The sequence below is a fragment of the Microbulbifer sp. ABH2_005 genome (genome assembly GCF_056160005.1).
Genome location: NZ_JBSWWI010000001.1, coordinates 3,245,686 through 3,707,058, shown reverse-complemented (window position 1 = coordinate 3,707,058; position 461,373 = coordinate 3,245,686). Strand labels below are relative to the sequence as shown.

Here is a 461,373-nt window from a genome sequence, read left to right as displayed (position 1 = left end):
GATCTGGATAGTACCGTGATTGTGCAGGCCGATAATATCGCCGGCAATAGCCTCTTCCACATGGGTGCGGTCGCCAGCCATAAATGTTACCGCGTCGGCAATTTTTACATCTTTACCGATGCGCACATGCTTCATTTTCATACCCCGGGTATAAGTGCCGGAACAAACACGCATGAAGGCGATACGGTCGCGGTGCTTGGGGTCCATGTTGGCCTGGATCTTAAACACAAATCCGGAGAATTTTTCCTCGTTCGGCTCGACCTGGCGCTCCTGGGTAGCGCGAGACTGCGGGCCTGGCGCCCACTCTACAAATCCATCGAGCATTTCACGCACACCGAAATTTCCGAGGGCGGTGCCGAAAAATACTGGAGTGAGTTCACCAGCCAGATAGGCTTCCAGGCTGAACTCGTGGGTAGCGCCGCGCACCAGTTCGATTTCCTCGCGGATGTCCTCAGCGTATTCACCGAGTAGCTCATCGGCTTCGGCAGAGTCGAGCCCTTTGATCTGAATATCGTCGGGAATGGTGTGGCCCTGGCCCTGGGTGAATACATGGATGGTATCGGTGTAGAGGTTATAAACCCCTTTAAAGCTTTTGCCAGAACTGAGAGGCCAGTTGATCGGTGCGGCCTGGATATTCAGGACTTCCTCAATTTCATCCATCACTTCGATGGGGTCGCGAATATCCCGGTCCAATTTGTTGATGAACGAGAGAATCGGTGTGGTGCGCAGTCGGCACACATTCATCAGTTTGATGGTGCGGTCTTCGACACCTTTAGCACCGTCGATCACCATCAATGCCGAGTCCACTGCGGTAAGTACCCGGTAGGTGTCTTCGGAGAAGTCCTCGTGTCCAGGTGTATCGAGTAGGTTAACCGTGCGCTCTTTGTAGGGAAACTGCATGACCGAAGAAGTAACCGAGATACCTCTCTCCTGCTCCATGGTCATCCAGTCGGAGCGCGCGTGTGGACCTTTTTTGCCCTTTACCGAACCTGCCAGCTGAATGGCATTTCCGAATAAAAGTAGCTTTTCGGTCACGGTTGTTTTACCGGCGTCCGGGTGGGAAATAATTGCGAAGGTGCGGCGGCCGGCAAAGCCCGCCAGGGAAGAACTCTGGCCCATATTTTAAGGTTCGATCACTCGATATTCGGAAGAAAAACAGGCCTGCATTATACACGCCGGCACTGCTACAAGGGTGGGGTATACTGCGAAATTGGTCTCTAAAACTGGGGCATATAAACCATTTCGGTGGTGTCAATGGGCGGAGCTGCCAGCGCGGCTGGCACTCCAGAACATCTTTTTGAATCAATTCGACTTTTCAGTCGAGTCAAGGTCATCACAAAGAGCAGCAGCTGGTCACTCGGCTGCATAGGTGGCTTGGGTGCTGGAAAACCATGGGGGAAGTATGAGTCAGGAACGATTACAGCTATTGCGGGAAGAGTTGCGGCGACAGGGCGTGGAGGCTTTTCTGGTTCCCCGGGCCGATGAGTATCAAAACGAGTATGTGCCTGCGGCAGATGAGCGCTTGGCCTGGATCACTGGCTTTACCGGATCAGCGGGTATGGCGGTGATTGGACTGGATAAAGCAGCCCTGTTTGTGGATGGTCGCTATACCCTGCAAGGTCAGCAGCAATTGGGGGATTTGCCGATCGCTCTGGAGGACCTAAGTAATCAGGTCATCGCCAAGTGGGTGGGTGATCAGTTGAGCGCGGGGCAGTCGCTGGGTTTTGATCCTCGTCTACATACCGAGCCGGGGCTGGCGCTGTTGAGAGAATATCTGGCTGAACGGGATATCGCCCTGAAGCCCCTGGAGCAGAACCCAATTGATACGATTTGGCGGGATCGACCGGCCTCTCCCAGCGGTCAAGCCTGCCCCCACCCCTATGTGTTTACCGGGGAGCACTCCAATGACAAGCGCCAGCGTATCGCTAGGCTTTTGGCGGAAAAACGTGTAGACGCCTTGTGGCTACCAAACCCCGAGAGCTGTGCCTGGCTGTTTAATATCCGTGGTGACGATATTCCCCACTTACCTGTGGCGCTTTCCAGCGGGGTGCTTTTTAGGGACGGCAGTGCAATTTTGTATCTGGCCGAGCAGGCGGTCGGCGAAGGGCTTTTGGAGCATCTAGAGCGGGAAGTGATGGTGGTGACTGAGAAGGGCCAACTGTTTGAAGGTTTGCGTCGCCGCCATGTGAATAGAATCTGGGTAGACCCTGCGATCAGTAATTGCTGGACCCTGCAGCAGCTGCGCGCCCTGGATTTACAGTTGCTGTTGGAGCGGGACCCGGTGACACAGGCCAAGGCGTGCAAAAATGCCGTGGAGTTGGCAGGTTCCAGGGCGGCGCACGAGCGCGATGGTGCAGCACTGTGTGAGTTCCTGGCTGAGTTGCCCACTGCGGTGGAAAAAGGGTTGGATGAACTTGCGGCGGTGAAGTTGCTGTATAGCAAGCGCGAGGAGCGGGAAGGCTTCCGCGGCAACAGCTTTGAGACAATTTCCGGTTACGGCCCCAATGGCGCCATAGTGCACTACCGGGTGAGCCCGGAGTCGAGCCTGAAAATGCCGGCAGAGGGGATTTACCTGTGTGATTCCGGTGCCCAATACCCCGATGGCACCACCGATGTCACCCGCACGGTGGCCTTGGGCGAAATTCCCGTGCTTGCACGAGAGCACTTTACTCGAGTGCTGAAGGGGCATATTGCTATTGCCACTCTACGTTTTCCGCAGGGCACCTGTGGAGAACAGATCGATGCGATTGCGCGCAGATCCCTTTGGGATGTGGGTTTGGACTATGCCCATGGAACAGGCCACGGTGTCGGCAGTTTTCTCAGTGTGCATGAGGGGCCGCAGCGTATCGGTAAAGCGATCACCAAAACCCCGCTGCAACCGGGCATGATTCTCTCGAATGAGCCTGGTTTTTATCTCACCGGTCAATACGGTATCCGTATTGAAAATCTGGTGTTTGTAAAAGAGAGTGCGGATTATCCTGGATTTTTGCAGTTTGAGGAGTTAACCCTGGTGCCGATTGACCGGGAGCTGATCGATATAGCACTCCTTTCCTCCCAGGAGCGGGATTGGTTGAATCGCTATCACCAACGTGTTCGGGAGGCCGTTACACCGCTGGTAAGTGAAAAAACCGCTTCCTGGTTACAGGCGGCCACCGAGGCTTTGTAGTGCTATCGCTGGGAGCCTGGCTCCCAGCTTTTTTCAAAGTAAAGTGAGCTGAGTATTTGCACGGTAATAATTACTGCACTTCAAATTTATACCCGGCTCCATAGACAGAATGGATTAATTCCTTATCCGGTAGCAAGGCCGCAATTTTCTTACGCACTTTTTTAATGTGGCTGTCGATGGTTCGATCGCTGATTACCCGGTAGTCCGAATAAATACGGTCCATAATTTGGTCGCGTGAAAAAATACGGCCGGGCTCACTATAAAGAAGCTCGAAAAGGTGAAACTCCAGTGCGGTTAAGCCTACATCCTGCCCCCCGATTAGCAGCTGGCCGGTGCTACACTTCAGTTGGATCTCTCCGTATCTCTGCTGCTCTGAACTGTGAGTGCGACGCAAAACGGCTTTGACTCGGGCCACAATTTCCCTGGGGCTATAGGGTTTGCATACATAATCGTCCGCGCCAACCTCTAAACCGCGTAAGCGGTCCACCTCTTCAATTCTAGCGGTCAGCATAATGATCGGCACGTTGCTGTAGCGGCGGATTGCCGTGCAAATCTCCAGGCCGCTTTTCCCTGGTAACATCAGGTCCAGCAAAATCAGGTCTGGGGGTTGGGCGTCAACATGGGGGATGACTTCATTGCCATTGGTGAGTATGTCGGCCTGGTAACCGGCTGCTTCAAGATAATCCAGCAGCAGGTTGGCCAGTTCTGTTTCATCTTCGACAATTAAAATCCTTGCGGCCATTATTCCTACCATTTAATCCTCTCGGTGAGAGGGAGAAAAATACTAATTTCCAGACCACCCAGGCGGGATGGGCCGGCGGAAATACTACCCTCGTGGGCTTTAACAATATTCTGGCAAATCGACAGCCCCAGACCCGCACCTCCGGTTTCCCGACTGCGTGAGGCGTCGGTGCGGTAGAGGCGGTCAAAAAGGTGGGGGATGTCCGCACTGGTGACCCCGGGGGAGGAGTCGGCAAAGGTGATAATAGCTGTTTGCGCTTCTGCGCGGGCAGCGATTTTTAACTGGCCGCCACTGTCGGTATAGCGCAAGCTATTGGTGAGGAGGTTGCCAAACAGCTGTTGTAAACGCGCCTCATCGGCGTAAATGAATTTATTTTCACCCAGCTCACACTGTAATTGCAGGTCGATATTTTTCTGGGCAAAAGCACTTTTAAAATCCTCTACCACCCTGGTCAGCAGTGGTCCAAGGGGGAGGTCGGATTTGCAATAGTTCAAGGCGCCGGCATCAGAGAGAGACAGTTCATAGAGATCATTGATCAAACGGCTGAGCTGGCGAATCTTATCGTGCAAAATATTGAGGTTTTCCGGTGTGGCTGTGCGTACACCATCCTGCAACGCTTCAATTTGCCCTTTGAGTACTGCCAGTGGTGTACGTAACTCATGGGAAATATCGGCCATCCAGCGATTGCGCGCGTGTTCATTGGCTTCCAGAGTTGCTGCCAAACGGTTGAAGTCTGCACTCAGCTGGCCCAGTTCATCACGTCTCTCGATATCGATTCGGGTTTTGTAGTCTCCCGAAGTGAGACGGTGGGTTGCTTCGGCCAAGCGGCGGATAGGGCGTACCAACTGCCAGGCCAGGGGCAGGGCGATGGCCAGGGCAAGAACAAAAGTGGCGATGGAAATCAGCGCAAAAGTGCGGGACAGCTCCCGAATAAAGCCCTGTTCGTAATTGTTGGAAAGGGCGGGAGGGGGGTTGATCGTGAGATAGCCGACGGTTTTACCTTTCACTTGAATGGGCTGAAAAAGTAATTCCTTCGCTGGGGCTGGACGCCCAATGACCAGCTGTTTTTCACTATCGAACAGACTTAGGCGGGGGCCCAGTTGGTTACCCATGGGGGGGCGATGCCTTGGACCTGCCCCCGGTGGTGGGGGTGGAGGGCGGTGCCCCAGTTGTCTAAAAATGGTTTGTCGGTGCAGGTCCACCCATTCCGAGCCATTGGCTTCCAGTGATTGCCAGCTGCCCTTGCGACTATAAAAGCGCTCCAGTGCCTGCACCAGCCCCTCTACATCACGCAGCTCCTGTGCGCGCATATAAGCCTGGAAGCCGTGGCTGAAACTCCACTGGAAGAATACAAACATACCGCCGACCGTAATTGCTGTAGTCAGTAAAAAGGCCAGGCTGAGTTTGTTGCGAATATTTAATGACATCTTTTATGTAGTCCTTCCTGCGGACAGTCAGTACAGCGGACTCTCCCGTTCCGCCACTTCGGGCATTGCCCATGCGGGTGATTACCCAAGCGTACACCTACAGTAAATAGGTGGGCAATCTAAGTTGCTGCCTACTATCAGTGCAGAAGTAAAAGGTAAACGGCTTTCGAAATTCATAGTCAATATATCTTTGCGTCTGCTTTCAACAGTCATTCTGAGAAGCGACTGTGCCGAATTTTCTCCGCGCAAGTTTGGTGAAAAACAGCGGGGTAATCACCAGCTGCTCACCGGCCATTATGGGCTATACCGAGCGAGGCGTTCCCCTTTTCATCGCCCTCACTTGGGCCAATAGGTGAAGTGGAAAAGCGGTGCAGAACAAAGTTGTCCTTATCGCGCTGGATAAACAGGGTTGCCAAAACCCGCTTGCCGCCGCGACTCCAGGTGCTGTGGTCGTGCGCATTAAGAGTCACAGTAATTTGGTTGAAGCCCGGCTTCAGTAGTTTCTCCGGCAAATGTACGTCGGCGGCGTAAAGCCGCTGTACTTTTTCACCGTTGATATAGAGATGTGCGTGCCCCTCCAGGAAGTGTTGGGGCTTATCGCTGGCATAACGGGGCGACTCCAGTTCAAAGCGGTCATAGGCAATATGTAAATTAAAACCGGACATGCGATCCCTGCTGATATCCAGTTCAATTCTCGGTGCGGCCATATGCACGGGGATTTCTATGACAGGGTGTTGATCGCCGTTGTGACCCGTATGAGGGTTGGGCTGGGCCGACAGTGTGGGACTGCACGCCGCTATCAGCCAGGCCAGGGACCCGGCAGTAAAATACCTGTGCATTTTCATAAGCTGCTCTCTCCTGGGTTGCGCATCAATTATCGGCCAACGGTGGTTGAGCACCGGTTGACGATGGTCTGGTCATCCAGCCTTCCATAGAAGCGGGGACCAAAGGTAAATGGGAAGGCCGGAATTAGTTTTCCACTGTTGTCTTCGCTCACGGTCAAGTGATAGTGGTAGCCGCGCTCACTGTCGCTATGCCCGTTGTACTGGTCCAGGTAAGCGCCGCCACGGGCGGTCAGGTTGGCATCCCAATAGTAATCCTCGTAAAAGAATCCGGCGCTGGTGGTAAATTCATTACCGGATAGGGAAGAGTAGCTTCCGTCGGTGGAGGGGCCGCTGCTGTTGGTGCTGACTACTCCACGGTCGATATCGTACTCATCGACCAGCAGGCAGGTACGTGCACCGGCCTCGCCACAGCCGCTGGCGGAATTGGGATTGTCGTAGTCACGAATGGCCCAGCTGCTTTGCGCCAACACGCCAGCGTCTTCCCATGGGCCATAAATGGCGTAACCGTCGGCGGTGTAACCGTAAACCGGCGAGTGGCCGCTGCCATCATCGCCCACCAGTTCCGCCAGGCAGCTGCTGTAGAAGTGGTGGTGGTAATCGCCATTGGCTGCGTGACCACCACAGATATCCACATCATAAACTTCGGCGAAGGGCGCCAGGGTATGCCAGGTGTTGTTGACGGACTGGCCATCGCTCCACTGATAAATAGAAGTGCCGTTAACCCAGTAGCCCTGTACACCGAGCCCGGTTTCACAGTCTTCCGTAGCGGCTTCCGGGGAGTTGGGGATATAGCCCTCATGGGCAACATTTTCCGGACATACCGGGCCCGGCGGCCAGAACCCATAACCAGCATCGGCGCCACAGGAAGAGTTACTGCGGTAGCCAATATTCTCACCAAAGCTGATGACATCGCCCACCTGTACCATGGGGCTGTCACTGAGAAAGTCGCTGTAGGCTTTCGGGCGATTGAGCAGACTGTCGAGAATTTCCTGGGTGATTTCAATTTTATAGTTGGGGATACCGGTGGAGGTGATACGTGAATATTCCCTACCATTTAGGCTAACGGACTCTACGCTCTGAACATTCACCAACACTTGTTCGTTGCTGTTACTTTCGTAAATAAAGGGAGCGCGCTCGCCGCTGGAATTTAAAATCCAGGTTGATTCACTGTCGGCTGAGTCCTGGGTATTTTCCTCTGAATCCTCGCCGTCCGTAGGGGTATCGCTCGAATCTTCCGGCTCCTCGCCAGTTTCAGTATTGTTTTCATTAGAACTGTTTGTTGTTTCTTCCAGTGTTTCCGTTGAGTCATCACCACTCTCAGTGGAGGAATTATTACTGGTATCTGTATCACTGGTTTCTGTGTTATCGCTATCAGCATTGTTCTGGGTCCCTCTGGAGACAGGGCCGCGAACAGGTATTTCCCTTACCGAGCGTTGGTCGTTATTGCGGCCCGAATTTGGGCTGGGTTGGGCAGCAACCTCAGCCGCAACGGTCCAGGCCAGGAATCCGGCAAGAAAATACCTGATTATTTTCATAGGAAATTCACCTCAAATGATGCTCGGTGTCAGCGCCCAATGGTCGAAGAACACCGGTTTACAATGGTTTGGTCATCCAGTTTTCCGTAAAAGCGTGGTCCAAAAGTGAAAGGGAAAGCGGGCACCAATTGGGCGTCATCGCTGAGGGTCACGGTCAAGTGGTAGTGGTAGCCGCGCTCTTCATCGGTGTGGCCGTTGTATTGGTCCAGGTAGGCACCGCCTTGGGCGGTCAGCTCAGGGTCCCAGTAATAGTCCTCGTAAAAGAAGCCGGCGCTAGTGTCGAACTCGTTACCGGATAGGGAGGTGTAACTGCCGCTGGTGGATGGACCGGCATTGTTAGTGCTCGTAGTGCCCTTACTGGTGTCGTATTCATCGACCAACAGGCACGAACGCTCACCGGCGATGCCACAGCCGGTTTCGGAACTGGGATCGTCGTAGTCGCGTACCGCCCAACTGCTTATTGCCAGTTGGCCGTCGCCCTCCCAGGGGCCGTGAATCGCGAAGCCGTCGGCGGTATAGCCATAAATTGGCGAATGGGCATCACCCACATCCCCCACCAGGTTTGCCAAGCAGTCGCTGTAGAAATGGTGGTGGTAGTCACCATTGGCGGCGTGGCCACCACAGACATCCACATCGTAGACCTCGGCCAGGGGAGCGAGCGTATGCCAGGTATTGTTGACAGACTGGCCATCGCTCCACTGATAAATTGAGGTGCCATTTACCCAGTAGCCCTGCACGCCGAGGCTGGTTTCGCAGTCCTCTGTCGCGGCTTCCGGGGATTTGGGGATGTAACCCTGGTGTGAGACATTCTCCGGGCAGACAGGGCCCGGGGGCCAGAAGCCATAGCCGGCTTCTGCACCACAAGAGGCGTTGCTGCGATAGCCGATATCCTGGCCAAAACTAATAAAGTCTCCCTCTTGAACATTCGGGCTGCCATTGAGGAAATCGCTATTGATTTTGGGGCGGGTCAACAGGGCGTTGAGGATATTTTCGGTGATCAGAATTTCGTAATCGGGGATTCCGCTTGCGGATACCCGGGTGTATTCCTTGCCGCCTACCGTTACGGATTCGACACTCTGCACATTGACCAGGACCTGCTCATTGCTGTTGTTCTCGTAGATAAAGGGAGCGCGTTCGCCAGTGGTATTGACGATCCAGACGCCGGTATCCTCTGAGCTGTCGCTGTCCTCGCCAGTTTCCTCGTTCTCGTCGTCGTCATCCCCGCTATCACTGTCAGTCGAAGTGTCGCTGCTCTCGCTACCGGTTTCTGTGTCGGAGGAGGAACTCCCTCCACCACCGCAGCCCTGCAGAACACCGGTGAGCAGTGTGAGAGCGAGGGCATAAGATAAAAGCGAGCGTCCGTCTGGATGGAGTGTTTCTATTATTTTCATGGGAAACCCTGGCATCAAAGGAGAAGTCACCTGAAAGTACTGAAGAAAAGAGGACAAAATATGGACAATTAAGGCGCCTGCAGAGCTGGTTTACCCGATAAAAAACGTTATTCACAATTGCCTTTAAACGGACCTTTGCGTGAAAAGGGCTATGCCTGAAAAACTGTTTCTCCCCAATGGGCCTGGGGAAGTCATTCATTTTCTCTATGCCAATTTTTCAGCGCGTTGAAAAAAAATTTGGTGCGGCTCTCTGGCATAGGATTGGCACTGTTAAATTTTGCAAAGTTTGCCGCTGGGACGAGCCATGAGAGGGAATTACAGCTTTGCGGGTGAGCTTGCTAACCGCACCGCAGGGAAATCCCACAGCACGGTTCAACCGCATCAGTGCTTAAAGATAAATGCAAATCTTTAAAGACACAGGCTTACCTTGGTGGCGGCCCTGGCGGTACACCGCCGCCGACTTCATCGGAGCAGACGCTGACAATGGTCTGGCTATCCAGTTTGCCGTAGAAGCGCGGTCCGAAGGTGTAGGGGAAGGCTGGAGTAAGCTGCCCGTCCTCGCCCTGGGTCACGGTGAGGTGATAGTGGTAACCGCGTTCACTATCGCTGTGGCCGTTGTACTGATCCAGGTAGGCACCGCCCAGGGCGGTCAGGTCACTATCCCAGTAATAATCCTCATAGAAAAAACCAGACTTGGTAATAAAGATATTTCCCGATAAAGAGGTGAAAGTATCGCTGGTGCTGGGGCCACTGTTATCCAGTGCTTCAGTGCCCTTGGTAAGATCGTACTCGTCGACTAGTCGGCAGCTGCGTTCCCCGGCTACGCCACAACCACTGGGTGCGCCAGGGTCGTCGTAATTGCGAATGGCCCAGCTGCTTATGGCCAGTGCTCCATCGGCTTCCCAGGGGCCATGGATGGGGTAGCCATCGGCAGTGAAGCCGTAAATGGGGGAATGACCATCGCCTGAATCCTCCACTAAGTCCGCCAGGCAGTCGCTGTAGAAGTGGTGGTGATAATCGCCTCGGGCTGCATGGCCGCCACAGATATCCACGTCGTACACTTCTGCCACTGGCGCCAAGGTGTGCCAGGTGCCATCCAAAACCTGGCCATCGCTCCACTGGTAGATGGAAGTGCCGTTGACCCAGTAGCCCTGTGCCCCAAGCCCGCTTTCACAACTTTCATCGGACTCCTCCGGTGCCAGGGGAAAATAGCCCTGATGGGAGACATTCTCCGGGCACATGGGGCCGGGGGGCCAGTAGCCGTATCCAGCACCCGTGGCACAACTCTGAGAGTTGCTGCTGTAGCCGATGTCCTGGCCAAAGCTGACAATATCGCCGATCTGTACAATGGGGCTGCCGCTGACAAAGTCCGTGGCGGACTTGGGCCGATTGATCAGCCAATCGTATAGGTTGTCGGTGATTTCTGTTTCGTAATCCGGGATGCCGGTCGCGCTCACCAGGGTGTAACCCTTGCCATCCACCGTAACCGATTCCGCACTCTGAACGTTCACCAAAACCTGTTCGTTGCTGTTGGTTTCGTAGATATAGGGAGCGCGGGCACCGGTGGTGTTCAGAATCCAGGGGCCGCTGTCACCACCATTTCCGCCATCATCGCCGCCGCCATCTCCAGAATCGTCTCCCGGGGGAGGGTCGGGGTCATCCTGGTCACAACCCACCAAGCCTGTTGAGACTAGGATCGAGAGAAGGGCCAACAGGATTGCATCGCGCCACAGTTGCCGCCGAAATAATAGGCTTTCCTCTTCTTGCATAAGTCACCATCCTTGATTGGGAATTAGTAAGCTTCACCAGACGCTGGGCCCAGCTCCGGCTGAAACTAACGTGCAAAGAGGGAAGCAATATGTAAGTTGGTGGTTGCGGCGGATGTTTCCTTTTGTCGCGCCGCAGTGTGAGATAGCGCACCGCAAAATGAGGAAAGGGCAGCCCTGTTCAATATTGCACAGGACTGCCGATCAAGGTTCTCGAAACGTTGAATTTAACTGGCGGACAGAGGCTCTGTCGGGCTGACTTCCGCACTGCGCTGGCGGGTATCGTGACGCAGCCACCACCAGGATAGGGCACCGAGTAGCAGGTTGGACGCGGCGGTTGCGGCAAACAGCCCGGCCATACCCCAGAAATAATTGCCGATCCAGGCCAACGGTAGGTAGACACCGAGTACTCGCAGGAACGAGATCATGGTCGCGGGCAGCGGCCGACCCAAGCCGTTGAAGGCGGCATTGGCCGACATCACAAAACCGTAGCCGGCATAGCTGAATGGCACCAGGCTTAGATAGGCTACAGCCACGGCGATAACTTCCGGGGAGTCACTGAACAGGCGCACTACAGGTTCGCCGATAAAATACAGCAGTACCGCTAGGCCAGCCCCCAGCACCAGGCAAAAGCGTGCCAGCACACTGACGGTCTCCCGCAACCGGTCTATGTTGCCGGCCCCGGCATTTTGACCCATGAAGGGCCCCACCACGGCAGACAGTGCATAAAAAACAATCAGAGCTACAGGCTCGATCCTGAGGGCCACACCGAGTCCGGCCACGGCCTCGTCGCCATGTACGGCTACCAGTGCCACCACCACGCCACCAGCCATGGGAATAATCACATTGGTGAGAACTGCGGGCAGCCCCACGGCGAGGACTTTGCGCCAGGATTCGATCAGAGTGCCGAGATGCCACTGGGGCGCGGCCACCAGGTTTTCCCTGCGAATCAGGTAATAGAAGGCGATAAAGAAACTGAGGGCGCGCACGACCACCGTAGCGATGGCCGCTCCCTGTAATTCCAGCCGGGGAAAACCCAGTAACCCGAAGATCAGAATGGGGTCGAGAATCAGGTTGAACAGGGCTACGCCCACCATGATTCGCCCGGTCAGTGCGCTGTTGCCGATAGCGCGCAGAGCCGAGAGAGCAATGGTGGGTACGATCACGAAAATAGTGCCGAGATACCAGGGCACCATATAGTCCTCAATCAACGGCATCAGCTCTTCGCTGGCGCCGAGCAGGGAAAAAAGGGGGCGAATAGTCAGCAGGCCGACGACGGTAATGACTAGAGAGATGAGTAACGCTAATACCGAGGCGTCTGTTACCAGCCGGCGTACATTGCTCACTTCCCTTGCGCCATAGGCGCGGGCCACTGCGGAGGAGGTGCCGGCGCCGAGGCCAATGGAGAAACTGTTGATAACCATCACCACTGGGAAGGTGAAGCTCATCGCTGCCAGGGGCGCATTACCCAGCTGTGAGACAAAGTAGGTGTCCACGATATTGAAAGACATTACCGCGAGGATACCCCACACCATGGGCAGAGCCAGTCTCTGCAGGTGGCCGGAAACGGAGCCTTCTAGGAGTGAGGGACTGCTTTTTGATAGCGACATTCGATAACTCTTTCCAACAAATCGGTTGAGTGGGCAGATTTACTGATACTGCCCTGGAGTGGCCTGACAATGTAAAAACGGCTCGGCAGTATCGCCTGCGGAAAACTGCGCTGGGATGCGCAGCAAGAAAAAGGGCTAAAAACGTCCGCCGTATGATTCTACGGTTGCGGTTCTGCCAGGGCGAGGCTCATGAGTACAGCATTTTCGCGTTCGCCGTTATCCGCGGGATAGTAATTCTTGCGCAAGCCATCCTCGGAAAAACCCAGTTTGCGGTAGAGTGACTGCGCGGCGAGATTGGAGGCCCGCACCTCTAACAGCAATCGCCGGATATCTTCCTGCAGCTCACCGATAAGACGTTTCAGCAGCATTTCTGCCAAGCCGCGCCGGCGCCACTGCGGCGCTACAGCCATGTCGAGAATTTCCGCCTCGTCAAACAGCTTGCTTGCGACACAGCAGGCGACAGTCTCAGAGCCGCTGCAAAGCAGCCAGCACTGGTGCCCGGCTTTCAGGCTTTGCAGATATTGTGTCTCACTCCAGGGGTGGCTGTGGGCACTGAACGCCAGAGTTGCCAGGGCAGCACAGTCCGCCTCTTCGGCGAGCCGTAAATTCAGTCCGTTACTCAGAGGTATCATTGAGCGCGAGTCTCAGCGGGGTAGGCTTTGCGTAGAAGCTGCCAGAGTTCGCGCTTGCGTAGCGGTTGTTGCAATAACTGGGACAGGCTCGGCATGGGTAGGATACGTACGCTGCCCCAGTGATTGATATCACTCTCGAGGGTTTGTGGGGTACAGAATTCCTGTGCCTCTCGTCCCATCAGCCAGATAGATTGCACCGGGTAGCGCGAGCAGGAGGCCTCCAGCCAACTGGAAAAGGTATCGCGGGCCTCTGAGGCATCTGCTGCCGGGCCGAAACGGTTTTCTGCCATGGGCCAGTGCAGACGCTCCTGCTGGCGAGGTAACTCGTGCCAGTTGAGAGCGCGCACAATGTTGCCGAACAGGGCATCGATTGGTAGTGCGGCACCGGGCTCGTGGCTGTCCACCGCCAGCAGGGTTTCGCCGAGACGCCAGCAGTTGAGCACGAAAGGCTTCACTTGCTGGCTCGGTGCTGCCACGGCGGTAGCGATGGCCGGCTTTGCCGGAGCCTGTACTTTTGTCGCGCTGGTGAGTGCGCTGATCTCTGCCGCGACAGTATCACGCTCTTTGGTGACAGGGGAGTCGACAATCTGTGCCGCAGACTGCGGCAGGGGATTGTTAGCTTGCTGCAGCGGCTGGTCTGCTGCGGTATCCGGCTCCGCCGGTGGCAACTCCGCCTGGCGGGGCTCGGGAGCGAGTGGCAATACAAAGCGCGGCACATAGCTGGCTATGCCCAGTACCGACAGATATTCCGCTCGCTGCAGCTCGTTCACTTACACGCCCTGTTTCTTACTCTCACTAATGGCGAGCAAGTTTAACGCATCCATGTAGGCTTGTGCCGAGGCAATCAAAATATCGGTATCGGCGCCAACACCATTCACCAGGCGGCCGTCTTTTTCCAACCGCACGGTTACTGAGCCCTGGGAGTCTGTCCCCTGTGTGACGGCGTTGACGGAATACAGTTTTAAGTCGGCGCCACTGCTAACGATATGTTCAATGGCCTTAAAAGTGGCATCCACCGGGCCGCCGCCTTGGGCCTCGGTCTGGTGGGACTCGCCATTGATAGATAGCTCGATAAAGGCCTGGGGCGCGCTGCCGATTTTAGTGCGCACATCCAGGTCGAGCAGCTTGAAGCGCTCCGCCGGTTCCTCGCGCAGGGCCACCAGAGAGTGGAGATCCTCGTCGAAAATTTCGTGCTTTTTATCGGCCAGTTCCTTGAAGCGTTGGAACACTAATTGGAATTCGTCGCCATCGGAGAAGGCGATGCCCAGCTCCTCGTAGCGGGCGCGCACTGCGGCTCTGCCGGAATGCTTGCCCAGTACCAGGCGGTTTTGTCCCCAGCCCACATCCTCGGCACGCATGATTTCGTAGGTTTCGCGGTGTTTGAGTACCCCGTCCTGGTGGATGCCGGATTCATGGGCGAAGGCGTTAGCGCCAACAATGGCCTTGTTCGGCTGTACCGGGAAGCCGGTCACCGACGAGACCATGCGCGAGGTGGGCACAATATGGTTGGTGTCGATGCCGGTTTGCACCGGGTAGAGATCCTGGCGGGTCTGTACCGCCATCACGATTTCTTCCAAGGAGGCGTTACCGGCACGCTCGCCCAGGCCGTTGATGGTGCATTCCACTTGGCGCACACCATTCATAACGGCGGATAGGGAGTTGGCCACCGCCAGACCCAGGTCGTTGTGGCAGTGGGTGGAAAAGATGGCTTCGTCGGAGTTGGGGACACTCTCGATGACCCGGCGGAACATGGCGCCGTACTCTCCCGGTTCACCATAGCCGACAGTGTCGGGGATATTGATAGTACCGGCGCCAGCGGCGATCACCGCCTCGATGATTCGGTACATAAACTCCGGCTCGGAGCGACTGCCGTCCTCCAGGGAGAACTCCACATCATCGGTAAACTGGCGCGCAGTCTTCACCGCTTTAACGGCTTGCTGCAGTACATCCTCTGGGTCCATCTGCAGCTTATATTGCATGTGGATCGGGGAGGTGGCGATAAATGTGTGGATGCGGGAGGCATTGGCCTTTTTTAGGGCCTCACCGGCGCGCACTATGTCGGCGTTGACGGCGCGGGCGAGGCTGCAGATACGGGACTCGGTCACAGCTTCGGCAACCGCTTGCACCGCTTCAAAATCTCCGGGGCTGGCGATGGCGAAGCCCGCCTCAATCACGTCTACACGCATACGTTCCAGCATGCGGGCAATACGCACCTTCTCCTCTTTGGTCATAGAGGCGCCGGGGCTCTGCTCTCCATCGCGCAGAGTGGTATCAAAAATGACTAATTTATCTTTTTTAGTGCTCATTTCTGTCTTTTCTCCTTATTTGTTTCGAGGCTAAACAAGGGGCTTCGCCGCTGTCTATGCGCCGTCCAAATAAAGTTGGGAATTCTGTTCAGGGTGGGGGGGAGAAAAATTATATGCCGCCTAGGGGCAGTCGCAGCGAGAAAGCTAGGGCGAAATGGCAGTGGCTGTAGGTGCAGTTGTCAGTCTTCATATGTGGAGATACCGGCTTCGGACTGGATTTCGCACATTATGGATGTTATTTGATCTGCAGGTCAATGCTTATCCTAAGAATGCGTTTAAATAATATTTTTGGGGTGAATCTGTCCTATTTTATTCTTTATTTTTGGGGCGTCTCTCTACATTTGGCGGTATTTGCCCCCAGGCGAATCAAGTCATGGGGGCTGGGGAGGCCATTGCGGAGGGCTATTTAGCGGGCACTTTGGGAGTGTTATCTTCCAGCTTGTGTAGAAACTGCCAGAGGTCACTGTGGAGTTGCTTCACCTCGGCACGGGTAATGTTGGAGTCTTGCAAGTTTTGCTGAACCCACTGCTTGGCCCGGGGTTTTAACGCCAGCCCAGCACTGGTGGCGGCAACTAAGGTGACGCGCTCATCCCATGGTGCGCGGCTTCTCTCGACCAGGCCGTGCTGCTGCATGCGCTTTAACAGTGGGGTGAGAGTGCCGGAATCGAGCATCAGCCGCTGCCCCAGAGCGCCGACACTTCTGTCCGCATTGCTACCCGCGTCTTCGTCTGCGCCTTTTTCATTTTCACTGGCCCACTCCCACAGCACCATCAAAACCAGGTACTGGGGGTAGGTGATACCCAGATCCTGCAGCATGGGCTGGTAGGCTTTTGTCATGGCCCTGGAGGCGGCGTAGAGAGCAAAGCAGAGCTGGCGGTTTAGGGCCAGCTCGGAATCGTCATCACAAATCACGCTTACAACATCCGCTCGATTTCTTCCTGCAGGGACTCCGGGGTGTCCTTTGGCGCGTAGCGCTTAACTTCCTTGCCATCCTTACTGATCAGGAATTTAGTGAAGTTCCACTTGATGCCCTCGGTACCGAGGAGTCCCGGTGCACGTTTCTTTAACTCTACAAATAGTGGGTGGGCGGTGGGACCATTGACATCCAGCTTGGCGTAAACGGGAAAGCTGACGCCAAAATTCAGTTCACAGAACTCCTGGATCTCATCATCGCTGCCGGGTTCCTGCTTGCCGAACTGGTTGCAGGGGAAGCCAAGTACGGCCAGGCCGCGGTCTTTATATTGATCGTAGAGCGCCTCAAGCCCTTTGTATTGCTTGGTGAATCCGCACTTACTGGCGGTGTTGACCACAAGGATCAGCTTGCCCTTGTAGTCTTCAAGGGATGTGGTTTCGCCACTGGCGGTCTTAACGGGAATTGAGTAGAGGTCGGACATAGTGTGCTCCATCCATTTAGGTTGTTCACAATTTAATTGCATGCAATTAAAAATGCAAGGCTTTCAATTTACCGGAGGTATCAGTAAGTTTCAGGTGGGCCTTATTGTGAGAATAATTATCAATTATATTATGCGACCCATAACCGATATTGTTTGCTGCAACTGAAAAGGACTCTCCATGCGCCTTTCCCATTATTTGGCCCGCTTGTTTATAGTGTTGCTGGCCATTTCGCTAACTCCCGCCCAGGCCCAAAAATCGGGCCTCTCCGAGCAGGAGCTGCGCCAGTTGATGCAAATGGCGGAATATATTGGCGTCGATTACCCGGAGGCAGTGGCCAGGGGCGAAATTATCAATGCCGATGAATACGCGGAAATGGAAGAGTTCGCCGAACTGCTGATCGACCGCGGGCAGCAGCTGGAAGACTCTACCGAGGCCAGCGTAATCCGCTCCGAGGCCCAGGCCTTGCTGGCGGCTATCCAGCGCAAAGCCGATGTCGGTGATGTTCAGGTTCACACGGCCAGTTTGCGCCAGGGACTGCTCTCTATTGCTCCGGCACTCTCCTTGCCGAGTGGCCTCCTCAGCATTGCAGAGAGCCATGCGATCTACCAGGCCCAGTGCATTGCCTGTCACGGTGTTGAGGGTCGAGGCGACGGCCCCCTGGCAGCGGGGCTGGAGCCGGCACCCACCAACTTCCACGAGCGTGAGCGCGCAGAGAATCGTTCCCTGCTGGGGCTTTACGATGCCATCAGCAACGGAATCGATGGCACCGCGATGACGCCCTTCGCAAATCTCACCGAACAGCAGCGCTGGTCCCTGGCATTTTACGTTGGCGGTCTGGCATTTGTTGGAGAGCGCGTCGCGGCCGCGGATTCAAAGCCGAGCCTGCAGGATCTGGTGATGTACAGCCCCCAGGTACTGCGCAATGATCGCCCAGAAATCTCCCCGCAAGCGGTGGCGGCTCTGCGGGCAGATCCTAGCGCCCTGTTTTCCTCAGAGGGGCTAGAGGAAAGCACTCCCATCGATGTGGCGCGGACTCAACTACAGGCATCACTGGTTGCCTACCAGCAGGGCGACTTCGCCAATGCTCGCACCTTGGCTATAAGCGCCTACCTCGATGGTTTCGAAATGGCGGAAAACTCACTGAACTCCTTGGATGAGGATCTGCGTCTAGCAACCGAGCGCGAGCTGCTGGGATTGCGCGCCCAGCTCAATGCTGACAGTGATCCCCAACAGGTTCAGGTACAGGTCGAGACAATTTTGCAACAGCTGGCCCAGGCTGAGTCGCTGATGAAGGAGAGTAATCTGTCAGGTGCCGCGCTATTTATTGCGAGCCTGGTGATCCTTCTGCGTGAAGGGTTGGAAGCGCTGTTGGTGGTGATTGCACTGACCACCATTCTGGTTAAAACCGGTCGCCGCGACGCCCTCAAGTTTGTGCATGTCGGCTGGATCGGCGCCTTTATTGCCGGCTTTGCCACCTGGATTGCAGCGCAGACCTTGATTACTATCAGCGGTGCCGGTCGCGAGGTGATGGAGGGCGTGGCCGCCTTACTGGCTGCCGTAGTGCTTTTCTATGTGGGCTTCTGGATGCACAGCAAGACTCAGGCGGACGAGTGGCAGAAGTATATTCGTGAAAGTATTAATCGCAGCTTGAGCAGCGGTGCGCTCTGGGGGATTGCGGGGCTGGCATTTATCGCGGTTTACCGTGAGATTTTCGAGACCATCCTGTTCTATCAATCCCTGTTGGCTCAGACCTCTGCCGGCCATTACGGCACTCTGTGGGCTGGGGTTGGCGCAGCTGTCGCTTTGCTTGCGGTGCTGGGTTTCGTCTTGGTGCGTTACTCCGTGCGCCTGCCTATAGGCAAGTTCTTCAGCGTAACGACTTATGTGCTGCTTGCATTGTCATTTGTTCTGGCAGGTAAGGCGGTTGCAGCGCTGCAGGAGGCGGCCTGGATTGGTATTTCACCACTGCCGGTACAGTTCAGCTTTGATTGGCTGGGCATCTACTCCACTTGGCAGGGTATCGGTTTGCAGGCCTTGGTATTGGTCGGCGCCTTCTGGCTGATGAAAAAAGGTGGTACTGCGACCGAGGCTTCAGCTAAGACAGCATAAATTGGCAGTATAAGTCTTGAGAGGCACCCGCTCATTACAGCGGGTGCACTCAACTTTGAAGTAGCATTTTTTCTATCCCCTCCACCTATCTCGTTTGCCTGGTCCGTTTAGCTAACTAAGTAAGCCGCTGTGTACAGTCACCTCTCTATCTTTCTTTTTTTTCATTAGTTGTTCTCTTTGTTTTTCTTGAGATCTCGCATTTGTTTTTGCAGGCTCTCCGAATCTGTATTGATACTCTCTACCGGCTGCCCTGCGATAACCAGGACTTCGGGAAATAAACGTCGTTTCCTTTTCTTCTTAGGCTGCTGCGCTGTGTTTTCGGCCTGGGCATCGGTGCCATGTAAGGCAATGGGGATAACCGGCACAGACTTGCGTCGTAAGATTTCCTCAATGTCTTTCAGGAACGGCTGCAGCTCACCGTCTTCGCTGATTTTTCCCTCGGGAAAAATACAGAGTAATTCCCCGTTTTCCAGGCTCTCCGCTATGGCTTTGTAAGTGCGCTCACGGCTGTTTGGATCATCGAGGTCCAAGCCTATGGGAATGGCATCGCTCATATGCAAAATACAGCGCAGCAGGCGGGACTTATAAATAGCTGGATGGGCGACAAAGCGTACATAGCGTTCGACAATATCTGCCAATATCACTGGGTCCAAAAAGCTGATGTGGTTGCTGACAATGAGGGCGGGCCCCTCATTAGGGATTTGATCCAATCCCTTGAAGTTGACCTTATAGAGGGTTCTTGCGGGCAGTAACAGTAATACACGCATAATGAACTCTGGCAACTTGGCAAAAATCAGGCTGACCACTACCAGATTCAGTAAAGCGATAATGAAAAAGTACTTTGGGATAGAGATCTGGAAGATATCTAGGAAAGTAATGCTCAAGAGGGTTGCTGCGACAATAAAGAGTGAATTGAGCATATTGCTGATGGCGATAATTTGTGCGCGGATCTCTGCACTGGAGCGGTCCTGGATCATTGCATACAGCGGCACGGTAAAAATACCGCCAAAAACGCCGAAGAGAGCAATGTAGAGAAGAATTAAGAAAGAGCCCCGGCTGTTTAAAAACTGTGTCAGGTCTGCATTGGTGAGGGTATGAAAATGACTGGAGTGAAAACCCAGCGCCATGCCGGTGCAGGTGATGCCAATTGCACCCAATGGTATCAATCCCGGTTCAATGCGCCCTCGGGATAACCAATTGCACAGTAGTGATCCAAGCGCCGTGCCCACGGTGAGGCTGCATAAAAGCAGGGTGATTACCTCTTCACTACCCCCGAGGACATCGCGGGTAAAATTAGGTATTTGGGCTAGGTAAGCCGTAGTAATCAGCCAGAACCAGGAGATGGCAAGAATTGAATAAAATACCGAGGGTATTTGCCATGCCGAGTACATGACCCGCATGGCGTGTGCTATCGGATTCCAATTGATATGCAGTTTGGGGGACGGAGCTGGTGCTTTGGGGATGGCGCAACTTGCCAGATAACCGCTGAGAGCCACACATATCAATATAATGGCGATAAATGTCAATCCATGTTGACCGGGATGCGTGAATCCAACCAGTAGAGTACCGACGATCGTTCCAGCTAATGTGCCAATAAAAGATCCCATCTGGATCAGTGCATTGCCCCCAAGTAACTCGCCTCTATTTAACTGTTGTGGTATCAGGGAAAATTTAGCGGCACTGAAGAGTGCTGCGTAGGTGCCATAGCTGAAAATAACCGCCAGGCTCAAGGTATAATGCCGTGTAAATAGCGCGACAATACCCACGAGTCCTATGCCAATTTCGGCCAGTTTGTAAATTCTGATGAGCTTACTTTTATCTATTTTGTCGGCGAGTTGTCCTGCGGATGCGGAGAAGAGGAAATACGGCAGAATATACAAGCTGGTGGCAATATTGATCAGTGTATTGGCTTCTTCCTCCGTCATACGGAATACGAGCAATACAATTAACGCATTCTTATACAAATTGTCACTGAAAACTGCTAGAACCTGAGTGATAAACAGCGGCAGGAAACGCCGTGTACCGAGCAGCTTAAACTGGTTTTGAGCCATTTTTTATCGCTTTAAAGGGCTGCCCTCTGAATGGCGGTTACTAATTGACTGCGATGAAATTCTCGATCGAAATCTGATGTTGTAACTGAATATAGCGAATATCATCTTTATGGCATGCAATATTGGCACCGATACTCGTATCTGCTGCCTGATTAGATTGAGAGTACCTTGCTTTGAAGTTGATAGGTTTTTACAAAGTATAAAGTGTTAGGTGTGGCGTAATTATTAGGGGTAAAGTGGTATTGCAGCTATCAGTTTTTGGGGTTACCTAGTAAGGATTGAGTCGTTTATATTCTCCACAGCGATAGGCTGCCCGGTGCTGATATGAACTTTGGGGATAAGATTAAATCTTTTGGCGTTGCGGTTGCCTGGAGTCTTGTAGTTCAAACCTTGTAAGACAAGAGGGATTAGCGGGGCGCTTGTGTCTATCAAGGCTGTTCTTAGCGGTTTCTCAATGCCAGTCAATTTACTATCTCGCTGGTCTTGCGTGTAAAAAAGACACATTAATTCACCATTCTCTAGTGCCCGGCGTATTTCAGCAGACAATTGGGTTTTGTCTTCTGATGGCCCATAAACAATGGGGGCAATATTGTAGTTCTTAAAAATAAAGTGCATTAGTGGAGACTGGTAGAACCATTGGGGCAGAATGAAACGAATAGGTCTTTGTAAAGTGTCCATCACTAGTAAGGGAGCCAGTTTGACAGTGGCGTTGCAGGTCAATAAGGCGGCACTTTTTTTGGGGATTTCTTTCAGCTTTCCATAGGCGGTGCGGGCTAAGAGATGTGAGGAGAGCCAGATCAGCAGGTGCACAATAAATTCTGGCAGTCTGTAAAACAATAAGGCCATTACTGCAAAATTGATCAGAGCCATCAGAATAAACAGCTGCGGAATGGTAATTTTTACCACATCCAGAATAAATATATTGATCAGTGTAATGATCGTAGTAAAAAGGGCGTTCATTACATTGTTCAGTGAGAGCACCTGCGCTCGTACGGCGCGATCTGTCCTGTCCTGCATAATGGTGTAAAGGGGTACAATAAAAATGCCACCGGAAATGCCCAGTAACGCTGTGTATATCAATACGGCATAAGCGCCGTCACTACGCAGGTATTCGCCAACGGATGCCCCGGACAGTGTTTCAAACTGGGCGGTGGTAATACCGAGGCCTAGTCCTGCCAGTGTCATACCCAGAGCGCCAATGGGCACTATGCCAAAGGTAATACGTCCTCTAGACAGGGTTTCACACATCAGAGAGCCCGCCGCCACACCAATAGATAAACAGCACAGGATAATGGTGATGACCGGTTCGCTGGCCCCCAGTACATTCTTGGTAAGGCTGGGTACCTGAACCAGATAGGCGGCACTGACTAGCCAGAACCAGGAGCAGGCGAGAATTGCATAGAAAACCGATGGATTCTTTGTGGTCAACCGCAGTATGCGCCAGGCTTGCGAGACAGGGTTCCAATCGATTCGTAAACCTGGGGCCGGTGCTGGTGCCTGGGGAACTTGGCGACTAGCGATATAGCCCAAGACTGCTATCACCGTCATAGTCGCGCTCAATTCATTGAGTCCAGGTTGACCGGGATTGGTATATCCGGCTAATAGAGTGCCGGCAATAGTGCCGCTCAACACACCGGCAAAAGAGCCCATTTGTGCAAGGCCATTGCCTCCCATCAATTCTCTACGCTTTAGGTGTTGGGGCAAAATCGCATATCGTACCGGGCTGAATATGGCTGTATGGCTTGCCAGTAGGAAGAGCACAATAAAGTTAACAGTTTGATTGTTATAAATCAGGCCATAGGCTCCAAGTAAAACGATGAAGATTTCCGCTAACTTCAAAATCCTGATTATTTGGCTTTTGTCATATTTATCCGCCAACTGACCGGCAGTAACGGAAAAAAGGAAATATGGCAATATATAAAATCCCGTTGCCAGATTGATTAAGGCGTCGGCTTTTGCTTCGGAGAGACGAAACGCCAGCATCACCAGGAGCGCATTTTTAAAAATATTGTCATTGAAAGTGGCACTTGTCAGTGAGAGAAACAGAGGCAAAAAGCGGCGCTTGAAAAGAAGCGTGAACTGATTGTGTTGGGCCATTGGCACCTGTCCATGGTTGGGCTGCTTCTAGTAAACGGGTGCAGTAACTAAATGATTACCCTGTAAAAGTGTAAATAGTAAAAAGCATAGGCTAGGAATGGGGTTTTGAATGCTGGGGTGTCAGCAGAAATTTCTGCCAACAATAAGAGTGTCTATAGTCTAATGCTATTGCTACTTAGAGTTTGGTTTTGATAGACGCTGACTTGGCTTGACAGAGGGTTTGATAGAGGTCCTGATGAGTAATGTTGTCGCTACTTAAAGGCTCTTCAGCAGCTAAAAATACTTTGCCGCTCAATTTGCTCGCTGATTTTTTGCCTTGAATAATTAATGGAATAATAGGAATAGTTAGGTATTGTAAGAAGTCTTCCAGCGGCATTTTTAATTTATTGGAAGGGTTAGAGTGTGCTGTTTGATCAAACATCAAGCACAAGAGTTCCCCGCTCTGTGCGGATTTCTCTATCTCAGCAAGTGCTAGATTGTCTTCCGTCATCTCCTTCGTACCATAAATAATTGGGGGCGTACCCCCTTTGTTAAGTGAAAAGCGTAACACTTTATTTTTATACAAGGATTGGGAGAGTATAAATCGAACTGGGCGGGGCAGGGTGTCGTAGATAAGTAGAGGAGCGCGGTAATCTGTAGAGCCACAGATAAGCATTGCGGCCTCTTTTGAAGGTACCTGCTCCAGGTTTTTACTCCGTACTCGGGTCAATACATTTGAGTAGATCCAGGTGATCTGGTGAACCAGTAACTCGGGCATTTTTAGGCAGATAAAAGCAAGGGTAAGAAAATTCAGAATGGATGTGAATATAAAAAGCTGTGGAATGGTTATTTTCACGATGTCGAGTAAGTATATATTTAATAAACAAACGAGCATGACAAACAAGGCAAAAAACATATTGCTGAGCGCGAGAATTTGTCCGCGTAGCTGTTTCTCTGCTCGGTCTTGAATAATGGTGTAGAGTGGTACGATATAAATACCACCGCAGAAACCCACTAGAACAGTGTAAAGCAGAATTGGAATGGAGCCATCGCTCCTAAGAAATTCAGTGATACCGGCTCCAGACAGCGTATGAAATTCCATAGCGCTAAAACCCAACCCCAGTCCTCCCAGAGTGATACCAATACCACCAATAGGCACAATCCCAAAAGTAATGCGGCCTTTAGACAAGCCTTCACATATCAGTGAGCCCAGTGCCACACCAACTGTCAGGCAGCAGATCATCAGGGTGACCACCATCTCGCTGGCACCCAGGGTATTTTTTGTAAAACTGGGAAGTTGTGCCGAAAAGGTGGTGCTTATTAGCCAGAACCAAGAAGAGGCAATGATCGAATAAAAAATGGCAGGGTTCTTCATTGATTGATGCAGAATTTGTAGGGTCTGCTTGGCAGGATTCCAGTTAATTTTTAAGTGAGGCGTAACTGGCGGCGCTAATGGAATGGCCCGGCTGCTTAAGTAGCCAAATATTGCGGTAAGTAACATGATCAGGGTGAGATATAACACCCCATGTTGACCAGGTTTCATAAAGTCTGCGATTAATGTTCCTGCAATTGCACCGCCTAGGGCACCAGCAAACATTCCCATCTGTGTCACCCCATTGCCACCCATGAGCTCCTGGCGCTTCAGGTGTTGGGGCATAATCGCATAGCGCACAGGGCTGTAGAAGGCTTCATGGCTTGCCAATAGAAACAGAACAAAAAAGCTTAAGGGCGTATTGCTGATGTAAATTGCAAAGGCGCCGAGGAGTACAATGGGTATCTCCAATAATTTAATGAGCTTAAGTAATTTGCTTTTATCATACCTGTCCGCCAATTGACCCGCAGTAATTGAAAATAGGAAAAAAGGTAAAAGATAAAGGCCAGTCGCGAGGTTAATTAGGGCGTTAGCTTCAGCTTTTGCTAAATGAAAAGCAAAAATGACTAATAACGCGTTTCTGAAGAGGTTACTGTTGAAGTAGATGCTAATAAGTGTGAGGAATAAAGGTAGGAATCGGCGTTTTCTCAGTAGTTGGAACTGATTTTTTCGAGCCATTACCATTTCCTTGCATGGGGCTGCCCGCTGACTAGTGCTTGTTCGTCACCAGGTGCCTTCGGCAATTTATAAAACTGATGCTTAGCTCCTAGTAATTCTCATCTTATGACTGTGAGCTTACTTTTGATGGGGTTACATTTGATGGAGCTTAGATAAGCATAGGTTAGCCGTACGGTGACAATAACCACCGCTTTATTGTAGGGCTTGGCGTAGCAAGGATTGATTACTGGCGTTAGATTACTGGGCTGGTTGTGATCCAGCCCAGTAAGGCAACTCCAGTAAGGTGGCTAAAGTCTTACCTTTTTTCTCCGCGAAGCTCTAGAACCTCATCGCGCAAAGCCTGGGCTTTGGCTTCCGGTGCCTCAATCGGTGAACCCGCCACTACGCAGACCTTGGACCAGAAGCGCTTTGGCAATGTGGTGAAAGCATGTCCGCCCTTATGGCTGAAGAAGCTACCCCAAAGTCCACGCAGGGCCATGGGTATAACTGGAACTGGTGTGCGTGTCAGAATCTTTTCTATGCCGGCTTTAAAGGGTTGTAATTCGCCATCTTTGGTGAGTTGCCCCTCGGGGAAAATGCACAGCAGGTCGCCACTTTTTAGGCCCTGCTCAATATCCCTGAATGCCTGCTCATAGCCTTCTGGGTCCTGGGTTTTGGAGCAGATGGGAATGGCGCGTCCGGTGCGAAAGATAAAGTGCAGCACTGGGATTTCGTAAATCGGCTTGTACATAATAAAGCGAATCGGCCGGCGTACGGCGCCCGCCAGTAGCAGGGCATCTACATAGCTCACATGGTTGCATACAATCAGAGCCGGCCCCTCTGCGGGAATTTTCTCCAGTCCTTGGTGTTTGACCCGGTACATGGTGTGCGAGAGCATCCAGATAAGAAGGCGCATGGCGAACTCTGGCACCTTGGTGAATACAAAGATTGCTACCGCAGCATTCATCAGCGCGATAATCAGGAAAAACTCTGGAATCGAGGCCTGCAGTATATTCAGGAACAAAATGCCCATCAGCGCCGAGATCACCATAAATAAGGCGTTGAGGATATTGTTGACCGAGATAATCTGAGCGCGAATCTCTGCTGCCGAGCGGTCTTGCATCATGGCGTAGAGGGGCACTATGTAGAGACCGCCGAAAATACCCAGCAATACGATACAGGTAAGAATGGCGAAGGCGCCATCGCTGTTGAAGAAGGCGGTCAGCGTGGGTTGCTGTAATTCCTGGAAACTATGCCCGGCGAAGGATAGGGCAATGCCGGCAATAGTGAGACCGGCTGCACCCAGCGGCACCAGGCCCAGCTCGATATGACCGTCGGATAGGCGTTCGCAAAGCATGGAGCCCAGCGCAATGCCGATAGTGAAAGCGCATAGCAGCAAGGTAACGAGAGATTCATCTCCTCCCAGCACGTTTTTAGTAAAGCTGGGTATCTGAGTCAGATAGGCCGCGCCCAGCAACCAAAACCAAGAGATGCCGATGATGGCATAGAAAATCGACGGGGTTTTGGCGGTGGTACTTAAGATGTTACGGGTTTGTGTGACGGGGTTCGGGTTGATACGCAGGTTTGGAGCGGGCGCGGGACTCTGAGGAATCCAGCGGCTCGCTAGGTAACCAAATATCGCAGCGCCCATAATAATCAGGCTTAGATAAAAGAGACCGTGCTCCCCCTGTCCGGTCAGGCCTGCGAGCAGGCCGCCGACAATGGTACCAGCGAGGATACCGACAAAAGTGCCCATCTCCACCAGAGCGTTGCCTCCGACCAGCTCGGAGCGCTTTAGGGACTGGGGCAGGATGGCGTATTTGACCGGGCCAAAGAATGCAGATTGCACCCCGAGCAAGAAAAGCACTGCGAGACAGAACAGGTGGTTGCCGCTGTAAAGGGCACCAATACCAAGGGCGCCAATCACGATCTCCCCCAGTTTGATCAGCCTGATTAAGCGGCTCTTATCGAATTTGTCCGCAATCTGGCCAGCGGACGCAGAAAACAAGAAAAAGGGCAGGATAAACAGGCCAGCGGCAATGTTGATCAGCGCATTGGCTTCGCTCTCTACCAAGCGGAAGGCGATCATCACGATCAGGGCGTTTTTATAGACATTATCGTTAAAAGCGCCCAAAAACTGGGTGATAAAGAAAGGCAGAAAACGGCGACTGGCAAGCAGCTGAAACTGGGTGCGATGGGCCATTGGTGATATCTCTTATAAAAGCACGCTGTCCATCTTAAGCCATTGGGGCAAGGGGTTGTCCAGCTTGTAGTGGCGACGAAATAAATGGTACGAAAGTGAGGGGGGATGCGGGGAGCCGGGAAGTCTGGCTAGCGGAACATTAAGGCGGGAAACCGGCCGCCGGAGCGGCCGGTGGTGTTCAAAACCGGTCATTATTAGTCGGATTTTTCCAACGATTACCAGATCTTCACACGCTCCTCTTTTGGCAGGTACATGCCGTCACCCTCTTTCACATCGAAGGCTTCGTAGAAGGCTTCGATATTGGGCAGAACACCTTTCACCCGGTACTCGGCGGGGGAGTGGGTATCCACCTTCATGCGGCCGCTCAAAGCTTCATCGCGGATCTTGCTGCGCCATACCTGGGCCCAGCCGAGGAATACACGCTGATCGCCGGTAAAGCCATCGATTACCGGGGCTTCTTTGCCATTCAGGGACATTTTGTAGGCTTTGTAGGCGATGCCCAGGCCGGATAAGTCACCGATGTTTTCCCCCAGAGTCAGGTTGCCGTTAATGTGCTCGCCTTCTAGAGGTTCGAATGCATCGTACTGGGAAACCAGTTTTCCGGTGAGGTTCTCGAAGTTACTGCGGTCGGAGTCGGTCCACCAGTTGTTCAAGTAGCCCCTGCCATCAAACTTACTACCCTTGTCGTCGAAGCCGTGACCGATTTCATGGCCGATAACGCCACCGATGCCACCGTAGTTCACCGCGTCGTCGGCATTCAGATCAAAGAAAGGCGGTTGCAGAATGGCCGCTGGGAAAACGATCTCGTTCATCGCCGGGTTGTAGTAGGCGTTCACAGTCTGTGGGCTCATGCCCCACTCACCGCGATCAATGGGCTTACCCAATTTGTTGCGATCGTAGCTGGCTTCAAACAGATTGGCTGCAAGCACGTTGTTCACGAGATTGTCGGCGTCCACTTTGAGGGCGGAATAGTCGCGCCACTTGTCGGGGTAGCCGATCTTGGTCGTAAAGTTCTCCAGCTTGAACAGCGCCTGCTTGCGGGTGTCCTCGCCCATCCACTCTAAAGACTCGATGGATTCACGGTAGGCAGCTTTCAGGTTGTCCACCAAGACTGTCATGCGTGCCTTGGCTTCCGGTGGGAAGTACTTCTCCACGTAGCGCTTGCCGACCAGCTCACCGACTGCGCCATTCACAAACTCTACGCCGCGCTTCCAGCGGGGTTCCATCTGTTCTACACCGTGCAGCTTGGTGTTGTAAAAGTCGAAATGCGCCTGGGCAATGTCACTATGCATATAGGGCGCCATGGCAGAAAGTACCTTGACCTTCAGGTAGCGCTTCCAGGTGGCTATGTCGGTATCGACGATGATCTGGTTGGCGGCTTCTAGGTACTCGGGCTGACCCACAATAAAGTTGTCGGCCTTGGCCAGCTTGGCGGTTTTCAGGTAGCTGTCCCAGTCCACTGCGGGCATCAGTTCTTTCAGCTCGGCAACGGATTTCTTGTTGTAATATTTTTCGGGATCGCGGTTATCCAGGCGGGTGCGGTGATGTTTGGCTAGGCTCTCTTCCAGTTTGAAGATTTTTCCGGAGAACGCCTCGGCATTGTCGAGCTCAGCCAGCTCCTGGATTTGTACCAGGTACTCTTTATAAGCTTTGCGTAGGCCTTTGCTCTTCTCGGTATCTTCGAAGTAGTAGTCGCGGTCTGGCAGACCCAGGCCCGCCTGCCACAGGAAGGTGATGTAGTCCTCGACCTGCTTCAGGTCCTGGTAAATGCCGCCACCGAAGGGGACGTCATAGCCGGCGATGTCGGCATAGGCGAAGAAGTCGGTCAGATCCTTGCGGGTTTTAATAGCATCAATCTTGGCGAGTTCGGAGGAAACGGCGGCAATGCCTTTCTTCTCAATCAGCTTTTCATTCATAAAGCTGTTGTAAAGATCGCCAATCTGCTTGGCGTCGGCACTGCTGGCGCCTTTGCCGGCCTCCATAATCAGTGTTTTAACCTGTTCGGTACTCTTGTCACGCAGGATTGAGAAACCGCCCCAACGGGACTTGTCTGCGGGAATCTCGGTGTTTTTCAGCCAGGTACCATTCACATATGCGAAGAAGTCATCCTGTGGGCGCACGCTGGTATCCATGGCGCTGAGGTCGATGCCGGACGAGAGTTGCGTCTGCTCAGCTGCGGCCTTGTGATGGCCTGAACCGCTGTGGTCGTGGGCCTGGGCCGTCAGGGATAGTTGGGTGCCGGCGAGGATGCCTGCAATCGCGACAGGTAATAGTAGTTTTTTCATTTTGGCTAATTATTGCTCAGCTGAATCAAGAGTACATGGTAAAAGGGGACACTGAGGTTGGGCAAGAGGGCTGCGTCTAGCGGTGGATGGGCTGCGGCAGATGGTGGCTTCTTTCAAGCCGGGACCGCGCTATCAAGGAGGGGAAATCTGGAGAAATACTAACAGTGTTTTTTCAGCAAAAGCCCCACTGGGTGGGGCTTTTAGGAGAGCAATTTAGTCAGGCAGGTTAAAGGTAATTGGCAGCGAGAAGCTGAAGGATTCCTCTCCCAGCTGTGCGGGTACTGCAGGGTAGGGTGCGGCTCTCTCAACGGCTGCGCGGGCTTCTCGGTTAAGCGTGCCGAATCGAGACTCCTGAATTGCCTGAATATCCACCACCTCTCCGCGGGGATTGATCACTACATTCAGGCGCACACTGCCTTCCTGGCCACGCTCCTGGGCACGTTTGGGATAGCGAATATGACGGAAGGTGTGGCGCAGCAAATTAGAGGTGTAAATTTGGCGAGCGAGTATCATACCGGCGGTCAGAGGCGCCTCATCCTCCTCTTCAAATTCGTCATCCATATCGACAGCGGCCATATTTTCAGGGCTGCTTGCCGCTAGTTGCGTTGGCTCACTGTTATTCTCCCCCTCCAATTCCAGGGGCTCTCCCTCCACCTGGGCAAGTGAAGCTGCAGCCTCAGCCACTTGTTCTGTGACTTCCTCGGCCACTTCAAGTGGTTCTGAAGTAAGTGGTTCTGAAGTTTGTGGCGCAGAGGCTGCGGTAGCTGCCGGAGTCAGAGTCATGGTGGGGGGGGCGAGATCCACCTCAACCAGTGTGGGTTTGGCTAACTCCTCTTCTTTCTGAGGGGCCTGTGCCGCGGCGAGAGCTTCCTCCTGGCCAATCTGCTTCAGCTGCAGCTCAGCAATACGCTCGCTGCTGGGCTCCAAACTCTCGTAAGTGGAGCGAAGGGAAGCGGGGACATCACCAGCGGAGAGCAGGCCATCGCGGAAATCCGTAGAAGGGGGCACTGGGCCGATCCAAGCGCGCAGCAGGGTATTGAAGAAATCCGGGTTGGCTATCTCACCGAGAGTGATGCCATTGAGGGAAACCGTGGTGATACCGCTGTCGGCAGCGAAGTCTACGGCTAACTGGTCCCCGCGGTGCAGGCGGCCTCTAAATAGGTTGGCGAAGGTCACCATATCTTCAGCTTGGCTGCTCAGTGTGTCACCGCGGTTATTGATGGCGATACTCTCCATCCACTGATTGCGGAAGCGGCGCGCGGGCAGGCTCTTGGCCAACACCCGTACTTCCAGGCGCCGCGGTATCTCTGTGTTGTAGAGGTTGGCGGAGTCAGTGGAGAGACTCTCTGAGTAGATGGCGGCGATATAGAGCTCTTTGTTGAATTGTTGTTCGAGCGCAAGGCCATTTAAGAGCGGTGCAGCTGAGGCAGTTACAGCAAAAGTTAACACCCAAAGTGAGAAGACAATTTTTATCGATTTCATTGTTCTATGGTGTCTGCAAGTCCGGAAGCGTGGCTCCGGTTATTAAGATTGAGGTATCCCTCCCCGGTGCACACAAATCCTATGAATGAGTGCGCATTGAAAGTGTGAGAGAGCACACTGTGCTCAACACTTCGCCTAACTCTACTGCAACTGCAATGGAGTTCAAGCCTAGAGAGGTTAGAATGCCCTCCCGCGCGGCATCGCGGGTCTAAGCCGGGAAACGATTGTCATAGCCATCGACGGGTGTGGCAGACCGATATCGTTTAGAATCCGGCCTCGCCAAGTGGCATCCGCCACACTTCGGGAAAAAATGGAAAAGTTTTCACTAATTTTGCGGTATCTATGGAAATTAAGCCTCTTATTGACTATCCGCGGGAAGCTGTCGATAAGCTCCTTAACGTTATTCATTTGTTTCGTGATATTCGTGCGGCCAGTGAGTGGCAGTACGACGTACTGTTAAAGCGCTCCAGGCTTTTGAGTTTGCAGCCGGGGGAGCAGTTATTGCGCGCTGGCGATGTCGATCAGTGGGTTTTTTTCCTGCTGCGTGGTGAATTGCAGGTCCAAGTGGACGCTAGTGGTCATGGAGGTGAGCGGACTCTCGCGGTTATCCGCCCAGGGGAACTATTCGGTGATCTCTCCATGCTGTTGGCGGAGCCCCGCAGTGCCAATGTTTTCGCCGCACACAATAGCCGTGAGGCCCAGGTACTCGGACTCGATTGCACCCTGTTTGGTGATTTGGAAGATTTTTCCCTGTTGCAGCTGCCGACAAAGTTGACCTTTTACCGCAACATGGTGCATTCACTGCGCTGGAAGCTGGAGGTGTACCGCTCCAAGTATCCGAGCCACCAGCTGGCCGATAGCCACCGCAAATTAAAACTCTATACCGGGCCGAAGAATTGCCGCGAGGAGTTGGTTGCTTTGGCAGATCAGGCCAGGGCTCTGGCGAGAATACTTCTCGACTGGAATGCAGAATTTGGTTCTGGTGAATTGATTGATGATGAGTCGGATATGCTCGGTTTTCTAGAATCGATGCTGTCTTAATTTCTTATAAAATGATGCGGCCAGTGTCTCCTGTGGATTTGTCTGGCCGGTCTCTCCCTGCTGCTTAGTACATATTTTTCCGGCGCTGCCCGCGAAGTGATTCCCCCTTCTTATACTCATTGTGCCCAGACATCTGCTGATGTCGCCGGCCCCGCAGCCATGTCACCTGATCTATTTCTCTGAGATTTCAATTTAGGAATATGGCTGGGCTGTGTAAAATTTGGTCTACTCAAATCACTGCGCCAGCGGCGGCAGTTTTATTTGTGCCTGACAGGTTTCTATTTATGAGTGCACTGGTATCCATCTGGTCTAACCGAAATTATCGAATCGCCCTGCTCGTTACCCTGCTGGCCCTTGCCTGGCTGTTCAGTGGAGTTTTATTGCCTGAGAAGGAGGGCGACGACGTTAGCCCTGCTGAAGAGGTTGGAGTTGTGCCCGAGATGGCCATACGGGTTCAGGCTCAGCGAATTGAGGCTCAGTCCTACGCTACACGGGTGTTGGTCAATGGTCATACCGAAGCGAATCGCAGCGTGCGCCTGCGGGCAGAGCTAGATGGCGTTATTTCCCGACTGCCTGTAGCTGAGGGAAGCCAAGTGCGGCAAGGCGAGGTGATTTGTGAAATTGAAGCGGAAGATCGCCTGGAAAAACTGGCCCTGGCCGAGGCTGCATTGAATAAAGCGCGGCTGGATTATGCCGGCGCCGAGCGCTTGAAAAATAAGGGCCTGCAGTCTGATACGGCCATGGCTCAACAGAGCGTTGCCCTGGCACAGGCGCAGGCGGATTTCACTTCGGCCAAGGTGATGGTGGACAACCTGAAAGTTCGCGCGCCTTTTGCTGGTGTGGTGAATAAGCGCGCGGTAGAGCTGGGGGATTTTATTCGCCGGGGTGAGGAGTGTGCGACTCTGCTGGATTTGGATCCGATTCTGGTGGTTGGCGAGGTCTCCGAGAATCAAGTGGGCAATCTGGTTCCAGCGGGTCCGGCTAGCGCAGAATTACAGCGCGGTATCCCGGTTCAGGGCAAGTTGCGTTATATCAGCCAGCAGGCCCAAGAGGTGACCCGCGCTTACCGGGTTGAGGTGGCGGTGAATAATCCCGGTAACCTGTTGCGCGGAGGTTTGAGTGGTCGCCTGGCTCTGCCCACCGGTGAAATACTGGCACACCATATTAATTCCTCGCTACTGACACTGGATGACAGCGGCACATTGGGTGTGCGTGTTCTCGATGAAAACAACCGGGTAGATTTTATCAACGTCACCTTGGTGGGCGATGGGGATGGGGGTGTTTGGGTCAGCGGTTTGCCGGACCCGGTTACCCTGATTACCGTCGGTCAGGAGTATGTGAGCCAGGGCGATATCGTTCGGGTCGATATGCATCCACCAGAGCCCGCACTGAATGCGCAATCCCCATCTGTGGATATTAATCCTGAATTAATGCCCGCCTCAAAGGGGCTGCCCGCACAGGAAGATCAGAAAGGTAACTAGCGATGAAATTATTAGAGAGCGCGATTGAGCGTAATCGCAGCGCTATTTGCCTGATGCTGTTGATTGTCCTTGTGGGGCTGGTGGCTCGCGGCGCTATGACAATTGAGTCTAGCCCTGAAGTGAACCCGCCATTTGTCATGGTTCAGGTTACCCATGAGGGTATATCACCCGAGGATGGTGTACGCCTTTTGGTGCGCCCTCTGGAGCAGGAAATTCGTGCTGTCGAAGGCGTTGTCGAGGTGATTGCGGTCGCCCGCGAGTCCCTGGCCTATATCGTGGTCGAATTTGACTCCGCAATTGATGTGGATGATGCAGTGGATGATATCCGCAATGCGGTGGAGCGAGCTCGTGCAGAACTGCCCAGGGATGCGGAGGAGCCCACCGTTGAGGAGGCATCGGCACAACCCTTCCCCACAATTGTGGTTACCCTCTCCGGGGAAAAAGTCAGTGAGCGGGTACTGCTCAGCAGTGCCCAGCTGCTTAAGCGCAAAATAGAAAATATCAGCGATGTCTTGAGTGCAGATCTACACGGTAATCGCGAAGAGGTGGTCGAGGCAACAATCGACCCGGTGCGTCTGGAACACTACCAAGTGACCAGTGCGGAACTGATTAATGCGGTACTGGGTAATAACCTGCTGATTCCCGCAGGGGAACTGGATACGGATCGCGGACGTTTTTCTGTCAAGGTTCCTGGCCTTATTGAGAGCGCACAGGATGTCTATGAAATCCCACTAAAGAACTCTGCGGATGGTGTGGTTACCCTCGGTGACGTCACCGATATTCGCCGCACCTTTAAGGACGCTGTGAGTTATACCAGTATCAATGGTCGGCCAGGACTCGCTATTAATGTAGAGAAACGCAATGACGCCAGCTCCGTTAATGTGGCCGACCGGGTCAGATCGGTGGTGCAAGAGGAGTTGGGAGCATTGCCCCAGGGCGTAAAAGTCGAGTTTGTTTTTGACCAGTCCAACTTTGCGCGGGATATGGTCAGCGAGATGCAGGGCAATATTCTTACCGCGATGCTGCTGGTGATGATTATCGTGGTGGCCGCCTTGGGATTCCGCTCTGGCATTTTGGTGGGCCTGGGGGTGCCGTTTTCTTTACTATTTGGCTCTATCGTCACATGGTATCTGGGTTATTCCTTCAATTTTATGGTGATGTTTGGCATGTTGCTGGCTCTCGGCATGCTGATCGATGGCTCCATCGTTATTACCGAGTTTGCCGATCGCAAAATGGCTGAAGGTATGAGCGCACGAAACGCTTATATCGCTTCGGTCAGCCGTATGTTTTGGCCGGTGGTAGCCTCCACCGCAACCACGCTCGCCGCTTTCCTACCGATTATGCTTTGGCCGGGGGTAGTCGGAGAGTTCATGCGTTACCTACCGGTCACCGTCTTTGCGGTATTAGCAGGGTCGCTACTCTACGCACTGTTTTTTGCTCCGGTGCTGGGCGCTTTGTTTGGCAAAAGTAATTTGGCCAGTTCCACGCGCAATTATTTAAAGCAGCTAGAAGAGGGGCAGCCCGCGCATTTGCCGGGAATTACTGGTTTCTATGCCCGCTTCTTGGCTTTTGTTCTGCGCAGCCCGGCAATGGCCTTCGCCACTACGATTGTTCTCCTGGTTTCTATTTTTATCGCTTTTGGCCGTTTCGGCGCCGGGGTCGAATTTTTCACCGAGACCGAGGAGCAGTACGGCAACGTTGAGATCCGGGCTCAGGGCAACCTCTCCATGGCTGAGAAGAAAGTATTGGTTGCCCAGGTGGAAAAAGCAGTGCTTAGCATTCCCGAAGTACGGATTGCACATACGACGATCGGCTCCGGTGGGATTTCAGGCAACTCCGATCGCGCACCGGACCAGATTGCCAATATGTTGGTGGAACTACTACCTGCGGAAGAGCGCGAGCGGCGCAGCCGCGATATTTTCGAAGATATCCGTGTGCGTACAGCAGATTTTGCCGGGATCAAGGTCACGGCCAATGTAATGGAAGGGGGCCCGCCAGTCGGCAAGGATATTGTGCTGGAGTTACGTGGGCAGGATTACGAAAAATTGTTGGCGGAAACTTGGCGTCTGCACCGGGCGATGGAGGATGACTTCGGTGGTTTGCGGGATGTTGTGAATACCGCACCACTGCCGGGTATCCAGTGGGAGGTGCGGGTAGACCGTGCCAAGGCTTCCCTGTATGGAGCTGATTTAACTGAGGTGGGGCGAGCGGTTCAGTTGGTGACCAACGGTGTACGCGTGGCGGAGTACCGCCCCGATGACACCGATGAAGAGGTGGATATCCGCATTCGTTATCCGCAGAGTGCTCGCGGTATAGCCGCCCTGGATCAACTAAAAGTAAATACTCCACGCGGTACAGTGCCAATCAGTAGTTTTGTACGGACGGTGGCCATGCCGAAAGTGGACAAGATTGAAAGGATTGATGGTATTACCCGCATGCAGGTAAAAGCCGATGCCCAGGACGGCGTATTACCGGATGACAAGGTGAAAGAAATCCGGGCCTGGCTTGAGCAGAATCCCGTGGATCCCAGTGTGGAGTTACTCTTTCGCGGTGCGGATGAAGAGCAGAATGAGTCCTTCCAGTTTTTAGGTGTGGCTTTTCTGCTTTCACTGTTTTTGATGTTTATCCTGCTAGTAACCCAGTTCAACAGCTTTTATCAGTCGTTGTTGATTTTGTCTTCAGTGATTATGTCGACGATAGGGGTGATGTTGGGATTGTTACTTAGCCAGAGCACATTCAGTGTCATCATGACTGGAGTAGGGATCGTTGCTCTCGCAGGAATTGTGGTTAACAACAATATTGTATTGATCGATACCTATAACTTTGTGCGTAAGAGTGAGCCTGGACTCAGCCCCGCAGAAGCGGCTCTCAAGGCTTCTACACAAAGGTTGCGTCCGGTATTTCTCACTACTGCGACTACGATTCTCGGTTTGTTGCCGTTAGCGCTTGGGGTGAGCGTCGATATGGTGGGAAGAAACGTTGTGGTGGATGGTGTTATTGCTTCCTTTTGGGTCAAGCTGGCTAGTGCCATCGTCTATGGACTGTCTTTCTCCACATTGCTGACGTTACTGGTGACTCCGGTGTTACTGGTTTTGCCAGGGCATTTACGCGATAAATTTTCCAGGAAAAAGGTCCCTAGTCCTCAGTTGAGCTAGGCTAGCTCTTGGTTAGACTATTTTTGTGATCACTACTTACGGGGGCTAATGCCCCCGTTTCTTTATTGTGATTAAAGGATTTGACTAATAGTTGGGGCAAAAGCCGGAGAAAATATTGGGAAACAGTTTGAGCAGAAGTTAGGAACAGAAATGCTTACACACTGGCCGGAAGAGATTACCAAGCTTAGCCGCAAGTTAGCCGGGGAAAGCTTGAGAGAAGAAATTGACAGTTTTATTCAGCAGCATCGGCTTCCCTCGGAGTTCTTCCGGGAGATTGAGGCCTATTACCTGCCATTGGTATTGTGGCTGGCTCAGCGACACCGTGTTGGGCAAACCCTGGTTGTGGGGATCAGTGGTGGCCAGGGCACCGGCAAGTCAACGTTGTCGGATTTTATTTGCCAGGTTCTAACGAGGCTGGGCCTCAACAGCTGTACTTTCTCGATGGATGATATTTACCTGACCCGCTCACAACGTTATCAGCTCTCACAAGAGGTTCACCCGCTCCTATGCACCCGCGGTGTACCGGGTACTCACGATGTTCAATTGGGAATAGAAACTTTGGATGCCCTTCGTAGCGCTCAAGAGCAATCCCAAATACCCCTGCCGCGTTTTGACAAATCCAAAGATGATAGGGTTCCTCGTTCTGGGTGGCCGGTGCATAAGGGTAGGGTGGATATTGTCTTATTTGAGGGTTGGTGTCTTGGCGCTAGGGCATCGGAAACCCCACCGCAGCCTATTAACACACTGGAAAGGACCGAGGATGCTTCCGGCCTCTGGAGAAACTTTATCAATCAGCAGCTGCAAGGGTCTTATATGGAGCTGTTTAAGCGCGTAGATACTATGGTGATGCTGTGTGCGCCAGGAATGGAGTCAATAGCTGTGTGGCGTAAACTGCAGGAACAAAGATTGCGTGAGCGCACTGGCGTGGGTATGCAAGATTCTGAGTTGGATCGCTTTATTGAGCACTACGAGCGGATAACAAGAAATCTTATTAGTGACATGCCCAACTGGGCTGATTGTGTTTTGTTTTTGGGAGAAGACCACTGTATACGAGGGGTCAGGCTTGCTACTGAGAGCGAAAAGAGCTGAAGTGCAGACCCCGGAATTGCCGGGGTCTATTCAGTTGGAGCCGTAGCCCCAACTGAATCGGCTAAGTGACTTACTTAGCCTTGGGTGGGCGACCGCGACCACGCTTTACAGGAGCAGCTTCAGTTGCAGCTGGGGTTGCGGCGTCAACTTTTTTGGGGCGCCCTGGCTTTTTCTTGGCTGCTTCGCTTTTGGCCGGGCGACCGGGCTTCTTTTTCGCAGTTTCTGCCTTTGGCGGGCGGCCGCGACCGCGTTTTACAGGAGCAGCTTCAGTTGTTGCTGCTTCGGTTTCAGTTTTCTTTGGACGGCCAGGCTTTTTCTTGGCGGCTTCGCTTTTGGCTGGACGACCGGGCTTTTTAGCTTCTTCGGTTTTCTTGGGGCGACCTGGCTTTTTCTTCGGCTCTTCAGTGCTAGTGGCCTTTGGCGGACGGCCAGGCTTTTTCTTAGCGGTATCAGCTTTGGCTGGGCGGCCGGGCTTTTTCTTTGCAGCAGTTGTTTTCTTGGCAGCAGCTGCAGCTTTTTTGGCTTCTGCAGCAGCCTTCTTCTTCTCTTCAGCAGCCAGCTTCTTGGCAATCGCGGCTTCTTCTTTAGCGACAACTTTGGCTACTTTAGCGGCAAGCTTGTTTGCCGCTTTGATGTTGGCCAGCTCTTCTTTAGCATTTGCAGCAGCAGTTTTGGCCTCTGCAGCGGCTGTTTTAGCTGCTGCGGCAGCATCGCGAGCTTTCTTCAGCTGGTTTTGTTGTGCTGGAGTTTTCTTCTTGGCGCGAACAGCGGCAACTTTTTCTTGAGTAGCTTTCGCTTTCTCTGCGGCTTTCTTGGCACTGTTTGCCAACTTTTCCACTTGAGCAGTCAGGTCCTTCTCTTGTTTGAGACGGGCGCTTTCCAGTTTGGTGGTAAGAGAGCGCAGTTCTGCTTCCAATTGTGCAATATCGCCAGTGGCGACTGCGGGTGCTTTTTTAGTAGCCATTTAAATTTCCCTGCAAAAGTATTGTTTTGTTAAATGGGGGCATTCCTATCAATTATTCTCAGCCATCTTCACAGTGATTTGCACTGCCGAAGACGTCTGTTTTCGGCAGAAAACAATTGATAGTGAGTCCCCCCAAGAGAGCGGCGCTAATTGCAGCTTATTTGTATACCTAAATGCAAGTGTTTTATAAGGAATTTTGCTATTTCCTATAAAAAAAATTGGATTTTTTTATATATTTTCAACTTCAGGGCCTAAAAGGAGAGTTTTCAGAGGTGAATGAGTAAAATTTACATAGCCGGGGATGGTTTTGTTTTTCTTTCAAAGCATTAAGCAAAATGAGTAACCGCAAGTGAATAGTTGAGTAATTTCCTATGGATTGTCGGCGGCTTCCGTTTTTTGCTAAGGAGATAAAACCTATATGTATTTGCAGGTCTGACGCGACTCAAACTCTGGCTGGAGAAGTTGTGTATAGGTGGAGTATCTGGTTAACAAAACTTAACGGACTGTAATCGGTGAATTCTTAGTATCTGCTGTCTGTAACAGAGGATCTTTACCGGCTTGTTCAGGGGGTAAGAGTTCCCATCCTAGAGTTGTTGAATAAAAACGCTCGATGCTCGGTTTGCTCATTGGCCTTGCAGTTAAAGAAACACTGAGTCAACTCATGAAACTTGTGCTTCCCTGATTAAGTCACAGGCCATGTGTGGCTTAGTAGAGGTATCCAGTTCCTGTAAGAAACCCTATGGAGGGGCATGGCTCCCTGTGGAAACTTGCATAGATGGGCCTTGAGAGTAGCTGTGATTACAGTACTGCTTTCGCCGGCGGCTAATATATACAGTGATCCACACTTTACCTTTAAAGCCTAAAAGCCCACTAGAAGAGGGGAGTCGCTATTTGGGTATCAGGAAAGAATGCACTGCACGCGAGGCGCACTGTGAATATATCCTTGTGAGCTCGTAATCGGTATCCATGCCTCATACGGTGCCGAGCGCAATGTGTTCCTTCCCCTTTTTAGTTTTAGGCACTTTCCTGAATGTACACACCCATCTTTGATTATTGATATAGCCTTTGTGTTTATAGGGATATTGCCTGGATTGAGTTCAATATCTACGAAGAATTTTCCCATTGGTGTCAGCAGTCGATTTGCTTTTGCCAGAGATTCGAGGAGGGATCTTTGTGAAATAAGTGCAACTAGTATCACCTTTTCATGGCTGGAGTTAACTGGGCCACGAATGCAATAGCAAAAAGTTAGTGGGTATTCGCTGAGTTATAAGATTTCAAAGATTTTGAAATTTGTAACTTGCTGAATAGGCATATTGAAAGGGAATTCTTTGTTATCTAGTGACAGCCTATCTCCTTCTTAACCCTATCTTGCCCGTTAAAGGCCCTTGTCTTAATAATGGTAAAGGCGGGCTCTCCAATTGGGCTTCGCAATGTTCTTTCCTGAAAACAACTTTAACCTTGCCCTGGCAATACTTAGTTAGCCTGTTATTGTCTTGAAATGGACTTTGTCAGTGACAGGGATCACGGGATACAGGCTGGAATGTTTCAAGGTTTCTGAACTGTATTAGAGAGGCCGGGTGATTCTTTTTAAGACGTCGATCACTTTGTAGAGAAGACTAGGTGATAGAGGATAGCTTAGTGGCTCTATCACCGTGTCATTAAGAATGGCTATTGTCTTAAATCGGTTATAGCGGTCCGTAAGGAAGGTAGCGGTTATTGGAGTGTTGGCGAATCCAGAGCAGTTGCTCTTTTTGTAGTGGAGCTTTGCGATTGCGTAACTCTTTTGCCAGGGGAATCACAGCGGACTCTGCTCCTGCATCCCATCCAGTCAATTCCATTTCTGCGAGAGTAAAGAAGCGTATGAGCTGCCACAGCTGCTCGTTATTCCAATGTTGGCTTTCCTCTAACCATTGTTGAGCAGGCAGGCGAATAAGCTGTGATGCTCTTAGGTCTTCCTCATTTAGTTTATCGCTTAGGCTGTTATCAGAGGTGGCAACACTGATAAGCCTCTGCAATTGATCCCGGTCGAATTCCCAATGGTTTTCTTCTTGCTGGCCACTCACCTGTGGCTCCCAGGCTCCTACGCTCATATTCTCTCCTTATTTAGGTACGAGGTTTTGAATATTATACCGGGGTGAACCTATTTCTGTTGAAAGCAATTCCGTAATACACCGTTGGATCGGGAGGAAGAGAACAACTTCCGTGTGATTGGGATAATATAGAAGCGTTATATTTTGTTGAGGTCCTCATGGAATTTATCTCTAAGGCGCTACCTGCGAGTAAACGCATTGCTCTGGTTGCCCATGACAATCGCAAGGGGGCTATGATTCAATGGTGCCTTCGACACCGCTCCCTACTGGAAAAGCACAGCCTTCTGGCCACTGGCACAACGGGCGGAAAGATAGAGGAAGCTACTGGCCTTAAAGTGGAAAAGCTCCTGAGCGGCCCCTTGGGTGGCGATCAGCAATTGGGAGCCCGTATCAGTGAAGGGGTAGTAGACCTGCTGGTCTTCTTCTGGGACCCCTTTGAGCCCATGCCCCATGATCCAGACGTAAAGGCACTGCTGCGGATTGCGGCGGCCTGGAATATTCCTGTGGCCTGTAACTCGAGTAGTGCCGATATGATCATCCAATCGGCCCTGATGGACTGTGAATTTGACCGTGAAGTACCCGATTATCAGCGTTATCTGGAGCAGCGCTAGTCGGATTTTTCGATCAAAAATTGACCTAATCGCTTGAGGCTTTTCTATAACTCATTGATTTGTAAGAGTTATTTCCTTGGGTTATAGGTTGTACTTGCAATGCCCGGCGATTCGCGGCAATCTTGCCCACCAGATGAGACCGGTTAAACCGGCACCCTTGGTATTTGATAACAGCACGGTGTTTTATGAGTAGACGACGCGGAAAGGCCGTAGAAGAAGAAAAGGCGGATATCGACCTGACGCCCATGCTGGACGTAGTGTTCATCATGCTCATCTTCTTTATCGTAACGGCGTCCTTTGTAAAAGAGAAAGCGTTGGACGTAAATGTGCCTGATCCAAATCAGACCCAGGACAATCCGCCTGATCCAGACAAGCAAAATATCCTGCTGGTTGTGAACGCCAACGACGAGATCACTTTAAGTGGTAGCCGCATCGATAGCCGCGCTGTTCGCGCTCGTATCGCGCAGCTGTATGCCGAGAATCCTCAAGCCATTGTGATTGTACGTGCGCACAACAAATCCAGTGCTGACACCTATGTACAGATCGCAGATGCTGCCAAGGAAGTGAGCCCGGGAATCCAGGTATCTCTGGTGCCCTTCGAGAAGTAATTCAGCGAGAAGTCAGTCTGCTTCTGCAGAAGAGTAAAAAGCCAGCAAGTTGCTGGCTTTTTTTATGCCTGTCTCTATTTGTTGAAAGTCAAAAAACGAGTCTTTCAACAGGGAATGTGTAGCCTTTGACCGTTAGAGTTCAGCGCGAATGGCCCAGAGATCGGGAAATACCGCTTTGAATAGAGTGTTCTTCAGATATCCAACACCGCTGGAACCCCCTGTGCCCATCTTGCTGCCAATCGTCCGCTCTACCATTTTTACATGTCGATAGCGCCATTGTTGTAAAGAAGAGTCGATATCGACCAGGGCCTCGCAGATTTCACTCAGCAGGGGGTCATTGCGATAGATATCGATGAGAACTTTTTGTATTGCTGGAGACGGCTCGGCAACTTGGCAAAAGTCCCGGTTTAATTCTTGTGCAGGTACCGGGTGACCTTCGTGAACCAGGAATCTCAGGAATGCATCCCACAAGGTTGGAGCTTCCAACCGCTTCATTAGGCGCTGGTAGTGGTCCGAGCCGGGCTCATAATTCTCCAGTTTTTTTGGATCTTTGGACCCGTAGAGGAATTCCAGCTCGCGGAACTGAAACGACTGAAAACCACTGGCGGTTGATAGGCGGTTGCGGAATGATAAGAATTCCAATGGTGTCAGGGTCTCAAGGATGTCCACTTGTTGGATCAGCGTGCGATAGATCGTATCTACACGTTTTAGGGTGTGTAGTGCGCGGTTGCGTTCGCCGTTATTGAAGAGCCGCACCAGAAAGTCCAGTTCATGTAACATCTGCTTAAACCACAGCTCGTAGCTCTGGTGTATCACAATAAATAGAAGTTCATCGTGTTCAGGGCCATCGGAAAGGGGTTTCTGGCACTCAAGCAGCTCGTCAATTTTCAAGTATGAGCTATAGGTGAGAGTCATTTGGGCGTATTCCTGGTCGAGTTTTGATCAGCGGCGAAATAATGCTCTCTTTAATCTGCCCGGATCAAAACATAAGTTTTGGCAAAGCGATTAGTATGATCCTCAATATTAGGCCCGGAGTTCTTTGAATGGAAAACCCCGCACAACAAATGCGTATCGACGGCGCGCGTCTCTGGCAAAGTCTTATGCAAATGGCTGAAATCGGTGCAACCCCAGCTGGTGGTTGTAACCGGCAGGCACTGACCGATGAGGATCGCAAAGGGCGCGACCTGTTCGTACGCTGGTGCCGGGAAATCGGCTGTGAAATTCGTGTGGATCGCATGGGTAATATCTTTGCCCGGCGTCCTGGCACCGACAATAACCTGCCCGCGGTAATTACAGGGTCACATCTGGATACCCAGCCCACCGGTGGAAAGTTTGATGGTGTGTACGGTGTATTGGCCGGTCTCGAAGTGTTGCGCACCCTTGAGGAGCGCGGGGTCCAAACCAAGGCCCCCCTGGAGGTGGTGGTCTGGACTAACGAAGAAGGGGCTCGCTTCTCCCCCGCTATGGTGGGATCTGGAGTTTGGGCTGGAGAGTTCAGCCTCGATTATGGCCACAGCCGCATGGATAAGTCCGGGGTCACAATCGGCCAGGAACTGGAACGCATCGGATACTTGGGACCCGAACCTGTCCAGCCGACACCGATTAAGGCCGCCTTTGAGGCACATATTGAGCAAGGGCCAATTTTAGAAAAGCAGGATCAGGTGATTGGTGTCGTCACCGGGGTGCAGGGGATTCGTTGGTACGATGTCACCTTCTTTGGAACTCCCTGTCACGCGGGACCCACCCCAATGGAAGATCGTCGCGATCCTGTGCAGGCCATGGCGTGGCTGTGTGAGAAGCTTTACGGAGAAGTGAGGGCTTACTCTACAGATGCCAGAATTACCTGTGGTGATTTGCGTGCAGCGCCAGGCAGCCGCAACACAGTGCCGGAAAAAGTCGTTCTTGCGCTGGATTTACGTCATCCGACACCGGAAGGGTTAGAGCACTTGCACCGTACCCTCTATCGGGTAGCTGAGCAGGTTCAGGAAGCCAGTGGTGCCGCCATTGATGTACGCGAAGAGTGGTACTCACCGCCTGTGGCATTCGATAAAGGCTGTGTCGAGGCGGTAGATAGTGCAGTGCAGAACTTGGGTTACAGTCATCGCAAGATGGTTTCTGGAGCTGGGCACGACTCGGTCTATGTCTCTCGGGTTGCACCCGTGTCAATGATTTTCGTGCCCTGTGCCGGGGGGCTTTCACACAATGAGGCGGAGTCGGCTGAACCGGGACACCTGGAAGCCGGCTGTAACGTCCTGTTACATGCCATGTTAAATAGCGCCGAAGTGGGCTGATTATCCCTGCTAATCAATATGAAATAAGAATGCCTGGCGAGTCCGCAGGACTGGCTGTGGTCCTATAAACCGATTTGGATTGATCATGAGTGAATTTACCTTGAAGTACCGCAAGGACAACGGCGGTACTGCTCCACTGACTAACTGGGGAATGGACTCCGAGTACGGTGTATTGCGCGATGTACTAATCGGTCCGGTGGATAATTTCAGCTGGCGCACAGGAAATGCCAGTGCCCGTCGCGCCGAGCGCTTGGGAATGCAGTTCGACCACAAAGTGGCTGAGGCGCAACACAAAGAAATGCTGGATGCCTACCGCCATGCGGGAGTGACTACCCACCTGATTCCGGCAGACAGCAGCCTGCCTTACCAGATCTATGGGCGTGACTCTTCAGTAATGACCCCCTGGGGGCCAATTGTCACGCAAATGTTTAGCCCATGGCGCCGGGGGGAGTGGGCTCCCATCGTCAAGAAGTATGCTGAACTGGAAATTCCTATTTACGATGTCATCACCGCCGGCTCTTTGGAAGGTGGCGATTTTATGGTGCTGGAGCCGGGAGTTATTCTGTGTGGCTATTCCGGTGAACGCACCAGTCCCCAGGGTTTTGCACAGATGAAGAGCTGGGTAGAGAAGGAGGGCTGGGAAGTGAAAGGCTACCAGTTTGATCCTTTCTTCCTACATATCGATGTTTTGGTGGCGATGTTGGCGGAAAAGCTTGCGGCTATCTGTGTCGATGCCGTAGAACCTGAGCTGGTGCAGTGGTTCAAGAGCCGCAATATCGAGATTATCGATATTCCCTTCCCGCAAGTGCTGGAGCTGGGAGTCAATGTGGTGGCCCTGGGGAATGATCGAGTGATGCTACCCAAAGCCAATACCGGCCTCGCCGAGAAGTGCAGGGCCCACGGTCTGGAGGTCATTGATCCAGATATTTCCATGATTACTCCAGGGGGAGGCGGCGTTCACTGCATGTGCCAGCCTCTGCGTAGAGATTCCGCACTAAAGCCTTAATCGGCAATCTAAGCGAATAGCCCGGTGCCGATGTTCTACCGGGCTATTCCCGTCAACGAATGTGGTTGTTTATGAACTCGCCTCTGAGGGTGCAGCGGTTAATATGAATCGCCTGTCAAAGGCGGCTCGCGGCTATTTACCTGGATATCAAGCCTTTTGTGCTAACTAATAAGATGAAAGTTGCTACCCTTTGTGGACCGCAACGCAATTTTACGCCTATCGACTGTAATCAGCTGTTTTCGCGGTTGCACGCTTAGGCATCAATCCTATTAGTATCCCGGAAGAACGATGAAGAGCTCTGTGTTTACTCGCGGCTCTGTTTTTTAGCCACTAACGGCTGTCTATCAGTCTCAAATGATTCGAACCCGGAGAACATTATGCAAAGCGCATGCGCGGAAATTCAGGCCCAGGTCAACGAGCGTATCCTGGAAATAACTATCAATCGCCCTGAGCGCAAAAATGCACTGACTATGGCGATGTACACTGCCATGGCGGAGCTCCTCAATAGTGCTGTCAATAATACTGATATCCGCGTAGTTATCCTCACTGGTGCTGAAGGTATTTTTACCAGTGGTAACGATTTGGCAGATTTTCTCGGCGGTTCCGCGGAAGGGGAGGAGTCTCCGGTCTTCCAGTTTATGAGTGCGCTCTATAACTTTCCCAAGCCGGTGGTTGCTGCCGTGAATGGTCCGGCAGTGGGGATCGGCACCACGATGCTGTTGCACTGTGACCTATCATTTGCCGGTCATGATGCCATGTTCCAGATGCCATTTGTGAACTTGGGGCTTTGTCCTGAGTATGGTTCCAGTTATCTGCTGCCCCGTATTGCCGGTCACGCAAAGGCATCGGAGTTGCTGCTGTTAGGCAAAAAATTTAGCGCTCAAGAAGCGGTCAATATTGGTATCTGTAATGAGGCAGTTGAACCTGAACAGGCAATTGTACGTGCTCGTGAAGTGGCTGTTGAGCTAGCAGCTAAGGCACCGGCTGCCGTGCGCCTGTCTAAGCAGCTATTGCGTCGCGCGACTCAAGAAAAGGGGTTGGAGTTTATTCAGGAGGAAGGTCGCCATTTCCAGGATCGTCTCACTTCTGAGGAATTTAAAGAGGCGGCAACCGCCTTTATGGAGAAGCGTCCTGCAGACTTCTCTAAGTTTAATTAGGAAAATGGCCGCTTATGCGGCCATTTTTTTAGTTGCTTAGTATCCGCTTTTTCTATGGTGTGGACGGGAAAGGTAATTGACAGCTTGATCGGGCTGGTCAGTGAAAATACCATCCACTCGCAGTTGGTAGGCGGCAAAGTGGAGGAATTGGTTAAAGCTTTTGAATTCCTCTGGCAGCTTTTCCGGGTCGGCGCGGAAAGTGTAAGGGTGAACCTGAAGGTCCCTGCGATGGGCCCGGCGAACTACATTGTTTGCCCTTGGCTGACCATTCTCAACTTCCATCAACATGGGATACCAGGGGCCGATGCCATCGGCATAGCTGGCAATTTTACGTAAGCCGCCACGCTCCAGCATCCAGTCGTAATCGTAGTTTTGGATGGTGCCGTTAATTTCAATCAGTTTTTCTCCCCAACTCGTTGCCGCAATAAGCTGGACTAGGGGAAGATCCATACCCATTGCGGGCATTAATTCAAACTTAATGCGTTGTAATTCCTCGGCATCGAAGCTTTGTAAGAAAACCTTTTGTTGCTTGTCGCTGTAACCGTATTCCTTGAGTTTTTGTAGGGCAATTGCAGCGATATCTTTGCCTTCCCAGTGGTGAAAATAGGGTTTTTTAATTTCAGGATAAATACCGATATCGTAGCCAAGGGATTTATTTAAGCCCTGTATTAGTTCCAACTCTTCTTCGAAAGTGGATAGTTGGAAGCTGGACTTCCAAAGAGGGAAACGATGTGGATATTTTGCCTGAGGGCCGTCTTCACCTATAGAAAAGACTTCGCTAACTTGGAGTTCTTTTAGCTCCTCTAAAGTGAAATCGATCGTGTAGTAGTGCCCATCTTCACGGGCGCGCCCAGGAAATACTTCCGCCACATTGGTTGTACTATCGAGATAGATATCATGCATCACAATCAAGTGATCATCTTTGCTAAGCACCAAATCCTGCTCGATATAGTCCGGTCGCATGGCATAGGCCATGGCCTTCGCTTCGAGAGTATGCTCTGGTAAATAAGCCGATGCACCTCGATGTGCGATGACCATAGTGGTCTTCACAGCACCGACGTTGTTGTCGGCACAAGTGATGTTCGCAGTGGCTGAACCGATGATCAATAAAGTAGACAAAATTCTTTTGAACATTTGCAAGAGATCCCAGATAAGTGTGGGAAGCTTTCTAGCAAAAGAATATGACAGAGATATATCAGCGCTAAGGAAGCTCAATAGAGTGTGAACCACAGGGCATTTAGTTATTGCCATAGGTTTTAAGAAGTTAACCGGGCTGACTGCCCGGTTAGTCGGGGGTTCGAATATACTGAGCGTTATGCCGGAGCTTTATACTGATACCTCTTGGGACCATAGGTGTTGGGAAAATTGTTGTCGCAAGTCTTTTTTGCTGATTTTTCCCGTAGCGGTATGAGGAATTTCTGCGGTGATGATGCAATCATCGGGAATCCACCATTTCGCAAAACGTCCATGATAGGCGCTGAGAATTTTCTCAGCTTCGGGTTCCTTACCCGTCTCTGGGACTACGATCAATAGAGGTCGCTCGGCCCATTTTTCATGAGGTACCCCTATAACAGCTGCCTCGGCGACACCATCGAGGGTCATGGCAAAATTTTCCAGCTCTATGGAAGAAATCCATTCTCCACCAGATTTGATCACGTCCTTGGTGCGGTCAGTAATGGTTAGATATCCAGCAGGATCTATAGTGGCTACGTCTCCGGTATCAAACCAGCCATCGGCGGTAAGGGCTGACTCCTCCGCTTTATAGTAGCGCTCGCAAACCCAGGGACCTCGTACCTGCAGTGCGCCAAATGCAGTACCGTCGTGAGGCAGGGGGCTACCTAGGGGATCGACAATACGCATTTCCACGCCAAAGCCAGCGCGCCCCTGTTTTAGGCGCAAAGCTTTGGCATCACCGGCCGACAATTTGTTGTCCACTCGGGCATTGTAAGTGCCTAGTGGGCTCATCTCTGTCATACCCCATGCATGGTGTGTGTAGACACCATGCTTCTCCTCAAATTCTTCCATAATGCTCCAGGGGCAGGCAGAACCGCCGACGACCACGCGGTTAAGGCTGGGGATGGTTTCTCCGGTTTCGCGCAGGTATTTGAGTAGCGCCAACCAAACGGTAGGCACGCCTGCAGCAATAGTGACAGACTCCTGTTGCATAAACCGACTGAGTGTCTCGCCGCAACCCATTTTGGGGCCGGGTAGTACCAGCTTGGCACCCACTGCTGGTGCCGCATAAGGGATAGACCAGGCATTAACATGAAACATGGGAACAACGGGAAGGATGGCTTCATTTTGCCGAATGGCAAACACGTCCGGCATTAGTACCCCGTAAGTGTGTAGTGTCATTGAGCGGTGGGAGTAGAGCACACCCTTAGGATTACCCGTTGTGCCTGAGGTATAGCAAAGTGCGGCAGCACTCTGCTCATTCAGTTCCGGCCACTGGAAATTATCGGAATGATTATGGAGGAGTTCCTCATAACAAAAGTAATTTTCCAGAGTGCTCTGGGGCATATGGGCTTTATCAGTCAAGACGACAAAGCCCTCTACACTGGTGAGCCTATCGGCAAGTTTCTCAATGAGCGTAACAAAAATAGGATCAATAAACAGCCAGCGGTCCTCGGCATGTTCGATAATGTAGTGAATTTGTTCAGGGAATAAACGTGGATTAATGGTGTGGCAAACAAGCCCGCTACATGATGTTGCGTAGTAAAGTTCAAAGTGGCGATGATCATTCCAGGCTAGAGTACCAATACGATCGCCGCGTTTGGCGCCCAGTCGGGATAGTGCCTGGGCAAGCTGGGCGGAGCGTTTAAAAGCTTCTTTGTAGGTGTAACGGAAGTGTGGATTATCCGCAGTAACAGAGACTATTTCACTATTAGGTGAATTGCTTAAGGCGTGTTGCATGATACCGGTGAGGGTAAGTTGAGACTGCATCATCATGCCGTTCATTTAAAGCTCCTATTATTATGGTTATGCCTACTTTCAATAATTAATCCATGGAAAATAGAAAAAGGGATAATCTCAGGTTCGTCTATTCTTTTGGGCTTCTAGCTAAATAACATTCTGCCTTGGATGCAAGAAGTTACTTACCTTTTATGCTCAATAATGGTATCTCTTTCTCAAAGAGGTTGGAGCACAGTATGCTCTATACTCATCCTTATTATTAAGTTACCTCAACAAAGGGATAGTAGATCCGTTATAGACCTCTCGCACATTGTTATCTAATTCTTTGTGCAATTTGAACTAGATATACAGAATATTGATATGAATGCCAAGGGCAATTGTAAGGTTTGAGCTGTATTTCTTATTGTATTATTTTAATCCACTCACCGGGTTCAGGTTCGCCGCGAGGATAATAACCATTGAGTAGTCGCAGCTGCTCCTCTGCATACTCTCCAATTTCCATATGCCTTGCCAAAGAGGAAAAAGTGGTTTTTTCTGTGGCTTTAACGTAGCGCAGCCGTCTGATATCCTTCTCTACAATATCCGTTTCTCGCAAGGGCCTAAAGCTGCGAATACTGGTTAAAAACAAGGTGTCATATTGTTCCAGATCATCCTTTTTATGGGATGATGAATCGGTAATTTTACCCTCCAGCATGAATTGCCGGCTTCCATAATAGATAATCGCAACCCTATCCGGATCAACATTTTCCTTTTCCACTGAGGGGACTTTTCCTGTATAACCCTCTAGTCGATATTGATTCAGTTTTTCACTTTGTTCCAGCTTGCGTATATCATACTCTTCCCTCAAGGCCATATCTGCGGGTTGATTACCCTCGCGTTTAGCGACCTTAATAGTAATAGTTGCTGACTTGTCTGGGGCTGTGCCTACAATGGAAGAGCGCTGATTATCTACTGTCCAGCCATCGGGAAACAGTAACGAGAACCCCAGACGCTTGTGATTAAAACGGTTTTTATTGGACTGCCTGGCATTATCGCCATAAATTAGGCCATCGGTTTTCTCGCGATAGTAGGCTACTTTTACATCTTTGCTTTCTTCGGGAAGAGTGCCCGCTGCCTTAACCACTTCCTGTAGGCGAATATCGTTCCTGGGATGAGTGGAGAATACGCCATGATACGTTTGCGGCTTCTTTCCCTCGACACGAGCGCGTCTACGGGCAAAGGTTTCCTGGTCTTTTAATATGCCGAGCACACTGATCATAGCTGTGGGGTCATAGCCGGCCTTGAACATATACTGAGCACCGAAGCGGTCAGCCTCTAATTCCATCTCCCTGCCATAACCTTTTACCGCGGCGGTGCTCCAGAGGTTGGCGGCATCGCCAACAACCCGACTGCCGGTAACCAGCACAGATAAAACTGATGCGGCACTGGCACCGGTGGCTGCAGTCTTCTGTCGTACGGCATGACGCGCAGTAATGTGCCCAATCTCATGTGCAAGAACAGCTGCCATTTCTGCTTCTGAGTGAAGGTAGGTGAGAAGACCGCGATTGATATAGACATAGCCTCCAGGCAAGGCAAAGGCATTGATATCCTGGCTGTCGATAATGGTAAAGTGATACTTGAGGTCGGGTCTGTCGCTGGCTGCTGCCACCTTTTGCCCTACATGATTAACATAGGCTGTGAGTACGGGGTCCTGGTAAATGGGAGTGTTTTCTATCAGCTCTTCATGCATTTCCTTACCAATAGAAATTTCCTTGTCCTCTGACATCAATACCAGGTCAGGGCGATTGGTGGCTGGATTGAATGCACAGGCTGTACATGCAGCAACCAGTATTGATACACACAGTCGAAAAACATTCAGCATTACCTCAGCCTCCCTGCTTATAGTTTGATTATGAACTTGTTCTTACTGCGGGTATTAAGAACTGCTGTAGTTGAACGGCCATTCCTTTGCAGGCATTGTTCTGTACTCGAGCGATCAAGGGGATGGGAATCACGATAGCGGGCATATAGGATGTACCTTTGGCGTCTGCGCTAAGTTTTCCGGAGAGCTCCCGGTCGCGAAAATCCCACACGGCTGCTTCATAATCGGATTCCTTGTCCCAGGTGCCGAAGCCAAAACAGCCAGCCCCTCCGGTACTGATGGTGCAGCTGATAGAACCAGCACTGGCAGTGGTTTCTGTGGAACCGTCTATCCAGACTATGTATTTAACCCCATAGGATTCCATGCGCTCCCGAACTTCTTTATTCTCCATCAGACGATCGAGTGAACGGACATGCATTGGTGCGGTTCTGGGCTCGAACCAAGGGTACATAATATCGACAAACTCTTTTTCGGGGATAATGTTAACCCCCATTTCTGGGTTGTGTAGCTCCCTGCCGACACAGGCGATAAGGTTAGGTTCTGTTTCATAATCGCTGGAATGACGACGTCCTAGTATCACCACGGAATCCCCAGCTGCAAGCTCACCGTCGCTGCGCCTGTACTCATCAATAACTACGGTGGTACAGCCGCTGAGGATTACCAGGGTTAAAACAATAAATGGCTTGAACACAATAAAATCCTCTATTCAGCCTGTGGGGACTTCACTTTAAATTCCTGTAAAGAGGCAGATCTGACCTTGCCAGAAAGAAATGCCTGTAGCTCTGGTACCTTCTCAAAACCTGTATACAAAGTTGCCCCTGCATCTCGCAGGGCGATATTGATCGCCTGAGTTAAAGCTTGCTCCTGAGACTGCAGAAAGGCTGTCGGTGTCTTGCCGTAAGCGGTAATTACCCAGCTGGCCACCTGGTTACCCCGGGAGTCATAGGCGTTCATGTCATACTTGATCCAGACCTCAAAAATATTAACTCTGGTCTCTCGAGGCATAGTAAATTGGAGTTCACGAACCTCCGGGACTATGACGAGTTCTACATTGGCGGGCACATCCTTAGGGTATTCAGATAGAGAAATAGTGTTAATAAACATGGAGCCGAGAACCGTTTCAAATAAATTTTCCTGGGCTCTGCCAGTGTTTATTTTCCACTCTTCACGGTCTTCACTATCTTCTTGATAGGTGTAATTTTTGAAATCCTCGCTGAGGTAGATTCCTACAGAGAGAGGAAATTGATGGCCTACAGGGGCTGGATAATTTCCTTCAACCTGAACTGTATGTGAGCAGGCTGTGACAATGAGAGAGAGAAGAACCACAATCGCCAGATGAAATGTGGAATCCTCCTTTATCCTGTACTTCATGAATGACTCCTGGTATCAATCAGCTAGCGAAAATCATTTAGTCCAACAAAAGTGCCACCATTGCGATAAGTCAGTTCTCGCATCAAAGCGGCAAAGCGAAGCCCGGTAGTTTGTAAATGTGGTGGCCTGGAAAACTGTATGGGAAATCCCACGGCGTGAATGCGAATATTGCGCTTGCCTTCTCCATGCTGGGCATTGACCCGATCTACTGCCAACATGACATTGCGTATGGATTTCCCGGTAAATTCATCGCCGAGCACATAAATACTGATTTTTTTGCTGGGATCGTAAAAGCTGCGAACGGCTTTTTGTATGCCTTCGACGGGGCTGGAGTTACTAAAAGGGTTCCAGGTTTTTAGTCGTTGAAGAATTGCCTGGCGGCGCCCAGGGGTATCGGGGATCCATTTATTTCGGTAATTAAAGAACATGTAGTCACCCATGTCATTCATTACCTGGATGCCTTTGACATTGGGGTAGAGATCAAGAGTATTAACCATTTCCGCCATCATGCGGTCCCAGCCGTAATTAAACATACTGCCGGAGGTATCGATAATAAAAAGAATGTACTCACTATCGACCGGTATACCGCCGATGACATTGTTTTTGCGCTGGTAGTTTTCACCGAGTAAACGGCGCATTTCTTCCGTCATTGATTGCAAAGCGATGGTCAACTCACCCTTTAATTTACCCTCTTCACTTTGGCCTTCGGTTTTACTGGCGTAGACTGCTTGCAGGGCTTCCAGCTCTCCACGTAGGTTGGCTATGCGTTTGCGCTCAATATCAATTTGTTCGCGCTTGGCATTGAGATCCCGGTTGAGGACGGTCGTTTCTCCGCGAATCACTGCGATTTGTTGTTGAAGCTCGATAACTTGGGCTTCCAGGTCTATCTCTGCCTCTTCAAGAACAATGGGCTCGGCGGTTTTGGCAATCATCAATAACAGCACAATGGCGCCAAACCCACAGCAAATCACATCGAGAAAGGAAATACTAAATTCTTCCTGACGCCTTTTCTTGGATGAGCTAATCATGGCCAGTCCCTCGAGGGTGCGAGAAAAGATCCCTGTGTTTGCATGGCCAGCTTCCAGAATTCACTGGCAGCAAAAGGGTCGCCCTCCATGGGAGTGAGAATAATGTTGACTGGGACATTTGTGGGAAGCACTTTCACCGCTTTTTTAAACAAGTTGCGCCGTTCCCTGCCAGAGATAGTGGCACTTCTGGGCGGCTTCATACCTTGGGTAGGTAGACCATCGGTGATCAGAATAATGTTATCGGGTAAAGGCGTCATGGCATGAATGGCATTGAATACCCTTTCCAAGCTAGTGCCCTTTTCTGGCACGATTTCATCCAATTGTTTGATCGCTTTATCCAACTGGTCGCGATCATCCACATTTAGCCAGCGGTCCTCTGTTCCCGCAATTGCGGCGCGAAATGATGTATTGAAAGTATAGATCTGGTACTGGCTGTCTGGTGGTAGCTGGGCGGTAAGCCAGGAAACAGTATTAATAGCCCGTCGCCATTTTTCTGTTTGGCGTTTAACCCTTGAGGACATATTTCGGGCGCGAATGACTTTGATTAACTCATCACCAAGCATTGATGCGGAGGCATCGAGTAGTATCAAGATGCGGTTGCCGCCAAGGCGAAGCCCAGTGAGATATTGTCTATCGCCATCGCCGGTATATTTGCGAACATTATTGCCGAGTTTCTTGTTCTCATCCTCCAGGTCTTTTTTTGCCTGTTCCAATTTCTTGAGCTTGTCTTGTAATCTTTTTATGTCTTCCTTTTCATCAATACTATCCACTTCGGCAATATTGCCTTTTACTTCTTCAATTTGTTCGAGAATACGGCGTGCCAGCCCCTGAGCCTCAGCCAGCTCATCGCTGACGATATCCAGGGTGTTGCGTGCCAATACAAGGTGTTCTTCGCCGAGCTCGACTTCTTCCTGTAGTAGGTTTACCTCAGCACTCAGATCCTCAGTTTCCACCTCGATTTCGTGATCGGAACCATGCTTGATGATGAGAAAAATCAAAGCAACTGCACCGAATCCACAGGACATGATGTCCAGAAAAGACAGGCTGAATGTGGAAAAACGCCGCTGTTTACGTCTCATAACGTTCTACGCTGATTGCGGTTATAACGTCATGCCGGTCTGCAATTCCGATTTTATCGCCGGCGTTGAGATTAACCGGTGCAGCAATTTCTTCTCCATTGAGCATAAGGCGAATTCCCGCATCCACTCTTAATGCCAAGCGTCCCGCATGGTTGGTAACGGTTGCCGCAGGATGTTCTGGGGGGGTAGGTGTTACCTGGAACTTATCCTCATGCCAAAAAACAAACAGCGGTTGTTGTGCCGCAAGAGCGCGATGACCATATAGTAGGTGCGTCGCCGCAGCTTCCGAAGGTGCTTCCAAATGCAAGCTGATTTCACTTTCTGGAGCCGCGCTGACACTATTAACCAGCCGCAATGCAGAATCTTGACTGCGAATCTCTTTCCATCGATTTTTAATGGATTGGGCTGTACTGTCTCTGGCGAGAAGATGCATACGTTGAGCTAATTGCATACCTCCGGGAATTTCTGACCAGCGGTGGGAAATAAAGCTCACACTGTTGCTGTCGGCAAGATTTTCGATCATTGCCCGCACACGGGAAAGAATGGGGGCTGTAGCATCTTGAAGTTGACGCAAGGATATTTTTGCCGTTCGATCATCCAACTCAGCAAGAACTTCTCCCTGGCTCATAGCGCGGCCGACCCATTGGGGCATCAAGTCGTATAGTTGTTGTTCAGATTCAGCGGAGTGCAGTGGGTCAAAACGGCACTGCATAATGAAGGCATCGGTAAACACCCTTGCCCAAGCTTCATGAAAATGGCACAGGCCTGCATCGGCAACACTCTCTGCCGATTTTACGGTGGCGAGTTGATCTACCGAAATGCGGGAAATCAGAGTTTGATGTAGTTGTAATTCCACATGAATATGCAGTCCGGCTGGGGCTAAGTCGCCAACAGCTGCACTAGCCGAATCAACGAGTCCGACCACATTCATGTTACTTTCTTTGATGATTCCGAGCAGTAGAGCCAGTTGCTCACGGGTAAAGTTTCCGGGCACCGCCAGCACTAATTCTTCAGGGAGGTCGCAGTGTTCGGAGATCTCCTGTAAGTGGCAGTAAGCCAGGTCGGCGTGGTGGCGGCAGCGCTGGTTGGCAGATTTTAGTGATTCCAAGCTGAGTCTCCGCCAAAACTGGTTATTAACCTGAGTGGGGTGACTGCGTGCACGCATTTGTGCCGCGGTGCCTATATGGATTCGACCCGGCTCAATTACCGCGATGCCAGGGCTTTCCAGAACTTCCGTAGTGCCGATAAAAACTCTTAAACCACAGTCATTGATTTCAAGGACGCCTTGTCCCATGAGGAATTCCTCGCGGCCAATATCCGAAATGATGGTTTTGATGGTAGTTAGCTGATTTTAAGGAACCTCAGCAGGCGGTTGTCACAATAATTCTGCGTGTCCAGCACCAGTCTCTCTTGCATAAGCTGTAACTGATGGGTGAAAAACATAATGACGATACTGATTACTAGGGCAATAAAAGTGGAGTTAAAGGCGACACCAAGGCTTACGGTAACGCCGGCAATATCACCTTCCACTGCCTTGTGGGCCTGAGACAGCGCCTCGCCAATACCGCGTACAGTTCCAATAAATCCAATAGAGGGAATTGCCCAGGTGATATAGCGAACCATCGCCAGCTCTGAATCGAGTCGATCCCCCTCTGTTTCGCACACCTCTTTTACCGAGTTGGAAACTGCGGCCACATTTCTGGTCGAACCGAACCTTTGTAGGGCGGTGAGCAATGCTCTGGGCACGAGGTAACTTCTCTCCTCTTCGGGTAGGGCCTGTATGGGGCGGGATAGGTCTCGGGTATCTTCCGGTAATATGGGTGTGCCCTCACTGATATTGAGTAGGGCTTTATCGAGTAATTTACGCTCGCGCATACTACGGCGCGCCTTTAGGCCCATAATCGCCATGGCCCAAAGCATCAATACAAAACAGGCTTCCTGTTCATAATCCCTCATTACGATGTACATAGAGCGCTGCTGTATATAGGTTTCCCCTGCGGCCTCCCGAGCGAGTTGCTCTTCTATAAGCGCGTCTGCATTGGGGCGGATGATGGCAACATAAATGGCATGCACCAGGATAATGGATCCCAGCAGTGCAAATATCTGGAAAATAAAGTCTGAGGATTTGAATTTCATGACGGTGCCCTTGGCGGCTTCTCTTCTAAATATCCACAGGATAGGAAACGGATAAATCTTCAGAAATTTCCTCTGAGGATTTGTAGTCATCAGAGCGGTTGCTCTTGCGTTTTCCTTTGTTTTTCTCTGGCTTTTCCTTGTTGGCCTGAGCAATGGTTATCTCATCCGTATCTTCTTTCTCTTGGGCAAGCAGATAAGAGGGTAAAAGAATGATGAGTACTAAGATGATTCTGAACATCTTCTCTCCTTCCTTAATTAATCCAGCGCGCCACTCTGAATCCAATATCGTTTCGGGGGGCTTCACCATAATCGCGGTAAGATAAGCGCAGCTCGGTTAACCCTGAGTGACGCCAGCTGGAGCCTCGAATTACATGGTAGTCACCATCTTGTGGCCCAATCGGGTTTTCTTCCACGCGAGATGAGAGTCCGGTACCAATGGTATAAAGGTCGTGAATCCATTCAGATACATTGCCTCCCAGGTCGTAAATACCGAGAGGATTTGGGCTGTAGCTGGCGACGGGTGCGGTAGCCGCATAGCGATCACTATAGGTGCGCAAGACCGCCGGTATGAGTTTTGCGGCGTGGCTGTCGGCGTAGTTACCGGAGTTGGCACCGATGGGCAGTTCATTGCCCCAAGGGAATTTTCGCATAGTGCCTTTGTCATAGCGGGCCAACCAGGCCCACTCGGCTTCTGTGGGCAGGCGGTAGCCGTCTGCCGCTGAGTCAAACCCAACTATTTTTCCACGTTCAGTCAGATAGACGGGGTTTAGACCGTCGCGCTCACTGAGCCAGTTACAGAACAGGGCGGCATCAGCCCAACTGACATTGACGACGGGAAGGTTGTCATTATCCAGGCTAACTCCGTTGACATGCCTTGAGGTGTGCATGCGTTTAAAGCGGCGGAATTCTCCATTGGTTACTTCCGTGGCCCCAATATAAAAAGGACGGTTGAGAGAAACCTGGCGCATTACCTCATTGGCACGGCGTCCCTGTTCTCGACGTGAAGACCCCATGGTGAATACGGCATTGGGGCGCATTAGCTTCATCGTGCCGCCGGCAGCGTGGCGGTAGGACGATGGAACTTGCTGCCAGCGAGCCTGTTCTTTGGTTAATAATACCGCGCGTACTGTTTGCTCTAATTTGTCACTGGGGATTACGCGGGTATCAAATGCTTGATAACCATTTTTCCTGACTTCAATACTGTGACTCTTGGTGGGGAGATTGAATGCCTGACCGCTTCTCCCCGCGTACTGCCCGTCGATATACACTTCTGCATCGGAGGGAACACTTGTTACAAACACTCTTCCGTAAACGGCATTTAAATTAATATTGAGGTCACGCTCTATTCCGGCGGAAAGGTCTATTGTGTGCTCAACAGAAGCATAACCATCTTTAAAAAATCTCAGTCGGTGGGTTTGCCCCGATGCCAGCTCGAGTTCCAGGGGCGCGTGACCGCGAAATTCGCCATCTACGGTAACGCCGGCGCCCTCTGGCGTTGTAACTACTCGCAGTAGTCCATCGGCTGGGCCAAGATTGACTGTGGGAAGTGTTTGATCCACACCGGCAGTGACTGCTATTGGGACATCGACCGTTTTATGATCCGGTAGGGAAATGGAAATAACTCTATCGCCCTGTACTAATTCTGTATTGAGTGGTGTGGTACCGAGAACTTTTCCATCGGCTGTAACAGTGGCGCCAGGTGGGTTACTACCAATACGTATATTGGCCCAACCCGGCCGCAGTTTGGCCTCCAGCCTGTGAATATTATCTAGCCCTTCAATTTTAATCTCCCGAGTAAAAGGCAGATAGCGGTCAGAGAGAACGGTCACCCGCAATGATCCTGGGCGGATATTCTCTACCAGCCCATTTTTATTGGGGACCTCATTGCCATTGATCAAAACTTTGACCGGAACTGGAGGATCGGTTTCTACTTGCAGATGGCCGGGAAGTTTATCCAGTGTTACCGAGTGGCGGCTGTGCCCCTCGCTAGCTACTTCCACTTCGCCAGTCTCGGGTAAATATCCTTCTGCGCTGATGGTGTAATTGTAACTGCCTGGAAGCACCAGGTGCCCATCTCCTAATGGCAAGGCAAAGCCTTCAATACTGACATTGGCGTTTTTGGGCACGGTTTCAAATATCAAAGAGCGGGCGGCAACTAAATATATCAGTGCCAAGAGGCTCAGTAGCAAACAGGCCACCACAATCATTGCGCGCTTGGAGAAAAACAGGCGAACACGGGTAGAGCTGATCTGAACAGGTGTAAAACCTATGGGTTCGATGAGTGGGGAATCATCGACAGTAGGTTTCTCATCACGGACAGGGATTGCCTCTTTCACTGCCATTTATGCTTCCCTATTGCTATGTCATTATGGATTTATCGCAATATCCTGGCACCGATGAGATAGACTCCATCGTACTAACGCCACCAAGGCTGGGGTGGATGTTTTTTGTGTGAAACAAAGCTTAGCTCGCTGCTACCAAAGGGATGGAAGTCAGCGAGTCCTTTGTCACAGAACACCTCTTGTCCTGTGAATGAATCCAGTGATTCATTTCAGCTGTCGCCCCTTGCGAATATCCGATTTATTAGATTTTCTTAACTCTCAGGGGTTCTTGTATTCAGCTATTATTAGCGCCATTTACTTTTTCAGCGCACTGAATGACTACTTCGGTGACAGGCTTTCCGGGCTTAACAATAAACTCACGCCTGACATCCCGATATCCGTCGCGTGTGCCAACAGCGGTATATCGACCCGGTTTTAAGGCAATTTCACGCTGATCGAAATTACCCAGCCGTCCCACATGGTAAATAGTGACACTCGTGCTACGGTCTGATTTGAAGCGAACAGGGAGAGGGATTAATGCCTGAGTAAGCGCATTTTCCAGATCATCTATTTGCTGGACTAGACGCGGTGTTTGCGTGTTTACTTTGCGGGCATCAGCGAGCACTTTACGGGCAAAGTGGTTGCGCTTGCCCTCACTGAGAGTGAGAGGGTCTTTGAGCAGCTCTTGTAATTGGTCATCTAGCTTCGCCCTGGCTGAAGATCGCGCTTTACCTGTGACCGCAGCGACCAGGCTGCTGTCTTTCTTTAGTAAAGCGGTATAACTGCTTAGCGCTTCGTGCCAATCTTCTTTTTGTTCCTGTGAACGAGCTACGTTTAATAGCTTGTTAATCTTCTCCCGCTCTACGCCATTTTTAGCTTGTTTTAGACCGATGGCGGGTGCTTTGGCACTGGGTTTTAATGCTTGGGCTTGATTAAAAAACTGCTTTGCAGATGAATAATTCTTATCGGCGATGGCTGCATAGCCTGCGGACATAGCCTTTTGATAATCCCTATCGGTAATTTCTATTTCTACCTTCGCTAATAAGGCCTGAGCTTGAGCAGTTTCGGGGTCTATCGCGAGTGATTTTTTCAGGGAAGACTTGGCTTGGTCCAGGTCGGAGGCTGAGTAGGCCTCTTTAGCCTGAATGAGCCTCCACCAGGCAATGGGTAGTTTATCGGTCCGTTCTCGACCCCTTAGACCTCTCGGGTGATCTTTAGAGATTGTGAGCACCAGTTCAAACGCCGTCATTGCGGAATCCCTTTCCCCAGCGTTCAGTGCGCGATTGCCTTCGGCAAGGTGCGCCTCAATACGCTCGGGAATACTGTCACGCAATGTTTCCAGTGCCTGCAGAGACTCCTGATATTTTTCCAGGGCCTGCTTAAATTGCCTTTTCCGATAAATACTATCGGCTTTTAATGCCAAGTCTTCAGCTGCATAAAATTCTTCGAAGGCCCATAGCTCTACTTGGCGTTCTTTTAATTCCTCTTTGACTGCGAGAATACCTTGCAGGATCTTTTGCACATCCCTGCGTTGCTGCATGATCTCGGCATCGGAATAGGGTGATGCTTGAGCCGGGCTTTCATCAGGGGCGGTTGTTGTTTTGGCAACCGCGGTTTTATCGGGCTGTAATTTCGGAGTCTGCACAACTTGGGGAAGTCCCCAGAAAACACCCACCAAGCCACTGAGCATGACGGCCCCCAACACAAAGGGCCAGTAGGAGCTTTCCTTGCCCGGGATATCCTTTTGATGGCTGGAATTCTTTTTTACTCGAGCTTCCTCGCCGCCAAAGCTAAACTCTGCGGGCTCGATTGGGGTTGAATCTTCCTTGGCGTTATTGCGGTGCTGCATAGTGGTTCCGCCGTTTTATTCAGTTACCCTGCGAAGATCTTGGGTGCTTACTAAAGTTTAAAATCTGACCGGTTTACCTCGGTAGCATTTCTATTTCATATGCTGGTTTCGGAAGAAGCGGTTTCCGCTTCATAAATTTCTTTTAAGATTTCCCGCCACTGCCGATACTGGTTTTCTACCGTGCCGCTCAGGGTTACGGTTCGGTCTTCCAGCTCGACAATTTGTGGTTCCACCTCAGCTTCCATCGAATCTCCCAGTTCCTGTAAAGCTTCGACGTGCATCTTGGCATCGGCGCTACGATCAAAACCGCTCTTGATCAAGTAGCCGCCGGCACCAATGCCAACCTGGCCCGCCGCCTGGGCGCTGCCGCCACCGGCACCAGCTGCGGCGATACCGCCAATAATCGCTGCGGCCCCCATAATTGTGTGATTGCGGGCTTTGCGTTTGAGCTCGCGCATTTGCCGGACCTCTTCATAGCTGCGCGCGCGCCACTCCTGGTAGGGAACCTCCATTGTTTTGGCGAAGGTTCCGTAGTATTCCTGAAGTGTGTCCACAAACAGGTAATCGCGTTCGCGGATTTTTCGCACCCGCTGGAGCATAGGATCATTTTCTGCGGGCAGGGCACTCAGATAATAAATTCCCTCCTGGCTTTGCTGCAGATAGCGGGTAAAAGCCTCGGGAGAAAAGCTTCTGGCGAAACGCATTTCAGAAATAGTGCGGATTTCGGCAATCTGTTGGTTGGACAGCCCCTGCCGATAATTCAACATGTCATTGGAAACCTGGTTGTAGATTCCCTGAAAGGCATCCCCTTCGGTTGGGTGCTTCCGATCATAGGCATAGTGGGAGGCGTATTCGGAATACTCCTTGGTAAACCAGCGTTGGCCGCGCGAATCGGTAACCGTTACTTCCATGGTGAGAGTTTCACCGTCGGATTGAATAATCCTTCCTGAAACCGTCACATCAATATTGGTGCGGGCAGAGGGAATCACTCTTACTGCACCCCACCCCAAACTGGATTGCAAAGAGTTTGCCAGGGTAACTGCCATAAAACGGGATTCAGCTTGGCGCAACTCGGGAAAGATCAAAGTGTCTTCGTCAACTTCAACCGTATCAATGCCTGGATCAAATTGGATAACGCCGACGTCCAGCAGGCGCTCTTCCGCAATATTTTTGTCCTCAATAGTGAGGGGGGTAAAAGCGGTGGTTCGCACTTCGGTTGTGGTACACCCGCTAAGCAGTGTGAGTAGCAGCCCGGTTGTCATGATTGCGAGCCGTACAGTCTGCAAACAGCGGTAGTTGTTTCGAGCTAAAAGTGCCATCTATGCGTCCTCTGTAACTACTTCGTCGCATTTTTATATTTTCGATATTCTTCCCAGAGCTTTTCCCGTAATTCTGGATCGGTTTCCCTGGTAGCCGCTTCACGGATTTGCCGCGCTACTACGTCGTCATCGGTACCGTTTGGAATATCTGCGGGAACCACTGGCTGAGAGCCGGTATGGTTGTACTCTCCCTGGCGACCTTTTGTGGGTAAGCCGGGGCCTGTTACTTGGCCGCTGGAATTGTTTTGCTGGGGGCCACCGCCACTGGGAGCTCCGCTTCCCGGGGGGGCGGGGATTTCGGCTTCGGCAGATTCAATTAGGTCTTCCAGCGATTCTCCCGGTGGTGCCTCGTCCATTGCCTCCTCTTCAGACTCTTTGCCTGCAGAACCGGGTCTGTTGCGAACGTAATCACGTTCGCGAAGGATCATGCCATCGTAGCTCACCATGGTGGATTCAAAGCGACCTTCCAGTTCCGCGACTCTCTCTGCGGCGGTGCTGGGCGCTTCGTTAGGAGCGCTGCCAGTGCGAGCGGAACTGTTACTGGGCTGTCCTCCTGTGGAAGCACTGCTGCTTGAGGTCGAGTTATTGGAGGCGGCGCTGCTACTACTGCTACTCGATGAGGCGCTGGAAGCCGATGCGGTTTGCTCCTCCTCGGAGAAGTCGATCTCGTCTGGCGGGGTGCCATCCTGTCCAGAGGAGGGGTCGGGAGGCATACGGCGTTCATCCGGGGATTCCTGTGAGTCGCTATAGACTGGGGAAGAGGGAGAGCGACTGCGGGAATCTGCTGTTGGCATATTTTCTCCCGGTGAGCGCTCGCGGGAAGAGCGCTGATTGTCACTGGAAGCTGCCCCCGAATTTTGCTGAGACTCCCTCTGTGCTGTTGGCATATTTGCGCTGGGTTGACTCTTAGAGCGGCTGTCGGGTTGCCCACTACTGCTACTGGCAGATTGCGATTGGCTGGAGCTCTGAGAGCTGCTGCTGGATGAGGAGCTGCTCTGAGACTGGGATTGTGACTGTGACTGTGATTGGGAGCTGGAAGAGGGCATCGTCGGCATTGCCGGCGGTTGCGACTGGGTTTGCTGGCTCTTACATCCAGCAATCGCTGTGGCCAGCACAGTGGCAGAGAACAGAGTGTGCCAGCTAATGCCCTGGCGGTGACTTTTTCGTACCGCTTTCCGAGTTGTCATCTCTTTTCTCCTAATGGGCTTGGCGTTATGCCGGAGGCCGCGGAAAAATTTTTACGGCTCCCTGGCTACCCAGAAAATGGCTGGTGTGGAAATTTAAAAGTAGTTGTTATTTGATTATTTGCGCGCTCTCCACAACCATCAGCCAGTAGCGGTAAAGAAAAATACTCAATCAAAGACAAAGCGTTGAACGATGCCGCGAGTTTCTACCGCTTCGCCCTCTTCGAAGCGCGGCCTGAATTTGGCACGCTTAAGAATTTTTCGTACCTTGGATCGAATTTGCACTTTATCGGATGGGTAGGCTCTGAGAATTTTAATATTGCGTGCTTTGCCAAAGGCTGTGACATCGTAGGAAACGGTGATATGAGAGTTGGCTAAGGCCTTGCTCTCCGATTCCAATATCGGGAGGGCCGGAAGCGCGATAGGACGACCAAAAATGTCATCGATTTCATCGCTGGAGGCACCGTTATCCCAGAGTGATTTATAAGCCTCGCCATAAGTGCGACGCGCGGAATGCCATTTGTTAAACATCATATACCAGTCGCCCAATTCAACTTTTGCTTTTGCGGATGCGGCCGGAGGTGATTGGGGATTTCGCTGGTAGACATCGACGATTCGGGTAATCGCCTTTTTACCGGTGTTGAAACTCTTCATTCGGTAATGATCAACCATACTGCGCTGGTTGATATCCGGGCCACCACCAAAGCTAGTATTGACGACGAGCGGTGCCTGGGGCTCTCCTTTGTAATTGGCCAGATAGTAATTCGTGGCTTTTAATCCGCGCAGTGCATCTACCAGGCGCAGATCATTAGAGCCAAAATTTTTGGTGATGATATCCACCGCCAGGGTATAGAGCTTGGTGGCACTGATCAGGTGCTCGACGAGGGTCTCGCCTTTTTTCTCAACATAGGATTGTAGGTGCCAACGACTCAGGTTATTGATGACGGGCAACATTCTTGGATCTTTCTTGCCGTAATTTTTTTCGTACAGCCAGTAGAGATACTGTTGGTTGTCGTTGGCCTCTTCCCATTGATTTAAGGCTATCTGGCTTTCAATCAGGCGCTCAATCATCGGAATTTGGCTGAGGGAATAGAGCCCCTCATTCACTCTGTTGACCAGCATTGCGCGGCGAAACTCAGTCGCGGCTTCCTCGTGCGCTCCGGCTTTTTGCAGCGCGGTGGCCAGGCCTAACAGCTGTTCATCAATGCCAACACCATAGGCGCCGTACTCGGCTTCCAGGTCCTCAATACGTTCGCGGTAATAGTCAACAGCCTCTGAGGGGCGCAGCTGTCTTCGGGTTTTTTTCAGGGGTTTGGAGGCGGCTTCAATAAAGGCCTGGGGAGGAGCCTTGGAGTCCTGACTCACAGTGGCGTCATCTGCCGCAATGGCGCCGTTACACAGCAGTGCTGTGGCTGTAAACATCAAGCCGATAGCAAGGCGATTGCAGGTATCTATCTGTGTCACGATTGAACCACTTCCATTCCGGTTTACTTTGCCCACAGCTGTGCAATAGGCCTTAGCCATCACGCAGGGTGTGTGGATCTCGTCTCCGCCCGATCGCCGAAATGCCGGCAGATACGGTGGAAGCTCTCTCCTGAAATGTGGTTCTGTTACAACTCTGGGAGCCGTGTCATTTTTTACTCATAGGCCCATCAGAGAAGGCGCATCCGGAGGCTTATATTGCGCTCCTGGCTGCGTATTAAACAGTATAGCCAGCACCATCTGTCATCAGAGGGTTTGTGACGGAGACTTCGACCAACCGGTGAATTGGTTACCGGGATGCCTGCGAGCACCCTTTTGGTTTAGCAGCTGGGGAGAAATAGCGGTGCCGAAGGTCGGCAAGTAAGTGCCAAAAATTTTTAGAGTAAATTTATGTGACCACCTGTTGAGTTATGCGATGGAGGACGGAGGCGGCAATACCTGGATTATCATCCTATTAGGTGGGGTTTGATTAGGTGAAAAAGGCTAAATCGGTGGGGGCTGTGGTCAACACATTTGGATTGCTGAGCGACAGGCGCCATAATCAGCCGATTCGAATGAGAGGAGAGTGCCGGTGAGCATCTATATCGACCCCGAAGTGGCCGTGAGCCTGCGTGGATATGAAATGCCAGAGAGGTTGGGTTTCGGGACGGCAATGGCCCCTGTGATGTTTCGCGCCGTCTGCCAGGATGGCTGCTGGAGCCAGGGTGAACTGATTCCCTATGCTCCCCTGTCTTTAGATCCTGCAGCAAAGGTGCTGCACTATGCTCAATCGTGTTTTGAGGGCATGAAGGCCTATCGCACACAGGCAGGTGGTGTCGCTCTGTTCCGTCCTGAGAAAAATGCTGAGCGTATGGCCTATTCCGCCAAGCGCTTGTGTATGCCCCCGGTGCCAGAGTCCCTGTTTCTTGATGCTGTGCGTACTGTCGCTGCCTACTGTGCCAACCTGATACCCGGTAATAGCGGTGAGTCGCTTTACTTGCGGCCTTTTCTGATCGGTACACAGGCGGACCTGACCGTGTCTGCCAGCACCTCTTATGAGTTCTATGTGATCGCGAGCCCTTCAGAGGCCTATCACTCTGGAAGTATGCGCCTCTGGGTAGAGCGTGAAGATGCACGCGCCGCTGTGGGAGGCACGGGGGATGCCAAGGTTGGGGGTAACTATGCCGCCTCCTTATTGAGCGTTGGGCGGCTCAAGGAGCGTGGTTACGATCAATCTCTGTGGCTCAACCCGGCTGATCGCAATCATATCGACGAGCTCTCCGGCATGAACTTCTTTGCGGTGATCGAGGGAAAACTGCATACGCCCGCATTGACCGGCTCAATCCTAGAGGGCATTACGCGCTATTCATTATTAGAGCTCGCCAAAAGTTTGGGCTACCAAGTCGTAGAGGAATCCATCCCTATTGATAGGTTACTCAGCCAAATTGCCTCTGGGAGTTGTACCGAGGCTTTTGCCTGTGGCACCGCTGCTATTATCAGTCCAATTAGTGTTATTGGTGATGAAGAGCATTGTTACGAACTGTACCGGGCTCCGGGGCCTGTAGCTGAAACTCTGCGTCAGGCGCTTTTGGATATTCAGGAAGGGCGGGCGGAAGACCAATTTAACTGGATGCAGTCTGTTGAACCCGCGTGCTTCTGAGCCAAGTTAAATAATTAAAAATAGCCAGCTGCGAATCGGCGGCTGGTTATTTCTTGGTAGGCAAATACTAGGTAAAAAACAAACGATATTGCCCCGCCTTTTTTTTCATTTTACGTAACCTGGTAGTCTGGGGTTGTTTGGTATCACCCTATGCATCAAAAATGTTTCTGCGAGAAACGTGCATGTAAGCATTCCCGCCAATTGCTTTTCTGCGGTTGACTTGAACGACTGTTGCTCCTACAAATAAATCGAAACAAGAAGAAACGCACTGGAGCTTTGTGGGTGGCCTTTTGGTGGTACCTTCATATTGACCAGCAGTTCCAAGATCAATTTGACTAGATAGGCCGCACTCAGAGTTTCACAGAACCTGAGGAAAACAGAATGTTGACCCATATGTTCGGCCTTATGCTGCAACCTCGCAAGCAGTGGGAGCTGATCGGAAGCCTTCCTGAGAATAAACTACGCCGACAAATTCCCTACGTTATTATTTTGGCGCTATTTCCTGCAATCGCCTGGTATTTTGGTACTACTCAGGTTGGCTGGAGTATTGGTACTGGAAATCCGGTAAAAATAACCGGGCAGAGCGCCTTGGAGTTGGTGGCGGTTTTCTACTGTACGATGGTATTGGCGGTAGTCTCCATAGGGTATTTTATCCACTGGATGGCCAGGACCTATGGTGCAGAGACGCACCCAATGAAAGGCATTGTTGTGGCAGGATTTACCGCTACCCCAATATTTTTAGCGGGTATAGCCGGTATCTATCCGGTGTTATGGTTGGATATTTTGCTGGCTACAGTGGCGGTTGCTTATGCGGTATATCTACTGTACCTAGGCATTCCTATTGTTATGGGGGTTTCTGAGGAACGCGGATTTTTATTTGCCAGCGCGATCATCACAGTCTCCCTGGTTATCGCCGTAATGATTATGGTGGGTACGGTGTTGTTTTGGAGTTATGTGTCCGCTCCTGTTTTCCATTGAATTAATCTTCAACAGATTAATTTCTATGATCTGCTACTGTTGCATGCCAGCCGGTCTTGCCTAGATCGTCTGGCATTCCTCCCACAGTTTTTCCTTTACTCAATATTGTCTCAAGAAAGTTGTGCTATTTCTGAGGTGTGCACAATTAAAGAGAGACTGTTGCTCTTTGGAGGCTCTAATTGGGAAAGATAAATCCGAAACTCTCTGAATTCCTCAGAGAATGCAATGAGTTGCTATTAGAGCAGAAAGCCAGAGATTGTCCTTTTAGTGTTATTGCTTCTCGAGATAGTTCTGAGGAGATGATTCGGGAGTACGTTACTGATATACCAGATATTGAATGGGTCATAGATGATGAGGTTTTTTCGTCGGATTACACTGTGCCTGTGAGGATATTTCATCCTAATCCAGATCTGACACTGCCAGTGCTTTTATATCTTCACGGTGGTGGCCATATGGTTGATAGTGTAAAAGCCTACGATCCTATTTGCCGAAAAATGGCTATTGCATCGCAGCACATAGTGGTGGCCCCAGAGTACCGTCTCGCACCAGAAAACCTTTACCCGGCTAATGTTGAAGATACTTGTGCTGTAGCTCGTGGGATTTGGTCCACCCTGGCTCGGAGAAAAATTCACTGCCGTAAGGTTTTGTCTGTAGCTGGAGATTCTGCCGGCGGTTCCCTCTCAGCCACTTTGTCTCACCTGGCACAGTTTGATAAAGGCATTGTGATCGAGAAGCAGGTACTTATTTATCCATGTGTTGATTACACCGCGGAATGCCCATCCTATCAGAAATATGGTACTGGCTATTTCCTGGAGGCGGATAAGTGTATCTGGTTTTTTGACAAGTACTTTAGGGAAGGTCAGTGTAGAAAAGTAGCCTCTCCATTGTATATGGATTTCACTGAGAGATTACCTAGGACCTTGGTGATTACCGCGGAGTTTTGTCCTTTATCTGATGAGGGAAAAATTTACTGTGAAAAAGTAATATCTGCGGGTGGATTTGCAAAAAATCTACATTTTGAGGGTGTAATACACGGTTTTTTAAATATTGAGGACTTACTTAAAGAAGTATGTGCAGAGGCATACCGCAGTATAGGTGAATTTCTTAATGGTTAAGAAGATATAAATAATTTAGCTAGGCTTATAGTGGTACTCAAGGGTGTAGCCATTGTTGAGCTCCACCTTCTCGGTGGTTTCTTTATCGATAGTTAATTCAATTTCTGTAATTGCGTTAATGATTTGAGTGGGTTGGGTATCAATGCACTGTATGCCCATTGATTCAATAGACCTGTCTTTGCTGTCAACAGAATATTCTAGCACTTGCAGATAAAGCGCATTCTCTCCATATAGAATTTTTATTCCCGGTCCACTGGACAATGAGATGGTATATTTTACTGCTCCCCAGGGGCCGTCACAGCGGATTGCCTGGTATTCAGCGGGGGGCGTTTGCGCCGAAATAGACTTGGACGGACTTTTTAAGGATGCTTCTTCTAGTATTTGCTGGGTATGGAATTGCGATCCCTCGGGAGTTTCTATTTTAATCTGAAGGGTGGCTTGAGCAAGAACCTGACTGCTCATAAAGAGAGAAGACGTCAATAGCAGCTTGCGAAATTCCATCATTAATAATGATTCCTCGAAAGGGCAAGGGATGTAGATAACACCTTTAAAAAGATTACGTATTTGGTTGTATTAAGTGTCAAATCATAAAACCTATCGTGTAATCCGGTCTTGTAATTAATAATAGTGTCTTGATGGGTGTCTAGGGGTCGGATAGTATGCAGAAGCTTGCTTAGCAAGTTTTTTTGCGCGACTTAATTGGTACATTCGTACCTATCGCTATCGAAAGTAGCTACTAACAACAATTCCAACAAAGGGTGAACCATGAAGATCTTGTCCTACATGGGGGTAGCCGTCACATTATTGCTAGCCTCCGCCTGTGGCCAGGAAAGCGCCTCGCAATCAAATCCATCTACTGCGGATATCAGCTTCCAGAAACAATTGTTGAGACAGCTGATTGCCGCTAAACCTGGCGATACCATTGTTATTCCCGAGGGGGAATTTCAAATTGACCGCAGCCTTTCACTCAATGTTGATGATGTCACTATTCGAGGTATGGGGATGGATAAATCTATCCTCTCATTTAAGAGTCAAATTCAGGGGGCTGAAGGATTGTTGGTTAATGCTAACAACTTCACGATTGAAGACCTGGCAATAGAGGACACGGTTGGTGATGCTTTAAAAGTCAACGAGGGGGAAAATATTGTCATCCGCAATATTCGCGTTGAGTGGACGAATGGCCCGGCTACGGAAAATGGTGCCTACGGAATTTATCCAGTACAGACACAAAATACTTTGGTTGAAGGTTCAGTCGCCATTGGTGCCTCTGATGCTGGAATTTATGTAGGGCAATCCCGCAATGTGATCGTGCGTGATAATCGGGCCGAGTTTAATGTGGCTGGTATAGAAATAGAAAATACTATTGGTGCCGATGTTTATGGCAATGTGGCAACTAATAATACTGGTGGCATTTTAGTCTTTAATATGCCGAATTTACCTCAGCCAGGGCATAGCACCCGTATCTATAACAACCAAATATTTAAAAATAATGTGGAAAATTTTGGGCATGAGGGCACTCCCGTAGCTGCAGTTCCTGCGGGTTCTGGTATTGTGATTAACTCCAATGATCAGGTTGAGATATTCGATAATAAAATCGCCGATAATGATACCGCGAACATCGTGGTGAGCAGCTATTTCACTGCGGGTTATTACAGTGATAAATCAACCCAGGCGGACTTTGACCCCTACCCGGAAGGTATTTATATCTATAATAATCACTTTGTTGGTGGGGGGGCATCACCGGATCATCTCGAGCTGAAAGCGCTAAAAATTGCACGCTTTGGATTGGGGGGCAGTCTGCCCGATATTCTCTGGGATGGCGTAGTAGATGCTAAAAAAATGTCCGAGGGTGTTTTGCCAACACACCTGAAACTTTGTATCGATAATGCCGATACAGGCATCTTAAACATAGACTTCCTGAATAATTATAAGAATATTTCCACCGATATTTCTGCACATCAGTGTCATCTGGAGAAGTTGCCGGAGATTGTTCTAGATTTTGAGCAGCCAGATGAAGAGACGAGCGCGGGTGACCATTTGGCAGTCTTGGAGGAGAAGGATGAATAAGTGGAAATATTGGGCCGGCGCTTTTCTTCTCCTTGTAACCACGGTGATAGTTGCTCTAAGTGGCTGTGAAAAGCCTCGTTCCCCCGTTAATTTATTTGCCGAGGATGCTATCCCTGAGAGGCTGAGTGACTGGAATCTGGTCAATATTATCGATGGAGGACTGATACCCAATGCGGGAGTACTCCCTTACGATTTAAATACTGGGCTTTTTACCGACTATGCCCATAAACTGCGAACCGTGTGGATGCCCACCGGCACTTCGGCAGAGTATGGTGAGGAGCATTTTAACTATCCGGTAGGCACGGTACTTACCAAGACTTTTTACTACCCCAGGGGGGAGGGAGATACCGTCCTGCGCACGGAAAGTTTTGCTCGTGACTACTTGAAGGGGCGCAGGGGGGAAGCCCTGGATATGCAGGCTGTGCACTTGGTTGAGACTCGACTGCTGGTAAAGCGTCAGGATGGTTGGCAGGCTATCCCCTATATTTGGAATGCGGCACAAACTGAAGCAGTCTATGAAATTGCTGGCGACACGACTCCTTTTAAATTAGTGAATAGCTCTGGCGATGTTTCTGAATTTACCTATGTGGTGCCCGATGCCAATCAGTGTGCCGGCTGCCATGCCGATAACTTTACCGGAAAGAAGATTTCGCCACTTGGCCCGAGAACACGCCATTTGAACAGAAATTTTTCCTACCGTGATGGCGCAGAAAACCAATTATTGTATTGGCAGAAAGTGGGATATCTTCGCGGCCTCCCGGCGATGGCATCACTGCCCAGCCAACCCAGTTATGCAGATATTTCAAAACCGCTGGAAGACAGGGCGCGCGCCTACCTCGATATCAACTGTGGTCACTGCCACAACCCGGCCGGTGCAGCGGATACATCGGGGCTGATGCTTCATTACGGTGAAACAGATTGGCGTAGGATGGGGCTGTGTAAACCCCCCGTTGCAGCGGGTACTGGCAGTGGTGGACGGGTTTTTGCCATAGTGCCGGGAGAGCCGGATCATTCCATCTTGAATTTTCGCGTGGAGTCCGTTGATCCCGGTGCGATGATGCCAGAGCTGGGACGAAGCCTGGTACATGAAGAGGGAGTGAATCTACTGCGCCAGTGGGTGACGGCTATGTCAGGGAGTTGCTCATAGCATGATGAGCTATATCAGGTCAGTTTTGAAAGGAAAAGGCGGCAAAGTGTTTTGGCACCGTGCCGCTAACCTGTGAGATAGTCTTTATTTTTCAGCCGTAGGCTGCGGTCTCGGCAACTTGAGTGGCTGTTGCGGGAATCAGGCCGCGAACCATCATGGTCACTGTGCGCTCAAGCAATGGGGAATCCAGTGCAATGGAGCCGTTTAAAATTTCATATTCCAGTTTGAGAATAGTGCCGTGAGCGATTTGTGCGGCGGCTTCTGGATCAACTACTCCCAGCAAATGGAAGAATTCCTGAATCAGGGACTCTCTCGCATGGTTTGACATGCGTACCGCCCGCGTCAGCTGTTCGTTGCGCAGTGCCTCATTGCGGAAGGCCAATTCGACCAAACGGCGGTCGCGATCTTCTGCTTGGTTGCGAACATGGGTGAGAATAAAGCGGGTTAGCTGTTGGACTAACAGTTTGTGACTACTACTCGAAGCGCGCTCTTGAGAGGAGAGGTTGCGGGCCGCATTGAAACTCTCTTCTTGAAGTTGACGTGTGCTCTCCAGCCCCTGCTCAACGAAGTAAGTGAATGAATCACTGATCAGGTCGTTGAGGTCTTTAAAGTAGTAGGTAGTCGCTGCCAGCGGCACATTGGCTTCGCGGGCTACGGCGCGGTGACGAATACCGCGAATCCCTTCTTTAACGATCAGTCGCAGGGTGGCCTCCAGGATGGCCTTGCGGCGCAGGCGGCTGTCGGCTCGCTGTGCGCGGCGGCCGTGATAGACCAGATCAGACTTTCCGTTGTCTACAGTCATAGCAGTATCCCTGTTCTTTTTGTGTTGGCTCCGATGGCTCTAGCAAGCTGTTCGGTCGTGCCATTCTAGCCAAACGAATTCAAAAAGAGGCAATAAAGCTATTACATTTGATTACACGAAGATTGCACCAGTCAGAGGCTTTATGCGTAGTTCCTCTGCGTGAATATCCTCATATTGGTGCAATAATTTACCGGGGCAATTGTGTGCATAAGATAATAAAGATTTATATGCCAATTACAGGCCTTTAGATCACCGGAAAATGGGAATTGCCTGGCATATGGACCGGCGACAATCGAATAGCTTTCGCTACACTTATTGATTGTCGCGGAGAATGAAGCCTGAGCCGGGTAGCTTTAAGAGATTTTTCCAGTAACACGCACTCGTTTGGAGCCAGGCACAATTTTGATTTGCTGGCTACGACGGCGCTCAATCCCTGCATCGATGGCATTTTTGGCTGCGATCAGCAGACCTGCCACCAAAAATGCACCGGGCGGCAACACAGCCACCAGTACGCCGGGATAATCATTTCCCAACAGCTGTAGACTCCAGTCTTTGGCCATGGGGCCCAGCAGTAGATCCATATCCGAAAATAAGGTGCCCTGGCCGAGTATTTCCCGTACGGCGCCGATGGCAATCAATACCGCCGTAAAACCAACACCCATCATAAAACCATCCACCAGTGACGGCAGCACCGGGTTTTTACTGGCGAAGGCATCGGCGCGGCCGAGAATGGCGCAGTTGGTGACAATCAATGGAATAAATATCCCCAGCACCAGGTAGAGCTCATAGGTGAAAGCTTTCATCAAGAGTTCGACACAGGTGACGAAGGTGGCAATGATCATCACCGAGGCTGGCAACCGTACTGTATCGGGCATCTGTCGCCGCACCATGGAGACCGCCAGGTTGGAACAGGTGAGCACGCCGGTGGTGGCGAGCCCCAGGCCAATAGCGTTGACTACGGAGCCGGTAACCGCCAACAAGGGGCAGAGTCCCAGCAGTTGCACCAGGGCGGCGTTATTTTTCCAGAGCCCATTGTGGGTAATTTCTGCGTAACCGGGAGTCGCCATCAATTCTGCTCCGTTTTGGGCTGAGCCTCGTCAGTATTTTCCGCTTCGGGGTTCTCCACCTCCACGGCTCGCTTGGACACCGGCGCATTAAAAATCTGCTGATGGTTTTTGGCGACAAACTCCAGTACCTGGTGCACTTCTGCAACCACGGCGCGTGGGGTAATGGTGGCGCCGGTAAACTGGTCGAAGACGCCGCCATCTTTTTGCACCTTCCATTCATTAGAGGGAGGGTTTTTCAGTGAAAGGCCATCGAACTGAAGTATCCAATTGCTTTTCTTCAGCTCTACTTTATCGCCGAGGCCCGGGGTTTCACTGTGGCTGGTCACCCGTACACCGGCGATGGTGCCGTCGCGGTTTACACCCACCAGCATCTTGATCGGGCCTGAGTAACCATCCGGGGCAACAGCCGGCACAATAACCGCTGAAATTTTACCGTCTTGCCCACGCGCCAAGTTGATGTCGCCACCCTGGGTAAGTCCCAGCTGTTTCCAGTAGGTTTTGGGAATTGGATAAGTATCCACAAGGAGGTCATTGCTGTGACGGTCCAGGGGGATAATTTCTAACAGGGCCTTGGCCGAGGCCGCGCGTATCGCCCGCTCAATGGGCTCCCGGGTAGTGATCTGGGTGACTGCCAGAGTACCAGCGGTGACCAGGGCGAACAGGGTCAGCACGACGGCATTGGAGGCCATAGACTGCTTAAGCATCAGTGCTCCTCCAGGTCAGTGGCGCGACGCGCCCGCTTGTGACCATAGGTGCGCGGCAGGGTGTAGTTATCGATGGTGGGCGCGGCAAAGTTCATCAACAGTACTGCGAAGGCCACGGCATCCGGGTAGCTGCCCCAAGCGCGTATAATATAAGTGAAGAGCCCAACACCGGCGCCAAAGATCAGGCGTCCTTTATTGCTGGTACAGCCACTGACTGGGTCGGTGATAATGAAAAAGGCCCCGAACATAGTGGCGCCGGAGAACAGGTGCAGCAGTGGTGAGCCTTCGGAAAGGGAGCTGCCGCTGTCGTAGAAAAACAGGGATAGCAGTGTGAGGGTGGCGAGCATGGCTACCGGCGCGTGCCAGGTGATAATGCCGCGAAACAATAGAAACAGCCCGCCCAGCAGGAATCCGACACTGATGGTTTCCCAGCCGGCCCCGGCAAAAGTGCCCTGACTAAAAACCGGTTCCATCTCGTAGAGTTGTGACAGCAGCACCGACTCGTTGAGGCGCACGATTTCCAACGGCGTGGCGCGGGTGAAACCATCCACATTGTAACTGCCGAAGACCAGGGAGATCGCCTCGCCGATATCCGGTGCGCCACCGATCACATCCGCTGCGCCAACCCAGCGAGTCATATCCACCGGGAAACTGATCAGCAAAACCACATAGCCCACCATGGCCGGGTTGAAAGGGTTGTACCCCATGCCGCCATACAGCTGTTTGGCCAGTACTATGGCCACGGCACTGCCGACGACTGGCAGCCACCAGGCGCAGTATGGGGGTAGGGCGATACCCAGTAACAGTGCCGTGACCAGGGCGCTGTAGTCTCGCAGGTAAAAGGCGACGGGCCTGTCCCGCAGTTTCATGATTGCGGCTTCGCACAGCAGTGCGGTAATTACGGATAGGGTGATATTGATCAGCACGCCGATGCCGAAATAAATCACCATGGCCAGAACACCGGGTGCGGTGGCGGCCGCTACCTGCAACATGACTTTGGCGGTGTTATCGCCGGAGCGGGCGTGGGGGGAGGTGGCTCGCATCAGGGACATTACTGGTGACCATCCTGTGCGGCTTGTTGCTCTCGCATCTTGTCTTCCAACTTTTTCTGCAGCTTTTTCAAGGCGGTTTCAAAGGCCGCCAGGTTGGCATCATTTTCACTTTTGGCTTTTTGCAGCCTTGCCTCGGCTTTGCCGAGACGCTTCTGCAGTGCCTCGATATCTGCGTCGAGTCTCTCGGCATCGCTCATTTGAGAACGGGCTTCTGCGGAGGCGCGGGCTTTGGTGATGGCGCGCACCGCAGCGCTGGTCTCTTCCTGACTGGGTTCCCTGGCGGGATCGCGATCGGCACGGCGCTTGGCCAGGGTGAGTTTTTGCTCGGCTTCTTGCAGCTTTAACTCGGAGGCCTTCAGTTGGGCCGCCAGCTGATCGCGCTGGCCATCTTCTGCGGCCTCCAGTTTACTGCGCAGGCGTTCGACACGGCTTTCGGCGCTGGAGAAGGTGCGCTGGGCACGGGCGAGCAGCTGCTGGGGATCCTCCTGGCGGGATTTAACTCGAGCCAGGGCCGCGGCGACGATATCTGCCTGCTGTTTACTCTCTTTGGCTTCCTCGGACTCGGGGCTCTGCTCGCGCTGTTGCCGCGCCAGTTCGGCGGCTTTGCGGCGTGCCTCGCGCTTGGCCTCTTTTTCTTTCTCGGCCTTTTCCAGACGAAGCTTGCGGAACTCAAAGCGATCGCGGGCGCGATCGGATTTTTCTTTCTCCTCTTCCGCTAGGCGTATTGCCCCTTTGGCGGCGCGGTAATACTGCACCAGCGGAATGGTACTGGGGCAGACATAGGAGCAGGCGCCGCATTCGATACAGTCGAACAGGTTATATGCTTGCAACTTTTCGCGCTCATCGGCGCGTGCATACCAGTACAGCTGTTGCGGTAGCAGTGAAGCGGGGCAGGCCTCGGCGCAGTAACCACAGCGAATACAGGCCTTGGCTACCGGTGCTGGTGGCAGTTCCTTGTTGGTGGGCACCAAAAGGCAGTTGGTGGTTTTGACAACAGGGGCGCGCTCATCGTCGATGGTGTAACCCATCATGGGGCCGCCAATAATTACCTTTTGCATCTTGCCGCGGTGGATACCGTGGTGCTTGAGAATATGGTGAATAGGGGTGCCGATGGGCACTTCGATATTGCGCTGGTGCTCCAGGGCTTGCCCCACCACCGTGGTTACCCGGCTGATTAGAGGTTCACCAAAGTGAACGGCGCGATAAATGGCCCTCGCGGTACCCACGTTCTGGCAGACGATGCCGACATTGGCCGGCAGACCCTGGTTGGGCACCTCGCGGCCAGTGAGAATCTGGATGAGTTGCTTTTCACCACCAGAAGGGTACTTGGTGGGAAATACCACGATATCAAAACGGCTACCCTTGGCAGCTTCGCGCATGGCGGCAATAGCCTGCGGCTTATTGTCTTCAATCCCGATCAACACGCGCTCGGGCTCATCGAGAATATAAGAGATGATGCCAACCCCGGCGATGATCTCTTCGGCGCGCTCGCGCATCAGCATATCGTCGGCGGTAATGTAGGGTTCGCACTCGGTGCCGTTAATGATCAGGGTGTCTATTTCCGCCCCGCCGTGGGGATCGAGCTTCACCGCGGTGGGGAAACCCGCACCGCCCATACCGGCGATACCACAGTCGCGAATTTTCTCCAGCAGTTCAACCGGAGAAAGCTGGGTGTAATCCTCACAGGGTTGCAGTTCACACCAGCGATCCTCGCCGTCGGTGCGGATCACGATACTGTCCTCGGCGAGCCCCGAGGGATGGGGGACGGCGCAGGGCTCAATGGCGACGACTTTGCCGGAACTGGGGGCGTGCACAGGGCAGCTGATTAGGCCATCTGCCTCGGCAATTTTTTGGCCCTTCAATACGTCATCACCGAGCTTGACCAGGGGCAGTGCAGTGGCGCCACCGTGTTGCAACAGTGGCACGATGAGGTCCTCGGCCAGGGGAACACTGCCAATGGGTTCGCCGGTACTCTGCTTCTTGTTTTCTGGTGGATGCACGCCGCCGTGGAAATCGTTGGGTCGCAACTCCCGCGCCTTTTCACTGGCAATCAGTTGCGCCTCGCGAGCGGCGCGACGCTCTTCTACCGCTTCGCGCCGTTGGTCTTTTTCCTGCAGCGCTACCTGGTTTTCATTTTCGGGGTTCAAACTGCACCTCCCCGTTGATCTGTTGGCTGGGTGCGACGGTCGGTGGCAATCAGCTGGATACCGTCCTCGGGCTTTTGTGGGTGCCAGTCTTGCAGCGGCGTTTCCAGAGGTACCATATCGATACAGTCCACCGGGCAGGGCTCCACGCAGAGATCACAGCCGGTGCACTCGTCGGAAATTACGGTGTGCATATATTTGGCTGCGCCGGCGATGGCATCCACCGGGCAGGCCTGGATGCACTTGGTGCAGCCAATGCACTCGGCCTCGCGAATAAAGGCCACTCTTTTTACGTCTTCGACTCCATGCTCCGCATCCAGGGGCATGGGCTCCATATCCAGCAGGTTGGCCAGCTCGTTGATGGTGGCCTGGCCACCTGGAGGGCACTTGTTGATGGCGTCGCCGTGCACAATCGCTTCGGCATAGGGGCGGCAGCCGGGATAGCCACACTGTCCGCACTGGGTTTGCGGCAACAGGGCATCCACCTGTTCCACCAGGGGGTCCCCCTCCACCTTAAAACGAATGGCGGCAAAACCCAGCAAGGCGCCAAACACCAGTGCCATACCGCCGAGTACCAGCAGGGGGTAGGAAATTTCAGAAATCCAGTCCAGCATCATGCAACCCTATACCAGACCGCTAAAGCCCATAAATGCCAGGGACATCAGCCCCGCGGTAACCATGCCAATAGCGGCGCCGCGAAATGGCAACGGCACATCTGCAGCAAACAGCCGCTCGCGCATGGAGGAAAAAAGAATTAATACCAGGGAGAAGCCCACGGCGGCGCCAAAGCCATACAGGGTGGACTGCATAAATGTATGGGCCTTCATAGTGTTTTGCAGCGCAACGCCCAGTACCGCACAGTTAGTGGTAATCAGCGGCAGAAAAACACCCAGTACCTTGTACATCAGCGGGCTGGTTTTTTCGATAAACATCCGGGCGAACTGCACCACTACCGCGATCACCAGAATAAAGGAGATGGTGCGGAGATACTCGATGCCAAAGGGTTCGAGCAAATAGGTATTCACCAGGTAGGAGCAGATAGAGGCCAGCGTGAGCACAAAAGTCGTGGCGCCAGCCATGCCCACGGCGGTCTCCAGTTTATTGGAGACGCCCATAAAGGGGCACAGCCCGAGAAACTGCACCAACACGTAGTTGTTGACCAGGATGGTGCTGAGCAGGATGACTGCAAATTCGGTCATAACAGGTCCGGTTGAAGCCCAGGGACAAAGTAGTGCGAGTGCCTTGGCGGAGTCGAGGCGCCCCGGTGAGTGGCTCCAGCCTTGGGCTCCGTCGAATGTCGCGCAGGGCCGGTATTATGGGTGAGACGCGGGGGGCCTTCAACTCGATGGCGGATCTTCTGGCAGCGGAGACGCCCGTCGCCCGACCGCTCAGGCTATGGCTTTGAGAATAGTTGGCGCTTGCGGGTTGGGATTAGAGACTTTCGTGAAGCCGTTGGAGGTTTCTGTTGATTTTTTGGCGGCCCCCTTTACTCCGAGGGAATATGGCCTTATCTCTGTTGGATAAACCCATAACACCAGATGGAGCTTTGTAATGCCGGATCAACCCTATACGCCGCCCAAGGTTTGGAAGTGGGATGCGGAAAGTGGCGGGCAGTTTGCCAAGATCAACCGCCCCATAGCGGGGGCTACCCACGACAAAGAACTGCCCCAGGGTAAACACCCGATGCAGTTGTATTCCCTGGCAACGCCCAATGGCGCCAAGGCCACGATCATGCTGGAAGAGTTGCTGGCACTGGGGTTTGAAGGGGCGGAATACGATGCCCATCTGATTCGTATCACCGAGGGCGAGCAGTTTGGCAGCGGTTTTGTGGATATAAACCCGAACTCAAAAATCCCGGCGTTGGTGGATCACAGCACGACCCCACCAATACGGGTTTTTGAGAGCGGCTCCATTCTTCTGTATTTGGGCGAGAAGTTTGGTGCCTTCCTGCCACACACCCCGGAACAGCGTACCGAGACTCTCAACTGGCTATTTTGGCAGATGGGGGCGGCGCCCTATCTCGGTGGAGGTTTCGGTCACTTCTATGCCTATGCGCCAGAGAAGCTCGAATACCCGATCAATCGTTTCGCCATGGAAGTAAAACGGCAGATGGATGTACTGGACCGACAACTGGCTAAGCACCAGTTTATCGCTGGGCGCGAATACACCATTGCAGATATCGCCATCTGGCCCTGGTACGGTGCACTGATCCGTAATGAGGCCTACGATGCCAGCGAATTTCTGCAGGCCGAGAGTTACAAACACCTTGTGCGCTGGTCTGATGAAATTGCACAGCGACCGGCGGTACAGCGTGGCCGTATGGTGAACCGCACCTGGGGTGACCCCAGTGAGCAATTGCATGAGCGCCACGATGCCAGTGATTTTGACGAGAAGACCCAGGACAAAATCACGCAAGAGGATAATTATTAAGAAGGTGGCTGTGTTCTCTTTGCTGCCCAGTTCAGTTGGCTAGCTAGGTGGCTGGCCAAATCGCCCATAAATCAATTAGTGCATTCATCTAAAAGCCGCGCAAAGAAAGTGCCAGGTGAATCATTTGCGATGTGCGCGGCAGTTGCCAGAGTTTCTCGGCTATAAACCCGGCGGCAAAAGCGAGGCCCATAATTGCCGGTAAAGGGATTTTTCCCAGCTGCTGATTAACATCCCGTTGCTGTTGATCGAATAGCCGCAATGCGCTGCGACGCTGTTTTTCAGCGTCCACGCAGCAGAGTGAAATTTGCCTATTTAATTGTCTCAGCGACATCGTGAAGGGCCTCCCTTACCTGCCGTTTGGTTTCTTCAAACCCCAGCAGTGGGCGCAGCTTTTTCTGGTAAAGCAGTACACCGAGGAAAAGGCTGATTTGTATCAGCACAAATACAGCAAATCCAATATATATCGACTGGCTAAAATAGTAGGCAATTAAACCTAAGCCACCACAGAGACTGACGAGTAGTGCCGTACCGAGGGGTACCAGCATCAGCTGCAGGAAAATGAGCCGCTTTCCCACGGTCAGGGTTCTTTCCAGCTCTAGCTGAAACAATCGCTGAATGTTACCCAGCCAAGCGGTCAATAAGGTTAAGGTGGCTTCGGCACGGGCTAGAGCCTCCTCTAGACCTCCGCCGGAGTCACTGTCCTCACCGGTTTCAGTGAAACCGTCCCGTCCGCGCTGTTGCGCGGCCGGGTCGGGATTCTGATCGGCTCCCTGGCGCTTCTTTCCATTGCCCATCGGCGGTTTCCTTACCAGTTAAAACGGGAAACGCTTTATTTGAAAAGCTTGGCGATCGCCCAGCCGACCACAAAAGCACAGCCGACCGCAAGGATCGGTCTTTCCCGCAGGGAAGACTCTGCTTTTTCCATAACTTCTGTAGCGCGCTTTCTCTGTTCCTGAACAGAAGATCTCGCTCTCTGTCTCAAGTTTTCAGCAGCATCGGAGGCGGCCTCTCCTGCGAGATTATAGGCCTTTTGCAGCTTTTCCCTGCTGGAGTTATGTGGAGATCTTGCAGTTGCCATCGGGTTGCTCCTTTTCAGGGGATGATTGCCGCAGAATTCTATAGTCGCAGCGATCAATTCACAGGAACATTAGCCCCTTTTTTAAGGCAATTAAAAATAACCTTTAGGCGCTTTTACTGGCTTTAGTTATATCATTATTGATAGGGACTTCATGGTAATGGATCTTTGCATTTATAGGCTGAGTTCCCGCTTCCAGGTCTCGATATTTTTTACAACGCCACCTAACAGGCGCTGGCGGCTCTCGCGACTGATCCAGGCATTGTGTGGGGTGATAATTAGGTTGGGAATATCATTGGCCAGTAATGGATGACTCGCCGGTGGGGGCTCCTCACTCAGTACATCCAGTGCGACACCGCCGAGTTTTTCGCTGCGCAGGGCATCGGCCACGGCTTCCTCATCCACGAGAGCACCCCGCGCGGTGTTTACCAATAGAGCGCCGGGCTTCATGGTGGCGATAAAATCGCGATCGATTAACTTTTCGGTTTGTGCCGTGAGAGGGCAGTGCAGGCTGATAACATCGGATGCCTTTTTCAATTGTGTCAATGGCACCCGGCCTGGATGTTTTTCCCCGCTGAAAGACTCCGCGATTAAAACGCGCATATCCAGGGCTTCCCCCAGTTTGGCAACTCTTTGCCCCAACTCACCGTAACCAATAATTCCCAGGGTTTTCCCGGCCAATTCCACCACTGGATGATCCAGTAGACAGAAAATTTCCGACTGACTCCAACGGCCAGCCATCACGTCCTGGTGATAGTGATGCCAACGGGAGGCGAGAGCGAGAATTAATGCCAGGGTGTGCTGTGGTACAGAGGCGCCGGCGTATCCCTGCACATTGCGCACAGAAATATTCAAATCCTGTGCAGCTTCCAGGTCAATGTTATTGGTGCCGGTGGCGCAGACACAGATCAGTTTGAGTGAGTTGGCCTGCTCCAAGAGCGCGCGGTCCAAAATCACTTTATTGGTAATGACGACTTCCGCATCGGCGATGCGTTCGGCGGTCTGTTTTGCAGAGGTGGTTTCGTAGAAATCCCAGTGGTCTAGACTGTTTATTAGGGTCTGTGTGTCCAATTCCCCAAGCTTCATGGTCATTGCGTCCAGAAATACGCCGCGCATGGAATTTCCTCGCTTTCCTGTGTGAGATAGCGGCATGCTACGGTAGCGGTCGCCAAATGCAATGGCTTTCAGGCGTTGGCGGCAGACCTCGCATAGTTGGCTACGGTTAGTTTTCGGGCCTTTCTGTCGCAAATGAAGAGGGCCTATATGGGAATATCGTTAACTGCAGCATCTCTGGTTTTAATCTCGGCATTTCTTCACGCGGGTTGGAATTTACTGGGAAAATCCCGCACACCTTCCCCGGCTTTTTTTTGTATCGCCACACTCAGTGTGGGCCTACTACTCCTCCCCCTCTGCTTTTGGGTGCTCTCACAGGCGGATGCGTTGCCGCGCGCTTTTTGGCTGCTCTTACTGGTCAGCGGTTTTTTTCAGATGATTTATATGGGCGGTCTGGCGTTAGCTTATCAGCGCGCCGATATCGGCCTGGTTTATCCCATCGCGCGCGCCTTGCCGGTACTCCTTGTGGCGCTGGCAACAGCGCTGTTGGGACAGGCACTGCCCTGGCTCGCTTGGCTGGGCATGTTATTGGTGACGATCGGCTGCCTATTAGTGCCACTGGTTTATTTCCGTCAGTGGCATTGGAGTGTGTACTGGAGAGCGGACTGTGCCTGGGCTTTGGTGGCGGCACTCGGCACGGTGGGATATTCGCTGGCGGATAAGGGAGCACTGCTTTTTTTGGAGGAAGCCTTAGATGGGGCGGTAACACCTCCGATGATGGCTTATGGCTACTTGGGCATGCAGTTTTTTGTCTCTGGGCTGTGGCTACTGTGTGGATGTTTAAGCCGAGCGGGGCGCGGGCAATTGTTAACGTCTCTTGGAGATTTGAAGTTGGGGGTTTTGACCGGTCTGATGATGGGCGCGACTTATGGACTGGTGCTGTTGGCAATGGCGATGACGGAAAATGTGAGTTACGTGGTGGCTCTGCGCCAGCTCAGTATTCCACTGGGAGTAGGGTTTGCTATCTGGCTGCTGGGAGAGCCGGCACACAGGCCCCAGCTGTTAGGGGTGGGGTTGGTGTGCGCCGGCTTGATTGCGGTGTCGTTTCGCTAGGGTGGGCCGCGCCCACCCCAATTATTCTCACATCACACGCATACCGGGTTTGGCGCCTTGGTGGGGCTCTAGAATCCACAGGTCTTTACCGCCGGGGCCAGCGGCCAGCACCATGCCTTCACTCACGCCAAAACGCATTTTGCGCGGTGCCAGGTTAGCGACCATCACGGTGTGCTTACCCACCAGGTCTTCCGGCGCATAAGCGCTCTTGATACCGGCAAATACCTGGCGGGTCTCGCCACCCAGGTCCAAAGTCAAACGCAGCAGTTTACCGGCGCCTTCGACGTGTTCCGCCTTGGCGATCAGGGCGATACGCAAATCCACTTTGGCGAAATCGTCGAACTGGATCTGTTCGGCAATGGGGTCTTCCGCCAGCGGGCCACTGGCCGCTTTGGTCTCGGCCTGCAGCTGTGCCAGAGACTCCTGTGCGGCTTCCATCACGGCATCTACCTGGGTTTTTTCCACCCGTTGCAGCAGTGGCTTGAACTTGTTGATCTCGTGGCCAGCCAAGGGGGTGGTGGCCTGGGTCCAATCCAATTCGACGTTGAGGAATTCCGCTGCTTTTTGCGCGGTGTTGGGCAGTACCGGCGCGAGCCAAGTGATCAGCGCGCGGAACATATTCACACCTTGGGAGCAGATCGCCAGAACCTCGGCTTCTGTGCCCTCCTGCTTGGCCAGAGACCAGGGCGCCTTATCGGCGATCCAGGCGTTGGCGGCATCGGCCAGGGCCATAATATCGCGCATCGCACGCGCGTATTCGCGTTGCTCGTAGTAATCGGCAATACGCGGTGCGGCCTCGACAAACTGGTTCCACAGCTGTTCATCGGCCAGTTCGGTGGCGAGCTTGCCGCCGGCCTTACTGACAAACTTGGCGGTGCGCGAAGCGATATTGACGACCTTGCCTACCAGGTCGGAATTTACCTTGGCGATAAAGTCATCGAGATTGAGGTCGAGGTCATCCACGCCGGCGGTCAGTTTGGCGGCGAAGTAATAGCGCAGATACTCCGGGCTCAGGTGATCCAGGTAGTTGCGGGCATTGATAAAGGTGCCACGGGATTTGGACATTTTCTTACCGTTAACGGTGAGGAAGCCGTGTACGCACACCTTGTTGGGGGTGCGGAAATCGGCGGAGTCCAGCATGGCAGGCCAGAACAGGGCGTGGAAATTGACAATGTCCTTGCCGATAAAGTGGTACACCTCAGCGTCGCTGTCTTTTTTCCAGTAATCCAGCCAGTCGCTACCATTTTTGTCACAGTAGTTTTTCAGACTGGCCATATAGCCGATGGGTGCATCTAGCCATACATAGAAATATTTGCCCGGTGCGTCAGGGATTTCAAAACCGAAATAGGGGGCATCGCGGGAAATATCCCATTCCTGCAGTCCCTCTTCGAGCCATTCGGCCAGCTTGTTCGCCACCTCATCCTGCAAGGTGCCGGAGCGGGTCCAGTTGCGAAGGAACTCGGTAAAGGCCGGCAGAGTGAAGAAGAAGTGCTCGGACTCTTTTTCCACCGGGGTGGCACCGGAGATGGCGGATACCGGATCGATCAGCTCCGTGGGGCTGTAAGTGGCGCCACAGGCTTCGCAGTTGTCACCGTACTGATCGGGAGTACTGCAGCGAGGGCAGGTGCCTTGGATATAGCGGTCCGCCAGGAACAGTTGCTTCTCCGGGTCGAAGGCCTGGGTGATGGTGCGCGAGGCGATATGGCCGTTGTCGCTGAGGCGGCGGTAGATCATAGCGGACAACTCGCGGTTTTCCTCCGAATGGGTGGAGTGGTAGTTGTCCACGCCAATCAGGAAATCGGCGAAATCCCGCTCGTGCTCCGCCTGCATATTGGCGATATGTTGCTCCGGTGTCAGGCCCAGCTGTTCGGCTTTGAGCATGATTGCGGTGCCGTGTGCATCATCGGCGCAGATGTACAGGCAGTCGTTACCGCGGGAGCGCTGAAAACGCGCCCAGATATCGGTCTGGATATATTCGAGTATGTGGCCCAGGTGCAGGGAGCCATTGGCGTAGGGGAGTGCGCTGGTGACTAGGATTTTGCGCGTATCGGGCATCGGTTTTTCCATCGCTGTGGGTTGCGGCCGGAGGCTCCGCTGGAGTGGCCGGAGATCGTCAAAAGACGGCGAAATATAGCAGATTTGTGCTATGCCGGGGAGGCATGGAATACGCCGAGCGAGAAAGTGACTGGATTGATCCAGTCGCTGGCGCTGGGCCGCTTCATCCGACACAATGCGTTTCTGACAAGAAGCACCAAAAGGGAGATACCGTGAGCGATCATCACCACGATCATGAAGAGTTATCAGAGGAAGTGCAGGCCGAACTTGAACGCCTGGCGGAGTGCCTTGGTCAGTTGCAGGACCCGGCCAGCGGCCTGCCTCTGGATGAGCTGGATGCGGATATTGAAGTGGGCTACGAGAGCGATACCGTGTTGATCGGTATTACCCTCGGTTACCCCTGTGCGAGCCAGGAAGCGCTGTGGCGCAAGTGGGTCACAGACGCTTGCGAACCCCTGATGAAGAGCGGTCCCCTGGCAGGTAGTACGCTGCAATTTGAACTGTTTAGCGATATCCCCGCGACCTCTTCGGCCAATGCCACGGAGTCATTGCGTGGCGTGAAAAATATTGTTGCCGTGGCCTCCGGTAAGGGCGGTGTAGGCAAGTCCACTACCGCGGTGAACCTGGCTCTGGCACTGGCGGCAGAGGGCGCGCGAGTCGGGCTGCTCGACGCAGATATCTACGGCCCCAGCCTGCCTACCATGCTTGGCACCGAAGGGGTTCGCCCCCATGTAAAGGAACAGAAATTCTTCGTGCCCGTGGATGCGCTGGGTATCGAGACAATGTCGCTGGGATATCTAATGACAGAAGATACCCCGGCAGTCTGGCGCGGCCCTATGGCCAGTGGTGCACTCAATCAGATCCTTACACAAACGCTCTGGTGTGATGCCAAGGAAGAACTGGATTATTTGATAGTGGATATGCCCCCCGGCACCGGAGATATCCAGCTGACCCTGGCACAAAAAACCACTCTGGCCGGGGCGGTGATCGTCACTACGCCTCAGGATCTGGCCTTGAAGGATGCGATCAAGGGAGTGGAGATGTTCCGCAAGGTATCGGTACCTGTGCTCGGTATCGTTGAGAACATGGCGCTTCACACCTGCTCCAAGTGCGGCCACAGCGAACCAATTTTTGGTTCTGGCGGCGGCGAGCGTATCGCAGAGGAATATGATACCCACCTGCTGGGAGAGTTACCCCTGGCACAAAAAATCCGCGCGGATATCGATAGTGGCCACCCCAGTGTGACCGCAGACCCGGATGGCGAAATTGCCGGTTTCTACCGTGAAATTGCCCGTAAAGCCGCGGCTCAGGTTTGGTTGAATGCCAGCAGTGACGAGGAATTGCCGGAAATCGAAATTAGTTGAGCCCAACCGCGATATCCATCACAAAGCACTAAATTTTTATTTCTTTGTGGTTTTTTGTTGGGTTAGAAATCCTTATATTGGACCCCTTCGAGCGCCCCTGTAAAATTTCTTTTTTATTGGGCGCTCAATACTGATAAGCCGGAGCCAAACACCGGCTTATCTCTTCTTTATCAAGACTCATAAAAAGACTTATTAATAATGTTTTTTAATAAAGGCTAGAAATACTGTCTTGCAGTAAAGAGTCTCGACTTACTTTATTTATTGCAATTTTGTGCTTGCAGGGGCTTTGTTCTGGGCTGCTAGCCCGTACAGGAATTTTGATGAGTTAATCGTTAGGGTATTAGTATTTATTTAACAGACCCTGTATATGCTGAAGATATCAGTGACGGTTTTTCTTGTAACTGCTTAAACTCAGCCATTGCCACAAAAAAAAGAAAGTATTTATGCTGTATTTTCCTTGGTGATCGTCAAGATAATTATGTGGTTTTCATTTTTTGGCAGAGGAACCCCATCGGCCTGAATGCCAATGGTAATTTATGGGGTTTGGTGTGGCGGACCACCCGTGGTCAATGCTCGGCAACTTGGTACAAACCGCCAGTGTCGAGAATAAATCTTTTCGGGAGTGTGCAACCTGTGATGGCCGCCTTGTATCTGGCCGCAGGCAGGGCATCTATCGGGCATTGCAGTAGCTGTAGTCGATAAAAATAACAAAGACAAAAGCGCGAGTGCTTTCATCCATGAATTTTAATATTAGCTATCGACCGATAGGGGGCATAGCACGGGTATTATTTTATGGCCCCGTAGGATTTGCAGAAAAAATGGAGGCCGCTGCCCGGCTGGTAGAAAAATACCGCCACCGCGTACCACTGCGGGTGCTATTGGATATGCGCTATGCCCGCGCCAGTGTCACGCTGGAGGAGCAGCGGCAGTTCACCAGCTTTATTGCAGAGCATCCGGTATTGCGGCGTGCATATATTGCGGTTTTACACCCTCGCAATCGCTGTACTTCACCGCTGGCGTCTGATGGAACCTGCTTGTGTCGGCACAGTTCGCGAGAATTTGTTGCCGAGGCCGAGGCTGAGGCCTGGCTCACCCAAACCAAGGGTTCCCCCAGACCTCTGCTGCGCTGAGTATTAAACCTACTGGGCTTTGGCCTGTTCGGCCTCTGCCTGGCGGCGGCGCTCTTCTTTCTTCTGAAGACGCTTGGCGACAGTCGTCTCGCGGGCATCCTGGCCCATATGTTTCTCTCCGCGCTTTTTGGCTAGCTGGATCTGCTTTTCCCGTTCGCGGAAACGGTGGCGGTCCGCGTCGCTCACTTTGTCGTAACAGTGAGGACAGCTGACCCCCTGTTCGAACTGCTCGGATTGCTGGTCTTCCACGGTGATTGGCATGCGACAGGCGTTGCATTGGTCGTACTGGCCGCGCTCCAGGTCGTGGTTGACGGTAACACGCTCGTCGAAAACGAAGCACTCGCCCTCCCACAGAGATTCCTCTTTGGGGACTTCTTCCAGGTACTTGAGAATACCGCCGTGCAGGTGGTAAACCTCTTCGAAGCCCTGCTCCTTCATATAGGCGGTGGACTTCTCGCAACGGATTCCACCAGTGCAGAACATGGCAACTTTTTTATGTTTGGCCGGATCCAGGTTCTCTTTGACGTATTGGGGGAACTCGCGGAAGGTTTCGGTATTTGGGTTGATGGAGTCTTTGAAGGTGCCGACCTGGAATTCGTAGTCGTTGCGGGTGTCCACAACAGTGACTTCAGGGTCGCTGATCAGGGCGTTCCAGTCCTTGGGTTTGACGTAGGTGCCAACCACACGTCGGGGGTCAATGCCTTCCACACCCATGGTGACAATTTCCCGCTTCAGCTTGACCTTGCTGCGCAAGAAAGGCATCTCACCGGTGTAGGATTCTTTGTAATCCAGTTCGGCGAGTCGTTCATCTGATTTCAGGTAAGCGAGCAGGGTGTCGATGCCTTCCCGGGAACCGGCAACGGTACCGTTAATGCCTTCTTTGGCCAGGAGCAGGGTGCCGCGTACCTGGTTTTTCAGCATGACTTCAAGCAGGGGGGCGCGCAGAGACTCGAAGTCCTCCAAAGTGACGAACTTGTAGAGTGCGCAGACAACATATTGATTCATGGAACTTCCTTAAATGCAGTCCGGAGCGTAAATCCGGGGCAGAAAAAATCGCCGCGCATTTTATCGCAAAAAAAACAGCTTGTCGTACATTTAGCAAGCACTCCAGCTGTTGCCCCGGCACAACAATATTTGTTGACCGGGAAGCCGCAACTTGTCAAAGTTCTGGCCGAAATTTCAGGGTCATAGCGAGGTGAACCCCATGGGCGAAGAATTTGCACCGAAAGAGTCGGAGTTGAGCCAGATCTACCGCGAGGGCGATGTATCTGTGCAGATCGATATATACGAAGATGGCGAGGGTGGCTGGCTACTCGAAATTGTCGACGAGAACAATAATTCCACCGTGTGGGAGGATGCCTTCGAGACGGAGCAGGAAGCCTTAGAGGAAGCCCTGGACGCCCTGCGGGAAGAGGGGATTTCCACCTTTGTAGGCCCTGTGCAGGAAGTGGATGGCAGCTGGTAAGATAGCTGGCCCCAAGGGAGCGCTTACTATGGGCGGGCGATTGGGGCTCTGCCCTCCTGCGCCCAATCTTTCCACGCTCTAAGACGCTAGTGGCTATTGCTGGTTATTGATTGTTCTTCCAATCTGCCAGTAACTGCTATGGTTATGGTGAAGGGAATCGCGACTGTGTGACAGCACACCCCAATCACAGCGCCGTCGCGAGGCAACTGTGGAGCTTTTGTCTCCGGCGGTGCTACCCAAGCAGCGGTTGCCTCACCCATGATAGTACGCGGCTTTTTAACCGTGATCTGCCTGCAGATCCTGCCTTTTTCCCTCTGCGCCGATCCCCTGGTGATATCCAGCCAGCAGCAAATTCAAACGGATCTCAAGGAAGTCCGCCTAATCGCAAAACTACACGGTTACGCCATTATGGCGGGGCGTCACTGTATTGATTGCGATGAAAATCTCGCAATTTATATACGGCGTATAGCCAGGCACGGTGAAGTAGAGGGTACTGACCAGACAGGTGCTGAGGACGATCGTTATACCTATCCGGGTAAGTACCTGGACTATATGACGAAAAAATTGGTGGAAAAAACCCGCATGTTCTATGGCCACTGCTATGAAGGGCAGCCCTCCCTTTTATGGCTCACGGAGTATCGCTCGGGAGATACTTGGGTCCAATCTGAATATCTGATTCTGCTCGGCGATGAGGGACTGGAGCATCGTTACGTAGAGGGACAACAGCCAAGCGTTTTCCAACTGGAGAGTGCGGACTGCAAGGAATTGCCAGGGGCTTTAATGGAAATCGAGCCTTAGCGGTAAATAATTTTCAGTAATGGTTGGAGATACTAACCTGCCTAAGACTGAATATTTGGATTCAGAGCCCTAAAAGAAATACGAGAAGATAGAAATAAGAAGGTAGAAATACCGATTGCGAGTCTATAAAAGGCTGCATGCGCAAAGTGATGTGGGTTTCATTGTATTTCTTGATCTCTTTCCGAGAGTAGCTGTTGACTCAAAGCAAAGGGTGGTCAACTGTCTTGAGATTTTTAAAATGACTCAAAGAATAAAATAAAAAAACCCCGCTGGAGGGCGGGGCCAAAAGGGTCGTTGAAATCAAAGGGTTGTTAAAAACAGTTCTGCTTTACTTTACCGGCTCGAAGACGATTTTCAGCTTTTTCTTACCCCAGGCGCGGGCCTTACGGATATCTTTTTCCATCCACACATCAATACGGTTGGTGAAACGTTTGTTCATGCGGTCACGCACAGTGTAAGTACCGGGCAGACCTTCAATCTTTACTTTGGCACCGTTGGTCAGACCGTGCTTTTCCAAGTCACGTGAAACGGCGATGATTTTGTCTCCGGGACGCAGACGGTTGTTCCAGGCTGCTACCCAGGGGTCGCTATCTGTCTGGCCGGGTACCGAGTTATAAGCGGTCGCGTCTACGACCATGGTTTTCTTAAGAGCTGCCGATGCATTGACACTCACACCAATAGCAAGCAGGGCGGCGATGAAAAAAGCAGTGTTACGCAGAGTCTGTTTCATGATGTCCCATTACCTCCAGGAATCAAATGGTCACAAGCCAAAAGGTGCTTGCGAAATTTCCAAGTGTTTTTGGAAATAGCTGATCAATATTTAATCAACGCTGGCTATATTACTGGCGATTTAGGCGGAGGCAACTTTTTCTTATTTCGCGACAAATGGCTCTGAAAAACAGCAGGTTATTGCTTGAGGAGAAAACTGATAAACCCAAAATGATTAAAAAGTAAGGTTTTTATCTTTTATTTATTCTTATTTAGAGATTAAAAATTTATTTTAATTTTCATAGCTGGAAAGTCATTTTTAGTGGGGAAATTGTACTGACAGCGATGTCATCCTACGGCTGCCAGATATACACTCGGACCGGTTTTCTAATCAGTGCTCAAAAAGTAAAAAATTTCCCTGAAACTTTTTGTGACCATTCCGCCAAAATGGTCTGATTCGCTGAAAATGTGGGTGCTCAGGCGATAAAACTGCATCGTCATTTATCTTTAGGTGAAAAAATAGAGAAAAACTGAGCCCTAGAGGGTGGTTTCCCGGTTTTGCTGCACCGGTTCTACCTGCTGACGGAGAGCGGCCAAATAGTCACTATCCTCCTCCAAATCGGGTAACTTGTACTGCAAATCCAGTTGCACCGCTTTCTCCAGCCAGTGAATGGCCTCTTCAAGGTTGCCCTGCCACTCGCAAACCTGCCCGAGGTTGAAATAAGTAATAGAGAGGTTGTGCCACTCCTCCTGATTGAGGAGGCCTTCCAGGGCACTTTTATACAGAAGGTATGCGGTACTAAGCAGGTATTCGCGCTGTGTAGTCAACTCTTCGCTGGCTGCCTGGCGGTGATAGGTGTGTGCCAGTGCCGAGCGCACCCTGGCGCTGGAGTGGGGCAATTGCGCTCCGGAATCCAGGTAGCGCAAAACTGACTGAAACTGTGCTCGCGCCAGTGGATAGAGGTCTGGCCTCGATTTAGCTCCCAGTGCATTTAGCACTATGCCGTAGCGATAGCGCAGAGTGTGCTGTTGGGAAGGGTAGTCGCTGAGGGCGGAAATCGCTTTTTCATAGAGAGGCAGTGCGTCGCCAAAATTACCCTGGCGAGCTAGCGATTCGGCCTCATTGACCCAGCCAATCGCGCCCAGAGTGTCTCCACCGTGAGATTTGGTGCTGTGGGGCTGGGCGTTGTTGGGGAGTACGTCTGAAATGATAGATATAGCCGCGAGAAGTGCGGTCAGGCAGAAGAGTGCGTAAAACAGGATGTATAAATGGGGCAGTGGTTTATGCATAGGGATTTTCGCGCTTGGCCCAGTGACGGCTGGGGGCCACGGTTGTGGTCCCCATACGTCAGTAAATCCCTAGATGTCGAGTTGTGCCAGCAACCCTTGAAGAGGATGGCGCAAAGTAACACCTGCGAAGCGGCTGGCCTGGCAACGACAGGAGTAACCGGTGGCGAGCTGGTTGTGTTTTCCGCCATTGAGCTTGGGTGCCCAGGATTGCTGGAAAATCACCCGTGAGGTCTCCTTGTGCGCAGCCTCGTGGCCATAGGTCCCGGCCATACCGCAGCAGCCAAGGTTCTCACCCTCTAGTTCCAGGCCCAGAGCAGAGAACACGGTTTGCCAGTCTTTCAGCGAAGCAGTGGCATTGGTTTGCTCGGTGCAGTGCGGCAACAGTTGGAAGCTGCCGGGCTTTATCCGCGCACGTTGCTGCTGTAGGTGCTCCTCCTGCTGGGCCAACCACTCCTGTAGCAACTGCACTTTTGGTGCGCGCTCCCCTAGGAGTTTTTTGTATTCAGAACGGTAAGTGAGTGTCATAGAGGGGTCGATTCCCACGAGGGGGATACCACTCTCCGCCAGGTTGTTGAGCATCTCGCTATTGCCTTCGGCAACCCGCTCGAACTGACGCAGGAATCCATGGACATGCAGGGGTTTGCCGTTGGCTCGATAGGGGGCGAGAATCGGCACAAAGTCCAATTGCTTGAGCAGACGCAGGATGTCCGCCACCACCTCGGCATCAAAATAGCTGGTGAAGGCATCCTGCACGATGATGACCGCACGGCTGCGCTGGGAAGGCCCCAGAGTCTCCAAGCAGGCTTTCGTGGCGGTGGGGACTCCCAGTTCTTTCATGCTGGCCTGCAGGCTTCTCTGCGAGAGCTGTGGGCTGTCCACCATGCCGAAAACACGCTCCATCAAAAAAGACACAGGTTTTAGCCTTAGCGGCCAGTTGTACAGCTGCGGCAGTTTTGCCAGGTGCGGCATCATGAATTCCAGCCCGCCCACGGCGTAATCCTTAAGCGGACGCAAATAGCGGCTGTAATAAAGCTCCAGAAACTTGCTGCGAAATTCCGGCACATCCACGCGAATGGGGCACTGCCCTACACAGGATTTACAGGCGAGGCAGCCCTGCATGGCTTCGTTAACTTCGTGATTGAAATCGTACTCCCCGCGGGTTTTTGCCAGGGTGTTTATAAAGCGCTTGGGCAGGCCGACAAAAAAGGAGCGCTCGCGGTATTTACGCGCGCTGGCCACCGCGTCTACATCGTGTTTGCTCAAAAGGCGCAGCCACTCCCGCATCAGCGAAGCGCGCCCCTTGGGGGAATGAATCCGGTTACGCGTGGCTTTATAGGAAGGGCACATGGCATCGTCTGGATTCCAGTTAAAACAGGCACCGTTGCCGTTGCAGTGCACGCCCTCGTCGTATCCCTCCCATACTTGCGCGGGAATCTGCCGGTCGTGCTCACCGCGTGTGCGCACGGCATCAATTTTCAGCAGGCTGGCACTGTCATTGGGTGTGGCAATTTTGCCGGGGTTTAGTTGGTTGCGCGGATCGAAAGCGGATTTAATGTTTTGCAGTTCGGGATACAGCTCGCCAAAAAATTCCGGGGCATATTCTGAGCGAACGCCTTTGCCGTGTTCTCCCCACAGCAGTCCTTTATATTTTTGCGTCAGTGCTACTACGCGATCGGTGATGGGGCGAATTTGTGCGGCCTGCTGGGGATCTTTCATATCGATTGCCGGGCGCACATGTAATACACCGGCATCTACATGTCCGAACATACCGTAGTCGAGGCCGGCTTCATCCAGCACTGCGCGGAATTCGGCAATAAAGTCCGCCAGGTTTTCTGGCGGCACAGCGGTGTCTTCGACAAAGGGTATCGGGCGCTTTTCCCCCTGGGCGTTACCCAATAAACCCACCGCGCGTTTACGCATGGCCCAGATGCGATTCACCTCGGCATGGCCGCGAGCGATGGAATAGCCGAAGCTCTTGCCTGGCTGGCCGATGGTAGCCTCGACATGTGCAATAAATTGCTTAAGAGCTTTTTCCAGTTCCTCCTCGGTATCTGCAGCGTACTCCACCAGGTTGATACCCTTGACCGGGCGATCCTCAGCGGGGAAAAACTCGCTGACGCTGTGCCAGACGATATCTTCCATAGCCAGCTGTAGTACTTTGCTGTCCACCGTTTCGATCGACATGGGGCCTGCGCCCATCAGATCCTTGGCATCGCGCAGCGCTTCCTGGAAGTGGTCGTATTTTAAGTTGACCAATGCCACGCACTTGGGGATGGGAAGCAGGTTGAGCTTGGCTTCAGCAATAAATCCGAGAGTGCCTTCGGAACCGCACAGCACACTGTTGAGATTAAAGTGATCGCCTTCACGGATATGGGCCAGGTCGTAGCCAGTGAGACAGCGATTGAGTTTGGGAAATTTCTGCTCGATGAGTTCGGCTTTTTCCCTGGCAATCTTGTCACAGGTTTTATGTACTTTTGCAGCGCGGCTGTCTTTTCCACATATTTCCTGTAGCTGGATTTCCCCTATGGCGGAGGAGTGCCACAGCTCCCCACCCATCAGCACCGTGTGCAGTTCCAAGACATGGTCGCGGGTCTTACCGTAAACGCAGGAGCCCTGACCGGAGGCATCCGTATTGATCATGCCACCGATGGTGGCGCGATTGCTGGTAGAGAGTTCCGGAGCAAAAAACAGGCCGTGGGGTTTCAGTGCGGCATTAAGCTGGTCTTTGACAACGCCGGCTTGCACGCGCACCCAGCGCTCTTCCACATTGATCTCAAGGATCTGGTTCATATGGCGGGAGATGTCCACCACCAGGCCATCGGTAAGTGATTGTCCGTTGGTGCCGGTACCGCCACCTCTCGGTGAGAGCACCACAGAGTGAAACTCCTCCCGTTCAGCCAATTCCGCCAATAGTTGTAGATCGCGGTTATTGCGCGGATACACCACTGCCTGGGGTAAAACCTGGTAAATAGAGTTGTCGGTCGCCAAAACGGTGCGGCTGGCGTAACTGGGTGTGGTGTCGCCGCGGAAACCCGCGTCAGTCAGCTCTTGCAAAAACTGCAAATAGAGCGCCTGAACCTCGTCGACTTCGCGCAATGCTGGAATCATGAGCTAATCCGTACTTTCGGGGAGGAAGAGGCCGCAAATTGCCGGGGTAGCTGGTGAGATAAAGAATCGCAGCCCTGCCGCGCGGTAAAAATGCGGCCCTGCATTGTAGCCGTGGTGTGTATGTGCGCAAGCAGCCAATGAGACTTGATTGTAATCCAAAAGTTGTACAAGCTAATCTCTTGTATAACTAATCGGGAGAGGCTATAAAAAAGGAATACAAACTGACTCTGTGCAGCGTAACTATGCATATCCAGCTCTTACCTCAGAAAATTCCAGTTGGTATCAGCCGCTGTGCTGTGGGCGATCCCGTGCGTTACAACGGCAGCCACAAGCACAGTAAAGTCTGTACACAACTGCTGGGCAATTGTTTCGAGTTGCAGGCTTACTGCCCGGAGGTTGCCATTGGCATGGGAGTGCCGAGACCGCCTATTCACCTGATTGTGAGTGATCGCCTGCGTGCGGTTGGCCGGGAAGACCCCAGCCTGGATGTTACTGAGGCCCTGGAAGACTATGCGGATCAGCTTGTGCCCGAGGTGGAAAATCTGCGTGGCTTTATTCTGATGCAGAAATCCCCCAGCTGCGGTGTTCGCACGACACCGCATTACAAGGAGGATGGCACTGGGGTGTTGGCCCATGAGTCCGGCTTGTTCGCTGCGCGCCTGCGTCGGCACTTTCCACATTTGCCTATGGAAGAGGTGGGGCGACTGAATGCCAGTGATTTACGCGAGAACTTTCTCACCCGCGTTTTTGCCTACGATGCCTGGTATCGCTATGTAGCCACCGACCTGCGGCCAGCCAGGGTGATTGAGTTTTACACCGCGTATAAGTATTTGCTGCTGGCCCACAGCCAGCCACTGACTCGAGCCTTGGGTCAGTTTGTCTCTAATTCGCGGGCGATGCCGGTGGAAGCATTTGCTTATGAAGTGCGGGGCAAGATTATGGAAATTCTCGGCCATCTGGCCAGCCGTAAAGACCGCACCAATGCCCTGATGCACAGCCAGGGTCACTTGAAAGGCTATTTGAACAAGGAAGAGCGTAATGAGTTGGCTCTTCTGATCGACGATTATCGCCGGGGTAACAAGCCGTTATCGGCGGTACTCACGATGTTGCGCCATTATTTGCCGCGCAGTCCCCACCAGTTTATCCACAGTCAGGTACTGCTCGCCGCCGAGCCGGCGGAGTTGGGGTTGTGTGATTTTCGCTGAGCCTAGCCATGGTTGAAATTGAATCCCCCACTAAAGCCCACCTGCCGATTCGCGAGGTGGCGCGTCGCACCGGCGTTCATCCCGTCACTCTGCGGGCTTGGGAGCGCAGATACGGCCTGTTAACGCCAGCCAGAACCAGTAAGGGACACCGACTCTACAGTGAAGAGGAAGTAAGGCGTATCGAAGAGGTGCTCGCCTGCCTAGCCCGCGGTGTGGCTATCGGACGGGTACGGGAGCTGTTGGAGCGTGGACCGGCTTCTCTTGTGGCCACAGAGCAAGCAGAAAATACGGCTGGCAGCTGGCGCGAAATAATTGATGAGGCTTATGATTTGTCGCAGGACTTTGCCGACTTAAAGCTGCGCCAGCGCCTGGATCAGTGGATTGCTGCCTTCCCACCAGCGCTGCTACTCGATCACTGGCTAAAGCCCCTGCATGCCAAACTGGCCAGGCAGCGACAATCAGAGCCTGCTCAACATTTTTTCTGGCAGCTTTTCTATGAGCAGCTGTTATTAGCTAATGGTATAGCGCGTAAAAATCTTGGCAAAGACCGGGTAACTTGTGAGAAGCGAGTATTGTTGCTGGATTTTCCCGGCAATGATCAGCGGGCCTTTATACAATTATTTTGCGCGACACTTTTGGCTGCTGGTTGTGATGTGGTAGTTCTGGATTATCGCGCTGCCCTGCTTGAGTTGGAGAGTACTGTGAAAAAGCTCAATGTGGATGCAGTGCTCTGCTATAGCCATCGGGCACTTTCGAAAGCTTTTCTTCACAAAGAATTACCTAGTTCGATACAAATTCTTCAAACACCTCTTTGGTTGCTAGGGGATTTTGTCGAAATGCAGTCTGCTGAGTTGGGTAGACTGGAGAAGCTTCCGATTATTTCGATGTTATCTGGTGATACAGACGGTGCGATGCGGCAATTGCGGGAGCAGCTGAAACGATGAGTGGAAAAAAGTCTCTGCAGCGAGGCCTGGTTTGGTTGCGCAACGATTTGCGCGTTCATGATAATTCGGCGTTGTACCACGCTAGTACCCGATGTGACCAATTGGCCGCGGTTTTTATTGCCTGTCCGGATACCTGGAAAAGCCATGATGAGGGCGATGCACTGGTCTCTTTTCGGATGGCTTGCCTACAAGAATTACAAGAACAGTTGCGACTTCGCAATATCCCTATGTACTACCTCGAAGTCTCTAAATTTTCCCAGGTGCCTCATGCGCTACAGCAAATTACCGAGCGCCTGAAAGCGGAGGCTCTGTTTGCCAATGCTGAGTATCCGTTGAATGAACAACGCCGGGACAAAGCAGTACGGGGAAAACTGCAGGAAAACGGCGTTCAAGTGGAATACTACAGTGATCGAACACTGTTACCACCCGGAGCAGTTAGAACAGCGAGTGGTGATCCCTACAAAGTGTTTACGCCCTTTAAGCGTGCGCTGATCCAGCTGTGTGCCGAGAGCGAAGTTAAACCCCTACCCATGCCCAAGAAAATGCCTTCTACGGATAAGGGAGAACACTGGCCTAAATGGTTGGGGTTGGAAGTGGAGGGAAGCGGCAAGCTTACGCAGAAAATCCCCTCCCAATTGCCGCAGTATTCGTTGGATATTGATGGATCGGGTAGAGTGAAGGGGTGGGAGAGTGGGGAGAAGGCAGCGCAGAAACATTTGAAAGCTTTTGCTGAAATTATCGATAAATACCAGGCAGAGAGAGACTTCCCTGCGAAGGATAGTACCTCTCGTCTTTCTCCCTATTTAAACTGCGGGGCTATTTCCATTCGTCAATGTGTTCATATGGCCCTCAACCTAAATAAAGGGCTTTGGCAGGGAGGGGATGAAGGAATTGCCTGCTGGATTAGTGAACTCGTCTGGCGAGAATTTTATACGCATTTGCTTGCGGATTTTCCTAGCCTAAGTATGGGCAAACCATTCAAAGAGGAAACAGAACAGGTTCCATGGTGCTACGACAAGGATTTGTTCTCCCGCTGGACTCGTGGTGAAACCGGGGTACCTATCGTCGATGCTGCTATGCGCCAGCTAAATGAAACCGCATGGATGCATAACCGGTTACGTATGATTGTCGCCTCGTTTTTGAGCAAAAATATGCTGATTGATTGGCGTTGGGGTGAGCGCTATTTTATGCAAAATTTAATTGATGGTGACTTTGCCTCTAACAATGGCGGTTGGCAGTGGACTGCCTCCACCGGCACTGATGCGGCGCCCTATTTCCGTGTATTCAACCCCTATAGTCAATCGCAAAAATTCGATCCTAATGGAGATTTCATTCGTCGATATGTGCCGGAGCTTGCCTCATTGAGTAATAAGGAAATTCATGAGCCGCCCAAGGTTGAGGGATATCCCCAGGTGATTTGTGATGTGGGGGCCGGGCGTAAGCGGGCGATAGAGGTTTTCGCCAATCTCAAGTAGATCCGCGTTTTTCCGGGTCTATAAAATTAGGGGTGTCTGCTTTCGGAATAAAGTGAGTCCTATTTAAAGAGTGCTTAGTAGTAGAGATACTCACTTATCGACCCTTAAAAGAAGAATGCGGCTGAAGTCCGGCGGCTTCAAAAAGTCTCATCTTCTCTGTAAACATTGACAGAGATGCTGGCGTCTAAGTCAGAATTAACCTGAAAAATGATAGGCCTACAACACACCTGACAATCTTCGGTGTACTCCTGGGGAAGCATAGTGGTATCGACCAGTGTACTGAAATATTCACCGCAATAGGGACACTGTATGGTTTCTTCAATGATTAGGTTCACGCTGACCTTAACTGCTCTATTTATTTAATATTGTAAGCTTTAGGAAAAATTTCGCTTTAAAGGTTATTCGAGCTTTAGAGGTTCCTTAAATGTAAGCGTTCGATAGGGAAAGGGAATTTCAATTCCGGCTTTATCGAGGGCAATTTTCACCGCCGTAACCACCTCTGCGCGGGACTGACGAATTTGTAGAGGGGTTGAACCTGTCCACCAGCAGACTTCAATATCAATACTGCTTTCCCCAAAAGCTTTTGGAAATATCTCAATTGGGTCTTCACTGCGCACGGTTTGGCAGGAGGCCACCGCTGACTCAATAACGGCAACAGCATTTGGTATTTTTTCCTGGTAGGCCACGCCCACCATAATCGTTGCTCTGCGCTTCACCCGGTTAGTGATGACTTCACAGGGGTTCTTAAACAAAAAGAGGTTGGGCACTACTACCAACTCACCGGTAACTTTGCGAATATTGGTATTGCGTACCTCAACCACCTCTACTCGCCCGCATATATCTTGACATTCAATAAAATCCCCTTCTTCAATGGGGAAGCGCCAGAGTATTAATATACCTGCGAAGAAGTTTTCGAAAATATCTTTAAATGCCAATCCAATGGCGACAGAGAGTAGCCCCACCGCCCCCAGTGCTTTTGTAGGGGTAAGACCAGGAAAAAGCACCATAGCGGCAAGAAGCAGACCCACCAGCCAGGTAGCGCTGGTAAGCAGGCGGACAAATAGGTTTTTTAAGGATATCCTAGAGGTAGTATGGCGAAATAGCCGCCCGCCGAAGTGTCGAACAATACGTGCTACGCCCCAAGTGAGCAGCAGCATGATTATGCTGGCGATAATGTAGGGAGTATGCCCAATAAAATTTCCGCCGATACGATCAATAGAGGAAATTACAGTCTCTGTGGCCACAGAGAAAGACTCTGGGATAACCCTATCAATAAATGATTCCTGTGTCTCTTGTTGCTGCGTACTGAGTGACTTAAGGAGCAAAGCTAGATGGCTGAAAAGAGCGTTCATTCTTATCCGGTGTTAATTTCCCTCAACCACACATTTGCGGGCTGTAGATAAATTGGAAAGTACTTTTGTTCCATTGTAGAAGGATAATTTGTCTTTATCCTAGGTACTAAGTTCTAAGTAAATTCCATTGCCCGAACAGTATGGATAAGCACTCTTAGCGGAGATCGGTCTATAAGTCACTGTTTATCTATTTCAGGGGAAGAATATTTTCACTCACGTGACACCTCCTTTTTAGACTGCTTGCCTTCTACTTTTTCGTTATGGTTATCTTCATGTACCTCAATGCGTGCTGCTGGCGCTTTACCCTTTTTATCTTCACCAAAGTACAGTGTTTGATGTGGGAAAGGTATTTCTACGCCTTTTTTATCAAATAATAATTTGATACGTCGGTTGAACTCCCTACCTACATACCATTTTTCATGGGCCTTGGTTTTAGTCCTCGCCTTAATTACAACGGAACTGTCCGCAAAAGCATCCACTCCTAAAACCTCCAGGGGTTCCAGAATTAGAGGCCCATATTCATCGCTTTCGCGCATTTCTTTGTCTACCTCATGAAGGTATTGAATGACATCGTCGGTATTCTCCCGGTAGGCAACCCCAATTTCCAGCATGTAATAGCTGAAGTGCTTGGTTAGGTTATCTACTACTGATATATCACTGAATGGAACGGTATATACGGTGCCATTTAATGCGCGGAGTTCTACCTTGCGTAAGGTGATATTGGTTACCTCACCGGTTCGCCCGCCAACTTTTACAATATCGCCAATTTGTAGCAGGTCTTCCAGCAACACGGTGAAGCCAGTGAGGAAATCTTTCACCAGGGCTTGGGCGCCAAACCCTACGGCAATACCAAAAACCCCAGCCCCGGCCAAGAGAGGCATCACATTGATATCTAACTCAGAGAGCAGTACGAGTACCCCCATGATTGAAAGGAGAAACAGTAAGATATTTTTCGCAAGGGGTATCAGTGTGCGCATACGGGCATTGCCGGAAGTGCGATGAGTATTAAAGTAGTGTTCCGTCGCAGCGTTGATCATTTCCCAGATGCATACAAAAATGGCCAATACAGAAAATAAAGCTAAAGCAATTTCGGCAAATTCGATGAGTGTATCTTTTGAAACAAATATGCCCACAGAAGCAGGGAATAGTTCTGAAGCCGTATAAATCACCAGAAGGGCAGCAAGAAAATATCCAAGCCATCGCTGTAGTCTAAACAGTGGGGCAAAACGATTACTGTTCAAGCTCAGTTTTCTCCTGATAGGAGATAGTTTCTTGTGTATGAAATTAGCGAGTAGATTGTTAGATAAAACAATGGCTAGCAGTAGTACAATTGATATTCCCAGAAGTAAAAAAGTGCCCGCTTGATTTGCTGTTAATCCAAACACACTCAGAAATTTTGTGTAGTCTTTAACTACCTCGGTAGCTAACTCATCTACTACCAGAACATCACTTATCTTCAGGAGATCAGAATTTTTTTGGTCCGCTGTCGTATCCCGTAATTCTTCCAGGTTGTCGATAAGCACTGCTCTACGTTCGGGATTCTGCAAAAGTTGGATGAGCTGATCTATCTCCTGAACCAGGGCATCCTCTCCATTTGGTGTGCTATTGCTCCGAGTAGGTGCGGTTTGAGACTCATTTGATGGTTGAACAATCGTATTTTTCGCTTTATGTGACTCTGTTGTCTTTAAATTGATAGCTTCCTGAGGTGCTTGGGCATTGGATAGTGCTGATGACAAGCCAATCAGGATAGAAAAAAAGGTAGCTGAGGTAAGCCTGAGGAGATCATTTATGCTCCAGTGATTGTATTGATATTTGCCTTTGCCCATCATTTTAAGTACCCAATTTTGATATCCTAAAGATTGCTCGCAATAAATATGCCAATAACAATAGGGGTTATTAGGCGCACAGTTTTCCAAAAGCTTCATATTTGTGACAAAACTGACATAACGTTTTAAGGTAGAATGTAATTTTTCTAAAGCTAAGTAAAAATTTCATTCAATCCGGTGAATTCTGGAGTTATGCAAGCTTTTTCTTCTGATAGGACTTTGATATTGAATCTTCTTACTGGAATGTAAGGTGCTTGGCTCAATCGTCTATAAAGTGTTCACTTTATGGGAGTGGATGCCAACTTTGTGGTGACACCTCTGCATTAACTGCCTGAGACTAGCGGGTCAGAACTGGTGATTCGGGGGAAAGCGAAGAGCCAGCGACTTCCATAATCTAAAATAAAAATTTGCATCATTTGCCTAAAAGAAAATACATAGGCCTTGTTTGAGGTGGTTTTGGTGTTAAATGGGGGACATTCTCTTAAATGGGAAAGTTAATTGAACTAGGAGTTGTCGGTCTTTTTATTTCTGCATTTCTGGCCGCAACAATACTTCCGGTAAGCTCAGAGATTATATTAACGACGTTGCTGCTCAATGGCCTATCACCCGTTACGTTAGTACTTGTGGCAACTGTTGGTAATGTCGCGGGATCATTGGTTAATTACGCTCTAGGCTATTGGGCAAGCTTGGGTGTGATAAAGAAATGGCTGAGGATGTCTGAAAGCGAGTTTGTAAGGGCTGAACAGCGGTTTACTAAATATGGAATGATCTCCTTATGCTTTGCATGGGTACCAATTATTGGAGATCCATTAACCGTTATGGCGGGTGTATTGAGAATCTCCTTGTTGTGGTTTTTGATCTTGGTGACAGCCGGGAAATTATTGCGCTACATCGTTGTAAGCTATATGGTGTTAAATATTTATTAAATAAGGAGAGTTTTAGTCTGTTTCCCTACGAGAACCCTTACACTTGGCTATGGCGAAATCACACCTAAAAATATACCAATAAAAGTGGTGATTATCGACAAAATTGCGAACACCTGCCGGCGATTTCAATTAGTTTATTGTTTTCTCTGCAAAACTAAATTCTAGTATGCAGGCCTCATGAAATGTCGATCCTAAAAGGTGATATGTTTATCAGTTTTCCCTCTTAACCAGTTTCTCCAATTGATTTCCAGTCCTTTTATCCCACCAATGTAGTCTTTATCGACCAGGTAATAGGAGTGTGTACGATTTCCGCGCTCAAGCTTATGCATGAGTCTGATTACAAAGCTCTTACCCGTTGGTTTTGATAATAGAAAGTAAATAAATTGTCCCGCCTGTGCCTGTAATGGGGCTGACCCATTTCTTTGTTCATGACGCCACTTTGTATTGGATAACCTAATAAAAGTACCTATATCCATTAGTTTCTCATGGCGCAAAGGTGGGTTTACCCATTTATAGTTTTCCCAGTGGCTGGTAATTCGTAGCTGTCCCTCGACTTTTGACAGGGTTTCCATTTGTTCGGCCAAACCTTCATTCAGCCAGGATTGGGCGTAGGGTGTGACGGTATCTGTTATTGCGTGGCTGACTTCGTGTTTAATGGTACGAAAAGTTCTGGCCCTATCTTTCTGAATATAAACGACTATCTGGTTTCCTTTGTATAAGTATTTCCCATACGAACGACTAGGTTCCCTACCAGTTTGTTTTCTTAGATAATCGTAATAGGCTTTTTCATCCTTAAGTATCAATATCTTTACGGGGACTGTTTTATAAAAATCGAAAAATAGGACTCGATCGTAAAATTCATAGACAAGATTTACGTCTGCAACAATCTTATTTAATTCCTGTTTGCTCAGATTGGTATCAATGGTTTTAACAGAAATATCATACCGGGACCAGCTTGAGGTGTGGTTTCTAGGCATGATAACCTCTTGTTCAACACTCTCTATTTTCTTATCACTAAAGTGAACTTGGCCATTTTCGTCTGTCCATTTATAGATTTTAGCTGTTACGCTTATGGGAGCTAGAGTCAAAAGAGTGGTTAATAAGGCTGGAAGGTAAGAGGTCACTACTTGAAACTTATATCTAATTAATCTTGGTACTATAGTTCTTATGGCTGCTGGCAGAATTAAGAGGCGGCTATGGCTTTATGGATAGCCGCTTGAGCCAGCAATCGGTTGGAGTTTAGCGTTGGGAGTACTGAATTGCCATCGTTGATAATTAGCGGTATTTCAGTACAGCCCAGAATCACTGCGTCACATCCAGCCTGTTTGAGGTAACTGATACTGTCTTGAAAGTACTTGACCGTTTCATCTCGAACTATTCCATTGACCAGCTCGCTCATTATCAGATATCCAATTCGTTCGATGACCTCCTGGGGTGGCCGCAACCAATCTATGCCTGTGCCCTCTAGCCTGGACGGATAAACATCACTCTCAACCAACCACTGGGTACCGAGTATGCCCAGCTTCCTATAGCCCTCGACTTGTGCCGCGGCAATAACACTGTCGGCAATATGCAGCCAGGGTAGAGGAGAACCTTCCTCTACATAGTTAAAGGCTTGGTGGATGGTGTTATCTGGGCAAATAAGAAAGTCGGCTCCCTGGGATTTGAGCTTATCCGCGGATGAGAGCATTAAGTCGCTAATGCCTTGAAGATCATTGGAATCCAAATATTCCACATAGCGTGCGAGTGAATGAGTGTGCATAGATACCTCGGGATGGGCATGCTCACCGAGATACTTGCCACTTTCTATACAAATTGTTTTGTAGCAAAGGGCTGCTCCCTCAGCGGAGCAGCCAACGATACCGATATGTTTTATATCTTTGCGGTCCTTCACTTATTCACTCCATTATTCATGTAAAAAAAGAATACTCTATTTTTTGTTGAATTAACTTTTATCGTTATGAAACTTAGTGAGTCTCTACCAGTTTTAATTGCTCTTTAACTTCCTTGAGCAGTTCGGGATGGATTGCAGACGATTGTATGTGTTGAAGTGATAGACGATAACCAATATTAAACGCGTCCTCCTTGAGACTTTTTATATCGGGTTCGACTCCTTTGCCTTCCCAGTTACTTTTGGTTATTGGGTTTACTGCCTTGGCAATTGGAATTACCACTCCGAATCCGTCGTCTAGTTGGAAAAATTGCCAGGGATTCGCGCCTCCTTTGGTTGTTTCGCCAATAATGGTGGCTCGCTTGAGGTGCTTTAGGTAATAGGCAAAAGATTCTGCGGCGGAGAAGGTATCTTTACTGGTCAAAATAAATACTGGAGTATCGACCATTCTTTTGCCCTTGATGGTTTCGAAAGTCCAGAATTCAGTAGTGCTATCCGTAGCTTTCCAGTAAATACTGTTTAAATGGGTCGGCTTGTCAAAGAGGTAGCTGCTAATCAGACGACCCATATTGCCATCACCGCCTCCATTATTTCTCAGATCGAATATGAGGGCATCAGTGTTTTCAACTAAAGTCATAGCGGCTTCAACACGCTTTCGTGATGCATCATTGACTTGATCGAAGCCCCAAAAATCAATGTAGCCAACATTACCTTCAAGGACCTCTATGCGGTTAAATCCGGAATTTTTTCGGGCCAGCTTGGTGAACCAGTTTTCGTGTTTTGGTTGGCTTTGGGAGGTATTTTGATCATACCACCGTACACCAAAATGTTTATCATGTTTCTCCAGTACTTTTGAAAGCACTTCGGCAACCCGTTTGGGGGTTCCCGCCTGTTTCATTGTCTCGGATTTCGAGGCTTTTTGTAGGCTTTCACGTATTGCGGGAATATTTTCCTGGAGTACATATTGTCTTGAAATCTCATGCGCAACTTTATTAATTAGAGTATTTTTTTGCTCTGTTGAAAAAGTTGTAGAGAAGCCGAGGCTTGGTAAAAGTAGTGGCAAAATGGCTAAGTGTTTTTTCATTTTTATTAACTCGTTTTTATTAGTCCTTTAGTGCCCGGGCTCAAGCCGTAGGTGGTTGTGTAGGTGGTTGTTATGAGTTGTCTGGGCTGTAACACTGGCGCTGTTCCGACAGTTTTATATGAACTATTACCTTATAGAAAATTTTATCGGGAATTTTTTTGTACTTTGGTATCAGTCATCTTGGGAAAACAGCTTGCCAGCATTGATAAGCTTTGGCTGGTAAAGCTGGCTAAGCGGCACCTTAAACCGAGGCCAGGTTATCAAGCGGTGACGCTATCCTAGCGTGAATCTTAATGGCCCCATTGGATGATAGGGTCCTCAGAATATCCTGACCTTATAGTCACATTGTTATCCCAGAGAGACTGGTCCCCATTTAGCTCCCCCGAATTCCCTAGAAATCTTGATGAGGTTCTTCCAAGCACCTTATTTTGGCCTTCTATAGGCAGGTTCACTGAAGGCAAGTGTCCACAGAATTTTCTGCGGTTATGACTATGGAAACTCCTGAGTAATGCGAAATACATGCCGATATATCGCCATAGATTACTTAGATGGTTGCTACCTTAGCGGGCATAAATGGCAGATAAATAGTGAAACACGTGACAGATTTTACCCCCCAATTCAGCTTGCAAAGTGAAGCTCTGAACTGTGAGGATTCCAACGTCTGGGCCGTCAGCGACCGGGCCCATGAGCTTGCCGATAAGGGGGAGGACGTTATTTTCCTCTGTGTGGGGGACCCCAATTTCGATACACCGGAGCCAATTCTGGATTTTGCTCGTGCTCGCTTGGGTGTAGGGCGCACGCATTACTCCCCCGCGGCCGGTGAGCCGGTGTTGCGCCGAGCCATTGCGGATATCGAGAGTAAGGTATCACCCCACCCCTGTAATCCCGATGATGTTGTGGTATTTCCCGGCGGTACCAATGCTATCTACGCGGTACTTTCCTGCCTGTTGAATCCAGGTGAGGAGATTGTGATCCCGGAACCGATGTATATCGGATATGTCCCCATCTGCGACAGTCTCAGGTTGTCAGTGAAGCGTGTGACCTGCCCGGCGGAGCAGAATTTTGCTTTCGATGTAGAAGCCATTAAGGCGGCGGTCACTGAAGAGACCCGCGTGGTGATGATCAATACTCCGGTCAATCCCACCGGTGCTATGGCAACCCCAGAGCAGCTGCGCGAACTTGCTGCTTTTTGCCGCGAGCGCGATATCTGGTTAGTGTGTGATGAAATGTACTCCATGATCACTTTCGCGCGCCGTCACACCTCCCTGCGTACCGCTGCCGAGTCTCTGGACAATATTGTGGTGATTGATGGCCTGTCCAAGTCTCATGCTATGAGTGGCTGGCGCTTGGGCTGGGCGGTAGCCCGTGGACCCCTAGTAGATCGCCTTGCGGCATTCGCTGGGGCCACTATCTTCGGCTGCCCTCAGTTTATCCAGGAGGCAGCGGCATTCGCTTTGGAGTTCGATTCCTATTTCGTGAAACAGATGCGTGATGCCTATGAACGTCGCCGTAATCTGATTGTTGAACGAATTGGCAAGATTCCGGGGCTTGGCTGTTACAGCCCGGATGCGGGTATGTTTGTGATGGTCAATGTTTCTGAGGTGGCCAGCTCCGGTCAGGAATTCGCCGAGGCTCTTCTGGAGGCTGAGCGGGTATCGGTTTTGCCAGGGGCGCCTTTTGGCGAGAGTGCGGTGAATCATGTGCGCCTGACGCTCGCAGCCGATGAGGCTGAGTTGTCACGCGCTCTGGATAGAATCGAACGATTCGTCACCTGCGCTAACCGCCAGGCTAGTTAACCCAGGTAGCGGTGGTCAGTTCCCGGGCAGTGTAAAAGGGGAGCTGGCTTTTTCATCTTCGGGGGCTGTAGTGTTTCAGCCTCCGGCGAATACCGCTATCCTTGCCTCCTTTCAGATTCAAAAGAAATCAGTTCCGTGAAAATTGACCGGCATAATTTGCGTATTTTGCAGGCTCTGCAAACCAACGCCCGTATTAGCAACCTGAATTTGAGTGAACAAATTGGCTTGTCGGAGAGCGCTTGCCTGGCTCGGGTGAAGCGCCTGACCAGTGAGCGCTATATCCGTGAGTTCCTCGCCGAGATCAACCTGGACAAGGTGCGCCACGCTGAGTTTTATGTGAATGTGGCCCTGAAGCGCCAGGATGCGCGCACCAGTGAAAATTTCCGGCGGATTATCAGTGATATCCCCCAGATCGTTTCCTGCGTGAAGATGTCCGGCGAGTTCGACTATATGCTGCGTTTTATTTGCCCTGATGCGGCGGACTTCAACCGGGTCTCTGAACAGCTGTTGGCAAATGAGGAGGCGGCCATCTCGCGCATGACTTCGCATTTGGTGATCGAGAAAACCAAGCCTTTTACCGGCTATCCCCTGGAGCTGCTCTTTCAGGACTAGCACCTGAATTGGCAGTGGAGAATGAAGTAAACCACTGCCGATTCCCCTGCCATGCAAAGGTGACTTCCACAGTAGCAATTACTGATGTGGAGCTCTAAAGAAGTAGTTTTAGCTCTTTGTGGAGGCCTACTTCCACCAAGTCTTTTTCACCCTATAACCCCTTTCTCACTGTCTCTGCTTTTCCCTATGGCCTGGTTGGAATCATTGTTGGTTAATCGAGTGTGAGTGACCCCCATGCTGAGTAAAGATTGCGGAGAGTTACTCAATTAGCACCTTGAATATGACAATTTTATTGCGGTCAGTCTCGCGTTCTTGTACAAGCGTGTTAGTTGTGGCGTCTTCTGTTAGCAAGGAAGACTCAGTACAGGCTATCTGATGGATTTCCCTAGTGTTTTAGTCATTCACTGTGGAGCGCTCTTTCAAATAGACCCGGCTACCAATGGGCTGAAAGCATGCAATGGAGGGGAATATAGTGGACTTACCTCCCTTTTCTGCCCATTTTGTGAAGTTGGTGGCTCAATTGGAAGAGTGGCGGCTGCAACCTCATATATACTTTAGACAGGCTTCTATGCAGCGACTGTGGTTGGAAAGGCTGCTATTCAGGGGCTGGTAATCATCGCCGGTGCAGGGGAGTGGCAGTTGAAATATTTAGGGCGGGTCTACCTGACTCTCAATTTGTTGGTTTTTGCGTCTATAGGCCTCGGGGCCCTGTTTAACCCGGAGCCTTTTGCCGCGGCCATCGGTTTTACCTTTTCCTCCCCCGCTGCGGTACCTGAATTTCTCGCAACTTATGCCGGCTTTATGTTGGCGATAGCCGTACTCCTGCTCGTAGCCCTGGCCATGCGCCCCCATCGTCGGGCGGCTTATGCTTCTCTTGCGATCTCCTATATTGGATTTGCGGCTGGCCGCCTCTTTGGCATGTTTGCTAGCAGTAGCTTTGATGAGCGCAATTTGCTGTTCTTTGCCCTGGAAGTGGTTATGGTGCTTTGGGGGCTCTACTGCTATCGGGAATCCCGTTGGCTCCCCCTGCAACACGGACATTAATCCAAACCTGCCAAATACTGAGTTGCCCCTTATTTCTGTTAACTGGTGACTTTCGTCGGTGAGCGGTTCTTACTTTTCGCGTTAATACTGAGAGAAGTTCGGTCTGTGCTCTAAGGCACTGGCCTGGTGTTTGCCGCATCATGTCACTGATGGATATGGGTAATGTCTCAATTCCAAAGTTTGGTGGAAGCTCTGGTTATCCTGGTTTCGCTCTGTGCCTGCGCGATTTGGCTGCGCAGTCGCGGGGTGATTCTTGTGGCGGAGCAGGGGGTTTTTGGACGCCTGGCAACAGACTTTGCACTGCCTGCGGTGATTTTACACAGCCTGATTAAAGTCCCTTTTTCCTCTCAGGCTCTTCTTCCAGCTCTCGCCCTGTTTATTGTCAGTATCGCAATCATGGTACCTGCCTGGATTGTGGGCAAATTGATGGGGCTGGGACGAAAGACCCTCGGCTCCATTGTTCTGGTTGCAGGTTTTGGCGGCTCTTCCACCTTAGGGCTCTCGCTCATTCGCCGGGTTTTTCATGATGACCCTCTGGTAATGCGAGATAGTGTCCTCATTGGTGAATATGGTGCACTCCTGTCGGTATTCACTATCGGTGTTGCAGTGGCTATTTATTTCGGGCGGGATGAAGATGAGCAGGCCAATGTCTGGCAGGCTTGTAAACCTTTTTTCGTGTCGCCTATTTTTATCACGATGGTTTTAGGCACGGTTATTTCCCTATTTGGCCTGCCTCAGGGGAATGTTACCGTGCAGCTGCTGGAGGATATATTACGGATTTCCGGACAATCCTTGATAGTGCTGGTGGCATTTAGTATCGGTCTGGCCTTGCGCCCTATCGCCGTGCGTCAACTGGCGGGCCTGATCCTGGTGGTCGTCCTGTTAAAGTTAGTGGCAGAGCCTATGGTGGCATGGGCTCTGGCAATGCCAATTAAGTTGCCACATATCGAGAGAGAGCTATTGGTTTTGCAGGCGGCAATGCCCTCTGGGGCCATTGCCGCCGTACTGGCGAAGCGCTATGGATGTGATGGAGGGGTTGCTTCGGCTATGGTGGTCGCCACCTCCTTTATCAGCCTGATAACACTGCCTTTGACACTCTACTTTGAAAGCCAGTGATTTAAGTAAGCTAACTGATCAAGCGGTAATTTTCCCGGAGCTGCTATCGCTGGGGTTCAGCTCCACTTTATCAGTTTCCATTGGTTGCCCACCGTGTAGTTTGCCGTCTACAGCTTGACGAAATACTTGTTTGTAATCCTTAAATTCCGTGCCCATTAATCGGTCCCACCAGGTGAAGTAAAAACCGTAATTGCCCTGGAAGCGCTGGTGGTGCAGATCGTGATGGGTGGTGGTGGTCATGTTATCCAGAACACAGTCTACCCAGCCACGCGGGTGGAACTCCCGCCCTGTATGCAGCATGGCATTGCGGAAAATCATAATGAAAAGGAAGCTAAGCCAGATACTTGGGTGCAATGGGATTGTCAGAGCAATTAGTGGCGAAAAGAGCCCGTTGATAAAAATTTCACCCACGGAAAAGCTATAGGCTGTCCAGGGGGTAGGGGTTCGCGACATATGGTGTAGCTTGTGGAAGTGCTTAAACAGCTTAGGGTGATGCATTGCCCGGTGGGTCCAGTAGAAGTAAGCGTCATGCAGCAGAATAACTACGGGCAGGCTCAGGATGCCCCACCACAGTGGGTAATCACTCCAATTCCAGTACAGCTTGGCGATCCCCATATCCTGTAGCAAATTTATGCTGATACCGAACAGGGTAAAAATGCAGACAGTCAGCATGGAGTAGCTCACTTCCCGGCGTATATCCCCCCAGCTCGCTCGGCGCTTCTGGATGCGTCGCCGATTCATCCAGGCGCGAAACAGCCAGCTTGCACAGATACTCATTACAGATGCGGCCAATACATAGCGAAATAAGGTCAATTTAAAGTGGGTGGTTCCGTAATGAGCCACATCCGCGAGGAATTCCATATTTTTCACCATCCATTTCGTTGGCGCAGTCAGGAGGAGGCACTGGGTATCCAGAGTCTATTGGGATTCTAGGTGCTACTCGCATGGCTAGCTGGTGCACTAGTGTTCCCAGTCTGGAGAGATTTACTGATGGTGGCTTGCGGAAAGCGAAATAATGCTGACGAATTCCGAACCGCTGCCCATTCAGGCGGGCAGTTTGTCGCGGCGGTATTCAGTCGGGGTCTGGTTATGGCGGCGCTTAAAGGCGGCATTGAAAGGGCTGAGTGATCGGTAGCCAATATCCAGGGCGATGGTCAGCACTGGCAGATGCGCCTGTTCCGGGTCGGCCAGGCGGGCGCTGGCCTCATCGATGCGAAATTGATTGAGATATTCGTTGAAGTTGCGATAGCCCAAATGGCGGTTGATTAGGGTACGCAACAGGTGCTCACGGGTACTTAGCTGCTCCGCTAGTTCGCGAATAGTTAGCCCCGTGTGTCGATAGCCGCCACCTTGCATATGCGTCTGTAATTTAATCAGTTGCGCCTGTTGCTGTTCATCCAGGGTTGGCACAGGTGTCGGAGGTGGGATTTCCTCTGTGGGGATATCCGTTGGTGGTCTTGGTAGAGAGTCGCCTAAGGCGCTGGGTGACAGTGCCAGTAGCCATAAACAGGCCGCCAGAGATAGTAAGCTGGCGAGTAGGGCATGCAGGGTTGGCACGCCATTGGGGACGGGGCGATAGGCAAACAGGGATTCGGCGCTAATGACGATCAGCATATAGGTACCTACAGCGATCAACAGTATGGCCCGTAGGCGGCGGCGTTCCGCCACCAAATCCGATTGAAACTGCCCCAACAGGGTGAGCATGCCAAGGCCGATCAGGCCCAGGCGGGTGAATTGGGACAAGTTAAAAAAGACTTCCTCGGCACTGGGGCTTAGTGAGATTGGCGCGTGATTGGCGGCAATACTAAAGGTGATGGAGAGGCAGATAGGAACCCAACCCCAATGCGGGAAGGGCTCTTCCTCGCGACAGAGTAGGTGGGTAAACAACCAGAAGGCGGCGGGCACCAGGATCACCGGTAGATGAATCAGCAGCGCCATTAACCCGGTAAGAGGGGGGAGCGTTGGCAGTAGCAGATAGCAAATTACACCGATTAAAACCAATATCAGCCAGCGCCCTGCAGCGAGTCGCCGGTGACTGACGGAAACCTTGGTCGCAGCCAGTAATAGCAGAGCGCAGGCACCGCCAGAAAAAAATAAATAGCCGGAGGTCACGGCCTATCTCCAGCGGCTGGCCCAGGCATCCAGGACCTTGCTGCTATAGGTATGGCGGCCATAGCTGCCGTTGTAATAGGCGAGGGCGTTGGCCAGGTTACCTTTGGCCTTTTTGATGTAGTGTTTGAGAATGGTGCAGCCGTAGCGCAGATTGGTATCCATATCGATTAGGTTGTCATCGGGGCGGCCGATTTCTTTTTTCCAAAATGGCATTACCTGCATCATACCCTGAGCCCCTACTCGAGAGACCGCGTAGGGGTTAAAGGCACTTTCGATCTGGATTACCGCCAGAACAATTTCCGGGCGCAACCCCGCTCGGGTCGCCTCGCGATGCACTGCCTTTAGGACATGCATGCGTCTTTTCGGGTCTTTGATATAGCGTGCCAGGGGCTGGGATTTTGACATCAGCCACACCTCCGCATCAAAGCGATCGGCAAAGCTGTCCGCCTGAGTGATGGCCTCGCGCAGGGCGAGCCGCAGCTCTGGATCAACTTGCTTGGTGTTGGCCTGGGATATCGCACTGCAACAGATCAGGCTGAGTCCCAGTGCAGTTATAGCTTTTCTTATCATGCAGGGAATTTTACGAGATCCAAGGAGATTGGGTAGCGCCTTTTATGGACCTTTTGCTCAAATCTGTACAGGGAGGTGTGTCTGGATCGAATGGGGCTGTGAAATACCAACGAACTTAGGCTGCTGTGTTGGTATTTCAGCGGGAGGGTTTTGAGATAGATAAAAAATTACCTATCTCATCGCCAGATCAGCGCTTGCCAAACTTTTCCAGCAGTACTTCTTCCAATTGCGATACCGCAAACTCCTGGCTTTCCGCATCGGCGCGGCCCTTGTATTCCACAATGCCTTTCTCCAGGCCGCGGTCGCCGATGACGATGCGGTGGGGGATACCGATCAGCTCGATATCTGCGAGCATGCCGCCCAGGCGAGCCTTGGCTTCATCCATGAGCAGAACATCAACGCCTTTGCTGCGCAGGGATTCGTACAGGTGTTCACATTTTTCCCGCACCACATCGCTCTTGTGCATATTGATGGGCACAATTGCCAGCTGGAAGGGCGCTATGGCATCAGGCCAGATAATGCCGGAGTCGTCGTGGTTTTGCTCGATAGCAGCGGCGACAATACGGGATACACCGATGCCGTAACAGCCCATGGGCATAACCTGTTCCTTGCCGTTCTCATCGAGTACGGTGGCGTTCATGGCGCGGCTGTACTTGTCACCCAGTTGGAAAATATGGCCGACCTCAATACCGCGTTTGATTTCCAGGGTGCCCTGGCCATCGGGGCTGGCGTCGCCGGCAACGACATTGCGCAGGTCTTCAACGCGGCCGAGTTCCACGTCGCGATCCCAGTTCACACCGGTGAAGTGGTAATCATCGCGGTTGGCGCCACAGATAAAGTCCGCCAGGTGCGCCGCGGCTCTGTCCACAATGGTTTCGACCTTCATGCCGACGGGGCCTAAAGAACCGATATTGCAGCCCAGTTCTTCGGCGATGCGCTGCTCTGGGGCGAATTGCAACGGGCTGGCGATGCCGGCCAGTTTTTCCGCTTTCAGCTCGTTCAGATCGTGGTCGCCGCGTAATACCAGCGCTACCAGCGGTGCGGTTTCACCCTCTTCGCATTCACCCAGCACGATCAGGGTTTTTACCGAGTGGGCCGGATCACTGTTTAGGAATCCGCTGACATCGGCAATGGTTTTTTGTCCGGGCGTGTGTACTTCCTGCATCTCCTGGCTGGGTGCTGCGCGCTCACCGGCGGGGGCCACGGCTTCGGCCAGCTCGACATTGGCGGCGTAACGGGACTCGGTGGAAAAGGCGATATCGTCTTCACCGCTTTGTGCCAGGACGTGGAATTCATGGGAGCTGGAACCACCGATAGAGCCGGTATCCGCCAGCACGGGGCGGTAATCCAGGCCAATACGGTCGAAGATACGGCAGTAGGCGCCGTGCATGATGTCGTAGGTTTCCTGCAGGGAATCCGCATCCACGTGGAAGGAGTAGGCATCCTTCATGGTGAACTCACGCGCGCGCATCACACCGAAGCGCGGACGAATTTCGTCGCGGAATTTTGTCTGTACCTGGTAGAAATTGGCCGGCAGCTGCTTATAGCTTTTGATCTCGTTGCGGATCAAATCGGTGATCACTTCCTCGTGGGTTGGGCCCAGGCAGAAATCATTGTTGTGGCGGTCCTGGATGCGCAGCAGTTCAGGGCCGTACTGCTGCCAACGGCCGGATTCCTCCCAGAGTTCCGCCGGCTGCACCACCGGCATCAGCACTTCCAGGGAACCGGCATTGTTCATTTCCTCGCGCACAATACGCTCTACTTTGCGCAGTACGCGCAGGCCGGTGGGCAGCCAGGTGTAGAGGCCGGAGGAAAGGCGTCGGATCATACCCGCACGCAGCATCAGCTGGTGGCTGATTACTACCGCGTCGTTGGGCGTTTCTTTTTGGGTTGCGATGAGGTAACGGGATGCGCGCATAGGAATAAACTGGGTTCAATTATCGGTAAGCTGGTTATTTTACGCTATTCACTCGCTAATAAATATTGCCGGATAGCTTCCCGTCAGGGCTCTGTTATTTGTGTGGAAGTGACACCCTGCTGAAACAGAGAATAAGGAGATGAAAAGACTTTGTAGCGGGTACATAGAAGCGGGCCTAAGGCCACCAGAAAATAGTGTTTGCGGCCTATAAAAAACCCCGCAGTTGCGGGGTTTTATGCCTGGGGCAGGAGAGTCTTAGGACTCTGCCATTTCCTTCAGCTTCTTCAGCGGGCGAATTTTTACCTGGATGCTGGCGGGCTTCGCCTTGAACACAGTTTCTTCACCGGTGAAGGGGTTGATGCCTTTGCGGGCTTTTTTAGCCGGCTTCTTCACAGTGGTGATTTTCATCAGGCCCGGCAGGGAGAACTCGCCTACAGCGCGCTTCTTGATGTGGCCTTCGATGATATCGCTCAGCTCGTCCAGAACAGACTGAACTTGCTTGCGGGACAGCTCAGTATTTTCCGCGATCTGGTTCAGCATCTGGGTTTTGGTGAACTTATCTTTGATCGCTTTTACTTTCTTGGCTGGAGCGGCAGCGGCTTTTTTTGCTGGAGCCTTCTTGGCGGCAGCGGTTTTGCTGGCAGCTTTCTTGGCAATTGCCATGGCTTACTTCCTTCTTTGTTGTTCGGTGTATATCCGGTAAAAATGTGTTCGGTCTCCCGCTGCGCTGCATCCACAAAACGGCGTCTCAGCGGGTGATGGGGGGAAGTATATATAGTTTTTGTTTGGCCGCACGGGAAAATACTAGAAAAATAGTGCTTTTTCCTTACTTCTTACCCAATTTGAGATCCCAAACCCCTTCTACAAAGGCTAAAAGGGTGTGTCTGCTTCTTCCCTTTGGGGGGCTCATGTATACTCTGTCCCCCTTTTTCCAGCATCGGGTACTAAGTCATGCCGATCTATGAATACCAGTGCAATGCCTGTGGCCACGAGATGGAGGCCCTGCAACGCATGAGCGATGATCCGCTCAAAGACTGTCCGGCCTGCGATAAGGCCGAGCTGCAAAAGAAGATTTCAGCAGCGGGATTCCGCCTCAAGGGCGGCGGCTGGTACGAGACTGACTTTAAGACTGGCAGCAAGAAAAATCTTGCCGGCGATGCCGCCAATGGCTCCAAGGCCAAAAATAGCCAACCTGCAAAGGCGGCGAAGACGGCTTAAACCCGCTGTGCGGAGCCGCCAGTGCGGTGTACTCTCTATTTAACCTTTTTACCTATCGATAACGGGAATTTTCATCCATGCGCAGCGACTACTGTGGCGTCCTTCGTTCCGCGGACATAGACCGTGTAGTAACCCTCTGTGGCTGGGTCGACCGCCGCCGCGATCACGGCGGTGTAATCTTTATCGACCTACGCGACCGCGAGGGTATTGTTCAGGTGGTATTCGATCCGGATGCGGCCGAGCACTTCGAAATGGCCGATCGCGTGCGCAGCGAATATGTCCTCAAGGTGACCGGCCGTGTGCGCGCCCGCGCCCCCGAAGCCCTCAACCCGAATATGGTGACCGGTGAAGTCGAGGTGTACGGCACCGAGCTGGAAATTCTCAATACCGCCGAGACGGTGCCTTTCCAGCTGGATGAGCACACTGCAGTGGGTGAGGACGTACGCCTCAAATACCGCTACCTGGATTTGCGCCGCAATGAAATGCAGAACAATCTGTATTTCCGTTCCAAGTTGACCACGGCGATCCGCAATTATCTGGACGAGCACGGTTTTCTCGATATCGAGACCCCGATCCTGACCCGCGCCACCCCAGAAGGTGCGCGCGATTATTTGGTACCGAGCCGCACCCACGAGGGCAAATTCTTCGCCCTGCCACAGTCTCCGCAGCTGTTTAAACAGCTGTTGATGGTGTCCGGTTTCGACCGCTACTACCAGATCGCCAAGTGTTTCCGCGATGAAGACCTGCGCGCCGACCGCCAGCCGGAATTCACCCAGATCGACATCGAGACCTCTTTCCTCGACGAGGAGGAGATCATGGCGATCACCGAGGGCATGGTGCGCAAGCTGTTTAAGGAATTGAAGGGGATTGAGCTGGGTGAATTCCCGCGCATGACCCACTACCAGGCCATGTTGCGTTACGGTTCCGACAAGCCGGACCTGCGTATTCCGCTGGAAATGGTAGAGATCAAGGACCTGATGACCGAAGTGGATTTCAAAGTATTCTCCGGTCCCGCCAACGACCCCAAGGGGCGGGTGGCAGCAATCAAGGTGCCGGGTGGTTGTAAGAAATTGACACGCAAGCAGCTGGATGACTACGGCAAATTTGTTGGCATCTATGGCGCCAAAGGCCTGGCCTATATCAAGGTCAACGATCGTTCCGATCTGCAGAATGGCCTCCAATCTCCCATCGTAAAATTCCTGCCGCTGGAAACTCGCGCAGCGATTCTCGATCGCCTGCAGGCGGAAAATGACGACGTCATCTTCTTTGGCTCCGATACCGCCAAGATTGTTTCCGAAGCCCTGGGTGCACTGCGTTGCAAGCTGGGTGAGGACCTCAATCTGTACACCAGCGAGTGGGCGCCTCTATGGGTCGTGGCCTTCCCGATGTTCGAGGAAAACGACGACGGCAGCCTCACCGCACTGCACCACCCGTTCACCGCGCCTTCCTGTAGCCCTGAAGAGCTGGAGCAGAACCCGCTGGGCGCATTGTCGCGGGCTTACGATATGGTGCTGAACGGCACCGAGCTGGGCGGCGGTTCTGTGCGTATTCACGATCAGGTGATGCAGCAAGCGGTATTCCGTATTCTCGGTATCGATGAAGAAGAGCAGCGCGAGAAGTTTGGCTTCCTGCTGGATGCCTTGAAGTACGGTGCTCCGCCCCACGGTGGCCTGGCCTTTGGCCTGGATCGACTGGTGATGCTGATGACCGGCAGCGATTCCATTCGCGATGTGATCGCCTTCCCCAAAACCCAGAGTGCCGCCTGTGTGATGACAGATGCTCCGGGCGCTGTGGATGCCAAGCAGCTGCGCGAGTTGAGTATTCGCCTGCGCCAGAAAGAAGAAAAAATTAGCTAATTTTCCCCGATGGGCCGGGCGAAGCGAGCCCATCAAATCGTGGTGATGGGCATATCGCTTCGCTTATTGGCCCATTCCACGCACTGACTGAAGAGAGACGGAACATGGCCGGACATAGTAAATGGGCCAATATCAAGCACCGTAAAGCGGCTCAGGATGCCAAGCGGGGCAAGATTTTTACCAAGATTATTCGCGAACTGACCGTGGCTGCAAAGGCGGGCCCAAACCCGGACGATAATCCGACGTTGCGCGCCACTATCGATAAGGCCCTAGGCGCGAACATGAAGCGCGACACCATCGATAAAGCCATCGCCCGCGGTGCCGGTAATGCCGATGGTGATAACTATGAGGCCGTGGTTTACGAAGGTTACGGTGTCGGCGGGGTAGCGGTACTGGTGGAGTGCCTAACTGACAACCGCAATCGCACCGTGGCTGAAGTGCGCCACGCCTTCTCCAAGCGTGGGGGCAACCTGGGCACCGATGGTTCCGTAAGCTACCTGTTTACCCGTAAAGGCCAGATGTTCTACGACGTTGGCGTGGATGAAGAGTCCCTGATGGAGGCGGCACTGGAAGCGGGTGCCGAGGATATCGAGACCAACGATGATGGCAGTGTGGAAGTGACCACCGAATTCCAGGATTACCTCACGGTGAAAGACGCCCTGGTAGCTGCGGGCTTCACCCCGGACAGCGCCGAAATCGCCATGATCCCGTCCACCACAATCCCGCTCGATAAAGAGGGCGCGGAGAAAGTGTTGGCTCTGATCGAGATGCTGGAAGATCTCGATGATGTACAAAATGTCTACACCAACGCGGATATTCCCGAAGAGGTGATGGAAGAGTTGGGCTAAGACCCTGCTGCGGCCGGGGCGGGCGTTGCTTGCCCCAGGCTTACCTTAACCCCCTTTCCAAATACCTGCTTTTTCGGCTCAGCCTGCGATCTCCCTTGACGCTTTGCCTCCACCTTGGGACACTCCCACCACTATATAAACATACAGATATTTGGGGAACGCCTCTTGACCCGAATCCTGGGTATTGACCCCGGCTCGCGCAAAACGGGCTATGGAATTATTGATGTAGAACGGAGTGTTGCCCGCTATGTGGCCAGTGGGGTGATTCGTATTCCCGAGGGCCCTTTACCCGAACGCTTAAAACTCATTTTCGATGCGGTTACTCAGATCGCCCAGCAATACCAGCCGGCGCAGATGGCCATTGAAAACGTGTTTATGTCGAAGAGCGCGGGCTCAGCCCTGAAATTAGGGCAGGCGCGCGGAGCCGCCATAGTGGCCGGGGCGAATAGCGGCCTCGCAGTGGCCGAGTATGAGGCGCGCAAGGTCAAGCAGGCGGTGGTGGGCAGTGGTGCGGCCGACAAGCTGCAGGTACAGCACATGGTCAAAACCCTGCTGTCTTTGCCGGGGACTCCCCAGGAGGATGCTGCCGATGCGCTCGCCGTGGCCCTGTGCCATATGCACACGGAGCAGACCCTGCTATTTACCGCCGGTGGAGCGCGCAGTCGTTTTCGCCGCGGCCGCCTCAGCGTTTAGCGAACTCTACAAAATCCCGCTCCTCACGTCCTCACTGTGAGCAGCGATAGATAAACCTGGAATAACACCATGATTGGAAGATTGAGTGGCACCCTGGCCGCGGTTCAGCCCCCTCTGTTGCTGATAGATGTGCAGGGTGTGGGCTACGAAGTGCTCGCGCCCATGACCACAATTTTTGAATTGCCTCCTCTTGGGCAGCCGGTCCAAGTGCATACGCACCTGGCAGTTTCAGAAACGGCCCAGCAGCTCTACGGCTTTATTCGCGATGCCGATCGCAAGCTGTTCCGCACCCTGATCAAAGTCAGTGGTGTGGGGCCCAAGATGGCCCTGGCGATTTTATCCGGCCTCGATGGTGCGGCCCTGGCGCGCTGTGTGGCGGAAGATAATGTTGCGGCCCTGGTAAAAGTGCCCGGTGTTGGCAAGAAGACGGCCGAGCGTTTGATTGTTGAGTTGCGCGATAAGTTGACCCCGGATTTCGGCGATGCCAACGATATCCCGTTGCTGGCTGCGGCTGCCGCACCCAAAGTTGACCACGCAGGCGAAGCGGAGAGCGCCCTGGTGGCTCTGGGTTACAAACCCACCGAAGCCAGCAAAATGGTAGCTCGCGCGGGTAAGGAACAGCCCGAAGCCGATAGTGCCGCTTTGATACGTCTGGCCTTAAAAGGCATGGCGCCCGCCTAAACCGAGTGGCTTGGAGTTGTTGCGATGATTGAAGCCGATCGTTTGGTCGCCCCCGAACCTGCGGGGCCCACGGGGCAGGAAGAGCAGTATGACCGCGCCGTGCGCCCCAAAGCCCTGGCCGATTATGTGGGCCAGCCGGTGGTGCGCGAGCAGATGGAGATTTTTATTCAGGCGGCCAAACTGCGCAAAGAGGCCCTGGATCACACTTTGGTATTCGGTCCCCCGGGCCTGGGCAAAACCACTCTGGCCAATATTATTGCCGCAGAGATGGGAGTGGCGATTAAGACCACTTCGGGGCCGGTACTGGAGAAGGCCGGTGATCTGGCCGCCTTGATGACCAACCTGGAGCCGGGGGATGTGCTGTTTATCGATGAAATCCATCGTCTCAGCCCCCATGTGGAGGAGGTCCTGTATCCGGCCATGGAAGATTACCAGCTGGATATTATGATCGGCGAGGGACCGGCGGCGCGCTCCATCAAGCTGGATCTGCCACCTTTTACTCTGGTGGGGGCCACCACCAGAGCGGGCCTGCTCACTTCGCCCCTGCGCGACCGCTTCGGCATAGTGCAGCGGCTGGAATTCTACAACGTGCAAGATCTCACCAGTATCGTGCGCCGCTCCGCCAGGCTGATGGGTGTGGAAATGGATGAAAGCGGCGCCTTACAGGTGGCGCGCCGCGCCCGCGGCACGCCGAGGATCGCCAACCGGTTGTTGCGCCGTGTGCGTGACTATGCCGAAGTAAAGGGCGATGGGGCAGTGGATTCAAACATTGCCGATGCCGCTTTGAATATGCTCAATGTGGATACAAAAGGCTTTGATTCCCTCGACCGGCGCATGCTGCTGGCGATGATCGAGAAGTTTGATGGCGGCCCAGTGGGGGTGGATAGCCTCGCCGCTGCCGTGAGCGAAGAGCGGGATACTCTGGAGGATGTGTTGGAGCCCTACCTGATTCAGCAGGGCTATATTGCCCGGACGCCCCGTGGGCGAGTGGTTACCGGGCTAGCTTACGAACACTTTGGTCTGCCCAAGCCGGATAAAATCAGCTGATAACCCAGCTCTCTATGCTGCTGAGCTGGGTGACTGTGGAAGTGAGGGAAATTGAATGAAGGAAGAGTTCGGTATTCCGGTAAGGGTTTATATCGAAGATACCGATGCGGCCGGCATCGTGTATTACGTGAATTATTTAAAGTATATGGAGCGCGCGCGCACAGAACTGCTGCGCTCCCTCGGGTATGATAAGCCGGCGATGCCACAGGAAGGGCTGTTGTTGGTGGTGCATTCCGCCGAGGTTCAATACCGCCGCTCGGCTTGCCTCGACGATGCATTGCGCGCTACTGCGACGATTGGCAAACTGGGCCGTGCCGCCGTGACCTTTGAACAAAAAATTTGGCGCGGCGATGAGCTAATTTGCGAAGGTGTGGTCAAAGTGGCCTGTGTCGCTGACGACAGCCGCAGGCCCTGTGCCCTGCCGGAACCCATTTATTCAGCATTAAAGGCAGTTATTTAAGAAGATGAACGCCGGTGAACAACTTTCTCTTTGGGGGCTAATCCAGAACGCCAGCCTGTTAGTACAGCTCGTTATGCTGCTGCTGTTACTGGCTTCTGTGGTGTCCTGGGTCATGATTATCCAGCGCGGGCTCTACTTGTCCCAGGCCAAGCGTGCGCTCAATAACTTTGAGCGCCGCTTCTGGTCCGGCGCGGACCTGAACAAACTGTTCCGCGAAGGCAATGAGCGCGCCGAGAAAGGTAAGACCGACGGGGTTGAGTCCCTGTTTCGCGCTGGTTTTACCGAGTTTACCCGCCTGCGCCAGCAGGGCAGCAGTGGCCCGGAAGCGGTTATGGAAGGCACCGAGCGCGCCATGCGCGTAGCCATGTCACGGGAGCAGGAAAAGGTAGAGATGAACCTGCCGTTCCTGGCGACGGTTGGTTCTGTTAGCCCCTATATCGGTTTGTTCGGTACCGTCTGGGGGATTATGAATTCCTTCCGCGGCCTCGCCACTATGCATCAGGCCACCATTGCCACGGTTGCCCCCGGTATCAGTGAGGCACTGGTGGCTACGGCGATGGGTTTGTTCGCTGCGATTCCCGCGGTGATGGCCTACAACCGCTACTCGGCCAAGGCGGAGTGGCTGTTGTCCAGCTACGAAACTTTCGCCGAGGAGTTTTCCTCTATTCTGCACCGCAAAGTGCACTCCGGCTGAGTAGTGAGTAGGCGAACCCTATGAGTGTGTTTCGCAAGGGAACCAAGAAAAAGCTGGTCTCCGAGATCAATGTGGTGCCATACATCGATGTGATGCTGGTGCTGCTAATTGTCTTCATGGTCACGGCACCATTGTTGATGCAGGGAGTCAAAGTGGACCTGCCAAACGCGCCCTCGGCGCCGATGGAGGACACCGATGAGGAGCCTCTGATTATTTCGGTGCGTGCCGATGGCACCTATTACCTAAATCTGGGTAGCGATGAGCAGGAGGCCAAGCCTCTCACTGAGATCAAGGAGACGGTGGCTAAGGTATTGCGGCAGAAGCCGAAAACTCCTGTGCTGGTATGGGGCGATAGCGAGGCCCGCTACGGTCTGATCGTCAATGCCATGACCGAGCTGCAGCAGGCGGGTGCGCCCAGTGTCGGTCTGGTGACAGAGCCACCGCAGGGGTAGGGTGCCGGTGAATAAAGGCTTTTACGTACTGGCGATAGTGATCAGCCTCCTGTTACACGGAGCGCTGATCATAGCTATGACCTTTGGTTGGGAAGCCAGCAGTATGCCGGAGCGCAAGCCGATGCCGAAGTTTGTGCAGGCCAAGCTGGTAACTATCGAGGCGGCGACACCAAAGAAGAAACTGCCCAAGAAAGTAGACAAAATTCAGCAGCGCGCCCAGCGCGAGGCTGAGCAGAAACGCAAGGCCGAAGTGGAGCGCAAACGCCGCGCGGCCCTGGAGCAAAAGAAAAAGCAGGAAGCGGAGAAAAAACGCAAGGCCAAAGCCGAGGCCGATCGCAAGGCTAAGGAAGCAAAGGCCCGTCGTGAGAAGGAGCGCAAAGAGAAAGAGCGCAAGGAAAAAGAACTCGAGGAACAGCTGGTCAAAGAGCGGGAGAGTTCTTTTAATGAAGCGCTAGAGGATGAGCAAGAGCTGCTTGATGCCAATGAGGGATTGCGAGCGGTAGGGTCAGTTGGCGAAGCGATTCAGCAGCGCATACAGTCTGTCTGGAGTCGACCACCCAGTGCCCGTAATGGTATGCGTACTGTAGTGAAAATCAATTTTGTCCCCACTGGCCGGGTGGTGGCAGCGAATATTATCGAGAGTAGTGGCAATGCTCCATTCGATCGCTCGGTTCTAACCGCCATTCGCAAAGTGGAAGTATTTCCCGAAGTGGCCGAACTGGCTCGAGAGGAGCCGGCAGCCTTCGAACGGCACGTCCGCACTACAACATTAAACTTTAACCCTGAAGATCTGCGCCAATGATCAAGAGCTTACTGAAGACAGTCGCCATTATTGCAATCGCCTCGGTCAGCCTGGGGGCTCGCGCCCAGCTGGTGGTGGATATCACCAGCGGAATCGATGACCCCACCCCGATCGCGATATCTCCATTCAGCTGGTCGGGCGGTGGTGTCCTTAGAGAAGATGTCTCCGGGATTATTTCCGCCGACCTGCGTCGCAGTGGCCTTTTTTCTCCGGTGCCCAAGGAGGACATGCTGTCCTTCCCTAAAACCCCGGAAGATGTGGTGTTCCGCGATTGGCGTATTCTCGGCACCGAATACATTGTTACTGGCCGTATAGAGCCCCAGGCCTCCGGCTATTTGCTGACTTTTGACCTGGTTAATGTATTTGGCCAGCACAAGATGTTCACCAAGCAGGTGCGCGGTGGCCAGACCCAGCTGCGCGATATCGCCCACCGCGCCGCAGATGAAATCTTCGAGGCCATTACCGGAATACGTGGCGCCTTCTCCACCGAAATGGTGTATGTGCAGGAGGAGAGTCGCGGTGGTAAACCCAGCTATGTGCTGATGCGTTCCGATATTGATGGCGCGCGCGCCAAGCAGATCCGCCGCTTCAGCGCGCCGGTAATGTCACCCATGTGGTCGCCCAACGGCCAGGAGCTGGCTTACGTTTCCTTCGAGACCGGCCGCCCGGCGATTTTCCGCGAAAATCTGCGCAGCGGCGAGCGCAAACAGCTGACCAACTTCAAGGGCATCAACAGTTCACCGACCTGGTCTCCCGATGGAACCAAGTTGGCTATGGTGCTCTCCAAGGACGGCAACCCGGAGATCTATGTTCTGGACTTGGCGAGTGGCAAGTTCACCCGCATGACCAGACACTTCTCCATTGATACCGAGCCAAACTGGATGCCGGATGGTAAATCGCTGGTTTTCACCTCAGATAGGGGAGGGAAGCCACAAATTTATCAATTGACTCTTGCCACTGGCCAAGTCGACCGCTTAACCTTCGATGGCGACTACAATGCGCGGCCACGAGTTTCTCCTGATGGGAAGACGTTGGTCATGGTACATCGCAACCGGGGAACCTTTACCATCGCCACGATGGATATTAACTCGGGCAGGATGCGTGTCCTTACGGAGACCACCCTGGACGAATCCCCCAGCATCGCTCCGAATGGAGCCATGCTGATGTACGCAACCAAGCGCGGAGACAAGGGCATTCTGGCTGCGGTATCGCTGGATGCCGGGGTGAAGTACAACTTACCCTCACAGAGAGGCGATGTCCGGGAACCGGCATGGTCGCCATACTTTGATTGAGGTGGGGACCCAGCGCTCTGGGGCGTAGGGTATTTATAAGACCAACTTAAAAAAATCTTTCAGGATTTTCGATAACACTAAAAGCGGAGTAGCTTATGTTGAAATCAGTAAAAACGGGACTGGGATTGGCCTGTGTTTTGGCTGTAATGGCCGGTTGTAGCAATACTAACAGCGATAAAAGCAGCGGCGAGGAGTACACCCAGCCCGAGGTTGACACCCAGGTTGAAACCACTGTTGTCGATGAGAGTGAAACCATGGCTCCTCTGGAGAATGTAGTTTACTTCGACTTCGACCAATCCCTGCTGAAGCCGGAAACCCGTGAACTGCTGATCCGTCACGCTGACCGTATGCGCGGTAATACCTCTGCTGTTCGCCTCGAAGGCCATGCTGATGAGCTGGGCACCCGCGAGTACAACCTGGCTCTGGGTGAGCGTCGCGCCAATGCCGTACGCGACTTTTTGGTACTGCAGGGCGTAGATGCAGCTAACCTGGAAGTGATCAGCTACGGTGAAGAGCGTCCGGCTCAAATGGGCTCTAACGAAGCTGCCCGTGCGATGAACCGTCGCGTTGTTATTAACTAATCGTCAAAATGGATGCCAATGGCTTTTACGATTAGAAAACTGGCGATCGCCGCAGCCGTAATGGCTGCGGCATCGCCCGTCTTCTCCCAGGCCCCGATTGTCGACCTGTCTACAAGTAGCCAGGAACAGTCCCCCCTTTCTAGTGGCACAGGTGCCGAGGACATGTACCTCGCCCGCGCTACTACCTCCAGCCCGAAAGCAAAGACCAACCCCCAGGCCGAGGCCTACTACCAGATGCAGGTACTGCAGCAGGAAGTGCGCGAATTGCGCGGAACGGTTGAGGAGTTGCGTCACGAGATTAAGCGTCTCAAGCAGCAGCGCACCGAGGATTACATGGATCTGGATCGGCGTATTGCACGCCTGAGCGGCACCGAGCCCTCGGCACAGCCATCTGTCCAACCATCGGTACAACCACCTGTCAAAGGTGGTGGCGGCGCTTCTGTACGGGGAGGTTCTGCCATGCCACCGAAGCCCCAGGGGCCGAAGGACGGCAAGAGTGAACGCGACCGCTACCAGGCCAGTTTTGGTCTGGCCCGCAATGGCGATTACGGTGGTGCCAGCGCTGAATTCAAGAGCTTGCTGCAAGACTTTCCCAATGGTCAGTACGCCCCCAATGCCAATTATTGGCTGGGTGAGATAGCACTGGTACAGGGGAACCTGGAGGAGGCCCGCGAATGGTTCGTGGCGCTGCTGGACGGCTACCCCAACTCCAATAAAGTATGGGACGGCCGCTATAAGCTGGGTACGGTTTACCACCAGCTGGGAGATCAGCAGAAAGCCCGTAACCTGCTGGAACAGGTGGCGGGGAGTGATGCCCGCGCCTCGAACCTGGCTAAGAAGTATCTCCAGGAGAACTTCTAGCACAGAGCCAGGGCTGTAGCCCTGCTCTTCTGTTCTATAGTGAGCGTCGCTGGTTTTTTGATCAGAAAAAGCCTATGATCCCGCGCCCGGATGGCATGTGCCATCCGGGCGTTTTTGTGTCGGGTGTGTATGACCAATCTGTCTAAAGAATCACTCAGAATTAGTGAAATTTTCTACTCCCTTCAGGGGGAGGCGCGAGAAAGTGGCTTGCCAACGGTGTTTGTTCGCCTGACCGGTTGCCCGCTGCGCTGTACCTATTGCGACTCGGAATACGCTTTTTATGGCGGTGAGCGCATGACCCTGGAGCAGATATTACTGCAGGTGCAGAGCCACCCCGCGCGTCATGTTTGCGTGACAGGAGGCGAGCCCCTGGCGCAGCCCAATTGTCTACCTCTACTGGAAGCCCTCTGTGACGCCGGTTATTCGGTATCACTTGAGACCAGTGGCGCCATGCCGGTGGATCAGGTGGACCCTAGAGTTTCACGGGTTGTGGATCTGAAAACCCCGGCCTCTGGGGAGCAACACCGCAATCGCATGGAAAATATGCAGCTGCTCACCCGCGACGATCAGATCAAGTTTGTGATCTGTGATCGGGGGGATTACGAGTGGGCCAGATTTACCCTGGATCAGTATCGCTTACCGGAGCGAGTAGGAGAGGTGCTCTTCTCCCCCAGCTATGAGCAGTTGCCCGCGCGACAACTGGCGGAGTGGATTTTGGCTGATGGCCTGCCGGTGCGCATGCAGATGCAGCTGCACAAATTGCTGTGGGGAGATATCCCGGGTGTTTGATTGGCCCGGAGATTGTGAATAGAAACATTGAGGAAGAGATGACTGCAAAGAAAGCGGTAATTTTGCTGTCCGGTGGCCTCGACTCGGCCACGGTGCTCGCCATGGCGCGCGCAGAGGGTTACGAATGTTATGCGCTGGGTTTCGATTATGGTCAGCGCCATGAAGCCGAATTGTTGGCAGCGAAGCGCGTCGCGGCCGATCTTGGTGCGGTAGAGCACAAGGTCGTGAAACTCGATCTGCGTTCGATCGGCGGCTCAGCCCTGACCGATGACAGTATTGAGGTTCCAGAAGAGGAAACCAGCGGAATTCCGGTCACCTATGTGCCGGCTCGCAATACGGTATTTCTCTCTATTGCCCTGGGATGGGCCGAGGTTCTCGGAGCCCAGGATATTTTTGTTGGCGTCAACGCGGTGGACTATTCCGGCTATCCAGACTGCCGTCCGGAATATATCGAGGCCTATGAGAAAATGGCCAACCTCGCCACTCGCGCTGGGGTTGAAGGACACAAGCTCTCTGTAAGAGCGCCGCTGATGCAGATGAGTAAGGCGGATATCGTGCTTGAGGGAACCCGTCTTGGGGTTGATTACAGTTTGACGGTATCCTGTTACCAGGCGCGCCCCGATGGTGCGGCCTGCGGCCGCTGCGATAGCTGTCGGCTGCGTGCGGTGGGATTTGCCGATGCGGGCCTGGCGGACCCCACGGTGTATGCCAGCTGATTGTCAGTTGGTGTCATTTTCAAGGGGAATACCTAACTCCTTAAATTTGTTAGATTTTTTTTCGGGTTAGGTATTGTCTTTTCAGAATAGATCCGTAAGATACGCAGCTCCTCACATCGAGGCACGGAAAAGGGTCGTTAGCTCAGTTGGTAGAGCAGTTGGCTTTTAACCAATTGGTCGCTGGTTCGAATCCAGCACGACCCACCATTTCCGCCGGGGATACCTACAGTAACCCCACAGCTTTTACAGATCTGCGAGAGAAGTAAAAGCATCCTGAGTTGGGACATACCAAGTTCGCCCAACTTCCTAAGGGTCGTTAGCTCAGTTGGTAGAGCAGTTGGCTTTTAACCAATTGGTCGCTGGTTCGAATCCAGCACGACCCACCATTTCTCTACTGCTTTCCTCTTAATTATATTTCTTCCCTGCAAGCATTGGCTTTCTCACGCCTGAAAATTCTCTACTTGGCTGAGCGGTTAAGGCATTTATTTGTCTCTATAGAGAGCAGTTTCAGCGGCAAATGAAGTCGGCTGCCATCTCCCCCAAATATAAGCAACTGGTAAGGCCGGGCGACTCAATCCCAAAAAAGGCCACTAATTGCGGCCCTTGTGTTTCGCCCTTGTGGAGCACCTTGAAATCCTGGGGTGGGCCGCCCTTTGCTGCCAGTTTTGGACGAATACCGGCATAGTCCGGCCTCAGGCTTTCTTTGGGAAGTTCGGGCCAGTAGAGACGAATACTTTTATAAAATTTCTCCCCTCGGTTTTTATCCACCCTGTACTCAATTTTATCTATCCACTCAACATCGGGTCCAAAGCGGGCATAGCCCTCCATGTCCAATGTGAGGTGGATGCCGAGACCGCCGGGCTCTGGCAGGGGATAGATCAGGTGGGAGAAAGGGGGTTTGTGGTCGAGAGAAAAATAATTCCCTTTTGCCAAAAATTGGCTTGGGACGGCCTGCCGAATACTTTCATCGTTGATGGTGCAGAGTAATCGGTGGCTGTGCAGTCCCGCGGCTACGATTAAATGATCTGCGGCAAGCTGATAACCGTCGCCCATGGTCAGCTGATAGTTTTCGCTTCCGCGCGATACTTTGTTCACTGCTGTATTCAATACAACCTGGCCGCCCTCTGCTTCCAGAGAGCCTTGTAAAGCCAGTAGAAAGGCGTGGCTATCGAAAATACCCGTAGTGGGTGAGTAAATTGCGCTATGGCAGTGCAGTTTTGGTTCTATCACCTCGGCTTCTTTCCTGTTCAGTAGCCTCAACCTTCCCGCACCGTTCTTATCGCCTTGTGCCTTCAAGGCTTGGAGTTGTGCGAGTTGGGATTCGCTAGTGGCCAGGATTAATTTACCGATGGCTTTATGGGGCACGGCATGCTCATGGCAAAAGCGATAGAGTTTGGCTTTACCCGAGACGCAGGCCCGGGCTTTTAGGCTGTTGCTGGGATAATAAATGCCGGCATGGATTACCTCGCTACTGCGGGCGCTTATCTCGGTGCCGATACTAGTGTGCTGTTCCAAAACCAGTACCCGTCGGCCTTTACTGGCCAGAGCGTAGGCGCAGGCGAGGCCGATAGCTCCGGCACCGATCACAACACTCTCCACCTTTTCCATTTAAGGGTCCGCCGATAAGGAAATAACTTTGTTTGCTTTAACGTGCAGTTTCTTGCTCAACCCTGAGCCCCTGGTTTGGTTGGGTGTGCACGAGGGTGAGCAACTTACCTTGCAGCGCTGTCGAATAACTAGTTGTTAATTCTCTAGGTGCACTGATATGGCGTCGCAATGCGTTATAATGCGCGTTTTTCGCTAGTGGTAGTTGGCCATGACCCAAAAGTCCATTGTCGCAGAACAGGTAGATTCCCGCTCTCTGGTGCAGGCGCACCTGGCGGAGCCGGTTGTGCCTCAATACAGTGAAGAGGAGTTGCAAGCCTGGCGCGAGCGCATAAAGCGTCTGCTGAAAGAGCAGAATGCCGTGCTGGTGGCTCACTATTACACAGACCCGCTCATCCAGGCGCTGGCCGAAGAGACCGGTGGCTGTGTGTCTGACTCCCTGGAAATGGCCCGCTTTGGCGCTCAGCATAGCGCCGATACTCTGGTAGTAGCCGGGGTAAAATTTATGGGTGAGACCGCCAAGATTCTCACTCCGAACAAGAAAGTATTGATGCCGACCCTTGAGGCAACCTGCTCTCTGGATCTAGGCTGCCCTCCCGAAGAGTTTTCAGAGTTTTGTGATCAGCATCCGGATCGCACGGTAGTGGTTTATGCCAACACCTCCGCGGCGGTGAAGGCGCGGGCGGATTGGGTGGTCACTTCCAGTATTGCCCTGGATGTTGTGGACCACCTGGATGCCAATGGCGAAAAAATCCTGTGGGCGCCGGACAAGCACCTCGGCGGTTATGTGCAGCGCGAAACTGGCGCAGATGTTTTGCTGTGGGACGGCTCCTGTATCGTGCACGAGGAGTTCAAGGCAAAAGGGGTGGAGGATCTGAAGGCGCTCTATCCGGACGCGGTAGTGTTGGTACACCCGGAATCCCCGGCCTCAGTAGTGGAGCTGGCGGATGTAGTGGGTTCTACCTCGCAGATTATTAATGCGGCCAAGACCCGCCCTGAGAAGCGCTTTATCGTGGCAACCGACCAGGGCATCTTCTACAAGATGCAGCAGGAATGCCCGGATAAAGAGCTGATGGTTGCTCCTACCGCTGGGGCCGGTGCCACCTGCCGCAGCTGCGCCAACTGTCCCTGGATGGCGATGAATTCCCTGGAGAACCTCTGTGGAGTGCTGGAACGCGGCGATAACGAGATCTTTGTGGATGCGGAGTTGGGCCGCAAGGCGATGATCCCGCTGCAGAGAATGCTGGACTTCCGTAAAGGTTAAGAAGAGTGCCCAGTGGGGTGATTTGATTCCACCAAAAAGAGCGGCCAATGGCCGCTCTTTTTGGTGGTGTTGGTCTCAGGGGTTAAAGCTCCTTGGCTTTCTCCTGCATCTTGATCACATCCTTGAGGCGCTGTTTCAAAATGGCATTGGTTTGATAATCGTCCTGGGTCATACGGATACCGTGGCGCAGGTGTTGTAGCGCTTTGTCGAAAACACCGTTGAGAATGTAGTACTCGGCGCGGGCCTCGTGTACGCCGACGATATCCCCGGCCAGGCCGTGAGTCTCTGCCAGCAGGTACCACACGGCCGGATCTTTCTTGCGCACCCGGCTGTATTTGGCCAGCATGCGCTCGGCAGCCAGGTAGTTGCCGGCCTTAAAGTGCGCGTTGGCGAGTCCCATCACCAGGGCATGATCGCCGGGGTTGCGATCCAGTGCGCGCTGTAAGCGCTGAGTGGCACCTGTGTAGTCATGCCGCACCAGATCGATATCCGCGCGCGCCAGCACAAAGGCTGCTTTGGATGGTTCCTTGTCGAGGAGGGGTTGCAAGGTGTCCAGGGCCGAATCCGGCCTACCCGCGGCGATCTGCGCCAGTGTCAGGCCATAGCGAGCGGCATCTTCATTGTCATTGATGCCGTTGAGTTCTGCCTGGAAGCGCTTGACTGCCTGCTGCGGTGTCGCTTCAGTGGCCAGGCGAATCCTGGCGCGCATCATATGGTAATCGCGACTGTCGCTTGGTTCGACATTTTCCATACGCTGGGAGCGCAGCTTGGCGTCGGCAATCCGTTTTTCTGTTACCGGGTGGGTCAGCAGGAACTCCGGTGGGCGACGATAGTAACGTGTGGCTTTGAGCATCTGCTCGAACATCTCGCCGGCAGCGTCCGGGTCGCGGCCAGATTTGGCCAGGGTCTCGATACCGACCCGATCGGCTTCCTGCTCATTCTTACGGCTAAAGCGCAACTGGCTGTCCAGCGCCGCGGCCTGGGTCGCGGTCATGGCGGCGATGCCAGCATCACCGCCGGCGGTGGCAGCGAGCACTAAGGCGCCGAGCATGCCGGCTAGAGTGGGTAGGGTATTGTTGCGCTGGGCCTCCAGCGAACGGGCGTAGTGACGCTGGCTGAGGTGGCCCAGTTCGTGCGCAATTACCGAGGCAAACTGATCCTCGTTTTCCGCAAACAGGAAGAGGCCGGTGTGAATGCCCATAATGCCGCCGGGGACGGCGAATGCATTCATGGTTTCATTACTCACCACGACCACATCAATGTTCTTGTCCTCTAAGGGGCTGTACTCGGCGAGCCCTTTGACAGTTTTCTCGACATATTGCTGTAGGAGTGCGTCTGAAGAGGTTTTTACCTGGCTGCGAAACATGCGCAGCCACATTTGCCCCAGTTCTTTCTCTCGCTGGGGGGAGACCAGGCCGCTGGTGCTGTCGCCGAGTTCTGGCAGACGGATTCCCTCGGAGTCGGCGCTAGCCGCTAAGGGAGTGCTGCCGAGCAATAGGCCGATGCCCAGTGCCTTTAAACTGCCGCGCAGCCGTTGTGAGAGGGTCGAGTTGTACGATCGACGAGGCAGGCTTTTTTGGGGATCAGTCATTTTGATTACTGCTCGGTCTGTCCGTGTAGGATCTATAGTCCAACTCTATACGCAACCCCGTTGAACTGTCGAGAGTTTGACCGAGTGGGTCTGTAAAGGTTCAGGTTTGCGCCAGCTGGCGAGTTAAAAAGGGTAAAGCTTTGACGGTTTCTGGCGCAGATTACGCGTTATAATCCGCAGCCCTGCAAAGCTTGCGAGCGAGTAGCCAATGGCCGAGTTTCTCTCCGATACCGCTAGTGAACAGAGCGCGCCAGACTGGCATGCGGCGGTAACGGTGGATGCCCGCCAGTTGCCGTGCCCACAGCCTCTATTGGCTATGCGTAGAGCCCTGCATCAATACGAGGCGGGAACCCTGCTGTGTATTATGGCAACGGATGAGGGCTCTTGGCGCGATTTTCACAGTTTTGCTTCACTGAGCGGCAGGCCCCTGCTGCGCGCCGAAAGGCGTGATAACACCTTTCTATATTGGCTGTACGCTGGCAAATGAAGAATCAAACCCGAGAGTCTATGTTGTCGATTGTTAAAGGCTGGGTGAACCGCTACTTCAGTCAGGAAGAAGTGGTGTTGCTCGTGCTGCTGCTCACCGTGGCGCTGGTGGTGCTGGCCACGCTCGGAGGCGTGTTGGCGCCTGTGCTTACGGCCCTGGTGATCGCCTTCCTGATGCAGGGCATGGTGCAGAAGCTGAAGTCCTGGCGGGTGCCCCATTGGCTCGCGGTAACGCTTTCCTGCCTGGTGCTGGTGGGCACTATCGTGGGCCTGCTATTTGTGGTGTTACCGATTATCTGGCGCCAGCTGGTGCGCCTCGGCGCGGAGCTGCCGAATATGGTGCAGCGCGGCCAGGAGCTGTTGCTGCTTCTGCCGGAGCGTTACCCACGCCTGATTTCTGCGGCGCAGATCGATGAGGTTTTCAATACCCTCGGCAAAGAGCTGGGTGGGATGGGGCAGACCCTGCTGGCTTTCTCTCTCACCAACCTGCCCATTTTTGCAGGCCTGCTGATTTATGTGGTGGTGGTGCCGATCCTGGTGTTTTTCTTTTTGAAGGACTCCGACCAGCTGATCCGCTGGTGTACCTCTTTCCTGCCAAAGCAGCGTCCCATGCTGCACCAGATCTGGCACGAGATGAACGACCAAGTGGCCAACTATGTGCGTGGCAAAGTGGTAGAGATCGGCATAGTGGCTGCGGTGAGCTATGCCGCCTTCCTGTTACTGGGGGTCAATTACGCCCTGCTGCTGGCGGTAGCAGTGGGCTTGAGTGTATTAATTCCCTATATCGGCGCGGCGGTGGTGACTATCCCGGTGGCGGCCATTGGTCTGTTCCAATGGGGTTGGAGCAACGAGTTTTTCTACCTGATCATAACTTACGGCATTATCCAGCTGCTCGATGGCAATGTACTGGTGCCGTTGTTGTTCTCTGAGGCGGTTAACCTGCACCCGGTGGCAATTATCCTGGCGGTATTATTTTTCGGGGGAATTTGGGGGTTTTGGGGTGTCTTCTTCGCGATCCCTCTGGCCACTCTACTCAAAGCCATTATGACCGCCTGGCCCACCAGCGAGCACCAGGCCGAGTGGGAAGCTAAGCGTATATCGGAGTGATGCCCGATCACGTTTTCGCTAGTCGATTTCTTTTCTTTGTATAGGCGCGGGGCCATTGCTAGAATGCCGCGCTTTCTTTTATTTGGCCCTTCAAATAGGTGAGAGCCCATGAGCCTGGCTGACAAAGTTCTAGCGGTCAATAATGACCTGCCGATCCGTACCGACAAGCCTGTCCATAGCGGCAAGGTCCGTTCTGTTTACTGGCTGAGCGAAGAAGATAGCCGCCGCCTGATTGAGGAAAAAGGCTACCCGGTTTCCCCGGACACCCCTCTCGCGGTAATGGTGATTTCCGATCGCATCTCCGCATTTGACTGCATCTGGACTGGTGAAGGCGGTATGCGCGGCGTACCCGGCAAGGGTGCGGCACTGAACGCCATTTCCAACCACTGGTTCAAGTTGTTTAAAGAGCAGGGCCTGGCCGATAGTCATATTCTGGATATCCCGCATCCGCTGGTGTGGATCGTACAGAAGGCGCGCCCGGTGATGATCGAAGCGATCGCTCGCCAGTACATCACCGGCTCCATGTGGCGCTCTTATCAGAAGGGCGAACGCGAGTTTTGCGGCATTGAAATTCCCGATGGCCTGCAGAAAGACCAGAAGCTGCCAGAGCTACTGATTACCCCCTCCAGCAAAGGTATTCTCAAGGGCATCCCCGGCGTGCCGGAAGCGGATGATGTCAATGTCACCCGCAAGAATATCGAAGACAATTTTCCGGCCTTCGGCTTCCGCAGCGCGGGCGATATCGACCTGTACGAGAAGTTGCTGAAAGAGGGTTTCGATTTGATTTCTGCCGAGCTGGAAAAGCTCGATCAAATCTTTGTCGATACCAAGTTTGAATTCGGCTATGTCACCGATGCCAATGGCGAAGAACAGCTGATCTATATGGACGAAGTGGGTACCCCGGACTCCTCCCGCATTTGGGACGGTGAACAGTATCGCGCGGGCAAGGTTGTGGAAAAATCCAAAGAGGGTTTCCGTCAGGCTTTGCTCAGCTACTTCCCCGATGCGGATATTCTATTGAACAAAGATCGCATGGATGAGCGTCTGGCCCTGGCTCGTGATAACGAGCTGCCAGAATCTATGCTGATGGATCTCTCTAGTACTTATATCGGTATTGCTGAGAAGATTATTGGTACGAAATTGGAGATATCTGATAATCCTAAAGCGGAATTGCTTGAAGTGTTGCGTAAGGATTATGGCCTGGTCGACTGATCTGGGCCTAAATAAAAAAGCCGGCGCTTGCGCCGGCTTTTTTATGTCTGTTTACCTGCTAGCTTCTACAGCTTGGGGATAGTGCCTGTAATTTCTTCCCTAGAGTATTTCCCCGGTAAAAATAATTTTATTAGCTTTAACTGGGCTTGGTCTCAAGTGGTAACTGCAATTCCCTAGGCCTTCTATAGAGTTGGGCTTGGAGTCTGAACCTTGGGGTGTATCTATGCTGTCTCAGAGTTGGCCTTAGATTAAATATATTTTATCTTTCACTTTTCTAATTGCCCGCTGTGTAAACTTGGTAAATATAAAGTTAAAACGCAATTTATATTTGCCAAGTGAAGAGATTTAAAATTAATGAAAGTGATGGCGGCAACCCTTTTATATAAGTGTCTTTTCCCTTTTTATATCCTTCTCATGGTGGCTGCATGTTCCACTGGGTCAGAATCCCGAAAAGGTGATAAACCTACTCGTCACACAGGGGATGAATTTTATGCTTATTACTCGAGAATGGATTCAGGTGAGCCCTGGGAAGCCCATCAGATGGTTAGTGAGTTTGCCGATATCGTTATTCATTTCTCTAACACAGAACGGTTCTACTTCTGGCGGGCCTCTAGCTATCTGCCACGGTGGCACACCGACGAAGGTGTCAATTATGTAGAGCAGCTTTTTGACACTCAAGGGGATGGAGCAGGGCTGCGCTGGGATAAACTCAATCGTCACTCCCATGTGCGGATTATTCGTCAGTCCCAACGTGAAGTGGTAATACACTGGCGTTATGCCCCAAAATTTGATGTTCATACTGATCCAATGCTGCCGGGGTGGACAGGTTGGGTCGATGAATACTATACGGTGAGGCCTGACCGCACGGTTTTACGGGAAATATATGATCATGATAACGAACGTAAGTTAACTCACCATTTAACTTTAAATTCGAATGGCTCAATCACGCAGTCTTCTACTGAGCAGTCCCCCTATATCCCGCCTGTAGCCGAGTTCTATAGTGCCAACGCTTTACCTGAGGGACCAGATTCAGGCTTTGGAGCGCTATACACCAAGTTGGGCTATGTGGGAGCGTGGGATGTCGGCCCGGATGATGAATACCAGCCAAGGTCGAGTGTGTGGAGTGACAATTGGCAAGTGCATGCCCATCCCGATGTAGTTGTTAATTTTGATGGCAATGATACCAAATGGGTTTTCTGGAGAGGTCTGGGCTTTGTCCCAAGTCTGGTTTCAGAAAACGGTGCATGGTTCAGCAATGAATTTAATGAAAGTTGGGGCTGGCCGGAAATGTGCGAAAGCGGTGGTGCTGAGCCTATGAATGACAAGCAGGCTCGCTACAGCCATGTACGTGTCATTGAAAATACCCCTGCAAGGGTTATCGTGCAGTGGCGGTATCATCCCACCGGTATTTGCTACAACTTAATTGATACAGATGATTCACCGGATGGGTGGGGTTCAACATCCGAGTTTGTTTTTTACTTTTATCCCGATGGTTCGGTACTCTCTCGAAATACGCTATTCAGTCAGCAGGCCAATACCTATGGCGATGCTCCCAATGGGTTTGAATATCATGAAGCGATGATTATTAATAGTGCAGGCAGAGACCCTTGGGATAACATTGAAATTAATAAAACGCTTGTCCTCGCTAATATGGAGGGGCAGGTGGAGAGTTATAATGGTGCCGATGGAGGTATTAATGACCGAGGTAATGAGCCTTTTGAGTTGCCTTTGCAGGCTAATATTGCTCGTATTAATTTAAAAGATACGGATTTTGATACCTATACCATTATGGAGCACGGCAGCACGCTGGAAATTATTCCATATTCTGAAGTGGATTTTGAAGAAGAATATCCTGGACATCATTTTGTTCGCTGGGACCACTGGCCGGTGAATCAGATTCGAGCATTTGGTCGTGGAGCCATGGATTCTCGTTACCCAAGCCATACATCGCTATTCCATATGGCTTTTAATCCACCGTTCAAACAGGATGATTTTTCACAAACCCGGCTGCTGCTCACTGGATTGTCCGATATGTCAACTGAGCAGGTTGTCAAACTGGCTAAGTCCTGGCTTCAGGCTCCTGCACTCACTAATGTTAAGGGTTCTTCAGACTTTGGCTATGATGAATCTCAGCGAGCATACTATTTTGATGCAACAGACTCGTTAACTTTCAGGCTAAATGGCTCAGGGTCTAACCCGATATTCAATCCTGCGTTTGTGTTGGAAGGCTGGCAGGGTGAAAAAAATATTGCAGTGAAAGTTAACGGGCAAACTACCGACGATTTCAAATGGGGTAATTTTAGAAATACAGCCGGTAGAAAAACGACCATTGTTTATTTGCCATTGCATTCTCAGGATATCGTGGATGTTGAAATCTGTCAGCTTGGAAAGTGCTGAGTGGTTGAGTTATTGTGATATTAACCCGTCCTGTTTGCGTGAAAAGCGATTTATATTCCGATGTTTCGATATGGTGAGTTTGAAGGAGGCGTCTTGGCAAACTGACTGGTATAGAAGCGAGCTTATTATTTAGCTTGCTCTGAATGTACAGTGAAATTGCTCACAGTGTGTGTAAATTGAACTCTAAAACCAAGAGCTTCGGCAATATCATCTTGGCTTGCACGGTAGCTGACTCAATGTTCCCCTCTGTTCAGGATACTAGCACTGACTTTTGCTATTTATTCTCGGCATAGATATAGAGGTTTTGAATGGAGGGGACATATTTACGAATAGTTGTTAATTCTGATTAAGCTCTGTAGACGGGTACAGAGCTGTTCACCGTTGTTCTTGAAAGCACGCATTGTAAAGATTCAGGTAGACAGGAAAATCTCGCAAAAGTAGTGATTTTCAGTGCGGTCTTGATAGATAAACCGGCGCTTCTGCTGGTTTTTTTGTCTTTGCCACAATTCGCCATAATTCCTCCCTTTTCCCGTCCGATTCCCTGCCGCCTTTCGCCAACTTCCCTCTGTTTAATGACTTTAGCATCCAATTTAAAAGTGGAGAAAAGTGAGTGAACAGGGTGATGTTGTTTGGGCAGCGGTTTCATAAAGACGATCTGATGTTGCCGACGGAGGAATATTATCGTCGCCGCCAGAAGACCGGTGGTGCCGGGCGCTGGTTGTTATTTGTTGTAGTGGTATTGGCGGTGGTCATTGCGGCAATCGGAGCTGAGGTCAGTGCCCAGGAGCTTACGTCTAGTAATGGTGATATTACCTCTGAACCGATTACCTTGGACGATGTGCAATCGGGGGATTTACTGTTTACCGGCGCAGAGCCGGGCCGCTATGTGCCCGCCGTGCACCTGCACAGTAGTGTCGAAATGGTGGTGCGCGGTCTGGTTGCAGAAGTGCAGTTACAGCAGGCTTTTCAGAATACCAGCGATAGCTGGCAGGAGGCAGTTTACGCACTGCCATTGCCTGAGCAGGCAGCGGTGGCTGGCCTTGAGATTCAATTGGGCGATCGTCGTATTGTCGGCAAAGTGCGCGAGCGCAAACAGGCGGCAAAGATTTATAAGGCCGCGCGCGCGGCGGGTAAGCGCGCGGCGCTCTTAGAGCAACAGCGTCCCAACCTGTTTACCAACAAAGTAGCGAATATTGCACCGGGAGAAACGGTGCAGGTGAATATTCGCTACCTGCAGCCGGTAATCTATGACAGTGGTGTTTTTTCTTTGCGGCTGCCAACCACCCTGACTCCCCGTTATATCCCCGGTGAATCCATTCCCTCACACGCCCTCGGTGGTACCGAGTTGGAGCTGGCCACTCAGAGCAGTGGTTGGGCGCTGCCTACCAATCAGGTAAAGGATGCACCGGCGATTACTCCGTTTATGCAGCCGGCGGAAGAGCTGGAGCCGGTGGGTAGTCACAATATTGCCATTGAAGTGGAGCTGGAAGGCGGCTTGCCGCTGGTGAAAATCGGTAGCCCTTATCACGATATTGCCATCGATGAAAAAGCCGGAGAGCGCTACTCCATTCGTTTGCTCAAAGGCACGGCGAAAATGGATCGGGATTTTCTTTTAAATTGGCAGCCGGAGCCCTCGGCCATGCCGCGTGCGGCGCTCTTTAGTGAGTATGTTGGTGAGCGTGTCGCCGGGGGGCAGGCGGATGGCAGGGAAAGTGCGGATAAAAAATCCGGTACCTACTTACAGGTGATGCTGCTGCCACCGGATGAGGGCACTCGCGCCCAGCGCTTGCCGCGGGAAGTGGTTTACGTGATCGATACCTCTGGTTCTATGGGCGGTAACTCTATCCGCCAGGCCAAGGAGAGCCTGGTACTTGCGCTCTCGCGGCTGCATGGTGATGACCGTTTTAATGTCATTGAATTTAATAACAGTGCGCGCGCTTTTTTCCCGCGTCCAGTGGCCGCAAGTGCGGAGAATATTCAGCGCGCGCGCCGGGAAGTGGAGCGTTTAAATGCCGATGGGGGCACCGAGATGGCTGCGGCGCTGCGTCTGGCGTTAGGCCAGCAGTTGCCGGATAACAACAACCTGGTACACCAGGTGGTATTTATCACCGATGGCGCGGTAGGCAATGAACAGGCGCTGTTCGAGCTAATCCATCAGCACCTGGGTAATACGCGTTTATTTACGGTGGGCATTGGCTCGGCGCCCAACAGCCATTTTATGCATAAAGCCGCCCAGTTTGGCCGCGGTATCTCGGTCACTATCGGCGATATATCCGAGGTGCGCGGACGCATGCAGGCCTTATTCGCCAAGCTGGAAAATCCGATGGCCACCAACCTACAGCTGAGTTGGCCCGAGGGCGTGGTGGCGGACGCCTATCCCAAACGAATCCCCGACCTCTATCGCGGTGAACCGTTGCAGTTGGTGGCCAGGGTGGAAGGGGAGTCGCTGCAGGGGGATATTCAGTTGCGCGGGCGCATGGCCGGTAAGCAGTTTGTGCGCAACCTGGCGCTGACGCTGGAGCAGGCTCCCAGTAGCAAGGGCATCGGCAGTTTGTGGGCGCGCAGCAAAATGGAATCCCTGCGCGACCGCCAGACCCAGCTGGGCGAGGAGAGCGATGCGGGCCAAGCCCTGCGTGAGCAGATTTTGCAGCTCGCCTTGGATCATCAACTTGCCAGCCCCTACACCAGCTTTGTCGCGGTTGAAGAAGAGCCGATACGCAGGCCCGAAGAAAAGCTCTCCCAGAGTGCGGTGACCAACATGGTACCTAGAGGGCAGGTGTTGCAGCGCCAGGCCTACCCCAGTACGGCCACCGGTGTTTACGCACAGTTGCTCTCTGCCTTGAGCCTGCTCAGCCTGGCCGTATTGCTGCGCCGTGGCCGCCGGGTGCGTGGCCATCTAATGGCCGGACTGCGCCGCCAACTGCGCAAAGTTATACCTGACTTGCGCCGTGGCAAAAGTGGCCTGGAAGCGCAGCTGGGAAGTGCGTCGCGGTGATACGTCTGCTGCTTTTCTCAACCTGTCTGGTGCTGGGGTTATGGCACTTGGGCTCCGCCTCTTGGCTACTGGCCAAGGCGCAACTGGCCCAGCTGCTGATTACCAGCGCCTGGGAGGAGCAATTGCAGGGCGGGGCGCCACAAAAGCCCTGGCCCTGGGCGGATACCCGGCCGGTGGCCAAGCTCAAGCTGCAGGGCCAGCGCCCTTTTATAGTGCTGGCGGGAGGCAGTGGAGAATCCCTCGCCTTTGGTCCCGGCCTGCTTGATGGTTCCGGCAAGCCCGGTGATTTTCGCACCACGGTGATCGCTGCGCACCGGGATACACACTTTGCCGGTCTGCAATATTTACAGCGCGGCAACGCCATTTACCTGCAGGGTGAGGACGGGCGCTGGCACACTTATCGGGTAACGGCGCTGCGTATCGTAAATAGTGAACGCGAACGTCTGCCGGTATTCGCGGAGCGCGGTCTGCTGTTGGTGACCTGCTATCCCTTCGATGCTTTGTCGGCGGGTGGTCCCCTGCGCTACTTGGTCTACGCTGAATACCAATCTGGCGGGGAGCTGGTGCGGCTGTGACTGAAGTCGTTATTTGAGACTCGATTTTGTAGTTCATTTTCTCAAACTTTCCATAAAATATTCCGGCAAAGCGGCAAAATGAAAAATAATCGTTTTGCCGCTTTGTTGTGCTCGTCACTAACCGTCCTATCTGGAAAATTTTTTGTAGTAATACTACAATCGCCTCCGCTAATCACCGGGAATAGTGTTTTGTCCGCCACGCTGAGTGGGCCCCGGAAAAGATAATTACAGTCAAACTAAGCACTCGCGGCACAGACCGGCGCCGCTTTCCCTCTCCGCTGCGATCGGGTGAAATTTCACGCATTGCATTTCCGCCACCAAAGGTGGTGAATTGGCGGAAGCCTGAAAAAAAGGAAGCATTTTTTTGCCTGCGCTGTAGTTTGCCCGCGAACCGATTTTTGAGAAATAGACCGACTCGACGTCGCCTAATTCGCCGAGGAGCACTTGATGCACGAAGATACCGATAACCTCGAAACGCAGGAGTGGTTGGATGCGCTGCAGGCGGTTATCCGCTATAGCGGCAAAGAGCGCGCCGCCTTTCTGCTAAAGCAGCTGTCTGATCGCGCTACCGATGTAGGCGTGCAGCTGCCAGCGGCAATCACTACCCCTTACCGCAATACCATTCCGCCCAATGCGGAAAAACGTATGCCCGGCGACTTATTTATGGAGCGCCGTATCCGCTCCCTGATTCGTTGGAATGCCCTGGCGATGGTGGTGCGCGCCAATCAGAACAACGACCACCTCGGCGGCCATATCTCCAGCTTCTCCTCTGCGGCCACACTCTACGATGTGGGCTTCAACTACTTCTTCCGCGGCAATGAAGGCGAAGAGCGCGGCGACCTGATTTTCTTCCAGGGCCACAGTGCGCCGGGTATCTATGCCCGTTCTTATTTGGAGGGACGCTTCGATGAGGAACAGCTGGATAACTTCCGCCGCGAAGTGAACGGCAACGGTCTCTCTTCTTATCCACACCCCTGGCTGATGCCGGATTACTGGCAGTTCCCCACGGTTTCCATGGGGCTGGGGCCGATACAGGCGATTTATCAGGCGCATATTATGCGCTATATGTCCGCCCGTGGTTTGTCGCCGCGCGGTGACCGCAAGGTGTGGGCTTTCCTCGGCGATGGCGAGTGTGATGAGCCGGAAACTCTGGGCGCCATTTCCCTAGCCGGCCGCGAGCAACTGGAAAACCTGGTGTTCGTGGTTAACTGTAACCTGCAGCGCCTGGATGGCCCGGTGCGCGGTAACGGCAAAATCGTGCAGGAGCTGGAAGGCGTATTCCGTGGTGCCGGTTGGAACGTCGTCAAAGTGCTCTGGGGCCGCCTGTGGGACCCGCTGCTGGAGAAAGACGACAAGGGGCTACTGCAAAAAGTCATGGACGAAGTCGTCGATGGCGAGATGCAGAACTTTAAGGCCAACGGCGGCGCCTATACCCGCGAACACTTCTTCGGTAAATACCCGGAGTTGTTGGAGTTGGTTAAGGATATGTCCGACGACGAGATTATGAAGCTCAATCGCGGCGGCCACGATCCCTATAAAGTCTACGCAGCTTACGCGGCAGCCATGGCCCATAAAGGCCAGCCCACCGTAATCCTGGCGCAAACGGTTAAAGGCTACGGCCTGGGCTCCGCCGGTGAAGCGGCGATGGATACCCACTCGGTGAAGAAGCTGGATCTGGATTCCCTTAAGCGCTTCCGCGATCGCTTTGCCATTCCGCTCACGGACAAAGAACTGGAAGAGGTGCCTTACTACCGTCCATCTCCAGACAGCCCGGAAATGAAATATATGGCGGAGCGCCGCAAGACCCTGGGTGGCCCGGTTCCCCGTCGTCCCACCGAGTGCCCCAAATTGGAAGTGCCCGGCCTCGACGCCTTCAGTGCACTGACCAAGGGCTCCGGCGAGCGTGAGATTTCCACCACCATGGCATTTGTGCGCGCTATCGCCGCGCTGGTAAAAGACAAAAATATCGGTAAATACATCGCGCCGATTGTGCCGGACGAAGCCCGAACTTTCGGTATGGAAGGCCTGTTCCGCCAGCTGGGTATCTACTCCTCCCAGGGGCAGCGTTACACCCCGGTGGATCACGGCCAGATCATGTATTACAAGGAAGACAAGAAGGGCCAGGTACTGGAAGAGGGCATCAACGAAGCGGGTGCCATGTCCACCTGGATGGCGTTAGCCACCGCCTACAGCAACCACGGCGTGGCGATGGTGCCTTTCTATATCTACTACTCCATGTTTGGTTTCCAGCGTATTGGCGATCTGGCCTGGGCCGCGGGTGATATGCAGGCGCGTGGCTTCCTGGTTGGCGCCACTGCCGGTCGTACCACCCTGAACGGTGAAGGCCTACAGCACCAGGATGGCCACAGCCATGTGCTCTCCTCCACGATCCCCAACTGCCGCAGCTATGACCCGGCCTACGGTTATGAACTGGCAGTGGTGATGCAACGCGGCCTTGAGGAGATGTACGAGGAGCAGAAGAATGTCTTCTATTACATCACCATCGAGAACGAAAACTACCTACAGCCGGAAATGCCCCAGGGCGTCGAAGAGGGCATTATTCGCGGTATCTACAAGCTGCAGTCCAATGTTAAGAAGGGCGCCAAGGGCAAAGCGGCCAAAAAACATGTACAGCTGATCGGCGGCGGCACTATTTTACGCGAGGTGCTGGCTGCGGCGGATATTCTTGCTGACCAGTTTGGCGTGACTTCCGACGTTTGGAGCCTCACCTCCGCTGTGGAAGCAGCCCGTGAAGGTCAGGATGTGGCGCGCTGGAATATGCTGCATCCGGAAGCCGAGCCGCGCAAAGCCTGGATCACCGAACAGTTTGAAGGCAATACGTCCCCGGTGATTGCCTCTACCGACTACATCCGTTCCTATGTGGAGCCGCTGCGCGAATTTATCGACGGTGATCTGACCACCCTGGGTACCGATGGCTTTGGTCGCAGTGACAGCCGCGAGCAGTTGCGCCGCTTCTTCGAGGTGGACCGCAACTATGTGGTCATCGCCGCTCTGAACGGGCTGGCCAAGCAGGGTGTGATTGATGCGAAAGAAGTTTCCGAAGCGATCGTGAAGCTCAATATCGACGCCGAAAAAGTTAACCCGCGCATCAGCTAAGAGAAGGCAGAACCCCTATGGCAAAACAAGTCATTAAAGTGCCTGATCTCGGCGGTGCCGATCAGGTGGATGTGATTGAAATTACCGTTGCCGTCGGTGATACCGTCGCGCAAGAAGACTCTCTGATTGTGGTGGAGGGCGACAAGGCCTCCATGGATGTCCCGGCCCCGGTGGCCGGTAAAATCCTCAGCATCAGCGTGAAAGAGGGCGATAAGGTCTCTGAAGGCGATGTGATTGGGGAGATTGAAACCGATGCGGCGGAGGCGCCGGCAGAAGAGCCCGCCGAGGCTCCCGCCCAGGAAGAGGCTGCACCGGCTTCAGAGCCGAAAGCCGAAGCTCCTGCGGCTGCAGAGAGTGCTGAGCCCAAAGAGGAAACGATCCAGATTCCCGATCTGGGCGGTGCCGAAGCGGTGGATGTGATCGAGATCAGTGTACAGTCCGGCGATACCGTCGAAGAGGGCGATTCATTGATCGTAGTGGAAGGCGATAAAGCCTCCATGGATGTCCCCTCTCCAAGCGCCGGTACTGTGGTTTCCATCGCCGTCAAAGAGGGCGATAAAGTCTCTACTGGCGATACCCTCGGTGTGTTGAAAGTGGTTGCCGAAGGCAGCGAAAAAGTTGCGACTTCTGAAGAGGCTTCTGCAGAAGCACCGGCAGCGCCTGCTGAGCAGAGCGCGCCGCAGCAAGAATCTACTCCGGCGGAGCCACCTGCGGTTCCGCAGAGAGACTACCAGTTGGAGCGCAATCTCACCGCTGCCGCTCAGGTTTACGCCGGCCCCGCCGTGCGCAAACTGGCGCGGGAGTTGGGTGTGACTTTGAACAAGGTAAAGCCCACGGGTCCGCGCAACCGGGTTTCCAAGGATGATCTGCACTACTACATCCGTGAGCAGGTGAAAAAGGCCGAGAGCGGTGCGGTTGGCGTCGGTGGTGCAATCGGTATCGCCAAGATGCCGGATATCGACTTCAGCCAGTTTGGTCCGGTGAATGTGGAGCCGATGAGCAAGATCCACAAAATCACTGCGGCTAATATGTCCCGTAACTGGCTCAATGTGCCCCACGTCACCCAGTTTGACGATGCGGATATCACCGAGCTAGAGGACTTCCGCAAGTCCATGAAAGCCGAGGCGGAAAAGCGCGGTGTAAAGCTCACTCCAGTGCCTTTCCTGCTGAAAGCGGTAGCCGCAGCCCTGCGCGCAGAGCCCAGCTTCAATGTCTCCCTGCACAATGACGGCGAGCACATTGTGCGCAAGGACTACGTGCATGTGGGCATGGCAGTGGATACACCCAAAGGCCTGATGGTACCGGTGATTCGCGATGTGGATAAAAAAGGTTTGTATGAGCTGGCGGCCGAGGCCACTGAGATGGCCCTGAAAGCCCGTGACGGCAAGCTGAAACCCAATGAGATGCAGGGTGCTTGCTTTACCATCTCCAGCCTGGGAGCTATCGGCGGTACCGGGTTTACCCCGATCGTCAACTCGCCGGAAGTGGGGATCCTCGGTGTCTCCAAGCTGGCGGTGAAGCCGGTGTGGAACGGCAAGGACTTTGAACCTCGCCAGATGTTGCCACTGGCGCTCTCTTACGATCACCGCGCGGTCAATGGCGGTGATGCCGGACGCTTTATGACCTACCTGGTGAGCGTGCTGGCGGATGTGCGCCGACTTTTGCTGTAATAACCAGCCACAGTCAAAACTCGATTAAAAAAGCGGTCCTGGGCCGCTTTTTTTTATTAGTGCCTCTCACCTGCCTCAGGACGGCAGCGAAGAGTCCGCTTACACACTTCTTTCTTTGAGCGAATTAGAACTGACGCATCAGTGCTCGAAAGAGAAGGACATTATAAAAATGATCGCCCCTAAATGACTGCTCCTAAGTGTGCTGCAGTGGGTTGTGTTTAATTTGGCGTATAAAACTTCTTAAAGATGAAATACACGCATAAATGACACGGCGCCAACTGGCTGGGGATTCCTCGCCGGCTAGACTTTTTTAAAGACAGCTATCAGCGCAACACTGAAAGTGGAGTGTCGGATCATGGGGCCTTTAAGGAAATTTGCTCTGCCGCTAGTGGCGGCACTGGCGTTGCAGGGTTGCTTATTCTTACCCGCTGAAGAAGTGGAGGGTGAAGACCCGTTCTTCTTCGAGGTTCAGGCTAGCGGACAGGAAAGCGGTTTTGTCGAAGCCGGTACGATTGTTTCGTCCACTGCTCAGGCTTTGCCGGCTCATTACGAGTGCGAGGAGCATTGTACAAACCCGATCTACGACTCCAACACTTGGTTCTTCCCGGTCCTGCGAGTGTATTAAATACCGAGCTGAGGGCTTTGGAAGGCATTTAGCCGAGCTGTGGCTGCTCCGTCCGATCATTTACCGAAGTACGCGAAGCAGGCTTCGCGTGGTGCCGATACGGAGGCATGTCTATGCAAAAACGCCCCCTAGTTATTTCTGTTTTATCCGCTGGCCTGCTGCTCTCAGCCTGCGGTACACCAGATACCCGCAATCAGGTGGTCTATCCAAACAGTGCGCCGATACCCCGCCATATGGAGTACCGCGCCTACCCCTCTCAACCCGCACCTGCAACCCGTAAATCCAGTTATTCCAGCTGCCCAGGGGACTCAGAGGAGTTAGCGCCCGGCTCGATTTGTCCAGCGAGTGCCCGTTGTTTCGATATTTCCGGTGGAAGGCGTTGTATCTCTTATGAAGAGTAAAGTTTTACTGTCTTTGATTGTGGTGCAGCTGCTCAGCGGCTGTGCCGATGGTTTTTGGCAGGACCTGAATGGCACTGCAATTTATTACACCTATAAGCGCAGCCCGGTTCCGCCCGATGAAATAACGGCTTTTCCGCGCTTTTGTCTAGCCTGTGATCCCTATATGGGTGAGCTGGCCAATTGTATTGCTGAGGGTGTCCACTGTTACCAGCTGGATACCGGTGATTGGTGTGCCGGGCCTTACTCACCCTTTGAGTTGAGTTACAGCTATTACTGATTGGGAGAATCTGCAGGGATAGTTGAGAGAAGTTTGGGGCGGGCAATAACCTGATTGGTTTACTTCAATAATGTTTTGAGGCTTTCTTTAATCGAAGTGCCGATATAGTACCTTAATCCGTTAAAAGTACCCTTGAGATTTATTTCTGGGCAGTAGTCATACCCCAATTTTTTCAGCAGGATATGCAGGTTTTTCTTGATGCCGATAGCAAACCAGCTGCAGGGGAAAGATATAACGCTGGGGCTTTGGCCATTAAGCAGATATAGCTCTCCATTGTGAATATGGCTTATCTGATTAAGCAGGTTGAAACTGGGCTCGGCGGCATCAAAATTATAAAAAAGCCTGGCCTCTCGATCTATAGCCATCTGAGCACAAGTTTCATGGGCACAAGTTTTATGAGCCCAAGTTTGATAAGCATAGTAGCGCCGGAGTATTTTCTGATCATCGGCGTCGTGGGGGTACATCTCTCGAGCGGCCAGAAATAGATCTTGCAGCGCTTTGTTTTTCCCAATAAAGATTCCCGTGGAAAAACATGTTCGTCGGGAAAGAATTTCTTTTCAAAAAAACCTTGTATTCCCTTGTGTCGATAGTCATTGGAAAAAATGACTCCCTTACCAAAGGAGAAGAAGTTTTTTTCAAGGTGACGGATTGGCGGCAGTATTAATGAGTCGAAACCATCCAGGTAACAGATGATGTCGTCTTCTGGTTGGGAGCGAAAGAAAGGTAACAGGATATCCATTTTTGAGGCGAAATCTTTCCAAGGATGATTGCGCCCGAGAATGGTCAGCGGCACGCCATTGCGTTTGGCGGATTCCTGTAGGATAGGGAACATTCTTTCCGAATGGGTGGCAATGGTGACGATATGCAACATTTTTAAGGCGGATCTCTTGGGGCGGACCTCTATTGGGCCAATCTTGGCAATCTGCGATTTTCTGTCCCAGCAACGATTTGATTGTTGCTGGAGAAAGTCTAGTCGCCCCTTAGCTTGAAATGGTAGACCTGAAGGGCCCAGTGTTACTAAATATTTGCTGATACTAAATGTTTTCTGTTGCTAAAGATTCGTTGCACCTATAAAAGCGCGCCTGCGCATATACCAGTGGGGCTATGGATTATCCTTTCAGTTGTGTTGGCTTTCCCCGGGCATCAAATCCTCTTGCCGAGGCTCTAGTTAGGGTAACAGGGGTAGGGTTACTCTTTAATCAATAGGAAAGTAATGAGAGGCGCCAGAAGAAGCTGGATTATTAATGTCTGCATCGCGATCGATCAGCTCGGTAATGCCATTGCCGGGGGAAAACCCGATGCCACTATTTCTGCACGCTGCGGCTACTTTTCCCGTGTGCAGGAGACACCTTTTCGGCGCTATTGGCGGGTACTCGAGTGGATGATCAACTTTACCTTTTTACCTATTGATGGACCGGATCACTGTTATCGTGGCTATCTTTGGGATCGCGCAGAAAAACATGAGGAAGGCAGTGATTTTATGCGCGCGCTGCTGGGGGTGCTCGTAATGCTATTTTGTGTGCCCCTCAGTGTGTTTACCTGGCTATTTGTGCTGGTGTTTCCCAGTGCCCGCTGGCGCAAAGAAAAAACCTAGCATAAAAAAGCCCCCGCGCAGTGGCTGCCGCGGGGGAATGAGCTTGGGGGTTGGATGGCTAGCTGTGCGCTGGCTCTTTCAGAGAGTCTGCGATTAGCGCAGGCGTATCGACTTTTTTAGTGACTGAGAGATCGCCGCCGGAGAGCTTGCGCAGGGCTACATAGAACACTGGCGTCAGGAACAGTCCGAACAGGGTTACGCCGATCATGCCGGTAAATACCGTAATTCCCATGGCGTTGCGCACTTCGGCGCCGGCGCCGCTGGCCAGTACCAGAGGCACCACACCGGCAATAAAGGCCACAGAGGTCATAATGATTGGGCGCAGACGCAGGCGGCAGGCTTCCAGTGCTGCCTCCACGGTACCCTTGCCGTCCATTTCCAGCTCGCGGGCAAACTCCACAATCAGAATGGCGTTTTTACAGGCGAGCCCCATCAAAACTACCAGTCCTACCTGAACGAACACATTGTTGTCTCCGCCGGTCGCCCAGACACCAAAGAGTGCGGCCAACAGGCACATGGGTACGATCAGAATAACTGCCAGAGGCATCACCCAGCTCTCATAGAGTGCGGCCAGTACCAGGAACACCAGCAGCACCGCCAGCGGAAAGACCACCATGGCGGCGTTACCCTGGTTAACCTGTTGGAAACTCAGGTCGGTCCATTGGATCTGCATACCCGGTGGCAGGGCCTGGCTGGCAACCTGTTCAACCGCGGCCAAGGCTTCGGAAGAGGACAGCATGCTGGGATCGGATTGGCCCATCAGGTCGGCTGCCGGATAGCCGTTGTAGCGGATTACCGGGTCGGGTCCGTAACTCTGGCGCAGGGTCACCATGGTGCTGATGGGTACCATTTCCCCATTCATATTGCGGGTGTAGAGGTTGTCGAGGTCCTGCACTTCATCGCGGAAAGGCGCATCTGCCTGAGCAACCACCTGGTAGGTGCGACCGAACAGGTTGAAGTCGTTGATATACATGGAGCCGAAATACAGCTGCAGGGTGCCGAACAGGTCATCCATGCGCACGCCTTGGGCCTTGGCCTGCAGGCGGTCTACTTCGGCATCCATCTGCGGCACATTGGCTTGGTAGGAGCTGAAGGGATAGCTGAGGCCGCTGGCCTGGCTCAGGGCGCCGGCCAGCATATTGGTGGCATTTTGCAGCTCACCGTAGCCGGCGCCGCGACGGTCCTGGACATAGAGGGTGTAGCCGGAACCGGCGCCTAACCCGAAGATGGGCGGCGGCATAAAGGTCATGGCGAAGCCCTCTTTGATTTGTGCGATCTTGCCATTTAGTTCCGCGGCGATTTCCTGGGCGCTGCGTTCACGCTCATCGAAATCGTCGAACAGGATAAATACGGTACCCACGTTGGGGGTGTTGGTACTTTGTAGGGCATTGAAGCCAACAAAGGCCGCAGCGTTGGCAACGCCCTCTGTTTCCAGGGCCAATTCACTCACGCGGCGAGCAACTGCCTCGGTACGATCCAGGGAGGCACCTTCCGGCAGGCGAATACTGCCCACCAGGTAAGTCTTATCCTGAACCGGAATAAAGCCGCCGGGCACCTGTTGGAACAGCGCGAAAGTACCGCCGAGCAATATCAGGTAAACCCCAAAAACGATACCGCGACGCTTAAGGCTGCTACCCACCACCCGCTGGTAGCGCTCGGAGTTGCGCTGGAAGAAGCGGTTAAAAGGGCGGAATATCCAGCCGAACAATCGCTCGATAATACGCGCGGGCATATCCGGTTTGGCGCCCTGGGGTTTCAGCAATGTCGCCGCCAGAGCCGGAGAGAGAGTCAGCGAGTTGATCGCGGAGATAATGGTGGCGATAGCAATGGTGGTGGCGAACTGGCGGTAGAACTGGCCAGTGATGCCATCCAGAAAAGCCATAGGCACAAATACCGCGCAGAGCACCAGGCTGATGGCGACGATAGGACCGCTTACCTCGCGCATGGCCTGGTGGGCGGCGGCTAAGGGGGTCAGTCCCTCCTCAATATTTCGCTCGACGTTTTCCACCACCACGATGGCGTCATCCACCACGATACCGATAGCCAGTACCATGGCGAACAGGGTCAATGTGTTGATCGAGAAGCCCAGCATTAACAGCACCGCAAAGGTACCGACAATGGATACCGGCACAGCCAACAGTGGGATCAGGGAGGCGCGCCAGGTCTGCAGGAACAGGATCACCACCAGCACTACCAGCAGAACCGCCTCAAGAAGGGTCTTGATCACAGAGCTGATGGAAGTGCTGACGAATACGGTTGGGTCGTAGGCAACTTTCCACTCCAGGCCTTCGGGGAACTGTTCTCCCAGTTCCGCCATCTTCTCGCGCACTGCAGCGGAGACTTCCAGGGAGTTGGAGCCCGGGGATTGAAAGATCGGAATGGCGACCGCCTGACGGCCATTCAAAAGGGCGCGCAGGGAGTCCTGGGAAGAGGCCAGTTCTACACGGGCGACATCTCTCAGGCGGGTGATCTCACCATCGCTGCCGGTCTTGAGTACAACATCGCCAAACTCCTCTTCACTTTCCAGGCGGCCTTTGGCGTTGATGGAAATCAGGAAGTCGGAGCCGTTCGGCATTGGAGAAGCGCCGATCTGGCCGGCGGAAACCTGTACGTTCTGCTCGCGCACGGCGCTGACAATATCGGCAGCAGTAATGCCTACAGCGGCGGCTTTCTGCGGGTCCACCCACAAGCGCATGGCGTAGTCACCGGAACCGAATACGGCGGCGAGGCCAACACCGGGGATACGTGAGAGCTCATCGCGGATATGCAATACCGCATAGTTGCGAATATAGGTGGCGTCGAGGCTGTCATCTGGGGAAATCAGGTGCACCGCCATCATCAGGTTGGGGGACTGCTTCTGCGTGGTTACCCCCTGGCGACGCACATCTTCGGGCAGGCGCGGTAACGCCTGGGAGACGCGGTTTTGCACTTGCACTTGGGCCTGATCGGGATCGGTACCCAGTTCGAAAGTGACATTCAGGGTGAGGGTGCCATCACTGCCGGCCACCGACTTCATGTAGATCATGTTTTCCACACCGTTGATGGCTTCCTCCAGCGGTGTGGCAACAGTTTCGGAAATGGTCTTGGGGTTGGCTCCAGGGTAGCGGGCACTTACTTGCACGCTGGGTGGTACAACCTCTGGATATTCGCTGACTGGCAACGATGGGATACTGATCAATCCCACCACAAAAATAATGATCGACAACACCGAAGCAAAGATGGGCCTGTCGACAAAGAAACGGGAAAAATTCATACGCTGCTACCTGGGGAGCGGCTTTCAGGCCGCTCGGATTCCATTGATAGGGTTCGTTAGACGTTCGGTGCGCAAAACGCGGTGCCCGAAAGTAGTGGACACCCCGGGCTCAGTGTCCGGCTGCTTGAGCGCTGCCGCCCTGGCTCTGTTGCGCGACCATTTCCGGGGCTACCGGCATGCCGGGGAAGAAAATCTTCTGCAGGCCGTTGACCACAATTTGATCGCCAGTCTGGAGACCGCTGCGGATTAGCGTGCGCTCTCCCTGGCGGGGTCCCACTTCGACCGGGCGCCTTTCCGTAAGATTGTCCTGAGTGACCACATAGACATAGCGGCGATCCTGGTCGGTGAGCACGGCCTTGCTGTCGATCAGTACTGCTTGAGCCATCTCTTCGATGGGCATTTCTACGCGGGCGAACTGGCCCGGCTTAAAGGTGCCGTTGGGGTTGGCGACCACCGCGCGGAACTGGATGGTGCCTGTATGGCTGTTGAGGCGGTTGTCGATAAAATCCAGCTGGCCCTTGTGCGGGTAGCCGTTCTCACCGGCCAGGCCAATATGGACCGGAGGCCTGGCACCTTCGTTAAGGAGGTTGCGACTGACGGCGAAAGTCTGCTCATCACTTTCGAAATACACGTACATGGGGTCTACAGAAACCAGGGTGGTCAGCAGGGTTGTATCTGCGTTGGCCAGATTGCCACGGGTCACCAGGGCGCGACTGACGCGGCCGCTTATTGGCGCTGTCACCTCGGTGTATTGCAGGTCGAGACGCGCGTTTTCCACAGCGGCTTCGGCCGCATTCAGGGCGGCGCGCTCGGCATCCCGCGAAGCAATACGGCGATCGTACTCCTCTCGCGAGATAGCCTTACTGTCGAGCAGCTGCTGGGCGCGGCCGGCCTGCTTCTCACTGAAAGCCAGCTCACTGCGCACCCGCTGCAATTCCGCTTCGGCGGCGCGCAACTTAGCTTTGTAGGGACGTTGGTCGATAGTGAAGAGCACATCGCCGCGCTCAACCAAGGCGCCCTCGGCAAAAGACACCCGGTCGATATATCCACTCACGCGGGGGCGGAGCTCTACGGTTTCCGGAGCGACGACACGCCCGGTAAAGCTGCGCCACAACGTAGTGGCTTCGGTACTCACCTGGGCGACTTCCACCGCCGGGGGCGGAGGCTGTTGTCCAGTGGGTTCACCGGAGCCGCAACCGGCCAGGACCAGTGCCGATAGGCCGAATAGTGTGGCGGTAAGTTTCTTCACCATAACGCGTGTACTCCCTTTGCTTCGGAAGAGAGGGTGTCGGGGCACTCCTCTCAGTTGGGAGGCAACTTTATAGGGGAGCAATAGGGGGGCGGTATCTGGTAACTATGGCTTGATTGCCTATTTCTATTTTTCTTTAGGGGGTGGGGCAATGATTTTGAGTTTTCTGACAATTAGTTAGTACTGTATGTATAACTAGGTTTTTTTATTTTTAGTTATGTCATTACAATGATTTGACAGGTGCAGATCGCTTGAGGTTACCTATTACTGCACAGTGATTGCCCAATCCTGCAATCTCCCGTAATAGTTGCCTAAAACTCCGTATACTGTGATCCACCTTGTTTGATGCCGTCCACGCCATACGGGCGCGAGGAAAAACCATGAGCAGTGAAGATAAAGCGCGAGCAGGAAAAGTCCCGGCTGAGCTAGAGCCGGCAAGGCAAAAACTCATCCAGACACTGATGCGCCAGGCGCCAGAACAGGGCCTGACGGAGACCGAGCTAGATGGCCTGGCTTTGATTCGCTGTAACGAGCCGCTCGCCTGTGCCTCTTCAGTCTATGCGCCCTCATTAAGCTTTATCATTCAGGGCATTAAAACCCTGGAACTGGGGGACAGGGAAATTTCCTATATGCCCCTCAGTTATGTCGCAACCTCGGTGCATCTGCCTATTTTGGGACGAGTAGAGCGGGCTTCTGAGGACGTTCCCTTTCTTGGAGTAAAGCTGACCATCGATCCCAATGAGGTGGCGGATCTGGTCTTGGAGCTGGGTGATAAAGCTCCCGGCATCGAGGCTGGCTACGATTGCCCCGAGGTCAGTTGTGGCCTTTGTGTGACCCAGATGGATCAGGGGATTCTCGATGCGGTGAGCCGCCTGGTACACCTGGCAGAGAATCCTGTAGACGCGCAAATACTCGCGCCGATGGCGAGGCGGGAGATTATCTACCGGGCCCTTATGGGGGAGATAGGTGCGCGTATGCGTAAATTCGCCATGGCGGATAGCCAGGCCAACCGTGTGTCGCGGGTCATTGAGGTGCTCAAAGACCGCTTCTCTGAACCTCTGCGAATCAGTGACCTGGCCGAGCAGGCCAATATGAGCGAGTCCTCCCTGTATCACAGCTTTAAGCAGATCACCCGCATGTCGCCATTGCAGTTCCAGAAGAAGCTGCGCCTGCACGAGGCCCGCCGCTTAATGCTATCGGAAGGACTGGAAGCGGCCTCCGCCAGTTATCGGGTAGGCTATGAAAGCCCCTCCCACTTTAGCCGTGAGTACAGCCGCATGTTCGGCCTGCCGCCCCGTGCAGATGTGAGCAAGCTGCGCGGCGAGCTGCGGGTACCGGCTTAATCCGAAGTGGCATTGCCCTGCTTGAGGACAAACAGGCTACACCAGCCCTCAGGGCTAATATCTCCTTCCACCACAATACAGGCATTGGGCGGCGTAAATAGTTGGCAGTCCACGCACTTTTTGCCGTCTTTTGGTGTGTCCTGGTAGTTGACCGCTTCTTTGGTCGCCTTGATCTGGGCATTGGCCCTATCTGTGGCGATCAGTGTTGCCGGTAGAATTGCCAGGGCACCGCCGGACAATTTAAGAAACTTTCTGCGGGAAATATTTTGATGGTTTTCCATTGGCAAAATTTCCAAAATGCTTTGCGATAGTCTTCAGCATTTCAGATTAGCCCGGTTTGGAATTTCTGCAGGGGGGGCTGCTTTGTTGCAGAAAATAAGGCAAGTGAGAATCAATCTTATTACTTAATAAAAAGGCGGCACACAGTGCCGCCTTTTGGATCACATCAAATCAAAATCACTTTTTGGTGATAAAGATTTTACCCACCGACTTGTCACGGCTTTGGGCAATTACGCGAACCTTCAGACCGTAAGGCGTAATCGCGCGGCCAGCATCGGGGATCTCATCGCTGCTGAAGCTTCTGCGATCGCTGAAGACACGGTGCGGACGGTTGTGAATATCGGTCATGGTAATGCCGTACTCTTCCAAAAGATCCAGGTTCAGCTGCTGAGCCCAGTCGACACCAAAAGTGGCATCGTGGATCTGGTAGCGGGTGGAGGCTACGGAATCATCGCTCCACTTCAGCACCTGTTGGTCTGCATCCACTACGCCGAGGAAACCGTCACCGGGGTGAATACCAACCCAGTTGTTGTCCTGGCTGGTGTCGGCATACCAAACCAGCAGGCCTTCGTTGTAGGTCAGCATTTGGCCGGCCACATTGATGTGTGCCAGGCCTTGGTCTACACCGCGGTGGGTGCGCCATTCCAGCAGGTAGTAGTGGTCGTGCAGATCGTAGCCGGGGTGGCGGCTAAAGCCAGTCAGGCTGAAGTCACTATCGCTCTCCGCATCGTCGAAGAGGGTGGCTTGGCCGTCGACATTGATCGTGATGTCATCGGCGAACAGGCCGGGGTTGGCTTCATAGGCATCGGTGATATAAGCGATGGACAGGTTGAACTGTTGGCCGGCGTAGGCGCTCAGATCAAACTCGGCATCGACCCAGCCACCGGAGCTGCCGGTAATACCGAAGCCAGGGTTTTGGCCGTTGGGGCTGGTATCGGTTGTGATATTACCGGGGATAGAGACGAAGCCTTCTCCCAGGTCAACCATGACTGCACCGTAGTCCCAATCCTGCTCAATGTCGTACCACACTTTGAAAGTCAGGCTGGCATTCTGAGCATCGGTCAGATCGACTGGGATTACCATGGAGTTCTGCAGGTTGTTGTCACTGCCGCTAAAGTAAGCGTACTCACCACTGCTGGGCACGGTGACGACCACTTCCTTTTGGGGGAGGTCGATACGGACCGCATCGTTATTGGTGCCCTTGTGTACAGCCTCATCCAACAGGAGCCGGATGCCGCGGCGAGGGATATCTTCCAGGGCGATGGTCTCGCCGTGCAGCCAGTTGCCATCGTGGTTGGTCTGCAGATATTCCTTCGCCCAGGCAGAGAAGCCAGTGGGCTCGGAGCCGGGAATAATACCGGCCCAGCTGCCGCTGGACATCACCGACCAGGAGGAGATGGGTTCACCGCGGCCGGAGCCATCGGTATCGTATTCATCGGGCAGGCCCAGGTCATGGCCGTATTCGTGGCTGACAACACCGGCTGCCGCATCGGCAGGCTGTACGGTGTAATCGTAAGCCGCCATGGTGCCGCCCCAATAATCCACTTCTGCGGCAGTGCCCTCGATGGAGAAAACATCGCCGAGGTTCCAGCGGTGTGCCCAGATAGCATCTTCACCCAGTTGGCCGCCACCAGCCTCTTCACCCACGGAGGAGTGGAAGATCATGATGTGGTCAACCAGGCCATCGGCCTCCCAGAAGTCGCCATCGCCATCCAGGTCATAGCGGTCTTCGATATCGAAGTCGGCCAAATTTATGCTGGGGTCTGCCGCGGCGGCTTGCAGGGCTTCGCGCACCAGAGCGCGGGCATCACCATCTTCGTTATTGCCGTAGAAAGCTGCCGGCTGGCTGGCGGTGTACCAACCTGCAACAGAACCCTCTACCGAGTAGCTGTAGCCGGACTGCTGCCAGTAGAACTGCTGCATGGAAAGCAGGTTTTCACCTTGCGGGCCAGTGAAGCCCTGCTGGGAGAACAGCAGGTCAGCATAGTGCTGCGCGGCGTAGTCTTCGTAGTACATATCCGTTTCCCCAGGCTCGATGCTGTTATGGGGGAAATCGGGGAAGTCCATCAGGATGGCGAGAACTTTTGCAGTGCGTACTTCGCCTTCGTAGTTTTCAAGTTGAAGCGGGGCTGGTGCGCGGCCATGGCCATGAAAACGCCCCTTGCCTTTGCCTCTTCCTAATCTGGGATGCTTACCGCCACGGGCGTGCTTCATCATTTGTACCGTTTCACTGGACAAATCCTGAGCAAGACTTTGGTCTTGTTTGGCACGCTCTTTCAGGAACTGGTGCAAAGTGCGCTCGGCTTCGCCGATAGATGCATTTTTACTAATGCGGCCTGAACGCTTGAGCATGTCGATTAGCTTGGCTTCGTTAGCGATCACCAAGTCGATCTGATTACCACCTTGCATTTGAGGTGAGGGGGCAGCAGAGCTGTTCGCAGCCATCAGGCTGAGAGCAAGCGCGCTGATTGGCAGCAGACTATTAACTTTTAGCATTGATCCCTTCTTTCATTTTTGTTTTAAAAAACGTACGGCTCGGCAGATATTTTTAAATTGTGGGGGCACTGTGCCAGTGCGCTACCCGAACCGTATAGGCCGGCTGTAACTTACAGACGGCACATATAGTTCAACGAAGCAGGAGGAATGGACCGCAATAAATTTTTTGTGATGCTTTTGGCAATTTATTTATTGGCCTATTGAGACAGTTTTTGTGGCGGTCAGGCAGGGAGTAGTTGCGCTTTCCTATAAGACAAATTTATTTAATTATATTTAATCTCTATTTTCTTCGTTTTTTGAAATAGAAACCTAAGGCTGTTCCTTCCAGGGCAACCAAAGAGAAATTTGTAGCCCCCCTCCGCTGCGGTTCATTAATTGAATTCGGCCTCCATGAGCGTCGACAATTTCTCTACAAAGAGCGAGCCCTAGGCCTACCCCTTGTTCTTTGGTGGAGAAAAATGGTAGCAACGCCTGCTGCAAAACTTTTTCACTCATGCCACAACCACGGTCGGCAATAATCAGCTGTTGACCCAGGCCATCGGTTCGAATTGATAGTTCGATATCTTCGCTATTGGAACCCGCTTCGTGAGAATTTTTGATTAAATTGAGTAACGCTTGCTCAATCTGCACCGGATCAAAGTATCCAGGACGCTCAGGCAGTTCACCTTTTAAAATAAATTCCTGTAAGGGGGCAATACGTTCTGTAAGCTCTCTCCAACTCACTTGCTCACAGCTGGGAGGCGGTAACTTGGCAAAGCTGGCGTAACCTTGGGTGAACTCGGTGAGATGCTTGCAGCGTTCCGCAATAATATCGAAAACCTTTTCAAGCGCAGTGGCTTTATCTGGTTTGGCAATCAGCATCTTGCCTGAGTGGGCCAGTGAGGAGATGGGGGCCAGGGAATTATTTAATTCATGGCTAATCAGGCGAATTACTTTTTTCCATACTTCCACCTCAGCTCGGGTGAGCTCTTTCGTCATCTCGCGTAAAACAATCAGGCGATGCTTGTGCGCATTGAGGACAAAAGTGCTGTTGCCGATGTGCATGGAATGGGTGCCATGACTGTCGGTAAAATTAAACAGGCCGTTCTCCCATTTCTCAATAGCGTTGGCTATCTCTCTAGGGCTGTTTGGCAAAAGCTGTTGCAGCAGTAAACCCTGTATAGGCCTACCCCTATTGAGTAGTTTTTTAGCGCTGCTATTGGAATAAATAATATGATCACTCTGATCCACCAGGATTAAAGCCTGGGGCGAGCTTTGTATCACAGTGTCTAGTAGCAGTTCCCGTTGGTAAATATGGGCACGCTCGCGTCTCAGGTGTTCTCCAATTTCGTTATACAGGTTTGTAATTTGACTCAGCGCTGTATCCCTTGGGGGCACCAGTGAAATAGAAAAGTCACCGTCGCGGAAGTTGAGCAATCCACCCTGCAAGGACTTTAGAGTGGTGGTTAGGGGCCTCAAGACCCAGCGTATTAAAGTGATATTGACGAAAATACCCAGGATAAGACCCAGAGCCCAGGATGACATGGCATTGAGGCCCAATTTGACTAGCAGCCACGACAAAGTGGTGGCAATCAACAGTGCCAAAGTAGTACTGGCGAGAATACGCCCTTCTAAAGAGAAATTTTTGAACATCAATAGGGGATACCGTGTTTTTCCAAGCGGCGATATAGGGCCTGCCGGCTCATGCCAAGTTCTCGCGCAGCTTGAGCGATGATGCCATTACAGCTGGTTAGTGTCTGTTGCAACAGCTCACGGCTGGGCTCGAAATTGATTTCAGTCTTATCTACCTGATGCTGTTGTGGCAAAGCCAATAGAGACTCATCAATGGTATCTCCCCGGCAAAGTACGGATGCGCGTTGCATGATATTTTGTAACTCGCGCACATTGCCGGGCCAGCGATAACGAGTGAGCGCAGTCACCGCCTGGGGAGAGAGCTTTTTAGAGGGATCGTTTTCCTGTAAAAAATTGATTGCCAGAGGCGCTATATCTTCAGGGCGCTCACAGAGGGGCGGTAGGCGCAACTCAATCACATTTAGGCGGTAGAACAAATCCTGACGAAAACGGCCTTCTGCAATGGCCTGGGGAAGATCGCTATTGGTCGCGCTGATCACCCGCACCTTGACCTTGCGGGTCTGACTGCTACCGAGGCGCTGGAACTCGCCGGTTTGTAGTACGCGTAATAATTTTACCTGTCCACTGGCAGAGAGCTCACCGATCTCGTCGAGAAAGAGGGTACCGCCATCGGCAGCCTCGAAGCGTCCTTCGCGGGCTTTATTGCCCGAGCCGGTGTAAGCACCTGGCTCGGCGCCAAACAGCTCTGCTTCCATTAGGTCCTCTGGTAGGGCACCTACATTGACCTTGATAAAAGGGCCTTCGCTCAGTAGGGAGTTTGCCTGCACAACTTCCGCTATTTTTTCCTTGCCGGCCCCATTTGGCCCGGTGATCAGCACGGGTACATCGGATTTGGCCACCTGGGTAGCCATCTCCAGAAGTTGTTGCATCTTATCACTGCGGTAGATGATCTCGCGCAAGTCGAACTTACCCTGTAATTCGCTGCGGGCATTGATGGCCTTTTGCTGGGACGTTCGCTGTTGCTTTTGCAGTTCACCGAGCTCCAGCAGATTATTGATGGTGGAGATCAGTTTATTATCATCCCAGGGTTTGCCTAGGTAATCGGCGGCACCAGCACGGACCAGTTCAACGGCCATTTCTAATTGTGTCCAGGCGGTCAAGAGGATGATAGGTAGATCCGGGTTGATTTCGCGAATGGCAAAAAATAGTTCGCGCCCCTCCTCACCAGAGGTGGTATCCGCGGTGAAATTCATATCCTGGATCACCAGGCTAATATCCCGATTCTCACGCAATAACTGCAAGCCTGCCTGGGGGGTAATGGCGCAGAGCGGCTGCAAGTCATGTAATGACAACAGTATTTCCAGGGCCGAGACGATACCGCTGTTATCGTCAATAATAAGTATTTTATCCATAGGACCTAGGGCCAGCTTGTAAGCTGGCCATTATGCAATGAGTGGTGGTTAGGGGGAACTACTGCCGTTGGTGTTTAAATCCAGACTGTAGGTTAGAAGGTTAGTGTCAGAGGCTAGTGACCACTGTTGGCAGGTTGGTGATCAAAACTCAAGACTCTGGCGAGCTTCCACTGCCCATTTACTTTTTTCCAGAGGTGGGTGAACTGTCCACTCTCGCGTAACACTTCGCTGTTATCAGCATTTATGCCATAAAATTTATGTGTACCGCTTTGAATGGCTCCGTAGTTGTTCATTGGGAAAATTTTAACACTACCGCTAATGATTTCGCGGCGCGCTTTAATATCACTGCCAGATTTTTGTCGTTCACACATGCTGCTAATGCCATCGAGAAATTCACGTGCTGAGCTTGCGGTCTTACCCCACTTATCATGGTACATTTCAAAATCATCAGTGACGAGTTGACTCAGTTTGTTAATGTCGCAGCTATTGAAGACAGCATCAAACAGTTGTGAGTCGACAACGGAGATTTCCTTTTCTAATTCCTCTGTAGCTTGAGGGCCGGCAACGATGGGATGTTGCTCGGCGATTGCTGTGGGTATGAAAATTGACATGGCTGTAAACCCTAGAGCCATTAAATAATTTCGCACAATAAATTCTCCCTTTTTCTTTACTATCTTGCTTTTCACCAAACTGGTGGTCAGCTAAAAAAGTCCGGCCACCAGTTTGAAATTGATTTTATACGCTGCGGGTGGCGGTAGCCGGGGAGATATTGGCTGCACGTAGTGCTGGCGCCAGTGCAGCGGCGAGGCTGACAACCAATACCAATAGAGCACAGATAGCGAGCGGCAGTAGGGTTAATACCGGCTGGGAGTAATCGCGCACCATATACTGATTAACGATTAGGGCTGCGGCACTGCCCAGGGCTATACCGGTAGCGGCAATCAGACTGTTTTCAATCAGGAAATAGCGGCTGATATTGCTGCGGCTAGCCCCCAGTGCACGTCTAACACCTATTTGTTTGGCGCGTTGGTTAATCCAGAAGATTGTCAGGCCAACAATCCCCAGTGCTACGATAAAGCTGAGCGTGGCCGCAACAATAGATAACACTTTTATCATTAAGTTATCCCCTGCATAACTGCGAGCGACATACTCTGAGAGCACTCTGGTTTTAATGACTCTTTGAGGGTCCCTTTCAGAGAGTTTTTCTACTAAGGTCTTCAACACTTCATCGCGTTTGCCCGGTTCGGCGCGAACTAAATAATTGACGTCCTGAGTATTTCTGACAATGGGAAAAAAGGCCACATTACCTGCTTTTGACCAGTCGACCCAGGCGCCCAGATGCCGTTCGACAACACCAATAATTTCTATTGGATGGGACGTGTTGCCATCATAGAGGGGTTTTCCAACAGGATCTTGGTCTGGGTAAATTTTATCCGCGAACTGCTGGGTGATAACAGCGACATTGATATCCCGAATTTCACTCGGATCAAAATGTTGCATTTCAGCACTGGTAAAGTTTCGCCCCGCCACTAATTTTAAACCCAGGGTATTGATAAAGTTTGGGTCCGTATTATATCGGTTAGAAACCTCTCCGCCGACTTCCTGGTTAGGTTGAGTGTAAAAAGTGCCCGCGGAACCAGACCGGGATAAAGGCACCTGGTTAGTAACAGTTGCATCTTTGACGGAAGGTAGTTTTCGCAGTAACTCCAAATCAGAAGATACCGCTCCAATCATGTCGTAGTTATTGGGGATCGCCATTACGTTGATGGCAATGATCTCCTCAACGGCAATGCCAGTGGGCCTTTCTATTTTTGCAATACGATCTTTTACGATCACAACCGTGTTGCTGATAATTGCCAGTGTCAATGCAAGCTGCAGAGCGATCAGCAGGGCAGGTACTTTGTTACGCCAGAGGGCGGATAACATGGGTTTTAATTCAAGCATGACTCGTCCTTACTGGGTTTTCAGATAAATGGAGGGGTTAGTGCGACTGATACGCCAAGCTGGGTAAAGCCCTGCCAGCAGGCTTGCGATTAGCGCGAGTCCGATGGCTGCGATCACCATCACCCAATCCATCCTGGCGACGGTATCCAGTTGCCCCATCGCCAAATAACGGATTCCACTGATCCCTATAAAAGCGAGTAAAATACCGGCTATTCCACCGAGAATGCCGATAGTTGAACTTTCAATGAGGTGCTGGGTGAAGATGGCATTGCGGCTGGCACCAAGTGCTCGACGCACACCCGCTTCGGGCGCTTTGCGTAGAAACTTGGCGAGCAAGAGAGCTACCGCGTTGATGACGCAAACTAATAGGAAGGCCAGGGATACCCAGCCCAATACGCGATTGTCATCGCTGAGAACTTCGTTCAGAACCAGCCACTCGGAAGGTTTACTCAGAGCAAACTTCGATGGTCGCTCGAAGCGCCCCTGCTCCTTTTGTCTTTGAATGTACGCGGTTAGGAAGCTTTCGTACTCGGCTTTTTGTTCGCTATCACTGAGTTCAACCCAAAATTGAATCCAGACGCTCTCACTTTGTAGGAAACCCTCGTAGCCTTCGCCTTCTCCACCACTATCCCAGCCATTGGTATTTCCCCAGCTGTAAATTTCCAGCTTGCGGTGGAGGCCAAAAGGCACGAACAGGGATTCAACTTTTGCAAAGGAGCTATTATTGACATCGTAAACTTTGGGTGAGGGCTCCCAGGTATCAATAACGCCTATAACGGTAAAAGGCTGGCTATTTAATACGACGGTTTTACCAACGCTGTTTTCTCCAGAGAATAATTTTTCATTGGTAGCTTTGGATAGCACCACCACCTGCATAGGTGATTTGTCCGCACTCTTTTCCCAGGTGCCGCCGTAAATAAAAGGAACATCGAATAACCTGAAGAAATCGCGGGTGGTTACACGGATGTCAGCGGTATAAGGTCGGATTGCGGAATCTTCCAGTTCTACGGTGAAACCATAGCGGTGCATGGCTACCTGGCGGGTGGGGATATCGGAGCGCAGCAGGGCCTGGGCATCTTTATAGGTCAGCTGCCAGGGGATTTCGTTAGCGTTATCGTAGGCTTTATTAACATCCCAGCTATCGAGCTGTACGGCAAAGAGGACATCGTCTTTATGCTCAAGCGCGTTCTGCGACATCATGTAGTTGAGGGTGAGCACTGTCATAGAAGCACCCACCCCCACCGCGATGGCCGCGACCATCAGTGCGCTTAATATCGGTGTACTGCGCAGGCTGCGCAGAGCCAGGGAAATATAGTATCCAATCATTACTGCAGGCTCCTTAAGCAGTAGCGGCTTCAGGTTGCTCGGTGACCGGGCGCAGATCACACACCTGTCCATCCACAATCTGAATATTGCGATGCGCGCGGCGGGCCAATTCGGGATCGTGGGTGACCATCACGATAGTGGTGCCCCACTCATTGATAAACTCCAGTAGCTCCATAACCTGGCGGGCCATCAGTGAGTCGAGATTTCCGGTGGGTTCGTCTGCGAGCAGAAAGCGTGGTTCACCGGCCAGTGCTCGGGCGATGGCGATTCGCTGCTGCTGGCCGCCGGAAAGTTGCGCAGGCAGATGTTTGGCCCGGGCAGACAGGCCCACTTGTTCCAGGACCTTTTCGATGCGTTTACGGCGTTCTTTAGCGTTAAAGCCGCGGTAGCGCAGAGGAACATCAATGTTATCGAACAGGTTGAGATCGGGAATCAGGTTGAACCCCTGAAAAATAAAGCCGATTTTTTCATTGCGCAGGCGGGAGCGCTGGCGGTCACTCAGGTTGCTGACATCTTCACCATCCAGTAAATATTGGCCTCCGGTTGGGGTTTCCAGTAGCCCTGCGATATTGAGAAAGGTGGTTTTACCGGAGCCGCTGGGGCCGGTGACAGAGACAAATTCCCCTTCCTTTACTTCCAGGCTGAAGTCGCGCAGGGCGTGGGTTTCAATGGTGTCTGTGCGGAAACTCTTGCGGACGTTATGCATTTTAAGCATGGCGATGTTCCTTGTTTTTCACTGAATTTTTAAATCGTTGATTCATTGCGGAAGCAGAAAAGTCGTAGCTTGCGCGTGTTTACTGTCTGGTTTGGTTTACTCTTTCAGGGCAACCAGCTGGGCCCTCTCCAATTCTTCGGAAGCGGAGATAATGATTTGATCCCCCTCTTGCAGGCCGGAAACGATTTCCACTTGTTTCAGCCCCAATGCGCCAATTTGAATACCAACGCGTTCCGCCTGTTGTTGATCGTTCAGGCGAAACGCATAGCGACCGCCGCTCTGATCCAGGAAACCGCCGCGTTTCACCAGCAGCACATCATTGCGGTTCTCCAACAGCACACGGGCAGTGAGACGCAGGTTCTGACGCAGGTTTTGGGGCTGTCCCTCGCTAAAGCGCACACGGGCGATGACTTGGTTATCGATAACCTCGGGGGAAATCGCGGTAATTTCGCCGGGCAGTTCACGCCCTCCCAGATTGATGGCCACGGCCATATTCAGGCCCAGGTCGTCGGCGTAGTTTTCCGGCACGGCGGCTTCTAATTCGAAACTGGTGAGGTCCACGACGGTGATCAGTGGTGCATTGGCGGGCACTGCACTGCGCTGGGTGACGGCGAGGCTGCCGACAGTGCCGTTCACTGGAGAGAGAATCTGCAGTTCGCGCACACGGCGCTCCAGCTCCTCCACTTGTAGTTGTTGTTGTGACAACTGCAGCTCCAGAGTCTGGGTTTCAAAGGTGAGGGACTCTTTCTCCAGCTCTGCGTTTTGTACGGCCTGTTGGTATTCCAGCTGGGCGCGAGCCATTTCGTCCTTACTGCGCTCAAAGTCGAGCAGGGAGATAATCTGTTTCTCCATTGAGAGTTCGGAGCGCTTCAACTCCCGTTTGGCCGCGGTGAGATCGACCTTGGCCAGATCGGCTTTCTGCTGGTTCTCCATCTGTTGGCGCTTGGCCTGAATCTTCTGCCGTTGCAGCTGCACGCCGAGCTGGTTTAGTTGCGCCTTTTCCTGGGCCAGCTGGTTGGAAAGCTCGGGGCTGTCGACGGTGGCGAGGATCTGGCCGGCCTTTACGCTATCCCCGGCTTTCACGGAAAACTTCACGATACCCTGAGCGGGGCTGAACAGGGTGGGGCTGTTGGCGGCGACGACCTTGCCCTGGACCACTAGGTCGCGTACCAAATCACCGCGTTCCACTTGGGCGATATTGATGCGTGACAGAGAAAGGGTGTTATCCACCGAGCTGGTGCTGTGCCAGGCGTTGATACCCCAGGTGAGGAAAGCGGTGGCCAGGCCGAGGCCGAGGGTGCTCTTAATTACTTTTGGATTCTTCCACAGCGGCACGGCTTCGATTTTTGTATCTTGCCTGGAAGTGTCTCTGATCATCTCGCTTTCCATTTCTCTTTATCGGGGCTTTTGCTTTTCCACTTTGGATGCAAAATATTTTCTATTCGGATGCAAATCCAAAAATATTGGTTTTGTCGAGTATTTAGCAAGGGCTGTGCCAACTTTAAAAATGCTTATAACTCACTGATAAATAAGGATTTTTTCAGTTTCTGGAAGTGCGGGGCTTTTCCACGGGTGTCCGCAAAAAGTGTCCGCTGTCCGCTTTGTCCGCTAGCTCTATTGATGTCGGGGAAGAGGGATAAAGCTAGGACTGGGGAGATTGAAGACGAAGGTCGATCCGCTGAACCTTGGGTCTACAGTGGGGATTCATGCGGGGGAACTGTGCATGTGGTAGAGTGCGCGGCCTTTTTTTGATCAATTCAAATTTATTGCGTTTATGTTCCTTCCATCGCTGCTCTCATCGACCAAAGCCGACTGGTTCGGCAATATACGTCGCGACGTTCTCGCAGGCCTGGTAGTGGCCCTGGCCCTGATTCCAGAGGCGATCGCCTTCTCTATTATTGCGGGGGTGGACCCCAGGGTTGGACTCTACGCCTCCTTCTGTATTGCCGTGGTGATCGCCTTTGTGGGCGGTCGGCCGGGCATGATTTCCGCGGCCACGGGTGCCATGGCACTGCTGATGGTGACGCTGGTGAAGGAGCACGGCCTGCAGTACCTGCTGGCGGCGACGCTGCTCACCGGGGTACTGCAGATTATTGCCGGTTACCTCAAGCTGGGCAGCCTGATGAGCTTTGTGTCCCGGGCGGTGGTGACCGGATTTGTGAATGCCCTGGCCATTCTGATATTTATGGCGCAGATGCCCGAGTTGATTGGTGGCACCTGGGAGGTCTACGCCATGACCGCAGCGGGCCTGGGGATTATCTATCTCTTCCCCCATATTCCGGTGATTGGTAAAGCGGTGCCCTCGCCGCTGGTGTGTATCCTACTGCTCACCGCAGTGGCCGTGACCATGGGGTTGGATATTCGTACCGTCGGCGATATGGGCGAACTGCCGGATACTCTGCCGATCTTCCTCTGGCCCGAAGTGCCGCTGAATTTTGAAACCCTGCAAATTATCTTCCCTTATTCCGCTGGCCTGGCAGTAGTAGGTCTGCTGGAATCTCTGATGACGGCAACCATTGTCGACGACCTGACCGATACCAACAGCGATAAGAACCGTGAGTGTAAGGGGCAGGGAATTGCCAATATTGCTGCTGGCTCCCTCGGCGGTATGGCCGGTTGCGCCATGATCGGCCAGTCGGTAATCAACGTGAAGTCCGGCGGTCGCGGTCGACTCTCCACCCTGGTGGCCGGTATTGGCCTGTTGACCCTGGTGGTCTTCCTCAGTGACTGGGTGGCGGTGATTCCCATGGCAGCCCTGGTGGCGGTCATGATCATGGTCTCTATCGGCACCTTTGACTGGAGCTCCATACGCAACCTGAAACACTATCCGCTCTCCACCAATTTGGTCATGCTGGCCACTGTGATTGTGGTAGTGTGGACCCATAACCTGGCTTATGGTGTGTTTGTTGGGGTACTGCTGGCCGCGCTATTTTTTGCCAACAAAGTCAGCCACTTTATGTATGTAAGCAGTAAACTGGACGAGGCGCAGAGTCGTCGTACCTATAAAGTGATTGGGCAGGTTTTCTTTAATTCCGCCGATAAATTCACCGCATCATTCAACTTCAAGGAAGTCGTGGATACGGTAGTGATCGACCTCAGCCGCGCGCATTTCTGGGATATCTCCGCGGTGAACGCCCTAGACAAAGTAGTGCTGAAATTCCGTCGTGAGGGTGCCCAGGTAGAGCTGGTGGGGCTTAACCAAGCTAGTGAGACAATCGTCGACCGGTTCGGCGTACATGATAAACCCGAGGAAATTGAACGGGTTCTTGGAGGACATTGATGGCCGTAAGCAACAGCGACAATAACAATAACCTCTTTAGTAATGGTGCTACACCGCCGTTGATACTCTCCTGTATCGACGGCTCCCATTACACCGGTGCAGTCTGTGATTATTCGGCCTGGCTGGCCGATAGCCTGGGTGCGCCGCTAAAGCTGTTGCATAACATCGAACGCAGTGAGGTCCCTGCGGTAACGGACTTCACCGGTAGCATCGGCCTCGGCAGCCAGGAGGAGTTACTGGAAGAGCTGACCGCGCTGGAACAACAGCGCGCGCAGCTGCTGGTGAAACAGGGCAAACTGATGTTGCAGGCCGCGCGCAGTCGCGTTGAGGCTGCCGGTGTGGAGCAGGTAATGAGTTGCCAGCGACACGATAGCCTGCCCGAGTCCGTAGTGGAACTCGAGGATTCGATACGCGTGCTGGTGCTGGGTATTCGCGGCGAGGAGCACGCGGATTCCGAGCAGGGCCTGGGCGCACAACTGGAGACGGTGGTGCGTGCCCTGCACAAGCCGATTCTGGTGGTCAACCGGGAATTCCAGCCGCCCAAGCGCATTATGCTCGCTTACGATGGCAGCGAAGCCGCGCGCAAGGCGCTGTCGCTGGTGGCAGAGAGCCCGCTGTTCCGCCAGTTGTCCTGCCATCTGGTGAATGTGGGACCTGCGGACGTGGCGGAGAAACTGCTGGCCCAGGCCAGCGCTGAACTGGATGCCGCGGGGCTGGCGGTTACTGCCAGCCACCTGGAGGGCAATCCGGTCGAGGCTTTGATTGCCTATCAGGCCGAGCACCAGATTGATCTCACGGTGATGGGGGCCTTTAGCCACAATCGCTTGCGTGATCTGTTAATGGGGAGCATCACCGCCAAGATGCTGTTAAAAACCCGGCAACCCCTGCTGCTGTTGCGTTGATCATGGAAGCTCTGGGGTCGAGGCCTCAGAGCGCCAACACCGCCTCCCTGGGACTGGCGAACCAGCGCAGTGCTTCGGCATCTGCAGGCAGTTTTAATTCGCAGTAATGCGCCTCCAGCCGAGCTCGGCATAGCTCCTCCTTCGCAATGGCAAGGTAGTCGCTCAGTGTCCGCGGCGATTGTGGCTTCTCTTCTTCGTTTATTGCCCCTGCGAAAAAATCCATCTCTGCCAAGCTGACAACTGGGCCGAGTTTTTCTTGCTGGAAGCGCCAGACTCCTTGAGCCGTGTCGAAGGCGTAATAGGGCAGCAGCCTCCAGCCGTGCTGTGCGACCAGGGCGACAGCCTCTAGCAAGTATTCAAAGGTTTCATCGTCGATAAAATAATTGAAATTCAGCCGCACCCAGCCGGGCCGTAATAGTTTTTGCCCTTTTAGGATCTGTTCTTCCAGAGCGCGGCTGTGCTCCATATCAATGCCGAGCAGTGTGTGCCCATAGGGGCCGGCACAGGAGCAGCCACCGCGGGCCTGGATACCAAACAGATCGTTGAGTAACGCCACCACAAAGCCGTAGTGCAAGTCTTTGCCCTGCCAGAGAATGCGCAGTGAGGCGATGGAAAGGCGTGGCGCCTGCAGGTTACCGAGAATTTCGATATTTTCTTCAAGAGACCAGCGCTGCAGGGCACGGCGAATAAAATGCTCTTCACGCCTGGCAATTTCCTCGGTGCCCACCATCCCCTGCAGTTTGAAGACCATTCCGGCGCGAATGGACTCGACAATGGCGGGGGTACCGCCCTCCTCACAGCGCTCCGGATCATCCAGGTAGCGGTGATCCTGCGGGGTGACATAGAGCACCGTGCCCCCGCCGGGAGTCGCCGGTACAGAATTTTTTAGCAGCCGCTCGTGTACCACCAGGATACCGGGTGTACCCGGCCCGCCGACAAACTTGTGTGGCGAGATAAAGGCCGCGTCTTTATTCGCATCTTCACCATTGTCCCCAACTGCGCACATGTCGATCCCCACATAGGGTGCTGCAGCCGCATAGTCCCAGAAAGATAGGGCGTCGTAGCGGTGCAGCAGTTGGGTGACGGCCGTTACGTCGGTTTTAATGCCGGTCACATTGGAGGCGGCGGAAAAACTGCCGATCTTCACGGGACGCTCGGCGTAGGTCTGCAACAGGGATTCCAGGTTGTTTAGATCCAACCCGCCCTGCCGATTCAGGGGAATAGAAACCAGTTCGGCGATGCTTTCCCGCCAGGGCAATTCATTGGAATGGTGCTCGTAGGGGCCAATAAAAACTACCGGCCGCTGCTGCTGGGGGATTTGCTCCCGCAACTGGTGGCGCTTATCCAGGTCTGCAGGCAGACGCAAGTTGAGGATATCAATCAGCTTGTTGATCGCAGCGGTGGCACCGGAGCCGCAAAAAATGACCTTGTGCTCGGGGCCTGCGTTGACCGCGCGTCGAATCTCTTCCCGTGCCTCCTCGCGCAACGCACTGATCTGGGCACCGGTAAAGGAACTCTCGCTGTGGGTATTGGCGTAATAGGGCAGCACCTGCCGGCGGATGGCATCTTCGATAAAAGTCAGTGAGCGACCGGAAGCCGTGTAGTCGGCATAAATCAACGGCCTCGGTCCAAAAGGGGTGGGAATAGGCATGCGATCGCCGATAACAGATGCGCGAATGTGCTTGATAAGAGTGGTCATGATTCTATTCCCTGTTGTTTAGGGCCACTCTAGGTCTTTAGCAGTGAAACAATGTGCCTATTTGTATGGTTTTTTATCACAAACTCGAAACAACGTACCGTAATAGCAGTTACTAGGGATCATTGTGTTGATATTTAATTATTTAGTGAGACGATAAGCTATTTGGCGGCCAGTGTGGGGGCAGATATGGCAGCGGTGTTTAATCGGCAGGACAAACAGATTCTCCAGCTATTGCAGCGGGATGCGACGCTCTCTGTAGGAGATATTGCCGAGCAGGTGGGGCTTTCAAAATCCGCCTGCTGGCGGCGTATTCACAAAATGGAGGAGGAGGGCGTGATCGCCGAGCGGGTGACACTGCTGAATCCTCAAAAACTCAACTTGCCACTGACTGTGTACATCTCCATCCGCACCAATCAGCACAACGACCAGTGGGCTGCGCAGTTCGGTGAATTGGTGCAGGGCATCGCCGAAATACTGGAGGTGCATCGTATGAGTGGGGATCTCGATTACCTGATCAAAGCGGTGGTTACCGATATGCCCGGTTACGACCGCCTTTACAAGGAGCTGATCAAGGCCGATTTATTTGATGTCAGCTCCAGCTTTGTGATGGAGACCATGAAGCAGACTACCCGCCTGCCACTGACTTACGCTGGGGCGGTATGAGGGATCAGTGGCTGTGTCGGCTGCGCCACCACTGCAGAATTTTGGCTTCTCCCCGGGCCCGGTCCCCTTCAGGAACTCGCATACTATTGCGTATTTCTTTCCAAGTATTGGAGTTGAGCCATAGGTTCAGGGCCAGTGCAATCAACATCGCCACTATGGCCCCTAGGCCTGCCAACAACATATCTTTCTGCGCATCCCAAATATCCCCCTGTGAACCGAGAAAGGCGATACCCAGTTCCGGGGAGACGGTGCGTGCCGCTTGCCACTCGATAATTTCATAGATGGACGAAAGGGCGAAGGTGACGTCCACTGGGAAAAAGTAAGCCCAAAAACCGCGCAAGCCCGCCAGGCGGATCAATATCTCTCGCACCGGGTAGGCCAGTAATAAGCCAAAACTGAAATGTACCAGCCGGTCGTACATATTGCGCTCACTGCCGAGCCACTCGCCCATGGAGAAACCGAACGGTACCTCCGCGTAGGTGTAGTGAGAGCCGATGACATGCAGACACATAAACAGAGTGATGAGCGTGTAGGAAATCCTGGAGAGCGGAAATACCCGGGCGCTGAGCAAAATAACGGGTAGGGTTGCAAAGACCAGGTAGTTTTCCAGCAACCAGTCATCTGGATGCAGCGGCTGCCAAGCAGACCAACCCCAGGCTAGGGCGAAAACGGTCAGTAGAAACAGGTGGTACCAGTGTCGACGAAGACTGGACATAACTGCGGAATCCCCACTGCAGACAAGGTATTTCTGCGCCAGCATACACGATTGCGCGCCTTCTTGGATTCCTTGGGGTAACTCCTTTCACCCGGAGCTAGTGCAGGGCTGCTCGGTAGGGTAACGCCTGGGTAATAAGTGCCTCCTCATCGAGCAGCTGGGAAAGCCGTTCCTCCACCGCATGGCAGGGAAAATACTCCAGCGCCAACTCCACAAACAGTTCGTGGTGGCGAGCCTCGCTTTCGGTGATTACCCGGTAGAAAGTTTTCAGTGGCCCCTCCGGTAGGGCTTCGGCTACCAGGCCAAAGCGTTCGCAACCGCGCGCCTCGATAATGGCGGCGGTGAGCAGCCGGTCCATCAAGTATTCCTCCGGGCCGCGGCGAATCAGCCGGCGCAGGGCGTGGATATAGGGATCTTTCTCATCCGCTGCCTGATAGATGCCGCGTTCATGCATGATTTTGATGACCTGACGAAAATGGTTCATTTCCTCTAATGCCAGGTTCACCATGGCTTCCACCAGCAAGGGTTTGTCCGGGTAGTGGGAGAACATGGAGACGGCCATGCCGGAGGCCTTCTTTTCTGCAGCGGCGTGATCCTGCAGAAAACGGTTGAAATCCTTGAGCACTACCTCTGCCCAGGCCTTTGGGGTTTTATAACGAAGTTGCAACATGATGGATGACGGTAGCGACAAAGGGGCCAGTATACCGCCATCCATAGGAATAGCTTTCAGAGGGCTGAAGGAGACTTTAGCCGGTTAATCGGCGCTCGCGAAGCTCCCGCTCGTGAAGCGTGACGGTTCGCGCCTGCTCCAGGGTCATTCCGGCCTTGGCGTGAGGTGTGGGCTTGCCGTTAGCATCCAGTGCCACGAAGACAATCTGTTCCACTTGCACAATGAGTTGTTGGGTCTGCTTGCTGCGCACCTCACAGTGCACGGTCAGGGAGGTCTGGCCGATGCCAACCACCTCAAAGCCGAATTCCACGACATCGCCACAGCAGGCTGAGCTGACAAAGTCGATTTCTGACATGAGTTTGGTGACCAGCATGGGCGTGCCCATCTGGCAACCGGCAAAAATAGCGGCTTCTTCATCAATCCAGGCGAGAAGCTGACCGCCAAATAGGCGCTGGGCAGGATTCAGGTCGCCGGGTTTGACACAGTGACGGGAGTAATATTTCACGCTGACCTTCCTAACTTACTTTGGGTTTAACGCTTGATGGTAAGTATTTGCGCAGTGACCATTCGGGCTGGATGGTTCCAGTACTCAAACAGATAACTTCCGCATATAAAGTGTTTTGCACACAGCGTGCCAAGCCTGAGAAAGCTTAGTTGAGGCTTCTGGGTGAAACAGGCGCCTTATAAGGGATTTGGGACACAGCTCTGGCGCAAAAAAGATTTTAATGCGCAAAAATAGTGCGTTAAGTCACTTTAAGGGCGTTTGGCCACTTTGGCCGCTGCTAGGGAGGTTCTGGACAGCGGGAACGCCTGGAGGGAAAGGTAACTATGGGACTCCAAAGCCACAACCATTAGAATGCCGAAACGGTGTGACTCTGGCGTCGCTGTGCTTGTTTTATACCACCGTTTTCCCCGATGCGCACCTCGCGTATCTGTGATCAAAAAACCACGATTCCCCAAGTGCATAGGGAGAGACTGTTAGGATGATTATCCAGCCGAAAGTTCGCGGATTCATTTGTACCAATGCCCATCCGCAGGGCTGTGCCGCCAATGTGCGTGAACAGATTGACTTCATCAAGTCCCAGCCAGCGATCGATAATGGCCCAAAGCGGGTTCTGGTCGTGGGAGCTTCCACCGGTTACGGGCTGGCTTCGCGGGTTACCGCCGCCTTTGGCTGTGGCGCTAAGACCCTGGGGGTGTTTTTCGAAAAGCCGCCCACGGAAAAGCGCACCGCTTCCGCCGGTTACTACAATTCCGCGGCTTTTGAGGCCGAGGCGCACAAAGCGGGACTCTATGCCAAGAGTATCAACGGCGATGCCTTTTCCGACGCCGTAAAAGCCCAGGCTGTCGAAATGATCAAAGAGGATCTGGGACAGGTGGACCTGGTGGTTTACAGCCTCGCTTCACCCCGCCGCACAGACCCCAAGACCGGTGAACTTTATAGTTCCGTACTAAAGCCCATCGGTGAATCCTATACGGCTAAAAACTTGAATACCGACAAGCTGGAAATTTCCGATATCACTGTCGAGCCCGCCAATGAGGAAGAGATTGCCAACACCGTGAAGGTGATGGGTGGTGAGGACTGGGAGCTGTGGATGCAGGCCCTGGGTGAAGCAGGCGTTCTGGCCGACAATTGCAAGACTGTGGCTTACACCTATATCGGTGAAAAGCTCACCTGGCCGATTTATGGTCACGCCACCATCGGCAAGGCCAAGGAAGATCTGGACCGTGCCGCCAAGGCGATTACCGACAAGGGCCAGGCCAACGCCAATGTAGCGGTGCTCAAGGCCCTGGTTACCCAATCCAGTTCCGCGATTCCGGTGATGCCGCTGTATATTTCCCTGGTCTACAAGGTGATGAAGGAAGAGGGGACGCATGAGGGCTGTATCGAACAACTCTACCGTCTCTACACCGAGGGACTCTATACCGATACCCCGCGTCTCGATGGAGACAATCGCCTGCGTATGGATGACAAGGAACTGCGCCCGGAGACTCAGTCCAAGATTGAACACCTGTGGCCGCAGGTAACGGCAGAAAACTTATTTGAGCTGACAGACTACAAAGGTTATCAGGCCGACTTCCTCAAGCTATTTGGCTTTGGCGTCGAGGGTGTCGACTATGAAGCCGATACCAGTCCAATGGTAGAGGCGGAATTCCGCTGATATCTGCTGGGCTCAGGGAGAGCCCTTGTCTACGGGGAGTGGCGCCGCTGCTCTCCGTTTTCTACACACTTATAATTCTGTTATTTAATTTATTGTTTCGCCTCTAAGGCCCTTGTGGCTTTTCCTTCTATTTCTTTTTCTTAAGTTACCCGTGTACTCCCCTGTTTTCCTCTAGCGGCAAGGGGGCATAATCCTCATTTAGTTTTTGCGGGGGAAAACGCCATGGAATACCGCCAGCTCGGCACCAGTAACCTCAAAGTCAGCCAAATCTGCCTGGGGACTATGACCTTTGGCGAACAAAACAGCGCCGATGATGCCACCGAGCAGCTGGACTATGCCCTGGAGCAGGGGGTGAACTTTATCGACTGTGCGGAAATGTACCCGGTGCCCCCCCGGCCTGAAACTCAAGGGCGAACGGAGGAATATATTGGCAGCTGGCTGTCGGCCCGCGGTGGACGCGACAAGGTGATCATCGCCACCAAGGTGGCTGGGCGCGGCGAGGCCAACTCTGGGGTTGGGCATCTGCGTTCAGGACCGAGGCTGAACCGCGAGCAGATCCTGAAGGCCTGTGATCACTCCCTCAAGCGGTTGGCCACCGATTATATCGACCTCTACCAGGTCCATTGGCCTGAGCGTTTGACCAACTTTTTCGGTCGCCTTGGCTACCAGCATGGCGGGGACGATGGCATCGCTATTGCCGAAACCCTCGATGCTCTGGAGGAGCTGGTTAAGGTGGGCAAGGTTCGCCATATTGGCATTTCCAATGAAACCCCTTGGGGTATGCACGAGTACCTCAGGGAGTCGGTAGTTTTAGGCAAGCCGCGCATCGTCTCGATCCAAAATCCCTATAACCTGCTGAACCGCACTTTTGAGGTCGGCTGTGCCGAAATGTCTCTGCGCGAGCGATGTGGGTTACTGGCTTATTCGCCCCTGGCCTTTGGGGTGCTTTCCGGGAAGTATCTTGGGGGCAAAAAGCCTGCTGGTGCGCGCCTGACACTGTACGACCGTTTCCAGCGTTATGCGGGAGAACGCACGACGGCAGCAACCGAGGCTTATGTGGAGTTGGCGCGCCAGTTTGATCTGGACCCGGCGCAGATGGCTCTGGCCTTCGTCAATCAACAGCCGTTTGTGACCTCCAATATAATCGGCGCCACAACCATGGAGCAGCTGCGCAACAATATTGCCAGTGTCAATGTGATACTTAATGAGGAACTGTTGGCCGCCATTGAGGCTATTCACAGCGAAAATCCAAACCCGGCTCCTTAGTATCAATAGGCCCTAAATATGGGGTTGGGGATATCTATAATTGGGGAGAAAATTGCTTAACCGGCAAGGGAATAACGATAGGGGAGCTTTTATGGAGATGACCGGGCACCACACCCTCAACGATTTGTTCGCTCAACTGGGGTTAGCCTCAGAGGATGCAGAAATACACGAGTTTCTGATTTCACACTACCTGCAGCGGCACGAGAAATTATCTGCGGCGCCTTTTTGGACCGACGGGCAGCGCCAGTTTCTAGAGAATGCCATAGAAGAGGATTCTGACTGGTGCGTCGCAGTTGATGAGCTGGATTCCCTGCTGCGTCATTAATGCGCCCTGGCAATGGCCAGTTGCCCGCCCCTGCGCCGTATCCCATAGGTTATACTACGCCGAATTCAACCGATTAAGCTGGGGCTAAGGCCCCGGCCGCGTAGCGATATCCGATGGAAAAACCCCGTTTTCGAGCGGCCCTGCTGCACCCCCGATACTGGCTGACCTGGTTATTATTTGGGCTCTGGTTCCTGGTGGCTCAATTGCCCTATCGCTGGCAGTTGGCAATGGGCCGCGGTTTTGGTCGTGCAATGCTCGGGCTGGCCAATAGTCGCCGTATCATTGCCGAGCGCAACCTGGCCCTCTGTTTCCCTGAACTCAGTGATTCTGAGCGGGCGACATTGCTTCTCCGCAACTTTGAATCCAGTGGTATGGCTCTGATGGAAACCGGCATGGCCTGGTTTCGCTCCGCGCGCTGGTTGCGAAGTCACTGTAGTTTTGAGGGCCTTGATCAGTTACGGGATATCCAGTCCCAGGGGCAGGGCGTATTACTGATGGCCATGCACTTTACCACCCTGGAGATGGGGGCGGCGCTGATGGGAATGAGTATTACCCTGGATGGCATGTATCGCCCTCACAAAAATCCCGTCTACGACTATATGCAGCGCAAGGGGCGAGAGCGTCACACCCGCGGTGGAAGCGTCTATCAGCGCAAGGATGTACGTGGAGTATTGCGCGCCCTGCAACGCGGGCGAGCGGTCTGGTATGCTCCAGACCAGGATTATGGGATCAAGCAGGGAGTTTTTGCGCCCCTGTTCGGTGTTCCTGCGGCCACTGTGACAGGTACCTCGCGATTTGCCCGTGTGGGGCGCGCCAGGATTGTGCCCTACATAGTTACACGGCTGGATGACAACTCCGGTTATCGCCTCAAAGTGTACGATCCCATTGATGAAATTCCTTCCGGGGATGAACTACAGGACGCGATTCTGGTCAACCGCTTCATCGAAGCGCGCATTCGCGAGGCTCCAGAGCAGTATATGTGGGTTCACCGACGCTTTAAGACCCGCCCAGAGGGCGCATCCAACGTCTATGAAGGGGTGCGCAAGAAGAAAAAGAAGCGCAGGAAAGTGGCGAGCTAGTCGCACTGGCATAGATTCTGCGCCCTAAGTAACATACTGGTTCGACTCTGGCGGTGCTATTCCAGGCCGAGCGCGATAATTAAGGAGTGAGGATGTTTACCGGCAGTATGGTGGCCTTGGCCACCCCAATGTATGCAGACGGAAGCCTGGATTGGGACAGTTTGCGCAACCTGGTTGAGTGGCATATTGAACAGGGTACGCGCGCGCTGGTCGCTGTGGGGACCACTGGGGAGTCCGCAACCCTCGACGTTAACGAACATATCGAGGTTATCCGCCGGGTGGTGGATCAGGTCGCCGGGCGCATCCCGGTAATTGCGGGAACTGGCGCCAATTCCACCGCAGAGGCGATCGATTTGACTGAGAGCGCCGCCCGCTGTGGGGCCGATGCCTGTCTGCTGGTAACGCCCTACTACAACAAGCCGACCCAGGAAGGCTTGTATCAACATTACCGCGCGATCGCCAAGGCTGTGCCGATTCCGCAGATACTCTACAACGTGCCCGGCCGCACCGCAGTGGATATGTTACCGGAGACAGTTCAGCGCCTGTCCTCAATGGGTAATATTATCGGGATCAAGGAAGCCACTGGTGACCTGGAGCGCGCTAAAGTTTTATTGGATACCCTGCCGGAGGGGTTTGCTGTCTACTCTGGTGACGACAATACTGCCATGGAGCTTATGCTGCTGGGAGGCCAGGGCAATATTAGTGTTACCGCCAATGTAGCCCCGGCGGCGGTAGCCCAGATATGTGAGGCCGCGCTGGCCGGAGATGCTGTGACTGCGCGGGCGATTGACCAGCGTATCCAAATATTGCACAAAGTTTTGTTTTTGGAGTCCAACCCGATACCGGTGAAATGGGCTCTGCGGGAGATGGGGCGTATAGATGGCGGTATCCGCCTGCCGCTGACCAGCCTGTCGCCCGAGCATCATGCTACAGTGCGCGAGGCTCTGCGCAGTGCCGGCGTACTATAAACCTGCGAATCGTGAATTAACCAGGAAAGCTTTAATGAACAAATTGACCGTTGGAGTCGCGCTCTGTATTTCCAGTCTCAGCCTGGCGGGTTGTGGTGTGTTCGGCAACGATGGCTATTTCCGCGATCGCAGTAACGATTACCAACAGGCGGATAGTCTGGCGCCACTGCAGATCCCTGAGGGTATCAACGCCAAGCACCAGGAAGAACTCTACGAAATTCCACAGATCGCCAGTAACGGTTTGGAAGAAGGGGACTTTGAAGTACCGCGTCCCCAGGCTCTGTCAGTCAATGCAGGCTTGGAGCGGGTAAAGATTCAGAAGCTGGGCAGCAATCGCTGGGTACTGGTCACCCAACCCCCGGAAGAGGTTTGGCCCCAGTTGCACTATTTCCTGCGCACTTCCGGGTTGACTGTGGAAATGTCTGATGCCAGCGCCGGTATTATGGAAACCGCCTGGATGACTTTCAATGAGAGCCCAGATACCAAGGACAAATACCGCTTGCAGATTGAGACCGGTGTTCAGCCGGACACCACTGAGATCCACGTGCGTCATTTATCCGTAGCGGTGGACGCTCCAGTCGGTGGTACGGTCAACTGGCCGCAACTCTCTAGCAGCCCGGAGCGCGAGGGCTGGATGATCGATGAGATGTCTACCGCCTTGGCCACAGAAGAATCCGGTGCCTCCGCCTCCCTGGTGGCCCAGGCCATCGGTGGCAGCTCTGTGAAAGTACAGTTGCGTGAGCCAGCTGGCCACGAACCCTATATTTCCATGGGGCTTGAGATGGATCGCGCCTGGGCCACTGTTGCCCACGCTGTGAATGCCGGTGCTTACCGTCTGCATAGAGAGGATTCCGATATCGGTCTCTTCTATGTCACCTACGATGAAGAGCGCGAGTTGGCAGAGAGTGAAGAGGACGATGGCGGCTGGTTCTCCTGGGGCAAGAAGTCCAAACAGGAAGATGAACTGGCCGAAAGTGCCGACCAGGTAACCCTGCAGCAGATCCTAGCCGGTATTGATACCTCCAAGAGTAGTGAGCCTGCGCTATTCAAGGAAATCAAAGGACTCGGTGTTGGTTCAATTCCCGAGGATGGCTATCCCGGCTACCTGATCGTGATCCGGGGTGGCGATGATGATGAGATTGAGGTGCGCGTCCGGGATACCCGTGGCCAGCCCCTCTCACGCAATAAGGCCTCCCAGCTGCTGCTCTCTATTCAGCAGAATCTGATTTAATAATGGGCCTGCGCTTCGCCTCACTGGGAAGCGGCAGTAAAGGAAACGGTACATTGGTCGCCACTGGCGACCAATGTCTGTTAGTGGACTGCGGCTTTACCATCAAGGAAACCGAGCGACGCATGTCGCGGCTCGGTATGTCTCCCGCTGATCTCGCGGCAATACTGGTAACCCACGAGCACAGTGATCACCTTTCCGGTGTCGCACCGCTTGCGCGCAGGTATGGCCTGCCGGTGTATCTGACCCCCGGAACTCTTCGCGCCCGTGATATCGGTAAGTTGCCGCAAGTGCACCTGATCGAAGGGCATCAGCCATTTGTGCTAGCGGATATCCAGGTAACACCGGTAGCTGTGCCTCACGATGCCAGAGAGGCTGCACAGTATGTATTTCGCAGTCGCGGCAGCAGTCTGGGCCTATTGACCGATCTCGGTACCGTAACTCCCCATGTGGAATCTCATTTTGCCGGTTGCGATGCACTGGTCCTGGAAGCCAACCACGATCCGCAGATGCTGGCCCAGGGGCCATATCCCCCCTCTCTGAAGCGGCGTGTGGGCGGTGCCTACGGACACCTGAGTAACCAGCAGGCTGCAGGATTTCTCCAGCGTGTGGGCTATGAGCAGCTACAGCATCTGGTAGTTGCTCATATTAGCGAAAAAAATAATACCCTCGAGCTAGCTCGCTCGGCGTTGGCAGAGATGGTGGAGAGTGTCGAGAACTGCATTTTTGCCTGTCAACAGGATGGCTTTGACTGGCTTACCGTTGAAGCTCGAGGCTAATGGGCCCTAGAGTATTAACTTAATTACCTCTCGATAATAGCGATAATTTTTTGCTCAACAGCGCGACTATAAGCGCTGATGACTTTGTAAGGACTGGGGCAGTATGGAAACCTTACTCGTTTATTTAGTGGTGGGGGCTGCGGCTGGCACGATCGCCGGCCTGTTTGGGGTCGGTGGTGGTTTAATCATCGTACCGGCCCTGGTGTTGGTTTTTACCGCAATGGGGATCTCCCCGGATATCCTCACTCACATGGCGGTGGGAACATCTCTTGCAACGATCATTATCACCTCTATCAGCTCCGTGCGCGCGCACAATAAGAAGGGCGCAGTGGATTGGCGCTTATTTTGGGTGATGACTCCTGGAATCCTTCTCGGCTCCTGGCTTGGAGGGGTGACAGCGGAGTGGCTACCTGGTGCCTGGCTGCAACTGTTAATTGGCGTCTTTGCAATTATTATTGCCATTCGCATGTGGCTGAGTGGCTTGCGGCACAACGGGGTGGAAGAGGGGGAAGGCAATCTACCGGCTGCACCCATAATGACTATTTCTGGTGCGGGGATTGGTTGGGTTTCGGCAATCTTCGGTATAGGTGGTGGCTCCCTCACAGTGCCATTCCTGTCCCGCTGCAAAGTGCGAATGCAGCGGGCAGTGGCCACATCTGCAGCCTGTGGCTTACCCATTGCTATAGCGGGGGCTTTGAGTTTTGCGGTGCAGGGTTGGAATAATATTCTGCTGCCGCAATGGAGCAGTGGCTTTATCTACTGGCCTGCCTTTTTAGGTATTGTTGCGACCAGCACGATTTTCGCCCGCCTCGGTGCCAACCTTGCCCATCGTCTCCCGGCAAAGTGGTTGAAGCATGGATTTGCGGTGTTGCTCTGTGTCATTGGTGGGCGTTTTATTTGGCTGAATAGTGGCTTATTGGCCCTGTAAAGTTTGACCTTTATGTTTTGCCGGCTTTCCGGCTTGGTCTCATAGGGATAGCTAAACTGAAGCAACATGGAAATGTTGTTTGTTTACCTATTACTCGGTGCTATAGCGGGTACGGCAGCGGGTCTCCTGGGAATCGGCGGGGGGCTGATCATCGTCCCGGCGCTGGTGCTGATTTTTTCCGCGACAGGTATTTCTCCCGAAGTACTGACCCATATGGCTGTGGGCACCTCTCTGGCAACCATTATCATCACTTCAATAAGTTCGGTCTGGGCTCATAACAAAAAGGGCGCCGTGGATTGGCATCTATTTTGGGTGATGACTCCAGGAATACTTTTGGGGTCTTGGCTGGGGGGCGTGACTGCGGATCTGTTGCCGGGTGCCTGGTTACAGTTGCTGATCGGTGTCTTCGCCATAGTTATGGCTGCACGAATGGGCTTGAGCAGTTTGCGCCCCACCTCTCAACAGGAGACTGATGATCACTTACCTGGTTCGTTGCCCTTGATCAGTTCAGCGGGATTCATCGGATGGCTCGCAGCCATTTTTGGTATTGGCGGAGGAGCACTGGTAGTCCCCTATCTATCGCACTTCGGTGTCAAAATGCAGCGTGCGGTGGGTACCTCCGCGGCTTTTGGTCTGCCTATTGCTATTTCAGGTTCGCTGAGTTTTGTTGTGCAGGGGTGGGGCAATAAATTATTGCCGCATTGGAGTAGTGGCTATATTTACTGGCCGGCCTTCCTTGGGATTGTTCTTACCAGTGTGCTCTTTGCCAAGTTTGGAGCGAACCTGGCTCACAGAATTTCCGCTAAACGACTGAAACTGTGCTTTGCCATATTGCTCTGCATTATCGGGATTCGTTTTATTTGGCAAAACTTCAATCTGTTAGTGGGGCTGAGCTAGAGCTACTTTCTCACTTATCAGTGCTCGATGGGTGACGAAGAGGGTTTCTTCATTGATTGGTGTTTGAGGGGTGGGATATCAGAAATAAAAAAGCCACTGTAAAAACAGTGGCTTTTTGTTGTGATGATGGTTTCCCTTAGCGGATACCACACATACCTTTTTTCAGCAGCGGTGAGATAACAATCATCAGTACACCGACACCCAGGCCCCACCACATCAGGTACTCATACAGGTTGGTATAAGTCGTCAGGGTAGAGGCGAGATCGGTGCCACCTTCCTGAGGGACAGCGGCCATCTTACCGATACGGGTAGCTACAGTTTCAGACAGTGCTGTCGCCAGGAACCAGGTACCCATGCTCACACTGACCACCTTGCCGATGGACAGCTTGGTAACCGCGGAGAGGCCAACAGGAGAAAGGCAGAGCTCACCAGAGGTGTGCAGCAGGTAGGCGAGTACCAGCCAGATCATCGCTACTTTTCCAGCCTCTGTGGGGTAAGCGGCACCCAGCACTAGAGCGCCGAAGCCCAGGCCAGCTTGGATAATACCCAGCCCGAATTTTACCGGCGTGCTCGGTTCCCAGCCGCGCTTGCCCAGCCAAACCCACAGGGAGGCGAAGGGAATGGCCAGCAGCATGATAAAGCCTGCGTTGAGCGAGCCAAACATGGATGCGCGCACTTCACCGTCACCAATGGAGCGGTCCAGTACACGGTCTGCATACAGGGTCATAGAACCTGCGGACTGCTCGAACAATGCCCAGAAAACGATGGTAGAGGTAATGAGGACCATGAGTACTACGGTGCGGGAGAATTCCTCACTGTAGTGGCGAACAAAGCCGTAACCAATGAAGGCTACCAGCGCGAGCAACATGCCACCCAGCCATAGGTCTTCCCCACTGAAGGCCCAGATCAGACCGAGGCCGGCAGACAGGGCGGCCATACCGATAGCGACAAAATCTGTGCCCTTACTATCTTTGTACAGCATGGAGAATAGGATCAGGCCGACGATGGCGACGATCAGGAGGCTGTTCTGAGCCAGGTGCACCATGGGCTCACTCTGTACCAGGTACCAAACCAAACCAAGAGAGAGGATGGCGCCGAGGTAAACGGCCCACTCTTTGTTGATAGGACCAAGTGCCTTTTCTTTCAGCACTTCCGGGCGGCTCGGTTCTGCCAAGCCATCAAGGTACTTTTGACCCCAAACAAAGGTGATCAGGCCGAAGACCATACCGATACCGGCAAGGCCGAAACCATATCCCCAACCGTAAGTTTCTCCAAGCCAACCGCATAGCAGGGTGGCAATAAAGGAACCTACGTTGATGCCCATATAGAAGATGGTAAAGCCGGCATCGCGGCGGGAATCATTCTTTGGATAGAGTTGGCCGACAATGGTGGAAATGTTGGGCTTCAAGAAGCCAACTCCCACGGTGATCAGTGCCAGGGCCATAAAGAAGACTTTGAGGGCCACTACATCCTGAATAATGACCTTCTCAGTCAGGGTAGTACCTGCCGCAATCACGCTGCCATCATTCAAAGTAATGGCTTCGGAAAGAACTGTACCTGCGGCATAGGAGATAGCCTGATGGCCTTCCACAGCCATTAACAAGTGGCCGAGACATAGCAGGACACCACCAAATAGTACCGCCTTGCGCATACCCAGGTAGCGGTCGGCCAGCAGGCCACCGATCAGAGGCAGGGCGTATACCAGGCCGGCATAGGCGCCGAGTACGTCGTAACCCGCGCTATCGGTAAAAAGGTGATACTTGGTGAGGTAGAGCAGGAGCAAGTACTTCATCCCATAGAAGGAGAATCGCTCCCACAGCTCTGTAGCAAAACAGATATAGAGCCCTTTCGGGTGGCCGAGCAATTCGCCCGAGCTCGGAGAGGCCGCCGTGGTGACGTCCGCGACATTAGAAGACATAGAAGTTCCTCTGTCTGTAATAGTTATTGGGGAACCTCCGCCAGTCGCTCACTCAAAAAGGACGAGATCGAACAGACTGCTTCAAGAGCTTCCAGTACAACGGGCAGAGTTTACCAGCTGTCTAAATTCCAGGCGAACCGTTGTGGAACAATTTAGAGAAATGGTAATCAGGTGCTTCCATTGGGGGCTGATAAGTGGTAAATCCTGTATAAACAAGAATTTCAAGGGGAAAATAACAATGAAAGCCCCATTGTTGCTAAGTCTGTTCCTGTTGTTGAGTGCTTGTACTAGTTTGCCGCCCGATGAACATCGGCCAATTATCCTTGAAGACGCCCTGAGCGGTGAGGTTTTACTCGGCAGATCCGTTACTCTGGAGGAATTGCCCCAAGAAGATCTCCTGGGATTAGATTCCGACTTGCGGGCCTACCTGCAGAAATTGGCCCCCAACGCCAGTCCGCAAAGCCGCTTAGCGGCATTGATTCGGGCCTTTGAGCAACGAGACTTTACCGTCGAGTACGATGAAAGTAGCACCCTAACGGCTATGGAAACCTATCGCCAGGCGCGCGGCAACTGCCTGGCTTTCACTCTGATGATGGTGGCGATGGCCAGAGAGTTGGGGGCTGAGGCTTCCTTTAACCAGGTGGAAGTACCTCCTGTTTGGAGTCATGATGAGCCCGAGACCTTTATCGTTTACCGCCATGTGAATATGGTATCGGAAAGCTCTCGCAGTCGCCGCGTAGTCGATTTCAACCTTGCCGCCTATGACCCTGCTTACGATCAGCACATCCTGGATGACACAACAGCCTTTGCCCTCTACTACAGTAATCGCGGGGTTGAATTGATGCGTGAAGGGGAGAGAGAGCAAGCCTTTTTATATCTGCGCAAGGCTCTGGAATTGCGACCGCAGAGAAGCGATTTATGGGCCAACTTGGGAGCCATGTACAGCCACTTCGGTTTTTTAACCGAGGCGCAGCAGAGTTATCAGCAAGCCCTGCATTTAAAAAGTAGCAACCTTGTTGCAATCAGTAATCTGGAGCGGCTCTACCGGCACAACGGCCAACAAGCACTTGCCGATGAATACGCCAAGCGTGCCCGCTACCACCGGGAACGCAATCCCTATTTTCTCTTCTACCAAGCGCGAGATGCCTATGAGCAGGGAGACTTCAAGCGGGCCGAACGCCGCTTGCGCAAGGCTGTAATGCGCCACGAAGGCGATCATCGCTTCCACTTTTTACTCGGGTTGACCAGATATCAGCTTGGGGAAATGGCGGCATCAAGGGAGAGTTTTGAAGAGGCCTTCTCGCTGGTGACTAGTCCCTCAACAGTCAACGCCTATCAGCGAAAATTGCACCTGATAATGGAGAGAGAGTAAGAATCTTTTGTTGCTTGTCATTAGGTGTTAAGTACAAGGGTTACTAAATCTAAATGCTTAATCGCTTAACAAAGAAAGGGGCCAGATTGGCCCCTTTCTTATCTATTGACTTGCGAGATTCGCTAACTAGAACTGGTAAGTAACACCAGCCCAAGCATAGCGGCCCTGATAGTCATAAGTACTATTTGTATCGAAACTAACAGCACTATGGATGGAAGTGTAAGATGGTTCGCGATCGGTTACGTTGTCAATCCCCGCGGTTAGACGCATAGCCTCACTAACATCCCAGCCTGCCTTGAGGTTCAGGTAAGTGTGAGAGGGCATATCTAACTCTTCACTATGGCCATCCCCGATGTACTGAATGTCGGCACCAAAGTCCCAGTTATTGGCGTACCAGGTTGCGCTGGCCAGGCCACGCCACTTTGTATAAGTACCACCTGTAGTGCCAATGTAGTCAAGGTAATCAGTAGTGCTACCTGTTTGGGTATTATGCTCTTCGTATTCAAGCAGGTGCGTAGCCTGAGCGCGTAGTGCTAATTTACCAGCGTCATAGTGGAAGTTTTGTACTACATCGATATCAATCCCGCTGGTATTGATCTCACCAACATTCATCTTTGCGCCGTTAATGTCGATGATCTCATTATTATTCAGGCGCGTGATATAGTTACAGGCAGCCTCTTTGCCCTCGTTACGGTAACAGTCGTCCAGTATTTGCTGGAGATCAGGAGACTGGATTGCGTCCTCAACTTTTATATTGAAGTAATCCAAAGTAATGGATAAGTCTTCAGTAAATGCTGGGGTCCACACAACTCCTGCCGTAAAGCTGGTTGATTCTTCAGGTTGCAAATCAGCGTTGCCGCCAATATTAACGGGAATTTGCTTACTTGCTTGCACTAAAGTGTCGGAAACATTCTGTGAATCACAGTTAGCACCTCGACCTTTAGAATTAACGTCTTTGTTAGTGGCGCAAGGGTCTGTTAGTGATGGGTAACTCTGAGCGGTGCCGCTATAGAGTTCATAGATGCCTGGCGCACGGAACGCGGTAGAAATACTAGAACGGAAGCGTAGGTTTTCCGTCGGTGCATAAACTGCACCAACTTTGTAAGTTGCTTGGCCGCCAAAAGTATCGTAGTCGGAGTAGCGAATAGCTGCATCAACAGAGAGTTCATCGGCATACTTGGCTCCAGACAAGATTGGCAGGTTAAACTCTGCAAAGACCTCAGTAACTGCGAAGTCACCGGAAGTTGCTTCCTGCTTGTTGCCAAAAGTATCACCACTTTGGGTTTCTTCACTTGGATTGAATTCGCCAGACTCTTTGCGGTATTCAACACCGGAAGCAAAACCCAAAGCACCGCCTTGGAACTGAATGGCTTCGATGTCGCCGGTCAAGCTGGCACCGAAATTGAGCATTTCATATTCATTATCTTCACGGTCGATGTAGCCGATATAGTTGGCCACTTCATCACTGATGCCACCGAAGAACTGAATATCCTCCTCATCAATATCACTGGTTCCATCGAGAATCTCCTGCAGCTTTGTTTTGCTGATGGAGTTAGCCATGGTGTTTTCACCTTCATTTTTGCCATAGCTTAAGAAGGTATCCCAGCCCCAGCCATTAGTCAGATCACCACGTGCTCCAGCAAGAAAACGGTAGGTTTCTGTTTTCTGTTCTGAGTCACGGGTTCCTGTGGCTACAGGACGTAGATAGAAAGAGGATACACCGTTGGCCCAAGGCTCCAAAGGCTCGCTACCTACGGGGTTGGCAGTCCATTCGGCGTGTGCGGCTTCATATGCGGCTAAGAGCTCTTCGTAATCCTCATTGTCCTCTTGCCATATTTGTTTAAGCTGCGACTGAATCTCACTGGGAAGATCGTCTGTGGTCAAGGCTAAGCCGCCACCAGTAGATAGTGGCTGGGCAGCCATTTGCTGGTTAGTTGTCTTAACGGTGAAGGAGCCTTCGCCGTAAAGCTCGATGGAGTCAGTTAACGAGAAGGTACCGCTCCCTGTTAAGCTGGTGCGTTCCATAGCACCAGACAACCACATGTACTGACCAATATCATATGATGTGTAATCGCCGATTTTTTCAGCACTGTCATCAATAGTGTAATATTTCTTACCATAGCTGGTAACAATTGTGCCTGTGACAGAGCTAGCACTTGTTAATCCCGCCCAGTCTCGGTCTTTATAGGTAATTTCATCACGCTTGCTATGAGTTAGATTGCCGATAAATTGGCCACGATCGAATTCCTTGCCAAAGGTAATGGACAGCTCGCCATTTTCACCGCCGCCAGCTTCTGTGGCGCCTGCACGGGCGTTAACGCGAACACCATCGTAAGAATCTTTCATAACGACGTTGATCACACCGGCGACTGCGTCTGAACCGTATACGGCAGAGGCGCCATCGGTCAGAACTTCGATACGGTCGATCATATCTACCGGGATATTGTTCATATCTACCGCAGAGCTAACGCCAGAGCTGGAGGATACAAAGCGACGACCATTCACCAGTACCAGGGTACGTGCAGAACCTAGGTTGCGCAGGTCCACGAATGACAGACCACCACCGCCGTTGTTGTCGTTGGCGTTGATACCGGTAGTACCCATGGATGGCAGCTGGTTGAGCAGCTCATCAATGGTACCGACACCGGATCGCTGGATAGCTTCAGAGTCAACCAGAGTGATAGGGCCGGTAGTGGACAAAGGGTCACGCGCAATGCGGGAACCAGTAACAACTACTTCCTCAACTTCTGGTCCGGGAATAGATTCCTGGGCGAAAACGCCAGAGCTGGCGATGGTGCCCAGTGCTGCAATGGCAACGCTCAGTTTGGTCTTGATCATAGTGGAACCTTTTTATATTTAAGGTGCTTTTATGGCTATAAGGTGTATACAAGATAACCTGTCAAAGCTGACTTTAAATCAAAAAACTCCAATATGGAACTATTGTGACATTTTTCCTGTCCCACTAAACAACAGTGAGCTGCATACACTCTCGGCAACTGATGTACGTTTTTTCTCCCGGCTAGGTTCTATATATTGCTTAGAAGTAATTTTTTGTAAGTACGTTGCTCTACTTGACTTATCTTCGATAAATAATTTTTCCATAGATTTTTTTGTGACCAGTAAGACGCCAACCCTATTTAGGGGGAGGTAAGCTTCACTACTTTTAACCTGACGTGAATGCTAACTACATCGCTTTATTGAACCGGAAGGTGTGGATAAAAAGGAGAGTAGGTCACTCAGCTAATCACTATATGGGTCGATATTAAACTTTTGAGTAGAACCAAAAACCCACACAGAAGTTGGAAATTTCATCGAAGCTCAAGGGGATTGGCACTAATGGGACGCAATTGTTAGTAAATAGTGATGCAGCCATAGGTTCTAGGGTCGGTTGAGCAAGTGGTTGATTGAGGGGGGGGGGGGTTGGCACTGCTGGAGCTTAGATCTTAAATTGGTACATTGAATCTTATGGATTAGTTCAGACCAAATCTGACACATTCTCTTTGAAAGAGGGGTTTACTAATTTCGCCGGTAAAAAAAAGCCCGTGGCGCGAACGCCACGGGCTTTGCTAAGAACTTACGTTCTTAGAAGGTGTAACCTACATTCAGGTATACGGTACGGCCGTAGCCGTCAGAGTAACGCGGATCGAAGCCTAACTGGTGGCCGGCACCGCTGGTGCGCAGTGTGCGCGGCGGCTCCTGGTCGGTTAGGTTGTTGATACCGAGTTTCAGAGTTAGCTGATCTTGCATCAGCGCAACTTGGCTCTGGACGTCGAAGGTAACGTAAGAAGGTATACGCAGCTGTACATCCTCATATACGATCTCTTCAGTTCCTACACCATTTTCGTCATAAACAATTTCAGTTACATAATTACCGTCATCGTCGATCAGGCCAATAGTATTAGCCTGGTCCAGGTAACCACTGCGGTAGCTCATGCCCAAGTTGTGGATGAAGTTACCGTGAGACAGAGAAACACCCGCGCGGATCTGGTTACGGAAGGTTACACTGTCATCAGAGCCGAATTGACCCATGCTGGACCCGTAGAGAGAGTTTTCGTTCTCTATCATGTAGGTTCCGCCCAGGGTGAACATCATTTCACCGAAGGAAAGTTCAATAGATTGCTCGAAGCGGTAGTCGATACCACTTACTTCTGTCTCACCGACGTTAACAAACGCTTGAATGATACCTAGTTCATCACGACCAGTGGAGCTATTGGTAACCGGCACAAATAGTTCACGGTATTGTTGCCAGTTCTCAAATATCGTCTGCTCGGTCAGGCTATCCACCTGGTCTTCAATGGAAATATTCCAGTAGTCAATAGTGGTAGTGAAGCCACTAGGGGTATCAAGAACAAAACCGAAGGAGTACTGAGTAGAAGTTTCTGGGGATAGCTCTGTATTTCCGCCACTCAGAACCTGAGCCTGGAAGCCGGTTGATGTAAGGCAGAGGTTGCGTAACGAATCGCCAGCAGGGAACGGGCAGTCGTAAGTGCCGGAAGTTACACCAAAATTTACTAGAGGGCGAGCCAGCTCAATCATTGAGGGTGCCTTGAAACCAGTACCGTAAGAAGCACGGAAAGACAGGTTTTCAGTTGCGGTCCAGCGAGTGCTCAGCTTGTAAGTAAAGTCAGACTCAGAGCTGTTCACGGTGCCAAGATTAACATCATCAACTACTGCGTCGACACCGCCGATACGGTCATAACGTAGAGATGCGGTAAAGTCTAAAGAGTCTATTACCGGGAGCAGGACTTCAGCGTAAGCGCCGTAAGTGTCGCGTTCCAGGTCGTAAGAGGTACCGGGCTGTTCGAACAGGATAAGTCCATTTTTGTTGGCGTCGGAGATGCCCCGCTCGTAGCTATTGCGACGGACGTCGATACCAGCTGCCAACTGGGCTTCACCGCCGTTCATGCTGAAAAGCGGCATATCCATGGATAGGTCAAAACCAGTTGTAGCGGTTTCTGTAGTCGTGTTGTTGCCAATGTACTTGGTGGGCTCAAGCAGTGTGGCGGTATCTTCTGGCAGGTTGTCTGCTGTCTCGAAGATATTTACCTGGCCAGTGCCGAGCAGTTCACGGAACTCTTTGGCCAAAAGCCAGCCGTCCGGATAGTTTTCTTCCTGGTCGGTAGTGGAGTGGAAAACCGCCCCTTCAAAATTAATATCACCAACAGAGCCATTTACACCGCTAACGAGGTGCAGAGCATCGGATTTCCATTCTGTTTGACGGTTACCCGCAGCCAGGGCACGCCAGGTGCCGGCAACTTGATCGATGTCGGTTATGTCAACGCTCGCATATGGTAGTACATAATCCTCAACCAACTGAGAGTCGAGGGGTAGAGGTACCCCGCCAGTTGGGTAAGGCGCGATCTTGGTAGTCATGGTTCGCTGGGAATAAACCAGTTCGCTGAAGCCTTCCAGGTTGTCGCTAATGCGGTATTTGCCGGATAGGAATATGGAATCAGTTTCTTTTTCCGGGAGAATGAAAAGAGTGCTGGTGTAGTCGAAAGCACACAAGTCGCCGGAAGGAGCGTTATCTGGGGCACAATTGCCGTTCGCTTTTCGGTATGGGTTGAAGGACTCGCTTATCGGAGCTTCATTTTTATCTTTATTATTTTCAGCAGCCCAGTTCTCACGCCACTCTTCAGTGTAATAAACGAAAGCGTTACCTGGGATGGCGTTCGGAGAGCCGTTGAAGAACAGTCCGGTGTTGCCAGTAGCTGGATTGGTTACCTGAATAATACCACTGCTGGCCCAGTCGCGGTCTTTCGCAGCAAGCTCGCTCTGCTCGTTGTGGCTAAAACTCCCCATGATGGTAAAGCCGTCTTCGTCGAGATCACCGAAGCCACTTGTTATGTCAAGCGAGGCAATGTCGCCGCCGCCACTTGCTTGAGGTTTGTCATAGCGCACGCTAACTGTGGTGGCGTCTACTTCTCTCTTGAGAATGAAGTTTACAACACCGGCAATAGCGTCGGAGCCATACAAGGCGCTTGCACCGTCAGTTAATACTTCAACACGTTCAATAGCGGCCAGAGGGACGTGGCTCAGGTCTACCGTGCTGCCAGAGGTAGAGGAAACCATGCGACGGCCGTTCAATAGAACCAGGGTGTATTGAGAACCGATATCGCGCAGGTTAGCACTTTGAATTCCGCCGCCGCTGCCACCAACAGAGTCAGCTGCAATTGTCATACCCTGCATGGAAGTTATCTTGGACATCAGTTCAGGTGCGGAGGTCACACCGGTAGCTGCGATATCCTCAGCATTCATTACCTGAATTGGTAGGGCGCCTTCAAGGTCGACACGCTGGATGCGGGACCCTGTAACTACAACCTCTTCAACTAAGGTTGCGTCTTCCTGAGCAAATGCGGGCATAGCCGGAATCATGATCGCTGCTGCGGTAAGGCCTAAAGCCCCCTTTACAGCCGCGGACAGGAGATTCTTTTTCATTGTCAATCCTCTCTTGATCGTTGGATTTATAATCTGTTGTCAAAATTGACGAGTCTTGAAAGCAGCTACCCCCAAGTGGCCACTTTCCTCCCAACATACCTCTTAACGAGTGGCATGAAGATCCCCTCAAAAAAAATCTCATTTTTTTGCTGATACTTCGTTATGGGTGTTTTGGCAGGTTTGGGAGCAGGAGAGATGAGTTGTTTGAGTGCTTGTTGCTGATGCTGGGATGGTTATAGCTTTAGTGAAATGGAGCCATACCAGTATCGTCCGGTCAGATCATAGGTGCGGTGGTCAAAGTTGTTCTCTGTCGCCGTTATCGCGAAAGGAGGTGGGGTATCAAATAGGTTGTTGATTCCAATTGCAAGTCGAAATCTATTTGAAGGGTTGAATGAGAATTGTGCATCGTGGCTAAGCCAACTGTTTATATTATTAGTTACGATTTTGTCGCTATGGGCGAAGGTTTCTTCTGTGTCGCCGACAAAGTGCATGGTATAACCGGCCTTCCACTGGTTGTTACTCCAATAAATCCCCGCATTGGCTTTAAATTCTGGCAGTGAGCCTGCTCCGCCGGTTGTGGTATCTACAAAAGTGCCAGCCAACTCTTCTTCAGGTAGTCCGGGGGCTCCTTGGTTTAGGTAGTTCAACATATGGCTTAAGTTCATTGCCAGGTTGAGCTGCCCAAACTCACCTATGGGTAGGTCATAACGGAGCGAGATGTCGTAACCACGGATAGTTCTGCGGCCTTTATTGATTCTTGTGGCGAGAATTTTAGTGATTTCACCGCGCTCATCTCTGAGTACTCTATCACTGAATAGTCCGGCATAGGCATTCTGCTCAACCAGGAACTGCGGGTTGCTGCCAATAACATCCTCCTGCTGGATGTTAAAGATTTCGAGAGCGGCGCTTAATCCCTCTATTTGTTCCGGAGTCCAGGCTAGGCTGGCGGTGAGGGTTTTTGAGGTTTCGGGCGTAAGGTCGGGGTTGCCCCCAAACTCGGTAAGATATTGGATTCGCGCATTATCGGTTTGGGAGGAGCAGCCAGTGAGGCTGGCTGAGCTGTTACTTGTACAGGGGTCAAAGATAAACTCCTGACTTTGGTAGCCCTGTTGATACATATCGGTAAGGGTGGGGGCCCTGAAGCCGCTGGCGTAGCTAATCCTTAGGTTTATGTCATCTAAAACCTGCCAGCGGATAGCGAGCTTGGGGTTGTAAGTATTGCCAAAGTCACTATAGCTGGATAAGCGGATTGCTCCATCTAGCCAGAGTTTATCTTCCTGAATTGGGATTGAGACTTCCGCAAAGGTTTCTTTAATAGTACGTGAGCCTTGGGTTGCCCCTGGGGCGTGCCCTCCAATATAGGAAAGGCCGTCCAGGTCATTAGAGTCGCTGGTCAGGGCCTCATGCCTAAGCTCAAATCCTATCGCGGCTAAAATTTCTCCGGACCGGTTTTCCCCTAGGGTTCCGTCTGAGATAAAGGTGAGGGACTCCATTCGCGTGCGGCTTTTAGTCGTGCTTACCCCTCGAATAAATTCCAGCTGTTCTTGATCAATACTGCCGCTGGGGCCGAGCAGGTTTATAGGAATACAGCCATTGCTAGTATTACAGCTAGCAGGTCCCTTCAGGCCCTGGGAGAGTGCTAGAGGATTTATAAGATTGCTGAGCTTTTCAGATTTTTCTGTTCTCTGAAGAGAGGTGTTAAGTTCCCAGTGCCAAAGGTTGCGAACTCCTTTGATTCCTGCGTTAAGCCTCCAGGAAGTGGTGCGATTTTCTTGGATGCGTGAGCCCAGTTCCGTAACACGCCTCCTAACATCTGTAATTGCTTGGTTGAAAGGATTGTAAATATTGTCTGCCGCTATTGTCAGATCACCGTTATCGAAGCGAGTGAAGACTGGGGAGGGCGCCTTGGTCGATTCTCCAGAGGTGTGTAGGCCCATCACTTCCGTATATATCAGGGTGTTATCTGAGAGGTCGAAGTCGGCAGATAGGTACGCGGAGTTGCTTTGGAGTGGGGTGACAGCGGAGGTATAGTCGTTGTAATCGTAGCGGTCCTCCAGGGACCAGTCCCGATAATCCCTGGGGGTTGTAGCGGTTAAAGTTGTGCTGCTATCAAGGGCGATAAACCCCTCGGGAATGGCTGACGAACGCTTATCTGTGCCGCCAAAATTACGGCTGTCAGCGGACTCTGACAAACTGCGGTCGCGGCTCATTATTGAGCCTTGCTTATATTGCGCAAGGCTGAGCATTACATGGCTGCGTTCACCATGTCTTCCCCATGTTAAATTGTGTGATTCAGTCTCACGATCACCGGCTTCTGACTGCCCGTAGTAGCTATCTATGGATAAGCCTTCGAAGTCCTTGCGAAGGATGATGTTGATAACTCCAGCGATTGCATCCGAACCATAAACCGCAGATGCGCCATCTTTTAGGATCTCTACGCGCTCGACCAAGGAGAGGGGAATCGTGTTGAGATCTGTAGCCTCTCCATTGTATCCATCGCCAATAATGCGGCGGCCATTAATTAACACCAGGGTATTACTGGCGGGGAGATAGCGAAGAGAAACTATGGCTGTTCCGTCATCCTCCTGGCTTACCGAAGTGCTGGTGGAGTTTCCGGATACTGCCGGCAGAAATTTGAGTACATCGGAGACAGTTTGCGCTCCAGTGAGTTCAAGTTGCTCTCTGGTGATTCTGTCGATGGGGGCGTAGCCATCTAGTTGGTAATGTCGCAAGTGACTGCCAGTGAGGCTTTGCCCGGTAACCGTGATCTCTTCAGGAGGCGAGCTGAATTGTTGTTCAGTTTGAGGAGCTGAGTTCTTATCCGGGATAACCGCATAAGAGGTTGGGCCGATACGGTGATAAGAGAATGGGAGGTCTTTTAATAATTGCTCAATCGTTGCTTCAAACTGACCCTGCTCGGTGTTTAGTGTCTGTTTGGGTAGTTTAAATAAGGAAGCTGAGGAGGTTTGTACCAAAATAGAGATTTGGCAGTGTCTTCCCAGGAAGATAAGGGCCTCAGGCAGAGAGCTTGCGGGAAGTTCGATACTGGGCTTTGGACACAGTGCACTAGCTGCGCTATTTGCCGATAGCAGAAGTGCTAAAAAGGTTGTAACCCAGTGCCTTGCCGTCAAGAGGTTGCCCATTTTTATTGCGTTCAGAGCATAAAATTTCGCTGAACAGTTGTATCTATTGTTTTTGCGGGCGGGGGAATGGTTATTTGCTCAATAATCGACCGCCATTTGGGACGGTTATAACCTAGTTGTGCTTGGGAGACAAGATAGTCAGGTTGTTATTGCTGTGATCTTGCTGAAGATCTAAGGCAGTGGTAATGGCTTCTAGTGTGTTATCTGGGTCGGATACAGCAAATGTGCCGGATACTAAACGGCTCTCAACTTGTGGGGCAGCGACGACCGGAACGGCTAGATAGCGGTTGAGCTCTTGCAGGGCTTCTTTAAGGGGAGTTTTCTCAAATACTAGGATGCCTCGGGTCCAGTCTGTTGCCTGTTCCGGTGAGGTGTGCTGGATTTGGGTGAGGCCCAGGGTAGATACGCTGACCTTTTGGTTTTTGACGAGGGTGACGGACTCGGGGGTTAGGCCGGGTGTTTTTTCCGCTTCACTGACAGAGACCTTGCCTTCTGTCACCGATACCCGGGTGTTCTCCGGGTTCAGCTCCACATTAAATTCGGTTCCCAAGACGCGAATATTTGCGCTGCCGGCGGCCACTGTGAATGGACGAGCAGTCTGGCGGGCCACGTCAAAAAAGGCCTCTCCACGAAGAAGCTGTGTCTGCCTCTCTTTGCGGCTAAAGTTCACGCGGAGTTCACTATTGGAGTTCAGTTTTATTTCGGACCCATCTGCAAGGCTAACAGTGCGAATCTCGCCTAACTGCGTTGTATATATTTGTTGGTCAATTTTGCCGCTGCCTAACCATTGCAGGCCTATCCAGACGGCGAGAAAAGCGCCGCAGGTAGCGAGCCCACCACCAATAAGCCATTGCGGCAGGCCCCAATTAGCGCTCATAGCACTCTGTGCTTTTCTCGATTTCCGCGCTTCTCCACTATTTTGAGGTGGGGAACTCGGTACACTCTCGGGGAAGAGCTGATCGACTGGCATATGGGCGAGAGCACCCAGGTCGCCCCAGAGTTCTACCACCTCATCGAAAGCTTGGCGATGGGCTTCCGTGGCTGCCAGCCAAGTTGCGAATTCGCGCTTTTCCGCGTTACTCATAGCCTCTGAGCGTAAACGGGCAACCCAAGCACAGGCCTGGTCCAGGCACTCATCGCTTGTTTGATGTTGGGGGTTGCTGTTCATACTTGCTCTAGTAGTTAGGAGTTAAATAGTGCTTTAAGAGTGGGACTCTCGTCTCAAAATTTAAGGTATCTTACTCAAATTTGACCGACTTATACGATACTGGCGAGTGTAAAGGGATTCCTACGAAATAATTGCAATGCCAGGGCTCTCTTTGGCAGCAAATAATTCTGAAAGTGCCTCGCTTTACAGGTTTGGCCGGATCTTTAAGTTCGCTCTTGCACACTGAGACGGCTGAGGAGGAGCCCCCCTCAACAAAAAATGATGGGCTTATGGAGTGGCATTGTGGGCTCTAGGAGCTGGGGTCTACTTTGCGCCGGCAGGCTTTTAGGGCCTGTAGAATATATTTCTCAACGCTGCTTACTGAGATATTCATTTCATGGGCAATCTCGCTGTAAGAGAGTCCACGCGTTCTGTGTAGTAGGAAAGCCTGTCGACACTTCAGTGGCAATTTGTCCATTGCCTCGTAGATGGACTGCAGTTGTTGGCGTGCAGCCAACACCCGCTCCGGAGATTGGTGGTCGGCGTGATCATCGCTATGAGACTCGCCCTCCAGCGAGGCTTGCTGGTTGAGGTACTCCATATGCAGTTTGCCCCGACGCAATTGATCCACTGCGAGATTGTTGGCGATTTGGTAGAGATAGGCGCGGGGATTCTCCAGCTCCTTTTCATCGCTGAGCTTTTGCAGACGCAGGTAGGCGTGTTGCGCAATATCCTCGGCATCGTCTGGACTTTTGACAATGCGTGCGACAAAGCGCACCAAGGCTTGGCCGTGCTCGGCAAACAGCCTTTCCAGAAGCGTCTTCCTGGCTTTATTCATTGCGTATTGCGTTCCCCGTCCCAGGCTCGCTTTATCGTTGTGAATTGTTTGTTCTTAGTGCGAGCTGGCGCAGTTATATCACAAGGATGGCTTCGGCTACGAGTGGCGCGAAACGATCTCTTAGGGTGATAGTTTGCTATCCGCTATGCCTCGTCGCCTATGCCGGTATAATGGCGCCCGCGCCAAGAGCGCGTGAGATATAAGTTGGCAGAGGTGTGTCGAGCACCGGAGACTGGATGAGCTATCAAGTACTGGCACGTAAATGGCGCCCGCGTCTTTTTAAGGAGATGGTGGGGCAGGAGCACGTGCTCCAGGCACTGATCAATGCCTTGGATAACGGCCGGCTGCACCACGCCTATCTGTTTGCCGGTACTCGGGGAGTGGGAAAGACCACAATTGCCCGAATTCTGGCCAAATGCCTGAACTGTGAAGAGGGTGTCAGCTCTGAGCCCTGTGGACAGTGCAATGCCTGCAATGAGATAGCCGATGGCCGTTTTGTCGACCTGATCGAGGTGGATGCGGCATCCCGTACTAAGGTGGAGGATACCCGCGAATTGCTGGAGAACGTCCAGTATGCTCCGACCAGAGGGCGCTACAAGGTCTATCTAATCGACGAAGTGCATATGCTTTCCAACAGCTCCTTCAATGCTCTGCTGAAGACTCTGGAAGAGCCGCCTCCCCATGTGAAATTCCTGCTGGCTACCACAGACCCGCAAAAGCTGCCGGTAACCGTGCTGTCCCGCTGTCTGCAATTCAAGCTCAAGAATATGAGCCCCGAGCGGATTGTCGAGCACCTGCGCTTTGTGCTGGGTGAGGAACAGGTGCCCTTTGAAGAGGGGGCGCTCTGGCAGCTGGGCCGTGCGGCCGATGGCAGTATGCGCGATGGTATGAGCCTCACCGACCAGGCTATCGCTTTTGGCGGTGGCAAAATCAGCGAGGCCGAAGTGCGTGGCATGCTCGGTAGCATTGATACCGGCTTGGTGTGGAAGCTACTGCAGGCCCTGGCAGATGAAGATGCGGCGGGGCTGTTTGCCGCTGTCGCTGAGCTGGCCCAACAGGCCCCGGACTTTGGCGCCACCCTGGCGGAGCTCTCCGATAACCTGCACCGCCTGGCGGTCGCCCAAATTTTACCCCAGTCGGTGGATAACGCCCTGGGGGATGCCGATCGGTTGCGGGAGCTTGCCGGTCGAATAGCTCCGGAGAATATACAGCTCTACTATCAAATGGCCCTGCATGCCCGCCGCGACCTCCCCCTGGCCCCAGATCCGCGCAGTGGCTTTGAGATGGCGCTACTGCGTATGCTGGCGTTCCGTCCGCAGGGCGTAGCGACAATTCCAAGGGCCGAATTGCCTGAAACGGCTGCTAGTGCCGAAGCTCAGGCGGCTCCTAGAGAGCGGGCACCGCAAGTGCCTACCGAGCAGGAGAATGTTGGCGAAAAAAAGTCTGAAACTGTGGCTCAGCGCTCCGAGAGTGCTGTGGCTGTGGAGACTCCAGAGTCTCAGGCTGAAGAGGTTGTGGTTGAGCCGAATGAAAGTCCCGTACAGAGTCCAGCATTGGACAGCGGGTATACGCCACCTACATCTGAAGAGCTTGAGCCCCAGCAGCCTCAATACCATGCGGAGCAGGCCAGCGAGATTGCGCTGGATACCCAGACGGCGATAGCTGAGCGGCCACTAGAGGCTCCCAGCGCTCAGCCCTCAAGCTCGCGGGAGGGGGTACTGGCTGAACTTCGCCAGCGCGTCGCGGAAGTCGAAGCTTCTCCCTCTGCGGTAGAAAACCCGGCTCCCACTAGAACGGAAGCGGTTGCTAAGGTTGTTGAAATACCGCCGGCACGCTTTGATGCCCTTACACCCGGTAGTTGGCCGGCACTCTATAAGCAGTTGGGCGTCAGCGGCATATTGCACTCGATCGCGCAGCATCTGGAGCTAGTGGGGCGCCAGGACAATATACTTTCCTTTACCCTGGACGAATCTTTTAGCAGTCTCTATGACGAGGTGCATCAGCGGCGTCTGGGGGACTTGCTGGGAGACTTTTTCCAGCAGCCAGTTATTGCACAGATTCAGGTGGGGCAGGTACAGGGCAGTACGCCGGCACGTTTGGCTGCGGCGACTCGCGATGCGCGTCTAGCAGCAGCTCGGGATGCCCTTACCTCAGACCCCCTGGTTCAGGAGCTTCAGTCCGAGTTGGGGGCTGAGTTAGTGTCAGATACCGTCGAGTCCCTGGCGAAGGCGGATTGATAGAAATTTCGATTGCTCGGCGTCTAACCGGGCTCACACATAATAGAGATAGAGGTTACCTATGAAAGGTTTGGGCGATCTGATGCAACAGGCCCAGAAAATGCAGGCCGACATGCAGGAAAAAATGCAGAAGGTACAGCAGGAGTTAAATGAGCTACGCGTGTGCGGTGAATCCGGCGCGGGTATGGTCAAGGTCACCATGAATGGCCGGCACGACGTTATCTCTGTGGAAATCGACCCTTCCCTGCTTTCCGAAGACAAAGAGATGTTGGAAGATCTTTTGGCAGCGGCGGTGAATGATGCTGTGCGCCGAGCTGAGGAAAAGGCCCAGGAGTTACAAAAGCAGCAGGTGGGTAACCTCGCTTCCGGCATGAATCTGCCGGAAGGCTTCAAGTTTCCATTTTAAGGGCAGAGCCCGGTTGTTTAGCCTTATATGTTTAGTCCCCTAATCGAAGAGTTGATTCGCGCGCTGCGCTGCCTGCCCAGTGTGGGCCCTAAATCGGCACAGCGCATGGCGATGTATCTGCTGGAAAAGGATCGCGACGCTGCAGAGCTACTGGCGCGCAGTTTGGCTCAGGCGGTGGAGAAGGTTGGCCGCTGTCAGCAGTGCCGCACGCTGACCGAAGAAGCCGTGTGCACCCTATGCAATAACAGCCGCCGTGAACAAACCTCTCTCTGTGTCGTCGAAACTCCGGCTGATGTATTGGCGATCGAGCAGGCTGGTAACTACCATGGCCGCTATTTTGTGCTGCACGGGCACCTGTCTCCGATTGATGGTATCGGCCCCGCGGATCTTGGTATGGACCTGCTGGAGCGCAGATTGGCCAGTGAGCCGTTACAGGAGTTGATCGTCGCCACCAATCCCACAGTAGAGGGGGAGGCGACAGCCCAGTACATTGCCGAGCGCGCCAAAGCGCAGGGAGTGACTGTCAGTCGTATCGCCCATGGCGTTCCCATTGGTGGTGAGCTGGAATATATCGACGGCGGTACCCTGGCACACGCCTTTAATAGCCGCACCGCCTTCTTCCCCCCAGCAGAGTAATCCCGATGGTTGAAATAGATACCACTCCGCGCTGGGTGGACTCCTGCGAGCAGTTGGCGGCTTTGTGCGCGCAGTGGCGACAGCAGCGCGCTGTGGCACTGGATACCGAGTTTATGCGCAGTCGCACCTTTTATCCTCAGCCGGCCCTGGTTCAGGTTGGGGATGGTCGGCACTGCTACCTCATCGATAATCTCGCCATTGAAGATCTGCAGCCGTTGCGTGATCTGTTGCTGGATACGGCTGTTACAAAAATTATGCACAGCTGCAGCGAGGATTTGGAAACTCTGGAGCGTCTGCTGGGGGTGATCCCCGAGCCCATTTTTGATACTCAGATCGCCGCGGCAATTAGTGGTATGGGGGCGGGCCTCGGTTACGCCGCCACCGTACGCGAACTGTTAAATATCGAACTGCCGAAGAGCGAAACCCGCTCCGATTGGTTGCAGCGCCCTCTCAGTGATGCGCAGAAAACTTATGCCGCACTTGATGTGGCCTGGCTGCCAGTTCTCTATGGTGCCTTGCTGAAGCGCCTGCAGGAGCAGGGGCGGGAGACCTGGTTGGTTGAGGATTGCGCAACGTTGGTAGAAACTGCGCGAAGCCCACAATCCCCTGAACTTTATTACCAAAAAGTGAAGGGGGCCTGGCGTCTGCGTGGCAAACAGCTGGCGGTGTTACAGTACCTCTGCACCTGGCGGGAGTGTGAGGCGCGAACCCGAAATATGCCGCGCAACCACCTGCTCAAAGAAAATCTCTGTATGACTCTGGCCCAACAGCTGCCGCGGCATAAAGGTGCCTTGAGCCAGGTCGGCCTCGAGGGGCGCGCACTGCGAGAGCATGGCGATACGCTGTTGCAGTTAATTGCCCAGGCCCTGGAGCGCAGCGACTTGCCGACGCGTTTGCCGCAACCGCTCAACCGGCAACAGGGGGAGCTGTTGAAGTCACTGCGTAAGGAAGTTGCCAGTATTGCGGAGTGCGAAAAGCTGCCTGCAGAAATTCTGATCCGCAAAAAAGAGTTGGAAGCCCTGGTTCTTGCCCGTGATCCCCAACTGCAGGGGCGTCTCTGTGGTTGGCGCGCCGATGTGGTGGGCCGTCCCCTGCTTAAAGTTCTGCGACATCTGCGCAAAGAGGAAATGAAGTGAAAGTTCTGTGTGATATTTATCGCAGCCTTAATAAAGAAGAAATGTATTTGTACGTCGATAAGCGTGAGGGGACTGCGCGGGTGCCTAAGAATCTATTGGAATTGTTCGGCAGCCCCCAACATGTCACCACCATGCTGATGACTCCTGAGCGCAAGTTGGCGCGTGCAAATGCCGACAAGGTCCTGCAAGAGGTGCGTGTGCAGGGTTACTATTTGCAGATGCCACCGATAGCCGATTCTGAAATGCGCGAGATCGCAATAAAGAACAGCAAACTGCAGCGCTGAGTCAGACTTATGGCACAACTGCCTTTTTGGCGTCGTAAAACACTGGAGCAGATGACCGAATCTGAATGGGAGGCACTCTGCGATGGCTGTGGACGCTGCTGCCTGCACAGCCTGGAAGATGAGGAGACCGGTGAATTCTACAGCACCAATGTCGCCTGCCGTCTGCTGGATACAGATTCCTGTCGATGTAGCCAGTACGAGCGGCGCAAGGAGTTGGTGCCCGGATGTGTTCAGTTGCGGGTGCAGGATATAGACCAATACACCTGGCTGCCGACTACCTGTGCCTATCGTCGCCTGGCTGAGGGGCAGCCACTACCCGAGTGGCATCCGCTTGTCAGCGGCGATAGGCAGTCTGTACATAAAGCGGGTATGTCTGTACGTGGCAGTGTTATCAGCGAGGAGCTGGTTCACCCGGATGATATGGAAGAACATATCGTCACTTGGGTGGAGGCCGGTTAAGCCGTTGAGGCCTTACCACTGCTTCCTGCTCTGGGCGGGAAATATAGAGTAAATAAAAAAATGTCTGAAGATTTTCAAATTGCCTGGTTTGTTTATGCCGGCTCGACTCTGGTGTTGCTGGCTGCCGGTTGGTGGTTTATGCGCAACTGGCGCTGGAGTTGGTTGCGTCGGACCTTTCTACTGCTATTGGCTGCGGTATTTCTGGTGCCGGTAAAAATACCGGTGGCCGAATCAGTAGCTATGCCTGTATTACCTCTGTATCTCTACCAATTATTATTTGAAGAAAATGGAGCAGCGCCGGAAGTAACCGCAAACCTGGTGTTTGCCGCAGGCGGTGCTTTGGCGGTAATGGTCGTGTGGGGGCTGGTTTCACTGCTATTTAAATTTCGTCGCGAACGCCGCCGTCGTTTCGATGAAGACCCATACTTCAACGAACAGTAATGGGATTTTGCATCCAATCCTTTCTAGAATCCTGGGCCTGTCGTAACTAGGCCCACGCCCTTTATTCGCCTGGTTATCAAAGGCGTTACTTCCTTTCTCTAGCATCTCTATTGACGGTGACAGCTGCTATATCTATTAAGCTGCTTCCGTGCTTGGCGCGAGGCCAGACGAACCGGCTTAATGGTCACAGCCCAATAGACAAACCCACCGCCGGAAAATGATGATTTGTACTTTTCCCAGGGTTTTTAACTGTTCGTTGGAATGGGTTGTTTATTGGTATGCCGGATTCACTACAGATAATGCTTATATAAAGTGCCCTTGGCGTGGATTTCCGCCCATATTCATGGCGCAGGCTGCCAGATGGCTGAGGAACCCTGATGCTCGACCACCTGCTGATTCTCACTGCGGTAATGCTGGTATCGGGCATTCTCGGTGGGCTGGTGAATTATTATCAAATGCTGTTTACGGAGGAAGATCCAGCCGGTCTCGCCCGCTGCCTGATAATGGGGCTGTGTGGTGCCTTGATGGTGCCGATTTTCCTGAAATTTACCCAGAGTGATCTGTTGATCGAAATCCAAGGCGACCCCTCGCGCCTATTGATCTTTACCGGTTACTGCCTGCTCGCCGCTATCGCCTCCCGTATGTTTGTGTTTAATGCCGCGCGCCGCCAACTGCGCGATGCCAGTATCGCCCGCGCCCGGGTGGAAAACCTGGAGCAGGAACTGCGCACCATGCAGCTGGAAATGATGCCCTTACTAGAGCATGAGATAGAAGGGGATCTGGAACAGGGGCCGGCGCTGGATTTCAATCAGATTCGCAAGTTGGACGACAATGCTCTGCAGGTACTCAACCTGCTTAATGGCGGCGAGTGTGTGTTTCGCTCCCTGAGCGGCATGGTGCAGGATAGCGGTATGGAGACCAATTCAATCGCCCGCGCCCTCAACAGCCTGCTGGTGCTGGAAATGGTGGGCAAAATCCACAGTCACCTGGGCATTCGCTGGTATATCACCGGTAAGGGACGTCAGGTAGTACACCGCCGCAGTACCCAGATGGCCTGATGCCCAACTGTTAACCCCCCTTCTAATGCCTACTCGGGCTGGTCATCCAATTTGATCGTTCCCGCCTCGCCACTCGCCCCGTTGTTCAATTATCATTCGCTAAATCTGAAGATAGCGTGATGACAGGATTGGAGTAAGCATGAAATTTACCGGTACCGATAGCTATGTAGCTACCGAAGACCTGCAAATGGCGGTGAACGCAGCCGTCACCTTACAGCGCCCCCTGCTGATCAAAGGCGAGCCGGGCACCGGCAAGACGCTACTCGCGGAACAGGTTGCCGAGAGCCTCGGGCTGAAGTTGATCCAATGGCATATCAAGTCCACCACCAAGGCCCAGCAGGGGCTCTACGAGTACGATGCGGTATCGCGCCTGCGGGACTCTCAGCTGGGAGTGGATAAGGTTCACGATATCGCCAATTACATCAAGCGCGGCAAACTGTGGGAAGCCTTTGCCGCGGAAGAGCGTGTGGTGTTATTGATTGATGAGATCGACAAAGCGGATATCGAATTCCCCAACGATCTGCTGGTGGAACTGGACCGCATGGAATTCTTCGTTTATGAAACTGGAGAAACCATTAAGGCCAAACACCGCCCCATTGTCATTATTACCTCGAATAACGAAAAAGAGCTGCCGGATGCCTTTTTGCGCCGCTGCTTCTTCCATTACATCAGCTTCCCCGATCGCGATACTATGCGCAAAATTGTCGATGTTCATTACCCAGAGATCAAAGGGCAGCTGGTTGCGGAAGCCATGGATATTTTCTTCCAGTTGCGCGAAGTGCCGGGCCTGAAGAAAAAGCCCTCCACCTCTGAGCTGATTGATTGGTTAAAGCTGTTGATGGCCGACGATATTCCCGAGGAAGTACTCAAAGATCGCGATAACAGCAGCGCCATCCCTCCGCTTTATGGGGCCTTGCTGAAGAATGAGCAGGATGTCCATATGCTTGAACGCCTGGCATTTATGGCGCGTCGCGACAACCGTTGAGTGGGCGTTGTTGCTTTTCATCAGGGGTAAATGAGCGCCCCTGATGATATTCCGCTCGGTATGGCCGAGTATCTTTTTCCCTGTGCTGACCGCGAATTACTATGCTGATTGGCTTTTTCCTGAATTTACGCCGTTATAAATTACCGGTATCCATCACCGAATTACTGGCTCTGCTGGAGGCTTTGCAGCAGCGTCTGGTGTTTGCTGACATGGAGGAATTTTATTTTCTCGCCCGTGTCTGCCTGGTGAAGGATGAAAAACATTTCGATAAATTCGACCGCGCTTTTGAGGCTTATTTTAAAGACCTGGAAACCCTTGACGATATCGTCGAGCAAATGATCCCGGAAGATTGGCTCAGGGCGGAATTTCTCAAGCAGTTAAGCGAAGAAGAAAAGGCCAAAGTCCAAAGCCTCGGTGGTTTGGAAAAATTGCTGGAGGAGTTTAAAAAGCGCCTCGAAGAGCAGAAAAAGCGTCACAGTGGCGGCAACCGCTGGATAGGCACCGGTGGCACCAGTCCCTTCGGTAATAGCGGCTATCACCCGGGGGGTATTCGGGTGGGAGGAAAGGGGCGCAATCGCTCGGCATCCAAGGTCTGGGAAAAGCGCCAGTTCAAAAACCTGGATGACAGTATCAGCCTGGGAACCCGCAATATCCAAGTGGCCCTGCGCAAGTTGCGTAAATTTGCCCGCACTGGCGCGGCGGAAGAGTTGGACCTGAATAACACCATTTCCTCCACTGCGCGCAATGCAGGCTTGTTGGATATCAAGATGGTGCCCGAGCGGCACAACGCAATAAAAGTGCTGATCTTTTTCGATGTGGGCGGTTCCATGGACCCCTATGTGCGTGTGTGTGAAGAACTATTCTCTGCTTGTCGCTCAGAATTTAAGCATCTTGAGTATTTTTATTTCCACAATTTTGTCTATGAGCATGTGTGGAAAGATAACCAGCGGCGCTATAGCGAGAATACGTCTCTGTTGGAAGTACTGCGCACCTATGGCAAGGACTACAAGGTAATCTTTGTCGGCGACGCTTCCATGGCACCCTACGAAATTACCAGTCGCTTTGGTAGTGTCGAGCATATGAATGAAGAGCCCGGGGCAGCCTGGATGGAACGTATTACCGATACTTACCACAATCTGATCTGGCTAAATCCAATTGATGAGGAGTATTGGCAGTATACGCCCAGTATTGGTATGACCCAGCGTCTGGTAGATGGCCATATGTATCCGATGACCCTTGAGGGATTGGATCGGGCGATTTCCTATTTAGTCAAAGGCCGCTAATAGCAGGGTTAATGAAGGTTCCTTGCAAGAAACTCTAGTCTGAGGGATTTTAGCCAAGGAATTATCTGCAGGCGGCACGCTTCTGTGCCGCCTAATAATTTTAGGGTTAATAAAGTGTTATTTTTTATTACCACTAAAGTGTTTTGGGGGCGTTCCCTCGTGATCCGCGGTGATGCTGATTTCTTCTCTGGTGGTTTCTCCCACCGTGACATGCACCTCTTCGGCACCGTGCATCCAATCCACCAGCTTTTCTCGAATCAAATACAAAATAAAACCAGCCACGATGGCCGTGAGTGCGACACCGCCGAAAGTGGCGAGCGGACCGGAAACGCCCACTAATTTACCGATTTCTGCCGCCCCCTTATTGGCGATGCCGATAAACGCAAACCACAAACCCATCATTAAGGATAAGTAGCGTAGGGGAGATAATTTGGTCACGACAGAAAGCCCGATAGGCGATAGACATAACTCACCAATGGTGTGAAAAATATAGGCAAAGACCAGCCACCAGATGCTCGCTTTGATGGTCTCGGAATCGCCGATTTGCAGTGCCGCGCCGCACATGGATAGAAAACCGATCCCAAGAAATACTAACCCCAAACTGAATTTGGCCGGTGAACTTGGTTCGCGGTCGCCCATACCTACCCAGATGCTGGCCATAATCGGTGCGAGGATAATAATAAATAGTGGATTGACCATCTGCAGCCAGCTGGCGGGAATCTCCCAGCCAAAGATATTCAGGTCGGTGCGGTATTTGGCAAAGAGGTTCATTGATCCGGCGGCTTGCTCAAAGCCCGCCCAAAAAACCACGATAAATACACCCAGAACCAGAATGACTTTAATGCGATCCCGCTCTTCCTGTGTGAGTGGACGATGTTTACTCTCTTCCTCGTCTTTTTTATTTTTCAGTTCCAGATGAGCGGAGGGTTCTACACCTATTTCCCCCAGGTAGCGCTTGGCTTGGGTCATTTGCAGAATCAGGCCCAGTAGCATACCAATGCCTGCAACAATAAAGGCGAGCTGGTAGTCCACCTTCTCCCCAATCCAACCTACAACCAAATAACCGAGAATGGAGCCCAGGTTGATGCCCATATAGAAAATGGTAAATGCAGTATCGCGGCGATGGTCCCCCTCTTCGTAGAGGTCTCCGACCATAGTGGAGATATTCGGTTTAAAGAAACCATTACCGATTATCAAAAGGGCCAACCCCAGCCACAGCATATAAATCTCACTACCATTTGGTAGCCAGGCGTGAGGAAAGCCCAGGGAGAATTGTCCCAGCATCATCAGGGTGCCGCCGAACATAATGCAGCGGCGCTGGCCCCAGCGGTTGTCCGCCATCCAGCCACCGATAATCGGAGTCAGATAGACCAGCATGGCATACCAGCCCAGGTAGCTCAGGGCTTTGGACTGCAATTCAGTATCGGTGAGCTGTTCCCAGCCAAATACTGCGGCGGTGGCGGTGGAGGTCAGGTAGAAGACAAAAATACCGCGCATGCCATAGTAGCTGAGACGCTCCCACATCTCGGTGCCAAACAGCAGGAACAGCCCTTTAGGGTGGCCAAACAGCTGCCCGGCGCTGGCGGGGGGCTTGGGTTTGATCTCTTGCATAGTACCGCTCGCAAGGTGTGACCCGCAGACGTTGTGCTGCCACCTAGGGCAGTGCGCCTGTGAATAAAATCGCTATCTGGACCAGTATAGTTGAGCGCCACCAAGGGATTTTCAGCCCTGTGGCAAAGTGGGGGTATAATCCCGCGTTTGCCACTTCTGTACGAATCATGAGTCACACCGAAGCAGAAAAAAGCCTGGGCGCTCTGCAGGCCCGTATCTCCCGTTGCATGGTGCGGGACCGCTACCATTTGCATCGAACCATTAAGAATGTGCGTCGGCGCCAGAAGGAGGGCAAGCCGGTCGATCGTATTCTGGCCCAGCTGGAGCAGCAGTTACAGGCGTCTGAGGGACTGGCACAAGAGCGCCGGCGCAAGCTGCCGGAAGTGCAGTGGCCTGAGGCCTTGCCGGTGGTGGCGCGGCGTGAGGAAATCGCTGAGCTGATCGAAAAGCACCAGGTTGTCGTTATCGCCGGTGAAACTGGCTCCGGTAAAACCACCCAATTGCCAAAAATCTGTCTCACCCTGGGGCGGGGTATCTATGGCCAGATTGGCCACACCCAGCCGCGCAGGATTGCCGCACGCACAGTGGCCAATCGTATCGCTGAGGAATTGCAGCAGTCCCTGGGGGAATCTGTCGGTTACCAGGTTCGCTTTACCGACCACAGCACCGAGCACACCCATGTCAAATTGATGACCGATGGTATTTTGCTGGCTGAAATTCAGCGCGACCCCCTGCTGAATAAATACGACACGCTGATTATTGATGAGGCCCACGAACGCAGCCTCAATATTGATTTCCTGCTGGGTTATTTAAAAACCATTCTGCCCAAGCGCCCGGATTTAAAGCTGATAATTACCTCGGCCACAATCGACCTGGAAAAGTTCTCTAGGCACTTTAATGATGCGCCGATTATCGAAGTTTCCGGCCGCACCTATCCTGTGGATATTCACTATCGCCCAGCGGCCGACAGTGATGCAGACCTCAGCGAACAGGTTGTTGCTGCAGTGGAAGAGTTACTGCACGAGGAGAAATCCAGCAGCCGGCGCGGCGGGGACATACTGGTATTTATGAGTGGCGAGCGGGAAATCCGCGAGTGTGCCAAGGCCCTGCGAGATGCGCAGATTGCCCAGTTGGAAGTACTGCCCCTGTATGCGCGCTTGAGTCTGGCAGAACAGGCCAAGGTCTTTCACGGCCATAAAGGCCGTCGTATTGTGCTTGCCACCAATGTGGCGGAAACCTCTATTACGGTGCCGGGCATTCGCTATGTGATCGACCCGGGTACAGCGCGCGTCAGTCGTTATAGCTACCGCAGTAAAATCCAGCGTCTACCGATAGAACCGGTTTCCCAGGCCAGTGCCAACCAGCGTGCCGGCCGCTGTGGTCGTGTCAGTGCCGGTGTTTGTGTGCGCTTATATGAAGAGCGGGATTTTGAGCAACGCCCGGAATTTACCGATGCGGAAATCCTACGTACGAACTTGGCTGCGGTAATCCTGCAAATGTTGCAGCTGAGAATCGGCGATATCCGGGAGTTTCCCTTTGTCGATCCGCCCGATCCGCGCCTGATCAATGACGGCTATAAATTGTTGCAGGAATTGCAGGCAGTCGATGACCAGGGCAGGGTGACCAAACTGGGCCGCGCACTTTCACGTTTGCCGCTGGACCCACGATTGAGCCGAATGTTGCTGGCCGGTGCGGATAATAGCAGTGCGCGAGAATTATTAATTATTGTCGCCGCCCTGGCCGTGCAAGACCCACGTGAACGCCCGGCGGAGAAGCGCCAGGCGGCGGATGAAAAACACCGCCAGTGGCAGCATGAACAGTCCGATTTTCTGTCCTTTGTACAGTTGTGGGATGCCTTCGAAATCCAACGTCAGAAGCTGAGCCAAAACCAGCTGCGTAAGTGGTGCCAGAAAAACTTCCTCTCCTGGCTGCGTATGCGTGAGTGGAGAGATATCCACCACCAATTGCGCGTAGCTTGCCGGGATCTAGAAGTTAAAGAAAATAAAGAACCGGCAGAGTATGAGGCGATTCATCGAGCCATAGTCGTGGGCTTGCTCGGTAATATTGGCGTTCGCGACGAAAACAAGGAATTTATCGGTTGCCGCAATCGCCGCTTCCATATTTTCCCTGGCTCTGGTCAATTTAAAAAGCCGCCGCGCTGGGTGGTTGCTGCCCAGTTGTTGGAAACCAGCCGCTTGTTCGCCCATACCGTTGCGAAAATAGAGCCTGACTGGGTAATGGCTGCTTCCCAGCACCTGGTAAAACGCAATTATTTTGAGCCCCACTACGATGCTCGCTCCGGGCAGGTGATGGCTTTTGAAAAGGTTTCTCTGTACGGCCTGGTGCTGGTGGAAAAACGCCGCATCCCCTACGGCAAGCTGGACCCAAAAACCGCACGGGAAGTCTTTATTCGCCAGGCACTGGTGGAACAGCGTTATCGCGGCAAGGGCCGTTTTTATAAACACTACACCGACCTACTGCAGTCTCTGGAGGAGTTGGAAGCCAAGTCCCGCCGCCGGGATATTCTGGTGGATGACGAAGTGGTTTACCGCTTTTTTGATGAGCTGGTCCCCGCGGATATCGTCAACCTCGCCGGGTTTGAGCACTGGCGCAAGAAAGCCGAAACCAGTGATCCACAGCTGCTGTTTATCCCCCGCGAATTGTTGATGCAGCAAAGTGCGGATCATGTGGGCGAAGCGCAATTCCCCGATGAGTTGCAGGCGGGGGGCATTATTTACCCGCTCAGCTATCACTTTGAACCGGGTAGTGTGGGTGACGGTGTCAGTATCCAGGTACCGGTTGCGGCGCTGCACCAGGTGCCCGCCGCTCGACTTTCCTGGCTGGTGCCTGGAATTCTGCGAGATAAATGTATTGCCTTGATAAAAGCCCTACCCAAACAGTGGCGCAAATACTTTGTGCCGGTACCGGCGGCTGTGGATAAGGCCCTGCCGCGGCTGCGCGCAGACAATACTCCGCTATGGCAGTCGCTGGCCCTGGAGTTGCAGCGTCAGACCGCTCAGCAGCTGCCTGAAGATGCCTGGCAATCTGCGGAACAATCCCTGGAAGATTTCTACCGCTTCAATATCCAGGTTTTGGATGAGTCGGGTAAGTTGCTGGACCAGGATCGCGATCTCTCAGTCTTACAGGCGCGCTATCGCGACCGGGTACAGCAGGGGCTGGCGGATGCGGGCGATAGCTTCGAGCGGGATGTTATTACCAGTTGGGATTTTGGTGAGCTGCCGGAAACCCACACCCTCGACCAGGGAGGGCTCAAGGTGCGCGCCTACCCAGCATTGGTGGAGGCCAAAGAGAGTGTTTCCCTGAAGTTGCTAGACAATCCCGCCGAAGCGCGGCGTTTGAGTCGTGCCGGAATCTGCCGTTTGGCCCTGTTGCATTTGCCTGAGAAGGTGAAATATCTGCGCAAGGAGTTATTGCGCGGCAAGGAGTTGGGGCTCTCCGCCGCAGATCTGGGGCGTCGCGAGGAAGTGGCAGACGATATTTTGTTGGCCGCTGCGCGCGAGGTCTTCTGGCCGCAGGAAAACTGGCCGCGCAGTGAAGCTGAGTTTCTGTCGGCACTGGAGAAAGAGGGCGACTTGGTGGGGGTGGCCCAGGAGATAGGCGACCTCTTGGTCAAAGCTTTGGGTCAATTGGTCCCCCTGCGCAAGCAGATCAAACAGCAGAAGAACCTGGCGGTCGCTATGGCCGTGGGAGATATTCAACAGCAGCTGGCCGGGCTCTTCTACCGGGGAGTCTTGTTTGACACACCACTGCAATGGCTGCGCCAATATAGCCGCTATCTGAAGGCAATCGCCGTGCGGCTGGAAAAGGCGGCGCTCGATCCAAACCGCGACCGCAAGCTGCAAGTGGAATACCACAAAGTCGCCGAATCGTTCGATGGCCAGATAGAGAGGTTCTCAAGGAGAGAGTTGGCGTCAGAGCCCGCTCTGGTGGAGTACCGCTGGATGCTGGAGGAATTCCGTGTCAGCTTGTTTGCACAGACGTTGAAGACCCTGATGCCAGTCTCCGCCAAGCGTCTAAGTAAGGTCTGGACAGAGATTGAAGGCAAGGAACTGTTTACTTGAGCAGAGCCTTTGAGTAGTGCCTGGGCACAGTTCACAAAAAACTTTGTCGTCTTGTGTAATATTTTCCTTACTGGTCCGACAGATCAATGAAGGTCGGCAAAGTCGCAGTGCGCTACCGAGTGCACTTTGGCTGTGGGCCGGTTTCACAATACGACGGTTTCTCGCTGCGCTTCATTATACTGTCGCGGGACATAGAAAAAGTCTTATAGAGTTTTATTACACAGGGTATTAGTTAGGAGATTTTTTATGAACAAGAAGCATCTTTCCCCGGTAGCAGCTGCCGTTGGTGCAGCGTTTATTGCAACTGCGGCCATGAATGTGTCTGCGGCTAACAGCACTGCCAATCCTTTTGCTGCTGAAGACTTGACCTCTGGCTACAACCTGGCACTGGCCGATCACGGTCACGATAACAAGGATGAAGAGGGTAAGAAAAAAGAAGGCAAGTGCGGCGAAGGTAAGTGCGGCGAAGGCAAGAAAAAGGAAGGTAAATGCGGCGAAGGGAAATGTGGCGAAGGCAAGAAAAAAGAAGGTAAGTGCGGCGAAGGAAAGAAAAAAGAAGGCAGTTGCGGTAGCTAATATTCCGCTGCACGAGACTGGGGCGGCGCTGCCGAAAAAGGCCGCCCCAAATACTTTCCATGACCAATAGAGGCAAATAGCGGTGCGCAATTATCCAGTGGAGGGTGCCGGTCTCGGACTGCGCCGCTCTATGATGGGAGAAGAGTTTTCGCCGGACAAGGTGGATTTTTTTGAGGTGGCGCCGGAAAATTGGATCGGTGTCGGCGGGCGACTTGGCCGCTGGTTTCGCCAACTCAGCGAACGCTATCCTTTTATTTTGCACGGTTTGTCTCTGTCTATTGGCTCTTCTGATCCTCTGGATATGGAGCTGCTCGCCTCAATCAAGCAGTTTATCCGCGATCACAATATCTGTTCATACAGCGAGCATCTGAGCTACTGCTCGGATCAGGGCCACCTCTACGATTTATTGCCTATCCCCTTTACTGAAGAAGCGGTGATGTATGTCGCCGAACGAATTCGCATCGTGCAGGATACGCTCGAACAGCGCATTGCCATGGAAAATGTTTCCTATTACGCGGCGCCGGGCCAGGAGATGAGCGAGCTGGCATTTTTACAGGCGGTCCTGCAAGAGGCGGACTGCGACCTACTGCTCGACGTCAATAATATTTATGTGAATTCAATCAACCATCGCTATGACCCCCTGGAATTCTTGCGCGGACTACCCTCGGAGCGAATGCGCTATGTGCATGTGGCGGGGCATTTCGATGAGGCAGATGACTTGAAGGTGGATACGCACGGCGCTGATGTGATCGATCCGGTGTGGCAGCTGTTAGATCAAGCCTATGAAATACACGGTGTTATGCCCACCCTGCTGGAACGCGACTTCAATATCCCACCCCTGCCGCAATTGCTTGAGGAAGTGGAACAGATCAAGGGCATCCAGGCCAACCATCAAGTAGAAGAGAGCTATGTCCTCAGTCGCCGATAAGACAGCCGGGTTTCAGGGTTTACAGCGGTCTTTTGCCAAACATTTGCGCGCCCCTGATGACGTTGAGGCGCCAAAAGATATTGAGGATCGGCGTGTTGCCATCTACCGGGACCTGATTTACAACAACATCGAATCTTTTATTGCCGGTGGTTTTCCCATACTGCGCAGCCTCTACAGCGATGAGTGCTGGCACGACATGGTGCGAGATTTTATTCAACACCATACCGCTAAAAGCCCCTATTTTTTGCAGATCAGCGAGGAGTTCCTCACTTACCTGCAACAGGAACGGGTGCAGCGTGAAGGGGACCCAGCGTTCCTGTTAGAACTGGCTCACTATGAGTGGGTGGAGCTGGCGCTGGATGTCAGTACCGAAGAGATTCCCACGGGGTTGGATCGCCAGGGAGATCTGCTGACCTCTGTACCGGTGGTATCACCGCTGGTTTGGAGTCTCAGTTACCGCTTTCCTGTGCACCGTATCGGTCCCGCTTATCTGCCTCAAGAGCCACCTGAATCCCCCACCTTTTTACTGGTTTATCGCGACCTCGGCGATGAGGTCAGTTTTATGGAAATCAATGCGGTAACCGCGCGTTTATTGCAGCTGGCTTCCGCGGGGGAAGCCACCGGAGAACAACTGTTGGCGCAGATCTCTGATGAGCTGCCCCAAGTCGATAGCGAAGCGCTTTATGGCTTCGGTCTTGAGCTACTGCAAAAGCTGCTGGATAAAGGTGTTATCGCAGGTCTTCGCTCCCTGGCGTGAGAATAGCTCGGCTAGTCCGTGGATTTTTGGCGTAAATTACCTTTCTGTGACAGCCTGTGCTTGCCTGAAACTGCGCCATCTTTGATGAATCCCAGCTGCTATGCTGCCGAGGGTGGTTTACATTTTGTGGGGGCGTTAGAATCCCTGACCTTGAAATTTGATAAATAAGAGGAGCAGGGTTTTGCTAGGACGCAGAGATTTATCGCCCTGGTTGATGGCCGCAATGCTGGCCATTTCCCCAGTGGGCGCAATGGCGACACAGGACCCGTTTGGAGACGCGGTCACCCCCTCGGTCCAACCTGAGGCGGTTGAACAAAATGGTACTGCTACCGATGGTACTAATGGATCATTGGTTGATGAATATGGCTTTGATCCCGCGGAAGAGTTTGGTGGTGAGGAAGGAGAAGACTTCTCCCTGCGAGACCCCTGGGAGGGATTTAACCGCGCGATATTCAGCTTCAATGATGGTGCGGATCGCTATGTCCTAAAACCGGCGGCTGTCAGTTATCGGCAGATTACCCCGATTTTTATGCAGCAGGGTGTTAGCAATTTCTTCAGCAACCTGGGTGAAGTGACGAATACTTTTAACGGGGTGTTGCAAGGCAAGTGGGGCCAAGCGGGCAATGACGCCGGCCGTTTGTTGATTAACACCACAATCGGTATTGCGGGTCTTTTCGATGTCGCCAAGCACATGGGCTTGGAAAAGGGCGATGGTGAGGACTTTGGTCAGACCCTGGCAGTTTGGGGTGTGCCTTCCGGGCCTTATCTGGTGTTGCCGCTGTTGGGCCCCTCTACAGTGCGGGATACGCCGGCCAAGGTTGTGGATTACTACACCAATCCACTGACTTATGTTGAGCACGACCCCACGCGCTATACCCTTAGAGCCACCGATATTATCCAGGGCCGCGCCAGCCTGTTGCAGGCGGAATCCCTACTGCAGGGTGATCGCTATGTCCTGCTGCGCGATGCCTATCTGCAGCGCCGCGACTTCTTAATCGTGGATGGTGAAGTGGATGTGGATACAGAGACTGAAGCCGCCGAAGCCATCGACCAGGGTGAAGTCGAAGAGTCTAGTGATTACTGAGCATCAGCGAGTAAAACACCTCCCTCCAAGAGCCTGCCATGGCCGGCCCCAGTAGCCTGTTGCTGACAGATGATGAGCGCTCCCGCAACTTTTTGCGTGGAGCGCTTTCGCGTCAGGGGCTCTCGGTTGCGGTAGCCGATAGCGGCCAGCAGGGCATAGAGCAATTCTCCCCCGAACTCTTTCAACTGGTCGTTGTAGACCTGCTCCTGCCCGATATGGACGGGCTGGAGGTGTTGCGCATAATCAAGCAAAGATCCCCTGGTACTGCGGTTGTGATGATCGCGGAGAAGGGGGAGTTACATGAAGTCCTGCAGGCAATGCGTCTGGGCGCCTGCGATTATCTGATCAAACCCATTCAACAGGCCGTACTGATCGATAAAGTCATCTGCCGCATTACCGGTGAAGAAAACCTCGCCCAGCAGAATCTCGAGTACCGTAAAACCCTAGAGCAACGCAACAGCGAACTGCGCGACCATGTAGAAGTACTGCGCCGGGACCAGGAAGCCGGTCGCCTGTTACAACAACACCTGTTGCCCCGCAGCCCTTTCTTTTATCCCGGCGGTGTCGAGGCCGCTTACCGCCTGATCCCTTCCCTGTATCTGAGCGGCGACTTTGTGGATTACGGTCTGTTTGGGGAGCGTTTTGTCGCGTTTTACCTGGTGGATGTCTCCGGGCATGGCGTGTCCTCCGCACTGGTTACAGCCCTGATAAAAAACAGTGTGATGCACCGCCTGCGCGAGCGCCCACTGTTCGCCCAGCTGGAATCCCTGGGGGCGGATCTGCTGGAAGTTCTGGAGCTTATCAACCGCGAGCTGTTATCCACTGGCATGGGTAAGCACGCCAGCATGTTTATTGGTGTGGTGGATACCGCCGCTAGCCAGTTGCACTATGCGGTTGCCGGGCAGATCCCCATGCCGGCGCTCGCCAGTGCCGCTGGCGCCGATTGGCTGCCGGGCAAGGGGCGACCACTGGGGATTTTTGAACAGGGTGATTGGCAGGTAATGCGTGCGGAACTGCCTTCCAGCTGGCGGCTGGTAGCCTGCTCCGATGGTGTGCTGGAATTGCTCGAAGGGGATTTGCTGCAAAAAGAGGCGCAGCTACTAGCGCTTATCGACACAACTGGGGGTGAGCTGGGGGCACTGTGTGAAGGCCTGAAAGTAGATACTTTTGGCGCATTACCCGACGATATTACAATTCTTACCCTGGCCCATGGCTAGCGGTGTGAATTTGTCGACCAAATAGTCGAATTTCGTGCCTTAGCACTCTTGTCAGTCCGCACGGTCAGGAGTAAGCTCCGCCCACTTTATGCACAAAGATGCCGAGGCGGCAAAACCGTCACAAGCGTCTTTGCTCTACCAGTGAACTATCGCCATCCATGCGCACTTTCATCCTCTGAGTGTGTTCGGGTGAGCCAGGGGTTGTTATGCAGTCCGGGCAAATTATGGTTGGAGCCCACCAGGGCGTTTACATCATTAAATTGATGGGCGATGTTCGCCTCAACCTATGCACCTCGTTCGATAGCTTTATCGACAATATGTTTGCACGCAATGACTTTGCCGGTGTGGCCTTCGATCTACACGGTGCGGAAGGTGTCGATAGTACGACCCTCGGCTTGATGGCCAAGATCGCGATTCGCGCTCAGGAGCGCGGCTGCCAAAAGCCCCTGGTTTTCGTTACGGACAAAGGTATTCAACACCTATTGGATGCAATGGGTTTCGATTCCCTGATGGAAATCAGCGATGAGAAGCGCGATTTCTCTGTGGAGACCAAGCCGCTGGTGTGTAAAACCCCGGATGAGTGTGCCGCGCGGGAGAAGGTGCTGGAGGCCCACCGGGTACTGATGAGCATGAACGAGCAGAATGCGGAAACCTTCCGCGATCTGGTGCATTCGCTGGAGCGGGAGTGCAGCTCCTACGGCAAGTCCTCCGCACACCTGCACTGAAATTCAACGCACAGCCTCCACTCGAAAGCCGCCGATTTTTCCCACACCCCGCGATTCAGCTGTCCCGCATATCCCTTGCCTCTGCCCGTGCGCGGGTAAACAGCCCATGGGGAAGATAAATTAACTCGGAAACCCGGCGAATCAGATGCTCTTCAAAAGCTTCGATCACATCGTCGGAAAAAGCCACCTGCCACATCTGCCGAACCAGCAGGTATTTGTCTCGCTCGCTGAATTGATCGTTGACTGCCTGAGTGAACTCAAACAGGGAAGTGGCCCGCTCCCTTTGGCCAATGGCCTCATCGATAATCTCTGCCGCCTCAGGGTTGCTCAACGCGTAGTGTTGGCACAGCAACTCAATCAGCGTGTCGCGCTCTCGCGGGTCGAGCTTTTGATCGACAGTGGCCACCTCAACCAGCAAGGCGGCACTGATCATGCGCACGTCTTTTTCATCGTGCATTTCTACATCGGCATTGCTGCCAATCTGTTCGAACAGCTTACGGATTTGTTGCAGCATCAGTTTCCCGGCGTCCCATGACTTGGCTCTGTAGCAGCATTTCGAGCCGCTCCTGATCTTTGACAAAATTGCGGATACCCTCGGCGAGTTTCTCTGTGGCCATGGCATCGCTGTTGAGTTGGTAGCGGAAGGCCGCTTCGCTGAGTCGCCCCTCTGGACGCGGCAGCGGCTCGTTGACTGTGGGGAGTCCACCGACCAACAGCCCCTCGCTATCCTCCAGAGACTGCAGCAGCTGGGGGCTGATGGTCAGGCGATCGCAACCCGCCAGCGCTTCAATTTCCGCCGTGTTGCGGAAGCTGGCACCCATCACAATGGTGTTGTAGTCCCGCGACTTGTAGTAATGGTAGATATTACGCACGGACAGTACCCCGGGGTCCTCCTCGCCACTGAAGGCCTTTCGATCCCCGTTGGCCAGGTGCCAGTCCAGAATACGTCCCACAAAGGGGGAGATCAGGGTTACGCCAGCCTCGGCGCAGGCAATGGCCTGGCTCAGGCAGAACAGCAGGGTCAGGTTACAGTGAATGCCCTCCTGCTCCAGGATTTCCGCAGCGGCTATGCCCTCCCAGGTGGCGGCGATCTTAATCAGTACCCGCTCACGGGCTATCCCCTCGCGTTCATACAGGGCCACAAGGTGTCTGGCATAGTCAATGGTGCTGCGGGTATCGAAGGACAGGCGCGCATCCACCTCTGTAGAAACCACCCCGGGGATCAGTTGCAGTATTTCGCTGCCGATACTGACCGCCAGTTTGATCGCGGCCAGGCGTGCCGTTTCCGTGGGGTTGGCGCCACCCTGGTGGTTTACCGCCCAGTCCAGCGACTCTCTGATCAGCCCCTTGTACTGGGGCAGCTGGGCAGCCTTGTAGAGTAGCGAGGGGTTGGTAGTGGCGTCCTGAGGGCGATAGCGGCGGATGGCTTCGATATCGCCAGTATCTGCCACTACCTGGCTGCGCTGCTTGAGTTGTTCCAGTTTATTCATAGCGATTCCCTCGATGATTATTGGCTTCCCTTTTTCTGAAACACTAGCCTTCCAACTTAAGCCGCTTGGGTGACCAGCGACAAGGCTTCTTCTACAACCTCTGGCCCCGCGTTTTTCTTGTGGGCGTTCTCACTGAGATGGCGGCGGAAACGGCGCGCTCCGGGCAGGCCCTGGAAGAGCCCGAGCATATGCCGGGTAATATGGTTGAGGCGCTGACCGCCCGACAGCTCCCGCTCGATATAGGGCAGCATCTGCTCGACGACTTCCACCGCATCGGGCCCTTCGCTCTCCCCGAACAGCACGCTGTCCACCTGGGCAAGAAGCGCTGGAGTCTGGTAGGCGGCCCGACCCAGCATAACACCATCAACGCGCTGCAGATGTTGCAGGCACTCCTCCAGGGAGTTAATCCCACCATTAATGATGATTTGCAGCTGTGGATAATCCTGTTTCAGCTGGTAAACCATGTCGTAGTTGAGCGGGGGAATCTCTCTGTTTTCCTTGGGGCTGAGGCCCTGCAGCCAGGCTTTGCGCGCATGGACGATAAAGGTCTCAGTGCCGATCGCTGCCTGTGCCTCCACAAAGCGGGTCAGGCCCGGATAGTCCTCCATATCGTCAATGCCGATTCGGTGTTTCACCGTAACTGGAATCGATACCGCCTCGCGCATAGCGCTGAGGCCCGCCGCCACGACATCGGGCTCCGCCATCAGGCAGGCGCCAAAGCGCCCGGACTGCACACGGTCACTGGGGCAACCGCAATTGAGGTTGATCTCCGCATAACCCCACTCCTGGGCAATCCGCGCACACTCCGCCAATTCCCGGGGATCGCTACCGCCCAATTGCAGGGCAACAGGCAGCTCGGCGGCGTTGAATTGCAGATGGCGCTGACGATCACCGTGCAGGATCGCCCCGGTGGTTACCATTTCGGTATACAGGCGGGCGCGCTTGCTCAACAGGCGCCACATATAGCGGCAGTGACGGTCACTCCAATCGAGTAGTGGCGCGGTACAGAAGCGGTGGGGGCTGTAATCGGACATAAACTGCGGTGTAAAAAAGAGTCATAAAATCAGAGTAGCCGCCCATTATATGGGATGTAAAACCGAGACCCTAAGGAGACTTTCCAGGGCCCTGAGAAACTTCGCTTGCGAGGTGGTTTTTTTCGCTTGCGAGGTGGTTTTTATAGTGGGCCTTAAAGATTGCGCTCACGCTCCGAGGTGCTGGTGGCCTTGCTGCTTGAAGAGGTGTTGTGGCGGGGAGGGCCTTTATCCTGCAGAGTGGCCTGCAGCTTTTTGGCCAGTTTGCGTGCGGTGGCGCGGTAGCTGGTGAGCTTGCCCCCAGCGACGGCCAGAATGCGCGGCTTGCGCTCATTGTCACAGCAAATCATCGACTCCCGCGACCGGGCAAATGGGCTCTTCTCCGCTTCCGGCAAAACCCGCAAGCCGGCAAAGCTCTCGCAAATATCCTCCGCCTGTAGTCCGCGGGTCTGGAAAAAGTGCTGCTGCACCGTGCGCAGCAGGTAAGCCTCCTCTTCTACGGTGGGTACTACCTCCCGTGGATCGCCGCAGAAAGGGCGCTCTGTGGTACCCACCAGGGTCTTGTCCTGCCAGGGCATGACGAACACCGCGCGGTGGTCCTCGGCTTCCACATAGAAGATCTTGTTGCCCAGGGACAGTGGCAGCAGTATGTGGGTGCCTGCCACAAGGTCGATGGGGGGAAGGGGCACTGGGGGTGAGCAGCGCGCGTTGGTGGTGGCTACCCAGGGCCCGCTGCAATTGACCAGCGCGCGGGTGTGCAGCGTATTCAGCTTGCCATCGGCCACGTAATCAACCCGCACCCCTTCATCGGTGACCTCCGCGCCTACCAGGCTGCCTGGGCAGATGATTTGTGCGCCGTGGGCAATTGCCGAGGCAACCACATCCCGGGTCAGCGCAGCGTCGTCTGTTTGCGCATCGTAGTAGCGAAACACCGCGAGTAAATCTTCCCGCTTGAGGCCTGGCAGGGTATCCCACTCCGCTTTGGATAAAGCGCGAAAACGTGAGGCCTCGCTGCCGATACCGGAAAGTAGTGCATAGAGGCTGAGCCCCAACCTCACCATCCATGGCGACCGCTTGCTGTGACGGTAGACCGGAATATAAAAGGGCACCATGCGCACTAACTGGGGTTTATTTTCCAACAGCCAGCTGCGTTCGCGCAGGCACTCGTAAACCAGGCGGAACTGCCCGCTCTCCAGATAGCGCAAGCCACCGTGGATAAGCTTTGAGGAACGCGAAGAGGTGGCTGCGGCGATACCCAGCTGCTCCAGTATCACTACCGAATGGTGCTCCTTGGCCAGGGCCTCAGCGGTACCCGCGCCAAGAATTCCCGCGCCAACTACCAGGACATCAAAATCCGTAGACATCACTCGCTTCCCGGGAGCGCATCAACAGCGGCAGGTTGCCGGTGAGGATATGGTGCGCTCCCCGCTTGCGCCAGAGTACGGCCTCTTCGGCAGAATTGATTTCGTAGACCACCCATTGCCAGGGGCCCGGTGGTAACTCCTCACAATCGATAAAGCTATCGCGGATCAGCAGAAACTCCGGGGCGAGAGTGACAATATCCGCAGACAGGCAGCGCGGCACACTGCTGATCTGCAGGGCCACCCTGTGCCAGCCCATATTGCGGGCGGCCCGGAGGCTGCGGCAATCCTGGGTAAGCAGGGCGAAGGACTCGCGCTCATTGCGCATTTGCTCCAACAGCTTCTTTACTGCGGCGGTAAAACCCAAATTGGCGATATTGGCTGCGGAGATACCCACAAACCAATCCAGGTGCCGGTGGCAACTGGCCCAATCCACCACCTGTATAAAGGAATCGATGGCCAGGCGGCTGAGCTGGGAATCCCTCAGGTCGTGGAAGTAGTGCTCGCGCCTGTCATTGGGGAGCGGCAGGGTATCTTTGTGATAGCACCAGGGGGTGCCATCCAGGCTAAAGCGGACATCGCACTGAATGGCGCAGGCGCCCAGGTTATGGGCAGCCTCAAAGGCGGCGATGGTATTCTCCGGGTGGCGGGTTTTGTCGCCACGGTGCGCGATTAGCATGTGAGTCAAATCCGGAAAGCAGGCGTTATTGTCGGCTGGATATAGGCGCTTTGGCGCTCTGTAACCCAAAGGTCAATGGCCCAGGGTGGAATCGGGTCTTACAGGAAAAATAGACGGTGGAGAGGGCGTTGCAAGTGGAGTGCCGAGGAAAATTGGATACGCATTAAGCCTTGGAAATCCGTGATTGACTGGAGCCCGGCTGGCAGCGCTAACTTCCATAGCTAAAATTAGAAGGTATCGCTCTTTTGTTGTCTGTACGGATGGTGTTTGCCGTACTGTAAAGAGGTATGTACCGCCTATGAGCAGTTTCAGATTGGGCGCGGTTTTGCTTTTTGGCTGGTTTGCTGGTGTTTTTATCGTGCACCCTGCAGCTGCCAGTAGTTCAGCTTCTGCGACGGCGCAGATTACGCTAGTTTTTTCGCCGAATGCGACTTTGCGACAGGCGGAGCGGGGCACTCACCGCGAGTTGTGCTTGCAAAATCTCCCGGCTAAGCACATCAGTGTGACAGCCCTGGCGCAGGATTTCAGTAGGGGGCGGCAGGCATTAGATTTTGGGGCTAAACGGTGTCTGACTGAGGGAGATATCAAAGGGGTTTCAGAGTTGATAATCAGCGCAGAATAACTATCTTGCTCATGTGCCTGTTTTAAAAGAAGTAACCAACATTTCACCAGTGTAAAATGTCGGGTTTAGAATAAGCGTCTCTCAAAATACTCGGTCACTTATGAAAAAACTATTCATTGCATTTGTATTGCTGATTGCCCAGCCGGTAATGGCCGCCATGTCTGTGGATAAAATTGTCCTCTATCTGGAGGATGGTCCCAGCTCAAGGGATGATGTCGTAGTCAGTAACCCAGATGAAGAAACTCTGTATGTACAGACGGAAATTTTTCGTGTGGATAATCCCGGAAGGGAAAATGAAGAGAGAATCCGGGTGATCAATCCCGATGAATTCAAACTCCTGGTAAGCCCATCGAAAGCCGTGTTAGCCCCAGGAGAGAGAAAGCGCTTTCGCCTGATGGCGCTCGATCGCAACCTGGAGGAAGAGAAAGTCTACCGCGTGACTTTCAAGCCGGTTGTCGGAGAAATTAAGACAGAGCAAACCGCACTGAAAATTCTTGTGGCATACCAGGCGCTGGTTTTTGTCCAGCCAAAAGGCGGAGCCTACAAGGTTGGGCTGGAAGAAGAAAACGGCTCTTATCGCCTCACCAATAATGGCAATATTAATGTTGAGGTGGTGGAAGTTCGCCATTGCTTTGCCGAGGGGGAGTGCGAAAAGCTCGAAACCTCTGGCAGGCTCTATGCCGGCACCAGTATTGAAGTGGCGGATGTGCCAGCCAATGGCGAGCTGGAAGTGTTATTACGCGGCCAAAACAGCGAAAGAATCCGCTTTCCCCTGAAAGGATAAATCTAACGGGAGGCAGTGAGGCATAAGATTTTGGCCTTACTGCTTCTTTTTATTTTGTTTGTTGCTCTGGATTAATACTGAAGAGTAGTTCTTTAGATAGGTCCTGTTAGAGCGTATTACGGCTTTTAGTAATCAGTTATTGACTGGTAACGGTTACCGTTAGTACATCCCAGTAGAAGGAACTTCTAGCGTGCTCCCAACTGCCGGCGGGAATAGTAACAATCAGCCTGGCATTATCTGTTAGGCACCGGCCGGGAGCTCTGTTTGGAAGGATGCCCCGAACTTGCTCAACACCCAATGTTCTGGCACCAAGGGTTTGATTCATGTCGTCGGTAAAGGAGGCTGCATAGGGCAGGCTCTCCATTGCACCTTCAAGCTCAAACATTTTTGTTCCTCTGGCACCAGGGATAATTCCATTTTTGCTCGTTAAGCTAACCAGATAGTTGCTAAAACCTACCCCATCAATACAGAAATCCTCATAGCCGGTGATATCCTGCCCAGAAGAAAAATTTGCAGCAGTGATTTGAATATTTCTGAGGTTTCGGATTCTGATGTTAGGTTCAACTTCCATTTCAATATCAAAATTCACTGTTTGAGACTCGGTATTTTGTGAATTGATATACTGCATCACCTCCATCTGGAAGTTGCCATAGTAATAGTTGGACGTGATTGCACTGGCAGGGTTGATATTCACGCTTAGAAAGTTACTTAAATCATTGAGGCTGCCAGGATACTGCTTACTGAATATATCCGGGCGTAAAGGGGTAGATGCACTGTTCCTGGAGGAGAAAGAAAGGGATATATCCAGTGGTTCCCCTGTGTCGGAAAACAACTGAAACTTTCTGCCGATCTCTGGGATAACTCTTATGGCAAAGGGCTGGGCATGACCATTTCGATTGCTGCGGAGCGTAAAATCCACTTCTTTCTTATGCGCTTCATAGTTGACAGTATGGCGCCCCTGTAGATCGCAGGTGCGTAAATAAATGTCCCCGGTGCAGGCCGCCAACGACAGGTTGGGTTGCACCATGGTGAATCCCGCAGTCAATATCGCCAGGTAAAGTGGCTTGGGAGTAGGAAACTTTTTATTGCTTTTCATTGTGTTTGCTGACTTCAAAGGCTGGGAGACAGTAGGCGTCTGACTGCTGTAGCGTCCCTAAGTTGATCCAGTTTTCCCCGGAATCCTCGACTTCAACACTAATACTGCAGTTAAGCCAATTGACCTCCAGGGTAGATTGCCCCTCCATCTCAATAGGGACTTCTAATTGAAAGACACCAAATTTATCCGTTGTGACTTCATGCTCACCGATGGAAACAAGCGTCTCGGGGATGCCGTTACCAAAAGAAGTTAGCCTGCCCATAATGACGTAGAGTGATTGAATGCTGTAGGTGCTCTCGGAAACATTTCCTGGGTACAGAGTGATAAACTGGCTTTTTTCCTTGAATTCAAAAAAACCATCATCCAGTGGTCGCAAGGTAATATCGTAGCTGTGATATGGGAGTAAGTTGATAACCGATTTCTTACCCCCTTTTGCGTAACCGTGGCGGGAACCATCCACAAGCACTTCAAAATCATTATTTTCGCTGCCATTTATATCGACGATAATAGCACTTTCATAAGCCCTTTCTCCTCCCCAGGCAATCTGCTTGCCAGTGGCAATAATGTTTGTACTGAAGCTACCCAGGAAGTTGGTTGTGCGATTACTGCCATCCTTGCTGTAATTAACCGCCGAGTTGATAAAACCCTGGCGACCGGAAAGGCGGGTGCGGCTTTCCAGGTAATAGCCATCATCAGTATTTTCAACCCCCAGGGCTTGTTCCACTTCCGCAGACCATAGTTCCCTATCGTTCCAGCGGCTTTCAAAACTCAGTCTATGTGGGGTTTCTATTTGATCGTTGCCAAATTCTCTAAGGGCCGTGGCAGAGTGTTGCCATTGGTCAGCGTAGTACCTGACTTGAAAATCGATGCTTGAATAAGTTTCCTCGTCTGACTTGTTGTAAGAAAATATGACATCGCCCAACCAGTTTCTTTTTCTGATCAGTGAGCGCCTATAGGCCAGTGTGGTAAATTTATTGATTTTGTTTGAGTAGAGGCCGCCGGGAAGGTCGTCAGAATAAGTTGCCGTTGTTCGGCTTCTTTCACTGTATCGAAGTGAGAGGTTACCGCCAAAAACTGCACTTTGCATACCGATAATTTTCTGGGAAAAATTATTGCGCAGTAGTGGGTATTCATCCCGAGGGTATAGATGCTTATCTCCATACAGCTTGCTAATGGAGGCATTTAAGGTGACGAAGGGGAGTTCGAGTATCCCTTCCAGTTTGTAGCCTTTTTGTCCTCCCCGGCCTAGCAGAAAGTTCGGGGAGAGTTCCAGCCGGCTCCCTATCCAGCGTGCGCCCAGTTCCAGGGATTGCTGATTTTCTGTGGCAGAAATAGTACTGAAAAGCGCAATATTGTCGGATACCCTGCGGCCCAAATAGGCCTGTATAAGACCTTCGTTATAATAGTCTGGCAGGCCGCGGTGGTTGCCGAATTCTGTAGGCATCCCGGCGAGCAGGCTCCAATGCCACTCTCCCGGTGCGGGTAGATAGAAGTCTTTGGCAAAAAAATCGGTGAAACTGGTGAGAAGGCGACCCGACTCATCAAAAGTGCGCACTTCAATCTCATAAGCCCCACCTGGAAGACTTGATGTATCGAGCAGCCGGTTGCCAGCATCCAATAACTCCGAGTGAACCAGGCGGTTTTCTCGGTAAACCTCTACTCGCCCGCGCACCGGCATATTAATTTCCACCTGAGCGCCTTCCTGGTAGGAGAGGTCCGTACGGGTTAATCTGGAGTTGCGGAACTCCACACCGAAAACTGATCGTGAGGTATTGAAATAGCCGAAATTACCCTGGGGCTGAAAGAGTCCTGCAGAGTAGTGCTTACCGCGAAAATCTTTGGCCCAATATAGGTTGCTAACCTGGTAGCCCTGTTCGTCTGAATAGTGCCACTGGCTGCGAATTGCCCTCTCGCCAAATCCAATAATCGTATTTCCATTAAAAGTTGTGCGGTAGCTATTGTCGGTTTCGTTAGAATAATTGCCGGCCCAGGCCGCACTCAGGTTTTGTATTAAGGAGAATTCACTACTTGAGGGCGGTAAGTAGGGGTCAGAAATCGCCACCTGTTGCGGCAATAGATCTGGTGCGAAAAAAACATCTACTCGGTAAAGGTCGTTGTTATAGATAACAGCAAAATCCTTAGGGCTCAGAAATCCACAGTCGTCCTGTGTAGCGTTTTGGCAAATTCGATCTGAATTTTTACTTTGGGGTTGTTGAAGAAGCTGTTCCACCCGCTCCGGATTTAGGGGTAGTGGTAGCAACTTCAGCACTGCAGCTGGGTCATGAAATTCGATAAAAGTGGGGTGCACAGTAATTTGCACGGCACCAATCATCTGGCCGCCATAGAAGAGGTCGGCCACAACCATCTGTGGTTTAGTGAGATCCTCAAAACCCGCCGGCACATCGGTTGCTATAAAGTTAACCGGTTCTTTCGGGTAAGCGGTTGCCTGCCAGAGTAACGCTGGCAGTAATAACCAATGAAAACGCCAGGCGGGTTTTTTTCTTTGCATAAAAAGCAATTATCAGACCAAAATAACGGACATTAATTTTTATTTTATTTTTTTTGTTTATTCTGACTCTACCGTGAGCATCAAGGTGTCAGTGTAATTATTACCACTTAGAACCATAGAATTCTCCCAGTCCATATTCAGGATAGTGACCTGAAAGCGGGCGTTATCAGGGAATCCTACACAAGGGCCGAAGTTTTGGATTGCTTGTCCTGTCAAAGGGACGCCCTCGGAAACACTTGTAAAGCTTCCACTAAGGCTATTGTCATAGCCAACTTGGTATGGCACATCAGTAGTACCATCTGACAAGATAAATTCACTAGTGGCGCTACCATTCGTGCTGTCAAAAGTGATAGCAAAAGTCGAGAATCCGGTGCCACGAACACAAAAATCTTCAATGCCGGTAGCGTTGGTTCCAGTTGCTGGATCGGTGATGGTGAGGGGGCCAACTCTAACCATATTGATGGTTTCATTAAATTGCAGCGTCACAATAGAGTCTTCGTTATCGGTGGCTGCAAGGGTAGATTGTGCAGAAAAAGATGCTATGAATGCCAGTGTCATAGGTGTGACAGTACGTAATAAAATGCGGTTCATTATTTATATCCTTTAACCAAGTGTGGAGAGAACAGCTTATGGTTTCGTTTGCGGTTAAAAGAATAGGAAAGATTGCCCATTAGGCCAGTGAATAATAGTGAAAATTTCTTAATTTTTTCGTGAAAATACACTAAGAGCTTTGAGATATTTTCTGTGACAGAAGTGTGACTAGAGTGTGGCCAGTAACGCGCATTAAGTTGCGGTTATCTATGGGTTTTTATTTTCAAAATAATTTTATTTGGAGCCCAAATGCTGGCGTATATTTTTTAATTGAAATTTAGAGTAGGTTGTAAAAAGGCGCCGGAGTCAACCATTAATCAGCGAAATATTATTGGGCTTATAGTTTATTGCTGTGCCAATTACTTTAGCCTAAGGGGTTTATTTGGATAAAAAAGCTATCACTGGCTGCTAACCGTGACGGTTAATACATCGGTATAAAGGGGCTCCCCGGCCTGCTCCCAGTCTGAGGGGGCTACTGAGATAGTCACCCTGGCGTTGTCACTGATACAGGCTTCGTTGGACTGCCTTACAAATGATCCCGGTATATCGCCCTGGTTATTCGGGTTCTTGGCATTACTGCCATTTAAATCATCGGAGAAGCTGACCGAATAAACTATGCGCTCAGTGGCGCCTTTGAGGGCATAAGGGGAAATCCCGCTTCCTCCAGTGCTGCCATTGCCGCTGGAAAGATTGACTGTATAGCGGTCGAAACCAATGCCTCCAATGCAGAAGTCCTCCTGCCCCTCAATCGCCTGACCAAAAGAGATGCCCGAATTACTCAGGTCAATATCCCCCAGATTGCGAATGACAATGTTGGGCTCCACCTCCAAAACAATATCAAAGTCTACGGTTTCGCTACCGGTCACGAAGACAAGGAAGTATTGCTCCAGGGTGAGCTGAAAACTTCCGGTGTATTGGTTGGAAGAGGGAGTCTTGGTGTTGTCAATTTCCATTAAAAGGGCGGCGTTGGTATCGTTGCTACTGCCGTTAAAAGGGCCTGCGAGATTATTGAGTGTGAGCGACTGTGCATCGCTATTGCTGGGGTCTAAGGTAAAGGCAATATCCAGGGTATCGCCATTGTCGGCAGTCAGCGTAAAGGTGTTTCCACTCAGAGGCGCAAGCTCGGCATAGTAAGTGTAAGCGCGGCCACCGAATGAACTGCGGCTGCGCAAGGTAAAGGCAATCTCCTTGGTATTGGATTGGTAATTCAGATTGTGTGTACCGCCAAGGTTACAGGTGCGTAAGTTGTCATTACTGGAGCAACTCTGGGCCTGGGCCATCATATGGCAAGACAGAAAAAGCAAACCCAGCCACAGAAGTTTGCCGAGAAGGTCTTTAACGTTGCGCACCGATTACCTCCGCGGTGTATTCCATTTGGCAGCTTGCCTCGGATTGCTCAATGGTACCGATATTCAGCCAGTTCTCTCCAGAGGACTGAAGAGTTATGGGGGCACGGCACAAATCCCAGGTTAATTCCTGGGAGCGCAGGCTTTTCTGGTTTGTATGGATTTCCAGCTGGAATACGCCGTACTGGTCGGTAGTGGTAGTGTGTTCGCCGATGGAAAGCCGGGTGTTTGCTAAGCCCTCTCCCATATCGGTAAGGCGCCCCAAAATGAGCCGCTGTTGCTCTATCTGATAGGTTGTCGCGTTCACATTGCCGGGATACAGGGTAAAGGTTTCGCTCTGCTCGTGGTAATCGAAGAAACCATTGTCCAGTGGGCGCAGGGAGAGGTCATAACTTTTAAAAGCGGGTAAGTTGATGACAGACTTTTCACCGCCTTTGGCATAACCGCGCCGGGTGCCATCCACTAACACTTCAAAATCCTGCTGATCACTCCCATCAATTTCAATAATGACCGCGCTTTCCAATGTGCGCTCGCCGCCCCAGGCGAGGGTATTTCCCGTTGCAATTACATTGGTGCTGAAACCGCCCAGGTAATTGAAAGCCTTGCCAGTGTGATCGCTATTAAAACCCAAGGTGCTGTTTAAATAACCGAAATGACCGGCGAGATAGCTGCGACTCTCTAAGTAGCGAGTCTGTGTACTTTTCTCTGCGGAAAGCTGTTGCTCAAATTCCGCAGCCCATAAGTCTCTATCGTTCCAGCGGGTTTGCAGGGCCAACCGCTGTTCGCGGCCACTGTGGTTGCTGCGTTCACTATGTAGATTTGCACTGTGCTGCCAGTGTTTGGAGCGCCGCCGGAATTCTACCTCCAGGCCGGTGTATTGTTGTTCATCGGCCTCACTGTAGGAGAGTGTTGCGCTGCCGAGCCACTTTGCGCTTTTGAAGATATTGCGCTTAAACGAGAGGGTGGTGAGTTTGCGTGCACTTTCCAGCCGGTCGGTCTGCTCTCCTGGCAGTAAATGGTAGGAGCTATCCCGCTCGCGCAAACGCAAAGCCAGTTGCCCCCCAAATAGACCACTTTGTACAGCCAGGCTGCGCTGAGAATAACCATTGGGCAACAGCTGCAGGCTATTCGGCTCATTAAATACCCTGGCATTATCCAGCCTGGTATCAATGGCGCTCAGTGTGGCGAAAGACGTTTTCAGCAGTGCTTGAATCCTATGGCCACTGCGCCCATCGTCGCTGGTCACGAGGCTTGGTGAAATTTCAAAATAACGCCCTACCCAGCGGGTGCCGATTTCGTAGAGTTGTTGCTCTTGGGTTGAACTCGCCGCTGCAAAGAGCCCTAGATTGCTGGTGAGTCGGCGGGCAATAGACCCTTGCACTAACATGTCATCGTAGCGCTCGGGTAGCGTTTGCGTATTGCTAAAGGACTTTGCTGGCTGGCCCGCGTGAAAACTCCAGGACCATTCCCCAGGGGCGGGCAGCAGGGAATCCTTGGTAAAAAATTCCGTGTGACGGTGCAATGCCCGGCCCATCTCATCAAAGGTACGCACCTCGATTTCGTAGGCGCCGTGGGGCAGGGTGCTGGTATTAAGCAGGCGGTTACCGGCCTCCAGCATTTCCGTGTGAATCAGCCGCTTATCCCGATAAATCTCCATGCGCCCGCGCACGGGCATATTGATTTCAAGCGATGCACCCTGCCGGTGCTTGGTGTCTGTGCGACTGAGCTGTGAGCTGCGTAACTCCAGTCCATACAGTGTGTTTTGGCTGCCGAAATAGTGCCAGCCACCCTGGGGTTGTAGTAAACCAACTGAGTAGGCTTTTCCGCGGTAATCCCTGGACCAATGCAGCGCACTAATTTGGTTGTGCTGCTCTGTGGCGGCGGACCAGCGGGCGTGCAGGGCGCTCTCGCCAAAGCTGACGATAGTATTACCAGTTAGAGTTGCGCTGTGGCTGTTGCCACCGAGGTCACTTTCCACCCCGCTCCAGGTGCCGTTGAGGTTTTGCACAATGGAAAACGCACTGGTAGATGCGGGGAGATAGGGGTGAGTAATGGCCGCCTCTTGTGGCAGCAAGTCTGCGGAAAAAAACAGGTCGAGCCGATAGCGGCTCTCGTCGTAAATCACTGCCACCTGTTCGGGCAGCAGGTAGCCACAGTGTTTTTGCCTGGCCGAGCGACATAAATGTTGCGAATTTTTGGGCAAAGGTTTGCTGATTGCTGCCAGTACCGCCTCTCTATCCAGTAATGCTGGCAGCAGCGGGAGTAATAATTCGGGCTGGTCGAAATGAATATGGGTGGGGTCAGCGGTAATCTGCGCTGCGCCTATATAGCGGCCGCCATAGTAGAGATCCGCTAGCAACTGCTGCGGTTCAGTTAGCGTATCAAACCCTTCCGGTGCAGAGGTTTCCAGCAGAAAAGTGGCTGCTGTGGCTGCAAAGGTGTTGGCGTGAATGGCTTGCGCCAGGCAAAAAGCCAGCGCATGCCATCGATGAAGACTTCCTGCCATAAACTGCAATCGGTTTGGCTGGAAATCCTATCCGGCCACGCCAAAAAATTATTCAGAAGCGACGGTGATCACCAGGGTATCGGTATAGCTGGTGCCATTGAGGACATCGCTGGTCTGCCAATCGCCATTGGCAATAGTGATCTGGAACCTGGCGTTGTCTGAACCACTGCAGGAAGCGGCATTGCGGGTTTGCCCAGTGACTGCCTGACCTTCGTTGACTTGGGTAAAGGTTCCGCTGGTGCTGTTATCGAAGCCTACGCTGTAGGGTACATCGAGACCGTTGCCGGAAAGGCTGAACGCGTTATCGTTAATACCATCATTACTTTCGAAGGTGATGCTGAAGGTGGGGAAGCCAAAACCGCCAATACAAAAATCTTCCGTTTCAATCGCATCGGAACCCAACGCGGGGTCTTTAATTTCAACAGCACCAACTGCAGCAATTTCAATAGTCGGGGTAAAGCTAAGAGTGATATCACTGCTGGCGCTATCTGAAGCCGCCATGGTGGCTGCCGAGGTGCTGAAAAGGATGCCTGCTGCGACTGCAGAGACCAGTGAACGAACTACATTTTTGTGCATGGCGTATCTTCCTGAGCCGTTGGTTATCGTTCTGTGAAAAGCTGCTCGCGAAGATCCTGCACGGGTCAGGGGTACTGCGTTAGTCAAGCTATTCCGTCTTTATGGCGGAAATAATACTTTTTTTGTGATTTAAGTCACGCCATTTGTGGGGAATTTTTGGTTTGTGGCGTCTAAAAGATCTTCTTGATGGCTTTTCTACGCCTGTGCCCAAGGCCCGGCCAGCGCTATAATCCCGCGCCTTAAGTGTCCTTTATTCACCTTCAATCAGGTTTGTCATGACCGTAAGAACCCGAATCGCACCGTCTCCAACCGGTGATCCCCACGTTGGTACTGCTTATATCGCCCTGTTTAATCAGTGTTTTGCCCGCGCCCAGGGTGGCCAGTTTGTGTTGCGCATCGAAGATACCGATCAGCAGCGCAGCACCCCGGAATCCGAGCAGGCGATTCTCGACAGCATGCGCTGGTTGGGATTGGACTGGCAGGAAGGGCCGGATGTCGGTGGTCCACACGGTCCTTATCGGCAGAGCGAACGCGGTGATATTTACAAAACTCACTGTGATGAGCTGGTGCAGAAGGGGCATGCCTTCCACTGTTACCGCACCGCCGAAGAATTGGAGCAACTGCGCGAAGAGCTGCGCAAGGCAGGCCGCACTTCACTGAAACCCAGTGACCTGGCGTTGCCGGAAGAAGAGGTGGAAAAGCGCCGCGCCGCCGGTGAACCTTACGTCGTGCGCATGAATGTGCCGGAGAGCGGCACTTGCGTGGTGGAAGATCTGCTGCGCGGCTCTATCGAGATCGACTGGGCTCAAGTGGATGCGCAAATTCTGCTCAAGTCCGATGGTATGCCCACTTACCACTTGGCCAACGTAGTGGACGATCACCTGATGGAGATCACCCATGTACTGCGTGGTGAAGAGTGGATTAACTCGGCCCCCAAGCACAAACTGCTGTACGAATATTTTGGTTGGGAGATGCCGGTGCTCTGCCACCTGCCGCTGTTGCGTAACCCGGACAAAACCAAACTGTCTAAGCGCAAAAACCCCACCTCTATTCTTTATTACCAGCGCGCCGGTTTTATGCCCGAAGCGCTGCTCAACTATCTGGGCCGTATGGGCTGGTCCATGCCGGATGAGCGCGAGAAATTTTCTTTAGAGGAGATGCTCGAGCACTTCGATATCCACCGCGTATCCCTGGGCGGCCCGGTGTTCGATGTGGAAAAGCTGTCCTGGCTGAATGGCCTGTGGATTCGTGAACTGGAAAACGAACAGCTCGCCGATCGCCTCATTGACTGGATGTTTAACCGCGAGAATTTGCTCAAAGTATTGCCCCATGCCCGCGAGCGTATGGAGACCTTTGGCGACTTCGCACCGCTGGTGAGCTTCCTCGCCGCAGGCAAGCTGCCGCTCACCGAAGAGAGCTTCAGTGGCAACAAGCTTGAATTGGAAGAGCAGAAGAAGTTACTGCAATTCACCCTGTGGCGCCTGGAAGCCCTGCGCACCTGGGATCGCGACAGCATCTTCCAGGGTGTGAAGTCCCTGGCCACGGCCATGGAGATCAAGCTCAAAGATTTCAACGCGCCCCTGTTTGTCGCCATCAGTGGCACCACCGCCTCCTTCTCCGTAATGGACGCCATGGTACTGCTGGGCCCCGACCTCAGCCGCGCCCGCCTGCGCCAGGCCATCGACGTCCTGGGCGGCGCCGGGAAAAAAGTCCTTAAGCGCTGGGAAAAAGAGTACGCCTCGCTCCCCTAAGCGCTTTACAGCCCCCGGCAGGGGGCTGTGCCGATCCGGCTGCTAACTAATTGATTAAAAAGTTATTTTTTCTGTTGACAGGCGCCTAAACCTTGCTAAAATGCGCCTCGCTTTCAACGGAAACGTTAAGCAAAACGGATTTGGGGCTATAGCTCAGCTGGGAGAGCGCAACACTGGCAGTGTTGAGGTCAGCGGTTCGATCCCGCTTAGCTCCACCAAATTTCCCTTGTCTATCAAGGGATTGCGAGAAGAGGCTCACGGCACTCTTGCCAAGTTCACATAAACGTGAACACAAACTCGCAAGAAAGAAAAAAAGGGCCTTCAGGCCCTTTTTTTCGTCTGAATTTTACCCTTTCAAAACTCCCATCTCATTTGATTCTTTACTTACGGCGGATGTTGAATTTGCCATGCTTGATCTATCCATAGAGTTACTCTCTGTCCCCTAACCTAAAAAGAGGAATCAAAAGTACTGGTAATTTGTTAGGCTGAATTCCCTGGCGCGGCTAATAAGTTTGCCAAGCTGTTGGTGCGTTTTTAAATTAAAACTTAGATGGCTGGCGGCGAGACTGTCACGTTGCGCTTCGGATTTATTAATCGTTGTGCGAAGGTGTCACCTTGCAAGTGTTTCTCAAAGTTCTGCTCGCAAATATCAGCGCGGCGCATGGTGGTTAGCATGCTGATACCCATAGCAATCTGTAGCGCTTCATAACCTTATTCCCTGTCTTTTTATAAATGGTCCAGTGAACTTCCAGAGTTAAGCGTTGATGCTTTTTAATGAGCTTTCCTTTTTCTAGCAGGCGGGGGCGATCATCGGCAGTGGTAAACGGGTTGCTTTCGAGTTTGCACAAGCCTTCAGCCATTAAGAAATTAAAGAATTTATTAAACTCGGCGCGGCGTATGCGCTGTTGGTGATAGGTTGGGGGCTCCCCCCATTTGCGCAAATCAGTTAATTTGGCTTTATGTATAGAGATCGCTTCGAAATCTTCACCAAAGCGCTTTAAGTTGTTGCAACGATTGCGCCAGCTGGCCTTACTGGGTAAGTGGGGATCATTTTCAACGCACCATTCCATATATCGTACAGCATAATGTGTAAAGATGGCTCAATCGGGGGCTTTGCCGGGTTTGCGCTTTACGTTATCGCCCCGGTGAGTATTGGCCTTCTCCGCCATACGCAGAGCATCTTCAAAGGATGCTTTAAAGATTTTTTTGGAGCCATCAGGGCGGCGATAGCGCCAGTAGTTTTCTCTGTGGCGTGGGTCCGGGTAGAGATTATCAGGTAGCGGGGTAGTGCCCACCATTGTGTCTTTTTAGGTCTGGCTATTTCCTTGCGCGATTTCTACTTTATCTATTCTCAGCCCTTGTCTCTTTGAGTGAATTCTTACTGTCTGCGAACTACTCTGCTCGGTTTTCTATCATCCGCAGAATGACAATTTTTTGTTTTTGACTCATCTGTGCCACTGGCCTTAGTGCCCTCTTTGCCGATCTCCTAAATGCACTCAATGCGCATATTGGTGATTTCAGGGTTGTATAACTGGTACTGCAGGACGTAAGTGGTGGTGGGCTGTCGCTCACCATCAAGAGGTCATACCTTAGGATCGGTTCGAAGATATCAATTCCCTTGCTTTTCTAATTTGGTAAGTCTCGCGCGGATCTCATTAATCAGATACTGATCTATGATGAAATGGAAAAACTCTTGAGGCTTAGGGCTTCTAGGGTGTATAGGTACTTTTATCCCAAGTATCGACCTCATCACTTTTTCATCCATTTATTATTGGTAGTTTTACTTCTAGAGTAGCGGTATGGGAGGAGCTGTAGGGTGGCGATAGTCTAGAGCATGGCTTAGAGTTATCGGCCAGAGGCCTCCTGGGGAGTTTCTGGATATCCCCGTGCTTCAAAGCGGTTCGCAATCAAGGTATGGCTTTGCATGGATGTTGCGGAATTATTTAGAGGTTCCCTAGATATGCTTCCAGACTTTATTTTTGTAAACCTGTTGGTTTATATCGCTGAGCGCTGTATGAAATAAATGCAAAGCGTATGGAGAATATACTAAAAGCGGTCATTGGTTGACCCGACTGTTATCAACCTATTAGTAGAACAGATGTGTGAGTGTTTACTTGAGCGGTTATCGAATGATGGCCTTATATAAATCTTGGTTTATCTATTGGTGCCAGGCGTTAGGCATTCGTTGAGAGTGGCATTCAATCTGTGTAAGTTTAGTGGTTAAGTGAAGACTAGAATTGGGTGGGGTGTACGTAATGGCGCGTAATTAATTTGGTGTGACGAAATTTGGTGGCTGCGATAGGATGCTGCGCTGGTCAATTAGGCCGCTGGCGTATTCAGGAAGAGTCATCTTCTCTCTCTGTGAGCTAAAGTGCTCGCACAGCAAAAATGAGTGAAGCTCAAATAAGCACCACTCGGCTAAGTGAAGTAATTCCTTCCAAGTAGGTCTGAGTTAATTATCCCAGTTCCAGGCATGTGCTAAAAGAGAACTGGCTCACAATTGTCCAAGAAAAAGCTGCTATGGGTCCAACAACTTCACGCTCTGTCTGGCAGATCCAGCGAGATGTGATCTTCGCGTTACTTGTGCGCGAGATGAAAACTCGATTCGGTAAGTGGAAGCTGGGTTATGCCTGGGTGTTGCTAGAGCCGGCCATGCATATCATGGTTTTGGCAACACTTTTCAGCTTCCTTGGGAGGGAATTCTACCCGGGGATCCCCACCGTGCTCTTTATGCTCGCTGGCATTGCCCCATTTCTATTCTTTTCCCACTGTTTTAGTAAGTCTATGGCGGCGGTGGACTCCAACCGCGGACTATTCAACTATCGCCAGCTACGCCCCTTTGATGCGGTTATGAGCCGGGTAATGTTGGAGTTTGCTATCTATCTGATAAGCCTGATCGCGCTGCTGGGAATATTGGCTTGGGTGGGTATATCCGCGACCTTTAATGATTTTCTGCTACTGATTGTGGTGAATCTTCTCTACCTGTGTTTCTGCTTTGGTATGAGTTTGGCGCTCTGTGTGGCCGGTGCCAAATACCCGGAAGTGGGCAAGTTCGGGCCATTGATTCAGCGACCGCTGTACTTCATGTCAGGTGTGTTCTTTTCTTTGGAGCAGGTACCTGAGCAATACCACCCGTATCTCGCCTGGAATCCTTTACTGCATGTCATTGAGCTTACTCGTGAGGGACTATTTAGCAGTTACCATGGTATGTTCGCCAACCTGCCATACCTGACATTCAGTTCATTGGCAATGCTTGGCTTTGGTCTATTGGTTTACCGCAGCCAGTGGCGAGACTTGGTGCGCAGCAAATGATCGAATTGCGTAACCTGACCAAGACATTCCGCACACCAAATGGTCGCAAAGTGTTGTTCAAAGATGTCAATGCCGTTTTCCCGGAAGGTAAGAATATTGGCATTCTCGGAAGAAATGGTGCTGGTAAGTCAACCCTGTTGCGAATTATGGGCGGGATTGATTATCCAGATTATGGACGGGTTATTACCAACGAGCGTATATCTTGGCCCATGGGGCTTGCTAGCGGTTTTCAGGGCAGTATGACTGGCCGTGAGAATGCCGAGTTTATTTGCGGTATTCATGGAATCTGGGGAAGGAGCCGGCAGGCAGTATTGGACAGGGTCCAGGACTTTGCCGAGATTGGTGATTACTTCAATGCGCCGGTAAAGAGCTACTCCTCAGGCATGCGTTCCCGCCTTGCATTCGGTCTGAGCATCGCCGTGGATTTCGATTGCTATCTAGTGGATGAGGTGATGTCCGTTGGTGATGCGCACTTTAAGCATAAGTGTGAACAGGTTATCGCCGAAAAGCGTAAATCCGCCAAATTTATTATTGTTGCTCACGCCATGCCGCAACTGAAAAAGAATTGTGATGTCGGTATTTACCTCGGGCCGGAAGGACTACAGATTTTCGATACTGTAGAAGAGGCTATTGAGCTTTATCAACAAGGGATACCCAAGCCCAAGGTGCAACAACAGAATAGAGCCGCACAGGCACTTAAGGCATAAGTCAAAATGGAAACAAATACGCAACCTGTCTCTGAGCAAAAAGCTAAGCCCGATAGCGGTGCACTAAAAAGAACGGCTGAGGTTGTAAAAGGTATGTTTGCAGGTTTTACTGCGAATGAACCACCATCGGAGCCTGGCCATTCGGGTATTCGCGCATGGCGTGGATTACTACTTTGTGTTGGCTTGCCCCTGCTCCTGGTATCCGCCTATTATCTTTTCTTCGTTTCGGATCGTTATGTGAGTAGCACTCAGCTGATTGTGAAAGATAATGGCTCTAGTCAAGGAATGTCATCTTCCCTTGGGTTCCTTTTGCCAGGTGTAGGAGCAGACAATCAAGATGCCTTCCTAGTGGTTAACTATATTCAGTCTTTAGATATGGCTGTATATCTGGATAAGACATTGCAGTTGAGTAGCTACTACAAGAGCGATCGCTACGATATCTTTTCTCGCCTTGACTCCAATGCTACTCAGGAAGACTACCTGGAATACTATCGTGAGCATATCGCCATTGGTCACGATGAGTCGACGGGTATTATCACAATAGAGATGCAGGCTTTTGAGCCTGAGTTCGCGCGCAGTCTGGTTGAGACTGTTACCCAGAAATCTGAAGATTTTGTCAATGCTATCAGCAATCAGCTAGCCGACAAGCAGGTGGCTTTTGTGCGCAGTGAGCTCGAGTTGGCTCAAAGTAAATTGCGTGCCTCTAAGCAGGAAATTCTCGATTTCCAAAACCGTAACAAAGTTGTAAGCCCAGAAGAGCTAACAAAGGGGATCAGCGGAATTATTCAGGGGCTCGAAGCCAAGCTTGCCGAGCTGCGCGCCAAACTGACGGCGGCCAAAACCTATCTAAATCCCGACTCTTCTCAGGTTGTCTCAATGCAGGCTGAAATCAGCGCGCTGGAAGAGCAAATAGCCGCAGAAAAGGAACGCTTGGTTGGTGTTTCAGATGCACAGGGAGAGCAGCGTCTTAACAGCCTGAGTGCGCATTTCCAGAATTTAGAATTGAACCTTCAGTTTGCCACCGATGCCTACGCAGCATCACTAAAAGCATTAGAAACTGCCCGAATGGAAGCCTCAGGCAGACTTAAACACTTGATGGTTGTGAGCCAGCCTTCTTTAGCGGAGAAAGCAGAATACCCGCGTAAGCTTTATAACCTAACCAGCTTAGCCATTATTTTGCTATTGATCTATGGCATTGTGAAAATGTTGATATCCAGTATTCGCGACCACAGGATTTAATCCTTTTCTTGCTTGCGAGTGTAAGACTGGTGAGCAAGGAGGTAAGTGGCTGCCTAAAAGCGCTAGTTACCCAGATAATGCAAGGCAAAGTCTGGATATTAAAAATAGAGACTCAAACGAAAAGATCGAAAAAATGATCGTGAGAAAACTTAAAACCCTTGGGGTATTACTTGGTTTATTGGCTGGTGTTGCGCTGCCGAATGCTCAAGCTCTGGAAACTCAGCTATTGGAAAAGAATGATTCTACTGGGCTTCCTCAGCCAAGTGCGCTGGTCTTTGGTCAGTCTCTGTTTCAGGGGGCCTTCAAGGATCAGCCGTTTAGTGGCTTCAACCCAGATTATCGCATAACCGTCGGTGATCAAATTAACTTGCAACTGTGGGGTGCCTATAGCTTTAGTGCAACTCTTGCGGTGGACCCACAGGGTAATATTTTTGTACCCGAAGTGGGGCCTGTGCATGTGGCCGGCGTGAAAAACGGCGAACTCAATGACTTTGTATTACGCCATGTAAAAGGTGTATTCAAGAAAAATGTGCGAGCCTACGCTAACCTGGAGGCCAGCCAACCGGTCAAAGTATTTGTAACAGGTTATGTCAAAAATCCAGGGCTATTTAATGGCTTTTCTTCTGACTCTATTCTCTATTACCTCGATAGCGCGGGCGGTATAGATCACAAAAGTGGAAGCTTTATAGATGTGAAAGTAATGCGTGGTGATCAGCTACTGCAAAGGGTCAATCTATATAATTTTCTTACCGATGGCAGCATGCCCGCATTGCAGCTACGCAATGGTGATGCCATTGTAGTTGGAGCGCGTAATGGAGCCGTTTCAATCGAGGGCGCGGTGCAACAGGCTGCGCAGATAGAATTTACCGGCCCTTACACTCAGTTAGGGGAAATGCTACTGGTAGCCAAGCCAGACCCCCAGGCCAACTTTGCCCGTATTACTCAGGTAATTGATGATCAGCAGCAAGCCAGCTATCTGCCATTGGCAGAAGCCCTAAATACCGCGTTATACCCAGGAGCTAGAGTCGAATTAGTCCGGGATAACGATATCAAATCCATATCCGTAAGTGTGAGCGGTGAGCTGGATGGACCCGCAAGCTATGTACTCCCCTACGGCGCTACGCTTAAAGATCTACTGTCACAGCTTGAGTTTCGCGGTAATGCTGATCAGTCTGCAGTGCAGTTATACCGCAAAAGCGTGGCCAAGAAGCAGCGCGCCGCACTAGAGCGCTCCCTAGATGCTTTGCAGATGGAAGTACTTACCCGCCAGCCAAACACTGAGCTGGAAAAAGATGCCCAGTCGGAAAACGCCGCCATGATTCAAAAGTTCATTGCTGAGGCTCGAAAGGCACAACCTCGAGGACAGGTGGTACTGGCTAATAACCCCAAGGCCGGAGATATATTGCTGGAGGATGGTGATAGGTTAGTGGTACCACTTAGGAACTCTACGGTTTCAGTGGTGGGTGAAGTGATTTTTCCAACTTCACTGGTATTTAATGAACGCCATACATTGGAAGACTACATTGAAATGGCTGGCGGTTTCTCCAATAGCGCCAATCAAGATGAATTAGTAATTCTACATTTAGATGGCACCATCAGTCGGGTTAAAGAGAGCAAGTTCGATAATCGTCTGAAAGATACTCTGCGCCCTGGTGATGAAATTATGGTGATGCCAGAGGTACGCTCCAGTGAGTTACAGGTGACTAAAGATGTCACAGAAATTCTTTACCGTATAGCCGTAGGCACAGCGGCAGTACTGTCTTTCTAAGGATACCGGGTAATACTTCTTCTCCAGATCTTTGAATATAAAAGTTTTGGAGATGCAGGAAATAGTGGGCGACTCATTGAGCTCCAAGGAGAAAAAGATGATTACAAAGGGAAGTTCAACCAGAAAAGGAATTATTCTGGCGGGTGGTTCTGGTACGCGTCTATACCCCCTTACCAAGGGGGTTAGCAAGCAGTTGATGGGGGTATACGACAAGCCAATGATTTACTACCCGCTAACAACACTCATGCTGGCGGGTATCCAGGACATACTGATCATCACCACACCAGAAGAGCAGTATCTTTACCAGCGCTTACTGGAAGACGGCTCTCAATGGGGGGTTAACATCAGCTATGCGATACAGCCGAGCCCAGATGGCCTCGCGCAAGCTTTTATCATTGGTCGTGAGCATGTGGGTAACAATAAGAGCGCCCTGGTATTGGGTGATAATATTTTTTATACCCAGCACTTTAGTCAGATATTACAGCGTGCAGATGCGAATGAAGAGGGAGCGACAGTCTTTGGCTATCGCGTCGCCGACGCAAGGGCTTATGGCGTTGTAGAGTTTGATAGGGAAGGCAAAGCCGTTAGCTTAGAAGAGAAACCAGCTCAACCAAGATCTAACTACGCGGTAACTGGCTTATATTTCTATGATAAGCAAGTCTGTGATTTGGCAAGAGAAGTTCAACCAAGCCCCCGCGGTGAGTTGGAGATTACCGACATCAACAATATCTACCTTGAGCGAGATCAATTGAATGTTGAATTATTGGGCCGTGGCAGCGCTTGGTTGGATACCGGAACCCATGACAACCTGCTTGAGGCTGCACACTTTGTTCAGACTATGGAGCGTCGCCAGGGGCTGAAAATTGCCTGTCCGGAAGAAGTGGCTTACCGCAAGGGATTTATCTGTGCTGAACAGCTGGAAAAGCAAGCCCAACCACTGTTAAAGAGCGGTTATGGTGAATACCTAATGAATTTGTTGTTGGAATCTGGGGAAGCACCTCCTTTCACTCAGCAGCGTTTGGCCGCTGCTCTTTGAATGGATAGAAAACCCTTCGTTCCACCTTTTGAAGAACTAAGAAAAAAGCAGTATGAAAGTAATAGAAACCGCTATCCCCGACGTGAAAACCCTGGAACCAAAAGTCTTTGGTGACGAGCGTGGTTTCTTTTTCGAATCCTATCGACAGGATTTATTTAACCGGGAATGTGGAGAAAGGATCTTTGTCCAGGATAACCATAGTAAGTCTACCCAGGGAATTCTTCGTGGGTTGCACTACCAAACTCAGCAAACCCAAGGCAAGTTGGTACGTGTAACAAAAGGCGAAGTTTTTGATGTGGCGGTAGATTTACGAAAAAGCTCCCCAACTTTTGGTCAATGGGTAGGCGTTATTCTCTCGGCAGAAAATAAGCGACAACTTTGGGTTCCTGAAGGCTTTGCTCACGGTTTCTACGTTACCAGTGCCGAAGCCGAGTTCGTCTATAAGTGCACTGATTACTATGCGCCTGAGTATGAGCAGTCTATTCGTTGGGATGATCCAGAACTTGCCATTGAATGGCCTTTAGTAAATGGGAAAGCACCTCTACTTTCTGCCAAAGATACCGCAGGAAAAAGCCTAAAAGAAGCTATTACTTTCCCTTAGTAGCTGCAGTAGGAAATCCTAGATCACATGACTCATCTCAGAAACTTTCCCTGACATGAAAAGCTTGTGAATCAGTTAAGCAAGCTTGTAGTTTCAATCAGAGATGTCAAAACACTAGCTGGTGCCTCCTAATTCAATGTGAATAAGTCAATGAAAATTTTAGTAACTGGTAAAGACGGCCAGCTGGCACAAGAGCTGCAAAAACGTATTCCGGCTGGTATAGAGCTGATAGCACTAGACAGAAATGATCTGGATATCACGAGTGCGGATCAGGTCATACAGACAATGACTCACTACAAGCCCGTCGCGATTATTAATGCGGCTGCCTATACCGCGGTGGACAAGGCGGAATCAGAGAAGGAGCAGGCCTACGCTGTTAATGCCACAGGCCCGGAAAATTTGGCTAAAGCCTGCCGGGAGATGGGAATACGATTGATTCATATCTCCACAGATTTTGTATTTGATGGCCAGAGTTCTACACCTTATCAACCGCAAGATGCGGTCCGTCCATTAGGGGTATATGGAGAAAGCAAAGCTGCTGGTGAAGCAGCCGTGCAAAGCATATTACCCCAAGCGGTTATTCTACGTACTGCCTGGGTTTATAGCGCCCATGGAGCCAATTTTACAAATACTATGCTTCGCCTTATGAGCGAGCGAGACGAGCTGAGCGTTGTTGCTGATCAGATAGGTACTCCTACAAGTACTCAAACACTGGCCGAGACTATTTTCACGTTAATTAGCAAGACCGAAATAAGTGGTATTTATCACTGCACCGATGCTGGGACTGCCAGTTGGTATGATTTTGCCGTGGCTATCTATGAAGAGGCCAAGGATCTTGGTCTGTTGGTCGATGAGGTAAATGTAAAAATAAGGCCAATAGGCACTGCCGACTATCCTACTCCTGCGGCAAGGCCAGCATATAGTGTTTTGGATAAGTCAAGCTTGGTGATGGATTTGAATTTTGAATCACAACACTGGCGCCAGGTATTACGCCGAGTTTTACAAGAAAAAACTGGTTCTTAAAGAAGGACCCCACAATTATTCCAAGTGTTAGTGTGCATTTAAAAGATCTGTCGAATAGGTATCAACAAAACACACAGACCGAAAATAAATTTGAAAGCACTGAGGACCTAAGGATATACCTTTACAAAAGTATATCCTTAGTTTCCAACAATACAAAAAGTAATGGCAGAAACAAATGAGTAACTTACTGGTAACCGGTGGCGCTGGTTTTATAGGTTCAAACTTTGTCCACTACTGGATGAAGAATCACCCCAAAGATAAAATAGTAGTACTTGATGCTTTAACTTACGCCGGTAATAAAGCTAACTTGGACCCAGTAGCGAAAAACGCCAACTTCTTTTTTTGTCAGGGAAATATTTGCGATACGTCTCTGGTAGAAACCCTACTCAAAGAGCATAGAATAGACACGCTGGTACACTTCGCAGCAGAAAGTCATGTAGACAGGTCTATCAGTGGCCCTGATGCTTTTATTGAAACAAACATTATCGGTACTCATAGCCTGCTAAAGGCAGCAAAAAAAATCTGGTTGGACGAGGGAATTAATAAAGACAACCACCGCTTTCACCATGTTTCTACTGATGAAGTTTATGGAACCCTGGGCCCTGAGGATCCCGCCTTCAGCGAGACCACGCCTTATGCACCCAATAGCCCATATTCTGCCAGTAAGGCTGCGTCAGATCATTTGGTACGTGCATATCACCATACATATGGATTGAAGGTTACAACCAGTAATTGCTCCAATAATTACGGCCCTTATCACTTTCCAGAAAAACTGATACCACTGGTAATCACTAATATCCTGCAGGATAAACCATTACCCATTTATGGTGATGGTCAGCAGATACGCGACTGGCTGTATGTAGAGGATCATGCACGAGGCATCGATTTAGTAATTAAAAAAGGTCACTTGGGAGAGTGTTACAACATTGGTGGCATTAATGAATGGGCAAATCTCGACATCGTTAAGCTGATTTGTGAACTAATGAACTCTGAATTTGCCGAAAACCCGGAACTCGCTAATAAGTACCCCAAAGCGGTATCTGCAATAGCAGGGAAAGCACAGAGTCTAGTTACCTTTGTAAAAGATAGGGCCGGACATGATCGTCGTTATGCCATAGATCCTGAGAAGTCCAATAGTGAACTTGATTATCAACCACAGGAGAGTTTTGCTAGTGGAATTCGTAAAACAATGCAATGGTATTTAGAGAATGACAGCTGGTGGTTGGCAGTGATGGATGGAAGTTATCAGGATTGGATATTATCTCACTACAAAAAGGAAGTTGCTTCGAAATGACTATTACACCAGTGATTATGGCCGGGGGATCTGGAAGTCGTTTATGGCCCGCATCCAGACAGTTAATGCCAAAGCAATTTTTGGAATTAATTGGAAATAATTCCATGCTCATCGATACATTAAATCGGTTCAAAGGTTTATCATGCAAAACACCAATCATCATTTGCAATGAAGAGCATCGATTTATTGCTGCTGAAGAGCTTCGTCTAAATAAAAATGACGATGCAAACATTGTACTTGAACCTGTCGGGCGCAACACCGCACCGGCAATTGCACTAGCAGCACTTACTGCTGATCCAGAAGAATTGCTTTTGGTATTAGCCGCTGACCATGTAATTAAAGACCTGGAAGCTTTCCATGCATCAATAAATTCAGCGATTACATTTGCAGAGAAAGGAAAGCTTGTAACCTTTGGAGTGGTTCCTAATAAGCCTCATACCGGATATGGCTATATCCGAGCCCAATCCATCCATGAAGCATCGCCAGTTTTAGAGTTTGTAGAGAAACCAGATATAAGTACGGCACAAAGCTACATAAAGTCTGGTAAATATTTTTGGAACAGCGGAATGTTCATGTTTAAGGCTGAATCATACCTTAAAGAGCTGGAGGAATATTGCCCTGATATTCTTGAGGCCTGCAAGATGGCCATGAAAAATTCTGAATCAGATCTTAATTTTCTCCGCCCAAATGCACTTAATTTCGAAGCCTGCCCAGAAAAGTCAATCGATTATGCGGTAATGGAGAAAACGTCTAATGCCATAGTAGTACCAATGGATGCACAATGGAGTGATGTGGGCTGCTGGGAGAGCTTATGGGATATATCTGATAAAGATATTAATGGAAATGTAACCCGTGGGGATGTTTTACTAAAAGAGGTTAAGGATTGCTATGTAGATAGTGGAGGTAAATTGGTAGCTGCAATTGGTCTACAGGATGTAGTTATTGTGGAAACCAAAGATGCACTTCTTATTGCGGATAAAAGTAAAATTCAGAATGTAAAGGAAATTGTCAGGCAGCTTAAAGCAGAGAATCGTAGTGAATATCTGCACGGCCGTGAAGTCTACCGACCATGGGGACATTATGATTCAATCTGTTTTGGTCCGCGTGATCAAGTTAAACGAATAACAGTTAAGCCAGGAGCAAAACTTTCAGTACAGATGCATCATCATCGCGCTGAGCATTGGATAGTAGTATCTGGGACGGCAAAAGTAACTATTGGTGATAACTCCAGTTTGGTAAGTGAGAATGAATCAATATACATCCCAATTGGTGAAATACATGCGCTAGAAAACCCAGGAAAGATACCACTGGAAATGATTGAAGTTCAAACAGGCTCATATCTCGGTGAGGATGATATCGTACGCTTTGAAGATAGGTACGGAAGGGTTTGAGTAGTAAGCGGGTAGGATTATTATAAACATGATTTTTAAGTCAAAAAAAAACAAACAATATATAAATTATATGCCATTTATAGACAAGGCGTATATTGGCGTTCAAGCTGGAATTGAATTTTCTAGTAAAGAAGAAGCATTGCATTTCTACCTAATGGATGGCTGGCCAAATGACATAGATCCATGTGCAGTATTCTCAACTAGGTATTATTTAAAGACAAATCCAGATGTATCGTCTTCCAATATAAATCCACTTGAACACTTTATTATCCATGGTGCTGATGAGGGAAGGTCGCCCCACTTTCTGTTTGATATTGAATACTATAAAGAGAAGGCGTCCTTAAAACCTGGAATTAACCCATTAGAGCACTATCTAACCTCTAAAGATCGACCAAGTCCTTCACCTTACTTTAATGAAACATATTACCTTGAAAGAAAAAAATTGGGTAGAGATAAAGTTGGTCTTGAAGATTTCATAAAAAATGAAAGAGTTGGAGCTACACATCCATTAATAAGTGAGCTTAAAATACGGGAAAAACCCAGTGACAATGAAAAATATTCACCATATAACTATTTTATATATGAGGGGGGAGCATTTTTCAAACCAGAGACTTATGATAAAGATGTTCCTGGAGCTAGAGATTTCGGCCTGCTGAGGCACTTCACTTTATTTGGAAAAAAGGAAAACAGATTAACATGTAATGGTATTGAAGCCACTCTAGCAGAGAATATAAACCAGTATAGCCGCAAAGATTATGATTCAGCGATAGAGTTCTTAGCTGACAGTATCAACTCTCCTATATTAGAAAAGAATAATGTTAACCCTGAACTTTCAATCGTAATAGTTAATTGGAATAAGTCTAGCATGACAATCCAATGTGTGGCACAAATTATCGCATCCACACAAAGGAAATATGAAATTATTATCATAGATAATGGTAGCCAAGATGATGAGTATGAAAGATTAGTGATCTTGCGCGGAATTCCAAATTTAAAAATTATACGACTTGAGGTTAATAGGTACTTCGGAGAGGCAAACAACATTGGCGTTGAGGAAACAAGTGGTGAAGTCATTTGTTTTTTAAATAATGATGCTTTTGTTACTAAAGGCTGGGAGGAGCCATTATTGTCCGCAATTCTGAAGGAAGGATATGTGGCAAGCTCACCGAAGTTTATTTTTCCTGATGGAAGATTGCAGGAAGCTGGTGGGCAACTCAATTCCTGTGGGCAGAATGTCCAGTTTGGCAAAGGCCTAAACTCTAATGATGATCAATTTAATTTTGATATGGATGTCGACCATTCATCGGCTGCTTGCTTAGCTCTAAAAAAAGAGGTGTTTGCAAGAATAGGAGGGTTTGATCTTAGATATGAGCCTGCATATTTTGAAGATGCCGACTTGTCTGCTAAATTAAAAGTATTAGGGAAATGCATTAGGTATAAATCAGATTCTATTGTTTACCATATTGAAAATGCAACATCAAAAGATTCAAGGATAGGATTTGATTTTTTTGACCTTATAAATACCAATAGAATAAAATTTGTAGAAAGATGGGGTAACTTTTTAAGAGGAGAAATGGAGGTAGAAGTAGCCGACAATTCTAAATATATTCTTGAGCATCGGGATTTCTCAAAAGCAAGTTTAAAGAATAATAGAATTGCAGTAGTCTATTCTCCTTATGATTTAACACCAGGAGGTGGTGAAAGATATATTCTATCAATAGCCTCCATCTTGTCGAACGAATATATTACATACTTCGCAACGCCATCACGTTATAGTTATTATAGACTAGCAAATATAGGTGATACGCTTGGAATTGATATTAAGAGCTTACGCCTAATAGAGCAAAGAAAGTTAAATACATTGCCACATATTGATCTCTTTGTAGCAATGAGCAACGAACTTTCCCCATCAATGAAAGCAATTGGCAGAAAGAAAAATATATATCATTGCCAATTTCCATTTCCAATGTCATCCTGGCATATATCTAATTGCCTTGAAAATGTTGAAGACTACGATAAAGTAATAGTCAATTCAGCCTTTACCAAGACAAATTATGAGCGGCAGGCAGATAAATTTTCTGTGAACATCCCCCCTGTTGAAATTTTGCACCCACCAGTAAATATTAATAGTAAAAAAATATCAAAAAATTGGAAAGATAAAGAAATCAAAATACTTAATGTTGGGAGATACATTTCAGGTGGCCATTGCAAAAAGCAATTGGAGTTAATCGAAGCATTTGTGCGATTATTTCACGCTGGGAAATCAGCTGGATTAAATTTCAGAATGATTTTTGCTGGAGCTTTAGCATCATCAGAACAGGATAGGAAATACTTCTCCAATCTTAAAAATGTATCGAGCATGTTACCTATTGACTTTCATATCAATGTGTCTCTTCAGGAGCTACGTAACCTATATAAGGATGCACATTTTTATTGGCATGGGACAGGTATTAATGAGTCAATTGAGAGCAGTCCAGAAGTATTTGAACATTTTGGAATTACACCGATAGAGGCGATGTCTTTTGGCGCAATTCCTGTAGTGTGGAAAGAGGGGGGGCCTGCCGAAATTCTAAAAGATTTCCCAGATAATGTGGCAAAGAAATTATCTGACTACTCAGATATAACCTTAAATTTATTAAAAAATGGCGCGCAACTCTCAGAGAAGTTTCAAGAATTATCCAAAGTTTATGATGAATCTCAATTTTCGAAAAAATTAATTAGTGGCATTTTAAATTAAAATAGTTGAACTTTGGTAGAGGTGGCATTTTGAAAGATATAGTAATACATATCGGTTCTCATAAAACTGGAAGTACCTTTTTACAGAAAAAACTGACTGACTCCGCAGAGCTTCTCAAATCAAAAAAAATATTATATCCTGAAAGTTGGAAGTTTCTTTGGGGACACCACAGAGTTCCAGAGATGCTTTCAAGTGAAGAAGGGGCTACAACATTCTATAGAGAGTTCGATACACTTAGTAATGAAGAGGCAATGAATGTAATATTATCAAGCGAAAATTTTGAAAGTATACCAGAGCAAGCCATCGAAAGATTACATCCTATAAGCAACTTTGGAAAAGTAAGAATAGTTTTTTACTATAGAGAGTTCCAATCCTTAGCATATTCACTATGGCAGGAAGAAATAAAACATGGTTCTGGGGAAATCTTCCCAAGATTTTTGTTTGATCATATATCCAGGCCGTTTATGAGCGATGTTTTAAATCCTTCAGTTATACTAGATAAATTTTCAAAAATTTTCGGAAAAGAAAATATATATATATTCCACTATGATAAAGAGATGTTGAGCGAAGGGAATCTATACACTCGATTTATTAAAGGCATTTACAATATACAAGTGCCAGCAGATAAAAATGAGGCTGTAAATATTTCATTTGATCCAATAGACATTGAAATCATACGCGCGCTCAATTTTAAAGCCTGTCTTTCTGGCAGAAAGGTATCAAATAATATAAGAGAAAAATATATAGATCTTGTGAAGCTAGGTGAAATAAAATCAAAAAAAGAAAAAATTGAGTTCTCCTTTGAGGAGATAGAAATTGATAAAAGCACTTTACCAATTGGCTCAGTGGTTAAAGCTTTTTATGCTAAATACTCCGATCGTATTGTATCTAATATGAACATGGCTATTGATAATAGTGTAAAATATAGCTACGCATCACCAAATACTTGGCTTGTGCCAGAAAATAATAAGTTGCTGAATGAGATTTATAAAATGTTAGATTAAGGATAAACAAGTAAGCGAAAAGGGAGCGGCTGACCACTTGTAAAAGTGGATCTTATCATTTCCCTTTTCAAAATTACTATGTAGTATAATTTACTGATTACCATTTTTTCATTTTGACCGTAAAGAATTCACGCAAATATTATACCACGCTTTTACATGCGAGTTTAGCATGCAAAATTAATATTGGATAAATGTACTTCCTTTTCATGCGGGTTACTTACGAGAATTTTAAACTCCCCGTGTTCAGCTTTCAAAAGCAAATGAAAATATCTCCTATACCTATACCTATAGCTATAGCTATAGGTATGACTTCGGATTATTAATTTTTAGTAAGGGTGTGAAAAAACTATCCCCGTGATTCTTTAAAAATTATGTCCTTGAAAGCTGAATATTGTTCTTAAAAACTAAGCTCGGAGGTCTAAATATAACACTCATGTTAAGCTGATTTTATTTTTTATTGGAATGTGTAAAATGATAATGTATCTTTATATTCGGAGCAGCTTTTAACTTGGCCACTATTGTTGATTTTATTCCAAATTTCTTGAGGGTTAGTCGGAGTAAGACGAGAAGAAAGAGACAGCTTCATTCAGTATCAGATGAAAATGATATTGTAATACATATTGGCGCCCCAAAATCTGGGTCCTCAGCAATCCAAAAATTTTGCGTAGAGAATAGAACTAATCTCGCTAAAAATGGATACTACTACCCTGAACATTCTCTTGACATGAATGGTGTTTCTGGGGGTCATTCCAAGCTGGGGCTAATGCTAATCGAAGGAGATTTCGCAGGAGCTAAAAAATTATTACAACAATGGCTTGATGCAGCTAAGAGGGAGAATCAATGCCTATTATTGTCGGGCGAGTCTTTTTATGATAAAGCTGAAGATATTGCCAATCTGATAATTGGGAAACGAGTTAAGATTGTTGCTTATTTTCGCTCTCCGATTAGTGCTTTGGTCTCAAACTATAATCAAGCGGTTAAAAGACATTCATATACTAAATCATTAGGTGACTTCATTTTCTCAAGCCTTGATTCGAACTTAGATAGGATTTCAGGAAATATTTTTAAATTATGGGTAGATAAATTCGGCATTAATAATGTACTTGTGTTTCCATACGTTAACATCAGATCTCAGCCCCATGCTATTGAGCTAGATTTTCTTGGTGTTCTTAACGTATCTAATAACAATATAAAGGATTTTTCCTTTAATAAAAAACCTGTGAACACATCGTATAGTATAGGCGCGCTAGAGCTAAAAAGGCAGTTAAATATAATATTGATTGATGCTCCAGCTACATTGCATCAGGAAATAGATTGGTGCTTACAAAAATACTCTGATGATTTGTATTTGCCTGCACCGCAAATTTCAGAATTAATAACTTTCTACGACATAAAGCAATTGGTAAGGAAATTTTATCAAACCAATAAATTTTTGAAAGAAAATATTTTGGCTTACTGTCCAGATGATTTCTTTAGCGAAGAGTTTGTAGTAGAGTCTAATTCAAATTCTAAGAGAAATGAAAAAATACCTTTAACTCTACTAATTGATGCGGCTTCATCTTTTGATAGGAAGCCAGAAACAAAAGAGAATTTAAAAACATTTATCTTCCATAAGCTAAAGAAGCGTGACGAGTATAATTTAACACTATTTCGGATCGCAGATATTTTAGGAATACCTTATAGCGATCCTAATATATCAAAATTTAAATTTAATGAAAGGCAAATTGGAGTTATAAGTTCCAGTTCTTCACAAGTTGCTGATATTTGTAGAGAGACAGCACTTGCACTAGAAGAAGCTGGTGAGCATATCCAGGCTTTAATTTTTATAAAAAAAGCACTTGAGTGCCGACCCAAAGGTCCTGCAATTCAGAAAATATATAATCGATTGATAAAGTATGAAAAAAATTAACTTTGCTAACGTTGTGATTATTTCTAGCTACATCAAACTTAAAAAGATCTTTCAAAATTATTGAAAGTCGCTCAAACTCAGAGTTAATTTTGTGTTAAAGTTTATTAAATCTTTATTTCATATAGACCTAAAAAAATATCTTAAGCCAAGCGCCGATATAGAGAAATTAGAAATTTCTGAAGAAAATTTTGATTGGTGTGCGATAACTCAAGATCCAAAATTTATTTTTGCGAAAGTTAATCTTGGATCTGGATGGTATATGGTTGAGATAGATATTCAGCATGATCAGTCATTAGCTGATGCAAAATTATATGTTGATTACGGATTTGGTTTTAGTGAACTAGATAGTTTTTTTATTCCACTAAAATCCGGAAGAATTTCAAAGCGTCTTATCTATCTTCCAATTCCGGCCCGCGCATTACGTTTTGATCCTATGGAAACAACAGGATTATTTACCATCCGTTATTTTCATTTGGTCAAGCTTTTTTCTCAATTTGCTAAAGATAGGCTATCACAACGCTTAGCCAACATGCATTTCAAGTTTAGAGATATAAGTAAGAGTGATGTCCTAAAAAAAATTGATTTAGAAGCCCATGAAAAGGGTTGCACTTGGCAGGATATTGCACTTAACTACTATGAAAAAACATTTGCTAAAAAACACCAAGTTTACGATTACGCTGAATGGATTGGAAAAAGAGAAAACCTTAATTCACTTAAAAATAATTCTGATTTAAAAGTAAGCGCTGAGCTTCCATTAGTATCGATTATACTTCCTGTCTTCAATACGGATATTTGTCTACTAAGAGACTGTATTGAGTCAGTGATTGGGCAGAGTTATAGCAACTGGCAACTTTGTATTGCAGATGACTACTCCCACAAGAAAGACATAATACTATGCTTAGAGGAATATCGCCAACACGATAAGCGTATTAAAGTCACTTTTAGAAAAAATAATGGACATATTTCTGCAGCTAGTAATAGTGCATTATCCTTAGTGGATGGGGACTATATTGCGCTACTTGATCATGATGATATTCTGGCACCACATGCTTTACAACGTGTAGTAGAAGCTATTTCGCAAAATCCACAAGCCATACTTTTTTATAGTGATGAAGACAAAATTGATGAATATGGTGAGCGTTTTGATCCACACCTTAAGCCAGGTTGGAATCCAGACCTGCTACTTTCACAGAATTATATTTGTCATCTAACCATACTAAAAAAGAAGTTAGTGAATCAAGTTGGTGGATATCGAACAGGTGTTGAAGGCAGCCAAGATCATGATTTGCTACTGCGTTGTATGCCATACTTGAATTCCAGCAATGTGGTACATATCCCAGAAATTCTATACCACTGGAGAGCTGTTAGTGGATCGACAGCGCAAGAAAGCAACGCGAAGGGTTATGCTGCTACAGCAGGTTTACAAGCTGTTTCCGATTACCTGAAACGTGAAGGCCTAAGTGCGACAGCCGAGTCCGGTACTGTACCAAATAGCTATCGTGTCCGTTGGTCCATTCCCGAGCCAGCTCCGTTAGTGAGCCTTCTGGTCCCAACAAGAGACGGCATTGATATCCTTAGGCCATGTATTGAGGCTATTCTTTCCAAAACCAACTACTCTAATTTTGAATTGATCATTTTAGATAACCAAAGTCGCTGTAAAGAAACATTACATTTTCTTGAAGAAGTTACAAGCTCCGATTCAAGGGTATCTGTCCATCGTTGGGATCATCCATTTAATTATTCAGCTATTAATAATTATGGAGTGGGCATAGCAAAAGGTGAAATTATTGGATTGATAAATAATGATATAGAGCCGATTAATGTCCTTTGGTTGACAGAGATGGTAAGTCAGGCAATGAGACCTGAAATTGGCTGTGTAGGAGCTAAACTTTACTACCCAAATGATACGATTCAGCACGGTGGTGTTATCTTGGGTATTGGTGGAGTCGCTGGGCATTCTCACAAATATTTTTGCCGTAATGATTATGGTTACTTTTCTCGGCTGCATTTGGTGCAGAATCTTTCTGCAGTAACAGCTGCGTGCCTTCTATTGCGCAAAGAAGTATTTGAAAAAGTGGGAGGCCTGGACGAAAAAAACCTGGCTGTGGCTTTCAACGATGTGGATCTTTGCCTAAAAGTGCGTGAAGCAGGTTATCGAAACCTATGGACTCCATATGCCGAGCTTTACCATCATGAGTCCGTATCTCGGGGTGCCGACAATACTGTTTCTAAGCGTCGTCGTGCGCAAAGAGAAGCGGAATATATGCGTAGCCGGTGGGGTGAACAGTTAGATTCAGATCCTGCTTATAATCCCAACCTAACCTTAGTACATGAGGATTTTTCATTGGCATGAGAATGATACCTCAGAGATCGTACACGAGAATTATTCTTTTGCGGTATAACTTGTTACTTCTTGATTTCGGATAATAAGTGCAATTGGTAAAGGGGGGCTAAGCTGGTAGAGCCCGCACCTCTCCCGACCAAGAGAAAGGCATTGATGAGCTACTACCAACTGAGCAAGAAAGAACGATAACCAATCTTGAGACTTTTAAACACCGACACATAAAGCTAACCGGGAATGACCCTTATGTGTAGTGGTCCAATCCTTCCGGACACTTCGCTAAGATGGTAAAACTACCAAGCGATGTGAAGTATGACAATAAAAGGTACACGTCGGCATTTCAAGCCGGAGTTCAAGAAAGACGCCGTAGCCCTAGTCTCCGAGCAAGGGTATTAGATTTCTAAGGCAGCCAAAGCTGTTGGAACCACCACCAATGATATATGGCGCTGGATAAAGGATCTGAAGCAAGAGGAAAGTGGTATGAGGCTGGGGTCAGATGAGCTAGCTGAGCTAGATCGGCTGCGACGTGAGGTAAAGCAGTTGCGTATGGAGAAGGAAATTCTAAAAAAGGCCAGTGCAGATTCAATTGATAAGTGCAACACCCCGATAGGCCATATTCCTACAGGGGTGTTGCACTTATCAATTGAATCTACAACCGCTCTCTTGATGTCCGACGAGATGAATTGTACGCGCTGATAGACCTGTTGAGTGAGCAGGAGCCCGTGGAACTAGTCTGCAAAGCGTTAGAAATACCTCGATCATGCTACTACGAATACAGGAAAAAGAAGAACTCTGTTGATGTACCCAGGATGAAGCTTCGCTCCAAAGTCATTAAAGTCTTCGAGCGCAGCCGTAGCTCTGCAGGAAGTCGTACAGTCGTAGGTTTGCTTTATAAGCAAGGGATATCAATCGGACGCTTTAAAGTCCGAAGACTAATGTGTGAGGACGGCTTAGTGTGTAAACAACCTGGTCCTCATAAGCATAAGAAAGCAATAGTCGAGCACTTAGAAATACCGAATGGACTTGATCGCCAATTTAATGTTGAGAAACCCAATCAAGTTTGGTGTGGTGACATTACCTATATCTGGGCCGGTTCAAGCTGATGTTACCTGGCTACCGTTATAGATTTACACGCTCGCCGCATCGTTGGGTGGGCCCTCTCAGGGAAACCAGATACCACACTAACGATGAAGGCACTGAAAATGGCCTGGGAGCAGGGAGGAAAGCCTAATGGGGTTATGTTCCACTCAGACCAAGGCAGTCAGTATACCAGCCATCCGTTCCGCCAACGGCTATGGCGCTACCGAATGACCCAGAGCATGAGTCGACGTGGAAATTGCTGGGATAATGCACCAACGGAAAGACTATTTCGGAGTCTGAAAAGTGAATGGATACCCTCTCTCGGTTATACGCCTATCACAGAAGCAAGCCGAGATATCAGCCATTACTTGATGACTCACTACAACTGGGAGCGTCCCCACCGACACAATGACGGATTACCGCCTGCAAAAGCGGAAGAAAAACTTAGCTTACTGTCCGGAAATAGTTGACCACCAAATAAACCTAAAAACAAAACCAAGGATAAATCCCATGATCCATACTAATGATCGTATCATCAAACACAAGACCGGATTTCTCAACCTTGCAGAAGAGCCTGGAAACATCTCAAAAGCTTGTAAGATGCTTGGTGTATCGAGAGACACTTTCTATCGGTACAAGGAAGCTGCTTCAAGTGGCGGTGTGGACGCCCTTTTTGAAAAGAGTCGATGGGTGCCTAACCACAAGAACCGTGTTGACATAGTAATTGAAGAAGCAGTGTTAACCTATGCTCTCCAAGAGCCTGCCCATGGACAGGTTCGAGTCTCGAATGAGCTACGTAAACGTGGCGTATTCGTGCCCCCCAGTGGTGTTCGGAGTTTCTGGTTACGGAACGACCTGGCTAACTTCAAGTTACGATTAAAAGCATTTGAAGCCAAGGTGGCTAAGGAGGGGCTAATCCTCACGGAGTCGTAGGTTCAGGCTTTGGAAAGAAAGCGACATGATGATGAAGCCTGCGGGGAAATTGATGCTCAACATCCCGGCTATCTAGGTTCTCAGGACACCTTCTATGTTGGAACATTTAAGAGGGTTGGGCGTATTTACCAACAAACCTATGTCGATACCTATGCAAAGGTGGCTCATTGCAAGTTGTACACCACTAAGACGCCAATCACAGCAGCAGATCTTCTGAATGATCGTGTATTACCGTTTTACGCCATGCATGATCTGCCGGTGTTGCGTATTTGACTGACCGGGGTACTGAATATTGCGGCAACCTGGAGTGGAATGATCATTAGTTGTACTTGAGCATCAACGAGATAGAACATACCAAGACTAAAGCCAGGCACCCACAAACAAATGATATCTGTGAGCGTTTCCATAAAACTATATTACAAGAGTTCTACCGGCCATCGTTACGACGAAAGATCTATGGATCAATAGAAGAGCTACAAAAGGATCTGGACGAATGGCTTGTATATTACAATAATGATCGAGTTCATCAGGGTAAAAAGTTTTGTGGTCGCACACCGATGGCAATCCTTGAAGAGGGTAAAAGTATCTGGGAGGAGAAACTCGTAAACTGAATTTGACCTGACAGAGCACCTTCTGAAAAACCGGTAACTGTCAGATCAAGTCTGAACTACTACACTTGATAGGTTGAACCTACACTGGCCTTTTTGGAATCTCCTTCTCTATACGCAACTGCTTTACCTCATGTTGCAGCCGGTCTAACTCAGCTCGCTCATCAGAGCCCAGTCTCACACCAGTTTATTCATGCTTCAGACCCTTAATCCAGCGTCGTAGATTATTAGTGGTGGTTCCAAGTGCTTCAGCTGCCTTAGAAATCGAATACCCTTGCTCGGAGATTAGGGCTACGGAGTCTTTCTTGGGCTCCGGCTTGAAATGCCGACGTGTACCTTTTGTTGTCATACTTAACCTCGATTGGTAGTTTTATCATCTTAGCAAAGTGTCCGATAGGATTAGACCACTACAATCAGATTAAATTTAATTTTGGGGTAAAAATTTATTTCAGATGTAACTATATTAGTCAGAGTAATATTGTCTAAATCATCTCTAACTTTGATATGTGTGCTTTGCGTATATAACAGTGCAAACTGGCTTGTAGTAAAATCAGGTATTTAGAAAAAGTTTTAAGTGCCATCTCTAGAGTTCAGGTTTTATGGATGTCGATATAATATTCACCCTATGGCAAGTCATGGATACTGCATAAGAATCGTTGAAAGGGGCAATTTCATAAATGATACTGATGTACAAAAAGTCTTATCATTACGTGATATTTCAGCTTCTTGGATCATTTACACGTCAAATTAAGTTTCACTTTGTAATTTATAGTTGAGTATAGCGCCAACATAAAATTTTGGTGGCATTATCGGGAAATTTAGCTATAAATAAACGTGACGTTAGCATTGTTCAAAATAACAAAATATATTTGTCAATTACTAATCTATAAATCGTTGCTATGAGACCCTCCACTACACGTACAATTTGGCAAGTTCAAAGGGATGTGATCTATGCCCTACTTGTACGTGAGATAAAAACCCGTTTCGGAAAATGGCGCTTAGGGTATGCATGGGCACTGCTTGAACCGGCCCTGCATATTATGATGCTAGCTGCAATCTTCAATTTTCGCGGAAGAAATTTCTATCCTGGAATTCCAACTACGTTATTTATGCTTGGCGGAATTGCCCCATTTTTATTCTTCAGTCACTGTTTCACCAAGGGGCTCGCAGCAGTTTCTTCTAATCGAGGTTTATTCAATTATCGCCAGTTACGACCCTTTGATGCTGTGCTTAGTAGGGTTTTGTTAGAATTTGCAATCTATATACTTTGCATGATTACTTTGTTGAGTATTTTAGCTTGGTTTGAAATCAAGGTAGCTTTTGGAGATTTTCTATTACTGGTTGAAGTTAATGTGCTCTTCTTTTGCTTTGCCCTTGGGGTAAGTCTGACTATGTGTGTTGTTGGAGAAAAACTACCAGAGTTATCGAAAGTTCTTTCTTTGTTTGTTCGGCCTTTGTATTTTATTTCAGGCGTTTTTTTCTCGTTAGAGCAGATACCAGCAGAATACCATCAATATTTAATTTGGAATCCTTTAGTGCATGTTATCGAGTTGACGCGTGAAGGTTTATTTGCAAGTTATGACGGAAAATTTTCTAATTTTAAATATTTTATATTCTCATCAGTAGCCATGCTTTCCCTAGGACTTCTCGTATATCGGGCTTATTGGCGTGACTTGATTCGCAGTCAATGATTAAGCTTGAAAATCTTACCAAGTCTTTTCGTACTCCTCATGGGCGAAAAGTTCTTTTCCAAGATGTGAATGCCATTTTTCCTGAAGGGAAAAATATAGGAATCCTAGGTCGTAATGGAGCTGGTAAATCCACCCTCTTAAAGATTATGGGAGGAATCGATTACCCAGATTCTGGTCGAGTATTATCTAATCAAAGAATCTCCTGGCCTATGGGCCTGTCAGGTGGTTTTCAGGGAAGTATGACAGGAAGAGAGAATGTTGCTTTTGTTTGTGGAATTCATGGAATTTGGGGGAATAGAAAGCGCAAAGTGATGGATCAAGTAAGGGAGTTTTCAGAAATTGGCAATTACTTTGATGCTCCGGTTAGGAGTTATTCCTCAGGAATGCGTTCACGTTTAGCCTTTGGTCTAAGTATCGCTGTGGATTTTGAAGTGTATTTGGTTGACGAAGTAATGTCTGTTGGTGATGCCCACTTTAGGAGTAAATGTGAAGGGGTAATAGCTGAAAAAAGAAAAATTTCAAACTTCATAATTGTAACTCATACAATGACTACATTAAAGAAAAATTGTGATGCAGGTATCTATATTGAAGAAGGTCAGGTAAGGGTATGCCATTCTATCGATGAGGCTATTGGCATGTATCAAGCTGGGCTGCCAAACTCTCAAGCAGAAGATAATGAAGTAGCAAATGTAGTGACTATATAAAAAATGAATACAGATGTTAAAAATACTTTAGCAGTGAAAACAAAGAAAAACATATTACCCAACCTATTTTTAATATTTTGTCAAAAAATTAGTGACTTAAAGCCTCGTGTTAAAAACGCAAGAAGCCAGTTAGGTTTACTTGTATTTTTCCAAAAATATTCTCTATTTTTTCTCTTTGTAATATTACCTTTATTTTTTGTGAGTCTATATTACTTTTTTTGGGTGTCTGAGCGCTACGTGAGTAGAACTCAACTTATTGTAAAAGATACAGCATCTTCGCGGGTTTCAACCTCTGCAATGAGTTTTTTAATTCCTGGTATGGGTGTAGATAACCAAGATACCTTCTTAGTTGTAAATTATATTCGATCATTAGATATGGCTCTTTTTCTTGATGTGGAGCTTAAGTTAAAAGATTACTATCAGAGTAATATTCACGATATATTTTCTCGCCTATCCAAAAATGCAACACAAGAAGAATATTTAGAATTTTACCGTGAACATATTGCTGTAGGTCATGATGAGGCTACTGGTATTATTGCTATAGAAATGCAGGCATTTGATCCAGCCTTTGCAAGATTACTTGTTGAAACTGTTACTCAAAAAGCTGAAGATTTTGTTAATTCAGTAAGTAATCAACTTGCAGAAAAACAAGTTGCATTCGTAAAGAGTGAAGTAGATATCATGCAAGATAAGTTGCGTGTTACAAAGCAAGATATTTTAGATTTTCAAAATAGTAATAATGTAGTGAGTCCTGAAGAATTAACAAGGGGAATTAGTAGTATTATTCATGGGCTGGAGACCCGTTTAGCTGAACAACGTGCCAAACTTACAGCAGCTAAAAGCTATTTAAATGCAGATTCTTCTCAGATAATTTCGATGAAATCAGAAATTGGAGCTTTGGAAAATCAAATTGAGCTAGAGAAAATTAGGTTAGTTGGTATCGGCGATGAGAAAGGAGAGCAACGTCTCAATACACTAGGTGCCCATTTTCAGAACTTGGAATTGGACTTGCAATTTGCAACTGATGCTTATGCAGCCTCCCTGAAAGCGCTGGAAACTGCGCGCATGGAAGCTTCTGGGAAGTTAAAGCACCTCATGGTAGTTACTCAGCCTTCTCTTGCACAGGAAGCTGAATATCCTCATAAAATCTATAACCTAGTAAGTTTAATGATAATACTATTATTGCTGTATGGCATAGGAACGATGCTTGATGCCAGTATTCGAGATCATCGGATGTGATTCATGTTTATAAGTGCATTAATAAAAGTAAATAGGCGGGCAGAGAAATACTGCCTTTTTGGAAAAATTATTAATAAAGCTAGAATCATGATTGCTGAGAATATAAAAATTCTAGGGTTAAATATTGGCCTATTGGCAATGCTTATTTATGGTAGAGCACTTGCACTGGAAACTCAACAGATTGATGAATTAAACTCAATAAGCAAAGAAATTGATTCGGCAGTGCCAGTATTTGGACAGTCCCTTTTTCAGGGAGCTTTTAAAGATCAGCCATTCAATGGCTTTAATCCTGATTATCGAATCACCATTGGTGATCAGATCAACTTACAGCTTTGGGGCGCCTACAGCTTTAGTGCAACTTTACCAGTAGATCCCAAGGGAAATATTTTTGTTCCTGAGGTTGGACCTGTGCATGTTGCTGGAATCAAGAATGGGTCATTAAATGACTTCGTCTTACGCCATGTGAAGCGAGTTTTTAAGAATAATGTACAAGCTTATGCAAACCTTGAAGCTAGCCAGCCAGTTAAGGTATTTGTTACGGGTTATGTGAAAAAACCTGGCCTCTATAATGGATTTAATTCTGATTCCATTCTTTATTATTTAGATAGTGCTGATGGTATAGACCCACAAAGTGGAAGTTTTGTTGATATCAAAGTGATGCGCCATGGAGAACTGATTCAACAAGTTAATTTATATAGTTTTTTAGTTGAGGGGCTAATGCCTGCATTACAGCTACGAAGTGGCGATGTGATTGTTGTCGGCGCTCGTAAAGGTTCAGTGTCGGTTGAGGGTGCCGTTCAACAGGCAGCACAAATGGAATTTAATGGACCTTATACACAGCTAGGCGAGATGCTACTTGTGAGCAAGCCTGATCCACAAGCAAATTTTGCTCGTATAACCCAGGTTTTAGATGGTGTACAACAGGCAAGTTATCTTCCCTTGAATGAAGCAATGACGACTCAACTATATCCTGGAGCCCTGGTTGAGTTGGTTCGCGATAATGATGTGCACTCAATCTCAATTCAAGTTTCTGGTGAATTAGATGGACCTGCAACTTATATTTTACCTTATGGTGCAACATTGGAAGAGTTATTGGAGCAATTGAGATATCGTGAGAATGCAGATAAAAATTCAATTCAGCTCTATCGTAAAAGTGTTGCTGAGAAGCAGCGCGCCGCGCTAGATCGTTCTTTAGATGCCCTACAGATGGAAGTTTTAACACGACAACCGAATACTGATATTGAAAAAGATGCGCAAAAAGATAATGCCTTGATGATACAAAATTTTATTAAGCAGGCCCGGAAAGTAAAACCCAGAGGTCAAGTGGTTATTGCAAATAATCCTAATGCTATTGATATGATATTAGAGGATGGGGATCAGTTGATAGTCCCCTTGAAGTCCTCAACGATATCTGTTGTGGGAGAGGTAATCTTTCCAACCTCTCTTGTCTATAATGGAAAACATACTTTGGAGGACTATATAGAGCTAGCAGGAGGTTTTGCTAATAATGCTAATCGTGATGAACTAGTCATCTTACATCTAGATGGAACTATCAGTCGTATTGATGACGGAGACTTCGATAATCGACTGGGAAGCAGACTCCGACCAGGCGATGAGATCATGGTGATGCCTAAGATCCATTCCAGTGAGTTACAGGTTACTAAAGATGTTACCGAAATTCTTTACCGAATAGCTGTAGGTGCAGCAGCAGTTCTTTCATTCTAGATGATTGAAAAAAGCTAGTTATAAAGTTTCCCGAACAATCTTGTATCTAAAGAATTCGAATTGACAATGATTTGTTGGTCAATTATCAATTAGTGATTCGTTCCATATCACTATAACCACTAGCTAAAACCAAAATTAATTGGAGGATTTGTGGATACTACTGATACTGGACGCAGAGGAATTATTCTAGCGGGTGGAACTGGCACTCGATTGTATCCACTGACAAAAGGTATATGCAAACAGCTGATGCCAGTGTACGATAAGCCGATGATCTACTATCCGCTAACGACATTAATGTTGGCAGGTATTCGCGAAATTCTAATTATTACTACACCACAAGATCAGAGTTTATTTCAAGCATTAATGGGGGATGGATCTCAGTGGGGATTAAACTTAACCTATGCAATACAGTCTTCTCCAAACGGTATTGCTGAAGCTTTTATTATAGGTCGAGCTCATATCGGCAATCACTCTAGTGCCTTAATTTTAGGAGATAATATTTTTTATGCACACCAATTTAGTGATCTATTAAACAAAGCTAGTTCGAGATATGAAGGCGCTACGATATTTGGTTACCGAGTCGCTGATCCTAGCATCTATGGTGTAGCTGAGTTAAATAACAATGGTAAAGTCGTCAGCGTTGAGGAAAAACCTATAAAACCAAAGTCTAATTATGCGATTACTGGCTTGTATTTATATGATGATCAAGTCTGTGAACTAGTTAGAGAAATCAAGTTAAGTAGCCGCGGAGAACTGGAAATCACTGATCTAAATAAAATTTATCTTGATCGTGGAGAGCTCAATCTTGAATTAATGGGGCGCGGATCCGCATGGCTAGATACTGGGACTCATGATAATTTACTCGCGGCTGCGCATTTTGTACAAACGATTGAGCGCCGGCAAGGTCTTAAAATTGCATGTCCAGAAGAGGTGGCGTTTCGTAAGGGATTTATCTCTGCCAATGAACTTATGAGCCAAGCCAAGCTATTAATGAAAAGTGGTTACGGAGAGTACCTGATAAGACTATTGGATGAATCCCATAGGGATCATGCTTTTGGGCGCTGAAGGTTTTCTTGTGCAGTAGAACTGCCTCTACCATTTTGCAGATAGATAGTCAAATATAAATTTGAATTATTATGAAACTATGGGAAAAATAAGGTTTTTGACCGCTTAGCTATCAAGTAAATTATATTTGACCTTTATCCTTAATGAATAAGTCAAAATATATCAATATTGAAATTAAAATAAGGCAATTTGGTACTAATGGATAAACACTTAGAAAGTTTGGCGCCTTTTTAGTTAGACATTTAGTATGTAAGTTGATTTACTAGATAATTTTTCTCTCTATGGGTAAATATAAAGAGCATGCACTGTTTAACAAATATTGATTTTAATTTATGAAATAGATGCTCAGTAGAGTAATATAAGGAGTAATATTTCGTCTAAGATGGTTATAAAGATATTGCCTATTATAAATTTCGAGCAATTTAGCCATTTTTTACGGAAAAATATATAAAAAATTTGATCACCGCTCAGTGATAAATTTTGTGTTGCATAGCTCAGCTTCCATGAAAGCCCAGTAAAGGTTGACGATAATCTTGAATGTAAATACTTCGCTGTATCCATAAGGTAATATTTTAGTTAAGTTGATTGACTGTTTTTCTTGTTTTTTGACGATGTCATTTATAAGTCTGTTATTGAGCGGTATTAACCAATATTAATTGACTTCAAGGCTCAAGTTTTTAATTGATAATTCATGGTGAAATCACATGGATGAGAAATATCAGGTCCAATTACTGAAGGATTCACCTCTCTTTGATGCTGATTGGTATAAATCTCGGCATTCAGACGTTGAGAGCATAAAGCTTACGCCTGAACAGCATTACCTTCGCTATGGTTGGCGAATGGGGCGAAGTCCTTCAGCTTTATTTTGCGGTGTTAGTTATCTAGAAAATTATCCAGACGTGGTACAGAGTAACCAAAATCCTCTAGTTCACTATTTACGTTTTGGTCGTCATGAAGGAAGGGAAATACACCCTGTTAAAAAAAATGGATGGAATACAAAAAGAGAGAATCGTGTTGATGTAAGTAAAATTTTAGTTCGTGAAGAAGGTGAACTACAAGCACAATCAAAGAATACTGTGGTCTACCAGTTAAATGAAACGCAACGCCTTCTGGAAAAGTATGTCCGTCGTTGCCATGAGCTTGAATATCAGATTATGGATGGATAAGTGTAGATTTTGCTTTTGTAAAGGAATACTTATATGAATGTACTTATTGTATTTGGAACCCGTCCCGAAGCAATAAAAATGGCACCACTGGCTCTGAAGCTTCAGAGTGATCCTAGATTTTATGTGGAGATCTGTGTAACGGCACAGCATAGAGAAATGTTAGATCAAGTACTGAGTCTTTTTGAACTGAGTCCGAATTATGATCTAAATTTGATGAGACCGGGCCAGGATCTAACTGATATAAGTACAGCCATTTTACAGGAAATGCGTGAAATATTGAAAGTAGCAAAGCCAGATATAGTGTTGGTACATGGTGATACTGCAACAACGTTTACAACCACTTTAGCAGCTTATTACCAACAAATACCTGTTGGTCACGTTGAAGCGGGGCTGCGTACGGGTAATCTTTATTCACCCTGGCCTGAAGAGGCAAATCGAAAACTTACTGGAGTATTGACAGCGCTACACTTTTCTCCAACGGAAAAATCAAAAAACAACCTGTTAAGGGAGGGAGTAAGTGAGGATAAGATTTTTGTTACTGGAAATACAGTAATTGATGCCTTAATGCAGATAGTGAGTAAGCTAGATAGCGATCAATCGATTTTCGAGGAAATGCATGAGAAATTTAGATTCGTTGATGAAACACGAAAACTAATTTTGGTGACTGGACATAGACGAGAAAGCTTCGGTGGTGGATTTGAACGTATTTGCCAAGCATTGGTATTAATAGCCAATAATCACCCAGAATGTCAAATAGTATACCCGGTTCACTTGAATCCGAATGTCCTTGAACCCGTTAATCGCCTGTTAAAGAATATAGAAAATATACACTTGATTGAGCCCTTAGATTACCTGCCATTTGTTTATCTGATGAATAAATCAAACATTATTTTGACCGACTCTGGTGGTATTCAAGAAGAAGCTCCATCATTAGGGAAGCCCGTATTAGTGATGCGGGATACCACTGAGCGCCCCGAAGCTGTTGAGGCAGGTACTGTAAAATTGGTTGGGACTGAGATCGGCATTATTACCCAGGAAATTACCACTCTGCTTACTAACAGTGAAGAATATAAAAAAATGAGTTTCGCACATAATCCTTATGGTGATGGTGAGGCATGCTACCGGATCATGAAAGTTCTAGTCGATTATCAAAAGCTAATGAGTAAGGGATAACGGTAAAAAAATTAACTTCTTTATGTCTGGTGAGTGGGAAGAATTTATATATAGGGATATTTATGAAATTCGAAACTATTTCTGTCATTGGCTTGGGATATATTGGTTTGCCTACAGCGGCTGTTATCGCTTCAAGACGCAAAAAAGTGATTGGTGTAGATGTAAACCAGCATGCTGTGGATACGATCAATAACGGTCATATTCATATCGTAGAGCCTGAATTGGACATGATTGTACATGCGGCAGTGACAGAAGGTTATTTACACGCAAACACTAAGCCTCAACCAGCTGATGCATTTATGATCGCTGTTCCCACACCTTTTATTTCAGTTGACGAGGGGAAACACCACAAGGCGGATCTCAGTTATATTCAGGCGGCATCCAAAGCTTTGGCTCCGGTGTTAAAAGTTGGTGATCTAGTTGTACTGGAGTCGACTTCACCAGTGGGAGCGACTGAGAAAATGTCTTCATGGCTTGCAGATGCCCGTCCTGACTTAACCTTCCCTCAGACACATGGAGAGCTCTCAGACATCCGTATAGCCCACTGCCCAGAGCGGGTACTCCCTGGACATGTGGTTCGTGAACTGGTTGAGAATGATCGTGTAATCGGCGGCATGACACCAAAGTGCTCGGAGGTAGCCAAGGCCCTCTATCAGGTTTTTGTGGAGGGGGAGTGTCTGATTACCTCGGCCCGCACTGCCGAAATGACCAAGCTTACCGAGAATAGTTTTCGGGATGTGAATATCGCCTTTGCCAATGAGTTATCTGTTATCTGTAATAAGCTGGATATTAATGTATGGGAGTTGATCTCCCTGGCGAACCGGCATCCGAGAGTCGACATTCTTAAGCCTGGAGCGGGGGTTGGTGGTCACTGTATAGCAGTAGACCCTTGGTTTATTGTCGATTCTTGTCCTGAAGAGGCGAAACTGATCCGCACTGCGCGTGAAGTCAACGAGGATAAGCCCCAATGGGTACTGAACCAGGTCAAAGAAGCTCTACAGCGGTTGCATCAGGAAAACCCGGGTTATACCTCTCGCGATATTACCGTGGCCTGTCTGGGCATTGCATTTAAGCCGGATATTGATGACCTCCGGGAAAGCCCTGCGTTGAGTATTGCAAATACCGTTGCTGAACTCGGTTGCCAAGTACAGGTTGTCGAGCCCAATATTAATTCATTGCCCGGAAGCCTCAAGTACATGAATGTTGAGCTTGCCTCTCTAGAGCAGTCATTATCTGAATCAGATGTGGTCTGTGTACTGGTCAAGCACAGCCCTTTTATGGAGCACATTGAATCCGTGGCAGCAAAGAGCATCGTCATCGACGCCGTGGGTCTTCTTAGCTAATTCTCGAGCGAGCCATTCTGGCCACTCACACCTAACTGTTTTCGTCAGTTTGCTAACCGCCGGACAGGATTTTTTATGGATGTACTGTTAAAACACGCTATAAAACTTGCAGATTACTCTGTGAATGGAGTGTATTCCCCAATTTCTGACCGCATAGCCTACATGGTTAGCCATGGACAAAGTTATGCCAGTAATGGTTATGCGGTGCGAACCCAGGGAATTGCCAAAGCCCTGAATGAACACGGCTTCGACACGCTATGTTTTGTTCGTCCTGGACGACCGTGGGAATTGGACGTTAAAAAAAATTCAGTAGCGCCGGAAGTAATAGTTAACGGGGTGCGATATATCCATAGCCGATGGCTTAAAGATCGACCTCCTAATGATGAGAGGGCTCACCTGGAAACCAGCGTGGCGTGCTTTGCTGAGTTATTTCAAGTTTATCGACCTGCGGCGGTACTGGCTGCTTCTGACTATATCGTAGGACTGCCTGCATGGATTGTGGCCAAGCGCCTTGGTTTGCCTTTTTATAATGAAGTACGGGATTTCTCGGAGCTTTCTCGAGCGGCACGCGAGCCAGGCTTTGAGAATAGCCCGGCATTTAAAATTGAGGCTGAGCGTGAGGCTTTCCTTGGCAGGCGTGCCTTAAAAGTATTCACACTCAACCAGCCAATGAAGACAGAGCTGGCTGGACGTGGTGTGGATATCGACAAGATCCACATCGTACCCAACGGCATCAGTGAGCCGCCCAAGATCAAAAGTGCTGATCCGGCGTTTAGGAAGCAGTTGGGTATTAGTCCAGATGACAAGGTGGTGGGTTATGTGGGCAGCTTCAACTTTTATGAGGGGCTGGATACACTTATTGATGCCTGTATCGAGCTGAGCAAGCAGGGCGAGAAATTCAAGCTGCTGCTGGTGGGAGATGAACAGCCAGTAAATTTAATTGTTGGTGCTCAGAGAGTATTAGCGGACAAACCCTGGCTGATCCAAGTAGGCCGCGTGCCTCACGAGCATATTTCAGACTATTACTCACTGATTGATGTGGTGGTGATCCCGCGAAAGAAACTACCTGTGTGCGAATTGGTTTCGACAATGAAGACGACTGAGGCGCTGGCATATGGTAAGAGGCTGGTGGTGTCTGATGTGGTCGCTTTGGCAGAAACTGCGGCTAAGTATGACGATATAGTCATATTTGAGGCAGATAAGGCGGATAGCTTGGTGAATAGTATTCGAAAGGCAATGAGAGATGCTGTGCCTTCACCCAGGATACTGACAATGATTGAACAAGTGAGGGCATTGTCAAAGGTATTGCGGGATGAGAACCCGGAGAGCGAGCAAGTCATCCAGGCTAATTCAGCCATTAATGTAGGCGACATTATCCACTTGGCTAACCAGATGCTCGAACAGCCTACTAGACCTATTGCTGAACCCATTCAAGGGCGTGTGGCTTTAGTTGTCAGTCATGGTCAGAATTGCACGCAGAACGGGTACGCCAAGCGAACACATCAGGTAGCGAAATCACTCAAGACAAGTGGCTTTGAACCTCTATGCTTCGTGAGATGTGAGCAATTTCGAGAGGTGAATAGTAGTTATGAGACCTTGCAGCGCGAAACTATGTTGGGCGGCGTTCCGTACATCCAGAGCTTGAGTTTAGAGGGTACTAACTCAAAGTATACAGACTCTCGTCTGAAAGCTGATGTGGAGATTTACATCAAGGTCTTCAGGGCGCATCGGCCAGCAATCGTTATTGCTGCTGGCGATTTTACTTCTTCGTTACCTGCAATAATTGCTGCAAAGAAATTGTCTTTGCCAGTTATTAAAGAGCAGCTTTACTACAGTAATATATTTCTGAATAAAGATATTCCGAGCTATTTTTCGAGTATGAATTTTGCTGAAAAATATGCTATAGAGCAAGCCTGCCAGAAATTTTCCGATCAAAGCTACTACCTCTATCCGGAAGACAGTGATAACTGGAATGCGTTTCTTGAAGTCATTCATAAGGCTAGCAGTACAACACTGCTCCGTGCTCCAGTAGCGACACTGTCACCAAAAGGAATCTATACCATTGAAAAAAAAATCGAGGTTAGTGGACAGTATTACCTTGAACTAGATGCTGAAGATGAAGCGGGAGGTAACCCCAAAGGAATAGTCGCAAGCTTCAGGTTTTTGGATGCCAAGGGAAAATGGCTGAAAGAAAAGCTGCCAGGCTTCGCGTCTTCTAGAGCGTACCCACAGTATCTGTATGTTGACACGTCGATATCCAAAGGGCCTCGCCGAGTGCTAGCGTTCACCCTTCCTGAAGGGATAAGCAAGATTGATGTAGATATTGTTTCTTTTAGCACCAATGGAAAAGTGCAGTTAAAAAAAGCAAAGATAGGAAAAGTCAGAATTGAAGATGTGGCCTGTTGGATCAGCCTGGCGATACCGGGCGTACAATGGATTAAAGCCGTGGAGGCCTTTGTCCACAAGGAAGGTGCCACCAGCTTACGGCTTGCATTGCTGAATTACAGATATGAACTGTCCAAACACCCGAACGATTTGTTACAACTTAATGGGGCGGTTCAGGAGATGGTGGAGCTGGATCGCGCTTGGGTGCCGGATTTAACCTTCGGCGATAAAATCGTCAAGGTGAAAGAGACAGGAAAGCTGACGGTGGCTCACCTGCACAAGACAGCCTATCCCTATGAAAATACTGGCGGGGCTATCCGCTGCCTGAACACAGCACTCTCCCAGCAAAGAATTGGTATTGATCCGTACATCATCACCCCTATTGGGTACCCAAAGTCAGCTGGCATCTCCCATTCAAAGAATCATGAGGAGATTAAAGGAATTGAGCATTTTAGAATCGGGGCCAATACAGATGGCCTGAGAGGGGTATCGCTTCCCGACCGTACGACCTATTCGGCGTTTCATATTGCCAAGATTCTAAAGTTTCGAGGAGCTAGCGTAATCCATGCCGCCTCAGGTGTGCGTGGGTATGAGCTCGCGCTTCAAGCCTTGGCGTTAAAGAGGATTACGGGTTTGCCCCTGCTGTATGAAGTTAGGTCTTTTCATGAACACACATGGACACCTGTACGCGAAGACGTTATGAGTCTTGAGAAAACCAAGCTCAGGGTGATTAAGGAGGATTTTTGTATGGCTGAGGCGGATTTTGTGACAACGATTTCCTACAGCATGAAGAAAATACTCATAGAACGCGGAATTTCTCCGAAAAAGATCGAGGTTGTGCCGAACGCCATTGATGAAACCAAGTACTTAGGGAAAGAGTTTAAGCCGGCAGAACTCCCGGAGCTTCAGGGCGCTGACTTTGTTGTGGGCTACATCTCGAACATGTCTCGCCGTGAAGGACATCAATACCTCATCAGGGCGATCCATGAGCTGCGAAAAATAACAGGATTGGATATCAGAGGGCTGTTAGTTGGAAGTGGCCCAGAGCGTGACAGCCTGCAACAGTTAACCGCCGAGTTGGGGCTTGGAACATTGGTTTGCTTTCCGGGGGAAGTCGATCACAGTGAGATTGACTCCTACTACAAAGCGATTGACCTGTTCGTTATCCCGCGTATCCCTGACTATGCCGCAGATTGGGTTACGCCGCTCAAACCTTACGAAGCTATGGCGTTGGAGAGGCCTATCATCGTCACGGACCTTCCTGCCTTGAAAGAGATTGTGGGAACCAATGAGGAGAGAGGACTTGTCGCCAAGCCTGCGGATGTGGAAAGTTTGGTTGAGAAGCTGCAGAGCTATATCAATGATCCGGCCATGCGGAAGAGAAAAGTGAGAACGGCAAGGGAGTGGGTTTTTGCGGAACGTACCTGGAGTGCCAATGCGAAACGCTATGAGTCAATTTATCACCGTTTAATAGCACAGGCAAAAAAAGATGAAAAGGAGGCCGTTCATGCTTAATGTCATCGATCTTCCCGAAAAGCTTTGGCAGAGCTGTGCGGAGCTATCCAAAAATCGCAACGTAATTAACTCAGAGCTTTTTGACAACTCTGATGACCACTTCGTACTTGCCTATGGGCCGGTGGCACAGAGAAACCAATACCAGGCATTGCTGTACTCCGCCCATGATAAGTTTAACATTAGTATATTACCTATCCATAAACTCGACTTGTGTGGAGTAATTCCCTGGCCAGGTAGAGTGGTTTGCCATTTTCATTGGCTTCATGACAAAACTAAGCAAGCCAAGACCGAAGATGAAGCTAATGAAGCGGTAATTTATTGGGAAAAACTGATTCAGAGGATAAAGGAGAATGGTCACAAAATTGTCTGGACTGTTCACAATGTTATGCCGCATGAAACCGTCTGGGAAAAACAAGATAGGAAAATCCACCAATTGATGGCGGATGCGGCCGATGCGCTACATGTGATGGCCAGTGATAGTGCAAAATTGACAGAGCAGTACTACACGCTGGATGAAAACAAAATGTTTCTTGTCCCTCACCCAACCTATGAAGGGGCGCAACCGGATGAAATCTCCCGGGAAAAGGCAAGAAGACAGCTACAAATCGCTGAGGATGAGTTTGTCTTTCTCTCCTTCGGCGCGATTATGGCTTACAAGGGTTATGACCGCCTGATGGCTGCTTATGACAGCATAAGGGGGAGGTCGCAGAATAAAGTAAGGCTGATTATTGCCGGTCTACCGTCTGATAAAGAGTTGGTGGAAAAAATAAGGATCTGGGGAGAGGGAAAAGACGATGTTATCCTGGATATGACTCCGGTCCCGCATGAGAAATTGCAAGTTTGCTTTAGATCATCAGATGTTGCTGTATTTCCTTATCGTAGGACAATGAATTCCGGAGCTGCTTTAATGGCTTTGACTTTCGAGTTGCCTGTGATTGGCCCTGATGAAGGAGGATTTGCTGACTTGATAAAGGCAAACTGCGCTTTTGGATATAGCATTAATCACGATCACGAGCTGATTGAGACGATGGAGAGAGTGCTATGCGTAGGTAGCGCAGATCTGAGGCCTTTTGTGAGGAGAAAAAGAAAAGAACTATATCCAAAAAGAGTTTCGGAAATGTTTTTTAATAATGTTTACAAGTTAGTAGCGCAATAGAGGTTTGTATGAGTGAAAGAAGAAAAATTGGTTTAGTTGGTTTTTTTGGGTGGGGTAACTTCGGTGATGAGCTTTTTGTAAAGGTTTTCGAGCAGTGGCTGGGTGATAAATATGATTTGAAAGTGATGAATGATTTTACCTATAAACCTTACTTTTCTAAGGCAATTGAAGAGGTTGTTGATGAGGTAGATGCAATCGTAATTGGTGGTGGAGACTTAATTATCCCATGGGCTATGTCAGATTTATATTGGCGAGACGAGTATTTGACCAAGCCGGTGTTTATTATCGGTGTAGGTGTTCCAACATGGAGGGAAAGTAAGGCTCATATTTTAGAAAGGTATAAGAATTTTCTCTCCCATGAAAATGTCATGAGTATTAACGTTAGGGATAGGGAAAGTGCAGCGTGGATAAAGAATAACATATCTCCCAGTCTTAAGGTTGAACATAGTGCAGATATCGTATTTGCTTTGTCTATGCCGACAAAAGTTAAAGTAAGTGAAAAGTACTTTGGTATTGTTACTCGTGATAGAAAGGGTTCGCCCGATGACTTGACACAAGTAAAGCGGCTAGCTGATAAGGCGATTTCTGAAGGCTTTAAAGTTAAGCATATAATTCTCGGCTCTGGCGACGTGGGAGAGAGAGACTTATCTCGTGCAGTTGATTTAGATGTTGAGGGAAAAGAGCTTGTTTACTCTGAGTCCTTAGATGAGTTATGCCAAGAAATCTCCTCTTGCGATATGCTGGCTAGCATGAAGTTTCACGGTACTGTAGTTGCGATTAATTATGGAATTCCTAGTGTTGTTTTGTCGGCAACGGACAAGAGCAGAAATTTAATGCGCGTGATAGAAAGAAGGGAGCTTCTTTCTTCTTTGAGTGATATTACGCTTCCTGATCGTGTTCATCCATATGTCCCTGTTATCCCCTGGGCGAGTGTTAGATTACTTAGGCAGCGTGCGGAGCTTGCTATGACAGCTCTTCGTTCAAATATAAAAAATTGCTTTTATTGACTTGGGCGGGGTTTAATTTTATGGCTTTCTTGGTTGAAGAATATGGTCTTTTGTTTTTTTCTGCGCCTGCAACAGGGTCAACTGCATTTATCAAAGCTTTCCAGAATTACTCGTTAGGAAAGTTTTACCCGGAGTCAAATATTATAAAGGGTGGGAGGAGGGTTGTTCCGGCGAAACATTCCACGGTTGTTCAAATGGAAGAGCAGGGTCTTCTAAAAAATAAGGGGCAGCTATATAAAGTGGTTGGTGTTAGAAATCCTTTTAGTTTTCATGTCGCAAAATACTTAAGGAATAAAACTAGTAGATTGCGTCAGGTCGATGATCCAAATTCCTGGATAAATAAACTCCCTGATGAAGATCGAAAGAAGTATGTTTACAGTATAAAGAGGTGTGCAAGGCAAACCTTTAAGCAATATCTTGTACAAGAATTAGGGAGTAAGCCCTTTGAGATTCAAAAAGATTTTCATGTTGATATAGATTTTTACATTCATCAAGAAAATGTTGATAGAGATTTTCAGGAGTTAAAGAGAAGGCTAGAAATCCCTGAATTTGTGAAAATTGAAAGGGTTAATGTGACGGGTGCTATGGATAAAAATAAGACATACAAGGATTACTACGATAAAGATGACATTGAGTTGGTTTACAAAATGAATTTTCCATTTTTTGAGAAGTTTCCAGAGTATAGCTTTGACGGCTTATTACTCTAATAGTTGTTTCGTGGATTGATTACCAATAAAGAATGTGACTAGGCGTATAAATAATGAATGTCGTAATTATTGCAGGTGGAGCTGGCTCACGCTTGTGGCCTGTTTCCCGAGAAGCCAACCCCAAGCCATTCATTAAAATGGAGGATGGGCTTTCTCTGCTCCAGAAGTCGTATCTACGCGGCAAAGCCACTGGCTCAGTAGGAAGTGTCACGACAGTGACTAATCGCGAGCTGTTCTTTCGCATAGAGGATGAATACCGTGAACTCTCACCTTCAATGCCGCTTCACTACTTGCTCGAACCCTTCGGTCGCAACACAGCACCAGCAGTGTGTGCCGCTGCGTTGGAGCTACAGCAGTACTATGGAGAGGAAGCGTTAATGCTTGTACTCCCTGCCGATCACCTGGTGCGTGATGAGATCGCCTTCGCTAAGGCCGTTGCGTTAGCTTCCGAAGTAGCTGCCGAAGGGCGCCTTGTCACCTTTGGTATTCAGCCGACTCACGCCGAAGTCGGTTTTGGCTATATCGAGGTGGCCGCGGGGTGCGACGTTTCAGGCCGCAATGCTCTCAATGTCGAACGCTTTGTAGAGAAGCCGAGCCGGGAACTTGCAGAGGAGTATCTGGCTGGTGGTCGCCACCTGTGGAACTCAGGGATGTTTTGCTTCCGCGTTGGTAGCCTGATTGAGGAAATGGAGCAACATGCGCCAGATCTAGTTCACAGTGTGGCTGTTGCCCTGGAGGCCTCTAGCCGCAGTGAAGGTGAGGGGCATACGGTGGCGCGGCTCACGCCTGAAACCTTTGGCATGGTGAAGGACGATTCCATTGACTATGCGCTGATGGAGAAGTCTTCACGGGTAGCGGTGGTGCCATGTGACCTGGGCTGGAGTGATATCGGCTCTTGGCAGGCCATGGCGGAGTTAGTGGAACCGGACGCTGACCTCAATCGCGTGACGGGGAATGCGGAGCTTGAGGGCGCCCGTAATACCTATATTCATAGCCCTGATCGCCTGACGGCTGCTGTAGGGGTTGAGGATTTGGTGATTGTCGATACCCCAGATGCTCTATTGGTGGCCCACAAGGACAGAAGTCAAGATGTGAAGAATGTAGTGCAACGTCTCAAGGCAAGCGGGGGGGAATTACATCAGCATCATCTCACGGTTCATCGCCCGTGGGGCACCTATACCGTGCTCGAAGAGGGCGAGGGTTTCAAGATGAAGCGTATCGAAGTCAAGCCCGGAGCTTCACTGTCCTTGCAGATGCATTACCACCGGAGTGAGCATTGGATAGTGGTTCGCGGCACGGCCAAAGTGGTCAACGGTGAGGAAGATACTCTGCTGCGAACTAATGAGTCGACCTACATTCCCGCTGGTCATAAACACCGATTGGAGAACCCGGGTACCATCCTGCTGGTTATAATTGAGGTCCAGAGTGGTGAATATCTGGGTGAAGATGACATTGTTCGTTTTGAAGATAGCTATGGTCGTTGCTGATTATGGCTAGGTGACTGAATTCGTGATCTGCTGTTGTTAGCATTGCTTCAAATGAGTGGCTTCATAGAAGGCTATTTTTGTTCTGATAATTTAATTGCCGGATATTTTTGCTGCTACTAATCGACTAGCAGTATTTCAAGTGGAGTGTAGCCTGGGGCAAGTGATCAAGTAGTAGAACAAACAGGCTACTATCAAGCAGTGCTTAAAATTGGGCCCCTTGTTCTTATAAGAATGGTATTGAATACCAGACCAAATTGGCCCTATGTATCTGGACATTAAATATTCTATGGAGTTGTCGCTTGTTATGCCTGAAAAAAAATTGGAAGACCTTGCTAGAGCACTGGGGAGTCTTGAAAGCAAACTCCTCCAGGCCGGTAAAGAAAACGCTAAAAAGCTCACTCGTGACTTGATTACTGTTCAGAATCGGCTTTACAAGCAGTTGGAAAGTCTGAACTGGCTGCAGCGTCGCTTGGCCATCAAGGGGCAGCTACCTCCACTACGTGGCTGGGCGGCTTCTCCTGATATTCTACTGTGTCTGCATACACATATCATGGCCTCCCGACCTAAAGTAATAGTGGAGTTTGGTAGCGGAGCTTCCACGTTGGTGATCGCCGATGCGCTACGTCAAAACGGTATGGGGAAATTAATCTCTATAGAGCATAGTGATCATTATGGTGCGCAGACATTGGCGACGCTGGAAGCTGAGTATTTGCAGTCGTGGGTAGATCTGCGCATTGGAGATTTAGAACCCTGGGAGGGTGAGCACCTAAATTCCAAGGAAGCCGAGAAGCCTTCACATTGGTATCCGCAGTCGTTGCTTGAAGGAATCGAAAGTGTGGACCTGCTTTGGGTGGATGGCCCTCCAGGGGCTACCTGTTTGTACAGTCGCTACCCAGCACTACCAGTGTTGTTGAACCGGCTTTCCCCAAAGGCTGAAGTTTGGATGGACGATACCATTCGGCAAGAGGAGAAGGATATTTGTGAACGCTGGGCGAAAGACCATGAATTTGAGCTGGAATACCATCCGTTAGAAAAAGGCTTAGGGCGTCTGACTCGATTGAATGACAAAATTTCATCCACGTCTTGGTTATCAACTGCTGAGTTAACATTTCACGATAATGTATTCCAGAGATCCTGGGGTTAAGTTTTTCGATGTAGGAGTATCGTAACCAGGGCTAAATTGTTGACTAGCTATTAGTGATCTTTTAAGCAGAACTGCACATGCGTCAATGGTGGAATCTATTCGCTAAGTCAGACGAGTTATCAGTGTCCCTGGGGCCGAGCAGCATGATATCGAACTTGAGCATCTGAGTTATGAGAAGTACTTGGGCCGATTGTCTCGCAAGCTCTATAAGTGACAGCCCCCTAGAGAAGACTGGCCTTTAACCTTGATTGGTTTTGAATAGAAATATATTTCGACAAAGGAACTGACGAAAATGCAATCCGATCTGGCGATTAAACCGGCAATCAATTCCCTGGCCCAGAGTTCCATGTTCTGGAGACCGGATTATCTTCGTCCTTCCCCATGGTTAGAACATGTACCCTTTTTGTTCTGGTTGATAGAGGCACACCAACCCCGGATAGCGATGACTCTGGGGATGGAAACCGGCGTAGCTCATTTCGCACTCTGCCAAGCGGCACATCGATTGCGGTTAGATACCAGCTGTTATGTAACTTACCAGGAACATGGGGAGAGCGTCTCTCCGTTACAGGCAGAGATACGAGCTTATCACGCTCAGCATTTTGACAGTTTTTCTTTTCTACTTGATAACTCCTCTATGAGGGCCGCGAGCCAGTTTCAAGACGGCAGTGTCGACCTACTTTTGCTGAACTCCTCGGTCGAAGAGGATCTGGAAGGTCTGTTGGCCCGCTGGAAGCCAAAAATGTCCACTTGCGGCCTTTTGCTGGTGCCCAGTATTTCGAAGCGGGGCCCGGGGTCGGAGACTTTCCGGACTTTTGAAGTGCTGGCACAAGAGCACTCCACATTTACCTTCCATCACGGTGAAGGGTTGGGGGCTATCTCTGTGGGGGGCAAGTTGGGTCCATTGCTTGCCAAGCTGTTTGAGCGGAACGAATCAAACTCGGCCCGCCAAGTGGTACGGGATGTTTTTGCCCGTTTGGGGCGGACCTGTAAAGATGCCCTGCAAGCCGGAGAATACCAGCAGAAGACAGAAGCACTGGAAGCGAGCTTGACAGAACATGAAGGTAAGCTGGAGCAATTGAGCGCAGACTATGAAAATACTTGTACCCAACTGGAATCCAAACGACGTGAGTTGGCGGGTTTCAGTCTGCGTATGGAGCAGGCCGTGGAGCGGCATGCCCAAGAGCGCGGTCAGTTGGCTGAGCGGGTCAGCATGCTGCAAGAGTTGCGCGATGGCTTGAAATCCGAGGTCGCGCAGCTGCGTCAGCATTTGGATGATCAGTACCGGCAGGTGAATGAACGCAACCAGCAGCTTTTACAGTTACAGGCTGCCAGTGCCGAACAGCGGCAAGAACTGGCGAAATATCAGATCCGCTCGGAGTATAGTGCTGAGGAACTGAGTAAGGCACAGTCTGAGCAGAAACGTTTGAAAGAGCTAAATGAGCAGCGACAGACAGAAGAGGTTGTGCTTTCTGCTCGATTGGAAGATCTAAAAAAACAGCTGGCTGAAAGAAACAAGGCACTGGAGCAATTGCGGAGCGATATTGCTCGAGATACAGCGGAGAGGCAGTCACAGGCGAAGGAAGTTAGCTTGCTTGGAGAGCAGTTACGGTTGCTGGAATCCGAACTCTCTAAGGAGCGGGAGTCTCGCGGGCAGAAGAGCCAAGAGCTTACTGCGTTAACGGGAAGGCTGGAAGAAAGTGAACAGAAACGGTTGGAGCTGGAGACTATTCTTAAAAGACAAGAGGAGGCACTGGATACCCAACGAAGTATTAACGATGTTTTGAAATCGGAGTTAATTGAGACTGAGCAACAGCGACAGCAGGCACAAGATTGTGGAGATCAACTTAAAAAGAAACTCGAGAAACTAGAGAATGAGTCTGAGAATGTTGCTTTAGAGAAGTGTGAGCTCAAAGAGCAAGTGCAGACACTTCAAGGCGAACAACAGCTACGCCAACAAGCGCAAGAGCGTGAGGAACAGCTGAAGAAGGATCTCTCGAAACTAGAATATGAGTTTAAGAGCAGTGCTTTAGAAAAAAATAAGCTAGAAGAGCAGGTGCAGAAATTACAGGGGCAATATCAGCTGTTACAGCAGTCACAAGGCCGTGTAGAACTGCTGGAAAAGAATCTTACGGAACTTAAGCGAGAGTGCGAGAGTACCGTTTCAAAGAAAAATGATCTTGAAGAGCAGTTGATAGTACTACAGAGGGAGCGGAGTCAGTGGCAACAGGCACAAAATGATGCGAAAGAGGTGGAGAGGGAGCTCGCTGACCTCAAGAAAAAATCTGATAGCCTTGTTGAGGAAAAAAATGAGCTTGAGGAAAGAGTAAAGGTACTAGAAAAAGAGCAGGTGCATTGGAGGCAAGAACAAGATCGTGCGGAGCAGCTTAAAAAAAATATCTCCATACTAGAGCGCGATTTTGAAAACAATCTTTTTGAAAAAAAGAAGTTAGAGGAGCAGGTACAAAAATTACAAAGGCAATATCAGCTGTTGCAACAGGCACAAGACCGTGTAGAACTACTGGAAAATAATCTTGTGGAACTTAAGCAAGAGTTCGAAAGCACTGTTTCAAAGAAAAATGATCTCGAGAGACAGTTAAAAGTGTTGCAGGCGGAGCGGAAACTGTGGCTGCAGGCACAGAGTGATGCGAAACAAATGGAGAGGGATCTCGCTGAACTTCAGGGAAAATCCGAGAGCCTTTTTATGGAAAAAAGTGAGCTCGAAGAGCGAGTGCAGAACTTAGAAAAAGAGAAGGCGCATTGGAAACTGACACAAGATCGTGCCGAGCAGCTGGAGGAGGATCTCGCTAAACTTGAATATCAGTTGGAGAGATCCTTGGCAGAAGAGAGTGAGCTTGATGAGTGGATACAAGCACTCGAAGAGGAAGAGGAACAGCGGAAGCTGGCACAAAGTTTAGTGGAGCAGTTGAAGCAGAATCTTGAAGAACTTGAGCATAAATTTCAGAGCACTGCTGCGGAAAAAAATAAGCTGGTTAAGCGAGTGTTTGCTCTAGAGAAAGAGCAGCAGCAGTGGCAGCAGAATCAAGCTCGTACTAGTCAGTTGGAACGAGAACTTGCGGATTTCCAAAGTTTGTCTGAGCGTGCTGCTACAGAAAAGTATGATCTGGAAAAACGATCTCAGGCTCTGCATGAGGAGTGGCAACAGGCGCAACATCGTACTGAACAGCTGGAGGGAGAGCTTGCGGAACTCAAGTGTAATTCGGATGATGTTATGGCAAATAAGAGCCTGCTTGAAGAGCGAGTTAATGTTTTGGAGGAGGCGCTTGCAGCAAAAAGTGCATCTCTAGAAAAGCGCTGCCATGAACTGTCAACACTTACTGAATTGTTCGACGATGTAAAGCAGCAGAAGCTTGAATTGGAAGTGTTACACGAAGAAAATGAGCGTAAATCGGCAGAAAACATTAAACAACTGCAGAGTGCTCTAAGCACTATGGAGCTTCAGTTGCAGGAGCGAAGCGCTGAACTTAAGGAATTAAAGAAAGTTCAGGAGGGACAAGCGGTAATTGTTGACCAATTGCAGATAAACCTTACGAAGAAAAATACAGAAGAGCAAAAAGCACAGAAGCGTACCCAGCAGCTTGAGCAATCTCTCAAGTCAGCCGAGAAGCAGTTACAGCAAGCCCTGCAGACAAAACAGGATTTAGAAAAAGTCCGGAAAGACCTTGACTCCCGTTGTAAGCACTTGGAGAAGGGGCTAAAGTCAGTCGAAATGGAGCGGGATACCCTTTTACAGACAAAGCAGCAATTGCAGCTCAGAGTGCAATCGCTAAAGTCTGAGCTCTCAGGTGCAAAAGATTCAGTTGATGAACGCTTTAAAGAGTTGACTATGTTAACTCGTTTACTAGAAGAAAAAGAGGAGGAAATGGCCGCCCTGCGTATGGAAGTGGGGGGCGATATGGAAGAAGCGACAACGGATACGGGTTTACCATCTAAAAATTATGGTTTTCAAATCAACATACCCTTCGGCAAGCACGCCAAAAAAATACGCAAGCAAAAAAAGGAGCTGGACCAAATCAGCCAGTCAGGCTTATTTAATGCCGAATGGTATCTACACTCCTATCCCGACGTGGCAAATGACAAAATTTTAGCAAGTAATCCCGCTTTGCATTATTTGCAGCAGGGCGCCTATGAGGGGCGTAATCCAAGTCCTGAGTTTGATAGTCAGTGGTATCTGGATAGTAACCCGGATGTAAAAGATAGTGGTTTTAATCCATTGGTGCACTATATCTCTATGGGTAAGGAGGAGGGTCGCCAACCACTCCCATGCTGAACTAACTAAACACCGTGCTGAATATAAAGCGCATATGGCGCAGACTTAGTGGGAAATGCTCTAAAGCTCTTGGTCAGGGGGGCGGCAGCGACTTGTTTGACCTTGATAGTTTCGACTCCCAATGGTATCTGCAAACCTATCCAGATGTTGCAGCAGCTGGGGTTGATCCGTTAGGGCACTATATCAATCATGGGCGTTTTGAGGGCAGAAGGCCGCACCATAATCGTGCACTTGCCTGGGAGTACCATCTGTGGCGAGGAGGAAACCAGTTACTTTTGCCCCGGCTGGAGAAGCTCTCAGCAATACCGGACGTAGTAGAACAAGAAAGATATTATGCGGCTTGGGCTATTGCGCGTTGGTATGCAGCGAATGAAGATTGGCCAAAAGTATTGACTTCCCTATCGTCGTTTCGATGTGCTGAACACCCTGATCCCCCGCATGCTGGTCCCTTTCTACTGATATTGGAAGCTGCCCTACACTGTAAGCAGTGGAGCACCGCCCAAGAAGTACTATTAGTATTAGCTCAACGGTTTGCTGGGCAGGCGGATGTGGTATTAGCTGAGGTCAATCTACTTGTTCAGAGGAAAGAGAATAATAATTCTGATAGGCAGCTGAACCGTTTGATCTTAAAAACAATTAATCGAATCTTTACGCAGAATGGATTATGTAATTTAGCTGGGGGGGATGATGAAACTCTCAATTTGGATTCTCTCTATCCTATAGAACAGTTACCTATTGTGGGCGGGGAGGGTGCACTTAGGGTTTCAGTAATCATTCCGGCTTATAACGCCGAGAGAACTCTGAAAACGGCTCTTTACTCTTTGTGCTGGCAGTCTTGGAGGGATCTGGAAATTTTGGTGGTCGATGATGCTAGCAAAGACGCTACTTGGCGGTTGCTAAAGAACTTCGTGCGAAATATCCACTTACGGCCTGGCCTGGAAATTCGGATCTTGCGTCATGAAAAAAACCAAGGTGCTTATGCAGCTCGTAATACTGCCCTGAAGGTAGCTAGCGGTGATCTAATTACTACACATGATGCTGATGATTGGTCTCATCCACAAAAGATCGAATATCAAGTTAAAGCTTTATTGTCGGCGCCATCTAGAGTGGGTTGTACCTCTCATTGGGTACGTACTACCAATGAGCTTCATTTTTCACACTGGCGGCCAGAGGGTAGCTGGGTGTGTCGTAATGTCTCTTCATTGATGTTTCGTCGCTCTGTATTTGAGTTGCTAGGTTATTGGGATAGGGTTACGGTCAATGGGGATACTGAATATTACTACCGCATTCTCTATGCTTTTGGTGAGGATGCGTTAACTGAAGTCTTGCCTGGTGTGCCACTCAGTTTTGGTCGTATTAATAAAGACTCACTGAGCAGATGCAGTGAAACAAATCTCTTTACACGATTTTACGGTACCCGCAAAGATTATGAAGATGCAGCTAATCGCTGGCATACAGGAGCTAAATCGATAAATGATCTTTATTTACCGGCAAACCCAAAGTTTCGCTATTTCCAGGCACCCGCGGCAATATGCCTGGATGAAAAGCTTGTGCAGAATCTTAATCCTATGGACATTGTTCAGCAGTCGGGGTATTTCGATGCAGCTTGGTATTTAGAGCAGAATTCAGACTTGCATGAAACGCCCGTGGATTTGTTTGAGCACTACTGGTTTGTCGGATCTTTTGAGGGGAGGGACCCGGGGCCAGAGTTCAGTACTTCCGGTTACGGATATCGTTTTCCAGAGGCCAGAGTAGATAAACTGCCTACACTCTATCATTATTTAACGGCGGGACTAAATCAAGGGGTAAAATCTCTGCCGGAAATACCTGGAATACAGCCTCACTGGCCGGGCGGATTAAATCTATTGGTCTGTGCACACCAGGCTGGAAAAAATATATATGGTGCAGAACGCAGCTTGCTCGATGTATTGGCTGCTTTGAATAAATTGAAGGTAAACCTGGTCGTAGCATTACCAAGTGCTATAAATGCTGCTTATGTTGAGACCATAAAAGCTATGGTAAGGGTAGTTATAGTTTTACCCTATGGTTGGTGGGGGGCTGGACGAAGAAGCTGCCCTCAAACTCTGGCTAATTTTAAGCAATTGATTGATAGGTTTGATATCCAGGCAGTATATGCCAATACGCTAGTTCTTGATGAGCCTTTGCTTGCCGCTCGAGCTTTAGAGGTACCTACTATCATTCATGTACGTGAACTACCTTTTTATGATGAAGCTTTGTGTAAGACACTAGGTGTCGACGCTAAATTTATTGCTGGCCGCGTTAGGAAGTTGGCAGATATTGCACTAGTAAATTCTAAGACCGTGGAGCGGGAGCTGTCTATAAAGGGGGCTATAGTAATACCAAATATAGTCGACATTGCTCTATATGATCCGCTCACAGAGACGACTAGGACTAAAGAAAGTCTGGTACGTATTGCATTAATCAGCAGTAACTTGCCAAAAAAGGGATTGGAAGATTTTATTAGACTAGCTGAAATGTTAGAGCAGAAATCTGTTCCTGTAGTTTGCAAATTGATTGGACCAGAGAATGAATATATAAGGAATTATCGGGCTCGACAGCACCGTGGTGAAGTTGCGCACTGTTTACAGTTTACCGGTTATATCGCTAGCTCACAGGAAGCCCTAGCTCAAGCTGATATAGTTGTGAACCTGTCACACTTTAAAGAGTCATTCGGGCGTACGATTTTGGAAGCCATGGCAGCAGCTCGCCCGGTCGTTGCCTATGACTGGGGGGCTCTTTCGGAGCTTATTGTTGATGGTGAGACCGGATATCTTGTCCCATTCGGTGAAATAGAAGCCATCGTGGATCGGGTGATGTTGCTGGTTCAAGATGCAAAACTACGGGTGCAAATGGGACTGGCTGGTCGACGAAGTGCAGAAGTAAACTATAACCTCGAAGAGATGATCGCGCGATTTAGAATAGTTTTACAGAGGGTTGAACGATTTCATCACATCTGTTGAAGACTTATTAATGCGAAGAAAAACTACAGCTATGCTAAAAAATAGCTTTTTAAGGAAGTCAGAAGGGTTTATGGCAACTTTTGTTCTATTCTAGTGTAAAAATGGCGAACTGGGTGTATGCGAATTTTAATTTATGGTTTGAGTAAATCGGGAACCACTATATTGCATACCATGGTGAAAGCTTCTTTGGAGAATCACCTGGGGGAGGAAATTCAAGAAGTCTTTGAGCCATTTGAGATTTTGGAGGAGGTCGACGGGGTGAAATATGCTAAAGAAGGCATAAGTTCCACCACGAAGTCCAATAAAAATGAGGTTGTTAAGACTTTATTTGATTCCGGAATTTCATCTGATAAGGTATTAGATTATCAAAATCATTTCGACAAGAAAATTTTTATTGTTAGAGATCCTCGTGACCGATTTGTTAGCCAGATTTTTTATCGGTGGCATTGGGCGCACAAGCCTGACAAAGAGAAATTTGGACGTACATTGAGGTTGGTCAGATACAAAGAGCTCAACCCAAGAGATATTCCTTTAATATTTTTATTCAACCAGAACCCGAATTTCTATCCAGTTTTTTCCAGAAAACTATCGGATACGTACGAAATGGTTGTTAACTTTCTAAGAAGAGCCAATAAAGACTGGCTGATTTTGAAATATGAGGATCTAATTGATGGAAATACCAAGAAATTGGAAGAGTATCTTTCTTTCCCTATTAGAAAGCATGTATCTGTTGATAAAAACTATGAAGGGGTGATTAGAAGCAAGACACACGGGGACTGGAGGAAATGGTATTCCGAGGAAGATGTAGTTTTTTTCGGGCCAATTTTCAAGAAGTACTTAAAATACTTGAAATATGATGTCTCTGACTGGAAGCTTGAATATCCTAAATCTCTACCGAGAGCACATGGATCTGAGTACATGTTAAGAATTTTTTCAGATGGAAATCCGGAGCTTAAATCTGAGTCCGAGATATTAGACGTTAACGCCGAGAATCGCATCATTAGCGCAGGATTACGAGACCGGTTTTCAAAAATATTAAGGGTGGTTAAGCTTAAATAAACTTATTGACTTCTGCATACTTAATAAGTCTATTTTTTACTTTTAAATTGTAATTCCTGGACAACAATGCATTGATAGCCAAAATAAAAATAATGAGGACTTGTGGAGTTGTATATGAGGGATAAGAGCTCAGATATCACTATTCCTCATTTAACTAGGTATGATTTGCGGCCTCTGCTGCGGCCACTTCAAGGAGTGGCTGCTAAGGCTGACACTGATGGCTATATTATATGGAATTCGACTACCAGCCAACCAAAATTTTCCATACTAAATAAAGTTTTTTCGCGGGGCTGGTATATGGTGGAAGTATTGCTTGATTCTGATCAAAGTTACTTAGATGCTGCTTTTATCCTTCAGCATAAAGGTAGAAGAAAATCCCAGAAGCTTCGTTTGCCAATTCGAAATGGACGTATGGCTAAGCGTTTGCTTTGGTTTGCCAGAGGAGGAGAGGAGCTACAGTTTTCTCCCTCAAAATCTGCATGTGAGTTTACTATTCGCCATCTAACCCTGGTCCGAGTCTCTTTACTTTTTGCTCGTGATAGAATGCGCTCGCGACTAAAATGCCGTGAATTGAGTGTGCCATTTAGAATAACAAGTCGCTGGGCTTGTTATGATTCGACTTTTCGACCAGCTGGAGCTCGAGTCTCCTATAGAGATTGGGTTAGAAAAATTGAGCCAACCTTTTGGCCTGAGTCAGATAAAATTTCCGATACTACGAATTTTTCAATCATAATGCCAATTGTAAATTCAGATGCGTTGGTGATCATTAAAAATACAGTCGATTCTATACTTTCTCAGGTTTGTGAAAGGTGGAAACTCTATATTCTTCTACCTGAAATGCCTAATAAGGCAACTCTTACTTGGCTTAAGGAGCTCGTCAATGCAGATGACAGAATAACATTGATTAATAGCTTCATATTTTTCACCGAGTATAAAAAATTAATAGATATTGATTCTTATCTTTTGCTGTGTCCACCACGAGCTGTGCTTTCTTCCAGGGCTTTACACTGTTTTCAGAAAGTTTTACAGGGAAAGCCTCAGGCGAAAGTGATCTATGCAGATGAGGATGTACTTAACGAATCTGGAAGGCGATGCTTGCCCATTTTCAAACCAGCTTGGAATCCAGATCTTCTCTTTTCTGAGAATTATATCGGTGAGTTTGTCCTTTTTGCTCCGGGGTTGTTAGACCGGTCCGACTTCGTTGGTTTCACTTTCGAGCAGGCTTGGGACTACTCGATATTCCTTCAAGTATTACGTAAGCTAAAGAATCCTTCGCGAGAAATCATTCATATACCAAGAATTCTTTTTCATAGGCAGAGCGTCCAAGATCCCGCTGCTTATGTTAAAAGTAGTCAACGTATGTTGCAAAAGTATTTTATTGAAACGGGCCGTGCGGGTATCTCAGTAAATATTGAAAATAATTATAAGGTATTACAAGTATGCTGGCCTTTAAAGAAAGAAGAACCTCTGGTTTCTCTTTTGATTCCTACGCGGGATATGTTGCCCATACTTCGACAATGTGTTGATAGCATTCTTGAGAAGACTACCTATAAAAATTATGAGATTCTGGTACTAGATAATCAGAGTGTTAAGCCTGAAACAATTAAATATTTATCTAATCTGAAGAAGCTACCCAATGTAAGAGTGATTAAATATGATGCTCCTTTCAATTACTCGGCGATTAATAATTTTGGTGTTCAGCATACTCGTGGAGACATTATTGGTCTAATTAATAATGATATTGAAGTGATCTCACCCAACTGGCTTATGGAGATGGTCGCACATGCAATAAGGCCAGATATCGGTTGTGTGGGGGCCAAGCTGTATTATGCTGATGGTCGTATCCAGCATGCTGGTGTTGTAGTTGGCCTGGGTAGATTAGCGGGGCATGCCCATAAATTCTACCATCGCCATGAAGAAGGTTACATGAATCGCCTGATGTGCACACAGAATTTTTCAGCTGTCACAGCCGCCTGCTTGCTAGTACGCAAGACCATATATGAAAAAGTTGGAGGATTAGATGAAAAGAATTTTGAAGTGGCTTTTAATGATGTTGATTTTTGCCTGAAGGTGAAGGAAGCTGGATATCGAAATTTGTGGACGCCTTGGGCAGAAATGTACCACCATGAATCCATTAGTCGTGGTATTGATAATACGCCGGAAAAGCGGGCCAGGTTTGACAGGGAGGCACTGAACTTAAAGGCCCGGTGGTCAACTCATAAGGGAATGGATCCTTACTACAGTCCATTTTTGACTCATACCAGGGAGGACTTTTCGTTGGGGTTAAATGAGAGAATAAAAGCTCCTCTATGGCGCTGACTGTTTGATCAATCATCCTATGGCTTGGCTGCTTGATTTAAGGCTAGTCGCTATAGCACGCTTCTATATTTGACGAATACTACACCCATGAGCCCACTTACCCTGGTCACCGGCTTTATTAGTATTGGGTTCTACTATTTCCTATATATCATATTGAGTAGTCGAGCTATGGGCATTTTAAGGGAACAGCTTGGACTTAATCTTAGCGCCAGCCTTTCAGGCTCTGTATTTACCTATGGTTATCTAACTGGCAGATAAGCCTTTGATATACCTGGCCCGTACGATCTGTTTGCTTCTATGTTGGAATAGGAGGTGCTCAAAATATAGCCAGTTCACTCTTAACTGATTAGCCGGTCCTCGCTCCTTATTTTCCTACATTAAGACGTTGATTCTTTATTTTTTGGGCTCAGCCCCTTTATCTCGGTGCCAAGCCCCTTTTCAAAACACTCATGAGCATGAAGTAAGCCTTCCTTTATTTACTCTTGCTGATAGCTTGGGGTATGGGCATCAGATTTAGTATAGTTTGCCTTCTTTAGAGAGATATTTTAGGTGTGGCACCTACCACGGTAACCAAAGCGGCCCCCCGAACTTTATGACTTTTTCTCAAATCTTTGTTGCTGGCACTTTTGTTCTGGTTATCTTCACCCTGATTTTTACTCGTGTACGTCCCTCTTTGGTCTTTGCCTCGGCTGCATCTGTTTGTTTTTTGACCGGTTTGGTCCCAGTTGAGTCGGTATTGCAAAAAGCCGTCAATCCTGGGCTGGTTACTTTGGTTGTTCTACTACTGATCTCAATTGGGTTGGAGAAGGCTCGCTGGCTTAGGGCGATATCCGATGGATTGATTGGAGGGAGTTTGAAAACCAGCCTGCTCAGGCTTACAAGTGCAACTGCCTTAAGTTCGGCTTTTTTAAATAACACGGCTATTGTTGCGGCCCTGGCATCTAGCGTTAAGGCCCAGCGGCGGCACCCTTCAGGTAAGCTGCTATTACCGCTGTCCTATGCGGCCATTCTTGGTGGAACCCTAACCTTGATTGGAACTTCCACAAATCTGATTGTGAATAGCTTTGTGTTGGATAGGGGTGTGGCATCCTTAGATTTTTTTGCTTTTCTTCCTATTGGCAGTGCTGCAGTCCTGGTTGGGCTGGTGGTATTACTATTGTGTAATCGCCTGCTTCCCGAGGGGGGCGCTGTTGAGGAGGAAGCGGCACAGTATTTGCTGGAAGCCGAAGTTATTGAAGACTCGCCCTTGGATGGCCGCAGCGTTGAGCAAAATAACTTACGTCAGCTCGAAACACTCTACCTGATAGAGATTGTTCGAGGAGGGCAGAGTATCAGTCCTGTTGCTCCCACAGAATTAATTCGCAGCGGCGATAAGCTCATTTTCAGTGGGGATGTGCGTGATCTGCAAAGGCTCCAGTCTATTGAGGGGTTGCATTTGTTCGCATTGGATGATGATGCCCTACATATGGATCTCACAGAGGTCGTACTAACCCCGAACTCTAGTATCGCAGGTGAGACACTGAAAAGCTGCCAGTTTCGGACTCGGTTCGATGCAGCGGTGGTAGCAATGCGTCGGGGCGGGGAGCGCCTGTCCGGCAAGCTGGGGGAGATACAGCTTCAACCAGGTGATGCCCTCCTCTTAGCAGTTGGCCAGGACTTTAAGCACCATCGTAATATCGATAAGAACTTCTACGTGATTAGCGGAACTGATGTACAGCGCCAACTATCCAGCAGGAACAGCTGGCTGCTAGGGCTGGGTTTTGCCAGTGTGGTGACGGGTTCGGCTCTGGGGCTCTTCTCCCTTTTAAAGGGATTGGTGGTATTACTAGGCTTCATGGTGATACTGAATATCGTCACCACTTCTGAACTTCAGCGGCGCTTTCCTTTCCAAATTTGGATCATTATTGCCAGTGCATTAGTTTTAGCCGAAGCTTTTTCTGGCAGTGGACTCGCTGATAGCCTGGCATGTTCAATGCGAGATTCCCTCCAGGGCGCTGGGCCATTGGCTGGAGTAATTGGTATTTTTTTATTGACGCTATTGCTGACAGAATTGATGACCAATAACGCCGCAGCGGCACTCACATTCCCATTAGCCTGGAGCCTGGCAGATAGTTTTGGTGTTAGCTGGATGCCGTTTGTGATGGCTGTAGCTTATGGAGCTAGTGCAAGCTTTTTGACCCCCTTTGGTTATCAGACCAATTTAATCGTTCAAAACCTAGGTGGTTATCATTTGCGCGATTTCCTACGTGCAGGTTTACCCTTGACAATTGCCTACTCATTAACGGTCCTAATATTATTACCAGTCGTATTTCCTTTTGAGTGATGACTGTAAATTTTTCTGACTTGTTGGAGTATGAATGGAAGTAATCAACCGCTGGATCATTGTAGAGGAGGGACCAAACCCCTCGACAGATTACTTCGTAATTCCTTATCTGAAAAATTTGGGTGTGAGTGTCAAGCGTCTGACTTTTACCGATCTACCCTCGGTTGATAAACTCGATGGAGCTCAGGTTATTTTTGTACGCTATATTTCTCACGCCTGGCAATCTCTAATCCAACAGAATCTAAATAAACTATCTGGCGTTTCAGTATTTCTAGATGATGATTTATTTGATTGGTCAGCGTTCTCCGGGATGCCACTCCGCTATCAGATTAAAATACTACGCTATAGCTGGTCTAAGCAGCGTTGGTTAAAAGCCATTGGGGCAAAATTATTGGTCTCAACTCCATTTCTACAGAGAAAATATCGTCACCTGTCTCCTCAACTATTGTCAGCTGAGCCTCTGGATTTTGGTGCAAAGCGTCCACTTTCTATTTTCTATCATGGATCGGCATCTCACAGTGAGGATATTAACTGGCTTTATCCCATCATCAGACAGGTACTAGAAGAGAATCAAAACCTGGATTTTGAAATTATTGGGGATAAGCGAGTAAACCGTCTATTTCGGGGTGTGCCGAGAGTGCAAGTAATACACCCTATGAAATGGCTAACTTACTTGTCCATGATACAACGATCAGGCCGCTCTATAGGGTTAGCGCCTCTGTTGGATAGACCCTTTAATAAGGCAAGATCTCACACCAAGTTCTTTGACATTACCCAGGCTGGTGCAGTAGGGATTTATGCGGAAGGGGATATTTACGGAAGAATAGTCCGGCATCAGGAGAATGGAATTCTGTTGCCAATGCAGCCATTGGCCTGGGTAGAAAGTATTTTACAGTTGGCAGCTGATGATGTACTTAGAGAAAAATTATTGCGTGGAGCACAAGAATGTCTGTAGTTGGGCACTGTTCCCTGGGGCTCCGCAGAATGCGTATTTTGGAGCCATTGCTTGGTACTAAGTGCCAATATGTACTTTCAAGACCCAATGAAGCTATTAAGCAAATGGTGGGCTGGGGGCTTAAGAATACGGCGATTAAGGCACAGAGAATTGCCTCACGGGCCGGGCTTTCTTATTTCTGTATAGAGGATGGTTTTTTACGTTCCCTGGGTCTAGGGGTGGAGGGGGCTCAAGCCCATAGTTTGGTAGTGGATTATACTGGCATTTACTATGACGCCTCCCGTCCCAGTGACCTTGAAAACTTGATTAAAACCAGTGGCTTTACTGCCGAAGAACTAAGTCGAGCAGAAAAAGGGCTTGGGCTCCTGCGAACCCATCGGTTGTGTAAATATAACAAGTCATTTGATACGCCCTTGGAAATAGCAGACAATCGCTCGGCAGTTCTGGTGGTAGATCAGACTTTCGGCGATACATCGATAAGGGCAGGATTAGCTTCTGAAAGTCATTTTCATCAAATGCTGCGAAGCGCTATTTCAGAAAATCCTGGGGCTGAAATAATTGTCAAGATTCATCCGGATGTTATTTCTGGTAAAAAACGCGGTTATTTACAGGCGCTTGCAGAGCAACAAGGCTGTAAAGTTATCGGACAGGATATATCCCCCTGGTCGATGTTCGATCGTGTTGATAAAGTCTATGTGGTGACCAGTCAATTGGGTTTTGATGCACTAATTGCTGGTAAAGAGGTACATTGTTTCGGCGTTCCTTTCTATTCTGGCTGGGGGCTAACAAAAGATCGCCAGTTAGTTGACAGACGTAATGTAAAACGAACACTGACAGAAATTTTCTGTGCGGCCTATCTTCGCTATTGCCGCTATATCAATCCTTACACGAACCGTAAGTGCGAATTTGAGGATGCACTGGCTCTGATAGTCGAACAAAAAAGACAGTGGGAGCGTTTTCAAGGTACTTGGGTAGGTGTCGGGTTTTCGCCTTGGAAGCGTAGGTTTATTCCTAATTTTTTAGGGGATAAGTCTAGAGTTGCTTTTTCGAGGTCTCTCAATAAGAGGCCTAAGGCCAGTCCTGGCGCTAATATTTTAGTATGGGCCAGCCGGGTTAATGACTCTCTGGTTGAGGAATGTCAACAAGCTCAATTGAATTTGTGGCGTATTGAAGATGGTTTTTTACGCTCGGTAGGCTTGGGCGCTGATTTAGTGACTCCAAGTTCTCTGGTGATGGATTCCAGTGGAATCTACTTTGATGCCCATAATCCGAGTGATCTGGAAACTCTCTTAAATAGTACTAAATTCTCACCGGCTATTTTGGCCCAGGCCAGAAAACTAAGGCAACAGTTAGTAAAGAATAGGGTGACCAAATATAATCTTGGTCGAGCAAAATTGTCCTGTGAGTTAGATCTCCCCAGGGATAAAAAGATAATATTAATCCCTGGTCAAGTGGAGAGTGATGCATCTATTGCCTGTGGCTCACCGGTATTCAAAAATAATTTATCCTTGCTGCAACAGGTTAGGGCGAAGCATCCTGATGCTCATATCATCTATAAACCCCATCCAGATGTTGTTTGTGGTGCACGAAAGGGGGAAGTGCCAGCAGTTGCTGGATCTCTGTATGACACTTTGATTGAGAGGGGGGAAATCTCCCTGTTACTGGATAAGGTTGATGAAGTGCATACCATGAGCTCACTATGCGGTTTTGAGGCTTTGTTGAGAGAAATCAAGGTAGTAACTTATGGGCTGCCATTTTATGCAGGATGGGGGCTTACAGAAGATACACTCCTTATTGATAGAGAGCTCAAGGCATTCGATCTTCAATCTTTCAAGCTTCGGCGGCAGAGAGAGCTTAAACTGGATCAGCTAGTAGCTGGCGTACTGCTTCTTTACCCCGTATATGTGGACCCCAGAAGCGGTGAATTTATCAATGCGGAAACTACCGTCGAGATTTTACAGCAATCCCGCAAGGTTGGTCGAAAAGAGAGTGTTTTTTTAAAGGTATTTAGTTGGTATCGAAGTCAGTTCTTAAAATATTAAACAGTGGCACATCCTGTGTTATCGATTTTTTTGTCATTGTTGTTTTAATGGGGGTTAATGAATCTTCGAATACTTGAAACCAAGATAGATAGTTCTGAACCATTTATTTATTAATGTTGTGGCGAAAATAGCTTGTTTAAAACAGACTTTTGCTGGGGGCAACAATGCGGCGTTCTGTAATTGGAATAACCTGGAAGGTCCCGAAGTGGATATTTGAGTTATTAAGCTGGGGTAAGAGTTTTAAGAATAACCCTATATTAGGTAACTATTTTCTGAATCGCTGTGGACTACATGTAACTCGAGTTATTCTTGCACACTTGCTTTTTCGATTTCGTCTATTGCTGTTATCTCCTTTGGTCTCCTCAGAGGATCGAAGTGAATTCATCCGTAATGGCTATTTGCTTAAAAAAAACTTTCTTTCGTACGAGGATTTTGAGCGTCTATCCCAAGAACTGCTTGAGCTGAAGGCCCCAGTAAGGGAGGTCATCGAAGGGACCACTATTACCCAGCGAATTTTTATGGATTCAGAGGTGAGAAATACAGCACCGAATTTCCAAAAATTATACACACATAAAGGTCTGGATCGATTGATGCGCTACTGCTCCTCAAAGAATCGGCCACCACTTTTTTACATCGAAAATCTGTGCAATCACGCAAATGTTACCCCACGCCCAGATCCGCAACGGGATTTACATGCAGATACTTTCCATCCATGTGTTAAGGCATGGTTATATATGGATGGGTCGTCAGATGATAATGGTTCATTTGTCTATGCCCCCGGCTCCCACCGGTTGACTTGGAAGCGCCTCAAGTGGGAATACCGGCAGAGTCTGGAGGCTTGTAAGAGAGGTTCTGACCGTGCCCCAGGGCGTTACTGGGATGGCTCATTTCGTGTTAGTACTGAGGAGCTGGTTAAAATGGGGTATAAAGTAAATAAGTTATCTGTTCCGAAAAATACCCTTTTAATTGGCAATGTATACGGTTTTCACTGCCGTGGTCGTGCACTACGAAAGTCACACCGAATGACAGTTTGGATGCAGGCTCGGGATAACCCTTTTAATCCTTTGTTTACCCCTTTTCCAAAATCCACCGCGTGGCTGTTTGAGCGGGTATGGAAGAAAGCTTTAATGAAGATTGATCGCCAGAAGACTGAGGGGGGAGAGCAGAGGAATTACTTTGGAGCCCTTACTCGTGCAGAATGTTCCAAAGTCTCCGAAATAGTTGGATCTGATTAATCTCGAATGAAATGGGGAAAAATTAGTTTTATAAAGAGCTTTCACCCGTATCTTACAGTAAAAGATAGGGGAGATTAGCTAGAAAATAATAAAGTCATGGCACATTCTGCCTGTACGCTGTTGCGTTATCTGTTGATAATTTAACCAGTTAAGCTAAGGTCTAGCTTTCAGCTTTCCTGGTGTAATCGCTTGTCGTGGCATTATTTCCTATGCCATCTAGAATGGCGGACTGTGAAGTGTGCCATACTCCCTTCCTGGAGCAATCCTATAGAGCCTTCTGCTCTGCTATATAAAGCGAAGGCTGATGTTGTTCTGTAGGTTTCTTATAAAGTCTGCCCCTTATCCCATTACTGGAATAAATTTTGAGTTTGTACCAGTTTGCTTGGAGGTTCGCTAAGGACTTGTTTCAATACCCAAGCGCACAAAGTTGTCTTTAAAGTTGGCTTTTCAGGGTATCGCCTGATGGATAAATTTGCAGTAAGGTATTTTGATGGTCACTTTGAGTATCTAAATTAGCGCCTACACCTCCAATGTTTGTTTTCTATTTGGAAATTTATGGGGTACTGAAACGGTCAGATTGGTTTTTGTGTGATGTATGCTAATACGGTTTAATTTGTGGTTTGTAGATAGTGAGTTTCTGGTTGTCCCTATAATGTTTCTTCATCAAGTTTCAATGCACCCATTAGGGTGATTCTGGAGTAGGCCTATTCATGTCTGTGGCAGTATTTCTACAGGGACCGCATGGCCCATTTTTTGCCAGGCTGGCAAAACGCCTCTCTCAGCTTGGTGTTGTCACCCATAAGATCAACTTTAATGGGGGGGATCGCTTCTTTGGCTGGGGAAACGCCCAGGTGGATTTCACTGGTCGAGAGAGTGACTGGCCGGCCTTTTTCCGTCGTTATCTTTCGGAGCATAAGGTTGATACAGTTTTTGCCTATGGTGACTGCCGTAGACTCCATGAGAGCGCAAAGAAAGTATGCCAATCCATGGGCGTCGCCTTTATCGTTTTTGAGGAAGGCTATCTGCGCCCCGACTTTGTCACTATGGAGTGGGGCGGGGTTAATGCTTTTTCCTCTACCAACTGGTCCAGGCAGGCAATACATCAATATCTACCGAGAGGTCGTACCCCTGCGTCGCCTGTTGGTCATACTTTTTGGCGACGAGCGTACTTTGCGTCTGCATATTATGTGGCGATGCGACTTGCTCAAGCAGAGTTTTCCAGTTATCGCCATCACCGGAATCGCAGTTGGCTAAAGGAAGGTGTTTGCTGGCTTAGAAGCTTTTATCGTAAAGGGCTTTATAAGATTACAGAGCGAGGCCTTATCCGACAGCTGACGGAAGAGTTCAGTGGTCGCTTTTACCTGTTTCCTTTGCAGACTTGTGATGATTTTCAGCTACGCAAACATTCCGACTTGCTCTCGATTGAGAATGCAATAGATGTTGTGTGCAAATCTTTCGCGCGAAACGCTCCTGAAGATACAGTCATTGTCATCAAGCATCACCCCATGGATCGAGGCTTTTGCCATTATCAAAAGCTGATTAGTGTATTAGAGGCCCGTTATCAGATTAGTGGGCGGGTCATTTATTGTCATGACCTGCACCTCCCCACTCTGTTGGATCATGCAAAGGGAGTCGTAACAATCAATAGCACTGTGGGGATTTCCGCGTTGCTTCACAAGGTGCCTACCAAGGTACTGGGGCGCTCTTTATATGACTTGCCGGGCTTGACACATCAGGGCAGCCTCTCCAATTTTTGGCAGCAGCCAGAACCGGTGGATACCGCCTTTTTCCGACGCTTTCATACTTATCTATATGAGCGTACACAAGTGGATGGTAGTTTCTCCCGGGGTATCACATCTACCGTGGATGGCGTCTGTGACCGTTTTCAGGAAATGGGCGTAAAGGGCTCTATCTTGCCTGCATCAAAGCCTGCTGGAACCGATGCCAAGACTGATGCTAAGTAAGCGCCGAGTGATCTTTTTCACTTGGCCACTGCCCCTTCCAAGTCTTTTCTCTTCTATATTCACCCTCTAGGTATGCTATGAGCTTCTAGTCGGTATGGCGCTCTCGAAGGTCTGCTTAAAAAACAGGCTGATCTGGAACGCCTAACCTGTTAGACTGCGCGACCTTTTGACCCACCGCTCCGGTCCCACGACAGGGACTTTGGCTTCAAGTGAATTCCGAAATGACCGATACCCCAAAACCGGCCGGCTTCGACCAGCTGGGCCTGCCGCCTGAAATCCTTACTGCCATTGAAAAACTAGGCTATGAGACCCCCTCTCCGATTCAGGCACAGACAATCCCCTCCCTGTTGGAGAACCGCGATGTACTGGGCCAGGCCCAGACCGGCACCGGCAAAACTGCCGCCTTCGCACTGCCATTACTGTCCAAATTGGACCTGAAAGACCGCCGCCCTCAAGCTTTGGTACTGGCGCCGACCCGTGAATTGGCTATCCAGGTGGCCGAGGCATGCCAGGCCTATGCCGCCAACCTTAAAGGCTTCCACGTGGCCCCGATTTACGGTGGCGCCGATTATCGTGGACAGATTCAACAATTGAAACGTGGCGTGCAGCTGGTGGTGGGTACCCCCGGCCGAGTGATGGACCATATGCGCCGCGGCTCCCTGGACCTCTCCAACCTGCGCACCCTGGTGCTGGATGAAGCCGATGAAATGCTACGAATGGGCTTTATCGACGATGTTCAGTGGGTATTGGAGCAGATTCCTGAAGAACGCCAGATTGCGCTGTTCTCCGCCACCATGCCTAAAGAGATTGCTCGGATAGCTCGAGAACACCTGCAGGAGCCGGTTGAAGTTAAAATCCGCGTCAAGCAGGAGACGGCAGAGACTATCCGTCAACGCTACTGGCCTGTGGGCGGTTTGCACAAACTGGATGCTCTTACCCGTATCCTTGAAGCGGAGCCGGTGGATGCCACGATTATTTTTGTGCGCACCAAAAACAGCACCGTTGAGTTGGCCGATAAGTTAGCGGCCCGCGGTTTTGCCAGTGCCGCCCTGAACGGTGATATGGCGCAGAACCTGCGTGAGCAGGTGATTGACAAGCTGAAGAAGGGCAAGCTTGATATCGTTGTCGCCACCGATGTGGCAGCGCGCGGCTTGGATGTGAAGCGTATCAGTCACGTGATCAACTACGACATTCCTTACGATACTGAGGCTTATATTCACCGTATCGGTCGTACCGGTCGCGCCGGTCGCGAGGGCGATGCCATCCTGTTTGTGGCACCGCGCGAGCGTCGCATGCTGCGCGTTATTGAGAAGGCCACTAAGAAGCCCATTGAAAAGCTGGATTTACCCAGCGCAGAAATGGTCAACAGTGCCCGTATGCAACGCTTCCGCGAGCGTATTACTGCGACCCTGGAAGGCCAGACAGACCTGGCGCCTTATCGTCTGCTGGTGGAGGAATTCCTCGCCCAGAATGAAGTGGACCCGTTGGATGTCGCCGCCGCTTTGGCTTCTATGGCCCAGGGTGACCAGCCGCTGTTGGTCAAGGAGCAGGAACCGAAACCGCGCAGGGAAAGGGAGCGCCGGGACCGGGATGACGAATTTGAAGGTCGTCGCCGCAAGAAAGATAGTTATGAAAAAGACCGCAAGATGCCGTCACCGGATGAGGGCTTAGAACGTTTCCGTATCGAGGTTGGGCGCGAGCACGGTGTGCGTCCAGGCAGTATCGTCGGTGCCATTGCCAACGAGGTGGATCTGGAAAGCTCCTATATCGGCCGTATCGAGATCTACGGGGATTTCACTACGGTTGATCTCCCGGAAGGTATGCCCAAGGAAATACTCCAACACCTGAAGAAGGTGCGGGTGGCCGGTAAGCCGATGAAGATTTCCCGTTTCGATGAGGACGCGGTTAAGCCGAGAGGGAAACCCAAGGGTAAGCCAAAGGGTAAGCCACAGGGCAAACCTAAGGGCAAGCCCAAGTTCAAACGGGATAATGGTGGGGAGTAATCTTTTCCCAGCAAATACCCAAAGTAAAAAACGGCGCTTTAAGCGCCGTTTTTTTATTCCGCAAGGCCAGGGCAGCTGTGTTTAGCGCTGCGGTAGCATGCGTGTCAGGGTACTGTCGCGCATTACAAAGTGGTGCCAGAGTGCGGCGGCGATATGCAGTCCCACCAATATCAACAGTGCCGGCCACAGAACATCCTTGTGTAGGAAAGCGAGCTGCTTGCCCAGGTCCGAGTTTTCAGCCAGTAAGCGCGGTAGGGCAAAAAGACCAAAAAACTCTGTGTCTCTACCGAACAACTGGCGCATCGCGATACCGGAAACGGGCATCGCCAGCAGCACCAGATAGAGAGCGCCGTGGGTGAGACTGGACAAGGTTTTTTGCCAGGTTTTGCCCTGGATCTGTGGGCGCTTGTGGCGTGCCCTCCAGTAGAGGCGGATGGCCAGCAGCATCAGGACGCCCACGCCGAGGGAGAAGTGCAGACGCATAAACCAGCCGCGCATGGGGTCGCCGCGCTCAAAAAACTCGTGCAATTCCACGGCGCCCCATACGGCTAGTAGTAGAATCACAAATAGCCAATGCAGGCCCTTACTCACTGAATTCCAGCGATCACTCGTTGTGGACATAGAACATCTCCTGTAAAGCAGCACCCAGAGCGGGCGATTAATGGCGGCGGGCGTGTGCACCCGCTCCAGTTATCTGTTGCTGATAGTAGTGGCTAGTTCGCTTAACTCGCCGCGCGAATCCCGTTTAGATGGCTAAAACAGGTATCCCGGGCGGTCCGCAGAAAGTCAGCGGCATAGGCTTGCTCCAGCATTTCCTCGCGTACGGCGGCATAAAGAGTACTCCATAGACCCTTTTCCCCCAGACGCAACTGCGCCACAAATCCTTTTTGCAGATATTCGTGCAAGGCCCAGTTGGGCAGGGCGCAGACACCGCGTCCACTGGCTACCAGCTGCACCATCATAACCGTCAACTCTGCCGTGCGTACACCCGCGGGCTCGATGCCGGCGGGCTCGAGGAAGTTCTGGAAAATATCCAGTCGCTCCCGCTCCACCGGGTAAGTGATCTGTACCTCTCCGGCCAGCTCCCCGGGAGTCACCCAGCGGCGCTTGGCATCATCTTGTAATAGTGGATGTTTGCGGCTGAGTGCTAGGCACATCTCAAAGCTGAATAGTGGCTGATAGTGGATGCCTTTCAAATCCCGGTCTGGATTAGAGGTGACCACCAGATCCAAGTCACCGCGGGTAAGGGCTGGCAGCGGTGCGAAGTGAAAGCCGCTGCACAGATCTAGCTCCACCTCGGGCCAGTCGTCGCGATAAGTATTCAAAGCCGGCATTAGCCACTGGTAACAGCTGTGGCATTCGATGGCGATATTCAAGCGTCCCGACTGGCCGGAGGCCAGCCGAGCCAAGTCTCGCTGGGCTAGAGCCGCGCGCGGCAATATGTCATCGGCCAGCTGCAGCAGGCGCAAGCCGGCGCTGGTAAAACGCAGGGGACGAGACTTGCGCACAAATAGTGGCAGGTTGTGGCGCTCCTCCATTTCCCGGAACAGGTGGGAGAGGGCTGACTGGGTCAGGTGTAGATGCTCAGCGGCGCGCACCAGGCTGCCAGTCTCGCGCAGAACCGAGAGGGCGCGCAGATGGCGCATTTCTATAATCATTAAAATTATTCATGTTTATGGCAAAAAATATGAAATTGATTGAATAACACTGCGGGCACACAATCAAGTCCTAAGCCTCACAAGTGGTGAAGCCACTATCGGTAGATACAGACAGCACCGACATGTGTGGGCAGGAAATAAGGGCTTGGCCCTCTCACAGGAACGGACTTGGGAAAGTAGAAAATGGTGCAAACGCATGTCCTCGGTTATCCGCGCATCGGCGCCGATCGCGAACTAAAGAAAGCTCAGGAAGCCTATTGGCGCGGTGAAATATCTCAGCAGCGGCTATTGGAGGTTGGTGAGAATATTCGCCGGGAGAACTGGCAGGCCCAGGCAAGTGAGGGGTTCAATTTAGTGACGGTTGGCGATTTTGCCTGGTATGACCAGGTGCTCAATCATTCGCTGATGTTTGGTGTAGTTGCTGAGCGCTTTGCCGATGGGGCTGCGAGCAATAAATTGGACCAGTACTTTCGTCTGGCCCGCGGCCGCGCGCCCTCCGGCCAACCGGTGGCGGCGAGTGCCATGACCAAGTGGTTCGATACCAATTACCACTACCTGGTGCCGGAGCTTCACGAGAAGCAAGCCTTTACACTGGATAGTGATTGGTTGCTAGAAGAAGTACGCGAAGCACAGTCCCAGGGGCATAGAGTCAAGCCTGTCGTTATCGGTCCGCTCACTTACCTCTGGTTGGGGCGAGGTGTTGATAATGCCTTGGATTTACTCGTCAACTTATTGCCCTGCTATACAGAGCTGTTTTCCCAGCTCGAAAGCCTGGGGGTGGAGTGGGTGCAAATTGATGAGCCGATTCTCGGCTTGGATTTGCCAGAGCAGTGGCGCAAAGCGTTTCACGATGTCTATGCCCAGCTCAACCAGGCGGCAGATTTGCAATTACTGCTGACAACCTATTTTTCCCCGTTGCGGGAAAACCTGCAGTTGGCTTTTTCCCTGCCGTTTGCGGGAGTACACATTGACTGCGTACGGGCGCCAGAGGAGTTTGCGCAAGCCGCGCAGTTGCTTGGGGAAGATCAGGTACTTTCCGCGGGGGTACTGAATGGCCGCAATGTTTGGCGAGCGGATTTGCAGAAGTGGCACTCACAGCTGAAGCCTCTGGCGGATCGTTTGGGCGAGCGCCTATGGGTTTCGGCCAGCTGCTCACTGCTGCACAGCCCGGTGGACTTGGATACCGAAACATCGTTGCCGGCTGAGCAAAAACAAAAGCTTGCCTTCAGTCGCCAGAAGTTAGGGGAGTTGGCCCAGTTGCAAAAACTATTGGCCGAGCCCGTTCCATCAACGGCAACCCCAGTCGAGAATCCTATCGCCGGCAACTCCGTCACTGAGCGCTTACAGGACAGTTGGCGTGCACAGCGCTATCAAGAGCGCGCGGTACTGCAGGAAAAACGCTGGCAGTTACCACTGTTGCCGACCACCACGATCGGTTCTTTCCCACAAACGGACCTATTGCGCAAGGTACGCCGCCAGCATCGCAGCGGTGAGATCAGTGAGTCGGATTACACCCAGCATTTGCGTGCGGAGATTGCCGAGGCGATCCGTCGCCAGGAAATTCTTGGCTTGGACGTGTTGGTACACGGTGAAGCCGAGCGCAACGATATGGTGGAGTATTTTGGCGAACAGCTGCAGGGGTTTGTGCATACTGGCAATGGTTGGGTACAGAGCTATGGGTCCCGCTGTGTAAAACCGCCCATTATTTTCGGTGACATTTCTCGTCCACAGGCTATGACGGTGGAGTGGAGCCACTATGCCCAGAGCCTGACCCAAAGGCCAGTAAAAGGCATGCTCACAGGTCCAGTGACGATTCTCAACTGGTCCTTCCCTCGTGAGGACATCCACCGAAGTGAAAGTTGCTTGCAGATTGCCGAGGCATTACGCCAGGAAGTATTGGATCTTGAGAATGCGGGTATAGGAATCATTCAGATTGATGAGCCGGCTCTGCGCGAGGGGGTTCCCCTGCGTGAATCCGAGCATGCTGATTATTTTGCCTGGGCGGTGGGATGTTTTCGTTTTACCTGTAGCGAGGTAAAAGCGGAAACCCAGATTCACACCCACATGTGTTATAGCAATTTCAATGCAATCATGGAGGCGATTGTCTCCCTGGATGCGGATGTCATTACTATCGAATCCGCCCGCTCTGATCTGCGACTGCTCAGTGCGTTTGCCGATAGGAACGGCGGTTACCCCAATGAAATAGGGCCGGGAATTTACGATATCCACTCCCCTAATGTGCCTGAGCGGGAGGAGCTGGTTGAGCGTCTGAAGAAAATTGCCGAAGTAGTGCCGATACAGCGGCTTTGGGTGAACCCAGATTGTGGCTTAAAAACCCGCAGCTGGGCCGAAGTGGGCTCCTCCCTACTGAACATGGTGGAAGCAGCGCGCACTGTACGCAGCGAGTTAGCCTAATATTTGGCTAATAAAAAAACCGGCAGTCTTTCTGACTGCCGGTTTTTACTTTTCTTTTTTTGCTTGCCGCTTTGTCTTTTTATTCAGACTTGGCTGCAATGGTAGTCGTACCATTTAATTCAAATGGCACCGAGGGGTGGAACGATTTGATGCCCAGGGCTTGATACAGTTCATCGGGACGATAGAGATTTTGCCCTTCAATAACCAATGCGGTGCGACGCAGTGCGCTGATATCTTCCAGCGGATTACCCTCCAGTAAAACCAGGTCTGCATTTTTACCCACGGTGATACTGCCAGTATATTGATCGGCTCCCATTACCTGGGCAGGCACCAGTGTGGCAGTACGCAGTACATCCATTGCGGGAATACCGGATTTGGCATAAAGTTCCAATTCGCGTAACAGGGTAAATCCAGGAATGCCATCGGAACCCGCTACCATGGTCACCTTGTGCTCATGCAGTTTACGCATCATTTTCAGCAGGGCATCGGCGGAGAGGTCGTAGTCATCCCGGTGCTCCGGTTTTACATCCAGCTCGGCACCGACAAATGAGCGCTGAATATTCACCGGTAAATGGTCGGCAATATCTTCAAACTCCGGATCTACTTTGCCAGGTTGGCGCAGCAACATAGAGCTAAATACGGTAGTCGTGGCATCTACCACTGTGCCTTTTTCAGCGAGTTTATCCAGGAATTCACCCACCTCTGCACTTTCCAAGTCCAGCTCGTGGGCATGTTCACCAATTTCGGTAAAACGCAGTTTTTTACGGGTGTCGATCTTGCCCATAAAATTGAGGAATAGCATGTTGATATGCTGGATTTCATCAAAGCCGGCATCAACGGCTTCCTCTGCGGTCATAAAGGCTGGGATATGCCCGGATAAGCGCATGCCGTTTTCGTGGATATGTTTGGCTAAAGGAGCGATCCATTCGGGTTCCATGGAACTGTAGGTTTTTATCTGCTGGTAGCCATGCTCCGCGTACCACTCGACAATTTCCTTGGCTTCTTCCAGGCTATCTGCCGTTTTGCCCATGCGCATGGCATTTTCACTTTCCCGGTCCATAAAGCCCGCACGGAACAGGTCACCGCCGATAATCTGTTCGGACTCATACAGGCCGGAGATGCGCATAATATTTTCGTGGGTATTACCGATATCGCGCACATTAATAATACCGGCGGCCATATTCAGGGCACCATCGGTGGGTGACAGGTGTGCGTGCATATCCCACAGCCCGGGAATCAGGGTGTGACCCTTGGCATCGATACGGGTGGCGTTTTGGACCTTAATTGGGCGGCGGCTAATCTTGGTGATTTTGCCGTTTTCTACCAGTAGGTGGCGACGCTTGCGCAGTTTGCCCGCTTCTACATCCACCAGGTTGACGTTGCTAATCAGGATCGGCTGGGCGGAGGTATGGGTGTGCTTTTCGGCGATATCCAGTAAATACTGGTCGGAAGCGGCAACTTGGCGTTCTTTGAGTTGTTGCAGGTGGGATTTATCCCAGCCTTTGCGCAGTATGGCGAACCAGCCTCCTTCATCGGCGGCAAACAGATCACCGGATTCATCGTACCAGGCCAGGTTTGGAGTAAAACCCAGGCCGCTCACACCGTAGAGATGCACGGTTTTTTTCTCATCGCCCTGCTCAAGAGTGAGCTGATCCAGTTTGTGTAGCTGGGCTTGTCCTTGGGGTAGCAAGCCAAAGCTGTGATCCTTATCAGCAAGTAGGGCTTTTACCAGCTGGGTTTGTACGGCCAGGGTCGAGTTTTTGGGAATATAAAATTGCGCTTCGGAAGTTTTTGCACTGCCGTGTTCATCGGTGCCCTGCCAAGTGGCCACACCATCTTTCAGTGTAAATTCTTCATTGACTGGCGCGCCAAAGGGGCTGATACCTTCAATGTGGACCTGCTCGGGCATTTTGGCAGCGCCGACCGTGAAACTTTCCTTTAGGTTGAGTCGGCGGTTATTCCAACCGAGCTTTAATTCCCCGGAAATTTTCGAGCCCTTTTGTTCGATTACCTCGCTGCCGGCGATACCCTCCTTATCGTAAAAGATATATTCGATCGATTTTGCATAGGCGCAATTGGCAGTGGCGAATACCGCTGCGGCGACCAGTGTTGCTAGCCTGGATTTTTTCATAGGACGAACCTTTCTTGTTGTTTTTGCGCGGGGGAGGTTGGCTGTTTTTTTCTATTCAGGCAAGAGATAGCAGTACAGTGGGTGATCGCTTTTTGAGTGATTTCGGCAGAAGGATGAATCAGGGCGACAGGGCGTTGGGGTAAACCTCAGTGGTTTTTTATTTTACTTGTTAAGGGTATGGGAAAGCTTGAGGAGGTCCGGCAACCTGGAAGACAACAAAGCCTGCCAGATTGCCTTGCTCTTGGCGAGAGCGAGTTAGAGTATCATTTACCTATGGCATTAATGCACCGCTTCGCAGGCGCGAGTGAGGTTCTCATTCGCTTCGGCACCCACCACAATATTGTCCTCAATACGCACGCCGCCGTAGGGGCGGAACTCTTCAACCTTATTCCAATTAACTTCACTGGCAAGGGAGGAGGCTTTCAATTCGGCCAGCAGACTATCGATAAAGTAGAGCCCCGGCTCAATCGTAAATACTTGGTTTTCTTCAATAGTGCGGCTGGTGCGCAGGAAAGGGTACTCCGCAGGTGGGGGTGTGGTACCGCCATCGGGGCCACTCTGGTGACCACCCACATCATGGACCTGCAGGCCGAGGAAGTGGCCCAGACCATGAGGCATAAATGGCCGGGTTAACCCGGACTCCATCGCACTCTCTGCAGAAGTCTTGATGATTTTGAACTGGGCCAGCAGCTCGCCGACTTTCAGATGGCAATGGCGGTGTAGATCTGGGTAGGGCAGACCGGGCTTGAGGCCGTCCACCAGTTGCAGCTGCTTTTCATCCATCGCTGCCACCAGCTGAGCGAACTCGCTGTCGGCATAGCTATAGGTGCGGGTGATATCCGCACAATAACCATTGCAATCGGCCCCGGCGTCTATCAGAAAGGTTTTTAACTCTGTGCCGGGCAGGCGTTCGGTGGAGAGGTGCGTGTAGTGCAGTATCGCCGCGTGTTCGTTAAGGGCCACGATATTGCCGTAGGGCATGGTGTTCTCGCCCTGGTTGGTAGCACTCAAGTAGGCCTGGTTGATCTCGAACTCGCTGGCACCGCTGCGAAAAGCCAGCTCGGCGGCTCGGTGCCCTGCTACCGCAATGCGATTGGCCTCGCGCAGGCAGGCGATTTCATAGGGGCTCTTGTAAGCGCGCGCCCAATGTAGACGATTGATCAGGGTTTCGGGGTTGATCTCGCCGAGTGGCCAGTCCTGGAATCTGTCGGCCTCGCCAATGAAGGCGGCGTTATCCGCGTTTAGGAATTCCCGGGCATCTGCTGGCTTACTCAACAGCTCGATATCGTAGAGCTCACTCCAGAAGGTCTGTGGCGCGGGCGGGACATAGTGCCAGAAGTCCACCGGGCGGTAGAACAATAGCTTGGGCTTCTGCCCACGCCTGTAGATCACCCAGCTGTTGGGGTTGTCGGTGATCGGTACCAGGGCCTTGAACTGGGGATTGACCTTAAAAGGGTAGGAGTTGTCATCCAGAAACTGCATCCTGGGTGCACCGCTGAATACATTCAGGGTATCGAAGCCGCAGGACTCCAATATTTTATCGTAGCGGCGGCACAGGGTGGCCATATGATCTGCGTAAAGGTTTTTATCCATGTTCTCCCCGGAATGGATCGCTGAATCAATTAGACGGCATAGTGTATAGTCTGAACTCTGGATATTTGGCCTGAAATTCGACCATGGAAAAGAAGATACTGCTAACCGACTGCCCCGATGATAAGGGTCTGATCGCGAAGATTACCAATATTTGCTACAAGCACCAGCTCAATATCGTCAAGAATGATGAGTTTGTGGACCGCGCCGAAGGCCGCTTTTTTATGCGCACCGCCCTTGAAGGCATCTTCAATGACACGACCTTCCTGGAAGACTTGGATATGGCCCTGCCACAGGGGGCCGAGCGGCGCCTGGTATCCACCGAACGCAAGCGCCTGGTGCTGATGGTGACACGAGAATCCCATTGCCTGGGGGACATCCTCATGAAGTGCTATTCGGGCGCACTGGATGTAGAGATCGCCGCGGTGATTGGCAACCATCCAGACCTGGGTGGGTTGGTGGAGAAGTTTGATATTCCCTTTCACTGTGTACCGGCACAAGACCTGAAGCGCAGTGAGCACGAGGAAAAAGTGGCTGCCCTGGTAGATGACTACAACCCTGATTACCTGGTACTGGCCAAGTATATGCGGGTACTCACCCCAGAGTTTGTCGCCCGTTATGCTGGTCGAATTATCAATATTCACCACTCCTTCCTGCCGGCCTTTATCGGGGCCAAACCCTATCAGCAGGCCTATGAGCGCGGTGTGAAAATTATCGGTGCTACCGCTCACTTCGTGACCGATGATCTGGATGAGGGGCCGATTATTGAGCAGGATGTAATACATGTGGATCATGCCTATTCGGCGGAGTCCATGGCGGATGCGGGCCGCGATGTGGAAAAGTTGGTTTTGTCCCGTGCACTGCAGTTACTGTTGCAGGAGCGGGTATTTATCCATGGCAATAAAACCGTGGTATTCAAATAATTGATAAAATCTCCTGAGGCTAATAGCCTTTTGTGGAAGCTTTTTTATGAGCCAAGAGGGCTTGCTGTGCTGAATAAAAATAAATTCAACTCCCCATTTTCCCCAGTACGACTATTTGGGGGCTTGGCAATTGCCCTGATATTGACAGGCTGTACCAGTAACAGCCCGATACCAGGAATGAAGGAATCCTTTGAGACAGAAATTGCTCCCAATGGCGCCAAGCGTTTTACTTTTACGTTAAAGGGAAAGCAACGCGATATCCCTGCGCCAGTTGTGGCAGGTTCCAGTGCGCAGTCCCGTATGCCGAGAGGGCCAGTGGAGAGCGGCGGCCCGTCGAGTCGTCGGGTAGAGGCTTACTTCGATTGGGCTTTAGAGCAGAAGTTGATGGAAACCGGTTTCTGCGAGCGTGGTTATTTTGAAATTGAGCGAATTATCTCCCCATATGGGGGGGAAGTGCGGGGTGAGTGTCGAGAGGGGGCATTTTGATACTTTTAGTGTCTTGATTAGAAAAAACTAATTGAGTTTGTTAATTTTTAAGAGGTTAGTCAGTAAGCTCAGCTATATTCCAGTTTTATACAAAATGTAAATAAGAATAATGAAGTATCAATCAGTCTTGGAACAGGTTTCTACGCAGCAGATCATTGCGGTTTTTGACCTTATATCAGATATTATTTTCTGGGTAAAAGATGAATCCGGCTATGTGGTGCATTGTAACCGGGAATTTATTGAACATGTTGGCTGCAGGTCATTACATCAGGTGGTTGGCCGTTCAGATATGGATTTTTCCCCTTCTTATCTCGCTAAAAACTATATACGTGACGACAAAAGGGTGATGTCAGGAGAGACGATTACAGATCGTTTGGAATTAAATATTGGTAAAACAGGTGAGTTAGTTTGGTTTACGACATCAAAGCGCCCATTGAAGAGTGCCAATGGAGAAATCATAGGAACCTATGGTGTAGCTCGAGACCTTAAAGAGACGGTTAAGACTCTCTCTAGAATGGATAAACTTAAAAGGCCAGTTGAATACATAAAAAATAACTATAGTCAGCCAATTGCGGTTGAAGATTTGGCAGAGGTCGCGAGTTTATCGGTTAGTGCACTAGAGCGGCGATTCAAAAAATATCTGGATAAAACACCCATGCAATTCGTTCGGGAAGTCAGATTAGAGAACTCTCGTCGTATGTTGGTGGAAACACAAAGTCCAATATCTGAAATTGCTTATCGGGTTGGCTTTACATCTCATAGTTACTTCAGTAGACACTTCAAAGGCATGTTTGGACAGCTTCCAGCAAATTATCGCAGTGAAGTTCAGTCGAATATATAAACACCGAACAAGCTAAGTGTCCTCAGCAACTTTAAAGAAAGTAGTACGCTAACTTCCCCCGATGAGTTGATAGCCGCCCATTTCATTCATTTCTGGAAATTCTAGACCCGAGTTTGACTTAGGGTTTTATTCCTTAAAATAGGTAGTTAGTCGATTCATTTTTGGCTTTCAGCGACTGCTTGTTTTTTCTTAAAAATCTAAAACGCCGATTTTGTTTCATTAGTATCCCAGTATTGATTACCTCCTCATCAAAGTTTTTTTTTAGGGTTTTAGTGCTCAACAAATGAACTGTCTTTTTGGGGTTTAGGGTCCCCTGACAGTTTTACGCCAGCCCTTTGAAAGGGGCTGGCATTTTTTGAACCGGTGAGAGAAAAAACAGAAAGTTGGGATGCTATGAAAATAATGAAGAAGAATAGCCGAAAAAGGGTTAATACCTGGAGCAGAGGTTTCACGCAGAAGTCTATGGTTACTGCTATCTCGCTGGTCGTAAGTAGTATGGCGATCGCGGAAGATACTTCGGACTTTGATGAGAGAATTGAAGAAGTTCAAGTCATTGGAATTCTTGAGAGTGCTACCAAAAACCTTGAAATCAAACGGGATTCCCTTGCTGTAGTAGATGCTATTACTGCAGAAGATATTGGTAAGTTCCCCGATAAAAATGTAGCTGATTCTCTCCAGCGCGTGCCTGGTGTCACTATTGATCGCAGTGGTGGTGAAGGTAGCACGGTTAGTATTCGGGGAACCAGCTCAGAGTGGACTCTCACCCAGTTAAATGGAAATTACATTGCTACTTCCGGTAGTGGAGCTCCCTCTAGAAATTTTAACTACTTATTACTTCCCTCCAGTATGATCAGTAGGGCAGAGGTTTATAAAAGCCCCGAGGCAAGAATTGATGAAGGTGGTGTCGGTGGTACCGTTATCCTACATAGCCACAAACCTCTTGAACTTGATGCTGGACAAGGTGTAATTACCACAGAGGCGACTTATTCAGATACTACCGAAGAGTGGGACCCACAATATAATGCTTTCTACTCCTGGAAAAATGAGAGCGAAACTTTTGGTATTTTAGTGGGGTACACCAGCCAGGACCGTGGCGTAACCGGAGTTACCAATTATGCAAGTGGCTGGCGTTTGCACTCAGATACTGATGAAAATGCAGATTTGTCAGCTCTTGTTGATCAGACCACAGAAGAAGTTTTCAACAATGTGTGGGCGCCCACGCAGGTAAGTATTCACAACTCTAAGGAAGACCGAACCCGTGATGGATACCAGCTTGCCGCACAGTGGCGACCCACTGAACGCCTGGAATTTGGTTTTGCTTATTTCGGTTCCAAGCTTGGCTATGACACTAATACTCAAAGCCTGACATTTGCGGAATGGAATGATCATGACGATGCATACTATGGCATTGAAGTGGATGGAGATACAGTCGTCACCTATGGTTTTAACGACAATGGTGACCTTAATGAAAATAACTGGGGCGATGGAGATGTAAATGGTGGTGTAGACGTATACCGTGGTTTGATGTCTCCCCAGCTGACAGGCTATACCCGCAAGGGTGAATCGGAATCTAACACTTATGATTTTGAAGTTATCTATGAAGGAGATTTTTATACCGCGGCTTTAAATGTTGGGCATACAGAAGCAGAGGGGGGAACTTCTGAACTCACATACGCTAATATGGATGCTCGTTATGGTTCAGTGGATAGCTGGCTTTGGTCAATTGCAGATGGTAAGCCGAGCTATGAAGTTTCCACAGATCTCACTAAAGATACAGAAGCTTATCCCTATTATGACTGGTTTGGCTCAGATGCTACGGAAAATAGCGATGAAGAGAGTTACTATCAGCTAGATTTGGCATTTGATACTAACTGGGGAATTGTTAATAAGTTTTATGTGGGCACAAAGTATAGGGATCATGAGGCTAGATCCTATAGAGATATCTATCGATGGGATGACGAGACTGATGACAATGGCGGTTACCGAGGTTGGTTACCAGGCGATCAATGGTTCCATAATCCTGATTACCACCCAGATACCTCAACTTTAATTAGCGATAAGGTAGTTGATAATAGTGCTGGTAATACAGGTGCAATTGATTATCTGGCATTTGATACCGATGCCTTGATGGACTATGTGCGTGGAAACTTCAACCTCACTGTTATGCCAGTACTATCTGGCACTTATACAATTGATGAAGAAATACTCTCTACCTATGCCCAAGCTGATTTTATATGGCGAGACTTCCGCGGAAACTTGGGAGTTCGCTATGTCAGCACAAAATTATCTACTGAAACGTATGATGATATTACTGGAATGGAATCGGATGAAGTTATTGCTAACTCCCGCAGTAATACCACAAAAGAATTTTTGCCAAGTTTGAATGTTGCCTGGGATCTAACTGATGATCTGGTAATACGATTTACAGCCTCTAAAGCTATGTCAAGGGTGAGTTACGCCTATTTGGGGCAGGCTGAAACTTATGGTCCACCAGTTCATATTGTTTCTCCGGATGAGTGGACGGGGCGAGGAAGTGGCTTCTTTGCGAATACGGATCTGGAGGCCATGATCTCCAAGCAGTTCGATCTGGGCCTAGAGTGGTATTACGCCGATGGTTCTGCATTGGGTGTAACTTTATTTGACAAAGATATTGACAATCTGCCAATCCAAGTAACTGAAATTGTTGAGCGTGAGCACGATTGTTGTAATGGCCCTATTGAAGTAGAAATGAAGGGGCAGATAGGGGGAGGAAACGCAACTTCTAGAGGGGTGGAGTTGTTTGCCCAGCATGCTTTCGAAAGTGGCTTCGGTCTTATGGCCAACTATACATTTACCGATACCGGCACTTCCACCATCATTCTTGCTAATGAGTCAATCGAAGCTGAGATACCTGGTACCGCGAGACACCAATATAATTTATCTGCATTTTATGAGAATGAAAATTTCGGTGTTCGTGCCTCCTATAATTGGGTGGATGACAGGGTTACAAGTTTACATCGTGGGTATGCGGTATACGATAAGGACTACGGACAGTTGGATCTGAATGCAACCTATACCTTCACTGATAACTTTAATATCTCTGCCTCTATTATCAATTTAACTGAAGAAGTGGCGGAGGGATATTGGAAACAGGAAAATCGGATGACATACAACAACTACTCTGGGCGCCGATTTTATATTGGTGCAAACTATAAATTCTAACACCTCGTTGATCGTAGTATTGGGTGTAGAGCAAATGCACTACACCATTTTTTGACTTTAGAGGTTAGATTGTAAAATTCACATAACTACATAATAAAAAATGAGCATAGATATGAAACAACCAACACTTAGAGCAATGCAAGCTGCTTGTGCCACCTTTTTATTTCAGGCTGGTGCCTACGCAGATATTGAAGTGGTCAGTTCAGGCGTATGTCCCTCTGATGCTACCAAAGTAAGCTATTCTGAAGCGCTTAATTATCCTGATGAATTTTGTGGTCTTCTCAATAGTGGTGATCTTGTTGGTCTATCAGGAGGGGCTTCAATAGAGCACCTGGGTGACAATTGCCAATTGACGGATAATGAAAGTCGCCAAATCTCCAAGACACTATGTAAGTCTGAACCTTCAGCACCACATGTTGTTAGTGGAAGCAGTTGTTCGTCCGATGCAGACCCGGTTACCTATCTTGAGGCACAAATTTATAAAGATGAGCTGTGCTCTGTTCTGGGAGACTGGGAAATTGCAAACCTTGCCGGTAATGCCTCCATGGATGGCAGTGGCTATGGATGTGGTTCACGCAAGAATGAAATCCGTGAGCTGGGCTCAACACTGTGTAAATCTGACATTCCTCAGGAAAGTGGATCTGCTCCGAAAGTTGCCTACGTAGAGGTTAACAGTAATAACCTGGGCAATGCGGGCTGTTTTACAGAGAGCGATGGCAGTCAGTTGTTCGATATAGCTGTGATCTTTGCGGCAAATATTAATTACGATGGCCAAAAAGCTGTTCTGCATTTTAATGACCAAGTGTCAGACTTGCTCAATAACAATTTGAGTACGGTGCAAGATTTGCAAGACAAGGGTACGAAAGTAGTACTCAGCGTTCTCGGAAATCATCAAAATGCTGGTTGGTCTTGTTTTGCCGATGAGCAATCCGCAGATGACTTTGCTCAGCAGCTCAAAGATGCAGTGGATGAATATGGGCTGGATGGTATTGATATTGATGATGAGTACTCACAGTGCAGCCAAACCTATTCTGACTCCCTGGTAAAAGTGACTAGTGCATTGCGAGAGAAAATGCCGAATAAAATCATTTCCAAAGCACTTTGGAGTGATACCGATGCTTTTCAGGCTGAATGGAATGGCAAGAAACTGGGCGATCAACTAACCTATGGCTGGGAGATGAGCTATTGGTTGGGCTCAAGTTGTACTTCAAGAATCCAGAAGTATATCAATCTGGGTGTTGATAAATCTAAGCTAGGTGTTGGCGCTTCCACTGTGATGAATAGCGCTTCCGCTGCAAGTGCGTTAGCTTCCTGTAATGAAAATAATAATCTGGGTGGCGGAACTATGATTTTTAATGTGACTAAAGATTCTAGTAGCTACCTTTCTACAGTGTGGCCAGGTACTTCAGAGATCCCGAATTGCCTTAAGTAGTTAAAAATTCCCCGTGGAATCTTGTGTGACTTGCTGAAGCGGGGATGTGCTAAAGCTAACTACTCAGTACAGGCAGAAATGCCTGTATTATTACTGTTTTTATGGGGATATCCTATACAGCTATGGGTAGTAAGTGGTGTGGATATATTTGTTTAGCTTAATATGCTTCAGGGTGGTTTGAAGCCACCCTGAAGAAAAGCTTTATAATAGTTTTTCTAAGGGTATACCTGTTTCCTTTTCAATCACTTTATATTCCTCTTTAAGGAACTCTAGGAATTGAGTCAGCTGTAAGTGGTGCTCCTCATAATCTGTCTTGTCGCCTATGGTCTCACTTCTTAAAAGGCCTTCTTGATACAAAACGGCATCTCTAACAGCAGAAATTAGTAGTGGTGCCCAGGTATTAGGTACTTCCATTATATAGCTTCCTTAATTAAGGATTTTTCTAGTATTTTTAACTTATTCTTAAATTGATTCAGAGGCATGTCGTAGGCTGGGGCTATCGTATAGTGTGTTGCCTCAAACCTGGTATTATATTCATCTTTTACAATTGCAATTCCTTCTGGCAAAACTGTCCCTGCAGGAATTTTGTAGTACTCCCAGTTTTTGCCTTTTGGTAAGCCTGGTTTATCAAAAGTGCTGAGTCCCTGGGGCGATCCTTTATGCAAACCCACTCTGTCCCATCGCGGTATTCTATGGTGATATCTGCTGGTCTAGGACGTCCGTTAGACAGAATGAAACCTTTTTCTATAAAGTCGAAGACACCTTGGTCTGATTTTTTGTTCAGAGCTCTCCATAGATCTATGGGTGTTTGACCGTCAGAGTAAGAGTCTGCTTTTCCCTTCGCAACTAATATTTCTTTTAAAACTTTAATGGTCACTTTCACCTCCGATGTTGAAAGCTTGGGGCGATTAGCAAGTTTGGGTAAATTTTTGCCAAAACGTACTAATACCGTTTCTTTGTTGTTAGGCGCCGCCTATATGAGGATTTTTAACTAAGTTAACGCAGAATAATATTGTTGGAAGGTGATGGTTGCAAATACGTAGCTGTACAGGAAGAGAGAGTTTGTGCCAGTTCGATAATAGTATTGTGGGTCGAATAAAAAAGCGGGCATAAAGCCCGCTTTTAAATCCACCTGTGAGAGTGTCTGATTTTACTCAGCGTAGCTCTCAATCGGAGGGCAGGAACAGATCAGGTTGCGGTCGCCGAATACGTTGTCGATACGGTTAGCAGCGGGCCATACCTTGTGCTCTTTTAACCACGCTGCCGGGCGCGCAGCGATATCGCGGGAGTAGCTGTGGGTCCACTCATCGCTCATCACGTCCTCAAGGGTGTGAGGGGCGTTATGCAGCGGATTGTCCTCTGGGGTGTATTTACCGCTGGTGACATCTTCCACTTCCTGGCGAATTGTTGCCATAGCCTCGATAAAGCGATCCAGCTCACCCTTGGATTCACTTTCGGTAGGCTCGATCATCAGAGTGCCGGCTACCGGGAAGGACATGGTGGGGGAGTGGAAGCCAAAGTCCATCAAGCGCTTGGCGATATCCTCTTCAGTGATGCCGCTGGCTTCCTTAAGTGGGCGCAGGTCCACCAGGCATTCGTGGGCAACAAAGCCATTGGTGCCGGTGTAGAGCAGGGAGTAGTGTTCACCCAGTTTCTTGGCTACGTAGTTGGCGTTCAGGATCGCCATTTCGGTCGCCTGCTTCATACCCTGCTTACCCATCATACGGATATACATCCAGCTGATCGGCAGGATGCTGGCGGAGCCCCAGGGAGCGGCGGAGATGGTGCCGTTATCCAGCTTGGTTTCGGGTACTTCAGTCACCGGGTGGGCCGCCAGGTAGGGCTTCAGGTGTTCGCCAACAGCGATCGGGCCCATACCGGGGCCGCCGCCACCGTGAGGAATACAGAAAGTTTTGTGCAGGTTCAGGTGGGATACATCACCACCGAACTGGCCCGGAGCTGCCACGCCGATCAGGGCGTTCATGTTGGCGCCATCAATATAAACCTGTCCACCAACCTGGTGCACAAGGTCGCAAACTTCACGGATGCCTTCCTCGAATACCCCGTGGGTGGACGGGTAGGTGACCATCAGTGCGGCAATGCGGTTGCCGTGCTCTTCGATTTTGGCTTTCAGGTCTTCGATATCCACATTGCCTTTATCATCACAGGCAACCACAACCACTTTCATGCTCACCATCATGGCGGATGCCGGGTTGGTGCCGTGGGCAGAGGCGGGAATCAGGCAGATATCTCGCTGGGTCTCGCCCTTCGCTTCGAAGTACTTCTTGATGGCAACCAGGCCTGCGTATTCGCCCTGGGAACCGGCGTTGGGCTGCAGGCTAACGGCATCGTAGCCGGTACAGGCGGCCAGCATCTGCTGCAGCTGGCGGAACATTTCCGCGTAGCCTTCCGCTTGATCTACTGGTGCGAAGGGGTGCAGCTTGCCGAATTCGGGCCAGGTGACCGGGATCATCTCGGCGGTGGCGTTCAGCTTCATGGTGCAGGAGCCCAGGGGAATCATTGAGTGATTCAGGGCGATATCCTTGGCTTCCAGAGACTTGAGATAGCGCAGCATCTCGGTCTCGGAGTGGTAAGTGTTGAACACCGGGTGGGTCAGGAATTCAGTATCGCGCACCAGGGAGGCGGGTACACCCAGAGAGCCCTTGCTGGCAATTTCGCTGTCCAGAGTATGCAGGTCGATACTGTGTTCGGTGCCGACAAAGGCACTGATCAGGTCGGACACATCCTGCAGGGTGGCGGTCTCACTCAGGCTCACACCCAGGGCGTCTTCACCAACTTTACGCAGGTTGATTTCGGCGGCCAGGGCGCGCTGGTAAATCTCATCCTGCTTGGCGCCAACGGTGACATTCAGGGTATCGAACCAACTGTCGTGGGCCAGATTGAAGCCTTCCTGCTGCAGGGCGGAAGCGAGAATATCTGCCAGGCGCTGGATGCGGGCAGCGATGGTTTTCAGGCCTTTAGGGCCGTGGTAAATCGCATAGAAAGCGCTCATTACCGCCAACAGCACCTGGGAAGTACAGATGTTGGAGTTGGCTTTCTCGCGGCGAATATGCTGTTCGCGGGTTTGCATGGCCATGCGCAGGGCACGCTTGCCTTTGCTGTCGACGGAAACGCCGATAATACGACCCGGTGCGGAGCGCTTGTAAGCTTCGCGGAAGGCGAAGAAACCGGCGTGGGGACCACCGTAGCCCATGGGGATGCCGAAGCGTTGGTTACAGCCAACAACTACGTCTGCACCCATATCACCCGGTGCTCGCAGGGCTACCAGGCTCATCAGATCTGCGGCCACGGTTACTAGCGCGTTGGCTTCGTGCACCTTGGTGATGATGTCGGTCAGGTCGCGTACGCGACCGGTGCTGCCGGGGTACTGCAGCAGGGCACCGAACAGCTCGGCGGGAATATCTTTTTCTACATCGCCCACAATCACTTCGAAGCCGAAGTGTTCGGCGCGGGTCTTAACGACGGCAATAGTCTGCGGGTGGCAGTCCTGGTCCACAAAGTAGACGTTGGATTTGTTGCGTTTGACCTGGCGCTTACACATGGCCATGGCTTCAGCTGCTGCGGTACCTTCATCCAGCATGGAGGCATTGGCCAGTTCCATACCGGTGAGGTCCATAATCATCTGCTGGAAGTTCAGCAGGCCTTCCAGGCGCCCCTGAGCAATTTCAGGCTGGTAAGGGGTATAGGCTGTGTACCAACCCGGGTTTTCCAGCACGTTGCGCAGGATCACATTGGGGGTAATGGTGTCGTGGTAACCCATACCAATAAAGGTGCGATAGATCTTGTTGCGCGCCGCGATATCTTTCAGCTCTGCGAGGGCCTCAACTTCATTGATCGCATCGGCCAGGTCCAGCTCATCGGTCTTGCGAATGGCTTCGGGCACAGTTTTCTCGATCAGCTCGTCGAGGCTGGCAACTCCGAGGGTTTCCAGCATGGCCTCTACCTGTTTGGCATCGGGGCCAATATGGCGATGGATAAAGGCGTCGTGTTGTTCCAACTGCTGCAGCGATGGTTGGGTCATAAACTTCGTTCCTGTAGTCGCAGGGAGTCGTCGCGGTGCGCTCGCGGTTAAAAATAGCACCTGGCCTCGATACCGCTTTTCCTGTGGAAAGCCTCGGTCCTCCGCGTAGCGGATAGGCGAGGGTAACGCTTGGGAGAATCGGTTTGCTGGCAGCCCCAGTGTTGCAATACGGAACCAGAGGGGAAGCCGGGCCATAGCGGCAGGCGCGCATCTTAGCAACCGTTGCGGGTGTGGGCAATCTGCGGGATTTGAACGAGGAAACTGCTAAATTTGGGCGTAAAAAGTGGGTTAAATCCTGTGAAATGGGGGTTGGGGCGATTTTGTTCTAAGTATGACAGAGCGGACTTGGCGAAAGGTGTCAGGTTGTTGGATAGGGAAGGCAAATAAATTGGCTGTGGATAACTGTTGGGCTGGCTGGGCGTCGGCTCGGTATTGAGAAATTGATCTCCCGGCCAGCCGACTCGTGAATTGCTGAGTAGCCACCGCTCGTGCTTAGACTAGGTTGTGCATCTTTTCTAGCTTCGTGTCTACTTGGGTTGCCCATCGCATTAAAGGGATATCATATATTTCAGTCTCCTGGTAATTAAGAATTAATAAGTTAAATAGGCTGGTATTTAATGGGTAAGTGTGGATTGCTGTTTACCATCGATGAAAAATACAGGATTGGTATTGAAAAAGTGAAGGGCGTTGATGCCTGCAAAATTACGCCTTTACAGTATTTTTTGTCCGACAAGGAAGTTGAAGAAAACCCCTCTGGTTATCTCAGGGAAGGGGAGCATCAGGTGATAGCAAAGCTGCGCCGTATTAAGGTGGTCGAGGACCTGGCTAAACTAGGCCTTCTGCCAGGGAGTCCAGCACCAGAGTTTGCATATTACATAATTGCTGGACAGCCTAGTGCTTTCAACTTTCCCGAAACCTTATATTATGAAATTCGCCATACTTTTGAGGATATGGGGTGGGAATATACTGGATGCCCACATGATTCATGTGATTGAGCAATGTTGGCGGTAATAGTTGAAGCAACTATCTTTTGAGCTGACTAGTATTAATTTGGAGGATTCGCATTTGATCTGACAGAACATTGCTTTATATGTAGCTAACTGTCAGATCAAATTTAAACTGCTACAGCCTGTGTGCCAGTTTAGCGAGAGCTTTTGGATAAGTCCAAGTTCCAGTCCAGCGAATTCCAAGGGCTTTTAGGATCACCTGTGAGCCCTCTGACCATTTCCATTGCACCTTTTGCAAAGAACTCGGAAGCATCCTTACGCCAATACTGCCGGCCGGCGATGTAACTTAAGCCAAAGCTATACCAGCTGTCATAGGATTTTTGCACTCTGAGAGCAACCTGATGTATCTTCTCCCAGGCCTCCTCTTCTGTGAGTACACCCGTAGTGGCTCCCCAGCGACAAATTGAAACGTACCGACCATCATCCCAGGCACCGATGCCGCCGATTCTTAAAGTATGGCGATAATTTCTTACTATTTTAAAACAGTTTTGTCTATCAGTATCATGTGAACAGGCTGCTATCAATGCACTGATCGAACTCTCTGACAATGCATTTAAATGGTTTTGAATCTGCATATAAGAATGGTTATGACCTTCTTTCAATAACCATTCCAGCATATCGAGGTACTCTTCGCGAGATTCTATTCCCCAATCACGCTTCATCATGTGCTTAAGGCCTGAGATTACCTTTTCACTCCTGACACCTGATTGATACAGTGTGTCATGCCGTTTTCCATTCATTTCCGTGAGCAGAGAACTAACGCCTAGCCCCCAAAGTTGAGCATCTGACAAATTATCAGGGTTATAAGTATGTGCTCTATTATTATCCATGTTCGCTATTCCTTCTGTTTTTCATGCTCTCGATGCCGCTGATGTATTCTGCTACGTCGTCTGGATTTCCGTCGGCAGCCAAGAATGCTTCCATCGCATGCTCTGCATTTTCAAGATTGTCGACTTTGCAGGCGACTTCAATCCATTCCAGGGCAGCATTTTTGAGCTTGGTGTTGTAAGAAAGAGCTTTTTCAAATGCAGTCATTGCTTCATCAAAAATGCCTAGTTGGTTTTGACAAGTGCCTAGGCGATACCAAGCTAAAGCGAAATCGTGTTTTGAGCGTAGAACGACCTTTAGGTCTTTAGCTGCAGCGCTATAATCTTTCGCAGACATTAATAGCAGTGAACGAATGGAGTAGCTATGCCACTCTTTACGATCGAGTTCTATCGAGCGATTTATATTTTGTAGTGCCTCATCATCCAAATTTAAACAGCGCTGAGCATTTGCAAGTAATTCAAGTGCTTTTGCAGAATCCGGGTTGAATCTTAGGGCTTTTGTGAGCAGGCCTAAGGCTTTATCATGCTGATCTTGCTTGATATAAAGCTCGCCCAGTTTGAGGAGTGAGTAGTATCCATTTTCTCCGTTTTCTTCTGAAATTTCGAGAGCCTTGATGAAGTGAGGCTGGGCATCGGAAATTTTGTAGATGGCTTCATAAGAAAGCCCTAATAATTGGTGCAAATCACCGATATATTCTGTAGCGGGAGCGTTTTTTTCAATAATTGACAAAATAAATTGTATGGCCTCATCATAAGCACCAATTTCAAAGTAACTCTCAGCAGTTTGAAGTTGAGCTTTGGTATCTTCTGGGTTACCCGATAGTACCTTCAGGTTTTCTTTAATTAACAGTTGGTTGATACGAACCAGTTGGATGCGAGCCTCTAAATCAAAGGGGGTCTGGATTGACACTTGCTCATATAGGCACTTTGCAGAATGTAAATCGTTGAGTTCCAGGTAGCAGGCTGCTAGGCCCTTTAGAGCTATGTCATGATCCTCATCTATGGATAAGGTTGATTCATAGCTTGCCAATGCTTCACTAAAGTTTTTTTTCTTGTAGTAGATGGCGGCTATTGTTAAGTGGCCCTCTAATTCTTTAGTGTATTCTTTGGCCAGTATCCGACTGTATTCTAAGGCCTGGGTTAATTCTTGATTGTCAAAATAAAGTGATGAAAGTAATCGGTATAATTCAGGGTCCTGGACATTCTTATTGGTAATCTGTTGAAGCAGTTCACCTCTATTTTTGGATTCCTTACTGATTGTAAGGTACTCCAAATGTTCCCGTTGCGCTAAATAGGTCTCAATGCCCTGAAAATCTATGGGTTCTGGGAAATTTATGCCTTTGTAGCTTAAGCTCCATTGTGAGGTAATTATTCGATTTAAGACGTACCTAACAAAGTCCTCAGTAAAGGTGCGTTTCAGCCAATTATAATTTTCCTGCCAGAGAAAAATATTTTCTAGGTACTCTATGATCTCTTTGGGGATAAATCTATTTCGACCAATAAAGCTAAATAGCCAGAGTGCCATATGTTGCTTGACTTCTAAGCTCCATGAGTTCTCACTTTCATATATGTCTCTCCATGAAGAGATTTGTATTCTCTCGTTGAAGTTTTCATAAATTTCAATTGTGGCTGTTTGTATGTATTTAATGAATTCTTCTGTATTTTCAGTGTTGCAGTCAATATTGGTAGTTGAGGTTTGCCTATTGGCTTGGTTAGATTTTGAGTTATTTGAGCTTGTTTCTGTTGAGTTTGTTTGTCTGTCGGTGGCTTCACCATTAGGTTGATAATATTTCGCCTCCTCAATAGCCTCTTCAAAGGCAGCTCTTAGAACTTTGAAGGCTTCTGGATCTTCATCTGGTCGGTGGGTTTTTAGCTTGGTGGCGTAGGCACGTTTAATGGTTCTTTTGTCGACCGTAGGGGATGTCCCTATGATTTCCCAGCAATTCATTTCATATATCCTTGATTGAATAAATTTAACTAGCGAGTACTTTGGTTGATGTTGGACCTAGATTGATGTGTTAAGGCTGTTTAATTAGGAGGAGCGTTTCACTTCTGGTTGATTGGTTTTATCAGGAATTCCAGTTAATCCTTCGGTGATAATTTAAGATGACGGTGGAGAGATGTTGAGGGGAAGATGCCAGATTTATGGTGGCAAGAAAAGTGATCTGTTTCTCTTAAGGGGGATTTGGAGGGGTGAAAGAAAAATAGATGCGTAATTTTTGTAGTTTCTCTTTTTTCTTTCCGGGTAATGTTAGTAAGCAGTTAGCAAAGACTTTAATGTTGAAATACTATGTTCGCGAACCATCGTGCCAGGTAGAGGCAAACTAAATCGGGAACCTTCAATGTATCCACGAAATGGGTGAATATTCAAAGGTTCCCATGTGTTAATTCTTATGGAAATTAACGCTGTTTAGCTTGGCATCTAGGCCCCTTCCGCGCAGAATTAAAACGATCACGCAGACGCTCAATCATCGCTGTACGGGCGGCGTCATGGTTGATGCCCATAACCACATTCACTTCCAAGCCCTTGCCGTTTTCTGTAAAGGTGGTTTTACCCACGGTGGGGTCGAAGGTGATGGGGTCATAAGGCGTCATGCTGTCGGCCAGGCCGGCATTTAGCTGGTCGACTTCGATAAACCCAGGTACCAGATCCATCTCCAGGGTTTCAGGCTCCAACAGCACCAGTGCGGCGATAATATCCCACAGGCGAATAACGGCATCCATGGCGAAGTCGCCGTTACCCTGGAAATCCCCACCTTCAAATTCACGGATGGAACTGAGCAGTTGGGAGGTGTAACAGGCTTCCGGTGTTGCGCGGCGTTTGGCCAGGGATTCGATGGTGCTGCCTTGTACCTTGGCCATATCGGTGGAGTTGGTGGGTACCAGATAGGTTTCAATATTATTTTCGCTCAGGGCGTCAAAGGCCCACTGTGCACTCAGTGGGTCGAGTAGAATATTGAATTCCTGATGGGTGCTGAAGTCGCTTTCACAGCCGAAGCTTGGGTGAGAAAAAATATTGCCCCCCAAGTTGCGGGATTTATCGCCGAAGCAAGCAGCCTCGTGATTTGCGGTGAAGGGTTCGTAATTTTCAAAGCCGCCGCCCATCATTATCACACGGTCAATTTTAGCCAGCTGCTCTTCATTGGCCTTGCCGAGTACACGGGCCAGGGTGGTTAGTTTGCCGGTATTGAAAATGACTGGAGACTGCTCCAGGTTATCCAGCGTTTCCAGGATAATGTCTTCAGCCAGCTCAAAGTTGAAAGAAACACCATTGTTGCCTTGGTAGCGATAGTGATCCTGTTTTGCGCGGGGGATCAGATGGTCGGTGCCGTACAGGGTGGAGCCGTTGTCGCGCCATGGGCCGGGTACATACTGGCCATAGAGATTAATGCCCATGGCATTGCGGCGTTCCAGGTTCCAGGTGCCGGTGCTGAAATCAGAGGAGTTGGGCAGCTGGTAATCATCGCGGCCAGCTACAGCTTTGTCGTCATTTACCGGAGCGCTGGAAGCCTTACCGTTAGCCCCGTAAGCGACCTCCTCAGTGGCAAAGTAGGCACCGCGTATCACTTTGGTATCGTTGTTGCCCAGCCACTCAAGGATGTTGTAAACCGTGTTGGCTCCGTGCGCTACAGTATTGAAGGAGTCTTCAACCACTGCCAGTTCCAGGGTATAGCGCGGGTCTTTGGCAATCAGCATCAATGCTACGGCATCGTCAAAGTTATTGAAGTCACCGATCCAGATAATCGGTTGGGCATCTTCATTTTTGGTTGCTTGGTGCAGGCGCTTTCCATGACGACCATTATCCGCATGGCAGGAGGCCAGGGTTGCAAAGCTACCCAGAATCAGAGCACCAGCAGAAAGCCAACGTTTTAATTTCATCTATATTTCCCTAAGGTTTGAGTGTCTTAAATTGGCGATTTCACGACTCCTCCCTGAGTCGATACATGGCCACTCCTGTAATAACTGCCATTAACGCTTGTTAGCTATAAATAGTGCTCAATTACAAAAGTTAATGCCGGCTTATAGGCCGGCACAGATACATCCCTATACCATTTTTTTTCTTTTATTGGTTTTCCATTAGATTTTAATTCTGGATAAAAGATTTCAGGTTACGTGCCAGTTGCTGAGGCAATGGTTCTGTCCCTTTGATGCCCAGGTTTGTTAAGCGTGATTTATCTAGCTGACAATTGTAAGGGCGCGGTACTGAAAAATTGGGTTTGCTATCTGCGCTGATATGGTCAGCACTCAATTCGCATACTTCGGCAATAATATGCGCGAGTTCAAAGCGGGTGCAGGCGGTGTCGCCGCTCCACTGGTAGATTCCTTCAAACTGGGCGCCACCTTGGATTTTCAGCAAGCATTGCTCCAATACTTCTGCCACTTCCTCCACGCTGGTGGGAAAGCGAATTGCCCAGTGGTCCAGTGTGACCGGCTTTTGTTTTCGCAGCGTCTCTAATAGGGCGGTAATACCAGATTCCTCCAGGTAGGCGACGGGTCCAAACAGCCAGGGCAATCTTAATACCCAATGGTTACCGTTTTTCAGTACCGCTTCCTCTCCTGCCAACTTGCTGCGACCGTAGAAATTCACGGGATTGGGTGTGTCATCGTAAGTGTAGGGTGGGGCAGTACCATCAAAGACATAGTCTGTGCTGATATACACCAACTGAGCATTGATTTCGCTACAGTACTTTGCCAATAACTCAGTACTGCCGACATTGAGCTGCCAGGCGGTATCTGGATTATCGGCACAGCGGTCTGGCCAGCGCTCGGCGGCACAGTGGATCACCACATCTGGCTTAATTTCCAGCAGTGAAGCTTTTACAGCGCTGCTATCCGATAAGTCCAGGCGAATTAACTTTTCATCCGCGCGGGAAAAAGCGGTGCCGATTACGGAAAAAGTAGGGTTGTTGGAAAGTTGCTTAAATACACTACGGCCCAGCAGGCCGGAGGCGCCGGTAATCAGGATTTTCACGAGTTACTTTCCTTCGATTAGGCCGGTGGGGAAACGGTGGCCTATGTGGGGCAATGGATGATGTGGGATGGTTTGGCGGGAGACTGGAGAAGTCTGCCCGCCAGAGAGCCGCCCGGCCAGCCTGCCTGCATGGTTGCTGGAGGTGGGGCCGGGCAGGAACAATTTACATTTGCTCCATGACTTCAATGCCGAGCAAGCCGAGGCCAGTCGCGATCGTACTGGCCACCAGGTTACATAATTGCAGGCGGCTATGTTTTTGCTCTTCGCTTACGCCTTCTTTCAGTACCGGGCAGGCTTCGTAGAAGCTCATATAGGCACTGGCCAGCTCGTATAAATAAGTACAGAGTACGTGTGGGAAGGTGTCTTTGGCTACCTGATCGAGGACTTCGCCAAACTGGCTGAGTTTTACTGCCAGTGCGCGCTCTTGGGGACTTTCCAGATTAATATCGCCCTTGAGTTCACCCGGCTCAATACCGGCCTTGCGGAAAATACTGCGTACGCGGGTATAGGCATACTGCAGGTAGGGGGCTGTATTGCCTTCAAAGCTGAGCATGGATTCCCAGCTGAAGATGTAATCGTTAGTGCGGGTCTTGCTCAGGTCCGCATATTTCACCGCGCCGATGCCCACCTTGCGGGCGATTTCCGCACAGGTTTCTGCATCCAGCTCTGGGTTTTTCTCGGCTACCAGTTTCTTCGCACGTTCCACCGCTTCATCCAGCAGGGCGGCCAGCTTTACTGTACCGCCGGTACGGGTTTTAAATGGCTTGCCGTCGTCGCCCATCATGGTGCCAAAAGCGCAGTGCTCAAGAGAAACGGACTCAGGCAGGAAGCCTGCTTTGCGTGAGGCGACAAAGGCCTGCTGTAAGTGCAGGGATTGACGGGCATCCACTACGTAGAGAATACGGTCTGCGTTGAGCTGGTTTGCGCGGTAGCGAATGGCAGCCAGATCGGTGGTAGCGTATAGGTAACCACCGCCCTTCTTCTGGATAATCATCGGGCTTGGATTGCCTTCTTTATCGGCCATCTCTTCCAGGAATACTACGATAGCACCCTGGTCCTCTACGGCGATGCCATTATCTAGCAGTTCTTTAACCAGCACCGGCAAATCGTCGTTGTACTGGCTCTCCGCGTAAACGTCTTCCTGCTTAAGGGTGACATTGAGCTTGGAGTAGATCTCTTCACAATGGCTGATAGAAATATCAATAAACTGTTTCCACAGTTTCAGGCACTGCTCATCGCCACCTTGAAGTTTCACAACGTATTCACGGGCGCGGTCTGCAAAACCCTCTTCCTCGTCGAAGCGCACTTTGGCTTCGCGGTAGAAGACTTCCAGGTCGGCCAGGGCTACTTCCGCATCGTTGTCTGCCAGCTTGTCGGAAAGGTGTGCCAGTAACATACCGAACTGGGTGCCCCAGTCGCCCATATGGTTTTGACGGACCACCTTGTGACCCTGGAACTCCAATAAGCGCGCCAGGGCATCACCGATAATGGTGGTGCGCAGGTGGCCTACGTGCATTTCCTTGGCCAAGTTGGGGTGGGAATAGTCGATGACTACGGTCTTGGGTTCTCCAACAGAGGCAATATTGAGGCGCTTGTCGTCTTGGGCAGCCAACAGCTGTTGGCTCAGCCACTGTTCACTCAGATGGATGTTTAAGAAGCCGGGACCAGCGATCTCGACCTTTTCGATCATATCGCCCTTGTCCAGCTGCTCAAGGATCTTGCTGGCCAGCTCACGGGGGTTGGTGCCCAGTCGCTTGGCAGCGCCCATAGCGCCATTGGCCTGGTAGTCGCCAAATCCGGCTTTCTTCGCAGGTGCCACGATGGGGCCGCATTCTTCGGGGATACCGGCGGCGAGCATGGCGGCCTGGAATTTGTCGGAGAGGAGTTGGCGAATATTCATAGAGGGTTATAGCTGTCTTAAATTCGTGGAAACGCCGAATTTTAATGGGCGGTGGCGGCTTTGCAACCAGCGTTCACTGGTGAGCGACTCAAATCTGGGTTCAGGTGTCCAGATGGCGTGGTGCTCAGTGGTATGATGCCGCCAAATTATGGAGGTACCGTGAGTTCTACCACACTTTATTGGCACGATTATGAAACCTGGGGCACAGACCCGGGTGCCGACAAACCGGCGCAGTTTGCCGGTATCAGGACCGACGAAGCGCTGAATATCGTCGGCGAGCCATTGATGATTTACTGCCGTCCCTCGGCGGACTGCCTGCCGCAGCCCATGGCGAGCCTGGTGACCGGCATCAGCCCGCAAAAGGCCCTGGCCAATGGTGTACCGGAAATTGAATTTATCCAGCGTATCCTCGCTGAACTGGGTGCGCCCGGTACCTGTGGTGTGGGCTACAACAGTTTGCGCTTTGACGACGAAGTAACCCGCTACACCCTGTACCGCAATCTGCTCGACCCTTATGAGCGCGAGTGGCGCTCCGGCAATAGCCGCTGGGACATTATCGACATGGTGCGCCTCACTTACGCCCTGCGCCCCGAGGGTATCCAGTGGCCGACACGCGAAGACGGTGCGCCGTCTTTCCGCCTGGAAGAACTGACCGCTGCCAATGGAATTTCCCACGAGGGCGCTCACGATGCACTCTCTGATGTCCACGCTACGATTGATATGGCGCGACTGATCCGCAAGCAGCAACCGAAGCTTTACGATTATGTATTCCGCCTGCGCCGTAAGCAGGAAGCCGCCAAGATGATTGATATGCGCGAGCGCCGCCCGCTGTTGCATATCTCCGGCAAGATCTCTGCCAATCATGGGCATTTGACCTACGTGATGCCACTGGCCAGCCATCCGGTGAATCGCAATGCCGTGATTGTTGCTAATTTGGCGATGGACCCCGAGCCTTTACTCAACCTGGATGCGGATACGCTGCGTGAGCGCCTCTATACCGCTCGCGATCAGCTGGGTGAAAGCGAACTGCCGGTGGGCCTGAAACTGGTGCACTTGAACAAGTGCCCGATATTGGCCCCAGCCAATATGCTCGACGATAAGCGTGCCAGTGAGCTGGGCATCGACCGGGCGGCTTGTGAGGCCAACTGGCAGAAGTTGAAAGGCGTTGATCTGACCGAGAAACTGCACAACGTATTTCTGGACCGGGAGTTTCCCCAGAAGGATGTGGAAGCGGATCTCTACGGCGGTTTCCTCAGCGATGCCGACCGCGATATTTGCCGTGAGCTGCACCGCGGCTTGGCAGCCCGCGGGCCCGAGGCCCTGGCTGGCGAAGTGCCATTCAGTGATAAGCGCCTACCCGAGTTATTGTTCCGCATGCGTGCGCGCAACTTCCCAGAGACCCTATCGGACGAGGAACATCAGCGCTGGCAGATCTGGTGTTTCCAGCGGTTAACCGATCCCACCGCAGGGGCCTCTATCACCCTCGAGGATTACTTCCGCCAGCTGTCCGAATTGCGAGTACAGCATCCGGAGCGGATATCGCTGATTACCGAGCTGGAAAACTGGGGCGATAGTCTGCTCGCCTAATGTGTTGAATCGCGCCAGCGGCCATTCTTTCACTGGGCTCTATTGCGGTGTCCGAGTAGAATGCCGCTCGCGAATACCCGCGCCCACAAGGCGCAATCACTGGAGTAACCATGGACTTTATCGGAGCCAATATTCTGTCCGTCAGCCAGTTCGAACGTGCCGATATTGAGCGCGTATTCGATGTGGCTGACGCCATGACCCCTTACGCACAACGTGAAAAAGTCACACGCGTGTTGGAGGGAGCGATTCTCGGCAATATGTTTATGGAGCCGAGCACCCGTACTCGCCTGAGTTTTGGGGCTGCTTTTAACCTGCTGGGTGGCACGGTTCGGGAAACTGTGGGGATTACCGCCAGCGCTATGGCCAAGGGTGAATCCCTCTACGATACGGCGCGGGTATTGTCCGGCTACAGCGATGTGATTTGTATGCGCCACCCGCAGGAGGGCTCTGTGGCAGAATTTGCCGCAGCGAGCCGCGTGCCGGTGGTCAACGGCGGTGATGGTGCTAATGAGCATCCCACCCAGGCGCTGTTGGATCTCTACACTATTCGTAAAGAGCTGGCCGCCCATGGCCGCACCCTGGATGATTTCCGTATCGCCATGATCGGCGACCTCAAACACGGTCGCACCGTGCACTCCCTGTGCAAGCTGCTGTGCTTATTTGGCAGCGTGCATATCACTCTGGTCTCCCCACCGGAGCTGGCAATGCCCGAGGCGATTGTGGAGAAGCTGCGCGAGGTGGGGCACGAGGTAACGGTGACTGACCAGCTGGAATCCTCTATCGCCCATGTAGATATCGTCTACTCCACCCGTATCCAGGAAGAGCGCTTTGCCTCCCAGGATGAGGCCAACCGCTATCGCGGGCGTTTCCGTCTTAACCGGGCGATTTTTACTCGCTACGCAGAGCCCAATACGGTGATTATGCACCCCCTGCCGAGGGATTCACGCGCAGAGGCCAACGAACTGGATACCGACTTGAACGAACATCCTAGCCTGGCGATTTTTCGCCAGACCGATAACGGTCTGCTGGTGCGTATGGCTTTGTTTGCCCTGCTATTAGGGGTGGAGCGTCAAGTAGATAAATACGCCCGCGAAGTTAACTGGCATAGCCGTCGCAACCCAGTTTAACGTCACTTTCCTTGTTTTCGGATAACGCCGTTTTTTTCTGTTAATCTGATTGAGTTACCCCGGCCAGAAATACGATGGCTGGCCCGGGTTTCTCCGCAATCGCATCAGGGAAAGATGCATGTCGAATCAGATATCGTCAGCGGTATTCTTGCGCGGCGCGCTCATGCTGACGCTGCTCCTTGTCGTTTTGATCTCGAAAAGCGCCGCGCAGGAAGATGCTTCCCCTCATGTGGCGCTGTTGTCTATTGATGGTGCCATAGGCCCGGCCACAACCGATTACTTTAAGCGTGCCACTGAGAGTGCTGGTGAGCGCGGTGCCGAGTTAATCATTGTGCATATTGATACTCCAGGCGGTCTAGATGCGGCTTCCCGGGATATTATTCAGCATATCCTTTCCTCTCCTATTCCTATTGCCATGTATGTGTACCCCTCGGGCGCCCGTGCAGCCAGTGCCGGCACCTATATCCTCTATGCCAGCCAGATAGCGGCAATGGCCCCGGCTACAACATTAGGGGCAGCCACGCCAGTGCAAATAGGTGGGCCTCCAGGAACGCCACCCCCTGGTGCTAACCCAAAAGAGGACGACCAAAAAGAGGAGACAGAAGAGGCGAATAAAGAGGGCGAAGAAGGTGAAGAGGAGGACAAAAAGGAGAAACCATTATCCGGCACCGCCATGGAGCGCAAGATGGTGAATGACTCCGTTGCTTTTATTCGCGGTCTGGCACAACGCAACGGGCGCAATGCCGAGTGGGCGGAGAAAGCCGTTCGTGAAGCGGCAACCCTGACTGCCTCGGAAGCACTGGAGATGAATGTTGTCGATATTGTTGCCAAGAATGACGAGGATTTATTAAAGCAGGTGGCCGGGCGCAAAGTATCTCTCGATTCCGGCGACATTACTATTTCGGCAGAGATTGCCCAGCTCCCTATTGAAAATTACGAGCCGGATTGGCGCAATGAGTTACTAGCCCTGATTACCAATCCCCAGGTGGCTTATATTCTTTTATTAATTGGTATTTACGGCCTGATTTTCGAGGGGTATAGCCCCGGAGCTTTTGTGCCCGGCATCGTAGGGGTTATCTGCTTGTTATTGGCCTTCTATGCTTTGCAGGTTTTGCCGATTAATTATGCAGGTTTGGCACTGATTATCGTTGGCGCGCTTTTAATTGTGGCGGAAGTTTTTATGCCCAGTTTTGGCGCCCTGGGAATTGGTGGAATTATTGCCCTGGTGATTGGCTCGGTGATGCTGATCGACACCGATGTGCCGGGTATGCAGGTGTCGCGAAAATTGATCGCAGCGATTGCCGGAGTAAGCGGTGTTTTTCTTTTGGGTCTTTTAATGGCGGTGGGCAGGAGTTTGCGCAAACCGCGGCTTGCCTCCGATCAGGCCCTGGTCGGCCGTATGGCTGTGGTGAGTAATGTGAGTGAGAAAGAGGTGTTGGTGCACCTCGGTGGTGAAATATGGCGGGCGCACTGCGAGACGCCACTGGAGCCCGGGCAGCGAGTGCGTGTTATTGCTCAGCGTGGTTTGCTGCTCTATGTGGAGCCGGGCTAGTCATTTCGTCTGTCAATTAAATTGGCTTTTACTGAGCGAATTTACCCCAGAAAAATTTACAAGCGGTTATAGGGAGAGATAAGCATGGTCAGTTATTTTGTTGGGCTGTTGGTGCTCGCGGTATTACTGCTATTGATGTATGCCATCCGTATTTTGCGGGAATACGAGCGCGCGGTGGTCTTTTTCCTGGGGCGCTTTCAGACAGTTAAGGGTCCTGGCCTGATTATCATTATCCCGATTATTCAAACTATGGAGCGGGTGGACTTGCGAACCGTAGTGATGGATGTGCCCACGCAGGATGTGATCAGTCGCGATAACGTCTCGGTAAAAGTGAACGCGGTGGTTTATTATCGGGTCGTCAATTCGCAATCGGCAATTATCAATGTTGAATTTTATCACGAGGCCGTCAGCCAGTTAGCACAGACCACTCTGCGTTCGGTGCTGGGTAAACACGAGCTGGATGAAATGCTTTCCGAGCGTGACAAACTCAATGTGGATATTCAAAAAATCCTCGACGAGCAAACTGATGCCTGGGGTGTGAAGGTCACTAATGTCGAAATTAAACATATCGACCTGGATGAGAGTATGGTGCGTGCCATTGCCCAGCAGGCCGAAGCCGAGCGGGCACGGCGAGCCAAGGTGATCCACGCAGAAGGCGAAGCGCAGGCGGCCTTAAAATTAACGGAAGCGGCCAATCAGCTATCGCAAAATGCCAACGCCATTACTTTGCGCTACATGCAGACCATGATTGATATCGCCGGAGCAAATAATAGCTCAACGATTGTATTTCCCTTGCCGCTGGATTTGATAGAGCCCTTGTTGAAGCGCGGTGCTGAGGCACAAAAATAAGAAAGCGCATTTTTCTGGGAAACGGAACTAAAAAGGCCGCATTGGGATGCGGCCTTTTTAGTTGGGCTCTTGGTAAATTATATTATAAGAGCTTTTCCATTAAAGAGCGGGTTGAGCTATCCCAATCCTCAGGCACAGTTCCTTCTGCGGCTTTGTATATCTTTGCACTTAACTGTTTGCCCAGCTCTACACCCCACTGGTCAAATGGGTTAATTCCCAAAAGGCAACCGCCAGTGAAAACCTTATGCTCGTAAAGTGCTAACAGTGCGCCCAGGTAATGAGGATCTAACTTTTCCAGGATGAGGGTATTACTCGGGCGATTACCGGGGATGGCTTTGTGCGGAGCCAACGCATGGGCCTCGCGGTGGGTATAGCCGGCATCTTCCAGCTCCTGGCGTGCCTCGTGAAGGGACTTGCCGCGTAATAGAGCCTGGCTTTGGCTGATACAGCAGGCCAGTAGCCAGCGGTGTTGCTCGTGTAGCTCAGAGGTAGGCTGCTTGATGGCGATAAAATCCGCAGGAATCAGATCGGTACCCTGGTGCAATAGCTGATGGAAGGAGTGCTGCCCATTGGTGCCTTCGGTGCCCCAGATCACACTGCCGCTGGGATACTCCAGAGGCTTCCCCTCTTTGTCTACGCTTTTGCCCAGGCTTTCCATATCCAATTGTTGCATCCAGGCGGGAAACTTGGACAGGCGCTGAGCGTAGGGCAGAATCACCTGGCTGCCGGCACCCCAGCACTGGCGATACCAGAACTGAATAAGCGCCAGCAATACAGGCAGATTTTCCTCCAGTGGGACATTGGAAAAATGGGTGTCCATGCCATGAGCACCAGCAAGAAGTTCCTCATAAACCTCATAGCCACAGGCCAGGATGATCGGCAGGCCAATTGCAGACCACAGAGAGTAGCGACCACCCACCCAGTCCCATATGGGAAAAATATTTTCCGGGGCGATGCCAAAGTCTTGTGCTGCAACAATATTGCTGCTGACCGCCACAAAGTGCTGGGACAATTGTTTTTCATTGGCGCCAGAGGCCAAAATCCAGCGGCGCGCGCTTAAGGCATTCTCTCGGGTTTCCAGGGTGGAGAAAGACTTGGAGGCAACAATAAAAAGTGTCTCCTCCGGGTTGAGATCTTGGATAGTACCGCTCAAGTCTGCACCATCAATATTTGCTACGAAATGTACGCTAATACCTTTTTTGTGCCATGAGCCCAGAGCCTCGACCACCATACGAGGACCGAGATCGGAGCCGCCGATACCGATATTCACGATATGGCGAATGGGTTTGCCACTAAACCCCAGCCATTGTTCTTTGTGGACACTATCCGCAAACCGTTGCATCTGGGCGCGACAATCGGCCACGGCGCGCTCATGCTCGGTTTTGGGCGTTCCCTGGAAGCGCAGCGCAGTGTGTAGTGCTGGGCGGTGCTCGGTATTGTTGACATTGGCACCCTTAAATAAGGCTGCAATCTGGCGGGTCAATTCCTGGTCTTCAGCATACTCAAGCAGCAGCTGTAATGTCTCTTGACGCAAGTGATTTTTGCTGAAGTCCAGATAGATGCCGGCCGCTTCGCAGCTGAAACTGGTTGTGCGCTGGGGGTCGGTGGCGAAAAGCTCACGTAAAGACCATTTTTGTTGTTCGAAATGAGATTGTAATTGTTGAATTGCTGAGGAGCGGCTCAGAGTTAAAGTTTCACTTGTCATGGTGGTCGTTAATTAACTCTCTTGTGAGAAATTTTTATTGCGATGTTTGCAAGCTTATCGACACTTTCTGGTAAAAGGTGGGCAATGCTAACGCATAACCCTCGCTGGACCAGTGCCCGAGACGGTACAGTCTATTACAGAAAATGTGTTTTCGGTAAGAATGGGTGCCCCAAAAAAACAAATGCCGCTCGTGAAAGCGGCATTTGGTGGTGATTCATACTAAATAATGCTTTGTTCCTTACGTGCCTATCAGTGCAGATTTAGTCAAAACCTCATTTAGTATGAATCACCACGCTGTTCTGCTTGAAATGATTTTACTTCACCACTTTCATGCAGCGTACTCTATCAGAAGCCATCCAGCAGTCAGCATCTGCGGGGCAGGCCATGGAAGTTGGAATTTGTTCAGCGCCGGGTGGGCAGTAAGCTGGCGGTGCCGGAGGGCTACAGCAACCTGCTAGAACCAGTGCACTGATAATACCGATTAAGTACTTGGCTGGAGTGAAATTCATCCCCTAACTCCTTTCCGTTGATGTTAGCCATTAGCATAGCCAATAAAACGTCACCTGTTGGTCAGCTTTGCAAAATGTGTTTCACAAAGATGCCGCCTAATTGAGTGTAATAGGCGCAGAGAGAAAAATACTGTCAGGAGGGAATTCGGGAAGAAGTTGACGCCAGTTTATGAATTTATTCCTGTAAAAACCGGGTTTTTTCTTTGGTTTGAAGTGCAGTGTGTCGAAGTTTTGAGTGGTCTCTCTAAATAACTTTGCTTTTATTTTTTTAAATTAAATTTTAATTGGCTGATGTATTTCTTGAGTCATATATTTTAGGTGGCTTTTTCTGGGTTGGGTAAGAACACTTAAAAAAATGGCAGCTTATTACTTTGGGAATAAGTGAGTTGCTTGTTTGGTAAAGGGCGGCAGCGCTATTGGCTGCCTGGAGATGAGACGGAGTAAAAGGAAAGAAAAAGATTGGCGTTGAAACAGGTGTAGATCTAGCTGCTTCAACGTCGAGTAGGCAACATTAGTGGGTGGGCTTCGGGCCGTGCAAGAAATTTCCAAAAGCCTTGGCCAGGGTTTCGTCTCGTGTGGGGTCGCGCAATGTGCTCAGCAGAGAGGCACGCACTTTGGGGACGAACATCAAGTCAGAGAGCAATAAATTGAATGTGCTTTGGTTATTACTCTGTGCCAGAGCATTGAGCCAGAGCTGGGCTAGCGGCTGATCTTCCAGGTCCAGGGGGCAGCGGCTGCCGATGGCGGCGAGCAGCTCGACGGGTTTAACCGAGATGGGTGGAACCGAGGTAGATCGAATATCGCTTGACGACGGTTGCTGTTGCAGTGCCTCTAGCAGTTCTTTTAGCAGAGAGTAGCGTAGGCCTAGCGCTGGCGAATTGGAAATGCCCCGCACCGCGGCAGCGATCAGGGTGAAGTCAGGGGTATCTTGGGTGTCAATATTCAATGACTCGCGTGCGCGAGTGGCGATTACTTCCACCAGTTGGTGATCGATCGCTTCATTTTCCAGGCAGTGGCAAAGGTTGATAAAAACCGGTGTGGCAATATGTGGAAGTTGGCGCAGCAACAGTTCTTTCTGTGACTCCCAGCGGGTAGCCAGGTCAGCGATGCCCTGCAGCCCGAGATTATCCCAGCGGGAACTTTGAGGGTTACTGAAGTAATCGAGCACCGCTGAATAGTGCGTGCTGGGTGTCTGTTTTAATAGTTTTGCGGTATAGGCGTGGAATGCCGCCTGACGCTCGCTAGAGGGTGTGAAGAGTAGGCCGCTTTGCTGCAGTAGCTGATCGAGTTGTACCGCAGATTCGGAAGCGGGCGCCTGTTTGAGTTCCTGGGCTAGGGCGCGCAGCAAGCCATCGCGGGCCTGCAATTGCAGTTTACCCTGCTCATCGAGAGGAAAGCGCAGAAACCATACCGCGGGTTCACCACCTTCAGCAGGCTGCAATAAGAGCCCGCTCCAGGCCTGGCGCAAATAGGGATAAGGCCAGGCTTTTTGTCCCGCCTCGAAAGCTTCGGCTGTGGACTTTGGCACAGGCTGGAGACGCCGGCCCAGATCGAACCAGCGTAATTTAAAGTCCGCCTCTTCGATCAGGGCGCTCAGGGTACCGCTTTCACTCATGACAGCTTTGTAGATTTCCTTCTTTGCTGGGGGATGCTGTGGCCGCCACTGAGATTGGCATCTGCTTAAAGTGTAACCAGCCGTAGGCGATGGCCAGCAGTGGGCAGATGATATTGAACAGGGCGTAGGGTAGGTAAGAGAAGGTATAAACGCCAAGGGTAGCCGTCATGTAGGCCCCACAGGTATTCCAGGGAATCAATACCGAGGTGATGGTGCCGGAGTCCTCCAGGGTGCGGGACAGATTCAGGCCGTGCAGGCCCTTCTCTTCAAAGGCTTCGCGGAACATGCGGCCCGGAATAATAATCGCCATGTATTGGTCGCCGGCAGCGGCATTCATGCCGAAACAGGTGAATACCGTGGAAGTCACCAGGCCGCCCACAGTTTTAATACGCGTCAGGGTCCAGTTGACGATCACTTGCAGGAAACCGGCACGCTCCATGGCGCCACCGAAGGCCATGGCGGAGGTGATCAGCCACACGGTATTGAGCATGCTACTCATACCGCCTTTCGAGAGGAGTGCAGCGACATTCTCATTCGTAGAGGTGGATTTATAGCCATCGAACAGGCTGTACCAGGCGCCTTTGAGTGCGGCCAGGGCACCTTCGTCGCCACCCAGGCGGCGGGCAGTCTCCGGCTCAAAAATCAACGCAATGGCGCAGCCCACCAGGGAGCCGACGATCAGAGTGGGGAAGGCGGGGACTTTGCGCCAGGCCATAGCGAGCAGCAAGATCAGAGGCAGCAAGCTGATCATGGATATCTTAAATTCGCTTTTCAGGGCGGTGAGGAGAGACTCGATATCCGAGGCGGAGGCGGTACTGGCTTCTGAGGTAAAGCCGAGGAAAGCGAACACCCCCAGGGCGATCACGAAGGCTGGAATCGCGGTCGACATCATATGGCGGATATGCTGGAACAGATCGTTGGATGTTACCGCCGCAGCCACGTTGGTGGTGTCAGACAGCGGCGACATCTTGTCGCCAAAGTAGGCGCCGGAAATGACCGCGCCAGCAGTGATTTCCGGGGATAAGCCGAGAGCGGCGGCAATCCCCATCAGAGCCACACCCAGGGTGCCGGCAGTGGTCCAGCTGGAGCCGATGCTGAGGCCTACCACGGCACAAATAATACAGCTGGCGGCGTAGAACCATTGGGGCGAGAGTATTTGTACCCCGTAATAAATCATCGATGGCACCGTGCCGGCCAATATCCAGCTGCCAATCAGAGCGCCCACGGCCAGTAATATCAGAATCGCGCCGAATACCAGGCCGATGCCGTGCAGCATGCCCCCTTCCATATCGCTCCAGCTGTGGCCGTTCTTCATGCCCATCAGAGCAACCACGCAGGCACATAACAACAGTGCGATTTGGTTGGGGCCGTAGGAAGAGTCGGCGCCGTAGAAATACACTGACAGCGACAAGAGAGCGATCAGGATCCCCAGGGGGATCAGCGCGTCCAGCAGGCTGGGCGTACGCGGTTCATTAGTGGGGGTGGCTTGAGACAAGGTGGACTCCTGCTTGGCTGCGTGGCTTGTGCCGTATTCGTTATCGTTGTTTTTGCCGTCGGCGGCGGTTGACCTTCCTATTCTCCCGGCTTGGGGCGGTGAAGTCTACTTTGAATGGCGAATAGGGCAGGAGGATCTTTTGGCTGACTGAGCGGACTAAACATACTTTCATCACTTCGGTCAGCCATCTGGTCAGGTGAGGTGCTAGCAGTTCGGCGAGGCTTCCGGTATGTTCTGCGCCGATTTCTTATCCCGGTCGCTTTGTGGCCGCAAAAATACAATGAGCCCGGATCGCCTCTGGTTAGTAAGTCCGGCAGGTAGTGATGTCATGAGAGCAAGTGAGTTAGACCCCGCTCAATTTGAGGATATGCGCCCCTATCGCGATGATGAAGTGCGCGCTGTATTGGATCGGCTGATTGCCGACCCGGAAATGTCCCACGCCGTAGCGCATTTCCTGATTCCCAAGCTGGCGCGCCTGGAGGGCCCCCTGGCCTGGTTGGTGCGTCAGTTCCTGCGTTTTGAGTTCCGCAAGGTGCACGATGTGCGCGGTGTACAGGCGGTTGTGGAAAAGTACATCGACAAGGTGGTCAATCGCACCACCGCGGGGCTGACGATTTCCGGGCTGGATACCCTACCGAGGGACCGCGCCTGCTTGTTTGTGAGTAATCACCGCGATATCGCTATGGACCCGGCTTTCGCCATTGTGTCCATGTATAAAGAGGGGCACGAAACCTCCCGTATCGCCATCGGCGACAACCTGCTGAGCAAGCAGTTTGCCAGCGATATTATGAAGCTCAACAAATGCTTTACGGTCAAACGCAGCTCCGGCAGTCGTCGCGAAAAGCTACAGGCTGCCATGGAGTTGTCCAACTATATCTATCACTCCATTGTGAATGACAATGAGCACGTTTGGATCGCGCAGCGCTCCGGGCGTGCGAAGGACGGCATGGACCGCACCAACCCGGCTCTTGCGGCCATGTTCGCCATGACCAAGGATCGGGATATGTCTTTTGCCGACTTCTGGCGCAAGCTGCACATAGTGCCGCTGTCCATCTCTTATGAGTGGGACCCCTGCGATGCCCAGAAGGCCAAGGAGCTCTACATCACAGAGCACAAGGAAGAGTACAAGAAAGCCAAAAACGAGGATCTGGCCTCCATCGGTAAAGGTGTGATTGGTTTCAAAGGGCGGGTGCATACCGCATTTGGTACACCTATTGAAGCCGACTTCAATGATGTCAACAGCCTTGCCGAGGAGATCGATCGGCAGATCGTTGGTAATTACACTCTGCATCCCACCAATCTGATCGCCTACGAGATGATCTACGGTGAAGTGTCCGGGTTGCCGGTGGGCTACCCTCATAAGCCCTGGGACGCCAGCGAACATCGGGAAACCCGCGAGAAGTTTGAGGCGCGCATGGCCAAGATCGATGAGCGCTGGCGGGACAAGGCCATCCAGGCTTACGCCAATCCGGTGGTTTCCCGCCTGGCGTTTGAATGATCACTGCTGGGGGTGCTTTGTCCTAGCGGTGCTGGTGGCGAGCGGGCGCTTAGTGGATAATAGCGCCCCCTGCGCCACCCACTAGCGAATAGATTCTCCCCTGTGCTCAACGACAAACACAAAAGCGCCATCCAGGCTGCCTACAGCCAGTTCTTGTCCAACCGTGGTCTCAAGGCCCGCTACGGGCAAAAACTGATGGTGGCGGCCATTGCCCGCACTCTAGGTTCGATTGCACAGAATGCCAGTGGTGAGCGCGACAGCGATAAAACCGATGGCGAGCATATTTGTGTAGTAGAAGCCGGCACGGGCACTGGCAAAACGGTTTCCTATTTGCTCGCCGCTATTCCCCTGGCCCAGGCCCAGGACAAAACCCTGGTGATCTCCACCGCTACCGTGGCCCTGCAGGAGCAGATTATCCACAAAGACCTACCCGAGGTGGTGCGCCACAGTGGTCTCAACTTTGAGTTCGCTTTGGCCAAAGGGCGTGGCCGCTACCTGTGTCTGTCCAAATTGGATCAGCTGCTTTCCAGTTTCTCCTCCAGCGGTACCGGCCTTTCCCTGGGGCTGTATGAAGACGAGCTGCCCCAGGTGGGGGAAGACAGTGTTGCCCTTTATCAGAAAATGACTGACAGCCTGGCCTCTGGCCGCTGGGATGGAGACCGCGACAACTGGCCGGAGACGATTGAGGTTGATGACTGGAGCCGGGTAACGACAGATCACCGCCAGTGCAGTGGTCGTCGCTGTCCCCATGTAACCAATTGCAGTTTTTTCCGGGCGCGGGAGAGTCTGGGTAAGACCCAGGTGATCGTTGCCAACCACGACCTTCTTTTGGCGGATCTGGCCCTGGGCGGCGGTGCCATATTGCCGCCGCCAGAAGAAACGATTTATGTGCTCGACGAGGCCCACCACCTGCCGGACAAAGCCCTCAACCACTTCTCCCACCACAGCCGCGTCGGTGCCTCTACCGGTTGGCTCGACCAGGCCAATAAGGCCCTGGGGCAGATGCTCGGTGAGATTGGCGATGGCGCCGAGCTGGATCGCTGTGGTGAACAGCTGCCGGCGGTGCTCACCTCCGCCAAGCAGGGCTTGGAGCAGATGTGGCCTCTCATCGAAGAACTGTGCGAATTCGAGGATGAGCGCGGCAATACCACTCGCCACCGCTTCGAGGGCGGCGTGGTGCCGGATTCCATGATGCAGTTAGCGGAAAAGCTGCGCGAGGATTTCGACGAGCTGGAAAGCCTGTTTGGCAAAATGCTGCAAACTGCTCAGCGCATGCTTGAGGACGCCCACTCTCCGGTGCCTGTTGTTGACTTGGAGCGCTGGTATCCACAACTCGGCAGCTGGTATGGGCGTGCCGAGGCCAATTTGATGCTCTGGGCTAACTATGCCCGCGCCGACGCGGATGGCGCTCTGCCACAGGCGCGCTGGGTCACCCTGGTAGATTGGGGTGGTTCGACAGATTTCGAAGTGTGTTGCTCGCCAATCCTGGCGAGCAAGACCCTGGAGTACAGCTTATGGCGGCGCTGTTATGGTGCAGTGCTTACCTCTGCGACCCTCACCGCTCTGGGCAAATTTGATCGCCTGCGCATGCGTGCCGGCACCCCGGAAAATGCCAGCTACCAGGTAGTACCCAGTCCCTTCGATTTTTCCCGCGCCACCTTGCAGGTGCCCGCCTGCGCGGTGGATGCGGGCAATGCGGACCAGCATACTGATGCGGTGATCGATGCCTTGCCGGAGCTGCTCAAGGATTCCGGCGGCTCGCTGGTGCTGTTTTCCTCACGTCGGCAAATGGAGACCGTCTACGAGGCGTTGCCGGGTACCTGGCGCAATCGAATCCTGATGCAGGGGCAGCAATCCCGTCAGCAGTTACTCGACTCTCACCGTGAAATCGTCGATGGTGGTGGAAGCAGTGTGCTGTTTGGTCTCGCCAGCTTCGCCGAGGGACTCGATCTCCCCGGGGATTACTGCAAACATGTGGTAATTGCCAAGTTGCCCTTTGCGGTGCCCGATGACCCTATTGAGGCGGCCCTGGCGGAATGGATTGAGGCCAAGGGCGGCAATCCGTTTATGCAGATCACGGTACCGGATGCGGCCCTGAAATTGGTGCAGGCCTGCGGTCGCCTGCTGCGAGCGGAAGGGGATAGCGGCACTGTGACATTATTGGATCGCCGGGTGGTGAGCCGTCGATACGGCCAGGCCATTCTTAATTCACTGCCGCCGTTTAACCGTCGTATCGAATAACCTCTTACTGAAGTGGGCCCCATTTTCGACTCTCGGCCTGGCGTGCCTGCCAGGGGGGCTGGAATCACACACCGTCGCTAAGGCGGTCCCAGGTATTGGATTTATGCAAGCTATTTACTTTGAAGTCGCCGATCAACTGTTGCAGCTCGAGGCGGAGTTGCGTCGCATGGCCCTGTGGCAGGAGGATGCCCCAACGGCGGAAGCCCTGGCCAGTACTGAACCTTTCTGTGTCGACACCCTGACTCTGCCCCAATGGCTGCAGTTCATTTTTCTGCCGCGTATGCGCCAGCTGATTGAGGGTGAGATGCCGCTACCGCAACAGTGCGGTATAGCGCCGATTGCCGAGGAGTTTTTTAAAGACCGCGGTGGTGCCGAGACCCTGGTCATTATCCTTAAGGGCATCGACGAGCGTTTACAGCGCGGTTGAGTACCTCTGTCCGGCGCCTACCCGCAGGGCGCCGTGGCTTCTTTTCGTCTATCTTCAAATACCTCCCAACCGGTAACGATTCACGCTTAGCAACCGAATTCTCAAGATCTGGCGCGTGTCACATTGTCGCACTTGCATCGCTCGACGGTAGGAACATCCCTGTTCACCGGGCTCTTTCATAGGCTAATATCGACTTTTTGTTTGCGTGGGGAGGAATTTCTGCGCTTGCAACCGTGAACGCTGCGCAGACGGCGTGGTCGGATTTGAATGCTAATGGGGCAAGAGGTAATTGTTAGGATGCAGAAATTTTCCCTTCTGTGGTTATTGGTGGTGGTCCAGTTACTAGTGGGCTGCAAGTCGCTGATGTATCCCGAACAGAACCAGCAGGGGGCTGAGCCCACTGCTGCGCAACCGGGACAACCTCAGGGAGAAATGCTGCAGTGCCCAGAGCCTGTAGAGGTGATTTGTGCAGAGCCTGAGGTCAGGGTTGTTGAGAAGGTCGTCGAACGAACTGTTGAAAAAGTAGTCGAAGTGCCCGTCGCCAAAGACAAACTGGTTCTTGGAGCAGTAGAGGAAATCTCCATCGAACCCTCAGGGCTGGTTATTGAGTCTGTTGTGGATACCGGCGCACCGACAACCACCTTGCGCGCGCAGACTTTGACACGCTTCGAGCGCGATGGTGAAGACTGGATCAGAATCGAATTGGCACTGCCGGAAGTAGATGGTAAAGCCAAAACCTCTTCCATAGAGCTGCCTATTCAGCGCCATATCCGCGCGAACCGTGTCGGCTTTCCGAGCCAGCGTCGCCCGGTGGTGGAAATGAACCTGACCGTGGGTGAGGTTACCCACATGGTCGAGGTCAGCCTGACCGATGAGGGCGGCAACGATATTATGATGGTGCTGGGGCGCAACTTCCTTAAGGATGCTGCGGTTGTCGATGTGAGCCGGCGCAATATCCAGGGACAACCTCGGGTGTTCGGGAATAAATAGACCGCTTATTGCATATACAGTTAGGTTCCCTTTGGAACCATAGATTTACGGGGAAGGGCGAATGTCGCCGCGCGTTCAAGTTTATGTTATTGCGGCACTGCTCGCATTGATCGGAGCGGGTCTCACCGCTTACAAACATTTTGAATTGGGTTTTCCACTGTTGCCGGGTGAATACCGCACCGTGTGGACTATCGAAGCCAAGGTGGGCTTCGTTGCCGAAGGCGGTCCGGTCAAAGCGGCGTTAACCCTGCCCCGTGAGCAGCGGAATATGGAAATCCTAGGGGAGACTTTCAGTTCCTCCGGTTTTGGCTTTTTCATCGCCCGGGAAAATGATGAGTATCGGGCGGTGTGGACGCGTCGCTCCGCCGAGGGCTCCCAGTCCCTGTTCTACCGCCTCGATGTCTACCAGACGCCCGGTGCGGCGTTGGAGCAGCCTCTGAACCTCAGCACTGAGGTGAAGAAACCCTTCCTCGGTGCCCGTGAGCAGGAAGCCGTGCGCCTGGCCATCGATTCCTTGGTGAAGCAGGCCCGCGAACGCTCCTCCGATGTGGAGTCCTTTACTACCCAGTTGCTATTTGAGTTGAATGACGATGGGAACCAGGATCGTAACTTAGTTTTCCGCCACTACGCCGACAAATCCCTGGTGGATGTGGCTCTGCTGATGCTCGCCACCGCCGATATTCCCGCCCACCGCATCCGCGGTCTCTATTTAGAGGACGACCGCCGCCGCCTCGATCCAGAGGACCTGCTTGAGGTGTATGACGGCCAGCGCTGGATTGTGTTTGAACCCACTAGCGGCCTGCCAGGCATTCCCGACAATTTCTTTATCTGGCAGCGCGGCGGCAAGAGCCTGCTCGATCTGGAGGGCGGCCGCAATTCGCAGGTGACCTTCTCGGTGATTTCCAACGACGTGCCCGCACGGGATGTTTCTATGCGCAGCACGCAGGGTGAGAAAGAGGCGCTGGTGGATTTCTCCATCTACAGCTTGCCTATCGAGCAGCAGAGCATCTTTAAATTGATCCTGCTGGTGCCGGTGGGTGCTCTGGTGGTGGTACTGTTGCGTATCTTTGTTGGGCTGCGCACCTCCGGTACTTTTATGCCGGTATTGTTGGCGATTGCTTTCATTGAAACTCAGCTGTTTACCGGTCTGGCAATTTTCGTTTTGATCTTGGTGCTCGGTCTGTGGGTGCGCTTCTATCTGAGTCGGCTTAATTTGCTCCTTGTGTCGAGGATCGCCGCCGTGGTGGTCACGGTGGTGTTGATTATGGGAGTGATCAGTGTGGTCAGTTATAAGCTCGGTATCGAGCAGGCGCTGACGGTGACCTTCTTCCCGATGATTATTCTGGCCTGGACCATTGAGCGCATGTCCATCGTGTGGGAAGAAGATGGTCCCTACGAGGTGGTGGTACAAGCCGGAGGCAGCCTGTTGGTAGCAGTGTTGGCCTGGTGGGTGATGACTAACCGCTATGTGGAGCACTGGACCTTTAATTTCCCAGAACTGCTGCTGGTACTGCTGGCCTTTATCCTGGTTGTGGGTAACTACACTGGCTATCGCCTTAGCGAGCTGATGCGTTTCCGGCCGTTAGTCAAGTAGGGGATAGCGATGCTGCAGTTCTCATTCAAGCACATCATTAACAAGGTCCGCGGCGGTATCGTTTCGCCGCTGGCCTTGAACAGGATGGGCATTCTCGGCATGAATGCGCGCAACATTAACTACATTGCGCGCTACAACGACCGGGAAAAATTCCCCATTGTCGATGACAAACTCAATACCAAACGTGCGGCCAAGCGCGCGGGAATTCCGGTGCCGGAGTTGATCGCGGCTTTTGAAACCCCGGCCAGCCGCAAGCGTGTGATGGAAGTGATTGATCCCCTGTGGAAGTTTGTGATTAAGCCTGCGCGTGGCTCTGGGGGAAAAGGCATCCTGGTTATTGCCGGGCGCGAAGGGGATAAGTACAAGAAGATTTCCGGCTCTCAAATTGAAGCCCTGGATATCTTGCGCCATGTCAACAATATCCACAGTGGTCTCTACAGTCTCGGCGGTAAGCCCGACCGGGTGATGGTGGAAGCGCTGGTGGATTTCGATCCCATCTTCCAGGATTATTCTTTTGAGGGGGTGCCGGATATTCGTGTGATCGTATTCCGCGGTTACCCGGTAATGGCGATGTTGCGCTGCTCCACTCATAGCTCCGATGGCAAGGCCAATTTGCACCAGGGGGCTGTGGGGGTGGGTATTGACCTGGCTACGGGCAAAAGCTGCCACGCGGTTCAGCGAGGCTTGCGTATCCAGCACCACCCGGATACGCAGATGTCTTTCGGTGAGTTGAAGGTCCCCGGTTGGTACGATCTAGTGCGCTTAGCGGCAAGCTGCTACGAAATGACCGGCCTTGGTTATCTCGGTTGCGATATCGTTCTGGATCGCGAGCGCGGTCCGCTGCTGCTCGAAGCCAATGCTCGTCCAGGTCTCGCCATTCAGGTGGCTAACGGCGTCGGTTTGCGCCAGCGCCTGCGTTTTATCGAGGGGCTGGACGAGGAAATGCACGAGAAAAAAGTCGACGAGCGAGTGGCATTTTCCATGCGTGAATTCGCCGCGGAAAAAACCCTTTAATCTATTCGGCTGCGCACATTCGCTACCAGTTTTATTCTTTTCGCAAGCGGTGTGTCAGGAGGATGTAGCTGAATCCGACTGGCACTGCTTTATCAGCCTGCTCAGGCGCAGGCTTTGCATTTTCAGGCTGAATTCCAGTTCTTTAATCTTGCTTTGAATAGCCAGTGAGCGCCACTTTTCTGCGATTCGATCCCCGCGGCAGTGGGCGCGCTGTAACTGCAGGTTTTTCCAGTTTTCCAGTGCCCTGGCAAACTGTATGGCCTCGTTCTCCAATAGCTTTAACCAGTCCTCCCTGTGCGCGCTACCCCCGAGCTTCTCCTTCGCCTGGCTGAACTGCACTGCCAGCTTGGCTTTTTGTATCTGCACCGCAGGGGGAGTTTTCAGATCGTGGGTAATGCCAACCCAGCTCAGCAGCTTGATTAGCCACTTGGTCGGGTCGTATTGATACCAGTGGATGCCATTGCGGTAGTCGGTCTGAAAGGCGTGGTGATAGTTGTGGTACCCCTCGCCAAATACAAACAGGTTGAGAAAGAGATTATCCCTTGCACTGATATCGTTTTTATAAGGGCGCTTGCCCCACATGTGGGCGAGGGAGTTCACCAGAAAAGTTGTGTGATGGTTAACTACGATACGCAGTATTCCCGCGAGCAAAAGCATACCTATCAGGTCTCCGGTGAGGAGCCCCAGTACGATGGGAATGCCCAGATTCATGGAGAGGGTGATGGGGATATAGTGATTGTGTTGCCACATCACGATCTTGTCCCGCTTCAGGTCCTCGACATTTTTGCAATCGAGATGACTACTCGGGTACTCGTGCATCATCCAGTCGATATGGGAAAACCAAAAGCCGCGCATCGCCGAGTAGGGGTCGCGATCATTGTCGTCAATATGTCGGTGGTGTAAGCGGTGGGCGGCACACCAGGTCAGGGTAGAGTTTTGCAGAGCGGCAGCGCTGAATAAGGCAAAGAACAGGCGTAGCGACCAGTGCGCTTTGTAGCTCCTGTGAGACCAGAGCCGGTGATTACCCGCTGTCACTGAAAGACTGCACAAGGCGGCTAATAGAGCGAAGGCGAGCCACTGGTACCAGTGATATCCAACCATCAGCCCGTAGATGGGCACGGCGGTCAGGGCCAGGAAACCTGTACTGGCAAACAGCACTGTGGGAACCCAAAAGCATTTGCGTTTGGTTGTGGATGTCGACGAAGCGTTATTCATATTTCGAGCCTGTCTATGAAACGGTCTCGGGGAAGCCCCTTATTTGGGTGGCGTAGTTTTTCTATTAAGGCACTTATCGGTGTATTCCTGGGAAGAGTTCCCAGTTACAAACATAACGGTACTCACATAACGGTACTCAGAGAATATAGATAATTATTGGGAGGAGGTGCAGAGGGTTCTTGGTGGCCGGCAATCAAGCCTTTCCCCCTTGTGGCGCCTCGCCAATCTGGTGGAGTTACGGCAGCTAACTGAGCCAGATCCCGACCTAGTCAGCCGTTGCGGGGCTCAGGGGGAGCTGGCGCATCATGAGTCGCAGGCGTTCGCTCTGCATTTTTAGCCGGAATTTCAGCTCGCGAATTTGTGTTTGAGTAGTCGCCAGCTTCCATCTTCCCGAGGCGTTATCTGGGTCTATGGCGCGACGCTGGGTCATTAATGCTTGCCAGCGTTCGAATATTTCATAGAAATCCTGGCGCTCCCGCTGTAATAGTTCGCGCCAGTATTGCTGATCCTGTGGCGCTAGTTTGTCCAGCTGCTGTTCGACCCGTTCAATTTTCACCCCCTGAGTTGCTCTATAAATCTGTAGCTTTGTGGCAGCTCTCAGCTGCCAGGTGATGCCGAGCCAGCTGAGGCTCTTTATCAGCCATTTAGTGGGATCGTAGGCAAACCAACCAACGCCATTGCGATAGTCCGCGGGAAAGGCATGATGGTAATTGTGATAGCCCTCGCCAAAAGCAAAGATATTGATAATAGGGTTGTCCCGAGCCGAAATATCGCCCTTAAATTTTCTTTTACCCCAGCGGTGCCCGAAAGAGTTGAGGGCAAAAGCCGCATGGTGATTGACCACCATACGCAACACGCCCGCCAGTAAAAACATAGCGATAATATCGCCGGTAATCAGACCGAGGATCAGGCAGATCGCAAAGTTCATACCGATGGCGATCGGCAGATAGTGACGGTGCTGCCACATCACAATTTTGTCTTGCTGAAGGTCTTTGACATTGTCATAGGTTTTCCTGCCTGATGGATATTCGTGCATCATCCAATCCAGGTGTGAAAACCAGAGACCCCGCTTAGAGGAGTGGGGGTCCAGGTCATTACTGTCGGTATAGCGGTGGTGCAGGCGGTGTGCCGAACACCAGTTCAAAGTGGTGTTTTGTAGGGTTGCAGCGCTGAAAAGGGCAAACCATAAGCGAAGCATCCAGTGGGCTTTGTAAGTTCTGTGGGTCCACAAGCGGTGGTTACCGGCAGAGATAGATATACCGCACAGCCCGGTAATGATTAGGAAGGCGAGCCATTGCTGCCAGGAGTAACCATATTCGAGCCCATACAGAGGCACGGCAGTCAACGCGAGGAAGCCCGTGCTGGCGAAGAGAAGTGTAGGGGCCCAATAGCGTTTTCTTTTCACCGTATTGCTTGCCGAAACTGTACCCATCCGCTCTACCCCGGAGATCAGCAGCACATTTAGCATTGGCTGTTACAAAGCCCTCCGCCCTGAGGGGGAGATTTGGCGCTGAATAACATCCCAGTGAAAATTGTGGCACAAATTTATTGGTTGGCCTGAGTAGCGCAAGTCCGCGAGCCTCTTTTGAAAGGCGAGTTCTGGTTAGAAAAGCGAGTTCTGGCACATGACGCCTCTTTTTGGTGCGATAAATAGGGTTGTTGGCACTTGTTGGGTCAACTTGCCGGGGGGGATCCATGGGTAGAGAGGTCAGTTCTTACTAAATCTGGTCAAAAAACTTGGCACACCGATTGCAATATTAGAAATGTACGGGACGCATGACCCGTACTTCGGGGAGTTTGCATGGGGTTATGGCAAACCGTTTCCACTGAGAAACTTCCCGTTTTCTCTCATCATCGCTGATTACGGCCCCGCACTGCGGGGTCTTTTTTCTTCTCTCTGTCTTCCCATCACGCCCACGTCTGAAAAAAATTTTATTTTTGTGACTCTGTATGGAATTCTGATTGGCACTAATGCCTGGTAAATAGACGCCCCATTCGCGCCTAGGTATAAAGGCCCCCTTTGTTTTGCCTGCAATGCCAACGAATCGAGTTAAGCGTGTCCGAACCTCAAAACCCCGTCCCGCCCCATCTCCCCTTCCTGCTGTCCACTCCAGAGGAGCTGCACTCCCTGGGTGCAATGGAGCTTGCCCATCAAACTGGTCGCCTGCAGGGGCTGATGATGGATGTGGATTCTGGATTGTGGGAGTGGCACCTGAAAAGCGGTGCCCAGCGCGCCCAGGGGGATATCTGGCACCTGTTCGCCGACAGTGCCGATCGGGCCCTTCAGGCCCTGTGGTCTGGTACCGAGTTGCACCCGGTTCACTCCGATGAGCGCCACCGTATTCTCTCACTGCGCCACCGAATCGCCAGTCAGGGGGGGTATTTCGATATCGCCTTCCGTGCCTATGACATCACCGGCCAGCTGCGCTGGCTGCGTTTTTGTGGGCGGGCGACCACCAGTGCTGACGGCAGCGAGGTGATCGCCATAGGCACTTGTGCCGACTATAGCGAGGCTCTGTCCCAGCGCTACCTGTCGAGCCTGCCCAGCGAGCGACCACTGCAGGCGCTTTCCGGGGTTGGGGACGGCTTGTGGGAGTGGGATTTGCGCGCCGATGAAATGGTCCTCGACGACGCCTGCTGGGGAATTCTCGGTTACGAGGTGAGCCCTATACGCAGTATCGGGCGCTCTGCCGCCGAGCAGTGGAAGGCGCGTATTCTCACAGAGGATATAGCCAGGGTGGAGCAATCCATGTTGGACCATGTGCGCGACCGCCTGCCCCTGGATGTGGAATTCCGCTTGTGGCGTTCCGATGGCAGTCTGGTGTGGGTGCGTTGCCGCGGCAAGGCGCAGCTCGACAGTCGCGGCCAGCCGGTACGAGTACTCGGGATTTTGCAGGATGTCAGTGCAAGCCGTGAGACCCAGGCGCGCCTGGAGCGGGAGTTGCACCAGCAGCGCGAGGAAAATGCGCACCGCGCTGATCTTTTATTCAGCCTGAGCCACGAGTTGCGCACCCCACTCAACGCCATATTGGGATACAGCCAAATGGTGGAGCTGGATCAGAGCCTGAACTCCGATCAGCGCCAGCGCCTTGGGGAGATCCGCCGCGCCGGTCAGCACTTATTACACTTGGTGGGCGATGTACTGGAGCTCGCCCGCATCGACAGCCGGCGGCTCGGCCCCTCAATGGAATCGGTGCGTCCGGTGGAATTAGTGGCCGAGTGTAAACGCCTGCTGGAGCCTCTGGCAGAGACCCGCCGGGTCAGCCTGGTTTACGAGCCCCTCGGCTGGGAGTCTGCCTATATCTGCGCGGACCCGGTGCGTTACAAACAGGTGGTGCTAAACCTCGCCGGCAACGCGGTGAAATATAATCGGGACAATGGCAGGGTCATTATTAACTTCACTCCCCAGGCGGAGGGATGGCTGCGCCTGAGTATTCTCGATACTGGCAAGGGAATTCCACCGGAGCGGCGCAGTGAGGTGTTCGAACCCTTCAATCGGTTGGGAGAAGAGAAGGGCCATATCGAAGGCACCGGTGTAGGTTTGGCAATCGCCAGGCGCCTCACCGAGGCTATGGGCGGGCGTATCGACTTTGACAGTCAGGAGGGGCAGGGCTCGGTTTTCTGGATTGAGTTTCCCATGATCGACGCGCCCGATGCCCTGATGAGTTTTTCCGCCCATCCACAGGAACCGCCGAAGCTGCCGGAAGGGCGACTGCTACTTGTGGATAACCGCCCGGCTGCGGCGGATCAGCTCAAGGAGATGCTGAAGGAGGCTCCCCAGATTCAATGCCTGGTTGCCACCGATGTAGTGGAGGCCATTTTTATCGCACGAACCCAACGTCCCGATGTATTGCTGTTTCACAGTGAGGTACCGGGTATGTCTGCCGCCGACCTATTGTCTATTTTGCAGGAGGATATCGCCACCAGGGCTATGCGCTTTATATTGGTAGGTGAAAAACCAAACGGGGAGAGCTACCCGGTTCTGCCGGCAGAGTTTGATTTTATGCAGTTATCCCGTGTGCTGGCGGAAACCCTTGGGCGCTCAGGAAGGTCGGTTTAATTCAAGAGCAGGGAAGAGCTGGCCCGACGACAGCCGGGCCAGTGAGAGGGTGGGATTAGCGCACTGAACCCAGGTGCTTGCCTACGATCTGCAGCAGTGGCTTGAAGACCTTGGGGGTGGCGCACACCAGGTGTCCGGAATCCAGGTAGTCCTCACCACCGCGGAAATCGCTGATCAGGCCACCGGCCTCTTTGACCAACAGGGAGCCTGCCGCGATATCCCAGGTATTCAGGTACATCTCCCAGAAGCCGTCAAAGCGTCCGGCCGCTACATAGGCCAGATCCAGTGCGGCGGCACCGGGGCGGCGGATGCCGGCAGTCTGCCCGGCGATCTCTTTCAAAGCGCCCAGGTAGGGGTCGATGTTTTCCAGAGCTGGGCCATTGAAGGGTAGGCCGGTGCCAATTAGAGCGCCGCGCAGGCCCTGGCGGGGGGAAACACGGATGCGACGGCCGTTCAGAGCCGCGCCGCGGCCACGGCTCGCGGTAAATTCTTCACGCTTAATGGGGTCGAGTACCACCGCGTGCTCAATGCGGCCGCGATAGCGACAGGCAATAGATACCGCAAACTGGGGTACGCCGTGGATAAAGTTGGTGGTGCCGTCGAGGGGATCGATAATCCACTCGTAGTCGGGCTCGGCGCCTTCGATCAGGCCGCTCTCTTCAGCGCGGATGCTGTGCTTGGGGTAGGCCTTGCGCAGGTGGTAAATAATTTCCTGTTCACTGGCCTTGTCCACTTCTGTGACGAAATCGTTGCGGGCTTTTTCCTCGAATTTCATCAGGTCGCCGCGCTCCCAGGCCCGTTCGATCAATTCTCCGGCCTTGCGCGCCGCGCGCAGGGCAATATTTAGCATGGGTTCCATAACTATTCCGCACTGAGTGGTTGAAGTGGTTAAAAAGCAGACCGCGGGTTAACCGCAGCGGACGCGATTGTATGGATTCCCGCTCCTTTTTGCTACACTCGCGCGCCCCCATGACACCGAATTATTACTTTCAGTATGGCCAAGTCCCCTTTAGACATGACTCCGCTCAATGCGCTCGACAATGTGCGCGTGGTTCTGGTTAACAGTGCCCACCCAGGAAATATTGGCGGCGCGGCGCGCGCCCTGAAGAATATGGGCCTGAGCCAGCTCTACCTGGTTGCACCGCGGGAATTCCCAGCGGCCAATGCCGTGTGGCGCGCTGCCGGTGCAGCGGAGCTATTGGATAGCGCCGTGGTGGTGGACACTCTGGAAGAAGCGGTGGCAGATTGCGGCTTAGTGGTGGCCACCAGCGCCCGCGAGCGGCGCATCCCCTGGCCCTTGCTGACGCCGCGCCAGTGCGGCGAGCGCGCAGTGGCCGAGGCCTCCAGCCACCCGGTGGCGCTGGTATTTGGCCGAGAAGATCGCGGCCTCACTAATGAAGAGCTACAGGCGTGCAATTACCATGTGCATATTCCCGCCAACCCGGAGTACAGTTCTCTAAATCTGGCGACCGCTGTGCAGGTGCTCTCTTATGAAGTGCGTATGGCGGCACTGGAAGCGGAAAAAGGCGAGCCTGTGAGCTATGCCGACTGGGATCGCCCACCGGCTAAAGCCAGCGATATGGAACTCTATTTCGATCACCTGCAGCAGGCGCTGGGCGAACTCGGCTTTATCGACCCGGACAATCCCCGCCAAACTATGACCCGTTTGCGCCGACTGTATAGCCGTGTGCGCCCGGATGATATGGAGTTGGGCATCCTGCGCGGCATGCTCACCGCCATCCAGAACTATATCCACCGCTCTGGCGGCAAGGGTCGCCCCGACTAGCGGGTTGAGTACCCGAGTACTTTGCTCGGTTATATACTTGACTAAGGTGCTGGGTTATTTCATACTCGCGCCCCGATCGGAAAAGGCTGTACATCAGTTGGGAGCTGGTATGCGTTTAACAACCAAAGGCCGCTACGCGGTAACCGCCATGCTGGATCTGGCGTTGCATGCAGAGCGTGGGCCGATCAGCTTGGCAGATATTTCCAAACGGCAGGGCATCTCCCTGTCCTACCTGGAACAGTTATTTTCCCGCCTGCGGCAGTCTGGGCTGGTGTCCAGTGTGCGCGGTCCCGGCGGCGGATACCGCCTGGCCCGGGATGGCGAAGAGATTTTTGTGGCTCAAATTATTGATGCGGTCAACGAATCGGTGGATGCCACCAGCTGTGGCGGCAACGCCGATTGCGCCAATGGCGAGCAGTGTCTGACCCATTACCTCTGGTCCGATTTAAGCGACCAGATTCACGGTTTCCTGAGCGGTATCAGCCTGGCCAATCTGGTGTCGCGCGCCGAGGTGCAGGAAGTGGCGCGCCGCCAGGATATGCGTGAAGCACCGGAACAGCGGGTCGCCGTACTCGGCGGTCTGTAAATATCGGCCACGGTTGTGGCCAAAGCGGAATATTTGAGAATTATTGAGCGGAAACGGTATGACTATGAAGCTTCCCATCTACCTGGATTATTCAGCTACCTGTCCGGTTGACCCGCGTGTCGCTGCAAAGATGGCAGAGCAGCTGACGATGGAAGGCAACTTCGGTAACCCGGCTTCCCGGTCCCACCTTTATGGCTGGAAGGCCGAGGAAGCGGTGGAAAATGCCCGCCGCCAGGTGGCCGAACTGATTAATGCCGACCCCCGCGAGATCGTCTGGACCAGTGGTGCCACCGAGTCTGACAACCTGGCGATCAAAGGTGCGGCGCACTTCTACCAGGGTCGCGGCAAGCACATCATCACCTCCAAGATCGAGCACAAAGCAGTGCTGGACACCTGTCGCCAGCTGGAGCGTGAAGGCTTCGAGGTCACCTACCTGAATCCCCGTGAAGACGGCATTGTTACCCCGCAACAGGTTGAGGACGCACTGCGTGAGGACACCATTTTGGTGAGCCTGATGCACGTGAACAACGAGATCGGTGTGATCAACGACATCGCCGCAATCGGCGAACTGTGTCGTTCGCGCAAAGTGATCTTCCATGTGGATGCAGCACAGAGCGCCGGCAAGCTGCCCATCGACCTGCAAGAGATGAAGGTCGATTTGATGTCCTTCTCCGCCCATAAGATTTACGGCCCCAAAGGCATTGGCGCCCTGTATGTTCGCCGCAAACCCCGCGTGCGACTGGAAGCACAGATGCACGGCGGTGGCCACGAGCGCGGTATGCGTTCTGGCACCCTGCCCACCCACCAGATTGTGGGTATGGGCGAAGCCTTCCGTATTGCCAAAGAAGAAATGGTGCAAGAAGGCGAGCGTCTGGTGTCCCTGCGCAACCGTTTCTGGGATCAGATCAAAGATATGGAAGAAGTCCATATCAACGGTTCCGCCGAACAGCGTGTTCCGGGCAACTTGAATGTCAGCTTTGCCTTTGTAGAGGGCGAGAGCCTGATTATGTCCCTGCGTGACCTGGCGATTTCCTCCGGTTCCGCCTGTACCTCTGCGAGCCTGGAGCCCAGCTACGTGCTGCGCGCCCTGGGCGTAAACGATGAGCTGGCACACAGCTCACTGCGTTTCAGCTTCGGCCGCTTCACCAGCGAGCAGGACGTGGATACCGCAGCGGCCGCCGTGCGCAAGGCGGTGGAGAAACTGCGTGAATTATCGCCGCTTTGGGATATGTACAAAGACGGTGTCGACCTGAACAAGATTGAATGGGCCGCTCACTAAGCGCGCGCATGAGTTAGGAGAAAAGTCATGGCCTATAGCGATAAAGTAATTGACCACTACGAACACCCCCGCAACGTCGGACGTATGGACGACAAGGCGGACAACGTGGGCACCGGCATGGTGGGCGCGCCCGCCTGTGGTGACGTGATGCGCCTGCAGATTCAGGTGAACGACGCGGGTGTGATTGAAGATGCCAAGTTCAAAACTTACGGCTGCGGTTCTGCCATCGCCTCCAGCTCGTTGCTTACCGAATGGGTAAAAGGCAAGACCATCGACGAGGCGGAGCAGATCAAAAATACTGCCATTGCCGAAGAGCTGGCCCTGCCGCCGGTGAAGATTCACTGTTCGGTGCTGGCGGAAGATGCGATCAAAGCCGCTGTGCGCAATATCCGTGAAAAGCGCGGTGAGTCTGCCGAAGCTGCTGACGCGCCGGAATCCGCCGCAGGTTAACCACCGGGCCCCGAGCCCAATAGTAGTGAAGGTATTGTTTTGGCTATTACCATGACCGAGGCCGCTCAGGCTCATATCAAGAGTCAGCTGGCCAAGCGCGGCACAGGTATCGGTATTCGTGTCGGTGTGAAGACCGCCGGGTGCTCAGGCCTTGCCTATGTACTGGAATTTGTCGATTCGGCAGAGGCCGAAGACGTGGTGTTCGAGCAGGATGATGTAAAGCTGATCGTGGACCCCAAGAGCCTGGTTTACCTGGACGGTACCCAGCTCGATTTCGTCAAGGAAGGGCTCAACGAGGGCTTTACCTTCACCAACCCCAACGTTAAGAATGAGTGTGGCTGCGGCGAGAGTTTTCACGTCTGAGTGGGCCCGCTACAGAGAGGCCGGGTGCACTGTGCATACCGGCCTTTTTATTGGCCCGGCAATCGCCGGGTGGGGCGCCGCCGCCCAGTTTTTAAGGCCCAGTGCCGGCAGGTGAACTGAGATGGCAACCAACCTGACCCATTTCGAAATATTCGGGCTAGAGCCCGCCTTTGAGCTCGATCGCAGCGCCCTGGCGGCGCGCTATCGGGAATTGCAGCGGGAATTCCACCCGGACAAATACGCCTCCAAATCCGAGCGCGAACAGCTGCTCGCTATCCAGATGGCCGCGCAGATCAATGAAGCCCACACTGTTCTTCGCGATCCGGTACAGCGCGCCGCCTACCTGCTCAAACTCGCTGGGGTGGAAGTGCCGCCGGAGCAGACCACTGCCGATACAGAATTCCTGATGCAGCAAATGCTGTTGCGCGAGCGTCTCGAAGAAGTGCGCGAACAGCCAAATCCCGCCGTCGCCCTGGAGGAACTCGCCGATGAGGTCGATGGCCTCTACCGGGGTGAACAGCGGCAATTTGCCGAGACCTATGCCGCAGGCAAGTTCAGCGAAGCCGAGGACTCCCTGCGCAAGCAGCAGTTTCTGGTGAAGCTGCAATCGCAGGTGGAAGAGCTGGAAGCCGATTTGTTCGGCGATTAAACAATCGCTATCAGAAAATAAACCGGGATCTGGCGCAGGCAGTGCCAGTGCGATAAATCCCGCTGACAGAAGAGATAAGTAATGGCATTACTGCAGATTTCTGAACCGGGACAGAGCCCCGACCCCCATCAGCGCAAGTATGCGGTGGGCATCGACCTGGGCACCACCAACTCGCTGGTGGCCACGGTGCGCAGCGGCTCGGCAGAAGCCATTGCTGCAGAGGATGGCAGTGTCATTCTGCCCTCGGCGGTGCATTACAGCCGTGAGGGTATCACTGTTGGCGCCGAGGCCCGCGCCCGCGCCGCTGCGGATCCCTACAACACCATGCTGTCGATCAAGCGTTTGATGGGCCGCGGTGTCGCCGATGTGAAAAGCCTGGGTGAGCAGCTGCCTTACCATTTTTCCGACAGTAATGGCGGCATGCCCACTATCGAAACCGCTGCCGGTCCGGTGAATCCGGTGCAGGTGTCTGCGGAAATTCTCAAAAAGCTGGCCCAGCGCGGCCGTGATGCGCTTTACGGCAAAGTGGGTGGGGAACTCGACGGTGCGGTGATCACCGTGCCGGCCTATTTTGACGACGCCCAGCGCCAGGCCACCAAAGATGCGGCCAGGCTGGCCGGCCTGAAGGTGCTGCGCCTACTCAACGAGCCCACTGCGGCGGCGGTGGCCTACGGCCTCGACCGGGGAGAAGAGGGCGTGATCGCCGTCTATGACCTGGGCGGTGGCACCTTTGATATCTCTATTCTGCGTCTGTCTCGCGGCGTTTTCGAAGTAATGGCCACCGGCGGTGACACCGCACTGGGTGGTGATGACTTTGACCGCATTATCGCTGCCTGGATCGCCGAGCAGGCGGGCCTCGGCACCGACCTGGATGCGTCCACCCAGCGGCGGTTATTGGATAGCGCCTGTGCAGCCAAGGAAGCCCTGGCCAATGTTGAACAGGCAGAGCTTCGCCATGGGGACTGGACCGGTGTGCTCGATCGGGAAACCATGGCTTCACTGTTGGATCCTCTAATCGACAAGACCCTGCGCGCCTGTAAACGCGCCCTGCGCGATGCGGATATCGGCGTGGATGAAGTACAGGAAGTCGTTCTGGTGGGCGGTTCCACTCGCACGCTGCGGGTGCGGGAACGGGTTGAAGACTATTTTGGCCGGGCGCCCCACGCGGAGATCGATCCGGATCAAGTGGTGGCAATTGGTGCGGCCCTGCAGGCGGATGTGCTGGTGGGCAACAAGTCCGATGACGACCTGCTGCTGCTGGATGTCATTCCCCTGTCTCTGGGACTCGAGACCATGGGTGGGCTTACCGAGAAGTTGATTGCGCGCAATACCACTATCCCGGTGTCTAAAGCTCAGGAGTTCACCACTTTTAAAGATGGCCAAACTGCTATGGCGATTCACGTGGTGCAGGGTGAGCGGGAGCTGGTCAGCGACTGCCGATCGCTAGCCCGCTTCGAATTGCGCGGCATTCCCGCAATGGTGGCGGGTGCTGCCCATATCCGCGTGACATTCCAAGTGGATGCGGATGGCCTGCTTTCTGTGACCGCCATGGAGAAGAGCAGTGGCGTCAGTGCGGATATCGTGGTGAAACCCTCCTACGGCCTGGAGGATAAGGATATTGCACGCATGCTGCAGGAATCCTACACCCATGCCGCCGAGGATATCGCCCTGCGCGCCCTGCGCGAGGCCCAGGTAGAGGCGGAAAGGACCTTGGAGAGCCTGCTGGTTGCCCTGCGTGAAAACGGTGCCCAGTTGCTGGAAGAGCATGAGTTGAGCGAGCTGGAGCACGCCATGGAAGCTCTGCGGCTGGCTCACAATGCCGGCGACGCAGAGGAGATCCGCCTGCGTATGGAGGCCCTGAACAAATTGTCCGAGCCTTTCGCTGCACGGCGTATGGACGCTTCGATTAAGCGCGCTATGCGCGGTCACAGCCTGGATGAATTTGATAAATAAGCGGTGGGCGCCCAGCCTGCACAACCTGCGGCCGGGGCTTGCCCCCGTCGGATTGAGACCATAGAGAGTCAGTACCCATGCCGAAGATAGTATTTTTACCCCATCCGGAAATGTGCCCCGAGGGTAAAGTGGTGGAAGCGGAGAGCGGCGTCAGTGTGATCGATGCGGCCCTGGCCAATGACATTGAGATAGAGCACGCTTGTGAAAAAGCCTGTGCCTGCACTACATGCCACGTCATTGTGCGCGAAGGCTTTTACTCCCTGGAAGAGCCCGACGAACTGGAAGAGGATCTGCTTGACAAGGCCTGGGGTCTGGAGCCTGAATCTCGCCTGTCTTGTCAGGCGATCGTTGAAGATGAAGACCTGGTTGTAGAAATTCCCAAGTACACCATCAACCAAGTGTCGGAAAAGCACTGAGCACAGCGGTATTGAGGAAGCTGAATCAATGAAGTGGACTGATATTCACGATATCGCTATCGAACTCTGTGATAGGCACGAAGATGTAGACCCGCTCACGGTCAATTTTGTCGATCTGCGCAATTGGGTAATGGCGTTGCCGGAATTTGACGATGACCCCAGCCGTTGTGGCGAGAAGATTCTGGAGGCTATTCAGGCCGCCTGGATTGAGGAGCGCGACTAGCCAGACCGGTTTTAAGGGGGGATTGGTATTGGAGTACAAAAGTCGATCAATACCCCGTATAATCCGCCGGCCGCGAAAAGCGGTGATTAAAAATTGAGTACCCCCGGTGGGTATGAAAGGAATATCACGGAAGAGCAACTGAGCAGGTTGCTCTTTCTGTATGTAAGTTCAGTTACGAAAAATCAATTTGGAGATAACCATGGCCCTGGAGCGTACCCTTTCTATCATTAAGCCGGACGCAGTAGCCAAGAATGTAATCGGTGAAATCGAGAGCCGTTTCGAGAAAGCTGGCCTGAGCATCGTTGCTATGAAGATGGCGCACCTGTCCCGCGAGAAAGCCGAAGGTTTCTACGCTGAGCACAAAGAGCGTCCTTTCTTCAAAGACCTGGTTGACTTCATGACTTCCGGTCCGGTTGTTGTACAGGTTCTGGAAGGCGAAAATGCTATCCTGGCTAACCGTGAGCTGATGGGCGCGACCAACCCGAAAGAAGCGGCTGCCGGCACCATCCGCGCCGACTTTGCTGAAAGCATCGACGCCAACGCCGTACACGGTTCCGACTCTGCAGAATCCGCTGCCCGCGAAGTAAGCTACTTCTTCGCTGACGACGAAATCTGCCCGCGCGCTTAATTCGCGCCCTGAATCGCACCGGCCCGTCCGGACCGGTGCAACTCTTCCCCCGAGGTGAACTGAATGACCACAGAGAAAACCAACCTGCTCGGCCTTTCTGTCGAAAAGCTGGCCGCCTTTTTTGAATCATTGGGCGAGAAGCGCTTCCGCGCGGTTCAGGTTTTAAAGTGGATTCACCAGAATGGGGTCGATGACTTCGCTGAGATGACTAATGTCAGCAAGGCCCTGCGCCTGAAGCTGGCGGAAGTGGCCGAAGTTCGCGCGCCAAAAGTGTTGGGGCAATGGGACTCCGCCGATGGCACGCGCAAATGGTTGATTGAAGTCGAAGGTGGCAATGCCATTGAGACCGTCTATATCCCCGATGGGGATCGTGGCACTCTGTGTGTTTCCTCCCAGGTGGGCTGCTCCCTGGATTGCAGCTTCTGCGCCACCGGCAAACAGGGTTTCAACCGCGATCTGACTGCGGCAGAAATCATCGGGCAGGTGTGGATTGCCTGTAAATCTTTTGGCCAGTTAGAGCCGAAAGGTCCACGCAAAGTCACCAACGTGGTGATGATGGGCATGGGTGAGCCGTTGCTCAACTTCGACAATGTGGTCGATGCCATGAACCTGATGATGGAAGACAATGCCTACGGTATCTCCAAGCGCCGTGTGACCCTGTCGACTTCGGGTGTGGTACCGGCACTGGACCGCCTCGCCGATGTCACTGATGTGAGTCTGGCAATTTCTCTGCACGCGCCCAATGATGAGTTGCGCAACGAATTGGTGCCGATCAACAAAAAATATCCCATCGCCGTCTTGTTGGATTCCGCCAAGCGCTATATCGAGCGTATGCCGGATACGCACCGCAAGATGACGATCGAATACACGCTAATGCGTGAGATCAATGACCGCCCCGAGCACGCCGAACAATTGGCAGAATTGCTGCGGGATATTCCGGTGAAGATCAACCTGATTCCCTTTAACCCATTCGAGCTGTCCGACTACCAGCGTGTTAGCAACAATGCTCTGCGCCGCTTCCAGCAGATTCTGCTCGACAAGGGTTACACCGTTACCGTGCGTACCACCCGCGGCGACGATATCGATGCGGCCTGTGGCCAATTGGCCGGCAGTGTGAATGACCGCACCCGCCGCTCCGAACGCTATCGCAACGCCGAACGCCCGGTGCGTATTGTCGGCTGATTGTTTTATACAGATTATTCTATTCAGCCCGGAAGTCTTGATTAGCTGATCGCTATTACATGTCCGGGCTGTCTTGGTAACTTCTATCATTTGCGTACTTTTCACTTGTGGCGTTGGTAGAAGAACCTATTTTCAACTTTTTAGTTTCCCTGAAAGTATTTGTGATCGCACCTTGCTTGCGCCTTGGTGAGGCACAATTTTTTCTTTTTGGTGTCAACCAAACTCCCTGATACGGCGTTAACAGTCCAGAATTTTAAAAATCGAAAGAAAGGACTGTTTTAATTTATGCAAGTTCAGATACTGGATACAAAAGTTTTTTCCAGGGAGCTTTTGCGGCTCTTTTTCCTCATGCTCTTTTTATCGTTGGCTGGATGTGATTCAGGGTCATCAGGAGGTGGCGACTATCCAGCTCCAGATGCCGTACAGAATGACCCTGACTCTGATTCTGGCACTGATTCAGAGTCTGATCCCGAGCCAGAACCAGAGCCAGAGCCAGAGGAGGGTAGTGCGCCCAAAGAATTGATTGGCCATGCCTATTCCGGAACCAGCATTGGCCTTGTTTGGGAGCGGGATAGTGAAACCTATTTTATCTATCGAAATGGCGAAAAAATTGCACAAACCAGCAACAGTTTTTTCGTCGATCACGATCTTTCGGTGGATACTGAATATGTTTATTCGGTCAATACAGCTGATACTGCCAGTGAAATAGCAGCATCCCGGGTTACGGTAAAAACGTTAGTCAACAATACGAATGCGGGGCTAAATAACGGCACAGAAGACGATGTCTTAAATGAGCGCATATCCACTTTTGCCGAGTGTAAAAACGCCGCCAGTGCACTCGATCTATTCGATGAGGACTTGGATAACTGCCTGGCAGCTATGCTTGAACTCAATCGTATGGCCTCCCTTGTTGAGGATATACGCGCTTTTGCCGCACGTGTTCGCAGCGAACAGGAACCAGCCATGGTGGAGCTGGGTATGCGGCTGTTTCACAATAAATCCTTAAGTGCTAACCAAGATGCCTCTTGCTCATCCTGCCATCATCCCGCGATAGGTTGTGGTGGCGACAACCTGTCGATGCCGGTTGGGGTTAATGCGGTAGATGTTGCACTGTTGGGTCCCGGGCGCTCTGATGGCGTTAACGAAGTGCCTTTGGTCCCCAGGAACGCTCAGCCGATATGTAATGCTTCTTTATGGTCTCGCGGTCTGTTCTGGGATAACCGGGTTTCAATGAGTCCCAATGGAGCTCTTCGCACGGACTCGAGAGATGTCACGGATAATACCGCCGATGCCGTGGGTTCTGGGTCTTTGGCATTACTGATGGCACAGGCACACTTCCCCGTTACAGCTCCGCCAGAAATGGGGGATATTATCGACTTTGGCTACGATGATACTGTTGATGAGAACTTTACCGCTTACCGCGAAGATATTTTGGCAGCTAACCTGGATATTGAAGCCTGGGAACCGCTCTTCATTTCTGCATTTGGTGATGGTGAGATTAATTTCAGTCGTATCGCCCAGGCCATTGCCGCTTATGAAACAGTACAGATATTTATCGACAATCCATTTTTTGCTTATGTCGAAGGCAATTTGCAAGCGCTTAGTGCTGAAGAAAAACGTGGCGCTATCACATTTATGTCAAGAGATGCTGGCTGTACTTTTTGTCATAAAGGGGCCTTCTTCACTTCCGAGGCACTGATGGCTGCCAACTATCCGCAGATCGGAATAGGTACTGACGAGAGTGGAAGCGGAGCGGATTTGGGCGGAGAGGGTTCCTTGGGTTTTGGAGCCTTCCGCGCTCCTACCTTGTTAAATGTGTCAATTACGGGCCCCTGGGGGCATAACGGGCAGTTTGCTAGCTTGAGAAGGAATGTTGAGCATTACAGGGATCAGGGAGCCTCAATTGCCAGCTACTTTGCCAATAATGAGATGTGTGATCTTGAGCAGTTTAAAGATTTACAGGATTGCCCCAGTAAAGTGGCCCCCAATGGCCTGGCCCTGTCCCAGGATATTCTTGCAGGAAACGATGGCGGTGGTGTTAATCGCCTGACCGATGATGAGATTGATCTTGTTGTTACATTCCTGGATACTCTTACCGACCCAAATGCGGCAAATAGCAGCTCGAATGAGATCCAGTTCCTGATCCCTCCCAGAGACGGTGGCCCAGACGGCAAACAATTGGATGCTAAAAACCGAAATGGGGATAATCTATAGTCTCCAGTTTGATCCCTAGCATAGCCCTATGAATGGCTAGAAATAATTAGAAATAAAATGATGGGCATAATAGGGGTTGCTGATTTTTGACTTCTTTGTGCCCTCCTCTGTGATAGCAGCAGGTTTTGCGCATTTAATATTTCTGGTTAGGTCACAGCTGAGGTAGGGCTGCCAAGTGGTTGGCTGTGTCACTGTGCCTTTTGCCTCTTTTATATCCTGAGGTAATTCACACTATCTCATTTCACTCGCCGAGTGTAAGTGCTTTGCGACTCTCTCAACAGAATTCGCAGGGTTAAGGCTTTAGGCTCGTTATTTTTATGCCCGGCGAAATTGTCAGGAATCGGAGAGCTCTGGGAGTATTAGCTTTTGGTGCCGTCTAGGGCACTAGTTTACCCATTGCCTGTCCAGAGTTTCTCTAACGATTTTAATGGGCAGGGTCGATCAGGTTTTATGGAATCACAAAGCAAAAATTCAATTGTGCCGGTCATGGCATTGCTACGATTGCTGATCTTGCCGCTATTTTTGCTGGCGGTAGGCTGTAGTTCAGGTTCTTCTGGTGGCGATGACAGCACCAGCTCGGAAACCGTAGAAGGCAATACTGATTCTGGTGGCGATACAGAGACTGGTGATGATACGGACGATAACGGCGATAAAGATACGGGTACAGACACCGGCACAGGAAGCGGGCAGGGTACTGCCCCGCAGGAGCTGATCGCCAATGCCTTTTCCGGAACCAGTATCGGCCTCTCTTGGCAGCGCGATGGGGTGACCTATACCATCTATCGCGGTGGGGAAAAAATTGCCGAGACCAGTAATAGCTATTACGTAGATCAGGGGCTTTCAGTCAATACCGCGTACAGCTACTCGGTAACCAGTGGCGATTTGGGCAGCGATAGTGAGACGGCACAGGTTACTGCGAAAACACTAATCAATAACACTAATAGCGGCCTCAGTAATGGGGCAGTTGCGGCACCGATCCTCGACCGCCTGGTGAACATTAACGAATGCAAAAATGTTCGCAGCGCATTGAATTTATTGGATGAAGATCTGGATACCTGCCTGGCAGCCATGCTGGAATTGAGCAACATGGCCGGGCATTTAGAGGATATGCGTGCTTTTGCCGCCAGGGTGCGAAGTGAACAAGACCCTGCCATTGTCGAGCTGGGTATGCGCCTGTTCTACAGCCAATCCCTCAGTGCCAATGGTGACGTGGCCTGTGCCTCCTGCCACCACGCCGCTATCGGCTGTGGCGGTGACAATCTCTCCATGCCCGTGGGTGTGAACCCGCTAGATCCTGCATTGGTTGGCCCTGGCCGCTCTGATGGTATCAATGAGGTGCCCATAGTGCCCAGAAACGCCCAGCCTATTTGTAATGTGGCATTGTGGAGCAGCGGGCTCTTCTGGGATAACCGGGTGGCTCTCACTGATCGTGGATTACGCACCGACTCACGGGATGTCAGCCTCAATACCGAAGCGGCGGTGGGCACTGGCACCTTGGCGTTGATGATGGCGCAGGCGCATTTTCCGGTTACCAATCCTGCGGAGATGGGTGATGTCACCCAGTTTGGTTACGATAGCACTACTGACAGCGGCAACACTGGTTACCGCGAGGACATCATAGCGGCCAATCTGGAGCGGGAATCCTGGGGTGCACTGTTCAGTGCGGCCTTTGGTGATGACCAGATTACTTTCAGTCGCATAGCCCAGGCCATAGCGGCCTTCGAAGCGGTACAGCTTTTTATCGATAACCCCTTCTTCGACTATGTGGATGGCGATGTAAATGCGCTCGATAGTGATGAGAAGCGAGGAGCCATTACTTTTATGTCGGGGAATTCCGGCTGTACCAATTGCCATGCGGGTGCATTTTTTACTACTGAAGGACCGCGACCTGCGAACTATCCACAAATTGGTATTGGCACCGATGAAAATGGCAGCGGCGCGGATCTGGGTGCGAACGGTGCTGGTGCTTTCCGCCCACCAACACTATTAAATGTCGCGCTCACTGGCCCCTGGGGGCACAGTGGTCAATTTGCGACTTTGCGCAGAAATGTTGAGCACTATCGCGATCGCGCTGCATCGGTTAACCAGTACTACTCCAATAGCGAAATGTGCGATTTGGCACAGTTTCAGGAATTAGCAGATTGCGCCAATAAAGTGGCCCCTAATGGCCCCGCGCTCTCTCAGGCGATTCTCGCGGCTACTGGCGGGGATGCGGGTAATAATCTCAGCGATGCCGAGATTGATCTGGTAGTGCGCTTTCTCGAGACACTGACAGACCCGGATGCCGCCAATGCGGCATCCAACCCCGTCCAGGCCCTGATCCCTCCCCGCGACGGCGGCCCAGATGGCAAACAGCTTGACGCTAAAGATGGCGCCGGTAACGAGCTCTAATGGCGGCATAAACCCCTTCATCCTTGGAGAGCCTTTGATTCCCCGGAGAGCTGGTCGCTCTCCGGGTTTTCTTATAGCAGTGTGTTTCGATTTTTTTTCGCTACATAAAGGAGGTGCTGTCGAGCCAATTGGAATTTATTAGGTGTATACAGCTGAAACTGGCAGTACTTTGCGGCACTATATGAGGGGGGAAAAGCGGGGTTAAACCGGGCTGATGATGGGGTAACTGAGTGAATATGGGGGCAGTTTTGCTGCAAAAAGGTTCACGAAGCTGTTTTGTTACCTACTCCACCCCAGTTTGTTGATCGATAGTGATCAATCATTGCGACCCCGCTTGATGGATAGATGAAAAATAAATGTACAGGTGATGTCGTGTCTGCAAAATCTTTTGGCCTGCCGTTTCTTGGCCTGATTCTCACTGTGTTACTGGGGGGATGTGTGACCACTGGCTTGCCAGAGCGCCAGGAGGTGAACCTGGATAAGGCACTGGAAACTCACGTTCAGCTGGGAATTCGCTACCTGCAGAGTGGAGATAATCGTGAGCAGGCTCGCCGTCACTTTAACAAGGCCTTGGAGTTGGGTCCTAAAGACCCGCTGGCTCACCACGGCCTGGCCCTGCTGTACCAGACTGATGGTGAATTAACGGTGGCAGAGTCCCACTTTAAAAAAGCCCTGCGCTACAGCGATGACTTCTCGATGGCGCGCACCAATTATGGGGTTTTCCTGTACCAACAGGAGCGCTACGAGGACGCTTTGGAGCAGTTCCACCACGCCTCCAATGACCTGACCTATAATCGCCGCTTCTTTGCCCTGGTGAACTACGGCCGCACCGCCAATCGCCTGGGGATGGTGGAGGAGGCCGAACGGGCCTACACACGCGCCCTCGCCCTGAACAGCAATCTGCCCGTTGCCCTATTGGAGTTGGCAGAACTCAAATATGATGCCGGCGATTACGTCAAGGCTAAGCAGTACCTGGACCAGTACAGCGAAAATTACCGTCAAACACCGCAATCTTTATGGTTGGGGATTCGTATTGAGAAGGTGTTTGGCAATCGCGACAAGGAGCTGAGTTATGCTCTTGCGCTGAAAAATTTGTACCCGTACTCTGCGGAAACACTGAAATATCAGGAGTTGAGTGGTAATGACGGATAGTAATTCCGTGCACCGTGACAGCGGCCAAACTGAAAGCAAAACGCAGGTTTCTCCCGGTGCGCTGTTGCTCGCCGCGCGCGAGGCGGCAGGACTCTCCCGCGAGGAGCTTTCTCGACGCCTGTGTATTATCGATAACACTGTCGAGTGGCTGGAAACAGACCTCTACGAGCGCCAGCCGGAAGCCGTTTATGCGCGGGGCTATATCCGCAATATCTGCCGCGAGCTGAGCATTGACTCCACAACGGTACTCGCGGCCTACGATGCTGCGCGCCCGAAGCCGCAAGCACGCAGAGAGTCACGCCGGATCGAGATTAAAGCCGATTCCCTGCGCCCGGCGAGCAAACGCGGCCACGGTTTGTTGGCGCTACTGCCGCTGGTGGCGGCGGGCGCTGTGTTCTGGTGGATCTATGGTGGTCCGGTAAATATTCCCGGCCTGCAGACACCAACAGAACAATCGACCGATCAAAATATACCCCTTGCCGAAGCGACTAAGCCATCCGTTACCTCCAGCGAAAGTGAATTTTCGGAGCCGGGTTCGACTGAGTTGCAGGTGGCCGCGGCACCGGAGCAACAGCCACAGCTCGTCGAGGAAGCCGTGGAAGAAATGGTGGAGGAAGCTCAGACTCCCGAGCCAAATGCGCTTTCTGAGTTAGCGTCCGAGCCCAGCGAGCAAGCTTCAGAAGCGGCAGCGCAGCTTCCCGCGGCGGTGGTGCAGCTAGATGAGCAGTTGCAGGGAGCCCTGCGTCTCAGTTTCGATGAGGATTCCTGGGTTGAAGTGAAGGATGCCGAGGGCGTAGTGCTGCTCGCCGGCGTGCAGGAAGCGGGTACTTCCAAGAGCCTGGATGGGCGCGCTCCCTTTGAAGTGATGCTCGGTAATGCCCGCGGAACCAGGGTGGTTTACCGCGAGCAAACCATCGAAAGTGACCCTATCGGCAGCCGCCGCACCCGCCGCCTGATTGTGGGCGATTAAAGGATCTTCGCCGTTTGGGCGCGAACTCTGTAGGTTTGCGCCCAATCTCTCTATAATCTCCCCCTCGATTTTTTAGCAGCAATACTGCCAGGTCAGCCCTATGCAATTTGAATCTCCCATTGTCCGCCGCAAGTCGCGCCAGATCATGGTGGGTAATGTACCGGTCGGTGGCGATGCGCCGATCTCGGTGCAGAGCATGACCAATACCGAAACCTGTGACGTGGCCGCCACGGTGGACCAGATCCAGCGATTGGAAAAAGCCGGTGCGGATATCGTGCGGGTCTCGGTGCCCAGCATGGAGGCCGCCGAGGCTTTCGGGGAAATTAAAAAGCAGGTGAATGTCCCGCTGGTGGCGGATATCCACTTCGACTACCGCATCGCCCTGCGTGTGGCCGATCTGGGCGTGGATTGCCTGCGCATCAACCCCGGTAATATCGGCCGCGAGAAGCGTATCCGCGCGGTGGTGGATAAGGCCCGCGATCTGAATATTCCGATTCGTATCGGTGTGAATGCGGGTTCCCTGGAAAAAGACCTACAGAAAAAATACGGTGAGCCCACCCCGGATGCACTGGTGGAATCGGCCCTGCGCCACGTTGAGATTCTCGATAGCCTGAACTTTCAGGATTTCAAGGTGAGCGTGAAGGCCTCGGATATCTTTATGGCTACCGCCGCCTATCGCAAACTGGCCCAGCAGATTGAACAGCCCCTGCACCTGGGTATTACCGAGGCCGGAGGCCTGCGTGCCGGCACGGTGAAATCCGCAATTGGTCTCGGCGCCCTGTTGCTCGACGGCATCGGCGATACCCTGCGGGTCTCCCTGGCTGCAGATCCGGTGGAAGAGGTGAAGGTGGGGTGGGACCTGCTCAAGAGCCTGCGTCTGCGCAGTAAAGGGATCAACTTTATCGCCTGTCCCAGCTGCTCCCGCCAGAATTTCGATGTGGTAAAAACCATGAACGAGCTGGAGACGCGCTTGGAAGACGTCACGACACCGTTGGATGTGGCGGTGATCGGTTGTATCGTCAATGGTCCCGGCGAAGCGAAGGAGGCGGATATCGGCCTCACCGGCGGCACCCCAAGCCACGCGGTCTATGTAGATGGCCAGCCGGACCGCAAATTCAAGAATGAGAACCTGGTGGATGATTTGGAGCGCCTGATTCGTGAGAAGGCCGCAGCCAAGGCCGAGCGCGAGGCGGATATCATCGCCAAGGCGTAACGGGCACGCCCCTTGCACCATACCTGAATCGTCGATTTAAGAAATTTAGAAATTTAGAAATTTAAGGAACAGCGTTGAAACAACTTCGCGCAATTCGCGGCATGAATGACCTGCTGCCGGAACAGTCACCGACTTGGCAGTATGTGGAAGCCACTCTCAGTGAACTTTTTGCCCGCTACGGCTACAGTGAAGTCCGCACGCCCATCCTGGAGGCAACCCAGCTGTTCAGTCGCGCCGTGGGCGAGGCTACCGATATTGTCGAAAAGGAAATGTACACCTTTGAGGACAAGAGCGGGGACAGTGTTACCCTGCGTCCGGAGGGTACTGCTGGCACCGTGCGTGCAGCGATCCAGAACAACCTGCTGAATCAGCCCCAGCGCCTGTGGTATTTCGGCCCCATGTTCCGCTACGAACGCCCGCAAAAGGGCCGCCTGCGTCAGTTCCACCAGTTTGGTGTGGAAGTGTTCGGCATCGAAGGGCCGGATATCGATGCAGAAATCCTGATTATGACCGCGCGCCTGTGGCGCCAGCTGGGCATTGCTGATCACGTCACCCTGCAGTTGAACAGCCTGGGCAACTCCGACAGCCGTGCGGCTTACCGCGAGGCCCTGGTGGCCTATCTCAGCGAGCACCGCGAGCAGCTGGACGAGGACAGCCAGCGCCGCCTGGAGCGCAATCCCCTGCGTATTCTCGATAGTAAAAATGCGCAAACCCAGGAACTGCTTGCCGACGCCCCCTGTCTACTGGATTTCCTTGATGAGGAATCCGCCGCCCACTTCGCCCAACTGCGCGAAATGCTGGATGCGGCGGGGGTGAAATATGAGATCAACTCTAAGTTAGTGCGTGGTCTCGACTACTACGGTAAAACCGTTTTCGAGTGGGTGACCGACAGCCTCGGCGCCCAGGGCACTGTCTGTGCTGGTGGCCGCTACGATGGCTTGGTAGAGCAGATGGGTGGAAAATCCACTCCCGCAGTGGGCTTTGGCCTGGGTGCCGAGCGCCTGGTGCTGATGTTGGAAACCCTTGAAGTTCTGCCGGAGAGCCTGGCGCAACAGGTAGATGCCTACCTGGTGGCGGTGGGTGATGTACAATCAGCCGCCCTGGCCGCCGCCGAGCAATTGCGCGACGAGTTGCCTTGGCTGCGCCTGCAGGCACACTGCGGAGGCGGTAGCTTTAAGAGCCAAATGAAGAAAGCGGATAAAAGCGGTGCCGATTACGCACTGATTATCGGCGAGGATGAGGCTGCTAACGGTCAGATTACAGTGAAGTATCTGCGCTCCGACCAACAGCAACAGACCCTAGCGCTCACAGAGCTGGCGGCATTGCTGCAGAGCTGATTCAAATACTCAGGGTGGCGGAGGCCCCCGCCGGGATAGTTAGAAAACCACAGGAAAGGCGATTTACCCAATGTCTGAGCATCTTACCGAACAAGAACAAATAGAAACGCTGAAGCGCTGGTGGGCGGAAAACGGCAGGGGCATTGTAACCGGCGTGGTCCTGGCTCTGGTCGGCTACTTCGGCTATCAGTGGTGGCAGGGTGACCAGCGCGCTAAGGCCGAGGCGGCATCCGACCTGTACCAGGGATTTATTGAAGCGGTTTCCGCCAATAACAGCCAGCCGGACAACAAGCAGCTGACTACCGCGAAAACCCTCGCCGAGCAGCTGAAAAACGAATACGGCAGCCGTATCTATGCCAGTCAGGCCTCTCTGCGTCTGGCCGCTATCGCCGCCGACAAGAATGATCTGGAAGCCGCACAGACTCAGCTCCAATGGGTCCTCGACAACACCAAAGAGGAAGCCCTGGAGTTACTGGCCAAGCGCCGGCTCGCCACTGTGATTGCCGCCCGCGGCAATCCGGACGAAGCGCTGAAACTGATCGAGGGCAATGTGCCCCCGGCCTTTGCTGCCCTCTATTCCGAGACCCGCGGCGATATCCTCAGACAGAAAGGCGATGATGCGGGTGCCCGCAGTGCCTATGAGCAGGCTTTATCCGAGCTGCTGCCGGAACAGGCAGGCAGCACACAGCTGCTGCGCCTCAAAGTGGAAAGCCTGGCGGTGGCCTCTGGCGAGGAACAGGAACAGAAACCAAGCGAACCAGCACCTGAGGGAGACGAGTGATGGGATTTCTCAATCGCGCTGTGGGGCGCACGGCAGCAGTTGCCCTGGCGGTAGCCCTGGGTGCCTGCGCCTCCAACGAGAGCAAGGAAGATGTCGAGCCGGTGGAGCTGGTGGATTTCGCCCCTAGCGTCCAGCTGCGCGAAGTCTGGTCGGCAGATGTGGGCAGTATCGACGAGAAGCGTTACGCCATGCTGCAACCTGGGTTGGCAGACGGCAAACTAGTCGCCGCCAGTAGCGATGGTGAGGTGACCGCCTTCGATCGCAGCAGTGGCAGACCCCAGTGGGAAACCGACCTGGATATTGAATTGAGCGGTGGCGTCGGTGTTGGCCTCGGCCTCGCCGTAGTAGTGGACTATCGCGGTCGCGCAATAGCGCTGGATCTGAACAACGGCGCCCAGCTGTGGAAGTACCAGGTTTCCGGTGAAGTGGTCTCCGCACCGGCGGTTGGCTCCGGGGTTGTTGTCCTGCAAACCGTGGACGGCAAGCTGGTGGGTCTCAATGCCAGCAACGGCGAAGAACTGTGGAGCCACAACACCACCTTGCCGGTACTGACTTTACGCGGCACCGCGGCGCCGGTGATCAGCGGCGGCCTGGTGGTCGCCGGTCTCGACAACGGCAAATTGATCGCTTTGGATGCCCGCGATGGCATTCCCCGCTGGGAGCAGCGCGTTGCCATACCGCAGGGCTCCGCCGAACTGGAGCGAGTTGTGGACATCGATGGCTCGCCGGTAGTGCGTGGCGATCTGGTGTTTGCCGCCAGCTATCAGGGCCGGGTTGTTGCCCTGTCCAAAGAAAATGGTCGCGGCCTTTGGGCGCGCGATGCCTCCACTCATCACGCGGTAGCTGTGGGAGGAGGCAATGTTTACCTGAGCGGTGCCTCGGGTAGTGTGTACGCTTACAATGTGGGCGCCGGGCAGATTGCCTGGAGTAACAACGAATTGCTGCGCCGCGAGTTGAGTGGCCCAGCGTACTTCCAGGATGTTGTGGTTGTCGGTGACCTGGAAGGTTACCTGCATGTGCTCGACCCCAATTCCGGTCAGTTTATCGGCCGAGAAGAGGTCGATAATGACGCGATACGCATTCCTATGCTGGTGGATGGTGACCTGCTGTTTGTCCTGTCTGACGACGGCAAGCTGGTTGCTCTGACCCTCGCTCGGGGTTAATCACGCAAGTTTGCTGCGGCGGACAGGCAGTCCGCCATGGGGCACAAAGCCCGCAAAAGGAGCCTGCTTCGCAGGTGAATTGAAATCGCCCGCCTTGTGCGGGCGTTTGTATTTATTTATTAGGCTAAAGCCAGAATTCTATGCTGCCAGTTATCGCCCTGGTCGGGCGCCCCAACGTGGGCAAATCCACACTATTTAATCGTCTTACCAAGAGCCGCGACGCCTTGGTGGCCAACTACGCCGGTCTGACTCGCGACCGCAAGTACGGCGAGGCCGAAATCGACGGACGCAAGGTGCTCCTTGTCGACACCGGCGGTATCACCGGCGGGGAAGAAGGTATCGATGCGGCTATGGCGCAGCAGTCCATGCAGGCTATCGAAGAGGCGGATATCGTGCTGTTCCTGGTGGATAGCCGCGATGGTCTGACACCGGCGGATGAAATGATCGCCGACCAGCTGCGCACCCGCTCAAAGCCCACCTTTTTGGTGGCCAACAAGGTCGATGGGGTCAACCCGGATATCGCCCTGGCACCTTTCTACGAGCTGGGCATCGGTGAACTGTTTCCCACCACGGCCACCCATGGTCGCGGTGTGCGCAGCCTGATGCAGCGCGTAGTGGAAGACCTGCCGGAGCCTGCTGCAGAAGAAGAGCCTGAAGAGGCCACCGGAATCAAGATCGCCATCGTCGGGCGCCCCAACGTGGGTAAATCTACCCTGGTCAACCGCCTGCTGGGCGAGGACCGCGTGGTGGTATACGACCAGCCCGGCACTACCCGCGACAGTGTCTACATCAATTACGAGCGCGATGAAAAGCCTTACACATTGATCGATACCGCTGGTATCCGCCGACGCAAGAACATTAAGGAATCGGTGGAGAAGTTCTCCATCGTCAAAACCCTGCAGGCGGTGGAAGACGCCAATGTGGTGGTGCTGGTGATCGATGCTCGCGAGGGTCTGGTGGACCAGGATATGCACCTGATGGGCAGTGTGATCCAGGCGGGGCGCGCGCTGGTAGTTGCGTTAAACAAGTGGGATGGCCTGGAGGCGGAGCACCGCGACTATGTCAAAGCGGAGCTGGAGCGCCGTCTGCGCTTTGTTGAATTTGCCGATGTGCATTTTATCTCCGCGCTGCACGGCACTGGTGTTGGCCATTTGTACGAGTCTATCGAGGCTGCCTATCAGAGTGCCACAGATAAGCTTTCCACCAATCATCTCACGCGCATCCTGCAGTGGGCGGTAAGTGAGCACCAACCACCTCTGGTACACGGACACCGTATCAAACTGCGTTACGCACACGCCGGTGGTCAGAACCCGCCCGTAATCGTGATTCACGGCAACCAGACCGAACAGGTACCGGGGCACTATGTGCGTTACCTGGAAAAGACTTTCCGCAAGGCTTTGGAATTGCACGGAACACCGGTGAAGATCGAGTTCCGCACTGGGGACAACCCTTATGCGGGTCGGAAAAACAAACTGAGTGATCGCCAGAAGGCCAAGAAGCGCCGCCTGATGAAGTTTGTGAAAAAGAAAAAATAAAGCTTTATCCGCCAGCAAGCCAGAGTGTCGTCAATTCCCCCCTAGTGTTGCACTGCGGGGGGGACTTTACGGGTTAATATCCTTAGCGGTTGATCGCGGCCCGACCGGGATCAGGGAAGACACCTAAGGAGATGGCGATGCTGGAGCTTAAAAATCCTGCGCTGTTGCGCACCCAGTCCTATATCAATGGCCAGTGGATCGATGCCGATTCCGGCGCTACTTTCGATGTCAAAGATCCGGCCACCGGTAAGGTGGTCGCCAGCGTAGCCGACCTTGGCGCTGCGGAAACCCGCCGCGCTATTGAGGCGGCCAGTGCCGCTTGGTCTGATTGGGCTGCCACTACCGTCAAGGAGCGGGCCAAGTTACTGCGGCGCTGGTACAACCTGGTGATTGAAAACACCGAGGACCTGGCCAGAATTCTCACCGCCGAACAGGGTAAACCTCTTTCCGAGGCCCGCACTGAAATTGTCTATGGCGCCAACTATATCGAGTGGTTTGCCGAAGAGGCCAAACGCGTTTATGGGGATGTCATAGCCCCACCTGCCAACGACCGCCGCATTGTAGTGATCAAGCAGCCCGTAGGGGTCACCTGCTCGATTACACCGTGGAATTTCCCCAACGCCATGATTGCCCGCAAGATGGCACCGGCTCTGGCTGCCGGTTGCCCATTTATCGCCAAGCCGGCTCAAGAAACACCGCTATCTGCCCTGGCGCTCGCGGTATTGGCAGAGGAAGCGGGTATCCCTGCCGGTATTTTCAGTATTGTCGCAGGGGCATCGGCCAAGGATATTGGTGCCGAGATGACCAAAAACCCCCTGGTACGTAAGTTTACCTTCACCGGTTCCACGGCCGTGGGCAAGCAGCTGCAGGCCCAGTGCGCAGAAACCATGAAGAAAACTTCTATGGAGCTGGGTGGCAACGCGCCGTTTATTGTCTTTGACGATGCGGACTTAGATGAAGCAGTGAAAGGCGCCATCGTCTGCAAGTACCGCAATGCGGGGCAAACCTGTGTCTGCGCCAATCGGATCTTTGTTCAGGAAGGGGTTTATGAGGCCTTTGCAGAAAAATTTGCCAAGGCAGTGAATGAATTGACGATGGGCAACGGCTTTGAGCAGGGAACAGATATCGGCCCCATGATAACCACCAAGGCGGTAGAAAAGGTGGAGGAGTTGGTGGAAGACGCCCTGCAAAAAGGTGCAAAAACGCTGGTGTCTGGAGGCCCTGACTCTATGGGAGACCAGTTTTATGCCCCCATAATATTGGGCGATGCCACAGAGAAGATGAATCTGTTCAAAGAGGAAATCTTTGGTCCGGTAGCACCCCTGTTCAAGTTTTCCACAGAAGAAGAGGTGATTCGTATGGCCAACGATACTGAGTTCGGTCTCGCCTCCTATTTTTACTCCCGTGATATCGGCCGGATCTTCCGGGTATCAGAAGCTTTGGAATATGGCATGGTAGGGGTCAATGAAGGCATCATCTCTAATGAGATGGCTCCATTTGGCGGTGTGAAAGAATCAGGACAGGGGCGGGAAGGTTCCAAATACGGTATCGAGGATTACCTGGAAATAAAATATCTGTGTATTGCAGGTATGGATAAATAACCTCTTCAACTGGTTTAAAATGCCGGGCTCATCATTGAAAATTGGTTTTCTGGAATTTCCATGGTTGTTGAGCCCATAGCCCGTGTGCACTCTTGCTTTGGTGAAAAATTTGGCGTTCCCCGGCAACCACTGCTCGCCGATGCCAGTCGGGCCAGTATTGAACTGCTACCGCCCCTGAATGTAGCGGATGCGGTAGCAGGGCTCGAGGAAAACAGCCATATCTGGGTTGTCTTTCAGTTTCACCAGGCTGCAGGACAATGGTCCACCAAGGTGCGCCCCCCACGACTGGGCGGCAATAAAAAGCTCGGTGTACTCGCCACACGCTCCCCCTTTCGCCCCAATAATATCGGCCTTTCGGTGGTACGATTATTGGAGGTGCGAACCTCGCCAAAAGTCGAATTAATTGTCGGCGGAGCCGATCTGGTGGATGGCACGCCAGTTTTGGATATTAAGCCCTACGTGCCCTATGCGGATGCCCTGCACCATGCTGAAAGTGCCTTTGCCGATGCCGCCCCGGCATTAACTCCAGTAAATATCCCCGAAAAGATTCTTCATCAGGCCAGAGCCTATAAAGATGACTGGGGCACAGATCTGCTCAGGTTAATTGAACAGGTACTGGCCCAGGACCCCAGACCCGCCTATCAGAAAGGTGATCCACAGCGCATTTATGGTATGGCTCTGTGTGGTTTTAATTTGTGTTGGCGTTATACGGAAAATGGGATTGAGGTGGTGTCACTGGAGTCTTTGTGAAGACTTTTTCCTCAGAAGTAAAAGGTTTCTTCTCTCGCTAGCGACTTCTTGCTTTGGATACTGTGGTGAATAGTAGTGATATGTCACCAACATTCGAGGAAATTGCAATTTCTCGACTTATAGCACTTGCCTGAAAATACCCAAAACCGGTAAGAGAGTGCCCCATGTCAGTAAGAGAAACATTTAACTATCAGGGCCTGGAAGCAATTCGTGTAGGTCGTCTGAATATGGGGATCAACACCACCTTTGTCGTGTATAGGCTTAATGGCACGGTAATAGATACTGGCCCCAGCAACCAATGGAAATATGTTAAGCCGTTTATTCAAACTTCGCCGCTAAAGCAGTTATTACTGACTCACCACCACGAGGATCACAGTGGTAACGCCGGTGCCATCCAAAAGCTCACCGGTGTGCAGGCTTTTGCTCCGGACTTAACTATTGGGATATTAAAAAGGGGCTTTCGTATCCCCCCCATGCAAAAACTTTTTTGGGGAACTGCCGGAAAAGCCGAAGTGGCGCCACTACCAGAGGATATACGTATCGGCACAGAGAACGTGCAACCTTTGTTTAGCCCCGGTCATGCCAAAGATATGACTTGCTACCTGTTGCCAGAACGCGGCTGGTTGTTCAGTGCGGATTTATTTATCGCCAATTACTTAAAGTTTCTGCGTATCGACGAAGATATTCCCACCCTGTTAAACAGTATTAAAAATGTACTGGACCACTCCTTCCAAGTGATTCTCTGCCCACATAGAGGGGTGGTGGAGGATGGCTGGCAGCAGTTGAATCAGAAATATGAGTACTTGTTAAATATATCTGCAGAAGCCCAACAGCTCGAACAGCAGGGGCTTCCTTTAGAGCAGATCACTCTGCGCTTACTGGGAAAAGAGGGCTTAGTTAGCGTTTTAACTGGCTACAACTTTTGTAAAAGGAACCTAATTGCCTCTTGTTTAAAGGTTGATTTAGATAGTATGGTCCGCTTTTAATTTATTACTCTGTTCTTTGCTCTGCAAGAAATAAAAAAAAGTGGCTCTTACTTTTACATACTATGACTTTACCAAGTGCTCAGAGAGTGAAGCGTATTCGTAGATAATTGGCTTGCATGAATTTGGTGTGATGATTTGTCAGTTGTGAGGCAGAAACTGACTTATTTATTAGCTTCTATAATAAACCGCTTGATCCGTACCCCAGCATGTTTGCGCATTACTGGATGTATTTTTTGGTAGTAGGCATCCATCACTTGCTGCGAAAATTCTTGTCTTTGCGGGTTTTGCAGATGCCGAAATTGAGGCACCCAAGATAAGAAAAACGCTGTGAGTGTGTCTCGGGTGTCAAAGTTTTCCACATTATGAATTTCGTCGATCCTGGGGAGGTAAAATCCAGCCTCCTCAATATAATTGCGCATTTCGTTCAGCGTATAGTGATTGTAGGGGTCGAGAAAATTCTCAAAGTAAGGTTGCCACTGAGTACTATTTTGGAACTCGTACACCGTGTCCCAGAAATTTTCGTGGTCAACTTGGAAGCCAACCACAATTTTCCCATTTTCTTTTAAGTATTTGTAAAATCCACCCCAGACTTTTTTATGATCTGCCACCCAGTGCAGGCAGCTGAAAGAAAAAATAATATCGAACTGCTTCTCAAACTGGATTTCATCGGCACTCATCTGCTCGAAGGCGAGATTGGGTATGTCTGCGTGGGCTTTGCGGGCGTGGCGAATCATATCCTCAGTGAGGTCCACACCGATAATTTTGCCATTCTTGAGGCGCTCGGCCAGATAGCGGGTGATTCTGCCATCGCCACAGCCCACATCGAGAATAGCGCTGGCCCCTTGATAGCTGCAGCGCTGGATGGCTTCCATGGCCTGTCGCCACTGCATGGAGGAGGCCTTTACATACTCTTGGGCCTGCCATTTGTCGTGTCTGGTGGATTTTTCTGACGTCATGGCGGCATAACCCTTGGTTGTGGGAGCGCTTACCAGTCTAGCCTAGATACAGTGAATAAAGTCGTTGCCCAGTAAAACAGGGAGGTTCAACAGTGAAGCTCAATGGTTCCTGCCACTGCCAATCGGTGCGCTTTAGTCTCCAATGTGAACAACCCTACCCATTTACCCGTTGCTACTGTTCGATTTGCCGCAAGACAGCTGGGGGAGGGGGCTATGCCGTGAATCTGGGTGGGGATTATCAGTCGCTGGCGATTAAGGGGAAGGAGTTTATTTCTGTATATCAGGCGGTATTGCGCGACGAATCTGGTAGCAGTACTACCAGCCCAGCACAGCGCCATTTCTGTTCTCGCTGTGGCAGTGCGCTTTGGCTGTGGGATCCCCGCTGGCCCGATCTGGTCCACCCATTTGCCTCTGCGATAGATACTGAACTGCCCATACCGCCTGAGCGAACCCACGTGATGTTGGCTTTTGCCAAATCCTGGGTAGAGCCGGATGTTAGAGCCGAGGACAAACAATTTGATGAGTATCCAGATGAGTCACTGGCAGAGTGGCATCAACGCCACAATTTATAATCAAAGGTAAAGACTTTGGGGCTGGATAGTCAGCGGGGCGGGCCAATTGGCCGACCCGCAGCTGGAGCTAAGTTGTAAAAGCTTGCTATGGGGCCGCTATGGGGCCAAGTAGAGCACCAGGTTATCCAGGAATTTCAGCAGATCGGCTTTTTCGGCATCGCTAAGGGCTTCAAATTGCTCCTTACTGGATTGTGCCTCTCCACCGTGAAAGAGAACAGCTTCTGTCATAGTGGTGGCGCGGCCATCATGCAGATAGGGTGCTGTGGAGCCTACTCCCCATAGGTTTTCGGTGAGGAATACAGAGGCTCCTACATTACCTTCATCGAACTCCTCTGCAAGGGCCCGGCCCATGTCGTGTCGTTTCAGGTCGCCATAGAGCCGCACAATCGCTCCACCATTTTCAGATTCCTCGAATTGTCCCAGCGTCTGACCGGAGGGCAGCTCCTGAGGGTTATCGAGAATGTCTGTTAGCAGGTTAAATTGCAGTGAAGTGGCGGGTAGTCCGGCAATATTTCCTGCGGGGTAGGTCTCATCGCGATAGCTGGCGTGCTTCGAGGGTTCATAAAATACAGGTGAGGCGACCTCCATCTCGGGGGAGTGACACGAGGCGCAGCTGATGGAAGAGAAAATTTCCTGACCATTCTGAATGCTGGCAATGTCCGCCTCACTGAGAGGTAAACCGTAGGTTTCTTTTTCTTCCTTATTCAGGGTGTCAATCACGCTGTTCAGCTCAAGCTTGGTGACTGGTCGCGGTTGTGCGGCATTGTAGATCGTCAATGCGGTGATATCCCCGACACTCAGCTCATTAGTGATGGAGTCAAAGTCACTATCAGCATCGCCTACCAGTTCGGTGGCCTGCATACCAAGCTCCTGGTGCGCGGCTCCGCGAACAAAGGCCCGCACGAAACCCGTTAAGCCTTTCCATTCAAAGGGACGAACAATGAGGTCAGTATCAATACCGGCGAGATTGTCATAGTTGACGTTTTCACAGGAGACGGTGATATCTCCAAAACTGACGCCTTTGGCTGCCATCTCCACGGTGGCACTTTCACCAGAAGCACAGCTGTCAGCGACGGCTTGATCCCTTAGGCTTTGTAATTCGGTGGTCATTTCTTCAGCCACCAGCTGCACTGCACCCATGCCGAACAGGTGAGGGGAGTTACGCTCAATGAAGCCTTTCTGTTTACGCTCAGGGTCCATTCGGATTACATTGTCGTTCACACCACCACCGCCATCAGCAACGGGGACATTGTGACAACTGATGCAGGAATCGCCGTTGGGACCTGTTGCCCGGTGAGGCAAAATATTGGCCCAGGCCATTGGGCCCCTGAGATCTGGGCGAGGGAAACTGGTGAAGCGCTTGCCGTTACCGACATTAACGCCCACTCCATCGAGGGCGTTGTAATTTATCTCAAATAGCTCATCGCCTTCTTCGAAAGCATGAACATAGGCCTCGATAGGATCCATGGCTTCTAGTTCGGCCTGGTTAATATGGCCACCGAGATGTATTTCTACAGCACCGGCTTCCAGAATTTGTACGGTGTTAAAGATCGCACTGAAATCAAAGGGTTGTTGCCTTGGCGGTCGAGGGCCCTTTCTAGCGCTCTTGGGCACCCGATGTTTATCGTGTTTAGAACCAAAATCCGCGAGGACTGGTGGTGCAGTAAATGTTAGAGCTGATATTGCCAGGGAAATAGGCAATAAGTGTCTTTTTGAAATCATCAGCTATATCTCCCGGTACGAAATAGGGTGCGGATGGAGCAGTATTTTTTATGGAAATGCACCGGAAGAAATAACGGCAATCTATTTAGTGCCTGCCCAGACAGTCACAGGAAAAATTGCTAAATAGAACCTAGGCAAGGACCTATTCATTCTCACAAAGTGCATCTCAATAACGCTAAAATGCATCCTTGCAAGCCACTCGTGGAAAACCACTAGTGGGATTAGGCTCAAAAAAATAGGGAGATTTACCGAAAGATAGCTTTAAGAGAGGGCTAACTTTCCGTTAGAGCTAATGCCCGAAGTACGACCCCAAATATCTATTTTTGCCCATAACCCTCTGCGCATTTGCGCAGGCCTTTTGTATTTGTCTTACGTGTCTTAGTTGTCACCTCAGTCTTTGAAGTTCCCCATTTTTTGCGGAAATCAAAAAGTTGTTTTTCGGTGACAGGAAACCTAAGAGCGAAGGTATCCCTACTTGTGGTCAGACTAGTATGGGCTGCTGGTCCAAATGACATAAAGATAAGGGGTGAGTTAAGTTTTTGGTTTGCCTCGAGCTTTGAAGCAAGGTCTAAGGCAATTTTTCAATGCATCTTGCTAGGAGTTGGCGTGGGCTATGTATTCAAACGTGGACGGCAATAACTATGAAAAAAGGGTTATTGCAGCTTGGATGAAAACAAGTGAAACATTAATTATCTTTGGTATTGTCATTGAGTACCGGTTTCACAAACTGCTAGTTAGTAACCCCATCTTTTATTTTGCTTTTCATAGGTTATTCCCGCAGTTTAAAAGAGAGCATAATCAAAAATGATTGTATGTTTCTTTATACCTTTGCTTTCTGGGCGGCATAACCAGGGTACATTGGGGAGGATGCAAGGCACCTCCAGATTATCGAATGGCCTACTCTTGCTCCTCTAAAAGGCGGAGAAAACTTAAATTGGCGCCATAATCCTTCAATTGGCGTGTTAATTGTCTTTGACGCCATATATTTCGTACTGCAAACAGTGAGATAGTTCTAGTAGAGATCGTTGGCTTTCTCTGGGACATAAGCTCGGATGACGCTTAGCGATTGAATTCACCAATAAGCGAATGGATTTTGCTCTTGGATCGGAGTCCCTTCTAGAGAGGTAGGTCAGCGAGCTACTTGCTGCAGAGGGATTTTTACTCGATCCAATGTCATTTTTTTGTCACTAATCAAAGGGGTCAGGGTGAGAAAAGTACTGGTTCTTGGCGGGGATGGATTCTGTGGGTGGCCAACATCTCTTCATCTTTCTGATGCAGGCTATGAAGTTATCATTGTTGATGATTTTTCCAGAAGGAAAACAGATATAGAGCTTGAAGTAGAGTCTCTGACCCCGATTCGGCCTTTAGGGGAGAGACTTAGGGTTTGGCAGGATGTGTCGGGCCGAAATATTCGGCATGTTACAATTACTATCGGTAAAGAATATCGCAAGCTGCTAGAGCTGTTGATTACCGAGAAACCCGACGCGATTGTGCATTTCGCAGAGCAGCGTTCAGCGCCTTATTCAATGAAATCCTCAAGTCATAGACGTTTGACGGTTAATAATAATTTGAGTGCGACTAACGATGTTCTTGCCGCAATTGTAGAAAGTAAATTGGATATACATCTTGTTCACCTGGGTACTATGGGGGTTTATGGATACGGTACTGCCGGGATGAAGATTCCGGAAGGATATCTTAAGGTGCAGGTTGAAGAGGATGGTGAGTGTAGGAGTAGAGAGATACTATACCCATCTAATCCCGGGTCTATCTATCATATGACCAAAGCACAGGATCAGTTGTTGTTTGCTTTTTACAATAAAAATGATGGGTTGCGTATTACTGATTTACACCAGGGTATTGTTTGGGGAACTCAAACCTCTCAAACTCGCCGAGATCAATATCTTATCAATCGATTTGATTATGATGGGGATTATGGCACTGTACTAAATCGCTTCCTAATGCAGGCGGCGATTAACTATCCTCTAACTGTCCATGGGACTGGTGGACAGAAGCGCGCGTTTATTCACATTCAGGATACCTGTCGCTGTATTCAGTTGGCTATTGAGCATCCTCCAGAAAACCGGGATCGAGTCAAAATACTGAATCAGATGACTGAGATACACCGCGTCAGGGATTTGGCCAAGTTGATAGCAGACAAAACGGGGGTGGATATAGCCTATGTGGATAACCCAAGAAAAGAATCTGCAGAGAATGACTTATTGGCTGTTAATGATCAGTTGCTGGAGATGGGGTTGCGACCAATTACCCTAAACGAGGAACTTCTTACTGAAGTAGAGCAGGTGGCAAAAAAGTATTCCGGTCGATGTGATCAAAGAAAAATACCTTGTTTGTCAAAGTGGTAAATAGAGGGGCCGATCCATATATATGCTGTGTATTAGTATATTCATTAATACGTGATGGGGCGCGCTTCTATCTTTAGGGATGAAGGTTTTCTGGTATGAAAATATTAATTGCTACGGATACTTATCCAAAGCAGCTCAATGGTGTGTCGCGGGTTCTTGAGAAAACGATAAAAGAATTATCTGCACGAGGGCATGAGATTAAGCTCTTGTCAGTGGATGACTTTAAATATATCCCTTGGCCAGGGTACCATGAAATTAGAATTGCCATATTCCCCGGATCTCGACTTGCCCGTATTGTGGATGAATTCTCCCCTGATGCCATTCATATTATGACCGAGGGACCAATTGGTATCTCAATGCGTAGGTATTGCAAAAAAAGGGGGTTAAGATTTACCACTTCCTGGCTTTCCAGATTGTCTGAGTATGTTTCCCTGCGTTATAAAATCCCAGTGAAGTGGCTGCATAAGTTATTAGTTAATTTCCATCAGGCAGCAGCACAAACGATGGTAACTACTGCAAGTATGGAGGCCGAAGCCAAGGATTTGGGGATCAACAGGATAGTGCGCTGGCGTCGGGGAGTGGAGTTAGACAAGTTCCACCCTGTTAAAACAGATATATTTGCAGGCTTGCCCAGGCCGATTCTGTTAAGCGTTGGCCGTGTTGCTGTAGAGAAATCACTGGATAGGTTTTTATCTATCAACATCCCTGGAACCAAGGTGGTGGTAGGAGATGGCCCCCAGCTAAGTGCTTTAAAGAAAAAATTTTCAGAAGCTATCTATTTGGGCGTAAAAGAAGGGGATGAGCTAACAGAGTGTTATTCTGGGGCGGATGTGTTTGTATTTCCGTCTCTAACAGATACTTTCGGCTTAGTGAACCTAGAGGCGCTTGCCTGCGGCCTACCAATTGCCGCTTATCCAGTTACGGGTCCAAGGGATATCATTGGTGATGCACCTGTTGGCGCTATGGATAATGATCTAAGGGTGGCAATTCAAAGAGCCCTTTCCTGTAAAGCGGATGATTGTATCGACAGGGCAAAAACCTTTTGTTGGGATTTGGCTACTGAGGATTTTCTCGAAAATCTGGTGCCTGTCAATATGGAGCAACCATTAGTGGCTGATTATTGAGCGTGAAGAAAAAATCAACAGAATAGCTGCTATTGGAGTATTACTTATAAAGTAGATAACAAGTAAATTATGAAATAAGAATTCAGGTCAGTTTTCTTGATTTAAAGCCCACAGTGTCCTGCTCCAGGTCAAGATTAGGTTTTTACGTGGGGAGGCATTTTCGAAAGTTGTAAAAAAATTTTGAAGTTTATGATGTCGTTTTTTTCCAAAAAAGATTTTGACTGGGCGGTTAAAGCTGCATAATTCATCACTCTCCCAATCCCCAGATCGCTATTATCATTCCATAGAGCCCTTCAATATTTTGATTCATTCCAGCTCTAAAAGAAGTCTTAAATATGGCCTTAAAACCTGGATCGCCCAATAGAGTGGCTGTATATGAGGGAGCTTTTGCGCAGTTTACTGGATATTTTTACCAGTAGCTTCAGTGGCGCTACGCAGAACAAAAGTACAGGCCTATCTAATAAGAAAGTAATCTCGTGGATTCTCGCGATAAATTTTAGAACCCGGTTCTTCGGTATCAAAGTTACTTCTACTTCATCCAGGAGTACTGCTGGAGAGGTGAGAGATATCTTATAAACTCTATTAGGAATACTTTAAGCGACTGAAGCTAGGTGGGGCGCACCGCCAGAGTGTCCTAGAATAGGGAGCTGATCCAGCTAGAGATAACTTGATAATTCCCCCATATCCTTTCCCCGATCAATCAGTATTCTACTCTTATGTGGGGATGAGATTGCGATATCTGGCTGGTCTAAGGCTATCATCTTTGTACTAAGGGCGGTGGCAAGTGTGTGATCGAGATTGTGAATCTCCTTGGAATCTGAAAAAAATTTAGAATTACAGGATAACCCTTGAGGGCGCCGTATTTATCGAATGAGAGACTGCGCCTACCCCTGAGAGTTAATACGGGAATAATGAGAAGGTAATAAACGACTCTATTACTGATCTAAAGTAGTTATTCGGGAGTATATTGTTGGTGGATATCTATAAATGAATTTATTCATTTTCCAGGCATAAAGCCCAAGGAAAAGTGTGTGTTAAAAATCAAGTCTGTCTTGATAATTGTCATTGGTATTTTGGCTTTTGGTTGTGGTTCCTGCATTTATGCACAGGAACAGGCTTCAGGTGAACATGTCCGAATTCGTTGGTTGGCCCCTTCTATTTTTGAGGAAAAGGTTTCAGAAAAAATTGGCTTCTACTTTGAAGTGGATCCAGGTTGGCACGTATATTGGCAAAATTCAGGAGACTCAGGTGCACCACCTCGTTTTGATATAGACGCCGAGGGCGCAAGTCTAGGGAAAATAGAATGGCCTTTTCCCACTCGTCTTAGGGTAGAGCACCTAACAAACCTGGGTTATAAGGGAAATGTTGCCTATCTTTTTGATCTGAAGCCCAAGCCAGGGGCGCAGGAAGTCTCTTTGAAGGCAGATCTGGAATGGCTTGTCTGTAAGATTGAGTGTATTCCAGGTCGCGGCACCATGACTTTATCCCGCTCCATTGAAAAGCAGTCCAAATGGGCCCTAGAAGATCTGGAAGTTCGGAATCAGTTTGCGGAAAGAGTACCTCTCCCACAGGAAAGCAGCCCTTGGAGGCTGGATTCGCTGGCATTGCAAGGAAAAGACCGTATACGCCTGTTGGTCGAAGCTCGTACGCAAGGCCGTGCGCCACAGGTTTTTCCTTTAAATGGAAAAGTTTTTTCATCCGCCAAGCCAATAATGGAACGTGATGGTGACACCTTCGTTTATATTTTTAAGCGTCAAACTGATGTGGAAATCCCCGCAGCAGCCAGCTTTGTATTGAGTGATGGACATCGCGCCTGGGAGTTTGAGGAAGTAGCGTTTAGCAGTCCCTTGCCGGCAGCAAAGTGGCGTCCACTTTGGCTGATCATACTTGCAGCTTTTGCTGGGGGAGTCATTCTAAACTTGATGCCCTGTGTTTTCCCTGTGCTTTCTATCAAGCTTTTTGGGTTGATAGGAGGAGGCTACAGCAGTGGTTCGAGATTAAGAGAGGGGCTTCTATATTCTGCAGGAGTGGTTCTTACCTTTACAGCACTTGGCCTTCTTCTCTTGGTACTTCGTGCAGGGGGATCCTCAATTGGCTGGGGGTTTCAACTACAGTCACCATCTGTGGTATTGGCACTAATAGTACTGTTTTGGGTGATGGCTATGTCTTTTCATGGGGTATTTGAGTTTGGTCATCACTTAGTTAGGGTAGCGGGCCTAAGCCAAGGTGGTACCTTTGCTACAGGCGTACTTGCGGTATTTGTCGCGGCCCCCTGTACGGGACCTTTTATGGGGGTTGCTCTTGGTACCGCTACAGTTTTACCTCCCTTAGAAGCCATGCTTATTTTTGTTTGCATGGGGATCGGCCTGGCTGCGCCATTCTTGATTCTCTGTATTAGTCCTGCCCTTATGAATCGCCTTCCATCACCTGGGCCATGGATGGATAAGCTCCGTCAATTATTGGCTTTCCCCCTTTACGCTACGGTGATTTGGTTGCTCTGGGTCTTTGGGCGTATGGAAGGGGAAACCGGCTGGTTACTAGGTACCTCAATGGTACTACTGGTAACTTTTGCTCTCTTGATGATACGTAATTACTCTGGAATCGTCAGGGTAATTTCATGGGGAATACTAATCATTAGTTTGCCAGTAGGCTTTATGCTTTTAGGGAAAGAAGAGCAGAAGTCTCTTCCCATTACTATGGGCTGGAAGAAGTATGATCCACAGTTGCTTAAGCAGGCGCAACAAGAAAAACGTTCGGTGTTTGTCGACTATACCGCAGCTTGGTGTGTAACCTGCCAAGTGAATAAGAAGCGGGTACTCGATAAAGAGAAAACATTAAAAGTGTTTCAGGAAAATGGCGTTTTACTACTTCGTGCCGATTGGACCAGAGAGGACCCTGTGATCACTGAATCTCTGGCGGCATTAGGGCGTAACTCAATACCTGTCTATGCCTGGTATCCTGCAGGCGCTAAGAGACCGCAAATATTGCCTCAGATATTGCAGGAATATATGATCATCGATTTATTCGATGAAAGTGAAGGTTCCAAGAAAGACCTAAATAAAGAAGGGAAGCCCTCTTCAAGTCGTTAGGAATTATTGGGTCTGTAAGGTTAATTCAGTCTGAATGTGAAAAATAGGTGAAGGCTGCAGTGGGTATTCACTGGTATCGAATGTCGGTAAAACTGATAGTCTTTTCCATGCTGGCTATTTTGGTAATGGCGGCGGTGGCCTACTATCAGCAACGGGACATCCCAGAAGATCTGGCGCCACCGCTGAAAGGGGAGACTTTGAATGGGAATTTAATAGACCTTAAACATATGACGACACATGGGCCGGTGCTTATTTATTTCTGGGGCTCATGGTGTCCATATTGTCGCATAGTATCTCCTAAAATATCTGAACTGGCGCGAGAATATCAGGTCTTGAGCGTCGCTATGCAGTCTGGAGATGAGGGAGTGGTTAAAGAATATATGCTTCAACATAATTTAAAGTTTCCAACAATTAATGACCCTATGGGTAGTATAAGTGGCCAGTGGGGGATCAAAGTAACGCCAACGATGATTATCGTGGGGAGTAATGGACAGATTGCTTGGGTTACCACTGGGGCTACCTCCAAGCTAGGACTAAAACTACGCATGGAGTTGACGGATTAATCTCATAAGCGTGAACGCTATCTTCTCTTCCTAAGATGTCGTGCTATTTACCCCTAGTTCCCCAGATACTTAGCCCTTCACCACTAGATATAACTATCTTAAATCTCTAGTCTTCCCAATTTATTGATTTTAGGTGACGGAGGCTTGTGTGTCGGTCATCGATTCATTTGATTACAAAGATCTCGATGCGCAGAGAGTTGGCAGGTTTGACTTTGGAATTAACACCACATTTATCGTTTATCGATTAAAAGACACCATTATTGATGCAGGGCCTAGCAATCAATGGAAATATGTCAAGTGGTTTGTGAAAAATAAACCCTTTCGTCAGCTTCTTCTAACGCACCACCATGAAGATCATAGCGGCAATGCTGGAGCAATCTATAAGTTGACAGGTGTTCAGCCTCGAGCCCCTAAAGCAACGATAGAAATTTTAAAGCGTGGTTTCCGTATACCACCACTTCAAAGGCTTATTTGGGGGGCACCGGGACTCGCAGAAGCTGCAGAGCTGCCTAAGAATTTACGCATAGCTGGTGAGAAGGTAATTGCTATCCCGGCTCCGGGGCATGCCAAGGATATGACCTGCTATTTGATGGAGGATCGGGGCTGGATATTCACGGCAGACCTCTATGTGGCGAGTCATCTGAAGATGTTGCGCAAGGATGAGAGCATCCCAATTCTAATGCAAAGCATACGCAAAGTGCTTCAATATAATTTTGAACTTATCTTGTGTCCCCATCGGGGTATGGTCGAAAACGGTAAGAAACGACTACAAGATAAATATGATTACTTGCTTAACTTATCGTGTTCTGCCCAGGAGTTGGGGCGACAAGGAATCTCCTTAAAAGAAATTACCCGTAGACTTTTAGGGAGGGAGAACATGATGGCTTTTCTCTCCGGTTATAATTTCAGTAAAAAAAATTTAATAGCCTCCTGTATGGCTTTGGAACCATCCATAGATGATGATTAGTCTGCTGGTGTTTACACGTCTCACATTTTCTAAAGTGCAATATTCCACAGTTGGTTGTTTCTAGTTGCTACCTGACATAAATTTATTGCTTCAAATTGTCAGAATTAAGTGAGAATACGGTGGAGAAGGCGGTAAGAAGAATAGGGCTACTTGGTGGTATGAGTTGGGAGAGCACACAGCTCTACTACAAGTTGATTAATCAAGGGGTTAATCGGCAACTTGGCGGGCTGCATTCCGCAGAGATTATTTTATACAGTGTCGACTTTGCCAGGATTGAAAAGCTCCAACGAGCGAGTCAATGGGAAGAGGCTGGGCAGATGCTGGCTCAGGCGGCCTAGGCATTGGAATCCGCTGGGGCGGACTGTGTTCTTATCTGTACCAATACCATGCATAAAGTGGCCGAGCAGGTAACGACTTCGGTGGATATCCCTCTCCTGCATATTGCAGACGCTGTGGCTGAAATTTTACTTAGGGAAGATGTTCAGAAAGTGGGACTTTTGGGTACGGCTTTCACCATGGAGCAGGATTTTTACCGTAAGTATATACAGGAAAAATATGGAATAACCCTGATTGTTCCCACTGCCCCTGATAGGGAAATAGTACATAGTGTGATCTATGAGGAGCTCTGTAAAGGAATAATCAAAGCTTCATCAAGAGAGGAGTATCTCCGCATTATTCATTCTCTGTCCACCCAAGGAGTGGAAGCTGTGATTCTAGGCTGTACCGAAATTGGTATGTTGGTCTCTCAGGAGGATATAGCGATTCCACTGATGGATACTACTCAAATACATGCAAATAAGGCTGTGGAGTTTGCCTTGGGCGACATATAGCTTAGTTGGGGGTTTTGCTAGGGGCTCACAGTAGGTTCTAGTGAAGCCCAGTACCCTTTAGTGGATGATGATCCCTTCAAATTTTTATTTCTTAGGACAGTCAGTTTCACTTTAGGGTAAATATCATTTATTATTCTTCCTGTGCTCGATATGGATGATAATTACTTACCTCGCATCCAATTTTCTCGGTTCGATAATTTCCTTTAAGTTCGTTTTATTCCTAATATCCTCAATGTCATAAATGACATTATTTCTAGATTAGACATGATTTAAATTGTCAATATCTGTTATTTAGGTATTTTAATTTTCCATTTTTACTGGCATTTTTTACCTGTGTCACGCTTCTTGCAGTGATTAAAAATGATGATGTTCATCATTGGGATTTTCTGGCTAAATTCGTATGTAACTCAGTGCAGGCTATCTAAAGCAGGCGCAGATTTCTCTGTATCTGGCCTCGTGCATTTGTAAGCCAACACGCTGCCGAAAACGGATGGATTAGGATTAGAAGATAAAACTAATAATTGACAGGGTAATTACATGAAAGAAAATAAGAAGCGCTGGCTAGCGGCCTGTGGCGCTCCATCTCTGTTGGCAATGACGGTTGCTGCAGTATCCAGCCCGGCAATTGCCGAGGATGCTCTTCTGGAGGAAGTCATCACCATCGGCACTCGCGTTGAAGGACGCTCTGCGACGGATTCCTCGGCACCTATCGATATTGTCACTGGTGATGAGTTTGTGAATCAGGGGGATGGGGATCTCAACAACCTTTTGCGCAATGTGGTGCCGTCCTACAATGTGAATGCAAAGCCAATCTCCGATGCTGCCTCGATTGTACGCCCAGCCAACCTGCGTGGACTGCCGCCGGATAGCACCCTGGTATTGGTGAATGGCAAGCGTCGTCACCGTGCTTCTGTAATCTCCTTCTTGGGAAGTGGTGTATCAGATGGCGCTCAAGGCCCGGATATCTCCGCTATACCAGCCATAGCCTTGAAACAGGTGGAAGTTCTTCGCGACGGTGCAGCCGCCCAATACGGCTCTGATGCTATTGCCGGGGTCATTAACTTCCAGCTCAAAGATGCTGCCGAGGGTGGCACTGTTGAAATGAAGCATGCCACTACCGCGGAAGGTGATGGTGACCAGAGTATGGTTGCTGCTAACTTCGGCCTGCCACTGACCGATTCCGGCTTCGTCAACTTCAGCATGGAATATCGCGAACAGGATTCCACCAGTCGCAGTACTCAGCGGGATGACGCCGCACAGCTGATTGCCGATGGCAATACCCATGTCGCCAATCCCGCGCAAATCTGGGGGCAGCCGGAAGTAAATGATGACACTAAGTTCTTTATTAACAGTGCTATTGAACTGAATGATACCGTTGAGCTATATGCCTTTGGTAACTACGCAAGCCGTTCCACAGATGGAGGATTCTACTTTCGTAATCCAGAAAATCGAGATGGTGTTTTTACACATAAGGTAGATGTAGATACAGATGGAGACGGGATTGCTGATAAAAAAGTTAGAGTACCACTGATTGGTGACCTAAACCCCAGTAATGGCAGTGATGATTGTCAGAATGTGAGCGTCTCTGAAGCACATGACATTGCTGAGTGTTTTTCCTTCACGGAGATGTTCCCCGGTGGCTTTACCCCGCGTTTTGGTGGTGATCTGGAAGACTATTCTATGGTCTTCGGACTGCGCGGTGAGTTGGCTAATGGCATTGGCTATGATGTCAGCGCCAGTAGGGGTCAGAACAAAGTAGATTTTCATATCTACAATACTATTAATGCCTCCATGGGACCGGATACGCCTACCAGTTTTAGCCCTGGTGGTTATGCGCAAACTGAAACCAACTTTAACCTTGACCTGACCAAGGCTACAGAGCTGGCGGGAAAGACACTGTACATGGCAGGTGGCTTTGAGTGGCGCGAGGAAGAGTTCGAAGTCAATATGGGGGATGAGGCCTCATGGACACAGGGCCCATTGACCGAGCAAGAGTTCCTAATTGGTTCTAATGGCTTCTCTGGATTTGGCCCCGAAGTTGTCGGCACTTTCGACCGTGATAATATTGCGCTTTATACCGATTTTGAGCTGGAGGCGACCGATAATCTTCGGTTAGGTGCAGCCCTGCGTTGGGAGGATTTTTCCGACTTTGGTGATACCTCCAACTTTAAATTATCGGGCCACTATGTCGTCAATGAAACATTATCTCTACGTTCTACAGTAAGTACTGGCTTCAGAGCACCAACACCTGCACAGTCTAATATTAGTAATGTGACTACGGCCTTTGCTTTCGGACAGTTAGAGAATAAAGGTACTATTCCTCCAACTAATCCCATCGCTGTGTTAAAGGGCGGTAAACAGTTACAGCCCGAGGAGTCAGAGAGCTTTACTATTGGGGCCATCATCGCTGCTGGAGATTGGGATATTACCCTCGATTATTTCCAAATCGCTGTCAGTGATCGTATAACACAGTCTGCCGATCAGATACTAACTGAAGCTGAAAAAGCGCAATTGGTGGCTGACGGAATTAGCGGTGCTGATTCTCTGACTTCGATACGTTTTTATACCAATGACTTCGACACCAAGACCCGAGGTATTGATGTAGTGGCAACCTATCCTCTTGGAGATGCCACTGATCTAAGTTTCGCTGCTAACTGGACCGACACTGAAGTTACCGATTATCGGGAAGAGACTATTAGTGATATGCGTCTTGGGCAGTTGGAAGATGGTCTACCAAATGTTCGTGGAAATGCAACCGTTTCTCACGTCGGTGATGGCTGGCGTGGATTGGTTCGTTTGAACTACTACGGTAGCTATTGGGAAGCGCATCTGGATGATTACAGCCTACCCATTGATGCTGGTGATGAGTGGACTGTGGATATCGAAGGTGCTTACGACTTTACTGAGTCTTTGTCCCTGATTGCTGGTGCTGAAAACCTGTTCAACAACTACCCAGATAAAAATCCCTGGTCAGGTGTTGCAGGTGCTGAGTACCCAGAAACAGCGCCTATGGGCTTTAATGGTGCGCTTTATTATGTGCGTGCACAGTATGAGTTTTAAGCTCTAAGGTAAATTAGAGGGGGAGCTTTGCTCTTAGCAAACGTTCACTCTTTAGATTTTTACCTTCCATGAAAAAGCCCGCAAATTTGCGGGCTTTTTTGTTACATATCCCAGAGAGAATTAGTTGCCATAGATAGGGTAATGCGTTCTTTGTCTTGTATCTGCTTCAAATCCTCGAAGACTTCTTTTACTTCCATCGACTCAATAGCGCCATAAACGGCTTCATAGAGGCTTGAAAAATACCTATCCACTTCCCGTCCAATATTATTGACCTCTTTAATAGTTGGGGGATCACTTAGTGGTAGCTGTCGAATAAAATCGTGAGCGCTTTCTTCGTGGGTATATTGCAGCCAGGTTTGCATGACTCTTTGCTGAGCGATTTCTCCATAATTAGAAAGATTTCTCGCCATACGTTGTTCGTGTTCCAGCATATGCTTTAACAGTAACTGTGTTCTGTAGTCTTCAGATTTGTCAAGTAAATTCTCGTATAAGCCAGCCATATCCAGGTGAAATTTCTCGGCATTTTGAATGATTTCAAATGCCTGCTTAAAAGTTTTCATAGATTTGCCCTTTGATACCTAGGAAATTGTTATTGGGCAGAAAATGGTCGTATCTTCTAGCGGCCATACCCTAATTAATCTTTATAGTGCATTTATCCAGTTGATCAAGATTTGAGGGAATATACCAAAGATTAATAGAGCAACTGTCAATATAAACAAGAGTAGCTGACCCGATACAGCGATTTGTACAGTTCCTGAGTTAACAGTGTTTTCTGTGCTATCACGTTGAACCATAGTTAGTAGCAAGCGTAGATAGTAAAAAAGCCCCAGTGCGCTGCCGATTACCACACCTGCTAGGAGCACCCACATTTGCCCCTCTACTCCAGCAGTAAATACATAAAATTTGCCGATAAATCCGATAGTTAGAGGAATACCGGCAAGGGAAAGTAGCATAGCGGCAAAACAGCTTGCCAGCCAAGGTGAGCGCCATAAAAGGCCCTGGTAAAATGCACGTTGATAAGGGTTTTGTGCGTCTGAAAGGGGATTTTCAGGATACTCACCTTTAAGAATTTTTTCCTCAACAGAATCAGCGACTAAACCAACTACCGCAAAAGACCCCAGTGTGGTGATTATGTATGCTATCAGGTAATAAATAACTGCCTCAGTGCCAAAAGTGCTTTTACCAATGATAAAGGCCACAATCAAATAACCAATATGACCAATAGAGGAGTAGGCTAGAAGGCGCTTGATATTGGTTTGCATTAATGCCAGAAGATTGCCAACTAACATACTGGCTATAGCTGCTATAGAGAGCATATCGATTAAAACCTGACTACTGTAAAGATCCAGGGTATTAAAAAATCGCAGTAGAAATCCGATTACGGCACCTTTACCTATGGTTGCTATTAAGGCTGTTGTTGGTGTTGGAGCCCCTTGATAAACATCAGGTGTCCAAATATGAAATGGAACTAGTGATAATTTAAAAGCTACAGAGATAAGGAGCAAGGTGACTCCAGTAGCAAATAAAGTGGAAGTTTGAGATAGCTCAGTTATTCGTGAAGCTATGCCGGCAAAATCCAAAGCGCCACTTGCACTATAAATCAGTGCAATACCAAATAGACCCAATGCAGTGGATAAAGCAGATAGAATCAGGTATTTAATCGCCGATTCAAGGGATTGAAGTTGCTCACGCTTGGGGGATAGGTCTCCAGTCAATGAAAATCCGAGCATTGGATATAAAGAGAGACTAATAAGTTCAAGTCCAAGAAAGAAGGTAGCAAAGTGACTGGAAAAAATAAGCGTGCAGGCTCCTAACATTGCCAGCAGTAACAGGATGTAATACTCCTCAGGATAACTTCCCGAAATCCCTTTGGGATCACAGCGCAAACGCAGGTAATTAAAACCCATGATGCTAATCCCAAAGGCGGTTAGGAGTAAAAGGAGGCAGAAAAATAAAGCCGTATAGTCGACTAGAATTAATGCAGTCACCTGAATAGAGCTGGTCGCTCCAGATAGAGTGCCAGCAACCCAAAAGCAGGATACCATGGTTAACACTAGGGTAATCATGGTGGTTGCCAACGCACCCAGATGTCCTCTCCAAAAAGATACCTGTAACAGAAGAATCACTATACCTGCACTTAGTATCAGTAGGGGCAGTATCCCAAAAAGTTCCTGAGCACTCATGGAGTTGTTTCCTCTATTGAGGTGTGTTCAAGCTTAATCGGATGAATCTGAGTAGATAATTTGTCACGAGTGGAATTCTGAATATACAAAGCTGCTTCAATTTTTGCAGTTGATCTCTGTACGGTCTGGTCTGCAATATTAAATATCGGCTGAGGATGTAAACCGATAAATACCAAAAGTCCGGCGAGCGTGAGCAGGGCACAGGACTCACGTATATTAAGATCTGTCGTTTCCTGCTCTCGAATGGGTTTTTCCAGTCTTTTATTTAGCTTACCGAAAAAGACCTTTTGCATCATCAGTAGGGCATAGAGTGCAGCACCAATAAGCCCGATAGCCGCTAGGGCTGTTATCCAGTGATTGCTGCGGAAGCTCCCTACAAGCACTGTGAATTCAGCAACAAAGTTGCCGAGGCCGGGAAGGCCCAGTGATGCCACCGCAAAGAAAAGCGCAACAGCAGATAACTTTGGTAATCTGGCCCAAAGGCCACCCAGTTGCTGCATATCCCTGGTGTGGAGGCGATGTTGCAAGGCCCCAACTAGCGCAAATAAGGCTGCGGTACTCAAACCATGAGCAATCATTTGCATTACAGCCCCTTGTATAGCAATAGTGTCAAGGGCGTAAAGACCAAGCAAAACAAATCCCATGTGGCTAACACTGGAGTAGGCCACGAGTCTCTTCATGTCTCTTTGGGCAAACGCGAGCATCGCACCATAAATAATACTGATAGCTCCAATGGTCATCGCGACAGGTGCAAATTCTATTGAGCTCTCGGGAAATAAAGGTAGATTGAAGCGTAATAGGCCATAAGCACCAGTTTTAAGGAGAATAGCAGCCAAAAGGATACTGCCTGCTGTAGGTGCTTGAGTATGTGCATCCGGCAGCCAGGTATGGAAAGGTAGAGCTGGTAATTTGACTATAAAAGCAACAAAGAATCCCAGCATTAACCAGTAGGCCACTCCAGGAGAGAGGCGGGCATCTAATAGTGCATTGTAATTAAAGGTTAGCTGCCCAGTGTTGGTGTAGTGAATGTAAACCAAAGCAACGATAGCAATCAACATTAGAAGGCTGCTGGCCTGAGTAAAAATGAAGAACTTGATAGCGGCATAAATACGCTGCTCATATCCCCACACCGCGATAAGGAATAGCATGGGTATCAGCATGACTTCCCAAAAAAAGAAAAACAGGAAAAGATCAATAGCGGTAAAAACACCAGCAACCCCAGCCAGAGTCCAGAGGTAATTGAAATAGAAAAATCCTCTGCGGAAACTTATATCGTTCCAGGTCATCAAGACCCCAAAAATTCCCATAGTCAGGGTTAGCGCCAGCATGAGAAAGCTTAAGCCATCAATGGCAAGATGGAAGTCAATTCCAAATCGGGGAATCCAAGATATCTGTAGACTATCCCACCAGGGTTCCGTTATCCCCACCTCGGTAGAATGAATAAATGTGGAATAGTTTGTGAGTAATAAGGCGGCGAGTAGAAGGCTGATCAAACTAATCCAACGTCCACCAGCCTTAAAATAACGCTCTGACAGCCAAGCTACTATGCCACCGGTGAACAATATAATAATGATTGTCAATAGGGTCATAAAGCCACCAGAAGTGCGAGGAATAGAATGGAGCCAATTGCAAAAGAGGTTAGGTACCAACGCACCTGTCCATTTTGAGAAGAGCTTAAAAGGGCGTTCATCTGCCGACTAGCTGCCGCGGTCCCCTTGTAGAAGCTGTCAATAATATCGTTATGGTTTATTTTGGTAAGGTACTTGAAGGGTCTAACTAGTAGATGGTCATACAACCAGTCAAAGCCCCAGCCAGAGAACCAAAATTGCATAAGGGGCGAGCGTTGTTCGCCGGCTTTCTGTTCATGCAGAAATAATCGCCAAGCGATGGTTAGGCCAATCAATGGCATCGCTATAGCAATCACTTCGATCCAGGGTGAGTGGTCTTCATCTGGGCGAACACCAAATACAGACTGTAGGGGTGGAGCTAATAAGCCACCAAATAACGCCAGCACTGCGAGAATGCAGAGAGGTATGCTCATCACAGGGGTGTTGGCATCCTTACAGTGGGCGGAAGCTATGCCTTCTCTTCCGAGAAAAACCAAAAATAATAGACGGAAGCTATAAATCCCGGTTACTAATGCTCCGAGTATACCGGCAAGCCATAAAATATTGACTCCCTGGTGGTACTCCCAGGCACTCAGCAATATATGGTCTTTACTATAGAATCCCGATGTAAAGGGGAGTGCAGCAAGGCAAGCGCAGCCGATAGTAAAACAGATAAAAGTCAATGGTATTTTTCTGTAGAGGCCACCCATCGAGAAAACATTCTGTTCATGGTGTAGGCTTAATATCACAGAACCTGCGGAGAGAAAAAGTAAAGCCTTAAAAAAAGCATGCGTCATCAAATGAAATATGGCACCCGACCAAGCGCCGACCCCTAGCGCAAGGAACATATAGCCGATCTGGCTGATAGTGGAGTAGGCGAGTACCCTTTTTATATCGCTTTGTGCTATTGCACTAAAGCCCGAAAGCAGTAATGTGATAGCGCCGATAAATGCAACTGCGTTCATTGCTACTTCGGATAGCATATAAAGAGGATGCATGCGTGCAATCAAGTAAACTCCCGCGGTAACCATGGTGGCAGCGTGAATTAAGGCGCTGACAGGTGTTGGACCAGCCATTGCATCGGGCAGCCAAGTCTGTAGAGGTAATTGTGCAGACTTGCCCACAGCACCCCCTAGTAAAAGTAGGCAAGCTAAAGTGATTATTTCGGTACTTACGTTTTGACCATCGACAGCAGAGGTAAGTTGTTGAATATTCAGAGTTGAAAATTCAAAGAAAAGAAGGAACAAACCGATGGCCATTGCCGTATCGCCAATACGGGTAACAATAAACGCTTTTTGTGCAGCAGTGCCATTGATTGGCTCTTTATACCAAAAACCTATTAGCAGGTAGCTGCAGAGCCCAACGCCTTCCCAGCCAAGATAGAGTAAAACCAGATTATCGGCCAAAACTAGAATCAACATGGCGCATACAAACAGATTCAGATAGGCGAAGTAGCGGCGAAAATCCAGATCCTCCCGCATATATCCTACTGAATAAAGGTGTATCAGAAAACCTACCCCTGTGATAATCAATAACATCACCATGGTCAACCAATCTACGTGGAAGTTGAAACCCAGTTCCAAATTGTCCACCAGCATCCACTGCCACATAGTAATATTGATTAGCTCGGATGGAGTTTTCCAAAATAAATTGATGGCGACGGTTATAGTTAATAGTGCGGCTAAGCCAACACTTCCTACGCCGATACAGGCTACTAACTTTTGCGGAGGCTCATTTCGATGAAAGAGGGGAATAGCAACCAGAGTCAGGAAGCCAATCAGCGGTAAAAGGGGTACCCAAGCCAATAGCCCCTGCATATTAACCTCTCAGTTCATTTAGTTGATCAATATCGACGGTGTGTTTACGATGGTAAAACTGCAGAACCAAAGCGAGTGCAATGGCAACTTCTGCAGCTGCCAAGGTGACCACAAATACAAACATCACTTGACCATCCGCATTTCCCCAGTGCGCACCGGCCACAACAAACATCAATGCTGCTGCATTTGTACATATTTCTACACACATCAACATGAAGATGATATTTCGTCTCATCATCAAGCCGGCTAAGCCAAGGCAAAAAAGAATGGATGCGAGAAGAATACCTGCTTCAAGGCCTGGTGCAGTTTCAATTAGCATTGCTGGAATCCTCAGTGTCAATTTTCTTACGTCGAGCCAGATGGAAAGCACCGACTAACCCCGCAAGTAATAACATTGAGGCCAACTCTACGGCGAGGACATAATGGCTGAAGAGGGCGATACCAATTTGCTTAGGGCCTATGTAATAGAAAGTTTGATGTGAAGAAACCTGCCCACTGCTTACCAGTATTATCAGTTGAGCTAACAATAGGGCAGATAATAAAGCTGGGCCGAACCATGTTCTGGGTTGAAGCCATGTTTGCTCCTGTACCACTGTGGAATCTCCCTGATTAAGCATCATTATCACAAAAATAATGAGCACCATAATGGCGCCTGCATAAATGATGACTTCAAGTGCTGCAGCAAGAGGGGCGCCAAATTGGTAGAAGATGACAGCCACTGCCAGTAATGACGTCACAAGATAAAGAAGGGCGTGAACGGCATTTTTGTGAAAGATCACCATCGTAGTGGCCGCTACCGCTATGGCTGCTGTTAAGTAGAAGATAAAATTCATATGGATGTTCCCTCCAGATTAAATCTTTCCCAATTTAGAGGTGATCGATAGCAGCATCTTCTGCTGTGCTAGAATAATTTTTATGAGTATTTATTTATAGTTGGTAATAAATTCAGTCGTGAGATTATGTCCTTTGTTCATGATTTATCTGTTTAAAAGATAATGGTTCTCCGATTACCATATTTTTCGGGCTATAAATTAAGACTCTTGATATTAATCGGTTCTGCTTCATTTTCCGCCTGGCCTTTATCTTTTCCTGTTATTGCTTTGCCGGCGACTTGATAAAAGCTGTAGTCGTGATATTTGCCTGGTCCATCAATTAATAGATCTTCCTTTTCGTATACCATATTTTGCCGATCGTATTCACACATCTCAAAGTCAGGTGTTAGTTGAATTGCATAAGTAGGACAGGCATCTTCACAGAGCCCACACATAATGCAACGAGAGAAATTAATACGGAAATACTCAGGACGCCAACGGCCATCAGGATCTTCTGTCTTTTGTAATGAAATACAGTCGGGAGGGCAAGCAACCGCGCAAAGATTACAAGCAACACAGCGCTCATCCCCATTGGGGTCCCGGCTTAAAATAATTCTTCCGCGATAGCGTGGTGCTAGGTAGGGTTTTTCCTCGGGGTACTGAACAGTAACATTGCGCCGAAATAGATGCTTAAAAACCAACCACATGCTGCGTATTTGACTGGCGATCATTTTCTTTCTCCGACAATGCCGGCTAGATATGATTGAATGCCTAGGCGATCCATAACAAGATTCCAGCGGTAGCGAGCAGATTTACCAGTGATAAGGGGAGCATGACTTTCCATCCAAATTTCATTAGCTGGTCGTATCGGGGGCGTGGTAAGGCGGCTCGCAGCAGGATGAAAATAGCAACCATGAAGGCGGTTTTCAGGCAGAACCAGATAAGAGGTGGAAGTAGGGGACCATGCCAGCCCCCTAAAAATAAAGTGGTGATTAGTGCGGATATCAGAATGACGGCAAGATATTCACCGACGAAGAACATTCCAAATTTCATGCCTGAATATTCGGTATGAAATCCTGCAGTCAATTCATGTTCTGCCTCGGGGAGATCAAAGGGCGTTCTGCGACTCTCGGCAATACCGGCGATGAAAAAAACTATAAATCCCAGAAACTGAGGCACGATAAACCAGGTATCGGCCTGGGCATTGACAATATATCGTAGGTTGAAACTACCGGACATCATCACTACGCCCATCAGGCTCAATCCCATAAAGACTTCGTAAGACACGGTTTGAGCGGCGGCCCTGAGGCCTCCCAATAGAGCATACTTATTATTGGAGGCATAACCACCGAGGATGATGCTGTAAACCGCAATGGAACTCATTGCCAGCACAAATAACAGGCCAATATTAAGATCAGAAACACCAATATTGGGTGACATAGGCACAACCGAAAAGGCAATTAACATCGTTGCCATAACAACAGTTGGTGCCAGAACAAATACGGGTATATCCGCAAATCGAGGTATGAAATCCTCCTTGAAAAATAATTTGATCATATCGGCAAGGACTTGCAATGTGCCAAATGGACCAACGCGGTTTGGACCTGGCCTGTCTTGCCAGAAACCCAGCAGTCTCCTTTCCCCCCAGGTGAGGATGGCCGCCAGTAATACCGTAACGATAAGTACTCCGAAAATATTTAATAGAGTCATCCAGATTGATGTACTCATGGCTTATTGCCCCTCGCTAATTGCAGGTGTCACTGCCGGACGTAAAGCGGCATAGCCGGGGATCTGGGGAGCTAGGGTTTCCAGTCCAGGCAAACCAAAAGGAATGCCAATACAGCCGTTTGGTATGCTGATGCAGCTCTTTAGCTCAGCCCTGTAGACTCCACAGTTAGTTTCAATATCTACCAGTTCTCCCTCTTGGGTAGTGTATTGAGTGATCACATCAGGATGTATCAACACGAAGGGAGCATCGATGGCTTCAGAAAATGACATCGATTGATTACTGAGCTCCTCACTGCCAAATAGGCGATAAATGGGGAGCATCTGCAATTTATTGTCATTTTCGGCTGGTTTTATTGATTGATCGTCCGAAGTATTCCACTCATGGAGAGACTGTTGGGAGCGCTCAATATATTTACCCGATGGACCGCCTTTGCGCTCACCGCCAACTTGTTGCTGAAACTTAAAAATAGACTGGTTCGAATTCCATCCAGGCGACCAAATATTAGCCTGCAGTGGCGTTTTATTGGGATTGTGTATGCCTTCCATACTGAAGCTCATGGGAGCATCAGGATCAATTACAGGAGGTGTCTCTGAGACATGCTGTTGGGCGTGAATAGCTGTGCGGCCGCTATAACGAGCACTTTGGCGAGCAACCTTAAGTCCATCAATACGATAGTCTTCATTTGGACCTAACTCCGTGAGAATTCGTAATGCCTTGAACTCCTTTGCTATGGCCTCGCTGAGATCTGTGCTGTGTTTCCAGCTGTAGAGTGGTGAAAGGTTGTCAGGTTTCTCTGTGCAAAACTCTACGGCATCCACGAGCCAGCGCCAGCTCTCTTGTATATAGTCTTTTCCCTCATAGACTGCATAGAAGCGCTGTGCCAGACCATTATTATTAACATAGGTACCTTGTGACTCAGCGGTTGTGGATGCTGGAAAGATCCAGTTTGCCCTCTTGGCAGTGGGTGTTAGTAGGGTATCAATAAGAATCACTTCATCCACGAGAGTAAAGATTTTTTCTACTGATGGTGTGTCTAGTCGCCGATATAAATCATTTTCCAGTACGATAAGACTAGTGGGTATATTCCCGCTTGAGTCTGTTAGTGATTCCAAAAGTTGTTCCAGATAGCCTTCTTTTTTATTGAATAATTGGATCATTCCCAGGCTATTCACTTCGCCACAGTTTAAATACAGCTTTGTGGGCATCTTTCTATGATCGCTGAGTACACCGGCCAGTTCTGCTGCCGCCATTAGAATGCTGGAGTTCCTGCTGGAAATTCCAGAAATAATGAGTGGATTGGTCGCATTGAGTAGTAGCTGTGTGGTGTGTTTGACATTTTTCTGAAGTTCTAGAGAAATATCTGGGAAATGATTACTTGACCCAGTAATTTGCTGGGTAAGGGCTTGGGTAAATAGGGAAATTTTATCTGGCGATTCAAACAGGGTGGTTGCGGTAATGTCTGCGAGCTCAGTAAGCTCCGTTCCAAGAAAGATAATCGGGCTGGGATCACCCTCTAGCTGTCTTACGGAAGCATCTTGCCAGAGAGGTATCTTTAGATTCTGTGCCTGTTTCTTTTGACGATTTCGTGCTGCTTGACGTACAGCCAGAGCAATTCGTGGCGACGTGTTATAGATATCCTCACCGATTATCAGAACCACATCAGCGGCTTCTATTTCAGGCGTGTTGGGGCTGGTAATCCGTTTGTCGCTTTGTATGTGGTTTACTAATTGAAGCAATTGGTGATCGAGACGGTTTAGTCCAGAGAAGAAGTTATCGCCCCCAACTAATTGACGTAGCGCATAATTATTTTCCAGTGATGCCCGAGGTGAGCCAATACCGATGATTCTGCGCAGCTGGCGTTGCGCGGCGGTGATTTGTACCGATAGATGCAGGACGCCATCACGGGGGCTGATCCTTCGATGGAGTTGATCTTTCGAATCTGCAGTGGAGCCGATGAGATCTTCGTCCTTTGCACTTAAAACATGATTAATACGTGCTGCGCTATTGACATATTCGTATCCGAAGCGTCCCCGATCACAGAGAAAATAACCGTTAATATCGTGATGGTAGAGGTTGGTAATACGCCTTAACATGGGTTCGTAGCTGTTACTGGATTCCCTTGCTCCAGGGGCAGTATTGCATCCCACTGCACAATGCTCACAAATCGATGGCGCAGTTTGCAGGTCCCACTTACGCACAAAATGTGCACTAAAAGTCTTATCGGTAAATACACCAGTTGGGCAGACTTCAACTAAGTTGCCACTGAAACCATTTTGTAAACGGCCTTCTTGCTCTCGGCCAAAATAAACCTGATGATTTCGGCCGAGTGCCTGTAAGTCATTTCCTCCGGCATAGTCGTTGTAAAAACGTATACAGCGGTAGCAGGTAATACAGCGGTTCATTTCGTGATTGATAAAAGGGCCAAGATATTGATTGCGATGTGTGCGCTTTGTGCCCCTGTAGCGGCGCATGGTATGGCCTGACATTTCTGTCATATCCTGTAAATGACACTCACCCCCCTCCTCACAAACTGGGCAATCGTGAGGGTGGTTGGTCATCAGATCTTCAATTATGCTGCCGCGAAATTCCAGGGCCGCTTCGGCCTTAACACTGTAAATGCCACCATCACGAACTTGTGTCATACAGCTCATAATCAAGCGGCCTGATTCATCTTCACTGTCTTTATATTCGATCATCGCACATTGACGACAGGCACCAACTGAGCCCATTTCTGGATGCCAGCAAAAATAGGGAACGTTTAAGCCCAGAGTCAGGCAGCTGCTGAGTAAGTTCTGATCACCATCAACCAGATATTTCTCGCCGTCGATTGTAATGGTTGGCATCGCTAATCCATTATGCTTTATCGATGATATTGGGAGCCCTGGACAAATAGTTTGTTAATTATTTATAGGGGCAACAGCCTTTCTTTATATGGTCTAGGAAGTCCTGTTCGAATAATTTGAGAGCACTCTGAATAGGTTCTGCCGCTCCAGGAGCCAGTGCACAGAAGGTTTTACCGGGGCCAATTCGTTCACACTGCTCTTGTAGTAGCTCTAGATCCTCGGGTAGACCCTCACCGTTTTCTATTCGCTGTAGAACTTTCACCACCCATGGCAATCCATCCCGGCAGGGGGTACACCAGCCACAGGACTCACGCGCGAAGAACTGGGTAAGGTTTAGCACTAGCCCAACAGGACAGGTCTTATCATCCATGACAGTAATTGTGCCGGTTCCCATGCGGCTGCCAGCCTTGCCGATTACGTCGTAATCCATGGGGAGGTCCAGGTGGTCGGGCCCGAGGAAGTCGGTAGAGCCACCACCTGGAAGGAAACCTTTCAGTTTGAGTCCATCTCGCATGCCCCCGGCATGCTGTTCAATAATCTCACGAATGGAAGTCCCCATGGGCAGCTCCCAAGCGCCCGGACTTTTAACCTTGCCGCTGACACCAAAAATTTTACTGCCGGCATCCTGCCCCACTCCCAAGCCTCGATACCAGTCGACTCCGAGAGCCACAAGATGTGGGATATTGCAGAAGGTCTCTACATTGTTCACCACCGTTGGTTTGCCCCAGAGGCCACTTACCTGTGGAAAGGGGGGTTTTGCTCTGGGGATTGCGCGGCGTCCCTCAAGGGCGTTGAGCAGCGCTGTTTCCTCTCCACAGATATAATTACCGGCACTGCGATGGACGAAGATTTTCAGTGAATATTGACTATCAAAAATATTATTGCCAATGAATCCTTGGGATCTTGCCTCCTCAATTGCAATTTCTAGGCGCTCTGCAGCCAGATGATATTCCCCGCGAATGAAGATATACCCAACAGATGCACCTATGGCGTAGGCCGCTATTGCCATGCCCTCTAGCAATAAGTGAGGATCACGTTCCATTAGGAGGCGGTCTTTAAAGGTACCTGGCTCCATTTCATCGGCATTACAAACTATAAATTTTTGTTTTGGTGAGTCTTCACCACGGGGAACAAAGCTCCACTTTAATCCGGTATTAAATCCCGCACCGCCACGTCCACGTAACCCACCCTCTTTGACGAGATTGATAATGTCATCCGGCGCCATAGCGTGGGCCTTGCGCCATCCTTGATAACCATCGTTAGCCAGGTATCGTGTGATATCCGCTGCGATATTCTCTTTTGTGATGTTTTTAGTGAGAGGATTTGTCAGCATGGACTTGTTTCTTTTTATCGATTAATGCGTCGATGGCTGATTCATCGAGATTTCTATACATTTCGTCTCCAAGCATCAGCACCGGCGCTTTATCACAGTCTCCAAGGCAGGGTGTTTCCAGTAGGGTAAAAATCCCATCAGCAGATGTCTGTCCTGGTTCAATTTGCAGGCGCTGGCTTATATGTTTTTGCAATTGATCGCAGCCCATGATCCAGCAGCTGGAACTTTTGCATAGATAAATCACTTCCTTGCCAACAGGTTGGCGGAAAATGAGTTGATAATAGGTGGCTACACCTTCTAGTTGGGCCGCGGGTATTTGCAAGTAGTTTGCAATAGCCTGAAGACTGCTATCTGAAATCCAACCCCGATGCTTCTGTACGATTCTGAGAGCCTCTAAACCCACTGAAGATTTGCCCTCATAATGAGCGGCCTCTTTATCAATTTCTCTTTTTTCCTCGTCAGTGAGGGTTCCAGAGAATTTTTCTGGATCCTTGTTGCTTTTCTCCATTACTTCAATAAGTTCCGGTTCTAATAAGCTGGACATTTGCGCCTCCTATGTTGGTATCACGGAGGCATCTAGAAGATGCCGTTGCCGCCGGATGTTATTGCGGCAAGAGGACATCGGGCTACGAAATGCATAAATATCCCCTCCCAAATCTAAGAGTGATTATTTTTTGTTATCGATCTACATCCGCCATAACAAAATCAATACTGGCAATAATTGCGATTAGATCTGCAATTAGTAATCCCCGCGACATCAGAGGAATCATTTGTAAGTGTGGAAATGAGGGGGTGCGTATTCTAGTGCGATATGATGTTGTCCCCCCATCGCTGATAATTTGATAGCTGTTGAGACCTTTGGTGGCTTCAATAGGGAAACACACCTCACCAGCTGGCATTACCGGCCCCCAACTGTTATTGACAAAGTGTTGAATGAGCGTTTCGATATCCTGCATAGTGCGCCCCTTTCGCGGCGGCGTCGTCAATGGATGATCGGACTTATAAGGGCCTGCCGGCATATTCTCCAGGCACTGGCGAATAATGCGCAGGCTCTGCCACATCTCATCTACCCGTACACGGCATCGATCAAAACAGTCACCACCATCATAGCTGGGAATATCGAACTCAAATTGGTCATAACCACTGTAAGGACGCTTCTTGCGTAAATCCCACTCAAGTCCGGTGGCACGTAAGCCGGGGCCTGTAACTCCCCACTCCATTGCCTCAGCGGTATTGTAGACACCGATTCCTCGAGCGCGTTTTTGTAACAGTTTGTTCTTGATTACCATGCCGTCGTAATCGCGCAATCGTTCGGGCATATAGTCGAGGAATTCCCGAACCATTTTATCCCAGCCTTCCGGCAGGTCCTGGGCTACACCACCAATACGAAACCAGGCCGGATGCATTCGCCCACCGGTGATGGCTTCTACAATCCCAAAGAGTTTTTCCCGGTCGATAAACATGTAAAAAACAGGCGACATCTGCCCGACGTCTTGCGCAAAAGTACCGAAAAATACCAAATGGCTAGAAATACGAAAAAACTCGCACATCATCACCCGAATAACCTGGGCACGTTCGGGAACTTGTATACCGGCGAGTTGTTCAAGGGCCAATACATAGGGCAGGTTATTCATAACGCCACCCAGGTAATCGATGCGGTCTGTATAGGGCACATAGGTGTGCCAGGCTTGACGTTCCGCCATCTTTTCCGCGCCGCGATGGTGGTATCCGATGTCCGGCACCGCATCTACTATTTGTTCGCCATCGAGTTGCAGGGCGATACGAAATACACCGTGCACGCTAGGGTGGTTGGGCCCCAGGTTTAGGAACATAAACTCCGAGTCTTCATTGGCGCGGGCCATGCCCCAGTCTTCAGGGCGGAATAATAGTGCCTCTTGCTCCTTGCGCTCTTTTTCTTCAGAGAGACTGAAAGGGTCGACTTCTGTCGCGCGTGCATGATGATCTTTACGGAGGGGATGTCCTTTCCAGGTGGTGGGCATCATAATTCGACGCAAATGGGGATGCCCTTCAAAATTGATGCCAAAGAGATCCCAGACTTCCCGTTCATACCAGTTGGCGTTCTGCCAAACACTTGAAATCGATGGTGCCGAAAGCTTGGATTCGGCCAGTGCGACCTTAATGCGGATAAATAAATTTCTAGTGAAAGAGAGCAGCTGATAGACCAGGGTGAAATCACTGGCGGGCTGCTTTTCAGGTCCCTCTCCACGATTTACCCGTAATCGCTCATCTATCGCGCTGAGATCGTAGAGCATGGCAAAGGGGCGAGAAATACTCTGTTTAAGGAATTGCAATAGTGGAGTCAGGGACTGGGTATCTACCCATAGGGTGGGCATATCGTCACAGTTAGGCTGTAACCAGTAATTGTGTAAGTGATACTCCAGGTCGAGGTCACGCAGGAATAATTCAGCCTCCTTGCTATAGGCAGTCTCGCTGTGAACACTTTTTGCTATAACACCTGTCATGGGAGTCCCACTGTTATTTTTCTTGGTGCGCCTAAAGCTTTGTTAAACCGTATCTGGAGAGCGCAATAGTTCTGTGCGCATACGTGCTTCTCGGTGTAAATCTCTCTGGCTCGGTTTGGCTACTTTTCTTGTTCCCTGTTCATCCACTACCCAACTAAAGTTTCTGCGCTCGGCGGCGACGGACTTTTGTAACAGGGTAAGCCCTTGCAGTAAGGCTTCTGGGCGAGGAGGGCAGCCGGGTACGTATACATCGACGGGCAAAAATTTGTCGACCCCCTGCACCACGCTATAAATATCGTACATGCCTCCAGAATTGGCACAGGAGCCCATGGAAATTACCCAGCGAGGTTCGATCATTTGTTCGTAAAGACGCTGAACCACTGGTGCCATTTTTAAGAATACGGTGCCGGAAATAACGATAAGATCGGCTTGCCTTGGTGTTGCACGAATCACTTCCGCGCCGAAGCGGGAGATATCGTGGCGACTGGTAAAGGCGGTGGCCATTTCCACATAACAGCAGGAGAGCCCGAAATTAAATGGCCAAAGTGAATTAGAACGCCCCCAGGCAACCAACTCTTCCAACTTGGCGAGTAGGACATTCTTTTGCAGGTCTTCCTCCATCTCTACGCTACCTTTCTTGCGTGAGTCGGAGGCAATGACATCGTCGGCTTTACTCAGCTTCCAGCGCATGGTCTTTCCAGCTTTTCTTTATTGATGATTCTTGCGATTGATCAGGCTTTTCTGCTCTCCTCCCCACTCCAAGGCGCCAAGGCGCCATAGGTAGATCAATCCCACTAGTAGGATGACGATAAATATGGTGGCTTCGATAAAGCCGAGTAATCCGGTTTCATAGAAGGCAACTGACCAGCTAAAGAGATAGACCGCTTCCAGATCGAACACGATGAATAAAATGGCAACCAGATAGTAGGCAACAGATATTCGCAGCCGAGCGCTGCCCTGGGAAATAATGCCGGACTCAAAGGGTTCATCTGTTGCGGGGTCTCTTCTCTTTTGCCCGAGAAAGTAAGAGAGACTGAGCATAAGCACGATTAATGCGAGTACGGCGAGGCAATAAACGACCAGTGGCCATACTTCAGGGTTAAGCTGTTCTGGATAGTTCAACTTCTTTCTCCCCGTTTTTCTATTGGGCCCCGCCCGAATTGATTATTAGTACCGCCGCGAAAACACTGGATAAAGATGGGCGCTTTCCTTGTTGTTGAAAGCGAATTTGATAATGAACTTCTATTCTTGAATTGGCATCTGTTTCAATGGACGTTTTTTAAATCCAAAACCTTATCTGGCCGTTCACTGTTTATAAGGCCTAGCTGTAGATTGCGCCAGTGCCACTAAGGAACGTTTACTTATTACGCTTTTAGTTTTTATTAGTTGGCATTCTGTAAGAATTAACGACACTGAATAAAAGTCTTCACATTGTTTCCACAAATGGAAATGTTTAAAAGAATCAATGGACAAATAAATGAGTGAAGAGGCGATATTTAGAAGGGAGTCGGGGGGAGAGTAGTGAAATAATAATTAATAAGGGGGTAGATCCCCCTTATTATTAGCAACCAAATCTGACCAACTTAAAGGTTGCTGATTCACCGGCTACCAGCCAGGAGATCGTCTCGAGGCTGGCTAGTTAGTTAGTAGGCTTTGTGCCTGATCCAGTAACTCTCTATCGCGTGCAGAGCTGTTGCGCAGGAATTGCGCACAGCCGTTTCACTGCGGCTGATTTCGCTGTCGTACTAGGCGGGGATGTGACGGCCCCACCAAAGCTGACGGGAAATACATCAGTCCTGGATATCGTGCACCCAGGAGAAATACATGTTTTCGTAGTTTTCGTGATGAACTTACGCGGTGATCTTCAACTGCGGCAATGAACTCACTGGTTAGGGGCTGGGTTTTTACGCAGCGCCTCATTAACATGCAGCTGCAAAGTGTAATTTGTCGGCGTGGACGCTAACTCTGAATTAGCGCACTACCATAACATTCAACTCAAACGAAGAGCTGGGAGCTGGTCGACACTATCGTTGGTAGAGATTCATTAGGGATAGGGAGCCGCTCATTGTGAATCAACATGATGGGGGGTGTAGGGCCGGTAGCTAGAAACTACCGGCTATCCGATTTAGGGCAATAAATACTGTCACATTATTCTTCTTTTTCTAAGTGCCTACGAGCTACGCCTATAAAAAATTGCTTCCATATTTTGGTTGATTCGTCGAACATTAAAAACTCCTTCACTACCGAACCATCGGCTTGCCGCGAATAAACTCCCCTTATAGCTGATACAGGTTCACCATTATTCGGATAGATGCGACCCTCTAATACAAAATCACCGTTTTCAACTAAACCACCAGAGTAATCTATATGATAGCGAGGGCTCATCCATACCTGTCGCCACTTTCCGGTAGCAGGATCCACAAAGTTCATCCCTGTTCCAGTACCACCGAATATTGTCGACCAGTCTTCATGGATAAGACATCCTTGCTCTTTTTTTGAGTAAACTTGGTCAGCGATTTTTTTTCCATCTACCGTAAAAAAATTCCAGCGGCCAACTAAAAAATCCAAGTCGCGGTATGGTGAACGATTTTCACCGCAGACGGGTGTTTGAGGTTGAATTTTCGATTTAGGGGGAGAGTTGCCGAATGCTATAGTTGTATATAGAAAAAGAAATATTGAAATTACAGTGCTTACTGTTCGAGCTAATTTATTCATTCTATCCTCACATTTACGGCTTAATGCCTAAACAACCGGCTGGCGGTATGCCAGTCCGACATCAAAGGCATGTAGTAGATTTAATTGGTACGCTCAGTGTGGGGTTTGGACTAATGGGATAAAAATCCCCTATAGGTATATCACTATTTAATGGGTTCTATTAAATGCTAACTACTAGCGAATGGCAACTGTAACATCGCGAGGTCTTGTGGGGAGGAGGCTGCTAGCAAAACTACGAGCTGAACAGGATAAAAGTCCTATAAGGCTTATCCTGGAGGCGTGGTGGCCAAGGACACCGAAGCTGGGTGATCTAACGGGTAAAGTCAAAGGTGCAGTTGTGTAATGAAAGATCATTCTCTGAACCGGGGAGTTCTGTTTAATTTACTACAGTGAAGCTGTCAGGGCGGTAATAGACTCATATATGGGCTTAACCAGTTTGAGATTATCGTTAAGCATATGGATAGGGAACTGCCTATTATGCACCCCCGCGATGGCTGGTGTAGTAGCCGGTAACTAGAAACTTCCGGCTACACGATTTTGAGCTACTCAACAACATTGCCAGAGGAACTTACCAATCGTTCCCTCTTTATTTATGAATGCGTATGAAACACCGGAGTCTCCAAAATTGATACTAAATGGAACTTCATAGGAATCTAGCTGCATAAGAAGTGACCAGTCGTCCGTATTTCCGGGAAATTCGTCACCTTGTAGAAAGCTAGGTGTCCCACCAATTTTATTTCCTCCCAGCTTATTACAGTATTTTTCATAGTCCTCGTCAGCTAGGTCAAAGCGTTCTGCTTCTGGAATGAACTCTGGGTCTTTTGAGGCTGAAAGATCAACAGCTAATTCGATGTCTATTGGGTAAAGACCAGTTTTCCCCTTTACTTCAACATAGTCCTGTAAAGTTGGTCCAGTGGTGATATTTCGTACCTTAATTTGAGGCTTACCACCCGGTTGAATAATTACTGCATTCTCGCCACCATCTGGCTCCCATGTTCCATCAACGTACTCATCATCATCTGTCATGAAGATATAGGCCACTTTTCCCTCACAGCCTGGGAATAGATCATTTGTAAGTTTGATCTGACAAATAAAGCGCATGGGAGAATCCATTTCAGAGCTTATTGGCCATTGAGCTTCCTCAAGCCAATTAGGCTGACCGCCAAATTTTGTAACAACATCAGAAATCGGTAATTCAGTTACTTTGAATTTTATTGTATTCCGAGTAATCATACTTATCCTTGTGTACTCTAAACCCTTGCTAATAGGCAGCTGAAACTCAGTGTAGGCTGTCCCGCGGAAGCGGAACGGAGTGTACTTGAGTAACTTGGTACGCCTAGTATGGACGTGAACTAATGAGGTGAAAGTCCCCAGTAGGAAGATCACCGTTTAATGGGCGCCATTAAATGCTAACTACCAGCGAATGGCAACTGCAACACCGTGAGGTCTTGTGGGAAGGAAGCGGCTAGTAAAGCTATGTGCTGGCGAACAGAAATATCCTATAAGGCTTAGCCTGAAGGCGAGGGGCCGAGGGCACCGAAACCGGGTGATCTAATAGGAAGAGTCAATGGTGCAGCTGTGCAGTGAAAGGTCACGTTCTTACTCTGGGGAGATCAGTTTAACTTGCTGCTGTGAAGCTGCCAGCATGGCCGCTGACTCAGAAGTAGCGCACTGCCATGATACTCTACTCAGATGAAGAGCTGCTCGACAGTATCGTTGGGTAGGGATTCAACGGATAGGGAACCGGCGATTGCGGACTGGCACGGTGGGTGGTGTGGGGGCCGGTAGCTAGAAACCACCGGCTATCCGATTTATGCGCCTGTCCCTGCCTAATCACAGCGACATCTATGTGGTTACCAAATAGTGCTCATTTACGGTTACCCCACGGAGATTTATTTTCAAAAGTTGAGATATACAGATTCTCGACTTTATCTCGCGCCCACTGGGTTTTGCGTAAAAACTTGAGCGAAGACTTAATTGATGGGTCGCTCTTAAAGCAATTGATATTAATCCTATCTGCCAAACCATCCCAGCCATAATGCTCCTGCAATCGTGTAACAACTTTCTCAAGAGTAATACCATGTAGCGGATTATTTGGTTGTTCTTTACTCATTCTTCAATCAATACCCTATGTTTAATGCCGCGAGCATGGGCGTGAACTAATGGGGTGAAAGTCCCCTATAGGGAAATCACCATTTAATGGTCGCCATTAAATGTTAACTACTAGCGAATGGCAACTGCAACACCAGGAAGTCTTGTGGGGGAGGGAGCTACTGGCAAAACTACGAGCTGATGGGCAGAAACATCCTATAAGGCTTAGCTTGGGGGGGAGGTGGCCAAGGACACCGAAGCCATTTGGTCTAGCGGGTAGAGTCAATGATGTAGTTGAGTATTGAAAGTTCACGATCTTATCTGAGCAGATCTGTTTAGCTTGCTGCTGTGAAGTTGTCGGCGTGGCCGCTGAGTCAGAAGTAGCATGCTGCCATGACACTCAGCACAAATGAAGAGCTGTTTGAGACTATCGTTGGCTCGTACGGATTGCGAGCCGCCCATTGCGGATTCGTACGATGGGTGGTGTGGGGCCGGCAGGTAGAAACTACTGACTACCCGATTTAAATAATGATGCGGCACGAACTTTGTCCAGCTGTTTTTCAACACTATATGTGTAAATTCTTGGCTTCCCGTCGGGAAAATATGATTGCACCACATAATCAGATCCTCTACCGGCTTCCACGATCTCTTGATAAAACTCTACATCTTCCTCTTTTTCCATATCAAGAATTTGATTTAATAGCGGGCCAGAGTTAGCCATACCAAATTGATATAGTCCGTTTTTATCTTTTGTAAGATAAACTAAATGTTCTTTGTCGATACTATAGGTAAAGCTACAATAAGTACGATTTTGTGATACCTCCACGATCTCATTTTTTTTAATATTCCCTTTAAATGGCTCAATTACGAGATACTTATAGATTCTTACACCACCCTCTTCCCGAGATGCTCGTGCCGTAGTTTCCGCTTGTATCAAGTACCCTCGAAAAGCAATATCACTCGACGCCAAATTCGATTCATAGACCGACATACCCTCATGCTCCTTAAGCATGAAGGGAGCAATTTTCATACACGCAAAAACATTTTCTGGTGTAGCCCACAACAATAGTAAGAGTAATGGAGTGTATTTCATCATATCACTTAACGCCTCAATAATGGGCCGGAGCACTTAGTGTGGACGTCCAGCCCCGAAAGGGTGCATTGATTAACTTTCTACACCCAGTATGGGCGTGGACTAATGATGTGAAAGTCCCTTGTAGGAAGATTACCATTTTATGGATTCCATTTAATGCTAACTACTAGCGAATGGCAACTGCAACACCGTAAGGTCTTGTGGGGATGAAGCGGCTAGTAAAGCTATAAGCTGGCGGACCAAAGCATCTTATAAGGTTAAGCCTGGAGGCGAGGTGGTCAAGGACTCCGAAGTTGGGTGATTTAGTGGGTAGAGTCAATGGTGCAGTTGCGTAGTGAAAGTTCACGTTCTTATCTGGGGAGATCTGTTTAGCTTGCTGCTGTGAAGTTGTTGGCCTGGCCGCTGCCTCACAAGTAGGTCCAATCCGCTAGCCACCATCGCGGGAATAGATATAAGTAGTGATACATAGCAGAGCTTCGGTCAGCAATGATCAAGGCGATTAAACAGAAGTCAGCTGACGGCATAGTAGCCTAATGCCAAGATTAATATATTGGATACGGTGAAGGCCTGAAGCTAAATCCATGCGTTTAAAGACAAGGCTAGCCTACTGATATGCTTCTAGTCGGGTATAAAGTTGAGGTGGCGCACTGCCTTGATATTCAACTCGATTGAAGAACTGCTCAATACTATCGCTGAGTAGAAATTTATTAAGAATAGGGAGCTGACCATTGCGAACTCGCACGATGGGTGGTGTGGGGGCCGGTAGCTAGAAACTACCGGCTACCCGATTTATGCATTTGGCCCTGCCATAAATACCGCCGCCCAAAATATTATAATACCTACACAAAACACCGCTAAAGATAGGCTGCAGTGCAGAACATTTATTGTGCGTTTTGCATAAAGTTCAGCTAAGTGCACCAATATTGCAGAACTAGTTAAAAGTAATCCAACACCAATCAGATACAAATTAGTTCCTTGGTAACAATACAAACCATTATGTCTGTCGTAGCAGAATCCCTCACTATTGAACACATAAGCAGCTAATAAAGCCACTGACACTGCTATTGTTAATAGTGCTGCTTTTTGGTTTTTAGTTTTTGGGTTTATATACATGTCTATTGTGCATAACGCCTTGCCAAGCGGCGGCCCCGTAGGGTCGTCGCGTTTGGGCAGCTTGTTATGTATTGTATTAGCTGCATTGTAGACACGATTTTAATTTTTATTGAAATCAATGTTTACCCTTAATCTTGGTAACTATCTCATTAATTAATTCAGCAGGTAATAACGATTTAGACAAGTACTGCTGCCCCCCAGATTTAGCCACCAAAATAAGCCCTAAATCAGTTTCAACAATATGCTCGATATCTGCCCACGACAGAGCTGTTATCGTATAAGGATTCTGTGTCTGGATTCCACCCTTATCTATGGTTAATTTCACTTCACTACCGGCACTTCTCCCAAGCATCTGCCGTGCTAACCACCAAGCTCGTCGAAATCGAATGTGAATCAGTTCCAGTACGCCTAATGCAATTAAGGTGTAACTTGCGATCTTAGGTTGCTCAGTAAATAACAGCAATCCCGCACCAGTAGATAATAATAATGTAGGAAGAAGATAATTGGGTTTGACATTTTTCCCATAGGGTAGAGACTGATCATAGCATTCGGCAAGGTAATCTCTAGATAAAGTAAATTGAGTATTAAAAGGCTGCATAAAAACAACTTATTGTGTCTGGTAAATTTGTTCACTTGCCTAAATTTGGCACGCCCAGCATGGGTGTGGACTAATGGGGTAAAAGTCCTCTGTAGGAAGATCACCGATTAATGGGTTCCATTAAATGCTAACTATCAGCGAATGGCAACTGCAACACCGTGAGGTCTTGTGGGGAGGAAGCGGCTAGTAAAGCTATGAGCTGGCGAACAGATACATCCTATAAGGCTTAACCTGGAGGCGAGGGGCCAAGGGCACCGAACCCGGGTGATCTAATAGGTAGAGTCAATGGTGCAGCTGTGCAGTGAAAGGTCACGTTCTTACTCTGGGTAGATCAGTTTAACTTGCTGCTGTGAGGCTGCCAGCGTGGCCGCTGGCTCAGAAGTAGCGCACTGCCATGATACTCTACTCAGATAAGAGCTGCTCGACACTATCGTTGGGTAGGGATTCAACGGATAGGGAACCGGCCATTGTAGATTGGCACGATGGGTGGTGTGGGGGCCGGTAGCTAGAAACTACCGGCTACCCGATTTATGCGCCTGTCCCAGCTTAATCACAGCGACATCTATGTGGCTACCAAATAGTGATTATTTACGATTAGCCCATGGAGATTTATTTTCAAAAGTTGAGATATACAGATTCTCGACTTTATCTCGCGCCCACTGGGTTTTGCGTAAAAACTTGAGCGAAGACTTAATTTTTGGATCGCTCTTAAAGCAATTGATATTAATCCTATCTGCCAAACCATCCCAGCCATAATGCTCCTGCAATCGTATAACAACCTTCTCAAGAGTAATACCATGCAGCGGATTGTTTGTTTGTTCTTTACTCATTCTTCAATCAATACTCTATATTTAATGCCGCAAGCATGGGCGTGAACTAATAGGGATGAAAGTTCCCTGTAGGAAGATCACCGTTTAATGGGTTCCATTAAATGCTAACTACTAGCGAATGGCAACTGTAACACTGGGAGGTCTTGTGGGGAGGAAGCCGCTAGCAAGATACAAGCTGGCGAACAGAAACATCCTATAAGGCTTAGCCTGGAGGCGAGGTAGCCAAGGATTCCGAAGCTGGGTGTTCTAACGGGGAGAGTCAATGATGGTTCACGTTCTTATCAGGGGAAATCTGTTTAGCCTGCTGCTGTGGAGCTGTCAGAGTGATCGGTGACTCAGAAGTAGCGCACTGCCATGACACTCAGCTCAAATGAAGCGCTGCTCGACACTATCGTTGGGTAGAGATTCATTACGGATAGGGAACCGCCCATTGCGGTCCCGCACGATGGGTGTTGTTGGGGCCGGTAGCTAGAAACCACCGGCTACCCGATTTATAGCTTTATCACAAATTTGTCAGACTCTAACTTCTTCGAGACAAGATCAAAAACTTTGTAGCGGAGTTCATCTGACACCTGAACAAGCAAGCCCAGCGTCTGTTTATCTGAGAAATATTCGTATTGGATGATTTTGTTTAATCCAGTATCAAGGCACTCAAGGGTTGTTCCATCGGCGGCGCTGACACAAGCACTTATCCCTTCAGATTCAGGGATAATCTCCACATATATGTAGTCGGACGTCGATTCATTTGTTTGATTATCATATGTTTTAAGAACGCGATGTTCAATAATTTGAGAGTTATTGTCCGGAAGTAACCATCTAGGCTCCTCCCCGATTTGACTTAAGAAAAGAAGGTTTCGAAGGGTTCGGCTATATCCCCCAGACTTTAAAACACCGTCACGCTTTGAATAGACACGTATATACTGAATTCCTTTGTCTCGAATTGTTTCTACATCTGAAAGCTCGATTATTTCTTTAGTTTCTTTGTCAGGAGTAGCAATTTCTACCGCATTTCTCCTTGTGCTTTTCGTTATCTCTTGAAAGATAAAAAAAGCCCCAATTAATGAAGCAATCAATAAGAGGAGAAAGAGTATTGAGTTAACTCTGTTGATTGTTAGAAATATCTTATTATTTTCCATATCTATCCTTGGTTATAACGATTAAAGCAGGGGCGGCTGGGTCGTAGCGTAGGTTGTCCTGCGAAGGGCCAAAGGCCCGAAGCAACCTGCTTGTACTTGGTACGCCCAGCATGGGCATGAGCTAGTGGGGTGAAAGTACACTGTAGGAAGATCACCGTTTAATGGACTCTATTAAATGCTAACTACTAGCGATTGGCAACTGCAACACTGGCGCTTGTGGGGAGGAAGCTGCTAGCAAAACTATGAGTTGACGAACAGAGCATCCTATAAGGCTTAGCCTGGAGGTGAGATGGCCAAGGGCACTGAAGCCGGGTGATCCAACGGGTAGAGCCAATGATGCAATTGTGTAGTGAAAGTTCACGTTCTTATCTGGGGAGATCTTTTTAGCTTGCTGCTGTGAAGCTGTCTTCGTGGCCGCTGACTCATAAGTAGGCCCACCCTGTTAGCTACCATCGTGAGGTAGACAAAAGTGGTGGGGCATAGCAGCGCCTCGGTCAGTAATGACCACGGTGATTAAACAGAGGTCAGCAAACGGCATAGTAGCCTAATGCCAAGATTAATACCTTGGACAGGGTGAAGGCCTGAACCCAAAATCAATGAGTTCAAAGACAGGGCTAGTCTATCGATATGTTTCCAGTTGGATAAAGTTGAGGTGGCGCACTGCGATGACACTCAGCTCAAATGAAGATCTGCTCGACACTATCGTTGGGTAGAGATTAATTACGGATAGGGAACCGCATTGCAGGCCTCACGATGGGTGGTGTGGTAGCCGGTAGCTAGAAACTACCGGTTACCCGATTTATGTGAATTACTCACGTAGTTTGCAATAAGTTTGTACACCACCATGTATGATCTTCCACTGTTTCTGACTACGCTCATTTTTAGCAGGCACTAATGAAAACTCTATTGTGGCTTGCCCACATACTATCTCTGGGTCTACTGATCTTCTACAAAGCCCATAATTTCCATTTTTGTCAGAGACCCAATAATCCTTGTACTTTGTAATTCGAGGTTTGGGTATACTCTTGTACATCGAGCCATCTTCTAGAAGAGATATTAGCTCTATGGAATTACTTGGCGGCTTGTTAATGGCTTCCCAGCGACGAGCATTACCAAGCTGGCCACATCCGTCGGGTAGGCTATTTTGTTTCCATGTAATAGCATCTAAAGCAATAGGATCTGGCTTCACATCTAGTTTTCGATATTCTTTAAATTCACCTAGCTCTTTGAAATCATCTACAGCGTATAAAACTAATCCGGTCCGAGTGCAGATATTGGTTGTATATACGATTTGATCATCGGTCAATTCATCAATCGACTTATGATTGTTTATTGTTTTTCTATCTCCAATAACACTAAGGGAGGAGGCACTTGGAGCACCATCTATGTGATTGTTTTTCCAGGTTTCTCCTTTTCTTCCGAAACTGTAAACTATTAGGTTGGTTCCCGGCTTTAAAAATTCACGGGAGAAGCCTCCACAGCTAGAACCCTCAACATTAGTATGCATAATAAACTTACTACTAATATTACCTTTCCATACCCTAGCAACATCGAATTCCAATATAATCCTAGGTTCCCACTCCTCTTTAGAGTCTACAAGCGTGAAGTTATCCACTATGCCTGCAAAAACCACATCTGCGGAGTCCTTGGCTTCATCCACGCTTATGGGGGCACATGTACACGCCCAAGACTGATAGGAAAATAATAATCCAAATATTGGTAACAATCTAAACATATATATGTTTTCGTTTTGCGGGACTAAGCCCGAATTAACATGATGCCTTTAGCAACGGCAAATTACGGAGCCAAAGGCATAGTAACTTGTCCGCTTACCTAAATTTGGTACGCTCACCATGGGCGTGGATTAGTGGTGTGAAAGTCCTTTGTAGAAAGATCACCATTTAATGGGTTCCATTAAATGCTAACTACTAGCGAATGGCAACTGCAACGCTGGGAGATCTTGTGGGGAGGAAACCGCTAGCAAAACTTCGAGCTAACGAACAGAAACATCCTATAAAGCTTAGCCTGGAGGCGAGGTGGCCAAGGGTACCGACGTCGGGTGATTTAACGGGTAGAGTCAATGACGCAGTTGTGTAGTGAAAGTTCACGTTCTTATCTGGGGATATCTGTTTAGCTTGCTGCTGTGAAGCTGTCAGTGTGGCCGCTGACTCATAAGTAGGCCCAATCCGCTAGCCGCTATCGAGGGGATAGAAAAAAGTGGTGGAACACAGCAGCGCCTCAGTTAGTAACGACCAAGGTAATTAAGCAGAAGTCAGACGACGGCATAGTATCTGAATGCCAAGATTAATATCTTGGACAGGGTGAAGGCCTGAACCCAAACTCCACGAGTTAAAAGACAGGGCTAGCCTGCCGATATGTTTCCAGTCCGATGAAGTTGAGGTAGCGCACTGCCATGACACTCAACTCAAATGAAGAGCTGCTCGACACTATCGTTGGGTAGAGATTCATTACGGATCCGCACGATGAGTGGTTTGGTATCCGATAGCTAGAAACTACCGGCCACCCGATTTATAACGCGCTCATTAGCTGCACATCCTTTCAGATATTTTCTTCAATTTATCTAATTCTAAGCGATCACTCGCCCAGCCCTGAGCAAACGGAATCGTATTAGATTTCGGTAATTGCTCTTCTTTTAGGTCTCTTACTCTTACTCTAGAAGGTAGAGCAGCGCCTTCACCAACAAAAATTGCTTCTTGCTGAGATAAAATAGGTAGCGCTCCAACCATACCAGAAAGTCCATCTGGTAAGAATCGAGCAACATGTTGCTGATCTGCAGAATTTGTAAGTCTTAAAACAACCCATGTACCACATTGTGATATTACTGTACTGTCTACATCAGCTGGTCGTTGACTTACAAGCATTAGACCAATTCCGTATTTTCGTCCTTCTCTTGCTATTCGTCTTATTGCTCCCTGAGCAGCTGCGTACTGAGCCTCTCCATGATCTGGAACATATCTATGCGCTTCTTCACAAACCAGTAAAATAGGGTCTTTCTCTTTCTCTTCTTGAGTTTGGAATACTTTATACTGAAAAAGTAATCGAGCGATTAATGCAGTCAGTGGCCCTGCAACTTCGTTTGGCAGGCCTGAAATATCAATAATTCTGATATCTTTACCTTCCTGGCTAGGCGCACCTATGAATTGGTTCAAGACTTGATGTAGCTGGATTTCATCATCATTATCGATCCAACACTTCATCATAAATGAAAGTCGAGTATCTCTTCGAAGAACCTTGAGCTTATCCAGTATGGAAGGAACAGGCGATTTTGCCAGATCAGTATTTGTGAGAGTTACATGTCCAGCATTTGTTTTTCTACCTCCCTGTATATATTTAATATGACTTTCAAATTCTTCCAAACAGAATGGTCTAGGTTTATCACGGTCGAATTCCAGAATGTCCGACGTATCTTTGCCATCACAAAGGTCTGGGTCATCAAAACTTTCTAAGTGATCTAGTTCCTTTGTTCCAAACTCTCTAGGGCAAGGCTTTATAATCTTAGCTGCAACCATTCTGGCGTGAGCAAGTGCTTTCTGAACCGCGTTGTTCTGGCTAGTAGCACTTCTTTCTGTTTTACCGACGATCAGGTTAGTAAACTCGTCGCTAGACATTAACCAATACGGAAGCTTTATCTCTTCTTGCCCGTCATCACCAGTTGCGATGTCATATGCTCGGTACTGTACCGCTCTAGATTTAAAGGCTGAACCATATTCTCCATGAGGATCAATGACCACTATCTGAGGAGACAGCTCTTGCTCATTGTTTTTATGCAATAGTACGCTATGAATAATCGCAGCGACGGTACCTGACTTACCAGAACCTGTAGAGCCAAGAACCGCACAATGCATACCAAACATTTTATTAATGTTAGCTCGACAGGCTGTAGATTCAGAAGCACTGTAAACTGCAAAGGGAACTAATGGATCTACTTCATCATCTCTTGTACCTTCTGCGGAGCGATAGACAAAAGAGATTTCTTCGTTGGTTAGAAGAAATACGCCTTGCTGGGGCAAAGGATAGGTTTTAATGCCACGATTAAAAGCCAAAGTTGATTTTGTATTATTCCAGCTGCCTTCAGCTAGCAGTTGGACTTCCATTACACGCTGATCAGAATCAGCAGTTACAGGCATACCTGCTTCAATTAACTCTTCTGATCTCATTCTGAGCATTGTCACCAAGCCGAAAATTATTTTACGACCATAGTGAATTTTAACCATGCTACCTATTTGACCGATAGGGTAAACACGACCATTAAAAGTTCTTGTTAATTCTGATATTTTATCGGAAATCTCAACTTTTATATTGGTTCCTGATACCTCGACAACTTGGCCAATTTTCAGCTCTTCAGATGGTGTAAACATAACTAAACCTCGCATCCGTTCTTTAATACTGATGTTACACCGTTGAATGTCCACCAATAATCGTCTTCGTCTTTTCTTTTATATGGGCCACCTTTTCCAATATACAGGCCGTGTATGGATGCAATAATTACTCTTGAACCAAAACTATCACTACGCCATTTTTCTAAACATGGAGGAATTTCATCCCTACATTCCAAGAAAGCGAGTAATACGGTTTTGTTCTCTTCTTTTGATAAAGCAAATTCAATCTCGTTGTTGATGTGATCGTCGCCAAAACTATATCCGCACACAGCTAAGATATTGCTATTGGAGGAATTCAGAGATTTTCTGAATAGATCAAATTGCGTAGAGAACGGATCCTGTTGAGTGGCAATGTATTTTGTAGCTTGTGGGTAAATTAGCACTCTCCGTTCCGCCTTTGGGTAGAGGTCGTTGTCTCTAACTCGCCATACATACCCTTTGTCACAAAGATACCAATCTATTGAGCCATGCATTTTTATTATATTCGCACGTTGTCCATTCCCTGGTGCGGGCTCCCCATACTTATGAGTTCGATGGGCTACAGCTCCGCCATCAAACCCATCCCAATAAGGTACTTTGCTTAGTGCTAGTGCATCTTCTAAAAGAGTGTCATAGTTAGTTGTGAAAATATTTACAGCTTTTCTTCGCTCATGAACGCCAGCGGATGCGTGGTTAAACAGAGTATCAACAAATTCTAAATGTGCGTTGATGTCCACGATTGGTTTAGATAAAGAGCCTTCTTCAACTGTATTTCCATCCTCGTCCTCAACATAGCCGCATCGGATCACATTTGAGATAGACTCAAGGATCGTATTATGTACTTTTTCTAAGGTTTCTAACTCAACCTCACCGCCACTAATAATTGTCTTTTTCTTTTTGTTTCTTTCAGCTAATGCAGTATAGTCGCCAAGATGACTAAGAACATGTTCTATATGGCATTGTTCAGGCAAATCTTGAAATAGTGGAGTTATAATATCATCATATAATTTTTTGTGGCTAGCTTCTACATCCTTTTTAACTTTGTTCGTCAAAGGATACATTAGCGGCAGTTTAGCCTCGAAGCTTATTCCTGCACCCAGTAGCCAACTTTGCTCACTGCACTTCAAGTGCTCTTCTATTTGCAAGAACAACTCATCATCAATCAAATCATTCATTTATTTTCCTTTTTATAGAGTTGCAACCAAGTTAGCGAAGCGTTATAACGTCGCCATAAGTGGATGCCGAAGCAACGCGTAGGCAGTTCGAAGGAAGCCACGCTTTTTATGGTCTGAACGAATTTAATGGCCTTGTTAAATTTTTACTTAACCCCAAGCTTATATGCAACAATAGCGGTGCATGTGCCAACGACGATACCCACTGCCATTGCATAAATTCTATCCGAGCGTTTTTCAGCGTTTTGGGCAAAATATAGCTCAGCCTTCGAGGTTGTATAAAATCTACTATTTTCTGGACTAACCGGCTTATTTGAAGCTGTGTAGTTATTGACTTTTTTCTGCCCTGAAATAGACGAATAAATCATTGAGGCCAGAGTGTATTCGTCAGGTACCGAACCGTTAACACTCCAATCACATCTGACATTGCCATCCGCGCATAGCATTGCTAGCGGATAGCAATCCCTGTAGTCATTGAACTTCGTATCAATGAAAGGAATAATATTGGCAAGAGAAAACTCTCTTCCTTTTACTATACATTTTAATAATTTATGAGAATTTAGTTTCATATGATTTAAATTTAACACCTACATTTGGGGCTGGAGTACACAGTGCGTAGGTCCCAGCCCATGAAGTGGGTGAACAACATGCACTTGTTATGAATTTTCATCCGTGCTACAGCGTTCAAATTGATTGCACCAAAAAATTGTATTGTTGTAGCGAAGCTTAAATATGATGTTTTCCTTCTCGAGCTTACTAACCCATGAGCTATTGGCAATTGCATCATACTTGTATGAGAGATTCATCAGCCATACTTGGTGGTACTTCACCCCTATCATATTGATTGGCGCCCACAGAAAGAAAAGTGACAAATAGGTACCGAATAAACTCCCAAGTGCTAGTGCCAGATTTTTCATCGTTTATGTAGACTCATAACGCTACGAGCTGGGGTGAATTGCCGAGGCGAAGGAAGCTTCCCTAGCTTTGCCTTGTTATATGCGACCATAGGGCTTTAACCGGTAACGATAATTGGGTGAACCATCCATATTAAACATGCCGTCTTTTTCTAACGGTGGTGACCTAAGACAAATGACCTTAGCAGTTCCACCTGATCCAGGCTCCCCCAAATTTACGCTTCCCTTTGCTACTTCATACTCTGATGTGTCCGGGTCAGTATTTAAAATTAATTTAACCCTGCTCTCATATATTCTATTTCTATCTTCAGGCGAAACTCCTTTAGCCATCCGAATTTGTACGTCTGATTTGTCATAGAACATAATATACTCATCTGAACCAGGGCTTACCGGAGTCAAGACCGCATGGTGCGCGCAGCTAACTAAAAGAATCATAAGAGATAAATTTATGTATATTTTCATGCGTCAGCCGGACATATAACGCCTATTTCATTGGGGAATTATGAGCGCAGCGAGTAATTTTTTCTGTGCAGCTACTTGTTAGAGCTTTGTTCGCTAGGAATACCGTACTCAGCTCTTAATCTTTTGTGCCTTAGCTTTAAAGCAATTTGCATAACATTCATAACCAACACAACTGCTGCCATTACTAATAGCATTGGAAAAATTGAGTCCATCACCTTGCCAAATACATTGGATGAATCAAAGGTACTCTTTACAAGGGAAAACATTGTTGCAAATGCTGCAATAGTACCTACTGTCATTGACAGCAGCATTGTCATTTTTTCCTTGTACTCAACCTTCGCTACAAAAAACTCGTTATCTATTTCTTCAGGTGTACTTTCAGTCGCTTCAGGGATGATTGAATTTAGTGCTTCACAATAAGATTTCTTAGTTGCTGAAGAGATAAAACTTGAATCCATAATCTCTTTAATTAGCTCTTCGATTATCTGAGTAGTGCTAAATAACCTTTCTGGCTCGATCTTATACTTTCTAGCGGTAGCATTTTTTAACGCATCAACCACCTCAAAGGATGGAAGCTCATTTTCAGAGATCTCAGGCCTGATGGCATAGAGAATTTCACGATTCGCAGAAGATATATTTATCGCTAATTCTTTTTGGTCTTTTTTGGAGAATAGTGTTCTCGTAAGCCAAGTAACAAAAAGGCCGCTTAAAATACCGCCTCCAACTCCAATGACCCATCCGTTATTTAGTAAATCTTCCATTAAGTATCTCGTGATTTGCTCTAACAGCTATATAGTAATTATTCTGACCACTATTATCATGATTATTACCTCAGAATCAATTTCTACTCCACAGCCTAAATTTCTATTTAACACCATAGACTTAAAGCAACCTGATACTTGCGTACTAACTGGAAGAACGATCACTTTGACTACTATCCCGATTTTAACACCAGTTCTTAACCCATTGATTTCACAATTTTTTTTGGTGTATCTTCTTGTTCTTCAATATAAAGGTCAATATGAACGTAAACCCCTAAGCTAGCACTCACAAACTTTTATAGGCTGGTATTAATTGGGGAGTTGTTAAGGTATCTAGAGTGCCTCTGAATCAGTCCGTAATATCTCTTCGGCTTTTGAAGGCTACAGATATTAGGTGCAGTTTGCCGTGAATGACGGTAGCCCTTTACAAGTGTTGCAACGCAGCAGCTGTGGCCTTCAAGCCTCGGCCCGAGGGGGCTTTCATAGTGATACCCCGTGTTGCGACAGCTTGTAAGGTCTAGACATTCCTGCGAAGCTAGGCTCTGATTGTGACCGCTCTGTAATTAGAAGCATCATTGAGTTGTTCAGAGGCTTCTAAATCCTGCAGTAATATCCTAAAAATTTACAAGCTGTTTGATATATCGAGAGACCTTTTCTGTAGATATGTGGAATATATTTCATCAGTATTGATGATCTATTGTTTTCTGAATTTCAGTGTGGGAGCGGGTGGGGGTATTAATTTTCATGGCCATTTTTATTTGCAGCCTAAATTTTCAAATCGCTAGCAACAAAAAAATATAGGCACAAAAATATTCTTATTGGATTTTATTAAGTTTGTTTTAGTGTCAAAGCTGCGTAAAATCGGTGGATATTTATCGGTATTTGGGTCGTCATTAAACAGCCCTCTAAAGGCCGATGACCAAAGAGATTCGAGAGAATCAAGAAATTTCTAAAGCTATTCCCTCAAAGGAGAACGGTAGCGTGACGTAAGAGTAAGTAAAAGGCGCTGACCCAAGGTGCGCTAACACCTGGGGCCAGCTAACCAAATTGATAATCGACCTATCAAAATGGCTATATGGATCATACGCTAGAAACCCGCTCGTCTTCAATAAAGTGGAGTCCATTCAGTAGTTTGGGGCATGTCCCTTGGCTCTGGAAGCGTTGCATCTGCCTTTTCTACCTCTATGCCTACCGTTCTCGCGCTCCCCCTGATGCTTCCTTAAAAGTTACTTTCAAACCCTTCCATTAAGGGAGGTCTACGCATGGTTTGAGTATTAATAGGAAGCAAATATGTTGATCTTAAAGCGCCGGAAGGGTGAAAACTTACGGATTGGAGCGAACGTCTCAATTGCGGTATTGGAAGTTAAGGGTAACCAGGTAAAGATAGGCATACGTGCTCCCAAATCTCTACCCGTTCACCGTGAGGAAATCTATAGACGTTTGCAAAAGGAGAGGGCATTGGGGGATGGGGTTGGTTGAGGTTAAAGAGCGCCGTTAAGATGCGATGCGCGTTGGCACGTTCAGTCCACGGGGCTTGTTAATTAGAGCGTGGTCTTGCCCACGTTTTGTAGGCACCTCCATGTTAGGCTGAAACCTAACTATACAGGGTGTCTACCAAACGTGGGTAAGTCTTATCCATAACGCCCGCAGCAATGGTAGGCAAAATTGGCGCGGGCTCGCAGAACTCGCTTAGAGCCAAGATCAACCTTTGGCATTTCTACTTAGCAGAAAACCCATAATCAGCCATATGGAGAATGACACGAAGGCAAATAGTGGCAAAGTTGTTCCCATTATAAAGCCAGCATTTTCAATGCGTTGATCTTCAGTTAATAAACTCCTTGTTAAAGAATTATAGCTAAAGGAAAATATTAAAAAATTTATTACCAACAATAAAATTGAAATTAAACCAGACACAATCCATGGGTGATTTCTAATGCTCACTTTACCTCCCAAAACCAAATTTCTTTGGATTTATTTAAATCAGAGACGAAACCAAATAGTTCAATTACTGATCTATAAAGCATGGTGCCACTCGTAATTTTACCATCTTTCCAAAGGTCGATATGATCACCGCTCCTGCTTTCAAAGCTCTCACTGCCTCGCTGCCAGTAATCTTTGAAAAAAACGATTCCATTTTTTCCATTAAGATCACTTTGAAAGGATCCAGGTGATATTTTCTTGGCTTTTTGCAAGCCAGGTAGCGGAGACGTTTTTAGCCAATTGGCTAGTTGTTCGGCAAGTAGTGCGTGCCTAGACCCTGTGTGAGACCAGCATTTATTACCACTAAAGCCATTGAGTGAAGCCCCAGCCTTGATAAGCGCTTCACTTAGCATAATTGCGCAGTAGTCACTAAATGGAGCAGATATTGTCTCCTGCCTGTTGTAGCACGTTTGTTTTATCACATCCTTTTGTGGATAGCTGTTCCACAACTTCTCAAACGTAAGCATTTTTTCTCCTTATGCTCTCAGTTTACTGGTCCATTGACATTTATAGTGTAATCATTCTGACCACTATTATCATGATTGCCAGCCTGGAATCAATCTAGCGAAGAAGTGCGTAAAAACCTTGAGGGATGAATAAATTACATACAAGACTGGACTGTTGTCCCAAATGAAAAATGATCACTTTGGCCACTATCTCCAATGAATAGACTTTCTCTAACTCACTGTTATTTTTTATAAAGATCCTGATTTCTTATCAGTTACTTAGGAGGGTAGAAAATGGAGCAGTGCCTGAAGCGTTTTAGCGCGCTTTAGGTCGTATACCGCTTCGGTAATACTGTTTTTAGAGCTGGCAACCCCATAAGCGAAGGAGGCACATTGAGCACAAACTCGTGTTCTGAAGTTGATAGAAAATGGAAAGGTACTTGGGCTAGAAGGGTTGCTTGATTTATATCAAAAAAAGAAAAGGGGGCAGAGCCCCCTTTTTTAAATCAGATCCGCTCTTCACCGTAGCGGACTACCAGAACCATTAAAGGTTGCTGATTTCCTCAAGTTGCTGTTGCAGACGCTCGTGAGCACCTTTCATTTCTGCAAGCTTGTCCTTCTCCTTGGCAACAACGGCTTCGGGGGCTTTGTCTACAAACTTGGGATTGTTGAGTTTGCCTTCAACTCGTGCGAGTTCTTTGGAAAGTTTATCAATCTCTTTCTGTAGACGGGCGCTCTCGGCTTTTACGTCGATCAGCCCGGCCATGGGTACTAGCAATTCCATATCGCCTACCAGGGCAGTGGCGGAGGCTGGTGCAGCTTCTCCACTTTCCAGCCAGGTGATTTCTTCGAGGCTGGCCAGTTTGATCAGCAGGCTGCGGGCTTGCTCCAGCAGTTCTTGGTCACGGCTGGAACCGCCGCGCAGGATCAGTGGGATTTTCTTCGCTGGGGAAATATTCATTTCACCGCGAATATTACGCACGCCTTCAATAACCTGCTTCAACCAGGCAACAGCCGCTTCCGCTTCTTCGTCGATCTTGCTGCTGTCGGCTTCCGGGTATTGCTGCAGCATAATGGTGTCACCGTTGGAACCGGCGAGGGTTTTTACACGCTGCCAGATTTCTTCGGTGATAAATGGCATCAGTGGGTGAGCCAGACGCAAAATGGTTTCCAGTACGCGGATCAGGGTACGGCGCGTGCCTTTCTTCACTGCGTCGGAGGCGTTGTCGTCCCACAGTACCGGCTTGGACAGTTCCAGGTACCAGCTGCAGTACTCGCTCCAGATAAAGTCGTACAGGGCCTGGGAGGCGAGGTCGAAGCGGTAGGTATCCATCGCTTCGCGTACGGTAATCTCGGTGCGCTGCAGTTGGGAAATAATCCAGCGGTCGGCGATGGTCAGTTCATAGTCGCTGCTGTTGTCCTGGCCACAGTCCTGTCCTTCGCAGTTTTGCAACACGTAGCGGGAGGCGTTCCAAATCTTATTACAGAAATTGCGGAAGCCTTCGATACGGCCCACATCAAACTTGATGTCGCGGCCGGTGGATGCCAGTGAGTAGTAGGTGTAGCGCAGGGCATCGGTACCAAAAGCAGAGAAACCTTCGGGGAAGTCCTTGCGGGTTTGCTTTTCGATTTTCTCGCGCAGGTGCGGCTGCATCAGGCCGCTGGTGCGTTTCTGTACCAGGCTCTCCAGGTCGATACCGTCGATCAGGTCGATAGGGTCGATCACGTTGCCCTTGGATTTGGACATCTTTTGGCCGTGGTTGTCGCGCACCAGGCCGTGCACGTACACGGTGTTAAACGGTACTTCCTTCTTGAAGTAGAGGGTCAGCATCATCATGCGTGCAACCCAGAAGAAAATAATATCGAAGCCGGTGACCAGTACGGAGCTGGGGTGGAAGGCTTTCAGTTCTTCGGTATCTTCTGGCCAGCCCAGGGTGCCGAAGGTCCACAGGCCGGAGGAGAACCAGGTGTCGAGTACGTCGTCGTCCTGGCGCAGGCTGATGTCGGCGCCCAGGTTGTGCTTCTCGCGCACTTCTTCTTCGCTGCGGCCAACGTAGACTTTGCCGTCGTTGTCGTACCAGGCGGGGATGCGGTGGCCCCACCACAGCTGGCGGGAAATACACCAGTCCTGGATATCGCGCATCCAGGAGAAATACATGTTTTCGTAGTTTTTCGGTACGAACTCAACGCGGCCATCTTCAACGGCGGCGATGGCTTCATCGGCTAGGGGCTGGGTTTTTACGTACCATTGATCGGTGAGCCAGGGCTCGATCACGGCGCCGGAGCGGTCGCCATGGGGCACCTTGAGGGTGTGGGGCTCTACTTTTTCCAGCAGGCCGAGGGCGTCCAGGTCATCGACAATCTGGGTGCGCGCGGCAAAGCGCTCCATGCCGCGGTATTTTTCCGGCATGGCGTCGTTCAGGTGGGCGTCGGCATCGAGGATGTTGATCATCTCGAGGTTGTGGCGCTGGCCCATCTCGTAGTCATTGAAGTCGTGGGCTGGGGTGATTTTTACACAGCCGGTGCCGAATTCACGATCGACGTATTCGTCGGCAATAATCGGAATTTCGCGATCAGCCAGGGGCAGCTTGATGGTTTTGCCAATCAGGTGCTGGTAGCGCTCGTCTTCCGGGTGTACGGCTACGGCGGTATCGCCAAGCATGGTTTCCGGGCGGGTAGTGGCAACTACCAAGTGGCCGGAGCCATCGGAGAGCGGGTAGCGGAAGTGCCACAGGTGGCCCTGCTTCTCTTCGTTTAATACTTCCAGGTCTGAGATGGCGGTGTGGAATTTCGGGTCCCAGTTCACCAGGCGCTTGCCGCGATAAATCAGGCCGTCTTCATACAGTTTGATAAAGACTTCCTGCACCGCTTTGTAGAAGCCGTCGTCCATGGTGAAGCGTTCGCGGGACCAGTCGGGGCTGGCGCCCAGGCGGCGCAGCTGGCGGGTAATGGTGCCGCCGGACTCTTCCTTCCACTCCCAGACCTTCTCAATAAACTTGTCGCGGCCCAGATCGTGGCGGGATACGCCTTCGGCGCCCAGCAGGCGCTCTACCACCATCTGGGTGGCGATACCGGCATGGTCGGTGCCCACTTGCCACAGGGTGTTGTCTCCCTGCATGCGGTGGTAGCGAATCAGGGCATCCATGATGGACTCCTGGAAACCGTGGCCCATATGCAGGCTGCCGGTGACGTTCGGCGGCGGGATCATAATGGAGTAGGGCTTGGCTTCTGTATCGCCGGAAGGCTTGAAGTAGCCGTTCTCCTCCCAGGTTTTGTACCACTGCTGTTCGATGGCGTTGGGCTGGTATGTTTTGTCCATGCGGGTGGGAAACCTTGTGTTAACTGACTGCGGGCGCAGCATTTTGGCTCAGGATAGTCTGGCGATTGCTCTGTCTGCGCGGAAAAGGCGGCAATTATACCGCCGGGGGTAGGGTGGGCAAAAGGCAGCTTTGGGGCTAAATCGCACTCAGTCCCAGATCTCTAGTTCGTCGACCACTTTTTCTATCCGGGCACGCAGCTGTTTTTCCAGTTGGGGAAGCTGTTGGGCTACCAATTCTTCAATCAGGTCGCTGCGCTGGCGCTCTTTCTCTGAGGGCTCCAATTTTTCTGAGGGGCCCTCCCGCTCAGCGATCGCCTGGGCCATCACCAGTGCCTGGGTGCGGGTACCCGCACTGGCGGTTTCGATGGCTTTGGGCTTGGGTTGGGCCGGCTCCGCAATTGCGGGGATACGTCCACCGGTCAACCGCGAGCGGATATGGGCGGGCAGGAAGGGGTTCTCGGGTGCTGGGGCAAGGCGCTCCTCTGAGGTTTCAGTTGCAGCAGTGGTATCTGGCTCAGTTTGTTTACTGTCAGGCTGGGTGTCACTGCCCGGCTGATCATCGCTCTCATCTAGGTGCTCTTCCATTAGGTGCTCTGCCACCGGGGCTTTTGCCTGTGGCTCGGTGGTCTTACCTGGGAGGTTCTGTAGGGGGCGCAACAGGGCAAGATCTGATTCCGCCAGTTGCACTTTATGCTCTCCGGTAAGCGTTTCATCGACCGGGGAAAATAATATCGGCAGGTCTTCCTGCTCTAGGAGTTCCTCTTGCTCCTGAAGCTCCTCCTCTTTGGCATCCTCCACACTGGGGGGAGCCGGGAATTCCGGTTCGGCGGATAACAATGGAATATCTGCGGGGGGAGTGGCTTTTTGTATTTGCGGCTTGGCCGAGCCCGCTACCTGATTGAGCAGGGGAATTTCATCGAGATCGTCACTGTTAAGGAGGTCGTGCAGTGAGTTCAGCTCGTCGAGAAGCTCGCTGGACTGTTTGCGTGGTTGTCCGCGCTGCTTGTGCTTGTTCTTTCGACCGGACATGGTGGTTGCCAGTGATTACATGCTCTGGTTGATCTTGTGGGATTGTAACGGATATCCGCGGTCGCGGAAGTGACCAAATCGCGATCGTGAGCGCTGCAGGGCTGTAGTTTCCTGAACAACGATTTCGGCGAGTCGTTCGAAGCGACTGAACCAGTTGGGGACTTTACTGCACAGGTTGATCAGTAAGCCGTGGTGCGCCTGTGGATCTTCGCCGCAGTTGATTTCAATAGCCGCCTGCTCGCCATTCGCCTGGTTGGCATGGGGCAGGAAACTGTCCTCACGAAAGGTCCACAGCAATTGATCGAGATGTTCGGCACGCTCTTGGTTGTCGACCGCAAGCAGAACCCGCAGGCCGTTGCGATAGGCCTTTTCCGCCAGGCGACAGGCGAAAATATCCGCTTGCTGGGGCTGGTCGGAGGAGAGGATGTAAAAGTCGATTCGGGTCATGCTGGCTTTTATTTGTACAGAGACGACAACGGCCCGCGAGGGGCCGTTTCGACAGCCGCTCGGGGCGGCTATTGTGCGCTTTTGGCAGTTATTTTCCCAGCAGGTATTCCACCAGAAGCGGTACTGGGCGGCCGGTGGCACCTTTGCAGGCACCGGATTTCCATGCGCTACCGGCAATATCCATGTGCGCCCAGGTGTACTCCTCGGCAAAGCGGGACAGGAAGCAGGCGGCGGTAACAGAACCGGCATCGCGGCCGCCGATGTTCTGCATATCGGCAAAGTTGGAGTCCAGGGCGGGCTGGTACTCATCCCAAAGCGGCATTTGCCAGGCGCGGTCGCCACTGGTTTCGCCGGCCTTGAGCAAGTCCTGGGCGAGTTCTTCGTTATTGGCGTAGAGGCCGCTGGCGTGATGACCGAGGGCGATAACGCAGGCACCAGTGAGGGTGGCGATATCGATTACCGCGCGGGGCTTGTACTTGCCGGCATAGGTCAGTGCATCGCACAGTACCAGTCGGCCCTCGGCATCGGTGTTTAGAATTTCGATGGTCTTGCCAGACATAGAGGTGACGATATCACCGGGCTTGCTGGCGCGGCCGCTGGGCATATTTTCTGCGGCGGCAACCAAGCCAATCACGTTGATGGATGGCTGCAGTTCGACCAGGGCGTTCATCACACCGAATACGCTAGCGGCGCCGCCCATGTCGTACTTCATCTCATCCATGGCCTGGCCGGGCTTGATGCTGATACCGCCGCTGTCAAAGGTGATACCTTTGCCCACCAGCACAATGGGCTTCTCACTGGTTTTACCGCCCTTGTAGTTCATGGCGATCAGGGCTGGGGGCTGGTCACTGCCCTTAGCTACGCTGAGCAGGGCGCCCATGCCAAGCGCCTGCATTTTTTTCTCGTCGAGTACAGTCGTGGTGAGTTTTGCATGTTTTTTGGCCAGTGCGCGAGCCTCTGACGCCAGATAGCTGGGGGTACAGATATTGCCGGGCAGGTCGCCCAATTTCCGCGCTACATTGCTACCCAGTGCTTGGCCGGCACCAATGTCCATCCCTTTCTGGATGGCTTTCAGCTGTTTGCGATCAATGGCATGCAGGGTGAATTTGGCCAGGGGGTAGGGTTTGGCGTCGGTGAGAAACTCGGTGAAACGGTAGCAGGCCAGTCCAGTGGCTAAGGCAACTTGCTGGGCCTGCCAGGTTTTGTCCGCACCTTTTACCTCTACCTCGCATAGGTAGCTGGTGGCGTCCTTGAACTTTTTCACTGCCGCGGCACTGGCACTGGCCAGTTTGCGGAATTCCGCCTGGCTGATATCTCCCTTGCCGGTGCGCACCACCAGCACTCGCTCACTGGGGCCGTCCAGCAGATCGATTAACTGAGTGCTACCAAGCTTTGCGCCCAGATCGCCGCGCTTGAGAATTTTGCCAATGACTCCCCCTGTGAGTTGATCGAGGGTTTTTCCACTGGGGCTTAAGCCATTTTTGGCATCTACCGAAATAATGGAACAGGCTGCGCGCTGCTTGGAGATATCCGAGACCTTTGCGGAGAACTGCATTTTTCGCTTTCCTTAAAATCTGACAATAGATTGCATGGCTCTGAACCGAGACATAGCAAGAATTTTTAGTGATAATGCGTCGCACAAGTGTAACCTGCCCGTCTATGGATTGCTGTACCCGGTAGGAAACTTGTTCGATTGGAGTCCAATTTCATCACACCGCAGTCACCAAGGAATTCGTTCGCCCTGTGATTATTTTCCGCTATCTCTGCCGCGAGCTGCTGTTTGCCACGCTGGCAGTCAGCGCTGTTTTGCTATTAATGGTGATGAGTGGCCGATTTGTGAAATACCTTGCGGAAGCCGCCGCAGGGGACCTTTCGGCTAATATTCTTTTTTCCCTGATGGCCTACCGCCTGCCGGGATTCCTTGAATTGATATTGCCGTTGGGGTTGTTTGTCGGGATTCTTTTGGCCTATGGGCGTCTCTATGTAGAGAGTGAAATGACAGTGCTGCACGCCTGTGGTTTCAGCGAATGGCGCCTGCTGTTTTACACCCTGGCACCGGCTATGGCGGTGGCCCTGTTTGTGGCTTCAATGAGTTTGTACCTGACACCCGCCGGTGCAGAGCGTTCCAACCTGATGCTCAATGCGGAAAAGTCCCGCAATGAATTTGATCACCTGATTCCGAAGAAATTTATTTCCACCAGCGGAGGCCAGGCGGTGTATTACGCCGAGGCCCTGAGCGAGGATAAGTCGACCATGCTGGGGGTGTTCCTCGCCGAATTGAGGGCCACAGAAGAAGAAACAGAAGCGAACCATCAGGTGGTTATTCGTGCCAAGGAGGGGGTCCAACAAATCGATCCCGAAACGGGGTTGCGCTACTTGGTTCTGCGCGATGGCTATCGTTACGAGGGCGTGCCGGGACAGCGTGAATACCGGCAGATGTCGTTTTCCAGCTACGAGGTACTCATGGAACCACCTCGGTTGCGCAGCCGTTGGCGCGACCAAATTGAGTCGGCCCCCACTACGCAGCTGATTGGCAGTGACAACCCCAGGGAGACGGCCTACCTCTACTGGCGCTTGAGTTTGCCGGTATTGGTGCTGGTGGTTGCGGTGCTGGCAGTACCGCTATCCCGAACTAATCCCCGTCAGGGACGCTTTATCAAGATGTTCCCCGCGATACTCCTATACCTCATTTACCTGGTGGTTCTGCAGGGGGTTCGCGGAGCTGTAGAGGATGGCAAGTTTGCCAACCCCGCGGTGATCTGGTTGGTACACCCCCCCTTCCTACTGATTGGGTTATTGCTTCTGGCGGCGAGGAATTGGCGCCCTAAACCCAAACCATTGCCGGAAGGTGTTAAGGAGTCGGCCGATGTATAAGTTGGATATGTATATTGGCCGCACCATTGCCCTAGCGGTTTTCGTAGTGCTACTGATTATTCTCGGCCTGGATATTATTTCCGCCATTATCGACCAATTGGGAGACCTCAAGCACGATTACGGCTTTAGCCAGGCAATACAATATGTCCTGTGGAGATTGCCAGGGCGCATTTATGAGCAGTTGGGTTTCTCTGCGCTCGTTGGCTGTATGGTGGGGCTGGGGACACTGGCCGGTACCAGCGAACTGACAGTTATGCGCGCCGCCGGCGTCTCTATAGGTCGTATCGCTTGGGCGGTGATGAAACCGATCATTCTGCTGATTTTTATCGGCTTGGCGCTGGCGGAATTTGTGATTCCAAAGACCAATGTGATTGCAGAGAACAACAAGGCACGCGCTCTGGGTGAGCTTGAAGCGAGCGGTCTTGAAAGCGGTTTGTGGCTAAAAGATAGCGGCGAGTTTGTGCATTTTAATGCTGCCCTGCCGGATGGCGAACTCTATGGGGTAACCCGTTACCAGTTTGCGGATAACCGGGAGCTGAAGTGGGTGGAGTTCTCTGAGCGAGGGCAGTTCCAGGATGAGCAGTGGCTGCTTAAGAACAGCCGCAGCACACAGTTCCTGCAGGAGGACACGCAGAGTAAGGACCTGCCAACCAGTGTATGGAAAGCGGAGGTCTCGCCGGAGTTGTTTGCCCTCATCGTGCCGCTGCCCTCGGATCTTTCCCCACGCAATCTCTGGGATTACGGCACTTACTTGGATCGCAAAGGCGAAGACTCCGGCCGCTACTGGTTGGAGTTCTGGAAGAAAATTCTGCAACCGCTAACCATCGCCAGCTTGGTAATGGTGGCAATTTCCTTCATCTTTGGCCCCCTGCGCGAGGTGACCACCGGGTTGAGAGTTTTTACCGGGATTATGGTGGGGATTATCTTCCAAACCGTGCAGGGAATTCTCGGCCCCTCTTCATTGGTATTTGGCTTCCCGCCGCTGTTGGCCGTACTGGTGCCCGTCCTTCTGTGCTTTGGTGCGGGCTGGCTATTACTCAAGCGGGCCCGCTAGGTAGATTACTTTTTCTTTTCCCGCTTGGGCAGCAGGCGCACCTGAGACTCTGAAATCAGGTCATGCCAGCTGGCCTTGTCGGAGCGGGCCCAGGCGGAAAAGAAACCGAGACCCAGGCAGGCGATAGAGAGGGGTGCCACAATGGCGCGCAGGATACATTGGCGCCAGGTGAGCTGTACGCCATCTGGATTCGCCACTATCAAGCGCCACGCACGCATGCCCACAGTTTGACCGGCGACCCGCCAGGACCAGAAAAAATACCCGGCAATAACCGCTAGGGCGCCCAACTGATAAATCGGGCCGCCGACACAGGGGCTGTAGTCCATAGCCTGAGGTTGGCAGTTCAACCCACCGAAAACTGAAGCTACTGGAAGTGCAATAAAGCCGTACACCATCATCAATCCCATCAGGATCAGCAAGTCGTACATCAGGGCTGCCAAGCGTCGGCCGACGCTGGCGATTGGAAGTTCGGGAAATGAGGAAGGGGTACTTGAGCTGCTCACGGCTATCTCCGCCAAAATCGATTGGCGGAGATTCTAACAAAACTAGGGGAGGGCAAGGGCAAGTCGTCTGCCAGGTTTAAAATTCGTACTCGAAAGAGATCTTGAATTTGTCGTCAGAAAGGTTGATGCCATAATCTACCGAGTTGCCTATCTTTCCCCGGTTGGTGGTGTAACGCAAAATACTTTTCTGCACCGTGCGCTTGTTGCGCTGTTTGTAGGTATCCAGTCCGATCTTAAAGATTTTGAATAGTGCCTTACCGCCAGTGGTTGGTCGGAATTCACTGGGATTGGTATGCATTTGCAGCCATTGGTAGTTGAGGCGTCGCTGCGTGCTATTCATGGAGTTGTTGCGGAGATAATCCGCAGCCTGGAGTAGCGCGGCATTGTCCATGGCGAAGGCGCTGTCAGAGAAAAATAAATTTTCCGATTGAATGTTTAGGGTTTGTTGAGAATCGGGGATAAAAAGTTCGTCGGCAGAGCAGATACAACAGGTGGGCAATAGAAATATTCCAACTGCCTTGGGTAAGGATTTGCCCGGTCTGATTCTGAAACTGCAGAGTGCCATTTTTTCTACCCCAGAGTGTTGCATCTCATTTCGGAAGGCCGCAAACGGTCGTTGAATTTATTATGGGATATTCACCTCAAAGCGTTTTCCCATGGAAATTAGGCGGCTTCTGCTACTTCACTTACTGGACAGTCTCAAATTGACGGAAACTTCCCTGAAAGCCGCATGGATTGGACTCTTTTCCATTTTTGTCCAAGCAGTCGTGGGTGTGAGTAGGAGAGCGCCAATGTTTTTTTATTATTGTTTTGATATTGATACGCCACAGCTGATGAAAAATTGATCTTGCCTGGAGGGCTGTATTTTACCGGACTAAATAAGGGGCTTGATGACACGCGTGAAATGTTGTCGCTGAAAGCGTCTATGCTGATAATCTGGCACTGAAAAGCGGGTGCCCCTATTTCTACTACTTACGGATGGCGAAACTAGGGTTGGAGACGAAACTGCCCAGCTAGGATTAGCGAGGCCGGCTTGCCGCTGGTGGGATTAATCGGTTCACGCAGGGTGGTGAGCTCTAACCCATGTTCAATGAACAGGTGAACCCAGCTGGACACCGTGCGGAAATACCAGGGGGCCGCCTCCTGAAAATCACCCTCTATGCCCTCCCAGGAGCCCGGGCGCCAGCCATCCTGGTAATTTTCATCCCCACAAGAGAGTAGGGGATGCAGAGTTTGCACCAGCAGATATCCCTGTGGATTCAGTAGGGAGCAAGCGTTTCTGAAAACGGCGTTGGTTGATCCTTCTCCAATCAGCGAAAAGTTGCACACTATTAAATCGAATTTACTCTCGAACGCCTGCGGCCCCAGCGCTTCATAGCTGAGAGTGTGGAAGTGCTGCCGTTCTTGCCCCCGGCGCCGGGCCTCACAAATTAAGTCGGCTACGCCGTCGATACCCCAGACCTCTATGCCCTCTGCTGACAGGCGTCGGGCGAGCCACCCCTCTCCACAGCCAATATCCAGTACGCTGGCGGGATTATGCGCCAGGGTAGCCTCAACAATTGCCCGGTCGGTAATCAGCTTGCGACTGGGTATTGCCGCTCGATCTATCACCCTGACCCACTCATCGGCATTGTTGTGCCAGCTGCGTAGGACTTTATTGTCGCTGAATTCGCAATCCCTCATCTTTGCACTCCCTCATCCCTGTAATTTTGTTGGGGTTGAGTGTACCGTCGAGGGAAATCCAGCTGCAAAGGTGCTGAGGTCCCATGTCCACTCATATGGTGTTTGATTATGTGATCGTAGGTGCCGGCTCTGCCGGCTGTGTATTGGCCAACCGGCTGAGTGCTGATGAGCAGCATCGGGTTTGCCTGCTTGAGGCAGGGCCACCGGATCGCAGTCCGTTGATATCCATGCCCCTGGGTATCGGGATGTTGCTGTCAGGCACTGACTATAACCTCCACCATTACACTGAACCACAGCAAGGCCTGAACAAGCGCCGATTGTTTTGGCCGAGAGGCCGTACCCTCGGTGGCAGCAGCGCGATTAATGCGATGGTTTATATCCGTGGTCAAGGTGAAGATTATGATGCCTGGGAAAACGCAGGTAATGCAGGCTGGGGATGGCGGGATATTTTGCCTTACTTTCTTCTTTCGGAGGGCAATGAGCGTGGCAGTGATGCCCAGCATAGTGGTTATGGTCCTCTCACTGTAAGTGATCTGAAGTGGAAAACTGAGTCTGGGCAAGCTTTCCTGCGCGCAGCTCAGTCTGCTGGGCACAGGGCAAACAATGATTTTAATGGCAGCCAACAGAGTGGAGTGGGCTTTTACCAAGTAACACAGCGCAGAGGTCGGCGCTGCTCTGCTGCTGCAGCCTATTTGCACCCGATAAAAAAGCGCCCCAATTTACGTGTGCTCACGCGTAGCCCAGTCGCTCGGTTGATATTAAGAGGTGACAGGGCTGTGGGGGTGGAACTGCTCAGTGGGAAAAAAATATTGGCCAATAAGGAGGTATTACTCTGCGCAGGCGCAATACAGACCCCGCACTTACTATTGCTCTCAGGCATTGGCCCACAAGAGGAGCTGCGTAAGTTTGATATTCTTCCGCAGAACCACCTGCCTGGGGTGGGTAAAAACCTTCAGGACCACCTCGATATCTCTCAGGTGGTGGAGACCTCAGACCCAGTCACTTTTTCGAATGACCTGTGGGCGAGAGTGAAGCATGCCGTGCGTACGCCAGAATGGTTCTTCCTGAATCGGGGCCCACTGACCAGTAATGTTGCCGAAGCGGGTGGATTTGCGAGCTCAACCTTGGCCAACGGCCGCCCAGACATACAATTCCACTTTACGGCAGTGCCATCCTTTGATCACGGTTTCAATAAACAGCCGGGGTATGGCTACACCTTGCATGCCTGTGCATTGCGCCCCAAAAGCCGTGGTGAAATAACCCTCAATACAGAGGATCCCAAGGCTTTGCCGAGTATCCAGCCCAATTATCTGAGTGAGCCTGAAGATATGCAGGTGATGCTGGAGTCATTCGAAATGGCTCGGGACATCATCCACCAGGAAGATTTGCAACGCTACCAGAAGCGCCTCTGGCTGCCGGAGCAGAAGCTCAGCAGCAAGGCTTCTATCAAACACTATATTCGTCAGCATGCTGAGACAATCTATCACCCGGTGGGCACTTGTAAGATGGGCAATGATGATCTTGCAGTAGTCGATGCGGAGTTAAAAGTACATGGAGTGGATGGACTGAGGGTTGTGGACGCCTCCATAATGCCGGCCCTGATCAGCGGCAATACCAATGCGCCGGTGATTGCTATTGCGGAGAAGGCGGCGGATCTGATTTTGCAGCGCACTTCTCCATCGATGATGAAGAATACACAAGCTCAGGAAGTTGAATGATCTGGCAATGTCCTCTCTGCGCAAAGCCATTGACGCTAGGTAAAGATACCTGGCACTGCAGTAACCGGCACACATTTGATCGCGCGCGGGAGGGTTACGTTAATTTGTTACCCGTCTATCGCAAGCGGCGCAAAGATCCGGGCGATTCCACAGAGATGCTGCATGCGCGGCGTCGTTTTCTCAAGGCGGGCTATTACCGCCCATTGGTGGATGCGATTACCGCGTTGTTACCTTACCAATCTGGGCGCCGGCTTTTGGATATTGGCTGCGGGGAGGGCTACTATTTACGCCAGTTGGAGTCTGCCGGGTGGCACGGCCATGCGTTGGCTGGGGTGGATATCTCAAAGTCCGGTGTGCGCATGGCGGCCAAAGCGGATAACGGTGCTCAGTTTGTTGTATCCAGTAATGCCAACCTGCCGGTAGCCTCGAATAGCGTGGATCACCTTTTACGCATTTTCGCGCCGGCACCAGATGCTGAGATGCTGCGGGTAATAAAAGAGGGGGGACACTTGCTGGATGTCTCACCCGGCCCGGATCACCTCTGGACTTTAAAAGGACACCTCTACCGGGAGCCGCGTAAACATCCAGCGCCAAAACTGGTTGAGGGTTTGTACCCCGAGGTCGATATGCGCTGCTGCTTTCCTTTTGAGTTGCGGGGGCATGAAGCGATTGCGGATTTCCTTGCGATGACGCCCTTTGCCTGGAAGGGGAATAGAGAGGCACGTGCGGAGTTAGAGCGGCAGGAGAGCCTAGTACTTGAAGCGGATTTCATCCTACGCCGCTTTATCAAGAGAAAGTAATCCGGTAAAGATGATAAAACTGTATTTTGTGTGTGAGCTGGCACTCGGTGTAGTAGAGGTCTAAGAAAGAATTATGGCGACACCCAAAGACTATACATTTATGCGTAGAGCCCTGGAATTAGCAGAACTCGCCGCAGAACGTGGAGAAGTGCCGGTTGGGGCCGTACTGGTGCGGGAAGGCAAGATCATTGGCGAAGGGAGTAACCGCCCTATTGGCAACTGCGATCCCAGTGCTCACGCAGAAATTGTCGCATTGCGTCGCGCGGCGGAGGCAGAGCAAAACTACCGTCTGCCCAATACGACGCTCTACGTCACAATCGAGCCCTGCACCATGTGTTTTGGAACCTTGATGCATGCCCGTATCAGTCGTCTGGTTTTTGGTGCCCAAGAGCCTCGTGCGGGTGTGGTTGAAAGTCAGCTGAAGTTGGCAGAGGCCGGCTTTTTTAATCATAAAATTTCTGTGGAGTCTGGGGTGATGGCTGAAGAGGCGGGGAGACTGGTTCGCGAGTTTTTCCATGATCGACGCTGAAATGGCTTTCGCATTTGCGGTGAACTCCATAATCGTTGCGATTGTGGTGTTGATTCATCACGAAGTGCTCAATGCTCTGGTGCACCTCGGGCGCTGGCTACCGGTGCGGCACAACTTTGCCATAGTGCTGGGGGTGTTTGGTGCCCTTTTGGCTCACGTAGCGGAAATCTGGCTCTTCGCCTATGGCTATTACTTTATGGTGAACTCGCCTTATTTCGGCACCCTGGAAGGGAATTTCAATGGTAGTTTGCTCGACTGCGCCTACTTCTCATTTACCACCTACACCTCACTGGGCTTTGGTGATATTGAGCCCTTTGGGCATTTACGCTTCACAGCCGGCCTTGAGGCCCTGACGGGGCTGGTAATGATTACCTGGACGGCCTCCTTTATGTTCCTGAAAATGCAGCGCTATTGGGATATTTAGCGACTTGTATATTCAAAGCTTTATTCGGGCTGTGCGCCCAAGGCGCTGCTTTGGTTTCTCTGCCGGATAAAACTGTTTTTTATAGCGGTATAAGTAGATATGGCGCTCAATACTGCGCCATAGTTTGCCAAAGGGGTGCAGCCAGTAAAGCCATTGGGAAACTCTGGCTTTGTGAACGTTGGATTTTTCGATGCTGGAAGTGTGCTCGGTTTCCCACAGTAGATGGGGTTCGACACCATAAAGTTTCAGGTCAAATTGCCAGAAATGGTCAAAGACTTTATCGATAGGTTCGAAAATCCGATTGGCATAACTGAGTAACTTTTCCATCCCTCCGCGATTGATCAGGTAACCCTGGGCACCGCACCAGCCCCGCTCCGGTCGAACTAGCTTGTGCACACCGTCATTTAGGCACCGGATGATCTTGCGCTTTCTCACTTTTAAGCCCATTAAACGGACCATCTCTACTTCCGGGGGCAAGCGCTCCAACTCCGCCAATACTCTGCCAAAGTCGTCTTCCAGCAGCACGTCGTCTTCCAGTATACAAACCCGCTGTAAGCCGGCCTGATAGGCCTGGCGAATAGCACGAAGGTGGGCCAGATAGCATCCGATTTCAGAATTCTTTAATTCACACAAGTGGCGCCAGCGCGTGATGCTATTACAAATGACTTCATCGGCCTCAAGCTTGGGGACACCGCTGCGGCCATCGACGCCAGCGATTTGACTGGCACGTAGACGTTGGGATTTGAGTGCGCTTAATAGTTGATTTACAGGCTCCCCCTCTGGATACATTGTGATCACCCAGCAGGGAGTGTGGGCAATAAAAAGGGGGATCTTTTGTGGCCGGCGGTTGAGCGCAGGTCGGCTGCGTAGCGGGAGTCGGGGGGCTAATCGGCGGCGGGAGCGAAGCGGCAAGCGTTCTACGTTTGCTGCGGCCAATGTCCAGCTAGGTCCCAAATGACTCCTTCGGCGTTTTTCTAGTGCCACTGCTTGTAGTTGGCCTGTAACCGGTTTGAGCTCTTGCTCTTGTTAGGAGCTAGAGGTTTGGAAGCTGAGATACAGTACCTACACATGTTTCTATCTCATTAAACCAATCATGGTTGAACGCAAATAGGCTGATCGAGTGGGCCTATCAATAGAACGCCCCAAGGTATTGGTCATAGAGCTGCCATCGAAATATGCCCGGTTTTCCACTAATTAAGCGCTATCTTCCTCTAGCATTGCCACTGGAAGCGTTACACCACTGAATCTTAATGTCCGACTTCATGGTCAACACGCCCTATAGGTACCTGAGTGGTTTTTGAGTGTATAAAGCTGTGTTCGCATCTAACACGTAGAGAGAGGTATTCTTTACGCTTAGTGGATCAGTTTTGAAAGGGTCAGCGGAAATTATTCCTGTCAAAGTAAAAATATTTACATATCGCTCTTTCCCCGATGTTCCTAAATTTCCTGAGCCTGATATTTGGAAGCTTTTATGAAGTTGGATTTTATTAAGATGGCGCTCATTCTGGGTTTATTGAGCTGTGTGGGGCCCATTGCCATCGATATGTATCTACCGGCGCTGCCGGACATTGCTCAGGATTTGGGCGCCCCTGTGGAGGCTGCACAGTACACGCTGATGTCCTATTTTATCGCTTTCGGGGTGTGTCAGCTATTTTATGGCCCAGCGTCGGATATGTTTGGCCGAAAGCCCCCGCTGTATTTTGGTTTGACTCTTTTCACTCTGGCTTCTGTTGGCTGTGCCTTGGCCCCCACAATAGAGGCACTGATTGTCCTGCGGTTCTTACAAGGGGTAGGCGCCGCTTCTGTGATGTCGATTCCCAGGGCAGTGATTCGGGATTATTACACTGGTACTCAGGCCACACGACTAATGACCACAGTGATGTTGGTGATCTCCATATCACCGATGCTCGCCCCGTTGATCGGAAGCACTTTGATAGTCCCCTTTGGTTGGCGCAGTGTGTTTTTACTGATTGCCTTGCTGACCCTTGCCAGCTTATTCCTGGCGGTAACCAGCTTGCCGGAGACACTGCATAGTCAGCACCGTGTGCCATTTCGTTTTAATGCCATGCTCGGGGCTTTTTCCACGCTGTTGCGCGATCCAGTGTATGTAGGCCTGACTTGTATTGGCGGTTTGGGCATCGCCAGCTTTTTCTCTTTCCTGGCCACGGCCTCTTTTCTATACACTGATTTTTACGGATTGACGCCAACAGAATTCAGCCTGGCCTTCGCCTTAAATGCGCTGGGTTTCTTTACCTCTAGCCAGTTCGCAGCAAACCTCGGCGCGCGTTTTGGTTCTGTAGCTGTGGTGAAGTGGGCTACCGCAGGTTTTGCTATCGGCTCCTTGACGATGTGTATGGTTGTTTTTTCAGGTTTCGATCAATTTTGGTTGCTGGTGGCTATGTTGTTGACCTGCAATATATTCCTGGGGCTGGTGATTCCCACCTCTATGGTTTTATCTCTGGAAGAGCATGGGCCCATTGCTGGCACGGCTGCTGCTCTGGGAGGTGCGATGCAAATGTTACTTGGGGCATTGGCTATTGTTGTAACCAGCCTGGTTTTCGATGGTACCCCTCTGCCGCTGACAGCAGCTATTGCCGCTTGTGGTGTCGGCGCGTTGATCATCTCCCGCTTGACCTTAAGGGGAATAGCCCACTTGGCGGTGCCATACTAAAGCTTGGATTTGGTGAGGACTGGAATTTAGCCTGGGGTTAATGCGTTCGCCCATAATGTCCAGGGCTCACTGTGGAGGCTGGTTCCCGTAATATAAAGAAGGAAGTCGGCAAGATGGATAATATTCTGGTTTATTCCGATAGTGTCTCTTGGGGCATCATTCCAGATACTCGCCAGCGAATGACTTTTGCCCAGCGTTGGCCTGGTGTTTTGGAGTTTCACCTGAATGAAAACCACCATAATGTGCGGGTGATTGAAAATTGTTTGAATGGGCGTAAGACGGTTTGGGATGACCCGTTTAGAGAGGGCAGGCGGGGTGTCGATGGATTGGCACAGGTCATTGAAATGCACTCTCCATTACAGTGTGTCATCTTGATGTTGGGTACTAATGATTTTCAGGATACTCACGATAATAAGGCCTCTATGTCTGCCCAGGGCGTGGCCAAACTGGTCTCAGTAATCCGGAATGCGCCAATTGAGGCTGATATGCCAGTGCCTAAGATTCTTATCATTGCCCCTGTAACGATTATTAATCCCTGCGGGATTATTGGTTATAAATTTACGGGCGCTGAAAAGCGCTGTGCCGGTTACGCCAAGGAATTAGAAAAAGTTTCCCATGATTTGGAAACTCTATTCTTGGATGCAAATAAATGGGTGAAAGTCAGTGAGCGGGATGGTATTCACCTAGATGAGGATCAGCACTTATTACTGGGCAAGGTGGTTGCCGATTTCCTATCGGAAAACAAAGTCTTGCATTCGCCTTCATAACTGTTTGGGTAAGTAACTGATCCAATAGCTGATACTAGTGGCACCGGAAGTACCGGTGCCTGTCCTCGTCAGGATCAGCTGTAGGCGCCGCTACTATAAACCAGCTCGTAGCTGTGGCTGTAAATCTCCAGAATATTGCCAAACGGATCTTCCATATAGATCATGCGATACGGTTTTTCCCCGGGGTAGTAATAACGGGGTTTTGGCATACGCTTTTTGCCCCCTGCGGCAACAATACGCTCGGCCAGCTCTTCCAGATTGGGGTCCTGTACACAGAAATGGAATACGCCGGTTTTCCAGTACTCAAAATTATTCTCTGGGTTTTCTTGCTTGGGAAATTGAAATAATTCAATGCCTATACGGTCGCCGGTAGATACATGGGCGATACGGAAGCTGCCCCATCCCTCTCCAAAAACGTCAGTACACATATCGCCAATGGCGCTGTGATCTTCACTGATTTCCGTTGGCGGCATAATCAGGTACCAGCCCATAACCTCTGTATAGAACTTAACAGCAGCTTCCAGGTCTGGCACTGAAATACCGATATGGGAAAAGTTTCTCGGGTAAACATTCTTCATTAGTCGCTCTCCAAAAATTACTCTCGGTATAAGTTACTGTGCCTGGATCATTACGTATAATTATGATTTGTGATTTTTTTGAGTATTTATTGTAATGATTAATCCCGTGTGGCTGCGTAGTTTCTGCACTTTAGTGGAGCTGGGTAGCTTTACCAAAACGGCGCAGCACCTGCATATGACCCAATCTGGCGTTAGTCAACACTTACGCCGCCTGGAAGACTTCCTTGGCTTGGCGCTGATCCATCGGCAGGGGAAACAATTCACCCTGACCGAGGCAGGCGAAAAGCTATACCTGGAGGCTCAAGATATCGTCGAATCCCTCACCACGCTTGGCCAACGACTTGGCGAAGATCCAGCTTATGAGGGACAAGTGAGTGTTCAATCCCCAGGTAGCGTGGGTCTAAAGCTCTATCCAAAATTGCTGGACCTGCAAAGAGAACACCCGAAACTGACCATAGACTATCGTTTTGCTCCTAATCATGCAGTGGAAGAATCCATACTTGGTTATAAGGCAGACATTGGGTTTGTGACTAGTCCATCAACAATGGCGGAAATAGCGAGTCACCCACTCGGTAGTGAAGAATTACTGCTTGTGACCCCAGCGTCAGTCAAGAAGTTGAGTTGGAGGGTATTGCTAGAGTTGGGATATATCGGTCACCCAGATGGTGCTCATCAAGCGGGCTTGTTACTGGGGGCAAATTTCTCAGAATTCCAGCATGTAGATATGTTTAAACTCAAGGGGTTTTGCAACCAAATTGGCCTGATCTTGGAACCGGTCAGTATGGGCTTGGGTTTTACGGTATTACCCGCTCATGCAGTCAATGCCTTTCATAATTTTACGCAAATTAAGCCCCATCGCTTGGCGAACTCTATCACTGAGACTTTATTTTTAATTACACGTCGCCACAAGGCGTTACCGGCGCGGGTAAAAACTGTGGTTGCTCTAGCTAGGGAGTGGCTATAAACCGTTAGAATACTTCGGACATTTTATGTTGCGTTTTATTTGCTGGTTATATTTCGGGATTATTGCCATGGGTGCTCAGGCTGAGTTGCAGCCCAGTTCAGCTGTTCAGCAGGAAAAAGACGAGATACTCATGCTGCTTGCTTACTCGGTTGCTTACCTTGATTGGGTAGCCCCAAAGGAAAAGAAGAAACGCGGTTACAATATTGCGGCAGTCCTGTATGACAATGCGCAGGAAAAAATTATAGGTGTACAGCGCAATGCGGTTGGTTTATGTCGAGATAAAACTCAACATGCTGAAGTGCGATTAATGCAGCAATGTATTGGCAGTAAGTGTAGAGGGAAAGAGACTAATTCCCTGAATGATACGACGATTTACAGCACTCTGGAGCCTTGTATGATGTGTGGTGGCATGATGATCTTTCTCGAGGTCTCTAGAGTTGTCTATGGTCAGTCAGATCCGGATTTTGGAAAGAATATAGAGAGGTTGAAGCAGAATTATAAGTCTGACTGCAAATATAAATTTGAGTCGAAGCAGTATGTAGAAAATATATGCAAAATAGATGCTCCTGCAAATTATCGCGCTAGAAATATTTATTCAGAGCCATCTGATTTGCTTCATAGGGCCCAGCTTGAAGGGGCATTTTACAGTCATCGCTTATTGTTTAGCAGCACGATTACAGATTTTTTGATGAGTGCTGAAGCGAAGGGTATTTATCAGGCTGCCTACCAGCAATTAATGGATTTTAAACCTAAATACCAAGCGAATAATATTCTGCTATTGGAAAGCCAAAAGCAATTGAGGCAATTAGAGCATGCTCCGGGAGATATTGATCGATGTTTAGTGGGGGAGGTGCACCACCACTAATGTTATTAAATGTGAGTATTTAGATTTTGGGGTGGTTAATTTCCTTTATTGATGGCAATCATTAGTGGTTTAAAACTCCTAATTTTGGTTGCTCCAAGGTAGCTTATTTATGTTTGATTCAATTTATGAAGATATTGATGTTCTCTTGAATTTCAAAATAGAAGATTAGTCCTAGGTCCAATCTTAAAATTTTAGTTGTGAAAGCATTGTCTGAAAAATTCTATAGGAATTACTGAAGAATAAATAGCTGAATTTACAGGAGCGAGTAATATAGATAAAATGTTATTTACATACTCGCTAGTAGTATTTGAGTGAACTGTAGTATTAATAGTTGGGGCTTAAGAGCTTAAATAAGATTGCCTTATAAGGGTATGTGTTGTTTTTTCTGTTATTTGATTTTTTTGTCTGACACGCTTGGTCAAATGTCTTTCCATCGCTTGTAAGATTCTTCATACGCTATAATCGTTGAGAACCCTAATTCTTTTGCGACTTGTAACTTGTCCATGGACTGGATATCCAATGAATCCAGTTTTTCTCTACGGGCTATATCTAACAAACGTCGAAAAGATGTATTTTGTGCATTTAGGCGAATCTGTAAGGATCGCTTATTGATTTGTAGTATGTCTGCCAAGAAGTCCAGGTTGGCCGCGCCCTCTGGTAAATAATCTTTGATGATATCTTTACATCGATTGGGTAATGATTCATCTGACTTCATTTTCTGGAGCTGTTTCTTTGCAGTTAGCTTATTAAAGTCAAGGGAGGATTTTCCTGGGCTGCATAGTTGTTTATCAAGAATAGAGTTGTTAAAACTAATACAACTTTTATGATATCCAAATTCAATGGGAATGTTAATTAAGGAGGAAGCATTATTCATTAATTCGGAATTATGATGAGCGAAATGGATAACTGGAAGGCAGCTTTCATAATCGACAACAATATCTGAAATTAGCTTAAAAATGACTCCAATATTCAATTCAACTTGTTGTGTAGTGAGAGGTGAAAAGCTAGGAATTAAAATATCAAAGCTGGAGCGTTCTTTCCCCTCACTGAATAACCCTTGATAGCCTTGCGTGCCCAGTTGTTGGAATTGCGTACCGAGGCTAACAAGATCTCTAACAGTAGGGCAAGCCATTAAGACATGGGCAAATGCTTGAATGCTGGAAATTGATACATCTAGACCCGTACGAAACGCTATGGTGTTATCACTGAAATAGTCGGATACCTCTTGAAGTGCTTGCCCAGTTAGCCTTACTGGTACACGATGTTGTAGGTTTTGAAACTGAGAGTAATGATCACCATATATATTCTTTAACTTATCTATAGGGAAGCCCAGATGTTGCCAGTAAAGTACGTGACGATAAGTGGAAGTTGCCAAGCCTGTTGGCTCAGAAGCATAAAGTTCCTGGTTATTGGTAGTCATACTGATTTTTTTGTACTGCTAATAATCTATGAAATTGGTCGCCAAATGACGAGTAAATTATTTTAGTGAATTTCTTAGGCCAATGTATAAAAGAGTGCCATTATAGTATGAATTTAACACTTAAAGTGTGATTTTGAACCAGTTTTTTTGACTGGCGATTTGGATTTGGTGAGATTAAATTCCTCCAGTACTTACAAAGTATAATTTTTACTACGCTGGCGGTAACGCTTCCAATTTTAGCTGATCCTTGCGGAGCAGTTGGTGTTCCAATCTATCTAGTCCGCTGAGATATAAGTTAAAGATGGTTTTAATATATATCAGGCATGAAAATAAAAGCTCTATATTAATAATCATGCGATTGCTTTTAATTTGCTTTGAAAAAATGAATTCTCTGGGTAGGTAATCACTGCCACCGTAACAGGTAGATTTTCTCGCGGGTGTGTATTTTGAGTGAAGTATAACACCGTTCAGGTTTCCCGCTCCGTCGAATAATTTCTTAGCATTACTCATCTTATTTCTCACTATTTTATCTTGTTGGGGCTAATTGTTCTGTTGGTTCTATTTAGAATCTTTGGGTCGGTTTGTTGGTTAGCTTAAGGATTTGATAAGGGTAATTCTAATGCTATTAAAGTGAAGGTGAATCAAAATCTTCTTGTTTGAGAAAAATGAAAAAAAATAGTTTTTTTCGCCAATCTATAAGCTGTGGAACTAGTCCTTATTGCATGTGACTGAATTCACGGTCGGTATGTATCTGCGCGATTTAGTATCTGGCCGGCGCTGCATACTGTAGCCAATATTAATATGCCCATTAAATCCTGTAATTAGTAAATAATTGTTTACTTCTAAAGTAGAGAAAACTGGAAATGTATAACAGTAGATTGCCTTTGGCACTTCTGATTACCGCCACATTGGCTGGTTGTGGTGGTGATTCGTCATCTGGGGAGTCTGATAATGAGAGCCCGCCTCCTTCGATAGGTTCTGATATAACGGACCCTGGGAATGGATTGGTAATATCGTCTTTCACTCTGGTCAATTCACAGGGCAACTCGGATATTTTTTCACTTACCGATGGTGCAGAGATATATCTAAGCCAGGTTGGAAGCCAGTTAAATATTAGGGCAAATAGTGATCAGGCAGAGAGTGTAATATTTGAGTTGGCAGGGGCTCAGACGCACAATATGACTGAAAATGTCTCGCCCTATGCTCTATTTGGTGATGATCAGGGTGATTTTAATCATTGGACCCCCGCAGTTGGAACTTACACCCTTACCGCAACACCTTATTCTCTGGATGATGGGGCAGGCACTGCCGGAACCAGTGCCTCAATTACATTTACTGTAAAGCAGAATGATGGAACCGATCCTACAGATCCAGACCCAGATCCAACAGATCCTCCGGGTCCAGTTGACCCGGATGATATCGGCCATAGTGAACATTGTACTGTTTCCGGTACGCTGGAAAAGTGGCACCGTATAACGATCACTTGTGATGATTTGTATGCATCAGAAAATGATGATGCTACGTTTACCGATTATCGATATAACGTGATATTTACACAAGGTGACTTGTCTTACACAGTGCCTGGACATTTCGCCGCTGATGGCAATTCAGCAAATACAGGTGCAACTGAAGGAACTAAGTGGCGTGCCTACTTTTCACCGCCAACTTCAGGTAAATGGTTCTTCGATATATCTATGAGACAAGGGAGCCAGGTTGCGGTTGATCTAGATACAAATGCAGGTAATGCGATTTCATTTGATGGTGAAAGTGGTTATTTCCCAGTATTACAATCCACAGCACCTGAGCTTGATATGAGGAGTAAGGGATTACTGGTACATAAAAAAGGAACCCGCTACTTGCAGCATCTGGGGGATAAGTCGGTATATATAGAAGGTGGAATGGATAGCCCTGAAAATATTTTTGGTTATTCAGGCTTTGATAATACAGAAAAACACTATAACGTAAATTCCTGCAAAGGCATATTACATAGTTTTGAGCCCCACCTTGGTGATTGGAATAATGGAGACCCTACCTGGAAAGATGGTAAAGGAAAAAGTCTTATTGGTTTAGTGAATTATATAGCTGAAAAAAATGTCAACGCAATTTATATCATGGCAAACACCGAGAGTGGTGATGGTTGCGATGCCCATCCTTGGACGGTATATGATGGTAACCATCGGGCTTTTGATGTCAGCAAATTAGACCAGTGGGAAGTCGCAATGGATCACATGACCAGTAAAGGCATGCTGATTCACTTTATGACGCAGGAAACAGAGAATAATAAAGTTCTGAATAACGGTAATTTAGGGCTCGAACGTAAACTATATTACCGGGAGATGATTTCCCGCTTTGGACATCACCCGGCACTACAATGGAATATGGGTGAGGAGAGCACTCTTAGCCAAGAGCAACACAAGGCAATCGCTAAATATTTAAAGGATGTAGACCCCTACGATCATCCCACCCTGCTTCATACGTATGGTGGCCAATGGGATCAGCACTATCGGCCATTGTTGGGAAATAGTAATTTTGATGGACCGAGTATTCAAATTGATAATATTCCTAGCGATGCGAACCATCGCAATGCCCCTTATCAGATGAGTAGAAAGTGGCTGACTGAATCCCAGAATAATAACCATCTTTGGTATGTTACTTTCACTGAAGCTTCCGGCGGGCAAGCGCCTGTGCCCCATTCTGAGGTTACCCAAGTTCAGAGGGTCAACTGGATGTGGGGCAGTGTTATGGGAGGTGGTGCAGGATTTGAGTGGTACTTAAAAAATCCTAATTCCGGCCACGCGTATGACTTAGCGGTAGAGAACTTAAGGGAGTTTGACAACCATTGGGAGCAAACTGGCCACTTTGTTAAATTCTTTAACGATATTTTGCAAAATCAACTTGAAGTTAATCTACACAGTTTGAATGTGGATAATGAAGTAACTTCAACCAATAACGATTGGGTGCTTTCAGATAGCGGTAATATTTATCTAGTTTACTTGCGTGAAGGTGGCACAACGAATATAGAGATTCCAAATGAGGATACCTATAAGGTTTACTGGTTCAATCCAAGAAGCGGCCAGTTGACAACGGGTAATCAACTTGACGGAATAGGTACTCATAGTATTGGCACTGCCCCAACAGAAGCTAACCAGGACTGGGCAGTAGTCATCAAAGCGGAAGGTATAAATAGCAATGTTCACCCAGATATTGTAAAAGTTCTACCAATTAACCCTAATGATGTTTTACTCGAACCTCAAACTAATTGGATGGATAGTTATTCTATTGGGGATCAATGTTTTTGTGAGTCAACTTTTGACCACAATATTGCCGATATTATGGTTTCGACCGACCATGGAACAATAACGGTTAAAGCAGCTTGTGACTTAATTGGCCCTGGCCCAGGATCGGCTGGCCGTCCCAAATACAATGATATTCAGTGCGGCAACGGCCCGGCAAATGATGCCGGTGATGAGGATTACTGTCCAGGTCGTGTGGATATAGGTAAAGAAGGGTGTGGCCATATTGGCCCGAGGTGGAATTTTGATAAGTTAAACCCAGATCAACCTGAAGGTGACTACACGGAACAAAACGGCCTGGTAATTATGGAGGCTGAAAATACCTACTCAAATCTAGATGAATGGATCAAGAAAAATGATATTGGCGGCCATACAGGGAGCGGTTATCTTGAGTTTAATGGTAATACGCCACTAAACGGCCCACCAAAATCTCCTTTGGAGTACACTTTCAATATAACAAGAAGTGGTTTGTACTATTTGCATCTGCACGCTGCGAAAGAAAACTTAGTGTATGAGGGTGAGTTTCGTACAGACCTAGCAAATGACGCTTACTTTCGACTTGAAGGAAATTATGAGGCGGGACCTAATGCTGGGAATAGTCACGGTAAAGACGCTCCTCTGGAACTATTAAAAAAAGATACAAAATTCTTTGGTGGAGAACATAATAAATTTATCTGGGAATCTGGCAATAAATTTGATCCTGGTGGTCATGATAATAAACGTGTCGCCGTTTATAAGCTAAGAGCAGGCGAAACCTATAAGCTAGTGATGTCAGGCCGTTCACAGAAATTTAAGGTAGATAGAATAGTTTTCCGGCATGTTGATGTTTCTAAATCTGATGCCGAGAATATAAATAATCCAGAAACCGTTGAGTAGTAACTGCTACAGTGAGAGCCATGGATGGCTCTTTCGCTTGGAGTAGTATAGTTATTCAATTGCGGTCTACTTCATTGCTAAAGGCAGTAATTAGGGCTATATGAGGTTTGGGCCTCCATGGATCATTAGATTGTTAAAGTACACTATTGGTGAATAATGAAATTTCAAATAATAAAAAAATTATTTTGGCTGTTGATTGCTTTTAATTCTGTCCAGACTCAAGCTTTCGAGTCAAAGTCGGATTTTTCGGTGAATTTGGAGCGGGTTCGGTATTGCCAGGAATTTTGGTGCCTTAAACAAGACACCCTATCTGAGTATCGAGCCTGGGAGATAGAGGGTGTTAGTAATAGCCGTCAACTTCATACTCAGATTGCTAGAGTGCAAAACCCAGCACGCGATAAAGTAAAAAACTTAGTATTTATTGCTGCAGGACAACAGCCACCAGGAAATGGTGCAGAAAGTTCTGTGACAGGCCAGAAGGCTGGCTATAAAAAAGACTGTGGAGTACTAAAGAGATCTTGCTCTCGCAGTATAGATGGACGTTCACTTGCTCGACAGTTGCTAGATTCAGAGCATTTTCCAACAGATGAGACCTTCTTGGCGATTGCTTTTGATACGCAATTTAACCAGATGATTAGTGGTAATGAGAAGTCTCGTATAGAAAAGGCATACCTCAGTTGGCTTAAGTCAAAGGCTTATGCCTCCAATCTAGAGACTATTTACTTGGCGGGTTCTTCTCGGGGTGGTTGTCTCGTGATGAGATTGGCGAAAGCTATGCGAGCTGATCCCGATTTTCGGAATATACGAACTGTTGTACACAGTTTTGATGGTGTTTGTAAATGGACCCAAAATGAGTTGGGAGTAACTTCTTCATTCCATCGTAACCCCATGAATTCTAGTTACTTAAGCTATTACACTGATCTCAATACACAATTTCCTTACAAAGATAATTTATATCTTAGGCAGTTGACTGGTGGGGCTGAGGTCATTGAATTATCTGGGGTTCACTCTTTTGCTTATACGGCTCAAGATACTGACCTGGGATGGTATTCACAGAGATGGGTAAATTTGGATCATACGAGTATCGGTCGAGATATGAGTCAGGATGTGAGGAATCAAACAATAGTACCCTTCTTACAACACTTAGATGACGTGCTTTAGTTTATTTATTCTCTTATCTTAAAGTGTTAGTAGGCACTAAACCCCTGCCATGATAACTACATTGAGGTAGTTATCATGGAGGCTACCTTCTTATCTAAGGGGCCTCAATAATTTGAATCAAATCCAATTGTATTCGGTTTTCAGTCAAGGCTATGATAGATCATACATCAAGTCACCTTTGCCGAAGCAGGATACCGTCTATAGCTCCCTATTACCCATCGGGTAAGGAAAATCTACCGTATTCTTCAGAGATCCTTTAGAGCCGCCATAAAGAATTCTGACTATGGAAAAGCTAAAACTATGGTCCTCTATGACAGATAAAATAGTTATTAGTAGTTAGAGATCGGTGAGTTAATAAGTCAGATCATCAAGGTACGCATTGAGCCAATTGATATTGGCTGCAATTTTTCTTACGAAGAACAACACTTGAGACTCTTACTAGGGCCTGCCTACATTCACTATTCTATCTTTGATAATTGAAGTAGGTAGGCCCTAATAACCTTCTTGGCCCCTTGAGGCATCAAATGCTATATTAGGCCCTTGCAAAGTTAATCAACAACTATATCCAGAAATGCTGGCTGACTTCTTTGATCAGCATGATCCACAGCAATTATTTTATATCTATACTTTTTTTCCTGACCTAAATCAGAGTCACTGTAGGTCAAGTGACGAGTTTTACCTATAAACTCCTCATCGCGGAATATCTTATAGTGATGTGTGCCACCATTTTTAATGGCTTCATTCCATGATAATATTACTTTTCCTTCAGAGTATTTATATTTGAACCCTGTTACCTGGGGGGGAGCACCCTCATTATCGTAAAAGCTACAAGGTACTATATCTCTGCCCAAGCCATCGGTACACTGATCTACATTCTTATTTCTTTTTTCTGAGGCATTCCAATCTTTGGCTATCCCTCCTGTACACATGTTATCAACACAGTAGGGAAGGTCGTAGTTTTGGCACGTTCTACAGGTTTCATATCCCCAGCCGTTGGTGAAAGGAATACGTCGGCTCTTATCTAATGAGGGGAAGTAATTACATACCACCACATGTGCGCCATCGTTATAGGCAGGGTTACTAGAACCAATAATGCTATCGCATTCCGCTACAGCACAGCCAACATAACGGGTTTCTCCATGGCATACCTGGGCCCAATGGCCACATGTTTCTGCATGGCAGAATTCATTATCCCAGTCATACCCATAGCTTTCATCATACCAAGATTTAACTGAGCCGGCCCAGGTCTCGGCAGCATACTGCGATGCCGGTGGATTAAAAATATTAATTGAAACATTTTCTCCGATTTCAATACTACCAGCGGGCAATACAAAAGATACTTCACCTTTAACTTTTTCAAATGCCTCTCTAATACCGGCTGCCTCATTTAAGTGACCAAAATAGCAGGCTGATGCTCTTTCTTTGGCCATTTTTGCCAAAGCATCGTCCCAAAAAAGGGTCTGCATATTACCAGCAGATTCTGGGCCGTTACCTTCTCCAGATTCACCCTTCGCGCATCTCTCCCGGTACTCATTGTGAGTGTCTAACATGATACGTTTTTGTTCCAAAGAGAGTTCAAAGGAACCATCTTCACCGGGATCGGGATCGGGATCGGGATCGGGACCGGGATCGGGATCGGGATCGGGATCGGGATCGGGATCGGGATCAGGGTCGGGATCAGGGTCGGGATCAGGGTCGGGATCGGGATTGGGATTGGGATTGGGATTGGGATTGGGATTTTGGTTCATCTCTCCACCATCACTAACCTCAGGAATGCCTTTATTGTCATTGTCGGAACCACCCCCGCCACCTGAACAGGCAGCCAGGAGGGCGGATAAACAGATAGCTGTTATTAGTTTGAAGGAATCATTCATATCAGACCCACTTTACACGTTGTACTTTTATAAAATCGAGCGAATTATAGAGAGGCATTTCCGTTATTCTGTGAAGCGTGACATGTATTTTATTGCAATATGATTGATGGTTTATGGACTGTTGAGAAGGTAAATTAATTAGTGAAAAATTTATTTTTTCTTCGTTTTTTAATCTTGATGCTTGATTTTTGTAATAGTGGAAAGTGAAACGGCATGATATTTATTGAATGGTGCCCTAGAGTAAATTTACTTTAAGTAGCTCGGGTTTCTCTTGAGGCTGTTGGGCCGGAATCTCAAGGTGAGTTGTAGCTGCGATTAAAACAAATATGGACTAATAGCGATCGCTCAGTAAAAGTTTCAGCTGGTTTTCAATGAAAGTTGCTCCAGATCTTCGGTAGGTTAATTTTAATCAATCGTCATATGTTAAGCGTCAGTTTGTCATTAGAGGCCTGATTGATGTCCTCTTATTTTAAAAAGATTTTCGTAAAGTCAAGTGTGCTTAATTTTAGTCTTGCCATTTTTGGAGGTGCTAATTTATTGATTAATATATTTTACTTGGTTGGTCGTTTATATGAGTGGCCTCTTTTTGTGTAAATTGGATCAGCAATTAAAGGTGTTCAGTAGAGGTAAGCGATTTGTATAGTGCTTGTCTAAGTAGTGTGTGGGGAAATGTGTCATCCTATGGGTATGTTTAGGGTGTTTTATTAATCGCAATGCTATTAGGTGGCAATAAGTGAGAATGTACACTGAATACCTGTGGCGATATCCAGATAATGCTTATGTTGATTTAAATGACTTTTTTCTAAAGTCAAAATTACAAAGTGTTGTGTGTTAGGTCTGGCTCTGTAATATTACATAAAAGATCTCTCAAGACTAATGACGTAATATTCACTATGTATCAGTTTACCTATGAGCCTACCCCAAAAAATATTCTATTGGATTTGATGGGCGTTAATAAGCGACATGAACTGGCAACCAGTCAGCTGGGTTTCATATCTGATGCATTTGATATTTCCACAAATAATTTACGGGTGACACTAAATAGATTGGTGGGTACCGGCCTGATCACTCAAAATCGGCGTGGTATCTACAGTTTGACAGAAAAAGCACTGTCCAAACGCGCTTTTATAAACCGTTGGAAAAACAATACCTTTCAATATGATAACTGGGATTTCAGGTGGATAGCCTGCCACCTACCTAAAAGAACATCACGTGCAGTTCGTAAGAAATCATTAATGGTACTTGAGTGGTATGGGTTTGCCGAAGGTTTGGATCACCTGCTGGTACGACCCAATAATCTCACACTGAGTCATGCGGAATTAACCGATATGCTGATTACACTAGGTCTTGAAGCCAATGCGCACTGCTTTGTCTTGCAGGATGTATCGGACATACTGGTTAATCAATGGGGACACCATTTGTGGGATATTAAGCGTTTAGATCGTGAGTATGATGCCTTGATAGATACTCTTGAGAGCAGTCTTACAAACCTGGCATCAAAGCCTGTCAAAGTCTCTTTATCTGAAACATGCCGCTTGGGAGGCGAGGCTATCCATCGTTTAGCGACCGATCCTTTACTACCAAAAGTAATCAGGCCACAAAATAAATACCAGGAACTTAAAAGTATTGTACGCAAGTATGACCGTACAGGTCGCAATATTTGGTTGGAACAATTGCAGAAGTTAGGCGTTGACACATAATCACAAAATGGTGACTTGCAATGAATATCCCCCTCAGTAAAGAAGAGGTTAAGCCGTTCCTACAGCGTAGTGATGCCAAGGCCTGGTGGATAGTGGTCAGCACTTGGCTCGGTATAATGGGAATTTTTACCATAGCCGCGTTATTGCCACACTGGGCAACTTATATTGCTGCAGTATTTTTACTTGCTGGGCGGCAGCAGGCCTTGGCAGCCATTATGCACGAAACTGGTCATAAAACACTTTTCGCAACTCGAGCCTATAACAATTTTGTTTGTAAGTGGTTGTCTTCACCGTTTTTGTTAATGGATGGAGAAACCTATATAAAAAGTCATATGATGCATCACCGCAAAGCGGGTACAGATCAAGATCCAGATCTGCAAAACTATAAGGATTATCCTGTCAGTAAAAAGAGTTTGGTAAGGAAGTTTTCCAGAGATTTTTTGGGGTTAACTGGTTTAAAAGCGAATTTATATTTATTTTTGAGTGGGCGAGACTTACTAAGCCGTAAAAAGCGAGTGAATTTTCAGTTAACCCGAGGTTTATTCGTTAATAGTGTAATGTTTGCCATACTGTGGGCTTTTGGTGTCCCGCAGCTATATCTATTGTGGATTGTGGCTTATCTTACCGTGTATATGGCTATTATACGAATGCGGCAGATCGCCGAACACGCTGGAGTCAAAGATCTTTACCACTTGGAACCAAAATACAATACGCGTTCGGTTCCCAGGGGTATTTTAGGGCTCCTGTTTGTCAGTCCCACTGAAGGTTTGAGTTACCACTGTGAACATCATGCCTTCATGGCAGTGCCCACATATAACCTCAGGGCGTTGCATAAGTTGCTAAAGGATCGTGGTTATTACGATGATGTTGAGCTGGCCAGTAACTACTTCGGTGTTTTGAAACAGGTAGTGAGATGAGGCGTAGCTAAGGTCAAGTATTTACTCGCACCAGTGCCGCTTACTGGTGCAATGCTTTATGGGCATACTCAGCCAAAGTATGCGTGATTTCTTTAATTAATTTGGATTTCAAATTCCAAACATGCCAGTACAAGGGGATTTTCAGGTGCTGATCTGGAGTTAGCTTGATCAGTTTCTCTTGTCTTAACAAATCCTCCACTTGTATATCTGGTGCCATTCCCCAGCCTAAGCCCAATGTCAGAAAATTGAGGAATCCCTTAGAGGAGGGGATTTCGTGAGATGGGTACTGGCCGGCCTCTATGCCCCAAAACTGCTTTAAGTAGCGGCTTTGCAGCTGGTCCTTATAGTTGAATTCAACTGCGGGAGCATAGCGAAATTCATCCACATCGACTGGGTCCGAGAAGTAGTGTGCTTTAAAAGCCGGAGTGCATACCGGGTAGTAGGCCATGTGTCCCAAAGGAATGGACTGGCAGCCCTGCAGGTTACTGGTTACCGAGCTAATACAGCCAATGACTTCTCCGTTCTTGAGCAGCTCCAAGGTGGCTTCCTGGTCATCGACCTTCAAGTCAACAAGTAGGTGGTGGGAACGAATGATGGGGGTTACGGCTTTAAGGAACCAAGTATCCAGGCTGTCCGAGTTAAGGGCGATACGCACCTTATTTTGGTTGCTATAGCGGGTTTTGCTGCCCTCCGGGTCTATGTCTGCCAGCAACTCGTGTTGCAGGAGGTGCATCTGTTGGAAATAACCCAGCACCTTAAGGCCGGCTTCAGTAGGGCGCAGTGGTGTTGATCGGATGAGTAGAGCCTGCCCGACTTGTCCCTCAAGCGCTTTGATTCGCTGGGATACAGCAGATTGACTGACGTGAAGTAAAGCGGCGGCCTTATCAAAACTCTGCTCCTCTACCACGAAAGCAAAGGCCTGAAGCTGTTTAAGATCTAACATAAGATATTCTTATGAGGTATCAATATAATTAAATTTACTTATTCTAGCTCGCCTCTTAATCTCCCGCCACTTTTCCGACCCGCACACCGCGGGCAGACCCCAATGACCACAGGAGGCAACGTGATTTCGGGTTTGCTACTAGCCCCTCTGACAAAGGGCTTTATCACGACTATCAGCTTGATCATGGCAATTGGCGCGCAGAATGCTTATCTATTGACGCAGAGTATTCGCCGCCAGTATCACTACAGTATCGCTGCGCTGTGTGTTCTGATGGATATTGTCCTGATCACCAGTGGTGTCTACCTGGTATCACACTTGGCCCAGGCAGAAGGGAACTGGATGCTCTGGTTGACCTGGTTGGGAGTGGCTTTCCTGGTCGGCTACGGTGCTATGGCGTTTCGCTCCGCCTTTACCAATAAGGGGCTGGAGGACAAGAAGGAGTGGGTTAAATCCAGGCGTTCTGCCCTGATCACCGCCGTAGCACTTACCTTGCTAAATCCCCATGCCTATGTGGATACCGTTGTTTTGATCGGCTCGGTCGGTGCCCAGTACGCAGGGGAAGGTACTTTATTCTTTGTAATTGGCGCCTGCAGTGCATCGGTGCTTTGGTTTGCGCTGTTATCGGTTGGTGGCAGTATGATGCAGCCGCTGTTTAAGAACCCAAAAACCTGGCGAGTACTGGATGTATTGGTGGGTATTATGATGTGGTCAATTGCAGCAAGCTTGCTGTGGGCACAGTAACCAATCAGATTAACGGAGCGGTCATTGGGGTTTTTTTAAGCTATCCGCTCCGATTCATACATGCCTGGATAAGCCAGGCATGCATGAATAATCATTAGCTTCCCATTGTGGATAAGTGGAAAACCCTCTAGGCAATCGCCATTTCTTTATGTTCAGTCTTTCTGCTTAAGTGGCGCCCCAGATTGATAGCGGGTTTCTCAATCAGCCTGTACACCAGAGTTCCCAGGGCAATACTCACGAGGGTCGTGGCTAACATATAGACCTCTACAGAATAAGCAGAAAATGACTGTGCCCACGACTGCTGTATGCTCCAATTCAGCCCACGCATCACAATGGGGTGGAACAGATAAACCGAATAACTGATGGTTCCCAACGCTACCAGACCGCGCCATGGCCTAAAGGGGACTAGCAGAACCACAAAGAAAATAGCCAAAGCAATTAAGTGAGGCAGAGCAAAGCGCAAGGGGTCTTCGGTTACGGGTTTACCTACCAAGTAAAGAAATAAAACCATTAGAGGGATTGAGAAGGTGCCTGCCACTGCGAGAGTGGCATACCAGTAGTTAGTCTTACGCACATAACAGTGTCGGATTAAGGTTCCGCAGAACATAACAGCGATACAGAAAGGAATATAAGTAACGCTTGGGGCCATCTCTGGCAGTTTTATGGGTAACTTTTCCAATAATTGCCAACCTACAAATAGAGATAACCCACCCCAACAGAAGAGTAGTAGGACCAGAGGGTTAGCCAGTTGCCGTTTTGCAAAAATCAACGCACATAAGCAGTAAAAAATTAATTCAACTGTCAGCGTCCAGTAAAGCCCTTGTACATTATCAAACCCCATTAACCCCTGCAGCATGGTTGTATTTGCGGCAATAGTGGCTGCAGGATACATCCAGTCGCTGATAAGCCAAGTTAGCCCTAGTGCCATAAATAGCGATGTCCAGTAGGCTGGATAAAGACGGAAGAAACGGCGAATGGCAAAGTTCTTTAAAGAGCTTTGAGTACCAGAGAGGCTAAAAGGAATAACAAAACCTGAGATTAAAAAGAAACAGATTACACCTATTCGGCCAAAATCTAGCTGGTTCACAAACTCAGCCAGCTCGGTGCCATGTTGGGCGATACTGGAATTACGGATAAAAACTTCACTGCTGTGTTGCCAAACAACGAGAATTGCTGCAAGCCCCCGCAGTGCATCAAGATTCAGTAAACGGCTATTCATAGATTTGCTGTATTCCTTTCATCAGCAGTGTGAAACCCGTGGGTTCATATTTTTCTATATCACTAGGGATCAGAGTGAAAAATCATGGCTGTCACTAATGGTGAAGCACAATTTTTTGTATATAAAAGGTACGCTTTTGCAAGGCGAGTCGCGCCTGAAATCAGGTCGAAAAAAAGTGCTTCGCAATCATAAATGTAAGATTTTCAGAAGCTTCAACCAACACTGATCCATTTGCGGATTTTACCATAAATCTACGAATTAAAGGATGACTTGGTTACTGTTTGCCGATTCAATCGACCTGTTTATGTGCCTGACCATCAAAACTTCAAGGGTACAAAGTGATTAGCCACCAGTATCGCCAGTAAAAGAAACAAGAAGGTTCCCACTATCCAAATACAAGAGAGAGCGATGGGCAGCGAGCGCATGATCATCCCATGTCCCTCATGGCCCGGCTGAGTAGAAGGAGTGGACATGGGCACAGTTGGCTTTATGTTGGCATCATGATTCGCTTCCGGTGAACAGAAGCCCAGGCAGGGTGCAGGCCCATCCTTCCCCGGTAAAGTCATACATCCATGCTTAAGATGGTTTTTAACAAGCCAATAGTTGATTGGATAAGCAATGACACCACCAACGATGCTTGCAAGGCTCATACGAAACCAAAATGTGGCCTTGCTAGGGTCTTCCGACTCTGGCCACAGGGAGGCCAATATCACCATGGTTGGAATCATTCCTCCCATCACCATATTCATAGAAACGGTTTCGGCGAAGAATGTTTTGCGCACTGCCCTTAGATACTTTCCCTGGTACATACCCAGCATCATCAGTGCCTGAAAGATGAATAATCCACAAATAAAGCCGGCAATATACTCAATGGTGGCATCCCAGCCATTGGTGAGCCCAAAGAAAGGGACGATGGACGCAGCAATAACAATGCCAGTGGCATCCCCAGCTAGGCAGTGCATCTCACTGTTAACGCTTTGTTTCCAGGTGGCCCGTGTAAAGGCATCGTGACCACCGGGAAAGGGGCGTCGGCAAGTCAGTAGGTACAGAATCAACCCAACAACACCTGTATATACAACAACCAATATCCACGCCATACGCTGTACCCAGCTAGTCGGTGCGTTGGTGATGGAATCCCAAACAACAAAGACCACACTTATAGCCGCGAAAATAAACCAGACAAGCATAGCGCCATTTAGCATGTCAGATGCTCTTTAAGTAATAGGCCGGTATCTAGTAGTTTAATTGATAGGTACCAGTTTTGGAGAGTCTGAATGAGTATTAGCCCTATCTATTCGCAGCTACATGCAGGTACATATTGATATATCTTACTGACTTTTTCTGGACTATGGTGCAGCAATAAAATCTTAGAAGATATTAGGGTAAACCCTTAAATACTCAATTTGAGACTGAGTTATATTTATCCGATTGATCCATCAAATGGTTTGGCTTAAGCTTGATTTGTTGAAGTTACCTAAGATTAGCTATTTTTACATATTGAGTTGACCTAGGCTCGTATATTATTCATTTGATCCTGCTTAGTAAAATTTGATGGTGAGTTTTAGGTACAACGCAACGGCAGTGTATAAAAAATTTTTTTTGGCACTAAACGATGATGTAAAAATCAACCAAAAAAACCGCTGCTAATTTCTACATTAATTGCAGTTTGTAAGTACATAAGGACTATTTATGTACTCAAAAATAGGTCTTAAATGGAGAAGAAATGTCTAAAGATCCTCAACTAGTGGCCGAACAGCTAAGGAAGCCCTCCGGTGCTCTAGCCTCCGATACTGCATTGCAGATGAATAAAGCCAATAAAGCAACGAACCTGGCCGCACTAGAATTGCTTAATGTGGTGGATCATGATCGTATTCTCGAGATTGGGCCCGGTAATGGTAAGTTTGCAGTCGATATACTTCGTCAAGGTTCCAGCATTCGCTATACGGGTGTCGATTGGTCTAGTGATATGGTCGCGAGTGCGAAATCTCTTAATTCTAAATATATTGAGTCGGGACGGATGGACTTTAAGGTGGGAACCTCAGAGAAGTTACCGTTTGTCGACAGTCAATTCGAGAAGGCGATTACAGTCCACACCATTTACTTTTGGGAGTCTATCAAAACGCATTTGTCTGAAATACGCAGAGTGCTGGTACCTGAAGGAAAACTTTGTTTAGCTTTTGGTGATAAGTCCTTTATGCAGAATCTATCATTTACACCGTTTGGGTTCCAGCTTTTTGATGAAAGCGATATTAGAGCTCAATTAGTTGAAGCTGGCTTTAAAGTTCTATGCTGTGAAAGGCATATTGAATATGGTGAGAGTAATACCGGCGATCTGGTGGAGAAGTTAATAAATATCGTTTTATGTGAAGCTTAAAAATGGAATTAAATGCAGCTAGAACAAATTTGGTCTTGCTGCTGAGTATATCTGGTAGAATTTGGATAAAAAACTAGCTTGTTAAGGCTCAAGTACAGAATTGGCATTTTTAGTATGGAAAATCCATGAGAAGATTTTCAAGGTGCGGCCTCTATTTGCTAGGGTGTTTGAATGATTAGTTGGATTAGTTATTGGTTTCGTTAATTTTGTATTGATAGGTATTATTATTTTTGTTTAAATTGATGGTTACCTTGTGTATTTACCAATGTTCGAGCAATTTTATCTAATAATTGATCATGGTGCTTTGCATTTTTTTCACCAGATCTCTTTAGTTTTTTCAAGTTTTTAGGGGACGCATCATCTAATGTAGGGTTGGCATCATATAGATTTGGTTGAATCCGGTAGTACTTGGTGTTTTCTACAGTTGTTGAAATTTGTTTCAGGTAATAATGAGTCATTTGAGCTCCGCCACTCAGAGCGATATCGATAGAAGGACGTGCCCAATTAAAAATGCCCCAGTCTTTCACTTCTTTGTACTTGTAGCTTCTTAGTTGTTTGCCTGTACCTAGAGATACAATAATCATATCCTTGATCCCCCCCACACCGCTAAACTTAATGGCTTCTGAGTAAGCACATAAAGCGGGGTCACTGGCAACCATTCCACCGTCTACCAGTATATATTTTTTGTTAATTGGTGATAGTGAGTAAATACGTGCGGGCTCAAAGTAAGTTGGCGCAGCGGTGCTGCCTCGTAATAAATCTCTTACCAAGAAGTCTTCATTTCTCACTATGGCACAATGTTGTCTAAAAATGATTTGCTCTCGCTTTTTGATGTCGTAGGAGATGAAGCAAGAAGGTTTTAATAATTTGCTTAACCTTGTATTTCCAAAGTGCTTTTTTAGTACCTTTTCTAATTCATGTGTGGAGTATTTTTCCCCCCTGAGAAATCTCCACTTATCCAGGTAGGGCCAGATTCCAGTATCAAATACCTTACCTCCTTCTTTGAGGTAAATATCGACAGCTTCCTGTGCAGTGAATTTTGGCCTTCCCGCTTTGTTGGGGCAAATATAGGCTGCACCTAATATTGCGCCGGTGCTTGTTCCTGCGATCAGGTCAAAAAAGTCTCCTATTTTGGCGTCGGAGTTGCCCGATTCCACCTTTAGTTTATTCTCAAGAGCGACCAATATTTCACCGGGTAATATCCCCCTTATCCCCCCTCCATCAATAGCTAGGATTCTGATCGTCACTTTTATTTCTCCTTAGATCTATTGATTATATGTGATTCTAGAAAGGTAGC

Annotated in this window: 368 protein-coding genes, 3 tRNA genes and 2 pseudogenes (1 of these 373 only partly in view); 202 read left to right on the top strand and 171 right to left on the bottom strand. The window is 50.2% G+C overall.

The features are described from left to right. Window positions 1-1,119: the 5' portion of a peptide chain release factor 3 gene (locus ACXAFI_RS16030; protein WP_475109606.1), read on the bottom strand. 465 nt of this gene lie to the left of the window's left edge; only the first 1,119 of its 1,584 coding nucleotides appear in the window; its start codon is at window positions 1,117-1,119; its stop codon lies off the left edge, out of view. A 283-nt stretch (window positions 1,120-1,402) separates the two neighbouring features. Between ACXAFI_RS16030 and ACXAFI_RS16025 the strand changes: the two genes are divergently transcribed. Beyond that, window positions 1,403-3,166 carry an aminopeptidase P family protein gene (locus tag ACXAFI_RS16025; protein WP_475109605.1) on the top strand — a complete coding sequence of 588 codons (1,764 nt, stop codon included), beginning with the start codon at window positions 1,403-1,405 and terminating at the stop codon, window positions 3,164-3,166. 70 nt (window positions 3,167-3,236) lie between these two features. Here ACXAFI_RS16025 and ACXAFI_RS16020 read toward each other — a convergent pair whose 3' ends face one another. From ACXAFI_RS16020 to ACXAFI_RS15965, 12 genes are all read right to left on the bottom strand, one after another. Beyond that, window positions 3,237-3,908 carry a response regulator gene (locus tag ACXAFI_RS16020; protein WP_475109604.1) on the bottom strand — a complete coding sequence of 224 codons (672 nt, stop codon included), beginning with the start codon at window positions 3,906-3,908 and terminating at the stop codon, window positions 3,237-3,239. A gap of 5 nt (window positions 3,909-3,913) precedes the next feature. Beyond that, window positions 3,914-5,335 carry an ATP-binding protein gene (locus ACXAFI_RS16015; RefSeq protein ID WP_475109603.1) on the bottom strand — a complete coding sequence of 474 codons (1,422 nt, stop codon included), beginning with the start codon at window positions 5,333-5,335 and terminating at the stop codon, window positions 3,914-3,916. A 284-nt stretch (window positions 5,336-5,619) separates the two neighbouring features. Further along, entirely contained in the window at window positions 5,620-6,180 is a 561-nt protein-coding gene (locus ACXAFI_RS16010; protein ID WP_475109602.1) for a hypothetical protein, read from the bottom strand. Between the two features lie 29 nt (window positions 6,181-6,209). Continuing rightward, window positions 6,210-7,715: a YHYH protein gene (locus ACXAFI_RS16005; RefSeq protein WP_475109601.1), complete on the bottom strand. Its 1,506-nt coding sequence runs from the start codon at window positions 7,713-7,715 to the stop codon at window positions 6,210-6,212. A 29-nt stretch (window positions 7,716-7,744) separates the two neighbouring features. Then, window positions 7,745-9,106: a YHYH protein gene (locus ACXAFI_RS16000; RefSeq protein ID WP_475109600.1), complete on the bottom strand. Its 1,362-nt coding sequence runs from the start codon at window positions 9,104-9,106 to the stop codon at window positions 7,745-7,747. Window positions 9,107-9,528: 422 nt separating this feature from the next. Beyond that, on the bottom strand, window positions 9,529-10,875 hold the full coding sequence (locus ACXAFI_RS15995) for a YHYH protein (protein WP_475109599.1): 1,347 nt from the start codon (window positions 10,873-10,875) through the stop codon (window positions 9,529-9,531). Window positions 10,876-11,099: 224 nt separating this feature from the next. Further along, window positions 11,100-12,482: an MATE family efflux transporter gene (locus ACXAFI_RS15990; protein ID WP_475109598.1), complete on the bottom strand. Its 1,383-nt coding sequence runs from the start codon at window positions 12,480-12,482 to the stop codon at window positions 11,100-11,102. A 158-nt stretch (window positions 12,483-12,640) separates the two neighbouring features. After that, on the bottom strand, window positions 12,641-13,114 hold the full coding sequence (gene rimI, locus ACXAFI_RS15985; RefSeq protein WP_475109597.1) for a ribosomal protein S18-alanine N-acetyltransferase: 474 nt from the start codon (window positions 13,112-13,114) through the stop codon (window positions 12,641-12,643). Continuing rightward, on the bottom strand, window positions 13,111-13,884 hold the full coding sequence (locus ACXAFI_RS15980; protein WP_475109596.1) for a uracil-DNA glycosylase family protein: 774 nt from the start codon (window positions 13,882-13,884) through the stop codon (window positions 13,111-13,113). Before ACXAFI_RS15980 ends, rimI begins: the two co-directional genes overlap by 4 nt. After that, window positions 13,885-15,420, bottom strand: coding sequence for a 2-isopropylmalate synthase (locus ACXAFI_RS15975; RefSeq protein ID WP_475109595.1), 1,536 nt, complete (start codon window positions 15,418-15,420; stop codon window positions 13,885-13,887). A gap of 402 nt (window positions 15,421-15,822) precedes the next feature. Beyond that, window positions 15,823-16,332, bottom strand: a complete 510-nt coding sequence (locus ACXAFI_RS15970) for a MarR family winged helix-turn-helix transcriptional regulator (RefSeq protein WP_475109594.1) — start codon at window positions 16,330-16,332, stop codon at window positions 15,823-15,825. A gap of 2 nt (window positions 16,333-16,334) precedes the next feature. Continuing rightward, window positions 16,335-16,814: a glutathione peroxidase gene (locus ACXAFI_RS15965; protein ID WP_444921016.1), complete on the bottom strand. Its 480-nt coding sequence runs from the start codon at window positions 16,812-16,814 to the stop codon at window positions 16,335-16,337. 178 nt (window positions 16,815-16,992) lie between these two features. On the opposite strand from ACXAFI_RS15965, the gene ACXAFI_RS15960 reads away from it, so the two are divergent. Beyond that, window positions 16,993-18,924 carry a cytochrome c/FTR1 family iron permease gene (locus ACXAFI_RS15960; RefSeq protein ID WP_475109593.1) on the top strand — a complete coding sequence of 644 codons (1,932 nt, stop codon included), beginning with the start codon at window positions 16,993-16,995 and terminating at the stop codon, window positions 18,922-18,924. A 164-nt stretch (window positions 18,925-19,088) separates the two neighbouring features. Here the strand turns inward: ACXAFI_RS15960 and ACXAFI_RS15955 are convergent, their stop codons facing one another. From ACXAFI_RS15955 to ACXAFI_RS15930, 6 genes are all read right to left on the bottom strand, one after another. Beyond that, window positions 19,089-20,975, bottom strand: coding sequence for an MFS transporter (locus tag ACXAFI_RS15955; protein ID WP_475109592.1), 1,887 nt, complete (start codon window positions 20,973-20,975; stop codon window positions 19,089-19,091). Window positions 20,976-21,239: 264 nt separating this feature from the next. Further along, complete coding sequence (locus tag ACXAFI_RS15950; protein ID WP_475109591.1) at window positions 21,240-23,072, bottom strand: MFS transporter; 1,833 nt, start codon at window positions 23,070-23,072, stop codon at window positions 21,240-21,242. A 175-nt stretch (window positions 23,073-23,247) separates the two neighbouring features. Further along, entirely contained in the window at window positions 23,248-25,101 is a 1,854-nt protein-coding gene (locus ACXAFI_RS15945) for an MFS transporter (protein ID WP_475109590.1), read from the bottom strand. 295 nt (window positions 25,102-25,396) lie between these two features. Next, entirely contained in the window at window positions 25,397-27,283 is a 1,887-nt protein-coding gene (locus ACXAFI_RS15940; protein WP_475109589.1) for an MFS transporter, read from the bottom strand. A gap of 215 nt (window positions 27,284-27,498) precedes the next feature. Continuing rightward, window positions 27,499-29,568 carry a M13 family metallopeptidase gene (locus ACXAFI_RS15935; protein WP_152451403.1) on the bottom strand — a complete coding sequence of 690 codons (2,070 nt, stop codon included), beginning with the start codon at window positions 29,566-29,568 and terminating at the stop codon, window positions 27,499-27,501. Window positions 29,569-29,781: 213 nt separating this feature from the next. Then, window positions 29,782-31,050, bottom strand: coding sequence for a TonB family protein (locus ACXAFI_RS15930; protein WP_475109588.1), 1,269 nt, complete (start codon window positions 31,048-31,050; stop codon window positions 29,782-29,784). Between the two features lie 342 nt (window positions 31,051-31,392). Here ACXAFI_RS15930 and ACXAFI_RS15925 point away from each other — a divergent pair, with 342 nt between their 5' ends. The 4 genes from ACXAFI_RS15925 to ACXAFI_RS15910 all read left to right on the top strand — a co-directional run bounded on the left by ACXAFI_RS15925 (window position 31,393) and on the right by ACXAFI_RS15910 (window position 37,816). Further along, window positions 31,393-32,091 (top strand): cyclic nucleotide-binding domain-containing protein, encoded by a 699-nt coding sequence (locus ACXAFI_RS15925; protein ID WP_475109587.1) that lies wholly within the window; start codon window positions 31,393-31,395, stop codon window positions 32,089-32,091. A gap of 284 nt (window positions 32,092-32,375) precedes the next feature. Next, window positions 32,376-33,572 carry an efflux RND transporter periplasmic adaptor subunit gene (locus ACXAFI_RS15920; RefSeq protein ID WP_475109586.1) on the top strand — a complete coding sequence of 399 codons (1,197 nt, stop codon included), beginning with the start codon at window positions 32,376-32,378 and terminating at the stop codon, window positions 33,570-33,572. A 2-nt stretch (window positions 33,573-33,574) separates the two neighbouring features. Beyond that, window positions 33,575-36,727, top strand: coding sequence for an efflux RND transporter permease subunit (locus ACXAFI_RS15915; RefSeq protein ID WP_475109585.1), 3,153 nt, complete (start codon window positions 33,575-33,577; stop codon window positions 36,725-36,727). Between the two features lie 150 nt (window positions 36,728-36,877). Next, the gene (locus tag ACXAFI_RS15910; RefSeq protein ID WP_475109584.1) at window positions 36,878-37,816 is read left to right on the top strand and encodes a phosphoribulokinase; all 939 of its coding nucleotides are present in this window, start codon (window positions 36,878-36,880) and stop codon (window positions 37,814-37,816) included. Window positions 37,817-37,886: 70 nt separating this feature from the next. Here ACXAFI_RS15910 and ACXAFI_RS15905 read toward each other — a convergent pair whose 3' ends face one another. Next, on the bottom strand, window positions 37,887-38,780 hold the full coding sequence (locus ACXAFI_RS15905; protein ID WP_475109583.1) for a hypothetical protein: 894 nt from the start codon (window positions 38,778-38,780) through the stop codon (window positions 37,887-37,889). A 1,685-nt stretch (window positions 38,781-40,465) separates the two neighbouring features. After that, entirely contained in the window at window positions 40,466-40,870 is a 405-nt protein-coding gene (locus tag ACXAFI_RS15900; RefSeq protein ID WP_475109582.1) for a hypothetical protein, read from the bottom strand. Between the two features lie 158 nt (window positions 40,871-41,028). Between ACXAFI_RS15900 and ACXAFI_RS15895 the strand changes: the two genes are divergently transcribed. Then, window positions 41,029-41,481 (top strand): methylglyoxal synthase, encoded by a 453-nt coding sequence (locus ACXAFI_RS15895; protein ID WP_444921029.1) that lies wholly within the window; start codon window positions 41,029-41,031, stop codon window positions 41,479-41,481. A 185-nt stretch (window positions 41,482-41,666) separates the two neighbouring features. After that, window positions 41,667-42,089 (top strand): ExbD/TolR family protein, encoded by a 423-nt coding sequence (locus ACXAFI_RS15890; RefSeq protein ID WP_475109581.1) that lies wholly within the window; start codon window positions 41,667-41,669, stop codon window positions 42,087-42,089. A gap of 132 nt (window positions 42,090-42,221) precedes the next feature. Here ACXAFI_RS15890 and ACXAFI_RS15885 read toward each other — a convergent pair whose 3' ends face one another. Continuing rightward, window positions 42,222-43,004 (bottom strand): tryptophan 2,3-dioxygenase, encoded by a 783-nt coding sequence (locus ACXAFI_RS15885; protein ID WP_475109580.1) that lies wholly within the window; start codon window positions 43,002-43,004, stop codon window positions 42,222-42,224. 128 nt (window positions 43,005-43,132) lie between these two features. On the opposite strand from ACXAFI_RS15885, the gene ACXAFI_RS15880 reads away from it, so the two are divergent. From ACXAFI_RS15880 to ACXAFI_RS15870, 3 genes are all read left to right on the top strand, one after another. Continuing rightward, on the top strand, window positions 43,133-44,380 hold the full coding sequence (locus ACXAFI_RS15880) for an allantoate amidohydrolase (RefSeq protein ID WP_475109579.1): 1,248 nt from the start codon (window positions 43,133-43,135) through the stop codon (window positions 44,378-44,380). A gap of 85 nt (window positions 44,381-44,465) precedes the next feature. Beyond that, the gene (locus tag ACXAFI_RS15875) at window positions 44,466-45,386 is read left to right on the top strand and encodes a dimethylarginine dimethylaminohydrolase family protein (protein WP_475109578.1); all 921 of its coding nucleotides are present in this window, start codon (window positions 44,466-44,468) and stop codon (window positions 45,384-45,386) included. A 377-nt stretch (window positions 45,387-45,763) separates the two neighbouring features. Beyond that, window positions 45,764-46,543: an enoyl-CoA hydratase gene (locus tag ACXAFI_RS15870; protein WP_444921033.1), complete on the top strand. Its 780-nt coding sequence runs from the start codon at window positions 45,764-45,766 to the stop codon at window positions 46,541-46,543. A 36-nt stretch (window positions 46,544-46,579) separates the two neighbouring features. Here the strand turns inward: ACXAFI_RS15870 and glpQ are convergent, their stop codons facing one another. The 15 genes from glpQ to ACXAFI_RS15795 all read right to left on the bottom strand — a co-directional run bounded on the left by glpQ (window position 46,580) and on the right by ACXAFI_RS15795 (window position 65,068). Continuing rightward, entirely contained in the window at window positions 46,580-47,677 is a 1,098-nt protein-coding gene (glpQ, locus tag ACXAFI_RS15865; RefSeq protein WP_475109577.1) for a glycerophosphodiester phosphodiesterase, read from the bottom strand. Window positions 47,678-47,869: 192 nt separating this feature from the next. Beyond that, window positions 47,870-49,501, bottom strand: coding sequence for a long-chain fatty acid--CoA ligase (locus ACXAFI_RS15860; RefSeq protein WP_475109576.1), 1,632 nt, complete (start codon window positions 49,499-49,501; stop codon window positions 47,870-47,872). 355 nt (window positions 49,502-49,856) lie between these two features. Then, complete coding sequence (locus tag ACXAFI_RS15855; RefSeq protein ID WP_475109575.1) at window positions 49,857-51,317, bottom strand: M48 family metalloprotease; 1,461 nt, start codon at window positions 51,315-51,317, stop codon at window positions 49,857-49,859. A gap of 28 nt (window positions 51,318-51,345) precedes the next feature. Continuing rightward, window positions 51,346-52,008 carry a hypothetical protein gene (locus tag ACXAFI_RS15850; protein WP_152451434.1) on the bottom strand — a complete coding sequence of 221 codons (663 nt, stop codon included), beginning with the start codon at window positions 52,006-52,008 and terminating at the stop codon, window positions 51,346-51,348. Between the two features lie 11 nt (window positions 52,009-52,019). Beyond that, entirely contained in the window at window positions 52,020-52,688 is a 669-nt protein-coding gene (locus ACXAFI_RS15845; protein WP_444921037.1) for a hypothetical protein, read from the bottom strand. Between the two features lie 23 nt (window positions 52,689-52,711). Beyond that, window positions 52,712-53,716: a VWA domain-containing protein gene (locus tag ACXAFI_RS15840; RefSeq protein ID WP_444921038.1), complete on the bottom strand. Its 1,005-nt coding sequence runs from the start codon at window positions 53,714-53,716 to the stop codon at window positions 52,712-52,714. Beyond that, window positions 53,713-54,795, bottom strand: a complete 1,083-nt coding sequence (locus ACXAFI_RS15835) for a vWA domain-containing protein (RefSeq protein ID WP_475109574.1) — start codon at window positions 54,793-54,795, stop codon at window positions 53,713-53,715. Before ACXAFI_RS15835 ends, ACXAFI_RS15840 begins: the two co-directional genes overlap by 4 nt. Further along, window positions 54,785-56,089: a hypothetical protein gene (locus ACXAFI_RS15830; RefSeq protein WP_152451442.1), complete on the bottom strand. Its 1,305-nt coding sequence runs from the start codon at window positions 56,087-56,089 to the stop codon at window positions 54,785-54,787. Before ACXAFI_RS15830 ends, ACXAFI_RS15835 begins: the two co-directional genes overlap by 11 nt. A 47-nt stretch (window positions 56,090-56,136) precedes the next feature. Further along, window positions 56,137-56,931 carry a MotA/TolQ/ExbB proton channel family protein gene (locus tag ACXAFI_RS15825; RefSeq protein WP_152451444.1) on the bottom strand — a complete coding sequence of 265 codons (795 nt, stop codon included), beginning with the start codon at window positions 56,929-56,931 and terminating at the stop codon, window positions 56,137-56,139. A 25-nt stretch (window positions 56,932-56,956) separates the two neighbouring features. Continuing rightward, window positions 56,957-57,169, bottom strand: a complete 213-nt coding sequence (locus ACXAFI_RS15820) for a hypothetical protein (RefSeq protein WP_152451446.1) — start codon at window positions 57,167-57,169, stop codon at window positions 56,957-56,959. 13 nt (window positions 57,170-57,182) lie between these two features. Continuing rightward, entirely contained in the window at window positions 57,183-59,273 is a 2,091-nt protein-coding gene (locus ACXAFI_RS15815; RefSeq protein WP_475109573.1) for an SUMF1/EgtB/PvdO family nonheme iron enzyme, read from the bottom strand. Window positions 59,274-59,547: 274 nt separating this feature from the next. After that, window positions 59,548-61,101, bottom strand: a complete 1,554-nt coding sequence (locus ACXAFI_RS15810; protein WP_475109572.1) for a tetratricopeptide repeat protein — start codon at window positions 61,099-61,101, stop codon at window positions 59,548-59,550. 95 nt (window positions 61,102-61,196) lie between these two features. Then, the gene (locus tag ACXAFI_RS15805; RefSeq protein ID WP_475109571.1) at window positions 61,197-62,420 is read right to left on the bottom strand and encodes a hypothetical protein; all 1,224 of its coding nucleotides are present in this window, start codon (window positions 62,418-62,420) and stop codon (window positions 61,197-61,199) included. 17 nt (window positions 62,421-62,437) lie between these two features. Beyond that, on the bottom strand, window positions 62,438-63,607 hold the full coding sequence (locus ACXAFI_RS15800) for a hypothetical protein (protein ID WP_475109570.1): 1,170 nt from the start codon (window positions 63,605-63,607) through the stop codon (window positions 62,438-62,440). Window positions 63,608-63,772: 165 nt separating this feature from the next. After that, on the bottom strand, window positions 63,773-65,068 hold the full coding sequence (locus ACXAFI_RS15795; RefSeq protein ID WP_475109569.1) for a tetratricopeptide repeat protein: 1,296 nt from the start codon (window positions 65,066-65,068) through the stop codon (window positions 63,773-63,775). Between the two features lie 589 nt (window positions 65,069-65,657). Between ACXAFI_RS15795 and ACXAFI_RS15790 the strand changes: the two genes are divergently transcribed. The 3 genes from ACXAFI_RS15790 (at window position 65,658) to ACXAFI_RS15780 (ending at window position 68,818) form a co-directional block, all read left to right on the top strand. Further along, window positions 65,658-66,725 carry a branched-chain amino acid aminotransferase gene (locus tag ACXAFI_RS15790; RefSeq protein WP_475109568.1) on the top strand — a complete coding sequence of 356 codons (1,068 nt, stop codon included), beginning with the start codon at window positions 65,658-65,660 and terminating at the stop codon, window positions 66,723-66,725. A gap of 381 nt (window positions 66,726-67,106) precedes the next feature. Then, on the top strand, window positions 67,107-67,703 hold the full coding sequence (locus tag ACXAFI_RS15785; protein ID WP_475109567.1) for a Yip1 family protein: 597 nt from the start codon (window positions 67,107-67,109) through the stop codon (window positions 67,701-67,703). A gap of 179 nt (window positions 67,704-67,882) precedes the next feature. Next, entirely contained in the window at window positions 67,883-68,818 is a 936-nt protein-coding gene (locus tag ACXAFI_RS15780) for an alpha/beta hydrolase (protein ID WP_475109566.1), read from the top strand. 15 nt (window positions 68,819-68,833) lie between these two features. Here ACXAFI_RS15780 and ACXAFI_RS15775 read toward each other — a convergent pair whose 3' ends face one another. Beyond that, the gene (locus ACXAFI_RS15775; protein WP_475109565.1) at window positions 68,834-69,322 is read right to left on the bottom strand and encodes a hypothetical protein; all 489 of its coding nucleotides are present in this window, start codon (window positions 69,320-69,322) and stop codon (window positions 68,834-68,836) included. Between the two features lie 261 nt (window positions 69,323-69,583). Between ACXAFI_RS15775 and ACXAFI_RS15770 the strand changes: the two genes are divergently transcribed. Together ACXAFI_RS15770 and ACXAFI_RS15765 are read left to right on the top strand one after the other, a co-directional pair. Beyond that, window positions 69,584-70,885: a parallel beta-helix domain-containing protein gene (locus ACXAFI_RS15770; RefSeq protein WP_475109564.1), complete on the top strand. Its 1,302-nt coding sequence runs from the start codon at window positions 69,584-69,586 to the stop codon at window positions 70,883-70,885. Further along, window positions 70,878-72,032: an SO2930 family diheme c-type cytochrome gene (locus ACXAFI_RS15765; protein WP_475109563.1), complete on the top strand. Its 1,155-nt coding sequence runs from the start codon at window positions 70,878-70,880 to the stop codon at window positions 72,030-72,032. Before ACXAFI_RS15770 ends, ACXAFI_RS15765 begins: the two co-directional genes overlap by 8 nt. Window positions 72,033-72,123: 91 nt before the next feature. Here ACXAFI_RS15765 and ACXAFI_RS15760 read toward each other — a convergent pair whose 3' ends face one another. The 7 genes from ACXAFI_RS15760 to rsxA all read right to left on the bottom strand — a co-directional run bounded on the left by ACXAFI_RS15760 (window position 72,124) and on the right by rsxA (window position 79,000). Continuing rightward, a complete protein-coding gene (locus ACXAFI_RS15760) occupies window positions 72,124-72,834 on the bottom strand; it encodes a TetR/AcrR family transcriptional regulator (protein ID WP_475109562.1) in 711 nt (236 codons plus the stop codon). A 353-nt stretch (window positions 72,835-73,187) separates the two neighbouring features. Beyond that, on the bottom strand, window positions 73,188-73,901 hold the full coding sequence (locus ACXAFI_RS15755; RefSeq protein ID WP_152451470.1) for an electron transport complex subunit E: 714 nt from the start codon (window positions 73,899-73,901) through the stop codon (window positions 73,188-73,190). Then, window positions 73,901-74,605 (bottom strand): electron transport complex subunit RsxG, encoded by a 705-nt coding sequence (gene rsxG / locus ACXAFI_RS15750; RefSeq protein WP_475109561.1) that lies wholly within the window; start codon window positions 74,603-74,605, stop codon window positions 73,901-73,903. Before rsxG ends, ACXAFI_RS15755 begins: the two co-directional genes overlap by 1 nt. Beyond that, the gene (gene rsxD, locus ACXAFI_RS15745) at window positions 74,605-75,657 is read right to left on the bottom strand and encodes an electron transport complex subunit RsxD (protein ID WP_152451474.1); all 1,053 of its coding nucleotides are present in this window, start codon (window positions 75,655-75,657) and stop codon (window positions 74,605-74,607) included. Before rsxD ends, rsxG begins: the two co-directional genes overlap by 1 nt. Continuing rightward, window positions 75,657-77,684, bottom strand: a complete 2,028-nt coding sequence (gene rsxC / locus ACXAFI_RS15740) for an electron transport complex subunit RsxC (RefSeq protein WP_475109835.1) — start codon at window positions 77,682-77,684, stop codon at window positions 75,657-75,659. Before rsxC ends, rsxD begins: the two co-directional genes overlap by 1 nt. A gap of 116 nt (window positions 77,685-77,800) precedes the next feature. Next, entirely contained in the window at window positions 77,801-78,415 is a 615-nt protein-coding gene (gene rsxB, locus ACXAFI_RS15735; RefSeq protein WP_152456087.1) for an electron transport complex subunit RsxB, read from the bottom strand. Between the two features lie 9 nt (window positions 78,416-78,424). Further along, a complete protein-coding gene (gene rsxA / locus ACXAFI_RS15730) occupies window positions 78,425-79,000 on the bottom strand; it encodes an electron transport complex subunit RsxA (protein WP_020411915.1) in 576 nt (191 codons plus the stop codon). A gap of 352 nt (window positions 79,001-79,352) precedes the next feature. On the opposite strand from rsxA, the gene yghU reads away from it, so the two are divergent. Continuing rightward, complete coding sequence (gene yghU / locus ACXAFI_RS15725) at window positions 79,353-80,231, top strand: glutathione-dependent disulfide-bond oxidoreductase (RefSeq protein WP_475109560.1); 879 nt, start codon at window positions 79,353-79,355, stop codon at window positions 80,229-80,231. An 88-nt stretch (window positions 80,232-80,319) separates the two neighbouring features. On the opposite strand, the gene ACXAFI_RS15720 is transcribed toward yghU, so the two are convergent. From ACXAFI_RS15720 to ACXAFI_RS15705, 4 genes are all read right to left on the bottom strand, one after another. Beyond that, window positions 80,320-80,562 carry a hypothetical protein gene (locus tag ACXAFI_RS15720; RefSeq protein WP_444921054.1) on the bottom strand — a complete coding sequence of 81 codons (243 nt, stop codon included), beginning with the start codon at window positions 80,560-80,562 and terminating at the stop codon, window positions 80,320-80,322. Then, complete coding sequence (locus ACXAFI_RS15715; RefSeq protein ID WP_475109559.1) at window positions 80,540-81,025, bottom strand: hypothetical protein; 486 nt, start codon at window positions 81,023-81,025, stop codon at window positions 80,540-80,542. Before ACXAFI_RS15715 ends, ACXAFI_RS15720 begins: the two co-directional genes overlap by 23 nt. A gap of 35 nt (window positions 81,026-81,060) precedes the next feature. Continuing rightward, on the bottom strand, window positions 81,061-81,309 hold the full coding sequence (locus tag ACXAFI_RS15710) for a hypothetical protein (protein ID WP_444921056.1): 249 nt from the start codon (window positions 81,307-81,309) through the stop codon (window positions 81,061-81,063). A gap of 171 nt (window positions 81,310-81,480) precedes the next feature. Continuing rightward, a complete protein-coding gene (locus ACXAFI_RS15705) occupies window positions 81,481-82,422 on the bottom strand; it encodes a D-2-hydroxyacid dehydrogenase (protein ID WP_475109558.1) in 942 nt (313 codons plus the stop codon). 147 nt (window positions 82,423-82,569) lie between these two features. Here ACXAFI_RS15705 and ACXAFI_RS15700 point away from each other — a divergent pair, with 147 nt between their 5' ends. Continuing rightward, entirely contained in the window at window positions 82,570-83,472 is a 903-nt protein-coding gene (locus ACXAFI_RS15700) for an EamA family transporter (RefSeq protein WP_475109557.1), read from the top strand. 27 nt (window positions 83,473-83,499) lie between these two features. Here ACXAFI_RS15700 and metG read toward each other — a convergent pair whose 3' ends face one another. After that, window positions 83,500-85,527, bottom strand: coding sequence for a methionine--tRNA ligase (gene metG / locus ACXAFI_RS15695; RefSeq protein WP_475109556.1), 2,028 nt, complete (start codon window positions 85,525-85,527; stop codon window positions 83,500-83,502). Between the two features lie 212 nt (window positions 85,528-85,739). Here metG and apbC point away from each other — a divergent pair, with 212 nt between their 5' ends. From apbC to ACXAFI_RS15680, 3 genes are all read left to right on the top strand, one after another. Continuing rightward, on the top strand, window positions 85,740-86,891 hold the full coding sequence (gene apbC / locus ACXAFI_RS15690; protein WP_444921060.1) for an iron-sulfur cluster carrier protein ApbC: 1,152 nt from the start codon (window positions 85,740-85,742) through the stop codon (window positions 86,889-86,891). A 548-nt stretch (window positions 86,892-87,439) separates the two neighbouring features. After that, complete coding sequence (locus ACXAFI_RS15685) at window positions 87,440-87,580, top strand: hypothetical protein (protein ID WP_475109555.1); 141 nt, start codon at window positions 87,440-87,442, stop codon at window positions 87,578-87,580. A 48-nt stretch (window positions 87,581-87,628) separates the two neighbouring features. Further along, window positions 87,629-88,021: a hypothetical protein gene (locus ACXAFI_RS15680; RefSeq protein ID WP_152451494.1), complete on the top strand. Its 393-nt coding sequence runs from the start codon at window positions 87,629-87,631 to the stop codon at window positions 88,019-88,021. Between the two features lie 9 nt (window positions 88,022-88,030). Here ACXAFI_RS15680 and trhO read toward each other — a convergent pair whose 3' ends face one another. Beyond that, a complete protein-coding gene (trhO, locus tag ACXAFI_RS15675; RefSeq protein WP_475109554.1) occupies window positions 88,031-89,026 on the bottom strand; it encodes an oxygen-dependent tRNA uridine(34) hydroxylase TrhO in 996 nt (331 codons plus the stop codon). Between the two features lie 199 nt (window positions 89,027-89,225). Here trhO and ACXAFI_RS15670 point away from each other — a divergent pair, with 199 nt between their 5' ends. Both ACXAFI_RS15670 and ACXAFI_RS15665 read left to right on the top strand, forming a co-directional pair. Beyond that, a complete protein-coding gene (locus tag ACXAFI_RS15670) occupies window positions 89,226-89,486 on the top strand; it encodes a hypothetical protein (protein WP_152451498.1) in 261 nt (86 codons plus the stop codon). A gap of 258 nt (window positions 89,487-89,744) precedes the next feature. After that, window positions 89,745-90,284 carry a hypothetical protein gene (locus ACXAFI_RS15665; RefSeq protein ID WP_475109553.1) on the top strand — a complete coding sequence of 180 codons (540 nt, stop codon included), beginning with the start codon at window positions 89,745-89,747 and terminating at the stop codon, window positions 90,282-90,284. 328 nt (window positions 90,285-90,612) lie between these two features. Here ACXAFI_RS15665 and ACXAFI_RS15660 read toward each other — a convergent pair whose 3' ends face one another. From ACXAFI_RS15660 to ydiJ, 3 genes are all read right to left on the bottom strand, one after another. Next, window positions 90,613-91,014 carry a 3D domain-containing protein gene (locus ACXAFI_RS15660; protein WP_152451502.1) on the bottom strand — a complete coding sequence of 134 codons (402 nt, stop codon included), beginning with the start codon at window positions 91,012-91,014 and terminating at the stop codon, window positions 90,613-90,615. A 515-nt stretch (window positions 91,015-91,529) separates the two neighbouring features. Then, complete coding sequence (locus tag ACXAFI_RS15655; RefSeq protein WP_475109552.1) at window positions 91,530-92,282, bottom strand: tetratricopeptide repeat protein; 753 nt, start codon at window positions 92,280-92,282, stop codon at window positions 91,530-91,532. A 69-nt stretch (window positions 92,283-92,351) separates the two neighbouring features. Next, a complete protein-coding gene (gene ydiJ, locus ACXAFI_RS15650) occupies window positions 92,352-95,390 on the bottom strand; it encodes a D-2-hydroxyglutarate dehydrogenase YdiJ (protein ID WP_475109551.1) in 3,039 nt (1,012 codons plus the stop codon). 242 nt (window positions 95,391-95,632) lie between these two features. Here ydiJ and ACXAFI_RS15645 point away from each other — a divergent pair, with 242 nt between their 5' ends. The 3 genes from ACXAFI_RS15645 to ACXAFI_RS15635 are packed head-to-tail and all read left to right on the top strand — an operon-like array spanning window position 95,633 to window position 99,014. Then, window positions 95,633-96,595: a YbgA family protein gene (locus ACXAFI_RS15645; protein ID WP_444921065.1), complete on the top strand. Its 963-nt coding sequence runs from the start codon at window positions 95,633-95,635 to the stop codon at window positions 96,593-96,595. Between the two features lie 8 nt (window positions 96,596-96,603). Further along, window positions 96,604-97,539, top strand: a complete 936-nt coding sequence (locus ACXAFI_RS15640) for a MerR family transcriptional regulator (RefSeq protein WP_475109550.1) — start codon at window positions 96,604-96,606, stop codon at window positions 97,537-97,539. Next, window positions 97,536-99,014, top strand: coding sequence for a cryptochrome/photolyase family protein (locus ACXAFI_RS15635; RefSeq protein WP_475109549.1), 1,479 nt, complete (start codon window positions 97,536-97,538; stop codon window positions 99,012-99,014). The genes ACXAFI_RS15640 and ACXAFI_RS15635 overlap by 4 nt, the downstream gene beginning before the upstream one ends. 137 nt (window positions 99,015-99,151) lie before the next feature. Here ACXAFI_RS15635 and ACXAFI_RS15630 read toward each other — a convergent pair whose 3' ends face one another. From ACXAFI_RS15630 to ACXAFI_RS15620, 3 genes are all read right to left on the bottom strand, one after another. Then, window positions 99,152-99,349 (bottom strand): CPXCG motif-containing cysteine-rich protein, encoded by a 198-nt coding sequence (locus ACXAFI_RS15630; protein ID WP_475109548.1) that lies wholly within the window; start codon window positions 99,347-99,349, stop codon window positions 99,152-99,154. 63 nt (window positions 99,350-99,412) lie between these two features. Beyond that, on the bottom strand, window positions 99,413-100,258 hold the full coding sequence (locus ACXAFI_RS15625; RefSeq protein WP_444921069.1) for a mechanosensitive ion channel family protein: 846 nt from the start codon (window positions 100,256-100,258) through the stop codon (window positions 99,413-99,415). A 317-nt stretch (window positions 100,259-100,575) separates the two neighbouring features. Then, complete coding sequence (locus ACXAFI_RS15620; protein ID WP_475109547.1) at window positions 100,576-102,291, bottom strand: mechanosensitive ion channel domain-containing protein; 1,716 nt, start codon at window positions 102,289-102,291, stop codon at window positions 100,576-100,578. A 386-nt stretch (window positions 102,292-102,677) separates the two neighbouring features. Between ACXAFI_RS15620 and ACXAFI_RS15615 the strand changes: the two genes are divergently transcribed. Further along, window positions 102,678-103,118, top strand: coding sequence for a YqaA family protein (locus tag ACXAFI_RS15615; protein WP_475109546.1), 441 nt, complete (start codon window positions 102,678-102,680; stop codon window positions 103,116-103,118). A gap of 191 nt (window positions 103,119-103,309) precedes the next feature. Here ACXAFI_RS15615 and ACXAFI_RS15610 read toward each other — a convergent pair whose 3' ends face one another. From ACXAFI_RS15610 to ACXAFI_RS15600, 3 genes are all read right to left on the bottom strand, one after another. Next, entirely contained in the window at window positions 103,310-104,242 is a 933-nt protein-coding gene (locus ACXAFI_RS15610) for a DUF4124 domain-containing protein (RefSeq protein WP_475109545.1), read from the bottom strand. A gap of 59 nt (window positions 104,243-104,301) precedes the next feature. Then, window positions 104,302-105,012 (bottom strand): aspartate/glutamate racemase family protein, encoded by a 711-nt coding sequence (locus ACXAFI_RS15605; protein ID WP_475109544.1) that lies wholly within the window; start codon window positions 105,010-105,012, stop codon window positions 104,302-104,304. A gap of 73 nt (window positions 105,013-105,085) precedes the next feature. Next, a complete protein-coding gene (locus ACXAFI_RS15600; protein ID WP_475109543.1) occupies window positions 105,086-106,093 on the bottom strand; it encodes a S41 family peptidase in 1,008 nt (335 codons plus the stop codon). Window positions 106,094-106,680: 587 nt separating this feature from the next. Between ACXAFI_RS15600 and ACXAFI_RS15595 the strand changes: the two genes are divergently transcribed. The 4 genes from ACXAFI_RS15595 (at window position 106,681) to ACXAFI_RS15580 (ending at window position 110,661) form a co-directional block, all read left to right on the top strand. Next, complete coding sequence (locus tag ACXAFI_RS15595; RefSeq protein ID WP_475109542.1) at window positions 106,681-107,889, top strand: pyridoxal phosphate-dependent aminotransferase; 1,209 nt, start codon at window positions 106,681-106,683, stop codon at window positions 107,887-107,889. A gap of 135 nt (window positions 107,890-108,024) precedes the next feature. Further along, window positions 108,025-108,501 (top strand): Lrp/AsnC family transcriptional regulator, encoded by a 477-nt coding sequence (locus ACXAFI_RS15590; protein WP_226644702.1) that lies wholly within the window; start codon window positions 108,025-108,027, stop codon window positions 108,499-108,501. Window positions 108,502-109,080: 579 nt separating this feature from the next. Next, window positions 109,081-109,545, top strand: coding sequence for a DUF4345 family protein (locus ACXAFI_RS15585; protein ID WP_475109541.1), 465 nt, complete (start codon window positions 109,081-109,083; stop codon window positions 109,543-109,545). A gap of 162 nt (window positions 109,546-109,707) precedes the next feature. Further along, on the top strand, window positions 109,708-110,661 hold the full coding sequence (locus ACXAFI_RS15580; protein WP_475109540.1) for an AEC family transporter: 954 nt from the start codon (window positions 109,708-109,710) through the stop codon (window positions 110,659-110,661). Between the two features lie 18 nt (window positions 110,662-110,679). Here ACXAFI_RS15580 and ACXAFI_RS15575 read toward each other — a convergent pair whose 3' ends face one another. The 5 genes from ACXAFI_RS15575 to ACXAFI_RS15555 form a co-directional block, all read right to left on the bottom strand. After that, a complete protein-coding gene (locus ACXAFI_RS15575) occupies window positions 110,680-111,522 on the bottom strand; it encodes a sterol desaturase family protein (RefSeq protein ID WP_475109539.1) in 843 nt (280 codons plus the stop codon). A gap of 183 nt (window positions 111,523-111,705) precedes the next feature. After that, window positions 111,706-112,773 carry a helix-turn-helix transcriptional regulator gene (locus ACXAFI_RS15570; protein WP_475109538.1) on the bottom strand — a complete coding sequence of 356 codons (1,068 nt, stop codon included), beginning with the start codon at window positions 112,771-112,773 and terminating at the stop codon, window positions 111,706-111,708. Window positions 112,774-112,776: 3 nt separating this feature from the next. Next, window positions 112,777-113,343 carry a lytic transglycosylase domain-containing protein gene (locus ACXAFI_RS15565; RefSeq protein ID WP_444921079.1) on the bottom strand — a complete coding sequence of 189 codons (567 nt, stop codon included), beginning with the start codon at window positions 113,341-113,343 and terminating at the stop codon, window positions 112,777-112,779. 187 nt (window positions 113,344-113,530) lie between these two features. Beyond that, complete coding sequence (locus ACXAFI_RS15560; RefSeq protein WP_475109537.1) at window positions 113,531-115,261, bottom strand: proline--tRNA ligase; 1,731 nt, start codon at window positions 115,259-115,261, stop codon at window positions 113,531-113,533. A gap of 255 nt (window positions 115,262-115,516) precedes the next feature. Next, complete coding sequence (locus tag ACXAFI_RS15555) at window positions 115,517-115,924, bottom strand: HU family DNA-binding protein (RefSeq protein WP_152451543.1); 408 nt, start codon at window positions 115,922-115,924, stop codon at window positions 115,517-115,519. Between the two features lie 288 nt (window positions 115,925-116,212). Here ACXAFI_RS15555 and ACXAFI_RS15550 point away from each other — a divergent pair, with 288 nt between their 5' ends. The 17 genes from ACXAFI_RS15550 to ACXAFI_RS15470 all read left to right on the top strand — a co-directional run bounded on the left by ACXAFI_RS15550 (window position 116,213) and on the right by ACXAFI_RS15470 (window position 128,637). Continuing rightward, window positions 116,213-116,479 (top strand): FmdB family zinc ribbon protein, encoded by a 267-nt coding sequence (locus tag ACXAFI_RS15550; RefSeq protein WP_444921081.1) that lies wholly within the window; start codon window positions 116,213-116,215, stop codon window positions 116,477-116,479. Between the two features lie 77 nt (window positions 116,480-116,556). Then, window positions 116,557-118,335, top strand: a complete 1,779-nt coding sequence (aspS, locus tag ACXAFI_RS15545; RefSeq protein ID WP_475109536.1) for an aspartate--tRNA ligase — start codon at window positions 116,557-116,559, stop codon at window positions 118,333-118,335. A 104-nt stretch (window positions 118,336-118,439) separates the two neighbouring features. Beyond that, the gene (locus ACXAFI_RS15540) at window positions 118,440-119,183 is read left to right on the top strand and encodes a YebC/PmpR family DNA-binding transcriptional regulator (protein ID WP_152451549.1); all 744 of its coding nucleotides are present in this window, start codon (window positions 118,440-118,442) and stop codon (window positions 119,181-119,183) included. Window positions 119,184-119,348: 165 nt separating this feature from the next. Then, window positions 119,349-119,876: a crossover junction endodeoxyribonuclease RuvC gene (ruvC, locus tag ACXAFI_RS15535; protein WP_152451551.1), complete on the top strand. Its 528-nt coding sequence runs from the start codon at window positions 119,349-119,351 to the stop codon at window positions 119,874-119,876. A 69-nt stretch (window positions 119,877-119,945) separates the two neighbouring features. After that, window positions 119,946-120,557 carry a Holliday junction branch migration protein RuvA gene (ruvA, locus tag ACXAFI_RS15530; RefSeq protein WP_475109535.1) on the top strand — a complete coding sequence of 204 codons (612 nt, stop codon included), beginning with the start codon at window positions 119,946-119,948 and terminating at the stop codon, window positions 120,555-120,557. A gap of 24 nt (window positions 120,558-120,581) precedes the next feature. After that, a complete protein-coding gene (gene ruvB / locus ACXAFI_RS15525; protein ID WP_475109534.1) occupies window positions 120,582-121,604 on the top strand; it encodes a Holliday junction branch migration DNA helicase RuvB in 1,023 nt (340 codons plus the stop codon). A gap of 55 nt (window positions 121,605-121,659) precedes the next feature. Continuing rightward, complete coding sequence (gene ybgC, locus ACXAFI_RS15520; RefSeq protein ID WP_475109533.1) at window positions 121,660-122,064, top strand: tol-pal system-associated acyl-CoA thioesterase; 405 nt, start codon at window positions 121,660-121,662, stop codon at window positions 122,062-122,064. Between the two features lie 4 nt (window positions 122,065-122,068). After that, a complete protein-coding gene (gene tolQ, locus ACXAFI_RS15515) occupies window positions 122,069-122,758 on the top strand; it encodes a protein TolQ (RefSeq protein ID WP_152451559.1) in 690 nt (229 codons plus the stop codon). A gap of 20 nt (window positions 122,759-122,778) precedes the next feature. Continuing rightward, a complete protein-coding gene (gene tolR, locus ACXAFI_RS15510) occupies window positions 122,779-123,210 on the top strand; it encodes a protein TolR (RefSeq protein ID WP_475109532.1) in 432 nt (143 codons plus the stop codon). 7 nt (window positions 123,211-123,217) lie between these two features. Beyond that, window positions 123,218-124,012 (top strand): cell envelope integrity protein TolA, encoded by a 795-nt coding sequence (gene tolA, locus ACXAFI_RS15505; RefSeq protein WP_475109531.1) that lies wholly within the window; start codon window positions 123,218-123,220, stop codon window positions 124,010-124,012. Continuing rightward, window positions 124,009-125,304, top strand: a complete 1,296-nt coding sequence (gene tolB, locus ACXAFI_RS15500) for a Tol-Pal system beta propeller repeat protein TolB (protein ID WP_152451565.1) — start codon at window positions 124,009-124,011, stop codon at window positions 125,302-125,304. The genes tolA and tolB overlap by 4 nt, the downstream gene beginning before the upstream one ends. A gap of 95 nt (window positions 125,305-125,399) precedes the next feature. After that, a complete protein-coding gene (locus ACXAFI_RS15495) occupies window positions 125,400-125,885 on the top strand; it encodes an OmpA family protein (protein ID WP_152451567.1) in 486 nt (161 codons plus the stop codon). An 18-nt stretch (window positions 125,886-125,903) separates the two neighbouring features. Then, window positions 125,904-126,746 carry a YbgF trimerization domain-containing protein gene (locus ACXAFI_RS15490; protein WP_475109530.1) on the top strand — a complete coding sequence of 281 codons (843 nt, stop codon included), beginning with the start codon at window positions 125,904-125,906 and terminating at the stop codon, window positions 126,744-126,746. 129 nt (window positions 126,747-126,875) lie between these two features. Continuing rightward, window positions 126,876-127,535: a 7-carboxy-7-deazaguanine synthase QueE gene (gene queE / locus ACXAFI_RS15485; RefSeq protein ID WP_152451571.1), complete on the top strand. Its 660-nt coding sequence runs from the start codon at window positions 126,876-126,878 to the stop codon at window positions 127,533-127,535. A gap of 38 nt (window positions 127,536-127,573) precedes the next feature. Next, a complete protein-coding gene (queC, locus tag ACXAFI_RS15480) occupies window positions 127,574-128,251 on the top strand; it encodes a 7-cyano-7-deazaguanine synthase QueC (RefSeq protein ID WP_152456091.1) in 678 nt (225 codons plus the stop codon). A gap of 131 nt (window positions 128,252-128,382) precedes the next feature. Next, window positions 128,383-128,458, top strand: a tRNA-Lys gene (locus tag ACXAFI_RS15475). Between the two features lie 103 nt (window positions 128,459-128,561). Next, window positions 128,562-128,637, top strand: a tRNA-Lys gene (locus ACXAFI_RS15470). A 121-nt stretch (window positions 128,638-128,758) separates the two neighbouring features. Here the strand turns inward: ACXAFI_RS15470 and ACXAFI_RS15465 are convergent. Continuing rightward, entirely contained in the window at window positions 128,759-129,859 is a 1,101-nt protein-coding gene (locus tag ACXAFI_RS15465; protein WP_475109529.1) for an NAD(P)/FAD-dependent oxidoreductase, read from the bottom strand. 208 nt (window positions 129,860-130,067) lie between these two features. Between ACXAFI_RS15465 and nadA the strand changes: the two genes are divergently transcribed. Then, on the top strand, window positions 130,068-131,120 hold the full coding sequence (nadA, locus tag ACXAFI_RS15460) for a quinolinate synthase NadA (protein WP_475109528.1): 1,053 nt from the start codon (window positions 130,068-130,070) through the stop codon (window positions 131,118-131,120). Between the two features lie 82 nt (window positions 131,121-131,202). Here nadA and ACXAFI_RS15455 read toward each other — a convergent pair whose 3' ends face one another. Beyond that, window positions 131,203-132,711, bottom strand: coding sequence for a M48 family metalloprotease (locus tag ACXAFI_RS15455; protein WP_152451583.1), 1,509 nt, complete (start codon window positions 132,709-132,711; stop codon window positions 131,203-131,205). A 208-nt stretch (window positions 132,712-132,919) separates the two neighbouring features. On the opposite strand from ACXAFI_RS15455, the gene ACXAFI_RS15450 reads away from it, so the two are divergent. The 6 genes from ACXAFI_RS15450 (at window position 132,920) to ACXAFI_RS15425 (ending at window position 141,483) form a co-directional block, all read left to right on the top strand. Continuing rightward, window positions 132,920-133,198, top strand: coding sequence for a sulfurtransferase TusA family protein (locus tag ACXAFI_RS15450; protein ID WP_475109527.1), 279 nt, complete (start codon window positions 132,920-132,922; stop codon window positions 133,196-133,198). Window positions 133,199-133,218: 20 nt separating this feature from the next. Next, window positions 133,219-134,304, top strand: a complete 1,086-nt coding sequence (locus ACXAFI_RS15445; protein WP_152456093.1) for an AI-2E family transporter — start codon at window positions 133,219-133,221, stop codon at window positions 134,302-134,304. Window positions 134,305-134,412: 108 nt separating this feature from the next. Further along, complete coding sequence (locus ACXAFI_RS15440) at window positions 134,413-135,516, top strand: phosphoribosylaminoimidazolesuccinocarboxamide synthase (protein WP_475109526.1); 1,104 nt, start codon at window positions 134,413-134,415, stop codon at window positions 135,514-135,516. Window positions 135,517-135,870: 354 nt separating this feature from the next. Continuing rightward, complete coding sequence (locus tag ACXAFI_RS15435) at window positions 135,871-137,913, top strand: hypothetical protein (RefSeq protein ID WP_475109525.1); 2,043 nt, start codon at window positions 135,871-135,873, stop codon at window positions 137,911-137,913. A gap of 610 nt (window positions 137,914-138,523) precedes the next feature. Next, entirely contained in the window at window positions 138,524-140,908 is a 2,385-nt protein-coding gene (locus ACXAFI_RS15430; protein WP_475109524.1) for a marine proteobacterial sortase target protein, read from the top strand. Then, on the top strand, window positions 140,905-141,483 hold the full coding sequence (locus ACXAFI_RS15425) for a class GN sortase (RefSeq protein ID WP_475109523.1): 579 nt from the start codon (window positions 140,905-140,907) through the stop codon (window positions 141,481-141,483). The genes ACXAFI_RS15430 and ACXAFI_RS15425 overlap by 4 nt, the downstream gene beginning before the upstream one ends. A gap of 231 nt (window positions 141,484-141,714) precedes the next feature. Here ACXAFI_RS15425 and ACXAFI_RS15420 read toward each other — a convergent pair whose 3' ends face one another. Next, window positions 141,715-141,936, bottom strand: coding sequence for a hypothetical protein (locus ACXAFI_RS15420; RefSeq protein ID WP_152451591.1), 222 nt, complete (start codon window positions 141,934-141,936; stop codon window positions 141,715-141,717). Here ACXAFI_RS15420 and aceE point away from each other — a divergent pair. The 5 genes from aceE (at window position 141,931) to ACXAFI_RS15395 (ending at window position 147,573) form a co-directional block, all read left to right on the top strand. After that, a complete protein-coding gene (gene aceE / locus ACXAFI_RS15415; RefSeq protein WP_475109522.1) occupies window positions 141,931-144,600 on the top strand; it encodes a pyruvate dehydrogenase (acetyl-transferring), homodimeric type in 2,670 nt (889 codons plus the stop codon). The genes ACXAFI_RS15420 and aceE overlap by 6 nt on opposite strands. A 17-nt stretch (window positions 144,601-144,617) precedes the next feature. Then, window positions 144,618-146,270 carry a dihydrolipoyllysine-residue acetyltransferase gene (aceF, locus tag ACXAFI_RS15410; protein ID WP_475109521.1) on the top strand — a complete coding sequence of 551 codons (1,653 nt, stop codon included), beginning with the start codon at window positions 144,618-144,620 and terminating at the stop codon, window positions 146,268-146,270. 355 nt (window positions 146,271-146,625) lie between these two features. After that, window positions 146,626-146,895, top strand: coding sequence for a hypothetical protein (locus ACXAFI_RS15405; protein ID WP_475109520.1), 270 nt, complete (start codon window positions 146,626-146,628; stop codon window positions 146,893-146,895). 113 nt (window positions 146,896-147,008) lie between these two features. Beyond that, on the top strand, window positions 147,009-147,296 hold the full coding sequence (locus ACXAFI_RS15400) for a hypothetical protein (protein ID WP_152451599.1): 288 nt from the start codon (window positions 147,009-147,011) through the stop codon (window positions 147,294-147,296). Further along, window positions 147,286-147,573, top strand: a complete 288-nt coding sequence (locus ACXAFI_RS15395) for a hypothetical protein (protein WP_475109519.1) — start codon at window positions 147,286-147,288, stop codon at window positions 147,571-147,573. Before ACXAFI_RS15400 ends, ACXAFI_RS15395 begins: the two co-directional genes overlap by 11 nt. Before the next feature lie 355 nt (window positions 147,574-147,928). Here ACXAFI_RS15395 and ACXAFI_RS15390 read toward each other — a convergent pair whose 3' ends face one another. Next, on the bottom strand, window positions 147,929-148,444 hold the full coding sequence (locus ACXAFI_RS15390) for a glycosyltransferase domain-containing protein (RefSeq protein ID WP_475109518.1): 516 nt from the start codon (window positions 148,442-148,444) through the stop codon (window positions 147,929-147,931). Between the two features lie 342 nt (window positions 148,445-148,786). On the opposite strand from ACXAFI_RS15390, the gene ACXAFI_RS15385 reads away from it, so the two are divergent. Continuing rightward, complete coding sequence (locus ACXAFI_RS15385; protein ID WP_444921097.1) at window positions 148,787-149,167, top strand: hypothetical protein; 381 nt, start codon at window positions 148,787-148,789, stop codon at window positions 149,165-149,167. Between the two features lie 58 nt (window positions 149,168-149,225). Here ACXAFI_RS15385 and ACXAFI_RS15380 read toward each other — a convergent pair whose 3' ends face one another. Together ACXAFI_RS15380 and ACXAFI_RS15375 are read right to left on the bottom strand one after the other, a co-directional pair. After that, window positions 149,226-152,420: an efflux RND transporter permease subunit gene (locus ACXAFI_RS15380; RefSeq protein ID WP_475109517.1), complete on the bottom strand. Its 3,195-nt coding sequence runs from the start codon at window positions 152,418-152,420 to the stop codon at window positions 149,226-149,228. A gap of 109 nt (window positions 152,421-152,529) precedes the next feature. Further along, window positions 152,530-153,672: an efflux RND transporter periplasmic adaptor subunit gene (locus ACXAFI_RS15375; protein WP_475109516.1), complete on the bottom strand. Its 1,143-nt coding sequence runs from the start codon at window positions 153,670-153,672 to the stop codon at window positions 152,530-152,532. Window positions 153,673-154,049: 377 nt separating this feature from the next. On the opposite strand from ACXAFI_RS15375, the gene ACXAFI_RS15370 reads away from it, so the two are divergent. Next, window positions 154,050-155,012 carry an AraC family transcriptional regulator gene (locus ACXAFI_RS15370; RefSeq protein ID WP_444921100.1) on the top strand — a complete coding sequence of 321 codons (963 nt, stop codon included), beginning with the start codon at window positions 154,050-154,052 and terminating at the stop codon, window positions 155,010-155,012. Here ACXAFI_RS15370 and ACXAFI_RS15365 read toward each other — a convergent pair. The 9 genes from ACXAFI_RS15365 to ACXAFI_RS15325 all read right to left on the bottom strand — a co-directional run bounded on the left by ACXAFI_RS15365 (window position 155,009) and on the right by ACXAFI_RS15325 (window position 166,133). Then, window positions 155,009-155,293 carry a hypothetical protein gene (locus ACXAFI_RS15365; RefSeq protein ID WP_475109515.1) on the bottom strand — a complete coding sequence of 95 codons (285 nt, stop codon included), beginning with the start codon at window positions 155,291-155,293 and terminating at the stop codon, window positions 155,009-155,011. The genes ACXAFI_RS15370 and ACXAFI_RS15365 overlap by 4 nt on opposite strands. 175 nt (window positions 155,294-155,468) lie before the next feature. Beyond that, window positions 155,469-157,787 (bottom strand): immune inhibitor A domain-containing protein, encoded by a 2,319-nt coding sequence (locus ACXAFI_RS15360; RefSeq protein WP_475109514.1) that lies wholly within the window; start codon window positions 157,785-157,787, stop codon window positions 155,469-155,471. Between the two features lie 309 nt (window positions 157,788-158,096). After that, window positions 158,097-159,419, bottom strand: coding sequence for a sensor histidine kinase (locus ACXAFI_RS15355; protein WP_475109834.1), 1,323 nt, complete (start codon window positions 159,417-159,419; stop codon window positions 158,097-158,099). Further along, the gene (locus ACXAFI_RS15350; protein ID WP_475109513.1) at window positions 159,419-160,771 is read right to left on the bottom strand and encodes a sigma-54-dependent transcriptional regulator; all 1,353 of its coding nucleotides are present in this window, start codon (window positions 160,769-160,771) and stop codon (window positions 159,419-159,421) included. Before ACXAFI_RS15350 ends, ACXAFI_RS15355 begins: the two co-directional genes overlap by 1 nt. Before the next feature lie 113 nt (window positions 160,772-160,884). Beyond that, a complete protein-coding gene (locus ACXAFI_RS15345) occupies window positions 160,885-161,457 on the bottom strand; it encodes a nuclear transport factor 2 family protein (protein WP_475109512.1) in 573 nt (190 codons plus the stop codon). A gap of 49 nt (window positions 161,458-161,506) precedes the next feature. Next, window positions 161,507-162,715: an FtsX-like permease family protein gene (locus ACXAFI_RS15340; RefSeq protein WP_475109511.1), complete on the bottom strand. Its 1,209-nt coding sequence runs from the start codon at window positions 162,713-162,715 to the stop codon at window positions 161,507-161,509. 9 nt (window positions 162,716-162,724) lie between these two features. Further along, entirely contained in the window at window positions 162,725-164,041 is a 1,317-nt protein-coding gene (locus ACXAFI_RS15335; RefSeq protein ID WP_475109510.1) for an ABC transporter permease, read from the bottom strand. A 13-nt stretch (window positions 164,042-164,054) separates the two neighbouring features. After that, window positions 164,055-164,756 carry an ABC transporter ATP-binding protein gene (locus ACXAFI_RS15330; protein WP_475109509.1) on the bottom strand — a complete coding sequence of 234 codons (702 nt, stop codon included), beginning with the start codon at window positions 164,754-164,756 and terminating at the stop codon, window positions 164,055-164,057. A gap of 96 nt (window positions 164,757-164,852) precedes the next feature. After that, complete coding sequence (locus ACXAFI_RS15325) at window positions 164,853-166,133, bottom strand: efflux RND transporter periplasmic adaptor subunit (RefSeq protein ID WP_475109508.1); 1,281 nt, start codon at window positions 166,131-166,133, stop codon at window positions 164,853-164,855. A 397-nt stretch (window positions 166,134-166,530) separates the two neighbouring features. Between ACXAFI_RS15325 and ACXAFI_RS15320 the strand changes: the two genes are divergently transcribed. Together ACXAFI_RS15320 and ACXAFI_RS15315 are read left to right on the top strand one after the other, a co-directional pair. After that, window positions 166,531-168,036 carry a SulP family inorganic anion transporter gene (locus tag ACXAFI_RS15320; protein ID WP_475109507.1) on the top strand — a complete coding sequence of 502 codons (1,506 nt, stop codon included), beginning with the start codon at window positions 166,531-166,533 and terminating at the stop codon, window positions 168,034-168,036. Next, window positions 168,036-168,938: a universal stress protein gene (locus tag ACXAFI_RS15315; RefSeq protein ID WP_444921109.1), complete on the top strand. Its 903-nt coding sequence runs from the start codon at window positions 168,036-168,038 to the stop codon at window positions 168,936-168,938. Before ACXAFI_RS15320 ends, ACXAFI_RS15315 begins: the two co-directional genes overlap by 1 nt. Window positions 168,939-168,963: 25 nt before the next feature. Here the strand turns inward: ACXAFI_RS15315 and ACXAFI_RS15310 are convergent, their stop codons facing one another. Next, entirely contained in the window at window positions 168,964-170,637 is a 1,674-nt protein-coding gene (locus ACXAFI_RS15310) for an aminotransferase class V-fold PLP-dependent enzyme (protein WP_475109506.1), read from the bottom strand. 186 nt (window positions 170,638-170,823) lie between these two features. On the opposite strand from ACXAFI_RS15310, the gene ACXAFI_RS15305 reads away from it, so the two are divergent. Continuing rightward, window positions 170,824-171,300, top strand: a complete 477-nt coding sequence (locus ACXAFI_RS15305) for an Lrp/AsnC family transcriptional regulator (RefSeq protein WP_475109505.1) — start codon at window positions 170,824-170,826, stop codon at window positions 171,298-171,300. A 4-nt stretch (window positions 171,301-171,304) separates the two neighbouring features. Here ACXAFI_RS15305 and ACXAFI_RS15300 read toward each other — a convergent pair whose 3' ends face one another. From ACXAFI_RS15300 to ACXAFI_RS15290, 3 genes are all read right to left on the bottom strand, one after another. Beyond that, window positions 171,305-172,015 carry a DUF2238 domain-containing protein gene (locus ACXAFI_RS15300; RefSeq protein WP_475109504.1) on the bottom strand — a complete coding sequence of 237 codons (711 nt, stop codon included), beginning with the start codon at window positions 172,013-172,015 and terminating at the stop codon, window positions 171,305-171,307. A gap of 97 nt (window positions 172,016-172,112) precedes the next feature. Continuing rightward, window positions 172,113-172,685 carry a MiaE family protein gene (locus tag ACXAFI_RS15295; RefSeq protein WP_475109833.1) on the bottom strand — a complete coding sequence of 191 codons (573 nt, stop codon included), beginning with the start codon at window positions 172,683-172,685 and terminating at the stop codon, window positions 172,113-172,115. A gap of 76 nt (window positions 172,686-172,761) precedes the next feature. Further along, window positions 172,762-173,190 (bottom strand): acyl-CoA thioesterase, encoded by a 429-nt coding sequence (locus ACXAFI_RS15290; RefSeq protein ID WP_152451639.1) that lies wholly within the window; start codon window positions 173,188-173,190, stop codon window positions 172,762-172,764. 478 nt (window positions 173,191-173,668) lie between these two features. Between ACXAFI_RS15290 and fabV the strand changes: the two genes are divergently transcribed. The 9 genes from fabV to ACXAFI_RS15245 all read left to right on the top strand — a co-directional run bounded on the left by fabV (window position 173,669) and on the right by ACXAFI_RS15245 (window position 182,317). Continuing rightward, window positions 173,669-174,847 (top strand): enoyl-ACP reductase FabV, encoded by a 1,179-nt coding sequence (fabV, locus tag ACXAFI_RS15285; protein WP_475109503.1) that lies wholly within the window; start codon window positions 173,669-173,671, stop codon window positions 174,845-174,847. 222 nt (window positions 174,848-175,069) lie between these two features. Continuing rightward, a complete protein-coding gene (locus ACXAFI_RS15280) occupies window positions 175,070-176,113 on the top strand; it encodes an NADP(H)-dependent aldo-keto reductase (RefSeq protein WP_475109502.1) in 1,044 nt (347 codons plus the stop codon). Between the two features lie 91 nt (window positions 176,114-176,204). After that, complete coding sequence (locus ACXAFI_RS15275; protein WP_475109501.1) at window positions 176,205-176,438, top strand: DUF2789 family protein; 234 nt, start codon at window positions 176,205-176,207, stop codon at window positions 176,436-176,438. Between the two features lie 113 nt (window positions 176,439-176,551). Continuing rightward, a complete protein-coding gene (gene lpxL, locus ACXAFI_RS15270) occupies window positions 176,552-177,517 on the top strand; it encodes an LpxL/LpxP family Kdo(2)-lipid IV(A) lauroyl/palmitoleoyl acyltransferase (RefSeq protein ID WP_475109500.1) in 966 nt (321 codons plus the stop codon). Between the two features lie 92 nt (window positions 177,518-177,609). Beyond that, window positions 177,610-178,485 carry a 4-hydroxy-tetrahydrodipicolinate synthase gene (dapA, locus tag ACXAFI_RS15265; protein ID WP_152451649.1) on the top strand — a complete coding sequence of 292 codons (876 nt, stop codon included), beginning with the start codon at window positions 177,610-177,612 and terminating at the stop codon, window positions 178,483-178,485. A 34-nt stretch (window positions 178,486-178,519) separates the two neighbouring features. Further along, on the top strand, window positions 178,520-179,716 hold the full coding sequence (bamC, locus tag ACXAFI_RS15260; RefSeq protein WP_444921116.1) for an outer membrane protein assembly factor BamC: 1,197 nt from the start codon (window positions 178,520-178,522) through the stop codon (window positions 179,714-179,716). Window positions 179,717-179,718: 2 nt separating this feature from the next. Beyond that, on the top strand, window positions 179,719-180,492 hold the full coding sequence (locus tag ACXAFI_RS15255) for an MBL fold metallo-hydrolase (protein WP_475109499.1): 774 nt from the start codon (window positions 179,719-179,721) through the stop codon (window positions 180,490-180,492). A gap of 103 nt (window positions 180,493-180,595) precedes the next feature. Then, entirely contained in the window at window positions 180,596-181,420 is an 825-nt protein-coding gene (locus ACXAFI_RS15250) for a sulfite exporter TauE/SafE family protein (RefSeq protein ID WP_475109498.1), read from the top strand. 66 nt (window positions 181,421-181,486) lie between these two features. Then, window positions 181,487-182,317: a sulfite exporter TauE/SafE family protein gene (locus tag ACXAFI_RS15245; RefSeq protein ID WP_475109497.1), complete on the top strand. Its 831-nt coding sequence runs from the start codon at window positions 181,487-181,489 to the stop codon at window positions 182,315-182,317. Window positions 182,318-182,453: 136 nt separating this feature from the next. On the opposite strand, the gene ACXAFI_RS15240 is transcribed toward ACXAFI_RS15245, so the two are convergent. Then, a complete protein-coding gene (locus ACXAFI_RS15240) occupies window positions 182,454-184,235 on the bottom strand; it encodes a peptide MFS transporter (RefSeq protein WP_475109496.1) in 1,782 nt (593 codons plus the stop codon). A 238-nt stretch (window positions 184,236-184,473) separates the two neighbouring features. Here ACXAFI_RS15240 and ACXAFI_RS15235 point away from each other — a divergent pair, with 238 nt between their 5' ends. Beyond that, window positions 184,474-185,607, top strand: coding sequence for a tetratricopeptide repeat protein (locus tag ACXAFI_RS15235; RefSeq protein WP_475109495.1), 1,134 nt, complete (start codon window positions 184,474-184,476; stop codon window positions 185,605-185,607). A 126-nt stretch (window positions 185,608-185,733) separates the two neighbouring features. Here ACXAFI_RS15235 and ACXAFI_RS15230 read toward each other — a convergent pair whose 3' ends face one another. The 5 genes from ACXAFI_RS15230 to ACXAFI_RS15210 all read right to left on the bottom strand — a co-directional run bounded on the left by ACXAFI_RS15230 (window position 185,734) and on the right by ACXAFI_RS15210 (window position 197,173). Beyond that, window positions 185,734-188,445 (bottom strand): TonB-dependent receptor plug domain-containing protein, encoded by a 2,712-nt coding sequence (locus ACXAFI_RS15230; RefSeq protein WP_475109494.1) that lies wholly within the window; start codon window positions 188,443-188,445, stop codon window positions 185,734-185,736. A 744-nt stretch (window positions 188,446-189,189) separates the two neighbouring features. Continuing rightward, window positions 189,190-192,045 (bottom strand): TonB-dependent receptor, encoded by a 2,856-nt coding sequence (locus tag ACXAFI_RS15225; protein ID WP_475109493.1) that lies wholly within the window; start codon window positions 192,043-192,045, stop codon window positions 189,190-189,192. A gap of 233 nt (window positions 192,046-192,278) precedes the next feature. After that, complete coding sequence (locus ACXAFI_RS15220) at window positions 192,279-195,188, bottom strand: TonB-dependent receptor (protein ID WP_475109492.1); 2,910 nt, start codon at window positions 195,186-195,188, stop codon at window positions 192,279-192,281. A gap of 112 nt (window positions 195,189-195,300) precedes the next feature. After that, the gene (locus ACXAFI_RS15215) at window positions 195,301-196,356 is read right to left on the bottom strand and encodes a FecR family protein (RefSeq protein WP_475109491.1); all 1,056 of its coding nucleotides are present in this window, start codon (window positions 196,354-196,356) and stop codon (window positions 195,301-195,303) included. Between the two features lie 289 nt (window positions 196,357-196,645). Continuing rightward, complete coding sequence (locus tag ACXAFI_RS15210) at window positions 196,646-197,173, bottom strand: RNA polymerase sigma factor (protein WP_152451681.1); 528 nt, start codon at window positions 197,171-197,173, stop codon at window positions 196,646-196,648. A 236-nt stretch (window positions 197,174-197,409) separates the two neighbouring features. Between ACXAFI_RS15210 and dnaX the strand changes: the two genes are divergently transcribed. From dnaX to ACXAFI_RS15160, 10 genes are all read left to right on the top strand, one after another. Beyond that, window positions 197,410-199,410, top strand: coding sequence for a DNA polymerase III subunit gamma/tau (gene dnaX / locus ACXAFI_RS15205; RefSeq protein ID WP_475109490.1), 2,001 nt, complete (start codon window positions 197,410-197,412; stop codon window positions 199,408-199,410). A gap of 61 nt (window positions 199,411-199,471) precedes the next feature. Then, a complete protein-coding gene (locus tag ACXAFI_RS15200) occupies window positions 199,472-199,816 on the top strand; it encodes a YbaB/EbfC family nucleoid-associated protein (RefSeq protein ID WP_152451685.1) in 345 nt (114 codons plus the stop codon). Between the two features lie 27 nt (window positions 199,817-199,843). Next, window positions 199,844-200,452, top strand: coding sequence for a recombination mediator RecR (gene recR, locus ACXAFI_RS15195; protein WP_252084680.1), 609 nt, complete (start codon window positions 199,844-199,846; stop codon window positions 200,450-200,452). Window positions 200,453-200,457: 5 nt separating this feature from the next. Continuing rightward, window positions 200,458-201,588 (top strand): ribonuclease D, encoded by a 1,131-nt coding sequence (gene rnd, locus ACXAFI_RS15190; protein WP_475109489.1) that lies wholly within the window; start codon window positions 200,458-200,460, stop codon window positions 201,586-201,588. Then, a complete protein-coding gene (locus tag ACXAFI_RS15185; protein WP_475109488.1) occupies window positions 201,585-201,872 on the top strand; it encodes a YcgL domain-containing protein in 288 nt (95 codons plus the stop codon). The genes rnd and ACXAFI_RS15185 overlap by 4 nt, the downstream gene beginning before the upstream one ends. Window positions 201,873-201,881: 9 nt before the next feature. Further along, window positions 201,882-202,331: a YcgN family cysteine cluster protein gene (locus ACXAFI_RS15180; protein ID WP_475109487.1), complete on the top strand. Its 450-nt coding sequence runs from the start codon at window positions 201,882-201,884 to the stop codon at window positions 202,329-202,331. A gap of 60 nt (window positions 202,332-202,391) precedes the next feature. After that, complete coding sequence (locus tag ACXAFI_RS15175; protein ID WP_475109486.1) at window positions 202,392-202,772, top strand: hypothetical protein; 381 nt, start codon at window positions 202,392-202,394, stop codon at window positions 202,770-202,772. 377 nt (window positions 202,773-203,149) lie between these two features. Continuing rightward, window positions 203,150-203,830, top strand: a complete 681-nt coding sequence (locus ACXAFI_RS15170; protein WP_152451697.1) for a YEATS-associated helix-containing protein — start codon at window positions 203,150-203,152, stop codon at window positions 203,828-203,830. A gap of 139 nt (window positions 203,831-203,969) precedes the next feature. Then, the gene (locus tag ACXAFI_RS15165; protein WP_152451699.1) at window positions 203,970-204,815 is read left to right on the top strand and encodes an AAA family ATPase; all 846 of its coding nucleotides are present in this window, start codon (window positions 203,970-203,972) and stop codon (window positions 204,813-204,815) included. A gap of 101 nt (window positions 204,816-204,916) precedes the next feature. Then, the gene (locus ACXAFI_RS15160; RefSeq protein ID WP_475109485.1) at window positions 204,917-206,098 is read left to right on the top strand and encodes a vWA domain-containing protein; all 1,182 of its coding nucleotides are present in this window, start codon (window positions 204,917-204,919) and stop codon (window positions 206,096-206,098) included. 117 nt (window positions 206,099-206,215) lie between these two features. On the opposite strand, the gene ACXAFI_RS15155 is transcribed toward ACXAFI_RS15160, so the two are convergent. After that, on the bottom strand, window positions 206,216-207,709 hold the full coding sequence (locus ACXAFI_RS15155) for a peptide MFS transporter (protein WP_475109484.1): 1,494 nt from the start codon (window positions 207,707-207,709) through the stop codon (window positions 206,216-206,218). A 167-nt stretch (window positions 207,710-207,876) separates the two neighbouring features. Between ACXAFI_RS15155 and hrpA the strand changes: the two genes are divergently transcribed. The 7 genes from hrpA (at window position 207,877) to ACXAFI_RS15120 (ending at window position 217,078) form a co-directional block, all read left to right on the top strand. After that, window positions 207,877-211,791 carry an ATP-dependent RNA helicase HrpA gene (gene hrpA / locus ACXAFI_RS15150; RefSeq protein WP_475109832.1) on the top strand — a complete coding sequence of 1,305 codons (3,915 nt, stop codon included), beginning with the start codon at window positions 207,877-207,879 and terminating at the stop codon, window positions 211,789-211,791. Between the two features lie 246 nt (window positions 211,792-212,037). Beyond that, complete coding sequence (locus ACXAFI_RS15145) at window positions 212,038-212,367, top strand: HvfA family oxazolone/thioamide-modified RiPP metallophore (RefSeq protein WP_152451705.1); 330 nt, start codon at window positions 212,038-212,040, stop codon at window positions 212,365-212,367. Between the two features lie 76 nt (window positions 212,368-212,443). Next, window positions 212,444-213,295, top strand: a complete 852-nt coding sequence (locus ACXAFI_RS15140; protein ID WP_475109831.1) for an HvfB family MNIO-type RiPP peptide maturase — start codon at window positions 212,444-212,446, stop codon at window positions 213,293-213,295. Next, complete coding sequence (locus ACXAFI_RS15135) at window positions 213,276-214,052, top strand: HvfC family RiPP maturation protein (RefSeq protein WP_475109483.1); 777 nt, start codon at window positions 213,276-213,278, stop codon at window positions 214,050-214,052. The genes ACXAFI_RS15140 and ACXAFI_RS15135 overlap by 20 nt, the downstream gene beginning before the upstream one ends. 181 nt (window positions 214,053-214,233) lie before the next feature. Then, window positions 214,234-215,136 carry an MlaA family lipoprotein gene (locus ACXAFI_RS15130; RefSeq protein ID WP_475109482.1) on the top strand — a complete coding sequence of 301 codons (903 nt, stop codon included), beginning with the start codon at window positions 214,234-214,236 and terminating at the stop codon, window positions 215,134-215,136. 38 nt (window positions 215,137-215,174) lie between these two features. Beyond that, window positions 215,175-216,353, top strand: coding sequence for a PP2C family protein-serine/threonine phosphatase (locus ACXAFI_RS15125; RefSeq protein ID WP_475109481.1), 1,179 nt, complete (start codon window positions 215,175-215,177; stop codon window positions 216,351-216,353). A 206-nt stretch (window positions 216,354-216,559) separates the two neighbouring features. Next, window positions 216,560-217,078, top strand: coding sequence for an STAS domain-containing protein (locus ACXAFI_RS15120; RefSeq protein WP_475109480.1), 519 nt, complete (start codon window positions 216,560-216,562; stop codon window positions 217,076-217,078). A 55-nt stretch (window positions 217,079-217,133) separates the two neighbouring features. On the opposite strand, the gene ACXAFI_RS15115 is transcribed toward ACXAFI_RS15120, so the two are convergent. The 5 genes from ACXAFI_RS15115 to ACXAFI_RS15095 form a co-directional block, all read right to left on the bottom strand. Continuing rightward, window positions 217,134-217,592, bottom strand: coding sequence for a tellurite resistance TerB family protein (locus tag ACXAFI_RS15115; RefSeq protein WP_475109479.1), 459 nt, complete (start codon window positions 217,590-217,592; stop codon window positions 217,134-217,136). Continuing rightward, complete coding sequence (gene tal / locus ACXAFI_RS15110; protein WP_475109478.1) at window positions 217,573-218,568, bottom strand: transaldolase; 996 nt, start codon at window positions 218,566-218,568, stop codon at window positions 217,573-217,575. The genes ACXAFI_RS15115 and tal overlap by 20 nt, the downstream gene beginning before the upstream one ends. A gap of 56 nt (window positions 218,569-218,624) precedes the next feature. Further along, the gene (dusA, locus tag ACXAFI_RS15105) at window positions 218,625-219,602 is read right to left on the bottom strand and encodes a tRNA dihydrouridine(20/20a) synthase DusA (RefSeq protein WP_475109477.1); all 978 of its coding nucleotides are present in this window, start codon (window positions 219,600-219,602) and stop codon (window positions 218,625-218,627) included. Window positions 219,603-219,754: 152 nt separating this feature from the next. Continuing rightward, window positions 219,755-220,963 (bottom strand): glycerol-3-phosphate dehydrogenase/oxidase, encoded by a 1,209-nt coding sequence (locus tag ACXAFI_RS15100; protein ID WP_475109476.1) that lies wholly within the window; start codon window positions 220,961-220,963, stop codon window positions 219,755-219,757. Then, entirely contained in the window at window positions 220,947-221,639 is a 693-nt protein-coding gene (locus tag ACXAFI_RS15095) for a glycerophosphodiester phosphodiesterase family protein (protein WP_152451723.1), read from the bottom strand. Before ACXAFI_RS15095 ends, ACXAFI_RS15100 begins: the two co-directional genes overlap by 17 nt. A 298-nt stretch (window positions 221,640-221,937) precedes the next feature. On the opposite strand from ACXAFI_RS15095, the gene ACXAFI_RS15090 reads away from it, so the two are divergent. Next, complete coding sequence (locus tag ACXAFI_RS15090) at window positions 221,938-222,261, top strand: hypothetical protein (RefSeq protein ID WP_475109475.1); 324 nt, start codon at window positions 221,938-221,940, stop codon at window positions 222,259-222,261. Window positions 222,262-222,361: 100 nt separating this feature from the next. Next, window positions 222,362-223,045 (top strand): fimbrial biogenesis chaperone, encoded by a 684-nt coding sequence (locus ACXAFI_RS15085; RefSeq protein ID WP_444921143.1) that lies wholly within the window; start codon window positions 222,362-222,364, stop codon window positions 223,043-223,045. Between the two features lie 136 nt (window positions 223,046-223,181). On the opposite strand, the gene ACXAFI_RS15080 is transcribed toward ACXAFI_RS15085, so the two are convergent. The 6 genes from ACXAFI_RS15080 to ACXAFI_RS15055 all read right to left on the bottom strand — a co-directional run bounded on the left by ACXAFI_RS15080 (window position 223,182) and on the right by ACXAFI_RS15055 (window position 231,669). Continuing rightward, complete coding sequence (locus tag ACXAFI_RS15080; RefSeq protein ID WP_475109474.1) at window positions 223,182-224,141, bottom strand: hypothetical protein; 960 nt, start codon at window positions 224,139-224,141, stop codon at window positions 223,182-223,184. Further along, window positions 224,128-226,650: a TcfC E-set like domain-containing protein gene (locus ACXAFI_RS15075; RefSeq protein WP_475109473.1), complete on the bottom strand. Its 2,523-nt coding sequence runs from the start codon at window positions 226,648-226,650 to the stop codon at window positions 224,128-224,130. The genes ACXAFI_RS15080 and ACXAFI_RS15075 overlap by 14 nt, the downstream gene beginning before the upstream one ends. Before the next feature lie 57 nt (window positions 226,651-226,707). Next, complete coding sequence (locus ACXAFI_RS15070) at window positions 226,708-227,241, bottom strand: hypothetical protein (RefSeq protein ID WP_475109472.1); 534 nt, start codon at window positions 227,239-227,241, stop codon at window positions 226,708-226,710. A gap of 398 nt (window positions 227,242-227,639) precedes the next feature. Then, window positions 227,640-228,590: a hypothetical protein gene (locus tag ACXAFI_RS15065; protein WP_475109471.1), complete on the bottom strand. Its 951-nt coding sequence runs from the start codon at window positions 228,588-228,590 to the stop codon at window positions 227,640-227,642. Then, window positions 228,577-231,093 carry a TcfC E-set like domain-containing protein gene (locus ACXAFI_RS15060; RefSeq protein ID WP_475109470.1) on the bottom strand — a complete coding sequence of 839 codons (2,517 nt, stop codon included), beginning with the start codon at window positions 231,091-231,093 and terminating at the stop codon, window positions 228,577-228,579. Before ACXAFI_RS15060 ends, ACXAFI_RS15065 begins: the two co-directional genes overlap by 14 nt. A 48-nt stretch (window positions 231,094-231,141) precedes the next feature. Then, the gene (locus ACXAFI_RS15055) at window positions 231,142-231,669 is read right to left on the bottom strand and encodes a hypothetical protein (protein WP_475109469.1); all 528 of its coding nucleotides are present in this window, start codon (window positions 231,667-231,669) and stop codon (window positions 231,142-231,144) included. Window positions 231,670-231,944: 275 nt separating this feature from the next. Between ACXAFI_RS15055 and gltX the strand changes: the two genes are divergently transcribed. Beyond that, complete coding sequence (gltX, locus tag ACXAFI_RS15050) at window positions 231,945-233,420, top strand: glutamate--tRNA ligase (protein WP_475109468.1); 1,476 nt, start codon at window positions 231,945-231,947, stop codon at window positions 233,418-233,420. 142 nt (window positions 233,421-233,562) lie between these two features. Further along, window positions 233,563-233,638, top strand: a tRNA-Ala gene (locus ACXAFI_RS15045). Between the two features lie 450 nt (window positions 233,639-234,088). Here the strand turns inward: ACXAFI_RS15045 and ACXAFI_RS15040 are convergent. Next, window positions 234,089-234,490 (bottom strand): hypothetical protein, encoded by a 402-nt coding sequence (locus ACXAFI_RS15040; RefSeq protein ID WP_475109467.1) that lies wholly within the window; start codon window positions 234,488-234,490, stop codon window positions 234,089-234,091. 30 nt (window positions 234,491-234,520) lie between these two features. Then, on the bottom strand, window positions 234,521-234,718 hold the full coding sequence (locus ACXAFI_RS15035; RefSeq protein WP_475109466.1) for a phage integrase Arm DNA-binding domain-containing protein: 198 nt from the start codon (window positions 234,716-234,718) through the stop codon (window positions 234,521-234,523). Window positions 234,719-235,940: 1,222 nt separating this feature from the next. Here ACXAFI_RS15035 and ACXAFI_RS15030 point away from each other — a divergent pair. The 15 genes and pseudogenes from ACXAFI_RS15030 to ACXAFI_RS14960 all read left to right on the top strand — a co-directional run bounded on the left by ACXAFI_RS15030 (window position 235,941) and on the right by ACXAFI_RS14960 (window position 256,406). Then, entirely contained in the window at window positions 235,941-236,732 is a 792-nt protein-coding gene (locus tag ACXAFI_RS15030; protein ID WP_475109465.1) for an ABC transporter permease, read from the top strand. Next, complete coding sequence (locus tag ACXAFI_RS15025) at window positions 236,729-237,439, top strand: ABC transporter ATP-binding protein (RefSeq protein WP_475109464.1); 711 nt, start codon at window positions 236,729-236,731, stop codon at window positions 237,437-237,439. Before ACXAFI_RS15030 ends, ACXAFI_RS15025 begins: the two co-directional genes overlap by 4 nt. A 6-nt stretch (window positions 237,440-237,445) precedes the next feature. Further along, complete coding sequence (locus ACXAFI_RS15020) at window positions 237,446-238,678, top strand: KpsE/RkpR family capsule polysaccharide export protein (RefSeq protein WP_475109463.1); 1,233 nt, start codon at window positions 237,446-237,448, stop codon at window positions 238,676-238,678. Window positions 238,679-238,811: 133 nt separating this feature from the next. Continuing rightward, window positions 238,812-240,446, top strand: a complete 1,635-nt coding sequence (locus ACXAFI_RS15015; RefSeq protein WP_475109462.1) for a polysaccharide biosynthesis/export family protein — start codon at window positions 238,812-238,814, stop codon at window positions 240,444-240,446. 97 nt (window positions 240,447-240,543) lie between these two features. Continuing rightward, window positions 240,544-241,482: a glucose-1-phosphate thymidylyltransferase RfbA gene (rfbA, locus tag ACXAFI_RS15010; RefSeq protein WP_152451764.1), complete on the top strand. Its 939-nt coding sequence runs from the start codon at window positions 240,544-240,546 to the stop codon at window positions 241,480-241,482. A 52-nt stretch (window positions 241,483-241,534) separates the two neighbouring features. Beyond that, a complete protein-coding gene (gene rfbC, locus ACXAFI_RS15005) occupies window positions 241,535-242,083 on the top strand; it encodes a dTDP-4-dehydrorhamnose 3,5-epimerase (protein ID WP_475109461.1) in 549 nt (182 codons plus the stop codon). A 150-nt stretch (window positions 242,084-242,233) separates the two neighbouring features. Further along, entirely contained in the window at window positions 242,234-243,106 is an 873-nt protein-coding gene (gene rfbD, locus ACXAFI_RS15000) for a dTDP-4-dehydrorhamnose reductase (protein WP_475109460.1), read from the top strand. A 175-nt stretch (window positions 243,107-243,281) separates the two neighbouring features. Next, entirely contained in the window at window positions 243,282-244,400 is a 1,119-nt protein-coding gene (rfbB, locus tag ACXAFI_RS14995) for a dTDP-glucose 4,6-dehydratase (protein ID WP_475109459.1), read from the top strand. After that, window positions 244,397-245,791, top strand: a complete 1,395-nt coding sequence (locus ACXAFI_RS14990) for a mannose-1-phosphate guanylyltransferase/mannose-6-phosphate isomerase (protein ID WP_475109458.1) — start codon at window positions 244,397-244,399, stop codon at window positions 245,789-245,791. Before rfbB ends, ACXAFI_RS14990 begins: the two co-directional genes overlap by 4 nt. A gap of 28 nt (window positions 245,792-245,819) precedes the next feature. After that, window positions 245,820-248,528, top strand: coding sequence for a glycosyltransferase (locus tag ACXAFI_RS14985; RefSeq protein ID WP_475109457.1), 2,709 nt, complete (start codon window positions 245,820-245,822; stop codon window positions 248,526-248,528). Between the two features lie 29 nt (window positions 248,529-248,557). After that, window positions 248,558-249,532 carry a hypothetical protein gene (locus ACXAFI_RS14980; protein ID WP_475109456.1) on the top strand — a complete coding sequence of 325 codons (975 nt, stop codon included), beginning with the start codon at window positions 248,558-248,560 and terminating at the stop codon, window positions 249,530-249,532. A gap of 508 nt (window positions 249,533-250,040) precedes the next feature. Beyond that, window positions 250,041-251,441 carry a hypothetical protein gene (locus ACXAFI_RS14975; RefSeq protein ID WP_475109455.1) on the top strand — a complete coding sequence of 467 codons (1,401 nt, stop codon included), beginning with the start codon at window positions 250,041-250,043 and terminating at the stop codon, window positions 251,439-251,441. Window positions 251,442-251,532: 91 nt separating this feature from the next. Next, window positions 251,533-253,794, top strand: a complete 2,262-nt coding sequence (locus ACXAFI_RS14970) for a glycosyltransferase family 2 protein (protein ID WP_475109454.1) — start codon at window positions 251,533-251,535, stop codon at window positions 253,792-253,794. 306 nt (window positions 253,795-254,100) lie between these two features. Then, window positions 254,101-255,332, top strand: a pseudogene (locus ACXAFI_RS14965) (IS3 family transposase). Between the two features lie 40 nt (window positions 255,333-255,372). After that, window positions 255,373-256,406: pseudogene (locus ACXAFI_RS14960) on the top strand (IS481 family transposase). 184 nt (window positions 256,407-256,590) lie between these two features. On the opposite strand, the gene ACXAFI_RS14955 reads toward ACXAFI_RS14960, so the two are convergent. Next, window positions 256,591-256,752, bottom strand: coding sequence for a transposase (locus ACXAFI_RS14955; RefSeq protein WP_475109453.1), 162 nt, complete (start codon window positions 256,750-256,752; stop codon window positions 256,591-256,593). Window positions 256,753-257,347: 595 nt separating this feature from the next. On the opposite strand from ACXAFI_RS14955, the gene ACXAFI_RS14950 reads away from it, so the two are divergent. The 14 genes from ACXAFI_RS14950 (at window position 257,348) to ACXAFI_RS14885 (ending at window position 275,910) form a co-directional block, all read left to right on the top strand. Then, window positions 257,348-258,094, top strand: a complete 747-nt coding sequence (locus ACXAFI_RS14950) for an ABC transporter permease (protein ID WP_475109452.1) — start codon at window positions 257,348-257,350, stop codon at window positions 258,092-258,094. Next, window positions 258,091-258,798 (top strand): ABC transporter ATP-binding protein, encoded by a 708-nt coding sequence (locus ACXAFI_RS14945; RefSeq protein WP_475109451.1) that lies wholly within the window; start codon window positions 258,091-258,093, stop codon window positions 258,796-258,798. The genes ACXAFI_RS14950 and ACXAFI_RS14945 overlap by 4 nt, the downstream gene beginning before the upstream one ends. A 3-nt stretch (window positions 258,799-258,801) precedes the next feature. Then, window positions 258,802-260,037 carry a KpsE/RkpR family capsule polysaccharide export protein gene (locus ACXAFI_RS14940; RefSeq protein ID WP_475109450.1) on the top strand — a complete coding sequence of 412 codons (1,236 nt, stop codon included), beginning with the start codon at window positions 258,802-258,804 and terminating at the stop codon, window positions 260,035-260,037. A gap of 3 nt (window positions 260,038-260,040) precedes the next feature. Further along, window positions 260,041-261,762 carry a polysaccharide biosynthesis/export family protein gene (locus tag ACXAFI_RS14935; protein WP_475109449.1) on the top strand — a complete coding sequence of 574 codons (1,722 nt, stop codon included), beginning with the start codon at window positions 260,041-260,043 and terminating at the stop codon, window positions 261,760-261,762. A gap of 150 nt (window positions 261,763-261,912) precedes the next feature. After that, the gene (rfbA, locus tag ACXAFI_RS14930; protein ID WP_475109448.1) at window positions 261,913-262,827 is read left to right on the top strand and encodes a glucose-1-phosphate thymidylyltransferase RfbA; all 915 of its coding nucleotides are present in this window, start codon (window positions 261,913-261,915) and stop codon (window positions 262,825-262,827) included. 704 nt (window positions 262,828-263,531) lie between these two features. Further along, complete coding sequence (locus ACXAFI_RS14925) at window positions 263,532-263,993, top strand: hypothetical protein (protein WP_475109447.1); 462 nt, start codon at window positions 263,532-263,534, stop codon at window positions 263,991-263,993. Between the two features lie 33 nt (window positions 263,994-264,026). Further along, complete coding sequence (gene wecB, locus ACXAFI_RS14920) at window positions 264,027-265,166, top strand: non-hydrolyzing UDP-N-acetylglucosamine 2-epimerase (RefSeq protein ID WP_475109446.1); 1,140 nt, start codon at window positions 264,027-264,029, stop codon at window positions 265,164-265,166. A gap of 62 nt (window positions 265,167-265,228) precedes the next feature. Then, the gene (gene wecC, locus ACXAFI_RS14915; RefSeq protein ID WP_475109445.1) at window positions 265,229-266,509 is read left to right on the top strand and encodes a UDP-N-acetyl-D-mannosamine dehydrogenase; all 1,281 of its coding nucleotides are present in this window, start codon (window positions 265,229-265,231) and stop codon (window positions 266,507-266,509) included. Window positions 266,510-266,584: 75 nt separating this feature from the next. Then, window positions 266,585-270,409: a glycosyltransferase gene (locus tag ACXAFI_RS14910; protein ID WP_475109444.1), complete on the top strand. Its 3,825-nt coding sequence runs from the start codon at window positions 266,585-266,587 to the stop codon at window positions 270,407-270,409. Further along, on the top strand, window positions 270,402-271,565 hold the full coding sequence (locus ACXAFI_RS14905) for a glycosyltransferase (RefSeq protein WP_475109443.1): 1,164 nt from the start codon (window positions 270,402-270,404) through the stop codon (window positions 271,563-271,565). The genes ACXAFI_RS14910 and ACXAFI_RS14905 overlap by 8 nt, the downstream gene beginning before the upstream one ends. 8 nt (window positions 271,566-271,573) lie before the next feature. Continuing rightward, window positions 271,574-272,572, top strand: a complete 999-nt coding sequence (locus tag ACXAFI_RS14900) for a polysaccharide pyruvyl transferase family protein (RefSeq protein WP_475109442.1) — start codon at window positions 271,574-271,576, stop codon at window positions 272,570-272,572. 20 nt (window positions 272,573-272,592) lie between these two features. Continuing rightward, window positions 272,593-273,279, top strand: coding sequence for a hypothetical protein (locus ACXAFI_RS14895; RefSeq protein WP_475109441.1), 687 nt, complete (start codon window positions 272,593-272,595; stop codon window positions 273,277-273,279). A gap of 53 nt (window positions 273,280-273,332) precedes the next feature. Next, window positions 273,333-274,766, top strand: coding sequence for a mannose-1-phosphate guanylyltransferase/mannose-6-phosphate isomerase (locus tag ACXAFI_RS14890; RefSeq protein WP_475109440.1), 1,434 nt, complete (start codon window positions 273,333-273,335; stop codon window positions 274,764-274,766). Window positions 274,767-275,070: 304 nt separating this feature from the next. After that, window positions 275,071-275,910: a class I SAM-dependent methyltransferase gene (locus ACXAFI_RS14885; protein WP_475109439.1), complete on the top strand. Its 840-nt coding sequence runs from the start codon at window positions 275,071-275,073 to the stop codon at window positions 275,908-275,910. Window positions 275,911-276,841: 931 nt separating this feature from the next. Here the strand turns inward: ACXAFI_RS14885 and ACXAFI_RS14880 are convergent. Next, window positions 276,842-277,177 (bottom strand): hypothetical protein, encoded by a 336-nt coding sequence (locus ACXAFI_RS14880; protein ID WP_475109438.1) that lies wholly within the window; start codon window positions 277,175-277,177, stop codon window positions 276,842-276,844. On the opposite strand from ACXAFI_RS14880, the gene ACXAFI_RS14875 reads away from it, so the two are divergent. The 10 genes from ACXAFI_RS14875 (at window position 277,178) to ACXAFI_RS14830 (ending at window position 297,079) form a co-directional block, all read left to right on the top strand. Next, window positions 277,178-280,198, top strand: coding sequence for a coiled-coil domain-containing protein (locus tag ACXAFI_RS14875; protein ID WP_475109437.1), 3,021 nt, complete (start codon window positions 277,178-277,180; stop codon window positions 280,196-280,198). A 92-nt stretch (window positions 280,199-280,290) separates the two neighbouring features. Continuing rightward, on the top strand, window positions 280,291-283,179 hold the full coding sequence (locus ACXAFI_RS14870; protein WP_475109436.1) for a glycosyltransferase: 2,889 nt from the start codon (window positions 280,291-280,293) through the stop codon (window positions 283,177-283,179). 117 nt (window positions 283,180-283,296) lie between these two features. Further along, window positions 283,297-284,238 carry a sulfotransferase domain-containing protein gene (locus ACXAFI_RS14865; protein WP_475109435.1) on the top strand — a complete coding sequence of 314 codons (942 nt, stop codon included), beginning with the start codon at window positions 283,297-283,299 and terminating at the stop codon, window positions 284,236-284,238. Window positions 284,239-284,352: 114 nt separating this feature from the next. After that, window positions 284,353-286,557, top strand: a complete 2,205-nt coding sequence (locus ACXAFI_RS14860) for a glycosyltransferase family 2 protein (protein ID WP_475109434.1) — start codon at window positions 284,353-284,355, stop codon at window positions 286,555-286,557. Window positions 286,558-287,149: 592 nt separating this feature from the next. Next, window positions 287,150-288,880, top strand: a complete 1,731-nt coding sequence (locus ACXAFI_RS14855; protein WP_475109433.1) for an SLC13 family permease — start codon at window positions 287,150-287,152, stop codon at window positions 288,878-288,880. Between the two features lie 34 nt (window positions 288,881-288,914). After that, window positions 288,915-289,835 (top strand): glycosyltransferase family protein, encoded by a 921-nt coding sequence (locus ACXAFI_RS14850; RefSeq protein WP_475109432.1) that lies wholly within the window; start codon window positions 288,915-288,917, stop codon window positions 289,833-289,835. Between the two features lie 29 nt (window positions 289,836-289,864). Further along, on the top strand, window positions 289,865-291,877 hold the full coding sequence (locus ACXAFI_RS14845) for a capsular polysaccharide biosynthesis protein (RefSeq protein ID WP_475109431.1): 2,013 nt from the start codon (window positions 289,865-289,867) through the stop codon (window positions 291,875-291,877). Between the two features lie 164 nt (window positions 291,878-292,041). Then, window positions 292,042-293,112, top strand: a complete 1,071-nt coding sequence (locus ACXAFI_RS14840) for a phytanoyl-CoA dioxygenase family protein (RefSeq protein WP_475109430.1) — start codon at window positions 292,042-292,044, stop codon at window positions 293,110-293,112. Window positions 293,113-293,822: 710 nt separating this feature from the next. Continuing rightward, the gene (locus ACXAFI_RS14835) at window positions 293,823-295,076 is read left to right on the top strand and encodes a capsule biosynthesis protein (protein WP_475109429.1); all 1,254 of its coding nucleotides are present in this window, start codon (window positions 293,823-293,825) and stop codon (window positions 295,074-295,076) included. Between the two features lie 221 nt (window positions 295,077-295,297). Further along, entirely contained in the window at window positions 295,298-297,079 is a 1,782-nt protein-coding gene (locus ACXAFI_RS14830) for a DEAD/DEAH box helicase (protein ID WP_152451841.1), read from the top strand. Between the two features lie 81 nt (window positions 297,080-297,160). Here the strand turns inward: ACXAFI_RS14830 and ACXAFI_RS14825 are convergent, their stop codons facing one another. Then, window positions 297,161-297,700: a cytochrome b gene (locus tag ACXAFI_RS14825; RefSeq protein ID WP_475109428.1), complete on the bottom strand. Its 540-nt coding sequence runs from the start codon at window positions 297,698-297,700 to the stop codon at window positions 297,161-297,163. A gap of 101 nt (window positions 297,701-297,801) precedes the next feature. Continuing rightward, entirely contained in the window at window positions 297,802-298,737 is a 936-nt protein-coding gene (locus ACXAFI_RS14820; RefSeq protein ID WP_475109427.1) for a LysR family transcriptional regulator, read from the bottom strand. Between the two features lie 183 nt (window positions 298,738-298,920). On the opposite strand from ACXAFI_RS14820, the gene metE reads away from it, so the two are divergent. Next, the gene (gene metE / locus ACXAFI_RS14815) at window positions 298,921-301,152 is read left to right on the top strand and encodes a 5-methyltetrahydropteroyltriglutamate--homocysteine S-methyltransferase (RefSeq protein WP_475109426.1); all 2,232 of its coding nucleotides are present in this window, start codon (window positions 298,921-298,923) and stop codon (window positions 301,150-301,152) included. Between the two features lie 79 nt (window positions 301,153-301,231). On the opposite strand, the gene ACXAFI_RS14810 is transcribed toward metE, so the two are convergent. Both ACXAFI_RS14810 and pepQ read right to left on the bottom strand, forming a co-directional pair. Next, entirely contained in the window at window positions 301,232-303,283 is a 2,052-nt protein-coding gene (locus tag ACXAFI_RS14810) for an amidohydrolase family protein (RefSeq protein ID WP_475109425.1), read from the bottom strand. 279 nt (window positions 303,284-303,562) lie between these two features. Then, window positions 303,563-304,876 (bottom strand): Xaa-Pro dipeptidase, encoded by a 1,314-nt coding sequence (gene pepQ, locus ACXAFI_RS14805; RefSeq protein ID WP_475109424.1) that lies wholly within the window; start codon window positions 304,874-304,876, stop codon window positions 303,563-303,565. An 83-nt stretch (window positions 304,877-304,959) separates the two neighbouring features. Here pepQ and purU point away from each other — a divergent pair, with 83 nt between their 5' ends. The 5 genes from purU to ACXAFI_RS14780 all read left to right on the top strand — a co-directional run bounded on the left by purU (window position 304,960) and on the right by ACXAFI_RS14780 (window position 311,756). After that, window positions 304,960-305,796: a formyltetrahydrofolate deformylase gene (purU, locus tag ACXAFI_RS14800; RefSeq protein ID WP_152451855.1), complete on the top strand. Its 837-nt coding sequence runs from the start codon at window positions 304,960-304,962 to the stop codon at window positions 305,794-305,796. Window positions 305,797-305,862: 66 nt separating this feature from the next. Next, window positions 305,863-306,282: a hypothetical protein gene (locus ACXAFI_RS14795; protein ID WP_475109423.1), complete on the top strand. Its 420-nt coding sequence runs from the start codon at window positions 305,863-305,865 to the stop codon at window positions 306,280-306,282. 109 nt (window positions 306,283-306,391) lie between these two features. Next, complete coding sequence (locus ACXAFI_RS14790; RefSeq protein WP_152451859.1) at window positions 306,392-307,123, top strand: AraC family transcriptional regulator; 732 nt, start codon at window positions 306,392-306,394, stop codon at window positions 307,121-307,123. Window positions 307,124-307,525: 402 nt separating this feature from the next. Further along, window positions 307,526-310,324, top strand: a complete 2,799-nt coding sequence (locus ACXAFI_RS14785) for a TonB-dependent receptor (protein ID WP_475109422.1) — start codon at window positions 307,526-307,528, stop codon at window positions 310,322-310,324. Between the two features lie 112 nt (window positions 310,325-310,436). Continuing rightward, window positions 310,437-311,756: a glycosyl hydrolase family 18 protein gene (locus ACXAFI_RS14780; RefSeq protein ID WP_475109421.1), complete on the top strand. Its 1,320-nt coding sequence runs from the start codon at window positions 310,437-310,439 to the stop codon at window positions 311,754-311,756. 201 nt (window positions 311,757-311,957) lie between these two features. On the opposite strand, the gene ACXAFI_RS14775 is transcribed toward ACXAFI_RS14780, so the two are convergent. The 3 genes from ACXAFI_RS14775 to gcvP all read right to left on the bottom strand — a co-directional run bounded on the left by ACXAFI_RS14775 (window position 311,958) and on the right by gcvP (window position 315,798). After that, window positions 311,958-312,170 (bottom strand): hypothetical protein, encoded by a 213-nt coding sequence (locus ACXAFI_RS14775; RefSeq protein ID WP_152451865.1) that lies wholly within the window; start codon window positions 312,168-312,170, stop codon window positions 311,958-311,960. After that, window positions 312,170-312,427: a Tse2 family ADP-ribosyltransferase toxin gene (locus tag ACXAFI_RS14770; protein WP_475109420.1), complete on the bottom strand. Its 258-nt coding sequence runs from the start codon at window positions 312,425-312,427 to the stop codon at window positions 312,170-312,172. Before ACXAFI_RS14770 ends, ACXAFI_RS14775 begins: the two co-directional genes overlap by 1 nt. A 479-nt stretch (window positions 312,428-312,906) precedes the next feature. Further along, the gene (gene gcvP, locus ACXAFI_RS14765; RefSeq protein WP_475109419.1) at window positions 312,907-315,798 is read right to left on the bottom strand and encodes an aminomethyl-transferring glycine dehydrogenase; all 2,892 of its coding nucleotides are present in this window, start codon (window positions 315,796-315,798) and stop codon (window positions 312,907-312,909) included. A 632-nt stretch (window positions 315,799-316,430) separates the two neighbouring features. Here gcvP and ACXAFI_RS14760 point away from each other — a divergent pair. Beyond that, window positions 316,431-316,793, top strand: a complete 363-nt coding sequence (locus ACXAFI_RS14760; RefSeq protein ID WP_475109418.1) for a hypothetical protein — start codon at window positions 316,431-316,433, stop codon at window positions 316,791-316,793. Window positions 316,794-316,939: 146 nt separating this feature from the next. On the opposite strand, the gene ACXAFI_RS14755 is transcribed toward ACXAFI_RS14760, so the two are convergent. From ACXAFI_RS14755 to argS, 5 genes are all read right to left on the bottom strand, one after another. Continuing rightward, on the bottom strand, window positions 316,940-317,635 hold the full coding sequence (locus ACXAFI_RS14755; protein WP_475109417.1) for a DUF1266 domain-containing protein: 696 nt from the start codon (window positions 317,633-317,635) through the stop codon (window positions 316,940-316,942). After that, window positions 317,628-319,580 (bottom strand): tetratricopeptide repeat protein, encoded by a 1,953-nt coding sequence (locus ACXAFI_RS14750; RefSeq protein WP_475109416.1) that lies wholly within the window; start codon window positions 319,578-319,580, stop codon window positions 317,628-317,630. Before ACXAFI_RS14750 ends, ACXAFI_RS14755 begins: the two co-directional genes overlap by 8 nt. 452 nt (window positions 319,581-320,032) lie before the next feature. Further along, a complete protein-coding gene (locus ACXAFI_RS14745) occupies window positions 320,033-321,511 on the bottom strand; it encodes a nucleoside hydrolase (RefSeq protein WP_475109415.1) in 1,479 nt (492 codons plus the stop codon). Between the two features lie 205 nt (window positions 321,512-321,716). Further along, window positions 321,717-322,604 (bottom strand): dTDP-4-dehydrorhamnose reductase family protein, encoded by an 888-nt coding sequence (locus tag ACXAFI_RS14740; protein ID WP_475109414.1) that lies wholly within the window; start codon window positions 322,602-322,604, stop codon window positions 321,717-321,719. A gap of 163 nt (window positions 322,605-322,767) precedes the next feature. Continuing rightward, window positions 322,768-324,504, bottom strand: coding sequence for an arginine--tRNA ligase (gene argS, locus ACXAFI_RS14735; RefSeq protein ID WP_475109413.1), 1,737 nt, complete (start codon window positions 324,502-324,504; stop codon window positions 322,768-322,770). Between the two features lie 135 nt (window positions 324,505-324,639). Between argS and sbcB the strand changes: the two genes are divergently transcribed. From sbcB to ACXAFI_RS14715, 4 genes are all read left to right on the top strand, one after another. Beyond that, window positions 324,640-326,091, top strand: a complete 1,452-nt coding sequence (gene sbcB / locus ACXAFI_RS14730; RefSeq protein WP_252085970.1) for an exodeoxyribonuclease I — start codon at window positions 324,640-324,642, stop codon at window positions 326,089-326,091. Between the two features lie 110 nt (window positions 326,092-326,201). Further along, window positions 326,202-327,218, top strand: a complete 1,017-nt coding sequence (locus ACXAFI_RS14725; protein ID WP_475109412.1) for an aspartate carbamoyltransferase — start codon at window positions 326,202-326,204, stop codon at window positions 327,216-327,218. A 118-nt stretch (window positions 327,219-327,336) separates the two neighbouring features. Then, window positions 327,337-328,770 carry an NfeD family protein gene (locus ACXAFI_RS14720; RefSeq protein ID WP_475109411.1) on the top strand — a complete coding sequence of 478 codons (1,434 nt, stop codon included), beginning with the start codon at window positions 327,337-327,339 and terminating at the stop codon, window positions 328,768-328,770. An 84-nt stretch (window positions 328,771-328,854) separates the two neighbouring features. Next, window positions 328,855-329,619: a slipin family protein gene (locus tag ACXAFI_RS14715; RefSeq protein ID WP_252084790.1), complete on the top strand. Its 765-nt coding sequence runs from the start codon at window positions 328,855-328,857 to the stop codon at window positions 329,617-329,619. A gap of 82 nt (window positions 329,620-329,701) precedes the next feature. On the opposite strand, the gene pgi is transcribed toward ACXAFI_RS14715, so the two are convergent. The 4 genes from pgi to nhaC all read right to left on the bottom strand — a co-directional run bounded on the left by pgi (window position 329,702) and on the right by nhaC (window position 334,943). Beyond that, the gene (pgi, locus tag ACXAFI_RS14710; protein ID WP_475109410.1) at window positions 329,702-331,324 is read right to left on the bottom strand and encodes a glucose-6-phosphate isomerase; all 1,623 of its coding nucleotides are present in this window, start codon (window positions 331,322-331,324) and stop codon (window positions 329,702-329,704) included. 314 nt (window positions 331,325-331,638) lie between these two features. Next, a complete protein-coding gene (locus ACXAFI_RS14705) occupies window positions 331,639-331,833 on the bottom strand; it encodes a hypothetical protein (protein ID WP_152451883.1) in 195 nt (64 codons plus the stop codon). A gap of 511 nt (window positions 331,834-332,344) precedes the next feature. Further along, entirely contained in the window at window positions 332,345-333,448 is a 1,104-nt protein-coding gene (locus ACXAFI_RS14700) for a DUF3549 family protein (protein WP_475109409.1), read from the bottom strand. Further along, window positions 333,441-334,943: a Na+/H+ antiporter NhaC gene (gene nhaC, locus ACXAFI_RS14695; protein ID WP_475109408.1), complete on the bottom strand. Its 1,503-nt coding sequence runs from the start codon at window positions 334,941-334,943 to the stop codon at window positions 333,441-333,443. Before nhaC ends, ACXAFI_RS14700 begins: the two co-directional genes overlap by 8 nt. 328 nt (window positions 334,944-335,271) lie before the next feature. Here nhaC and ACXAFI_RS14690 point away from each other — a divergent pair, with 328 nt between their 5' ends. From ACXAFI_RS14690 to ACXAFI_RS14665, 6 genes are all read left to right on the top strand, one after another. Continuing rightward, window positions 335,272-336,441 carry a 1-acyl-sn-glycerol-3-phosphate acyltransferase gene (locus ACXAFI_RS14690; protein ID WP_475109407.1) on the top strand — a complete coding sequence of 390 codons (1,170 nt, stop codon included), beginning with the start codon at window positions 335,272-335,274 and terminating at the stop codon, window positions 336,439-336,441. 102 nt (window positions 336,442-336,543) lie between these two features. Next, a complete protein-coding gene (dinG, locus tag ACXAFI_RS14685) occupies window positions 336,544-338,682 on the top strand; it encodes an ATP-dependent DNA helicase DinG (RefSeq protein WP_475109406.1) in 2,139 nt (712 codons plus the stop codon). Between the two features lie 103 nt (window positions 338,683-338,785). After that, complete coding sequence (locus ACXAFI_RS14680) at window positions 338,786-339,109, top strand: YqcC family protein (protein WP_444921240.1); 324 nt, start codon at window positions 338,786-338,788, stop codon at window positions 339,107-339,109. 297 nt (window positions 339,110-339,406) lie between these two features. Beyond that, window positions 339,407-340,099: an ATP-dependent zinc protease family protein gene (locus tag ACXAFI_RS14675; RefSeq protein WP_475109405.1), complete on the top strand. Its 693-nt coding sequence runs from the start codon at window positions 339,407-339,409 to the stop codon at window positions 340,097-340,099. Window positions 340,100-340,160: 61 nt separating this feature from the next. Next, window positions 340,161-341,693, top strand: coding sequence for an inactive transglutaminase family protein (locus tag ACXAFI_RS14670; RefSeq protein WP_444921242.1), 1,533 nt, complete (start codon window positions 340,161-340,163; stop codon window positions 341,691-341,693). Window positions 341,694-341,702: 9 nt separating this feature from the next. Next, entirely contained in the window at window positions 341,703-342,707 is a 1,005-nt protein-coding gene (locus ACXAFI_RS14665) for an alpha-L-glutamate ligase-like protein (protein WP_475109404.1), read from the top strand. A 54-nt stretch (window positions 342,708-342,761) separates the two neighbouring features. On the opposite strand, the gene ACXAFI_RS14660 is transcribed toward ACXAFI_RS14665, so the two are convergent. Both ACXAFI_RS14660 and ACXAFI_RS14655 read right to left on the bottom strand, forming a co-directional pair. Then, window positions 342,762-343,922 carry an acyl-CoA desaturase gene (locus ACXAFI_RS14660; RefSeq protein ID WP_475109403.1) on the bottom strand — a complete coding sequence of 387 codons (1,161 nt, stop codon included), beginning with the start codon at window positions 343,920-343,922 and terminating at the stop codon, window positions 342,762-342,764. A gap of 265 nt (window positions 343,923-344,187) precedes the next feature. Next, window positions 344,188-345,390 (bottom strand): acyl-CoA desaturase, encoded by a 1,203-nt coding sequence (locus ACXAFI_RS14655; RefSeq protein WP_475109402.1) that lies wholly within the window; start codon window positions 345,388-345,390, stop codon window positions 344,188-344,190. A gap of 588 nt (window positions 345,391-345,978) precedes the next feature. Between ACXAFI_RS14655 and ACXAFI_RS14650 the strand changes: the two genes are divergently transcribed. Next, entirely contained in the window at window positions 345,979-347,982 is a 2,004-nt protein-coding gene (locus tag ACXAFI_RS14650; protein ID WP_475109401.1) for a hybrid sensor histidine kinase/response regulator, read from the top strand. A gap of 55 nt (window positions 347,983-348,037) precedes the next feature. On the opposite strand, the gene ACXAFI_RS14645 is transcribed toward ACXAFI_RS14650, so the two are convergent. Then, window positions 348,038-348,841 carry an inositol monophosphatase family protein gene (locus ACXAFI_RS14645; protein WP_475109400.1) on the bottom strand — a complete coding sequence of 268 codons (804 nt, stop codon included), beginning with the start codon at window positions 348,839-348,841 and terminating at the stop codon, window positions 348,038-348,040. Window positions 348,842-348,976: 135 nt separating this feature from the next. On the opposite strand from ACXAFI_RS14645, the gene trmJ reads away from it, so the two are divergent. From trmJ to ACXAFI_RS14530, 23 genes are all read left to right on the top strand, one after another. After that, window positions 348,977-349,768 (top strand): tRNA (cytosine(32)/uridine(32)-2'-O)-methyltransferase TrmJ, encoded by a 792-nt coding sequence (gene trmJ / locus ACXAFI_RS14640; RefSeq protein ID WP_475109399.1) that lies wholly within the window; start codon window positions 348,977-348,979, stop codon window positions 349,766-349,768. Between the two features lie 109 nt (window positions 349,769-349,877). Further along, the gene (gene iscR / locus ACXAFI_RS14635) at window positions 349,878-350,354 is read left to right on the top strand and encodes a Fe-S cluster assembly transcriptional regulator IscR (RefSeq protein WP_152451911.1); all 477 of its coding nucleotides are present in this window, start codon (window positions 349,878-349,880) and stop codon (window positions 350,352-350,354) included. 64 nt (window positions 350,355-350,418) lie between these two features. Further along, complete coding sequence (locus tag ACXAFI_RS14630) at window positions 350,419-351,633, top strand: IscS subfamily cysteine desulfurase (RefSeq protein WP_475109830.1); 1,215 nt, start codon at window positions 350,419-350,421, stop codon at window positions 351,631-351,633. Between the two features lie 27 nt (window positions 351,634-351,660). Next, complete coding sequence (gene iscU / locus ACXAFI_RS14625; protein ID WP_252084807.1) at window positions 351,661-352,083, top strand: Fe-S cluster assembly scaffold IscU; 423 nt, start codon at window positions 351,661-351,663, stop codon at window positions 352,081-352,083. A 51-nt stretch (window positions 352,084-352,134) separates the two neighbouring features. Further along, on the top strand, window positions 352,135-352,446 hold the full coding sequence (gene iscA, locus ACXAFI_RS14620) for an iron-sulfur cluster assembly protein IscA (RefSeq protein ID WP_444921249.1): 312 nt from the start codon (window positions 352,135-352,137) through the stop codon (window positions 352,444-352,446). A gap of 121 nt (window positions 352,447-352,567) precedes the next feature. Continuing rightward, window positions 352,568-353,095: a Fe-S protein assembly co-chaperone HscB gene (gene hscB / locus ACXAFI_RS14615; protein ID WP_152451917.1), complete on the top strand. Its 528-nt coding sequence runs from the start codon at window positions 352,568-352,570 to the stop codon at window positions 353,093-353,095. Between the two features lie 81 nt (window positions 353,096-353,176). After that, on the top strand, window positions 353,177-355,048 hold the full coding sequence (gene hscA / locus ACXAFI_RS14610; RefSeq protein WP_475109398.1) for a Fe-S protein assembly chaperone HscA: 1,872 nt from the start codon (window positions 353,177-353,179) through the stop codon (window positions 355,046-355,048). A 77-nt stretch (window positions 355,049-355,125) separates the two neighbouring features. After that, entirely contained in the window at window positions 355,126-355,464 is a 339-nt protein-coding gene (gene fdx / locus ACXAFI_RS14605; RefSeq protein ID WP_152451921.1) for an ISC system 2Fe-2S type ferredoxin, read from the top strand. 28 nt (window positions 355,465-355,492) lie between these two features. After that, on the top strand, window positions 355,493-355,687 hold the full coding sequence (gene iscX / locus ACXAFI_RS14600) for a Fe-S cluster assembly protein IscX (RefSeq protein WP_444921251.1): 195 nt from the start codon (window positions 355,493-355,495) through the stop codon (window positions 355,685-355,687). Between the two features lie 199 nt (window positions 355,688-355,886). Continuing rightward, the gene (gene ndk, locus ACXAFI_RS14595) at window positions 355,887-356,315 is read left to right on the top strand and encodes a nucleoside-diphosphate kinase (protein WP_152451925.1); all 429 of its coding nucleotides are present in this window, start codon (window positions 355,887-355,889) and stop codon (window positions 356,313-356,315) included. 63 nt (window positions 356,316-356,378) lie between these two features. Continuing rightward, window positions 356,379-357,497 carry a dual-specificity RNA methyltransferase RlmN gene (gene rlmN, locus ACXAFI_RS14590; protein ID WP_475109397.1) on the top strand — a complete coding sequence of 373 codons (1,119 nt, stop codon included), beginning with the start codon at window positions 356,379-356,381 and terminating at the stop codon, window positions 357,495-357,497. Between the two features lie 285 nt (window positions 357,498-357,782). Beyond that, the gene (locus ACXAFI_RS14585; protein ID WP_475109396.1) at window positions 357,783-359,711 is read left to right on the top strand and encodes a cytochrome-c peroxidase; all 1,929 of its coding nucleotides are present in this window, start codon (window positions 357,783-357,785) and stop codon (window positions 359,709-359,711) included. A 450-nt stretch (window positions 359,712-360,161) separates the two neighbouring features. Then, the gene (locus tag ACXAFI_RS14580) at window positions 360,162-362,102 is read left to right on the top strand and encodes a cytochrome-c peroxidase (protein ID WP_475109395.1); all 1,941 of its coding nucleotides are present in this window, start codon (window positions 360,162-360,164) and stop codon (window positions 362,100-362,102) included. A gap of 372 nt (window positions 362,103-362,474) precedes the next feature. After that, a complete protein-coding gene (pilW, locus tag ACXAFI_RS14575; RefSeq protein WP_475109394.1) occupies window positions 362,475-363,254 on the top strand; it encodes a type IV pilus biogenesis/stability protein PilW in 780 nt (259 codons plus the stop codon). Beyond that, on the top strand, window positions 363,244-364,224 hold the full coding sequence (locus tag ACXAFI_RS14570) for a RodZ domain-containing protein (RefSeq protein WP_475109393.1): 981 nt from the start codon (window positions 363,244-363,246) through the stop codon (window positions 364,222-364,224). The genes pilW and ACXAFI_RS14570 overlap by 11 nt, the downstream gene beginning before the upstream one ends. Window positions 364,225-364,324: 100 nt before the next feature. Beyond that, window positions 364,325-365,437 carry a flavodoxin-dependent (E)-4-hydroxy-3-methylbut-2-enyl-diphosphate synthase gene (gene ispG / locus ACXAFI_RS14565; protein WP_152451935.1) on the top strand — a complete coding sequence of 371 codons (1,113 nt, stop codon included), beginning with the start codon at window positions 364,325-364,327 and terminating at the stop codon, window positions 365,435-365,437. Between the two features lie 74 nt (window positions 365,438-365,511). Further along, complete coding sequence (gene hisS / locus ACXAFI_RS14560) at window positions 365,512-366,774, top strand: histidine--tRNA ligase (RefSeq protein WP_475109392.1); 1,263 nt, start codon at window positions 365,512-365,514, stop codon at window positions 366,772-366,774. 70 nt (window positions 366,775-366,844) lie between these two features. Then, window positions 366,845-367,555 carry a YfgM family protein gene (locus ACXAFI_RS14555; protein WP_475109391.1) on the top strand — a complete coding sequence of 237 codons (711 nt, stop codon included), beginning with the start codon at window positions 366,845-366,847 and terminating at the stop codon, window positions 367,553-367,555. Further along, window positions 367,555-368,718 carry an outer membrane protein assembly factor BamB gene (bamB, locus tag ACXAFI_RS14550; RefSeq protein ID WP_152451941.1) on the top strand — a complete coding sequence of 388 codons (1,164 nt, stop codon included), beginning with the start codon at window positions 367,555-367,557 and terminating at the stop codon, window positions 368,716-368,718. The genes ACXAFI_RS14555 and bamB overlap by 1 nt, the downstream gene beginning before the upstream one ends. A gap of 140 nt (window positions 368,719-368,858) precedes the next feature. Further along, complete coding sequence (gene der / locus ACXAFI_RS14545; RefSeq protein WP_475109390.1) at window positions 368,859-370,253, top strand: ribosome biogenesis GTPase Der; 1,395 nt, start codon at window positions 368,859-368,861, stop codon at window positions 370,251-370,253. Between the two features lie 137 nt (window positions 370,254-370,390). After that, the gene (locus ACXAFI_RS14540; protein WP_475109389.1) at window positions 370,391-371,854 is read left to right on the top strand and encodes an NAD-dependent succinate-semialdehyde dehydrogenase; all 1,464 of its coding nucleotides are present in this window, start codon (window positions 370,391-370,393) and stop codon (window positions 371,852-371,854) included. A 60-nt stretch (window positions 371,855-371,914) separates the two neighbouring features. Beyond that, entirely contained in the window at window positions 371,915-372,604 is a 690-nt protein-coding gene (gene tsaA, locus ACXAFI_RS14535) for a tRNA (N6-threonylcarbamoyladenosine(37)-N6)-methyltransferase TrmO (RefSeq protein WP_475109388.1), read from the top strand. Between the two features lie 164 nt (window positions 372,605-372,768). Then, a complete protein-coding gene (locus ACXAFI_RS14530) occupies window positions 372,769-373,590 on the top strand; it encodes an MBL fold metallo-hydrolase (RefSeq protein WP_475109387.1) in 822 nt (273 codons plus the stop codon). Between the two features lie 161 nt (window positions 373,591-373,751). On the opposite strand, the gene ACXAFI_RS14525 is transcribed toward ACXAFI_RS14530, so the two are convergent. Beyond that, window positions 373,752-374,546 (bottom strand): class I SAM-dependent methyltransferase, encoded by a 795-nt coding sequence (locus ACXAFI_RS14525; protein ID WP_475109386.1) that lies wholly within the window; start codon window positions 374,544-374,546, stop codon window positions 373,752-373,754. Between the two features lie 92 nt (window positions 374,547-374,638). On the opposite strand from ACXAFI_RS14525, the gene ACXAFI_RS14520 reads away from it, so the two are divergent. Further along, window positions 374,639-375,118, top strand: a complete 480-nt coding sequence (locus tag ACXAFI_RS14520) for a GFA family protein (RefSeq protein WP_475109385.1) — start codon at window positions 374,639-374,641, stop codon at window positions 375,116-375,118. A 96-nt stretch (window positions 375,119-375,214) separates the two neighbouring features. Here the strand turns inward: ACXAFI_RS14520 and ACXAFI_RS14515 are convergent, their stop codons facing one another. Continuing rightward, a complete protein-coding gene (locus ACXAFI_RS14515; RefSeq protein WP_475109384.1) occupies window positions 375,215-376,840 on the bottom strand; it encodes a di-heme oxidoredictase family protein in 1,626 nt (541 codons plus the stop codon). A gap of 1,205 nt (window positions 376,841-378,045) precedes the next feature. Here ACXAFI_RS14515 and ACXAFI_RS14510 point away from each other — a divergent pair. The 8 genes from ACXAFI_RS14510 to ACXAFI_RS14475 all read left to right on the top strand — a co-directional run bounded on the left by ACXAFI_RS14510 (window position 378,046) and on the right by ACXAFI_RS14475 (window position 388,836). Then, the gene (locus ACXAFI_RS14510; RefSeq protein ID WP_475109383.1) at window positions 378,046-379,203 is read left to right on the top strand and encodes an NAD-dependent epimerase/dehydratase family protein; all 1,158 of its coding nucleotides are present in this window, start codon (window positions 378,046-378,048) and stop codon (window positions 379,201-379,203) included. Window positions 379,204-379,298: 95 nt separating this feature from the next. Then, complete coding sequence (locus ACXAFI_RS14505) at window positions 379,299-380,327, top strand: glycosyltransferase family 4 protein (RefSeq protein ID WP_475109382.1); 1,029 nt, start codon at window positions 379,299-379,301, stop codon at window positions 380,325-380,327. A 1,031-nt stretch (window positions 380,328-381,358) separates the two neighbouring features. Next, window positions 381,359-383,416 carry a protein-disulfide reductase DsbD family protein gene (locus ACXAFI_RS14500; protein WP_475109381.1) on the top strand — a complete coding sequence of 686 codons (2,058 nt, stop codon included), beginning with the start codon at window positions 381,359-381,361 and terminating at the stop codon, window positions 383,414-383,416. Window positions 383,417-383,496: 80 nt separating this feature from the next. Beyond that, a complete protein-coding gene (locus ACXAFI_RS14495) occupies window positions 383,497-383,979 on the top strand; it encodes a protein disulfide oxidoreductase (protein ID WP_152451964.1) in 483 nt (160 codons plus the stop codon). Between the two features lie 148 nt (window positions 383,980-384,127). Further along, complete coding sequence (locus ACXAFI_RS14490; RefSeq protein ID WP_475109380.1) at window positions 384,128-384,946, top strand: MBL fold metallo-hydrolase; 819 nt, start codon at window positions 384,128-384,130, stop codon at window positions 384,944-384,946. A gap of 158 nt (window positions 384,947-385,104) precedes the next feature. Next, window positions 385,105-385,284, top strand: a complete 180-nt coding sequence (locus tag ACXAFI_RS14485; protein WP_475109379.1) for a hypothetical protein — start codon at window positions 385,105-385,107, stop codon at window positions 385,282-385,284. Between the two features lie 3 nt (window positions 385,285-385,287). Next, complete coding sequence (locus ACXAFI_RS14480; protein WP_475109378.1) at window positions 385,288-385,776, top strand: aspartate/glutamate racemase family protein; 489 nt, start codon at window positions 385,288-385,290, stop codon at window positions 385,774-385,776. Between the two features lie 537 nt (window positions 385,777-386,313). Continuing rightward, window positions 386,314-388,836, top strand: coding sequence for a TonB-dependent receptor plug domain-containing protein (locus tag ACXAFI_RS14475; RefSeq protein ID WP_475109377.1), 2,523 nt, complete (start codon window positions 386,314-386,316; stop codon window positions 388,834-388,836). A 101-nt stretch (window positions 388,837-388,937) separates the two neighbouring features. Here ACXAFI_RS14475 and ACXAFI_RS14470 read toward each other — a convergent pair whose 3' ends face one another. From ACXAFI_RS14470 to ACXAFI_RS14335, 28 genes are all read right to left on the bottom strand, one after another. Next, a complete protein-coding gene (locus ACXAFI_RS14470) occupies window positions 388,938-389,396 on the bottom strand; it encodes a hypothetical protein (protein WP_475109376.1) in 459 nt (152 codons plus the stop codon). 81 nt (window positions 389,397-389,477) lie between these two features. Beyond that, window positions 389,478-391,019 carry an NADH-quinone oxidoreductase subunit N gene (locus ACXAFI_RS14465; protein WP_475109375.1) on the bottom strand — a complete coding sequence of 514 codons (1,542 nt, stop codon included), beginning with the start codon at window positions 391,017-391,019 and terminating at the stop codon, window positions 389,478-389,480. Further along, a complete protein-coding gene (nuoM, locus tag ACXAFI_RS14460) occupies window positions 391,016-392,608 on the bottom strand; it encodes an NADH-quinone oxidoreductase subunit M (RefSeq protein WP_475109374.1) in 1,593 nt (530 codons plus the stop codon). Before nuoM ends, ACXAFI_RS14465 begins: the two co-directional genes overlap by 4 nt. Continuing rightward, the gene (gene nuoL / locus ACXAFI_RS14455) at window positions 392,605-394,443 is read right to left on the bottom strand and encodes an NADH-quinone oxidoreductase subunit L (RefSeq protein ID WP_475109373.1); all 1,839 of its coding nucleotides are present in this window, start codon (window positions 394,441-394,443) and stop codon (window positions 392,605-392,607) included. The genes nuoM and nuoL overlap by 4 nt, the downstream gene beginning before the upstream one ends. Before the next feature lies 1 nt (window position 394,444). After that, window positions 394,445-394,762, bottom strand: a complete 318-nt coding sequence (gene nuoK, locus ACXAFI_RS14450; RefSeq protein ID WP_475109372.1) for an NADH-quinone oxidoreductase subunit NuoK — start codon at window positions 394,760-394,762, stop codon at window positions 394,445-394,447. Continuing rightward, complete coding sequence (nuoJ, locus tag ACXAFI_RS14445) at window positions 394,752-395,276, bottom strand: NADH-quinone oxidoreductase subunit J (protein ID WP_444921277.1); 525 nt, start codon at window positions 395,274-395,276, stop codon at window positions 394,752-394,754. Before nuoJ ends, nuoK begins: the two co-directional genes overlap by 11 nt. A 191-nt stretch (window positions 395,277-395,467) precedes the next feature. Continuing rightward, the gene (gene nuoI / locus ACXAFI_RS14440; protein WP_475109371.1) at window positions 395,468-395,986 is read right to left on the bottom strand and encodes an NADH-quinone oxidoreductase subunit NuoI; all 519 of its coding nucleotides are present in this window, start codon (window positions 395,984-395,986) and stop codon (window positions 395,468-395,470) included. A gap of 40 nt (window positions 395,987-396,026) precedes the next feature. Further along, a complete protein-coding gene (gene nuoH / locus ACXAFI_RS14435) occupies window positions 396,027-396,983 on the bottom strand; it encodes an NADH-quinone oxidoreductase subunit NuoH (RefSeq protein WP_475109370.1) in 957 nt (318 codons plus the stop codon). Between the two features lie 3 nt (window positions 396,984-396,986). After that, window positions 396,987-399,827 carry an NADH-quinone oxidoreductase subunit NuoG gene (gene nuoG / locus ACXAFI_RS14430; protein WP_475109369.1) on the bottom strand — a complete coding sequence of 947 codons (2,841 nt, stop codon included), beginning with the start codon at window positions 399,825-399,827 and terminating at the stop codon, window positions 396,987-396,989. Between the two features lie 58 nt (window positions 399,828-399,885). Continuing rightward, window positions 399,886-401,160: an NADH-quinone oxidoreductase subunit NuoF gene (nuoF, locus tag ACXAFI_RS14425; protein WP_475109368.1), complete on the bottom strand. Its 1,275-nt coding sequence runs from the start codon at window positions 401,158-401,160 to the stop codon at window positions 399,886-399,888. Beyond that, complete coding sequence (gene nuoE, locus ACXAFI_RS14420; protein ID WP_475109367.1) at window positions 401,138-401,704, bottom strand: NADH-quinone oxidoreductase subunit NuoE; 567 nt, start codon at window positions 401,702-401,704, stop codon at window positions 401,138-401,140. The genes nuoF and nuoE overlap by 23 nt, the downstream gene beginning before the upstream one ends. A 133-nt stretch (window positions 401,705-401,837) precedes the next feature. Further along, window positions 401,838-403,643: an NADH-quinone oxidoreductase subunit C/D gene (gene nuoC / locus ACXAFI_RS14415; RefSeq protein WP_475109366.1), complete on the bottom strand. Its 1,806-nt coding sequence runs from the start codon at window positions 403,641-403,643 to the stop codon at window positions 401,838-401,840. Between the two features lie 42 nt (window positions 403,644-403,685). Further along, on the bottom strand, window positions 403,686-404,333 hold the full coding sequence (locus tag ACXAFI_RS14410) for a NuoB/complex I 20 kDa subunit family protein (protein WP_475109365.1): 648 nt from the start codon (window positions 404,331-404,333) through the stop codon (window positions 403,686-403,688). An 18-nt stretch (window positions 404,334-404,351) separates the two neighbouring features. Beyond that, window positions 404,352-404,765 carry an NADH-quinone oxidoreductase subunit A gene (ndhC, locus tag ACXAFI_RS14405; protein WP_152451996.1) on the bottom strand — a complete coding sequence of 138 codons (414 nt, stop codon included), beginning with the start codon at window positions 404,763-404,765 and terminating at the stop codon, window positions 404,352-404,354. A gap of 1,026 nt (window positions 404,766-405,791) precedes the next feature. Then, window positions 405,792-406,358, bottom strand: coding sequence for a hypothetical protein (locus ACXAFI_RS14400; RefSeq protein ID WP_475109364.1), 567 nt, complete (start codon window positions 406,356-406,358; stop codon window positions 405,792-405,794). A gap of 546 nt (window positions 406,359-406,904) precedes the next feature. Then, on the bottom strand, window positions 406,905-407,591 hold the full coding sequence (locus ACXAFI_RS14395) for a DUF1963 domain-containing protein (RefSeq protein ID WP_475109363.1): 687 nt from the start codon (window positions 407,589-407,591) through the stop codon (window positions 406,905-406,907). Between the two features lie 634 nt (window positions 407,592-408,225). Next, window positions 408,226-408,471: a VF530 family protein gene (locus tag ACXAFI_RS14390; protein WP_226648534.1), complete on the bottom strand. Its 246-nt coding sequence runs from the start codon at window positions 408,469-408,471 to the stop codon at window positions 408,226-408,228. 483 nt (window positions 408,472-408,954) lie between these two features. Beyond that, the gene (locus ACXAFI_RS14385) at window positions 408,955-409,545 is read right to left on the bottom strand and encodes a hypothetical protein (protein WP_475109362.1); all 591 of its coding nucleotides are present in this window, start codon (window positions 409,543-409,545) and stop codon (window positions 408,955-408,957) included. A 786-nt stretch (window positions 409,546-410,331) separates the two neighbouring features. After that, window positions 410,332-410,655, bottom strand: a complete 324-nt coding sequence (locus ACXAFI_RS14380; RefSeq protein WP_475109361.1) for a hypothetical protein — start codon at window positions 410,653-410,655, stop codon at window positions 410,332-410,334. A 115-nt stretch (window positions 410,656-410,770) separates the two neighbouring features. Further along, window positions 410,771-411,253 carry a YcxB family protein gene (locus ACXAFI_RS14375; RefSeq protein ID WP_475109360.1) on the bottom strand — a complete coding sequence of 161 codons (483 nt, stop codon included), beginning with the start codon at window positions 411,251-411,253 and terminating at the stop codon, window positions 410,771-410,773. A 584-nt stretch (window positions 411,254-411,837) separates the two neighbouring features. Then, complete coding sequence (locus ACXAFI_RS14370; RefSeq protein WP_475109358.1) at window positions 411,838-412,083, bottom strand: VF530 family protein; 246 nt, start codon at window positions 412,081-412,083, stop codon at window positions 411,838-411,840. A 491-nt stretch (window positions 412,084-412,574) separates the two neighbouring features. After that, window positions 412,575-413,219, bottom strand: coding sequence for a hypothetical protein (locus tag ACXAFI_RS14365; RefSeq protein WP_475109357.1), 645 nt, complete (start codon window positions 413,217-413,219; stop codon window positions 412,575-412,577). Between the two features lie 808 nt (window positions 413,220-414,027). Then, window positions 414,028-414,879, bottom strand: coding sequence for a hypothetical protein (locus tag ACXAFI_RS14360; protein ID WP_475109356.1), 852 nt, complete (start codon window positions 414,877-414,879; stop codon window positions 414,028-414,030). 883 nt (window positions 414,880-415,762) lie between these two features. Beyond that, on the bottom strand, window positions 415,763-417,598 hold the full coding sequence (locus ACXAFI_RS14355; protein ID WP_444891067.1) for an ATP-binding protein: 1,836 nt from the start codon (window positions 417,596-417,598) through the stop codon (window positions 415,763-415,765). A 2-nt stretch (window positions 417,599-417,600) separates the two neighbouring features. After that, complete coding sequence (locus tag ACXAFI_RS14350) at window positions 417,601-418,773, bottom strand: SIR2 family protein (protein ID WP_475109355.1); 1,173 nt, start codon at window positions 418,771-418,773, stop codon at window positions 417,601-417,603. Window positions 418,774-418,916: 143 nt separating this feature from the next. Next, window positions 418,917-419,339 (bottom strand): hypothetical protein, encoded by a 423-nt coding sequence (locus ACXAFI_RS14345; RefSeq protein WP_475109354.1) that lies wholly within the window; start codon window positions 419,337-419,339, stop codon window positions 418,917-418,919. A gap of 423 nt (window positions 419,340-419,762) precedes the next feature. Further along, entirely contained in the window at window positions 419,763-420,146 is a 384-nt protein-coding gene (locus ACXAFI_RS14340) for a hypothetical protein (protein ID WP_475109353.1), read from the bottom strand. A gap of 71 nt (window positions 420,147-420,217) precedes the next feature. Beyond that, on the bottom strand, window positions 420,218-420,907 hold the full coding sequence (locus tag ACXAFI_RS14335; RefSeq protein ID WP_444891063.1) for a hypothetical protein: 690 nt from the start codon (window positions 420,905-420,907) through the stop codon (window positions 420,218-420,220). 1,290 nt (window positions 420,908-422,197) lie between these two features. Between ACXAFI_RS14335 and csrA the strand changes: the two genes are divergently transcribed. Continuing rightward, the gene (gene csrA / locus ACXAFI_RS14330) at window positions 422,198-422,386 is read left to right on the top strand and encodes a carbon storage regulator CsrA (protein WP_475109352.1); all 189 of its coding nucleotides are present in this window, start codon (window positions 422,198-422,200) and stop codon (window positions 422,384-422,386) included. A gap of 458 nt (window positions 422,387-422,844) precedes the next feature. On the opposite strand, the gene ACXAFI_RS14325 is transcribed toward csrA, so the two are convergent. The 5 genes from ACXAFI_RS14325 to ACXAFI_RS14305 form a co-directional block, all read right to left on the bottom strand. Further along, the gene (locus ACXAFI_RS14325; protein ID WP_444904062.1) at window positions 422,845-423,354 is read right to left on the bottom strand and encodes a type VI secretion system amidase effector protein Tae4; all 510 of its coding nucleotides are present in this window, start codon (window positions 423,352-423,354) and stop codon (window positions 422,845-422,847) included. 523 nt (window positions 423,355-423,877) lie between these two features. Then, window positions 423,878-426,652, bottom strand: a complete 2,775-nt coding sequence (locus tag ACXAFI_RS14320; RefSeq protein WP_475109351.1) for a valine--tRNA ligase — start codon at window positions 426,650-426,652, stop codon at window positions 423,878-423,880. 147 nt (window positions 426,653-426,799) lie between these two features. Then, complete coding sequence (locus ACXAFI_RS14315) at window positions 426,800-427,681, bottom strand: hypothetical protein (RefSeq protein WP_475109350.1); 882 nt, start codon at window positions 427,679-427,681, stop codon at window positions 426,800-426,802. Between the two features lie 15 nt (window positions 427,682-427,696). Beyond that, on the bottom strand, window positions 427,697-428,281 hold the full coding sequence (locus ACXAFI_RS14310) for a DNA polymerase III subunit chi (protein ID WP_475109349.1): 585 nt from the start codon (window positions 428,279-428,281) through the stop codon (window positions 427,697-427,699). After that, entirely contained in the window at window positions 428,217-429,683 is a 1,467-nt protein-coding gene (locus ACXAFI_RS14305; RefSeq protein ID WP_475109348.1) for a leucyl aminopeptidase, read from the bottom strand. The genes ACXAFI_RS14310 and ACXAFI_RS14305 overlap by 65 nt, the downstream gene beginning before the upstream one ends. A gap of 188 nt (window positions 429,684-429,871) precedes the next feature. On the opposite strand from ACXAFI_RS14305, the gene lptF reads away from it, so the two are divergent. Next, window positions 429,872-431,002 carry an LPS export ABC transporter permease LptF gene (lptF, locus tag ACXAFI_RS14300; protein ID WP_152452067.1) on the top strand — a complete coding sequence of 377 codons (1,131 nt, stop codon included), beginning with the start codon at window positions 429,872-429,874 and terminating at the stop codon, window positions 431,000-431,002. Continuing rightward, the gene (gene lptG / locus ACXAFI_RS14295; RefSeq protein ID WP_475109347.1) at window positions 430,995-432,056 is read left to right on the top strand and encodes an LPS export ABC transporter permease LptG; all 1,062 of its coding nucleotides are present in this window, start codon (window positions 430,995-430,997) and stop codon (window positions 432,054-432,056) included. The genes lptF and lptG overlap by 8 nt, the downstream gene beginning before the upstream one ends. Window positions 432,057-432,061: 5 nt before the next feature. On the opposite strand, the gene ACXAFI_RS14290 is transcribed toward lptG, so the two are convergent. The 3 genes from ACXAFI_RS14290 to ACXAFI_RS14280 form a co-directional block, all read right to left on the bottom strand. Further along, on the bottom strand, window positions 432,062-432,559 hold the full coding sequence (locus ACXAFI_RS14290; RefSeq protein ID WP_152452071.1) for an RDD family protein: 498 nt from the start codon (window positions 432,557-432,559) through the stop codon (window positions 432,062-432,064). Between the two features lie 76 nt (window positions 432,560-432,635). Beyond that, the gene (locus ACXAFI_RS14285) at window positions 432,636-433,058 is read right to left on the bottom strand and encodes a hypothetical protein (RefSeq protein ID WP_444921304.1); all 423 of its coding nucleotides are present in this window, start codon (window positions 433,056-433,058) and stop codon (window positions 432,636-432,638) included. Window positions 433,059-433,546: 488 nt separating this feature from the next. Next, window positions 433,547-434,242 carry a class I SAM-dependent methyltransferase gene (locus ACXAFI_RS14280; RefSeq protein WP_475109346.1) on the bottom strand — a complete coding sequence of 232 codons (696 nt, stop codon included), beginning with the start codon at window positions 434,240-434,242 and terminating at the stop codon, window positions 433,547-433,549. 83 nt (window positions 434,243-434,325) lie between these two features. On the opposite strand from ACXAFI_RS14280, the gene ACXAFI_RS14275 reads away from it, so the two are divergent. The 4 genes from ACXAFI_RS14275 (at window position 434,326) to ACXAFI_RS14260 (ending at window position 437,713) form a co-directional block, all read left to right on the top strand. Next, entirely contained in the window at window positions 434,326-435,960 is a 1,635-nt protein-coding gene (locus ACXAFI_RS14275; RefSeq protein ID WP_475109345.1) for a GMC family oxidoreductase, read from the top strand. Beyond that, window positions 435,957-436,760 (top strand): putative RNA methyltransferase, encoded by an 804-nt coding sequence (locus ACXAFI_RS14270; RefSeq protein ID WP_475109344.1) that lies wholly within the window; start codon window positions 435,957-435,959, stop codon window positions 436,758-436,760. The genes ACXAFI_RS14275 and ACXAFI_RS14270 overlap by 4 nt, the downstream gene beginning before the upstream one ends. A gap of 73 nt (window positions 436,761-436,833) precedes the next feature. Next, window positions 436,834-437,289, top strand: coding sequence for a tRNA adenosine(34) deaminase TadA (gene tadA / locus ACXAFI_RS14265; RefSeq protein ID WP_475109343.1), 456 nt, complete (start codon window positions 436,834-436,836; stop codon window positions 437,287-437,289). Then, complete coding sequence (locus ACXAFI_RS14260; RefSeq protein WP_475109342.1) at window positions 437,276-437,713, top strand: ion channel; 438 nt, start codon at window positions 437,276-437,278, stop codon at window positions 437,711-437,713. The genes tadA and ACXAFI_RS14260 overlap by 14 nt, the downstream gene beginning before the upstream one ends. A gap of 12 nt (window positions 437,714-437,725) precedes the next feature. On the opposite strand, the gene ACXAFI_RS14255 is transcribed toward ACXAFI_RS14260, so the two are convergent. Beyond that, the gene (locus ACXAFI_RS14255) at window positions 437,726-438,502 is read right to left on the bottom strand and encodes a glycosyltransferase family 25 protein (protein WP_475109341.1); all 777 of its coding nucleotides are present in this window, start codon (window positions 438,500-438,502) and stop codon (window positions 437,726-437,728) included. A 682-nt stretch (window positions 438,503-439,184) separates the two neighbouring features. Here ACXAFI_RS14255 and ACXAFI_RS14250 point away from each other — a divergent pair. Further along, a complete protein-coding gene (locus tag ACXAFI_RS14250; RefSeq protein WP_475109340.1) occupies window positions 439,185-440,384 on the top strand; it encodes a multidrug effflux MFS transporter in 1,200 nt (399 codons plus the stop codon). Window positions 440,385-440,497: 113 nt separating this feature from the next. Further along, window positions 440,498-441,151 (top strand): SGNH/GDSL hydrolase family protein, encoded by a 654-nt coding sequence (locus tag ACXAFI_RS14245; protein WP_475109339.1) that lies wholly within the window; start codon window positions 440,498-440,500, stop codon window positions 441,149-441,151. A gap of 74 nt (window positions 441,152-441,225) precedes the next feature. Here ACXAFI_RS14245 and ACXAFI_RS14240 read toward each other — a convergent pair whose 3' ends face one another. Continuing rightward, entirely contained in the window at window positions 441,226-441,729 is a 504-nt protein-coding gene (locus ACXAFI_RS14240; protein ID WP_475109338.1) for a lactoylglutathione lyase family protein, read from the bottom strand. Window positions 441,730-441,823: 94 nt separating this feature from the next. Between ACXAFI_RS14240 and ACXAFI_RS14235 the strand changes: the two genes are divergently transcribed. Next, the gene (locus ACXAFI_RS14235) at window positions 441,824-442,693 is read left to right on the top strand and encodes a LysR family transcriptional regulator (RefSeq protein ID WP_475109337.1); all 870 of its coding nucleotides are present in this window, start codon (window positions 441,824-441,826) and stop codon (window positions 442,691-442,693) included. Between the two features lie 25 nt (window positions 442,694-442,718). Further along, window positions 442,719-443,558, top strand: coding sequence for a nucleoside deaminase (locus ACXAFI_RS14230; RefSeq protein WP_475109336.1), 840 nt, complete (start codon window positions 442,719-442,721; stop codon window positions 443,556-443,558). Window positions 443,559-443,976: 418 nt separating this feature from the next. Here the strand turns inward: ACXAFI_RS14230 and ACXAFI_RS14225 are convergent, their stop codons facing one another. Beyond that, the gene (locus tag ACXAFI_RS14225) at window positions 443,977-444,978 is read right to left on the bottom strand and encodes an AraC family transcriptional regulator ligand-binding domain-containing protein (RefSeq protein ID WP_475109335.1); all 1,002 of its coding nucleotides are present in this window, start codon (window positions 444,976-444,978) and stop codon (window positions 443,977-443,979) included. Window positions 444,979-445,841: 863 nt separating this feature from the next. Here ACXAFI_RS14225 and ACXAFI_RS14220 point away from each other — a divergent pair. Together ACXAFI_RS14220 and ACXAFI_RS14215 are read left to right on the top strand one after the other, a co-directional pair. Then, window positions 445,842-449,147 carry a DUF5060 domain-containing protein gene (locus ACXAFI_RS14220; RefSeq protein WP_475109334.1) on the top strand — a complete coding sequence of 1,102 codons (3,306 nt, stop codon included), beginning with the start codon at window positions 445,842-445,844 and terminating at the stop codon, window positions 449,145-449,147. 156 nt (window positions 449,148-449,303) lie between these two features. Then, a complete protein-coding gene (locus ACXAFI_RS14215; RefSeq protein WP_475109333.1) occupies window positions 449,304-450,308 on the top strand; it encodes a hypothetical protein in 1,005 nt (334 codons plus the stop codon). Window positions 450,309-450,856: 548 nt separating this feature from the next. On the opposite strand, the gene ACXAFI_RS14210 is transcribed toward ACXAFI_RS14215, so the two are convergent. Beyond that, entirely contained in the window at window positions 450,857-452,182 is a 1,326-nt protein-coding gene (locus tag ACXAFI_RS14210) for a CAP domain-containing protein (protein ID WP_475109332.1), read from the bottom strand. 893 nt (window positions 452,183-453,075) lie between these two features. Here ACXAFI_RS14210 and ACXAFI_RS14205 point away from each other — a divergent pair. Beyond that, window positions 453,076-453,882: a hypothetical protein gene (locus ACXAFI_RS14205; RefSeq protein WP_475109331.1), complete on the top strand. Its 807-nt coding sequence runs from the start codon at window positions 453,076-453,078 to the stop codon at window positions 453,880-453,882. Between the two features lie 20 nt (window positions 453,883-453,902). Further along, the gene (locus tag ACXAFI_RS14200) at window positions 453,903-454,799 is read left to right on the top strand and encodes a fatty acid desaturase family protein (RefSeq protein ID WP_475109330.1); all 897 of its coding nucleotides are present in this window, start codon (window positions 453,903-453,905) and stop codon (window positions 454,797-454,799) included. A 40-nt stretch (window positions 454,800-454,839) separates the two neighbouring features. Here the strand turns inward: ACXAFI_RS14200 and ACXAFI_RS14195 are convergent, their stop codons facing one another. After that, window positions 454,840-455,742 carry a LysR family transcriptional regulator ArgP gene (locus ACXAFI_RS14195; protein ID WP_152452101.1) on the bottom strand — a complete coding sequence of 301 codons (903 nt, stop codon included), beginning with the start codon at window positions 455,740-455,742 and terminating at the stop codon, window positions 454,840-454,842. A gap of 102 nt (window positions 455,743-455,844) precedes the next feature. On the opposite strand from ACXAFI_RS14195, the gene ACXAFI_RS14190 reads away from it, so the two are divergent. Further along, a complete protein-coding gene (locus ACXAFI_RS14190) occupies window positions 455,845-456,483 on the top strand; it encodes a LysE/ArgO family amino acid transporter (RefSeq protein WP_253868862.1) in 639 nt (212 codons plus the stop codon). Window positions 456,484-456,610: 127 nt separating this feature from the next. Here the strand turns inward: ACXAFI_RS14190 and ACXAFI_RS14185 are convergent, their stop codons facing one another. Next, on the bottom strand, window positions 456,611-457,702 hold the full coding sequence (locus ACXAFI_RS14185; protein ID WP_475109329.1) for an acyltransferase family protein: 1,092 nt from the start codon (window positions 457,700-457,702) through the stop codon (window positions 456,611-456,613). Window positions 457,703-458,019: 317 nt separating this feature from the next. Then, window positions 458,020-458,904, bottom strand: a complete 885-nt coding sequence (locus tag ACXAFI_RS14180) for a DUF4396 domain-containing protein (protein ID WP_475109328.1) — start codon at window positions 458,902-458,904, stop codon at window positions 458,020-458,022. 521 nt (window positions 458,905-459,425) lie between these two features. Here ACXAFI_RS14180 and ACXAFI_RS14175 point away from each other — a divergent pair. Further along, window positions 459,426-460,076 (top strand): class I SAM-dependent methyltransferase, encoded by a 651-nt coding sequence (locus tag ACXAFI_RS14175; RefSeq protein WP_475109327.1) that lies wholly within the window; start codon window positions 459,426-459,428, stop codon window positions 460,074-460,076. Window positions 460,077-460,300: 224 nt separating this feature from the next. Here ACXAFI_RS14175 and ACXAFI_RS14170 read toward each other — a convergent pair whose 3' ends face one another. After that, a complete protein-coding gene (locus ACXAFI_RS14170) occupies window positions 460,301-461,323 on the bottom strand; it encodes a patatin-like phospholipase family protein (protein ID WP_475109326.1) in 1,023 nt (340 codons plus the stop codon). Between the last annotated feature and the right edge of the window lie 50 nt (window positions 461,324-461,373).

Coding starts and splice junctions, on each gene's coding strand:
- ACXAFI_RS16025 (WP_475109605.1), top strand. CDS start 1,403: ATGAGTCAGGAACGATTACAGCTATTGCGGGAAGAGTTGCGGCGACAG.
- ACXAFI_RS16020 (WP_475109604.1), bottom strand. CDS start 3,908: ATGGCCGCAAGGATTTTAATTGTCGAAGATGAAACAGAACTGGCCAAC.
- ACXAFI_RS16015 (WP_475109603.1), bottom strand. CDS start 5,335: ATGTCATTAAATATTCGCAACAAACTCAGCCTGGCCTTTTTACTGACT.
- ACXAFI_RS16010 (WP_475109602.1), bottom strand. CDS start 6,180: ATGAAAATGCACAGGTATTTTACTGCCGGGTCCCTGGCCTGGCTGATA.
- ACXAFI_RS16005 (WP_475109601.1), bottom strand. CDS start 7,715: ATGAAAATAATCAGGTATTTTCTTGCCGGATTCCTGGCCTGGACCGTT.
- ACXAFI_RS16000 (WP_475109600.1), bottom strand. CDS start 9,106: ATGAAAATAATAGAAACACTCCATCCAGACGGACGCTCGCTTTTATCT.
- ACXAFI_RS15995 (WP_475109599.1), bottom strand. CDS start 10,875: ATGCAAGAAGAGGAAAGCCTATTATTTCGGCGGCAACTGTGGCGCGAT.
- ACXAFI_RS15990 (WP_475109598.1), bottom strand. CDS start 12,482: ATGTCGCTATCAAAAAGCAGTCCCTCACTCCTAGAAGGCTCCGTTTCC.
- rimI (WP_475109597.1), bottom strand. CDS start 13,114: ATGATACCTCTGAGTAACGGACTGAATTTACGGCTCGCCGAAGAGGCG.
- ACXAFI_RS15975 (WP_475109595.1), bottom strand. CDS start 15,420: ATGAGCACTAAAAAAGATAAATTAGTCATTTTTGATACCACTCTGCGC.
- ACXAFI_RS15965 (WP_444921016.1), bottom strand. CDS start 16,814: ATGTCCGACCTCTACTCAATTCCCGTTAAGACCGCCAGTGGCGAAACC.
- ACXAFI_RS15960 (WP_475109593.1), top strand. CDS start 16,993: ATGCGCCTTTCCCATTATTTGGCCCGCTTGTTTATAGTGTTGCTGGCC.
- ACXAFI_RS15955 (WP_475109592.1), bottom strand. CDS start 20,975: ATGGCTCAAAACCAGTTTAAGCTGCTCGGTACACGGCGTTTCCTGCCG.
- ACXAFI_RS15950 (WP_475109591.1), bottom strand. CDS start 23,072: ATGGCCCAACACAATCAGTTCACGCTTCTTTTCAAGCGCCGCTTTTTG.
- ACXAFI_RS15945 (WP_475109590.1), bottom strand. CDS start 25,101: ATGGCTCGAAAAAATCAGTTCCAACTACTGAGAAAACGCCGATTCCTA.
- ACXAFI_RS15940 (WP_475109589.1), bottom strand. CDS start 27,283: ATGGCCCATCGCACCCAGTTTCAGCTGCTTGCCAGTCGCCGTTTTCTG.
- ACXAFI_RS15935 (WP_152451403.1), bottom strand. CDS start 29,568: ATGAAAAAACTACTATTACCTGTCGCGATTGCAGGCATCCTCGCCGGC.
- ACXAFI_RS15930 (WP_475109588.1), bottom strand. CDS start 31,050: ATGAAATCGATAAAAATTGTCTTCTCACTTTGGGTGTTAACTTTTGCT.
- ACXAFI_RS15925 (WP_475109587.1), top strand. CDS start 31,393: ATGGAAATTAAGCCTCTTATTGACTATCCGCGGGAAGCTGTCGATAAG.
- ACXAFI_RS15920 (WP_475109586.1), top strand. CDS start 32,376: ATGAGTGCACTGGTATCCATCTGGTCTAACCGAAATTATCGAATCGCC.
- ACXAFI_RS15915 (WP_475109585.1), top strand. CDS start 33,575: ATGAAATTATTAGAGAGCGCGATTGAGCGTAATCGCAGCGCTATTTGC.
- ACXAFI_RS15910 (WP_475109584.1), top strand. CDS start 36,878: ATGCTTACACACTGGCCGGAAGAGATTACCAAGCTTAGCCGCAAGTTA.
- ACXAFI_RS15905 (WP_475109583.1), bottom strand. CDS start 38,780: ATGGCTACTAAAAAAGCACCCGCAGTCGCCACTGGCGATATTGCACAA.
- ACXAFI_RS15900 (WP_475109582.1), bottom strand. CDS start 40,870: ATGAGCGTAGGAGCCTGGGAGCCACAGGTGAGTGGCCAGCAAGAAGAA.
- ACXAFI_RS15895 (WP_444921029.1), top strand. CDS start 41,029: ATGGAATTTATCTCTAAGGCGCTACCTGCGAGTAAACGCATTGCTCTG.
- ACXAFI_RS15890 (WP_475109581.1), top strand. CDS start 41,667: ATGAGTAGACGACGCGGAAAGGCCGTAGAAGAAGAAAAGGCGGATATC.
- ACXAFI_RS15885 (WP_475109580.1), bottom strand. CDS start 43,004: ATGACTCTCACCTATAGCTCATACTTGAAAATTGACGAGCTGCTTGAG.
- ACXAFI_RS15880 (WP_475109579.1), top strand. CDS start 43,133: ATGGAAAACCCCGCACAACAAATGCGTATCGACGGCGCGCGTCTCTGG.
- ACXAFI_RS15875 (WP_475109578.1), top strand. CDS start 44,466: ATGAGTGAATTTACCTTGAAGTACCGCAAGGACAACGGCGGTACTGCT.
- ACXAFI_RS15870 (WP_444921033.1), top strand. CDS start 45,764: ATGCAAAGCGCATGCGCGGAAATTCAGGCCCAGGTCAACGAGCGTATC.
- glpQ (WP_475109577.1), bottom strand. CDS start 47,677: ATGTTCAAAAGAATTTTGTCTACTTTATTGATCATCGGTTCAGCCACT.
- ACXAFI_RS15860 (WP_475109576.1), bottom strand. CDS start 49,501: ATGAACGGCATGATGATGCAGTCTCAACTTACCCTCACCGGTATCATG.
- ACXAFI_RS15855 (WP_475109575.1), bottom strand. CDS start 51,317: ATGCTGAATGTTTTTCGACTGTGTGTATCAATACTGGTTGCTGCATGT.
- ACXAFI_RS15845 (WP_444921037.1), bottom strand. CDS start 52,688: ATGAAGTACAGGATAAAGGAGGATTCCACATTTCATCTGGCGATTGTG.
- ACXAFI_RS15840 (WP_444921038.1), bottom strand. CDS start 53,716: ATGATTAGCTCATCCAAGAAAAGGCGTCAGGAAGAATTTAGTATTTCC.
- ACXAFI_RS15835 (WP_475109574.1), bottom strand. CDS start 54,795: ATGAGACGTAAACAGCGGCGTTTTTCCACATTCAGCCTGTCTTTTCTG.
- ACXAFI_RS15830 (WP_152451442.1), bottom strand. CDS start 56,089: ATGGGACAAGGCGTCCTTGAAATCAATGACTGTGGTTTAAGAGTTTTT.
- ACXAFI_RS15825 (WP_152451444.1), bottom strand. CDS start 56,931: ATGAAATTCAAATCCTCAGACTTTATTTTCCAGATATTTGCACTGCTG.
- ACXAFI_RS15820 (WP_152451446.1), bottom strand. CDS start 57,169: ATGTTCAGAATCATCTTAGTACTCATCATTCTTTTACCCTCTTATCTG.
- ACXAFI_RS15815 (WP_475109573.1), bottom strand. CDS start 59,273: ATGGCAGTGAAAGAGGCAATCCCTGTCCGTGATGAGAAACCTACTGTC.
- ACXAFI_RS15810 (WP_475109572.1), bottom strand. CDS start 61,101: ATGCAGCACCGCAATAACGCCAAGGAAGATTCAACCCCAATCGAGCCC.
- ACXAFI_RS15805 (WP_475109571.1), bottom strand. CDS start 62,420: ATGGCACTTTTAGCTCGAAACAACTACCGCTGTTTGCAGACTGTACGG.
- ACXAFI_RS15800 (WP_475109570.1), bottom strand. CDS start 63,607: ATGACAACTCGGAAAGCGGTACGAAAAAGTCACCGCCAGGGCATTAGC.
- ACXAFI_RS15785 (WP_475109567.1), top strand. CDS start 67,107: ATGTTGACCCATATGTTCGGCCTTATGCTGCAACCTCGCAAGCAGTGG.
- ACXAFI_RS15775 (WP_475109565.1), bottom strand. CDS start 69,322: ATGATGGAATTTCGCAAGCTGCTATTGACGTCTTCTCTCTTTATGAGC.
- ACXAFI_RS15770 (WP_475109564.1), top strand. CDS start 69,584: ATGAAGATCTTGTCCTACATGGGGGTAGCCGTCACATTATTGCTAGCC.
- ACXAFI_RS15765 (WP_475109563.1), top strand. CDS start 70,878: ATGAATAAGTGGAAATATTGGGCCGGCGCTTTTCTTCTCCTTGTAACC.
- ACXAFI_RS15760 (WP_475109562.1), bottom strand. CDS start 72,834: ATGACTGTAGACAACGGAAAGTCTGATCTGGTCTATCACGGCCGCCGC.
- ACXAFI_RS15755 (WP_152451470.1), bottom strand. CDS start 73,901: ATGGCGACTCCCGGTTACGCAGAAATTACCCACAATGGGCTCTGGAAA.
- rsxG (WP_475109561.1), bottom strand. CDS start 74,605: ATGCTTAAGCAGTCTATGGCCTCCAATGCCGTCGTGCTGACCCTGTTC.
- rsxD (WP_152451474.1), bottom strand. CDS start 75,657: ATGTCCCTGATGCGAGCCACCTCCCCCCACGCCCGCTCCGGCGATAAC.
- rsxB (WP_152456087.1), bottom strand. CDS start 78,415: ATGCTGGACTGGATTTCTGAAATTTCCTACCCCCTGCTGGTACTCGGC.
- rsxA (WP_020411915.1), bottom strand. CDS start 79,000: ATGACCGAATTTGCAGTCATCCTGCTCAGCACCATCCTGGTCAACAAC.
- yghU (WP_475109560.1), top strand. CDS start 79,353: ATGCCGGATCAACCCTATACGCCGCCCAAGGTTTGGAAGTGGGATGCG.
- ACXAFI_RS15720 (WP_444921054.1), bottom strand. CDS start 80,562: ATGTCGCTGAGACAATTAAATAGGCAAATTTCACTCTGCTGCGTGGAC.
- ACXAFI_RS15715 (WP_475109559.1), bottom strand. CDS start 81,025: ATGGGCAATGGAAAGAAGCGCCAGGGAGCCGATCAGAATCCCGACCCG.
- ACXAFI_RS15710 (WP_444921056.1), bottom strand. CDS start 81,309: ATGGCAACTGCAAGATCTCCACATAACTCCAGCAGGGAAAAGCTGCAA.
- ACXAFI_RS15705 (WP_475109558.1), bottom strand. CDS start 82,422: ATGCGCGGCGTATTTCTGGACGCAATGACCATGAAGCTTGGGGAATTG.
- ACXAFI_RS15700 (WP_475109557.1), top strand. CDS start 82,570: ATGGGAATATCGTTAACTGCAGCATCTCTGGTTTTAATCTCGGCATTT.
- metG (WP_475109556.1), bottom strand. CDS start 85,527: ATGCCCGATACGCGCAAAATCCTAGTCACCAGCGCACTCCCCTACGCC.
- ACXAFI_RS15680 (WP_152451494.1), top strand. CDS start 87,629: ATGAATTTTAATATTAGCTATCGACCGATAGGGGGCATAGCACGGGTA.
- trhO (WP_475109554.1), bottom strand. CDS start 89,026: ATGAATCAATATGTTGTCTGCGCACTCTACAAGTTCGTCACTTTGGAG.
- ACXAFI_RS15670 (WP_152451498.1), top strand. CDS start 89,226: ATGGGCGAAGAATTTGCACCGAAAGAGTCGGAGTTGAGCCAGATCTAC.
- ACXAFI_RS15665 (WP_475109553.1), top strand. CDS start 89,745: ATGATAGTACGCGGCTTTTTAACCGTGATCTGCCTGCAGATCCTGCCT.
- ACXAFI_RS15660 (WP_152451502.1), bottom strand. CDS start 91,014: ATGAAACAGACTCTGCGTAACACTGCTTTTTTCATCGCCGCCCTGCTT.
- ACXAFI_RS15655 (WP_475109552.1), bottom strand. CDS start 92,282: ATGCATAAACCACTGCCCCATTTATACATCCTGTTTTACGCACTCTTC.
- ydiJ (WP_475109551.1), bottom strand. CDS start 95,390: ATGATTCCAGCATTGCGCGAAGTCGACGAGGTTCAGGCGCTCTATTTG.
- ACXAFI_RS15645 (WP_444921065.1), top strand. CDS start 95,633: ATGCATATCCAGCTCTTACCTCAGAAAATTCCAGTTGGTATCAGCCGC.
- ACXAFI_RS15640 (WP_475109550.1), top strand. CDS start 96,604: ATGGTTGAAATTGAATCCCCCACTAAAGCCCACCTGCCGATTCGCGAG.
- ACXAFI_RS15635 (WP_475109549.1), top strand. CDS start 97,536: ATGAGTGGAAAAAAGTCTCTGCAGCGAGGCCTGGTTTGGTTGCGCAAC.
- ACXAFI_RS15620 (WP_475109547.1), bottom strand. CDS start 102,291: ATGAAGCTTTTGGAAAACTGTGCGCCTAATAACCCCTATTGTTATTGG.
- ACXAFI_RS15615 (WP_475109546.1), top strand. CDS start 102,678: ATGGGAAAGTTAATTGAACTAGGAGTTGTCGGTCTTTTTATTTCTGCA.
- ACXAFI_RS15600 (WP_475109543.1), bottom strand. CDS start 106,093: ATGAAAAAACACTTAGCCATTTTGCCACTACTTTTACCAAGCCTCGGC.
- ACXAFI_RS15580 (WP_475109540.1), top strand. CDS start 109,708: ATGTCTCAATTCCAAAGTTTGGTGGAAGCTCTGGTTATCCTGGTTTCG.
- ACXAFI_RS15575 (WP_475109539.1), bottom strand. CDS start 111,522: ATGGAATTCCTCGCGGATGTGGCTCATTACGGAACCACCCACTTTAAA.
- ACXAFI_RS15565 (WP_444921079.1), bottom strand. CDS start 113,343: ATGATAAGAAAAGCTATAACTGCACTGGGACTCAGCCTGATCTGTTGC.
- ACXAFI_RS15560 (WP_475109537.1), bottom strand. CDS start 115,261: ATGCGCGCATCCCGTTACCTCATCGCAACCCAAAAAGAAACGCCCAAC.
- ACXAFI_RS15555 (WP_152451543.1), bottom strand. CDS start 115,924: ATGGCAATTGCCAAGAAAGCTGCCAGCAAAACCGCTGCCGCCAAGAAG.
- ACXAFI_RS15550 (WP_444921081.1), top strand. CDS start 116,213: ATGCCGATCTATGAATACCAGTGCAATGCCTGTGGCCACGAGATGGAG.
- aspS (WP_475109536.1), top strand. CDS start 116,557: ATGCGCAGCGACTACTGTGGCGTCCTTCGTTCCGCGGACATAGACCGT.
- ACXAFI_RS15540 (WP_152451549.1), top strand. CDS start 118,440: ATGGCCGGACATAGTAAATGGGCCAATATCAAGCACCGTAAAGCGGCT.
- ruvA (WP_475109535.1), top strand. CDS start 119,946: ATGATTGGAAGATTGAGTGGCACCCTGGCCGCGGTTCAGCCCCCTCTG.
- ruvB (WP_475109534.1), top strand. CDS start 120,582: ATGATTGAAGCCGATCGTTTGGTCGCCCCCGAACCTGCGGGGCCCACG.
- ybgC (WP_475109533.1), top strand. CDS start 121,660: ATGAAGGAAGAGTTCGGTATTCCGGTAAGGGTTTATATCGAAGATACC.
- tolQ (WP_152451559.1), top strand. CDS start 122,069: ATGAACGCCGGTGAACAACTTTCTCTTTGGGGGCTAATCCAGAACGCC.
- tolR (WP_475109532.1), top strand. CDS start 122,779: ATGAGTGTGTTTCGCAAGGGAACCAAGAAAAAGCTGGTCTCCGAGATC.
- tolB (WP_152451565.1), top strand. CDS start 124,009: ATGATCAAGAGCTTACTGAAGACAGTCGCCATTATTGCAATCGCCTCG.
- ACXAFI_RS15495 (WP_152451567.1), top strand. CDS start 125,400: ATGTTGAAATCAGTAAAAACGGGACTGGGATTGGCCTGTGTTTTGGCT.
- ACXAFI_RS15490 (WP_475109530.1), top strand. CDS start 125,904: ATGGCTTTTACGATTAGAAAACTGGCGATCGCCGCAGCCGTAATGGCT.
- queE (WP_152451571.1), top strand. CDS start 126,876: ATGACCAATCTGTCTAAAGAATCACTCAGAATTAGTGAAATTTTCTAC.
- queC (WP_152456091.1), top strand. CDS start 127,574: ATGACTGCAAAGAAAGCGGTAATTTTGCTGTCCGGTGGCCTCGACTCG.
- ACXAFI_RS15465 (WP_475109529.1), bottom strand. CDS start 129,859: ATGGAAAAGGTGGAGAGTGTTGTGATCGGTGCCGGAGCTATCGGCCTC.
- nadA (WP_475109528.1), top strand. CDS start 130,068: ATGACCCAAAAGTCCATTGTCGCAGAACAGGTAGATTCCCGCTCTCTG.
- ACXAFI_RS15455 (WP_152451583.1), bottom strand. CDS start 132,711: ATGACTGATCCCCAAAAAAGCCTGCCTCGTCGATCGTACAACTCGACC.
- ACXAFI_RS15450 (WP_475109527.1), top strand. CDS start 132,920: ATGGCCGAGTTTCTCTCCGATACCGCTAGTGAACAGAGCGCGCCAGAC.
- ACXAFI_RS15445 (WP_152456093.1), top strand. CDS start 133,219: ATGTTGTCGATTGTTAAAGGCTGGGTGAACCGCTACTTCAGTCAGGAA.
- ACXAFI_RS15440 (WP_475109526.1), top strand. CDS start 134,413: ATGAGCCTGGCTGACAAAGTTCTAGCGGTCAATAATGACCTGCCGATC.
- ACXAFI_RS15435 (WP_475109525.1), top strand. CDS start 135,871: ATGAAAGTGATGGCGGCAACCCTTTTATATAAGTGTCTTTTCCCTTTT.
- aceE (WP_475109522.1), top strand. CDS start 141,931: ATGCACGAAGATACCGATAACCTCGAAACGCAGGAGTGGTTGGATGCG.
- aceF (WP_475109521.1), top strand. CDS start 144,618: ATGGCAAAACAAGTCATTAAAGTGCCTGATCTCGGCGGTGCCGATCAG.
- ACXAFI_RS15405 (WP_475109520.1), top strand. CDS start 146,626: ATGGGGCCTTTAAGGAAATTTGCTCTGCCGCTAGTGGCGGCACTGGCG.
- ACXAFI_RS15400 (WP_152451599.1), top strand. CDS start 147,009: ATGCAAAAACGCCCCCTAGTTATTTCTGTTTTATCCGCTGGCCTGCTG.
- ACXAFI_RS15395 (WP_475109519.1), top strand. CDS start 147,286: ATGAAGAGTAAAGTTTTACTGTCTTTGATTGTGGTGCAGCTGCTCAGC.
- ACXAFI_RS15390 (WP_475109518.1), bottom strand. CDS start 148,444: ATGTTGCATATCGTCACCATTGCCACCCATTCGGAAAGAATGTTCCCT.
- ACXAFI_RS15385 (WP_444921097.1), top strand. CDS start 148,787: ATGAGAGGCGCCAGAAGAAGCTGGATTATTAATGTCTGCATCGCGATC.
- ACXAFI_RS15380 (WP_475109517.1), bottom strand. CDS start 152,420: ATGAATTTTTCCCGTTTCTTTGTCGACAGGCCCATCTTTGCTTCGGTG.
- ACXAFI_RS15375 (WP_475109516.1), bottom strand. CDS start 153,672: ATGGTGAAGAAACTTACCGCCACACTATTCGGCCTATCGGCACTGGTC.
- ACXAFI_RS15370 (WP_444921100.1), top strand. CDS start 154,050: ATGAGCAGTGAAGATAAAGCGCGAGCAGGAAAAGTCCCGGCTGAGCTA.
- ACXAFI_RS15365 (WP_475109515.1), bottom strand. CDS start 155,293: ATGGAAAACCATCAAAATATTTCCCGCAGAAAGTTTCTTAAATTGTCC.
- ACXAFI_RS15360 (WP_475109514.1), bottom strand. CDS start 157,787: ATGCTAAAAGTTAATAGTCTGCTGCCAATCAGCGCGCTTGCTCTCAGC.
- ACXAFI_RS15355 (WP_475109834.1), bottom strand. CDS start 159,419: ATGTTCAAAAATTTCTCTTTAGAAGGGCGTATTCTCGCCAGTACTACT.
- ACXAFI_RS15350 (WP_475109513.1), bottom strand. CDS start 160,771: ATGGATAAAATACTTATTATTGACGATAACAGCGGTATCGTCTCGGCC.
- ACXAFI_RS15340 (WP_475109511.1), bottom strand. CDS start 162,715: ATGCTTGAATTAAAACCCATGTTATCCGCCCTCTGGCGTAACAAAGTA.
- ACXAFI_RS15335 (WP_475109510.1), bottom strand. CDS start 164,041: ATGATTGGATACTATATTTCCCTGGCTCTGCGCAGCCTGCGCAGTACA.
- ACXAFI_RS15330 (WP_475109509.1), bottom strand. CDS start 164,756: ATGCTTAAAATGCATAACGTCCGCAAGAGTTTCCGCACAGACACCATT.
- ACXAFI_RS15325 (WP_475109508.1), bottom strand. CDS start 166,133: ATGATCAGAGACACTTCCAGGCAAGATACAAAAATCGAAGCCGTGCCG.
- ACXAFI_RS15320 (WP_475109507.1), top strand. CDS start 166,531: ATGTTCCTTCCATCGCTGCTCTCATCGACCAAAGCCGACTGGTTCGGC.
- ACXAFI_RS15315 (WP_444921109.1), top strand. CDS start 168,036: ATGGCCGTAAGCAACAGCGACAATAACAATAACCTCTTTAGTAATGGT.
- ACXAFI_RS15310 (WP_475109506.1), bottom strand. CDS start 170,637: ATGACCACTCTTATCAAGCACATTCGCGCATCTGTTATCGGCGATCGC.
- ACXAFI_RS15305 (WP_475109505.1), top strand. CDS start 170,824: ATGGCAGCGGTGTTTAATCGGCAGGACAAACAGATTCTCCAGCTATTG.
- ACXAFI_RS15300 (WP_475109504.1), bottom strand. CDS start 172,015: ATGTCCAGTCTTCGTCGACACTGGTACCACCTGTTTCTACTGACCGTT.
- ACXAFI_RS15295 (WP_475109833.1), bottom strand. CDS start 172,685: ATGTTGCAACTTCGTTATAAAACCCCAAAGGCCTGGGCAGAGGTAGTG.
- fabV (WP_475109503.1), top strand. CDS start 173,669: ATGATTATCCAGCCGAAAGTTCGCGGATTCATTTGTACCAATGCCCAT.
- ACXAFI_RS15280 (WP_475109502.1), top strand. CDS start 175,070: ATGGAATACCGCCAGCTCGGCACCAGTAACCTCAAAGTCAGCCAAATC.
- ACXAFI_RS15275 (WP_475109501.1), top strand. CDS start 176,205: ATGGAGATGACCGGGCACCACACCCTCAACGATTTGTTCGCTCAACTG.
- lpxL (WP_475109500.1), top strand. CDS start 176,552: ATGGAAAAACCCCGTTTTCGAGCGGCCCTGCTGCACCCCCGATACTGG.
- dapA (WP_152451649.1), top strand. CDS start 177,610: ATGTTTACCGGCAGTATGGTGGCCTTGGCCACCCCAATGTATGCAGAC.
- bamC (WP_444921116.1), top strand. CDS start 178,520: ATGAACAAATTGACCGTTGGAGTCGCGCTCTGTATTTCCAGTCTCAGC.
- ACXAFI_RS15255 (WP_475109499.1), top strand. CDS start 179,719: ATGGGCCTGCGCTTCGCCTCACTGGGAAGCGGCAGTAAAGGAAACGGT.
- ACXAFI_RS15250 (WP_475109498.1), top strand. CDS start 180,596: ATGGAAACCTTACTCGTTTATTTAGTGGTGGGGGCTGCGGCTGGCACG.
- ACXAFI_RS15245 (WP_475109497.1), top strand. CDS start 181,487: ATGGAAATGTTGTTTGTTTACCTATTACTCGGTGCTATAGCGGGTACG.
- ACXAFI_RS15240 (WP_475109496.1), bottom strand. CDS start 184,235: ATGTCTTCTAATGTCGCGGACGTCACCACGGCGGCCTCTCCGAGCTCG.
- ACXAFI_RS15235 (WP_475109495.1), top strand. CDS start 184,474: ATGAAAGCCCCATTGTTGCTAAGTCTGTTCCTGTTGTTGAGTGCTTGT.
- ACXAFI_RS15230 (WP_475109494.1), bottom strand. CDS start 188,445: ATGATCAAGACCAAACTGAGCGTTGCCATTGCAGCACTGGGCACCATC.
- ACXAFI_RS15225 (WP_475109493.1), bottom strand. CDS start 192,045: ATGAAAAAGAATCTCCTGTCCGCGGCTGTAAAGGGGGCTTTAGGCCTT.
- ACXAFI_RS15220 (WP_475109492.1), bottom strand. CDS start 195,188: ATGGGCAACCTCTTGACGGCAAGGCACTGGGTTACAACCTTTTTAGCA.
- ACXAFI_RS15215 (WP_475109491.1), bottom strand. CDS start 196,356: ATGAACAGCAACCCCCAACATCAAACAAGCGATGAGTGCCTGGACCAG.
- ACXAFI_RS15210 (WP_152451681.1), bottom strand. CDS start 197,173: ATGAATAAAGCCAGGAAGACGCTTCTGGAAAGGCTGTTTGCCGAGCAC.
- dnaX (WP_475109490.1), top strand. CDS start 197,410: ATGAGCTATCAAGTACTGGCACGTAAATGGCGCCCGCGTCTTTTTAAG.
- ACXAFI_RS15200 (WP_152451685.1), top strand. CDS start 199,472: ATGAAAGGTTTGGGCGATCTGATGCAACAGGCCCAGAAAATGCAGGCC.
- recR (WP_252084680.1), top strand. CDS start 199,844: ATGTTTAGTCCCCTAATCGAAGAGTTGATTCGCGCGCTGCGCTGCCTG.
- rnd (WP_475109489.1), top strand. CDS start 200,458: ATGGTTGAAATAGATACCACTCCGCGCTGGGTGGACTCCTGCGAGCAG.
- ACXAFI_RS15180 (WP_475109487.1), top strand. CDS start 201,882: ATGGCACAACTGCCTTTTTGGCGTCGTAAAACACTGGAGCAGATGACC.
- ACXAFI_RS15175 (WP_475109486.1), top strand. CDS start 202,392: ATGTCTGAAGATTTTCAAATTGCCTGGTTTGTTTATGCCGGCTCGACT.
- ACXAFI_RS15170 (WP_152451697.1), top strand. CDS start 203,150: ATGCTCGACCACCTGCTGATTCTCACTGCGGTAATGCTGGTATCGGGC.
- ACXAFI_RS15165 (WP_152451699.1), top strand. CDS start 203,970: ATGAAATTTACCGGTACCGATAGCTATGTAGCTACCGAAGACCTGCAA.
- ACXAFI_RS15160 (WP_475109485.1), top strand. CDS start 204,917: ATGCTGATTGGCTTTTTCCTGAATTTACGCCGTTATAAATTACCGGTA.
- ACXAFI_RS15155 (WP_475109484.1), bottom strand. CDS start 207,709: ATGCAAGAGATCAAACCCAAGCCCCCCGCCAGCGCCGGGCAGCTGTTT.
- hrpA (WP_475109832.1), top strand. CDS start 207,877: ATGAGTCACACCGAAGCAGAAAAAAGCCTGGGCGCTCTGCAGGCCCGT.
- ACXAFI_RS15145 (WP_152451705.1), top strand. CDS start 212,038: ATGAACAAGAAGCATCTTTCCCCGGTAGCAGCTGCCGTTGGTGCAGCG.
- ACXAFI_RS15135 (WP_475109483.1), top strand. CDS start 213,276: ATGTCCTCAGTCGCCGATAAGACAGCCGGGTTTCAGGGTTTACAGCGG.
- ACXAFI_RS15125 (WP_475109481.1), top strand. CDS start 215,175: ATGGCCGGCCCCAGTAGCCTGTTGCTGACAGATGATGAGCGCTCCCGC.
- ACXAFI_RS15120 (WP_475109480.1), top strand. CDS start 216,560: ATGCAGTCCGGGCAAATTATGGTTGGAGCCCACCAGGGCGTTTACATC.
- ACXAFI_RS15115 (WP_475109479.1), bottom strand. CDS start 217,592: ATGCTGCAACAAATCCGTAAGCTGTTCGAACAGATTGGCAGCAATGCC.
- tal (WP_475109478.1), bottom strand. CDS start 218,568: ATGAATAAACTGGAACAACTCAAGCAGCGCAGCCAGGTAGTGGCAGAT.
- dusA (WP_475109477.1), bottom strand. CDS start 219,602: ATGTCCGATTACAGCCCCCACCGCTTCTGTACCGCGCCACTACTCGAT.
- ACXAFI_RS15100 (WP_475109476.1), bottom strand. CDS start 220,963: ATGTCTACGGATTTTGATGTCCTGGTAGTTGGCGCGGGAATTCTTGGC.
- ACXAFI_RS15095 (WP_152451723.1), bottom strand. CDS start 221,639: ATGCTAATCGCGCACCGTGGCGACAAAACCCGCCACCCGGAGAATACC.
- ACXAFI_RS15090 (WP_475109475.1), top strand. CDS start 221,938: ATGAGCAGTTTCAGATTGGGCGCGGTTTTGCTTTTTGGCTGGTTTGCT.
- ACXAFI_RS15085 (WP_444921143.1), top strand. CDS start 222,362: ATGAAAAAACTATTCATTGCATTTGTATTGCTGATTGCCCAGCCGGTA.
- ACXAFI_RS15080 (WP_475109474.1), bottom strand. CDS start 224,141: ATGAAAAGCAATAAAAAGTTTCCTACTCCCAAGCCACTTTACCTGGCG.
- ACXAFI_RS15075 (WP_475109473.1), bottom strand. CDS start 226,650: ATGCAAAGAAAAAAACCCGCCTGGCGTTTTCATTGGTTATTACTGCCA.
- ACXAFI_RS15070 (WP_475109472.1), bottom strand. CDS start 227,241: ATGAACCGCATTTTATTACGTACTGTCACACCTATGACACTGGCATTC.
- ACXAFI_RS15060 (WP_475109470.1), bottom strand. CDS start 231,093: ATGGCAGGAAGTCTTCATCGATGGCATGCGCTGGCTTTTTGCCTGGCG.
- ACXAFI_RS15055 (WP_475109469.1), bottom strand. CDS start 231,669: ATGCACAAAAATGTAGTTCGTTCACTGGTCTCTGCAGTCGCAGCAGGC.
- gltX (WP_475109468.1), top strand. CDS start 231,945: ATGACCGTAAGAACCCGAATCGCACCGTCTCCAACCGGTGATCCCCAC.
- ACXAFI_RS15040 (WP_475109467.1), bottom strand. CDS start 234,490: ATGGAATGGTGCGTTGAAAATGATCCCCACTTACCCAGTAAGGCCAGC.
- ACXAFI_RS15035 (WP_475109466.1), bottom strand. CDS start 234,718: ATGGTGGGCACTACCCCGCTACCTGATAATCTCTACCCGGACCCACGC.
- ACXAFI_RS15030 (WP_475109465.1), top strand. CDS start 235,941: ATGGGTCCAACAACTTCACGCTCTGTCTGGCAGATCCAGCGAGATGTG.
- ACXAFI_RS15025 (WP_475109464.1), top strand. CDS start 236,729: ATGATCGAATTGCGTAACCTGACCAAGACATTCCGCACACCAAATGGT.
- ACXAFI_RS15020 (WP_475109463.1), top strand. CDS start 237,446: ATGGAAACAAATACGCAACCTGTCTCTGAGCAAAAAGCTAAGCCCGAT.
- ACXAFI_RS15015 (WP_475109462.1), top strand. CDS start 238,812: ATGATCGTGAGAAAACTTAAAACCCTTGGGGTATTACTTGGTTTATTG.
- rfbA (WP_152451764.1), top strand. CDS start 240,544: ATGATTACAAAGGGAAGTTCAACCAGAAAAGGAATTATTCTGGCGGGT.
- rfbC (WP_475109461.1), top strand. CDS start 241,535: ATGAAAGTAATAGAAACCGCTATCCCCGACGTGAAAACCCTGGAACCA.
- rfbD (WP_475109460.1), top strand. CDS start 242,234: ATGAAAATTTTAGTAACTGGTAAAGACGGCCAGCTGGCACAAGAGCTG.
- rfbB (WP_475109459.1), top strand. CDS start 243,282: ATGAGTAACTTACTGGTAACCGGTGGCGCTGGTTTTATAGGTTCAAAC.
- ACXAFI_RS14990 (WP_475109458.1), top strand. CDS start 244,397: ATGACTATTACACCAGTGATTATGGCCGGGGGATCTGGAAGTCGTTTA.
- ACXAFI_RS14985 (WP_475109457.1), top strand. CDS start 245,820: ATGATTTTTAAGTCAAAAAAAAACAAACAATATATAAATTATATGCCA.
- ACXAFI_RS14955 (WP_475109453.1), bottom strand. CDS start 256,752: ATGACAACAAAAGGTACACGTCGGCATTTCAAGCCGGAGCCCAAGAAA.
- ACXAFI_RS14945 (WP_475109451.1), top strand. CDS start 258,091: ATGATTAAGCTTGAAAATCTTACCAAGTCTTTTCGTACTCCTCATGGG.
- ACXAFI_RS14940 (WP_475109450.1), top strand. CDS start 258,802: ATGAATACAGATGTTAAAAATACTTTAGCAGTGAAAACAAAGAAAAAC.
- ACXAFI_RS14935 (WP_475109449.1), top strand. CDS start 260,041: ATGTTTATAAGTGCATTAATAAAAGTAAATAGGCGGGCAGAGAAATAC.
- ACXAFI_RS14925 (WP_475109447.1), top strand. CDS start 263,532: ATGGATGAGAAATATCAGGTCCAATTACTGAAGGATTCACCTCTCTTT.
- wecB (WP_475109446.1), top strand. CDS start 264,027: ATGAATGTACTTATTGTATTTGGAACCCGTCCCGAAGCAATAAAAATG.
- wecC (WP_475109445.1), top strand. CDS start 265,229: ATGAAATTCGAAACTATTTCTGTCATTGGCTTGGGATATATTGGTTTG.
- ACXAFI_RS14910 (WP_475109444.1), top strand. CDS start 266,585: ATGGATGTACTGTTAAAACACGCTATAAAACTTGCAGATTACTCTGTG.
- ACXAFI_RS14905 (WP_475109443.1), top strand. CDS start 270,402: ATGCTTAATGTCATCGATCTTCCCGAAAAGCTTTGGCAGAGCTGTGCG.
- ACXAFI_RS14900 (WP_475109442.1), top strand. CDS start 271,574: ATGAGTGAAAGAAGAAAAATTGGTTTAGTTGGTTTTTTTGGGTGGGGT.
- ACXAFI_RS14895 (WP_475109441.1), top strand. CDS start 272,593: ATGGCTTTCTTGGTTGAAGAATATGGTCTTTTGTTTTTTTCTGCGCCT.
- ACXAFI_RS14890 (WP_475109440.1), top strand. CDS start 273,333: ATGAATGTCGTAATTATTGCAGGTGGAGCTGGCTCACGCTTGTGGCCT.
- ACXAFI_RS14885 (WP_475109439.1), top strand. CDS start 275,071: ATGCCTGAAAAAAAATTGGAAGACCTTGCTAGAGCACTGGGGAGTCTT.
- ACXAFI_RS14880 (WP_475109438.1), bottom strand. CDS start 277,177: ATGCTGACGCAGCTGCGCGACCTCGGATTTCAAGCCATCGCGCAACTC.
- ACXAFI_RS14865 (WP_475109435.1), top strand. CDS start 283,297: ATGCGAATTTTAATTTATGGTTTGAGTAAATCGGGAACCACTATATTG.
- ACXAFI_RS14860 (WP_475109434.1), top strand. CDS start 284,353: ATGAGGGATAAGAGCTCAGATATCACTATTCCTCATTTAACTAGGTAT.
- ACXAFI_RS14855 (WP_475109433.1), top strand. CDS start 287,150: ATGACTTTTTCTCAAATCTTTGTTGCTGGCACTTTTGTTCTGGTTATC.
- ACXAFI_RS14850 (WP_475109432.1), top strand. CDS start 288,915: ATGGAAGTAATCAACCGCTGGATCATTGTAGAGGAGGGACCAAACCCC.
- ACXAFI_RS14845 (WP_475109431.1), top strand. CDS start 289,865: ATGCGTATTTTGGAGCCATTGCTTGGTACTAAGTGCCAATATGTACTT.
- ACXAFI_RS14840 (WP_475109430.1), top strand. CDS start 292,042: ATGCGGCGTTCTGTAATTGGAATAACCTGGAAGGTCCCGAAGTGGATA.
- ACXAFI_RS14835 (WP_475109429.1), top strand. CDS start 293,823: ATGTCTGTGGCAGTATTTCTACAGGGACCGCATGGCCCATTTTTTGCC.
- ACXAFI_RS14830 (WP_152451841.1), top strand. CDS start 295,298: ATGACCGATACCCCAAAACCGGCCGGCTTCGACCAGCTGGGCCTGCCG.
- ACXAFI_RS14825 (WP_475109428.1), bottom strand. CDS start 297,700: ATGTCCACAACGAGTGATCGCTGGAATTCAGTGAGTAAGGGCCTGCAT.
- ACXAFI_RS14820 (WP_475109427.1), bottom strand. CDS start 298,737: ATGATTATAGAAATGCGCCATCTGCGCGCCCTCTCGGTTCTGCGCGAG.
- metE (WP_475109426.1), top strand. CDS start 298,921: ATGGTGCAAACGCATGTCCTCGGTTATCCGCGCATCGGCGCCGATCGC.
- ACXAFI_RS14810 (WP_475109425.1), bottom strand. CDS start 303,283: ATGAAAAAATCCAGGCTAGCAACACTGGTCGCCGCAGCGGTATTCGCC.
- pepQ (WP_475109424.1), bottom strand. CDS start 304,876: ATGGATAAAAACCTTTACGCAGATCATATGGCCACCCTGTGCCGCCGC.
- purU (WP_152451855.1), top strand. CDS start 304,960: ATGGAAAAGAAGATACTGCTAACCGACTGCCCCGATGATAAGGGTCTG.
- ACXAFI_RS14790 (WP_152451859.1), top strand. CDS start 306,392: ATGAAGTATCAATCAGTCTTGGAACAGGTTTCTACGCAGCAGATCATT.
- ACXAFI_RS14785 (WP_475109422.1), top strand. CDS start 307,526: ATGAAGAAGAATAGCCGAAAAAGGGTTAATACCTGGAGCAGAGGTTTC.
- ACXAFI_RS14780 (WP_475109421.1), top strand. CDS start 310,437: ATGAAACAACCAACACTTAGAGCAATGCAAGCTGCTTGTGCCACCTTT.
- ACXAFI_RS14775 (WP_152451865.1), bottom strand. CDS start 312,170: ATGGAAGTACCTAATACCTGGGCACCACTACTAATTTCTGCTGTTAGA.
- gcvP (WP_475109419.1), bottom strand. CDS start 315,798: ATGACCCAACCATCGCTGCAGCAGTTGGAACAACACGACGCCTTTATC.
- ACXAFI_RS14755 (WP_475109417.1), bottom strand. CDS start 317,635: ATGGATAATAATAGAGCACATACTTATAACCCTGATAATTTGTCAGAT.
- ACXAFI_RS14750 (WP_475109416.1), bottom strand. CDS start 319,580: ATGAATTGCTGGGAAATCATAGGGACATCCCCTACGGTCGACAAAAGA.
- ACXAFI_RS14745 (WP_475109415.1), bottom strand. CDS start 321,511: ATGAAATTAAAACGTTGGCTTTCTGCTGGTGCTCTGATTCTGGGTAGC.
- argS (WP_475109413.1), bottom strand. CDS start 324,504: ATGAATATTCGCCAACTCCTCTCCGACAAATTCCAGGCCGCCATGCTC.
- sbcB (WP_252085970.1), top strand. CDS start 324,640: ATGCCGCCAAATTATGGAGGTACCGTGAGTTCTACCACACTTTATTGG.
- ACXAFI_RS14725 (WP_475109412.1), top strand. CDS start 326,202: ATGGACTTTATCGGAGCCAATATTCTGTCCGTCAGCCAGTTCGAACGT.
- ACXAFI_RS14720 (WP_475109411.1), top strand. CDS start 327,337: ATGTCGAATCAGATATCGTCAGCGGTATTCTTGCGCGGCGCGCTCATG.
- ACXAFI_RS14715 (WP_252084790.1), top strand. CDS start 328,855: ATGGTCAGTTATTTTGTTGGGCTGTTGGTGCTCGCGGTATTACTGCTA.
- pgi (WP_475109410.1), bottom strand. CDS start 331,324: ATGACAAGTGAAACTTTAACTCTGAGCCGCTCCTCAGCAATTCAACAA.
- ACXAFI_RS14705 (WP_152451883.1), bottom strand. CDS start 331,833: ATGAATTTCACTCCAGCCAAGTACTTAATCGGTATTATCAGTGCACTG.
- ACXAFI_RS14700 (WP_475109409.1), bottom strand. CDS start 333,448: ATGAGTGAAAGCGGTACCCTGAGCGCCCTGATCGAAGAGGCGGACTTT.
- ACXAFI_RS14690 (WP_475109407.1), top strand. CDS start 335,272: ATGAGAGCAAGTGAGTTAGACCCCGCTCAATTTGAGGATATGCGCCCC.
- ACXAFI_RS14680 (WP_444921240.1), top strand. CDS start 338,786: ATGCAAGCTATTTACTTTGAAGTCGCCGATCAACTGTTGCAGCTCGAG.
- ACXAFI_RS14675 (WP_475109405.1), top strand. CDS start 339,407: ATGCAGAAATTTTCCCTTCTGTGGTTATTGGTGGTGGTCCAGTTACTA.
- ACXAFI_RS14670 (WP_444921242.1), top strand. CDS start 340,161: ATGTCGCCGCGCGTTCAAGTTTATGTTATTGCGGCACTGCTCGCATTG.
- ACXAFI_RS14665 (WP_475109404.1), top strand. CDS start 341,703: ATGCTGCAGTTCTCATTCAAGCACATCATTAACAAGGTCCGCGGCGGT.
- ACXAFI_RS14660 (WP_475109403.1), bottom strand. CDS start 343,922: ATGAATAACGCTTCGTCGACATCCACAACCAAACGCAAATGCTTTTGG.
- ACXAFI_RS14655 (WP_475109402.1), bottom strand. CDS start 345,390: ATGCTAAATGTGCTGCTGATCTCCGGGGTAGAGCGGATGGGTACAGTT.
- ACXAFI_RS14645 (WP_475109400.1), bottom strand. CDS start 348,841: ATGGAACCCATGCTAAATATTGCCCTGCGCGCGGCGCGCAAGGCCGGA.
- trmJ (WP_475109399.1), top strand. CDS start 348,977: ATGGCCAAGTCCCCTTTAGACATGACTCCGCTCAATGCGCTCGACAAT.
- iscR (WP_152451911.1), top strand. CDS start 349,878: ATGCGTTTAACAACCAAAGGCCGCTACGCGGTAACCGCCATGCTGGAT.
- ACXAFI_RS14630 (WP_475109830.1), top strand. CDS start 350,419: ATGAAGCTTCCCATCTACCTGGATTATTCAGCTACCTGTCCGGTTGAC.
- iscU (WP_252084807.1), top strand. CDS start 351,661: ATGGCCTATAGCGATAAAGTAATTGACCACTACGAACACCCCCGCAAC.
- iscA (WP_444921249.1), top strand. CDS start 352,135: ATGACCGAGGCCGCTCAGGCTCATATCAAGAGTCAGCTGGCCAAGCGC.
- hscB (WP_152451917.1), top strand. CDS start 352,568: ATGGCAACCAACCTGACCCATTTCGAAATATTCGGGCTAGAGCCCGCC.
- hscA (WP_475109398.1), top strand. CDS start 353,177: ATGGCATTACTGCAGATTTCTGAACCGGGACAGAGCCCCGACCCCCAT.
- fdx (WP_152451921.1), top strand. CDS start 355,126: ATGCCGAAGATAGTATTTTTACCCCATCCGGAAATGTGCCCCGAGGGT.
- iscX (WP_444921251.1), top strand. CDS start 355,493: ATGAAGTGGACTGATATTCACGATATCGCTATCGAACTCTGTGATAGG.
- ndk (WP_152451925.1), top strand. CDS start 355,887: ATGGCCCTGGAGCGTACCCTTTCTATCATTAAGCCGGACGCAGTAGCC.
- rlmN (WP_475109397.1), top strand. CDS start 356,379: ATGACCACAGAGAAAACCAACCTGCTCGGCCTTTCTGTCGAAAAGCTG.
- ACXAFI_RS14585 (WP_475109396.1), top strand. CDS start 357,783: ATGCAAGTTCAGATACTGGATACAAAAGTTTTTTCCAGGGAGCTTTTG.
- ACXAFI_RS14580 (WP_475109395.1), top strand. CDS start 360,162: ATGGAATCACAAAGCAAAAATTCAATTGTGCCGGTCATGGCATTGCTA.
- ACXAFI_RS14570 (WP_475109393.1), top strand. CDS start 363,244: ATGACGGATAGTAATTCCGTGCACCGTGACAGCGGCCAAACTGAAAGC.
- ispG (WP_152451935.1), top strand. CDS start 364,325: ATGCAATTTGAATCTCCCATTGTCCGCCGCAAGTCGCGCCAGATCATG.
- ACXAFI_RS14555 (WP_475109391.1), top strand. CDS start 366,845: ATGTCTGAGCATCTTACCGAACAAGAACAAATAGAAACGCTGAAGCGC.
- bamB (WP_152451941.1), top strand. CDS start 367,555: ATGGGATTTCTCAATCGCGCTGTGGGGCGCACGGCAGCAGTTGCCCTG.
- der (WP_475109390.1), top strand. CDS start 368,859: ATGCTGCCAGTTATCGCCCTGGTCGGGCGCCCCAACGTGGGCAAATCC.
- ACXAFI_RS14540 (WP_475109389.1), top strand. CDS start 370,391: ATGCTGGAGCTTAAAAATCCTGCGCTGTTGCGCACCCAGTCCTATATC.
- tsaA (WP_475109388.1), top strand. CDS start 371,915: ATGGTTGTTGAGCCCATAGCCCGTGTGCACTCTTGCTTTGGTGAAAAA.
- ACXAFI_RS14530 (WP_475109387.1), top strand. CDS start 372,769: ATGTCAGTAAGAGAAACATTTAACTATCAGGGCCTGGAAGCAATTCGT.
- ACXAFI_RS14525 (WP_475109386.1), bottom strand. CDS start 374,546: ATGACGTCAGAAAAATCCACCAGACACGACAAATGGCAGGCCCAAGAG.
- ACXAFI_RS14515 (WP_475109384.1), bottom strand. CDS start 376,840: ATGATTTCAAAAAGACACTTATTGCCTATTTCCCTGGCAATATCAGCT.
- ACXAFI_RS14505 (WP_475109382.1), top strand. CDS start 379,299: ATGAAAATATTAATTGCTACGGATACTTATCCAAAGCAGCTCAATGGT.
- ACXAFI_RS14495 (WP_152451964.1), top strand. CDS start 383,497: ATGTCGGTAAAACTGATAGTCTTTTCCATGCTGGCTATTTTGGTAATG.
- ACXAFI_RS14485 (WP_475109379.1), top strand. CDS start 385,105: ATGAGTTGGGAGAGCACACAGCTCTACTACAAGTTGATTAATCAAGGG.
- ACXAFI_RS14475 (WP_475109377.1), top strand. CDS start 386,314: ATGAAAGAAAATAAGAAGCGCTGGCTAGCGGCCTGTGGCGCTCCATCT.
- ACXAFI_RS14470 (WP_475109376.1), bottom strand. CDS start 389,396: ATGAAAACTTTTAAGCAGGCATTTGAAATCATTCAAAATGCCGAGAAA.
- ACXAFI_RS14465 (WP_475109375.1), bottom strand. CDS start 391,019: ATGAGTGCTCAGGAACTTTTTGGGATACTGCCCCTACTGATACTAAGT.
- nuoM (WP_475109374.1), bottom strand. CDS start 392,608: ATGACCCTATTGACAATCATTATTATATTGTTCACCGGTGGCATAGTA.
- nuoL (WP_475109373.1), bottom strand. CDS start 394,443: ATGCAGGGGCTATTGGCTTGGGTACCCCTTTTACCGCTGATTGGCTTC.
- nuoK (WP_475109372.1), bottom strand. CDS start 394,762: ATGCTAATTGAAACTGCACCAGGCCTTGAAGCAGGTATTCTTCTCGCA.
- nuoJ (WP_444921277.1), bottom strand. CDS start 395,276: ATGAATTTTATCTTCTACTTAACAGCAGCCATAGCGGTAGCGGCCACT.
- nuoI (WP_475109371.1), bottom strand. CDS start 395,986: ATGATCGCCAGTCAAATACGCAGCATGTGGTTGGTTTTTAAGCATCTA.
- nuoH (WP_475109370.1), bottom strand. CDS start 396,983: ATGAGTACATCAATCTGGATGACTCTATTAAATATTTTCGGAGTACTT.
- nuoG (WP_475109369.1), bottom strand. CDS start 399,827: ATGCCAACCATTACAATCGACGGCGAGAAATATCTGGTTGATGGTGAT.
- nuoF (WP_475109368.1), bottom strand. CDS start 401,160: ATGCTGACAAATCCTCTCACTAAAAACATCACAAAAGAGAATATCGCA.
- nuoE (WP_475109367.1), bottom strand. CDS start 401,704: ATGTCCAGCTTATTAGAACCGGAACTTATTGAAGTAATGGAGAAAAGC.
- nuoC (WP_475109366.1), bottom strand. CDS start 403,643: ATGACAGGTGTTATAGCAAAAAGTGTTCACAGCGAGACTGCCTATAGC.
- ACXAFI_RS14410 (WP_475109365.1), bottom strand. CDS start 404,333: ATGCGCTGGAAGCTGAGTAAAGCCGACGATGTCATTGCCTCCGACTCA.
- ACXAFI_RS14400 (WP_475109364.1), bottom strand. CDS start 406,358: ATGAATAAATTAGCTCGAACAGTAAGCACTGTAATTTCAATATTTCTT.
- ACXAFI_RS14395 (WP_475109363.1), bottom strand. CDS start 407,591: ATGATTACTCGGAATACAATAAAATTCAAAGTAACTGAATTACCGATT.
- ACXAFI_RS14390 (WP_226648534.1), bottom strand. CDS start 408,471: ATGAGTAAAGAACAACCAAATAATCCGCTACATGGTATTACTCTTGAG.
- ACXAFI_RS14385 (WP_475109362.1), bottom strand. CDS start 409,545: ATGATGAAATACACTCCATTACTCTTACTATTGTTGTGGGCTACACCA.
- ACXAFI_RS14380 (WP_475109361.1), bottom strand. CDS start 410,655: ATGTATATAAACCCAAAAACTAAAAACCAAAAAGCAGCACTATTAACA.
- ACXAFI_RS14375 (WP_475109360.1), bottom strand. CDS start 411,253: ATGCAGCCTTTTAATACTCAATTTACTTTATCTAGAGATTACCTTGCC.
- ACXAFI_RS14370 (WP_475109358.1), bottom strand. CDS start 412,083: ATGAGTAAAGAACAAACAAACAATCCGCTGCATGGTATTACTCTTGAG.
- ACXAFI_RS14365 (WP_475109357.1), bottom strand. CDS start 413,219: ATGGAAAATAATAAGATATTTCTAACAATCAACAGAGTTAACTCAATA.
- ACXAFI_RS14355 (WP_444891067.1), bottom strand. CDS start 417,598: ATGTTTACACCATCTGAAGAGCTGAAAATTGGCCAAGTTGTCGAGGTA.
- ACXAFI_RS14350 (WP_475109355.1), bottom strand. CDS start 418,773: ATGAATGATTTGATTGATGATGAGTTGTTCTTGCAAATAGAAGAGCAC.
- ACXAFI_RS14345 (WP_475109354.1), bottom strand. CDS start 419,339: ATGAAACTAAATTCTCATAAATTATTAAAATGTATAGTAAAAGGAAGA.
- ACXAFI_RS14340 (WP_475109353.1), bottom strand. CDS start 420,146: ATGAAAATATACATAAATTTATCTCTTATGATTCTTTTAGTTAGCTGC.
- ACXAFI_RS14335 (WP_444891063.1), bottom strand. CDS start 420,907: ATGGAAGATTTACTAAATAACGGATGGGTCATTGGAGTTGGAGGCGGT.
- csrA (WP_475109352.1), top strand. CDS start 422,198: ATGTTGATCTTAAAGCGCCGGAAGGGTGAAAACTTACGGATTGGAGCG.
- ACXAFI_RS14325 (WP_444904062.1), bottom strand. CDS start 423,354: ATGCTTACGTTTGAGAAGTTGTGGAACAGCTATCCACAAAAGGATGTG.
- ACXAFI_RS14320 (WP_475109351.1), bottom strand. CDS start 426,652: ATGGACAAAACATACCAGCCCAACGCCATCGAACAGCAGTGGTACAAA.
- ACXAFI_RS14315 (WP_475109350.1), bottom strand. CDS start 427,681: ATGTCCGGTCGAAAGAACAAGCACAAGCAGCGCGGACAACCACGCAAA.
- ACXAFI_RS14305 (WP_475109348.1), bottom strand. CDS start 429,683: ATGCAGTTCTCCGCAAAGGTCTCGGATATCTCCAAGCAGCGCGCAGCC.
- lptG (WP_475109347.1), top strand. CDS start 430,995: ATGTATAAGTTGGATATGTATATTGGCCGCACCATTGCCCTAGCGGTT.
- ACXAFI_RS14280 (WP_475109346.1), bottom strand. CDS start 434,242: ATGAGGGATTGCGAATTCAGCGACAATAAAGTCCTACGCAGCTGGCAC.
- ACXAFI_RS14275 (WP_475109345.1), top strand. CDS start 434,326: ATGTCCACTCATATGGTGTTTGATTATGTGATCGTAGGTGCCGGCTCT.
- ACXAFI_RS14270 (WP_475109344.1), top strand. CDS start 435,957: ATGATCTGGCAATGTCCTCTCTGCGCAAAGCCATTGACGCTAGGTAAA.
- tadA (WP_475109343.1), top strand. CDS start 436,834: ATGGCGACACCCAAAGACTATACATTTATGCGTAGAGCCCTGGAATTA.
- ACXAFI_RS14260 (WP_475109342.1), top strand. CDS start 437,276: ATGATCGACGCTGAAATGGCTTTCGCATTTGCGGTGAACTCCATAATC.
- ACXAFI_RS14255 (WP_475109341.1), bottom strand. CDS start 438,502: ATGTATCCAGAGGGGGAGCCTGTAAATCAACTATTAAGCGCACTCAAA.
- ACXAFI_RS14250 (WP_475109340.1), top strand. CDS start 439,185: ATGAAGTTGGATTTTATTAAGATGGCGCTCATTCTGGGTTTATTGAGC.
- ACXAFI_RS14245 (WP_475109339.1), top strand. CDS start 440,498: ATGGATAATATTCTGGTTTATTCCGATAGTGTCTCTTGGGGCATCATT.
- ACXAFI_RS14240 (WP_475109338.1), bottom strand. CDS start 441,729: ATGAAGAATGTTTACCCGAGAAACTTTTCCCATATCGGTATTTCAGTG.
- ACXAFI_RS14235 (WP_475109337.1), top strand. CDS start 441,824: ATGATTAATCCCGTGTGGCTGCGTAGTTTCTGCACTTTAGTGGAGCTG.
- ACXAFI_RS14230 (WP_475109336.1), top strand. CDS start 442,719: ATGTTGCGTTTTATTTGCTGGTTATATTTCGGGATTATTGCCATGGGT.
- ACXAFI_RS14225 (WP_475109335.1), bottom strand. CDS start 444,978: ATGACTACCAATAACCAGGAACTTTATGCTTCTGAGCCAACAGGCTTG.
- ACXAFI_RS14220 (WP_475109334.1), top strand. CDS start 445,842: ATGTATAACAGTAGATTGCCTTTGGCACTTCTGATTACCGCCACATTG.
- ACXAFI_RS14215 (WP_475109333.1), top strand. CDS start 449,304: ATGAAATTTCAAATAATAAAAAAATTATTTTGGCTGTTGATTGCTTTT.
- ACXAFI_RS14210 (WP_475109332.1), bottom strand. CDS start 452,182: ATGAATGATTCCTTCAAACTAATAACAGCTATCTGTTTATCCGCCCTC.
- ACXAFI_RS14205 (WP_475109331.1), top strand. CDS start 453,076: ATGTATCAGTTTACCTATGAGCCTACCCCAAAAAATATTCTATTGGAT.
- ACXAFI_RS14200 (WP_475109330.1), top strand. CDS start 453,903: ATGAATATCCCCCTCAGTAAAGAAGAGGTTAAGCCGTTCCTACAGCGT.
- ACXAFI_RS14195 (WP_152452101.1), bottom strand. CDS start 455,742: ATGTTAGATCTTAAACAGCTTCAGGCCTTTGCTTTCGTGGTAGAGGAG.
- ACXAFI_RS14190 (WP_253868862.1), top strand. CDS start 455,845: ATGACCACAGGAGGCAACGTGATTTCGGGTTTGCTACTAGCCCCTCTG.
- ACXAFI_RS14185 (WP_475109329.1), bottom strand. CDS start 457,702: ATGAATAGCCGTTTACTGAATCTTGATGCACTGCGGGGGCTTGCAGCA.
- ACXAFI_RS14180 (WP_475109328.1), bottom strand. CDS start 458,904: ATGCTAAATGGCGCTATGCTTGTCTGGTTTATTTTCGCGGCTATAAGT.
- ACXAFI_RS14175 (WP_475109327.1), top strand. CDS start 459,426: ATGTCTAAAGATCCTCAACTAGTGGCCGAACAGCTAAGGAAGCCCTCC.